Here is a 461373-nt window from a genome sequence, read left to right as displayed (position 1 = left end):
GAAGTCGATTGTGTTTCAGAACCTCTAGGGTCCTGAGATTTATTTCGCCAAACCCCAAACGGACTAATCCCGAATTGAACCCACGGTTTGCTGGCTTTTATAGTTGTAGAAATGGTATGTACAAAGTTGCTCACATTGGCACGACGCCAGTCTGAAAGACTTAAGCCTGCACCATATTTTTTGTATGAAGCCGAATCATTGAAAACTTTTCCAGGAACGGCGTATGGATAAAAATAATCATCAAAATGAATCGCGTCGATATCATATTTGTCAACGACTTCTTTTACTACTTTAGTCAAATGTTCCTGAACTTCAGGTAGAGCAGGATCATAATAGTATTTTCCGCCGTACTCGATCATCCATTCAGGATGTTTGAAAAGATCATGTCCTGGGCTTAAAAGATTCTTATTTAAATCGAAAGTTGCTCGATACGGATTCAGCCACGCGTGAAATTCAAATCCGCGGTTATGTGCCTGCTCAATCATCCATGCCAGTGCATCGTAATATGGGTTTGGAGCCAAACCTTCTTTTCCTGTTAAAAATCGCGACCAAGGAGCAAATTCAGAAGGATAAATAGCATCACCAACACTTCGAACCTGAACAATTACGGCGTTATAATTTAGTTTTTTATACGTTTCTAGAATTTCAAGATAATCAGCTTTTTCTTTTTCTACGTTGTCATTGGCTGTTTTTGGCCAGTCAATATTCACAACCGTGGCAATCCATACACCTCTGAATTCGTTCTTAGGATGCAATATTTTTTCCTGTGCAGCGGATTTCCATCCAAAGAAAAACAAAAATATAATAGAGTATAGTAAGTGCTGATTTTTATGCATTTCAATCTTTAATTTAACAAAAACCAAAAATAGGTTTAATTTTTTTTCCGCCACGAATTCACGAATTTTATTTTTAAAATCATAATGCAATTAACATAATTCATTTAATTAATCACGTTTTTTTCGCATAGATTATAAACAAATTCGTGAATTACTTCGTCTGTCCCTTCGGTCGAGTCGTGGCTATCTTTTAATCAGGGAACGAAATTTTCCCCATTGTTACCGATGGAATTCCTTTTTTTGAACCAAAATTATAATTTCCTCCAGCAACAGTTTCATTCGCCAAAACGGCAAACAAAACCGCTTCTTTTGCATCGCCAGAAATTCCGAGAACGTCGCTTTTTTCAAATTTACAAGATAGTAATTCCTGTAACCAGCTCACCAATAACGGATTTCTCGCGCCACCGCCCGACATGTAAACTGTAAACTCTTCGATTGGTGTTTTAGTATTTTGTACAACAAACAAAACCGCTTCGGCAATTGTTTCGGCACTAAGGCGCGTTAAAGTAGCCAGCAAATCGGGTGCCGAAATGTTTTGTAAACCTAATTTTACCAAAGCCGAGTTTACAAATTCATGGTTGAATAATTCCTGACCAATTGTTTTTGGGAAACTTTTTTGGAAGAAAGCATCGCTTTTTAATTCGCTTAAAAGTTCCTGATTTACAATTCCGCTTTTTGCGATTTCAGCATCTTTATCAAAACTTTTTTCAGGGAAAAATTGTTTCGTGAAAATATCAATTAACGTATTTGCCGTTCCGGTATCGGTTACAAAAACTTCCTCGGCGTTTTGTGAGGCTGGTAAATAAGTGAAATTTGCGATGCCGCCCATATTCAACATAATTCGGTTTTCGCCTTTTTTGCTGAATAACAAATAATCGCCATAAACTGCCAAAGGTGCGCCTTCACCGCCAGCAGCAACGTGTTTTTGTCTAAAATCTGATAATGTTATAATTCCGGTTTGTACTGCAATATGATCGCCGTCGCCAATTTGCAAAGTTGCATTTGGAAATTTTTCCTGCTGATGCAAAAACTTTGGCGCATGCAAAACCGTTTGTCCGTGCGATGCAATTAAATCAACTTCGTTTGTGGGAATATTCCATTTTAAAAGACAATCGTTGATCATTCCGGCATGCAAATCGGCAATCCATTCGTTTAGTAAAACCAAATGCTGAAAATCGATTGTTTTTTTAGCAAATACTTTTCTGATTTCGGTTTTAATGTCTTCGTTGTAATCGATGGTTTCAAACTGCTCGATTTTTACAACTGTGTTTTCGCCTTCGCCTGAAACTTCACAAAGCGCCAAATCAAGTCCGTCAAGCGAAGTTCCGGACATTAAACCGATTATTTTTCTGGTTTCTTTTTGAGCGATTTCGTAAAGAGCTTTTATATTTTTATTCATTTCAAGTAATCTTAAAAGAGCATTTAATTTGGAAACGCTAAAATGGGATTATTTTACATATAAATATAAGTAAACTTAGAGATTTATTTTTTAAAGGCTGGGCGTAAATATTTTTAAACACATATGATCATAGTTTTTCTTTACGGTTATAGGCGTTTCACTTTTTTAAATAAACATAGCTATGTATAAAATCTTGATTTTATTTAATTCTTTTATTGAGTTCCGAAATTATGTTTCTATCTGTTTAAATAAAAACGCAACGGGTCAAATAAACTTACATCGCTTTTTATATATTTGTTTTCAAACTAATTAAATCTTAAGCCATGATTTATATCATTATCCCTTTTGTTTTTCTACTAATCGGAGTATTCGCTTACAATTCCCTTATCGAAAAAAGAAATAATGTTACGAATGCTTTTTCGGCAATTGATGTAATGCTGAAAAAACGTTTTGATTTGATTCCGAATCTAGTTGAAGTAGTAAAACAATATACCAATTACGAACAAAGTACCTTAACTAAAATTGTAGAACTTCGTGCAAAAGCGAATTCAGGTTCTTTAACTGAAGCCGAAAAAGCGAGTTTGGATACGAAATTAAGTACGGCCGTAAAAGGCTTAATGGTTACAGTTGAAAATTATCCGGACTTAAAGGCTAATACAAATTTCATAAACCTGCAAAGCACCTGGACAGAAAGCGAAGAACAAATTGCTGCTGCCAGAAGAACTTATAATGCTGCGGTTACGAGTTATAATAATGCAATTATGATGTTCCCTGGAAATCTATTTTCTGGAATGCTGAATTATACTAAAATTGATGTTTTGGAAACTGCAGAAGAAGAGCGTAAAAATATTAGTGCAAAAGAACTTTTCAATAATTAATGGATTCAGAAATTAACACCAATACAGCCTTGCAAGAGGTTTTGAATGCATTAGAAATTGACCGAAAAAAGATCGCCGAAACTTACAAAACCTGTTATATTTTATTTGGTCTTGCCTTTGTGCTTCTGATAGTTGGTTTTTTTATTCGAATTCCGATTATTGGTTTTCTGGGATTTGCAGCTTCTGGTATTACTGGTATTGTAATGTATTTTCAAATAGAAGATACTGCTGTGAAATACAAAGTTGCTTACAAAACGAATGTTGTGGCACAGGCATTAAAAAATATTAATGAAAGTTTAATATTAACACCGCAAAGTGGACTTCCGGAATATGAGTTTATAAGTTCTGAGCTTTTTACAACAGAGCCGGATCGTTATAAAACACAGGATTTGATAAGCGGAACAAACGATAAAACCTCTTTTTGGTTTGCCGAAGTTCATGCCGAATATAAAACAGAAACCCGCGACAAAAACGGAACCAAAACACATTGGCACACTATTTTTAAAGGAATTGTTTTTGTAGCCGATTTCAATAAAAACTTTGAAGTTTCAACAGTTGTGCGTCCGAAAGGTTATGGAGAAGCTTTTAGTTCGTGGTTTTCTAAAAACGTTTTTAGTTTTGGAAACAGCGAAGTAGTGGAATTAGAAAACACGGAATTTGATAATAAATTTGCAACCTATTCCAGAAACCAAATTGAGGCGCGATATATTTTAACGCCAGCGATGATGGAAAGAATTCTGGACTTAAACAGCAAATGCGACGAAACGATTTCGCTCTCTTTTATAAGTTCGAAAATGTATATTGCTTTTCCGTTGTCTCATAATTATTTTGAAGCGCCTATTCATTCAACGCTTTTAGATCCTGATTTACTTACCAATGATATTTCGATTGTGAAATTCATGCATGATATTGTTCATGAACTGGATTTGAATACTAGGATTTGGGGGAAGGGGTAGATTATTTAATCAAAGCACTTATGAAATCAACACTGTCTTATATTTTTCAATTTTTTTATTGGCTTTGGTTCGTATTTTTTTTCTTTTACACTATAGGAGAAATTTTCAAGCTTAGTCAGACTTCTATAGGAGAAGGATTAATTTTTATGGTGGCTTCAACTTTTGTATTATTTATCGTTGGACTTTTCCTGTATTTGTTTGCACTTACTTTTGAGATTCCAAACGAGATGAATAAGTTTTTAAGATCAGGGTCTCTTGTTTTTTGTGTCCTTTTATGTATAGTTTTTTTTATTTTTCTAAGAAATAACAACAGTTTAAGCGCACATTATTAATTGAATTTACCAAAGTAAATTAAGATTATGGGAACCCGATAGCGCGGATTTGCAATCCGTGCCCGCAAAGATTGAACACCAAATAAGTTGAAAAAAGATATGCTTTGTGGGCACGGATTGTAAATCCGCGCTAACGTTGTGCTATTGCGGTTGTAAATCAAATAAATTCAATTTATATTTGATTTAATTATGATCGAAAAAATCCTAACAGACTACGTAACATTTATCAGAAATTTTGAAGCTTTATTAAAAGATAAATACAAACAAAATATAAATCCATGTTCGTTTTCTCATGACTTTTTTGAAAGAAAAGGAACAATTGATGGAATCGAATATTGGTTTCATGGAACTGGCTGTACAGCAGAAAAAGATGGTGCTATATATGCCTATGATATTTCACTTTTTGAAAAAGATACAATCGAGTTTTCTCAATGGAAACTTACGGAGCTTATAAGAACTCATCCTGAATATCAGAAATTAAATTATACTGAAGATTATATCGAGTACGAACTTTATCAACTTATAAATAAAGGAATCTTGGAATGGTTGACTATTGAAGGAATTGAAGGAACTCCTTTTGGGTGTGTTTTTATGACTTACAGAGTTGTTAAGGAATCAATTTTTATTCAATAAATCTTCTTATGAAACCGAATGACCTAGCCCTGATGGGAACGGCATCCTTTTGCGCCGGTTCCGATAGCTATCGGGAGGCGTAAAAGATATAGCGGACAGCAGGAATAAGCTCCTAATTAAAATTAAAACCAGATAGCGCGGATTTGTAATCCGTGCCCGTATAGATTGGACTCTATATAAGTTGAAAAAGATATACTTTGCAATCAGCTCAGGATATTCCAAAATTTTGCTATCCTCGCTAATTTTTTTTAAATTTGAGTAAATGAATTTCCCAAACATTCATTCAAATCTTCTTAGATACAGAAAAAGCAATTGCATACAATACGTTTTCAGGCTCCAATAACGATAAATTTATAGTAGACACATTCGGGAAATTATATATCATTAAGACATGAGTTACGAAAAAATCAAAGAAGAATTTATTAAAAGTGCGGAATCGTATATAAACGCAAAGCGTCAACCTTTCGAAAAATTATCAGGGATGGAACTAGTAGATGCCAAATCTCATTATCTGGATGATTTTCAAGATTACATTATGCACCTAAACTTTACATTAAATGCATTGATTGAAGAGCATTCGATATCTTTTCAAACACATGAAGAGGCAAATGCTTTTCAAGATTATATCAAACCGACTTTTGGGATTCTAGGAAGAAAGTTTACAGAAGGACTTATTGATTAAAAAGAGAAAATTTACGTTTTCAAAAGCCTTCGACTCCGCTCAGGATGACAATCGGGTTAAAATTTCAAATTCCAACTTCAAAAACAATTCCAAAGAAAACCTTTGTCTCTTTGTAACTATGTCACTTTGAACCTTAAAAAAATACCTATTTTTGTAATTCAAAAGAAAAGCAAAAATCAGCAATAATGTTACAACTTAAAGATTTAGAGCAATTAGCCGGCGAACTCGAGGGCACACTTTTATACGATGATCTTCATAAAACACTTTACTCGACAGATGCATCGGTGTACCGGATTCGGCCAAATGTGGTGGCTTTGCCTAAATCTACGGCAGATATCAGCAGGTTAATTCGGTTTGCGGGCGAACACCATATTTCGGTTACGCCAAGAACTGCAGGAACTTCACTTGCCGGACAAGCCGTTGGCGACGGACTTGTGATTGATGTTTCGAAACATTTCACCAAAATATTAGGTTACGATGCCGAGAAAAAAACGGTTACCGTTCAGCCCGGCGTTATTCGCGATGAGTTGAATTTATATTTAAAACCTCACGGTGTATTTTTTGCACCAATCACTTCAACTTCTAATCGTGCGATGATTGGCGGAATGGTGGGAAATAATTCTTCAGGAACAACTTCGATTCGTTATGGTGTTACGCGTGATAAAATTGCTGAGGTAAAAGCGATTTTAAGTGATGGATCGGAAGTGGCTTTTGGCGAATTGACTTCAGCGGAATTTATTGAGAAAACCAAAGGAGATTCTTTAGAAAATAAAATTTACAAAAGTGTTTACGACGAACTTTCGGTAAAAGAAAATCAGGAAGAAATTATAAAAGAGTTCCCGAAACCGGAAATCCACAGACGAAATACAGGTTATGCCGTTGATATTTTGCTAAGATCAGAATTATTTGGCGGAACAGAACCTACAATAAACTTAGGGAAATTACTTTGCGGAAGCGAAGGAACTCTCGCTTTTACAACTGAAATCACTTTAAAAGTAGATGATGTACCTCCGCCTCATAGTATTATGGTGGTGGCACATTATCACACAATTCAGGAATCTTTGGAATCTGTTGTCGTGGCGATGAAACATCATTTGTACACTTGCGAAATGATCGACGACACGATTTTAGATTGTACGAAAACGAATCGTGAACACATTAAAAACCGTTTCTTTTTGGTTGGAGAACCCAAAGCGATTATGCTTTTTGAAGTGGCGTCGAACACGCTTGAAGATGCCGAAAATCAGGCAAATGCTTTAATTGCCGATTTAGAGAAAAACAATTTTGGTTACGCGCTCGTAAAAATTTACGGTCCTGATATTGATAAAGCGAATGAATTGAGAAAAGCAGGACTCGGACTTTTAGGAAGCATCGTTGGCGACAATAAAGCAGCCGATTCTATTGAAGATACAGCTGTAGAATTAAGCGATTTGCCAGCATATATTGCGGAGTTTTCGGCAATGATGTTAAGCCACGGACAGGAAGCGATTTATTACGCGCATGCCGGTGCGGGAGAATTGCATTTGCGTCCGGTTTTGAATTTGAAGAAAACGGAAGATTTAAAATTATTCAGAACCATTGCGACCGATGTAGCGCATTTGGTAAAAAAATACAGAGGTTCGTTAAGTGGTGAACATGGCGACGGAATTGTGCGTGGCGAGTTTATTCCGTTTATGATTGGCGAGAAGAATTACGAATTGCTCAAAAGAATCAAATTAGCGTTTGACCCGAATTCGGTTTTGAATATCGGAAAGATTGTTAATGCCTTGAAAATGGATGAAAATCATCGTGTTATTTCGGGAAGAGTAGAACCGGATATTAAGACGTTTCAGGATTTTTCAGACAGTTTAGGGATTTTGCGTGCCGCCGAAAAATGCAACGGTTCCGGCGATTGTAGAAAAATGCCATCGGCAGGAGGAGCAATGTGTCCGAGTTATCGTGCGACGCGAAACGAGAAAGAAACGACTCGTGCCAGAGCAAATGCTTTAAGAGAATATTTGACCTATTCTGAAAAAGAAAACAAATTTGATCAGAAAGAATTATACGAAGTTTTTGAGTTGTGTGTAAGCTGTAAAGCCTGCGCCAGCGAATGTCCGAGTAATGTTGACGTTGCGACTTTGAAAGCCGAATTTTTATACCAATACCAAAAAGCAAATGGATTTTCGACCAGAAACAAGATTTTTGCCAACAACGCCAAATTGAACAAAATGGGAAGCAAATTCCCGTCGATTACGAATTTTATTTCGAATCAATCTCTGGTGAAAAAAACAATGGGAATTGCGCCCGAAAGACAGGTTCCACTTTTGGCAAAAAAGACTTTTAGAAAATGGTATGAAAATAATAAACCTAAAAACGCCGATTTTCCAAACGGACAATTGTATTTGTTTGTTGATGAATTTACCAATTATTATGACGTCAATATCGGAATCGATGCTTTTGAATTATTGACGAAATTAGGTTATGAAGTTTTAATCGTAAATCATGAAGAAAGCGGTCGAACATATTTATCAAAAGGATTTTTAGAAGAAGCGAAAAAGATAACCAATATCAATATTAATATATTCAAAGATTTAATTTCCGCGAAAGCGCCATTAATCGGAATTGAACCTTCTGCAATTTTGACTTTTAGAGATGAATATTTACGATTGGCATCGGATAAAGAAAATGCAGAAAGGATTTCGCAAAATGCCTTCACAATTGAAGAATTCTTCAAAAAGGAAATCATCGACGGAAAAATAACACCGGATTCCTTTTCTGAAGAAACAAAAGAAATTAAAATTCACGGGCATTGTCATCAAAAGTCATTGAGTTCTGTAGAAGCAACTTTTGCTATGCTAAATTTGCCTAAAAATAATACGGTTACGATTTACAATTCGGGCTGCTGTGGAATGGCAGGTTCTTTTGGTTATGAAAAAGAACATTATAAAGTGAGCATGCAAATGGGAGAAGACACGCTTTTTCCTAAAGTGCGCAACACCGCCGAAAATGTAAAAATCGCTGCTGCAGGAACAAGCTGTCGTCATCAAATTTATGATGGAACAAAACGTGAAGCACAGCATCCGGTTAGTATTTTGAGAAGTTGTTTGAAGTAAAGTTTAACAGCAAAGAACGCAAGGAATTACGCGAAGAACGCAAAGATTTTTTGTTTCTCTCGCAGATTTGGCAGATTGTTCAGATTTTATTTTTTAAATCTGTTTAAATCTTTAATAGATTAAGCAAAATCCGCTATATCTGCTAAATCTGCGAGAGAAAATTTAAACTACTGCAATCTTCTTCCCGGTTTCTGCGGCTTTATAAATTGCATTGATGACTTTAATGTCTTTAAGACCTTCTTCGCCGGTAATGTGATTTGGAAGTTTTTTGTTTTCTAATAGTAATTTCGCGATTTCATCCATTTGTGTCTGCTGTTGGTTGATAACAGGAAATTTTAGCGGGCCTTTAGATGTTTTTCCTTCAAAAGGACCGTAACTCAAAGCCGGACTTAATTCAAACGAACCTTCATCTGCGGAAGCATAAAATCGATCAACATCATAAGCTACAGTTGTGTTGCAATTTGCAGTTGCTCCACTTGGGAATTCCATTTGCCAGGAAATACTTTCCTCAGTTTCAGAAAAAATTTGTTTGTTATATATTTTTCCGAATTGTGCTGTAACTGCAATCGGTTCTTCGCCTAAAACATAACGACTTGCCTGAATGCAATAAACTCCTAAATCCATTAGTGGACCACCTCCAGATAATTTTTTGTTAAGTCTCCATTCGTTTCGGTCATTGAAATCGATAGTGCTTTTGGTATCAAGCGGATCATGAATTTTGTAACCAAGCGATGCTTCAATATAACGAACCTGCCCAAAAACTTTCTCTTGTCCTAAACGTTTAATTTCAAGATGAGTTGGTTCATAATGTAAACGATACCCAATTGCCAATTGTACATTATTATCATTGCAGGCTTTTATCATTTCTTTGCAGTCCTGAATAGAAATTGCCATCGGTTTTTCGGTAATGACATGTTTTCCGGCTTTTGCCGCGCGAATCGTAAATTCTTTATGGAGACCATTTGGTGTTATAACGTACACTAAATCAATGTCTTTGTTTTTTGCAATTTCATCGAAGTTTTGATAATTGTAGATATTTTTTTCTGGAATATTATATTGACTTTTCCATCTTGCCGCTTTTTCGGGCGTACCGGTTATTATTCCGGCCAGAGTGCAATATTCAGAAGCCAGAATTCCTTGTGCCACCCTAGAGGCATAATTTCCTAAACCGCATAATGCGACGTTTAATTTTTTGCCGGTATAAGAATGTTGATTGGTTTCTGCAGCGGTTAAAAAAGATGGAAGTGAAGTCACGACAACCGAAGCGCCAACTCCCATTCCAAATTTATTTACAAAAGAACGTCTTGAAATTTTTTCCATAAATTTACCTTTAAATTAAATTGTTTAAAATGATAAGTGTGCTGTCTTCTTAAAATGTTACATTTTATGATGTTGCGAATGCCTTTTTGTTGTTTAATTTTTGAAATAAATGTTAAAAATACGATGATTTGCTCCTAATGATTATCGATAAATTATAAAATTGAAAATCAAAAAAAAAATCAGAATAAATTTCTTCAATCTGCGAAATCTATCAGCAAAATATATTGAGAAAAAACAAAATGGTTTTATATATTTGAAATCAGGATAATTTTTGCATTATTTGCAAAATAAAACCACAAAGACCGATATAAATTAATTTATAATAGTAAAAAACATATATGGCATTTTCAAGTTTATTCCGAAAGAAAACAGTACAGGATATTTTGAAGCAAGTTGCTCAGAATGAATCAGATGGTCATAATGCACTGGGAAAACATTTGACTACTAAAGATTTAACTGCTTTTGGAATAGCGGCTATTGTTGGAGCGGGAATTTTTAGCACAATCGGAAAAGCAAGTGCAGATGGTGGACCAGCTGTTATTTTCTTGTTTTTGTTTACAGCTTTGGCTTGTAGTTTTGCCGCTTTTGCTTATGCCGAATTTGCTTCGATGGTTCCGGTTTCAGGAAGTGCTTATACGTATTCTTATGTTGCTTTTGGAGAAATAATTGCATGGATTATCGGTTGGGCATTAATCATGGAATACGCCGTCGGGAATATTACCGTGGCGATATCGTGGAGTGATTATTTTACCGGACTGCTCCAAAGTGGCGGAATTCATTTACCGCAATGGATTCAGATGGATTATCTAACCGCTTCAAACGGATTTAATGATGCAGAAGCTTTAATGCGAGGCGGAAAATCTTTCGAAAATTTAAGTACAGCTTTACAACAGGCGCATACCGCCTGGACAACGGCGCCAACAATTGGTTCTTTCCATTTTGTAACAGATATTCCGGCTTTGTTTATCATTATTTTGATTACAGCTTTGGTTTACAGAGGAATGAAAGAATCTCGTAACGCCAGTAATTTAATGGTTGTTGTAAAACTTTGCGTGGTGCTTTTAGTAATTGCTGTTGGAGTATTTTATGTAGATACTGCAAATTGGGATCCATTTGCTCCAAATGGAGTTGGAGGAGTTTTAAAAGGAGTATCAGCTGTTTTCTTTGCTTATATTGGTTTTGATGCGATTTCGACAACTGCCGAAGAATGTAAAAATCCACAGCGCGATTTACCACGCGGAATGATGTGGGCAATTATTATTTGTACTATTCTTTATATTGCTATTGCCTTGGTTTTAACCGGAATGGTAAAATATCACGAATTAAATGTTGGAGATCCGTTAGCTTTTGTCTTCGATAAATTAAACTTAAAATGGATGTCAGGAATTATTGCCGTAAGTGCGGTAGTGGCGATGGCGAGCGTTTTATTGGTTTTTCAAATGGGACAACCTCGTATCTGGATGAGTATGAGCCGTGATGGTTTGTTGCCAAAGAAATTTTCTACGGTTCACCCAAAATTTAAAACTCCTTCTTTTGCAACAATCGTAACAGGTTTTGTAGTAGCAGTTCCAGCATTATTTTTAAACCTGACAATGGTAACCGATTTATGCAGTATCGGAACTTTATTTGCCTTTGTTTTAGTTTGTGCAGGAGTTTTGGTTCTACAAAACAAACCTGAGATTCCGAGAGGAAAATTCAAAACGCCTTATATTAATGCTAAATTTATTTTGCCAGTTTTAATAATCGCTGGATTGTATTATGCTTTTGCTTTCAACAATAAAGCAACAATGGCTTTTATCAATAATGAACCTCAGATTTACGATGCGACTTCGATTGTAACTTCTTTAGATAAAACGGAATCTGAAAAGGTATTTAATTATTTAAAAAGCATAGAAGTAAATAATAAAACAGCCGAAACTTCAGATTTAGAACATTTATTAGGACAATATCAAGACGACGAAACTAAATATGTTGAAGTTGTAAAAGGATTGCCAATTAATGATTCAGCAAAATATGAGTCAGGATTTAGTTTATTTAAACACAAAATCCCGATGTGGATCTTCTTATTCGTTTTAGTTGGATTAGCGGTTTGGGCATTCAGAAAAAACCTTTCTTTAATTCCGCTTTTAGGATTAATCTGCTGTCTTTATATGATGGCCGAATTAAGCGTTTGGAACTGGATTTATTTTACAGTTTGGTTATTGATTGGACTATTTATTTACTTTACTTACAGCAGAAAAAATAGTAAACTAAATACTCAAGTTGTGAGTTAAAAGTAAAAAGTTATATGTGAAAAGCCGTTCTGAGAATAATTTCAGAACGGCTTTTTCATATAAAATTCACTCAAATTTTCTCGCGCAGATTGTGCAGGTCTACCAGATTTTTTTTAGATTTCTACAATAATCAGCATAATCAGCCAAATCTGCGAGAGAGAAATCTTAGCGAACCTCTGCGAAAACGCTCTGTGAATCTCCGCGAAATGAACCCTTTAAAATCCCAAGCTCAACCATACAAGCCTTCATCATTTCGTAAGTACGATCAATATCATTATCCAAACCAATAGAAAAACGAATCAAACCATCTGTTAATCCCATTTCTTTTTGTTCTTCTAACGGAATTTCACTCGAAGTAGAAGTTCCCGGCGCGCTGAAAAGTGTTTTATAAAAACCTAAACTCACCGCTAAATATCCTAGATTTCTTTCCTGCATCAATTCCATTAATTCATTGGCTTTTTCCAAAGTGCCAACATCAATCGTCAACATTCCTCCAAAACCATATTCCGGATTAATCATCGTTTTGTACAATTCATGACTTGGGTGGCTTTTTAATCCCGGATAAACCGTTTTTAAACCGTCTTTCTCAAATTGATCCGCAAGAAAATGTGCATTATGACTATGCTGTTTAATTCTAATATGAAGTGTACGAAGATTTTTCATAACACTTGCCGAACGCAAACTATCCATCGTTGGTCCCAAAAGCATACTTGCCCCGGAATTTACATTTTTCAGCGAATTAATAAATTCTTTTGATGCACAAGTTACACCGCCAACCGTGTCGCTGCTTCCGTTAATGTATTTTGTCAAACTATGAATTACAATATCAGCACCTAATTTTGCAGGCGAAACTGATAAAGGAGAAAACGTGTTATCTACAACCAATTTCAAATTATGTCTTTTAGCAATTTTAGCCAAACCAGCAATATCAGCAACTTCTAATAGCGGATTACTAACCGTTTCACAATACAAAACTTTCGTTTTTGGTGTTATCGCAGCTTCAACAACATCTAATTTAGTAATATCTACAAAGCTCGTTTCAATCCCGAATCTTGGTGTGAAGTTTTTAAGGAAAGCATAAGTTCCGCCATAAATAGTTCGGCTTGAAACAATGTGATCGCCAGCGCCGCACAATTGTAATAAAGTAGGCGTAATCGCTCCCATTCCCGAAGCCGAAACGTTTGCTGTTTCTGTTCCTTCCATCGCTGCCAAAGCCTGATCCAAATATAAATTACTTGGTGACGAATGACGCGAATATAAATAACAGCCTTCCATGTTTCCTTCGAAAGTATCAAACATAGTTTTAGCGGAAAGAAAAGTATAAGTCGAAGAATCTGAAATCGACGGATTCACACCGCCAAATTCACCAAAGTACTGCAAATCCTGAATTTTATCTGCTGGGTTGAAGTTTTTCATATTAGTTAGTTTAAAGTTTTTATTTGTTTCATGTTTCAAGTTATTAGTGCATTGAATCTAAATTTTAGAAGCAATTCCAGCTTTCCGTTTCAAGTCCTCATAAAAAATACAAAGTTTCTAATGTTCTAAAAAGAGCTTCCGTTGGTCGCTTTTTTAGAACAAGAAACTTTTGCCTTTTTTACTCCGGGCTTTCCACTTCAATCTGGGCTAGGGCACTCGTTTTCAAGAGAAATCTTGTTCAAAATAAGATCTAATAAGAAAATTAATCAACTAAAAAGTAAATATTTAGATTTTAAAACTATAAATGTATATTTATAATGATTTTTAATCTAAATTTGAATTAAGAAAACCCAATCAATAGATTTTCTTTCATCTCGCAAATTTGACAAAATGACTTTAGACGCAACAGATAAAAAACTCTTGGTTTTACTTCAAACCAATAGTAAAAAAACAACCAAAGAACTATCCTTAAAACTTGATCTTTCTGTAACAGCAGTTTACGAACGAATCAAAAAGTTAGAAAGAGAAGGAATAATTAAAAACTACGTCGCCTTAGTCGATAAATCCAAAATTGAAAAAGGATTTGTTGTTTTCTGTCATTTAAAACTCATTCAGCATACAAAAGAATTCCTAACCAAATTTGAAAGTGAAGTCATAAAACTACATGAAGTTTTAGAATGTCATCACGTAAGCGGTGATTACGATTATATTTTGAAAGTCCTAGTAAAAGATATGGAAGCTTATCGTGAATTTTTAGTAACCAAATTAACTTCATTGCAACATATTGGAAGTACCCAAAGTATGTTTATGATTAGTGAAGTGAAGAATTCGACGGTGATTTCGTTCTAAGAGGTTCAAAGTTACAGAGTGACAAAGGGGCAAAGGTTTTTTATTCTCATTTTTGTCATTTCGACGAAGGAGAAATCCTCGCAAGTAACTCCACAATGTGAGCCCAATCTTTGTAGAGCTTGTCATGGAGATTTCTCCTTCGTCGAAATGACAAATAGCACGCAACAATCTATTCTTAAAAAAAAACTTTGCGCCTCTGCTCCCGATAACTATCGGGATTGCGTGATTAAAAACAAAAAACTTAGCGGCCTTCGCGTAATTCTTAGCGCTCTTTGCGGTAAAACTACAGCCCAAAATTTCACGCAAAAAACATTGGAAATTAAACTTCAAACAGAACTTTATTCCTTAATTTTGTAACCGCTAAAATAAAAACAAAATACTATGAGTTCATTTGACGTAGTCATTATAGGTTCAGGTCCTGGAGGATATGTATCAGCAATTCGTTGCGCACAATTAGGTTTCAAAACTGCAATTGTAGAAAAATATAATTCATTGGGTGGAACTTGCCTTAACGTAGGTTGTATTCCTTCAAAAGCATTATTATCTTCTTCTCATCATTATGCTGAAATTGCTCATTTTGCAGATCACGGAATCGAAGTTTCTGGAGATGTAAAAATCAATTTAGAGAAAATGATCGCGCGCAAACAAGCCGTTGTAGATCAAACCGTAGGTGGAATCAACTACTTAATGGATAAAAATAAAATTACTGTTTTCAATGGTTTAGGTTCTTTCGTAGACGCAACGCACATTGCAGTTGCAAAAGCGGATGGAACTTCAGAAACGATTGAAGCAAAATATACTGTAATCGCTACAGGATCAAAACCATCTTCTTTACCATTCATCAAAATTGATAAAGAAAGAATCATCACTTCTACTGAAGCTTTGGCTTTAAAAGAAGTTCCAAAACACCTAGTTATCATTGGTGGAGGAGTTATCGGAATCGAGCTTGGACAAGTTTACTTACGTTTAGGAGCTCAGGTTTCTGTAGTGGAATTCATGGACAGAATCATTCCAGGAATGGACGGTTCTCTTTCTAAGGAATTGACTAAAGTATTGAAAAAACAAGGAATGAAATTCTATGTTTCTCACAAAGTAAAATCAGTTGAAAGAAACGGCGATGCTGTGGTTGTTCAGGCTGAAAATGCAAAAGGAGAAACTATCACTCTTGAAGGAGATTATTCATTAGTTTCTGTTGGTCGTCGTCCTTATACAGACGGATTAAACGCTGACAAAGCCGGAGTTAAAATTTCAGACCGAGGACAAGTTGAGGTAAATGATCATTTACAAACTAATGTTCCAAATATTTACGCTATTGGAGATGTTGTTCGTGGCGCAATGTTGGCGCACAAAGCAGAGGAAGAAGGAACTATGGTTGCTGAAATCTTAGCGGGTCAAAAACCACATATTGATTATAATTTAATTCCTGGTGTAGTTTACACTTGGCCGGAAGTTGCCGCAGTTGGACAAACTGAAGAGCAATTGAAAGCGGCAGGAGTTGCTTACAAATCTGGAAGTTTCCCATTCAAAGCGTTAGGACGTGCAAGAGCAAGTGCTGACTTAGACGGATTCGTAAAAATCCTTGCTGACGAAAAAACAGATGAGGTTTTAGGAGTTCACATGATTGGTGCTCGTACAGCTGATTTAATTGCTGAAGCGGTTACTGCAATGGAATTCAAAGCTTCTGCTGAAGATATTTCAAGAATGAGCCACGCACATCCAACTTTCGCGGAAGCGGTAAAAGAAGCCGCATTGGCAGCAACAGAAAACAGAGCCATTCACGTATAATTTTTTACGTAAATCATATTTTAAAAAAAAACGTCAGAAACTTTTCTGACGTTTTTTTTTATTGCTTTATTATTTTAAAAATATAATAAGTTTCTTTGTTTTTTAAATAGACACTATAAGTCTCATTTTCTTCGTTAAATATCTTATAAAGATATTTTTCACCCTTCACACTTAGGTTCCCTCGCGAAACGTTATTACTTTCAATAAATTCTAATTCAAATTGACAATTATTTTTTTTTCTAAAATACAATTTTGAATAAGTATTGTCTTCAAATTTTTCAACCCATAAATTATCACTTAAAGTTACTTCTACTTTTTTGCCTCCTGCTTCAATATAATAGTATTTTGAAATTTTGTCAAAATGATTGCATTGTTCTTTAGATATATTAATTAGTGGTTCTTTATTTTGTTCAGAATAATCATTTGAGAATGGTTGAGGAGGAAAAAGAGTTTTAAATTCACCACAATTTTTTAGTAATCTATAATAAATCTGAGTAAATATTTTTTTTTGAATTATTGTGTCATTAAATCTCGATAAGTACGGGTATATATGAGATTTTTCTATTGTATTCATTCTTATTTCATTGTCCAAATTCTTATTTTGAACTAATGATTTGCATATTTCAACATTTAAAGAATCAACTGCCTGGACAGATTGTGATCTCGAAAAAGAAGAGCAAAATAGGAAAATCAGCAATAAATTTATTTTCATTTTTAGGGGCTAAATTAATTCTCCAAATTTAGCTTTTTGAACACATTATCCTAAAATACGTGCGATTTTTTTTCTTTTTATCCACATTATTTTTAATAGCTAAAAAATATAAAGTTTCAGAAAAATTTTGTAAATTAGATGTGTATTTCAGATGCTATCTTTATGATAATTAAAAAGATAACATTATGAAAAATAAATATATCGCTCCAATTCTTCTTGGAGCTGGAATTGCAGCTGTACTTTATTCCTGTGGTTCTACTATTCCTAAAAAAGCTGTTGCTGTCACTAATTTTGACAAGGCAAAATATTTAGGAAAATGGTATGAAATTGCAAGGTTAGATTATAAATGGGAAAAAGATTTAATAAATGTCACCGCCGAATATTCGCTGAATGATAATGGTACTATAAAGGTAGATAACAGGGGCTATGATGTCAAAAAAGACAAGTGGGAAGAAAGCATCGGGAAAGCCAAGTTTGTCAAAAAAGACGATATTGGTATGCTTAGGGTCTCATTTTTTGGTCCTTTTTATGCTGGGTACAATGTTATCGCAGTAGATCAGGATTATAAATATGCTCTTGTTGTAGGCGAAAGTTTAAAATACATGTGGATTCTTTCCAGAGAAACGAGTATTCCTGAAAGTGTAAAAGCTGATTTTTTAATCAAAGCACAAGATATCGGCTATAAAATTTCAGATCTTATCTGGGTAAAACATGACAAAAGAAATTAAAAGAAAACCCAGCACTTTAAAAGGTGCTGGGTTTTTTATTTTAATGAAGAATAAATTAAGCTGTAAAAACACTTTTGTAATTATCCCAATATCTGTAAATCAAAAATAAGTTGCCTAAAAATAACAGTCCGGCAATCGGAAGACCTTCTGGTGTAAGGAAATAATTGATGAACAAGATATTTACAGTAATTGGCAAGATCAAAATATTAGCTAATGTTACATAACGTCCTGTTACAAATGCAATTCCGCAAAGCAATTCAATTGATTTAGCCAAGGGCATTAAATAAGTAGAAGCCATTAAACCTGTGTTGAAGGCTTTAAAATCATTATTGGTTGCTGGTTCTGCAGGCATTAAGTGAAAGAAAAAACTAATAGAAGCAAAAAGAAGCAAAAGACCAATTAAAACACGGACAATAGTAGTAGCAATTTTCATAATACTTAGGATTTTTAAATAAGTTAAAAAATATAAATAATGTGCTTGGAAATCGTCTAATATAAATTTCTCATAAACAGATTTGGTATTTAAACGCTGTTTTATTGAGGATTTTTCAATTGATCAGACCTTGTTTTGGGATTAATTGAAATCTATATCAAATATAACGATTTTTTCATTATTAAATTGCTGTTTTATTAACACTTTTCTTATTTCTTGAGATATTTTTTGTAAAGGAAAAACCCGCCAATGCTTATTAAAATAACCGGCCAAAGATTAATAAAGAAAATCAAAATTGACTCTAAAATGTACCAACCGCTTTTTAAAGCGTCAATTGTTTGGATTCCTAAATTTGGCTTGTAGGCAGCATTATCTTTTTCGCTTGCTGTAATTTCCTGTCTTATCGTTTCATTTTGATAAAGTAGTAAAGTAATAGTACTGAAATTAACTTGGTCCTGCAAAGACAAGTTTTCGATAATGCGATTGTCTTTTTCTTCTTTTTTATTTGCTAGTGTATTTTCTGCCTCTACAATATCATTGATTTTTTTTCCTTTTGAATCAATTGCATTTTCGACTCTTTTTTCAGTAACGCTATTTCTTTTTTGCGAAAGCTGATTGGCTAACATTCGCAAAGAAACATCATCAGCTTTGATCACTCTAAAATCTAAAAAATCGATTTGTTTGGCAATGGATTTTATTACTGTATCCAGCTGTGTGTTAGGAACGCGAATTGTGATATTATTTTCTACCGAATATTTTGTAGTTTCTAAAGTGCTGTCCAGACTGATTTTAGTCTTAATCTGATCATGAATATTACTTTGTAGATTGGTATAAGTCACAAATCCACCAAATTTTTGAACAGCATTTTCAATTGCATAAGTAGATTTGACGACATTTTTAACCTTAAACTTGATATCAGCGGTTCGTATAAATTTCTGTTTGCTGTCTTTTTTTTCGACCGCTGCCGATGATGAAATTGCAGTACTGTCCATTGCGGCAGTATCTGCCGAAGTTTCACTCGTGGCGTAATCTGCTTTTTTACAAGAAAATAATACTAGAATAAGAATTAAGGTAGTCAAACCTAATTTTGCAGTTGTTTTCATAAAATTTTTAAAATTTGATTAATAAATAAAGTGTTTACACCATGTAAATACGGTTTGTTGTTAAAATTTTAGAGTAGTTTTTAATCAAATGGCGAATTTTATGAATTAGTGTTAAAATCGATATACTAAAAAGTGTGCCAATATTTTTTTGGTTTATTTTATTGAAGGATTTTTTTTGTCGTAATTTTGAAGCTTAAAATTTATACTTCTTTGAGAGTTTCTATTCATAAACATATTTCCCATCCAGAACAATTCAAACAGCAACTTTTAACTTGGTCGCAACAGTTTCGTGAGATTGTTTTTCTGGACAGCAATTCATATCCTCAGGAATATTCAAGTTTTGACTGTCTGCTGGCTGTTGATGCTTTTACGTCGGTAAAAACGGATTTCCAAAATGCTTTTGAAGATTTAAAACAATATCAGCAAACAACAAAAGATTGGCTTTTTGGATATCTTTCTTATGATTTAAAAAATGATATCGAGGATTTAAAATCGGATAATTTTGACGGACTTGATTTTCCGGATTTATTTTTCTTTCAGCCAAAAAAAATATTTTTATTAAAAGAAAATCAGCTTGAAATTCAGTATTTATTGCTTTGTGATGACGAGCTTGAAGATGATTTTAATGAAATTGTGGATATTCAGAATGATTCTTTTGTCACACTGAGCGGAGTCGAAGTGCAACAGCGAATTTCAAAAGAATTATATGTTGAAAAAGTGACAAAAATGCTTGAGCATATTCACAAAGGCGATATGTATGAAGCTAATTTTTGCATGGAATTTTTTGCGGAAAATGCGTTAATAAATCCATTAGAAAAATTTCAGAAATTGAATGCTATTTCACAAGCGCCATTTTCGGTTTTCTTTAGAAATAACAAGCAATATTTGCTGTCAGCTTCTCCCGAAAGATATTTGAAAAAAATGGGAGAAAAAATAATTTCTCAGCCTATAAAAGGAACTTCAAAACGTTTTATTGATTCTGCAGAAGATGAAAAATCAAAATATTTTTTAGAAAACGATGCAAAAGAACGCGCCGAAAACATCATGATTACCGATTTGGTTCGGAACGACCTTTCGCACACTGCACAAAAAGGTTCGGTTGAGGTTGCAGAACTTTGCAAAATCTATTCGTTTTTGCAGGTGCATCAAATGATTTCGACAATCACTTCAAAATTACACAATCAATATTCGCCAGTTGATGTTTTAAAAACAACTTTCCCAATGGGAAGCATGACCGGTGCGCCAAAGATTTCGGTAATGAAAATCATTGAAAATTTGGAAGAAACTAAACGAGGTTTGTATAGTGGAGCAGTTGGATATTTTACTCCCGAAGGCGATTTTGATTTTAACGTCGTGATCCGAAGTATTTTGTATAATCAGGAAAATAAATATGTTTCATTTTCTGTTGGTAGCGCCATAACATCGCTTTCAATTCCAGAAAAAGAATACGAAGAATGTTTGTTGAAAGCTAAGGCAATGCACGAAGTTTTGCAATAAAGGATTGAAAATGTTTTTTTTGTTTCACGCAGATTTGGCAGATTGAGCAGATTTAATTTGAATTTAGGAATAAATAAAATCTGCGTAAATCTTTTCAAGGGTAAAAAAAATCAGCTTAATCTGCAAAATCTGCGTGAGAAAATATTAGCGCAATTCGTGAAAAAGAAAATATTAGGCTTAACATTTCATTTAAAAATAGATAAAGTTTAATTCTTTACATTTATCAAATGTTTTCAAACTTTCAAAATCATATCATTTCCAGATTTCCATTTTTAGCAGAAAAAAAGCTTTTTCTGGCTGTTAGTGGCGGATTAGATAGTATGGTTTTACTGCATTTATTGAAAAAACTCCCTTACGAAATTGCTGTATTGCATTGTAATTTTCAGCTTCGCGGAATAGAAAGTTTTGGTGATCAGGAGTTTATTCAGAATTACTGCAAGCAAAATAACATTCCGTTTTTTACCACACAATTTGACACAAAAGCTTTTGCTGAAGATTATAAATTATCGATACAAGTTGCTGCGAGAGAACTTCGATATAGCTGGTTTTATGAGCTTTTGGAAGAAGAAAATTTCGATTATATTCTAACAGCGCATCATGCCGATGATAATTTGGAAACCTTCATTATCAATTTAACCCGAGGAACTGGATTAGATGGATTAACCGGAATTCCGGAACAAAATGATAAAATAATTCGTCCGCTTTTGCCTTTTTCAAGAGAAGAAATTCTGAAATACGCCGAAGAAAATAATATTGAATGGCGCGAGGACAGCAGTAATGCTTCGAATAAATATCTGCGAAATAAAATTCGACACGATTTAGTTCCGATTTTAAAAGAAATCAATCCCAACTTTTTGAATGCTTTTCAGAAGACACAAGTGTATTTACGGGAATCGCAGGAAATGACTGAAGATGCATCAATTATGATTTATCAGCAGGTTGCGAAAGAAGAAGGAGAAGATATACATTTCGATTTAAATCAGCTGAAAAAATTACCAAATTATAAATCGTATTTGTACCAATGGCTAAATGAATTTGATTTCACGGCATGGAATGATATTTACGATTTGGTAAACGGACAATCTGGAAAACAAGTGCTTTCAGAAGAATTCAGATTGCTTAAAAACAGAGAAACCTTGATTTTGAGTCCAATTTCGTATGAACCTAATGACGAAGAATTTGAAATTAATAAGGAAGACACAGAAGTTAATTTTCCCTTAAATTTGAAGCTTTGTCAGGTAGATGACATTACAATAGATTCAAATAAAGCTATCTTTGTGGACGCCGAAAAAATCCAGTTTCCTTTGATTTTACGTAGATGGAATGAAGGAGATGTTTTTCATCCTTTTGGAATGCAGGGAAAGTCAAAAAAAGTGAGCAAGCTTTTTAAAGATGAAAAACTTTCTCTGATCGAAAAAGAAAAAACATGGATTTTATGTTCAGATAATCAAATTGTATGGGTTGTCGGAATCAGGCAAGACGAACGATTTAAAATTGAAAATACCACAAATAATATACTTAAAATAGAACTACAATAATGAACTTTAATCAATACCGCCAAGCGATAATGCCAAAAAACTACTGGAGCAGATCTCTTTTATTTTTACTGTTTTTTATTTTTTCATTTGCAAAAAGTAATGCTCAGGTTTTAGAACCAGTAAAATGGACTTCAAAAATTGAAAAAAAATCAGGAAACAATGCCGTATTAATTTTTGATGGAACAATTGAAAAAGATTGGCATATGTACTCGCAATTTACACCAGAAGGCGGACCGCTTGCGCTTGAAATTGCATTCAAAAATCAAAAAGGAAATTACGAATTAGTTGGAAAAGCAAAGGAAGGAAAAACCAGAACGGCTTTTAATGACGTTTTTGGCGTAAATGAAACTTTCTTTGAAGGAAAAGCACACATCGAACAGGAAATAAAGATTGTCAACCCAAATTTAAAAACAGTTGATGTAGAATTTGATTTTCAGGTTTGTAAAGAAGTCTGCATCAATTCGAACAAAAAATTCTCAATTGCGACTCCGTCAACTTTCAATATGGATGCAGTTCCAGCAATAACAGAAGCGAAAAAGGATGAGACAAAAATAGCTGGAATTGCAGTAGATACAATTGCAAAAGCAGCAGATACAGCAAAAGTTCAGGTAGTAAAATCGAATATAGAAGAACCAATTTCGAAAGAAGATATGCCTGCACCGGCACCGTCTAGAAGTTTGTGGTCTATCTTTTTCCTGGCTTTTTTAGGTGGTTTTGCGGCCTTGTTTACACCTTGTGTTTTCCCGATGATTCCTATGACGGTAAGTTTTTTTACTAAACAAAGTAAAAGCAGAGCAAAAGGTATTAGAAATGCTATAATTTACGGATTATCAATCATTGCAATCTATGTAATTTTAGGGCTAATTGTTACTAAAATATTTGGTGCAGATGCTTTAAATGCATTATCGACAGATGTTTGGTTCAATCTTATTTTCTTCGTGATTTTGGTCGTTTTTGCTGTTTCATTTTTAGGAGCCTTCGAAATTATGCTTCCAAATTCATGGGCAAACAAAGCCGATCAACAGGCAGATAAAGGAGGTTTGATTGGAATATTGTTCATGGCTTTGGCTTTGGCAATAGTATCATTTTCATGTACAGGACCAATCGTAGGAACATTATTAGTTGAAGCTGCTTCAAATGGAGGAATCGCACCAATTATTGGAATGTTAGGTTTTTCTTCTGCATTGGCTCTTCCGTTTATGTTGTTTGCAATGTTTCCGGGATGGTTGAATTCATTGCCAAAATCTGGTGGATGGTTAAATACTGTAAAAGTTGTTTTAGGATTTTTAGAATTGGCTTTAGCATTCAAATTCTTATCAAATGCCGATTTGGTTTTACAATTGCATTTTTTAGAAAGAGAAGTTTTCTTAGCGATTTGGATTGCAATTTTTGGAGCTCTTGCATTCTATTTATTCGGAAAAATTACATTACCACATGATAGTCCAACCCATCATATTTCGGTTGGAAGGTTATCATTGGGATTGCTTGTTTTAAGTTTTACAATTTACATGATTCCGGGACTTTGGGGAGCGCCTTTAAAATTAATTAGCGCTTTTCCGCCGCCGCCGCAATATAGCGAAAGTCCGTTTGGAGTTGGAGGTTCAGGGAATTCAGTAGGAAGCACAGAATCAATAAAAGGGCTTCCTGATGGCGCAGAATTAGGCCCACACGGAATAATGGTTTTTCATGATTACGAAGATGGTTTAGCATACGCGAAAGAAATCAACAAACCAATAATGCTTGATTTTACAGGTTATGCATGTGTAAACTGCAGAAAAATGGAAAACAATGTTTGGTCAGATCCATCGGTTTTACCAATATTAAAAAATGATGTTGTTTTGATTTCGTTATATGTTGATGATAAAAGAGAACTTCCTAAAAACGAACAATATGTTACGAAAGCTGGAGATGAAATCATTACAGTAGGAGATAAATGGACTGATTTTATGATTTCAAAATATAAAACCAATACGCAGCCTTTGTATGTTATCACGGATTTAGAAGGCAATAACCTGCATACTTCTAAACCAACTATTAGTTACGTAAGTACCGCAGAATATTTGCAATGGTTGAAAGAAGGAATTGCGAATTTTAAATAAGTTTTTTTTAGTTCTTAGAATTAGCCTTAGTTTTTTCCTTTATAATCTTATGGAGTTAAAAGTTTAAACTAAACAAAGTGACTAATCACTAAGAACTAATTACTAAGACTAATAGTTGATATTAATTCAAACAAAAATCCCTCTAAGTTAAACTTAGAGGGATTTTTTATAAAGGCAAAAAGAGGAAATTCTTTTTATTATAAGTATTCTCCGTGTTGAGAGATGTCTAATCCTAATTCTTCTTTTTCTTCAGTAACTCTTAGTGGAGTAATTTTGTTTACAATGAAGAACAATGCATAAGAAGCAGCAAAAGCAAAGATTGACACGATAACTAATGCTTTTAATTGTATTAAGAATAAAGTAGCGTCACCGAAAATTAATCCTTGGTTTTTTCCAACTATAGAGTTTACACTATTAGAAGCAAAAACACCAGTTAATAACATTCCTACCATACCACCAACACCATGACAAGCAAATACGTCAAGTGCATCGTCGATTTTTCCTTTAGGGAATTTGCTAACCACAATATTACTGATTACTGCGGCGATAATACCAATTGCTAATGCGTGAGGGATGCTTACGAAACCAGCAGCAGGAGTAATAGCAACTAAACCAACTACAGCACCAATACAAGCTCCCATTGCAGATAATTTGTGTCCTAATATTTTATCAAGGAAAACCCAAGCCATAGCAGCAGAAGCAGCAGCGATTGTAGTTGTTCCTAAAGCTTGAGCAGCAAGACTTCCAGCTCCAACTGCAGAACCTGCATTGAAACCAAACCATCCGAACCATAATAAACCTGTACCTAATAATACATAAGTGATTCTTGCAGGATTTACTTTTTGAACTTTACGTTTTCCTAAGAAGATTGCTCCAGCCAAAGCAGCCCATCCAGCACTCATGTGTACTACAGTACCACCAGCGAAGTCAAGAACTCCCCATCCAAAGAACAATCCGTCAGGATGCCAAGTCATGTGACATAATGGAGCGTATATGAATAAGATAAATAAAACCATGAATAATAAGTAAGCCCAGAAACGTACACGTTCTGCAAAAGCTCCTGTAATCAATGCTGGAGTAATGATTGCGAATTTTGCCTGGAATAAAGCAAAAAGAATCATAGGAATTGTTGGTGCTAATTCCCAAGCGGTATTTGCGCTTACGCCCTGAAAAAATATATTTGAAGAAGGATCTCCAATGAAACCGCCTATAGATGGACCAAAACATAATCCGAATCCGATTACTACCCAAAGAACTGTAACAATTACCATTGCCATGAAACTTTGAAGCATTGTGCTGATTACGTTTTTCTTGCCTACCATACCGCCATAGAAAAATCCTAATCCAGGAGTCATTAATAATACAAATGCCGTAGCAACAACCATCCATGCTGTATCACCCGTGTCTAATTTTAATTCAACAACATGAGCGCCTAATGTTTTTGATTCAGTAACAAATGAGATAGAAAAAATAGATAGTAACAAAATCGTGATGAGGATCACACTTAAAATAATTTTTCGCATAGTTATTTAGTTTTAAATTTTTTATAAAAGTATAAAATCATTCGACACCCCTATAAAAAATAGAGTCTATTGTTTAATTTTTGTTAATTTTAAAATTTGACCCCCTAAATTTTGCGTGTATATCTTAAAAAAGACTTAAATATTACAATTTATTAATCTTGAAATGGGTAAAAGTTGTCATTTGTGCAGTTTCTGATGAAAAAAAGATACTATTATTCTTAAAATAATGATTTTTTCTATTCAAATTATTCAATGTGTTGTTCAAATTGTTTTGTTTTAAATAAAAAAGGCATCAAATGAATATTTCAAATGATGCCTTTTTATATTAAAAAAATCGAATTATTTCTGACCGAACTTTTCTTTAAATTTTCTGTTCAGTTTGTTTTGAAAAGTATCCAAATTAATGTTTCTACCCTGAATAAAAGCAGTTGTCAATTTATTTGTTCTCATATCTAAAGCATCTCCTTCAGATATAAATAAAGTAGCATCTTTGCCTGTTTCCAAAGTTCCGCAAGTTGCATCAACTCCTAATAATTTTGCTGTATTTAGCGTAATCAACTGTACGGCAACTTCTTTATCTAAACCAAAAGCTGCACAAGTTCCCGCTAAGAAAGGCAAGTTTCTCACACTCATACGCTCATGATCACCGCTGTTTTCTAAACCAACAACAATCCCTTTATCAGTAAGTATTTTTGCCATTTTATAAGGCAGATTTACATCTTGGTCAGCACTTGTTGGCATATCGTGTACACGTCTTAAAAGAACTCCCACATTGTATTTTGATAATTGTGCCGTTGCTTTGTAAGCTTCAAATCCACCAACGATTACAACATTTTTGATTTGATTGTCTGCAGCCAATTGAATTGCATCTACAATTTGCTTTTCTTCATCGGCATGAATGTAAAGAGTTTGAGTTCCGTCAAATAAACCTTTTGTAGCTTCCAGAACGATGTTTCTTTCTTTTGGCGTTGTTTGATTATATGCTTTTGCATTGATCAAAAATGCATTGATTTCTTCCGCCTGTTTTGGATAATCTTTGTTTGGCTCAATAACACCTGGCTCAAACCAAGATCCAGATCTTTTAAAACTAGATGGGAAATTCAAATGGATTCCGTCATTTTCTTTTAAAATGGCATCTTTCCAGCTCCATGCATCTAATTGTACAATTGATGAAGTCCCAGAAATTGTTCCGCCTCGTGGTGTAATCTGAGCCACTAAAACGCCATTTGGACGAACCGTTTCAACTACTTTCGATTCAGAGTTATAAGCAATAATACTTCTAACATTCGGGTTAAAAGTTCCAATTTCTTCCTCGTCATCAGATGATTTTACTGCATCAATTTCAACTAATCCTAAAGTTGTATTTGCGGCAATAAATCCTGGATAAACATGCTTTCCAGCTGCATCAATTGTCGTGTCATAAGCATCAGCGGCAAGTCTGATTGTTGTTGCATCGGCTACTAAAGTAATTTTTCCGTCTTTAAAACCAATCGCGCTGTTTTGAATCACTTTTCCATTCCCCAAGTGCGCAGTAGCATTTAAAATCAAAACCGATTTTGATTGCTTTGGTGCCGGAATTTGCTGCGCATTTATTTGTACAGAAGCACAAAATAATAACAGCAATTTATATATGTTTTTATTTATCATGTTGTCTCTTTTTATCATTATGAATTTTCTAAAGCTTTTATAACTGTTCTAAAGTATCACAGTGATATTCTCTTTTCTCTTTTCTTGTTGGCGCCTGAGTGCTGTTTCCTTTGTTTTTTTCCTGCAGCATTTGTCCAATTAATTCATTTCTTTCTTTAGTGATGGCCAATTGTTTTTGAGCATCTTTTTCGATATCAAAATAAACTACACCTTCAATAATTGTTTTTTCAGCTTTAGCATAAATAGACAATGGATTTTCGCTCCATAAAACAACATCGGCATCTTTACCGACTTTTAAACTTCCTACTTTATCATCAATGTGTAATAATTTCGCAGGATTTAAAGTGACAAATTTCCAGGCATCTTCTTCAGATACGTTTCCGTATTTTACTGCTTTTGCAGCTTCTTGGTTTAATCTTCGAGACATTTCAGCATCATCAGAGTTGTAAGCAACAACTACACCTTCGTTGTGCATAATTGGCCCGTTGTACGGAATGGCATCATTAACCTCAAATTTATAAGCCCACCAGTCAGAGAATGTTGAAGCGCCAACACCGTGTTCTTTCATTTTGTCAGCCACTTTGTAACCTTCTAGAATGTGCGTGAAAGTGTTCACTCTAAAGTTGAATTTCTCAGCAACATTCATCAAATTTAAAATTTCAGATTCTACATAAGAGTGACAAGTAATGAAACGCTCTTTATTTAAAATTTCAGCAAGAGTTTGTAATTCTAAATCTACTCTTGGAGCTTTTCCTTTTTTATTTCCAGCATTGAATTTTTTCCAGTTTTCGTCATATTCTTTTGCTAATTGGAAATAATCTGTAAAAACTTGTTCAACTCCCATTCTTGTCTGAGGGAAACGAGTTGGATTGTCAATTCCCCAGTTTGCTTGTTTTACGTTTTCACCCAAAGCAAATTTGATAAATTTAGGCTGATTTTTATATAACATTTCATCTGCAGCAGAACCCCACTTCCATTTTACAATTGCAGAACGACCGCCAATTGGGTTGGCAGAACCGTGTAATAATTGCGAAATTGTAACACCTCCGGCTAAATCTCTATAAATATTAATGTCTTCAGAGTTTACAACATCCTGAATGGTAACCTCGGCAGTTGAGTTGTGTCCACTTTCGTTTACACCTTTAGAAATCGCGATGTGCGAATGCTCGTCAATAATACCGCTTGTAATATGTTTTCCTTTGGCATCAATCACAGTTGCAGATGCATCTGATAGATTTTTTCCAACTGCAGCAATTTTTCCGTTTTTGATCAAAACGTCAGCTTCTGTCAAAATCCCTTCTTTTTCATTTGTCCAAACTGTCGCATTTTTGAATAATAAAGTCTGAGCAGTTTGTTTTTTAGTATCACCAAAAGCAACGTTTGGATACGTTACAGGCATTACATGATTTGGCTTTTCTGGTTTTAAAGTATCTTTTACAGCAACAAACGGACTTGTTTTTACTGCATTCCAAACCAATTCATCTCCGTTTGCCAAAACCGCTTTTCCAGATAAAGCATCCGTTTTTTCAATGAATCCAGTTAAACGAGCAAAGTTTGATTTAATAGTATCAGCAGGTTTGATTACAAGAGAAACCCAATTTTTTGCGATAGAAAAAGTGCTTTTTACCTTCTTAGCATCAGCAGTTGTGATTTCTGATTTCTGAGCATCGGCAGTTCCGTCAATTTTCCATTTGTAAGTATCTTTTCCAACAGTCAAGTCATAATTTCCGCGAATATCTTTCGCATTGATATCATTCACAACAAATTTGCTTCCTTGAACCCAGTTTTCATATAAAACCGTTTTCTCGTCAAAAACTTCTCCAGAAGTAATAATGAAATTTGCATAACTTCCTGTTTTCAAGCTTCCTACTTCGTCGCTTTTTCCTAAAATAGCCGCAGGAATAGTAGTTAGTGCTTCTAAAGCTTTTGTTTTATCAAAACCATATTTTATCGCTTTTAATAAATTAGGTTTGAAATCTTCGATCTTTTTTAATTTATCAGTTGTCAAAGCAAAAACAATTCCGTTTTCAGAAAGCACTTTTAAGTTCGTTGGCGCCTGATTCCAGAAACGCATATCGGCCAATTCAATTTGGTTTGATAAATACGGATTTGAAACATCGTAAGCATCTGGGAAACTTATCGGAATAATAAATTTTGCATTTGTTCCTTTAATTTCTTCAATTCTTTCGAATTCATTTCCGCTTCCTTTTAAAACGTAGTTTAAACCAAATTCTTTTGCAATTTTTGAAGCTCTTAAACTGTTCAATTTGTCTTCTGTTGCAAAAATCTGAACAAGTTTTTCATTGTTTGCTAATGCTTCTAACGATAAATCTTTAGTTTCAGAATTTCCTTTTTTGTACCAATCTAAGTCAAGATACATTTGACGAAGCAAAGCCATCATACCCATTAAAGAACTTGGATATTGTTGATTTGTCAACGCACTTTTTGTAAAAGCAAAGTGATTTGTTAATTTGTTTGAAATGATTTGTTTTGAGTTGTTTTCGTTGTTTAATGCAACAAGAGCTCCAGATCCCTGAGCAATTCCGTCAGGTACGTGAGTTCCAACAACACCAAAACCAGCTTTCAAAAATTCATCAGCTTTTGGCTGATCATATTTAAAAGTTTCATAACCATTTACTTCAGGTCTTACACTTTCGTTCCAGTAAAAACCAGTTCTTTTTGTATCGTAAAGAGGATTACGGCTGCGTCCTGGAGTCATATTTCCTTTTGGTTTTTCGATTCCAAAACTGGTATAAATATCAATAAATGATGGGTAAATTGTTTTTCCTGTCAGATCAATTGTGATGCTGTTTTTAGGAATTACAATATTGGTTCCAACAGAAACTACTTTTCCGTCTTGGATAAGCAAAGTTCCTTTTTCAATTTTTTGAGTTGGAGTAACATAAATAGTGGCATTCGTAAAAACAGTGTAATTTTTACTTTTGTTGTGCACACTTTCATTAACAGGGAAGTAGTCTTGAGCATACGTTTTTGTTAAAAAAACGCTCAAAAAGAGTAGTAGTAGGGCTTTTTTCATATGGTATTTGCTAATTTGTTGCTAAAAATATGAAAATATGTTAGATAAGTTTTAATTTTTCAAAATGTTTTTTATCTATTTTAGATGAAGATTTAGGTAAACCACTGATGTATAGTGTATAGAGAACATTTATGAAAAATTTACAAAAAATAAAATGGGGAATAATTGGTCTGGGAAATATAGCCAATCAAGTTGCGACTGATTTAATGTTATTAGAAGATGTTGAATTGACTGCGGTTGCTTCTAGAGATTTGGAAAAAGCAAAAGATTTTGCTCAAAAATACAATTGTGCAAAAGTTTACGATTCGTATGAGACGATTTTTACTGATAAAGAAGTCGAAATTATTTACATAGCCACGCCACACGATTCGCACGCTGAATTATCGATTAGAGCTTTAGAAAGTGGTAAACACGTTTTATGCGAAAAACCTATGGCTCTTTCATATTCCGATGCCACTCGAATGATTGAAGCTTCAAAAAAGAATAATAAGTTTTTTATGGAAGCTTTCTGGACGCGATTTATTCCGTCAGTAAAAGAAGTTTTGCAGAAAATTGAAAATGGAATAATTGGTGAAGTAAAATACATAAATGCAGATTTTGCTTTCCGCGGAAGCGAAACTGAAAATCTTAGACTTTTTGATAAAAAACTGGGAGGAGGCGCATTGTTTGACATTGGTGTTTATCCATTATTTCTGTCCTATATACTATTAGGAAATCCTAAAGAAATTATTTCAAAAGCGATAAAACATAAAAACGATATTGATTTGCAGACTTCGATGATTTTGCAATATGAATCGGCACAATCGATTTTGCATGCTTCAATTGTTTCTGATTCCGATATGAAAGCGGTTATCGCTGGAAGTAAAGGAAGAATCGAATTGAATTCACCTTGGTTTGTTGCAGATGGATATTCTTTATTTATAAACGACGAAAAAGAAGCTGTTATCAGTTTACCAGTTTTAGGAAAAGGATATTCGCATGAAATTATCGAATGTCATAATTGTATTCGAAATAATCAAATTGAAAGTGAGTTTTGGTCGCATCAAAATTGCTTGGATTTGAGCAGAATTGTGGAGGGGATTAAAACGCAAATCAATTTGTCGTTTTAATTTAAATTTATTTGTAATAAAATATTTACAATAATTATTTTTTCATTAGATTTAAAAATCATTTAATGAAAGAATAATTATGTTAGTAAAAGTTTACGGAAGCGCCGTTTTTGGAGTAGAGGCGACCACAATTACGATTGAGGTTCATATGGATAAAGGTATTGGTTATCATTTAGTTGGACTTCCAGATAATGCAATAAAAGAAAGCAGTTTTAGAATTGCTGCCGCTTTAAAAAATAACGGATTGATGCTTCCGGGCAAAAAAATAACCATCAATATGGCGCCTGCCGACCTCAGAAAAGAAGGTTCTGCATACGATTTGCCTCTCGCAATGGGAATATTAATTGGTTCTGACCAAATAAAAGCTCCGGAAATCGAACAATATATTATTATGGGCGAGCTTTCATTAGACGGAAGTTTGCAGCCTATTCGTGGCGCTTTGCCAATTGCTATAAAAGCAAAAGAAGAAGGTTATAAAGGATTTTTTCTCCCAATTCAAAATGTAAAAGAAGCAGCAATTGTGGCTGGATTAGATGTTTACGGTGTTTCGAATTTGCAGGAAATAATAGACTTTTTTGCCGGAAAAGATACGCTTCAACCAACAGTGATTGATACTCGTGCTGAATTTTATAAAAGTCTGGATTTCCCCGAATTTGATTTTTCAGATGTACGCGGACAAGAAGGCATTAAACGTTGTATGGAAATTGCGGCCGCAGGCGGTCATAATATCATTTTAATTGGTCCGCCTGGCGCAGGAAAAACAATGTTGGCAAAACGTGTTCCGAGTATTTTGCCTCCAATGACTTTGCGTGAAGCACTAGAAACAACTAAAATTCACAGCGTTGCCGGAAAATTGAAAGAAGTCGGTTTGATGAATCAACGTCCGTTTCGAAGTCCGCATCATACGATTTCAAATGTTGTATTTATTTAATGTGTGGTTTGATAAAATTAATGGTTTTCAATAGTTCTATGAGAAAATTTTATCTTGTAAGTTAAACAAAGGTGAAGGTAAAAGTTCATCTTTTTTATTTGTTATTTTTTTTTGGCTACTTCGTTTTTGTAACTATTTGCTATTTAGACTTTTACTAAAAATTAGATATTTTGTTTTTTTTAACAAATGTTTATGTGTTAATTTTATTTTTATAAATTTGGCAACTGTATAAAATTTTAAAACTTAATCTAATTATGAAAAAAAAATTACATCTTTTTATTTTATTTTTTTTATCAAGTCTTACTTACGCACAAACTACCTATGTTGGTAACGTTGTTGATGAAAGAAAAAATCCTATCGTAGGCTGTGAAGTTAAAAACACAACTACAAACGTCTCAGTAGTTACTGATGATACAGGTAAATTTAGTCTCCCGTGTTCAAAGGGCGATGAAATTGTAATTTCGGTTGTCAATTACCAAATTTTGCAATTTACATTTAAAGATAAAAAAAATCCAAGTGTGATAGGTCTTAAAAAATCTGAGTTGCTTAATTTCTATAATAGTACTGATATAGATGGTGAAATTTCCCCAAAAAATTATTGGATAGGCGCAAGGGTTGGTTATAATTTTGTTTCTAATTCTAATGAAAACAACTTTATTGGTTCAGCAAATGCAGGAATTAATGTTCGTAAATTCGGAGATATAAGTTCTTTGGCGGTTATTGGTAATGTCGGTAATTATAAATTCAATACGGATGAAGAGGAAGCAAATGAACTTCAACAATTAGCACAATCATCAAATGGTATTTCCGTTGGTCTAGCTTATATGGAAGATTACAAAGATGTTTTATTGGATGACATTGATTTCACTTGGTATGTTTCCACACGTGCAAGGTTCAATACTTATAAAAATGTTGGTATTAATAAAGAGTCAATAAATTTACCGCAATTTGTTTTTACAGTTGGCGTTGAATTTGCTTTGGCAAAATTTGAGAAAGGTGGAGAATTAACATTTACTCAAAGTGCATCAGCATTAGCTTTTGACAAAAATCAGTATAACTTAATTTTTGGTAGTACGAGAGGTGGTCTTGGAAGTTTAGATTCAACATTAATACTTCCACTTAAAGACAATGTTGGTTTTTTTGTTAGTGGAACGTTTGCACAAAAGACTTCAGCACTATTCACATTTGGTATAATACTAAAATAGTTACCAAGGATTATATTAAAATATATAACCACATATTATTTGATTGTGTACAATCAAATAATATGTGGTATAAATGATTTATTAGTTGTAAAAAAATATGCAAAAAGGACAAATTTTTGATAAGTATTTATTTTAACCTCTACAACTTACTACTTTGTTCGTCTCAGGGTCATAGACAAAGAGTTTTTTTAATTGAGTTGTTTCCTTCTTTTCAGTAAAGTAATATGATATTTCATTATTGGGTTTAACTATTATTTCACTTTCAGCATCATCACTTATTTTAAATTTTACTGAATGTGCTTTAATTGAATCATCTTCATTTTTTATAACTCTTCCGCTTGTTTCAAATTGTAATTTATTTAGTTTTATGCTAATTTCAAATTCAAATTTTATAACATCTACTTTAATCTTATTTATATCTTCAATATAAAAAGTAGAGGCAGGAACACTTAATCCTAGAAAAACGGGAAATTGAGAGTTTACTTCAATATTGTGTTTATTTTGCACTAAATGATTCAAAGCTAACCCTTGTATACCGTGACCCGACATTTCAATCATTTTTTTTATAAAATTTCTAATATCAACTTTCTGTTTTGTTTTGTATTCAAAAACAATTGTTTCGCCAGTATATTCGAATTCTTGTAAAACATTTAAATCATTGCCACCTAGAGTGAGCTGATAATTAGGGTTTATTTCTTTAACCTCTAAATGGTATTGCCAAAAATTAACTAAAAGATTTTCTAAGTATTCAAGACTAACTTGTTCAGCAGTCATTAGTTCAATACCAAAATTTTTAGCTTGGGTAATTGCACCTGTTTGGAATCCATTAGTACTCACAAATACCATTTTATTAATTTCTTTAACAGTTGAACATTTAGATTTAAAAGCCTCAATTTTTTCTAATGATACTTTTTTCCCAAAATCTTTACATTCTATTGCTATACAAATATCAAAATCATTGATTTTAGATTTAATCACAACATCAAATTCACGTTCGATTCCACTTTCACAAATTAATTTATGGCTTAGGTAAACTTTTGTATTGGTGTAATCTTTAAAAGCCTCTTGAATCAACTGAATAGTTTTTTCTAATGATTTGCCATTGTTTCTCTTTGCCATATTAAATATTTACAAGCTCTAGTTAATCTTTTTTATCCTTTACTATGGTAATGGTAGAGGCTATAATTATTTTATAAAAATAAATAAAATAATGAAACAGTTTCATAGAGACATAGAAAATATAAATAAAGACTTACAGTATAATAACCAACTTCAATTCTTTGAAGAATATAAAATATCGAAATCAATCGATATACGGAATAAAATTTTTAATGCAAACATCGGCTTGGTGTTCTCAATCTGCAACAGGTACAAGACACCCGATGTTGACGACTTAGAGCAATACGGATTTATCGGAATGCTCAGCGCAATAGATGGATTCGACCCCACCAAGAAAATAAAGTTTTCCACCTACGCAACAACCTGCATCACCAACGAAATAAATAAGGGTTTAAACCTTGTTAAAAATACAATCCCAATACCAAAGCATTACATCAAACAAGTCAAAGATGGAACACTGCAAGAGATAACCACAACCGACTTGGAGCGTATAGATATTGAAATGCAAGAAGTTGAAAGCGGTATAGATAAGCAATTGTTTTGGTTTATGGTCAATAAGATTTGCACGCCCGACGAAATCGACTTACTGCTCAAACGCTATTGCAGTGAGCAAGAACTTTCGCTTAACCACATTGCAAAATCCATCGACCTAACAAAACAAAACACACATAACAAAATTCAAAGAGCCATAAGCAAACTTAAGAAAAACGAATTTTTTAAAAATAAAATTCAAAATAACCTATAACCTAGGACATTACAAACTATAATATAATTATGAATGAATTACAAAGATATACCAACGACCAAAGACTGCACACATTCCAACGCATTTGTGATGATGTGGCGAACGGTGTATTGGTAACGGTCGCACTGGAACAGAACGGGGTAACAAGTTACTCGACGTTTCAATATTGGATTAACCAAGACCCTAGTTTAAGGATGCTTTGGGAAGACACGCAACGAATGCGTGAAACATTCCTATTTGACGAGGCTATACGAATCGCTTACAGCGATAGCCCGAAAACGATTAAAGAATATAGAGGCGGTGAGCTTATCAAGACGACCGTTAAGGATTCAGCAGAAGACAGACGTTTAAAAATCAACACAATCAAATGGGCTTTGTCTAAGATGAACCCAGCCAAGTATGGCGAGAAAGTAATTGTTGAACCTGATACAAGTAAGCAGATAACAAGCATACAGATATTGGGATTTGATGAAATTACAGATTAAGGGATTACCACACCAACAAAGATTTTTGCTTAGCACTGCAAACCACACTGCACTTATTGGCGGTTATGGTGCAGGAAAAACCCACGCTGGGGTAATGAAGACCATCTTTAAAAAGTTGCAGTACAACGGGCTAGATGTTGCTTATTATCTGCCTACCTATGCACTTATCAAAGATATTGCTCTACCAAAGTTCAGCGCATTGCTAACTGAGTGGGGTATTAAATACAAAATCAACAAGCACGACAATACAATCACCACAGATTACGGCAAGATTCTGCTAAGAAATATGTCCGACCCCAACAAAATTGTGGGTTACGAGGTTGCTTATTCGCTGATTGATGAAGCTGACACCCTGCCAAAGGGCAAAATGGCTGACGTTTTCGTCAGGATTCTAGGACGTAACAGGCTTAAGTTGCCAAACGGTGAGCAAAATTGCGTTGATACGGTGAGCACGCCCGAGGGTTTCGGCTGGTTATATGAGTTTTTTGTCAAAGAAGAGACCCCAAACAAGAACGTAATTAGGGCTAAAACGTCAAACAATCCTTTTTTGCCTGACAATTACGTACAGATTTTAAGGGAAACATACACAGAATCACAAGTAAACGCCTACATCAACGGTGAGTTTGTGAACTTAAACAGCTCTAGTGTATATAAATCATACAATCGTAAGATAAACAGAAGCCACGAAACGGTGAAAGCTGGTGAAATGCTATACGTTGGACTGGATTTTAATATCACAAATATGAATGCGGTGATACACGTTAAGCGCAAAGGGGAACTTCACGCAGTTGATGAAATCACCAAAGCCTTTAACACTCAGGATATTTGCGATATTTTAAAACACAGATACCCAAACCATAAAATAATCATCAACCCCGATTCGAGTGGAGCAGCAAGAAGTACCAGCGGTGCGAGTGACTTTACAATCTTAAGGGGCAACGGGTTTGTTGTCGAATCGTTCCGTAAAAATCCAAACGTTAGCGAACGTGTAAACGGTGTAAACTTATCATTTGAAAAAGGTGAGTACTATGTCAACGATGAAGCTTGCCCCGTGTATGCTGAGGCGTTAGAAAACCAAGTTTACAAAAACGGCTACCCTGATAAAACAGGCGGTTACGACCACGTAACAGAAGCGGCAGGTTATGCAGTTTTCAGACAGTTGTATGGTATGAAATCCCAGGTTTTATAAGTCTTTACATTTTCGGATTTGATAGGATATTTAAAATAAAATTATGACACAATCAAAAGGTTGCAGTGCCTGCAAAAGCAGCGAGCGAAGCAACACACAAAAAATAAATATTCTCACAGGCTTTTTCCCATTTCTGAAAAATGAGTTTCGAGAATTAAAAGAAATTGAAATTGAAAGCGAAGAAGTTTTCAAAGAATTGTTTCCCGACAGCGACAGCGTTGATTTAGGATTATTGAAAGCAGTATTTCAATTTCAGCAATTAAGCAAAGCAGGAAAATAAATATGAAGTTATCACAAGTTACAGACAGGATTTATAAAACAAAAAACGACATTCCATATATAAAGCTTTTGGCTTTCGGCAAAGAAATCAAAGGACAAGAAACCGACATAGATTTTATTGCTGAAATGGTAAAGAAACATTTCAATACAACGGACTTAGAAAAGTTTGAAAAGGCATTACACACTGACCCTATAAAAACCAAGTTCCGCTATAAAGTTGTAATTGACTTAAGCATCATCAACGATTACATAGACGCTGAAATATTCCAAGGTGAAAACGACATTGAGGCTTTGCTTAGAATGTTCGTTAAACCTAAACACAGGTTTCAAAAAGTCGATGTTCACAAAATTAGCTACGCTGAGGCTGAGCAGATTTTAAAGTCTTTCTCGCCAGCTTATTAAGCATCAAAGAGCAATACCCATACATCTATAACCCGCCTCTAATCTATCAACCGCCAGTCGAGGAAACGCAAGGATTGTATGAGCGTAAAGCGTTTAATGAGCATTACGGAGCATATACAGAAATGTTCTATATGATTTGCAAAGGAGACTTAAGCAAGGTCAAAGAGGTTGAGCAATGGCAGACGACCGACTTTTTATTTTGGGCTGAGTATCTAATTAGAAAGCGCACGGTTGAAAACATAAAATAAAGAAGTACTAACACTTAAAAATTAAATGAATGAAATATATCTTATAAATGATTGGCTTATAAAAGAGTTTCAAAAGAACATATTGGTTAACACAATTTCAACGTTGCCAACACTTCAAATCGATACAAACATTTCAAATATTTATCCGCTGGTAAACTTGGATTTGCTGGACACGGATATTACAGAAAGCCAAATTTCTGCAAACTATCGTATTACTATAGTTCAACAACGTGACACCAAAGCACAGGTAACCGATAACAAGTTACTGGTTGATACGAACTACATCGACAACGTAAGCGAAACACATTCAATTGCTCATAAGCTAATTAACAAACTGCTTAGAGACTACAACGATTTGCATATCGAAATACTTTCACAATCAACGCTAAGACAATTAAAAGACTGGTCACGCAACAGCTTGGACGGTGTGCAATTTGAATTAGAGTTATCAATCCCTAATGCTGGTACGATATGTTAACCACAGAAGAGATAAGAAAGATAGCCCAGCAGATTGTGGACAAGTCCAAAGCAACGGCACACGTTGACCAAGGAACGCTTAAACGTTCGATAAGCTACACGGTCGATAAAGGCAAGTACATTTTTAGACAGATGTATTACGGGTTTTACGGTGAGGACAACCCAAGCGGTATTAACTCACAGCTGGAAGAGAACGCACGCAAGATGATGCCCGCAGGTGTTGATTATCAAGTCGTGGGTACGGACTTCGACGGCAAGACCGTTGAAACAACAAAATTAAAAAGCGGACGCAAGCTGGTTAAGTCGCCAACACCCGCAAGCAATAAGCAAACAACCTCGAATCTTAAGAAGTTGATTGACACAGTTAAAAGAAACCGAGCAAAACAAGATGGCGATAGCGAGAACAAGAAGAACTAAGGAACAATTGCAGACCGACAAGATTATCAAAGAGGAACTTTTAAAGTTGGGTGAAATCATCTATGAAGAAGCGAAAAGAAATTCTAGGGTTGCACAGGATATTTACTACACAACCGACAGAGTACAGCCAGCAGGAACGCTAAACAAAGCAGGTGGAACTCTAAGAGATTCGATAAACTACAGAGTACAAGGCGATACAACGTTATTGCTTGGACAAGTTTATTACGGTGCGTTTCAGAAACCAAATGAATTGCTGGAAAGCGTTGACAGGCACACGCCCGAGGCAACAAAAGCAATCATTCAAAACATAACAGAAAAGATTTTACAACCATTTACAACTAATGTATGATTTAACTAGTGAAGACAGAACACCAATAGATACGCCTGACAAAATCCAGTTTTGCAACAGTCCGATTCACATAAGACAAACCGCAGTAAACAGCGGAAACGTATTAAAGAAAGTAAAGCATTATTTATGGATTTGGAACAGCGACCAAAACAAAGACCTTGGCGAGCCTAACCATATTATTGCAAAAGAACTTGTAAGCCAGTACGATGATTACATCAACGTAAATATTGCAGACCTTATCAAAGCTTGGCTTGTCAGTCCTGAGAATGCAAGAAATACCAACCAACCACAATTTGCTTGGAATACTTACAGCTTGCCAGCACAAACAGGGCAAGGGGTGTTTTACCAAATCGTTAGCGACGTGCTAGAGCAAGAGCCAGTAACCGACGCAATCATCGAGACTAAAGTTGTACGCCCAACATATTTTTGTACGCTTGGCTATCGCTGGAACTACGAGCAGAACGCAGGGAGCAACAACAATTTAACGCCATATAAGGCTGACCCGTTCGGTCGTGACGTTTATAGATTTTACAACGAATCGATTGACAACTATTTTACCAATTCGTTTAATCTTGGTCAGGAAACTTGGTCGTGTACAACGGCAACTATGATAACACAAGCCAAGGTAACACCGCCAGCAAATCAGAAGTTTTGCGCACGTGACAGTTATTTGATTGTGTTCTTAAACAAGCTGGGCTTGTGGGATTCTTTCACGCCATTTGGCAAAACAATAATCTCAACAAAGATTGATACGACTACATCAAACCGAATGTTTAGAGACCCTAGCTACGTCGACAACTCGCAAGTGCATTCGAGCCTTAGAGACAGTATAAACGTGCTTCAATCCTATACAATCAATACGGGTCACATCGATGAAACGGCAACCCAATTAATCGAAGAGTTGGTTTATAGTCCAAAGGTTTATTTGATAAGGTTCAAAGGTGATAAAACGACAAGCGCAATAACAGGTATTACGGTCGATAACACTTACATAAGCGTTGACAATACGCACATTACAGTTGATAATGATACGGTCGGGGCTGAAAGCATAGGCTATTATTCAACGTACCAGCAGATACCAGTTATTATAACAAATCCGCAAGACCTGATAAACAAGACAAGGCTTAACGATAAAATAAATATTGAGTACACAATCAAATTTGATGAGACCAATAATAAGATGCTAGACATTAAATAAATGCAGGTAGTTACAGAAATTTATATAGCACCGTACAGCGGGTCAACTGATTATACAAAGTTGGACTTGTACGATGATGAAACAATCAACTTAAAATATACGCTTAAAGATGTTACAGATTTGAGTAGAGTTTTTGCGCCTTATTCTTTGTCGTTTACAATTCCAGCAACGCCAAAGAACAGGCAGGCACTTTTATTTTTCGGTGATACAGATGTAGTCAAATCAAATATTACTGGCTCGTTTCCTTGCAAGATTTACACAGATGGAAACCTAAACCTTACGGGAAACTTTACGGTTGAAGATGCTAACTACACAAACAATTCTATTGTTTCAATACAAGGCAGTTTCGAGACCAATTTAAAAAGCCTTAAGGACAGAATGGGAGACGGTCTAATATCTGAGTTAGGGAGCATCTTAACAGGTTCAACCCAATTGCAGTACACGCCAGCAGTTGCAAAGACTTCAATAGAATCAAAGCAATTGCTTTTAAAAGATTTAGATACCGCCAACGCAGGAACAACCAGCGCAAACGACATCATTATAAATTACATAACACCGCTTGCGTCAAACAACCGTGTTTGGTCTTACGACCGTAACAGTGATGTTGTTGACAACATAGCCTACACCAGCAATATGACGGGTGCTAAGCTTTCACCAATTACAGCAAGTGAGTTACGACCAGCAATAAGCTATCGTTCGCTTGTTGAAATGATATTTAGAAAGTACGATTTAAAGGTCAACTTGCCACTTCGAAATGATAAGCTATTCAACGAAATGTATTGCTGGGTTAATGGTTCGTCAGCAGATGAAAAATTAAGCGATTCAAACGTATTGGGTTATATAAATAACTTCAACACGCCATATGCACAAACAATGTATTTTGATGCGTTGAGTGTTGGCGTAGTTTATCCACCAACACCAGTTGCTGACCCTATCGCAGGTTTTCTAATTGGAGCATTGCCAGTAAAATATACGGCAAGCAACTACACTAGAAACGGCTTTCAGATTGTAAAAATCAATATAGGTGACAAGCCCAGCGGAACGATGCCCGATATTTTCGCATTATCGAGAACAACCAAAAGCATACGATTAAGCGTGCAGTTGACCAACGTTGTAATGCAGAATGTTGGCGGTAAAATCAGCATTTCGTTAAGAAGACCAAACGGGAACAAAGCACCGTCAGAGTGTGAAGAAATCCTTAAGGCTGAAATTAGTATGACAAGCGGTGATAACTGCGTATTTATTGATATTCCCGATACGGCTTTCGACGGCTACACAGAGGGCTATGAACTTTACCCAACGTTTGAGACATATATTTTATTTAAGGCAGACTTGGCAAGCTGGACAGAAACAAACGTCTTTACCCAATACGGTTACGCTAACGATGAAGTAGGTTTTTTGCAGGGTTACAATATCATCACACAGTTATGTTTTACGGATTCGACAGAAAAGGTGAAAGCAAGCGGTGGAATTGATTTAATACAGTCGTTGCCAAAGATGAAAGTTATTGATTTTTTCCAGTCGTTTTTGAAGACGTTCAATTTATCAGTATTCAACCCGATTGTTAACACCAACGAATTACAGATTTTAAGCATAGAAGACATCAACGAAACGCATAAAATTTACGCAAAGAATGAAGTTGATTATACACCATTTGTCAACGCTCAGAGTTACACAAAATCGGTTGAGGACAAATACAACAAATACAACTTTAAGCACGCAACAAGCAAGTACAAATCAAATGTCGATTATTTGGCGGGCAATCCTGCTGGATTGGAATACGGACAAATTACGCAGGACAACCAAAGCGGTAAGATAAACGAATATGCAGTAGTAACCAATTATACGATTATCCCGCCAAGAGGTGTAATTAATACGAACCTGCAAACGTATTACGGATTTACTAACGAATCCGCAGACCAAGAAAACCGATACAAAACCATCAACAATGAGCTGGTTTTATTTGTAAACAACGATTTGAGTTACCTAACCAACAATGTTGAATTAGGTTTCTTAATGAGCGACACGGTAACCGCCCCGTTAAATAGGTATATGCTTATGTTGCCTTGGTTCGTCAATGCAAAGCAAAGCTTAGGTTTCAGCGTCTTGGTTGATGATGTCAGCGGTGACTTAGCCAATACGCAAAAGACAAGTTCATTATACAAGCGATTCTATGAGACGCAAACCGAGCGATTACTTAACGTAAATGTATTGTCTCATAAGTTCGACTTGTCTTTGCCGAGTTCAGAAATATATGTCAACCCGTCAAGAAGCAACGAACCACCTACAGGCTTTCGACTGCAGAATGATATTATCATAGGTGAAACCCGTTTCAGCATCTTAGATGCAAACATCGATATAACGACAGGAAAAACAAAATTGACCTTGCTTAACTATATCACCAACAGCGACAACGACAAGGAAATCGTACCAACGCCAAACGTTTACAATCCTGACGGCTACGACGCTACACAATACCAAACACTATAACGCAAAAAGAAAAAAATATGACCTACAAAAATGGCTTTAACCATAGCACAATTAAAAGATTTAGTAAACACAAACCTAGCAGACAATAGCAATATTGAACCGTCGGAACATAGAGCGGTTGAACTTGCTTTGATTGATTACATAGAGACACTGCAACCAATATCAACAAGCAACTTGCCAGTTAACAGGGGCTATATTACAGCCAACAATGCAGATACGGGCGGGTCAGAGGTTGGTATCGAAGTTGGTGTACAGTTGTCTAGCAGACTTCGCAAGGTTGGAAACGTTACAGCCGTAACGTGCGTATCTAGTTCTAACTCTACAATCCTAACGGTGACGCTTCAAAACGCACACCCCAACAACAATTATGTTGTTAAAAGCTGGTTCGAACTTGTGCCAGTTACCGCAATAACATTGCCGAATACTTCAACAGTTGGTGAGCCAGTATTTAAAATAATCTCAGGCAACCAGTTTCAAGTTGTTTTCCGTGAGTGGGCTAACATAGCGCAGGCTTTACGTTGGCATTTTGAAACAATCGGGTACTAATGGCAGAGCAAAACGAGAACTTAGAACAAAATATTAGGTTGCAGTTTGACACGAACGCCAACCAAATACAAAAAGAGGTTGATTCGCTAACCAATTCGATTGACGGAACAACAGAAGCAACAGCCGACAGCAACAAGGAAACGGAAAAAAGTGCTGAAAAGTATAAAAGTCTTAAAGCTCAAATACGTGAAGCTAACAACGAGCTTACAAAAGCAATCCAATTGCACGGTGAAACCTCAGAACAAGCAATTAAAGCGGCCCAAGCCGTTGCAGAATTGCGTGACCAAATGGAATTTGCGGCAGATTTAACGGCAAACTTCAACCCTGACCAAAAATTCAAAGCGTTGGATGCCTCGGCAAAAGTTGCGGCAACTGGTATCAACTTTGCGGCTGGTGCAATCGGTGCGTTTAGTGATGATTCAGAAGAGGCAACAGCGGTATTACAAAAAATGCAGTCGCTTATGGCATTCGCTGAGGGTCTTAAAGGTCTTTCAGATTTGGGCGACCAGTTCGCAATACTTAAATCAACCATCATAGCGGCGACAGCTGTTAGGGAAGTTGACACAGCTAGCGAGAAAAAGAACATATTACAGAAAGGTTTAAGTGCCGTTGCAACTACAGCATTAACCGCAGCGCAATGGCTTTGGAATACGGCAATGATGGCAAACCCAATCGGTTTGCTTGTTGCTGGTGTTGCGGCCCTGACTGGTGGTATATGGTTGCTTGTATCTGCAATGAATGCAAGTGAAGAAGCGGAACAGAAACAAATTAAAACGGCTCAGGACAACGAGAAAGCGCAAAAGAAATTGACCGAGGCAAGAAAAGAAAGCCTTAAGGTGCTGGAACGCCAAAACGATTTTGAGTTAGAACTAGCAAAAGCCAGCGGAGCAAGTGCGAAAGAAGTTAACAAGCTTGCGAATGCTCATATCAACGAGGCAAGCGCAATAAGTCAGAAGAACGCAAAGATTGCCAGCCTTAACTTCTTGCGTGAGCGTTCAATCTTGCTAGACTTGAAAGCAAACGATGCCAGCGAAGAGGCAATCAAAGCCCAAAAAGAAGCAATGAAAAACGCTTATGAGGAATTGCAGGACTACAACAAGAAAACCAACGAGTTAAAAGATAAACGTATCGAGTTGAATAATGATTTTATTGTATCTGAAACTCAAAAGGAAACCGATTTAAGAAAGAAAGCGGCCGACGATGCATTAAAAGCGCAACAGGATGCCGACAAAAAGAAAATCGAAGAGGACAAAAAGCACGCACAAGAAGCCCTAGACCTTAAAAAGAAAAATCTTGAAGAACTTGCAAAGGCTGAAAAGGACGCATTGCACGCAATCCAAGACAGCAACGCCAAGACGGAACTAGAAAAGCTAGACTTGCGCAAGCAAAGGGATTTGGAAGAGATAGAGGCACTTAGACAAAAGGGGTTAGATGTTACTAACCTAATGGCTTACAATACAGAAATGTATAACACGTTGCAAGCTGAGTTAGACGCAAAAGCCAAAGAGGACGCACTAAAAGCAAATGAAGATTATTTTGCACAGCAAGCCGATTTAGCTATTGCAGACGCTGAAAAGCAAAAGGAAATAGCAGACAAAAAACTGGCTCAAAAACAAGCCGAGCAAGATTCACTTAACAACTTGGCAAATGCTGGATTGAATGCGGCCAAAGGATTGTTTGAGAAAAACAAAGGAGTTCAAAAGGGTGTGATAGCCACAGAGGGTGCAATTGCTTTGGGTAAGGTTGCAATCAATACCGTTGAAGCAGTTTCGAAAGACAACGCAGCCAGCCCGTTAACATTTGGTTTGCCTTGGTCAGCGGTGCATATCGCAACAGGTGCATTAGGAGCGGCCAGCATCATAGCCAACACCTCGAAAGCACTTAGTGCAGTTGGTGGCGGTGGTTCAGCTGGAAGTGCGCCAAGTATGCCAGCAAGTCCAACAGGCGGAGGAACAAGAACACAAGCAACGGCAACGCCACAGGTAGGGTTTCAAGCATCTAGTGAGAATCAAATTGCCACAAGCATTGCAAAAAATCAGAGTGAGCAAGCACCTGTAAAGGCTTATGTTGTATCATCAGAAGTAACGACAGCGCAAAGCTTAGATAGAAAAAAGGTTGTTGCAAACAGCTTTTAAAAAAGAAACCCGCTCAAAAAGGCGGGTTTTCTGATGCTCGATTGTTATGATTATTTTACTGTAATAATAAATACATCACCCATTTTTTCCGATGAACCGCTGGAATTTATTATGGTATTAAAAATATACTTACCATTTGAGATTCGAACAGTACAAGGAACTGTAGGAATATCACCAACGTAATATAAACCGCTGAAAACACCGTTTTCGAATGATTGCACTTTTATATTTAATTCTGCTGAATTGTTGAAATAGATTAATAAATCTTTTGTAGGCTGAAAATATTCGATGTTTGAAGCCCCAATCACCTCAGTATTATCAATTATGAAACTGGGGTCGACTACATCAACTTTAATGATTTGCTTTTTAAATGAATTATCACCGCTTTGCGTTTTATTTTCGTCACTACTGCAAGCCGTTAATGTCGAAACGGAAATAAACATCATAAGTAAAATTTTTCTCACTCGATTTACATTTAAGGTTTTATACAAAGGTATCTGTTTAGTTAAATAATTAACCAATTTAATTAAAATATTTAACCTCTCGGGTTTACTTTTTTTCTTTTCAAAACTATAATATAGTTATGAAAAAGTATGAATTAGTATTTAACAAAGACGAAGAGGGTGTTTTTAAGATTTCACTTGTAAAAGACCCAGCAATCGAATCGACGTTACTTCACTTCAACGCTGAAAAGCCTCAAATCTTACTCTTTACTCAAGACGAAAAACAAATCGTTTACGCACCTGCAATGATACCTAATAAGCTGATTTTTAGAAAGGACGTAAACGGTGAAAACGCACAAGTTTTCTATACGTCCGACACCATCGACCAGTTGCAAAAGAACTACTTCAAAAACGGTCACAATTCAACAACAAATATCAACCACCAAGCAGAGAACACAGCAGGGGTTTATCCTTTTGAGAGTTGGATTGTTCAAGACCCACGAAACGACAAAGCAAACGCAATGGGTTTCGAAGTGCCAGCAGGTACTTGGATGATGGGCTATAAAATCGACAATGAGCAAGTTTGGAATGAGATTAAAAACGGAAATCTTGACGGGTTGAGCATCGAAGCAAGGCTTGGATTCAAAGAGGTCAACGACAATAACAATTATAACAAGCAGACTATGAACAAAAAAAGCATTATCAAATCAATCGTTGATTTTTTTATGGCAACTGAGGACAAAAAAGAGTTCCAAGCAGGTGATAAAAAGGTCTTTGCAATTGATTTAAACGAGGGCGAAATCTTGACGGATGAAGCAGGCGAACCGCTTTCAAATGCTGAGCTAGAAATTGATTCAAAGATTTATAAAACTGACGACTTGGGTACGATTGTATCAATCGAAGACAAGCCAGCAGACGAACCAAAAGAAGAAGCACCAGCAGTTGAAGAAATGGCAGAAGATGCGCCAGCAGAAGAGCCAAAAGCTGACGAACAGCCAGCAGAAGACGCACCAAAAGTTGATTTAGAAGCCGAAAACGAGCAGTTAAAAAAAGACTTGGCAAAAGCACAGGAAGAACTAGCAAAACTACAGGCTGACAAAGTGAAAGCTGAAACAGAGTTAACGCAAATGAAAGCAGAAACACCAGCAACACAACCAATTAAGAACGTACCAGTTCAAACTATCAAAGCGTATGAGGATATGACCAACTACGAAAAGATGCAACATAACAAGAGCAAATAAATATTAATTAAAAAATGGCTATAAATTATGCAGGAGGAAAGAAAAACCCTGATTTAGAAAACATTCAATCTGAATTATACGCAGATTCAAAAACATTTAGAGACCGTACTATCGACATTCAAGAGGGTTTCAAAAGCGGTGCAGACGTTTACGAAAGTAAAGCAACCGTAACAATGAAAGCAGGTTCAACAGATGCAGTAACAGCAGACGGTTCAATCGGCTTATTCGTACAAAAATCACCAGTTTCATTAGTATCAATCGAATACAGCGACGTTATTGACGATGCGGTATTATTCGGTACAAGATTCGAGGCTTCAATGGCTAAAGGTGCATTCAACCAAGTATCTGACGAATTCGACAGAAAGGTCTTGATTCAAGTTGCACCTGCAATTGGCGAGGACATCGAAAGCAAATTGTGGAACGGAGCAACTACAGCAACAAAAGCAAGCATTGCTAGTGCAACAGGCTTAACAGCAAGTGTTAAAGCATTGGTTGCGGCTATGCCAACAACATATTTTGATTCATTAACAGTGCGTGCGCTTTGGAATGATTCAAACTCTAAAGTTGTTGCTGGTGCTGGTGTTGCTGACACAGTTAAAATAACTGGTACAACTATCACAGCGGCTAACATTGCAGCTGAGTACTCAAAATTATACGCTGGTGCGCCTGATAAAGTTATCAACGCAACTACAGGAACAGCGAAAATCTTTGCACCATTGGCACACCGTCAATTAATCAAAATTGCAAACAACACAGTTGGTGCAGCTCAACAAATCAACTTCTTGGTTGAGGGTGCTGGAGCAACAGAAAAAATCTACTACAACGGTGTTGAAATCGAGTTTCACCCATTGGTTGGCTTTATGATTTTAACATTGCCTGAGTACTTAAAAGTACTTGTTGACTTGGCTGGTGATATGTCGTTTTTAGAAATCGACAAAATGGCTAACGGAGCGCAAAAAAGATACATCAAAAACAAACAATCAGTTTCAACGTGGGTAACTAACCAAAGATACATCACGATTTACGGATAAACATAACATAAAGAATTAAGCCAGCATTCAACGTGCTGGTTTAAGACTTTATAACAAGACTAAACAGACAATATAAAAATGGGTTGTACATCAATATCAAAAAGCCGTAAACTAGCTTGTAACTCAGGAATGGGTGGGGTTAAGGCGGTTGGAGTTGCACCTTACGAAAGTTTGAAACGTTTATCAGTGAGCGGTACAGGTGTAACTTCACTTGCAAGTGTTTACAGCGGTTCAACTATCGCAAGATTGGAACTTAAAAATACAACTGTTAACTATTTAGAGACAGCAACAGCGGGCGGTGACAACCGTAGCGTTAGTGTTGTTGGCGATATTCCTTGCGTTTTCAACGTAGCGAGTGGCGCAGACTTAGAAACAGCAAATTTAATGAAAGAATTACTTAAGGGTGAGGTTGTTTTATTTATAGAAAAAAATGACGGTACTATCGTGGCGGCTGGTTCTCAGCTTGGCGCATTGGCAATTACAATCACTGACCAAACAGGGGGGGCAATTGCGGACTTGAACGGTTTTACGGTTACGTTCCATACAGAAGAGCCAGACTTTTCAAGAAACTACTTACTGACTTCAACCGCTTTGGTTGATTACGCAGCGGCAATTAAGCCATACGTATAAGTAACAAGTTAATAACACAAACTAAGGCAGGCAAATTAAATGCCTGCTTTTTTTATACAACACAATTAAATGAAAGTACTAAGATTAAATACAAGTGAACAATTTAGTTGCATACCTAGAGAATACCCAAATCTAAGCGATACGTTAAGCGTAAAGCTTAAGAATGAATTGACAAACCTAGTAATTGATTTGGTGTTTACTTTCAATTTATCGGACGCATATTTAACTGTAATCGTTGAAGATGTACCAGCCGATTTTGCAACGGGTAATAAGTACGAAATAACTATTACCAACATAACACAACAAGACAAAACGGTCTATTTAGGCAAGCTTTTGATTGTTGACGAGCATACAGATATACAAAATTATGACTACCAAAAACAGTCGAACAGCCGTTTCGAATACTAATAATATCCATTCATTTAGCGCAAACGTGATGATGTCAGCCTATCAGCCTATTGACATCAAACCAAGTTACGGGCGCAAGTGGCTAACCAATGGAACTAATAACGCAAACTATAGAGTTTACAAAGACGCATACGACGACAGCCCAACAAACGCCAGTATTATTAACTCATTCGTAAACTATATCTATGGTGAGGGTTTAGAAGACATCAACGGTCAGAACATCAACAAATACATAAGCGAAGAAGATGTTTTATTGATTTGCCAAGACTACAAAACATACGGGGGTTATGCAGTTCAAATCATTTGGAGCGTTGCAAAGAAGCCTTTAAAAATCGAATACATACCAGTTTACAAATTAGGTGTTAACCTAAACGATAACTACGAAATAGACGGGTTTTGGTATAGCTGGGATTGGTGCAACCAATACAGATACAAGCCTGCTTTTTATCCATTGTACGACGGTGTTTATAAGGGTGCGGACTTGGAAATACTTTTAGTGAGAAGACCGACCCCTGAGCCTTATTTTCCTATTCCTGATTACTTGGCTGGTATTCCTTGGGCTAATGTCGAGGGAAGACTTGCAAACGCAGCGAAGCACCACTTTATAAACGCTTTGGGCGTACTTACTGTAATCAACTACAATAACGGACGTATTCACGAAGACGACGAAGCAAAAGCGCAAGCGCAAAAGGTTAGGGATGATATAACGGGAACGGAAAACCAAAGCAAGGTAATTGTTGCCTTTAACGATGGTATCGAAACAGCCGTTACAGTTGACCAGCTTAGCCCGCCTGAGCTTAACCAGCAAAACGTTTTTTATTCTGAAGAAGCAGAAAGAAAATTAATCGTTGCACACTCAGCACCACCAATCTTGTTTGCTGGTTCGACGGCTGGAAACGGGTTTAGCTCAAATGCTGACGAAATCGCAACCGCTACACGTGGTTTATATCGTGAAAACATCAACCCAATGCGTAAAGTAATCATAAGAGGACTTAACCAAGTGTTTAGCGTAATCGATTCAACTATCGAACTAGATTTTAAAGACTTCGACGAAGAGACAAGACTTGAAAATACAAACAACACAAGCAAAGCCAATGCAACAAACTTAAAGCTATTGCCAGCAGACGAAAACAGCGAAGAGGTTGACCAATTCGACGAAGCCACAAAACAGGCTCAGGCTCAACTTAGGGGTTCGGTTGGTGGTGTTGATTCAATCTTGGCTATACAAGCATCATACGTGGCTGGTACGACATCATACGAAAGCGCAATCTCAATGTTAATCTTAATTTTTGGATTCAAGAGAACAGAAGCAATAAGGCTTTTAGGAGACCCGCAACCAGCAGAAAATAACGCAAGTGAAACACCAATTTCATAATGGCAAAAACCAAAATTCTTATCAAACCTAATACAATAAGTGAAACGGTCGGGTTTGGTGGAAATATCGACATCAACCAATTAACACCAAGCATTGTAATTGCTCAAACAACCTACTTGAAAAGGATTCTAGGAACTGATTTATACGACAGAATCGAGGCAGATTATAGTGCAGGAACGTTAAGCGGAACTTATGAGACCATTTACACCGATTACGTAATCGATATGCTTTCATTTTTCAGTTGCAGCGTGTATCTGAGCATCAATACAAGCAAAACGACCAACGCAGGCACTTACAAGATAGGCGTTGAGGGTTCACAGAACACACCAGCCAATGAGCTTACAATACTTGGCAAGACTTACGAATCAATAGCGATTCAATACGAATCAAATTTCTATGAATTCATAAGCAAAAACCCTGTTCCTGAGTACGGAAACAATAACGATACAAAAAATACGACCAATCTTGTAGGTTGGTATTAATATGGCACAAAAACACATAAATACTGACATTCCTAACAGCGGAAACGGTGACGCTTTAAGGGATGCATTCAATAAAACAGAGGACAACTTCAACGAGTTGTACGCAAATAAGGTTGATAAGGTAAGCGGTAAAGGTCTTTCAACAAACGACTACACAACAGCAGATAAAACCAAGTTAGACGGCATCCCAGCAGATGCAGAAAAGAACGTACAAGCAGACTTTTTAGTTAATGACCCGTCGAGTGACGCTTATATCAAAAACAAGCCAGCCTTTGTAACTGCTGTTAATTGGGGTGAAATACAGGGCGACATTACCAACCAAAGCGATTTGCAAAATGCGTTGGCTGAAAAGACTGATTTTGCCTATGTTGATAGCAAGATAACGCAAACTATTTTTAGCGGTACAACTGATTTTGCACCGTCAGAAGATGCAGTTTTCAACGCTTTGGCTCTTAAACAAGACACAGCGCAAAAGAACACCGCCAATGGTTACGCTGGTTTAGATGCATCAGGTAAGGTTTTTTCAAACCAGTTGCCAGCTTTGGCAATTTCTGAGACTTTCGTTGTTGCTTCACAGTCTGCAATGCTTGCTTTATCAGGTGCAGAACAGGGAGATATTGCCGTAAGAACGGACGTAAACAAAACCTTCATTTTAAAGCAATCGCCTTATTCAACACTTGCCAACTGGCAGGAACTTTTAACACCTACCGATAATGTAACAAGCGTTTTCGGGCGTGTTGGTGCGGTCGTGGCTAATAGCGGCGATTACACTACGGCATTAGTTCCCGATACAACTAATAAGCGTTATCAAACGGACGCGCAAGCGGCCCGAAATGATGCAACAAGTTCAATTCAAACACAGTTAGATAGCAAACAGCCTCTTATTACAAACAATATTACGGGAACTGGTATAAGTGGTCAAATACCATATTTCAACGGCACAAATACGCTTGCGGGTGATGGCGGTTTAACTTGGAATAATTCATCAAAAAAATTAATTATTGGTGGGATAGATGCCCCAGCGGTTGTAAATATTTCAAGTGAGGGAAGTATTGACCCAATTTATTTAAATATGTATAGTGACGACCCTAATTATGGCGGGTCAGTTAGAGGGCAAAAATATGGTGGTACAAAAGCTTCACCAACAGGTGTTGTTGCAAATAGTGTTTTAACAGGATTGTACGGTGCTGGTTATGATGGTTCTAATATGTCAAGTGCAGTTGGAGCAATCAGAATTTTAGCGGGTGGTGCTTATAGTGCAAGCAGTAGACCTACCTACATCGATTTTCATACAACCGCAGTAGGTTCAATTGGTAGAGCTGAAAGGATGCGAATTGACAGTAACGGTGATGTTCTAATAGGTTCAGGAGTAAATAACACAATTGCTAGATTACAGGTTAACGGTACAATATCGGCTTTGTCAGGTGCTAATGCTAGCCAAGTTGTGATTAATTCGCAATTAACTGCGGTTGATAGTAACTCATTACACAAAACAGGTAGCGAATCATTCTCAGGTATCAAATCTAGCACAAACAGTGGTAGCTCAGGAGCAATAAACGGCTTGTCGCTTGTAAACAACGCAACAGACGGAGGTTCGCAAGTTTTAAACGTTACAAATAACGACGTTTCAATTGGTCAGAGAATTACAAATAATACAGGTGCTTTCCTTGGATTATATGTAAACAACTTAGGTGGTTCGATTGGTGCAAGATTTAGAACAACTACGGGTTATGCTTTCGATGTACAAAATGACAGTACAGGTACTGGTGCGCTTTTTAATTCTGCATCAGGTTCAACAGGTGACCTTATTCAATTTGCCAAAAATAATGTTGTTGCTAGTAGGTTTGACCAAAATGGTATGTTTAGAACTACCAATACAGGTACTGGAAGCACGACAGGTATTGACGTTACAAATGCTGGCGGTGCAGGAACGCAAGTCTTGACTACAAACAGCACAGGCGGTGGACGTGGTGCAGTTTTTCAGTCAAATAACGGAAGTATTGCAGCAGCAGTTGAAAACTCAGGCGCAGGCTCAGGTTTTTATATTAGTAATATTTCAACTGGTAGGGGTGCAACATTTGATAATGTTAGTACTGGTGCACTTACTATTTTGAACTCTCAACCCGCTTCAACTGGCGACTTGTTGAGATTTACAAAAAATGGTGTTACAACATCTTATTTTGACCAAAACGGGTTGTTTACGGCAACCAATTCGGGAAGTGGTAGTACACAGGGTATATTTTTAACGAATAACGGTGTAACAAGTACTAAAGTTTTTACAGTTACCAATACTTCAACTGGAAGAGGTATTGAAGTTGTTAATCAGTCAACAGGTGCGGGTCAGGTTGTTGTTAATAATGCATCAGGAGCAGGTTTTTATATTAGCAATGGCGGGTCAGGTTATGGGGCTAACGGTGATAATATTTCGACTGGTACATTATGGAGTTTAAACAGTGTAACTGGTTCAACTGGTGATTTACTTACATTCAGAAAAGGCGGTACAATAACAGCTAAGTTTGACCAAAATGGAATTTTAACGACACCAAATGCAGTTTTAACTGGTGTGCCAACAGCACCAACAGCATCAGCAGGAACAAATACAACTCAAATTGCAACTACAGCATTTGTAACAAGTGCAGTAACTGCACTTAATGCAGTTCTATTGACAGGTGACCAAACGAAAACGGGCAAGCTTACAATGGCAAACCCAAGTTCGGGAGGTACGCAATTTATTCTGACAGATAACGGCACAGCAGCGGGAACAATAAACAGTATCTTAAGAATCGTAAGCAATAACCCAAATACCTGCGGTCTTTCAATTAGTGATACGGGAGCGGGTGCAATGTCGCTTGTTTCAAGTACGTCAAACAACCCAGCTTTAGGTGTTCAAAACACGTCGACAGCTTCAACAGCAAGCGTTATTAATATGGCTGGCTCAGGTGGTGCAACGATGTTGATATGTCAAAACCCATCAACTTATACAGGTCAATTCGCTTTCTATGCAGTAAACAACATTAAGAGATTTGCGGTTACCAATGCTGGTATTGTTGAGGCAAACGGATTTTCAAAGATTGGCGGTGTTTATACTGATTTTTTAATGGCTGACGGTTCAACCAAAACAGGCTTTAAGGCTTATGCTGGTTACATAACACAGTCTAGCACATCAGCACCGACAATGACCGTAATGGAAAATACAATTGGTTCAATTGTTTGGACACGTACAGGGGCAGGTGTTTACGAGGGTACACTCTCGGGTGCGTTTACAGCCAATAAAACAATGGTATTGTTTAACGGTGCATTAGGTAACAACGGTAAAAGCGATACTCAAATCATAAGTACAAGTGTTATCAGAATAACGACTTACGCAGGTATTACAGCAACTGATAGTATGTTAACAGGTAGCTTGGAAATCCGAGTTTATGCATAATCCAAAATCACAATAAATTAAATGGTGGCAATTGGTTTACGATTGCCCTTTTTGATACTATAATATACTTAAGGTTGAAAGCACCGAATCACAGAAAATTAATGTTTAAAAAATTGAAAATACTATTACTATGCGTTGCGATAATCACAACGTTTTTAACACCTATTGCTGGCTTGCTTTGGTTGATGATGCTTTTTGTCTTGCTCGATACTGGTTTCGGAATTTATGCCAGCATCAAATTAGAGGGCTTAAAGTCTTTCAAATCTCATAAGCTATTCAACATCGTTGTAAAGCTTTTTTTCTACTTAATGACAATCATTATGTCATTTTTAGTAAACAAGTATTTGCTTAGCGAAACGCTTTTCGGGATTAAGTTTCTAATACCAAAAATCGTAACAGCATTATGGACTTACATTGAAATCAAATCGATTGATGAAAGCAGTATGAAGCTAGGCAATAAATCGTTTTGGGTGTTACTAAAAGAAATGATTGACAGGTTAAAAGGGATTAAATCGGACTTGAACGAATTGATTGACGAAAAGAAAGGAAAATAAACTCGATGCGTACATCGGGATAATCTAAAATATTTCTAAGATATGCGAGTTTTTAAAACATTGCACCAAATGGAAACAGAAATTTACCGCTGGTCAGCACAAAAGATAAAAGCCACATTCAACTACAGGGAATTTAACAAGAGCCTTAAGAATCACCCGTACAGCTTTGTTCTATGTCTAAATCTTGAAAGGCTTAAAATCGAGTTCCTGGCAACAGAGGACTATGAATATTTATACGGCATTCGAGATTATTTGTCAAAGTTTGAGCTTTAAAGGAAAGTACTAATTTTAAACATTAATATGTTAATAAGTAAATACGAAAGTGATATAGAAGCCTTGCCTGTAAGTAAATAAAATTTTAATTTTACAAAATAGAATAAGCTCTAACTCACTATTAGTAAGAAAGAGCTTAAATTATGTTCTTATTTTTTTGTTCAACCTAAAATCTATTATTATGAAAGCAATCACAATTAGAGTAGGTCGGGTCTACATTGATAGACCAATTAATAATTTCTTAATACACGATTATGGGTAAAAAGAACAAAAAGGTGTTTTGGTCACATCAACAAATTATGTCCTGCCTCCAAGCTATGACTGATTTATTGTTTGTTTTGTACCTTTTGACACACCACTAGAAAATTCCTAACCTTCGGGTTAGGTTTTTTTTTTATTTGTAAATTATTAAAATAATACTAGATGAAAATAAATGATTTAACTTTATATAATTAAATAATATAACTAGATATTGAGTACAAATATAAGAAGTCTAAATGTATATTTTATACATTTATAGGTAAAATTTTATACATAAATTTTTAAGTTATAATCAATTGAAATGAAATACACTTAAAAGTTGTGTATTAATAGATACTACGCTACTTGAACGATATTAATATAGTGTTGGATTAATAGGTGTATTGTTAGTATAAGAAGTAAATCAAAGATGTAACAATTAATGAAACAATTAGAATTTTAATTGCCATAATTTCAAATTTTATTTCTCTCTCAAATTCTTTTAAATTATCTCTAATTTCTCTTTTTGCATCAAAATATTTTTCCTCTAATGACTTTATCATTTTTATTTCTTTAAAGTTTTGTGCAATTTAATATGTAAAATTTTATAAACATTACGGAAACCTGTAATTGATTCTTAATAAATTGCTTGTTTTTATTGGCTCTTTGTATTTTGTTATTAATTGGAACATTATATTTTTATTTATTGTTTCAATCTGTACTAATTTTGTTTTTCTAAATATTACGGTTATGGCAAATGAAGTACAAAAAGCAATTACAGTAGATGAACACATACTTAATGCATCGGGATTGGTAAAGGACAAGCGAGGCTATAACGCTTTGCTCAACCTACTACAAAACGGTTTGTTATACTACGAACGGTTAGGAATTGAAGACACAGGCGAATTTATTAAGGTGCTTGATAGAATTGGTCTTGAATGGCGTTTTTTTGACGGTGGTATTGAACTTGTAGAAAATGCAAAAACAAAGTATTACATCAGAGAAATTCACAATAAACAAGAGTCGTATAAATCTTTGTCAACGCTTAGAAAAAATAGTGAAGGTGAAGGCTGGGTTAAAACGAGATTAAAACATAACGAATAAAAAAAGGCTAACTATATAGTTAGCCTTTTAGGTATATTTGTTTAACAACAACATAAATTTTAAATATGATTGATTTTCTTATGAAAAACGCACAATATATAATACTAATTGGCGGTGTCCTAGCGATACTTGGTTCTTTTTTAGCAAGTAAACAGTCGGATAAAGACACAGCTACTGCACAAAGTAAGGTTGATAGTTTAAGTTCAGAAATTCAATATTTAAAAAATGAAACTACAGGCGGGGACAGTTTCCCGTTTTTAAATATTGATATTTTCAACGAGGGAAAAGAAATTGAATTTAGGCTTTACAACTACGGGAAAATTAAACTAAATGATGTTACAATGGAAATATCGGACGGTGTAAAAGGAAGTGTTGAAGGTTTAATTACAGCGCCCAATGTTGAAGATGAATTAGAAAAATATACTACAACTAAATTCTATAATATTTTATATCCAAATCAAAGCTTAAGAATAAAAGATTTTAAAATCGATGATAGGTTTAAAGATATATGTTTAACTGTTCACTTTAAATTTGGAAATAAGCATCTTATTGAATTGATTTTGTTGCACGATTATAAAAATCCCGCTTTGAGACGTGGTTATGTTAAAATCGAGGACGGAACTAAAACATATCTTCATTATACAATTGATAAAGATTTTAATAGAACTTACGTTGTAGGATTCAACATTTAATTTTGAATAAAATATCTAATCTACTTTATGAAAATAAAAGGACTTACTCTTATTCTAGTTGGTGCGATAATAATTTCGTTTTGGATAAATTTTATTGATTTTAAACTGCCTGCATTTTGGCTTTTTAAAAGCAAAGCAAGTAAGCTGGAATCAATAATTGATAACTTATGTTTGTCGTATATTGCGGGTTATATGTTTTATTTTTTAAATGTTTATTTAGTTGAAATAGAAGAGAAGAAATCTATTTTACCGTACATTTCGTTTAAAACTATGCTTATTATAGCTAATAATGTTCATATTATTAAAATTTTAAAACAAGACATACGTTTAAAGAATTATTATCCAACACAAAAAGAATTTAGAGAACTTCTTAAAACGGAGAACATAAAAAGCCTTAAACTTTATAATTACGAAAATGAAACGTTGTTGACATATTTTGAAATTAGAAGAACTGCAACAATAAAAACTATCAATAAAATTTTGAATTCAGGCAAACAAGTTGATGATGAATTAAAGTCTATTTTATTTAGTTTAAAAGATTCATTGTTTCTGAAAAAAAAATATGCTTTTAACTCTCAGCTTTTTGACGAAAATAAATTTGTAGTCTACGAAAAAGTGTTTTATAATTATTTTCAAGATATTCAAAAACTTGATATTTATTTTCGAAGAAATTTTAAAAAGTATTATTTGCAGAATTATCCTAAACATTATCGTAAAGAATTACTAAAGAAACTTGAACAATCGAAAAGCTCTTAAACTAATTTCAGCTTGGCAACTTCCTTGAATAAGGCAACTCGTTGATTTAATCCAATCAATGCTCCATTGATTTTGCGGGTCACTCGCTGAACACTCAAATCCTTATCATCATCAATTAGAGAATTGATTTTATTGGTTTTCCAATACCATAACGCACTGATTAACGCATTGGCTTCACTCAAAAGTAAATCAGGTTCACTAAGTATATTATCGTTGCTTAAATGGTCTGCAAATTTCTTATAGTTGTCTTTGCCTGTTAATTGAATGAAGCCACGACCACGATAAAGCCAGCCGTCACCGCTCGCAGTGTCACCGTTTCCCATTCGGTTTGCATATATGATGTTGGCGATTTGCTCAGGCTTGCGTGCAACCTTGTTGGCATCATCTAGGGATTTGAAATATTTCTTAAAGATTGAGGTTAAAGCCTTGGCTGAGTAGTTTAGGTTTTCAGCACGTGGGATTAGCTTTGATTCGTGGTAAAGCTGGCTAAAGAAGTGTACACGTTTCAACTGCGTATCGATTCCGTACTCATTTAGTTTAGTATTGTATTTGGTATTAAAGGATAGTATTAATTCATTCACTTAGTTTTATAGGTTAATAGCGTCGTTATTGTGCAGTTTTATTGCAGGCTTGTTTTCGATATCGGCATAGGGGTCTGCTGAATTTTCGGGCAGTCCGAGCGGTGAAAACTCGACATCGAACAAATTCGTAATGTCCCAAATGCGAGGCTTATTGGGCTTGTCGTAGTAGAACATTATGTAATGCACGTATATCTTTCTGTATGGGTACTTGGCTTGCATTTTCCTTTTTAGTTTCTGCAATGCCTCGTATTTTTTCTGCTCGAGAATCCAATCGGGATATTGGTTGTAAGCGTAAGACGGGCGGTGCTTTATCTCACCGATAACGTAGTCCTGCGTTGAGCCAGTCTTATAGGATACGTCATAGCTGGCTTTTTGTTCTCTCGAAAATCTGTTAATGTTCCAATCGTTAAGCTCATTGGTGAAGCATCGGAACTGCTCACGTCCTATACGTTCGTTCTTTGAAAAAAATGTTTCATTCATATTAGTTTAGTTATACTAATAAATATATCGCATAATCCAAAAAACTAAAGTATTAGTTAAGTATTTCTCTAATTGCATTAATCTGTGTACATTTGCAATATATTAATCAATTAAATCAATGCTATGTTTTTTAAATACAATGGCAAGATTGTAGAAGCCACAAGTCCACAGCCCGCTAAAACAGCAAGAAAGGATAATGATAAGTACTTATATACACTATCAACCAAGAATGCGCTTAAGCTATCTAATTACGTGCTGGAACAGTTAAAGGTTAAGATAGGTGATAAGCTAGCTTACGAGAAATATAACGATGTGATTTTCTTATTTAAAGCAACGACAGACGACCAAGGAGGCGCACCACTTACCAAGCTTGGAGCAAACAAAAGCTTTGTGCGTCTGAATTACGCAACGCTGTGGAACGAATTAAAAGGAGACGAACAGAGCGTTAACAAGTACGAACTTGGCGAACCAGTGCCGATTACCGACAAGAAAGGTAAAGAAACGGGCGCATTTGCCTTTACGCTGGTATTCGTTGAGAATACGCCAAAGCAGGTTGCAACCGCCAAGAAAGGAAAAAGGTAGAGAGTGGTAAACCGCACAATACGTGTGTAGGCTGAGGTAGTCGTAGGAAGCGCGTTGTCTTTTGGATTTCAGCTTAAGAAAGCAAACTAATATAAAACCCGTCAATCGACGGGTTTTTTTTATATAACTTAATTGAGTTATGTATTAACTGTTTTGTATAACTTAATTAAGTTATATCTTAATTGTTAAAATTAACTAATTGATTTGATTAATCAATTATTTGTTGTATGTTTGCAAAGTCAAATTGAAAGACATACCAATTATAAAATTTAACAACCGAAAACAAATTCTAATTATGACAAGAAACGAACAAATAGCTTTAATTGCTACCGCAAGCGATGTAATGCAGTATTACATTGACAATGAAGATATTAAAAAGGCAGAATACAAAGACCACGTTTATTTTGATAATGCCATTTTTGATGCTTATTTTTTGGAAGTTACTAAAACTGAATTGGTGGGTGAGAAAAAGGAATTTCTTCATAAAGTTATTTTAGATTTGCCGATTTTTACACGTACCGAAGAATTTGCAGAAGCTGATTTTTTAGGATTGGTAAAAGCCGATTTAGAGAAATACCTTAAGCAATCTATACTTGAGTAACCAGTAAAATAAAATCAAACTAAATGAGACCAAATAAATTTACTACAAAGTATTATCATATAACTGATATTGAAAACAAAGAAAGCATATTAGCAAACGGTTTAATATCTGAGGAATCAGAAATTTTTGTTTGTGATAATTTTGACCAGTTAAAAATGATTGCTTTTAACCAATTGTTTATAACGGAATATTCAATATTTGAAATATCGAGAGAAGGTTTTAGTGTCAAGTTAATACAAGACAATGTAGCAGATTTTGGTTCAGGTCACCAATATATATTGCAACAAAGTAAAATTGAAAATAAATATATTAAATTTGTTGAAGATGCCAAGTTTCATTATTTTGATTTAGCAGAAGAAACAAACAGGGTAAAAGCAAAAGCATTCGGATTTAATGAAGAACAATATATAGAAATGCTAGTAAGCGCAAGTCAAAAATGGTGCGACTTTTACAATGCTAAGTATGACAAAAATATAGTGTGTACTGAATCACCAATAATTACAGAATAATGTAAAACCCCGCATCTAGCGGGGTTTTTTATTGCTGGTCTTCTTGGTCCACATTATCGTAGTCCTCAAAGAATCCTTTCATTGCATTAACGAACTGCTTTTGCTTTTGTTCGTACTTATCAATCTCGTTAAGGATTTGGTTTAGTAATTTATCCTCAGGTGTTTCTTGTTCCATCTTATGCGTGGCTTTTTTGTATTTCCGTTATTAGCTGGTCAAACGACATCTTAAATTCATTCTTAGACATCAACTGACCCTTTATTGTTTTGCTTTCAAATAGCGCACCGTTTGCGCTATATGTGTACGTGTAGAGCAGACCGTCAGCGTAAAGCATCCTTATCTTGTTCTTTAGGTATTTAATCCTGATACCCGTTTCGTATGGGTTCTTGACATACGTAAGCAGTCCTTTGCGATTGAACCGCTTTGTTATTATGAGCTTACCGTTGAAGTATTCCTTAAGTTCCTTTATCGTGAAAATTTCATCATCGTGATACTTGGCTGTTAATTTCGTCATTCATCATCTTATTCTTTTCGTTATGCTAGTCGTTGTAACCTTGGACTGGTTTTCTAAAGGTGTTCTTGCCTTTCAGTATCTCGGTGCTTAGTTGTTGCTCGGTTGCAAAAGGATTGTTCTTTAACCAGTCCTTAGCCCTTAGCTTAAGGCTTGCCGTATCTTTCATTGAAAGCCCGTTACTTTTCAAATCGACCATTTTATCAACGTCCTGCGCTGTTAGTTCTTTCGGCTCGGTGTAGAACTTGGATATTGATTTTTTGATGGTGGTTTCGGTAAAGGCTATGATGGTATCGACCTTGCCCGAATCAATCGCCTCTTTTGTGGTCTTGATGTATTCCACAAATAACGGGTCGGGCATCGTAGGGAAGTGAGTATTTACAACTTTAAGTATTAGCTGTTTGACCGCTTCAAAATCAATAGTTGAAGCTGGTTTGTCTTTCGGCTCAATTTGTTGCTCGGTAGGCTGTTCCGCTACTGGCTCAGCCTTTGGCTTGTCTTCTTTCGGTTCGCTGGATAGGTTGCCGTATTCGCTTATGACGTATTCCCAAACGTTGAAGCGGTCATCTATCTGCTTTTGTTTCATATAGCCAGCTTGCACCAATCGTTTGACCGCTCGGCTTATCTTGTCACGTTCACAGGCGAACCGCTTAGCGTATGTTGTGATGTTGAAATTGAAGTCGTCAGCATCAGAAAGGATACTAAGGAGCAGGATTTTATCAAAATCTTTGAGGTCTTTGTTGTGTAGTATGTATTTTGAAACTATTAAATATGTTCCGTCGGCTTTATCGTTGATGCGAATTACTTTCTTGTTGCTTTTTTGCATTGTCTTTGTTTTTATCTGAGTGTTATGATAGTTGTTATGATAGTCTTAACCTAGACTCAGAGCTGGGAGGTTTTCGAACACCTTGACCCCAGCACTAGGGTTTTGTTGAAGTGGTTTGCTCCACTGTTTATATATTAATAAGTATATCGAAACTACCCGAAAAAGTCAACCAATATCAAAAAATACTGGTTGGTACTGGTAGGTAAATATACAATGCAGTAAATATACCTCATTGCAAAGGTACTAACTAAAATTGATAGTTGCAACACGATGAGGTATTTTTACCTCATTGTAATAAACCTAGCAAAATCAACAATGAGGTATATTTGCAGTGTTGCAAAAATACCGCACTTAACTATAAATAGTTATTGCGTGGTAACTAGACGCAATTATAACTATTAAGATGATAAGATTTGCTTTATGTGGTCTAGTGACCACAACGCAAACCATCAGATAAGGAAAAGATACACTTCAACGATAAGATAATCACTCAACGAAATTAGAATAGATTTAAGGCTATATCAACGCAAAATCATATCAATATATCATTCAACGCAAAAGGATGGATTACACGCAAAGAAATGAAGTAAACCAGTTAAGTATTTACTTCAACGCAAAGCAAAGTATTATTTATCATAAAAGTAAATATGATAAATCAATACAATGTGTTAAGCCTGTTCGACGGTATGAGTTGCGGACAGCTTGCACTGCACAAAGCAGGTCTAACAGACTTCAACTACCTTGCAAGCGAAATCGACAAGTACGCAATACAGATAACACAATCCAACTATCCAAACACGGTACAGCTGGGCGACGTTCACCACATCAACGCAAAAGACCTGCCACGCATCAACCTACTGCTTGGCGGTTCACCTTGTCAGAATCTGAGCCAAACCACCATCAACAACATAAAGCACAACCAAGGACTGCAGGGCGACAAGTCCAAGCTGTTCTATGAGTTCTTGCGCATCCTGCAGGAAACCCAACCCAATTACTTCTTATTCGAGAACGTGGCAAGTATGACCAACGCAAACAGGGATTTGATAAGCCACGCACTCGAATGTGACCCGATACGCATCAACAGCAACCTAGTAAGCGCACAAGACCGTGACCGCTACTATTGGACTAACATAGAGGTTGCGGCCCCACCAGCTGACCAAGGTATAATACTCAACGATATAATAGAAGACAACCCAGCATCTAAGTACTGGTACACGCAAAGCTTTGATTATCTAGGAGACAACGAAAAGGTGCAAGCATCGTTGCACATCAACGGTCACGATATATTAAAGAGGGTGTACAATCTCAACGGCAAGGTAGGCACGCTAACCTGTTTGAAAGGTGGAAACCATCAAAAAAAGGTGTTCCACAACGGAACACCAAGGAAATTATCACCATTGGAGTATGAGCGATTACAGAACGTACCCGATGGTTACACGATAGGTGTATCAGATACTCAGCGCTATAATATGCTTGGAAATGGTTGGACAATCGATGTTGTAGCTCATATTTTAAGGCAGTTGAATTAGAGAAATATCCAAATACAGGTAGTTTTATAAAACTACTACAGCTTCAATTTAATTAAGTAAATTCGCAATAATAAATTTAAAAATAAACATTATGGCAATACGTACCAAAAGAGATTTGAATTATAATGACGATTCAGTTACGGTAAATAACGTTAAATATTTACCAGACTTACTTATTAAATTTCCAGTTGATAAAGATGATATTAATTTTGAAAATTGCACTTGTATTTTTTCAATTTTAGATAGAGATAATTTAATTTCAAGAAAGTATGTTGGTGCGGTTTTTTTTGAGAATCTAAATAATACCAACATTGAAAAGACAGTCAATGGGTATTTACCTGAATATGTTTTTTGTTTTACCGATACAAAATTTCCATTAGAGGAATTTGTTGAAGAGCAAGATTTTAAACCTTATTTTAAGTTATAGGGAAATGGGTAAGCCAAAAATAAAGAAACCTAAAGAATCGTTAGAAACGAGACAGTTAAAAAGGTTGTTTGCAAAACTAAAAGCAAAAGACGAACCTGTTCTTGTACCAGTTGTGGTCGAATCATATTCAAAGCCGTTACAATGTTATATCAATGTGGCAATGAAGATTGCAAAATCGGGTGGTACAGCTTGCTACGGGTGGCATATTCACCAACAGCAATTTATATACGAAGGTGAACACCATACAGTTTGGAGAAATGAAGCGGGTGAACTTATCGACGTAACACCAAATCAAGACAATAAAAAAGAAATTTTGTTTGTCATTGATGAGGATTCTTATAAAGGTAAAGATATACCCAATGTTAGAATCAATATTACTGATAATGCTTATATTGATGATTTTATACTGATATGCGAAACGATAGATACCTTGCAGGCGTTTTCGATTCGTGAAAATGAAGTCAAAATTAATATTCCAACGCCAATAGTTCAAATATTGAATCGATATGTAGATTTAAAGAATGCATATTGGACATATTTAAAGGCTGAAATGCATAAGCAAAACTTGTGTATCTGCGGTAGTGGGCTTAAATATGTTAAATGTCATCGACCGAACCTGAGACCGACTATTGAAACCGATTTGGGAATTGCAAAACAAATCTTTGAAAAAAGTAATTTAAATGACTAGTGCAATTTTAAACGTCTAAAATATTCGACCACTAATAAAACAACTCCAACTCTTAAAATTTATTACATTAGTCATTATTAATAAAAACAAACTGTTAAAAGTATGAGTGAATTTGCACAACTTTTCAAAGATTTAAACAATAACTTAAAAGAAACTTTGGTTTCAATAGTGATACTGGGTAGCTTTTGGGTCATCCCTTTTATTTTATTTAAACCTGAATTTTTTACGTTTCCGTTTTATGCTCAAATAGCTTTAATTTTTGCACTTACAGTCGTATGGCACATTGCCACATTGCTGGCAACATTTCATTTTTTAGATATGAGTCTTAGGGAAGATGCAAGCCCAATCCCAATGAATACGATGTTGGCAATTGTCCTGTTGAATATTTCAATTTTAATTGGTTATTATTTCTCAACAAGCTTTACTTGTTTTTTGCGGTGTGCGTTTGGTGTACTTATTGTAACGTTTATTATACAGTTTATCGGCTACGTTATTATTGAAGCCAAAAAGTCAGAATAGAGATTCTTTTTTTTCTTCACCCGATTTTATTGACTTTTCGATTCACAAATCTATATTTGATTAAATCCCATATTCAAAAGCATATTTAACAAACCCTTATAAACACTGGGCTTGTTAATTTTTTTTGCAAATATTGTATTCAGGTTAGGGAGTGCCCAAAGCACACTATGGGAAGCCCAGCAAATGCGTTGAATTAAGATAATAGAATAAGAAAAAATGTAATCAATTTGGGGTTTACCCATACGTGATATAGAATTTATTTATACATTTGTATAAGGTAAACAGTTAATATATGATAGCCAAGTATATAAGAATTTCAGATAAGAGCCAAAATATAGGTAGGCAGTTAAACGATACCGACCGCTTGTACATCGATGTTATAAGCGGTAAAACTAAGTTCCTAGACCGACCACAAGCCAAGGAGTTGATTAGGGATATTAGAGCGGGGCAAATCAAACAGGTCAACGTGCAAGAGGTCAGCAGGCTAGGGCGTAACCTTATCGACATATTGCAGACCCTCGAATATATGCACGAATCGGGTGTTACTATCTATGTGCATAACATCGGTATGTTTTCGCTTATAGACGGCAAAGAAAACCCAGCCTTTAAGATGGTGGTTACTATCCTTGCCAATATAGCAGAGCAGGAACTTAGCACACTGCGTGAGCGTCAGGCTGAGGGCGTGCGTCAGGCTCAGGAAAAAGGAATATATAAAGGCAGGCTCAAAGGTACAGCAATGACCAATGAGGAACGTTGCGGGGCGCATCCTGATATTGTCAAGCAATTCAACAGGAACAAGCGCAAGGGCAACACCAACCCGATAAGCTTAAGAGACATTGCTAAGATAACAGGTACTAACCTTAGTACAGTGCAAAGAGTTAAGAAAGCTTACGATGCGTTAGGCGGTAAGGTTAAGACAATCTATACACCTGTAAGAGATATATTCGCTACATCTAACGCACCAATCTATAACTATTAATTCGACCATCTAATAAATATTTTAAGCCCTTAGCGGGGCTTATTTTGTTTTGGTCAAATTTAGGTGTTTTTGGGATTTTGGAACACAGACATACATCTAACTCACCAAGCAACCAAAAAACGTTTTAACCACATTGAGAATTGTTAAAAATAAAACTTAAATTAGCAGTAGAAAAGTTTAAAAACTACAAAGATGAGCGTAGAAGGAATTGAAAAATTCGCAAATATACTAGGTGCAGATACAGTTAAAAAAATCTATGAAGATGGACTATCGCAATCTGTACAGGAAACAGGCAAAATATCAACGGACTTAATAAAATCAGCTCGATTATTTACAGCACCATTTCAGTTTATGGGTGCGTGGCAAGACAGACTTTCAAAATATTGTGATAAAATTCGAGAGGGCGTTCCAGAAGAAAGGCAAATTGAAGCACCTAGCTCATTAAGCGGCCCGATAATGGACAGGTTAAAATATCTAGAGGAAGATAATTATTTGACAGACTTATATATCTCGCTACTCCAAAGAGCTATTGATAAAGAGAGAGTTAACGAAGCTCATCCAGCTTTCTTTCATATAATTGACCAACTTTCACCTGATGAAGCATTTTTGTTATATAGCTTGTCAGAGCAACTACACGAGTATGAGTATATTACTGAATTAATAGTAGGTGAAAATGACACTGTTAGCTTAGGAAAAAGGACAGTAGTAAGGGATTTAAGGCTAAAGAATAAATTGTTATTTTCGGAGCATTTTGAAATGTACATATCACATCTTGTATCTTTGAATTTAGTAGACTGGCCAATTATTTCAGAAGAGCCACTTTGGGAAGATGGTCAATATGAGCCAAAAAGAAAACAAACTGGAATATATACTATAACGAAAATACATTTAACAAAGTTTGGAGAATTATTTGTAAAAGCCTGCATTCCAGCAGATAAGATTTTTATACTTAAATAATGAGTTTTTTTGGATAGTTATAATTGTTATAATTTAATAAGTAGATGATAGAAAATAGAATAACGGTATTTATTTCATATTCTTGGGACAGTCCTGAGCATCAAGAATGGGTTTTAAAGTTAGCAAAAGATTTATCAGAGAAGTACGGTATCATAGTTATAGTAGACCAATACGAACTTAAGACAGGTTCAGACTTGCCTTATTTTATGGAACAATCCATTGAAAAAGCAGACAAGGTTTTGATAATACTTACACCAAATTACAAAGTTAGAGCAGAAGAGAGAACTAGAGGTGTAGGTTATGAAAGTACAATGATTACTCAAGAACTTTTTGAATCACCAATTACCAATATTAAATTCTTACCAATTCTAAGAAGGGGAACTTTAGAGACCAGTTCGCCTAAGTTTTTACGTTCTAAGATTTCTCATAATATGGTTGATGACAAAAAATACTATGACGAGCTATTAAAATTAGCTAAAGATATTTATAATCACCCAGTAGTTGATAAGCCAAAGTTAGGAGCAATACCGAATTTTAATGAACTTAGCTTAGACCCAATAATTGATAAAGCAAATAGTGTTTTAAGTGAAGAACGATTAAATTTAGAACTTAATAGAATTGTAGATTCGGAGGAAGGTGTTGAAATTTTTAGGAAGGAAATAGAATTTTTGAACAATCAATTACAGGATAAAGTAAATTTATATAAGCAAACAACAGGATTAAATTTTACGTTTGAAACAAATGAAAGAAATATATCGATTGTGCAGTGCAATGGGAATTCAGTTCGTTTAGAGTGGAGTTCAAGATTTTCAAATTCAGCTGAAAATAATTCTTTAACCATCGTGCAAATGAAAGGGTATGAAAGAATAGACCGATGGGGTGTCTTTCAGCACGAAGAACCAACAATTTTATTTAGCACTAGGTATAAATTTGACTTAGATTATAACAAAGAAGTAGTGTGGTTTTCAATTGCAAAATTTACAACAGATAAAATTATCCAAAGAATTTTTACATATTTAATAGATGTAATACAAACTGAAAAAAGTAAAAATTTTAGAAAACATTAGAAAGGTTTGTTATTTCGTTTGATTGGATAAAAATTTTCAATAAGTATTAAATTTTCTTTTGGAATATTTATAATTAAAAAATCATCATTTTCAACTTGCGGGTCATAAACAGCTTTTTTCTCTTCAACTTCCTGTAATAATTTGCTTGGATTATTAAGTAAAATATTTCTTCTGTATATTGGTCTGTAATCTACACCTATAGCTGATACGTATTCATATTTCATTGGTCTTGCAATTAGTCCTCGAATGTTTAAGAATAGTTTAAATGGGTGTCCAATTTCTTTACCGCCATACGTTATAAAAACGCTCGTAAGGACGGTTTTAGCATCTAATTTGTTTATAATGACCTTGGATATAAATTGATTAAAAAGTGTTTTTAATTCTGTTCTATTGTCTTTTGCATCGATAAGCATTTGTGTTGTTGTTTGCTTATCGCTTTGTTTTTCCAATATCTTCTTATTTTGAAAAATTTCTTCTTTTAATATATTAATCCTAGCGATTAACTCATTTTCGCTTTGATTAATTTGAACCTGTTTTTTTTCAAATGCAGTTGCGTCAATCTTGTCACCTAGATATAAGTCTAGCAATCGTTTCTTTTCATTTTCTTTTTTAGCAAAATCAGATTGAGCAATTTTTAAATCAGTTTCAAGAGAACTTATCTTTGTTTTTAGTTCCTCAAAAATATTAACCTTATTCATTTGAATATAGTTTGCTAACCTGCCAGTGCTAATAAACTCTTCATATATTGCAGATTCCAGCAAAGAAATGTTAACGCCAATATTGCCACAATTGCCACCTTTGATAAGTCTTGAAGAGCATATGTAAACTTTGTCACCTCGTTCAACTGGCTTAAACTTTGCAAAGTAGTTGCGGCCACAACAACCACATATTAATAAATCTTTCAGCAAATACGTATATGTAGTAAGATAATTTCGATGTGTTTTGGTGGCTGTAATTTCGTTACATTCTTTGTAAAGCTGTTCGTCAATAATAGCTGGTGCAGGATATAAGTTGCCTTTAAATCGTCTTTGTCCGTAATAGATTGAATTTTTAATAATATGGTCAACCGCTACATCTGTCCAAATCACTTTATTTGCCGTCTTTTCAGTTTTGAATTTCATCACCTGATTACCGAAAGCCTTGTGTGTTCTTGTTGGTATTTCTCTATAGTTTAATATACTAGCAATTGATTTAAAACCGTTTCCAGCTTTATATAGTTGAAATATTTCTTTTATTATTTCCGCTTCTTCCTCTTCAATTATTAGTTTTTTGTTTTCGTCTTTCGTATAGCCATAAGGCAAGTTTTTAGACCCGCCAGCATTTCCATTAATAACACTTTGAAGCAATCCCGATTTGCTACGTTTCTTCATTGTCTTGCTCTCGGAATCTGCAAATTCCATTAGCACCTGCAAAATGATGTTCATTGTTGTATCACGCTCACCATTTTCGTCTAGTGTTTGCTTGTTTATTGAAGTAATGAAAATTGGGATTCTCTTATCTGTTAGATTGTCAATAAGGTTTCTTGTTGCTCTAGGGTCACGACCAAGACGTGATATTTCTGTACAATAGATTTTTGAAAAATATGTCGAATCATTTTCAATTATTGAAAGCAATTTGCTTAGTTGTGGTCTAGCTTCATTTTCTTTGTAACCTGAAATTTGTTCAGCAAAGATTTCTATGTTATCTTCGGTATATAAATTGCCAATAGCAGTCTTGCAATCGCTCACCTGTCTTTGGTAGTCTTGCTTATCTACTGTTGAAACCCTTGCGTATATTGCACATTTGCCCATAACTATCTATTTTATAGGTACAAATATACACCACCCATTCTATATAAACAACAAACGTGGCGCTTGTCGGAGGCGGAAGTTATCCGCAACCAGGCGAAATTTCAATGGCGCATAATGGTGTTTTGTTTTTGGATGAATTGCCAGAATTTAAACGGGATGTTCTTGAAGTGATGCGTCAGCCGTTGGAAGATCGTGAAGTAACGATTTCCAGAGCTAAATTTACGGTTACTTATCCATCATCTTTTATGCTGGTGGCAAGTATGAATCCGAGTCCGAGTGGATTTTTTAATGATCCAAGTATGCCAAATAATTCTTCTCCGCACGAAATGCAGCGTTATATGAGTAAAATTTCCGGTCCGCTTTTAGACCGAATAGATATTCATATTGAAGTCACACCTGTTCCGTTCGAAAAATTGGCAGACGAAAGAAAGGCAGAAAGCAGCGTCGAAATTCGTAAACGTGTTACAGCTGCTAGAGAAATTCAAACCAAAAGATTTGAAACGGTCGAAAATGTTCATTACAACGCTCAAATGAGCAGTAAACTTATTCGTGAATTTTGTGCTTTGGACGAACCCTCAAAAGAGTTACTGAAAACAGCAATGGAAAGATTAAATCTCTCTGCACGTGCTTATGATCGAATTTTAAAAGTTTCTAGAACTATTGCAGATTTGGATAATGCTCCAAATATCATTTCTTCACATATTGCAGAAGCAATTCAATATAGAAGTCTCGATAGGGAAGGTTGGTTGGGATAAAAAATTGTGAAATGTAAATCAGCATAATGATTTACATTTCACAATTTTAAATTCTATTTTACTCTTTAACTATTGGATAAAAGAATTTGAAAGAATTTGCAACCGCGGGATGCAAGATCGTTCCGTGATTTTCTTCAGGGAAATAATCAAAATATATTTTGATGTTTTTACTTTTCGAAAACTTTATTTTTTCGGCCAATAAATTAGCATCCACCTCCATGACACGCGGAATGTCCGTTGGAGTTAGACCTTCTTTGCCTACTGCGATATAAATTTCAGTTTTTTGATTAAAGTTCTCTTTCAATATTTCAGAATCTGAATTTAGCAAAGAACCATTATCCCACCATAAACTCGGACTAACGATAACATATTTATTAAAAAGAGAAGGTTTTTTAAGTAAGATTTCCGTTTCCAATAGTCCGCCCAAAGATTGGCCAACAATCATTTTTGATTCAGTTGTCTTGTATTTTTTATCAATAAAAGGCTGTAATTCTTTTTCGATAAAAGCAATAAATTTATTAGAATGTCCGGTTGTTGGAAAACGAGTTTTATCATTTTCTACACTAGTCGGAAATGTAAAATCTCTACGTCTGTCAACAGTTGCAATACCCACTACAATTGATTTTGGAACCTGATTGATCCATTCGAAACTATTAAATTGAACTAATCCAGAAATATGAATAAAGTCTTCATCGGCAGAACCGTCTAATAAGTAGATAACAGGGTATTTTTTATCTTCGCTTGGATTGTAGCCTTCAGGAAGATAAATGTTTAAGATTCTTTTTTCTCCTAATTCTTTTGATTGAATTTCGTCAATAACACCTAAAACAAAAGGTTTATTGGTTTCTGTAGTTTTGGATTTACTGTTTTGACTAAAAATTATTGTTGTGGAAAGAAATAAAAAAGTGAGAGTAAAAAACTTGTTCATTATAGAAGTAAAAATGATTTATAAAAAGACGAAAGTTACAATTTTTATTTTTTGAACTTTCGTCTTTTTATAAATTGAATAGATTTATTTTGCTTTCTCAGCAAAAATGTCATCCAAACCTTCCATTGCAATTGTGAAACCTTCTTTAAAGCCCATTTGAATAATCATTTCCAAATCTGAAAGCTTTTCATGTCTAATTGCAATATCGACATAAGTAGAATTCCCATTTTCTGAAAAAGTAACATCCCAACTTGAACGTGGGAAATCATTATTTATGTTTCCTTCATTGTCTGAAAAAGCATCAGAATATTTAAAATTTGTTTTCGGATTAATCGAAGTAAAATCGGCAATCGCCCAATGTTCTTCGCCTTCAGGCCCAACCATTGCATAAAGTCGGCGTCCGCCTTCTTTAAATTCCATGCTTTTAGTTCTAGCTTTCCAAGGAGCCGGCGCCCACCACTGATCCAGAATTTCAGCTTCCGTCCATGCCGACCAAACATCAGACAATGGCGCATTGAATTCGCGTTTTACATTTACCGTACTCGTTTCTTTATCTACTGTAAAATTCATTAAAAGATTTGATTTCATGATATTTTAATTTTAATGTATTAGTACTTAAAAATTTATTTTCTCGATTCAAGAATTTTGTCCAAGATTTTAAGCGTGCTTGTAAATCCTTCTTTGAATCCCATTTCTACGACTTTTTCTAATTCGGGCAGACTATCTCGTTTTATTACAATATCAACAACAGTCAAATCGCCATCTTCAGAAAACGTGACATCCCAATATGAACTTCCCATATTTGGATCTGGATTTGCATCAGCATCGCAAAAAGTAGAAGAATGTTTAAAATTTGTTTTTGGAGAAATGGAAGAATAATCAAAAAAACTCCAACGTTCCTGACCATCCTGCCCAACCATGGCGTACAATCTGCGTCCGCCTTCCTTAAATTCCATGCTTTTTGTTTTGGATTTGAAGGGAGCCGGCGCCCACCATTGATCTAATATCTCAACCTCTGTCCAGGCTGCCCAAACGTTTGACAATGACGCATTGAATTCGCGTTTTATATTTACGGCTATATTTTCCTTATCTATGGAAAAATTCATTGTAAGATCAGATTTCATTTTCTTTAGATTTTAAATTTAATAATACTTGATCCAATTGACTGAAACGACTTTCCCAGATTTTCTTGAATTGTTCCATCCATTGATCAACTTCTTTCATTTTGTCAATTTTGAGCTGATAATAAATTTCTCTGCCCAGTTTTTTTTCTTCCAATAAATCACATTCGTTCAAAACTTTAATGTGTTTAGAAACTGCTTGTCTCGTAGTTTTAAATTGTTCTGCAATTGCATTTGGCGTTAATGCAGTTGAAGAAATCAAAACTAAAATTGCTCTTCGTGTCGGATCGGCAATTGCCTGAAAAATATCTCGTTTCATTTTTAAAATAGAATTACGCAACTAATCAGTTGCAAATATACGCAACTTTTTGGTTGCGCAATTAAAAAAAGCATATTTTTTTAAAAGAAAAGAACTTAAACAAAAAAAGACGCATCAAAAATGCGTCTTTTTCTTTATAATCGTTTTATGTAATTATCGTCTAAATTTATTCTTTATAATGATGTCTTTTAGCTTGGCTTTCAAGTCTTCGCCCGTGTCATAAACCATTTGTTCGTTATTCGGAAACAAAACCGCACGTTTATTGAAGTTGCCAAGATAATTGTCATCGCAGGCATTTTTATCGCCTTTATAAGTCGAATATATATTCTCAAAAACAAATTCACTGCTAATTGGAAATGTTTGAACCAACTGATTCGATTTCAAATCTACGTAGTCAATTTTTGCAGTGACTTGGCACGATTTGAATTGTCTAAATTCGTAGACAGTTGCACGAAGAATTTTAAAATTATCTACTTTAACTTCCTTTCCAAGACTGTCTTTTACAGGTTTTCCTCGGCTGTCCAAAAGTGTTTTTACGCCATCTTTTACCTGTCTTTCTTTAGTAAATTCCTTTTCTTTGATTTGTTCTGGCGAAATATAAATATCTCTAAAATTAATAATCAGGCTGTAATCGTAGTTTACATTTTTTTGTCTGGCACTATGATAAACCGTCCATTTATCGTTTAATCCATAAGTTTTAAAATCCAATAAATCGTCCTGAAGCATTTTTGGGATTACCATATTGGTTTCATTTTTGGCATAAACATCCACAAAATCAGTTCCTTTAAACAGAGCATCGTCCATCAGTTTTTTTGCATTTTTGTAATTCGGATTTAAACTTTCCAAATAGGCAAAATCATCGTAAGCTTTTCTGAAATCCATTTTGTTATTTGATTTCAAAAGAGCAGAAGCGTTTTCATACAGATATTTAGAAAGTGCGTTTTTGCTGTTTACAATTTCATTCGAATAATTATCAAACGGAAAAAGTGCATTTCTTCCCTGCTTTAATAATTTCAAAGGTAAAATAGGTCTAATTTTTTCCTGACGGTTGTTTAGCTGTACATAAGTATTGTAGATGCGTTCAGTATTTGCGGGATTATTTTCTTTGTTGAGCATTTCAAGATTACGCAAGTCTCTATCTTTCGCTTTAGCAAAAGCCTCTTCGAGCAGATATACATAATCCTGTTTTCCTTTTGAATCTTTATTCGTTCTTAAAGCTTCAACCGCACGGTCAATTGCGCCGTCGTAATTACCGTCGCTTATCAGAGCTTGGGTTGTTTTTACACCGCACGAAGAAAAGGCCAAAAATAATATAGAAAATAGAAAAGTAATTTTTTGCATGTTGTATTTTTTGAAGGTGTAAATATATCTTTTTTAACTTTCAACAACTATGCCTTTTTTTAGATTTTTTAAGGAGCAGAAACCCATGTTTTCATAACAATGTTCAGTCCCGCTGTCCGTTATATCTTTTGTGGTGAACCCCACCACAAAAGGATGCCACTTCCATCCGGGCTAGATGAGAAGTTTTGTTTTTTTGAGTAATAAAAAAGATTGTGATTTAGTTACTTACTTTTTTATACTCAAAAGTGCCCACTTCAGGGTTTGAAATACTGCGTTTTTCGCTGTCAAAAGAATTAATCTTAAAAACAACCGGCAAAATAACAGAAACGATCGTCAACTGAGAATTGTCGCTTGATAATTTCCATTTTGCTTTATGAGATTCATCGCCAATTACACTTTCGAAATCGCCATTTTCTCTAAAAATCTGAAAAACCTGATCTGTTTTAAAGCGTTTTTGAATATCTTTTTCTTTACCGTTTTTCGTCCATTTTACCAATTGCCATTTTCCAATTAATTCTTTAGAAGTTTGAGCCGTGGCAGATAATCCGATTAAAAATACAAATGCTAAAAATATTTTTCTCATTACTAAAGTTTTAAAGTTGAATTTTAAAATTAAGGATTTCTGTTGATTTGAAAGAGAATTAAAAGTTAAGTCTTTATTTTTTAGTTTGATAATAGCTTTTTAATCAAAACAATTTGTCCTAGATGATAATAACTGTGCTCAATCATACAATCAATATTTCTTCTGTAAGTGCCGTATTTTACATCAACAAAACCTTCGTCTAGTTTTTCATCAGGCATTTGTTCCACCAAAGAAGCAAATTCTTCAGCTGCATCCCAAAATTTATTTAGAAAGATTTCCCATTCCTGTTGAGATTGAATAGGAGGAAAGTCAAAACTGAATTTGTCTTTTATATCCAAAGTTCCGCCTTTAAAAACCTGATTTATTCCGCTAATGTAGTAATGAATATGCTGCGCCAGAATTGCAATGGTATTTAAGTTTTGAAGCGGAGCAACGGCTATTTTCCAATCCAGATTTTCGAGCTGATCTTTATAATTAGTGTTGGCAACCCAGGTTCCGTTCAAAATAATTTCTCTAAATCGATTTGCAATTTCTGAAGTATTTTTCATAGTCAAATAAAATTTTCGTTAGAAATGTTTATAAGCTAATTTAAGAAATTACGTTTGTAAAATGCTGTTGTCGAGGTAGATTTATATTCTGAATTGCAGTAAGTATTTTTAAATGAGTAGATTTTTATCTGATTTCAATCCAATCCGTTTTTATATCGATTCTTTTTGGTTCTGAAGGTATTTCGAGTTCGGAGTATTCTCCAATTTGGTTATTTTCATTTGTCATAAATATAAATTGCAGATTGTTTTTTGGGTCTTGCATAAATTCCCAATCCATCATTATATCTTGATTAATTTTAATATCCGGATATTTTTGTTGTATTTCAGCAACAGTAGATTCTGGATGCAAACCATTGTTCATTTTTAGGTTTTTGCTTAAAGCAGTGATTGCTAAAATTTCATCCGAATCTCTTTTCGGAATTAATGCTATAACAGGTTCGTTTTTTAAAGAATAAATATAGGCAAATCCGCCTCCGTCAAAACCAAAATCGTAAGCTTCAGCTTTTGTTTTAGTCAATTGATTTATGAATTTTTCAGCATCACTAATACGCATTCCTATTTTTATTTCTCCAATTTTCCCTTTTGAGATTATAAACTTTTGAAAATCAAAAACATTACTTTTTTTTGTTTGAATTGTGATTTCCTGAACTCGTTTATTCCATGTTTCAACTTGCTTTTCCCTTTTGTCTTTGCATGAGAATTGAAACAGGATTAGCAATATTAGGAGTGATTTTAGTTTCATTATTTACTTATTTCTTGGAAAGTGGATTTTAAAAAATATAAAAAAGTGAAGCTAGAGCGAATTGAAAAAAGTTATTTTTTCATTCTAATTTTCACCTGATAAACAATCTCCCAAAAAATAATAGCGAAAACAGCATTAGCAAGTATAGCCGTTTTTACCTGATAAGGATCATATTCGAAAAGCAAATGCAAATTTGTAAACTTCAAAGCAAGAAATAACGCCAATGATGCAATTGCAATAGCATAGATTACATTCAATAAAGGTTTCCATTTTAAAGCTATAAATGCGTAAATAATATTGAAAACCGCATAACCGAATCCTAAAGTTACAAAAGGATCAGTTTTTAATTTTTCGCCAATCTTTAAAATAATCGGTGTAGAAATTAGATATAAAAAGAAAAGTATTGAATAAGAAAGAATTCGTATTTGTGGTTTCATTTTTTATTATTTAAGATGAAGTGTTGCAAGTGCAAAAGTAATTCGAAAAGATGAATTCTAAATGAAGTTAATTTACTCTTTAGATGCTTTTCGATGTTTTACGGCAACAGTTTTTCTATTTTTTCTTCTGATTTTTCCTTTAAAACACTATCAGGTTTGAAACTCCAAATGATTAGAAATTTTCCTTTTACGACATATTCTTCAGGATGTTCGTCTGTTGGCTGGCCGTCTTTTCCCCAAAGTAATCCTTGCAGAAATCTATCACCTTTAAAAACGTGTTCAAATTCAAAATACATAATCGAACCACGATCGCCTTTGCTTCTAAAATTCTGAATCGCTTTGCTCTTTACTGTTCCAACAATATTGCTGTAGGTTTCAATGTCGTTGTAAAAAGTGCAGGCTTGAGGAGTAATACAAATATTACCGTCGTTAAAAGTATAAGCTTTGGGAATTTCTTTTGGTTTTAACTTTAAATCCGCGATAGTTTGGCTGCATAAATTGGTTGTAAGCAGTAAAAATAATGCCGATAGGGAAATAGTAATTTTCATGATTTGGTTTTTGGGTTTGCTAAGCTAAAATAGTTTTTTTATTTGAGTTTAAAGCAATCGGAAAAACGCTAAGCCGATATTTTATCCGTATCATTTTCATCTTCTAAAATATAATTAGAAGGCGTTTTTCCTAAATGCTTTTTGAACATAAAAATGAAAGCGCTGGCGGTTTCATAACCTAAATCTAGCGCGATTTCTTTTATGGATTGTTTTTCGCCTAATCTTTTTATAGCTTCAAGCAATTTTAGGCGAGTCCGCCAATCGCTGAAATTCATTCCCAATTCTTTGATGAATAAACGCGATAAAGTTCGGCTGCTCATAAACGAAAGTTCAGCATAATGATCAATGGTGTTTTTACTCGCGACGTCACTCATTAAAAGTTCGACAACTTTTTGCAGTCTTTCATTATTTGTGGTTGGTAAAAAAGTGGCACTTGGAACAATCTGCGCCATTTCGTCTAGAAAAACAGCAATAATTCTTAGTTGCGAATCGGTTAGATTTCCAGTTGTTCCAAAAGAAATAATTTTGAAAACCAGTTGTTTCAAGAACATCGGAATATCAAAAGAAAAACTGTTTGTTGGCAATCCCTTAGTCGCAGATGGATCTATAAAAACGCTGTAATAATTAACGTCTTTCTGAAAAGTAACCTGATGTTCAACACCGCTCGGAAGCCATAATCCCTGCAACGGATTCACAACCCAAATATGATTGCCAACCACAACATGCATGACACCACGCGTCGCATAAATAAGCTGCGCTCTGGGATGCGAATGCGAAATACACATTTCATTGTTTACCGTTTCGGTATAACCTATAACAGGTATCGATGGATCAACTTGGTATCCATAATCCTGCGCCATTCTATATGTCCGAATCTGATTATTCATTGTCCAAATATAGCAATTTTGACATTGTAATTTATTTCAATTTTGTAAATAAATAATACAGCTGTTATTTTTAAAATTAAGATTAACCTAAAAACAATTCATGGAAAACGTTAAAGTACAACCAGAAGTAATTAAAAAAACAACATATTCAATACTTTTTATAATCAGCTTTTCGCATTTAATTAATGATCTCTTGCAGGCTGTAGTTCCGTCAATTTATCCGCTTATTAAAGAAAATTTCGGACTGAGTTTTTCTCAAATCGGAATTATCACTTTTACGTATCAAATCGTCGCTTCAATTCTACAGCCGTTTGTGGGAATGTATACCGATAAAAATTCAAAACCTTATTCGCTGATTGTCGGAATGTGTTTCACCATGACCGGATTGTTTCTGGTTTCGATTGCTTCAAGTTTTACATTTCTGTTATTATCAGTAAGTTTAATCGGAATTGGATCTTCGATTTTCCATCCGGAATCTTCGAGAGTTGCTCATTTGGCTTCAGGCGGAAAAAAAGGATTGGCACAATCTATTTTTCAATTGGGAGGAAATGCCGGAAGCGCCATCGGACCTTTATTAGCCGCTTTTATTATCATTCCGCACGGACAAAGTTATGTGGCTTGGTTTTGTATTATTGCTTTAGTCGGAATTTTTGCTTTGTATAAAATTGCACTTTGGTATACGAAACATTTATCTGAAAGAAATGCCAATAAAGCCGCACTTAAAATCGAAACACATCATTTGTCTAAAAATAGAGTGATTGGTTCGTTGATTATTTTATTGGTTTTGATTTTCTCTAAATATTTTTACATGAGTAGTATTACGAGTTATTATACGTTCTTTTTAATTGATAAATTCCATATCTCAATTCAGCAATCACAAGTTTATTTATTCTTGTTTTCTGGAGCTGTCGCAGCCGGAACTTTAATTGGTGGTCCAATTGGCGACCGTATTGGAAGAAAATATGTAATCTGGGTTTCAATTCTTGGAGTTGCGCCGTTTACATTGATGTTACCTTATGTAGATTTATTTTGGGTCGGAACTTTATCTGTAATTATCGGATTGATTCTTTCTTCGGCATTCTCTGCAATTCTAGTTTACGCCACCGAATTATTGCCAGGAAAAGTTGGGTTAGTAGCCGGTCTTTTTTTCGGATTCGCCTTCGGAATGGGAGGTTTAGGCTCTGCAGTTCTAGGAAAAATCGCCGATGCAACGAGTATAGAATATGTTTTTAAAATTTGTGCGTTTCTGCCTTTGATTGGTGTTATTACTGGTTTCTTGCCGAATATTGAGGGGAGGAAGAAAGTTTAGATTTTTTTTAAACACATAGTCCCGATAGCTATCGGGAAGGATTTGGATTGTCTGAAAAAGACATTTCATTTTATTTGAGCACACATAGTTTTTCTGGATGAGAAAATTATGTGTGTTTTTATGTTTTGGAGTTGAAGTTTGGGTCCTAGTAATATCCAATCTTGTCATTTCGACGAAGGAGAAATCCTCGCAAGTAGCTCTACAAAGATTGGAAATGACGCTTAGAGATAGAAATGAATTACTACGATTCGGTTCAGACCCCAATTATCCACAATCTTGTCATTTCGACGCAGGAGAAATCTTCGCAAGTAGCTCTACAAAGATTGGAAATATTGCATGGAAAGATTTTTCTAAAATTTCAGTGATACCCAATCTTGTCATTTCGACGTTAGGAGAAATCTTCGCAAGTAGCTCTACAAAGATTGGAAACATTAAGTATGTATTATTCAAATAAATAATTTAAAAATTCTAAATCGGGATTAATATTCTTTATCAGTTCAATTTTCTTTTCCCTGCGCCAATCTTTTATTTCTTTTTCTCGAGCAATTGCTTCTTGAATCCAAGTGAACTTTTCATAATATAGCAAGAATGTAGCCTTGTACTTTGATGTAAAGGTTTTGTTCGAAGTTGTAGTGTTTTCTTTGTGTTGGCTTAAACGAATTTTTAAGTTATTTGTAACTCCTGTGTAGAAAACGGTTTTGTATTTATTTGTGAGAATGTATACGTAGTATGTGTGATAGCCTTCTTGGTGTTGCATTTTTTTTTTGACGAAAGATAAAATATTTATTTAAGATTTTTCTTTCTTTTTAATGTGTTTTGTTTGATGCACTTTACGGAGTTACTTGCGAGGATTTCTCCTTCGTCGAAATGACAAACTGGGCGTGAACTTTCACATTGATTACTGAATGATAATTACTTCATGGAGTTACTTGTGAAGATTTCTCTTTCGTCGAAATAACAATATTGGGCAAAAAGAAATCCCATTCACCTTTCGGGAACGGGATTTCAACAATTGATATTCTCTTTTTTTTTATTTTAAACTGTTGCAGCAATTTCTTGTGGCAACGGAATTTGATTTTTAAGTAAATCTTCAAATGTTTCAGCTTGACGAATCAAGATTCCCTGACCGTTCATCCATAAAACTTCGGCTGGTTTGTATCTTGAATTATAGTTTGAAGACATAGAGAAACAGTATGCTCCGGCGTTTCTGAAAGATAAAATGTCGCCTTCAGTAATTTCCTGAATTCTGCGGTTGTTTGCAAAAGTATCTGTTTCGCAAATGTATCCTACAACTGAGTAAAAACGCTCTTTTCCTTTTGGGTTTGAGATGTTTTCGATATGGTGTGAAGATCCGTAAAACATTGGTCGAATTAAGTGGTTGAAACCACTGTCAACTCCAGCGAAAACTGTTGAGGTCGTTTGTTTTACTACGTTTACTTTTACTAAGAAATGACCTGCTTCACTCACCAAGAATTTGCCTGGTTCGAAAATCAACGTTAAATCTCTGCCGTATTCTGCACAGAAAGCATTGAATCTTTTAGATAATTTTTTACCTAATTCTTCGATGTCTGTTTCGATATCGTCTTTTTTGTAAGGAACTTTGAATCCGCTTCCGAAATCTAAGAATTGTAAATCTTTGAAATGTTTAGCTGTATCAAATAAGATTTCAGCAGCATACAAGAATACTTCGATATCTAAAATATCAGATCCTGTGTGCATGTGAATTCCGACAATGCTCATTTTTGTATTTTCAACAATTCGCAAGATATGCGGAATTTGGTGAACAGAAATTCCGAATTTACTATCGATATGTCCAACAGAAATATTAGCATTTCCGCCCGCCATTACGTGTGGATTGATACGAATACATACTGGAATATGTGGATGTTTTGTTCCGAATTGCTCTAAAATAGATAAATTGTCAATATTGATTTGTACACCCATTGCGGCAACTTCTTCGATTTCTTCTAGAGAAACTCCGTTTGGTGTAAAGAAAATTCTTTCGGGTTCATAGCCAGCATGAAGTCCTAACTGAACTTCCTGAATTGATACAGTGTCTAAGCCAGACCCCATGTTCTTTAATAACTGAAGAATCGCAACGTTCGACAATGCCTTCATGGCGTAATTAACTCTCAAGTTTTCTACCTTCGAGAAAGCTTTAGTTAACCTGTTGTACTGAGATTGGATTTTTTCGGCATCGTAAACATACAATGGACTTCCAAATTGGTCTGCTAACTGCAGTAAATCTTTTGCTTGCATTTTTAAATCATTTTGGGCAAAGTTATTACTCTTTTGTGTATCAGCAAATAAATTGTAGAAAAATAACAAAATATAACAAATTGTTTTATTTTAAACAAAAACTTGCTTGTTTTGGATTTTTATAACCTTTTTAAAGGTGCTAAGGTTCTAAGATGCTAAGATACTAAGTTTTTTTTTGCCACAACCCGAGCGATAGCGAACTGGCGAAGCAATTCACGAATTTAACTTATTCTTAAATGCTGTTGAAATTGTTTTTTTTATGAATTACACTAATTAAATGTATTTCTTTTTATCCTAATTTTTAAAAGAAGCCAAATGTTTGAATTTAGCCCCGATTGAGGCGGTATCCTCGCAGTGGAACGGAGAGATATAGCCGAAAGCGGGAACTATGTTTACTAAAATGCCAATTGTGATGCTTTAAAATGAGAAAATTTTTCCGCCACGGATTATTTTAATTTTTTATTCTGAATGACTATTGGCATGTTTAGAATATAATTCGTGAAATTTAAAGGAAAGAATAGTTTTAAGTGATATATATTAGAATAATTCGTGAATTGCTTCGCCAGTTCGCTATCGCTCGGGTCGTGGCGAAAAAAATAATCTGTGGCAAAAAAACAAAACCCCTGAATTATTAATTCAAGGGTTTGTTGGTAGTATGTGTTGTATTTTTGTTTAGTTTTTATAGGCTAGGAAGATCTCCTTTTCCTTTAGTAGGCAAGTTTGTAGATCCCATAAGGAATAAATCTACTTCTCTTGCTGCTTCGCGACCTTCTGAAATAGCCCACACGATTAATGATTGTCCTCTTCTCATATCACCAGCAGTGAAGATGTGAGGAACGTTTGTTTGATAGTTATGTGCTTTATAGTTGCTTCTTGCGTCAATTTCGATTCCTAATTGCTCGCTTAACGTTTTCTCTGGACCTGTAAACCCAAGAGCCAATAAAGCTAAATCGCAAGGCCAGATTTTCTCAGAACCTTCTTTTTCGATTAATTCAGGACGTTGACCTGGAGTCATTTTCCACTGTACTTCAACCGTTTTTAATCCAGTTAATTCACCTTTGTCATTAGAAATGAATTCTTTAGTGTTGATTAACCAGTTTCTGTCACAACCTTCTTCGTGAGAAGAAGATGTTTTTAACTGCAACGGCCAGAAAGGCCAAGGAGTTGACTCGCTTCTTCCAACTGGAGGTTTTGGTAAAATCTCAAAGTTAGTAACCGATTTTGCTCCATGTCTGTTTGAAGTTCCAATACAGTCAGAACCAGTATCTCCACCGCCAATAACGATTACATCTTTACCAGTTGCTTTAACCTGATCTGGAATTGATTCTCCGTACAAAACTTTAGTTTGTTGTGTCAAGAAATCCATTGCCTGAACAACGCCTTTGCTTTCGATTCCTTTAGTTGGCAAGCTTCTTCTTTCAGTTGCTCCCCCGCATAAAACGATAGAATCAAATTGGTTTAATTCTTCAACGCTGAAGTTAACACCAACGTTTACGTTAGTTTTGAAAGTGATTCCTTCTGCTTCAAGAATAGCTACACGACGGTCGATAATTCCTTTTTCTAATTTGAAATTTGGAATTCCGTAACGTAATAAACCTCCAATTGCGTTGTCTCTTTCAAAAACAGTAACTGTGTGTCCGGCTCTGTTTAATTGCTGAGCAGCTGCAAGACCTGCAGGTCCTGAACCAATAACAGCAACCGTTTTACCAGTTCTTGTTTTTGGTGGCTGTGGTTTAATCCATCCTTCAGCGAAACCTCTTTCTACAATGCTTTTCTCGATGTTTTCGATAGAAACCGGATCTTTGATGATTCCTAATACACATGATTTCTCACATGGAGCAGGGCATAAGCGTCCTGTAAATTCAGGGAAGTTATTAGTCGATTGTAAAATCTCTAATGCACTTTGCCATTCTTCATGATGCACCATGTCGTTGAAGTCAGGAATTAAATTCCCTAACGGACAACCACTGTGGCAAAAAGGAATTCCACAGTCCATACATCTTGATCCTTGTTCTTTTAGTTTATCTTTTGGTACCGGAATAGTAAATTCATTGTAGTTCGAAACACGTTCTGCTACTGCTAAGTTACTTTCATCGGCTCTGTTATATTCTTTAAATCCGCCTATTTTACCCATGACATTTTAATTAAATCTAAATGATTAAAATTCCAATTCTTAAATTCCAAATTCCAATTTCATCCTTCGACTTCGCTCAGGAAGACATCGTAAATAAATCTAAAATCTAAAATCTGAATTCTCAAATCATTTATCCCGCTATTAATTCTTCTATTTTTTTCTCTTCTGCAATTCTTTGTAATGCTTTTTTGTAATCAGTTGGCATTACTTTTACGAAGTGCTGTTGTTGGTTTTCCCAGTCTGCTAAAATTCTTTTTGCTAATGGACTGCTTGTGTACAAGGAATGATTTTTAATCAATTTTCTTAGTTTAGTAACGTCCTCTTCTTCCATTGGATCGAATGCAACCATTTCCATGTTACAAACTGTCGAATCGAATTTCTTATTTGGATCGTAAACATAAGCTACACCGCCACTCATACCAGCTGCGAAGTTTCTTCCTGTTTTTCCTAGAACTACTACTGTACCACCGGTCATATACTCGCAACCGTGATCTCCAATTCCTTCCACAACTGCTGTTGCTCCAGAATTTCTCACACAGAAACGCTCTCCGGCCATTCCATTAATATAAGCCTCTCCGGTAATAGCTCCGTAAAGGGCAACGTTCCCGATAATGATATTGTCTTCAGGTTTGAAAGTTGCAGTAGGAGGTACTTTTACAATTAATTTTCCTCCAGAAAGCCCTTTTCCTAAATAATCATTACAGTTTCCGTGAATTTTAAATGACAATCCGTTTGTTGCAAAAGCACCAAAACTTTGTCCGGCAGAACCTTCAAAATCAACTAAAATAGTGTCATCAGGTAATCCTTGCGCGCCGTAGATTTTTGAGATTTCGTTACTCAAAATAGCACCTACAGAACGGTCTGTATTTTTAATTTTAAAGGTTACTCTTGTTTTCTCTTTTCTATAGATAGATGGAATCGCTTCTTTGATGATGTCAAAATCCAATACATTTTCAAGTTGGTGATCTTGTTGAGTTGTATTGTGATTTGGCTGTGTTTTCGCTTTTTCCGGTTTGTATAGAATTGGTGATAAATCTAACCCATTTGCTTTATAATGTTTGATCGCTTTGTTCACATTTAATTTTTGTGATTGACCAACCATTTCCTTTAAAGTTCTGAAACCTAATTGCGCCATGATTTCTCTTAACTCTTCAGCAATAAAATACATGAAGTTGATTACGTGCTCTGGAGTTCCTTTGAAATTTTTTCTCAATTCAGGATCCTGAGTGGCAATACCAACTGGGCAGGTATTTAAGTGACAAGCTCTCATCATGATACATCCAGAAGCTACAAGCGGTGCAGTCGCAAAACCAAATTCCTCAGCTCCTAATAAAGCTGCGATGGCAACGTCGCGACCTGTTTTCAACTGTCCGTCGCACTCTAAAACTACACGGCTTCTTAAATCGTTTAAGATTAGAGTTTGCTGTGCTTCGGCTAAACCAAGTTCCCACGGAATACCGGTGTGCTGTAAAGATGTTAAAGGTGCAGCTCCCGTTCCTCCGTCATAGCCAGAAATTAAGATAACGTCAGCTTTTGCTTTGGCAACACCGGCAGCGATAGTTCCAACTCCAACTTCAGAAACTAATTTTACGTTTACGCGTGCTTCACGGTTTGCATTTTTCAAATCGTAAATCAACTGAGATAAATCCTCAATAGAATAAATATCGTGATGAGGAGGAGGCGAAATCAAACCTACATAAGGCGTAGAATTTCTCGTTTCAGCAATCCAAGGCACTACTTTTTCTCCAGGTAACTGTCCGCCTTCACCAGGTTTTGCTCCCTGAGCCATTTTAATTTGAATTTCTTTAGCGTTTGTCAAATAGTTGATCGAAACGCCAAAACGTCCTGATGCAACTTGTTTGATCGCACTATTTCTAGAATCTCCGTTAATTTCTTTCTGGAAACGTCTTGGGTCTTCTCCACCTTCTCCAGAGTTGCTTTTTCCTCCAATTCTGTTCATTGCAATAGCTAAGTTCTCATGTGCTTCCTGGCTAATAGAACCGTAAGACATTGCTCCAGTTTTGAATTTCTTTACAATTTCTGTCCAAGGTTCTACTTCGTCAATCGAAATTGGATCCAAATTATTGAATTCAAATAAACCTCTGATGGTCATTAAGTTCGAGCTTTGCTCGTTTACTGCATTTGAGTATTCTTTATAACTTTCAGGGCTGTTTAAACGAACCGCTTGTTGTAATTTAGAAATAGTGGTTGGGTTAAACATGTGTTTTTCACCACCACGTCTCCATCTGTAAATACCACCAATTTCAAGAGAAAGCAAACTTGCCACTTTTGAATTTGGGAAAGCTTTTTGGAAACGTTTTTTAACCTCTTTTTCAACCTCCATTAAACCAATTCCTTCAATTCTAGATGGAGTGTAAGGGAAGTATTTAGATGTAAATGTTTTGTTTAAACCTAAAATCTCAAAAATCTGAGCAGCTCTATACGAATGTAAAGTAGAGATACCAATTTTGTTCATGATTTTCACGATTCCTTTTGCAATCGCTTTGTTGTAGTTCACAACTGCATAATCCGCTTTTACTTTTGTAATGAAACCTTTTTCAACCTGATCGTGAATGATTTCGTTTACCATGTAAGGGTTGATGGCACTTGCACCGTATCCGAACAATAAGGCAAAATGATGAGGTTCACGTGGTTCAGCAGATTCGATGATGATGCCGAATTTAGAACGAACCTGTAAAATATTCAATGAGTGATGAATGTAAGAACAAGCCAATAACATTGGGATTGGAGCTAATTCTTCACTTACACCTCTATCCGATAAGATAATGATGTTGCATCCTTCATTAACCGCTTTAAAAGTAGCCTGAACACATTTTTCAAGAGCACGTTCTAAACCGTTAACTCCTTTTTCTATTTTGTATAAAGTAGAAATAGTAGCCGATTTGAAATCTGCGTGATCGATATTTCTGATTTTATCCAAATCCTCATTAGAAATAACCGGATTTTGGATTTTTAATTTTTTACATTGTTTCGATTCAATTTCGAAAATATTGAAATCGCCACCAATCGCTAAACTGATGTCGGTAATAATTTCCTCACGAATACCATCCAACGGTGGGTTTGTAACCTGAGCAAACAATTGTTTGAAGTAATTGTACAACAACTGAGGTTGATCTGAAAGAACAGCCAAAGGTGTATCATTACCCATAGAGCTGATTGCTTCAGCTCCGTCGCTACCCATTGGATTGATGATTGTTTTTAAATCTTCAATTGTATAGCCAAATAATTTTTGTCTTGTTACGAAATCTAATTTTTCAACAGGAGTTGGATTGTTTGTGTAAGGAACGCTCGCTAATGGCAATAAGTTTTCGTCAACCCATTGTTTGTAAGGACGTTTTGTAACTATCGCTTTCTTAACCTCTTCGTCTTCGATGATACGGCCTTCGTTCATATCAACCAAGAACATTTTTCCTGGCTCTAAACGACCGTGCTGAATTACATCTTCTGGATCGATGTCTAATACACCAATTTCAGATGACATAATTACGAATCCGCTTTTCGTTAATGTATAACGAGAAGGGCGCAAACCGTTTCTGTCTAGTAAAGCTCCAATTACATTTCCATCTGTAAACGGAATAGAAGCAGGACCATCCCAAGGCTCCATAATACAAGCATTAAACTCGTAGAATGCTCTTTTTTCAGGAGACATTGTTTGGTGTTTTTCCCAAGCTTCAGGAACTACCATCATCATTGCCTCTGGAAGAGAACGTCCAGTCATTAATAAAAGTTCGATAACCATATCCATAGAAGCAGAATCTGATTTTCCTTCTAAGATAATTGGGAATAATTTTTTGATGTCTTCGCCAAAAACTTTGCTCTGCATGAGCTCTTCACGAGCACGCATACGGCTTACGTTTCCACGAAGTGTATTGATCTCACCATTGTGACACATGTATCTAAACGGCTGAGCTAAGTCCCAAGATGGGAATGTATTGGTAGAGAAACGTTGGTGTACAAGTGCAAGACGAGTCACCAGGTCCGGATCTTTCAAATCTATATAATAACGGCTGATGTCTTCCGGCATCAACAGACCTTTATATATTATAGTAGTTGTCGATAAACTAGTAAAATAAAACATATGGCTTTCTGAGGTTTTAGATCCTCTTACGGCATGTTCAGCAATTTTTCTAGCTGCAAAAAGTTTTGCATTAAATTCTTGTTCAGTTAAATCTTGTCCGTTTTTAGAAACGAAAACTTGTTTAATTGTTGGTTCTTTTTCTGCGGCGATTTCACCTAAATTTTCAACGTCAACTGGTACATCTCTCCAACCTAAAACTTTTAAGTTTTGGTCTTTAATAGTAGCCTCAAATGCATTAATACAAAAAGAAACCTGGTTTTTGCTTTTTGGTAAAAAAACCATTCCTACTGCATACTCACGCGTTTCAGGGATTTCAAAGTCACACACTTTCTTAAAGAATGCATGTGGGATATCAAATAAAATTCCAGCCCCGTCTCCAGTTCTTCCATCAGAACTAACGGCACCACGATGTTCCAATTTTATTAAGATGTCCAATGCTTTGTGAATAATATCATTTGACTTAATACCATTCAAATTACAAATAAATCCTGCACCACAATTGTCGTGTTCAAATTCAGGCAAATAGAGCCCTTGTTCTTTAACTTTCATTCTTGATATTTTTTCTACAAAAATAAAGATTTCGTTAAACATAATGTATTGAAATTGTGCTTTTGCTTTCATTTTTGTCGTAATATTAGAAAAACGGTTCTTAAATGATAATAATATTATTTAAGGCATTGCGAAATGATAAAATCATAATAACATTTAAATAATATTAGGAAAAATCGTCGTCAGCCCTAGAATTCCATAGGTTTTTTTGTTAAATATCAAACGATATAGTGATTTTGTGTTAACTTTTTCAATGCAATTCGTTAACGATTAATTTGCTTTAAAAAAGATTATCTAATTAATAACAAATTGCCTCATTTTTTAATTGGAAAAAGATTTTACTATTAAGTTGAATTTTGCTACTTTTGTCGCACTTTTATTCTGAAATAAATTCAGAACCAGACAAATTCTATATTATGAACATACACGAATATCAAGGAAAAGAAATTTTAGCAAGTTACGGAGTACGCGTTCAACGCGGAATTGTGGCTAATAATGCGGTTGAAGCTGTAGCTGCTGCAAAACAATTAACTGCCGAAACTGGTACAGGATGGCACGTAATAAAAGCACAAATTCACGCAGGTGGTCGTGGAAAAGGTGGTGGAGTTAAGCTGGCAAAAAACTTACAGCAAGTTGAAGAGTTAGCAGAACAAATCATCGGAATGCAGTTGATCACACCTCAGACTCCGCCTGAAGGTAAAAAAGTAAATAAAGTATTAGTTGCAGAAGATGTTTACTATCCTGGAGAAAGTGAAACTTCTGAATTTTATGTTTCTGTTTTATTGAATAGAGGTACAGGACGCAACATGATTATGTATTCTACAGAAGGTGGAATGGATATCGAAGAAGTTGCTGAGCACACTCCACACTTAATCTTTACTGAAGAAGTTGATCCTAATGTTGGATTACAAGGTTTCCAGGCTAGAAGAATTGCTTTCAATTTAGGTCTTTCTGGAAATGCTTTCAAAGAAATGGTTAAATTCATCGACGCACTTTACAATGCTTACATTGGTTCTGATGCTTCTATGTTTGAAATTAACCCAGTTTTAAAAACTTCTGATAACAAAATCTTAGCTGTTGATGCTAAAGTTAACATCGACGATAACGCTTTATACAGACAACCTAAATATGCTGAAATGAGAGATATCCGTGAGGAGAATCCAATCGAAGTTGAAGCTAAAGAAGTTGGTCTAAACTATGTTGACCTTGACGGTACTGTAGGATGTATGGTAAACGGAGCTGGTCTTGCAATGGCAACTATGGATTTAATTAAATATGCTGGTTTTGAGCCTGCTAACTTCCTTGACGTAGGAGGAACTGCTGACGCAAAACGTGTTGAAACAGCTTTCAGAATTATCTTGAAAGATCCAAACGTAAAAGCTATCTTAATTAACATCTTCGGAGGAATCGTTCGTTGTGACCGTGTTGCTCAAGGTGTTGTTGATGCTTACAAAAACATGGGTGACGCTATTAAAGTGCCAATTATCGTTCGTTTGCAAGGAACAAATGCTGAAATTGCAAAAGAATTAATTGACAACTCTGGTATGCCAATCTTATCTGCAGTTCAATTCCAGGAAGCTGCTGACCAAGTTAAAGCTGCTCTTTCTTAATTAAAATAAGAAATCAATTTATATAGAAAATCCATTCCGAAAGGAGTGGATTTTTTTTGTGATTTAACTGCAAAGCACGCAAATTTTTTTTTAAACTTAGTCTATAACGCGCAAGGTTCGCAAAGCTTTATAAATAAAAACTTTGCGAACCTTGCGTAATTCTTAGCGTTCTTAGCGGTTAAAATTATTTCTTATTCTTCCCGTTTTTGAAAACTACTTTTTCTACAATAACTGGTTTTCCATTTCCTTTTGGGAATGCTTTCTTTTTAGGTTTTCCAGCTGCTGAACCTAACTTTGATGAACTTTGGTCGCCTCTATATTTTTCAGAATCTTTTGGACTAGCTTTAAACTCAGGTCTTTCTTTTGAAGTTTCTTTCTTCGGAATCTCTGCTTTATGTTTTGCTAAAACATCTGTTGGGTTTTTAGGGTTTTCTTTCGTTCCTCTTAAATGAATCACTAATCCGTTTAAGAAATTGCGTAAAACCTGGTCGCCACATTCCATATAATTGGGATGATCTTCAGCTCTGAAAAAAGCACCCAATTCTGATTTTGAAATTCTAAAATCAACTAATTCTAAAATTTCAACTATTTGGTCATCACGGAGCATCAAAGCCACGCGAAGTTTTTTAAGTATATCGTTATTCGTCATTGTTTTATTTTTTACAAAGGTACGGTACAATCTGCTAAAATTGTTGCTCATGTTAAATTTTAATTCTGATGATTTTGCTTCTTAAAATTAAAATTAAGAGTTGTTGAACTTTCTAACTTATTGAAGATTGGGGAGTTAAATTATTATTATTGCTGTTTTATGCATTTTAGTTGCATTAAAATGCGTATTTTAATAAAATTTTTAATGTCTTTTCTTATAAAAACGCATTTTAATGATATAAAATGTTAAATTGCGATATTAACGAACCAATTTATTAACCATTTTTTAACTAAAGTTTATGAAACAAAAGAATTTTATCTTTTCATTCGTTTTGTTCTTATTTGCTTCGAGCATTTTGTTTGCGCAAAAAATAACGGTCAAAGGAACAGTAACTGATGAGGCAGGAATGCCTATGCCAGGAGTTAATATTCACGAAGAGGGAGGCTCAGGCGGAACTACGACTGGATTTGACGGAGATTATCAAATTAGTGCCAGTAAAGGTTCTGTTTTAGTCTTTTCATATATCGGATTCAAATCAACGAAAGCTACTGTAGCTGGTGCAACATTAAATATAAAGATGCTTTCTGATGCAAAAGAGCTTGACGGAGTCGTAGTAACCGCTTTGGGTCTGAAGAGAAGCGAAAAATCACTTGGTTATGCTACGCAAAAAGTAAGAGCTGCAGATGTTGTAACGGTGAGAGAAACAGATATTAATAATGCTTTGGCTGGAAAAATTGCAGGTGTTCAATTTCAAGGTTCGCCAAGCGGGGATTTTAGAACCTCTTTGCTTAGACTTCGTGGAGATACAGGAGTATTGTATGTAGTGGATAACATCAAAGTAAGCGCTATTAGTGATATTAATCCAGAAAGCATAGAAAGTATCAATACTTTAAAAGGTTTGTCTGCAACAGCGCTTTATGGACCAGAAGGTCGAAACGGTGCAATTGTAATTACAACAAAAAGAGGGAAAAAAGGCGCTACAACAGTAGAGTTTAATGTAAGTTCTTCATTAGAAAATGCTTATGGATTGCCTGAGTTTCAAAATGAGTACGGTGGAGGCTATTCTCAAACTTTTCCAAAGTATACTTATAATCCAGCAACAGATCCAGCATCCTTCGCCGCTTTTAATGGTCAAGAAATTGTAGATTATACTGCTGACGAAAGTTGGGGACCAAGAATGCAAGGTCAAATGGTACGTGCTTGGAATAGTTGGGAAGAAGGTACTCCAGAATTTGGTAAACTAACTCCTTTTTCTCCAAACAAAAACAATGTTAAAGATTTTTACAATACTGGAGTTACCAAAAGATCTAGTTTATCTGCTAGTAAAGGTGGTGAAGATTATTCTATAAACTTTGGTATCACTAGAACAGATAAAGAAGGTATTGTGCCAAATACAGCTAGAACCCAATATGATGTAAATCTTACTATGGAAGCTAGTTTGAGTAAGAAATTCAAAGTATTCTCAACTGTTTTATTTCAAGATAGACAAACTAAGGGATATAATGATAAAAACTTAATCTTGCCAGCGGTTGCAAGTTTGAGACAATGGTTTCAAAGACAACTAAACATGGACGATTTAAGAAATTATCGTATGAATGGTAAAATTGTAACTTGGAACAGAACTAGCCCAACAAATGGAAAATCTATAGGTTGGAATTCTCCATTTTTTGATCAATACGAGCAACCAAACAACGAAGACCAAAAATCTTTTAATGGTAAAATTGGCGGTTCTTACCAAATTATTGATGATTTGGCAGCTACTGTAGAGCTTAGAAAAACATATATTGGAAACAATTATTATGATATCTACAAAGCTTGGGGTGGTGCCGAAGTTCCTTCTTATGAGGAAAGTCTTCAAATCACTAATAAAGATGAAATTTCAGGTATTTTAAATTATAAAAAGAAAATCAACAAATTTGATATCACAGGAAATTTAGGTTTCGAATATCAATTTTATGATCGAACATACATGAATAGTAGTACGGTTGGAGGTTTAGTTTCAGAAGGATTCTACAGTATCAGTACTTCTGTAGGAACTCCACTTATTGATAATAAAAGATACAGAACAAAAAATCGTGCCTATTTTTTAACAGCTTCTGTAGGTTATGATGATTTCTTGTATGTTGATGGTTCTTATCGTAATGATTTTGCTTCTACTGCAGATGTAAACGATAATAAATTAGCTACTTATGGTATTTCTGGAAGTTTTGTTTTCTCTAAATTTATTCCAGAAAATAACTTTTTCACGTTTGGTAAATTAAGAGCTGGTTATGCAATGGCGCCTCAGTTTCCTGGAGTTTATTTAACAAGCCCTATTTACGGAATCGGAACGCCTTACGGTACTTATCCAACTTCGTCAACACAATCAACACCTAGTAACCCAAGGTTGAAAGGTGGAAATCGTGAAGAAAAAGAATATGGTATAGATTTGAAATTCTTTAATAATAGACTTTCATTAGATGTTTCTTATTTTGACAGATTAGATAATGAATTACCATATCGAGTAGACTTGGATGCTTCAACAGGAATTGGTGGCGTTTTTCTAAACGGAGGAAAACAAACGTACAAAGGGGTTGAAATTGCATTGTCTGGAACACCAATTAAAACAGATAAATTTGAATGGAATATTGGTGCAAACTATTCAACTCTTGACAGGCAAGTAGTAGCTATTGCTCCAGGAATTACAAGAAATATTATTCAGTCTGGAAACTCAAACATGGGTAACGTTCAGTTGGTTGAGCAAGTGGGTGAAAAATGGGGGGCTATTTACGGAAGTAGAATTGCAAGAGATGATAACGGAAAACCAAAATTAACTACTGCGGGAGCATATGTTAGAGAATTAGGTGTATTTTTAGGTAATGTTTTGCCAAACTATACTGGAGGTCTTACAACTTCATTTAAATACAAAAACTTTGATTTAAGTTTAGGATTTGATTTCCAAGAAGGTGGTAAATACTATTCTGTTTCTAATTCATTGATTAATAGGACAGGAGTGGGTATTGAAACAGTTGGTGACAATGATTTAGGAAATCCAAAGAGAGACCCTATCGTAAACGCTACTACTGGCGCAAGTATTGCTACAGGAGCAATGCTAAATTCTACAGTAACTCCAACTTCAGGAGGACTTTTGGTAGAAGGCGTAGACAGTACGACTGGTGCTGATGTTGCTTACCGTGTGAGTACTAGAACATATTGGTCAAACATTCGAGCAATTACTGAGCCTTTCTTAGAAGATGCTTCGTATGTAAAATTAAGAACACTTAGATTTGGCTATACTTTGGAAAGAAGCACTTTGCAAAAGACACCTTTCCAGAAAATTAATATTGCTGTTTATGCGAATAATCTTTGGCTGATTTATGCCGCAAATCGTGATATAGATCCATCTGAACTTCAATCTTACAATACATCAACTACACCATTTATAGAAACGGCCCAATTGCCAAACTCTAGATCTATTGGTTTAAATGTTGTTTTAACTTTATAATTATAAAAATGAAAAAAATAGTAATAACATCAATTTTAGCACTAACAACTGTTTTGGTATCAGTTTCTTGTGATAATGCTGATTTTGGCGATACTAACTTAAATCCAAATTATCCTAGTGTCGCAAATACAGCTTCGTTACTTACAGGAGCCGAAAGATCAATGTCGCCTATTCTTACTGCAACTGAGCCACTTTGTTATGTGCAGTATATCACAAACGGACAATATCCTAAAGAAACGATTTATGATGTAGTAAATTTTGAATATACCAGCAATTATGTATCTGTTCTAAACAACTTACAAGCGGTTATAAATTTAAACAAAGATGCTGCAACGGCTGGAGCGGCATTAGCTAATGGTTCAAACAATAACCAAATTGCTGTAGCAATGATTTTGAAAGCTTACGTTTTTCAGCATATCACAGATAGATGGGGAATGGTGCCCTATACTGGAGCTTTACAAGGGTTGGATAATGCATTTCCTAAATTTGATACACAAGAAGCTATTTATGATGGATTGTTTAAAGATTTAAATGATGCAGTAGCACTTATGGATAATGGCGCAGGACCAAAAGGCGATGTGATTTTTACCACAAAAGCGACCCAGATGTCTGAGTGGAAACGTTTTGCAAATACTTTAAAGTTAAACATGGCGATGCGCTTGTCAAAAAGATTTCCAGCTGCTGGAGGTTATGCTGCAACAAAATTTGTTGAGGCTTTAAACGCTGGAACTATTGCTTCAAACACACAAAACTTTACATATCCTTATATTACTGATGAGGCTTATGACAATCCTTGGGAAGATCGTTTTGAAACTAGAACAGACTATTTATTAAGTGAACCTTTTGTAAATTTATTGATTGGGACAGGAACAAATCTTGCGCCACAAGATCCTAGATTAGCAAAATTTGCAGAAAAAGCGACTAACGGTGGGATTTACAAAGGTGGTCTTACTTCGGCTGTAGGAAATACAACTGTTGCAAATTATTCTTTTATAACTAATACTATTATCAAAAATAAAACTGCCCCTGCATTTTTCTATACTTACGCACAAGTTTCTTTTGCTAAAGCTGAAGCAGCATCTTTAGGATGGATTCCGGGTTCAGCAGCGACTTTTTATGCTGAAGGTATTAGAGCTTCTATGGCACAATGGGGTGTTGCAACTGCGGCGGCTGATGCTTATGTTTTGCAATTTCCTTACGTAAATTTAAAATCTATTGCTTACCAAAAACACATTGCATTGTTTATGCAAGGTTATGAAGGATGGAATGAATGGAGAAGATTTGGAACTGATGCTGTTGCTCTAACCGTTCCTGTTGGAGCGATTGGTTCTGCTACAATTCCGCAAAGGCAAGCTTACGGAGCGAGTGTAAAAACATTGAATTTAGAAAATTACAATGCTGCAATCGCTACTCAAGGAGCTGACAAAATGGAAACAAAAGTGTGGTGGGCTAACTAATTTAGTCACAATATTATTTAAACAAAAAGAGGAAATCTCAATTAAGAGATTTCCTCTTTTTTATTTTAGATTTTGAAATAGTAATGAATTAATCTGTATTTAAAACAGCAATAATTTTATCTAAATCTTCTTGCAGATGATTCGCAGTTACGACAATTCGATTTAACGGTTCAGCTTCTTTGGTGTATTTAAAACTGGCAATAATTATCTTTTCAGATTTTAGTTTTTCTACCAATTCATTTGATAAAACATAAATTAAAGGATAATTTTTATCAAATTTAATGTTCTTATTTTGAATTAAAATGGAATCGATATAAGTTAGGTTATCTAGCAATTTTTGATGCTGAATCTTGTATAATTCTGAAGCATCTGAAAGCGTCTGCACAAAAGCAGGATTCATTCCGGCTGCACTAGTAAAAGTTTCGATTTTTGATATTTGCGTAATAAACTCTGAATTTGAAGCAATTACGCCACCTGTTAACCCAAAAGCTTTTCCTAAGGATGAAACCAAAATTTTTCTTTTAACTGGAAAGTCAATTGAAGAATAAATTCCAGTACCATTATTTCCAATTATTCCAAGCGAATGCGATTCATCAATTACTAATGTAATTTCTTTTTGATTTGAAATTTGCTTTAAGAAAGATAAATCAACAGGTTTTGTGTGGAAGGAAGGAACGCCATCAGTTAAAATTACTATTTTTTCTACTTCAGAATTTAGCAAACGATCATTTAATTTTTCATTACTAAAAACAGGAACGCTATTTTCTGTTTTAATTGCTGAGTGTATTTCATTCAAGTGAAAAAAACAGTCCGTTTCTTTTTGTAATTTTTCAATTACCAGTTTTCCAGCCAACATTCCTGAAGAAACTGTAACCGCAGCTTCTGAACCAATATGTCGGGCCAAAAACTCTTCACCGCCAACATAAGCACTTAATTGAATATTCGCTGTTCTTGAGCTTCCATAAGTTGTTCCCCATTTTAGAATATTTTGAACAACTAAATTCTGAAATGTTGCATTTGTCGGAAGTCCTAAATAGGCAGTTCCGCCAAAATAGAGATATTCTTTTTGGTCAATTTCAATAATACGATCTGGAAATTTTTCGACTATCATTTTATAGAAGTGTAACTCCGGTTCCGTTTAAATCAGAATAACTTACAACACCATTTTTAATTGTTACTCCAGACGCAATATCTTCGGCAAGAAGCAATGCGCCGTCCATATCAACATAGTCAAGTTGTGGTAACAAATGTGCAATGGCAGAAATTCCCACAGTCGATTCAGTCATACAGCCCACCATTGTTCTTAAGCCTAATTTTTTAGCTTCTTCAATCATTCGTTTTCCAGGAGTTAATCCGCCACATTTTACCAATTTCACATTTACTCCATGAAAATGATTGAAACATTTGGCAACATCTTCTTCAATAATACAGCTTTCATCAGCAATTACAGGAAGTACAGAATGTTTGAAAACTTCTTTATGCCCTTCCCAATTATCAGCTTTCATAGGTTGTTCTAGAAATTCTACGCCAAGTTTTTTTAATTCGACAGCATTATTTATTGTTTCATCAACGCCCCAACCACAGTTGGCATCAATTCTAAAAACAGCATTTGTATGTTTACGAAGCTCTTTAACAATGGCAATATCTTCTTTGGTTCCTAATTTAATTTTATAAATAGGCCACGGAAGTTCCTGCATCTTTGAAACCATTTTTTCAATAGAAGCAATTCCGATTGTATAATCTGTCAACGGATTTTTCTCTGTTGTATAATTCCACAATTCGTAGAGTTTTTTACCTTTTATTCGCGCATATAAATCGTTATAAGCCAAATCCAGCGCACATAAAGCAAACATGTCGTCTTTTAAATACGGATGAATTTTTGCCCAAAAAACTTCAGGAGTTTCAATTTCAGAAGTTTCAATAATTGTTTTGATTTCTTCCAAATCCTTCATCATCATTGGAACTGTAGTTTTGTAATACGGATTTGAAGTTGCTTCACCAAAGCCTGAAAAACCATTGCTTTGTAATTCGACAATCAAAGAAGGTTGAAAATCAATAGATTCTCTTGAAATCGTGAAAGTATGTTTTAGTTTTAAGTTATACTCTCTTAAAATTAGTTTCATAATTTATCCTGTTTTTTTATTTTTTTTCGATCAATAACCAAGCCAGAGAACTGCTTTTACAAATCCGTCTCGCCATAATTTTTCATTATGTTCTCCGCCTTTTACAATTTTTGTTTTGCTAAGATGAAGACAATAACAACGATTTTTGTCTAATAAACGTTCCATTTTTTCAAGATCTTTTACCATTTCGTCGCTTTCCTTATCTCCACATAGAAAATAAAATCGGGTTTTGATTTTTGGAGACTTTTCTGTAAAAGTATAAATGTCATTTGAAAACCAAAAAGAAGGCGAAAAAACGCCCGCGTTTCCAAAAACTTGTGGATATTTTACGGCAGCATAATAGGAAACCAAACCGCCAAGTGAGCTTCCCATGATTGTTGTGTTTTTGGCTTTCGTTTTGGTTTTGTAATTTTTGTCGATATAGGGTTTTAAAGTGTTTACGATAAAATCAACATAATCATCTGCTTTTCCGCCACCGTACTTTTCATTTTTGAAAGGCGTTAATTCATCGATTCGTTTTTCATTTCCGTGTTCGATTCCCACCACAATTACGGGTGCTTTTAAACTATCAAGTTTTTCATCGACATTCCATTCACCCACAAAAGAAGTTTTGGCATCAAATAAATTTTGGGCGTCGTGCATGTAGATCACGCTGTATCTTTTTTTGGCTGAAGCCGAATAGCCTTCGGGCAAATACAACCAGATTTTTTTTGTAGTTTTAAGTTGAGGTGATTCAATTGTAAAAGTGGATACATTTTTGGATGCCGTGCTTTCCTGTGCGTTCCCAATATTTGCCAGCGACAATAAAATAAAAAAGAAGAATCCTCGAATCATTGGTTATTGTGATTTAGATTTAATGTAATAATTTAGCTAAAAATAATAATTTGATGAACACCGAAGAAGAAAAAAGAAGTTTACTTTTAGAAATGATTGCGTTTGCTACCATTGACGGACATTTGCATAAACGTGAGGTAGATTTTCTGTGGATTGTTGCCAAGGAATTGAATATAAGTAAAGAAGAATTTAGGGATTTATTTCATCAAGAACATAGGGTAAAAGTAACCAGATCTGAATTTCAACGCATTCAGCAATTTTACAGATTGGCTTTGATTATGCATTGCGATGGTATTTTACATAAAAAAGAATCGAAAGCCATTTATCAGATTGCGCTAGAAATGGGATTAAATCCTACTGCAGTAAAACGTGTTTTAGAATTGATGAAAAATGCCCCAAATGCCATCATTGATCCAAATAAATTATTGAGAGTTTTTCAGGAACAGCATAATTAAAAAAAACAAGGACTGTGATATTACAGTCCTTGTTTTTTTATGTGGAAATTATTTTTTTGAGATTTGAAATTTTGGATGACCAGTATTGGCATAAGCAAAACTAATTATGTCTCCTGAAATTTCTATGTTTTTTGATTTGCTGTTCCCTAATCCATGTCCAGCTTCAAAATCAGTAAAAAAAAGTATTTGTTTATCAGACGAATTTGCATTTTGAAGCAATGCGGCAAATTTTGCAGGCTCCCATGCAGTTACACGAGGGTCATTTATCCCCGCATTGATTAATGTTGCCGGATATGCAGTTCCTTTCACAATATGATGAAAAGCATCCATCTCTAATAAAGCTTTAAAATCATTTGGGTCTTTTACTGTGCCAAACTCTGGAATATTGACAGGACCATTGGCTTGAATTTCTGCTCGGATAGTATTTAATGAACCCGCTTGAATTATTGATGCAGCAAATAAGTCAGGGCGCTCTGTAATCGCTCTTCCAATTAGTATTCCGCCTGCGCTATCGCCTCGAATCGCGATTTTTTTGGATGTAGTGTATTTTTTACTAATCAAATATTCTGCTGTAGAGATCAGATCCTTCCATGTATTAGGTTTGGTTTCTTTAAAACCTCCCTTATGCCATTTGTCACCCAGTTCTCCACCGCCTCTAACATGAGCAACAACATAAACACCACCATAAAGGCAATAAGGTAAAAGACGACTAGGACTAAAATAGGGTTGCATTGAGGTTCCGTAAGACCCATATCCTCCTATAAGTACAGGATTATCACTATTTAATTTGATGTTTTTGTTGTAAATAAGCGAAACAGGAACCATAACACCATCATGTGAAGGTATCATGATTTCTTTAGAGATAATGTCTTTGAATTCTGGATATTCGACAGGTTTTGTTAAAGGCTGAAAAGTAAATGTATTGGTTTTAGGATTATAAAAATATCTTTTTGGCTCAGAAATCCAACCCTCAATTGTTATCCAAATGTCACTTTTGTCTGTACTTATTGTTGAAAAGGATGCTGAACCTGCCTGAAAAGGTAATTTTAGTTCAATTGCTTTAGTTTTATTTTTTGCTAAAAAATAAACTTTGGCCTCGACACCATTCTCAACAATTGAATAATATAAGCCGTCTTTTGTAATGTCATAAGTAGTTATCTTTCCATTTTTTGGTTCTTCAACTACAGTTATGGCATTTTCTATTTCAGGATGCGAAAGAGGAACTTTAATGATTTTGAAATTAGATGCATTTTTGAAAGTTGAATAATAGATAAATTCATTATCAGTTAGAAAGTTAACAATTTCATCTTTTTGACTGACAAGACTTTTCCAGGTTTCAGGAGAAAAATTATTATTGAAATCACAGGTGTATAATTTAATTCTATTGTCTACAGTTCTTATAAGAGCGTAATTCTTGTTTGAGCTTTTTCTATAAATATTATAAGGATATTCTTCAGGAAGGATATTAAGTTCAGGATTGGTGACATTCGAAAGAAATTCAACGTCTTCTTTTTCAGTTTGACCTAATTTATGATAATAGACTTTAGTATTTAACGATCTATTTTCATCTTTGACATCAGAAGAATTAAGTCTTGTAAATGTAAAAGAATTTCCGTCTGGCATCCAGGAAACATAACTGTCCCAACATTTATCTAATGTTTCAGGATATGTTTTACCAGTAATATCCATTATAAACAGTTCACCAATTTCGGAACCGTTTTGAGAAACTTCAATGGCAACTTTGTCTCCTTCAATATTTGGAGTAATTGCGGTTATATTATAAGTTGTGCCATTAGTTTTTTTGTAGCTTACTGGGTCAAAAAGTAATATTTCAGTACCATCGAATCCTTGCTTGTAATATAGCTTAGGATTTTCGTCATTTACGTTTCTTTTTAGATAGAAATAGTTGTTATTTTCTGTTATTTCTAATTCAGAAATCGTACTACTTTTTCTTGAACTTAATTCCTTTAATTTTTTTATTAATTTTTCACGTTCTGGAATCTCGTTTAATTTTTCACGAGCATAAGCCGCATTGCTTTTCATCCAATCTATTACTTTTGGATCGTTAAGATTTTCTAGATAACGATAAGGATCGGATATTGTTTTTCCAAAATAATTATCGGTGACTATGATTTCTGGAGCTGGTTGTGGTTTATTTTGTGCGTAAAGTGAAATTATGGAACCTAAAAATGAAGTAGTAACTAGAATGAATCGGTTATTCATGTTGTTTGTTTGGTTTATAACTTAGGATTAAATAAAATATCGCGTGTTTTTGTAAGTGTAAATTTATAAAAACATTTTACTTAAGCAATAGTTATAAAATTTTTACGGCAATTGTTCCTGAAGTTTTTTGATATCGTCACGAAGTTTGGCGGCCTGCATAAAATCTAATTCTTTTGCGGCTTTTTCCATTGATTTTCGTTTCTCGCGAATCAATTTTTCTAGATCAGTTTTTGACATATAAGCCGTTTCAGGTTCGGCGGCAACTGGTAAAGTATGGCCTAACTCGTATTCTACTAAAGGATTTTTAGTAAAGGCGCTGTCGATTTTTTTGTTTAGAGCCTGAGGCGTAATACCATTTTCAGTATTAAAATTGATCTGTTTTGTTCTTCTGTAATTAGTTTCATCAATTGTTCTTTGCATGCTGGCTGTAATTTTATCAGCATACATGATGGCCTTTCCATTTAAATTTCTTGCAGCACGACCAATGGTTTGGGTCAAAGATCTGTGGTTTCTTAAAAAACCTTCTTTATCTGCATCAAGAATCGCAACCAATGAAACTTCTGGTAAATCAAGTCCTTCACGAAGCAAGTTTACTCCAATTAAAACATCAAAAATGCCTTTTCTTAAATCTTGCATGATTTCGATGCGTTCTAAAGTATCAACTTCAGAATGTATGTAACGACAACGAATATTTACTTTTGTCAAATATTTGGCTAATTCTTCGGCCATTCTTTTAGTTAAAGTCGTCACCAAAACTCTTTCATCTAATTCGCAGCGAACCTGAATTTCTTCAATCAAATCATCAATTTGATTTAAACTTGGGCGCACTTCAATGACAGGATCTAATAATCCGGTTGGACGAATAATTTGCTCGACATAAATTCCGTCTGATTTTTGCAATTCGTAATCGGCAGGAGTTGCAGAAACATAAATTACCTGATTTTGCAAGGCTTCAAATTCTTCAAATTTTAAAGGACGATTGTCCATTGCGGCAGGCAATCTAAAACCGTATTCAACTAAGTTTTCTTTACGACTGCGATCACCTCCGTACATGGCATGAACCTGCGAAACGGTAACGTGACTTTCGTCAACAACCATTAAAAAATCGCTCGGAAAATAATCCAATAAACAGAAAGGTCGTGTTCCTGCCTCACGACCGTCAAGGTAACGGGAATAATTTTCAATTCCGGAACAATAGCCCAATTCCCGAATCATTTCTAAATCGAAATTCGTTCTTTCTTCCAGTCGTTTGGCTTCTAAATGTTTTCCTATTTCTTTAAAATAATCAACTTGTTTCACTAAATCCTGCTGAATCTGCCAAATGGCACCTTGTAAAACTTCAGGAGAAGTCACAAACATATTGGCTGGATAAATCGTCAGTCTTTTGAATTTTTCGATTACCTGAGAAGTTTTAGCATCAAACGATTCTATTTCTTCGATTTCGTCTCCAAAAAAATGAATTCGATACGCATCATCAGCATAACTTGGATACACTTCAACCGTGTCGCCTTTGATTCTGAAAGTTCCCGGATTAAAATCGGCTTCAGTTCTGGCATACAAACTCTGAACTAAACTATGTAATAATTTTGTTCTCGAAATAACCTGATCTCTGGCAATCTCAATCACATTTTTCTTAAATTCAACTGGATTTCCAATACCGTATAAACAAGAAACAGAAGCAACTACCAAAATATCTCTTCGTCCTGAAAGCAGGGAAGAAGTAGTGCTTAAACGCATTTTTTCTAATTCTTCATTGATAGATAAATCTTTCTCAATGAAAACACCCGTTACAGGCATAAAAGCTTCCGGCTGATAATAGTCGTAATAAGAAACGAAGTATTCAACAGCGTTATTTGGAAAAAACTGCTTGAATTCTGAATACAATTGCGCCGCCAAAGTTTTATTGTGTGCCAAAACCAAAGTAGGGCGTTGTACTTCCTGAATAACATTTGCAACCGTAAATGTTTTTCCGGATCCTGTAACTCCCAATAAAGTTTGATATTTTTCGCCATCAATAACTCCTTGTGCTAGTTTTTGTATGGCTTGTGGCTGATCTCCTTTCGGACTATATTCTGAAGTTACTTGAAAATTCATTTTCTATTGATGAAAAATTAGTTTTGTAAAGATACAAAGTTTGAAGGTTTTTCGAGAAAATTAATCATAGCGTCGTTTACAAATTTTGACTGATCGATACTCAAAAAATGACCCGCATCATTTATCATTATTGTTTTGGCGTTTGGTAGATATTTTTCTGCTCGTTCCAAACTTTCTTCCGAATTTATGACGTCTTTATCGCCAATTAAAACCAAAACCGAATTCTGAATCGACTTTAATTCGTCATCTGAAAAAGGTGTCATTTTGAGCATGCTGGAATTGGATTTTGCATATTTATTGGCCAAATAAAATTGTCTGTTATAAACAGGGCTGATTTTTTCCGGATGTGTAGAAAATGTTTTTAATGTTTTGCTGAATTTCTTTTCACTTGGAAAAAGTTTTAAAAGTAAAGCGGATGAAGTTTTTCTAGGTTTATCAATAAATTTAAAAGTCTGCGCCGGACTTAACAACACAATTTTATCAATAGAATTCTTTTTTTGAACAGCCAATAATGTCGCAATCCAGCCTCCGCGTGAAGCGCCAATAACATCAAATTTCCTCAATTTATAATGATTGAAAATTTCGTTGTAGCAAACCACAATTTCTTGAGATGAAAGCGGTTTTGTGGTTAAAGTTGATTTATTGGGTTCCATTAAAAAATCAATGGCATAAACGCGACGATTTTTGGCTAACGCTTTAATATTTGGATACCACATCGTAGAACTGGCGTCCATACCGTGAAGCAGAACAAGATCTTTTCCATTTTTTGGTCCAGAAATAATAACGTGGGCGGTTCCAAATGTGGTTTTTACATTTTCTTCTGTATAAGGAACCTCCCAAAGTTCAAGCGCTTTATCATAAGCCGCTGTATAATTATGTTTGTCGCTTTTGGTTTTAAAAACGTAATCATCAAATTTAGTTTCTTTTGAAGATCCACAACCAGCGAGTATTATAATAAGGAATAAACCAACGAACGTTTTTGCAGTACTCATAAAATTCAATTTACTTTAAAGGTACAACAATCTAATCGCGAGGCTATTTCAGAATTTTATCTGAAAGTATCATAATTTTAAGATTTATCATTTTTTGATGTCAGATAATAAATCTGTACAAATGTTAAAATGATATTCGGAATAATTACGGGCCAAAGCCATTGATTAAAATCGCTGTAGTCGTTTAAAAAAATACCATAAATGACAAAACAGATACAGCCAAACATATTAATAAACCGAATTGTTCTGAGATTTTTCAGCAAAAAACCTCCAACAATAAAAACAGATGCGAGATAACCAACATATTCTGCCATAGTCTTGATATTTAATTGTTTACACTAAATGTAGTGAAATGAAATTGTAATATCAAGAATTGGTGTTCAAAATCAGTGTTTTAAAGTTTCCATGATTTCTGTTCCGCTTCACTTAAAAAACTCCAGGCAACAATACGACTATTTTTTTGACCTTGCGCCATATCAATTGTTTTGATCGAAACGGCGTTTACTTTTTTCAGAATTTTGTAAATCGATGAAAGATTTTCTTTTTTTGAAACTAATGTCGTAAACCATAAGCATTGTGAAGCGTATTTAGCACTTTCGTAAATCATTTGGGTAACAAATCCGATTTCTCCTCCGTTGCACCATAATTCGGCATTATGACCGCCAAAATTCAGAACAGGATTTGTGTTTCTTTTTTCTTTTAAATTTGAAACTTTTCTTGAAGCGCTTTTATTTGCTTCTTCTGCAGAAGCATGAAAAGGCGGATTACACATGGTGAAAGTGAATCGGTCTTCGGGAATAATAATGTTTTTGAAAATAAATCGGGATTCAGTTTGTTGTTGCAAACTGATGGCATCGATTAGCTTTGGATTGTTTTCAATAATTTTACTGCAGTTTTCAATTGCTTTTTTGTCGATATCCGTACCAACAAAACTCCAATCGTAAATACTGTATCCTAATATCGGATAAATCAAATTTGCACCTGTTCCAATATCTAGGCCTAAAACAGAATTTCCTTTTGGAACAATTCCATTGTTTGTTTCTGCTAATAAATCGGCGATATAATGAATATAATCGGCTCTTCCTGGAATTGGCGGGCAAAGATAATTTTTAGGAATATCCCAGTTTTGAATATCGTAGTACGTTTGCAATAAAGCTTTATTAAGCATTTTAACTGCAAGTGGATTGCTGAAATCAATGGTTTCGATTCCGTGTTTGTTGATGGAAACAAAAGCTTTTAATTCGGGACAATTTGAAATCAGTTTTTCAAAATCATAGCGATTGCGATGAAGATTTCTTGGATGTAAAATGTTTTTTTCAGAATTGTCGTTTGCTTTCATTTTTATGGATTTCGAATGCAAAGATAGTTAATCCTTTTTTAGAACTGATTTTGTAAAACTTTCCATTAAGACCATTGTACAGATTCGTTGAAGTAGCTGTTAGCATCAGTACTTAAGAATTTCAAATATTATCCAGCCTATTCCGTAAGGCAAAATGATTGGTACTAAGCATATTAACAATTGGTACCAATTATCGGTTGACGTTGCATAATCAGATTCGCTGTCTTTCCATATTACATTATATTTTTTGGAAAAAATTAGATGGCGGTTGTATTCATTTAAAATTCTACTGTCAAAGTATTTATGTAAGATTAGAAAAATAAGAGGATAAAAAGTTATGAAAACACTTATTTTTGGGTTTTCAATTTCTCCAAATAGAGTTAAAAATGAAACTATTGGGAAAATGATAGAAAAATATAAAAAGTAGTCATATGTCTTTTTATTTCTAAATATTTTATGCCACGGTGGATTTATGATAAAAGCAAAAACAAATAGTATTGAAATTACAAGAGAAAATTTATTGATAATATCCATTATTTGTCCTTATTTAGATAGAGTATATGGTATTGATGCTAACGTTCCCGCGCTACAAGCAGGCTGGGATTAAAAATGCATAATTTTTCGGTTAAAAACAAATGTGCCAAATACAAACTATTTTCAAATTAAACCAATTGATCAGCTTGCTTGAAGCGTGTGTTGGCAGTAGTATTTTTATTTAGTTTCTGTTTTTATTAATTTTTTATTCTTCCAAGTTTCTATTTTCATTAGTGTTCCATTTTCACTGTAAAAATATTGTTTTTTTATTGGGAAATCATTTTTAAAAAGTCCCTCATATTTGACATTCCCGTTTTCAAAGTATTCTCTGTAAACTTTGTTTTTATTTCCGTTTATAGTATAATTCTCCAACTTTAAAAAACCATTTGGATAATATTCCTTATAATCTTCAATTTCTGTTTCGTTATTCTCTTTTACTATATTCTCACTTTTTAAATCTCCATTTTTATAGAATTGAAAAGTGTGAACTTTTTTAAAACTTTCAGGTTTTCCATATTCATATTTAAAATTTGAAGTTTCTATAATAATTCCATTCTCATTAAATTCTTGGGAATACATTAACTTTCCTTCGTTGTAAAATTCAATAGTTTCTAGTTTGCCTTCTTTGTTATATGAATAAAAATTTCCTTGTTGAATATTACAATGAAAATTAGCAGTATAACTTAAATTTCCATTATCATAATAATTTTTCCAAGTTCCGTGACGCTTTCCTGTTGCGATAGTATCTTTATCTTTTCCAACACCACAACCAGCTATATATATTCCTTTTAGGTTAGTTTTATATTCACAATTTTTGTAAAAGCCTTCAGCTTTTAAATTTCCATTTTCATAATATTCCTTATAAATGCTGTCTAAAGTATTGTCTTTTATATAGCTTTCAATTTTAGTTTTTCCATTTGGGTATTTAACAACATATTTTTCTTGCGAATAACTTTCCGCAAATATTAAAAGAAAAATAAGAGTCATTAATTTAGAAAATGTCATTCTGATTACGGGATTTTAATATTACTGCTAACGTTCCTGTACTACAGCGGGTTTGGGACTAAATTAAGCCCATTCTTCGGATTTGCCAAACCATCCCAAATACAAAACCATTTTTCCATTAAGCCTATTGCCTAAATCGCGTGTAGAAAGTGTTGGCAGGTGGACTTATTTCTATTCGTACATTTCGGGTTTTACAACATATTGAGTTACAAATTCTCCATTTTTATCAGAGTAGTAATAATTTAATGTTACTTTATTATCTCTGAAAAATTTCATTTCTGGATTAGTTTTTACGTTTTGTAAAACTCCTGGGAAAACGTATTTTTTCACTGTATCAATTTTTACCTCTGCTTTGGTGATTCCTACCAAAATATAGTTATACTGTACAGTTTTATTTGGTAAAGCAACTACGTTTTTCAAAGTTGTATATTCGTCTATATTCATTGGACAATTTTTGTTAAAGTCATTTGCGAATTCTACAAGTTGTTTGTCAAATGTTGGTTTGAAGAAGGATTGTGTTACAAAAAACATTATTATAAATCCAACTATAAAACCTATAGCTGTTTTCAAGTCAAATTTTCTTTTAGGTTTCGTGACTTTAGTCTGTTCAATTTTGGTTTTTACATTTTGGTCTTCTAAAAGTGGTAGTTTGTAACCACAAACCGAACAATATTTTGAATTTATTTCGTTTTCAGCTTCGCAATTTGAACAAATATTTTTCATAAATTTCTAATTTTTCTATATTCTTATTCGTATGTTATTTTTCCGAGTCTACCTGCCAACGTTCTGGCACTACAGCGGGTTTGGGATTAAATTAAGCTCTATTTTCGGATTTGCCAATCCCGATAGCTATCGGGACCCAAATACAAAACCAACTTTCCATTAAGCCAATTGCTCAAATCCGTTGTAGTAGCTGTTGTGTGCTGTTTATTTTTATCTCAGTTCAAATGAATGAATTATTTTATCCATTTTTCCAATTAATTTTTGCTTGTTCTTTATGTTTGTCCAAGACATTATTTGATAATAGTTCTCATTATCTTCAATTATTCCAAATCTGTAGAACACATTTTTATTGTTTTCAAGTTCTATTCCTGACATTGAAAAAAGATAGGCATTACAGTAATCTATCTTTGTTCTTCCAAAGTCATTTAACTCGAAATTTTTAGTTATTTCTTTAAAATGATTTGTAACTACTTTAAAATATCCGGTTAAATCTGGAGTTGAGTTATGTAATTTTAATCTAATTGCATTTTCAAATCCTTTTTTAGGTTCTTCTAATACAATAAAATATAAATCTTCTTCTTTAATTTGAAATTGGACTTTTGATAATTCGTTAAGGTTATTTGTTCTTTCAAAATCTGAAGGAACAATTATTGAATAATTATCAGAAATAATTTTTTGAGAATCATCATTTTTTACTTTCTGACAAGCAGTCATAATTAAAAGTGAAAATAATAATATTAGCCGTTTTTGTTTTTCGAACTTTATTTGAAACATAAATTTCTTTTTTATTTCTCCGTTTTTCTGATAAATAGCACACAACGTTTTGCAGATTTGCGATGGGCGGGCTTTCAACCACAAATGTTTATTCGGAGAACTGAACTTCCTGAAAGCACGGAACTGTCTCCGGAGAACGAAACCCGCCTATTGCAAATGTGATGTTAGCACCAGTTATTTTTTATTGTTCTCAATTTCAAGTCTTAGTTGTCTTACTGCCTGGATCAATCTTGGGATGTCCTGTCGAGCATGTGCTATAAAATCCTGGTCAGCATTCGTTGCGCCAGTCAAATAAATATCTTCTCCTCGGTATTTGCCGCAGATGTCGTCACCTTCTTTTATTCCAGTCATTATAAAGCTATCACCGCTCTCATGATTTCGTCCCTCAATAAATGATGTCCACGGTCCTTTTGTTGCAGCATTACATCTGTCTTCTATTTCTTTCAAATCTTGGTCTGTCATGTCTTCTATAATTGGTGCTAACGTTCTGGTACTACAGCGGGTTTGGGACTAAATTAAGCCCTATTTTCGGATTTGTAAAATCATTCCAAATACAAAACCATTTTTCCATTAAGCCTATTACCCAAATCCGTTGTAGTAGCTGTTACCAGAGGTTTTTATTCTCGGAACTTATATTTGTAATTGTTTTCTAAAATTTTTTGCTCTGTTTCTGTTAATCTCATAAAAACAATACATTGACCGTATCCATAATCACTTTCGCCAAGACATTCAACAATTCTTGTTTTTTTTGCTTTTATTTTTTCATTACAGACTTCAAATACTTTTGAGTCAAGCCAATCTTCAGAATATTTAGGATTAAATTTTATAATTTCATCATCCATTTGAAATTCTATTGTAATTGGCCCAGAAGGACTTTGCCATTTTTCCGTAATATTTCGAGGATTGAATGAGCCATTTGATAGATTTGAAAACATTTTAATTACGTCTACATACGCATTGTTTTCACCGCAAACATCAAATTCCAAATCTAAATAAACCATTTTACCTTTATCAAGACAAGCCAAGTCAAATTCATCTAATTCCATTCCAGGGTCATATTTTTTCTCAAATATTTTGGAATATTCATCAATTCTAATTGTATGCAATTCTTCTAATACTTCCTTATCCGTAAGTTTTTTAAATTTTTCAAAAAATCCACATTTTCTTAAAATTGAAATATTTTGAATAACATTTTCTTTCGAAATTTTCTTTTCAGAATTCATTTTATAGTTTTTCTCGGATTGTCACAAGAGATAAATATCAATAAAAGCAATATTATGTATTTCATTTCCGGTATTGTTTTCAAAATCTCTGGTAACGTTCTGGTACTACAGCGGGTTTGGAACTAAATTAAGCCCATTCTTCGGATTAGCCAAATCATCCCAAGTACAAAACCATCTTTCCATTAAGCCAAATGCCCAAATCCGTCGTAGTGGCTGTTACCTGCCGTTTTTTTTAATTTATATATTCATTTTTAGATTTAATTTTCCAAATTCTGTTTTTCGGAAAATATTCGTAGGTGACTATTTGATATTTCACAGAGTCAATTCTTTTATTTACCCGCAAAATTTTATTTTTTGTATCGAAAAAATATGGAAAGCTTTCCATTTCTTTTGATAACATATCGTTAAGTATAAATTTTTGATTTTCAGTTTGTACATAAAAATTATAGAGAGGTCCGCCATTTCCACCTTCTTCTCGTTTTATAGCCAAATCTTCTTTACCATCAAAATTGAAATCAGCAATAATAAAATCCCCAAAATCATAGTCATAAACTTTTATTAGAGAATTGACGGTCTTTAAATATGATTTATTGTTTGAGCAATTTTTAAAACTTTCAGACTTTAAGATGAATTCACTCTTAATGTCAATAGTTTGAATTTTGTTATTTTTTTGCTTGGAAAGGATTGTAATTTTAATTTCTGCACTACCAAGATTATTTTGGTCTGTTGACTTTGTAGAAATTTCAAAATCAAATTTCTTTGACAACATATTATCTCTGCAAGTTTGAGAGTAACTTGAGACGAAAACAAAAAAAGCGATGCAGTTTATTACATAATTTTTCATAGGGTCTGATAAAATGGCAGGTAACGTTCTCGCGCTACACGCAGTTTGGGATTAAATTAAGCCTTATCTTCGGATTTGCCAAATCTTCCAAGTACAAACAAATTTTTCCATTAAGTCAAATGCCCAAATTGCTTGTAGCGTGTGTTATATGCCGTTTTTATAGCACCCAACCGCCTTCAGTATTTTGTTTGTAATTACTTTTCGAATGTTCATAGACTTTTACACCTTTATCAATTAAAGCTTTGTGTTTTTTATGTTCTTTCCAAAACAAAATATTTGTCATTTTTAAGTTCGGTAATTTTAAAGCAATTTCATATAGTTTGTCTAGCAATAAATTTTTGTCTGATGCTTTAATATTTTCTGGGAATAAAAACAGTAGCTCTTCAAGATTTTCGAGAGATTCAATTTCTTTGATGTTTTCTATTTTTGATAAATTTTGAATTTGTATTTTTTTTAAGTTTTTTAATCCTTGAAAACTAGGCAAAGTATCCATAGTTGCCAAACCTTCAAAGTGTAAAAATTTTAAATTGATAAGACCATTCAGAAAGTCATAATTTTCAATTTGTCTTACTCTACTTATTCCTAAATATTCTAAATTTTTTAATTCAGATAAAGATTCTAATGATTGATAACTTCCAAACATTAACTTTAAGAGCCTCAATTTTTCTAAACTGCAAATCCAATTTACATTTTTAAGTTTTACTCCCCTTAAATTCAGAGAACTAATTTGTGTCAAATATTTAATGCTTTCAATTCCCTTTTTCATTCCATCTATATTAAGAGTTTCTAAATTCTTAAAAGTTTTGATGAAATCTATATTTATTGCTATTGATTTTGTTTCGCCTAAATGAAGTTTAGTAAGCTGCGATAAGATTTCAATAGGTTTAAACTCTTTTGTTAAATATGAGTCTACTCCAAATTTTCTAACATTTGGAATTTTATTAAGGAACGCAAAGTCAATTGTATCGTACCAAAATATTGTCAACCCAATTTCAGGATATTTTTCATAAAATTTATTTAAAGTTTCCCAAGTTTTTTCTGATGGATTTTTAAAAGAATAAAACTGTAATGAGTGTATATTTTTCTCTTGAATTAGTATTTCAATATCTGATTCAACCAAGTCTTGATAGATATTGATATTACCGCTAAAATTCCCCCACTTATCTTCTTTTTTAAAACTTGGTAAATTCATATTTTGTTGTTAAAATGGCATATAACTAGTATATATGTATGACAAAACCATACAAAGCCACTAAATTTTGGGTAGATATGTATGATAAATGTCGTACTTTATTTTTAAATCAAATATATGATAATTCTTTATAATTCATCAAAGGGACTTTTAATTTGTTGAATGTTTTTAGTACTTACATGCGTATAAATTTCAGTAGTTTTGCTACTACTATGACCTAATAATTCTTGTATATAACGCAAATCAGTTCCGCTTTGTAATAAATGCGTGGCATAGCTGTGGCGCATCCAGTGAAGGGTTACTGGTTTTGTGTTGCCAACTTTTTGAAGAGCTTGTTTTAAAACACTTTGTAAGCTTTGTTCTGAATACTTTTCGCCCGAACTTTGACCTTCAAACAGCCAAATGCTCGGTTTGTATATGGTATAATATTCTCTAAGCATTTCTAATATTTTAGGGGATAAGGGCGAAATTCGGTCTTTTTTGCCTTTAGCTTGTTTAATAATAACAATTCCTCTCTTAGAATCAATATCAGCAGGTTTTAAATTTAGAAGTTCACTTCGGCGTAAGCCACAACTATAAATCAATGAAAGCATTGTTTTGTGTTTGATGTTAGAATGTGCATTCAAAATCAATTTTATTTCTTCTTTACTCAAAACGTTAGGTAAAATTTTTGACCTTTTGGGGCGATGAATTTTGTCAATTTCAATTTTAGTTCCGCGTACTGTAGTGAAAAATAATTTTAAGGCATTGACGATTTGATTTTGATAAGAAGAAGAAAGGTTGTTTTTAAGAATATATTCGTTGTTGTAAATTAATACATCCTCATTGGTAATTTCGGAAATATTTTTTTCTCTATAAAATATCAAAAAAGATTTTAAAGCTTCGGAGTACGTTTTGATAGTGTTTGGACTGTATCTCTTAGAAGAAAGCCATTGAACGAATTTTTTTATTTGCTCAAAACCCTCCTCTGAAGGAAAAGAATGAGAAAGAGGAATTAAATGAAATTTTACCCTGTTTTCAGTCGTGTCAGGGAGATGCCAAACGCCTAAAGTTTGACTCCAACGCGAACCTGCCAACTTTTTTATTCGAGTTATTAATGCTGCATTTTTTTCAAAATAAACGGCAATTCTTTTTTCTTTTTTATGGATGATAATTTTAGCTTCCCAATTCATAGTTATATAATTTAGGTTACTAAAGTAAGAAAAAAGCTTCTTTTTTAAAAGTATGACCTTGGAATCAACATGCTCCAAAGTAAAATTTAATCAAAACATTCCATCATTAAGAGATCGCCTTCGCGATGTGATATCATTACAAGTCCGTCCTGTTCAACTGAATTACTGCTCCCAGTTCTGTAGCCCATTGTAAGCGTATCGTTTTGCAATTCGTATTTTAAATTCGTAGAATAAATGCCATTTACAACACCAATTGGAATAAGAGAAATTGGAGTTTTCGCTGTGTACCATTTCTCGAATTTTGCAGGCAGTAAAAATATTTTTGAGTGATCGTCGAGAATTACAATTTTAAGTAAATCGCGGTAACGAACAATATTGGTGAGATTTGTAATAGTGTGATCGGCACGTTTTCCGGTTGCCCAGACAACGTTTACAGCCGGAATTTTTCTTTCGATTAAATAATCAAATGCTTTTTCTAAATCGGTTTTATTTTGATCTGGTGTATGAACAATTTCTATAGGATATTGTGAAGCTTTATAGATTTCCGGATCAAAACCGCGGTCAAAATCACCCAAAAGCACATCGACTTTTATGCCCAATTCAATAACGCGTTCAATTGCAGAATCTAAAACAACAACCAAAGGCGACCATTCTAGCAATTGCCCTAATAATTCAGGATCACAGGCAGCTCCGTTAGCAATAATTAAAGCAGGTTCCTGATCGTCGCGAACTATATGATGTGATGACATATGGGGATTTTTGATTGTAATGCAAAGGTACGGTTAGAATTTAGATTTTGCAGATTAAAAATCCAGCAATCTTCTGTGGTAATTTATCTGTCCTAAATGATAGGCTAAATGCGTTGAAAGATGAACCAAAAAGAATCCGGTTGTCATTTCTTTTTCGAAAACAATCTGCGGATAAATGGCTTCTAAATCATTTTCTGTTAAAGAATCTAAGGCATTATTTACAACAATTAATGTTTCGTCGATTTTTTGAATCAATTCTGTTTTTGGAATGTCTTTTAAAGAAAATTCCAACGGACGATTTCGAACATAACCTGTTTTTCCAATTTCTGCCCCAATGTAAGTGTTGATATTTCCAATAAGATGCAAACAAAGATTTCCAGCCGAGTTTGAAATGTTTTTGTCAATTTCCCAAATTCTGCTTTCGTTTTTATACGATTCGATTTCAACTTTCAGCTTTTTTAAATCTCGTTCAAACAACGATTTAAGGGTTTCAATTAGCATAGTATTTTGAACTTATAGGGAATAATTAATTAAGGTCTGTTTTTTATAGGAATCCAGATTTCTTCTTCAGAATCGGGATCGTCTTTTTTGTATTTTTCGTCCATTACGGCAAAATGAGGTCTGTCGTCAACAGTATATTCAGAATTAGGAAGCCATTCTGCAAAAATAGTATGATAGGTTTTGTGACCTTCGCTTGCCGGGCCTTTATGAATAAAAACGGCATAAATTCCTGTCGGAATTATTAATTTTTCCATTTCTGGCGGAATCGCAGAGTAATTTTTAACTTCAACTGCAGCCCATTTTTGGAAAGTTTTACTGGCGTCAAAATTGTCAAAATAGCCATTTGGAAAAACTTCGAGTGAATATAAATTCGAGTCAACTGTATTTTTGATTTCTTTGCGTCTTGGCATAAAACCATTCCACAATTGAAAAGTATGATTTTCAATAAACGACATTACAATATGTTTGCCGACTAATTTTTTTTCGGTCAAAATTTTAATTTGGGCTTCCATTTGGCAGGTTTATTTTATCGTGAATTTTTTTAAATCGGTTTCGCTTAGTGAAAAATAACCAAGTGGATAATTTTCTTTATTGGTTGTGTTGATAATGTTTCCTTTTACTGTCGCAGGAGGCGATTGAAAAGGTCCACCAACGTTTGTCCCTGCAATACTTACCAGGATACTCATATAATTGTAATATTGCTTAGAGATTCCGAAGTGGGTAATTTCTATTTCGTCTCCAGGTTTCAATTCATCATCATCGGAAAGGCTGAAAAATTCATTTCCTTGAAAAAACTTATCTTCATCAACATAATAGTTCGATTTAATTTTACTTGAATATACATATTTATACAAATAGAAATTATCTGCATCGGCAGGATCATTATAATATGCTTTGATTTCGATGTCTTTTCCCGTAAAACCGCCTTCGTTATTTTGTTCAATATGTGTTATAGGTGCAACAGATTGCATTGTTTCAGTTGCAGTATAAGTTTGTCCGTTTACGATTACCGTCAAGGTATATTCCTGATTTAAAACAGGATTGAAATTGCTACAGATATAACGGCCAGTTTTTGGAACTTCATTAAAATTAAATTGCTCATTAGCACTGTTTTTTATATAAATTTTAGCGCCAGAAACTGTCGGAATTACGTTTTCAAAATAACCTGTTGTCGTGGTTAATTTTATGGTTTGCTGTCGGCCAGTAGTTCCTTTTTGCCAGTTTATTGCTGCTTCAATGACTAATTTTGGCGGAGCGGTATCTAAATCGACATCAACAACTTCTTCACAACTTGTGGCAAAGATGGAAACAAAAATTAGAATAAATAAAACTGCTTTTTTCATAATATGCTTTTTAAACCAAAAGTTATATTTAAAACCTAAAATTGTAACTTACTGCAGGAACAATTCCGAAAATAGATGTTTTTACGGCTTCATTGTCACCTGTATCAACATTTTGTCGGAAATTTATTGACGCTGCATTTTTGCGATTGTACAAATTGTAGATGCTGAAAACCCATTCACCTTTCCAGTTTCGATCTTTATTTTTTCTCGGAGTCAAAGTTGCCGAAACATCTAAATGATGATACGCCGGCAATCGGTTTTCGTTTCGAAGGCCGTAGCTTGGAACCGTGATTCCTAAATATTCATATTGACCGTTAGGATAAGTAACTGGCATTCCGGATTGTAACGCAAAGTTAGCACCAAAAGACCATTTTTCGCTCAAATTATAAGCTGAAGTTATGGCTAGATTGTGTGTTTTGTCATAAGCCGAATTGTACCATTTTCCGTTATTGATTCCGGTTTCTTCAGGAGTTCTTCCTGGAGTTTGTTGTTCTGATTTTGATAAAGTGTATGAAATCCATCCATTCAATTTTCCTTCATTTTTCTTCACCATGATTTCTAAACCATAAGCGCGCATTTGCCCGTTCAGAATCACTTGCTCAATAGCATTATTTGCAATTAAATCGGCGCCGTCAATGTAATCAAGACGGTTTTGAATTTCTTTATAATAGGTTTCGACTTCTAAGGAGTAAGCACCGTTTTTGATATTTCTGAAATATCCAAGCGCCACCTGATCTGCGATTTGTGGTTTAATATAAGTGTCGCTTGGCATCCAAACGTCAAGCGGAGTAGGCGATGAGGTGTTTGAAATCAACTGAAGATATTGCGCCATTCGATTGTAACTCCCTTTTAGTGCTTCATCATCATTTAATTGATAGGAAACAGAAAAACGAGGCTCTAGATTATTATAATCTTTAATCGATTTGTTTTTGCCATAATATTCTGTGCCAATAGGAGTTGCTTTTTCATAAATCTGCATATCCGAATTGAAAAGAACCGGATTGTTGTTTTCATAAAGATTTACAGAAGAAGGGCCTAATCGATAAAACAAACTGTATCGTAATCCGTATGCAATTGTAATTTTCTTTGAAAGCTGATTTTCGGCATCAATGTAAACAGAAGGTTCGAAAGCGTATTTTTTATCCAATTGATCAGGGTTAATACCTGAATCAGGTCCGCTTGGTTTTATAGTTCCCGGATTAAACTTGTAGTAAATTCCGTTTAAACCATAACTCAATTTGAATTTATCTGAAATATAATGTTTGAAATCATATTTAATATTATAGTTTTGAATGCCCGAATCCCATTTAAAACCAACAAAATCAAGATCTAAACCATAATAATAATCACTGTAAATTAAAGATAGATTTGAAAACAATTTATCAGAATACAAATGATTCCAACGAAGATTCAGAGTTGAATTTCCATAAATATTCGTGAAACTTTTGTTTAAACTAAAGACATCGCGTCCAAAATATGCTGATAAATACAAACTGTTATTGTCATTTAATTTGTAACTCAATTTGGTATTCAGATCATAAAAATAAGCCGAATTGTCTTTTTGATCTTCAGAAAGTTTTAGAAATAAATGGGCATACGAAGCTCTTCCACCAATTAAAAAAGAACCTTTGTCTTTAACCAAAGGACCTTCGGCTAGAAGTCGGCTCGAAATTAGTCCGATTCCTCCGCTTAAATGAAAATCTTTACTGTTTCCATCTTTCTGATAAATATCCAAAACAGAAGAAGCTCTTCCTCCAAAACGCGCTGGAATTCCGCCTTTATATAATTTTAAATCCTTTATAGCGTCTGGATTAAAAACGGAGAAAAAACCAAACACATGAGAAGAATTGAAAATTGTCGCCTCGTCTAGTAAAATTAAATTCTGATCGGCCCCGCCACCGCGCACATTAAATCCCGATGCGCCTTCACCCGCATTTGTAACACCTGGAAGCAATAAAATAGATTTTAAAACGTCAACTTCGCCCAAAACAACCGGCATTTTTTTGATGGTTGCAATAGAGAGCTTGTTTGTGCTCATTTCCGGGGATTTGATATTGACTTTGCCTTTGTTTTCCTTAATGACAACTTCCTGCAATTCCTGACCTTCGCCTTCGCTAAGGCTGAAATTCATTTTGGTATTTTGGTCTAAAAGTAAAGTTTGCTGAATGGTTTGATATCCAATATAACTAATTTCAATTTGATGTTCTCCTTTTGGAATGGTCAGGGAATAAAAACCATATTCGTTTGTAGTAGTTCCAATTTTCAAAGATGGAATGTAAATATTGACAGCAATTAAGGTTTCGTTGTTTTTGTTGTCTTTTATAGTGCCACTCAAAGTGAATTTTTCCTGAGCAAATGAAGTAAACGCCGTTAAAACTAAAACTATAAGAATGCCAATTTTTCTTGAAATCATCTTTTTGATTTTGTTTTACATAGTTAAGAATTCTTACTAATATATTAAAGCCTAACGGCTGTTAAATGTTAGTTAAGATAAACAAAAAAGACAACCTTTATTCTGGTTGTCTTTTTTTATTTACTTACAAAAGCACATTTAGTTATGCTTTGGTATTATTTGATTTTAGCAATAATAGCATTAAATGTTTCGCTAGGACGCATTGCTTTGCTTACTAATTCAGGTGTTGGCTGGTAGTAACCGCCAATGTTCTGAGGTTTTCCTTGAGCACCAATTAATTCGGCGTCAATTTTAGCTTCGTTAGCTTCAAATTCAGCTGCGATTGGAGAGAAAATTGCTTTTAATTCAGCATCTTTATTTTGAGCAGCCAAAGCCTGAGCCCAATAGAATGCTAAATAGAAATGAGATCCACGGTTGTCAATCTGACCCACTTTACGAGCTGGAGATTTATCGTTTGCAAGGAATTTATCGTTTGCCTGATCTAAAGTCTCAGATAAAACAATTGCTTTAGAATTGTCTAAAGTTTGTCCTAAATGTTCTAAAGAAGCACCAAGAGCTAAAAATTCTCCAAGTGAATCCCAGCGTAGGTATCCTTCTTCTGTAAATTGCTCAACGTGTTTAGGAGCAGAACCTCCAGCGCCAGTTTCGAACAATCCACCACCGTTCATTAAAGGAACGATGGAAAGCATTTTAGCAGAAGTTCCTAATTCTAAGATTGGGAATAAATCTGTTAAATAGTCACGTAAAACGTTTCCTGTTACAGAGATAGTATCTAAACCTTTGATGATTCTGTCTAACGTGAATTCAGTAGCAGCAACTGGGTTTAAAATACGGATATCTAAGTTAGTAGTATCGTAGTCTTTAAGGTATTTTTGAACTTTTACGATTAATTCTCTATCGTGTGCTCTGTTTTCATCTAACCAGAAAACAGCAGGAGTACTAGATAAACGAGCTCTGTTTACAGCCAATTTAACCCAGTCCTGAATAGGAGCGTCTTTTGCCTGGCACATTCTGAAAATATCGTTTGTTTCAACGTTTTGTTCCATTAAAACATTTCCATTTGTATCCACAACGCGAACAACACCATCAGCTTTCAATTGGAAAGTTTTATCGTGAGATCCGTATTCTTCCGCTTTCTGCGCCATTAATCCAACGTTTGGAACACTTCCCATTGTTTTTGGATCAAAAGCACCGTGCTTTTTACAGAAATCAATTGTTGCAGTATAAATTCCAGCGTAAGAACGATCTGGAATAACAGCAAATGTATCTTGTGCTTTACCTTCTTTGTTCCACATTTGTCCAGAAGTACGAATCATTGCTGGCATAGAAGCATCAACAATTACATCAGAAGGAACGTGTAAGTTTGTAATTCCTTTATCAGAATTAACCATAGCTAAAGCTGGTCCATTTGCGATTGCCTGATCGATAGCCGCTTCAACTTCTGCTTGCTCAGGTCTTCCAGCAATTTTAGCGTAGATATCGCCTAAACCGTTTCTAGTATCAATGTTTAATTCAGCAAATAAAGATTCGTATTTTTTGAAAACATCTGCAAAATATACTTCAACGATAGCGCCAAAGATAATTGGATCAGAAACTTTCATCATTGTAGCTTTTAAGTGCACAGAAAGTAAAACTCCTGCTGCTTTAGCTTCAGCAATTACATCAGCTGCAAAAGCTTTTAATTTTTTTACACTTAAAACAGAGCTATCAATGATTTCGCCTGCTTTTAGTGGAGTACTTGCTTTAAGAACAGTTGTTGTACCATCTTTAGCAACGAATTCAATTTTTACATCGTTAGCTTCAGCCACAGTAAGTGATTGCTCACTTCCGTAGAAATCTCCGTTTGGCATTGAAGCTACTTTAGTTTTTGAGTCAGCAGACCAGACACCCATTGAGTGTGGATTTGCTTTTGCAAAGTTTTTAACGGCTCTTGGAGCTCTACGATCAGAGTTTCCTTCACGTAAAACTGGGTTTACGGCAGAACCTAATACTTTTGCATATTTTGCTTTAATTTCTTTTTCAGCATCCGTTTGAGGATCTTCAGGGAAATTAGGAACATTATATCCGTGAGATTGTAATTCAGCAATAGCCGCTTTTAATTGCGGTACAGATGCAGAAACGTTTGGTAATTTGATGATGTTAGCTTCAGGTTTTGTAGCTAATTGTCCAAGTTCAGATAAAGCATCTCCAGTTTTTTGAGCATCTGTTAATGATTCAGGAAAGTTTGATAAAATTCTTCCTGCTAAAGAGATGTCTCTGGTTTCAATAGCGATACCTGCTGTAGAAGTAAACGCCTGGACAATTGGTAACAAAGAATAAGTCGCTAATAATGGCGCCTCATCAGTTAAGGTGTAAAAAATTTTTGAATTCTGTGTCATTTTTTTTTTTTTTTTATAATCGTGTCGTCACGAGATGACGATATGAAAAGTATAGTCGGCTCAAAACGAGCGGAGCAAATATAATAAAAACAGTCCGAAAACGGTGTAGTTTTGTTTAGAAATGGTTGAATTATCAGATTGTTATTTCGTGCTTCTTAAATTGTCAAATCGATGATTTTGGTATTAAAAAATTACAGTTTTGATATTGGTTCAAAAGAAGACATAAAAAAAACTCGTTTCAAGTGATATGAAACGAGTTTTTTATAACAGATTGATAAATGATTATCTTCTTTTATCTTTAATCTTAGCTTTTTTACCAGTAAGTTCTCTGAAGTAGAAAATTCTAGCTCTACGTACAGCACCTTTCTTGTTGATTTCAATTTTTTGTAAAGCTGGTAAGTTTACTGGGAAGATACGCTCAACTCCAATAGCTCCAGACATTTTACGGATTGTAAAAGTTTCTGTGTTACCAGAACCTCTTCTTTGGATTACAACTCCTTTGAAAAACTGAGTTCTAGTTTTTTCACCCTCTTTAATTTCGTAGAAAACTGTGATAGTGTCTCCAGCTCCGAAATCAGGGAAATCTTTTTTAGCAACGAATTCGTTTTGAACGAATTTTAATAAATCTGCCATGATAATTTTATTATTATAGTTTTATATCGAGCAACATTCACGGATCTCGCCAGAGGTTGATCAAATTCGGGTGCAAATGTAAAAAATAATTATGAATTATAAATTGTAAATTGTAAATTATTTTAAGTTGCTGAAAAAAAGTTGTTTAAAGTGTTTTTGTTTCAGGTTTTTGCGTTGTGAATTGGCCCAAAACCTGAAACCTGAAACCTGAAACCTAAATTAATGCCCTTCAAGCAAATCTGGGCGTCTGTTTTTAGTATGTTCAAAAGCCTTGTCTTCACGCCATTTGTCAATTTTGGCAGCATGACCGCTGGTTAATACCTCCGGAACTTTCCATCCTTTATAATCTGCGGGTCTTGTATATATAGGTCCTGAAAGTAGATTATCTTGGAAACTATCTGTTAAAGCAGAAGTTTCATCACTTAAAACACCAGGAATTAATCTAATTAATGCGTCAGACAAAACGATTGCGCCTAATTCTCCGCCAGATAATACATAATCACCAATCGAAATTTCTTTGGTAATAAAATGATCTCTAACTCTTTGGTCAACACCTTTATAATGTCCGCATAAAATAATAATGTTTTCATACATAGACATTGTATTAGCCATTTTTTGATTCAGTGTTTCCCCATCAGGAGACATATATATGATTTCGTCATATTCACGCTGACTTTTTAAGTACGTAATACAGTCGTCAATTGGCTGAATCGTCATTACCATTCCTGCACCTCCTCCAAAAGGATAATCATCAACACTTTTTTGTCTGTTGGTGCTATAATCACGAAGATTGTGAAAATGTACTTCGACTAAACCTTTGTCAATAGCACGTTTCATAATAGAAGCTTCAAACGGGCTTCTTAATAATTCAGGTAAAAGTGTAATAATATCAATTCGCATTTCTCTTTTTCAAAAGTTTGAGTGCAAAGATACAAAGTAAATATGGAGAAATTTTAAAAACAGGAATTCAAAAAAAGAATAGCTTTTTTTAAGTAAAAAGGGACGGTTATGGATGTTGTTTTTTATGATTTAAGATATTGTTTGTCAGATTGATAAATAATAATTATATAACATTAAAATGTTTTTATGTAAAACAATATTTCTTACTTTTAAGTACTATTACATAGTTTTTTACTTACAGAAGTATTGCCTTAAATCTAAAAACTCGATCTAATGAAAAATATAATTTTATGTTTTGCTGTAATGACATTATATGCATGCGCAAGTTCAAAAAATACCGGAGATAAATGGGTCGGTAAATCAAAGCAAAGTATTATGAAAAGTTGGGGAACCCCAGTAAGGATATTTGATAATACAACGGATGGTGAAATACTGGTTTATGCAGATCAGGTTTATGAAAAAGATAAAGAACATGATTCAAGAATTGCAGGTACGTCATATTGGAATTACATTTATATTTATGTAGACAAATCTGGTAGAGTGGTTTCTTATAGAAATGAAAAACAAAATTATTCTCCTCAATCTATTGATTCTGATAAATTGGCAGCTATGAATTTGTTGACTGTGAAATGAATATAAAACAGAATTAACCGAAAAACATTTTATTTTGTTATAAATAAAATGTTATTTTTAAAAGTTCAATTTAAAAATAATTCGGATAGAAATGCCTTCTCAAAAAATAAAAATCTTCGCCATAAACGGAAGTACACGAAAAAACTCCAGCAATTTTAAAATTCTAAAACATATTTCTGAAAATATAAAAGAAGAATTTGAGGTTGAAATTTTTGAAGAATTAGATCAATTACTACATTTTAATCCCGATTTGGATCAGGAAATCCTCCCAGAAAAAGTCATTCAATTTAGAAATAAAATTACTCAGGCTGATGGTATCTTGATTTGTACGCCAGAGTATGTTTTTAGCTTGCCCGGAACTTTAAAAAATGCTTTAGAATGGTGTGTTTCGACTACTGTTTTTTCTGGAAAAAAGTCAGGACTTATTACTGCGTCAGCTTCGGGTAAAATGGGTCACGAACAACTTTTACTAGTAATGAAAACACTTGAAGCGAAATTTGATGATGCCTCACAACTTTTAATACAAGGCATTCGCGGAAAGATAGATAGCAAAGGCAAAGTTACAAATCCGGATACCGAAAAGGCTCTCGAAAGCTTTATAACCAATTTTGAAAATCAATTTTTTAATTGAGTTGTGCAACGTTTAAATAAAAACAGTAGTTTTACTTTTATACTTTTTCAAGATAAAAATGACAACAAGAAGAAACTTTATTATAAACACAAGCTTAGCTGCTGCTGCAGTTTTAGCTGCGCCATCATTAGCTTTTACTATGAATAAAAAAGAAATTGGATTACAGTTATATACGTTGCGTGACGAACTTCCTAAGGATGTAAAATCAACTTTAGAGAAAGTCGCAAAAGCAGGCTATACAACCGTTGAAACATATGGTTTTTCTATAAAAGACCAGTTTTGGGGGTTGTCGCCAAAAGAATTGAAGAAGATTTTGGACGATAATAATTTAAAAGCAGTAAGCGGGCATTATAATTTAGGAAGCTTTTTGTATGATGGAAATACCGCTGAACTTGTGGCCGCGATTGAAGCGGCAAAAATCTTAAAAAATGAATTTTTAACTATTCCGTGGGTTGAGGAGCATTTTAGAAAAAGTATTGAAAATTATAAAATAATAGCTTCACGTTTAAATGAGGCAGCCAAAATGTGTAAAGAATCAGGCCTGAAATTAGCGTATCACAATCATGATTTTGAATTTCAGAAACATGACGGCGTTACAGGTTATGAAATCTTGTTGAATGAAACCGATAAAGATTTAGTTTATTTTGAATTGGATTTATATTGGGTCGCAAGATCTGGAAATGATTCTTTAAAGCTGTTTAAAGAAAACTCGGGTCGTTTTAAAATGTGGCACGTAAAAGATATGGATAAAGTAAATCAGGCATTGAATACTGAAATTGGCTCAGGATTAATCGATTTTAAATCCTTATTCAAAGAAGCAAAACAATCTGGAATGCTTCATTTTTTTGTGGAACAGGAGAATAATTTTAAAGGAAATGCTTTTGAATCCATTAAAACAAGCTGTGATTTCATTTCAAAAAATCTAATTTAATTTATGAAGAAACTTTTTTTTCTGATAGTTGTAATTCTTTGTTCGTGCCAATCAAATAAAAAAGAAAATTCAGGGGCAAACCCGGAATTAAATCTACCTCCAGATCCCTATTTTGCAGAAATTAAAGTTAATGATGTAAAACTTCGTACGCCGGTTTTTGGTGATTGGCTATATTCTCATCCAGAAAAAGGACAGAGTTTTGAGCAATTTATGAATACAAAACATGTTGTGCCAACTAAAGAAGAAGATATTATTTATTTACAACCAATCGGGAAATTCGACGCATTGCAAGTAAAACAAATTGAATTGGTTCGCCAATATTTAGAAATATTTTTTCAGTTGAAAACCAAAGTTTTGAAAGAAGTTTCAAATGATATTATTCCAAAACATGTTAGAAGAAGTGGTGATCTTGGTCAAGAACAATTTTTGGCAGGATATATTTTAGATAGTATTCTAAAAAAGGAAAAACATGAAAAAGGAATCGCATTAATGGCGATAACAGAAAAAGACTTGTATCCAAAACCAGAATGGAATTATGTTTTTGGGCTTGCATCTTATAGAGATAAAATTGCGGTAAGTTCGATTCACAGATTGTATGACAAAACATTAGAAGGAGCAGATTTTAGTTTATGTTTAGAACGATTACTTAAAATCTGTTCTCATGAAATTGGGCACATGTTTGGCCTGCATCATTGTATTGAAGCCGATTGTGTTATGAATGGCACTAATAGTTTGTCTGAAACAGATGAACATTCACTTCGATTGTGTTCGCTCTGTCAAAGAAAACTAAATTCAGGATTCAAATACGATAATGTAAAACGGCTGAAAGAATTAGAAAAGTATTTTAAAGAAAATAACCTGACAGAGGGATTAGAATTAATGAAAAAAGATATTGAAAAAGTTAAAAATGAATAAAATGGCAAGTAGCAAAGAATTTATAAAAGGAGATGAAATCGAGTGGGAAGTAGTAGGAGAAGGAATTAAACGCAAAATTTTGGCTTTTGATGACCGAATTATGCTTGTAAATGTTCATTTTGAAAAAGGCGGAATTGGTGTTTTACACGATCATTATCATTCGCAGGTCACTTATATTGCAAGCGGAAAATTTGATGTAACTATCAGTGGCGTAACTCAGACTTTAAAAGAAGGCGATAGTTTTTATATTCCACCTCACGCTGTTCATGGCGTTGTTTGCCTTGAAACAGGAATGCTTACTGATGTTTTTAGTCCTGTTCGAGAAGATTTTTTAAAAGCTTAAAATTCAATAGTATTGGTGCAAAAATATCCTGATCTTAATTTAAATTTTAAAAATTTATAGATTTTTTAAAGTTTTGCTAAAGATTAGATTGGTATTTTTGCATCATGAATTTATCAAAAACTAATGTACTGTTTATGGCAGTTTGCACTGGTCTTATAGTTGCAAATCTTTATTACTGCCAGCCTTTGATTGTTTTAATTGCCAACGAATTTAAAATTCCCCAAGCCAGTGCTGGAACAATAACATATCTGACTCAGGCAGGTTACGCTATTGGTTTGTTTTTTATGGTGCCGCTTGGCGATAAAATAGAAAGGAAAAGGCAAATTTTAATGACCACTTTTGCGTCTGTAATTGCTTTGCTGATTGCAGCAACGGCAAAAAACTTTTTTATTCTGCAAATAGCTTCGTTATTAATCGGGATTACATCGATCGTACCACAACTTATTTTGCCTTTGGCGGCGTCATTAAGCACGACGGAACAACGCGGAAAAGTTATTGGAACAATCATGAGCGGTTTATTGGTTGGTATTTTGCTTTCCAGAACTTTAAGCGGATTTATTGGCCAGGTTTTAGGTTGGAGATCTATGTTTTACATTGCAGCGGGAATTTGTCTTTTAATCTTTTTTGTGATCCAAAATAAATTTCCAGTTAATAAACCACAGTTTCAAGGAACTTACGGGCAACTCATTCAATCATTATTTACACTTATAAAAACACAGCCAGTTTTGCGTGAAGCTACAGCAATCAATGTTTTCAGTTTTGCTCAATTTGGCGCTTTCTGGACGACTATGGTTTTACTGCTTTCGGGCGAACCGTTTAATTTTAATAGTGCTACAATAGGTTTATTCGGAATTGTGGGGGCTTCTGGGGCTTTGGCAGCACCTTTGGTTGGAAAAATTGGAGATAAAGGAAATTCTAGAATTGCAGTAGGTTACGGCTGTTTATTGATTTTGATAAGCTTTCTGATTTTTTATTTTTCAATAGAAAGCGTAATCGGAATTGCAATTGGAATTGTATTTATTGATATAGGAATTCAAGGTGTTCACATTTCAAATCAAACCCGAGTTTATTCATTACTGCCAGAAGCTAGAAACAGACTTAATACCGTATTTATGTCGTTTAGCTTTTTAGGAACCGCCGCTGGATCTGCATATGGATTAATGCTTTGGAAGTTGGGCGGATGGCATGCAGTTGCAATTGGATGCATTGGCTTATCAGCATTGGCATTTACAGTTTACGGACTTACTTATAAATCTAAAAATAGAAAGACAAATTGATAAATAATTAATTTGTAAATTTGCATTCGAATAAAAAAAAATACAACAATGGAAAACGGAATATACGCTAAATTCAATACTAGCAAAGGTTCGATTTTAGTAAAATTGACACACGATTTGACACCAGGAACTGTAGGAAACTTTGTTGCTCTTGCAGAAGGAAATATGGAAAATAAAGTAAAACCTCAAGGACAAAAATTCTATGATGGATTGAACTTTCACAGAGTAATTGCTGATTTCATGATTCAGGGAGGATGCCCTAAAGGAACTGGAACTGGAGATCCAGGATATAAATTTGATGATGAATTCATTCCAAGTTTAAAACACGATCGTCCAGGAGTTTTGTCTATGGCAAACTCAGGCCCTGGAACTAACGGTTCTCAATTTTTCATCACACACGTTCCAACTCCTTGGTTAGACGGTAAACACACTGTTTTTGGACATGTTGTTGAAGGACAAGATGTTGTTGACGCTGTTGCTCAAGGTGATGCTCTTGAAACTTTAGAAATTATCAGAGTTGGTGAAGAAGCTGAAAAATGGAACGCAATTGAAGCTTTCATTTCTTTGAAAGGTGCTCGTATGAAAAGAGAAGCAGCTTTAAAAGCTGAATCTGAAGCAAAAATGGAACAACTAGCTGCTGGTTTTGATAGAACTGAAAGCGGTTTACGTTATAAAATGATTCAAAAAGGTGAAGGAAAAAGAGCTGAAGCAGGAAAAACAGTTTCTGTTCACTACGAAGGTTCTTTAGAAAACGGAAAAGTTTTTGATTCTTCTTACCCAAGAAAAAAACCAATCGAATTCAAATTAGGAATTGGACAAGTTATCGAAGGATGGGATGAAGGTATCGCTTTATTGCAAGTTGGAGACAAAGCTCGTTTTGTAATTCCATCTGATTTAGCATACGGGCCATCTGGTGCAGGAGGAGTAATTCCACCAAACGCAACTTTGGTTTTTGACGTTGAATTAATGGACGTTAAATAAGAATTTCAAAGCAATTTAGTATTGTTTTAAATAGCTATCCCATATGCCGCGGCATATGGGATTTTTTTTATATTTACTTAAAATAAAAACAAAACCAAAGTAATGAAATCAAAAATTTTAATTTTAGCCGCTATAGCATTATTTGCAGCATCATGCGGTACAAAAAAAGTGCCAGCGACTCCTCCAGTTGCACCAGCAGTTACAGAAACTGCAAAAGCAAAGGAATTGACTCCAGAACTTGCGGCAGGTAAAAGCTTATATGAAAACAGCTGTGCAAGATGTCATAAGTTGTATGAGCCAACTAAATTTACGAAAGAAGAATGGCAACCAATTTTGGTTCGCATGCAGAAAAAAGCAAAGTTGGATGATACTAACATGGCTTCGATAACTAACTATATTCATTCGCAATTGTAAATATTGCAATTGAGCAAAAACAAAAAAACTATTCAATTTTGAATAGTTTTTTTGTTTCCAGACAGATATAAAAAAACACCTTCATAAAAATGAGGTGTTCAAAAAAGTTACGAAGTATGTACTTCTGAATTGTCAACGGCAATTATTTTTAAAGTTTTGATTCCGGCAGGTAATTCCCAATCTACTTGGTCATTTTCTTTAAAACCAATAATGGCAACACTCAAAGGCGCAAGAATCGAAATTTTAGATTGTTTTAAATCAGCAGACGACGGCAAAACAATTTGTATTTTCATTTGTTTTTGAGCTTTAACATCTTCAATTGTTACAAAAGAATTGATTCTGATAACCGTAGGGTCTAAATCACTTTCTTTACTAATAACAGCGCGATCTAATTCTTGCGATAACTGGTTTGCTTCTTTGGTATTGGTTGCGTTTTTACTTTTTAAAATTAGTTCTCTCAGGAAGTTATATTCTGATTTACTAAAAGTGGGTGTTGGTTTCATATCTGTTTGAATTTATTGTTTTGTTTTTTTGAATGATTTTTCTTCTTTTATAAATTAAAAACGGAGTTCTTTTATAACCTTGCTTGCGGTCAATTTTTTGAAATGCTTTAAATATGGAAAAACAAAAAATATCTGACCAAAATTGATTTTTGTCAAATAAATAAATGTTTAAATAGATGTAAATCCTCCGCCCGAAAGAAGAAATGAAATAGACGGAGGCCTAATTAATAAAGGCCTTGCTATGTGAAATAAATACAGCAGAATGCGGTTTTCTTGTAGAAGAAAACAGGGAAACCGAAACTGTAAATAATTGTATAGTGTTCACAATGAGTATTTATTGCTTGTTTTGCAAAGATAAGAAACTTTTTTAAATGTTTATTTCCATTTAATATTGCAGCAATAGTGTTTTTTGCCACTCCAGATAACTATCGGGAGTGGCAAAATTTATTTATGAATTCAGAAATTCAAGTAAGTCTTTATTCAATCTGTCTTTTTCAGTGTAAAATAAGCCGTGTGGCGCTCCTTCATAGGTAATGAAAGTATTGTTTTCGATTGCTTTGGCTGTTTTTTCTGAACTTATTTCAATAGGAACATTTTTATCATCAGTTCCATGAATTATTAAAGTTGGAACTTTAATCGTGTTAAGTTCATCTCTAAAATCGGTTGTATTTAATGATTCTGCACATTGCAAAGTTGCTCTTGGAGAAGCTACTGAACATAAATTTCTGTAATATTCGAGTAAAGGCGTACTCAAAGGTTTATTGATGATGTTTACACCAAAAAATATTTTACTAAAATTATCCAAAAAACCAATTCTGTCTTCTTTTATTGAAGCTGCAGTTGCTTCACTTTTTTCTTTCGGACGACCTTCAGGATTGTCTTCTGTTTTTCCTAAAAATGGAACAATAGACGAAATTAGAACCGCTTTAGTAACACCTTTTCCCTGATATCGGCTAAAATAACGCACAACTTCTCCACCTCCCATAGAAAAGCCTACCAGAGTTATGTCATCTAACTGCAATTGTTCAATAATTTCGCTTAAATCATCAGTCAAAGTATCATAATCGTAACCTTCCCAAGGTTGAGATGATTTGCCAAAACCACGACGATCATACGCAATTACCCTGTAATTATTCTGAACCAGAAATTCTATTTGATACTCCCACATTTCGTTTGAAAGTGGCCATCCATGAATCAAAATTACGGGTTTTCCTTTTCCATAATCTTTTACGTAAAGTTTTACATTTTTTGCAGTTTCAATATATTTATCACTATTTGATTTATGTACTTCATAATCAAAGTCTTTAAGAGAAATTCCGGGAGTTATTACAGTATTTTCCATTTTGTATATTTTAAATATTAGTAAAAAAATGAATAGTTAAAATTAAATGGATAGAGTAAAAACTAATTATGGAATTAGTGCAATTCATTACAAAATTATAGGTTTGTAAATAAACTAGATAAAAGACAAAATGGATTTAACCTGGAATGAATTTGAAAGAACCGATATGCGTGTTGGAACTATTGTTGAGGTAAATGATTTTTCCGAAGCACGAAAACCAGCATTTCAATTAACGATAGATTTTGGTTCCGAAATTGGAATCCGAAAATCATCGGCACAAATTACAAAACGTTATGAAAAAGAAGATTTGGTAAACAGACAAATCGTTGCGGTAGTAAATTTTCCTAAGAAACAAATCGGAAAATTTATGAGCGAATGTCTGGTTCTTGGCGCTGTAGGCGAGGAGGGAGATGTTATTTTATTAGCGCCAGATTTTAAAATACCAAATGGACTTAGAATAGGATAGTTTTTTAACGCATAGAAACATAGTCTGAAATAATCCTAAAAAGGCATTCCATTTTTATAAAAACATCCTGATAGCTATCGGGAACTATGCGTTAAGAAATGAGTTTCTTTTTTTATAATTCTTTTTTTTTGAATGAGATCTATGTTTCTATGTTTTAAAAACAAGGGATTAAGGGTTAATCTTTTTAATCAGTTGATTTAAGATCAGTTGCCCTTCTTCCCAATATTTTAAATCAGAATCAGAATTAATGTGGCCTTGTTGCCCAACGTTTACAAAATCGCTTCCCCATTTTTCAGCAAAATATTTTTTTCTTTCGAAAGAGGCATAAGGATCATTTTCGCTGGCAACTACAATTGACGGAAATGGTAGTTTGTAAATTGGCATTGGCGAAAAATTTCTAATAATATCTGGCGTATGTTCTGGCGAATCAACATCGGCAGGCGCGACCAATAAAGCGCCTATTATGTTTTTATTCGAATTATTTTCGGCCCAATGCAGTACCAAAGAAACGGCAAGACTATGCGCAACTAATATTGTCGGATTTTCTAGTTTTGAAGTTTCTTCATTCAAACGTGCAATCCAATCTTCACGAACTGGTTCGTCCCAATTGTCTTGAACCAAGCGAATTGAATTTTTGAATTTTTCGTGCCAAAAAGTCTGCCAGTGTTTTTCTCCAGAATCTCCAAGTCCTGGTAAAATTAAAAGTTGAGTTTCCATTGCCGTGGATTTTATTTCGTTTATTTTTTGTTTTGCTTTTCTTTTAGAATTCGGTTTACTTCATTAACAAGAAGTGGAAAACCAGGTTCTGTCATTCCGTGTCCGTAACCGTCTAATTCATAAAGCTTTGTTTGTGTATGACCAACTAATTTCATCATTCTTGCCATATATGCATTTTCTTCATAACGCCCTAACATTTCTAGTTCACGATCTCCGGTAATCAATAAAAGGGGAGGTGCATCTGCGCGAACGTGAAATAAAGGTGCTAAAGAATCAATTGTTGGCTGTTTTTCCGGAATTCCATTTTGTCTTCTGATTTCAAAATGCGTAATACATTGCCCGCTAAACGGAATTAATCCTGCAATTTTATTGGCATCAATTCCTTCTTTTTCAAGCCATTTTTTGTCCAAACCAATCATCATACCCAAATAACCGCCTGCTGAATGCCCTGAAACAAAAATCTGAGAAGAATCGCCACCGTAATTGCTAATGTTATTAAAAGCCCATGCTACAGCAGCAGCAGCATCTTCAATAGCTTTTTCTGCTTTTACTTTCGGCGAAAGCCTGTAATTAACGCCAATAATGGCAAAACCTTTGTTTTTTAATGCATCAGGAATTTCTTTGTTTCCGCCAGTTAATCCGCCGCCGTGAAACCATACAATTGTTGCAAAATTCTTGCTGTTTTTTGGATAATAAATATCTAAAACACATCTTTCGTTACTATAACTGTCCGATTTGTTTGCTGCGACATTGTAATATTGGATGTTTGATTTTGTTTCATATTCCGGTTTTTGTGCAAATGCTGAAACACTAAAAATAACGAAGCTTAGAAGGAAAAGTAATTTTTTCATTTTTTTATAATTGTCAATTTAGCTGAACCCAATAGCACTTCAGTTATAAAGTTCGATTAAAATTATAGAATTTAAATGTATAAAAAAAGCCCAAAATGCTATACAAATTGGACTCGTACTTTTTAAAAAGTTATCTGGAGACTAAATATCGTCAAAATCAATATCAGTAAAGCTGGATCTTTGTGTTTCAGCTTTGTCAGAACTGTATTCTTTTTTAAAATCTTTTTGGTGTCTTTCAGAGATTACTTCTTCGCCTTTGTGGTTCAAGACGTATGAAGTCATTTCTTCTAGTATTTCAGCAAATGCACTAAAATCTTCTTTGTACAAGTAAATTTTGTGTTTTTTAAAATGAAAAGAACCATCTTCCTCAGTGAATTTTTTACTTTCGGTAATCGTGATGTAGTAATCGTCAGCTTTTGTAGCTCTCACATCAAAGAAATAAGTTCTTCTTCCTGCTCGTAATACTTTAGAAAAAATCTCTTCTTTTTCTAACATGTCATTTTCTCTCATAATACGTTCTATCATTTTTTGGAATTAATAGTACTCAAAAATCATAAAAAATTATCTATTACACAACAATTAAAGTAATTCTTTTTCCGAAAGTTGTTTTAAATATAACGATGAATAATAACCGTCCTGATTTATTAATTGATTATGAGAACCTTGTTGAATGATTTTGCCATCTTCTAAAATGATAATCTTGTCGGCATTTTTGGCCGATGAAACCCTGTGGCTCACAATAATTGTAGTTTTATTTTTACAAATTTCAAACAAATTATTTAAGATAGTTTCTTCGGTTTCTGTATCGACCGCAGAAAGACAATCATCAAAAAGTAAAATTGCCGGATCTTTGATTATGGCGCGTGCAATTGATACACGTTGTTTTTGTCCGCCCGAAAGTGTTATGCCTCTTTCTCCTAAAATAGTGTCGTATTGTTTGTTAAATGCTGCGATATTATCATGAACTACTGCATTTTTTGCTGCTTCGATAACTTGTTCATCTGTGGCATTTTGATTACCAAATTTGATGTTGTTTTTAATCGTATCTGAAAATAGAAAGGCGTCTTGAGGCACAATTCCGATATTGTTTCGCAAATCATTTAAATTCAAAGTGCTGATTTCATTTCCATCAATTGTTATTCTTCCATCGGTAACATTATATAAACGAGAAATCAAAGAAAGGATGGTCGATTTTCCTGAACCTGTTTTTCCTAAAATAGCTAATGTTTCTCCGTTTTTAACGGAAAATGTTACATTTTTTAAGGCCTCAATATTAGTATCTTCGTATGTGTAACTTACATTTTCGAAAGCAATAGAACCTTGAATTTCAGATGAATTCGGATTGTTGTTTTTGATTTCTGGCTCGATTTTCAAAAATTCATTCAAACGTTTTTGTGAGGCTTCTGCTTCCTGAACCATCGACGAAACCCAGCCTAAAGAGGCTACTGGCCAGGTAAGCATATTTACATATAAAATAAATTCGGCAATGGTCCCAATGTTCGGAATCGTTCCGTTGATGTACATTACGCCTCCGAAATAAATCACAACCAAATTACTGATTCCGATTAGGGCAATCATCAAAGGCCCAAAAAGCGATTGTACTTTGGCTAAATCCAAACTTTTGCGTTTGCTTTCATCAGCAAGATCAATCATGTTGTTTTGATGCTGATTTTCTAATGAATACGCTTTTATAACACGGATTCCCGAGAAAATTTCTTGTGTAAAACTCGAAACTTTGGATAAATATTGCTGAAATGTTGTGCTTCGTTTATTGATTTCTGAACTCAGTTTGAAAATACAATACGACAAAATTGGCAATGGCAAAATCGTATATAATGTCAGCAACGGCGATACATTATACATATATATTATAACGATCGCAAAACGGATAAACGTATTGATGGTATACATTACCGCCGGACCTACATACATACGAACTTTTGAAACGTCTTCAGAAATTCGGTTCATTAAATCTCCAGTACGATTTTGTTTGTAGAAATTTTGAGAAAGCGTCTCGTATTGTTTGAAAACCTCATTTTTCAAATCAAACTCAATATGACGCGACATTACAATCAATGTCTGGCGCATTAAAAAGGTCAGGAAACCCGCTACAATTGCACTTCCAATGATTAACAGTACGTTATGAATTAAATCTTGTCTGTAAAAATCTCTAATTATTGGGGATTTCTGATCTGCTTCAGAGAGTTTTAGAAAGCGCTCAATCACATCAAAAGAGTGGCTGACCAATTTTGGAGTGAATAAAAAGAATATTTGTGCGATTATTGTGATTAAAATTCCAAAAGAGAAACTGAATTTATATTTGATGAAATATTTGTTTAAATAGCTTAATTCTTTCATTTTTTTAAGAAATGTGATATTGAATTGATTTAAAATTATGAATTATTATTAATTAAAATTATAATAAATTACGATTTAATCAAAACAATTATATTGTAAAATTGTTATTTTAAAGATAAAAAATTAGCACATGTGTATTTTTTAATTATGTTTGAGATGTCTTTTTGACAAATTCATAATTTTAACTAATTAATACTAGCGCTATGGATGCAACTTTCACAACTGGAAAGGAACTTCAAAAAATGGATCCTGTTTTTGGTCAATTATCTTTTGACGATCACGAACAAATTGTATTTTGCAATGACAAAGATACAGGTTTAAAAGCAATTATTGGTATTCATAATTCAGTTATGGGACCAGCTTTAGGAGGCACCAGAATGTGGAATTACAACACAGAATGGGAAGCTTTAAATGATGTTTTACGCCTTTCAAGAGGTATGACTTATAAATCTGCCATTACCGGATTGAATATTGGTGGTGGAAAAGCGGTTATTATAGGTGATGCTAAAACGCAGAAAACTCCTGAATTAATGCGCAAGTTTGGAGAATTTGTTCACTCTTTGAGCGGAAGATATATTACTGCTGAAGATGTTGGAATGGAGACAAAAGACATGGATACTGTGAGAGATGTAACGCCTTACGTTACAGGAATCTCTGAAGAACGTGGTGGATCTGGAAATCCTTCACCTGTTACAGCTTACGGAGTTTATTTAGGAATGAAAGCGGCTGCTAAAAGTCAGTTTGGTTCTGATGTTTTAGATGGTAAAAAAGTTTTGGTTCAGGGAATTGGACACGTGGGGGAAACTTTGGTTGAATATTTGACTAAAGAAGGAGCACAGGTTACAATTACTGATATCAACGAAGAAAAATTATATCAGGTAGCTTCAAAATACAACGCAACAATTTATACAGGAGAAGATTTGTATACTGCTGATGTTGATATTTATGCGCCATGTGCGATGGGAGCAACTATCAATGCAAATACAGTTGACAAAATTAAAGCTAAAGTTATCGCTGGTGCTGCCAACAATCAATTAGCAGATGAGAATGTTCACGGTGCAAGATTGCAGGAAAGAGGAATTTTATATGCTCCGGATTTCTTAATCAACGCTGGTGGAATTATCAATGTTTATGCTGAATTAGCAAACTACGGTAAAGCTGAAATCATGAGCAAAACAGAGAATATTTACAATACAACTCTGGAAATCATTGATTTTGCAGCTAAAAATAATATCACTACTCATAAAGCGGCGCTTACAATTGCTCAAAATCGTATTGATGCGAGAAAAATTGAAAACGCAGCTAAGAAATAATATTTTATAGTTTACAGTCTTAGTCTCAGTTTGCAGTCGCAGTTTTCAATTATATCGAAAAATGTGATTGTAAACTGAGATTTTTTTATGCAGTTTCTAAATCACGCAATACAGAGACTGAATGCTACGACTTTGAAGCGTTTTAGATTATACCGAAAACTGTGACTGTAAACTGCGACTTTTATTCGATTCGTAATATCTTGTAGAAAACTACGACTGCGACTGCAAACTGTGACTAAAAACCGCGACTTTTTTGCGATTTAATTTTATTATAAGAATTGAAATTCTTAATTTTGCAGACTAATTTTTAAAAGTTCTTACAAGGTGGTAAACAGAAGACACATACGCGTTAAAGTAATGCAATCTATTTATGCAATGCATCAAAGCGGTTCTGATAATATGGAAAAAGAAGAAAAATTTCTTTTTTACAGCATAGACAATATTCAGGACTTATATCTTATAATGCTTTCTTCATTGATTGAAATTTGCAAAAAAGAATCAGTATTCCTGCATTTATCAAGCAAAAAACACCTTGCAACTGCAGCAGAACGTAACCCGAATGAAAAGTTTGTTAAAAACAAAATTTTTCAACTTCTTGCCGAAAGCAACTCTCTTAGCATCGCTTTAGAAACTCGTAAAATCAACAATTGGTCTTTAAACGACGATTATATCATTTTGCTTTTAAATGATATCAAAGCAAGCGATATCTATAAAAAATACATGAGCAACAACATTAATACGTTTGAAGAAGACAGACAATTTATTATTGATTTGTTTGAAAATGTAATTGTTCCGAATGAGAAATTATATGAGTATTTAGAAGATGATAAATTGACGTGGGTTGATGATATTCCGGTTGTAAATACACACATCATCAAACAATTAAAAGCGATCAAAAATGAAGATCCAGATGCTTTTAGAGTTCCGAAATTATACAAAGATGTTGAAGATAAGGATTTTGCAAAAGATTTGTTTCGACGTACAGTTTTAAACGAAGCTGTTTTTGCAAAAGAATACGATGATAAAACACCAAACTGGGACAGCGAACGTATTGCAGAAATCGATACTATTATCTTGAAAATGGCAATTTGCGAGTTTTTGAAATTCCCTTCAATTCCTGTAAAAGTAACTCTTAATGAATATTTAGAAATTGCAAAAGAGTATTCTACACCAAAAAGTAGTATTTTTATCAACGGAATTTTAGATAATCTTGTGAAAGAACTTGAAGCCAATAAAAAAATGGTGAAAGTAGGAAGAGGTTTGATGTAAAATTAAAATAAAAAATAAATTTTGGCTGTCACTCTGAGCGACGTCGAAGAGCTAGTCGAAGAGAAAACATTAATATAAATCAAAAACAACTATGGGACAATTAAGTCAATTTGCACCTTTTCTTTTAATGTTCGTGGTGATCTACTTCTTTATGATTAGGCCACAGCAAAAAAGAGCTAAAAATGAAAAAGAATTTGAAAGCAACCTAAAAGTAGGTGATAAAATAATTACAAAAAGTGGTTTTCACGGTAAAGTTGTTGAGCTTGCAGAGACTACGGTTGTAATCGAAACAATGTCTGGAAAATTAAAATTAGAACGTTCAGCTATTTCTTTAGAATTGAGCGCTACTTTGAATAAAAAAGCTTAGTTTTTAAAAATTTTCAATTTAAAAATCTCAAATTCCTTAATGGAGTTTGGGATTTTTTTTGTTTCAAAATGGACAGTTATGTGTATATGATTGTCATCTATGACAAGATTATTGATTTAAAATATAGCCTGTGGTTTCAACCACGGGGACCCAATCATAGCCGTAAACCATTTCCCTGTGGTTGAAACCACTGGCTATGTTTAGCAAAATGATGGATGTTTCTATGCAAAAAACCTTTGTCGAAGTTTTAAGCTTTAACAAAGGTTTTATATAGTTTGAATTTAATTATTGAAAAATAAATTACCTGTATTTATCATTTAGCCCAACATTCGCTAAAATCATCGGAATTACTTTTTCGATTCTTGAAAGTTTTGTCTTTTCCTGTTTTGCAGTCTCAATATATTCTAAAAACTCATATTGTTTATAAGGACTAAACTTCTCAAAGGCTTCTTTTAAAGCCGGATTTTTACTCATTTCTTCATTAAGAAGTTCAGAAATAATCGCTTCTTTTTTAGAAGGTTTAATGACTTTCCCTTGTTTCTCGTTTTCAATTGCTTCTTTAATGTACTCTAAAATCACTTTTTCGTTGATTTCATCTTTAGAAGCAAAACGCCATTGTCGCAACGATTTTGTGACTTCTTCCTGAGCGTTTATCAATTTCTTCTTTTCATCTTTTAAGAATACGCCATTAAAAAACCATAAAGCAAAATAATCTTTAAATCCGCCAATTCCAACAACGTTTTTTTTGTCGTAAACATAAACAGTACCGCCCCATTTTGTGGTTTCAGTCAGTTCAGTTTTATCGATAATGGCTTTAAGCAGAAGCAATTCTTCTTCCCACTGACTGCCGTATTTCCACATGCCTTTATTTTCAGATTTAGCGTCCAATTATTTTGTTTTTTTAGATTTTTCTGTTGTATCAAAAATTTCTGGAATGGCAGTTAATTCAGCAATTTTTACAATTACTTGTGTTGCCTTCTGAATGCTTTCTGCAGGAACATATTCGTATTTTCCATGGAAATTATGGCCGCCGGCAAAAATGTTCGGACAAGGTAATCCCATAAATGATAATTGAGAACCATCAGTTCCGCCACGAATTGGTTTAATGATTGGTTTGATGTTTAATTCGCGCATTGCTTTTTCGGCTATATCGACAATATGTTTTACCGGAAGTACTTTTTCCTTCATATTGTAGTATTGATCTTTTACAACTGGAATCACAATATCTTCACCGAATTTTTTGGCATATTTTTTATTGAAGTTTTTCGCAATCTTAAAAATAAGTTCTTTTCGTTTTTCGAATTTCTTTTTGTTGTGATCACGAATAATCAGTTCCAAAAGAGTTTCTTCGATATTTCCTTTAATATGGTGAACGTGGAAAAAACCTTCGTAACCTTTTGTTTCCTGAGGTGTTTCTCCTTTTGGAAGTTCATTGATAAATTCATTGGCTAAAAGCATAGAATTGATCATTTTTCCTTTTGCATAACCAGGATGAACACTTTTTCCTTTGAAAGTAATTTTAGCTCCGGCAGCATTGAAATTTTCGTATTCTAATTCGCCAATCTGGCTTCCATCCATTGTGTAAGCCCATTGTGCGCCGAATTTTTCAACATCAAAATGATGCGCACCACGGCCAATTTCTTCATCAGGAGTAAAACCAATTCTGATTTTTCCGTGTTTGATTTCCGGATGCTGAACAAGATATTCCATTGCCGAAACAATTTCTGTGATTCCGGCTTTATCATCGGCACCTAATAAAGTTGTTCCGTCAGTTGTGATGATTGTCTGGCCTTTATATTGAAGTAAATCTTTGAAATAATTTGGAGATAAAACAATGTTTTTTTCAGCATTTAAAACAATATCTTTTCCGTCGTAATTCTCAATAATTTGAGGTTTTACGTTCGCTCCGCTAAAATCTGGTGAAGTGTCAAAATGAGAAACAAAACCAATAGTTGGTACTTCATGCTCAACATTACTTGGTAAAGTCGCCATAATATAGGCTTTATCGTCAATTGTAACATCTTGTAAACCAATCGCTTTTAGTTCTTCGACTAATTTATTGGCAAGATTCCATTGTTTTTCTGTACTTGGTGTTGTTTGAGAATTTGGATCTGATTCGGTATCAATTGTTACATAACTGATAAAACGATCTATTATATGTTGCATTTTTTTGTTTTTTTAGCAAATATAGAAATTTTTCAATGGTATGATTTTAAAATTTTATTTGCAGTTTTGAAATAAAAAAAGAGATTTATAAATTTATAAATCTCTTTTAATTTCTTCCTATTACTTGCTTTTGACGCATCTAAAACCAAGATGATTCGCTGCAGACCGAACTTCGCCTTTTCCTCTGGTCCCAACCATATATCGTGTACAATATTGATCCGTACATAAGAAAGAGCCTCCACGGTGTACCTTTTTAATTTGGCTAGGATCATTAGGATCGTTGTATGCATCTGGTCCTTGAGGGTTTTTGGCTACAGTTCCGTTTTCTGCAAGACTTTTGTAATAGTCAACGCTATACCAGTCATTTACCCATTCCCAAACATTTCCGGCCATATCATATAAGCCGTAATTATTTGGCGCATATTGTCCGGTAGGGGCGATTCCTTTAAAGCCGTCTTCACCTGTATCACCATCTTTTATTGGGAAATGCCCTTGATAAATATTAGCTTGAAATTTTCCATTTGGTTTTAATGCGTTTCCCCAAGCATAAAGATTTCCGGTTTTTCCACCTCTTGCTGCAAATTCCCATTCGGCTTCAGTTGGAAGTCTTTTTCCTGCCCATTTTGCGTAAGCGGCTGCATCTTCATATGCAATGTGTACAACAGGATATTTTTCTTTTCCTTTAATTGTGCTGTGTGGGCCATCGGGATGTTTCCAATCTGTGCCTGGCTCATAACGCCACCATTGCAGGAAGTTGTTTAAATTAACTGCCGCAGGAGTAGGGGTAAAGATTACCGATCCCGTTACTAAATCTTCTTCATTAGCAGTTGGGAATTCTTCTTTAGTGGGTTTTTGTTCAGCAACTGTTATGTATCCGGTTGCTTTTACAAATTTTTCATATTCTTCATTGGTCACTTCTGTTTGATCCATGTAATATCCGTCAACGTAAACACGATGAATAGGAGCTGCATCTTTTGTAACACCTTTTATGCTACATAAGCTTTCATCTTCAACATTTGATCCCATGGAAAATTCTCCACCCGGAATCCAAACCATTCCTTTTGGTGCTTTTCCGGCAGGTTTATATTTGTTTTCAATAGTGGGTTTAAATGCAGATGCTTCTGTAGTACTTGGAGTTTCGGCACAATCCATTGCGACTGGTTTTTCTTGCTTTGGAGCAGCTAATTTAGTGTATCCCAAGGAGGCAATCGAAATGATTAAAATAGTCAGAAGTGCAAATATCCAATAGGTTTTATTTTTCATTATAATAGTTTTTAATGCAGTGGTTGTTAATTGGGTGATAAAATTATAAAAATAACATCATAATAGTCTATTTATTTTATAGAATTTATAGATTATTTATTTTAGCTTTCTTTTTCAACCAAAACTACTTCATATTTATCTTTTCCATCAACTTGCACCGGTTGATAATAGGTTTCTCCAAATTTCACATATTTTACATCGCCAATAGTTACTTCTTCACCTCCTTCAGGTAATTTATCGACAATTGTTCCGGCTGTAGGAGCAACTACGGTGTACTTACTTCCGTCTTTTTCGTAATACGTTCCTCCGTAATAGTAATTATTTACGGTTCCCGTATTTACGGTTTCTGCGCCGCTTGGTATATTATTTACTGTTCCTCCAACAGGTGCGGGAACAGCTGTGTAGCCTCCACTTGTCGATGTATACCAAACTCCTTGATCATAATGATATTTCTGGTTTTCAACACTAACGATGATTGCTGTCGTCGCTAGGGTAGCTACGAAAAATCCCCACGGATGCCAAACAGGTCCCCAATAAAAAGGTACATAAGGACGTGGATAATAAGGGTGATAACAATTGTATCTGTATCCGCCATAAACATAAGGAGGACGAGCATACGGTCTATAGCCAGGTCTAACCACGGTGTTTCGATTGTTGCGTACGTGTATACTATTGTTGACGTTAATATTAACGTTGTTTCGGTTAATAGTATTGCCGCTTATGTTGGTATTTCGGTTTCCAGAATTGTTGATTCTGTTTCCATTATTTGAAATTCTTCCATTGACATCTTTATTACGGATATTTGAATTTGCGGTTCCGCCATTAATTCGGGTTCCGCTATTGTTTGCTCCTGGGCGGGATATGTTATTTGTTGATGGCCTTGACTGAGTTGGTCTTTGAACGGCTGGTCTTGACTGATTCATTGGTCTGGCTTCTCTGGCAGGTCTAGCTTGTCTGATTTGACCTCCACCGCCACCTGCTCCGTGAAAACCACCGCGGCCGCGTTGTGCAAAACTGTCAATTGAAATCATAAAAAGTGATCCCACGAAAAGCATACAAACCGTTTTTCTAATTGTTTTGGTTATATTTTTCATTTTCAGAGTTTTAGTTTTATAAAGTTATTAAAAAAATGATTTCTCTTTTAAAATTTAACTATAATTCAATGAAGCAAGTTTGCTGGTTATAATGAAATATCCCATTGAATCCTAAAGCGCCAGCCTTGTTCTAAAGGCAATGTTTTATCCTGAAAACTGAAATAACTGACTTCTGAAGTCAGTTTGTTTTTATGTCCACTAAAAAACCAGTTAAAAGCAATAGTTGTTTCTTCCTGCGAGTTTTGTTTGATTGAATTGTCAGGGCGATACCCAGCATGTCTGGCGGCCATTTCTAATTTTTTTGGCCACCATTCAAATACATTGCTAAAGAAATAACCTGCCTGAACATAATAGCCTCTTAATGTTGTAGTATCGTCAAAATTTAATTTATCGATAATCTTTTTTGTATGCATTTCGCTTTGCCAGGAAAAACCTCGATACATAAAAGCGCTTTCAATATTCCATTGATTTACGCGGTATTGACCGGGAGCACCATTTTCAAAACCTTCTAAAGCTCCTCCGCCCGATTGTGAAAAACGGGTATAAGGACTTCGGTTTGTTAAACCTGAGATTGCGATAATTGGTGTGGGTTTTTCGTGAAATTCCAAATCACTTCCTTCAAAATCTAAAAATCTCCCTAGAAAATTCCATTGAGCACGTCCAAAATACATTAAATTTCCGTCATCATTTGCTGTATTTCCTCGTCCGGTTCCAGTAAGTGCTGCGGCCCAATAATTAAAATCTGCAATTCCGGCGCCCTTAAGATGTCCGTAAACTTCAACTCCCATTTGCCTGTCAGCAGTAAAAGGACGGTTTATTAAAGATCGGTCAACGGTTTGCTGTTCGCCGCTGCTTATAAAACGTTCTCTTGTATATTCGACTTTCCATTGGCCGGCTTTAAAACTGAGCCATTCCCATTTTTCAACCATCAGCCTAAAATCTAATAAATTAGACTGGCTGAGTTCGTATTCCCAATAATATTTCAACCAAGGATGAAAAGCGTGTCCTCCAACTTTTAATCGGGCTCTGTTGATTTTAAAAGTTGTTTTTGCTTCCTGACTGTAATCGTCATAAGTTAGAGGATCTGTATCATTGGGAGTAGAAAATCGGAATTGGAGTCTGCTTTGTAATTGAAAAAGAAATTTATTGTCTCTGGTTCTTAGCTCGATTCCTTTGGAACCATAACTAACATTGATTAGTTTCGTTGTGTCTTTTTCTAGTTGAGCATTAGAGCAAATGGGAATGAAGAACAATAAAAATGCAGGCAGGTATTTTGTGATTTGGTTAAACATATGCTTGATTTTATTATTGATTCTTTTTTATTTATCAAATTTTTGAAATGAATATTATGGAAAAAATTTCTTCAATATTTCAAAATTAATTAGAAAAGACTTTAATAAGTTTAATATAAAGTCTGACTTTGTTTCATTTTATAACTTGAAACGTTTTATAATTTGTTTTCTATAAAAAAGCACCTTTTTAAACTATAATATTTAAATTTGCACCCGAAAACAACACAACAAAATTCTTATGTATAAATTGATAATTCGCCCGATACTTTTTTGGTTTGATCCAGAAGAAGTACATTACTTTACTTTTTCATTTGTAAAATTCATTTCAAAAATCCCAGGAGTTTCGTCAATTATAAGAGCCATTTATGAAGTAAAAGATGCTCGATTAGAGCGAGAAGTTTTCGGAATTAAATTCAAAAATCCGGTTGGACTTGCAGCAGGTTTTGATAAAGATGCGAAGCTTTATAAAGAACTTGGAGATTTTGGTTTTGGTTTTATTGAAATTGGAACTGTAACTCCGGTTGGTCAGGAAGGAAATCCTAAAAAACGTTTATTCCGCTTAAAAGAAGATCAGGCTATTATTAACCGAATGGGATTTAATAACGGCGGTGTTATTGAAGCTGTAGAACGTTTGAAAAAGAATTCAGGCGTTTTGATTGGAGGAAATATTGGAAAAAACAAAGTGACACCAAACGAAAACGCTGTCGATGATTACATCATTTGTTTTGATGCATTGTTTGATCATGTTGATTATTTTGTGGTAAATGTAAGTTCTCCAAATACCCCAAATTTAAGAGCGCTTCAAGATAAAGAACCTTTAACGGCTTTATTGCAGACATTGCAAGACAGAAATATTGAAAAGCAAAAGACAAGCACTCAAAAAATAAAACCAATTCTTTTGAAAATTGCTCCAGACTTAACAGACGAGCAATTATTAGATATTATTGATATTGTAAAAACGACTCAAATTGCGGGTGTAATTGCAACAAATACTACCATTTCAAGAGACGGTTTACAATCTGCAAATCAATCTGAAATGGGAGGTTTATCAGGAAAACCATTAACAAAACGTTCTACAGAAGTGATTCGTTTTCTTTCAGAAAAAAGCAATAAAGCATTCCCGATTATTGGAGTAGGAGGAATTCATTCAGCCGATGATGCCATCGAAAAACTAAACGCAGGAGCAAGTTTAGTGCAATTGTATACTGGTTTTATTTATGAAGGTCCAGTGCTGATAAAAGCAATCAACAAAAAAGTTTTAGGGCAATTGTAAAAGAAGCGCTTGAATAACAAGCCCAGAAACAATTGCAATTCCAAAACTTATTAAAGTTCCAATCATTACATATTCAGTAAGTTTTCTGTCTTTGGCTTCTTTTAGATCTCCAAATCTAAAAATAGATTTTGCAGCCAATAAAAATCCGATTGCTTCAAAATGATTGGTTAAGATAAAACAAACAATAAGCATACGTTCTAATATGCCAATGTAATTACCTGCATTGGCAAGCGAATTATCCTGATGGCTGTTTTGGCTTTCAGGACTCCAGATTGAAATTATCGTTTTAATAAATATTGACACTGGTTTCGTGACGAATAAAAAGCCTGTAAGCAAAATCCAAAAATTATTGTCCTGCCAAAAAGGGATGATATTTTTATTTTCATAAAGAAGTACAACAACAATTAAAACCAAAAGATGTGCAATTTGATCAACAACAAACCAAGTACGTTTGGTTTTGTTTTTCTGAAAATTCAATTTGATCAAATCGATAACCCCGTGTGTAACGACAATCAAAACAGCATAAGGTATAAAACTGATTTCTCCGGCTAAAATTGCGGCTAAAATTCCATGCAGAAGTATATGAACATACAAGTAAATGCTTTTATGTTTTTTAATCTCTTTGTCGGCAACCCATGAATTAGGTTGCCAGATAAAATCGCCTAATAAATGTGCCAAAAGTAGTTTTACGAATAAAATCATGGGGCAAATTGTTTTATTTGTGTTCTGAAATATCGATCTAAATTCATTACTAAATCAAATTGAGCGCGTTTTTGTCTGCGACTTACTGCAGCTTGATTAATGCCTAGTTTCTGTCCAAGTTCTTCCTGCGACAAACCCGGATTTTCAATTGCCAAAGCAACAAATTCTGCCGATTGTGCCAACCAGCTATCCATAAAAGTGAGCGCAAGCTGCAGCATCAAATTCATTTTTTCATCAAAAGCAAAATCGCCAGTTCGCATGGCCAAAGTTACTTTCTGTTTTTTCAAAGTTTCAAAAAGCTCACCTGAATTAATAAAAGCTGAGCCATTACTTTCGGATATTTTTTCAGCAGTATGTGTTTTATCTCCAAAACCAATACTCATACGAGCATCTGATTTTATTGTTCGCAAATGTGCTTTCACTAAAATAGCGGCTAATAAAGCATCTTCAGGATTTTTGATTTCGATTTGAAATTCATCGCCCCTGTAAATCTCCCATTCGTTTGGTGTTTTGCCAAAGGGACTAAGGATTTTTTTCAAATCTTCGACCCAATGATTTGATTTCTGCTGTCTTGAACCAATAATGTCGCCTGTAATTACACTAGTCATAACCAAATATAATTAAAAAATAATAAACTTTCTATTACAAATATAAGTAATATTTTTTATTATTACGTTTTTCGGTAATATTTTAATTTATTACACTTTTCGGTAATTTTTGAAACTATTACCACTTTAAGTAATGTGTTTTATATTAGCCTTAGAATTTATTAAGTTCTTATTTAAATGAACTTATATGACTAATATGATTAAAAAATCAATCTGGAAAAGACTATAATTTTTATTTCTTTAAAAAAGAAACTAACTTAGCATTACAAAAGAAAAAGTTTTGAATAAAGAAATCAAGATTATCGAATGTCCGCGAGATGCTATGCAAGGCATCAAGGACTTTATTCCAACAAAAAACAAGGTTACTTATATTCAGGCATTGCTTCGAGTAGGTTTTGATACTATTGATTTTGGAAGTTTTGTGTCTCCAAAAGCAATTCCGCAAATGCAGGATACAGCCGAAGTTTTGGCACAACTCGATCTTTCGCAAACTTCAAGCAAATTACTTTCTATAATTGCTAATACACAAGGTGCTGCTTTGGCTTCAGAATTTGAATCTATTCAATACTTAGGATTTCCTTTTTCGATTTCTGAAAATTTTCAGATGCGTAATACACATAAAACGATTGCCGAATCTTTAATTACATTAGAAGAAATTCTAAACATTGCTGATAAAAAAAATAAAGAAGTGGTAACCTATCTTTCAATGGGTTTTGGAAATCCTTACGGAGATCCCTGGAATGTTGAAATAGTAGGCGAGTGGACAGAAAAATTGGCTGGAATGGGCGTTAAAATCCTTTCGCTTTCAGATACCGTAGGAAGTTCAACATCAGATGTTATAACCTATCTTTTTTCCAATTTAATTCCGAAATATCCTCAAATTGAGTTCGGAGCCCATTTACATACAACTCCAGACAGCTGGTTCGAAAAAATTGATGCTGCAGCAAAAGCAGGCTGTACACGTTTTGATGGAGCGATTCAGGGATTTGGTGGTTGCCCGATGGCGACAGATAAGTTGACAGGAAACATGCCTACAGAAAAACTGATTTCTTATTTTACAGCCAATAAAAAAATAACAGGTTTAAATTCATTAAGTTTTGAAAGTGCTTATAATGAAGCTTCTAAATTGTTTGGCAAGTTTCATTAAAAAAATTCTTATATTTACTTATCAAAGCAATAAAAGCAACAGTCCCCAGTTGTTACTATTATCTTAAATTCATTCAACCATGAAATTGAATTATATCAGTAGTATCTTAAGGGTTTTCGTAGTAGCGATTTTGTTTTTATCGTGCTCAAGTCACTTAGATTTTGATCAGGTAAAGGATTTGAAATTAGAACCCGTCTATATTGCCAATCTTGCCTATTTTGATATTCCAGCAAATAAATTAGTAGCAGACGGAGGAACTCAGATTATATTTGATTCCAGAAATTTTGATATTTTTAAAAAACAGTTTCTTAGAGATTATCTAAAAAAAGCTGAATTTGATGTTGAAATTGAAAATACTATTGAACGCGGTTTTGTAGTCAACATGCTGCTTCTTAATTCTAAAAATGAAATTCTAACGACTATTTCTTTTGTTGTGCCCGCTTATAAAGGAAGTCCAAATGTTATCAAATATCCTACTGAAGTTTTTGAAAATCAAAGATTGGAACTTTTAAAACAAACCCAAAATATTGGTTTTGTTGCGCTGATGACTTCCGGAGTCCCGCTTGATGAAAACAGCCTAGGAAATCTAAAGTTAAGATCAAGTGCAACAACCTATTTTGAAATAGAAGCGAAATGAGGGTAAAATACTTAATTTTAGGACTGCTTTTTCAGTTTTCTTGTTTTTCTCAAAATAAGGAAGTTCTTTATAATTTCACATCTATTCCTCAATCTTCATTGGTGAATCCAGGTGCCGATGTTTCGTACAAATATTACTTTGGTATTCCAGTTTTGTCTGGAGTTTCAGTAAATTTAGGTTCAAGCAGTTTTTCGGCCTATGATTTATTTGCAGACAACAACGTTGATTTTAATGATAAAGTCAGAGATATTATCAATAAATCTTCCCGAAATGATAAAGTCGTTACTAATCAACAGCTTGAAGTATTTTCAGGAGGTTTCAGAGTAGGAGACAAAGAAAGCCGTTCTTATGTTTCTTTTGGAGTTTATCAGGAATTTGATTTTTTTATGTACATACCAAAAGACATAGCTTTGTTGGCTTTAGATGGAAATAAAAACTATATCGGGAAAGTTTTTCACCTTGACGATCTTAACCTGAAAGCCGAAGTGCTTTCTGTTTTTCATGTTGGCTTTCACAAAAAAATGAATGATAAATTAGTACTTGGAGGACGTGCTAAACTTTATTCCAGTGGTGCAAATGCAGTTTCTACTCATAACTCCGGTTATATATTTACAGGGCAGGAACCGGGTACGGTCAATCTTTATAACCAAATTATTTCCTCTAATTTGGAACTTAAAACATCGGGAATTTCACCTTTTACAAAAGATGAATATGAAGGAAATATTGTCAGAGACATTGCGCATAATACTTTTTTTAACGGAAGCTTAGGTTTGGGTTTAGATGCCGGCGTAACGTATTATCCGAAAGAAAATTTTCAGATTACTGCCAGTATTATTGACCTCGGATTTATAAATCAATCAAAAGATATTGAAACGCTTACTTATAAAGGAACGTATCAATATCAAGGTGCAAATCCTAATTTTTCAGGCAATGATGATCCGGAGAATGTTTTTGACGAATTCAAAAAAGCAATTCCGAGAGATACTTTATATAATAAATACACCACTTGGCGTCCGACAAAAATATATGCATCACTCCAGTATTCCTTTGGATACTTTCGTTCAGATAATGATTGCAATTGCAAGGAGAAAGTTAAAGAACGCTATCGGAATGCAGCAGGAATTCAGTTTTTTGGCATGACAGCTCCACGAGAGCCTCTCGTTGCAGTAACTGCTTTTTATAAAAGAAATATTTTTGAAAAATTAGATCTAAAAGCGACTTATACTATTGATCAATTTTCAAGCACCAATATTGGTCTTGGACTTTCAGGAACAATCTGGAAACTGAATATGTATGCTCTGGTCAATAATGTTTTGGAATATAAAGATATTTCAAAAGCTAGTAGTGCAGCATTTCAGCTTGGTATAAATTTCGTTTTTCAGGATTCAGAAGATTGATTTTTAATGCTGATAAATTAAGATTTAGGCCGTATTTATTGGTAAAATTAGAACTTGAAATTTCAAAAATTTACATTTATTTTTTGAAAGGTTTTTCCTGTAAATGCAATTTTATGAATTAGTTAGTATTCAAGTTAGCAATTTATTCACTATATTTGCACGCAATTCAACTAGAAATTGCACCATGATAGCACACAACTCCAAGATTATCGGCGAAGGTTTAACTTACGACGATGTATTATTAGTACCTAACTACTCGAATGTGCTTCCTCGCGAAGTGAGCATTAAATCAAAATTCTCAAGAAACATCACATTAAACGTTCCAATCGTATCTGCTGCTATGGATACGGTAACAGAAAGTGCAATGGCAATCGCTATGGCTCAAGAAGGCGGAATTGGTGTTTTACATAAAAATATGACTATCGAACAACAAGCAGGAAAAGTTCGAAAAGTAAAACGTGCTGAAGCAGGAATGATTATCGATCCGGTAACATTACCATTAACTTCTACTATTGCAGACGCAAAAAATGCCATGAAAGAATTCGGAATCGGTGGTATTCCTATCGTAGACGAAAACAGAATCTTAAAAGGAATTGTTACCAATCGTGACTTACGTTTCGAGAAAAATGGTGCGAGACCAATTGTTGAGGTTATGACAAGCAAAAACTTAGTTACTGTTGCTGAAGGAACTTCATTAGAACAAGCTGAAGTTGTTTTGCAAGGTCATAAAATCGAAAAATTACCAGTTGTAAATGTTCAAAATGAATTAGTAGGTTTAATTACTTTTAGAGATATTACAAAATTAACTCAAAAGCCAATCGCTAATAAAGATTCTTTTGGTCGTTTAAGAGTTGCTGCTGCAATTGGAGTTACTGGAGATGCAGTTCAAAGAGCTGAAGCTTTAGTTGCTGCTGGTGTAGATGCAATCATAATCGATACAGCACACGGACACACAGAAGGTGTGGTAAATACATTAAAAGAAGTAAAAGCAAAATTCCCTCAAATAGATGTAATTGTTGGAAATATCGCAACGCCAGAAGCTGCTAAATATTTAGTAGAAAATGGAGCAGATGGTGTAAAAGTCGGAATCGGACCTGGTTCTATCTGCACAACTCGTATCGTTGCAGGTGTTGGTTTTCCTCAATTCTCTGCAGTTCTTGAAGTTGCTGCTGCAATTAAAGGAACTGGAGTTCCAGTTATCGCTGATGGAGGAATTCGTTATACAGGAGATATTCCTAAAGCAATCGCTGCAGGTGCTGACTGTGTAATGTTAGGTTCGTTATTAGCAGGAACAAAAGAATCTCCGGGAGAAACAATTATTTTCGAAGGAAGAAAATTCAAATCATACCGCGGTATGGGTTCTGTTGAAGCGATGCAAACAGGTTCAAAAGATCGTTATTTCCAAGATGTTGAGGACGATGTTAAAAAATTAGTTCCAGAAGGAATTGTGGGTCGTGTTCCTTACAAAGGGGAATTAAACGAAAGTATGCTTCAGTTTATTGGAGGTCTTCGCGCCGGAATGGGATACTGTGGTTCAAAAGATATTCCGACTTTACAAGAAACAGGACGTTTTGTTAGAATCACATCAAGCGGAATTACTGAAAGTCATCCACATAACGTTACAATTACAAAAGAAGCTCCAAATTATTCTAGATAATCAATGAATCTGCAGTTCAAGTTAAAAGATATTCTTGAAGTTGATTTGTATTATGGTTTTTATGATATTTATGTTTTAGGAGGTTTCGATGTTCAGGTGAATGATGATTTTTTTGTTGAAATACTTGATCTAAAAACAAACGAATCAATTCTTTTAACTGAGAAAAGTTTTAAAACTAGAGATTATAAAAACGGAAAAAGAGCTGTGAAGTTTTTTAGTTTTCAAATAACTGAAAAGTCGAAGTATAAAATTTCAGTTCATAATTATGAAGATATGGCTGTGTTTAATTCCATGATTGGAAATAATCCTTTAAGTATTTTAAAATTATTAAAAAAGCTTTACGGAATAAAAAGGAAGCAAGTCGAGTTAGATGAAATAGAAATATTAATCAATTGATTAAAGCAAAAGGCGTAAGATTTATTTTTTACGCCTTTTTGTTTTATTTTAAATCTACTAAGTTGTTCCATACTTGCTAAATTTAGCATTCCATCCATCTTCTGAATAAGACTCTCCATGAATGCCATCACTAATTTCAAAAATGTTTTGTTCATTTACGATGATCTGAATATTGTTCTCAAAATCTGCTAATTCTTGTAATGCAAAAAGAAAATCATGAATTCCTGCATCGATGCTTTTAATAACTAATTCTTTAATTATCTCTTTTTGAGGATCGGTAAATTGGTTAAGTGCAGATAGTAATTTTAAGTTGGAAGAAGCTTTTGATCTATTTTTTAAAAGAGTTTCAGCATTCGCAATTCCTTTATCTCTTAGATTTTTGACTAAAAATTCTCCAAAAACTTCTAATGATTCTTTTGATTTCATGATCATTTTTTGTAATTATAATCTTTCAAAGATATTTAAAAAAAAGCTAAAACGATTAAATCGTGTTAGCTTTTATATGATAAGATTTACAATGTATTTTTAGGTTCAGCTTCTCTAAGTTTTTGATTTTCTAATATTTGAGGTAAAAACGGTTTTACTTGACTTTCAATTTCTGATTCTGAAATATCCAAGGCTTTTGGATCAGAGGCTAATTGCAACCACGGTTTCGGTCCATCAAAATTATAATTTCCAAAAACGATAACGGGCGTTCCTTTGACTTTTACATTTTCTTCGTCTTTCAAAATCCATTCATCTGCAAATTTGTAAAGATATCTAGCATCTTTTTCTAATAATCTTAAGCAAGAATGTGAAGCCGGATAACCCGGTAATTCATATTGGTGAAAACCTACTCCGAGTTTATTTTCAATATTAAAGTTCCATTTCAAGTCCCATTCGTCATTAAAAGTACTTGTTGTTTTTTCTGCTTTCCAATTCGTAAAAAACAATCCGGTTGGAGTTGGATCTTTTTTTCTTCCCATATTGGTTGGGCCGGTATAAACCAATTCGCCGTTTTCATAAGCAGCAAAAGTTTGAGTCGGATAAGAAAAAAGAATAATTTTCGAAACCTCTTCTAAAGCTGAAACATGTAGTGGAAACGGAAGATAGTAAACCAAATCACCACTAAAATCTGCTGGAATTACAACAGAATCCAGTTTTTTGAAATTCGTTTTGTCAGTTCGGTTTAAAGCGTAAACAATATCCATTTTACTACTGTCAGCTTCATTTAATTTTAGCCATTCTTTTGTATTTTGAATTTGATATGAAACAGATGATTCTGGTTTCTTATATTCTATTTTCTTTACTGCTTTTTTATTCTCTGTTAGGTTTACAGTTTCGCTTTTTTTGCAAGAACCTAACAAAACCAACATCAATATAAGTAGGGCATTTGCTGAATAATATAACTTTTTCATAGGTCTTATTTTTATGAAAATAAAGTTACAAATCAAACAGTGATATCGCTTTACATAATTATTTGAATTGGTTTCGGGATTTACATTTTACTTTTATAGATTTAAAATATGTATATAATTTTAAAATCATTACATTCCGAATATATACTTTTTGAAAAAATTGACCTTGACTAATATTTTATATAAAATTATAAATAGAACTTCAAGAATAATTGTTAATATGTAAAATTTCATTAAAAATTTTGTTCCTATTAAATATGTAGAAATTAAGATTGGTAAAACATGCCATAGATAGAGACCTAGGGAGTTTATTCCTAGCCATTGAATGGATTTAGATTCAAATAAAGAATCTTTTATAGCGAGTTTTAAGCAAAGATTCAAAATAAAAAAATTCAATAAAAAGAAATTTAGAATTGATAATATCAAAATATTATTAAAAAATAAATAAACAACTATGCCTAGAAAAATAAATGGTAGTATAATTTCAATTAACCTTGGTTTTCTTAGGGTTTTATTTCTATAAATATTTCCAATAAGAAAAAATACATAAAAATAAGGTCTGAAGGTTGGTATGAGAATTGAAAATATTTTATTAAAAAAAGAAATATGTATATAGATTAAAGGATATTGATATAAAGTCATGAAGATTATTGATATCAAAATTCCCAAAATCAATATAATATTATAATTTTTGAAAAGTTTTTTTAAAAACCATGTTAATAGTATCCAGCTTAAAAAACCAGGAATAAACCATAAATGATAGAATGGTGGAAGAATAAAATTTTTAAATTTTGTAATAGAAAGTAAATCAGTTCCTAAAATGCACGATATTATATAATAAGATATCACCGCAATAATCCATGGTAATATTATTCTTAAAAAGTATTTTTTAAAGAGATCGTTAATACTTAATTGTGAAATTGTATTAATATTTAGGAGATATCCAGATATTCCAATAAATAGTGGCATATGAAAACTATAGATTAGAGTTCGCCAAATTGATTCACTTAATCCTCCCTGAATTATATGGCCCGCCATTACTAATATAATTAGTATGCCTTTTAATAAATCAATATTCTTAAATCTTGTATTTTTTTCTCCCACTGGAATAAGTTTTGGTGAGCTTAATTAAAGGATACAAATCTAAATCAATCCTTTAATCTTAGCATGTTGCAACAACATAATTGTTTTGGCATCTGTAATTTCTCGCGATTCAATCATAGCATATGCCTGATCAAAAGTAAATTCTAAAACTTCAATATTTTCCTGTTCAGTATCAAGTCCGCCGCCTTCGCTTACTTTCATGCTCTCGTCATATTCGCCAACAAAAAGATATAAAATTTCAGTTACGGCACCTGGCGACATATAGGTTTCAAAAACTTTTTGAACTTTAGAAATACGATAACCGGTTTCTTCTTCAGTTTCGCGAATGATTGCAGTTTCGGGATTGTCTTTATCTAAAAGTCCAGCACAAACCTCAATCATCATTCCAGTTTTATTTCCGTTTAGAAAACTCGGCAGACGAAATTGGCGTGTTAAAATAACTGTTTTTTTTGTTGAATTATAAAGTAAAATTCCAGCTCCATTCCCTCGATCATATACTTCACGCGTATGTGTTTGTGGAGCTTCGTTTTCTTTTTGATAGCTGAATGTGACTTTGTTTAAAATATACCAATTGTCTGATAGCAAAGAAGTTTCTGTAATTTTGATTTCTGGATTTTTCATAAGGCGAATAAATTTATATAAAAAAACGCTCTGAAAATCAGAGCGTTTAAAATGTATTATTTTGTTATTGTTTGCTTTCTATCTGGTCCAACCGATACAATTTTGATTGGCACTTCGATTTCTTTCTCAATAAACTCGATATATTCTTTTAGCTCAATTGGCAATTGATCGTAAGTTGTTAATCCAGTTAAGTCTTGTTTCCATCCTTTGAATTCTTTGTAAACCGGAGTAACGTTTTCTGGTTCAATGTTGTATGGGAAGTGAGAAATGTTTTGTCCTTTATAGTTGTATTCCGTACAAACTTTTAAAGTTTCAAAACCAGAAAGTACATCACCTTTCATCATCATTAACTGAGTAACTCCGTTAACTTGTACAGCATATTTTAAAGCTACAAGATCTAACCATCCGCAACGTCTTTGTCTTCCTGTTACCGATCCAAATTCGTTTCCAACTCTTGCCATTGTAGCACCAACTTCGTCAAAAAGTTCAGTTGGGAAAGGTCCGCTACCAACACGAGTAACGTAAGCTTTGAAAATTCCGTAAACTTCTTTGATTTTGTTAGGAGCAATTCCTAAACCTGTACAAGCTCCTGCTGCAGTAGTGTTTGACGAAGTTACGAAAGGATAAGTTCCGAAATCAACATCTAATAAAGATCCCTGAGCACCTTCGCAAAGAATAGATTTACCCGCTTTTTGAGCTTGGTGCATGTATTCTTCACTGTCAATGAAATCTAATTTTTTTAATTCTTCAATAGCTTCGAAGAATTCTTTTTCTAATTCTGTTAAATTGTATTGAATGTTAACATCATAAAAAGCAATCATAGCTTCGTGCTTGTCAGCCAATGCTCTGTAACGTTCTTTAAAATCTTCTAATTCAATATCTCCAACACGTAAACCATTTCTACCCGTTTTGTCCATGTAAGTTGGTCCAATTCCTTTTAGAGTAGAACCAATTTTTGCTTTTCCTTTTGAAGCTTCAGAAGCTGCGTCAAGTAAACGGTGTGTTGGTAAAATTAAGTGTGCTTTTCTGGAAATGATTAATTTGCTTTTAATATCAAAATTGAATTTTTCTAAACCTTCGATTTCTTTTTGAAAAACTACAGGATCAATTACAACTCCATTTCCGATGATATTTACTGAATTTTTATGAAAAATTCCAGAAGGAATAGTTCTAAGTACGTGTTTAATTCCATCAAATTCTAATGTATGTCCTGCATTTGGTCCTCCTTGAAAACGTGCAATAATATCATAATTTGAGGTAAGTACGTCAACAATTTTTCCTTTACCTTCATCTCCCCATTGTAATCCTAGTAATAAATCTACCGTCATTCTGTTTTAATTTGCGTTGGGACAAACCGAATTGTCCTACTGATTAATGTAGTTAATTTTCTTTTTTTATTTTTTTAATAATTCCTTTCTGGATTATTGTTTTTGCTTTTTGTTTCCGTAGAAATACAATGAATGATTCGTAATTTCGATATCAAATATTTCTTCGATTGTTTTTTTGATGGTCTGAATTCTTGGATCGCAAAATTCAATAACTTCTCCAGAATCAGTCATGATAATGTGATCATGCTGTTTGTCAAAATACGATTTTTCGTAGTAGGCCTGATTTTGTCCAAATTGATGTTTTCTAACCAAAGCGCAGTCTAACAATAACTCGATCGTGTTGTATAGCGTAGCTCTACTCACACGATAGTTTTTGTTTTTCATTTTGATATATAAATTTTCAATATCAAAATGCTCTTCGCTATCGTAAATTTCCTGTAGTATAGCATAACGCTCAGGAGTTTTGCGATGCCCTTTTTGTTCAAGATACATTGTAAAAACATTTTTTACAATTTCTTGATTCTTAGTGTTGTCAGTTGAAATGAGTGTCATATCCGGCAAAGATAATTTTTTATTTTTAATCAATAAAAGTTTAAGCTTTAAAGTTTAACGTTCAAAATCATATCAAAGCAGTAAAAACGTAATAATTACAGGGTTTAGCAGTTGTATGTTTTGGAGAATCTAAAAAAGCTTAATTAACATAAATATTTTTAATTGCAATAAAATTAACAAATTTCTATTTGTTTTTTGTCATGTACATGTACCAGTTCCATTCCCAAGTTTTTCCGTTATCATCAGACATTGCCTGACTCCAGATTGGATTGTCTTTATCTCTGGCATCCCAGCGAAAAACCTGAATCACATTTTTTCCTTCATAAATATCTTTCGAAAAAAAATGACCAATATTATTTTCGAATGAACCCACAACAGGTTTGTCTAAAACGCCAGTATTTGAATCGGACCAATAAATGCTCCATAATCTGGTTTTTGGATTAAATAATCGAACTGTCATTCCTTCAAAAGGTTCACCGTCAAAAGTGGCCAGGAAATTATCGATATTTCCAATTCCATTCAGGATTTTATACATTTCCTGAGTCGAGGGAAATTCGATCCATTCGGTACAATTTGCAAATCTTTGTTTTAATTTTTTATTTCGAATGAAAGACTTTCCCTGAAAAAAATCAAAATCATCTTTTGAAGAGGATTCAGAAGCGATAATAATAAGTTCACCATTTTCATCAAAATGTATTTCGGGAATTTCTAGGTTTTCATTTTCCATAAAAAATATTTAAATAGTCAAAGGATGGTATTCTTTTGACTTTAAGACTTTAAACTTTTGACTTATTTAAGTTCGATATTCTCTTGTTACTTTATCAACTCCGTCTATTTTTTTGATAGCACTGATCATTTTTTTCAAAATGGTATTGTTTTTAACAATTACCGCAACCTGTCCGTGAAAAATTCCAGCATCGGTACTTAACGAAATGCTTTGAATATTCACGTTCATATTGTTGGAAATTACTTTTGTTAATTGATTTGTAAGTCCTAAAACGTCCATTCCGGTAATATTGATAATGGCTTTGAATTCTTCCTGAGAAGAGTCAATCCATTTGGCGCTCATGATTCGGTATGCATAATTAGACTGCATTCCAATAGCGTTTGGACAATCTTTTTTATGCACTTTTATTCCTTCGTTAATGGTAACAAAACCAAAAACGTCATCTCCGGGAATTGGGTTACAACATTGCGAAAGTTTATAATCCAACTTGTCATGCTCTGTTCCAAAAACCAGCATATCATAATTACTGCTGATAACAGGTTTGTGAATATCCTCGTCTGCAGTATCTTTATTTCTTTTGATTTTATTTTTGAAGAAATTGATAAATGAATTGCTTTTCTGAGCCGCATAATCTTTTAATTGCTGATTTTCGATGGCTCCAATTCCAACTCTGTAAAATAAATCTAAGCTTGTTTTTAATTTGAAAAAGTTAACTAACTCGTTTGTAACTTGTTCGTTTAGTGTGACTTTTAAATGTTTTAATTTTCGGGTAAGAAGTTCTTTTCCTTCTTCACCAATTTTTTTCGTGTTCTCGTTAAGAACGTTTTTGATTTTGTTTTTGGCACGCGAAGTCGTTACATATTCAAGCCAGTTTACAGTTGGTTTTTGACTTGCCGATGTAATTACTTCAACCTGATCACCACTTTTTAATTCGTGGTTTAATGGAACCAAACGCCCATTGACGCGCGTTCCTCTTGTTTTAATTCCAATTTCAGAGTGAATGCTAAATGCAAAATCTAATGAAGTTGCGCCTTTCGGAAGCGATTTTATTTCTCCTTTTGGTGTAAAGACAAAGATTTCTTTTGAATATAAATTCATTTTGAAATCCTCAACAAAATCTACTGCGTTAGTTTCAGGATTTTCCAATGCTTCGCGAAGTAAATTCAGCCAAGTGTCCAATCCGCTTTCTTCCGTAGCGCCATTTTTATATTTGTAATGAGCTGCATAACCTTTTTCAGCAATTTCATCCATTCGCTCGCTTCGAACCTGAACCTCGACCCAGCGTCCTTTTGGCCCCATCACGGTAATGTGAAGTGCTTCATAACCAGTTGATTTTGGCGATGAAATCCAGTCACGCAAACGGCTCGGACTTGGTCTGTAATGATCTGTTACAATCGAATAAATTTTCCAGGCGATAAATTTCTCGTCGTGAGGGTCTGATTTATAGACAATTCGAAGTGCGAATTTGTCATATACTTCGTCAAAACTCACATTTTGAGCACGCATTTTTCTGCGAATCGAATAAATAGATTTTGGACGGCCTTTTATGATATAGTCAATATTTTCAACATCCAGCGATTTTTTCAAAACATCTGAAATATCTTTAATGTAGGCATCCTGTTCCTCTTTTGTTTCTCTGATTTTGCTTACAATGTCATTGTAAATAGCTGGTTCAGTATATTTTAATCCTAAATCTTCTAGTTTTGTTTTGATATTGTAAAGTCCTAAACGATGGGCAAGGGGCGCATAAATATAAAGCGTTTCCGAAGCAATTTTCGTTTGTTTATATTCAGCCATCGAATCCATGGTTTGCATATTATGAAGTCTGTCAGCCAGTTTTATCAAAATGACACGCACATCATCGTTCAGGGTCAGGATCATTTTTCTAAAATTCTCGGCTTGCATTGAAGCATTTAAATCCTTTTGGACCAAAGAAATTTTAGTTAAACCTTCCACTAATTGAGCTACTTTTGGGTTAAATAATCGCTCAATTTCCTGTACTGTCATGGGTGTGTCTTCGACAACATCGTGCAATAAAGCCGCGGCAATAGAGGTCGCTCCCAGACCAATTTCTGAGGCAACAATTTTTGCAACTGCAATAGGATGAAAGATATACGCTTCTCCTGATTTGCGTCTTTGTTCTTTATGAGCATCAACAGCAACGTCAAAAGCTTTCCGAATTAGTTTTTTATCGGCTGGGGTTAAAGTCTGATAACTTATTCGAAGTAATTCCTTGTATTCCTGCGCAATCGCTTTGTTTTCTTTCTCAATATCTATTTCTATCATAACGGCATATTCAAGTACTAAAAATACGCATTAGTTTGAATATACGCAAGGCTTTAAATTGTTGATTTTAGAAAGGAACTATTTTGTTTCAGGTTTCAGGTTTCAAGTTTTTAACGATCGTTTTAAGTCTCATTTTTTAACCTGAAACCTGAAACCTGAAACAAAAATCACTCTTTAGAAAAATCCAAGTCCTGAAAATCATAGCTAAAATCAGTCAGTTCAGAGATTGGAAGCATTTTTAGATTAGTAACTTTTCCGCTTTCATCATATTTGAAGAGTAAATGAGCATCGGCATGGAAAAAAGCGTTGTTCCATTTTACAACATAATTTCCATCTTTATAAAAAGAAACTTCGCCTGCCAATTGCGGAGAGCGTTTAGAGGCAAAATATAATTTTCCTTTTTTCTCTGTAATCGTGATTTCTCCAAACCAATTGTCTTTATAAGTCCCAACAATTTTAGAAAAATCAGTTTTTATTTTATCTTTTTTATTCTTAGCAACAACTGCCCAAACTTCGTCTGTAACTTTATCTGCCTTTTCTTCATTGGCCTTCATTCTGTTACTGTAAACAGTCACATAATCATCAGATTTTATGCCTAAATAACTGTCTTTTATCGTATTTGTAATCGCATTAAAAGCAGCTCCAGACTGCTGATTCGTTAAAACAATAATTCCCAAACCAATTTCTGGAATCAAGGTTGTCTGCGTCACATTTCCTTCTAAACCTCCTGTGTGAGATGCTTGTTTGTATCCTTTTACATCGCTTAAAAACCAGCCTAATCCGTAACCTGAAAAATGAGTATTGTATGGTGGTCTGGTTTTAGCAGGAATAATGGTTTGTAGTTGCCACATTTCATCATGCTCTTTTTCAGAAAATAATTGTTTATTATCGCCATATTTTCCGTTGTTAATTTGTAAAATAGCCCATTTACTTAAATCATTTACACTTGAGTAAATTCCGGCCGCGCCATCAAAAAGCTGGTTTTCGTAACGTTTTATAGTTTTTAGTTTTCTATCAATTGGGACGTGTGGTGTAATTACATTTGAAGTATCCTTTAAACGTTTTATTGAAGCCACACTGTTATTCATTTCCAAAGGCTTCATGATGCGTTCTTCGACAAAATCTGCCCAGGTTTTTCCGCTTACAACATGAACAATTTCGCCAGCAATAATGTACATCAAATTATCATAATCATATTTGGTTCTAAAGCTCGAAACAGGCTTCAAGTAACGTAAATTATGCACGATATCTTTTGCTGTAAAATCACTGCCGTCTGGCCAGATCATCAAATCTCCGGCACCAAGACCAAGTCCGCTTCTATGAGTTAATAAGTCACGAATCGTGAATTCATTTGTTACATAATCGTCATTCATTTTAAAATCAGGAAGATATTTTATCACTTTATCATCCCATTTTATTTTGCCTTCATCTACCAACATTGCCAATGCGGCACTGGTAAATGCCTTACTGTTTGATGCAATTCCGAAAAGTGTATTAGCATCTACTTTTTGTTGCGTTACGATCGATTTTACGCCATATCCTTTAGCCAGAACTACTTTTCCATCTTTTACAATAGCAACTGAAATTCCGGGAACGTCAAATGCTTTCATCGTTCGTTCTACTAAATTGTCAACTTCCTGATTGGTAATTTGTGCGAAAGTTGTGAAACTGAATACAAGTGCTAAAAACGATAATTTATACTTCATAACTTGGTAGTTTAAGATTATTTAAATTCTCTTTGGCGTTTGGCTTCAAAAATCAAAATTGCAGCTGCTACAGAAACATTCATGCTGTCAATTTCTCCCTGCATCGGGATGATGATATTTTGTGTTGCGGCGTCACGCCATATCTGGGTCAAGCCTGTTGCTTCTGTTCCAACAACCAAAGCGGTTGGTGTGGTGAAATTTTGAGTATGGTAGAAAGTCGAATTTTGTAAAGTTGCGCTATAGAAATTGATCTCTTTTTCCTTTAAAAATGCAATGATTTCTTCTGATGTTCCGGTTGCAATTTGATTGGTGAAAAGACACCCAACGCTGGAACGCACAATATTCGGGTTGTATAAATCACTTTTTGGATTGGCGATTAAAACGGCATCTAAATTAGCTGCATCAGCAGTTCGCAATACAGCACCTATATTTCCTGGTTTTTCCAAAGATTCAACAACTAAAATCAATGGATTATCAGATAATTTTAAATCAGATAATTTTAGGGATTTGGTTTTGGCTACAGCCAAAATACCTTCGGTTGTATCGCGATAAGCCAGTTTTTGATAAACTTCTTTATTGATTTCGATTAGTTGAAACGGAGGAGAAATCAGTTTATTTATTTCTGTTTCAGAAACCAATTCAGGTAAAAATAAAACCATTTCAATTTCGTAATCGCCTTTTATGGCTAATGAAATTTCGCGTAATCCTTCAATCAAAAATGTGCCGGTTTGTTTTCTAGCTTTGGATTTTTCCTGAAGCAAAACAAGCGATTTTATAAACGGATTTTGAACTGAAGTGATTTGTTTCATTTTTTTGAGCGACTTAGATTCTAAGGCGCTAAGGTACTGAGATTTTTTTTAAAGTTCCAAAGCTTCAGAACAGCAAAGGTTTTTCTGCCACGAATTCACGAATTGATTTTATAATTCGTGAATTGCTTCGCCTATTCGGGTCGTGGCTAAAAAAAGAACTATTTCTCAAAAACTTCTTTTACCTCTTCATTAACAGGATGATCCGTTTTGAAATCATATCCCATCAATTTTGCTAATGTTTGCGCAAATTGCTTTTGATACAGCTGTGATTCGGTTTTGATTTCGCCTTTTGGAGCAATATCTGGTCCTATTGTTGCGAACCAAATTTGCGATGCACCTTCGACATCAGAACCGTGATCTGTCCACTGTTTTTTTATTTTATCGCCTCGACCGTGATCAACTGTGATAAATAAAGTAGTTTTATTTTTGTATTGAGGATCGTTTTGCACAAAATTCCAGATTTCCTGAATCCATTTATCAACTTGGTTTGCGGCATCAAGATACGAACGATATTCAGCATGATGTGCCCATTCATCTGTTTCTCCGTAGGCAATATAAAGTACTTTTGGTTTTTTCGTTTTAAGTTCATCCATTGCCTGATAATGTGTGAAAACATCCAGACATTCATCTTCGTGAAATGGCTTATACGAGTTGTCGCGCATTTCGTTTAATAATTTTTGAGATGAAGTTGGCTTACTTCCGCCCACTTTATCAAATGCCGAAATTACCGGAAACCCACTTCTTTCTTCGTTTAAAATTCGGTCAAAAGCATCCCAGGCACCAAATGCGGCAACTTTTCCTTTAAGTTTGGATTGTTTGTTTAAAAATTCCAAAACATTCACATTTGGATTTGCTTTATAACCGTTTGAGTTGACTTTAATATCTACATTTCCAGTCATAATTTCACTATAACCTGGATAACTAAACCAATACGGATTGGCAACATCGACTTTATTTCCTAGATCTCGATTGCCATAAATTTGCCCTTTGGAAGCAATTTCAGACCAGAAAAAAGGCATTAGTTTTTTGCGTGCTTCTTTGATTTCGGCACTTCCATATTTTTTATAAATGTAAGCGCTGTCTCCCTGATTGAATTTTTTGTCATTGGCAATCGCCGGATCTAATCCTTTGAAAACTTCCTGCCATCTAAATCCGTCAGTAGTAATTATGATAATGTTTTCTGTTTTTTGTGCAAAAGATTTACAGCTTACTATAATGAACAGAATTAAGATTGCTTTTTTCATTTTTTATTAGTTTGAAATTACATTGATTAGGTGTAAATTTTATTTCAAAACTAATTAATTTAATGAAACAAATTTTACAGGATAACGTAATGTAACTATAAATTAATAGAAGGTAGAGTTAGATAAAAATAAAGAGATATAAAATTTTAATTTTATGTTGTGATATTTACTTTTTAATTTCTAAAGTTTTAATTTTTTTTTCTAATTGAAGAATTTCATGTTGCTGTTTTTCAATTGTTAACTGTTGTTTGTCAGCTTTTATTTTTTTTTCATCTTTTAATATAAGACAATAAAAATAGAGAACAATTAATCCAAGTGAAAGACCTATTTGTTCCCAATAGCTTACTTTCTCAAAATAATTGATTGCTTCTTTTAAAAAGATCATGGATAATATTAATGAGCTACAAAAAAGAGCTAAACCAAAAAATAATATCAAAAGATATTTAATATAGTATTGTAAATTCCTCTTTTCATTTTTAGTTGAAGAGTGCCAATTTGTATTTTTATAGAAGTAATTTACAAAAAAAAACAAACCTGTAACTAATCCAATTTTTGAAAGAAATTCATAATCCATTTTAGATTTTTTAATATTAAAAATTTACAAAATCCCTCTCGCTTTAATTTCCAAATACTTATTAATAGCATCCAAAGTAAGATTTTCAGGCTGCGTTAAAACCGAATGAATTCCGTACTTTTTAAGTTCATTTGCGATTAATCGTTTTTCGAACATGAATTTTTCAGCAATTACTTTGTCATAAACTTCCTGAATGGTATCTGTTTTTTTGTTGATGATCGAATTCAATTCTGTATTCTGAAAGAAAACAACAACTAACAAATGGTTTTTTGCAATTCCTTTTAAATAAGGTAATTGACGATTTAAACCATCCATCGTTTCAAAGTTTGTATAGAGAATGATTAAACTTCTTTGATTTATATTTTTCTTGATATCAACATACAAACGACTATAATCACTTTCGAAAAAATCGGTTTTGATGTTGTATAAAGTTTCAAGGATTTTTTGCATTTGCGATCCTCTTTTTTCTGCAAAAACGCGATTTTCTACTTTTTTAGAAAAAGAAAAAAGTCCGGCTTTATCCTGTTTTTTCAGAATCACGTTCGACAAAACCAAGGTTGAATTGATGGCATAATCCAGCAAACTTAATCCGTCAAAAGGCATTTGCATCACGCGACCTTTATCAATTGCCATATAAACCGATTGCGATTTTTCATCCTGAAACTGATTGACCATCAAAGCGTTTTTCTTTGCTGTCGCTTTCCAGTTTATAGTTCTTAAATCATCGCCCTGAACATATTCTTTAATTTGCTCAAACTCCATTGTATGACCAATTCTGCGGATTTTCTTGATTCCGTATTGAAATAAATTATTCGAAAACGCCAATAAATCGTATTTTCTTAATTGAATATAAGAAGGATACGTTGGCACCATTTGATCGTTATTAAATATAAATCTTCGCGAAATTAATCGCAAAGGCGAAGAAACATAAATATTTAAATAGCCAAAATAATATTCCCCACGTTCGGTTGGACGTAAATCATAACCGATTTCTTTTTGTTCTGAAGCTTTTAAAGCTTTAATAATTTTGAAATCACGAACCTGAAACTGAAACGGAATTTCATCAATTATTTTTACCGAAACCGAAAAGGTATAATGATTTTTCAGCACAAGATTTATAGGATTTAAATCTCCATTTGATAATTTCTCGGGAGTAATTCGGTTTGCTTCAAATCCAGTTTTGGTCAGGTATAAAAGCAAAATATCTAAACCCAAAAAAGTAATCAAAATCAAAACGCCAAACCAAACCGCATCGTAAATATTCGGAAAAATAAAAGCACAAACAAATAGTCCTACAATGCCAGCAAGCACGTAGAAAAAGAAGTTGTTGAGATATAAACTTTTTATAAACTTCATTTTTTTTAGTTTTCAGTCACAGTTTTCAGTCACAGTTTTCAGTCATGGTTTTCAGTCATGGTTTTCAGTTTTGAACTGTGACTGTGACTGAAAACTGAATACTTATCTTGGAATCTCGACTGTTTCGATAATTTGTTTGATAATTTCTGAACTTGTAATTCCTTCCATTTCTCTTTCTGGCGCAACAATTACACGGTGTTGTAAAACCGGAATTGCAGCTTCTTTAATATCCTCAGGAGTAACAAAATCGCGTCCGCGGATGGCAGCAAAACCTTTTGCAGCGTTCAAAATCGCAATCGAAGCACGTGGTGAAGCTCCTAAATACAAAAAGGCATTTTCTCTAGTATTCACTACGATTCGTGCAATGTACTCCAATAGATTTTGTTCTACTCTAATTTGTTTTATTAACGCCTGATATTCTTTTATTTCTAAAGCAGAAAGTACGGCTTTAATGGCTTCCAATTTTCCATGATCCTGTAATAAATGTTCACGTTGAATAATCAGGATTTCTTCGTTTAATTTTGGATAATCAACAGCAATTTTGAATAAAAATCGGTCTAATTGTGCTTCTGGCAAACGGTATGTTCCTTCCTGCTCAATTGGGTTTTGAGTTGCAATTACTAAAAAAGGAGTGTCAAGCTGATAACCAGAACCGTCAATTGTAATCTGGCGTTCTTCCATAACTTCGAAAAGCGCAGCCTGTGTTTTTGCCGGCGCACGGTTGATTTCGTCAATTAAAATCAAATTAGAAAAAATAGGTCCTTTTTTAAATTCAAATTCAGAACTTTTTAAATTAAAAATTGAAGTTCCTAAAATATCCGAAGGCATTAAATCTGGCGTGAATTGGATTCGGCTAAAATCAATATTAACGGTTTTTGCCAGAAGTTTTGCCGTAATTGTTTTCGCAACTCCCGGAACACCTTCTAATAAAACATGTCCATTCGACAAAATAGCAACTAAAAGCTGATCAACCATTTTGTGCTGTCCAACAATTACAGTTTCGATTTCTTTTTTGATGGCATTAACGTGTTTTAAAAGTGGCGTTAAATTTAGTCTGGTTTCGAAATTTACATTTTCATTTGTGATTTCGTTTTCTGTGATGCTATTTTCGTCCATGTTTTGGTATGTTTTCTTTTGGTGAATTTCGGTTAAAAATACTAATGTATAACTTTTTCAATTGCATTATTGATTCGGATTAAATCTTCTTCAAGACTTCCGTGATAACTCTTTCGATGTTCGTTGATTAAAAAGACAAGCTCTTGGATATCAGTAATATTTTTTCCTGTTTTAAGTTGCAGTTTTTTAATAAAATCATCATCCAGTTTTGTGGTATCAAGCAAATATTCGGTTCGCATCCTTTCAAGGAAAAAGATAATTTTCTTGTCAATAATATTCGTGTGATCGCCTTCTTGATAATATAAATTTCCAATTGTTTTGGTAAAATCGACTGTTAAATTGGCTAGTGGTTTTACAATTGGTACAATTCGCTGTTTTCGTTTGGCATTAAAAATTATGAAAATCAAAATTCCAAATATACTCATCAAATAAGCCCATTTTAATCCAGGCTGGCTAAAAATATAGCGCAGAGGAGAACCTGAGACCGACTCATTATTTTGTCCTTTTGTGTACCAAAAAATATCCCCTTTAGGAATTTGCGACAATGCATTTTCCGCATATTGATAATGATTTCCTTTCAGCAAATGATAATTCGTAAAAGCGGCCGGTTGTGTATGCAGATAAAAATAACCGCTGTGATATTGCACTTTTATGAAATTAATATGCTTTTCATTTTTTGCTGAACTTTGATAACCTAAAACGGTAGTATTTGCCGTATCGATTTTGGAAAAATAATCCTCAACAGACTGCGTAAAAATGTATTTTTTGGCACTTACTTTTTTATTTGCCATCCAAATCGAAGTGTTGTGAAATCTTTTTAAATCGTTCTGAACATCAAGTTTTAAACTGTCTAATAGAATTTGAGGAAAGCTTCGCATACTCAAAAATGCATTATTCCCGCGCGAAACAAAATAAAAAAGTTCTTTTACAGATTGTTCGTCAATATCGCCATTTGCAGCAATATTCAGGAATGTGCCTTTTATTCTGTAATCTTCAACTAAAGTATCTGGATTGTATTTAGAATCTAAATATTCGTAAGGCGTTACAGTTGTAATTCTTTCGATTTTTTGTCCTTTCAAAAGCCCTTTGATTTCTTTGTCAAAAACATATAATCCGTACGGAATTTTGTCATGTACAGAAAAAGTAGGACGCCAGTCAATTGGTTTTGGCTGTTTCTTGCCTGCAAATAAAATCAAGCCGAAAATAAAAACCAGAACACCGATATAAATTTTAATAGATTTATCCATGGTTAAAGGTTTTTATAGCTTTTTTAAATCGGTTTTCAGCTTTTAAGAAAATAGACTCGTTTATATCAAATTCACCGTACCAAATGTAATTGTACAAATAAGATAAATATGTAAACTCCTCTTTGTGAACGGGGCTTTGAATTTCATATAAATAATCAGAATTGGTTTTTTCAATATCCCATTCTATGTAATGATTTTGCGCCATGACTTTTAATAGCCACAAATAGTAATAACGAATCGCGATTCTTTTTTGATCCGATTGAATATTTTCTGCAATCAGTTTTTCGAAATCTATTAGATGAATATTTTTTTCGGCATCAGAATAATAAATAGTTCTTTTTTTAGAATTTTTGCCAAAAATCCATTGTCCTTCTTTGTTGATTAATGCTTTTACTATCAAGAAAATAACAATGATTACAACTATTGCAGCCAAAGTTTTAAAAAGAATAGCAACAAAATCTATTGATGCTTTTTGATTGCTGAAAGTGAATATTTTGCTAAAAATACGAGCAAGCCATTCTAAAAAATCATCCCAAAATGTTTTTTCAGGTGGTTTGACTTCATAAACAAAATCATCGCTTTTGTATCTCTTTTTGAAATCTTTTTCAAAAGTCTTTGCAGGAATTGTAGCCGAATCAATCTGGATGTCTTTTTCGGTATATTTAATAGAAACTGCTTTTGGCGGTTCTTCGGTCACAAGAGAATCTTGTGCATTTGAAAAACTGCAGCAAAAAAGAAAAAGTAAAATGAAGAAAATCTTATTCATTATGGTTTCCGATTAAGTCAATTTAGGCTGAGAATTGTTGTGTTTTTTTGTGGACAATAAAAGGATAAACCAAATAGTAAAATGAAATTATTCCTAATGTAAATAATATGATAAAACTGCTGAGCCAATTTGGCATATCAATAGAATATCGTGTAATAAAACCTTCCAGAAAACCAGCGCCTATTGTAAAAGGAAAAGTACTCAAATAGATTTTGAAACTATTTTTAAAACCAATTTTAAAAGAATTGATTCTAGAAAAAGTCTTTGGAAATAATATTGAAGCACCTAAAATAAATCCGGCCGCAGTTTCAATTACAATTCCAAAAATTTCCATCGCGCCATGAATCCAGATTCCTCTGACGCTTTTCCAAAAAACGCCTTGTTCATAAAAGAAATATTGAAATGATCCCAACATAATACAGTTCGACATGCAAATATAGAAAGTCCCAATTCCGGCAAAAAGCCCAAAAAAGTAACATTTTGCGCCAACAAAAAGGTTGTTCATTGTAATAGAAATAAAACTTCCCCAATTACTTCCGGATCCATAAACGGCCATTGGGTTTCCTTTTTTGATATTTTCCAAAGTTTCGTTTACATAATTGTCACCAAGAATAAGACGAACAAAATTAGGGTCATATTTTGCAGAAATAACGCCTATCGAAACCGTCACAAAAAATAGAATAAAGGCATAGATTAAATAGCGTCTGTATTCATAAACTAGTAACGGAACTTCTGTTACAAAAAATTCGACAACCCTGTTTTTCTCCGTTCTTTTGGTTTTATAAATCTTCTGATAAATTTGTGACGCAAGATGGTTTAAGTAAATAACTGTTTTACTTTTAGGATAATACGTTTGTGCATACGACAAATCATTCATCATTTGAATGTACAGATTAGCTAATTCGTCAGGATTTTTTTTAGCTTTACCAAAAATAGCTAGCTCAAATTCCAGCCATTTTTCTTTATTTTGTTTTATGAAGGCAACTTCTCTCATTGAAGGCTAAAATATAAAATATGTCAGAATTATCTATTACTACAACACAAAATGTTAAAATAAATTTTATATCGGCTTCAATAGGAGAGCGGTTAGGGGCTTATTTTATTGATTTGTCGGTCAAAATCGGCTATATACTGATCGTGTATTTTATCTTTTTTTACTGGCTAAAAATAGGTGTGTTAATGGATGGAATAGATGGCTGGTCAGAAAGAGCGATTATGTTATTTTTTGCCGTTCCGCTGATGTTTTACTCGCTTGCTTTAGAAAGTATTTTTGAAGGACAGTCAATTGGGAAAATATTGCTTAAAATAAAAGTGGTCAAAATTGATGGTTACCAGGCAGGTTTTGGCGATTATTTGATTCGATGGTTTTTTGGTATTATTGATTTTTTTATCCCACCAATTTATGGGCTTGTAGCATTGATTACCGCAATATCAAGTAAAAAAACACAGCGTTTTGGTGATATGGCAGCGGGAACAGCCGTAATTACTTTAAAAAACAATATCAATATAAGTCACACGATTCTAGAAGATATCGGAACGGCTTATGTGCCAACTTATCCTTTGGTTATTAAATTATCAGACAATGATATGCGAATTATCAAAGAAACTTTCAAAAAAGCGGTTATTAAAAATGATTTTGAAATTATAGGCAAATTAGTTGCGAAAATTGAAAGTGTGACCGGAATTAAAAACCAATCCGGAAACAACAGCGATTTCATCAGGGTTATTTTAAAAGACTATAATTTTTATACGCAGAATATGTAGGTTTTAAAAAAGGTACTAAGACACTAAGATGCTAAGATTCTAAGTTTTTTTTGGTTTAAAACAGCTTGTTAGCTGGGGTTTGGATTTAATTTTTTAAATTTAACAAGTTTAATATTTAGAAAAGGAGTAACCGAAAAGCCAAAGAGTAGGAAAACCTAAGCGTAAATACCATGAAAATTAAGAAAGTCGCCGCGTTATTAGTGTTGTTTTTTGTTTCTGTTTTTTCTTTCGCTCAAGGCGGAAAAAAGTTAGATAAAATAATAAAAAGAGATTACACGATTATTGAAGGTACAGTTTCTAAAATATCGGATAAAACTATCGAATATTCACTGCCAGGAGAAACACTTTTAATAGTTCTTGATGTTTCGCAAATTGCCCGAATCGATTTTGCAAGCGGGAGATCGCAGACATTTGATGTAAGTCAGGGAAACAGTTCGCCTTCTTCGTCAACGGGAACAGCTTTCGTTTCTTCAGAAATAAAACAAAATACAATTGCTGTACTCCCGGTTCCTTTTTTAAATTCAGACACTCAGCAAAGTTCTGAGGAAATGGCGAAGTTTGCTCAAAACGATATGTATAATAAATTGCTGGATAAATCTGGAAATATTGCTCCGTTGACGGTTCAGGATTTGAGAACTACCAACAGTTTATTGAGCAAAGCAGGAATTGATTATCACAATATTGATTCAACTCCGATTGAAGATCTTGAAAAAATATTGGGTGTTGATAATATTGTTGCAGCAAAAGTTTCATACACAATTAACTTAGGAACAACATCGACTACATACAACAGCGGTAACGCTACGATTAGTAATAATGACAAAAAGGTCAAAACAAATGATTATTCAACAACTACTGCAAATAATCAGGTTTATTATTACTACACAGTTTATTTTGACATGTATAAAAATACTTCAAAAATATATTCTCAAACGCGTAAACCCTTTTTGGCAATAAAAGACAGTTGGATGGAATCTGTTCAGTATTTATTGAAAAGAAGTCCGATTTACGTAAAAAAATAAATAAAAAAGGAGAGTTGTGTATTAAGAAAAGAAATCTTTGCACCTTTGTAACTCTGAACCTTTGCACCTAAAAAAGAAATGTTTCATTTACTAGATATTATCGGTACAATGGCTTTTGCCATGTCTGGCGCTTTAACAGCAATGCACAAAAAATTAGACCCGTTTGGGGTTTTTATTATCGCTTTTGTTACGGCCGTCGGTGGCGGAACTTTACGTGATGTATTAATTGGACGAACTCCCGTTGGCTGGATGCGCGATATGCAGTATGTTTATGTGATAATTTTAGGTTATTTACTTGCTATTCTTTTCAGAAAAAGCTTTGATAAACTTCGAACTTCATTGTTTCTTTTTGATACAATTGGACTTGGCGTTTTTACTTTGATTGGTCTTGAAAGAGGATTAACAACAGGACTTCATCCGGTAATTTGTATTGCTTTAGGAACGATGACAGCTTGCTTTGGAGGCGTTATCAGAGATATTTTATGCAACGAAATTCCGAATGTTTTCAGAGAAGAAATCTATGCAACAATCTGTATTTTAGGCGGAATCGTTTTTTTTGGTTTGCGAAAATTAAATTTGAATGACGATGTTTTATATCTGGTTACTTCATTAGTGATAATTGTAATTCGATTAATGGCAGTGAAATACAAATGGAATTTAAAAGCATTCGATCATAAGTAATTTGAAAATGACATTTACCGTAAAAAAATACGATCAAAAAGATTATCAGCTCTGGAACGATTTTGTCGCTTCAGCAAAAAATGCTACATTTTTGTTTCATCGTGATTTTATGGAATATCACAAAGATCGGTTTGAAGATTTTTCGCTTTTAATTTTTGATGACGAAAAATTGCTTGCCGTTTTACCAGCCAATAAACAAGGAAATTCGGTTCATTCACATCAAGGACTTACTTATGGCGGATTGATTTTTTCTTCCAAATTAAAAGCGGAAAAAACAGAAATGATTTTAGATGAAATTCTGATTTTTCTAAAAGAAAATAAAATTGAAACATTTCATTATAAGCCAATTCCCGATTTTTATTTTTCAAAAGGAAATAAGGAAATAGATTTCTTTTTGTTTAAAAGAAATGCTTTTTCTGAAAGAAAAGAAATGAATCTGGCAGTTAATCTGCAAGTGCCATTAAAGATTTCCAAAAGTAAAATGAAACATTTCAGACGAATTGAAAATCTCGATCTGGATATTGTCGAAGAACAAGATTTTCAGCCTTTTTGGGAAATAATTCTGGAACCAAGATTATTGGAGAAATTCAATGCAAAACCTATTCATACCAAAGAAGAAATCAAACTTTTAAAACAAATTTTCCCTCAAAACATCAAACAATATTCGGTTTATAAAAATGACGAAATTATTGCAGGAATCACCCTTTTTGAAACCGAAAATGTGGTGAAATCACAATACGGCGCAACTTCAAAAAAAGGTGAAGAAGTGCGCGCTCTCGATTTTTTATTCATCAACCTGATCCATAAATACAAGCGAAAAGGAAAGCATTTTTTTGATATGGGAATTGTAAATTCTGATAATAAGAGTGGTTATCATTCAGGTCTTTTGAAACAAAAGGAAGAATTAGGCTGTGCAATTTACAATCAGGATTTTTATAAAATCGATTTAAAATGATATCATTTTTAGACCTGAAAAAAATTAACGAACCTTATGAAACTGCATTTCAGGAAAAACTGAAAAAAGTTTTAGAAAACGGCTGGTACATTTTAGGAAAAGAAGTGGAAACTTTTGAAAAGGCTTTCGCCGAATATTGCCAATCAAAATATTGCATAGGAGTCGGGAATGGATTTGATGCTTTAGTCTTGATCTTTAAAGCTTATATTGAACTGGGAAAACTCAAAAAAGGCGACGAAGTAATTGTTCCTGCAAATACTTATATAGCAAGTGTTTTAGCAATTTTGCAAGCCGATTTGGTTCCGGTTTTGATCGAACCAAAATTTGAAACTTACAACATAAATCCTGATTTAATTGAAGAAAAAATTACTTCAAAAACAAAAGCTATTTTACCAGTTCATCTCTACGGACAATTAGCTGAAATGGATAAAATAAATGAAATTGCAGAAAAATATAATTTAATTGTTGTTGAAGATTGCGCACAATCACACGGAGCAATTCACAATTCACAATTCACAATTCAGAATTCGAGCGCTTACAGTTTTTATCCCGGAAAAAATCTAGGCTGCCTTGGCGATGGCGGCGCGATAACAACAAATGATCCGGAATTGGCAAAAGTGCTTTTTTCGCTTCGAAATTATGGTTCAGAAAAAAAATATTACAATGATTATGTTGGCATAAATTCAAGATTAGATGAGCTTCAAGCTGGATTTTTAAATCTGAAATTATTGAATTTAGATGCTGATAATCAAAAACGAAGAGCAATTGCAAAACGTTATTTAGCAGAAATCAAAAATGAAAAAATAATTTTGCCGTTTTGGGATTTCTCGCATAATCATGTATTTCATTTGTTTGTTGTAAGAACTCAAAACAGAGAAGATTTACAAAATTATTTGACGAAAAATAATATTCAAACTGTTATTCATTATCCAATTCCGCCACACAAACAAAAAGCATTTTCTGCCTGGAATAACTTGTCATTTCCAATTACAGAAAAAATTCACAATGAAGTTTTAAGCTTGCCAATAAGTCCAGTTTTAACCGAAACTGAAGTAGATTTTATCATTGAAATTTTAAATAAATATTAATTCGTGTCTGATAAAAAGTCATATCAGCAGATTTTAAAAACGACTTCACTTTTTGGAGGCGTTCAGTTTTTTTCGATCTTAATTTCAATTGTCCGTACCAAATTAATTGCTGTTTTTATCGGTCCAGCCGGAATGGGAATTATCGCTTTACTTAATTCAACTTTAGGCGTTTTAAGCAGTGTTTCTGGTTTCGGAATCGAAACGAGTTCGGTAAAAAATATCTCTGAAAATTATAAGAATGATGATTTAAAAACCGTTTCTAAAACCATTCAAATCGTAAAAAAAATTGTGTTTTTTACGGGAATTTTTGGGATGGCAATAACGTTGGTTTTTTCAAAAGTATTGAGTATAATAGCTTTTGGAGATTCAAGTCAGACATTTGCTTTTGCAATACTTTCAATTACCGTTTTGTTTAAACAATTAAGTTCAGGGCAATTAGCAGTTTTACAGGGTTTGAGGTCTTTTCGTTTTTTGGCGAAAGCCAATTTATTTGGAAATCTCTTTGGGCTACTTTTCTCAATTCCGCTTTATTATTTTTTGAAAATTGATGCCATAATTCCAACAATAATAATTGCTTCATTTTCAGCTTTGATTTTTTCATTTTATTATGCTAACAAAGTAAAATTTGAGAAAGAAAAAATAGACAAATCCACTTTGTTTTTAGAAGGAAAAACGATTGTGAAATTAGGTTTTATGCTTACAATCAGTAGCGTTTTAACGCTTTTGTCCACTTATGTAATTCAAATTTATATTGGAAAAACGGGAGGTTTGGAACAAGTCGGATTTTATAATGCCGGATTTACTTTGCTAAATTCTTATGTCGGAGTAATTTTCACCGTAATGAGCACCGATTATTTTCCAAAATTAGCGTCAATTAATACTGATAATGATAAAATTAGGGCAAGCGTTGAGCAACAAGCTTTTATTTCAATTTTGATAATTACACCTATTATTGCTTTGTTTTTAGTGTTAAGTCAGATAATTGTAAAAGTAATTTATACAGCTAAATTCGATGCCATTTTGCCTATGATTACGATTGGGATTTTGGGAATGCTTTTTCGCGCTGTTTCCTGGTCTATTGGATTTATTTTAATTGCCAAAGGCGATTCGAAAATGTTTGTAAAAACCGCAATTGGTTTTAATATTTTGTTTCTGATAATGAATATGGCGGGTTATTATTTTTATGGTTTAGAAGGTTTGGGGTTCAGTTTCTGCCTTTACTTTTTTTTCCATTTTATCGGACTGAAAATCATCACTAAAAACCGATATAATTTTTATTTTGAAAATGATTTTTACAAAATATATTTTGTTTGTTTTCTAGTTTGTGTTTCGGCATTTTTAATCAAATATGTCGAAAATCCTGTTTTGAAATATAGTTTGATGGCTCTCGTTGTTTTGATATCATTTGCTTTTAGTTTATACCAAATCAATAAAAAAATAGATTTAAAAGAAATATTTACGTCATTTGCTGAACGAAAAAAAGATAAAAATGATTAAAAGCAGTTACAGAAAATGCGGTACTTTTTATCACAAATTCAAGCTTTACTGGTCGGTAAACTGGACTAAAACACTGTATTTTAATTTCAAAAAATTCCCTTTTAAAACTGCTAAAAAACTTCCGGTTTTCTTTTATAAAAGAGTAAAATTCACTTCAATTTCTGGAGAAGTTCAAATTGACGGAACTATCAGAAGAGGAATGATTGGTTTTGGTCAGCCTTATGAATTGAACACCGTTCATCGCGGAATTGCCGAAATCAATATTCAGGGAAAATTAATTTTTAAAGGAAATTTTCAATTCGGGAAAGATTATTTTCTTTTTGTTGGCGAAAATGCCGTTTGCGAATTGGGAAATATGTCCTCAATGGCCTCGAACGCCAAATTAATTTGTCTTGAAAAAGTTGTGTTAGGAAATTATGTTCGTTTAGGCGCTGAGAGCCAGATTATCGATACTAATTTTCATGATATGATTGACACCAATACAGGTGAAAAACAGAAAAAAACGGGTTTAATTTTTATAGGAAATTATAACTTTAGCGGAAGCAGGATTTCGATTATGAAAAATACAAAAACGCCTGATTTTTGTACCATTGCGACTAATTCTTTCTGTAATAAAGACTATACTTTGTGGGGAAGTAATATTTTAATTGGCGGAATTCCCGTCAAATTAATCAGGATAAATATTTCGCGTGATTGGGAAGGAGAAAAGCAACAGCTAGATGATTTCCTGACGATTTAAATGAGATTTGAACGCTGATAAAATGGATTTACTTCGTAAAAACGCGGATTAACGCTGATTTTTTTAAATAAATCAATGAAAAATCCGTTTTAATCCGCGTCTTCCGAAAGCGAATCAGTAAAATCAGCGTTCAATTACAATACGGAAGCGTTGTTTAATTTCTAGTAAAATATATTTTAATAACAATTTCAAATTCGAGGTTTTATAAGCCAAAATCATTTCAAAATGCATTCTTTTCAAAATCGCTTTATGCTCTTCTTTTGTTCGGTTTAATCGAATTGCTTTTTTGATAATCAAATAAGTAGAATAATTTATTTTCCTGGATCTTTCGTCATTTTTAATAAAGAAATGAGTTCCTAAAGAAGTTGTTGAAATTCTTTTTTTGATCAAAATGTCATCAATAAAATCAAATTCATATTTTCGGGAAGCGCGAATCCAAATGTCTAAATCTTCATACGCCAGATTTTCATCGTAACCATTCAAATCATCAAAAACAGATTTTTTAACCATTGAAGAAACGGAGCAAATACTGTTTCCGCCTGAAATTACGCTTAAATAAATGTCTCCGGTTTTTCGATTTTCAATCACTTTTTTGTTTGAATCAACCGAAAAATAATAGGAATCAAATCCTCCATTTTCAGTAATTAATTCGACATTTCCATAAACTACGCCCAAGTTTTTAAACTTATTTTCTGCAAAAGCTTTTAGTTGTAAGGAAACACAATTTGGAAGCAAAACATCATCGCAGGCCAAATCAATTATGAAATCACCTTTGGCTAGTTTCAATGCTTTATTGAAGGATTTAGTGCTTCCTAAATTTATTTCATTTTCAATAAATTGAATTTGAGGATAATCGACAAGGAATTTTTTAATGACATCTCTGGAATTGTCCGTACTAAAGTCATCAACAATAATTATTTCAATGGCAGAATAATCTTGATTTAGAGCAGACAATAAACTCTCTGCAACAAATTTTTCGTGGTTGTAGCACAAGCAAATAATGGTCACTAATGAATTATTCTGCATATTGTTTTAAAGAGTTATATTTGATACGAAAATAAGAAAACACGAATGATATTGTCTCACAAAAAAAAGAAAATTGCTTTAATTGGCTACCGTTTGAGCGGAGGCGGAAGTGACAAAGTAATGGCAAATTTGTCTCTTTTTTTTGAAAAACAAGGATTTGAAATTGATATTATTATTGTTTTGAACGAAGTTAGTTTTCCTTATTCAGGGAAATTGGTGAATCTCGGATTACTGAAAAATGAGAGTAATGGCATTTTTAATAAAGTCAAACGTTTAAAGGCTTTGAGAACTTATTTGAACCAAAATAAATTTGATTTTATTATTGATTTTCGTTTCAGGACCAAGATTATTCAGGAACTTATACTTGCCCGATTTGTTTATAATGCTAAAACTATTTTTACCGTTCATAGTTTTTTGATCGATCATTATATGCCCAATAATTCCTGGCTGACAAGATTAATGTATAATCATTGTTTTGCAAATGTGGCAATTACAGATGAAATGAAAACGCTGATTGAGAAGAAACATAAATTACAAAACGTTGTAACGATTCATAATCCGGTAAATGTTGAAGAAATTAAAGAAAAGCAAAATGAAAAAATTGATTTGGAGTTTGACTTTATAATTGCTGTCGGACAATATGAAAACGAAATAAAACAGTTTGATAAATTGATTTCCAGTTACGCTAAATCTGATTTGAAGCAAAAACAAATTCATTTAGTAATTCTTGGAAACGGCAATGAATCAAAACTTCAAAAAGCAATTTCAGATCATAAAATTCAAGATTTTGTGCATCTTTTGGGTTATCAAAATAACCCGTTTAAATATTTGAGCAAAGCAAAATTTTTAGTTCTAAGCAGTAAAAATGAAGGTTTTCCGAATGTGATTTTAGAAGCTTTGGCATGCGAAATTCCGGTTGTTTCTTTTGATTGCGATTTTGGTCCAAGAGATATGATTACGACTTTTGAAAATGGTATTTTGGTCGAAAATCAAAATTGGGAAAAATTGACAAAGGCATTAAATCTATTCATTTCAGATGAAGATTTGTATCAAAAATGCAAACAAAATGCACTGAAAAGCATTGGGCCTTTTTTATTGGAAAAAATTGGAAATCAATGGTTAAATTTGTTGCACCGAGACTAAAATTATGACAACAATTCAAGATATCGAATTAGTAAAAATTCCAGTAGTTGAAGACTTAAGCGGAAATTTAGCCTTTATTCAAAATGGCGTTTTACCATTTGAATTCAAAAGAGTTTACTATCTTTTTGATGTGCCGAGTAGTGCTTTTCGCGGCGGTCATTCGCATATTGATCAGCATGAAGTTTTGATTGCTTTAAGCGGAAGTTTTGAAGTTACAGTAAATGATGGAAGTCAGAAAAAAAGCTATTTGCTGAATAAACCAAATGTTGGACTTCATTTGCCAAAAGGAATTTGGCGTGAATTAGAAAACTTTTCATCGGGCGCAATTTGTTTGGTTTTGGCTTCAGATATTTTTGAAGAATCCGATTATATTCGGGATTATGAAACTTTTTTGAATTCCAAAAAATGAGACTTCTTTATATTGTTCCCAAAATAAAAAATGCTGGTGGCGTCGCGCGCGTTTTGTCGATTAAGGCGAATTATTTTGTGGAGCATTTTAATTATGAAGTTCATATTTTATCTCAAAATGAAGAAAATGATTTGCCTTTTTATGACTTCAATTCTGAGATTATTTTTCATAATATGATTTTAAAAGGAAACGCTTTTCAGTTTTTAACATTCTATCAAAAACAAGTAAATCAGGCGATTAAGGAAATCAAACCAGACGTAATTTTAGTTGCCGACAATGGTTTGAAAGCCTTTATTTTTCCGTTTATTGTCAAAACAAAAAGTCCTATTGTTTTTGAAATTCACGGATCGAAATTTATTGAAGAAAGAGTTCAAAAAACAGACTTTATTTCAAAATCAATTCAAAAAATAAAATACAGGTTTAAAGATTTTAGTGTTCGAAAATTCACAAAAATTGTAGCGCTTTCAGAAGAAATTCGAAAAGAATGGAAAACGAAAAATGCAATCGTAATTTCGAATCCTTCTTGGATTAAAACAGAAAAAACGGCGGATTTAAAAAATAAAAAAGTAATTGCCATTGCCCGAAATTCTTATGAAAAAGGTCTATTTAGATTGTTAATTATTTGGAAAAAAATAATTCAAAAACATTCAGGTTGGACACTTGATATTTATACCGATGATGTTGATGCTTTACAAATTATGACCACTGATTTAAAATTAAATTCGAATATAAATATCTTCGGTTTTGTAAAAAATATAGAAGAAAAATATTCAGAATCTTCAATTTATGCGATGACTTCAATATCAGAAGGTTTCCCGATGGTTTTGCTAGAAGCGATGGCCTCTGGTTTGCCATGTATTGCTTTTGATTGTCCGACTGGTCCGCGTTCCATAATTACAAATGCTGAAAATGGATTTTTAATTCCGGATAATAACTTTGAAATGTATGTTGAAAAGCTTTCTTTTTTGATTGAAAATGAAGAATTAAGAATAATGTTTAGAAAGAACGCCAAACAAACTTCTGAGAATTATTCGGTTGAGAAAATAATGGAGAAGTGGAAGCAGTTTTTCGAAGAATTATCGATTGTTTAAAATACAAAAATGTCCTAATTTATAAAGATCGAATAAAAGTAAAGATGGTTTTTCAGAAACCAAATTTCTTTCGATTTTAGTTTGATTCTTTTTGAAAATAGAAGTCGCAAAACGAATCAATTTTACTTTCTTGAGTACTTCAAAAGCTTTAATAATTTTGCTTTCTTCTGAAGAAATTTTCTTCGAATTATAAAGAAAAACCAAATTTCCTAAAGCTGTTTTAGTTTTGGCTAAAAATACTTCTGAAGTTTCCAGATTTAAATGAAAAGTTGGATTTTTAGTAGGATTTACCTTGAAATTGTTTTTCTTCAAAACAGCGAAAAAAAGCAAATCTTCATAGCCATATTTTGTTATTGATCCATCAAATGGAAACTGAAGGAAAACGTCTTTTTTAATTAATAAGTTTGAACTTAAAACAGATGAAGTTTCTCTTTCCCGGCCATAAATCCACCGTAAAAGTTGTTCTTTTTCAGGTTTTTTATCTTCATAAATAATGCCGCCAAAAATTATTTTTTCATAGGAATTTGAAATTGCTGAAATATAGTTTTCAATAAAATTATTTTCTTTCGGAAATGTATCGCAGTCTAAAATTAAAAGCCAATTATATTTTGCTTTTTGGGCTAAAGAATTGATGTTTTTTCCTCTTCCTAAATTGGTTTCATTTGTAAAAAAGGAACAATTTTGGAAAGAATTAATTTTTTGGTTCTGAATGTTTTCCGCTGAATTGGATGCGTCGTCCTGGCAAAGAATCTCGAAAGCAATTCCACACGAATTGCATTGTTTTACCAGTTCGTTAACGAGCGGTAAAACATTGTAATTAAAAACCGGAATTAAAATGGAAAGCATTACACGCTTCTTTGCACCACTTCGAAGATTCTTTCATCTTCGCATTTCAATGTTTTTGATGGGAATTTCATCAATAAAGCATAATCGTGCGTTGCCATGATAACGGTTTTACCATTAGCATTGATGTTTTTCAATACTTCTAAAACCTCAGAACTTGTTTGCGGATCAAGGTTTCCTGTTGGTTCATCGGCAAGGATAAATTCTGGATCGTTAAGCAAAGCTCTTGCAATCGCAACACGCTGTTGTTCACCTCCGGAAAGCTGGTGAGGCATTTTGTTTAAGAAGTCTTTCATTCCAACCTTATTCAAAACCTCGTCGATTTTGTGCTCCATTGCTTCCTTTTCTGTCCATCCAGTTGCTTTCAAAACAAAAATCATATTGTCTTTTACAGAACGGTCTGGAAGTAATTTGAAATCCTGAAACACAATCCCAATTTTACGTCTCAAATACGGGATATCATTTTCTTTTAAAGTAGCCAAATCAAATTCTACAATGTGACCTTCACCTTCAGTTAAAGGCAAATCTGCATATAAAGTTTTTAAGAAACTACTTTTTCCAGAACCTGTTTTTCCAATGATGTAGATAAATTCACCATGCTGAACATCTAAATTAATATGAGATATAATTTTTCTTCCTTCTTGATATATAGTGACTTCTTTAAGAGATAGTACGGTTTGTGACATAATAAAATTGATTTGATTGGTAAAAGTAATAAGATAACGATTGGATTCAAAATAAATTTCAATCATTTCTTAAGAAAAGTTCTCGAAAATGAAATGAAAATTTACACCATAGAAGTAATGTAAGTTCATTTTAGTTAATCTTTGAAAACATCCTAGCTTATAATTACTTATATTGCTTATATGATTAAAAATCGTTTTTTATTGTGTTCTAAAATATCCTCTGTTGAAGATTTGTTTATAATAAAAGCCGGAAACGTTTCGTTATAAACGGTATAAAATGATAAATTTGAATACTAAATAAAACTAAAATGCGTAGACTTTCCTGGTTCTTTTTACTCCAAATTATTCTTCTTTCGACCACAGTTTCGGCACAAAAATCAGCTATATATACTTACGAATTAAAGGATTTTGATAAAGCTGTGGCTTTATACAATGACAAACAATATGCATCGGCACAACATATTTTTGAATATGTTAAAAACAATACGGCACCAACTGAAGAAGTAAAATCAGATTGTGCTTACTATATCGCAAATTGCGCGATTAGAACGAATCAGCCAAATGCAGATGCGTTAATGGAAAAATTTGTGGATGATTATCCAACGAGCACCAAACAAAATCAGGCTTATATTGAAGTGGCACAATATTTTTTCGAACAAGGAAATTATCCAAAAGCGTTGCAATGGTTTGACAAAGTGGATGAAAGCTATATGAGCAAATCAGATTCGGATAAATTTAATTTTCAGAAAGGGTACAGTTATTTTAATGCCAAAAAGAAAAAAGAAGCAACAACTTATTTTAATAAAGTGGTGAATTCTCCTGAATTTGGTTCTCAGGCAAAATATTATTTAGGATTTATGGCTTATGAAGGCGACGATTATAAAGAAGCAACCAAATATTTTGACGAGGTTTCGGGTGAAGAAAAGTACAAAGAAAAGCTTTCGTACTATCAGGCTGATATGAATTTCAAACTAGGAAATTTCCAAAAAGCAATTGATTTGGGCCAAAAAGCGATGGCAAAATCAAATGAAATGGAAAAATCAGAATTGAATAAAATCATTGGAGAAAGTTATTTCAATTTAAAGCAATACGACAAAGCGATTCCATATTTAGAGCTTTACGCGGGCAAAAAAGGAAAATGGAATAATACTGATTTTTATCAATTAGGTTATGCCTATTATGAACAAAAAGACTACGAAAAAGCGATTTCTCAATTCAACAAAATTATTGAAGGAAAAGATTTCGTTGCGCAAAATGCGTATTACCATTTAGGTTTAAGTTATTTGAATACAGGCAAAAAACAAGAGGCGCTGAATGCTTTCAAAAATGCTTCGGAAATGGAATTTAATGCTCAAATTCAGGAAGATGCAGCTCTGAATTATGCAAAATTAAGTTATGATATCGGAAATGCTTATCAAACTGTTCCTGGAATTTTGCTTGATTTCTTAAAAAAATATCCAAACAATTCTAGTAAATCTGAAGTTGAAAAATTATTAGTTGATTCTTATATTTCTACAAAAAATTATAAAGAAGCTTTAACTTTATTAGAGAAAAACAGAACTTCAGAAAATAAAGCGGCTTATCAAAAAGTGTTGTTTTACAGAGGATTGGAATTGTACAATGAATCTAATTATGCTGAAGCTGGAAAAATGTTCAAAAGCGCTTTGAGTGAGCAAAAAACACCTGAATTTACAGCGCGTGCCACTTTCTGGAAAGCAGAAACAGAATATCTTGCAGATGATTTTCAGAATGCTTTACTGACATACAAACAATTTGCCGGGCAAGCTGCTGCAAAATCGACAGAAGAATACAAAAACATCAATTACAACATTGGCTACACTTATTTCAAACTGAAAGACTATGACCAGGCTGCAACTTCATTTCAGGCGCAGATTGATACTTCTCCTTCTGATAAATCACGTTTGAATGATTCGTATTTGCGTTTGGGAGATTCTCGTTTTGTGAATTCTAAATATTCACAGGCAATGGAAGCTTACGGAAAAGCAATTGACGCAAAAGGAGTTGATGCTGATTATGCACAATTTCAAAAAGCACTTTCGTATGGATTTATGTCGAAAAATGATCAAAAAATCAGCGAGTTGAACAATTTCCTAAAAATGTATAAAAAATCAGAATATCGTGATGATGTTTTGTTTGAATTAGGAAATACTTATGTAGCTGACAAGAAAAATGATTTGGCCATTAAAACATATGATCAGTTGATTTCGGAATATAAAGACGGATCGTTTACCTCAAAATCAATTTTGAAACAAGGTTTGATTTATTACAATTCTGACCGCGACGAATTGGCTTTGGCCAAATTCAAAAAAGTAACTGCAGAATTCCCAAAAACGCCTGAAGCTTTAGAAGCTGTTGCTACAGCAAGATTGATTTATGTTGATTCAGGAAAAGTGGATGAATATGCAACTTGGGTTAAAACATTAGATTTTGTTTCGGTTACAGATGCCGAATTGGATAATGATACTTACGATGCTGCCTTCAAACAATACACTCAAAACAATAGCAAAGCAGCAGTTACAGGTTTTGCAGGTTATGTAAACAAATTTCCGTCAGGTTTGCATGCTTTAGAAGCTAATTTCTATTTGGCGCAATTGTATTATGCTGATGGTTTAGAAATGAAATCAGTTGCAAATTATCAATATGTAATCGATCAGCCAAGAAATGAATTTACAGAACAAGCTTTGAATAGATTGGCTCAGATTTACCTAAAAGCTAAAGATTGTGATAAAGCGATTCCCGTTTTGGTACGTTTGGAAAATGGTGCTGATTTTCCTCAGAATAAAAATTTCGCCCAAGCTAATTTGATGAAATGTTATTATGACAAAAAAGATTATGATAATTCAGTTGTTTCGGCTGAGAAAGTTTTAGAAAATCCAAAAGCAGATGTAGGTGTAAAAGCCGATGCGCAAATTATCGTTGCCCGTGCTGCAATACAAACAGGAAATGAAGACAAGGCAAAAACGGCTTATGCAAAACTTTTAACAACATCAAAAGGAGAATTAGCAGCTGAAGCGCTTTATTATGATGCTTATTTTAAAACCAAAGAAGGAAAATTTGACGCATCAAATGTAGCTGTTCAAAAACTGGCAAAAAGTTATTCGGCTTATAAATATTATGGAGCGAAAGGCTTGGTTTTAATGGCGAAAAATTTCTACGGATTAAAAGACAGCTATCAGGCAACTTACATTTTGGATAACGTAATCAATAATTTTACAGATTATCCGGATGTCGTCGAAGAAGCTAAAAAAGAATTGAGCGCGATTAAATTAGAAGAATCAAAAACGAATTCTTCAATTACTAAATAAGAAAAGAGAGTACGAAAGAAGAAAGAAGAAAGAAGAAAGAGACAAGATTGCAAAGTCTTTTTTCTTGGTTCTTGCCTCTAGTTTCTCAAAAAAAAAGAAAGAAATGAGTTTACCTTTTTATATAGTTGATGTTTTTGCTGATAAAAAATATGCCGGAAATCAATTGGCGGTTTTTTTAGATGCAGGAAATTTAAGTTCGGCAGAAATGCAACAAATGGCACGCGAAATTAATTTTGCCGAAAGCACATTTGTGACCAAATTGGACAGAGAAAATAATAAAGCTGAGATTAGGATATTTACTCCGGCTCATGAAATGCAGTTTGCGGGTCATCCAATAATTGGAACTTCTTGGGTTTTGATGAATAAGGTTTTTGATAATTCGACTGACGAAATTAAACTAGAAGTTCCGATTGGACCAATTGCGATTCATAAATCAGATGAGTTGATTTGGTTGAAAGCAGCTCAGCCGAAATTCTGGGATATTTTTTCAAAAGAAGATTTAACATCATTCAGCAATCTGCAAATAAGCGATTTCGAAAATCAATTTCCAATTCAGGAAGTGACAACCGGAAGTGCTTTTGTAATGGTTGGATTAAGCAGCAAAAGAGCACTTGAAAATTTGGTTTTAGATAAAGATAAAACCGATAAATGGCTTAAGAATAATTGCAAAACCGATCACAGAGGCTTGTATTTTTATTATTTAGAAGGCTCAAAACTGTTTAGCAGAATGTTATGCGTTGAGCATAATCAATTGGTAGAAGATGCCGCTACAGGAAGTGCAAGTACTTGTCTTCAGGCTTTTCTGTTGAAATACCACAAACCTGAATTTGAATTAATCAATTATCAGGGAGATTATATAGGACGTCCGTCTCAAATATATTTCAAAGGAAAGTTATCGGATGATCAGTTTGATATAAAGATTGGAGGAAAAGCGCAATTTATTGCAAAAGGTGAGTGGGAAGCTTAGATTTGAAAATAGAAAATAGAGTAAAGAGTAAAGAGCCAAGATATTAGAAATAAGAATAAAAAAGATAGAGAAAAATAGAAATAGGAAGAAAGTCTTTCTTCTTTATTCTAGCTTCTTTTCTCTAAAAAATAAAGAAATATGAAAATTAACTGCCGAAATAAAATTGTCGTTTTACTAGTGTTGCTTGTTTGTCAGCTTTCGTTTTCGCAGAAGAAAAATGAAAATATCGGATCTGAAACGGTTAATGTGGTAAAACCTTATTCACCAACTATATCTGATGCGTTCAAAGTAAAAGAAACGCCTTCGCTTGACGATACAGGAAATCAACCGAAAGAAACTATCAAGTATAGTATTTTGTCGGTTCCGGTTGCTTCGACTTTTACGCCTTCAAAAGGAAATGCGCAAGCAGTAGACAAATCTAAAAAAGAAAGATTGTTTAATAATTATGCAACTGTTGGAGTTGGTAATTACGGGACTTTAAATGCTGAATTGTTTGTAACTCAAGATTTAGGAAATAATGATTACGTGGCTGGAATGCTTCGTCATCATTCTTCGCAAGGCGGTATAAAAGATGTAAATCTGAATGATGAATTTTACGACACAGCCTTAAATGTTGGTTATGGGGTTATCAATCGTGATATGTCTTGGGGAATTGATTTAGGATATCAAAATCAAGTTTATAACTGGTACGGACTTCCAACGGATTTCGGAATGACTTTGCCGCCACAAACACAGGAAGATTTGATTAGAGGTATTAACCCAAATCATTCCTACAATACGATTTCACTTGGCGGAAATGCTGAATTTACAGAAGGAATTTTCAGTAAAATCGCAACTCGATTTACGCATTTTTCAGATAGTTTTTCTTCTTCAGAAAATCGCTTTTATCTAAAACCAACTTTCAAAGTTGATGTAATGGATCAGGCCATTACCACAAATGTTATTATTGATCATGTTAGCGGTTCTTTCGAACATAATTATGCGAGAGATAATACGGAACCTTTAAAATACAGTTTGACCAATTTTGGAATTGAGCCAAGTTTTGTAATTCATGAAAACGAATGGACTTTAGAATTAGGAGCTGGATTGTTTTATGGTTTAGATTCGGAAAATAGCGGAAACAAATTTTTTATCTATCCAAAAGTAAATGCTTCTTATAAATTGGTAGGTGATTTAATGATTTTCTATACCGGGGTAAACGGAAGCTTAAATCAAAACTCATATGCTGATTATGTAACGGAAAATCCATTTTTGTCGCCAACTTTAAATATGAGACCATCAAGCAATCAATATACAGTTTTTGCTGGTTTAAAGGGAAAATTGGCCAACAATGTCAGTTATAATTTGACAGGTTCATATTTGAATGAAAAAGACAAAGCGTTGTTTAAAAGCCAGGATTATACAGAAGATTTTTCAAACCAAAATTATGCTTTCGGAAACTCTTTTAATGTAGTTTATGATGATGTGAGAACTTTCCGTTTCTACGGAGAGTTAAAAGCTGATTTTTCTCAAAGTGTTTCTTTTGGAATTAACGGTACTTTCAATAGTTACAAAACGGACGGTTTAGAAGCTTGGAATTTGCCATCAATGAAATTAAGTTCAAATCTTGATGTCAATATTACCAAACAATGGTACGCAGGCTTGAATGTATTTTTTGTTGGAGACCGAAAAGATATGCAAACGAATCTGGATTTCGGAGTTGAGCCATCTGTGATAACTTTAAAAAGCTATTTTGATGCTAATGCTCATTTAGGATACAAATACAATGAACGTTTGACTTTCTTCTTAAAACTAAACAATATTGGAAATCAGGCTTATGAAAAATGGCTGAATTATCCTGTTCAGGGATTCCAGGTTTTAGTTGGAGGAAATTACAAATTTGATTTTTAGAAAGGTTTTGCCGTAAAGGCACTTAGGCGCAAAATACACTTTAAATTGCGTCTTTTTTAGCCATGATTTCATGAGTTTTTTGGAGTAAATTCGTGATTTCATGGCTAATTTTTTTATATAAAGAAAAACCTTAGCATCTTTGCAACTTAGAATCTTAGTAGCTTAAAAAAATGACTTTTAAAGAAAAAATATATTCCCATTATCTGCAAATGGTCCAGGACCGAATTGATGTTTTTAAAGACATGATTTCTGGCTTGACCGAAGATTCAAAAAACGATGCCAAAGGTTCTGCCGGCGATAAGCACGAAACGGCTTTGTCGATGATGCACATCGAACAGGAAAAATTGACCAACAAACTGAAAGAAGCTATTGCTCAAAAAGCGATTTTAGATAAAATTGATTCTTCAAAAACTACAGAAAATATTATTTCGGGGAGTTTGGTAAAAGCAAACGGAATCTATTTATACGTAAGTGTGGCACTTCCAAAAATTGAAATTGACGGAATTAATGTTATTGCACTTTCTCCGCAATCTCCATTAGGTAATCATTTAATGGGAAATAAAGTTGGATTTCAGTTTGAGATCAATAAGACGCATTATACGATTCAAAGCGTTGAGTAATTAAATTAATCATGAAGGTTTTTCATTTCGACCGAAGGGAGAAATCACTAATCTTTGTCGAGTTTCTAGTGTGATTTCTCCCGTCGGTCGAAATGACAAGATTGAACATAAAATAATTTCTGAACAGCTTTGCCTATTCTGTTTGTGAATTGTTTAGTGTTATTTGAATATCTTAAAATTTAATGCAAGGATTTCTGAAAAACCTTGACTTTTACTCAAATTTTGTCCTCAAAATTAAAATTTTCAAGTTCAAACCATTTTTTAGTGTTAAAATTTTACATTTTGTATGTAAAATTTAATTTGTGGTTTAAAATTATAACTGAAACAACTATTTGTGTTTTTCAATTATAACCATTACCGCATCTTTGCCTTATCAAATTAAAATTTACAAAATAAAAATATAGAATTATGTGCGGAATTGTATGTGCCTTTGATCTAAAACAAAAAGCTGAAACTTTAAGACCTCAAGTATTAGAAATGTCTAAAATCATTCGTCACCGCGGACCAGATTGGAGCGGAATTTACAGTAATGATAAAGCAATTCTTTCGCATGAGCGTTTGGCGATTGTAGATCCAGCTTCAGGAAAACAACCTTTATTTACAGAGGATAAAAAATTGGTCTTGGCTGCAAATGGTGAAATTTACAATCACAGAGATCTTCGTAAGCAATTTGAAGGAAAATACAAGTTTCAAACAGAAAGTGATTGCGAAGTTATTTTGGCGCTCTATAAAGAAAAAGGACCTCATTTTGTTGATGAAATGAACGGAATCTTCGGATTTGCAATTTATGATGTTGATAAAGATGAGTATTTTGTTGCTCGTGACCACATGGGAATTATTCCATTATACATTGGATGGGATCAACACGGAACATTTTATGTGGCATCAGAGTTGAAAGCTTTAGAAGGATATTGTACAAAAATTGAATTGTTCCCTCCAGGACATTATTTATCAAGCAAAGACGGTGAATTTGTACAATGGTACAAAAGAGACTGGACAGAATATGATGCAGTAAAAGACAACGAAACAAGTATTCCTGAAATCAAAAAAGCGCTAGAAGCTGCGGTTCACAGACAGTTAATGAGTGACGTTCCTTACGGAGTTTTACTTTCTGGAGGTTTAGATTCGTCTATTACTTCGGCTGTTGCCAAAAAATATGCAAAAAACAGAATCGAGTCTGATGATACAACAGAAGCTTGGTATCCGCAATTGCACTCATTTTCAGTTGGATTGGAAGGTTCTCCAGATTTAGCGGCTGCAAGAAAAGTAGCAGATCACATTGGGACAATTCACCACGAAATTAAATTCACGATTCAAGAAGGTTTAGACGCCGTTCGTGATGTAATTTACAACTTAGAAACTTATGACGTAACTACGGTTAGAGCTTCAACTCCAATGTGGTTAATGGCGAGAGTTATCAAGTCGATGGGAATCAAAATGGTGCTGTCTGGTGAAGGAGCAGATGAGTTATTCGGAGGATATTTATATTTCCACAAAGCACCAAATGCGAGAGAATTCCACGAAGAAAACGTTCGTAAATTAAGCAAGCTTCATATGTACGACTGTTTACGTGCTAACAAAAGTTTGGCTGCTTGGGGAATTGAAGGTCGTGTTCCTTTTTTAGATAAAGAATTTATGGATGTTGCCATGCGTATCAATCCTCAGGATAAAATGATCAACAAAGAACATCCTATGGAAAAATGGGTTGTTCGTAAAGCTTTTGAAGATATGCTTCCAGAAAGTGTAGCATGGAGACAAAAAGAACAATTTTCTGATGGAGTAGGATACAGCTGGATTGATACTTTAAAAGAAGTTGTAGCAAGAGAAGTTTCGGATGAGCAATTAGCAAACGCGAAATACAAATTTCCATTGCAGACACCAACTTCAAAAGAAGAATATTACTATCGTTCAATTTTTACAGAACATTTCCCAAGCGATGCTGCAGCGTTATGTGTGCCTCAGGAAGCAAGTGTTGCGTGTAGTACAAAAATCGCTTTAGAATGGGATGAAGCCTTTAAAAACATGAACGATCCATCTGGTAGAGCGGTAGCAAGTGTTCACGACGATGCTTATGTTAAAGCATAAACAAGTTTAATTTTAGAATTAGTATATATTTTTTTCGAAAAACGTTCTCTGAATTGAGAACGTTTTTCTTGTCTTAAATTATTAAATTGTAGTATTTCAGTTAGTTGCAAATGATTTTTTAAGATTGTTTGTCTATCTTTTTATAATTGGCTTTTTTTTCTAAATAAAGTTAAATGCCTGATATTATAATTAGAATAAAAAGGAAAAACAGAAAATAATATTTAGTTTTGCTACAGATTATAAAGTATAATCGTTTTTGCAGCTAATTGGCTTCATAGTGAGTTTGAAGAAAATAATAAGTAAAAAAAAATTAGAATATGTCTGGATTATTGGCCGTTATAGGTAAAGGAAAAGACCCAAAACTTGTACAAGAGCTTTCCGCAAGAATGTCACATCGCGGACCTGATGAGAGTGATGTACATATCATGGATAACGGAAGTGTGCTTTGCCACGAAAGTTTATCAATTGTTGACTTAAATACTGGTAAACAGCCTATTCAAGGAACAAATAGAGCATGGGTAATTCATGATGGTGAAATTTATAATTATGAGGAATTAAAAAGCACTGTCTTAAAAGATCACGCATTTAGAACCAATTCAGATTCGGAGGTAATTGTTCATTTGTACGAAGAATTTGGCTATAACTTTTGTAATAAATTGGATGGCGATTTTGCTTTCGTAGTAATCGATGGAGACGATTATATCGCAGGTAGAGATCCTATCGGAGTGAAACCATTGTATTATGGTCTGGATGAAAGAGGAAGAATTTATTTTTCTTCTGAAATGAAATCAATTGCAGATCAGTGCAAGTCATTTTCAACTTTTCCTCCAGGGCATTATTATACAGCAAAAACTGGTTTTGTAAAATATTACCAGCCAGAATGTGAGGATCATAAAAAAGCAATTGAGAGTTTAGATTTAGGCTTAATCCGCGAAAGTTTGATTGAAGCTACACGTAAACGTTTGCTAAGCAATGTTCCTTTAGGAGTTGTGATGTCAGGAGGTTTGGATACTTCTTTGATTTCGGCTATTACTTCAAGACTTTTAAAAGAAAAAGGGCAAAAACTTCATACATTTTCTATTGGTTTAAATACTGATGCGCCTGATAATATCGCAGCAAGAAAAGCTGCTGAGTTTTTAGGAACAGAACATCATGAAATTCACTTTTCGGTTGAAGAAGGTGTTAAGGTTTTAGAAAAAGTAATTTATCATATTGAAACGTATGATATTATTTCAGTAAGATCTGGTGTGCCGATGTACATTTTATCAAAAGCGATTGCTGATGCCGGAATAAAAGTTCTTCTTTCTGGTGAAGGTGCCGATGAAATTTTTGGTGGACATTTATATTTTAGAAATGCACCATCAACAGAGGCATTTCAGGATGAGACTATTGAAAGAGTGCAAAAACTGTTTACTGCAGATTTATTACGTGTTGATAAAACAACAATGGCGCATGGTTTAGAGGCCAGAGTTCCATTCTTAGATACTGCATTTTTAGATGTTGCAATCCGAATAAAACCAGAAGAGAAACAGCCAAAAACATATGATGGCATCGAAAAATATATTTTAAGAAAAGCATTTGATACTCCCGAAGATCCTTATTTGCCTGCCGAGGTTTTATGGCGTCAAAAAGAACAGTTTTCAGACGGAGTTGGTTATAAATGGGTTGATGAATTGATTGAATATTGTACTTCACAAGTAACAGATGAACAGCTGGCTGGTGCAAGTGCAGAATTTCCATACAATTCTCCAACAACAAAAGAAGCTTATTTGTACAGATCAATTTTTCACAAATACTATCCACAGGTAAGTGCGGCACAAACTGTACGTAAATGGATTCCGAAATGGCAGGATAATCTTGATCCGAGTGGAAGAGCTAATGCTGCACACATAAAAGTTCCTGGAGTGGAGCTTTTAAAATCTTAAATTTCAATTTAAAAGAAAGTTTTTAAGAATTATAAATTATAAAAACTGAAACTGTATTTCAAATGTAGTTTCGGTTTTTTTTTATTCTCCATTATACTGTTTTACGGAATGTCGTAAAATATTAAAAGTAAGTTAATAAGGATTTTGTGTTTAAGAAAAATATTATATTTGGTTACCAAGAATAATATAAATTCAAACCATTTAACAACCTATGAGAAACCTATTACTAAGCGGAATTTTATGCTGCTCATTAATTTCCATGAGCTCAGTTTATGCACAAAAATCGGTGGCGCCTAAAGAGACCCCTAAATTTATTACCAATGTCGAAGGCGTCAAAGAATATTCTTTAAAAAATGGATTAAAAGTTCTTTTGATTCCTGATGCTTCTCAAAGCAACATGGTGGTCAATATTGTTTATATTGTAGGTTCTAGAAATGAAGGTTATGGTGAAAAAGGAATGGCGCATTTACTGGAGCATATGCTTTTTAAAAGCACTAAAAATCTAGGAGATATCAAAAAAATGCTTTCAGATAAAGGAGGAAATGCGAACGGGACTACTTGGATGGACCGAACAAATTACTACGAAGTTTTTCCTTCAAATGATGAAAATCTAAAATGGAGCATCGAAATGGAAGCTGACAGAATGGTAAATGCTACTATTTTGCAGGCTGATCTTGATAAAGAATTTTCGGTAGTAAGAAATGAGTTTGAAATAGGAGAAAATAATCCAGATGGCGTTTTGCAGGAACGTATTCTTTCAACAGCTTATCTGTGGCATAATTACGGAAATAGTACCATTGGAAGCAAGGAAGATATTGAAAGAGTAAAAGCAAATACGCTTCGAGTTTTTTATGAAAAATACTATCAGCCAGACAACGCGACAGTAATTGTTGCTGGTAAATTTGACGAGCAAAAAGCACTTCAGTACATTGGGCAGTATTTTGGTGCAATTCCAAAGCCAAAAAGAGTTTTGGATAAAACATATACAATTGAACCAGCGCAAGATGGTGAGAAATATGTAGAGTTAAAAAGAGCCGGAGACAGCAAAAATGTAGGTGCTGTATATCATACTGCGTCTTACGCAGATAAAGATTATGCAGCGATTGATGCTTTAGGCGAAATCCTGACTGCTGATCCATCTGGTTACTTATATAAAAGCTTAATTGAAACGCAAAAAGCATCTAATGTTTATTTTTGGCAACCCACAGTAAGAGATGCGGGTTATATTTATTTCGGAGTTTCGGTTCCTAACGACAAAGATGTAAAGGAAACCAAAGAAATTGTTAGAACTGAACTTGATAAAATTGCAACAACAAAATATACAGATCAGGATGTAAGCAGGGCTCAGGCAAAAATTATAAAACAACTTGATGCAGTAAAAAACAATACAATTTCGTATGCTATAAACATGACTGAAATTATTGGAGCTGGCGATTATAGACTTGGGTTTTTGTATAGAGATGCAATTGAAAAGTTGACAAAAGAAGATATTCAAAGAGTTGCCGAGAAATATTTTAAAGCAAATAATAGGACAGTTGGTATATTTGTTCCATCGAAAGATGAAGTGAGAGTAAAACCAAATGAATATACAGATGAGCAGTTAATTGCTTTTACTAAAGATTATAAAGGAAAAGCTTTAGAAAAAGAAGCTGCGCCGTTTGAAGCTTCTATTAAAAATTTAAAGCAAAATTTTGTTGAAGGAAAATTGTCAAACGGAATAAAATACGGATTGATCAAAAAAGAAATCAAAGGAGGCAAAGTTAATGCGAGTTTTAAATTTCCAGTCAGCAACGAAAAAGATTTAGAAGGCAAAACTGATGTAGCTGGAATTCTTGCCCAATTGCTAAAAACCGGAACAAAAACGCAAACTAAAGAACAAATTCAAGATCGCTTAGATAAACTGAAATCATCTGTTAATTTTAATTTTTCGAGACAAACTTTATCTGTTAGCATCAGTACTTATAAAGAAAACTTTAAAGAAGTGATGGAAATTGTGGGAGATTTGTTGGCTAATTCTACTTTTCCAGAAAATGAATTGACAAAAACAATCAGTGAATACAACACGTATTTAGAGTCTACTTTAAACGATCCTCAGGCTGTTGCGTTTACTGAAATTAATAGACAAACTACAAAATATTCAAAAGAAAGTATTTTTTATACACCAACCATTCAGGAGCAAATTGACGCATTCAAAAAGATAAAACAACCAGAAATTGTTGATTTCTACAAAAATATTTTGGGTGGAAATAATGGTTTTGGAAGCGTTGTAGGAGATTTAGATGCAAAAACTACTGGAGATATTTTAGAGAATGCATTTGGTAAATGGAATTCTAAATCAAAATATGAACTTATTAAGCCAACTTATTTTGATACACAAAAAGAAGATAAAGATATTATTACTCCAGATAAAGAAAATGCTGTTGCACTAGGAAGAATCAGTTTTAAAATGGATAGAAAAAGTCCAGATTATCCTGCCTTTGTTATGGCAAATGAAATGTTGGGAAGCGGTGGATTTTTGAGTGCCAGAATTCCAATGCGATTGAGAGAAAAAGAAGGGATTAGTTATGGTGCGGGTTCTTTTATTGACGTGCCAATTTCAAACGATGTTGCTGCTTGGTCGTATTATGCATTTTTGAATCCAACGAAAAAAAATGCAGTTGAAACAGCAGCGAAAGAGGAAATTGCAAAAGCACTAAAAGACGGATTTACAGCTGAAGAATTGAAATCAAATTTAGTTAGTTGGCAAAACGAAAGAAAGACAAGATTAGGAACTGATTATACTTTAATGGATTTGACAAATACATATCTTCAATACGGAATTCCGTTAGAAGATTACGATCAACTTGAGGCTAAAGTAAAAGCACTGAAAGTGGAAGAAGTAAACAGTGTTTTGAAAAAATATCTTTCTCTTGATAAAATGAGTTCAATTTATGCTGGAGATTTCAATAAGAAATAAGAAAAAAGGAAAATTTCAAATTCCAATTTAAGGAGTTTTAAAATCATAAATACCGAAATGCATCTTACAAATGTATTTCGGTTTTTTTATGTGTTGATAAAATTTGAAACTTCGATTTTTTACATTTTTGACATTTCAAATTTATAATCACATTCTTAATTTTTATGCGATTATTATTTTTGGAATTTGGAATTTATGAATTTGGAATTTAAAATTGACTTTTTGGGTTGATTTTTTGATTTTTTAGACAATAGTGTTAATAACTTAAGCGCTTTAAATGGGATTTTAACGGATATATAATTTGCGTTTTTATATATTTGCGTGTTAGACAATAATTACATTTTTTAGAATAAATTATATGAGCGAAGAAATCAAGAAGAACAATTATTCAGCAGATAGTATTCAGGCATTAGAAGGAATGGAGCACGTAAGAATGCGTCCGTCGATGTATATTGGAGATGTAGGGGTTCGAGGGCTACATCATTTGGTTTATGAAGTTGTTGATAACTCTATTGATGAGGCGATGGGCGGACATTGTGATACTATCGGTGTTGCAATTAATGAAGACGGTTCGATTACAGTTGAAGATAACGGACGTGGTATTCCGGTTGATTTACATAAAAAAGAAGGAGTTTCAGCACTTGAGGTTGTAATGACTAAAATTGGTGCCGGAGGTAAATTTGATAAAGATTCGTATAAAGTTTCCGGAGGACTTCACGGTGTTGGGGTTTCTGTAGTAAACGCACTTTCCGTACATATGAAATCGACAGTTTTCAGAGACGGAAAAATCTACGAGCAGGAATACGAAAGAGGAAAATCATTATATCCGGTAAAACAAATCGGAGAAACTGATAAAAGAGGTACACGTCAGACTTTCTATCCTGACAATACAATCTTTACACAAACTACAGAGTTTTCATATGATACTTTGTCTGCTCGTATGCGTGAGCTTTCTTTCTTGAATAAAGGAATCACCATTACATTCACAGATAAAAGAGAAGTTGATGACAAAGGAGAATTCAAAAGTGAAGTTTTTCATTCAGATGAAGGTCTTAAGGAATATATTCGTTACTTAGATGGAAACCGTGAGCCAATTATCTCTCACGTAATCAGCATGGATCACGAAAAAGGTGAAATTCCAGTTGAGGTTGCTTTGATTTACAATACAAGTTATACAGAGAATATTTTCTCTTATGTAAATAACATCAATACACACGAAGGAGGTACACATTTACAAGGTTTTAGAAGTGGTTTGACGAGAACGCTTAAAAAATATGCTGATGCTTCTGGAATGTTGGATAAATTGAAGTTCGAAATTTCCGGAGACGATTTCCGTGAAGGTTTGACAGCAATTATTTCTGTAAAAGTTGCTGAGCCTCAATTTGAAGGACAGACAAAAACTAAACTTGGAAACAGAGAGGTAGTTTCTCCGGTTTCTCAAGCAGTTGGGGAAATGCTAGAAAATTATTTGGAAGAAAATCCAAATGATGCAAAAATAATTATCCAAAAAGTAATATTAGCTGCTCAGGCACGTCATGCTGCGAAAAAAGCGCGTGAAATGGTGCAACGTAAAACCGTTATGGGCGGCGGCGGATTGCCAGGAAAATTATCTGATTGTTCAGAACAAGATCCGGCAAGATGTGAGGTTTATCTTGTCGAGGGGGATTCGGCTGGTGGAACAGCAAAACAAGGGCGTGATCGTAACTTTCAAGCAATTTTGCCTTTGCGTGGAAAAATCTTGAACGTTGAAAAAGCAATGCACCACAAAGTATTCGAAAACGAAGAGATAAGAAATATATTTACAGCTTTAGGAGTAACAGTTGGTACTGCAGAAGATAGTAAGGCATTGAATCTTGAAAAACTAAGATATCACAAGGTAATCATCATGTGTGATGCCGATGTCGATGGTAGCCACATTTCTACCTTAATATTAACGTTCTTCTTCCGTTTCATGAAAGAACTTATTGAAGAAGGTCACGTATACATTGCAGCACCGCCTTTATATTTAGTTAAGAAAGGAAACAAAAAAGAATATGCATGGAATGATGTTCAGCGTGATCAGGCAAACGAAAGAATGGGTGGAAGTGCCAATATTCAACGTTATAAAGGTCTTGGAGAGATGAACGCGGAGCAATTATGGGAAACTACAATGGATCCAAATTTCAGAACTTTACGTCAGGTAAATATCGATAGTCTTGCAGAAGCTGATCAGGTTTTCTCTATGTTGATGGGTGATGAAGTACCGCCTCGTAGAGAATTTATCGAGAAAAATGCAGTTTATGCAAATATTGATGCATAAAATAAAAATTTAATAATTCCAATTCGTTTAATTGTTTAAATTTACTAGACAATTAAACGAATTGTCTTTTTAAGGATAGACAAATAATTAATAACCGATAAAGTAAAAAATATGAAAGTTACCATTGTAGGAGCAGGAAATGTTGGAGCTACATGTGCAGATGTTATTTCTTATAGAGGAATTGCGAGCGAAGTAGTATTGTTGGATATTAAAGAAGGTTTTGCCGAAGGTAAAGCATTGGATATTATGCAATGTGCTACAAACACAGGTTTTAATACCAAAGTATCTGGTGTTACCAACGATTATTCTAAAACTGCTGGAAGTGATGTAGTAGTAATTACATCAGGAATTCCAAGAAAACCAGGAATGACAAGAGAAGAATTAATAGGGATTAATGCCGGAATTGTAAAAACAGTTGCCGAAAATGTATTGAAATATTCCCCTAACACTATAATTGTTGTTGTTTCTAATCCAATGGATACAATGACGTATTTGGCTTTAAAAGCTACAGGATTACCAAAAAATAGAATAATTGGTATGGGTGGAGCTTTAGATAGTTCTCGTTTCAGAACTTATCTTTCTTTAGCTTTGGATAAACCTGCAAATGACATTTCAGCAATGGTAGTTGGAGGTCATGGTGATACTACTATGATTCCGTTAACGCGTTTAGCATCTTATAATGGAATACCGGTTTCACAATTTCTTTCAGAAGAAGTGCTTCAGAAAGTTGCAGCTGATACAATGGTGGGTGGTGCAACGCTGACTGGTTTGTTAGGAACTTCTGCCTGGTATGCTCCTGGAGCCTCTGTTGCCTATTTAGTCGATAGTATTTTAAATGATCAGAAAAAAATGATTGCTTGCTCTGTTTTTGTAGAAGGTGAGTATGGACAGAATGATATCTGTATTGGAGTACCGTGTATAATTGGTAAAAACGGGATTGAGGAAATTGTAGATATTAATTTAAATGATCAGGAAAAGGCTTTATTTGCGAAAAGTGCAGATGCAGTTCGTAACATGAATGACGCTTTAAAGTCGATTTTAGTATAATAAAAACAATAAAAAAAAGAAAAGGCTGCACTTTTGCAGTCTTTTTTTTGAGATTAATTAATAAATAAATTGCTTAATCATTTCGAGAATTATATATTTGCTCGGTTTAAAAAAAATGTTGTAATTCGTGATCTCGATTTTTTAGTTTTAAAATCTCATGTCAGGGCTTATTTTTAGGGAATTTAGAACCAAAAACAAACAATAAAACATAATTAATTTTTAGTAATAATGCAGAATAAAGGACTTATTAAATTTTTCGCAATTCTATTTGCATTGGTAAGTATTTACCAACTTTCATTCACTTTTGTGGCAAATAATGTCAAAGGTGAGGCTAAAGCTTTTGCAGGAGATAATCCTGATAAAGAGCTAAAATATTTAGATTCTATTGGTAAAGAGAAGGTGTTTGATCTTGGTTTTACAGATTTTACTTACAATGAAGTAAAAAACAAGCAGCTAAATAAAGGTCTTGACTTAGAAGGGGGAATCAACGTGATTCTTCAGATTTCTATTAAAGATGTTTTAAAAGGTTTGTCAAACAACTCTAAAAACCCAGTTTTTAATAAATCATTAGCTGATGCAACTGCAAATTTAGAAGGAAATAAAACTTATTTAAATAAATTCTTTGAAGCTTTTGAGGCAAATTCAAATGGAACAGTGAAATTGGCTTCGCCAGATATTTTTGCAAACAGAAGTTTACAAGGAGAAGGTGGAATTGATTTTCAAATGACTGATGCGCAAGCTCAAAAAGTTATTAAAAGAAAAGTTGATGAGTCTGTAGAAAGTGCTTATAAAGTATTAAGAGAGCGTATCGACAAATTTGGTGTTACACAACCGAATATTCAAAAATTAGGAGAAACAGGAAGAATCTTAGTTGAGCTTCCAGGGGCTAAAGATGTTGATAGAATCAAAAAATTATTAGGTGGAAAAGCTCAGTTAGAGTTTTGGGAAACTTTCAAAATTGAAGAAATCGGTAACTTCTTAGTAGCTTCTAACGAGGCTTTGAAAAAAACTGAAATCAAAAAAACAGAAACTAAAACTGTTGCTAAAGATTCATTGAATGCTTTATTAACTGATGCTAAAGATTCTGTTGATACTAAAAAAGGAAACAATCCATTATTTGACAAAATGATTGGTCAAGGTGGTGGTCCAGTTTTAGGATATTTTGCTCCAAAAGATACTGCTACAGTTAATTCATACTTTAAAAGAGCAGATATTAGAGTTTTATTGGCTGCTGACCAACACAATGCAAAATTTGTTTGGAGTAAACCAACTACTTTAAAAGATGCTAAAGGAAAAGAAGTTGAAGCAGTAGAATTATATGCTTTAAAAGGTAACAGAGATAATGTTCCTGCAATGAGCGGTGGTGTTGTAACTGATGCAAAAGATACTTTTGATCAGTTAGGAAAACCAGCTGTTTCTATGCAAATGAACAGCCAGGGTGCTAAAGTTTGGGAAGAATTGACAGGAAGAGCTTTCTCTCAAAAAGGTTATATCGCTATTGTTTTAGATGATATCGTTTATTCTGCTCCTGGAGTTACAAGTGGACCAATCGCTGGAGGAAGATCTGAAATTACAGGTTCTTTTGATGTTGCTGAAACTAAAGATTTAGCTAACGTATTAAATGCTGGTAAATTACCTGCTTCAGCAGATATTATTCAATCAACTGTTGTAGGACCATCTTTAGGTCAGGCTGCAATTGATGCTGGAACGATTTCATCTGTTGTTGGATTTTTATTAGTTTGTTTATGGATGGTATTCTATTATGGTAAAGCTGGATGGTACGCTAATCTTGCTTTATTATTAAATTTACTGTTCTTGTTCGGAATTATGGCAAGTTTTGGTTTTGTATTAACATTGCCAGGTATTGCAGGTATCGTTTTAACTTTAGGTACAGCGGTAGATGCGAACATTATCATCTACGAGAGAGCAAAGGAGGAGTTACGTGAAGGAAAATCTCTTTCTGAGGCGGTACAAGCCTCTTATGGATGGCATGGTGCAATGCGTTCTATTATTGATGCAAACGTAACACACGTTTTAACTGGAGCAATCTTGTTTATTTTTGGAACAGGACCAATCAAAGGTTTCGCATTGACATTATTAATTGGTATCGTAACGTCATTGTTTACATCTATCTTTATTGCTAGAATTTTTATTGACAGAAATATTGCTGGAAAAGCTGATTTGACTTTCTCTACTAATATCACTAAAAACTGGTTTACTAATTTCCATTTTGACTTTATTAAAATCAAAAAATTCACTTATATCTTCTCTTCAATCGTAGTTGTAGTGAGTTTGATTTCTATCTTTTTCGTTAATGGATTAGATGAGGGTGTTGATTTTGTTGGAGGAAGAACTTTCCAAGTGAAATTTGAGAAACCAATCGATGCAACTGTAGTTTCAGATGAGTTATCTGCAGCTTTCGGAACGCCAGTTGAAGCTAAAGTTTTAGGTGATGATGATCAATTGAAAATCACTACTAAATATAAAATTAAAGAAGATGGTGTTGCTGTCGATGAAGAAGTAAACCAAAAATTATATAAAGCTTTACAGAAATATTACCCAAATACAACTTACGATAAATTCATCAACTCTTTTGATGGAAAAAGAGTAGGAGTATTGCAGGCTTCTAAAGTGGGAGCTTCTATTTCTGAGGATATCAAAACGAATTCTTACTGGGCAGTTCTTGGTGCAATGGCAGTTATTTTCTTATACTTAATGGTTTCTTTCCGTAAATGGCAATATTCATTAGGTGCAATTGCAGCTGTTGCGCATGACGTAATCTTTGTATTAGGAATTTACTCTTTATGCTATAAATTTATGCCTTTCCACATGGAAATGGATCAGCACTTTATTGCCGCGATTCTTACTGTAATTGGTTACTCAATGAATGATACTGTAATTGTATTTGACAGAATTAGAGAGTTTATTATTGGAAACCGTAAAGGAAGTTTTGAAGATATCGTAAATGCTTCTATCAACACTACATTGTCTAGAACATTGAATACTTCATTAATGATGATCATTGTATTATTAACAATGTTTATCTTCGGTGGAGAGTCAATTAGAGGATTTATCTTCGCTATGTTGATTGGTATTGTTGTAGGAACTTACTCTTCATTATTTATTGCTACGCCAGTATTGGTTGATACAATTTCTAGTGATGATAAGCACACAATTGAAGACAAACATAACAAGGCATAATTTAACCCTTGTTTTAAAATAGAAAAAGATCCAGTGAAAGCTGGATCTTTTTTTTGTTCCTAATTAATAGTTTTTTAATTTTCAATGGAAGTAAAGTTGTAGGGTGAACTTTTTATTTAAGCCAAATTTTTAATGGAGAATCTGGAATTAGAATTATTATATCCGGTTAATTCTTAAATGCAATTCGGGTAAAATCTTTTGAAAACAAAAACTTCTAGCCTAGCCCCGATGGGAGCGGTATCCTTTTTCCTGTTTCTTTAACAGGGAAAAGATATAGTGTACAGCGGGACAACAGATCTTTCGAAATGATATGTTTCTGCTTCTAAATATTTTATAAGATTGAAGAAATCGAAAATGGATTTAAACGATTGGCATTCTGATTGTAATTTGAAATTTTTATTTCTGGAGCAAAAAAAAATCCCAATAATATTATTATTGGGATTTTGTATTTTTTAAGATCTTTATTAAGATGTCGCTAATGGATTTCTTTGCGCTCTAATGACAAAGAAAAGACCAATTATGATAAAAGGTATGCTTAGCCATTGTCCTGTTGAGAAATAGCCTAATTCGCTCTCAAAACCGCCTTGACTTTCTTTTACAAACTCAACTATAAAACGGACAACAAATAAAAGGACTAAAAACAATCCAAATAAGTATCCTGATTTAAGTCTTGCATTTGTTTTCCAGTATAAGAAATATAAAGCTGCAAATACAAAAATGTAGCAGAAAGCTTCATATAATTGTGTAGGATGTTTTGCAGGAACCTGAGCTAATAAATCAGCAAATTTTGGATCATGTGCAATTGCATTATAAGCTTCTTTAGGATTGGCAATTTGAGTTGCGTTAACAGCTTCTGCTTTACTGAATTTATCATGTAAAAAGCGAATACCAAAAGCAGATGTTGTTTCGTGTCCAATAATCTCAGAATTGAAAAAGTTTCCCAAACGAACAAAAATCGCACCGCTGGCAACTGGAATAACCACACGATCTAAAATCCATAATAATGGACGTTTTAGAATCATTTTGCTGTAAAAATACATAGCAACAATAATTGAAATTGCTGCGCCATGACTTGCTAGTCCTTGAAATCCTGTGAACTCAAATTTTGGCTCAAAACGGAATGGTAAAAATATTTCAAGCAAATGGTTTCTAAAATATTCCCAGTCATAAAACAAAACATGTCCTAAACGCGCGCCGGCTAAAGTGGCAAGAACTGTCCAGACAAATAAAGAATCCAGTTTGTCAAGTGATTCATTTTCGCGTTCGAAAATCTTTTTCATTAGGTACCATCCTAAGCCAAAAGCAATTACGAACATTAAACTGTAATAACGAATCATAAAAAATCCTAAATCGATTCCTTCTGAAGGATTCCAAACCAAATTTAAGGCGTGTGTCATGTACTATTTGTTTATTATTAATTGTAAAAATAAATATTTAAAGTAGAGTTCCTCTTTATAAAAAGTTAATGTTTATGTGAACATTTCTTTTCTGGAACCGGATCATACCCTGTTTTTCCCCAAGGATGGCAGCTTAAAATACGTTTCATTCCGAGATAGCCACCATAAAATAATCCATGTTTTTGAAGTGCTTCAATCATGTAGCTTGAACATGTTGGTTCAAAACGGCATGACGCTGGTGTAAAGGGCGAAATGGCGGTTTGATAAAAGCGCACTAATAAAATAAATGGAGTGATTGCTTTCATGGTTTTTATGAAATGACTTTTTATATAGAAAAGCTTGTTCCTTCTTTTCCGTCCTTCAACTGGATTCCTAAAGCGATAAGCTGATCACGAATTTGGTCAGAAAGAGCGAAATTTTTATCTGCTCTGGCTTGATTTCTCATTCCGATAAGCATATTTACAACGCCTTCTAATTTATCGTTATTGCTGTCAGAAGCTTTTTCGTCACTTAAGCCTAAAACGTCAAAAACAAAAGCATTGATCGCAGTTGTAAATGTTTTCAAATCGTCGGCAGAAATGGTTTCCTTTCCGTCTTTTAATAAATTAATGTAACGAACACCTTCAAATAATTGTGCAATTAAAATTGGCGTGTTGAAGTCGTCGTTCATTGCGTCGTAGCATAGCTGTTTCCATGCTCCAAAATCAATAGAACTCGTATTACTTGCTGAAATAGCAGGCAATGCATCAAGCGCCTCCATTAATCTTTTGTATCCTTTTTCAGCTGCAGTAATAGCATCATCCGAAAAATCCAAAATACTTCTGTAATGTGCCTGGAGCATAAAAAAACGAGTTACCGAAGCAGAAAATGCTTTACTCAGAATAGTATTGTCTCCGCTTAAAATTTCACCTGGCAAAATATTATTTCCAGTAGATTTTGCCATTTTCTTTCCGTTTAAGGTAAGCATATTGGCATGCATCCAGTAATTTACCGGAGATTGTCCTGTGCAGGCTTCATTTTGTGCAATTTCGCATTCATGGTGAGGGAATTTTAAATCCATTCCGCCTCCATGAATATCAAAATGATTTCCTAAGTATTTTGTGCTCATTGCAGTACATTCAAGATGCCAGCCCGGAAAACCGTCGCTCCAAGGTGAAGGCCATCTCATGATATGTTCTGGTTCTGCTTTTTTCCAAAGTGCAAAATCCTGTGGGTTTCTTTTGTCTGACTGTCCATCAAGATCACGAGTATTGGCAAGCATATCTTCAATATTACGGCCACTTAAAATTCCGTAATTATTGGTTTCGTTGTATTTTACAACATCAAAATAAACTGATCCATTGGCAACATAGCCAATTCCTTTATCGATAATTTTTTTTATAATTTCGATTTGCTCAATAATATGACCCGTTGCAGTTGGTTCAATACTTGGTGGTAAAAAGTTGAAAGCTTTTAGAATATCATGAAAATCGACAGTATATCGTTGCACAACCTCCATTGGTTCTAATTGTTCCAAACGTGCTTTTTTAGCAATTTTATCTTCACCTTCATCAACATCGTCCACGATATGTCCAACGTCTGTGATATTACGCACATAACGTACTTTGTAATCCAGATGTAAAAAATACCTGAAAATCACGTCAAAAGACATAAAAGTCCTTACGTTTCCTAAGTGAACATTACTATATACGGTAGGTCCACAAACATACATTCCAACATTTCCTTCATGGATTGGTTTGAAATCTTCTTTTTCACCCGAAAGTGAATTGTATATTTTTAGCGGTTGTGTTGTATATAATGGCATAAAATTAATGTTTAACCGTTTAATCGTTTTGAACGGATTTATTCTTTTGAAAGATAGTATTTTTTTAGATTATTTATTTGATTGCAGATTTTTTCAATTTTTTCTCTAGATGCAATATATTCTGTTTCTGAAACGTAATTTAAATCTTTTGAAATAATTAAATGATTCAAGGTTTCCATTGCAGATGAATAAGATATCGTCAGAAAATATGCTTTATCTCTATTCGTACTTCTCGAAGTTCCTTCTGCAATATTTGTCGCAATTGAAGATGAACTTCTTTTTATTTGAGAAGTTATTCCGAACATTTCATTTGATGGAAATTTACTAGTTAATTTATAAATTTCCAAAATAAGCATTCTTGCATTTTACCAAACTTCTAGCTTTTCAAATGAAAAAACGTACATTCTTTATTCTGTTTAATTGTTGATTTGTTTAATCGTTTAATCGAAATTTAGACTTAGTGATGAAGCGATTAAACAAATTAACGATTTACCGATTAAACTAAAATTGAGTATCTAATTTGATATAGTCCAAAAATTCTCTTTTCGTTTGAGCGTCTTTGAATTTTCCACCGAATTCAGATGTTACTGTGCTGCTTTCAATGTCTTTAATTCCTCTTGAATTTACGCAAAGGTGTTTTGCATCAATAACGCAGGCAACATCTTCTGTTCCAAGCGCTTTTTGTAATTCCTGAACAATCTGCATTGTTAAACGTTCCTGAACCTGAGGTCTTTTTGCATAATATTCAACAATACGGTTCATTTTAGAAAGTCCAATGACTCTACCGCTTGAAATATAAGCAACGTGAGCGCGTCCAATAATTGGTAATAAATGGTGCTCACAAGTAGAATAAACGGTAATGTTTTTCTCTACTAACATTTCACCGTATTTGTAATTATTGTCAAAAGTAGAAGCTTTTGGTTGTTTTGAAGGATTTAAACCGCCAAAAATTTCTTTTACAAACATTTTAGCAACTCGGTTTGGAGTTCCTTTGATGCTGTCGTCTGTCAAATCCATTCCAAGTGTTTGTAGAATGTTTTCAACATCTTTTTTTATTTTTTCTATTTTTTCTTCATCAGTTATGTCAAAAGCGTCCGCTCTTAAAGGGTTTTTTGCATTACTGCTGAAGTGACTGTCACCAATTTCGTCTAAAAAATCTTCGTTATTTATCATTAAAAACTACTATTATAATGGGTATATCTTTTTAAGGCGGTAAAGATAATTAATAAAAAGCAAACCTTTTCTATCGTTTTTACTATTTAATCGATCCTTTTTGGATATAGTTTAAATTAACACTGTTCGATTCTAGTTTTGTTTGTCAATAATTATTATCTGAAAAAAATGGAATAAGTCTGTATAAAATCAATAGAAAAATCTGCAAATGCTAATTTATGGCCGTCCGTATTTTCTCCAGAAGGAAATTTTTTCACAGATTGGTATTTTTTTATTTCATTTTCAGGTTTTGTAAATCCGTAATTATATGCTGTTGCATAAAATCTGATTTTTTCTTCAGTACTTTTGTAATCAATATTTTGATATTTATATTCGGCAGCAAACCAGAAAACTTTTAGATATCGCAGTTGCCATTGTAAATTTGCCAAACGATTTATTCTTTCTTTTCTGGCTTCTTTTTCATCTTTCTTTTCAATAAGGATCCATTGATAGGGTTTTAGACTTTCAGTATTAGCAACATACTTTTCTAAATCTTCTAAAAATGAAGGTTTCATCTGAAAATAACCTGTGGAAAAATCAGATGCTTCTTTTCCTTTGTTGACATACAAAATTCTGTTTGAAGAAGTTTCTAAATAATCAGAATAAGAATCGTATCGTAGTATTTCGGGAAAGGCAATAGAAAGAATTTGTACTTTTTCGATGTTAGGGAGTTCTAAGTCTATGAATTTCTTTTTCTTTTTTAATAATGAAATAGCGCGGTTAATTTCTTGCCGATAATATTCAATTCCTTCATTTTTAAGATTTAAAGAATGTTTGTCTTTAAAACCATTTTTTACATCATTGCTATTTTTATTTATAGCAGATGCAGATATCAGAAAGAGAAATGATATTACAATTAACTTTTTCATGTTAAATGTTTTTAAAAGCTATAGCTAAATTACTAAGAACTAAATGATATGAAGTTTATTTTGAAGCTTATTTTCAGAAAAGAGGAAACAAAAAAAATCTGTTTCAACATTGAAGTTAAAACAGATTTTAGAATAATGTATTTAATTTTTATTTTTTGTTATAAACTAAAAGAGCTTCTTTTAATATGTTTACCGCCGTAATTAGGTCTTTTTTATTTAAAACATAAGCAATTCGAACTTGATTTAGTCCCATTCCCGGAGTTGAATAAAAACCTTTTGCAGGCGCAATCATTACAGTTTCGCCATTTAAATTATAGCTTTCTAAAAGCCATTGCGCAAAATCATCAGAATCTTCTATTGGTAATTGTGCAATACAATAAAAAGCTCCTTTTGGTTTTGTGACAATAACGCCGTCAATTTTGTTTAATTCGGAAATTAAAGTATCGCGACGCTCTTTGTATTCTGAAATTACTTCATCAAAATAACTTTGAGGCGTATCTATGGCAGCTTCACAGGCAATCTGCTCAATTGTAGGCGGACTTAAACGCGCCTGAGCAAATTTCATTACGGTTGCTAAAACATCTTTGTTTTTTGTTACCAAACAGCCAATTCTTGCACCACACATACTGTAGCGTTTAGAAACAGAATCAACCATGATGACATTCTGTTCCACATCTTCTAAATTCATTACAGAAAAATGAACGTCATTTCCGTCATACAAAAACTCACGATACACTTCATCTGCAATTAAATATAAGTCGTGTTTTTTTATTAAGCTTGCCAATTGTTTAATTTCTTCTTCAGAATACAAATAACCTGTTGGATTGCCAGGATTACAAATTAAGATGGCTTTTGTTCTGTTCGTAATTAATTTTTCAACTTCTTCAATGCTTGGCAACGCAAATGCAGTTTCTATAGTTGAAACAAGTGGTACCACGGTAGCACTTGTTGATGATGCAAACGCATGGTAATTAGCATAAAAAGGCTCAGGAATTATAATTTCATCTCCCGGATCAGTAATTGTGGCCAGCGCAAATAGTAAGGCTTCAGAACCACCAGTTGTAACAATGATGTCTTCTGTGTTAACGTTTACATTTTGGCGCTGGTAAAAATGAGCTAATTTTTTTCTATAGCTTTCATATCCGGCAGACGGACTATATTCTATAATACTCAAATCAATATTTTTTACCGCCTCGATGGCCACTTCCGGTGTCTTGATATCCGGTTGACCAATGTTTAAGTGATACACTTTGTGTCCTTTTTTCTTTGCTAAATCTGCAAAAGGAGCCAGCTTGCGTATCGGTGATTCAGGCATGTTTCTGCCTTTGTGAGAAATTGTTGGCATGAGTATAAATTATTGAAGTGCAAATTTGCATTTTTTTTTCGAATTTAACGTAAACATTATGAGGTGTTATGGAAATGTAACAATTATCAATATTTTTATTAATTTTATATTAAAATATTATCAATGAAAAAATATTTCATGTTGTTTTTTGGGCTTTTAACATCTTTAACCATGCAAGCTCAAGATGATTTTTTGATCCAAGGTCATAGCAGTAAGGTCACAATTCCATTTAAATTGATAAATAATCTCATCTTTATTCCAATAAAAGTAAATGGAGTAGAGCTGAATTTCCTATTGGATTCTGGTGTTGAAGAAACCATTATGTTTAGCATGGAAGAGCAAAAAGAAATCAGTTTTAATAATGTTGTAAAAATCAAGCTTAGAGGATTAGGCAGTGAAGAAGAAATCGAAGGGCTGAAGTCGACTAACAATGTATTGGAAACCCATAGCCTGAAATCTAGCACACACTTAGTCTATATTATTTTAGATCAAAATTTTAACTTATCGTCGCATATTGGAATTCCAGTCAATGGGATCATTGGATATAAATTTTTCAAGAATAATTTGGTTGAAATTAACTACTCAAAGAAAAAAATTTACGTTTATCCAAATAAGGAATCTATTAAAGAGAAACTAGAGAAGAAATTCAAATCAGTACCGATTTCAATTGAAAGGTCTAAGCCTTATATAACTACAACCGCAATAGTAGACAGTGTCAAGATTTCGGCTAAATTGCTGATTGATATCGGTAATAGTGATGCTTTTTGGATTTTTGAAAATGATAAAATTAAATTGCCAAAGAAAAATTTTCCGGACTTTTTAGGAAAAGGATTTAGCGGCGATATTGAAGGGCATCGTGCAAAAATTGCTAAATTTTCAGTTGATGAATTTGATTTTAAAAATCCGATAGTTGCATTTCCGGATTCAAGTTCTATTCGAAATGTGAAAATGGTGCCGGGCCGAATTGGTTCAATAGGAGGTGAGGTTTTAAAACGTTTTACTCTTGTTTTAGATTATGCTGATGAAAAGCTTTATCTGAAAAAAAATAGTAAATTTTCGGAGCCATTTACTTATAACAAGAGCGGAATAACAGTTCAGCATAATGGTTTACAATGGGTACAGGAAACGGTTCATTTAGAAACAGTACAGGTTGCGAATTCTATGTCGGACGTAAGTTATGATGCTAAAAAAGATGATAATTTCAAATATAAATTTTCATTAAAACCCGTTTATGAAATTGTGAATATTAGAAAAAAATCTGCAGCCGAAAAATGTGGTTTAAAAAAAGGTGATATCATTGTCAGCATTAATAACGCAGTGCCATATAAATATTCTCTACAACAGATAAACAGCCTTTTAAAGTCGGAAGAAGATGTATGGATAAACTTAGAAGTTGAACGAGACAGTTTGATTTTAAAATTCAGATTTAGACTTGAAGATGAACTGTAAGGAAAGACATTTTAGAAAGTTTTTTGGGTCATAATCAATAGAATGACTATTTTTGAAACGTAATTACACTTTTGTGATAAAATAATTGTTAAATTATTTTATTGTCCACATGGTGCTTCAAAATTATAATGTTTAGCCAAATATAATTTTATGGTCAAAAAATACATTAATTTCCTTCGAGTCTTTCTTTTTTTTATTTTTTTATCTGTAATCCCAAATAAAATTTATGCACAATGCGCAGGTGAAGATGGAACATTAACGGTTTGTGATATTCCAGCGGCAAGTAGCAAAGCCATTGATTTATATGCACAACTTACAGGTTCTCCTCTTTCAGGCGGTGTTTGGACAGATGTGGATGATTCTGGCGGTTTAGATGTAGACACAGGAATTTTAAATGCACAGCAGATTCGCCGAAGTGGTACTTTTAGATATCTTTATACAGTTGACGGAATTGGGCTTTGTCCTGATAATACAGCAACTGTTGCGGTAACAATTGGAGGATATTCAGGAGTGACTTCTCCAAATGTTTCTGTTTGTAGTGCTATTGAAGAATTTAATCTTTTTTCTGCCTTTAATGGATTATTTATAGGTCCGCACTCAAATGGACAATGGCATAATGATACTACAAATCAAAATGTAAAGTCTATTGTGAATGTAACTGATATGCAAGGAACTTTTCAGTACACTTATACAATGCCTGCAATAGGAACTTGTCCAGCTATGTCGTCAACCGCAGTTGTTACAATTTTTAGGGCTCCAAAATCTGGTAACACTCAAGTTTTAAAATTATGTGCTAGTGATGGATTATCGGCTTATGCAGATTATGATTTATTTAATTCTATTTCGGGTCAAGATCCAGGTGGGACTTGGTCTGAAGTTAGCAATACTGGCGAATTGACTTTTGTAGGAGATCATTCTGTAAATATTCAAAGGATTTATAATAATCGAGGACCAGGTAATTATGACTATCGATATACAGTAAAATCTACAAACCCAATTTGTTCTGATGAACAGACAACTGTTAGAATAGCATTAGAACAAAAACTGGATTTTACTGGAGCAAAACTTAAAATAGATGCCAATAATATTTGCGAAACCGAAATATCTACAGCAACTTATACAGGAACAATTACCAAAGGTCCAGCTGCAATTCCAAATGGAGATTATAATGTTTCATTTACTGTTTCTGGTCCAAATGGTGGCAGCGAAACGTTGCCAGCAAATTTTATTAATGGTATTTTAGTTTTCCCGTTAAAATCAGATTATTTTCAGCAAGTAGGGAAATATACGGTAACAATTACAAATCTTTATCTTACAAATAGTTTAAGAGCATGTCAAAATATTATTAACAATCTTTCTGAGGTTGTAAATATTTATCCAATTCCAGATTTAACGGGTGCAAAAATAACACCTGTAAACACCTGCCAAAATACAATTACAGAAGTTAAGATTACCGATGCGGTAAAAATTGTTGATGGAACTTATGATATTCTATACAACATTTCAGGCGTTAATAATGCCTCGTCTCAAACAGCATCTACGACTTTTTCGGGAGGAAATGCATCCTTTTTTATTCCAGCCATTTTAAATTCGCAGAGCGGAAGTGGAACTATTAAAATTGTTAAAATTACTCATACAATTTCTGGTTGTACAAATTCGGCAAATGTACAAGGCAATATTATCGTAAATCCTTTACCTAATACCTCAAATTTAAGAGTACAGGTTGCAACAGTATGCTTTGGATCACCTGTAACAGCATCGATTTCCGGTTTAGGAACTTTAACAGATGTTACATTATCCTATTCGCTTTCAAACAGCAATGTTACTCCGGTACAAACAATAGCTTTATCTCCTATAAGTGGCAATGCTAGTTTTGTAATTCCAGCAACTTTGCTTGCTAATACAGGCTCAACCACAATCAAAATTGAAAATGTAAAAAACAATATTACAGGTTGTGATAGTCCGGTAAGTACTGTGTCTGCAGCTTTTTCAATAAATCCTATTCCGGTTGCTCCTGTTTCAACAAATCAGTCATTTTGCAAGTCTGAAGGGGCAATTATTGGCAATTTAGCACCTAGCGGACCGCAATTTAAATGGTATAACTCACCAACACTGACTACGCCGCTCGCAAATACCTATCTTCTTAAAGATGAAACCTTATATGTGACCGAAACTACGTTATCTTGTACTTCGCCTGCAACAATGATTAAAGTCACCTTAAGAGATACTCCGGCACCGGAATTAAATACTGGCGGACAGAATTTTTGTGGTTTAGATGCCCCAACACTAGCAAGTTTATCAAATAATACAAATGTGCCTTCATCAGTAGTTTGGTATGATGCGCCAAAAGGAGGAACTCTTTTGCCTGCTTCAACTGTTTTAGTTGATAAACAAAAGTATTATGGATTTGATTTTTCAACAACAGAAAATTGTCTTTCATATGACAGTCTGGAAGTTATTGTTTCATTAACTGATTGCGATACTGTTCCTCCTGATTTCTTCATTCCTGATGGATTTTCGCCAAATGGTGACGGCGTGAATGACACTTTCGTAATTCCTAATATTGATTTCTTGTTTCCTAACTATTATCTGCAAATTTTCAACAGATACGGGAATAGAATGTATGAAGGATTTAAAGACAAAGCAAGTTGGGACGGAACCAATTGGGAGACAGGCGGATTTGCTCATGGAATAGCGCCAAACGGAGTTTATTTTTATACACTCCAGTTTAATAAAGGCAATAAACCTCCAATACAAGGACGCCTTTATTTAAACCGATAATTCCTTTTGCAATATTTAATATGATTCAAATGAAAAAAATAGTACTCTATATAACTTTTCTCTTTTGCTTAACGACTGTTTCAGCACAACAGGATCCAGACTACACACACTATATGTACAATATGAGTGTTGTAAATCCGGCTTATGCAACTGGAACTCCTTTAATGATGAATTTTGGAGGACTATACAGAACACAGTGGGTTGGGGCAATAGGAGCGCCAAAAACCTTTACATTTTTTGGACATACAGCTTTGTCAGAAAAAGTTGAAGTAGGTCTTTCATTTATTTCTGATGATATTGGCGATGGCGCAAAAAAGGAAAATAATATTTATGCTGATTTTGCTTATGTATTGGATTTAGGAGGAAAAAATAAACTTTCGCTGGGTCTGAAAGCCGGAGTATCATCAATGCAGACGAATTTTAACGGATTTAAATTTAGTGATCCCGCAACTGATATTGCTTTTTCAGAAAATATAAACGCCACAAAGCCCAATATTGGTGTTGGAGCTTATTATTTTAGAGATAATTTATATGTCGGATTTTCTGCTCCAAATTTGATAAAATCTAAATATATCGAAGAAAAGTCAGGAGTTAATGCTTTTGGAGCTGAAGAAATCCATATGTTTTTTACCGGAGGGTACGTTTTTCAAATTAATGATGATTTAAAACTGAAGCCAGCATTTATGTCACGATTTGTAAAAGGTGCTCCAGTTTCTATTGATTTGACAGCAAATGTTTTGTATAACGAAAAGTTTGAATTTGGTGCAGCATACAGGATTGATGATTCGGTGAGCGCTTTGTTTAATTTTAATGTAACACCAACTTTGAGAGTTGGTTATGCGTACGACTATACACTTTCTAATTTAGGCCAGTTTAATTCAGGAACGCATGAAATAATGTTGTTGTTTGATTTGGATTTATTAGGAAAAGGATATGATAAATCACCTAGATTCTTTTAAAATGAAAAATATGAAAAAGCTACTAGTTATTATATTCGTATTTTCAATACAATTTATAAACGCCCAAGATAAGGAATTGGCCAGAGCCAAGCGATTCTTTGATAAGACATCTTATACCGAAGCCATCATTTTATATGAAAAATTAGCCGAAGAAAAACCTTCACAAGAAGTTATAAAAAATCTGGCGGATTCTTATTATTACACTAATAATTTAGTAAAAGCCCAGCGTTATTACCGACTTTTATTTCAAAATTATAATAAGGATTTAAATCGCGAATATTATTTCAGATATGCACAAACCTTAAAAGCAACAAATAGTTCTGTTGATGCAAATGCAGCTTTGAAACAATATTATGCTTCATCGACCAATGGCAAAGATTCAATTTATTTTAAAAATGAACTGAAAGAACTTGAAAATGTTTCGGCTATAGGAAATCGATTTGAAATCAAAAATCTTGCGCTCAATACTCCAAATTCTGAGTTTGGAGCGGTTCCGTACAACGGAAATTTAGTTTTTGCTGCTGTAAAACTTAAGCCAGGAATATTTGACAAAAGATTCAAATGGGATAATGAAACTTATTTAAATTTAGTTTCGGTTCCTCTAAACGACATTAATTCGGCTGAACCCAATATCAATTATTTTGCATCGGAATTAAAAACCGGAATGCACGAATCAAATGCTGTTTTTACAAAAGATGCCAAAACGGTTTATTTTACCCGAAATAATTCGAAGAATAAAACCCGAAAAACAAACGATCAGAAAATCTCGAATCTTCAAATTTTCAGAGCCGAATTAGTTGACGGAAAATGGACAAATATTGTGTCGCTTCCATTCAATAGTCCAAATTATTCAGTGGAACATCCCGCGCTTAGCGTGGATGAAAAAGTTTTATATTTTGCTTCAGATATGCCGGGATCTATGGGTTCTTTTGATATTTATTCGGTAAATATTAATAAAGGCGCATTTGATACGCCAAAGAATTTAGGTCCAATTATTAATACCGATAAAAGAGAACAGTTTCCATTTATTTCTGCAGATAACAAACTTTATTTTTCTTCAGATGGACATTTGGGTTATGGGTCTCTAGACGTTTTTGTTTCGGAAATTAAAGGAAATGAATATTCTGAACCAGTAAATATCGGACTGCCGTTAAATTCTAATTTGGATGATTTTTCTTTTACAATCAATTTGGATACAAAAGAAGGCTTTTTTGCATCAAACAGAGAAGGAGGAAAGGGAAGTGACGATATTTACCAATTCAAAGAAACGAAAGATCTGATTGTTGAAGATTGTAAACAGTTTATTGCTGGAACAATCACAGATGTAGATACTAATTTGCCTCTTGAAAATGCTACTGTAATCCTTCAGGATGCTGCTAAAAAGACTTTGAATACAATTACGGTTCCAGCCGATGGAAAATTCAGTTTTACTGTTGCTTGCGAAAGTTCGTATACTATTGTTGCTTTTAAAGAAAAATACACCAATGAATCAAAATCATTGGAAATTGGAAAAACCAGAAATGCAACAAACGATGGTTCATTGGCACTAAAATCATTAGAAGCAATAAAATTAGAAGAAAAACAACTTGCTGAAAACAAAAGAAAGCAAGAGCTTATTTTAGAAGAAGAAAATAAGAAAAAAGAAGCACTGGCAATTATTGCATTAAATGAAGCGGCCAAAAAAGCAAAAGCGGATGAAATAAAAGCCGAAGAAATCAAGAAAAAGGAGAAAGTAACCGAGATTTTAAAGCAGGAAAAAGATGTTGTAAAAGATGATAAAGACCGATTGATTATAAAAACTGATCCTATTTATTTTGATTACAACATGTGGTACATTCGTAAAGAATCCAAAGTGGTTTTAGGAAGAGTAGTTGCTTTGATGAATAAATATCCAGGAATGGTTATCGAAATTGGTTCGCATACCGATTCACGCGGAAATGCTAAATTTAATGAGGAGCTTTCTCAAAAAAGAGCAAATTCGACCAGAGAATTTATAATTCAGTCAGGGATTAATGCAGGCAGAGTTTCTGCAAAAGGCTATGGAGAATCGGTTCCTATTATAAAATGCAAAACCGACGATGCTTGCTCAGAAGAAGATCATGAATTAAACCGAAGATCTGAATTTGTAATCAAGAAGTTGTAAGTTTGAAAACAAACTTGTTTTTCTTTCGTATGAAATTCAAGTTTATTAAAAATATATTTTAATAGAGAAGCCTTTTTTTTGGCTTCTTTTTTATTTATTTTTATATGAAATTTAAATATTCAATTATGAAAAAAATAGTGCTGTCATGTCTGCTTTTGTCTTTTGTTGGACTTCAAAGCTGTAAAAATGAGGAAAAACAAAAAGCCGAAGCGGCCGCTAAAGCTGAAGGTGAAAAAATTGTTGGTACAGAATGTTATAAGGCAATTTATGAAAACGATACTTTAGACCTTCAATTGAATACACTGAAAAACGGAAAAATAAGTGGAGATATGACAATGAATGTAGCATCTTCGCCTTTAAAAAAAGGGGAAATTGCAGGAGAATTCCATGGCGATACTTTGTTTGTTGATTACACTTTTGTTGATGGAACAAATAATAATGCAAAGTTTAAAAATCCAATGGCACTTTTGAAGCGTGGCAAACAGCTTATTTTAGGAAACGGAACTATGCAGACAACAATGGGCGTAACTTATTTGGTTAAAGATAAACCAATTGATTTTGAACGCGTAAAATATAAATTTGATTCAGTTAATTGCAAATAAATACATATAGAAAAAGCCGTTTCTTAATTTAGAAACGGCTTTTTGTATTTTAAGATTTTAGTTTTTATAAAACTTCACCTTTAATTTTTAAGGCTACTCTTCCGTCAGGATAATTGACAGCATTGGTTTCAACGGTAATTGTTTTACGAATTGGACCAGAAGCCATATTATATTTTACATCAATTTTTCCTTTTTTTCCAGGCTGAATTGCAGTAGCTGGTTTAGTAACTACAATAGAACTCACAGTTGATTCAGCGCCAATAATCATAAGTGGTGCATCACCAGTATTTGTGAACTCAAAGGAGCGTACTCCACTATCACTTTTCGAAATTTTTCCATAATCAATAGTATTGTCTTGGGCTGCAAATTCAATTTTTGGGCCGTTTTGCGAATAACCGATTGCACTAAACAACATTATTGCAATAAAAGAGGCAACATTTTTCATTTGAAATTATTTTAAATTGTAAGTAAATATACATTCTTTTAATTAACACACAAATTAATAATTCGCTTTTTATAGTGTCTTTAATTATTTACTTTTGCTGTAAGTTATAATTACAAAAATTGAACCAATTTTTTGTTTAACTGTTTAATCGTTTATTTGTTTGATCGTAATGATTAATTTGTAAACGATGTTTTTAAAACAAAAAACAAATAAATAAGTTCATTTTGCATTCCAATGATCAAAGCCGATTAAACGGTTAAACAAATAAACGATTAAACATATATAAATGACAATTCCAGCACAATTTGACGCTAAGACGATTGAGAGTAAATGGTATGATTACTGGATGAAAAACAATTATTTTCATTCAGAACCAGATCATAGAACACCGTACACCATTGTAATCCCTCCGCCAAACGTCACTGGAGTCCTTCACATGGGACATATGTTGAATAATACAATTCAGGATGTTTTAATTCGTAGAGCGCGTCTTAAAGGTTTCAATGCTTGTTGGGTTCCGGGAACGGATCACGCATCAATTGCTACAGAAGCAAAAGTGGTGGCGAAATTAAAAGCGGAAGGAATCAATAAAAACGATTTGACTCGTGAGGAATTCCTAAAACACGCTTGGGAATGGACAGATAAATATGGCGGAACAATCTTGGAACAACTTAAGAAATTAGGTGCTTCATGCGATTGGGAACGTACCAAATTTACTATGGATCCTGATATGTCGGCTTCTGTAATTAAATCGTTTGTTGATTTATACAACAAAGGTTTAATCTATAGAGGATACCGAATGGTTAACTGGGATCCGGAAGCAAAAACAACTTTATCTGACGAAGAAGTTATTTACGAAGAACAACAAGGGAAATTATTTTTCTTAAAATATAAAATTGAAGGTTCAGAAGATTTCCTGACAATTGCGACAACGCGTCCGGAAACTATTTTTGGAGATACTGCAATTTGTATTAATCCAAACGATGAGCGTTTTACACATTTAAAAGGTAAAAAAGCAATCGTTCCTATTTGTGAAAGAGTAATTCCAATTATCGAAGATGAATATGTAGATGTAGAATTCGGAACAGGATGTTTGAAAGTGACGCCTGCGCACGATATGAACGATAAAACGTTAGGAGAAAAACACAATCTTGAAATCGTTGATATTTTTAATGAAGATGCTACTTTAAACAGCTTCGGATTACACTATCAAGGGAAAGATCGTTTTGTTGTTCGCAAGGAAATTGAAAAAGAACTTCAGGAAATTGGCGCTTTAGCAAAAACAGAAATTCACTTAAATAAAGTTGGAACTTCTGAAAGAACAAAAGCTGTAATCGAACCAAGATTATCCGATCAATGGTTCCTGAAAATGGAAGATTTGGTGAAACCGGCCATTAAATCAGTTTTAGAAACGGGAGATATTAAATTACATCCAAAACGTTTTGAAAATACTTATGCGCATTGGTTAAACAACATTCGCGATTGGAATATCTCTCGTCAATTATGGTGGGGACAACAAATTCCGGCATATTATTATGGAGACGGAAAAGAAGATTTCGTAGTTGCTGAAAATATCGAAGATGCATTAATTTTAGCAAAAGAAAGAACCAACAACCAACAACTAACAACCGACAACTTAAAACAAGATGTTGATGCTTTAGATACTTGGTTTTCTTCTTGGCTTTGGCCAATGTCAGTTTTCGGTGGAATTATGGATCCGGAAAGTGCAGATTATAAATATTATTATCCAACAAACGATTTAGTAACTGGTCCGGATATTTTATTTTTCTGGGTTGCGAGAATGATCATTGCAGGTTACGAATATGCTGGTGAAAAACCATTTACAAACGTATATTTAACTGGTTTAGTTCGTGATAAACAACGCCGTAAAATGTCCAAATCATTAGGAAATTCTCCTGATCCTTTAGATTTGATCGATGCTTTTGGAGCTGATGGTGTTCGTGTAGGATTGCTTTTAAGCGCCTCTGCAGGAAACGATATTATGTTTGATGAGGAATTATGTAATCAAGGAAAAGCGTTTTCAAACAAGATTTGGAATGCCTTCAAATTGATTAAAGGTTGGGAAGTTTCAGAAACTATTCCACAGCCAGAATCATCAAAAGTAGCGATCGAATGGTACGAAGCTAAATTACAGCAGACTCTAGTTGATATTGAAGATAATTTTGAGAAGTATAGAATTTCAGATTCATTAATGGCAATCTATAAATTGGTTTGGGATGATTTCTGTTCTTGGTTTTTAGAGATGATCAAACCGGCTTATCAACAGCCAATTGACAGCGTAACTTTCGCGAAAGCGATCGAAATGTTAGAAAGTAACTTGAAGCTACTTCATCCGTTTATGCCTTTCTTGACAGAGGAAATTTGGCAGTTAATTGCTGAAAGAGCTCCGGAAGAAGCTTTAATTGTTTCAACTTGGCCGGAATTGAAGCCTTTTGATGTAAAATTGATTTCAGATTTTGAAAACTCAATTGAAGTAATCTCTGGAATCAGAACGATCAGAAAAGATAAAAATATTCCGTTTAAAGATGCAATCGAATTAAAAGGAATCAACAGTGAAAATCTTTCGACTTATTTTGATTCAGTTGTAACGAAATTAGGAAACGTTTCGGCTTTCGAATATGTTTCTGAAAAAGTGGACGGAGCATTGTCTTTCCGTGTAAAATCAAATGAATATTTCATTCCAATTACAGGAAATATTGATGTTGAAGCTGAAATCAAAAAGCTGACAGAAGAATTGAATTACACAAAAGGATTTCTGAAATCTGTTGAAGCAAAACTTTCAAACGAGAAATTCGTAAATGGAGCTCCGGAAAAAGTTTTAAATATTGAAAAACAAAAACAAGCTGATGCTTTGGCAAAAATTGCTACAATCGAGCAGAGTTTGGCTGGTTTGAAATAAGAATCAAACTTAGTTTATAAAATGTAAAACCCGACAGTTTTTGAAAGCTGTCGGGTTTGTTATTTTCTAACCGTAATTTTGTCATTCCGAGGAACGAGGAATCTTCGCAAGTGACTCCATGCAGAATGTCGCCAATCTTTGTAGAGTTACTCGTGGAGATTCCTCGTTCCTCGGAATGACAAGAATAGCATGTAAATATTAAATAACTTATCTTCTCTTCTTCAAAACCAGAAACAAAGGATAAGAAGCTATTGCAATACCGACAATAATAATAAAGCTTTTAGGATCGCTGTAGATAAATCCCGCAAGTAATGCAATCGAAAATATAATTGCTATTATAGTTGTCCAAGGATACCAAAAAGAACGATAAGGTCTTGGTAAATCAGGTTCTGTGGTTCTTAATTTCAAAAGTGAATAATATGCAAGTCCCCAAACGATTATGGAGATAAAAGCGGCAAAAGAAAACAATACTTCAAAAGAACCAATGCAGATTAAAAACAAGCTGAAAAGTGACGAAACTAAAAGCGCGACAATTGGTGTTCCTCCTTTATTGACTTGAGTTCCTTTTTCAATAAAAAATCCGTCACGGCTTAATCCGTACAAAATTCTTGGCGGAATCATCATAAAAGCATTCAAAATACTAATTAAAGAGAAAATCGAAATCACTGTTACGATTTTAGCGCCACTTTCCCCGAAAAGAACCTTGGCAACATCGGCGGCAGCCAGATTCGATTTTGCTAAAGTTTCAATTGGCAAAACATGAAAAAATGCGGCGTTTACTAAAACATAAATAGCTACAACAAGCAAAACACCACTGTATAATGATTTCGGAATATTTTTACCGGGATCATCATTTTCTTCTGCAAAAAAGCAAACGGCGTTCCAGCCATTGTAAGTTCCTATAATAAGCTGTAATGATTTGAAAAACCCAAAAACAAGTCCAATTTGAAAAATTGTATTATCTGTCTTGATTGGCGGAATTTCAGTTCCAGTGTAGATAAAGCAAGCTACAACTAAAGCTACAAAACAAATTACTTTTAGAAAACTGGTAATTTGCTGAATTACGCTTCCGTTTTTCACACCACTTAAATGGAGCAATACAAAAGCGACCAATAAGGAAATCGAAATTACAGTAGAATAATTAGCCAATTCAGGAAATAAAATGATGGCGTATTCGCTAATTACAATGCAGTAAAATGCTGGCGGAATAGCATTAACGATATAATCATACCATCCCGACAAAAATCCGGCATATTCACCCAATGCTCTTTTAATATAATTATAAGATCCGCCTGCTTTTGGGAGCATTGTTGCCAATTCTGAGTAGGAGTTCGCTCCTAATAAAACATATAAGCCTCCAAAAATCCACGAAGCAAGAATCAGCCAGTAATTATTTAATAATCCGGCAATAGATCCCGGTGTGCGCAAAATCCCGACTCCAATTGTCCCGCCAATCAATACTGCGATATTAAAACTTAATCCAAGTGTTTTTTTTAATTGGTTTTGTTTGGAATCTGACATAGAATTTGGTTTTGTTTTTAGTGGATAATTTAAAACAAAAATAGAGATAATTACGAGGACTTTCCTCTCTGAAAAAATAAAAACCTCATTTAGTGCTAAATGAGGTTTTTAGTAAAATTTAAATCAAAAATTTTGCTGTTTTTCAAAAAATGAAGAGCAGAAAAAGTCTTAACAAATTAAAATCTAATTCAAAAATTTAGAATTTGTATCGTAAACTTGTCATGATTTGACGCGGTGCAATTGGGTTTACACTATAATTTTCGTGAACTGTGTAATTAAGTTCGTTTGTAATATTTGATAATTTGCAAAGAATTGAGAATTTTTTCCAAGTATATCCTGCTGAAACATCGATTGTTGTATAACCTTTTAGTGGAATTTCTCTATCCCAGATTCCTCCTGGTTTAGTAGGATCATATTGGTTGTTCCATCCACCAATTCTGTCACCAATGTAATTTGCAATTGCTCCAAGTGAAACATTTTTAAAGAAACCATCTTGTAATGTATAGAAGAAACTTAAATTCGCTGTGTTAACAGGAGTTCTTGCTACACGATCACCTTCAACAAAACTCCCTGTCAATCCAGATGTTTTAGTATAACGCATATCGTTGTAGCTGTAACCTGCAATAATGTTTAATCCTTCAACCGGATGTGCTGTTACATCAATTTCAACTCCTTTACTTTTAGTTTCTCCACTCAAAACTTTGATACTAGTATCTAAATTTTCAGTTCCATCCGCTTTGTATTGCGCCATTTGAGCCAAATTACTGTTTGTGATTTGATAAACAGTAACGTTTGTTGTTAATAAACCTTTAAACCAGTCTGCTTTTACACCGGCTTCATATTGATCAATAATAGAAGGTTTTATTGGCTGTAAATCAACAGTTGTTCCTGTGTTTGGTGTAAAAGAGTTGGAGTAACTACCAAATAATGAAATCTCTTTTGTTGGTTGATAAACTAATCCAGCTTTTGGAGAAAATGCATTATCTAAACGTTTTGGTGTAACAGTTGGTACAGCATCCTCTGGTGCTACCGTTTGTTTTCCATTTGCAAAGGTTTCTTTGTAAGTGCTAACTTCGGCTTCTTGCCAAGACCAGCGAACTCCGGCAAGTACTTTGAATTTTTCTGTAATTGAAATTAAATCCTGAAAATAAACTCCAAATCGATTTGTTTCTGTTTTTGCAATTTGCGTTGCTCTGTCAGTTGTTGGAACATCCGTTCTTTGATTTGCCGGATTAAAGGTAAATAAGTTTATGGTGTCATAAAGTGTTGGACCATAAACAGGCTGACCATTTTTTGTACCTGTTATTACATATTTTTCATTAAAGGTATAAGTATAAGCTGTTGCAAATGAGTTTTCCCAATCAGCACCGGTAAAAATTTGATGTTTTACAGATCCAGTATTAAAGTTTCCTTGCAAACTCAATTGATCTCCTAAAATTTGCTCTAAGTTTTTATTTTTAGTTAAACCTCTGTTCCAGTCACCTGGAGTTGCATAAGTTTCTAAACCTGATAATTGTGCTGTTGAGTAACTTCCTCTGTCATAATTTTGTAGAGAAGCATTGAAGTTTAATTTCCAGTTTTTATTAAAATCATGGTTTACTAGTACCGATGCACTTGAAGATTTAGTTGTTCCATTTGACCAAAGTGAACCGTAGAAAGCGCTTCTTGGAAGATCTAAAATTTCTTTCCCGATGATTCCTGTTCCAAAATCAGGAGTCCAGTCGGCACTTAAATAATCTCCTTGTACGGTAATTTGAGTTTTTGGATTGATGACAAAAAGTAAAGACGGATTAATATACAAACGTTCGTTTTTTACAACATCTCTGAAGCTTTCTGAATTTTCATAAGAACCATTAATTCTAAAAGCAATAGATTTAGAAAGAGGCCCATAAAAATCAAAAGCTGGTTTATAATAAGCATAACTTCCTATTTGCATAGAAACTTCTCCGCCACTTTTAAATTGTGGTGTTTTAGTAACCAAATTTAAAATACCACCCGGAGCTACATTTCCAAATAATAAAGCGGCTCCTCCTTTTAAGAATTCTACTTTATCTAAACCTGAAACATCTGGAATAGAACCTGCATTATAACGAAATCCATTTTTAAACATATTATTGGCAGACATATCATAACCTCTAGAGAAAAAAGACTCCTGTGCTCCACCACGTGCAGAACTTACATAAACACCATTTGCATTTTTTAAAACTTCGCTTAATCTAATTGCTTGTTGTTGCTCGATAACTTCTGAACCAATTACTTGAATCGTTTGCGGATTATCCATAGGTTTTAATCCTGAACGAACTGCGGTAACCGGTTTTGGCTCTTTATTTTTGGTAACAATTACTTCATTTAGAATTTCTCCTTTTTTGTTTTTTACCGTGTCATTTACAGAAAGATTATCTTGAGCATTTGCAAAATCCTGACTGTACGATGCAAAACTTAAAAAGGATAAAACGAGTAGTAAATTATATCTCATGTTGCTTTATTAAGAATGATTAAAAATAATTTCTGCAAATATAAACAGGTGTTAGTTCTTTAACAAAGTTTATTTAGATTAATTATGATTAATATTGTAACTTATTTATAGTTAATATTTTATAAAAATAATTAACAAGAAAAAACTTTTTAAATTGTGTTTTTTAAAGTTGTTTTTTATGTTAAAATAAAAAAAAACCTTGCCGAAAAGCGAGGTTTTTAGAAGTAAGGATTCTGATTAAAAGAAAAGTTCGGCTATTTTACAGTAATTAAATATGTAGCCATTTTCCAGATTTCATCATATTTTTTGCCATTGTGTTCTCCTGATGCTTTTTCAGTATAAGCGAATTCAACCATATAGTTTCCAGGCCAGATTGGTGTAAATGAAACTTCTCCATTTTCATTGCTCCATAATTCTTTTTCCCAACCATTTGGGGCAATTACTTTCATTTTTTGCTCTTTGGCAATTTTCCCTTCATACAAAGCATTCACCTTTATTTTTGCATTTTGTTTTGCCGCTAAAACATCTTTAGAAAATAAGCTTATGATGTTTGAGTTAGCCGTTGCTTCATTTCCTTTTGCAGCATTTCCAACTGTAACGGTAGCGCTTGAATTATAATCTAAAACCATTGTTCCGTAAACATCTTTTACTTTGTGATGCATTGCAATTGTATAGACACCATCTTCATCTGGCGTGAAATAGGCCTGATATTTATTATCTAAAGCTTTTGAAGTAAGTTTTGTTTCTATTTTTGATGGGCTGATGACTACTAATGAGAAATTTTTTAAATCTGAAAACCATTTGTCTGCTTTTGTGATATCATTCTCAGAAAATTCTCCAAAATAAATTAAAATTTCCTGTGCTTTACCTTTTGTTCCGGTTGATTTTGTTTCGATCCAAAGTGCGTGAGCAAATAATTGTGGTGTTGCAACAAGCATTAAAAATATAAAGGCAATTGTTTTTAAAGTTTTAGATTTCATAAGATGAAGTTTAAATTTATTAAATAGGATTATTTTACAAACTTAAAATTTATTTAGAATAATTAAAAATAAAACACAAGAAAGATTGGTTTTAAAAGACAGAGGAGGACTTTAAATTTTTTAGGCAAATTTTAAAAAGGATAGAAGTTCATTTTAAAAGCCTTAATTTTGCAATCAGAAAATTGACTTCATGATTTTACCTTTCTTAAAAAAGTATCAAAATACGCCTAAAGGATATCGAATAGCCAACACGGTTTTTTTCTTTCTTTCCGGAATTGGATATTCTTCGTGGGTTTCCCGAATTCCGCATATACAAGCGCAATTGCATTTGTCTGAGGCTCAGTTTGGTGCCGTTTTATTTGCCTTCCCGATTGGATTGATGTTGACAATGCCATTTACTGGGAAATTATTGAACAAATACAGTAGCCGTTACATCATGCTTTTAGGAGCAATTATGTTTAATATAGTGCTTGCATTGCCTGGTTTAGTGGCTTTTGTATGGCAGTTGGTTCTTGTGCTTTTGATTTTTGGAGCATCCCGAAATATTTTCAATTTGTCGATTAATGCACAATCGCTCGAAGTGCAAAAATTATATCCAAAATCGATTATAACACGTTTCCATGCAGTTTGGAGTATTGCCATTTTTACTGGCGCCGGATTGGGGTATGTAATGGTAACGCAGCATATTTCGCCTGCACACCATTTGTTGGGTGTAAGTGTTTTTATGATGGCGCTTACAGCTTGTTTTTACCCAATGAGTATTCATAATGAACCAGTTCCGGTTAAAAAGAAATTCTTTTCAATGCCTGAAAAAAACTTAGTCAAATTTGCTTTGATTTGTTTTGTTTCTATGGCTTGCGAAAACACGATGTACGATTGGAGTGGAATTTATTTCGAAAATATACTAAAAGCTTCTCCAAAATTAACCAGCGCCGCGTTTGTGTTTTTTGCCACAGCTGTAACTTTAGGACGCATCTTTGGTGATTATGGTGTAATGAAATTTGGAACTAAAAAAATCCTGCTTTATAGTGGAATCTTAATTACAGTAGGTTTTGGACTTTGTTTTATTCTACCATATGTTTATCCAACAATTTTTGGATATATGTTGATCGGATTTGGGGTTTCTTGTGTGGTTCCATTGGTATTTAGCATTGCAGGAAGATCATCAAATTTGAGCAGTGGTTCTGCTTTGACTTCGATTTCTACAATTGGTTATCTCGGATTTTTATTGGTTCCTCCAATGGTTGGTTTTATTTCTGAATACCTGAGTATGAAATGGGCGTTTCTAGTAATGGCGCTTTTAGGTATTCTGATGATTTTTATGGTGAATAAAATCGGGGAGAATGAATGATTTTTTAAGGTTCTAAGATGCTGAGGGTCTAAGGGGCTAAGTTTTTTTGCTAAATATACTTTGTCGATAATCTTTGTGTAAACTGGACTGAAGTCCAGCTCTACAAGATTTTGTCGAACCTTTGGTTCTTTTATTCTATGTTTCTATTTTGATGTTATTTTTGGATTTTACAAGTTTTTTTTCAATTTAAAAAATTACTTCTTAGCAGTTTCAATCACTTTTGGTGATGGATTTGAAGTTTCGCCTGCTGTCTTAAAAATCGTTTTGATTGTAGTCAAATCGGTGCTTATTTTATAGACTTCACCAGATTCATCAGCAAAATAGATTGAACTTTCGATAAGTACCGGACTTGATTTTATTTTTTCTTTTGCTAAAAATTTCTTGATTAATTTTCCTGTAGTTTTATCTAAAACATAAAGGTTTTTGTCATCGCTTCCAAAGAAAATTTTATTGCCTACTATAAGCGATTCAGTCCGAATACTTGCCGCGGCTTTGAACTTCCATTTTGTAGTCATGTTGGTTTTGTCAAGACAATAGAAGAAGCCTCCGTCATTACCAAAGAAAACCAAATTTCCATCTATTACAGAAGTCGACGAAATCCATTCATTTGTTGGAATTTTTGAAACTATTTTCTTTTCATCCAGATTGAATTTATAAAAATTCATATCATTACTTCCAAAAAAAAGATTGTTTTGGTCTATTATTAATTTACTAAAAATTGCAGCTGAAGCACCTTGATACGATTCAATCAACGCGCCTTCTAAACTCAATTTATATATTTTTCCTTTCGAATCAGCAATAAAAATCGTATTATCTTTATATGAAATTGGAGAGCTAATTGCCGCATCAGCATAGAATTTTCCTAGTATTGAACCATCTCGAGGATCAAGGACAAACAAACTTGATGCAGACGCAACGTAAAGATTATTATCTATCAGCGTTGGTTTATGGGCTATAGGGTTATATGTGCCAAGGTTTATTTTCCAGATTTGTTTGCCGTCTGATCCAATACAATATACCATTGCATTGCTATCGCCAATAAAAATCTTATTTTCTTTTATTTCTGCGCAACTATAAATTGGATTTTCCGAATTAAGAACCCAATTCGTAGTTTTTGTATCACTATTGAAGGAATATAAATTGTTATTTAAGCTCCCAAATATTAGATTTTTATTCTGAAAATTTATTTTAGCAATAATGCTTTGTGCTTGTGAACTGGTCAATGCGGCAAAAAAACTGATAAATAGTAGGATTTTAATTCTCATATTTTAGCTTAAGATAAAATGTTATTTCTTCGTCATCACAAACTTCTCAGAACTTGGTTTTCCATTTAAATTCCCGGAAATCTCAGCCGTCAAAGTATTGCTAGCGCCTTTTGTATATGTAATTTTTTGGGGATAATCGTGTTTCGGATTTTCGAAAACTAATTTTTGATCTGTTTCGGAAGTCGAAGGGAAGAAGACAGGCTTATCTTCATTTTGTCCTTTTACAGTAGCTTTGTAAGTTAATGTTTCGCCCAATTGAGCCAAAATAATAGTTTCAAAATGCAGCGTGTCTTTTCCTTTTATAAAATAAGAAGATGCACTGAAAGTACTGTCGTTTAGTTTCTGCCAGTTTTCAGACAGAACGCCATCTGGAGAAGAATTTTCCCAGTTTCCAATTAGCCAATCCGCTTTTTTGATTTTGTCTTTTTCAACAGTTTCCTTTTTTTGACAAGAAACAAAAGCTATGATTAAAGCAATAAGAGTAATTTTTTGAAACATATTTATTTGATTTTGATACTACTAATGTATGAAAAAAAGTTTGTCACTAATTATACAAATTTTAACAAATTATTTTTTTTTTGAAGTTGAGACGTGTTTTACCAGAGATTTAAGCATAAAAATGATTTTGTCACACACAAAAATCTGTGAGTTTCTTCTTAAACCTTTTTAAATCTGATTGAAAAAAAATATAAATTAGTGTAGTTAGCGGTAAAGACTTAAACGCTTTCTTGTAAAATTTTATAAACCAGTTCTTTAGTTGGTTTTTGATCTTTTAATTTAGTTCGGACTTCATCAAAAGTAACTTTAAAATCACAGCCCGATTTATATTCGCCACAACCATAAGCCGTTTTGCCTTTAAGAATGGTTCCTTTTTTACATTTAGGACAAGTCAAAGCATCAGAACTTTCTTTTGATTCGGCTTTTTTCTCGGTTTTTTTCGGCTCTAATTTCAATTTGTAGTTTTCTTCAAATCGGATTAAACCTTCAACAGTTCCAGAATCGGTTTTAAACCCTTTTATGTTTGCGGTTGAACCTTTTTGTACCAATCGTAAATATTGGCTTTCGGTAATTTTTTTGTCATGAAAAACAAATGGCAACACAAAATCACAACCCGATTTATATTCACTGCATCCAAAAGCTGATTTTCCTTTAATCAGATTTCCTTTTTGGCATTTCGGACATGTTTCAGCTGCTATTCCAGAAGTTTTCTTTTTTTCTTTTTCTGCTTTTACAACAGGTTTTTGGATTGTTGCTGCATGAGAAATATTAGCGTGTTTGGTTTCACTTCGGACTTCATAAACCAAAGCTTCAACCATGCGTTTCATGTTTCGGATAAATGCTGCGGCGGTGTACGTACCTTTTTCAATATCTTTCAATTGTTTTTCCCAGGTTCCTGTAAGTTCAGCCGATTTAACCAATTCATTCTGAATGGTATCAATCAATTGAATTCCCGTTAAAGTGGGTAAAACCTGTTTTTTATTTCGAACAATATATTGACGTTTGAAAAGTGTTTCAATAATATTCGCACGCGTTGACGGACGCCCGATTCCGTTTTCTTTCATCAATTCACGTAAATCTTCGTCGTCAACTTGTTTTCCAGCTGTTTCCATGGCGCGCAGTAAAGTTGCTTCCGTAAATTGATTTGGCGGTTTGGTTTCTTTTTGCAAAAATGAAGGTTCATGCGGGCCTTTTTCGCCCACAACAAAACTCGGCAATAAATCCGGTTCTTTTTCTTTAGCATTTGGATCTTCAAAAACCACGCGGAAACCTTTTTTCAGGATTTCTTTTCCTGTCGCCTTAAACATTACTTCGGCTGCTTTTCCTATTACTGTGGTGTTGGCAACCAAACAATCATCATAAAAAACGGCAATAAAACGTTTTGTGATTATATCATAAACTTGTTGCTGATTGTATGGCAGATTATTTTGAATTCCAGTTGGAATAATGGCATGGTGATCGGTTACTTTTTTATCGTTGAAAACCTTTGGCGATTTTTTGATTTTTTTCTCCAAAATGGGCTGGGTCAATTCGGCATAATTAGTTAATTTCTGCAGAATCCCCGGTACTTTCGGATAAATATCTCCCGGTAAAAAAGTCGTATCAACTCTGGGATACGTGATTACTTTTTGCTCGTATAAAGTCTGTGCAATTTTCAGCGTTTCTTCTGCCGAAAACCCGAATTTTTGATTGCAATACACCTGTAATCCCGTTAAATCAAAAAGCTTTGGCGCATATTCGTTTCCGTTTTTTTTATCAACTGAAACAATTTCGAAATCACTTTCTTTTACTTTTTCGGCTAGAATTTCTCCGTCTTCTTTGTTTAAAAAACGTCCTTCTTCATAACTAAAAAGCGTTTCTCGGTACAAAGTTTGTAATTCCCAATACGGTTGTGGTTTGAAGTTTTCGATTTCTCTAAAACGATCTACAACCATCGCCAGTGTTGGCGTCTGCACACGTCCGATAGACAAAACTTGTTTATAACCGCCATGTTTTACGGTATACAAACGCGTTGCATTCATACCTAAAAGCCAATCACCAATGGCTCTTGAAAATCCGGCGTAAAATAAATTATCGTAATTTGTTGAGGGTTTTAAGTTTTCAAAACCTTCTTTTATAGCTTCTGTTGTTAAGGATGAAATCCATAAGCGCTGTACTTCGCCTTTATAATGCGCTTCATTCATGACCCAACGCTGGATCAATTCTCCTTCTTGTCCGGCATCCCCACAGTTTATTACCACTTCGGCTTTGTCGAAAAGACTTTTAATGATTTTAAATTGTTTTTGGATTCCTGAATTCTGAACGACTTTGGTTTCGAATTTTTCAGGAAGCATTGGCAGATTGTTCAAATCCCAGCTTTTCCAGTGCGGTTTGTAATCGTTGGGTTCTTTCAACGTACATAAATGTCCAAAAGTGTAGGTCACAGCATAACCATTGCCTTCATAATATCCGTCATGCTTGGTATTGGCACCCAAAACGGATGCGATTTCACGTGCTACACTCGGTTTCTCAGCAATACAGACCTTCATTTTTTCATTTCTTGTTGGAGGGCGAAATTAGGGAATTTTTTTGGAAAGGGACAAAGGTTCTAAGGGACAAAGGGACAAAGGTTTTTACTTTGTTCTCGTAATTCTCATTACTATCAGAATGAACCAAAAATTTTGTTTTCTTCTGATTAATTATCTATTTCAAATATTCTTTTGAAATTCTTTTCAAATTTTCTCTTTTTGTAATTCATCATTATATTAGCAATTGAACTAAAAATTATATTAAGCGTATTGAATATCAAAAAAACTAACAAAGGTGATTCTTCAATAATAAATACAGTATTGGATAAAATAAATACGATAATAGGAAAATAACGAATCCAATAATATCCAAATTTAATAGGGATTATTTCATATGATACTTCGGTTTGGTTTAGATTCTTAGATTTAATTTTTCCTTCTAAAATAAATGGAATAGGATGTAGTATTGCATTTTTGGTAATCTTAAAATCATTTTGATTTGAATAGCCATAAAACAATTTATCTTTTTCTCCAATCAGGTTAAATGCATGCAGAGGACTTCCACTAATTTTTGGATTGCCTAATTTAGTGTTTTGTTTAAGTCTTTTTCGAAACTCTTCAATTCCTATTTGTGATATCATTTTTTTGATTATTAATCATTGGATTGATACACAAAGATTGATTTTTTTTTTTTGCGAAATAAAAAAAGCCACAGAAAAAATATTTCTCTGCAGCTTTTATATTTTTCAAAACTAAGTATACTTTATTTCTTTTGTTTCAAATGTTTGTCCAGAAATTTTTCCATAGCGCCATAAAAATCAAAACGGTTATTTTGGTTTCTAAAACCGTGGCCTTCATCATTTTTGACCATATATTCAACAACTACACCGCGCTTTTTTAGTGCTTCGACCATTTGATCACTTTCGGCTTTGTTTACTCTTGGATCGTTTGCTCCTTGCGCAATGAATAAAGGCGTTTTTATTTTGTCGGCATGCAGAGCTGGAGATGCAGAGGCTAGCAATAAACTGTCTTTTTTAGGATCGCCCACCATTTCATGAATTTGCTGCAAATAGGGTTTCCAGTAAGGCGGAATTGTGTTCATAAATGTAAATAAGTTGCTTACGCCCACATAATCTACGGCTGCGGCGTATAAATCTGGAGTGTAAGTGATTCCGGCGAGTGTTGCATAACCACCGTAGCTTCCGCCGTAAATGGCAATTCGGTTTTCATCGGCGATACCTTCTTTTTTCAGCCATTCAACACCATCGGTAATGTCGTCTTGCATTGTTTTTCCCCATTGTTTGAAACTGGCTTCCCAAAATTTCTTTCCGTAACCTGTGCTTCCTCTGTAATTCATCTGCAAAACTGCATAACCGCGATTGGCCAAAAACTGAACCTCCGGATTGAAATACCAGCCGTCTCTAGCCCAAGGTCCGCCATGCGGATTAATGATAACCGGCAGATTTTTAGGCTCAATTCCCAATGGAAGCGTCAAGTAACCGTGAATTTCTAAACCATCTCTTGATTTATACGTAACAGGTTTGATGTGGCTCATTTGATTTTCCTTAATCCAAGGATAAGGATCAGCAACTTCTTTTACATTTGAAGTTTTGAAATCGTATAAATAAAATTTCCCTGGAGTTCTGTCGTTGCCAGCCCAAACAATGGCTTTTGTTCTGGCATCATCGTAGCTTACAATTTCAGTTTCGTAGCCTTCAATTTGTTTTTTCAGATTGTTTTGGATTGCTTCCCAATCTTTATCAAAAAAATGTTTTTCTTGTTTTTCGGCTTCCCAGTCAACAGAAATCAAAGCTTGTTTTTTTCGATCGTAGTTAATAGCGTCTAAATCATATTTGCTATCTGAAAAAAGTTCTTTTACATTTTTTTTGGCAACAGGATCGTACTCAACCAGAGCCACTTTATCTTTTCCGATATTGCTCAGCGCGTAAATATTTTTATTGTCTTTATCAAAAGAGGCTGGCGTAAAAATATCTTTGAAAGTCGTCGTAATCAAAGGTGTAAAAGGTTCTTTTTCAGAGTTTCTGTAGTTCCACGTAATGTTTACACCATCTGTTTTTGAAGCCAGGCGAATAATTCCGTTATTATCTGTGACCCAGCCGTCAAAATTTTCTTTGTTATTGTAAAGCAATGTCAAAGTTCCGGTTTCGACATTTAAAATATAAGGATCAAAGTATTCTTTCACCCTTTTATTAATCTGTACAATCAGTTCTTTTTCTTTTCCTGGAATGTCAATCAAAGCATCTGTAATATCACTTCTGATGCCCGGAAAAGGCGTTAAAGCTTTTAAGTCAGTTCCATCTGCTTTTACCGAAAAAAGTTGAAAATTTTCGTCTCCGCCCACATCCTGCGCATAAACAATTCGGTCACCTTTCCAGAAATAATTGAAAATACTTCGTAAAGTATCGTTTGTTACACGAACAGCTTTAGTGTCGTTTACTTTTTGAACAAAAATGTTGGTTTTTCCTTTGTAATCGGCACGATAGCTGAAATAATTTCCGTCTGGCGAAATTCGGAAAGAGCTTTTTTCTCCATTTTTGAAGAAAGTTTTCACGTCAAGTAATGGAGCAGGTGTTTCTTTTGGTTCCTGTTTGCAGGAATTTAAAACCAATAGTAAAACAACTAAAACAGATAAAATGGATTTTTTAATCATATTTTGCTTTTTTTGAGGTTTTGGAATTATAAGCTATTCTTGAAAATATAACATTGTATAATGTTGAAAATGTGGTTTGTATAATTTCAAAAGTAAGAAAAAGTTTCTAACTCTGAAGATGAGGAAGAGAATATTTTGTAAAAACCAGCCTGAAGATATTGTTTCGATCGATCGAAAAGTTACCTACATTTAATTTTAACTTCATGAGACGATAAAAATAATTAAATTCGTTCTTCTCAATTTAACCGCAACCAATTCTGAATGAGTATGAAACAAGCCGATACTATAGATGAAGTAATTTTTTTATTAGATGAAATAATAGAAAAATCAAAAATAGATCAAAGCAATTTAGGTTTATTTGCTATTCTATATCGAGAAGTTACAGTAAGAATAAAAGAAGGTATTTTGGCTGGTTCATTTCAAAATGGCGAGCGAATGGAAAAATTGGATGTTATTTTCGCTAATCGGTATTTGAAAGCATATTATCAGTACCAAGCCAAAGAAAAACCATCTGAATGCTGGGCATTTGCTTTTGAACAAGCCGAAAAATTTTGGCCTATAGTTTTGCAGCATTTATTGCTCGGAATCAACGCTCATATTAACCTCGATTTAGGAATTGCTTCGGCAGAAGTCAGTACAGTTGAAGACATTGAAGATTTAAAAGCTGATTTTGATAAGATAAACTTCATTCTCAGCAATTTGGTTGGCAGTGTCGAAAAATGCCTGATCAAAATTTGGCCAACACTTACGTGGATATTAAAATTTACGGGTAAAGTAGATAATTTCTTTATTGATTTTAGCATGGAAACCGCGAGAAATGGGGCATGGAAATTTGCCACCGAATTTGTAGCAGTTCCAGAAAATGAAAAAGAAGCTTGCACACAAGTAAGAGACAAAAGAATAACAGAAATCGCCCGATTGGTTTCGAATCCTGGGTATTTTGCTAGCTCTGTTTTTAAATTCATTCGTTTATTTGAAAGAGGAACTGTAGCTCAAAAAATAATCGATATGAAGATCATGGAAGAAAAAAATATGGAATGTGTTGTGGCGTGATTTTGAAACATAAATTAGTTTATATAAAATCTCTGTTTCAGCATTGTAAAAATGATATTCCATTTTAATTATTAATCATCGGATCTAAATTTTCATCCTTATTTCGTAAATCCAAACCCGATCGCGCAGATTTATCTCAGAAACGATCGCGCGGATTTGTAATCCGTGCCCGCAAAGATTGGTTTTTTCTCTTTGTTTTAGTGATGTGTGTTGCGTCTTGCTGTTGCGGGCACGGATTACAAATCCGCGCTAACGAATCGTAGAGATATATCTGCGTGGTCGGGTCGTGTTTTTATAAGTTACTCTTGGTTTACTAGATTATTTTTATGTTTTCTTTTTTAAAATTAGCAGAATAATAAAAAGCGGAATGATAGAAAAATAAAAGTATATATGCGAAACAGCATTAGTTTTTGCTCTTTCAAATTCTTTTTCGTTTCCTAAAAAAACTTCATCATTAATTGTATTTCGCCACACTTTAATGGGTTTTATATTTTCGTTTACAATGTAAGTGTCATGAAAGAAGTTAAAATTCATTCCTGTAAATCGTAATTCTTTTTTCTTTGCAGAATGCAATAGATTACCTCTAATTACTGTAATATCTCTAGAAGTAGATTTTCCCTGACTAGAAGATGTTTCTATGTCAATAAAAACGGTATCGATCACAAACAACTCTTTTTTGAGGTATTTTTCAGGATTGTTAAAAGCTTTATGATTATCAAAAGCTTTTTCAAAAGTTCCTAAAATATCATTGTCTTTAATGCCATGCACAAGCATTGAAACACAAACAATAAGCGAAAATATGAAATGAACTAATAATATAATTTTGACATATTTATATTTTTTGAAAAAAGGATGGTTTTTTAGGTTCATTTAATTGCTAATTATTGGATTCTCATTGCTAACTTTTTATTTCAGGCGGGGATTTATTATCCGTGCCCGCAAAGATTGGTTTATGCTTTGTAAATATAGAAACAAAAGCTATCAGGTTGTTTGTTTAGTATGGTTTCAAAATCCCGATCGCGCAGATTTACCTCGGCAACGATAGCGCGGATTTGTAATCCCGATCGCGCAGATTTATACGCAACGATCGCGCGGATTTGTAATCCGTGCCCGCAAAGTGATTCCTTCAAAGCCTATAAATAAAAGTAAAATTTCTCACTGTCTTGTCTTGGAATAGGTTTACAAAAACATAAAAAACAACTCAAAGACAAAATTCTTTGAGTTGTTTTAAAACCTAAAATTTCTCTCGATCGCGCGGATTTACCTCAGCAACGATGGCGCAGATTGCAATCTTTGCCCACACAGTAATTCCTTAACTATTCCAAAAATAAAAAAGTAAAATTTTCCACTATACTTTTTATTTTTGTAGGAAAAAAGAACATGTCGACAAAATACAAAGCAACAACAACTGAGGAAGCATATTTTATAACTGTTACTGCTGTAGGATGGATAGATATATTTACAAGACTAAATCAGAAAAAATGCTTTGAAAATTACTAAAGCAAATCTTTGCTTATCGAATTAAAAAGACCCATTTGTAGTTTTGCAGTCCCGAAAACTTTTGGGACTGACTTTTTGTTCTTAGAAGGAACTTCTTCCTTTGTTGAGAAGTTTATTATAAACCAAGTTTTTTTTCGATATCAATATCTGGAAAATTTAGTTGAACGTACTTTACAAAGTCAGAATTCGTGCCTTTGCCGTTTAACGACCCAATTCTTGTGGGACACGCATTTGTTATTAATTCCGAAATTCCTTCGTTGGTTTCAAGTTTAGAAACCCAGGGAACAATTTTGTCATCAATAAATTTTACAATAGCGTCAAACTTTTCTTTGTCAATTCCGTAAATGTTGCAGTAATGGTTTTCAATTATATTTGATTCATTACTGTATTCATCAATTCGTTCCAATTCATCTCCAAATATTTGCTTTACCAGTATTTGTTTTGGGTTGTCAGTATATTTATGGTAAAAAAGACCCGTATGTCCAAATAGAATCCCGTTTATATTGCTCGTTTTAACCAACTGTTTAGAGTAAAAACTGGGTAAAATTTCAAACGAAACCGATTTGCCTGGCGTATTACTCTTGGTTGACCAAAATGAAATTTCCAGTTTTATATCGTCTTTTTCGAGCGTTAATTTTTTTTGAGACCGAGAATATTTAAAGCCTTTTGCTTGGTAATGTGTGCCAAGTTCATCACACACAGCCTGAAATATTTCTTTGCATGGTGTACGTTTTGAATATTCTAATAATGTCTTATTATCGGTCCAATCCATATTATTTGCTTTTTATAAATAGGTTTCAAAAAAACTATCTTTTATTATATATTTGTTTTAAGATTTGGCTTTCATCGCTTTAATTAATTTTTCATTGCGTTTATCAGCTCTTGAATTTTGCAAAGAAATGACAGCCCAAATCGCCGCAGGAATCCAGCCAATTAAAGTGATTTGCAAGATCAGACAAATAATAGAAGTTAATATTCTTCCTCTAAAAAAGAAAGAAGCAAACGGAAAGAAAATTGCAATTAGTGTCATAATCTTGATTTGTTTATATGTTATCTCTAAATATCGCCAATGGTTTGGACTAAATTAAATTCTATCTTGGATTTAGCAAAATTATTTTAAGTTCCGAGGGTCGCTATATAATTACATTTTATGATTATAACATTATAGTATTAAAAAGATTGTTACACCCATAAAAATAATAAAGCAAATTACGTCAATTATCGTAAGCTTTCGTTCAAAAAACAGATCATAACTACTGCCTTTTGATGGCACAACAAATTCTTTGTCTTGAATTATTAGACTCATAAATCTTAAAAATTGAAACAATGCTAAAGAAATTATGGTATTTCTTAATCCAAGAACAGCATTTCCATGTGCCAATGCAAATTGCGGATCATCTTTAATGCCGATGAAAATAAAAAAATGTATTATTCCAATCAAAATCCAAATTAAAAAATAATTGAAGTTGCGGAGCGCTCGATATTGAAAAAAATAAATAAAAAGTTGAGTTCCCATTCCATAGAAAAATAATAGATCGGTATGATTATTTTTCTTTAGCAAGCAATAAGGCAGCAAGAAAAAAGAAACTAATAAATAAGAACTAACAGTGATAATATTCCATTTGCTTAATTTGTCATAACGAATGAATTTGTTTTCCATAAATAGAAAAGCTTTTTTGTTTTTCTGTAAATATAAAAAAAGCTACATGATATTTTGTAGCTTTTGTATTTGATGATTTTTATTGTGGATTACTTTTTCGGGCAAGGATTACAAACCGCACTATTGGACTATGTGCAATATTATTTCCGTTAGCGCGGATTTGCAATCCGTGCCCGCAAAGATTGGTTTTTTCTCTTTGTTTTGGTGATTTGTGTTGCGTCTTGCTGTTGCGGGCACGGATTGCAAATTCGCGCTAACGAACTGTAGAGATATATCTGCGCGATAGGGCAAATTTTTTGTTACTTAAAAAATTATTTAATTTCCTTCAACATTTTAAGTAACTCTGGGATTTTATTTACTTGCGATTCCGTCCAAAAATAATGTTCATTATCAGTAGAACCATTATCTTTTAAATAAATAGAAATTCTTCTGTTGCTTTTTTCTATGTAAAAACTGAATGTAATTTCTCTTGAATTGAAAATATATGTAACAGATTGTTTTTGTTCAGTTTTATCTTTTAGATTTGGAATAACATATTGTTCAATAAATAATGTAAACTCATCAACTTCATTTAAATCAATCCAAGAAGATTTAAAGTAGTTGTAGTTTCTACCTGCGATTTGATATATGACAGTCATATCCATTTGCAATGATTTAACACTTTTATTTGATTTCAAATCAATTGCCTCAACTGGGAAGAAAGAAACTATTTCACCCAGTCCGGATCGAAATTCTGCTTTGACATTCCAATCTTTATTAATCTGGGTTATTTCTGCATTATCAATAAATTGTCTGGTTTCAGAATTTGTTTTTTCTTTTTGAGAATAGCTTATAGATACAGTTAAGATTAATAGAAAAGTGATTAATATTTTATTGAATTTTATCATAATGTTTATTTGTCGTTTAATATTGTCAAAACTAATTTCTTTAAAGTCAATTAAATTACGGAAAAACGTAATTTTTAAATAAAACAAGATTATAAAACAATTGATATTTTAAACAAAGCAAACATCGTACTTAATTTAAATTAAACATCACGTAGAAACACCTGATTTGACAGATAAATAAATGTTTAAACTCAAAAAATCTTCTTTTGAAAACAATTCCCCTAGCCCTGATAGCAGCGGCATCCTTTTTAGGCAAACGAAAACATCTACATTGAAACCGTAAACTTTCTGCCTAAAAAGATATAGCGGATAGCAGGAAATAGCTCCTAAAAATCATTATAATTCCACTAAATATTTAACTTAAAATCCCCAAAAAATAACCACTAGAATAATCCACAAAAATTTCGTAATTTTGCCGTCCAAATAAAAGGAATTAGAAAATGTTAGATAGACTTCAATATGTAAAGCAGCGTTTTGATGAGATTTCGGATTTGATTATTCAGCCGGATGTTATTGCTGATCAAAAGCGTTATGTGCAGCTTAACCAGGAATATAAAAGCATAAAAGCACTGGTTGAAAAGAGAGAAGAATACATTCTTGTTTTAGCAAATATTGACGAAGCAAACGAAATTATTGCAGACGGTAGTGATGCAGATATGGTGGAAATGGCCAAAATGCAACTTGACGAAGCAAAAGAACGCTTGCCTCAACTAGAGGAGGAAATCAAATTTATGTTGATTCCTAAAGATCCTGAAGATGCTAAAAATGTTATGGTGGAAATCCGTGCCGGAACGGGTGGGGACGAAGCGAGTATTTTTGCAGGGGATTTATTCAGAATGTATACTAAATACTGTGAGTCACAAGGATGGAGAACATCTGTGGTGGATATGAACGAAGGTACTTCGGGAGGTTTCAAAGAGGTTATTTTTGAGGTTTCTGGAGAGGATGTTTACGGAACTTTGAAGTTTGAAGCGGGAGTTCACCGTGTACAACGTGTTCCGCAGACTGAAACGCAAGGTCGTGTGCATACATCGGCAGCTACTGTTATGGTTTTACCAGAAGCAGAAGAGTTTGATGTTCAAATTGATATGAACGATGTTCGTGTAGATTTCTTCTGTTCGTCAGGACCTGGAGGACAATCGGTAAATACTACGAAATCGGCGGTACGTTTAACACACATTCCAACAGGTTTGGTGGCGCAATGTCAGGATCAGAAATCACAGCATAAAAATAAAGATAAAGCCTTAATCGTTTTACGTTCTCGTTTGTACGAAATGGAATTGGCGAAAAAACAAGAGGAAGATGCTACAAAACGTAGTTCTCAAGTAAGCTCTGGTGACCGTTCGGCAAAAATCCGTACATACAACTATGCACAAGGTCGTGTAACCGATCATAGAGTTGGTTTGACTCTTTACGATTTAGGAAACATCATGAATGGTGATATTCAGAAAATTGTTGCCGAACTTCAATTGGTAAACAATATGGAGAAATTGAAAGAAGCTTCAGAAGTTTACTAACGTAAACTTCTTAGGTACTAAGATACTAAGTTGCTAAGGGACTAAGTTTTTTTCTTTGAACATAAATATTTAAGCCGAACTTTTGTTCGGCTTTTTTATGCTTAAAAATGGCTAGAAGAAGAAACTTAGTAACTTAGAGCCTTAGCACCTTTTATAAAAGACCAAGAGAAGAAAACTTAGTCCCTTAGTAGCTTAGAACATTAGCGTCTTAAAAAAAAGACAAAGAGAAGAAAACTTAGAACCTTAGCATCTTAGAACCTTAGCCCCTTTTAAACAAAGACAAAGAAAAGAAAGCTTAGAACCTTAGCATCTTAGAACCTTAGCCACTTATAGAAAAATGCAAGAACCTTCTTAGATTTTTGATTTTTTGATTTTTTTCTTCGATAAGTTGTTAAATTTATGAGATTAAATTGTTAATAAGTGTTTAGAGAATTTTCTTAAGCTCTTTATTTGAAATCAAGTTAATTACTACAATGTGTTTTAATGTAGTAAGATTAATATTAGTTTTTGTTAAAACTTAGTCACTTAAAAACTTAGCGCCTTAGAATCTCAAAAAAAAACTTGCTAATCGTCAAGATTGGCAAGTTTTTTTTTGTCCTTTTTTTGTTAATATTTGTCTGCTTTTTTGATCGAAAGTATAAACAAACCACCAACCAGTTTAAAAATAATCTATGAAGAGAACTTTACTTTTATTTTGCTTCTTTGGAAGCTTTTTTTATGCGCGATCGCAATCTTATTTTGGATTCAGGGATGACAATTATGCAGGAATTCAGGGCGTGTTGTTTAATCCATCAGCAATTGTAGATTCGAAATACAAATCGGATGTTACGATTTTCGCAGCAAGCGCAACGGGACAAAATGATTTGTACGGATTTAATTTTGCTGAAGTTTTAGACGGAAATTATGATATTCAGGCTGACGCCAGCAAAAACATTAAAACAAACAACCGTGGGAATTTGAATGTCGATATTATGGGACCATCTTTTACACTGAACATTACGCCCGTTCATAGTATTGCGCTTTATTCACGCGTGCGGAGCATTACAAGTCTTGTTGATGTAAATGGTAAGTTGATTGATGAAGTAAGTAAAGATCTGGACGTTTCGAATAGTTTCCTGATTCAGGGCGGAAATCCGAATGGGGTAAGTAATTCCTGGGCCGAAATTGGTGCCAGTTATGCTACAGTTTTAATGGATCAAGACGATCACTTTATAAAAGGTGGTTTGACGGTTAAATATTTAATGGCTGGTGTTAACGGGTATATCAACGGAAATGATTTGAGCGTGGCTTTCACTAAAAACAATGCCAGCCCAGAGCTGAGCCAATATTTGTCAACAGGAACTTTAAAAACCGCTGCAAGCTATGATTATCAAAACGGAAATGATCCTAAGTTTGATGGCGCTTCGGCAGGCGTAGGGCTTGATTTGGGTTTTACGTATGAATACCGCACAAATTGCCATACTTGTATTGGAAACCGATATAAATTTAAGGTCGCAGCTTCTGTAACAGACATCGGAAAAATCAATTATAAAAATATTGTAGAAAATACTTATAACCTTGCGGGAAGAGTATCGCAGGCTGATATTGATAATGCAGAAAATATTTTTGAATTCTTTGATACACATTACACAAAAGTTTCATCAAGAACAGGCGTAAAAGCAAATTTACCAACGGCAGTGCACACCAATTTTGACTGGAATATCGACAATAAATTCTACCTGAATTTAAGTACTGATTTTAGTTTGGTTGATGCTAAAACGGTAAACGGAACTGCAATCGCAAGTTCGGTTACGTTTACACCACGATATGAAACCAGACAATTCAGTTTTTATATTCCGGTAACCTACATGGAATATAGCGGAACACAAGTTGGAACTGGTTTTAGAGCAGGTCCATTATTTGTCGGTTCAGGCTCGTTGATTTCTAATTTGTTTTCGAATACTTCTAAAGCTTGTAATTTGTATGTTGGTTTGAAATTGCCAATTTATCAAAATTACAACTAAAGGGTCTAATGAGCTGAGGTACTAAGATTCTAAGTTTTTTTAAAAGAAAAAGTGGCTATTTCACATTGTGAAACAGCCACTTTTTGGTTAAGAAAAAGCGTTAGCTTTTACAAAACCCTAGCCCCTTAGATCTTAGCTCCTCAGAACCTTAAAAATATATTGTGTATTAACCGTTTAACCGTTTATTGTGAAGAAACGTATAAACCAGTTAGATACCTAGGAATACTCTTGTGTATTCAAAACATTTATATAGATTAGAGTACATGTAAACTCCATTTTTTATTACGATATGGCTTAACTTTTCCATGATGTAAAATTTAAGTTAACAAAATTACTCTTCAGATGGTTCGTGTTGTGATGAGGCTTCTGGTGAAGTTTCATCTTTGGATTCGTGATGTGGTTTTGAAACCAAATTGGTTACAACCAGCTGCACAAGTGATCCTAAAATTCCTTTAAACATTGAATCGCCTTTTCCGACAATAAATCGTTTTGCCAGATAGCCAATTCCGATACTGATAGCCGATTGTGCAATATGACTTTTAAAACCAACAGTTTCGTTGATTTCTTCAACCGTATTTCGGATCAGGTTTATAGGCTTTAGATTATCTTTGATATCGTCGATTTCATCTTTAATGGAACACCACTCGGCGTCCTGACGATCTTCTAAAAACTTTATTCTCTGATTTAATTCATCAATAGTGAAAATAGGCTCCATAATAGTCTTTTTTAGTTATTAATAGTTTTAAATCAGTTTTGTTTTTCCTTTAAAATACTTGAAATGATGGTATTCCCAATCGGGGTTTTTATCAATGAGTGATGCGTTTTGTGAATCACAATGGCAACAATCAAATAGAAAAGTGCCATGATGAAAAAGCCGTAATAATACTCTCCAAGTTCTTTTCCTACCCATAAACTAATCCCGATATTAAGGAATAAGGTAAAAAATGCAACAACAACGCCAACTACGATCTTTGATGTTAAGGTTGAAACCACATCGGCGACTGCACATACTGTTTTGAGTTTCAGTAATTCTAAACTCGTTTTAGTATAATTTTCCGCTTTTTCATAAAGATTTAAATTCTCGTTTGTTGTTGCATTTGTTTCCATGATATCAGGTATTTATGGTTTAAAAATCTCACTTAGCTATTAAAATACTAGTAGTTTGATTTTACAGTTTTTGCCTCGTCTTTAATTGAATTGTAGTCGTCTTTAACCTGGTTGAATTTCGCTTTTCCTTCATCTACAATTTCTTTTCCGTTTGATTTGATTGTGTCTACAATTCCTTCAAACTTTGATTTTAAATTATCTCCGTAATCTTTCGATTTATCTTTGATTTTTTTGCGAGTTTCTGAACCTTTATCTGGTGCGAATAAAACTCCTAATAATGCCCCTGCAGCTGCAGCGCCAACAATTCCTAAAATGGTGTTACTTGCTTTCATAATATTTGATTTTAATGATTAATATATAATTGTTAATATGATTTGTTTTTAAATTTCCCTGCCTTTGATTAGTCTAAGCAATACAGCAATAATGGCAATCACTAATAAGATGTGAATAACGCTTCCAAAGCTGTAAACAAAGAAACCAAGAGCCCAAAGAATAACTAGTATAACTGCTACTGTATATAATAAATTTGACATGGTTTTTATTTTTTAGAGGTTAATTAAGATGTTTTTCTAGTTTAGTTTATACGACAGGTATAAAGATAAATTGCTGTTTTTTGCATCTGGAACTGTATAAGTTGTTCCCGCAACGGTTCTTTCTTTTCCAATCGTTGTTAATCCGTAATTGTATCGTAAACCAATACTGATTGGACTAAAATCTACTCCGATACCGGCTGATAAACCAGCATCAAATCGGTTTAAATCATCTGCGTTAATTTCTTCATCAAAGTTGAAATCACCATCGCCAGAAACTTTAGAGCTTACCAGATACGATGCATATCCACCGGCATGAATATTGAAATTTTTGGTAACATTCACTCTTACTAACAAAGGAACTTCAATATAATTCAGTTTGAATTTTCCAGTTCCGCTTACAAAAGCATTGTTGTATTCTAACTCGGCACCTTTTGTAGTGAACAAGATTTCAGGCTGAATTGCGATAAAATCTGAAATTGGCAGTGTTGCATAAACACCGGCATTGAAACCGTATAAGATATTTTCGTCGTCAGCATTATTGTTATATAAATTTGACATGTTGAATCCTCCTTTAACACCAAACTCGGTGGTTACATTTTCGTCGTTTTGAGCTTGAAGCATTCCAAACGAAGCTGAGAAAAATAAGGCTAAGGCGCATAAAAAATTAGTGTGCATTTTCATAATAAATAATTTAGTTAATAATAGATTTTAAGGCTTTTAAATAAATTCTGTCTTTAATCTTTCAGTTTCTCTTAAAAGCTGATACTGGTCTGGCAAATACTGAAGCACAAGTTTTAAAATCGCTTCGTCATCCGTTTCGGTCGAGATTTTTTCAAACAGTTTAATCTGTTCTGTCAACGACTCTGAAATTGAATTTAGATACGTTTGCTTAAAAGTGTTTTCATCAGTATCAATCAATTCGTACAAATCTCTTTTATGAGTCACATTTATATCAGTAATAATAACAAGTTTTTTATTCGCCATTTCTGATATTTGCTGCAATAATTGATTTTGATGTTCTTCAATTTTTTTACTTAAATCCAGTACCGGATTTTTTGAACGTTTTTGTGCAAATTGACTTTTTGAAATAAGAACGTTACTCACATTTGCCGCTGCAATAAAAAAGGAAGTTTCAATTTGATCCTTATCGATTTGCTGCTTGTTGTTTTGACTTAAAGTTTCATTTTTAAAGTAGTTTGCTTTTTGACGTTCTTTCTTTCCGCATGCTGAAATAGACATAATAATCAATAAGAAAAAGACTTTTAAAATAGCTGCTTTTATTAAGGGCATTGCTTTCATTATTATTTCATAAAGTATTACATTACAAAGTTGCTAACGAATAGCTTGTTTTGCTTTACAGCATAAAAAAGAAACGTTATATAATTCCCATAATCGGCTTATATAAAGGTTTTAAGAAGATTTAGAAATAAAAAAAAGAGCATTTTCAGCTTCAAATAATTGATTTGCTGAAAATGCTCTTTGTAAGAATTTGTATGTTTTTAATCCGGAAGAAATACTGTGAAAACAGAACCTTTTCCAGGAACGCTGTCTGCCACAATATATCCCTTGTGATTTTCGACAATTTTTTTGCAGATTGCTAATCCAATTCCGGTTCCCGGATAATCCGTTTTTGAATGCAGACGCTGAAAAAGAACAAAAATAGTTTCTTTAAACTGAGGATCAAATCCCATTCCATTATCCGAAAAAGTGATTTTGTGAAACTTTTTTGTTGTTTGTTCCAATAAATCAGGATAACCGGCTGAAAGTACTTTTTCGCTTTCAACAATAATTTCAGGAATTCGGCCCGGCTGGCTGTATTTTAATGAATTACCAATCAAGTTGATGAAAAGCTGTTCGATTTGATACGGAATCACATCTAACTTTGGAAGTTTCGTGGCTGTAATAACTGCTTTTTTCTCATGAATAATTTCAGTTAATTCCGATTCGGCATTTGCTAAAAGTTCATTTAAATTCGATTTCAGAAACTCCTTTTTAGTTGTATTGGTTCTTGAAAAAAGTAGTAAATCATCAATTAGAACACGCATTCTTTTAGCTGAACTTTCAATTTTAGAAAGATATTCCCGTGCACTGTCCGACATAACGGCTTTGTCAGCATCAGAAACTCGAGAAATAAAAGTCTGTATTTTTCGAAGTGGTTCTTGTAAATCGTGACTTGCAACGTGATTGAAAGAAGCCAGTTCTTTATTGCTTTTTTCCAATTCACGGTTTCGCTCCTGAAGTTCAATATTTAAAAGATGCTCATCTGTAATATCAAAATTGATTCCCAATAAAATTTTACTTCCCTGCTGATCCGTCAATAATTTTCCAGTCGATTTGAAATGTCTGATTTCATGATCTGAACGTACAATTTTATAATAAATAAAGGGCAGATTCTTTTTCTCAATAATTCCCTGCATCGATGCGGCAACAGCATCTTTGTCATCTGGATGGACAAAATCCAGAAATGTTTCCTTTTCTGGAACAAAAGAATTAGGTTCAACGCCTAATATTCGGAACTGATTATCAGAATAATCGATTTTATTTGAATCTAAATCCCATTGCCAGGTACTGAATTTTCCAATAATTTCAGATTCAGCCATCAAACCGCTTGAAATTAAAAGCTTTTTATTAAAGATTTTCAAACGTTCAAAATCACGACTAATTTGTCGGTACGCTAATAAAATAAAAGTGAGTGCTGTTAAAAAAAGGGAAATTGAAAAAATAGGGCTCAATGAAATTTCCTGATCATAAATTTTAAGTCGGTTTTCCAGGTATTTTTTCTCAATATCATTCATTTTGTCGACTTGAAACCGAATATTTTCCATCAAAATTCGGCCTCCAAACATATGATTGTCAAGCTTTCTTTTGTCGTATGTTTTAGGATCGCTGTATTTGAGGCAATTTTCAAAAGAGACAAATCGCTGAATGATGAGTTTGAATAAGTTTTCTAGATTCTGCTGTTGAAGCGGATTGTCAGCAGTTAGTCTTTTTAGCGTAATAAAAGAAGCATTTACTTTGTCTCTCGAATAAAGATAAGGAGCCAAAAAACGGCCATTACGCGTTATGATATAGCCGCGCTGGCCTGTTTCTGCATCTTTAATGGCCGACATTAATCGCTCTAGCTGAATATTGATTTCATAAGTATGCATAACCAGTTTACTTGATTCATTCAAGTCCTGGTTATGTTTGTAAGCAATTGAAGAAAGAAATAACAGGATGAAAACTGCGATTACAAAAATAACTCTCAAAGAGTTTGAAGAATTAAAATTTGGTATCCACTTCATTTGGCAATCTTATTCTATTTTAGTCGGAGCAGAAAATTATCACGGTTTAACCCAGAGGTATGATAATGCCAATTTACGGTCACGACTTCATTAATTATTTTTTTGAGCGTATTAAAATCGCTTGGTTTTTTGATGTAAATATTGGCACCCTGAATAAACGTATCTTCAATATCTTCTTCAGATGACGAAGTAGAGTAGATCGCAATAATAATATTTTTAAGGCGTTCTGTTTTTTTGATTTCAATCAAACATTCTTTTCCTGTTTTCTTTGGCATGTTCAAATCCAGAAACAAAATGTCTGGAAGTTTGTTTTCAGGATCGTTCAAATGATCCATTAACTGCATTCCATCATGAACAAAATCGACATTGGTCTGGATTTTAATTTCTTCAAATGCGTCTTTAAAAAATAAACGATCATCTTCATCATCATCAGCCAATAAAATATATAATGCGTTTTTTTGCATTTTAGTATGGTATTTGAGTTTTTATTTTAAATTTTCTCTACGTTTCTTGATTATTCTCTGAAAGGCCGATGGTGTAATTCCGGTTGTATTTTTAAACTGTGTACTCAAATGCGCAACACTTGAATAGTTGAGTAAAAATGCAATTTCAGTAAGGCTCATTTCATTAATGATAATCAATTGTTTTGCTCTTTCAATTTTTTGTAAAATGATGAAATTCTCTATAGAAGAGTAAGTCACTTCTGAAAAAACATTGGATAAATAGCCGTAACTGTGATTGAGTTTTTCGGCCAAAAAAACAGAACTTTTATAATTATTGCTGTCTTCCATAAAAACCAGTTCAATTATGGCATCTTTTATTTTTTGGACCAAAACGCTTTTTTGATTTTCGACAATTTCAAAACCGCACGGACTCAAATTATTTTTTAAAGTTTCGAGTGCATCAGCATCAAGGTTGTCAGCAATCTCAATCTCACCAAAACCCAGACTTGTAAAATTAATATTCTGTTTCTCAAGGTTGTGTTTAAGATAAAGAGAACAAATGGTATTAATGTCGAACTTTATAAATAGTTTCATTTTATAAAAATTTGGTTAAAGATACTTAATTTATTTTTGGCTTTAATGTTTCGTCTTTCACAGTAATGCTGAAACAAATCAAAATAAATAAAATTTTCAAAAAAATACCGTCTAGTACAAGTAGTAGACGGTATTTCCTGATTTGAGTCAAAGGTTACAAATCTGAAAGCATCTGATGAAATTCTTCTTTGGTTTTACCCAGTTTTTGCTGCAGTTTTCCGTACATCTCGTCTTCTTTTCCTTCAGCAAACATCAAATCATCATCTGTCAGTTCTGCGTATTTTTGTTTTAATTTTCCTTTTAACTCATTCCAGTTTCCTTTTATTTCGGTATTATTCATAACTTTCTGTTTAGCGTTAATTATATTGTAAAGTTCCGATTTTAAATAAATCAACCGTTACATTAATTTGGGTAATCGTTGTATAATTTGCATTTTCGTTTCTATTTTAAGCCTTATAACGTCGAAGAACCCATGCCATTTTTTCGTGTTCCTGAAGAAGTCCGGTTACAAAATCTGCTGAGCCAGCATCTTTTGCTTCGTTTTCAAAAACCGGAATATAATCTCTTAATTCGTTTACTATTTGTTCATGATTATCAAGAAGTTCTTCCAGCATGTGTTTTTGTGAGGCATATTCTTTTGGTGATTCTTTCAAAGTCGAATTTTCAATAAATTCTTTCATTGTTCCGATTGTTTTTTCGCCAAGCTGACTAATGCGTTCCGCAATTTCGTCAATTTGTGCTTCTAAAATGCGGTATTGCTCTTCGAACAATTTGTGTAATTCCATAAAACTGTTTCCGGAAATATTCCAATGAAATTTTCTTGTTTTAACATAAAGTGTCATTTCATTTGATAAGATTGTAGCTAAAATGCTTGTACTCTTTTTTAAATGTGCTGCTGAAATTCCAATATTTGGGCTCATAATGGGCTGATTTAGGGTTCGGTATCAAAATTAGAAAAGTAGACCTTTTTTTTCTTACACAATTTTCAAGAGTTGTTACAGGAATTCAATGTTAATTAGAAAATTAGATAATTTGACAAGTAAATAATTATTTGAGTTGTAATGCTATTGAAATTACTCAGTAATCAATAATCATTCATAATTTACAATTTACAATTCACAATTATAATTTGTAATTTTGCCACACTATTAAAACACACTATGACAACACAACAGCTTCACGAACAAATCCTTCAAAAAAAATCATTTCTATGCATTGGCCTGGATCCTGATTTAACTAAAATGCCATCTCATTTATTAGAAACTGAAGATCCAATTTTTGAGTTTAACAAAGCAATAATTGATGCAACTCATGATTTGACTGTTGGTTACAAACCAAATACTGCTTTTTTTGAAGCATACGGAATTAAAGGCTGGATGTCGCTGCAAAAAACAATTAATTACATTAACGAAAATTATCCGGAAATCTTTACGATTGCAGATGCAAAACGTGGCGATATTGGTAACACTTCAAGCATGTATGCAAAAGCTTTTTTTGAAGATTTGAATTTTGACAGCGTTACCGTTGCACCTTATATGGGAAAAGATTCAGTTGAACCTTTTTTGGCTTTTGAAAATAAACATACTATTATGTTGGCGCTGACTTCAAACGAAGGTGCTTTTGATTTTCAGACTTTAAATATAAATGGAACTGAATTGTACAAACAAGTTTTAGAAACTTCCAAAACATGGAAAAACAGTGAAAACTTAATGTACGTTGTTGGTGCCACTAAAGCCGAATATTTTACTGAAATCAGAAAAATTGTTCCTGATAGTTTCTTATTGGTTCCAGGAATTGGTGCTCAGGGCGGAAGTTTGTCTGAAGTATGCAAATACGGAATGAATGATAAAGTTGGACTTTTGGTAAATTCTGCCAGAGCCATTATATACGCTTCAAAAGGAACTGATTTTGCTGAAAAAGCCAGAGAAGAAGCTTTGAAAGTGCAACAGGAAATGGAAGAGATTATTTTTTTAAAGTTTCAGGTTTAAAGTTTCCAGTTTGCTTTGAACATAATTTAACCGCAAAGTTCGCAAAGAGTTACGCTATGAACGCAAAGCTTTGCGAACTTTGCGTAAAGAAACCTTGCGACCTTTGCGGTTAAAAAATACATTCCAAACCAAATAACCTGAAACAAAAAAGACTTGAAACATGAAACAAATGACCGATCAAATAGGAACTTTGCATTCTTTTGAAAATGCTCCAAAAAGAATTATCTCACTTGTTCCCTCGCAAACCGAATTATTATATGATTTAGGTTTAGAAGAAAAAATAATCGGCATTACGAAGTTTTGTGTTCATCCGTTTCATTTTAAATCTACTAAAAAGATTGTTGGCGGTACAAAGAAAATTCATTTCGAAAAAATAAAGCTTTTACAACCCGATATCATAATTTGCAATAAAGAGGAAAACACAGAAGAAATCGTAAACCAATTAAAGGAAATCTGTCCGGTTTGGGTAACGAATATAGTTTTTATTGAAGATAATTTTCAGATGATTTCCGATTTTGGACAATTATTCAACTGCAGAACCGAAGCTCAAAAGTGGAACGACAAATTGGCTTTCGCCTTGAGCGATTTCAAAAAATACATTCTGGATATCGAAGAAAAGAAAGTGGCTTATTTTATTTGGAAGAACCCTTATATGGTGGCGGGAAATGATACGTATATTAATGAACTTTTAAAACTGAATCATTTTAAAAATATTTATGAAGATAAAGGAAGATATCCGGAAATAGAACTCAAAAAAATGCGACTGGAAGGCGATCCTGATATCGTTTTTCTTTCATCAGAGCCGTATCCTTTTAAAGAAGAAGATGCTTTTGAAATAGGAAGATTCACGCATCATGCCAAAACAATCTTCGTAGACGGCGAAATGTTCTCTTGGCATGGAAGCCGATTATTAAAAGCTTTCGCTTATTTTAAATTGCTTCATGAAAGGCTTAAGAATTAGTTTTTTAGTTTCAGGTTGCTAATATTTTGAACATATTTAACCGCAAAGAGCGCAAAGATTTACGCAAAGATCGCAAAGTTCTCAAAGTTTTTAATACAAAGCTTTGCGAACTTTACGTTTTATAATAGGCCTTGTAGATAAAAAACCTTGCGCTCTTTGCGGTTAAATCGTATGCATAGTCAAGTAACTTATAACAAAAAAGAATGCCGACATCTCAAAGACGCCGGCATTGTTTAACTAACCAAAACCAAAATAATAAATAACCAGTTTATTACATTACAAAGATCCGACATATATCAATCTTAATGTGTTAAGACCTTGTTATTACTTTGTTGGATATAAGTTAATATCAAAATTTTAAAAAATAGGATTACAAAAGACACCTACATTTTGAGGTAATATTATGTTCATAACAAGACACATGAAACAAAAAAAACATGAAACCTGAAACCAAAATAATACAAAAAAAGAATGCCGGCATCTCGAAGACGCCGGCATCATTTAACTAACCAAAACCAAAATAATAAATAACCAGTTTATTACATTACAAATGTCCGACATATCTCAATCTTTTGCTGTTAAGGTTTTGTTATTACTTTGTTGACCATAAGTTAAGATTTGTAAAAACGTGTTTTTGAGCTTTCTGCAACGTTAAATAATTTTTGGTTATTAAAATATAATAACAATCAATTTTGTTTATGAATATGCTAAACATAGTTTTGTATATTTGATAATGTGTTAAATATCAGCAATATGTGCTTTTTGAAAAAAATTAGCATTTTAATAAAAATAACCAAAAAACAAAAGAGATGAGCGAATCAATTGAAAGTAAATGTCCATTTCATAACGGACAAATGAAAGTAACATCAGGAGCAGTAACCTCTAATAAGGATTGGTGGCCAAATCGTTTAAATCTAAACATCCTGCGTCAACATTCTAGTTTATCTGATCCTATGGAAAAAGGATTTGATTATGCAGCGGCATTTAAAACGTTGGATTTAAATGAAGTAAAAAAAGATCTTTATGCATTAATGACGGATTCTCAGGATTGGTGGCCGGCTGACTATGGTCATTACGGTCCTTTGTTTATTCGTATGGCTTGGCATAGTGCAGGAACTTATCGTATTTCTGACGGACGCGGAGGCGCCAGTTCAGGAAATCAGCGCTTCGCACCACTTAACAGTTGGCCGGATAATGGTAATTTAGATAAAGCTCGTTTTTTGCTTTGGCCTATTAAACAAAAATATGGCAATAAAATTTCATGGGCAGATTTAATGATTTTGGCAGGTAACTGCGCTTTGGAATCGATGGGATTTAAGACTTTTGGATTTGCTGGTGGAAGAGAAGATGTTTGGGAACCAGAACAAGATGTAAATTGGGGAAATGAAAAAGAATGGCTAGCGACTAGTGACAAACCTAATAGTAGGTATTCTGGTGATAGAGACTTAGAGAACCCTCTTGCTGCCGTGCAAATGGGATTAATATATGTAAACCCAGAAGGTCCAGATGGAAATCCTGATCCGCTAGGTTCTGGTAGAGATATCAGAGAAACGTTTGCCCGTATGGCAATGAACGATGAAGAAACGGTGGCTTTGACAGCTGGTGGACATACTTTTGGTAAAGCACACGGAGCTGGAGATGCATCATTAGTAGGAGCAGAACCAGAAGGCGCGAGCATTGAACAAATGGGATTTGGCTGGAAAAGTTCATATGGTACAGGAGTAGGTGGAGATGCTATTACAAGTGGTATTGAAGGCGCATGGAAACCAAATCCAACAACTTGGGATAATGGCTATTTTGAAACCTTATTCAAATATGACTGGAAATTAACTAAAAGCCCAGCAGGAGCGCATCAATGGACGCCAACTGATGAGAGTGCTGCTACAACTGTAGAAGACGCACATGATCCAACAAAAAGACATGCACCAATGATGACAACGGCAGATATGGCAATGAAAATGGATCCTGCTTATGAAAAAATTTCCAGAGACTACATGCAAAATTTTGACAAATTTGCTGATGCTTTTGCAAGAGCATGGTTCAAACTGACACACAGAGATATGGGGCCAATTAGTCGTTATTTAGGTCCGGAAGTTCCTTCTGAAGTGTTGATTTGGCAAGATCCAATTCCTGCTCCCAAAAGCGAATTAAATCATAATGATATCGCTGCTTTAAAAGAAAAAATTAAGGCTAGTGGTCTTTCAATATCGCAATTGGTATCGACAGCTTGGGCTTCGGCTTCGACTTTCCGTGGTTCTGATAAACGCGGAGGAGCAAATGGTGCACGTATTCGTTTTGAACCTCAAATTAGTTGGGAAGTGAATTCGCCAACTCAAATAAAAAATGTATTAGCAACTTATGAAGCAATACAAAATGAATTTACAAGTTCTGGAAAAGTGGTTTCTATTGCAGATCTGATTGTTTTGGGAGGATCTGTTGGAATTGAAAAAGCGGCTGCAAATGCAGGAATAAATATTGATGCTCCTTTTACACCGGGAAGAGGTGATGCAACTTTAGAGCAAACGGATGTTCATTCTTTCAACGCTCTAGAGCCAAAAGCTGACGGATTCAGAAATTATAAAAGCGCTAATTGTAATTCGGTAACCGAAGAACTTTTAGTAGATAAAGCACAATTATTAGGCTTGACAGCTCCTGAAATGACAGTTTTACTTGGCGGTTTAAGAGTGTTGAATACCAATTATGATGGCTCTAAACATGGTATATTGACAAAAAACACAGAAACATTGACCAATGATTTCTTTGTTAATTTGCTAGACTTGGGTACCGTTTGGAAAGCAATCAATGAAACTGGTGAAACTTTTGAAGGACGCGACCGTAAAACAGGTGAAATTAAATGGACAGCAACTCGTGCCGATCTTATTTTTGGTTCAAATTCAGAATTGCGTGCTATTGCAGAAGTTTACGCTTGTAATGATGCTAAAGAAAGATTCGTAAAAGATTTCATTTCCGTATGGACTAAAGTAATGAACGCTGACCGATTTGATTTGGTTAAATAAGGTTCAAAGGGACAAAGGCTCAAAGTAACAAAAGTTAAAACAAAACTTACTTCCAAATGAAAACCCGACAGATTTTTTAAAATCTGTCGGGTTTGTTTATTTTATGAAATGTAAATTCAATTTTAACGTTGTCTAAACTGGACTGAAGTCCAGCTCTACAATATGATTCGTTCCTTCGGAACTTTTAAAAAGAGCCTTCGGCTCGATGTATATTGTAGGGCCGGACTTCAGTCCGGTTTAGTTGTATATAAAATTAAAAATCTTAGAAGCTTAGCGTCTCAGAATCTTAGCATCTTTTAAGAAAAAACCACCGTCTTATTGCTGTAAACCATTGTTTTTCTTTCAGCATGGAGTTTTATTGCTCTTGCTAAAACAATTCTTTCCAAGTCTCTTCCTTTCATGATAAAATCTTCAACCGAATGAATATGTGAAACTCTTGCAATATCTTGCTCGATAATTGGACCTTCATCTAATTCTTCGGTAACATAATGGCTTGTTGCGCCAATAATTTTCACACCGCGCTTAAAAGCCGAGTGGTAAGGCTTTGCACCTGGAAAAGCCGGCAAAAAGGAATGATGAATATTGATGATTTTATTCTCGTAAAGGCTGATTAAATTCGGCGTAATAATTTGCATATAACGAGCTAAAACGATAAAATTGATTTCATATCGTTTTAAAAGCTCAATTTGTTTCGCTTCGCCTTCTTCTTTATTGTCTTTTGTGAAGGGAACACAATGAAACGGAATATTAAATCGTTCCGCAACGCTTCTTAAATCATTGTGATTGCTTATAATAACCGGAATTTCGACATTCAATTCATCAGCGCTGTAACGTCCTAAAATGTCAAAAAGGCAATGATCGTATTTTGAAACAAACAAGGCCATTTTAGGTTTTTGTTCCTGATTATACAAATCCCACGACATGTTAAAATCGGTAGCGAGTGTCTTATCGAATTCCTCTTTCAGACTTTCAATTGTAATTTTAGGATTGGTAAATTCACATTCCAATCGCATAAAAAAAACATTTTGCTCTACATCAACATGCTGATCGATGTAAGTGATATTTCCTTCTACTTTAGCAATAAAAGTAGTCACTGCGGCAATAATTCCTTTTTGGTCTTTACAGTGAATGAGAATGGTAATCTTTTGCATTTCGGTTTTTCGGTTTTTTGGTTAGTGACAAAGTAACAAAGGTTCAAAGTAACAAAGGCTTCTTTGTACCTTTGTTACTTTGTCTCTTTGCACCTTCGAAAAAAATTATTTTCCATCCTGCATTGCAAAAACGCTTTTCAATAAAGGCGTTGTTCTTGCACTGATATTATTACGGATTTCTTTTTCTTCTACAGCAATCATTTTAAAAACACCTGCCAAGGCTTGATTTGTTGTGTAATCAGTCAAATCTGGGTTTACTTTTTTCACTAACGGAATAGTATTGTATTTCGTGATGATTTTAGTCCAAACTGCATCGGCACCTACTTTTGCAAAGGAATTTTTAATCACAGGATTAAATTTTCCGTATAAAGCTGTTGTTGTACTTCCTTGCAAATAATTTGTTGCAGCACTGTCATTTCCTAATAAAATATTTTTAGCATCTGTAAATGACATATTTTTAACCGCCGACACAAATATTGGTGTTGCTTCTTTTACAGCATCTTCTGCAGCGCGGTTTAGCATTTTAACACCTTCATCAGCAAGCGAACTCAAACCAACTTTTCTTAAGGTGGCGTCCACTTTTTGTAATTCTTCGGGCATTAAAATTTTTACAGCTTCGTTTTTATAAAAACCGTCAACAGCGGTTAATTTGCTCACTTGCTGTGTAATTCCTTTATTTAGAGCTTCTTTTAATCCAGCTGAAATATCAACACCTCCAACCGGAATTTGTGATGATATTTGCGGAAATTGATTTAAAGTCTGCTGCATTTCTGCGCATGAAACAAGTGAAAATGTAAGGGCGAATAATAAAATCTTTTTCATTTGGGGGTTTTGTTTAAGTTTCAAAAATACTACTTATTCAAAAACAAAGCCATAATTTTATTTGAGGAGCAGAAAGATTTTGTTTCATAATTAACACTCGTCCCGCTATTCGTTGCAATCTTTTACTTTTTGGCAGCAAAAAGCAAAAGGATTTCCACTGCTATCGGGGCTAGACTAGAAGTTTTTCGTTTTTTTAGATTTAGCGAAAGAATAGAAAATTAAAAAAATAGAATTTAGATTATTGTTTTAGCAAATCAATTTTCTCGTCTGTTTTTTCAATATAAACAGACATTTCGCTGTATTTCCATTTTCCTCTTTTTTCGCCAACAACAAACAAGGTTGCTTTGCCTTTTGGACCTTTTAGCGGCACTTGTACATCGCATTTTCTGATGTCGTTTACAGCACTTACAGTTCCCGAAACCATTCCGTCGGTTTCTATAGGTGATCCAAGCTTTTCAATCAGTATTTTATTGTGCTGAACAAGTTCCATCGACTCTATATAAGCATCAGAATCTTTGATGATTGAAGTTACTTCAAAGAATATTCCGACCAAGAGTAAAGCAAATAGTACTATTAAACTCAAACAGCCCGTTGGAACAAACCATTTCCAGTTTCGATTCCACCAGTTTCTTTTATCTTCAATAAGTTCGTTTGAATCTTCCATAATTTTGCATTTGATTTAATTGGTTGTATATCAAAGCTAAAATAACGATTAATTGTATTGTTTTAAGTGTTTTTGTATTAAATTAAAAATCCCTTTATAAATTTTATAAAGAGATTTTTAAGATTTAAAATTATTTATGTTTTATCTATTACTAAAAGCGATTTCTTCCAAAGCTTTTGGATTACTGATTGCTTTGGTAACCTCTTGTTTTTTCATTTCATCATTATCTCCCGTTCCAGTGCTTAAAGTAAGTTCTTTTGGCATAATCGGTTTTTTATTAAAGATTGTTGCAAATAGTAATGCTCCTTGTAAATAGCCACCATCATTTAAAAGGTGTAATGTGTTTTCACCAAAGCGGAGATTGTCTTTGTTTGCTAATAAATATTTATAATCATTTTTACCATTGTATGCATCATTTATAGCTTCTCCAACCCTAAATAATCCAGCATTTTTGGTTGTCTTTACAACTTCGATTGCGTTTTTTTGAACTTCATCATAGTATTCTTTGTATTCAGATTCTGTAAACGGAAGCGGAGACATTGCTTCATAAATATAAACTGCAACATCAGGGCTATTTTTGCGAATTTTATCTAGAATCATTTTTACATTTTCTTTGTATCTATCTAGTTCTGCTAAAGCAACTGGAGTAGATTCTTGTAGAATTACATAGTCGTAGTAATTCCCGTCTTTATCTGTTTTTGCAAAATTCTGATCAGCTTCTTTTTTATGGTCTGCGTAAATTTCATCAATAGAGACTCCCATAGTAACCAATTGATCAATATTCATTGGTTGATTATTTGCTTCACAGATTTCACCAAAAATCATAGGTGAACTTACGAAATATTCGGTATGACTGTTTCCAATAAATAGAATTCGTGGCGAGCCTTCAGCTTTTGGTGCTTTTGGTTTTAAAGTTATTTCTTCTTTTGAAGTTGATTGATTCTCAGCCGTAGCCGATTTGTCTTTGCAAGAAGTAAAAAGAATTGTTGCAATACCAAATAATAAAATGTGTTTTTTCATCATAATTTAATTAAAAGAGCTGCAAATTTCTCCTTATCTAAAAAAAATAATATCTTATAGAAGTTTTAAAATTGATACTTTTAGACAAAAAACATTGTTGAAGTTTTAACTGAACTTAGGCTAAAAATTATATTGTAAAGATTTTTTATTTCATTGCTTGTGATTAAAAATTATGATTAGCTAATTTTTAATGATTTGGGATAGGTACATGAAGAATTCGTGTGAAATCCAATAATAGATTTTGGAGAATTTATCTATTATCAAAAGCAATTTCTCTTAAAGCTTTTGGATTACTGATTGCTTTGGTAACCTCTTGTCTCCTCATACAATCATCATCGCCGGTTCCCGTGCTTAAAATTAGCTTTTTTGGAATAATTGGCCTTTTGTCGAAAATTGTAGCATATAACAAAGTTGCTTGTAAAAATCCGCCATCGTTTAAAACAAGGAATGTGTTATTTTGTTCATAACGAAGATTGTCTTTGTTATTTAGAAAATAGTTATAGCCTTTTTTACCATCATATGCGTCTTTAACCGCGTCACCAACTCGCAACAAACCTGCATTTTTGATATATACCATGGCCAAAAGAGCATTTTTGCGCATTTCTTCATGATATTCATTAAATTTTGAATCGGTATAAGATACTGGAGACATTCCTTCGTATATATAAATGGCTACGTCTGGGCTGTTTACATGTATTTTTTCGATTAGCATTTTTAAATTAGATCTGTATTTTTCAAGATCAGACAATGCAATAGGAGTTGATTCTTGAAGTATTACATAATCATAATAATTTCCATCTTTATCTCTATTTGAAAAATTTTGATTTGCTTCTGTTTTATTTGTATCATAAACTTTATCAAGCGGAACTCCCATTGTGGTTAATTGCTGCACATATACAGATTGATTGTTTGCATTGCATAATTCCTGAAACAAAGTTGGTGCGCTGACAAAGTATTCGGTATGGTTATTTCCTATAAATAATAAGCGTTTAAAACCTTCTGCTTTTGGCGCTTTTGGTTTTACAATTCCATTTTCAGATACTGTTATGTTATTTTTTTTGTTATCACATGCGGTAAGCAAAATTGCAGCAATACTAAAAAGCAAAATTTGTTTTTTCATTCTGAGCTTATTTTGAGATTTGTTTTTTATAAATTAAAATCTGGCAAACTTCAGTTTAAAAAATTGCAACCCAAGGCTCAAAAAGTTTTAAAATTAATAGAATAGGACTATAAAATAATATTTGATTTATACATCTTGTAAGCTGTTCAAATCGTGCAAACAATATAAATTAGGATTGTAAACGGGAGTGCTTGTTTTTATATCGGTCAAAATTTTATGTGTATGATCTTTGCCACCAATTGCTAAATAGAACAAAGATTTAGGTACGTGGAAAGGCCTTAAAGGAATTGATCTCCATCCATGTATTAAATTTTTTATAAAATGTTTTAATGCATATTTGAATACTTTTTCTTCAGGACGTAGAAAATAAATCGTTGAAGTTTTATGTTTAGTCATAGTATTAGGAAACATAATAAATCTTCCGCCTTGTTGAATTAATATATTGATTTCAAAAAGTGTTAATCCGTCTATGTTTTCTGTTTTCATAATAAACTGATTTTGTAAATTAATATTTAGTGGTATATTATTTTGCAAATTTCAAATTTTATTAATGCTTTTTTAAGACGTAAAAGGTTTAAAATCATCAAAATAAGTTATTTTTTCTTTGTGAATAAGCCAAAAAAAAGAGTGAATTTATCAAATGGTTGATAAATTCACTCTTAGAATTTTATTTTATTATTTGGTTAATTTAGTACTACATTTTGAGAAACTGATTCTTGATCTCTTTCATAAACATCCTGAAAGAATCCAATTTCACCATTTTCATTTACTAATGAAGTCAAATAAGTAATGTAAATTGGAACTTTTTTAGACAATTTAAAAATGTTTTCTACTTTTCCAGCCATAGCTTGGTCAATTTTTTCTGGCGTCCATTCAGGATAATCTGTGAGCATTGCAGCAGCTAATTCTTTTGCCATTTTTACATTAATACATCCGTGGCTGAAAGTTCTTTTTTCAAAATCGAATAACGTTTTTGCTGGCGTATCATGCATATAAATATCATCTGGATTCGGAAACATAAATTTTACCAATCCTAAAGAATTATCAGGTCCTGGTTTTTGTCTTACCTGTCCGTTAATCATTTCCATGTTATGATCGGCAAGATAATTTGGATCGGCAGCAATTTTAGATTTCAACTCATTTTGAACAATACTTTGCGGCACTGTCCAATAAGGGCTAAAAACAATTCTGTCGATTTCGCCATTAAAAATGGTAGTTTTAGTTAAAGTGGAACCAACAAATACGTTTGATTTCAACACCACTTTTCCGTTTTTAACATAAACCAATTCATAAGAAGGAACATTAACCAAAACATATTCATCATTACCAGCCATTTGATCCGAAATTGCGCGACATCTTTCTATGTTCAGCATTAGAGTTTTTACTTTATCAGTAAGCGGTACATTCATTTCCTTAATATGTTCTTCTGCAAGAATATAATTAGGTTTGAATCCGTTACGAACTTTGTATTTCATTACAGCATCCATCAATTCGCGGTCATAAACATCGCTTTTTGAATCTTGTTTTAAATCGCCTAATAAATATAAACGTGTTCTAACTTGCGCAATTGTGTTGGAAACAACATCAGGACGTAAGTCTTTATAAGGAGTTTCTGCAGGAACAATAGGTTTCCATTTATTTGATTTTTCTATTTTTTTATATTGTTTTAAAACATTTTGTAGTTTATAATATTGATCAAAAGTTACTTTATTATCTTCTGGCGCAGCAGTTGTTTTTTCAATTGTGCTGTAATTCATGAAGTCTTTCAGCATAGTATCATATGATATGTTTTTGTCAGCACTATTTTTTTTAGCGTATACAATATATAAGGTACTCAAAAGCATATCTGCATCTGTTTTTGAAAGATTTGTTGTAGCAGATGAATCAAAAAGTTGATCAATCTCTTTTTGATAAGGAATTACCAGATCATTTGTTTTTTTTGCTTTTTGATACAAAGCAGAAGCAAATTCATTTATTTGATCTTCATCATACCAAATAGTTCCTAAAGATCTGTTTTTGTACAATGACATCACATCAGATTTATATTTTTTTAAATCAGAGTATCTTTTAAAGAAGTCGTTTGAAATTTCATTTTGGTCATCATTTGGGGTACTATTGATGATGGCAGCGTTTGGAGTTTTTGTATATAAAAAATTTGTGTTTTCAATTTTGCTATAAGACGATACAAAAAAACTCAAACCTAAAATTACGGTGAATGAATATAGTGTTTTCATTTTTTTAAATTTTTACGTTATTACTTTTTATTTGCTAAGTTTTCGGTAAAAATTTGGGGCTTTTTCTACACTGCTAAATTACTACAAGAGAGCTCGAAAGATGTTTTTAGATTTTGTTTAAATGTTGCGAAATTGCCATGTCTTTAAGCTTTCTTTAACTATATCAATTAGTTGTACAATTTGTTACCTTTTAGGAATAAAAAAAGGGATTTGTCAATTCTTCGACAAACCCCTTTTCTTATTGTAGTTGTTATTTATTCAGCAGTTATAAAATTACTTAAATTTTTTTCTACATAATTTTTGATTTCAAGTTCACCACTGTTATTGTAGAATTCATTGTCAAATGTTTCAAATTGAGGAAAATCTTTATAAAGTTTTGAAAATTCATCCAAATTACCTTGATCCATGTTTTCAATATTAATTGATAATTTATAACACTCATCTTTTATTTTTCTTAATAATTTTGCAGTTGTTTTTGCTCCCCACTCTTCTAGTGTGTCTATTAGCCGACTTTCGAAAATATAAGAATTATAACCATTCCATATAAGTTGAATTAAACCGCCATTCAACATCTCATTATGCAAACAACCATATGTCAATAAACAGTGCTGTTCATCTGTGAATTGTTCAATCCAATTTTCACCACTATTATTTATTATATCGTGATATTTGAATAATATAATTTGTAAATAATCATAAGAATTCTCAGTAGATTCTAATGTAACCTTATTTATTTTTAGTTCTTTATTCATCTTTTTCTTTTTTAATTATACAAAATTAGGGCTCATAAATTAACCAAATATGGCATTAGAAGTTATTTTAATAATATAATAGGTCTAAAAGGTTAATGTTTTAAAAACGAAAACGATATATTTTTTTGTTAACATAAAGCTATTCTAGTAATCAAATATTAAAATAATTTGTACATTGGTCGCTTAAAATTATCATATTCATAAAATGGAACCACAAATACCATATATTCCTAAAAATAAAGTAAGAATTGTCACAGCTGCCTCGCTTTTTGACGGACATGATGCCGCCATCAATATTATGCGCAGGATCATACAATCAACCGGAGTTGAAGTAATACATTTAGGTCATGACCGAAGTGTTGAGGAAGTTGTAAATACCGCAATCCAAGAAGATGCCAATGCGATTGCAATGACATCGTACCAAGGAGGTCACAATGAATACTTTAAATATATGTATGATTTGCTTCACGAAAAAGGAGCAGGGCATATCAAGATTTTCGGAGGCGGAGGCGGTGTAATTCTGCCAAGCGAAATTTCAGAATTGCATGAATATGGAATTACCCGAATTTATTCTCCAGACGACGGACGTTCTTTAGGACTTCAAGGAATGATTAATGATTTGGTACAACGTGCCGACTTTCCTATTGGAGATAAATTAAACGGAGAAATTGATCATATCGAAAATAAGGTTCCAACCGCAATTGCGCGTTTGATTTCGGCAGCCGAAAATTTCCCTGAAATTGCAAAACCAGTTTTTGATAAAATTCACGAAAGTAATGCCACTTCTAAAATTCCAGTTTTAGGAATTACGGGAACGGGTGGAGCTGGAAAATCTTCTTTGGTAGACGAATTGGTTCGCCGATTTTTAATTGATTTTCCAGAGAAAACAATCGGATTAATTTCTGTCGATCCTTCGAAAAGAAAAACAGGAGGAGCACTTTTAGGAGACAGAATCCGAATGAATGCCATTAATAATCCTCGTGTATATATGCGTTCGCTGGCGACACGTCAGTCAAATTTGGCTTTATCTAAATATGTAGCCGAAGCGATTCAGGTTTTGAAAGCCGCAAAATACGATCTGATTATTTTAGAAACGTCAGGAATTGGTCAGTCTGATACGGAGATTATGGATCATTCTGATGTATCATTATATGTAATGACCCCAGAGTTTGGAGCGGCAACGCAATTGGAAAAAATCGACATGCTTGATTTTGCTGATTTAGTGGCTTTAAACAAATTTGATAAAAGAGGCGCACTTGATGCTTTACGCGATGTAAAAAAACAATATCAGCGTAACCATAATCTTTGGGATAAAAATCCTGATGAAATGCCAGTTTTCGGAACAATTGCTTCGCAGTTTAACGATCCAGGAATGAACACGCTTTACAAAGCAATTATGGATAAAGTGGTTGAAAAAACGGCTTCAGATTTGAAATCGACTTTTACAATCACAAAAGAAATGAGCGAGAAAATCTTCGTGATTCCGCCTCACAGAACACGTTATCTATCTGAAATTGCTGAGAATAACAGATCTTATGATGAAACAGCGCTTTTACAACAAAAAGTAGCACAGAAATTATACGGAATTTTCAAAACCATTGAATCGGTTTCTGGAAAAGTTCCGCAAATCAATAAAGCTGGAATTGATGATTCGACTGTTTTACCAAGTGGAATTCAAGAACACGACGAAAACAGAATCTTTTTAAATCTTTTACTGAATCAGTTTGATAAAGTAAAAATGGATTTAGATCCTTACAATTGGGAAATTATTCTGAATTGGGATGAAAAAGTAGCCAAATACAAAAATCCAGTTTACTCCTTTAAAGTTCGTGATAAAGAAATCAAGATTGCAACGCATTCTGAAAGTTTATCACATTTACAGATTCCGAAAATTGCTTTGCCTAAATATGAAGGTTGGGGCGATATTTTGCGTTGGAATTTACAGGAAAATGTTCCTGGTGAATTTCCATTTGCTTCTGGATTATATCCGTTTAAACGTGAAGGCGAAGATCCGTCAAGAATGTTTGCGGGCGAGGGCGGACCAGAAAGAACCAACAAACGTTTTCATTATGTGAGTGCCGGAATGCCTGCAAAACGTCTTTCGACTGCTTTTGACAGTGTAACTTTATACGGAAACGATCCAGATTTACGTCCGGATATTTATGGAAAAATTGGAAATGCGGGAGTTTCAATCTGCTGTTTAGATGATGCTAAAAAATTATATTCAGGTTTTGATCTGGTTCATGCATTGACTTCGGTAAGTATGACGATTAACGGGCCTGCGCCGATGTTGTTAGGTTTCTTTATGAATGCGGCAATCGATCAGCAATGCGAGATTTACATCAAAGCAAATGATTTAGAAAAAGAAGTTGAGGCCAAAATCAACAAATTATATAAAGAAAAAGGAATCGAAAGACCAAGATACCAAGGCGATTTGCCAGACGGAAACAACGGTTTAGGATTAATGCTTTTGGGTGTTACAGGAGATGAGGTTTTACCTTTAGAAGTTTATAATGAGATAAAAATAAAAACATTATCGCAAGTTCGTGGAACGGTTCAGGCTGATATTTTAAAAGAAGATCAGGCGCAAAACACGTGTATTTTCTCAACTGAATTTGCTTTGCGATTAATGGGTGACGTTCAGGAATATTTTATTACTAAAAACGTTCGTAATTTCTATTCGGTTTCGATTTCAGGATATCATATTGCTGAGGCGGGAGCAAACCCAATTACGCAATTGGCCTTTACGCTTTCAAATGGTTTCACTTACGTGGAATATTATTTGAGCCGTGGAATGAATATCAACGATTTTGGTCCGAATTTATCATTCTTCTTCTCGAATGGAGTAGATCCGGAATATTCAGTAATTGGTCGTGTAGCGCGTAAAATTTGGGCGAAAGCCATGAAAAACAAATACGGAGCCAACGAAAGAGCACAAATGCTGAAATATCATATTCAGACTTCTGGACGTTCGTTACACGCGCAGGAAATTGATTTTAACGATATTAGAACAACTTTACAGGCTTTGTATGCGATTTATGATAACTGTAATTCATTGCACACCAACGCTTACGACGAAGCGATTACAACGCCAACAGAAGAATCTGTGCGTCGTGCCATGGCGATTCAGTTGATTATCAATAAAGAATTAGGTTTAGCGAAAAACGAAAACCCAATTCAAGGTTCCTTCATCATCGAAGAATTAACCGATTTAGTTGAAGCTGCAGTTCTTCAAGAATTTGATAGAATTACTGAAAGAGGCGGTGTTCTTGGTGCAATGGAAACGATGTACCAAAGATCTAAAATTCAAGAAGAAAGTTTGTATTACGAAACTTTAAAACACAATGGCGATTTCCCGATTGTGGGTGTAAATACTTTCCTGAGTTCAAAAGGTTCGCCAACGGTAATTCCGGCTGAGGTAATTCGTGCTACCGAAGAAGAAAAACAATATCAAATTACGATGTTGGATAACTTGCATAATTTCCACGAAGCAAAAGTAAACGAGCATTTAAATACATTACAGCAAGCCGCTATTAAAAACGAAAACTTATTCGATCATTTAATGGAAGCGACAAAGGTTTGTTCTTTAGGTCAGATTACTTCGGCGTTGTTTGAAGTTGGTGGGCAGTATAGAAGGAATATGTAGAATTTTCAAATTTTCATAATCTGAAAAGCGCATTTGGTTTTTTACTAAATGCGCTTTTTTATTAAATAAAGTGATTATTTTTAGTGTTTGATATAGAGAAGAAATTTCTAAAATGGAAACTCATTTTTATGAAAATAGTATTAGAAAATAAAGGCATTAAAACAGATACTTATTATATACCACCTTTTACTTTGTATGAAGGTGAAATAATCGTTTTGTTCTTATACAATGGAATGCATTTTTATGATACAGAAATGTATCTTAAAGATATTTTTTGCGGGATTATAAAACATGAAAATGTTACGGTAAATAGAAAAATGTCTTTTGTTGATTTTTTTAAAGAGTCAAAATTTAGGGACATTTTTTTTCCTGCAACCGTTAACAGATTTCTTAAAAAGGATGCAGATCTTACGAATCCTTTTCTTGTAAAATTGTTTGAAGACATATATGTTACAAGAAAGACCAAAATAAATAAACTGGGTGGAACTCAAAGAAAGCTACTAAATTTATATAAAACGTTTTCAAAAACAAAAGATATTGTCTTTGATGTAGCTGGTTTGGATCCTCATGGAGCTACGCTGACTTTTAAAATGGTAAATGAAGTTGTAAAAAATGGCGGTTCAGCCATTTTACTTGATGGTTTTGATGACATGAAAGAACATACTTCTAAATTTATAACCTTAGAATGGAATGATGGCAGTCTTCCGCTTCTGGGAAAAGGGTGAATTTACTTTTAATTGAGAAAAACTCGTGCTAACATCAGCAAAAAGAATAATATGATAAATAAAATATCTAAAGTTATCGTGATTTCGTTCTTTATTTGTCTTTCAGTCATGATTGTGAGATCTTATTATGTTGGATATAAAATAGACAATTATGGGCAGACAATTATAGGTAAATACGTTTCGCATAAAAGTTATCCAAAATCGCAAGAAAATTATTTTATTTATTATGTTAACTCTAAAAGAATAACAAATTATTCAACTGAAAATGTTTCACTCGAATTTAAGCAAAACATTGGCAAATTTTATAAAATGAAATATCTAGATGAATATCCAGAAGTAATTCATCCAATATTTGATGAAGAAGTTGTAGATACTACAGAAATATTAAATGCTGGATTTTCTAAGGAGGATTTATAAAGAATAGATATTGGATGCAAATTAAGTGAAGTTTTAAATAATTAGGTTTTTATCAATTAGCGCAAGCGTCTCGCTCGTGAACGCAAAAGCAATGCACGAGCGAGACGCTCACGCTAGCAAATGGCGTGCTCAGCGCACGAAGATTTCTCCTCCGTCGAAATGACAAGATTGTGGATGATTTAAATGGTTATAGGATTATTCCTTTGCTAGTGGAAAAAATATGCAAAAACTTTTAGATTTAATCACAAATAAAAACCTTTCAGAAACGAAAGGTTTTTTTAATTTTAGTGTCATGAAAAACACTATCTATTATATTCTCTTTCTTTTTGTTACGGTTTTTGGATATACCCAAAACAAGCAATCGTTACAAACAGGAGTTATTATCGATTCGGTGAAAATTGCAACAGCTCCAACAGAGTCGTACGCCATATATTTTCCAAAAAAATACGATGCTAAAACCCCAATGGCATTGGTTTTTATCTTTGATCCGGCGGCAAGAGGCAAAAAAGGAATTGAACCCTTTATTCTGGCCGCAGAAACGTATCATTATATTTTGGTTTGTTCTAATACTTTAAAAAATGGATTAGTCCAAAATAATATTACCATTGCCAATAGATTATTTGACGATGTATTGCAGACCTATGCTGTTGATACTTCACAGCTTTATATATCAGGTTTTTCGGGAGGTGCAAGATTAGCTAGTCTTTTTGGGATATCTACAGGAGCTTTTCAAGGCGTTATTGCTTGTGGCGCTTCTTTTAATGGCATGGACAAGTTTATAACTCCGTCAAATAATTTCTCCTATGTTGGTATGGTTGGAGATCGGGATATGAATTATCAGGAAATGATTGAAAATAGAGAATGGCTCGATAAAACGAAGATTGTAAATACACTTTTTGTTGCTCATGTGGGGCACGCTTGGCCTAAACCATCTGAAATGCTTCGCGCATTTGACTGGTTGGAAATTCAGGCGTATAGAAAAAATATAAGACCAAAGAACGATTCGATTATTAAAAGAATTTATGATGCCAATTTGCGAATTGCTGATAGTTTAAAGACGAATAAAGAAATGCTACTTTCTGTAAATGCCTATGAAAAAGGGATTACTTCTTTTAATATCAATGAAGACAATACTCTAAGAGCCAAGATTGCCGAAATCAAAAAATCCAAAGAGTATAAAGATGAAATAGCCAAAATGAAAGAAATAAAGGCTTTGGAAAACAAAATAATGGGTAAACTTTCGCTTCGCTTTGACCAGGAATTAAAATGGGCTAAAAGTACTTCTAATTTAAAGTTTTGGAAATCTGAAATAGAGGATTTGAGTATTATGAAATCAGATGACAAAAATCTTTTAGCGAAGAATATGGCGTTTAGAATATTAAATTGGTTTCAGATTATGGTTTATGAAACGGGGCAGGAATATAAAAGAAACCAAGAAAATGATAAGTTTGCCTATTGTCAGGAATTGTATAAAATTATTAAGGAAACAAATTAAATAAAAAACCTCTCATTACTGAGAGGCTTTTTTATGTTTTATGAAAATTCGAATAGTTCCTAAACTTTTTTCTTAACAACTTTAGATTTTCGCTTCAGCTTTTCAATGATAGCATCGGCTTTTTCGTTTTGACAAATAAATCTTAGCGATTCTGCGTATCTATAATAATAAACAGGTTCTAAGTCAGATGTCATGGCGAATAATTTATCATACCAATCGGCGGCCTTTTCTAGTTTATCATGTTGATAGGAGGAATCTCCCAATTTCTGGAATAAGTCTACAGATTTGTAGCCTTTTGCAGCGATTTTTTCGTAGGTTTTTATAACATCAACATAAGCATATTTGTCACTTACTTTGTCGGTTATATATACGGCTTCATTTTGAGCAGCGGCACGAAATGAAAAAACAATCAATACTACTAAAACAATAAGTTTTTTTTGCATAAGTATTAGTTTAAAAGATTGGTTTTGGTGGTCATTTTCATCAGCAATATTTTCATTTGTGTATTCTTAATTCGTTTTGCAAATATATCTAAATCAGTAATATAGCTAGTAATTGAGCCGATTTTTTTTTCCTTTTATCGATTTTTTAAGATTGAAGTAAGAAATAATTTATGTTTTTGACTCAGAAATTTTTATGCGCCATAAATATTTAGATAATTAATTTTAAGTTTATCCAAAATATATCGACTAACTTTATGATTATCAATTGATAATTATGATGACAATTCAGCAATATTTGGATAAAATAGATTTTTTGCAGAAAGAGGAAAGCAAAGTAGCGCTTTTTGAGAAAGATGATCTGGAAAGTATTGTTTTAATAATTTCCCCGATGCAGATTCCTTTTGGGATTTGGTAAAAATAGGAACGAGGATTAGAAAAACAGAAGAACAAAAAAAAGCAGCTCCTGGAACGAGCTGCTTTTAATTTTGTTGGGGACAAAAAGGGGTTAGCGACGGAAAGAAGGACTTTGGTTTACAGTTTCGTCTAACTTTACGGCCTTCACTTTTTTGGCTACAACTTTAATTTCGTGTTTTGCAATCTTGCCATTTTCAGTTACTTCTAGCACATAAGTTCCGGCTGGATGACCTTCTAAACTTATTGTTTTTGAAACTTCTAATTTGTTTGCAGCAGATTCACCTGCGTAAACTAAATTATGGTTTTCATCATAAATAGAAAAAGAAACATTTTCAACGGTGTCTAAAGTAAAGCTTATTACTTTTCCGTTTCCGGTAACTATATTCAAAATATAGTCTCCTGTTCCATTAAATGCGTAGGTAAAAATCGAGGTAAATAAAAAGGCGGCGATTAAGCCCATTCTGGTAAATTTTGTCATGTTTTTTTAAATTACTTTTTTAAAGATTAATACTAAATAGTGGCGTAGCAAAACTACGAAAGAAATTTAATTTTATGCAAAAAATAGCCGTTTTCAAACGGTTAAGTTGCTGAATTAAAGATGTTTCTATAATTTTCCTACAGTATTTACGAAAAAATGCCTTTTTTGGTTTTTTTTTGATGAATTTTTTTAAAAGTGTAGAAATCAGACTTTTAAAATTATTAGGAATTACTTTCCTAAATCGGAAAAATTATAAAATTCAGTACAGTTTAAAGCAAAAAAAAACAGCTCAATAACCACAAAGAGCTGTTTGTAAAACAATCACGTTTTTACTAACTATCTAACCTTATACTCTTATGAGAAGTATAAATTTTTTAGCGTACTGCTACGCTAGTATTTTGAGCAGCATAACCTGCTTTATAAACTGACGAAACTGCTTTTGTAGATAAAACCGAAGCTTCATCAGTAATTGTAATTTCGTGTCTCACTTTTTTTGTATTGTCTTCAACTTCTAAATAGTAAGTTCCTTCTGGAAACTCTTCTAAGCTAAAGGTTCTCAAGATTCCGTCTTTGCCCGAAGCACTTTCAGAATAAATCAATTCTCCATTTTTGTCGTAAATAGCCAGATTGGCTTTTTTTACCTGATTTAGAGCAAACGTGATCAGTTTTCCATTTCCTTTTAAAACGTGAACATTCAAATTGTCATTCCCGTCAATTGCAAAAGCATTGCTTGTTGCGAAAAATACTGCACATACTAAACTTAATTTTAAAATCTTTTTCATAATCTTAGTTATTAAATTAATAGTTCTAATTCTCTGATGTAAAATTACTTTCTCAATGGGTAATTCAGCACAACTCTATTTGCCAATTTCTATGCTATATTCTCATTTACGAAACCGTTATAGGTTAAAGTTTGAATTATATTTATCGTTTTTGCCAAATCGCCTATTATTTTTCAATGTTTTTCTTAATCTTAAAATAACGATTTCTTAATTAAAAGAGATAATTTTAATGAAAACAGAATTGCTTGGTTCAGAATATAATAGCATAAAAAAAGCAGCCCAATTTTATATAGAGCCGCTCTCATTTAGCTAAATTTTAGCTTGATATTATTCCCAATTTTTTTATACCTATATATACGTATAGGTTTAGCGTACCGCTACGCTAGAATCTTTAGCAAATCCTGCTTTGTAAACAGATGAAACTGCTTTTCTTGATAAAACTGATGCGTCGTCAGTAATAATGATTTCGTGTCTCACTTTTTTCACATTGTCTTCCACTTCTAAATAGTAAGTTCCTTCTGGGAATTCTTCTAAATTAAAAGTTCTTAAAATTCCTTCTTTACCTGAAGCATATTCAGAATAAATAAGTGATCCATCCTTGTCATAAATTGCAACATTTGCTTTTTTCACTTGATTAAGTGCAAACGTGATCAATTTACCATTTGTTTTTAATACATGAAGATTAAAATCTTCATTCCCGCCAATTGCAAAAGCGCTAAATCCTGTGAAAAGCACTGCACCTACTAAACTTAATTTTAAATTTTTCATAGCATTAGTTTTTTAATTAATAGATCTAATTATCTGATGCTAAATTACTTATGAAATAAAGATAATCACACAACTCTATTTGCCGATTTATGTGTTGTATTCTCATTTACGAAACCGTTATAGGTTAAATTTTGAATTTAATTTAACGTTTTTGTTAATTGGGTAATTATTTTTTAAAGTTCTCGTGATTTTGACTTTGCATTCAGTTAAGGACTTCTTTACAAAACTAAGTATGTTTAACCGCAAAGACGCAAAGGTCGCGCAAGGTTCGCAAAGTTTTAAAATAACTTTGCGAACCTTAGCGTTTTTTTCTTTGCGTCTTTGCGGTTAAGAAAAATCTGCAGTTAAGTAAAGAGCAAAAAAAAACAGCTCAATAACCACAAAGAGCTGTTTCTAAAACCTGACGGTTTTTAAACTTTACTAACTATCTAACCTCATTTTTATACTGTATTCGAGTATAAATTTTTTAGCGTACTGCTACGCTAGTATTTTTTGCAGCATCTTTATAAACAGATGAAATTGCTTTTGATGATAAAACTGTAGCATCATCAGTAATTGTAATTTCGTGTCTTACTTTTTTAGTGCTGTCTTCAACTTCTAAATAATAAGTTCCAGATGGAAATTCTTCTAAACTGAAAGTTCTTAAAATACCGTCTTTTCCAGATGCATTTTCAGAATATAATAAAGTACCTTCTTTATCATATATAGATAAGTTTGCTTTTTTAGTTTGGTTTAAAGCAAACGTGATAAGCTTTCCATTTCCTTTTAATACATGAAGACCAAATTCTCCATCACCATCAATTGCATATGTATTGAATCCTGATAATAATACTGCAACTACTAAGCTTAATTTTAAAATCGTTTTCATATTTCTGTATGTTTAAATTTTTAGTTCATTTTTCTGATGTAAAATTAGTTCAGTAGTTGCTTTTTTAGTACAACTCTATTTTCCAATTTATATGCTATATTCTCATTTACGAAACCGATATAGGTTAAAATTTGAATTATTTTAAGTGTTTTTGTTAATTCGGCTATTATTTTTTAATGTTTTGTAAAAATTGGAGTTTGTTAAAAAGTTCTGCTTTTCTTACAGAAATAGCATATTTGTATTAAAAGATGGTTTTAAATGTGATATCTAAAAAAAATCTGCAATAAAAAAACGAGACTCTAAAAAAATGGCCATTTTGACATAAAATCAGCAGCATTGTTTATCGGTTTTTTATGAAAAATTCGCAGTTACGAAACCGTTATAGGTTAAAATTTAAATTATTTTAGGTGTTTTTGTTAAATTTGCTATTATTTTTTAAAGATATATATCATGAAAACAGTCGCCCCAGCTCTTGAAGTGATATCAAACTCATACGGAAGTTCTTTTACCTACACCAAACATGCCGAAAAGACCAACAGTAAAGCCCATTTGTGGCATTATCATCCAGAAATTGAGTTGGTTTATATTAATGGAGGTGCGGGAAAAAGACAAATAGGAAGCCATGTTTCCTATTACACAAATGGAGATTTGATATTAATAGGTGCCAATTTGCCACATTGCGGTTTTACAAATGAACAAACGGGAAATAAAAAAGAAACCGTTATTCATATTAAACCGGAATTTTTAGCGAATGATTTTTTTGTAGCTCCCGAAATGAGAAGAGTGCAAAATATTATCAATCAATCAAAAACAGGAATTGCCTTTAATGGCGAAACCAAAAAACAAATAGGCAAAAAAATCGAAATGATGGAGCACCAGCTTCCTTTTGAGCGCTTGCTGACACTTTTGAGTATTTTAGATGAGTTAGAGTCATCAGATGAATATACGGTTTTAAATGCTGACGGATTTTCGTTGGAATTGCAGAATCAAGACAATGACCGAATGAATTTGATTTTTAATTTCGTAAAAGATCATTTTCAGGAATCGATTGCCATTGACGAGGTTTCGAATCTGGTTAGTATGACGACGCCATCGTTTTGTCGTTATTTTAAAAAGATTTCGAACAAAACTTTTACTGAATTTGTAAATGAATATCGTTTAGTACATGCTTCTAAACTTTTGGCCGAAAAGCAAATCAGTATTAATGAAGTTTGCTACGAAAGTGGTTTTAATAATTTCAGCCATTTCAGCAAATCATTCAAACAATACACAGGGAAAAGCGCCTCGCAATATCGTTTGGAACATAAAATAATAATTAGTTAATGCTTTTTTGCCACTGATTTTGCAGATTGAAATGATTAATCTTAAAAATCATTTAATCTTTGGTTGAAAAAATGCAATTACAATATTTCTCAAATCCGATTGGCAAAAGCTGGTCGGATTTTTCATATAATTTATTTTGAAAAAGGTATATTTACATTCCCTAATCAGAAAAAAATATATCAGAATGAAGAAATTTAAAATGCTGCTGTCTTTGTTTTTGCTTTGCTTGACTACAATGACATATGCGGCAAAAGTAGACACTTTGCAAGTTGCCAGTGCCGCTATGGGAAAGACCTATAAAGCTGCGGTAGTTTTACCAAATTCTTATGCAAAAAGCAAATCAACTTTTCCGGTTATGTATCTTTTACATGGCGCTTACGGACATTTTAGCGACTGGCTGAAAAATACGCCAAACAAAAAATTAGTTCAGACTTTATCGGATCAATACAATATGATTATTGTGATGCCTGAAGGCGAGGTTTTCAGTTTTTATTTGGATAGCCCAGTAAATAAAGAAAGCCAGTTTGAAACTTTTATAACGCAGGAAGTCATTCAGAAAGTAGATAAAACCTACCGAACCATCAGCAATAAAAGCGGAAGAGTAATTACCGGACTTTCAATGGGAGGTCACGGCGCTTTGTATCTTTCGGCAAAACATCCTGATTTGTTTTGTGCGGCAGGAAGTATGAGTGGAGCTGTAGATATGAGTACGATGCTTAATAGAGATTCGGCAGCTCAGGTTGTCAAATTAATGCAACCCGTTTTTGGCGATAAAAGCGGAAGTACCGAAATGTATGAGCAATATGCCGTTATGAATATGCTCGATAAAATAAAAGCAAACAAACTGCCGTTGATAATAGATTGTGGTGTTGATGATTTTTTAATTGAACCAAACAGAGAATTGCACCGAAGATTAGTTTATAACAAAGTTGACCACGATTATACTGAGCGTCCTGGCGCACATACTTGGGATTATTGGGAGAATTCACTGCCATATCATGCATTGTTTTTCAATAAAATATTCCTTAAAAACCAAACTGTTGCAAAAAAATAATTAGAAATTTTATTCCGAAACCCGTTTAACAAAATTTTTGGTTTGGTTTTTGGAATACCTTTATAAACTTTAAAAAATAAAATATTATGAAAAAGATACTTACCTTATTTGCCGTTGTTGGATTAATCGCATTTTCAAGCTGTGAAGGGCCAGAAGGGCCTCCGGGATTAGATGCTCCAATTCCTTACGTGTTTGAAACTACTAAAGATTTTACAGGTCCTAATAATTATAGTTTCGATACTTCATTGCAAGGAATGTTATCGGGTGATAATATTTTAGTGTATGAATTAGTTGGTACAAGTGGAGGGGATACTTGGGCGCTGTTACCTCAAATTTATTATTTTAATAATGGTTTAGAGACAGCTCAGTATAATTATACTTTTTCAAAAAGTAAAGTTACAATCTTTATTGATGGAAGTTTAAGTGATTTTTCTCAATTACCTGCAAGTTTTAGACTAGGTAAAACATTTAGAATTGTTATTATTCCTGGTGATGATGGAATCAATGCTAAAAAAGCAAAAGTTGATTATTCAGATTACAAAGCTGTAATTGCAAGATATAATATCGATGATAGCAATGTTAAAAAAGTGAACTAGTAAAAAGGAATAAAAAAAAGGAAATCGTAAGATTTCCTTTTTTTATGTATTGTATTTTATAAAATATTACTCTTGATCAGAAGAATCAGAATCAGTCAATAATTTTTCTTTTCCAAATTTAAGCGAAACTAAAATTCCAACTAAAAGTGAAAGGGCAATAAATCCTAAAGAAGCCCATTCTGGTACGTGAATCCAATCGTGCAGCAGCATTTTTAACCCTACGAAAGCTAAAATGGCAACTAAACTGTATTCCAAATAACTGAATTTCGCCAGCATATTTGCCAAAAAGAAATACATAGAACGCAATCCAAGAATAGCAAAAATATTAGAACTGAATACCAAAAACGGATCTGATGTAATCGCTAAAATCGCCGGAACGCTATCAACGGCAAATAAAACGTCCATCACTTCAATTACAATTAAAGCAACGAATAATGGAGTAGCAGCTTTTTTTCCTTTTTCAGTTAAAATAAAAAATTTCTCATGATCCATGTGAGAAGTTATCGGAATAACTTTTCCTAATGCTTTATAGATGAAAGAATCTTTTGGATGAAAATCTTCATCTTCCCCTGAAAACAGCATTTTTATAGCTGTAAAAATCAGGAATGCACCAAATAAATAAGTTGTCCAGGTAAATTGGTTAATCAGCATAACGCCAAAGAAAATCATCAATCCACGGAAAACAATCGCTCCTAATATTCCCCAAAACAATACACGATGCTGGTATTTTTGCGGAATTTTGAACGAAGCAAAGATTATCGCAATTACAAAAATATTATCAACACTTAGTGAAAGTTCAATTAAATAACCTGTAATAAATTTCATGGAAGCTACTGCAGGTTGCAATTTATCAGGGTTTGCAATATAATCGGTTGTATAAAGCCAATAGATTACTCCTGAAAACAAAAAAGAGAGTGTTACCCAAATCAACGTCCATTTGCTGGCTTCTTTGGTACTGATAATGTGAGGAGTTTTGTTAAAGACACCAAGGTCTAAAGCAAGAATAAAAACTACAGCAAGTAAAAAGAGAGACCAGACTATCATAACAATTTTTTTTAATGATTTACAAAGATAAGTTTTGAAGTTTAAATTAAAAATTAATTATAAGAAAGGTATTCTTAAAAGTTATAAATTTTAAGTTATGAGTTATGAGTTTTCTGATTGTAGATTTTTAAACTTTGACAAAGTTGATGTTTATAAAAAGAAAAGAGCATAAAAAAAGTGCCAACAATTACGATGGCACCTTTCAGGATTTATTTTAAGCTTTGAATTATAGCGCTGATTTAACAGTTTTGATAATTCTAGCAGCAATTTTGTATGGATCTCCGTTTGAAGCTGGTCTTCTGTCTTCCAACCATCCTTTCCATCCTTTTTGAACAGTCATCAAAGGAATTCTGATAGAACATCCTCTGTCTGAAACTCCATAAGAGAAATCGTGGATAGAAGCAGTTTCGTGCTTACCGGTTAAACGTTGTTCATTGTAAGCTCCGTAAACTGCGATGTGCTCAGCAGTAACAGGACGGAAAGCCTCACAAATTCTTTCGTAAGTAGCTTGATCTCCGCAAGTTCTCAAGACATTGTTAGAGAAGTTAGCGTGCATTCCAGAACCATTCCAGTCAGTATCTCCTAGAGGTTTTGGGTGATATTCAATATAGTAACCATATTTTTCAGTCAAACGATCTAATAAGTAACGAGCAACCCAGATTTCATCTCCAGCTTTTTTAGCTCCTTTAGCGAATAATTGGAATTCCCATTGTCCGCAAGCAACCTCTTGGTTGATTCCTTCAAAGTTGATTCCAGCAGCGATACATAAATCAGCGTGCTCTTCAACTAATTTTCTTCCGTGTGTGTTTTTTCCACCTACTGAACAGTAGTACATCCCTTGTGGAGCAGGGTATCCTCCAACTGGGAAACCAAGTGGAAGTTGAGTTTTAGTATCCATGATGAAATACTCTTGTTCGAATCCAAACCAAAAATCATCATCTTCATCATCAATTGTAGCTCTTCCGTTAGATGGGTGTGGAGTTCCGTCAGCATACATAACTTCAGACATTACTAACCATCCATTGATACGAGTTGGATCTGGATAAATTGCAACTGGAACTAAAAGACAGTCAGAAGAACCACCTTCAGCTTGTTTAGTTGATGAACCATCAAATGACCAATTTCCAAGTTCTTCTAATGTTCCTTTGAAATTTTCATGCTCTTCAACTTTAGTTTTACTTCTAAGATTTTGAGTTGGCTCGTATCCATCTAACCAAATGTACTCTAACTTAATTTTAGCCATAATAATATAAATTTATTTTTTTTGTTTTTTCGCTGGGTCAAATATAGATTTATTTTTTTACTCCTAAAAATTAGGGGGCTATTTTGTTTTGCGGAGTATAATTTTTTAGAGAAGCGTAATTTTCGTAGGGGTATATTTTTAAAAAAGCAATTTTTAACCACTATAAAAAATAAATTCGTAATAATTAAGGGCTATTTTTGATTTTTTGGGTTAAGAAATTATGAAAAAATGTTTATTTAATGGGGATTCTTGTGGTTTTTTGTTACATTTCTTGATTGTGTTTGTTTATTCTCTGAAAAAAGCATGATCTGTTGAGAAATTGTAGTTCAAAAATCTAAAATTTATATTCTAAACAGGGACTTTTATTGTTTATATTTGTTCCTCCTTTTTTTAATGAAAATTAGTACGAATTAAAACTTAACATACCATGTCAACATTACGTTTCCAAGCTTTACAAGAAGCTTCCAACAGAAAGCCAGTGCACTTTGAAGAAATTGATCGAAAATCAAATCTCTTCGGATCGAATGTGTTTAATGAAAAAGCAATGAAGCAGTATTTAACTTCGGATGCTTTTAAAGGAGTAAGAGATGCCATTCAGCATGGAACTAAAATAGAAAGAAAACTGGCCGATTATATCGCCATGGGAATGAAAGAGTGGGCATTGTCAAAAGGCGTTACACATTATACTCACTGGTTTCAGCCCTTGACAGGAACAACTGCCGAAAAACATGATGCCTTTTTTGAAACTTCATACGATGGAAGTGATCCTGTAGAAAAATTTGGCGGAGCCCAATTGGTACAACAAGAGCCAGACGCGTCAAGTTTCCCGAATGGCGGAATTAGAAATACTTTTGAAGCAAGAGGTTACACAGCCTGGGATCCAACTTCTCCGGCATTTATATATGGTACAACATTATGTATCCCAACTGTATTTATTGCATACACAGGTGAGGCTTTAGATAATAAGATACCTTTATTAAGAGCATTATCTGCCATTGACGAAGCGGCGACTGAAGTTTGTAAATATTTTGACAAAAACGTAAAAAAGGTAACAGCAACTTTAGGTTGGGAACAGGAATATTTTTTAATTGATAAAGCGTTGGCAAATTCTCGTCCTGACTTGGTAATGACCGGAAGAACATTATTAGGACATACTTCTGCAAAAGGTCAGCAGTTAGATGATCATTACTTTGGATCTATCCCAACACGTGCTCTTACTTATATGAGAGATTTGGAGCAGGAATGTATGTTATTAGGAATTCCGGTAAAAACGCGTCATAATGAGGTTGCGCCAAATCAATTTGAGTTGGCTCCAATTTTTGAAGAAACGAATTTAGCAGTTGATCACAACTCTTTATTAATGGACGTAATGCAAAGAGTTGCTGAGCGTCATGATTTTAAAGTGTTATTTCACGAAAAACCATTTAAAGGTGTAAACGGTTCTGGAAAACACAACAACTGGTCTTTGGCTACTGATACTGGAGTTAATTTATTGAGTCCGAGCAAAACGCCAATGAGTAATTTGCAATTCCTAACATTCTTTATTAATACTATTAAAGCTGTAAACGATTATGAAACTTTATTAAGAGCTTCGATTGCAACGGCAAGTAATGATCACAGGTTAGGAGCTAATGAGGCACCGCCAGCAATTATTTCGGTTTTTATTGGAGCACAATTGTCAAAAGTTTTATTAGAATTAGAAAGTGTAACAACCGGAAAACTTTCGCCTGAAGAAAAAACAGATCTTAAATTAAATGTTGTTGGTAAAATTCCAGACGTATTATTAGATAATACAGACAGAAACAGAACTTCACCATTTGCCTTTACAGGAAATAAATTTGAATTTAGAGCTGTTGGTTCTAATTCAAACTGTTCAAATGCAATGACGACTTTGAATGCTATTGTTGCCAAACAGTTAATTGACTTTAAAAATGAAGTAGAGAACCTGATTGAAAATAAGGACATGAAAAAAGACGATGCTATCTTCAATGTCTTAAGAGAATACATCAAACAATCTAAAAAAATTCTTTTTGAAGGCGATGGTTATAGCGATGCATGGGAAAAAGAAGCAGCAAAAAGAGGTTTGAGTAATTTCAAAACTACTCCAGAAGCTATTAAAGCTAAAGTTTCGAAGCAAGCTTTGGACTTATTTGAAGAACTAGGAATCTTTAATCATGTTGAGGCTGAAGCGCGTTATGAAATTGAATTAGAAGAATACACTAAAAAAATTCAGATTGAAGGAAGAGTTTTAGGAGATATTGCAAGAAATCACGTAATTCCAACTGCAATTCGTTACCAGAATACATTAATTGAAAATGTAAAAGGTTTAAAGGAAATTTTTGGAAAAGAATTTGAGACGATTGCAAAAGAACAAATTACTTTAATAAAAGAAATTTCTGGACATATTGAAGGAATTAATACTAAAGTATTAGCCATGACTAATGAAAGAAAGAAGGCTAATCAGCTTACTGATGCTCAAAAAATGGCTGAAGCGTATTGCAATAAAGTGAAACCTTATTTTGAAGATATTCGTAATCATTGCGATAAATTGGAATTATTAGTAGATGATGAGAGCTGGACTTTGACCAAGTACAGAGAATTATTGTTTACTAAATAACGTTTTCTAAACATTCAGTTAAAGCCCATCTTAAAAAAGATGGGTTTTTTTTTGTGTGTGAATATGTTAAATTAACCGTTTTTATAACTTTTTTTTAACGACTGTTTAGGCATAATTGAAAAGAAATCTCGATAAATAGGTATTTTCTTACTAAGTAAAAAAAACACAAATGGTAGTTCATCGAGATAGTTTTGCAGTTCATCGAAAACAAGTTAAGTTCTTGTAAATTACGTATTTATACCTGATTTGATTATCAAGAAGTTTTCTAATTTTGAAAATGAAATCGAGAAATAATCCCAATTTTCGTTTGAGATTTCATTAAAATTGCCCAAATTTTTTCCCCAAATTACAGCCTGCATAATAATTTGTATTAGTAACCAATTAAATATATTTATTATGAAAAAAGTAATTTTAAGCATCTCCGCGATGCTGTTTGTAGGTGTTGCCGTGGCACAAAACACTAGTAATGTTGACCAAACTGGTTTATTAAATGGAGCATTAGTTGTTCAAGTTGGATCAAATGATTCAGATGTTCAACAAGATGGTATTTTAAATTCTGCAACTGTTCTTCAAATAGGTGTTGATAACTCATCAACTATTGATCAATTAGGTGTTGCAAACTCTGCTTCAGTTACACAAATTGGATGGGGAAATACTTCTGATATTGACCAAGGTCCACTATTAGGAAACAGCGCTACAGTTTTCCAATTTGGAATTGACAATAATGCTGATCTAACACAAATCGGATTCTTTAATAGTTCTAGTGCAACTCAAGTAGGTTGGGGCAACGATGCTAGTGTCTATCAATTTGGCTTCGGCAACGAATCTGACACTTATCAAGAAGGATTATTCAATTCAGCGTCAACAATTCAACTTGGAATTGGGAACTCTTCTAGTATCGATCAATATGGAGTTGCTAACTATGCTTTGACAGCACAATTAGGATGGGGAAATGTTAGTACTGTTACTCAAGCTGGGTTCTTAAATGGCAGCGTAGTGCTACAGGCAAACTAAAAAAACAAGAAAAGGAAGGACTTGATATAATCAGTTCTTCCTTTTTTTATTATTTCAAAAATTATGAAAGCTATTGTAATCTTATTTTTTCTTTTTACAGGAATTATATTCTCACAATCAATTGATGGGAATATAAGTGATTATGTTATAGCCATGAATGAATCAAACAATCGCAATCAAAACCAGAATACATATCAATATGTTATTAATCATAACATAGTCAAAATTGCACAAATTGGCAACTATAATCAGGCCAATTTTACTATTATCAGTAATAATGCTTATGTAACTGCACAGCAAACTGGTAATAACAACTACATGAATGTCTACAAAAAAGCAGACGAAATAAATCAATCCTATATACAGTCAGGTAATAATAATTATATAAGTGATGTTTCATCATCATACTCCCGAGGAGTCGAATCGATGAAAGTCAATCAGGAAGGCAATAATTTAACGATTTTCAGTATAGGATCAAATTCGATATCCAAGGATATGATCATAAATCAGTCTGGAAATTCAGGTACAATTTACGTATTCAATCGCTAGAATCATGAAAAAGTATCTTCACATAATTGTGGCATCTTTTTTTATTTTTTTTTCTGAAAACGGATTTTCACAAACCGAGTACAACAAAGAGGTAAAAGCGAAAATTGAAGTTAAGGAAATTGAGAATTTATTATTTATAACCGGAACTGCAGAAAATTTAAAATCAGAGTTCAAGAATATTTCATATAAACTAAGTGTATTCAAGAAAAACAAATCGAATTCAAATAAATCAACTAATGCGCAAGACGGAAGAGTAACACTGGAGCCGAATCAAAGGGTAGAATTGTCTAAAACGCAAATCAATTATACCAAACAGGACGAAGTGATTTTAATGTTGCTCATTTATGATGAAAAAAATGCCATAATTGGCAAAGACCGAATTGTTTTTAATGAAGAAACAGAATCAGACGCAGGAAAATCTGTCCCTGTTGACGGTATCGAAATGGTAGGAATTGTAGCCAATGATACTAAAACAAAATTGGGAAATGATTACTATGATATGTTTTATGCGCAATATTCGAAACTGAAAGTTCATACTACTAAAATCGTAACGGTTCAGGAAGAACTGACTTTTGGGCGCACAACCAAGATTACAATATTAGTAGATAGTGATATTATAGAGGAGTTTATTTCACGTCCCGATGAAGATTTTTTAAAATACATGGCTGATTCAGCGGCTCAAAAGCTATTCAAGTATTTTAAAGATCTAGAAAAACAAAACAAAATGATTACTCAATATTAAAATTCAGAATTGAGTGCATTTGTCGATAAAGCGTTTACTATTTAATGTTCAAACTAAAAAGTATCTATATGAAAACTATAGCATTACTCGTTTGCTTGATTGGTTTTAGTACAATATCAATTGCACAAAACCTTCAATATAAAGCAGCAAACCCAAATTTTGGAGGAGAGACTTTCAATTATCCGTGGTTGCTTAGTTCTGCTCAAGCTCAAAATGATTATAAAGAAGATACCAATTCGCAGTTTAAGCAGCAAACAGATTTGGAACGTTTCAAAAGCAATTTGAATAACCAATTACTAAACAGGCTTTCAAATTCATTATTTGATAATCAATTTGGAAGTAGCACAGGTACAGGAAATGGGACTGGAACGGGAACAGGCACTGGCACGCTTGCTCCAGGAACATATGTTTTTGGAACGCTTTCGATTGATATTTACCATTCTAATTTAGGATTGGTGGTTGATGTTTTGGATACAGATACGGGTGAGCAGACACAAGTAATTCTTCCGGGACAATAAATTTAATTGTCCGAGTAAAAAGTAAGGTTCATGTATTATTGTAAATAATTGAGATTATGAATAAAAGTCCCCTTTTTCTATTTTTATTAATTTGCCTATTCTCAGGATGTGGAGCATATTTTAATCAGCCTGTTGGGGTGCAAAAAGCAGTATATGGAGAAAATACTCCAGCGACTGCCAAATTGGTAGAAATGCCAAAACCAAAAGAGCAGATAGTTGTAGGTGTATATAAATTTAAAGACCAAACAGGGCAGTACAAACCTACTGAACTGGGAAGTACCTTTAGTACTGCTGTTACACAAGGAGCAACATCAATTTTAATAAAAGCCTTGCAGGACTCAAAATGGTTTGTACCCATTGAGCGTGAAAATCTGGGGAATCTTTTAAACGAAAGAAATATTATTCGTTCTACGCGTCAGGAATACGCATCAAAAACAGAACCAAATGAAGCAGTTTTAACACCGCTTTTATTTGCAGGAGTATTGCTTGAAGGAGGGATTATTTCTTATGATACCAATATTATTACAGGTGGTTTTGGAGCGAGATATTTTGGAGCTGGAGGTTCGACTCAATATAGACAAGACCGAGTAACTGTTTATTTAAGATTGGTATCGACTTCAAACGGAAAAATCTTAAATACGGTTTACGTTTCAAAAACTATTTTATCACAAAGTATTGATGCAAGTTTATTCAGATATGTCAATTTAAATAGACTTCTGGAAGTTGAAACTGGTTTTACCCGAAATGAACCAATTCAGATGGCAGTGACAGAAGCTATTGAAAAAGCAGTAGAAGGACTTATTGTTGACGGAATCAAAGACAAACTTTGGGAAGTAAATGCACCGCAAAAACAAATTGACGATTTTGTAGCGGCTTACGATAAAGAGAAAAGTGATGCTGATTTAGCCCAATTATATAATAGAAATTTAAGTGAAAATAGAAGAGCAAGATTTGGTATAGAAGCAGTGGGAGGAACTGCAATAATGCAAGGTGATTATCCAAATCCGAAACCTATGCCGATGATTAGAGGAGCACTGAAATTCTTTTTTTCGCCAACTTTTAATTTAAGTGCATCCTCAAATGCTTTTCAAGTGGCAAATCGAAATTATATGGATTATGGCTATTTGTCTTTAGATTTAAATCTGGAATGCATCATATTGCCCCGCGACGTTTTTTCTCCTTTTGTTTTTGCCGGAACCGGATTCGAATTCGATCATCATCGGGAAAATTTTCATAGCAAAATACAGGCTGGAGCAGGTGTCGAATATTTGGTTTCGCCGCACGTTGGACTCAAATTGTATGGAGAATTTAATGCAGCATTTAGTGATAATGTAGATCATCTGGTCGCAGGAGTGCGGGATGATTATTTCTATAGGATTGGTTTCGGGATGACATATTATTTCCCCAAAAAACTTAATTATAAGAAAAAATAGGCAGCCTTTTGATCTTTAGTAATTAATGATTAAAGGATTAAATTCAATATAAGTTTAATAAAATTCAGTCTCAAATGAAAATAGGATTAAAAATTTTGGCGTGCTTTTTTCTTTTAATTTCTTGCAGCGAAGAGCAGTTTGATAATACAGGAACTGGTTCAATTAAAGGAAGAGTTGTTGATGTCCGAACATACACAGGAATCGAAAACGCCCGTGTGTCTTCTAGTCCAACAACCAGTACAGTTTATACCGATAAAGATGGATACTTTAAAATAGACAAAGTACCTGTAGGAAAATATGCTTTTCAGGCTCAAAAAGATGGTTTTATTGCCAGATTTGTCCCGGGCACAATAGAAAAAGATATTGAAATTGAAGTTATTTTCGAATTAGAAGTCTCAACTGCAACTAATAAACCGCCAGAAATCCCCGTGCTTACTGCGCCAACAGATAATGCTACTGGACAAGCTTTAAGTCTTAATTTGACTTGGACTGCCAAAGATCCTGAAGGAGATCCGCTTACATACACTGTGACTTTGAAAAACGGAACTACAGACGAAGTGAAAACTTATTCTGATCTTAAAACAACAACTTTAGCTATTAAAGATTTAAGTTTTAGTACCAAATATTACTGGCAAGTAAGCGTCGATGACGGAATAAACAAGCCTATAAATAGTGTGACAAATTCGTTTAGAACATTGGCATTCCCGAATCCGAGATATATGTATGTGAAAAAGATAAAAAACAACAATGTAATTTTTACTGCTGATGATGCCGGAAACGAACTTCAATTGTCTTCTGCAGAGGTGAATAGTTTCAGACCGAGAAAAAATTTAAGTATTAACAGAATTGCTTACATAAGTACTGACGGATCTCTGAATCAGATTTTCAGCATGAATCCTGATGGTACCGATGTGCGAAAAATTACAAATTTTGTACCGATAGCAGGTTTTAATATGGATAATGTGAGCTATGCTTGGAGCACAAATGGTAGTCAGCTAATTTATCCGAATTTTGATAAACTCTATCGCATAAATGCTGATGGATCTGGATTGACACAGTTGTTTAAAACACCAAACGGCAAGTTTATTTCTGAATGCGAATGGAGTCGCGACGGAAGCCAAATTGTTCTAAAAGTAAATGATGTTTCAGGTTACAGTGTCGAAATTTATGCAATTGATATGAGCGGAACTGTTTTATATACTGTGCTTTCTGGAGTAACCGGAGGCGCAAGCGGAATCGATATTTCGATTGATAATAAAAGAGTGGTTTACACGAGAGATGTTTCCGGATTTGAAAATGCAGATTACAGACGTTTAGATTCCAGAATATTTATTTACACAGTAGCAACAAATACATCGGCAGAATTGTCATCAGGTAAAGAAAATGGTTTCAACGACCTCGATGTGAAATTTTCGCCAAATGAAGCAAAAGTCATTTTTGTAAACACCTCAAATGATGGGCTTTCAGCCAAAAATATACAAACCGTAAGCACAACAGACGACAGTACAAGGACAACTTTGTTTCAAAATGCGTCGATGCCTGATTGGAAATAAAAATATCATAATCTTCGAATAATTCTGATGTCTAAAAATCGGCAGTGTTCTCGCTGTCGATTTTTTTTATAAAAACATAATTTCATTATAGAAGATTAAGTGACAATAAAAACTAATTTTAGATTGGTATAAACCTAAGAATTAAAAAAACTGGTTATCTTTGCACCACATCAACACAAACTAAGTTTCATGAGTTCAGATTCTAGCAAAAGGTACGCACAAAGAGGTGTTTCGGCATCAAAAGAAGATGTACACAACGCCATAAAAAATATTGATAAAGGTTTATTTCCACAGGCATTTTGTAAAATTGTTCCAGATTATCTTACCCAAGATGCAGAACATTGTTTAATTATGCATGCTGACGGAGCGGGTACAAAATCGTCTTTGGCGTATATGTACTGGAAAGAAACCGGAGATCTTTCTGTTTGGAAAGGTATTGCACAAGATGCTCTGATCATGAATATTGATGATTTATTATGTGTTGGCGCAACAGATAATATTCTGCTTTCTTCAACTATTGGAAGAAATAAAAATTTAATTCCGGCTGACGTTATCTCGGCAATCATTAACGGAACAGAAGAATTAATCAACGAATTAAAATCTTTTGGAGTAACCATTCATTCAACAGGAGGAGAAACTGCCGACGTTGGTGACGTTGTTCGTACAATTATTGTTGACTCGACTGTTACAGCTCGTATGAAACGCAGCGATGTTGTAGATAACGCAAATATAAAAGCAGGTGATGTAATTGTTGGTTTGGCTTCTTTCGGTCAGGCAACTTACGAAAAAGGCTATAATGGCGGAATGGGAAGCAACGGACTTACTTCTGCACGTCATGATGTTTTCGGAAAATATTTGGCTAAAAAATACCCAGAAAGTTACGATGCTGCAGTTCCAGAAGAATTGATTTATTCAGGACAGGTTAATTTGACTGATGAAGTTGAAAACAGTCCAATCAATGCAGGTCAGTTAGTGCTTTCGCCAACAAGAACTTATGCGCCAATCATCAAGAAAATTTTAGATAAATATACTCCTGCAGATATTCACGGAATGGTGCATTGCAGTGGAGGAGCGCAGACTAAAATTCTTCATTTCGTTCAAAATTTACACATTATAAAAGATAATTTATTTCCGGTTCCGCCATTGTTCAAGTTAATTCAGGAACAATCAAAAACAGACTGGAAAGAAATGTATCAGGTTTTCAATTGCGGTCACCGTATGGAAATCTATGTTCCGGAAAACATTGCACAAGATATTATTGAGATTTCAAAATCATTCAACGTTGATGCACAAATTGTTGGTAGAGTAGAAGCTTCAGACGATAAAAAGCTTACCATTACCAGCGAATACGGAACATTTAAATATTAATTTTTTATGTAGAGACGCACTGCTGTGCGTCTCTACAAATTATAAAACAGCAATATTATGTACGAACTACTTTTTTGGAGATATCTGGATGAAATCTACCTGAACAATCAGGAGGTTTATGAGGCTCTTGTGGAGAAACAAGAAGTAGAAGGTCTGGCTGCGCTTCAAGTAGATGTAATCGTAAATAGAATCAATTCCGTTTTTTCAGAATGGGAAAGAGTGGATGAAAATAGTTGGAAAAACCCAAAAGGAAAAGGCGCTTTTCAAGTCGTTACAACTCCTCAAAGCATAAAAATTGATTGTTACGGAACTGAAGGAAAAACCATGAACCAATTGGTTTCTGTGATGGAAGAATTCAAATGTCCGCTGTACGATCCGCAAGTTCCCGAGCGTTACGACGAAATGAGCGAGTAATTTTTTTGAGAAGAAATTATAGACTTTAGAAAAATAATAGCAAAAAAGTAAAGTCCCTAATGGGACTTTTTTTATTAAGACACTTTTTTAGCTACCAATATTTTACTCCTGCCTGAGTATAAAGATAAGAATAAATCTCGTAGAGATTATATAGCAGTAGAAAAGAATAATAATTCATAATTTGTCCCATAGGGGCTTTATATGCGAAAAATAATTTAATAACCAAAAATGAATTATGGCTAAAATATCAAATTTCAATTTCACAGATACTATTGTTTTAGAAGATGATTTTGTTTTGTTGCGCCCGCTTCAAGAATCAGATGTAGAAAACTTATTGGATATTTCAATCAATGAACCGGAAACCTGGAAATATTCATTGGTGGGAGCAGAAGGAAAAGAAAATTTGATGAATTACATTCAGCTGGCAATTAAAGCCAGAGAAAACGAAAAGGAATTTCCTTTTATCGTTTTTGATAAAAAATCTAAAAAATACGCAGGTTCAACACGTTTCTACGATATTAATCTTGAATTTAAAACTTTGCAGTTAGGATATACTTGGTACGGATCGGAGTTTAGAGGAACAGGTTTAAACAAGCATTGCAAATTTTTACTGTTTCAGTTTGCTTTCGAAACTTTAGGATTAGAAAGAGTAGAATTTCGCGCAGATAACAACAATAAGAGAAGTATTGCCGCGATGAAAAGTATTGGCTGTAAAGTTGAAGGCGTTTTAAGAAGCAATATGCCAACAAGAGACAGCAATCTGAGACGTGATTCTATAGTTTTAAGCATTCTTAAAAACGAATGGTTTGATGAGGTAAAAGAAAACCTAAACAATAAACTATAATCAAAAAACAAAGCAAAAAAAAGCCAGCGGCTCTATCTATTTTTAAACTGGATTGAAATCCAGCTCTACAATATAAAACGTTCCTTCGGAACTCTTTTCGATTGTATATGTTTTTTTCTAAATTTAAATCGATCGCATTTTTTTATAGAACTAAAAAAAAAACAGAATCATTGTAAAAAGCCGTTAGGCTCGAACCTTATGTAGGGCTGGACTGAAATCCAGACCTACAATATAATACGTTCCTTTGGAACTCTTTTCGATTGTATTCTTTTTTTCAATAAATTAGAATCTATTACTGTAAAATGTTTTTTTTCTAAATTTAAATCGATCGCATTTTTTCATAGAATAAAAAAAATAAACAGAATCATTGTAAAGAGCCGTTAGGCTCGAACCATATGTAGGGCTGGATTGAAATCCAGCTCTACAATATAATACGTTCCTTCGGAACTCTTTTGGATTGCATATTTTTTTTCTAAATTTAAATCGATCGCATTTTTTCATAGAGCAAAAAAAATAAACAGAATCATTGTAAAGAGCCGTTAGGCTCGAACCATATTGTAGGGCTGGACTTCAGTCCAGTCTAAATGAAAAGCGTAAAATAGATTCATTAATATCCCCATAAAATTTATGTTTTTTAAAAGCATATTTTGTTGTATTTTTCTAAACTAAAAGCATAGGTAAATCGTTTTAGTAAATGCTTTATTTGTTTTAGATTAAAAAATATAATGTTTTAAAAAATAACTAATGAATAGATTAAACTGCAAAAGCCTTCTTTTTGGACTTTCATTTTTGATGCTTGGAACCATTTCAAATGCACAAAAAAAAGAATCTGAAAAGCGAAATTTAATTCAGTATGTTGATCCAATGATTGGAACAGCAAGAATGGGACATACTTATCCAGGTGCTACCGTGCCTTTTGGGAGTGTGCAACTTAGTCCTGAAACTGACACAATTGCATATGGCTTGAACGGAAAATATAATGGTGAAGTGTATAAATATTGTGCAGGATATCAATATGAAGATAAAACAATTGTAGGTTTTAGTCATACACATTTTAGTGGAACTGGTCATTCCGATTTAGGTGATTTCTTAATTATGCCAACAACTGGCAAACTGCAATTGAACCCTGGAGTTGCTTCAAAACCGCTATCGGGTTATCGATCGGCCTTTTCACATTCAACAGAAAAAGCGGAACCAGCTTATTACAGCGTTTTTCTGGAAGACCACAAAATTAAAGCTGAATTAACAGCAACAACAAGAGTTGGAATGCATCAATATACATTTCCAAAATCAGATGAAGCACATATTATTCTTGATTTGACGTCTGGAATTTATAATTATGACAAGAAAAACGTTTGGACATTTGTTCGTATAGAAAATGATACTTTGATTACGGGTTATCGTCAGACAAACGGCTGGGCTAGAACCAGAACCGTTTATTTTGCAATGTCTTTCAGTAAACCTATTAAAAGCTACGGACAAGCAGCACAAGAAAAAAGTGTTTACAGAGGTTTCTGGGGAAGATTTGATCAAACGAAAAATTTTCCGGAAATGGCAGGACAAAATCTAAAATTGTTCTTTGATTTTAATACTGAAGAAGGCGAAAATATCAAAATTAAAATGGCTTTATCTCCAGTAAGTTCGGCCGGAGCATTAGAAAACATGAAAAAAGAAGTCCCGGGTTGGGATTTCGAAAAAGTGAAAAAACAAAGTCAGGAAGTTTGGAATCGCGAACTGAATAAAATTCAAATTGAAGCCATTCAAAAGGAAGATTATGTGAACTTTTACACTGCAATGTATCACGCCTTTTTAGGTCCAACAGAATACATGGATCTTGATGGAAATTACAAAGGACTTGATATGAATGTTCATAAAGCCGAAAAATTTAAAAATTATACCAGTTATTCATTATGGGATACTTATCGCGCTTTACATCCTTTCTTTAATATTGTTCAGCCAACTCGCAACGCTGATATGGTAAGTTCAATGTTGGCGCATTCGGATCAAAGTGTACACAAAATGCTCCCAATCTGGTCACATTATGCGAATGAAAATTGGTGTATGATTGGTTATCATGCGGTTTCTGTAGTTGCCGATGCAATTGTAAAAGGAAACATTAATTTTGATGCAGAAAAAGCGCTTCAGGCATGTGTCAATACGGCAAAAGTTTCTTATTACGATGGATTAGAATATTACATGAAAATGGGCTATGTTCCTGAAGATAAAAATGGAGCATCGGTTTCTAAAACTTTAGAATATGCTTATGACGATTGGGCAATTGCACAGGCAGCCAAAAAACTTGGAAAAACAGAAATTTATAATGAATTCATCAACAGATCTAAAAATTATAAAAATGTTTATGATGAGAAAACTGGTTTTATGCGTCCAAAATTAATCGACGGAACTTTCAAAAAAGAATTTGATCCGCTAGATACGCATGGTCAAGGTTTTATTGAAGGAAATTCATGGAATTACAGCTTGTACGTTCCGCAAGATCCTGCTGATATGATTAAATTGATGGGCGGAAATGAGAAATTTAAAGTTCGTTTAGATTCTTTGTTCAACATGCATCTTCCAGATAAATATTTCGAAAATACAGAAGATATTACCAGAGACGGAATTATTGGAAATTACGTTCATGGAAATGAGCCTTCGCACCATGTAGTTTATTTATACAACTGGACAGATTCTCCGTGGAAATCACAAGATAAAATCCGAATGATTTTGAAAAAAATGTATCGTAACGGAGCAGATGGTCTTGGAGGAAATGATGATTTTGGACAAATGAGTGCCTGGTATATTTTTAGCAGTTTAGGCTTTTATCCTGTTGCTCCTGGTTCTGCTGAATATGCATTAGGAAGTCCGCTCGTGAAAAATGCAGTTTTTAATTTGGAAAACGGAAAGAAATTTGAAGTAGAAACTGTAAATCAATCCGATAAAAATGTATTTGTTAGTAAAGTACTCTTGAATGGAAAACCATTAGACAGGCCATTTTTAAAGCATGCTGATGTTATGAATGGTGGAAAAATTACTTTTTATATGAGTAGTAAACCTAACAAAAAAGGCTAATAGTTGAGGTGCAAACCTAAAAGGTTTTAAAAACCTGATAGGTTTCAAGAATATTAATTCGTGAATTCGTGGCGAATAACAAAAAAACTTCACGAAATTTGCACTTCAAATAAAGACAATCAATATGAAAATAAATCTAAAATCAGGAATTGACAAATTGCTTTTCGGAATGAAACAGAACGACGTAACAGCTGTTTTAGGAAAACCTGATAAAAACTATAAAGACGAAGATGACAATGTGATTTTTGTATACAATGCGCATAAAATCAGATTAACATTTTATGAAGAAGAAGATTTGAAATTTGGTTATGCCGTTGCGTCAAGCAATGATTTAGAAGTTTTCGGATTCAAAATAATCGGAAGAAAAATTGCCGATGTAAAGAAAGATTTTGCTGCAAAAGGAATTACAAAATACAATCAGGAAACTTTTGATACTTTCGAAAATTACTTTAACGAAGACAATTGGTTTATTCTTCAAACCGAATTTGATGAAGTTGTAAAATTTGAGATTGGAGCAATCATTAATAATAAAGACGAATTTGACTGGAAGTTTCCGGTGAAGAAATAAAACAAATAAAAAAACCGACAATCACTTGCCGGTTTTTTTTATGTCTTAAAAAGAAATTATCCCTTTAACCATGCATTTTTAAGTTTGTCTTTTGAAGCATCAGTAGCTTTAAAAGTTTCAGATTCTTCATAAGGTAATTTTACAGTTCCTTTGATAGTTTCTTCTTTTCCTGCACGTTTGATTTTTACAGTAATTGGATCGTTTTCTTTCCAGTTTTCACTTTCTCCAATTAAATCATAAATATTCGCAAGAGAATAAGGTTTGTCGTTTACAGAAACCAAAATATCGCCACCTTTTAAATTAAGGTTTTTGAAAAACTCACTTGGTTCAATATTAGAACGAACGGCAATTTCTTTTGTTTGTTTGTCAACAGAAATATAAGGCGTTTGTCCTTTTAAGAATATTGGACTCGCTTTTTTCTCTGTTGCTTTTGTTACTCCAACTTTTGCTAAATAAACATCATAAGGAATTGGATTTGTTCCAGCTACATATTTAGTTAAGAATTCACCAACTTCAGGATAAGTCAATTGTGTGATTTTAGCAAAAAGTTCATCATCATTAAATGGTTTTTCAATACCATATTCGTTTGATAATTTATGCATTAAATCAAGAATTCCTCTCTCGCCATTGCTTTTTTCTCTAATAATAATATCGATGCACATACCAATCAAAGCACCTTTTTGGTAAACATTCAAATATTGGTCTTTATAGGGCTGTTCCAAAACATTTTTACTCATTACAGTAAATGACATCGTATCATTTAAGCCTTTTGCCTGTTCGATTTTATCAGCGATTCTAGTGTAAAATTCAGCTTCATCAATTAAACCTTGATTGATTTGAAAAAGATTTGCAAAATATTCTGTAACACCTTCATACATCCATAAATGCTCTGACATTTTTGGTGCATTGTAATCAAAATACTGAATTTCTTTTGAGTGAATTGTCAATGGAGTTACAATATGAAAAAACTCATGAGAAACTACATCTTTCATTGATTCAACCAATTTTTCTTTTGGCATTGATTCCGGTAAAACAACCGTTGTAGCTGTTGGATGCTCTAAAGCTCCAAAACCGTGTGCATCATCTTTTGCCAGGCTTGATAAATACAATAAAACAGTATATTTTTTAGTAGAATTGATTTTTCCTAAAAAGTTTTTCTGCGCTGTCATCATCGTTTTCATTTCCGGCGTAATGCTTTCTGCAGTAAATTTTCCTGTTGGAGAATAAACAGCAATCAGAATATCCATTCCGTTAACGTTGAATGTCGTATAATCTGGTTTAGAATACATAATTGGATTTTCAACCAAAACTGCATAGCGAGGGGTTGTAAAAACGTCGCTTGTCTTACTTGCATCTTCATCAGTCATTGAAGTTGCGCCCCAAAGCGTTTCAGGATGCGTGATAGTAACTTTATAAGGTACATCTAATTTATCTTGAAAATAACCAACAAAACCGTGTGTATTAACCATAAAATTTACTCCGGCGTTGATGTTAGTTCCTGCTGGCGAAAATACATCGTCATTTCCAAAACCGGTTCCTTTTTCAGTGTCGAAAGTATCTCCAACTAAATAAGTGATTTTTTTAAGTGTTTTTGCATTAGAAATTGACCATGAATTATCATCAATTCTTTTTACAGTTAACTCATTTCCTTTAACATCAAAAGCTTTAAAACCATCAGAATATTTACCGTAATTATCTGTAGAATAAGTTCCAGGAACTGTTTTTGGGATGCTGTAAATTACTTCATCCGTCTTAATTGTCGGAGGTGTAACAGTTACCAGGACTTTATCGTCTTTAACATCTACAAGATTGATGTTAACATCTACAGTTTTGCTTTTTGCATCTCCTGATGTGCTTCCCGTTTTACAGCTCCAAAATGTTACAGCAAGAGCTAAGGTGTAAATTATTTTTTTCATTTGTTCGCGTTTAGTTATGTGTATTTGACTCGTAAATTATCAAATTGTTACACTTTTATATAAATATAAAAAAAAACTCCTGAAATTCAGGAGTTTGTATTAATCTAGTTTGTTTTTTATGTAATATTTTCCATCCAAATCCTCATCAAAGTCGTCAATTTTTACTGGCTTTGGTTTTGGCTTATTTGCAATTGCCTTTTTTTTCCACATTTCAAATTTTTCTACAGGCATCTTCTTTTTCATGATTTCCAGAACTTCTTTTTCTGCTAATCCAAATTCTTTTTTTATGATTTCAAATGGATTTTTTTCTTCTAAAGCTAACGAAACAAGTCTTTCTGTTTGTTCCCAATTCAATTCTTTGCGGCTACTCTTTTTCATCTCGTGAAAATTAATTCAAAATAGAGGTTAATGATTAATAGATTGATTTTCATTTTATATATCAATATTAATAAAAAAAATAATTAGTTGGTGCGCTGAACTATTTTTTTTTATTGATTTTAACTGTTTTTTGCGGATCTTGATTTTTGAAACGGAATTTGCAGCAAATTTGCTAATTTGTTGTGTTCTTCGGGCTTCATATGAGTATCAACTCCGTAAATTAATTCTTCTTTTGGCAAAGTTGTAAATGTGCCGAAAAGACGGTCCCAAACCGAAAATATATTTCCGTAATTGCTGTCTGTGTAAGGAAGCATATAATGATGATGAACTTTATGCATATTTGGAGAAACAATTAGGTAACTTAAAAAAATATCCAGCTTTTTTGGGAGCGAAATATTGGCATGATTGAATTGCGAACCAATAACCGATAATGATTGATACAGAAAAACCATCCACATTGGACTTCCAACAATTAATACTCCTAAAGTTGTAAATATAAAACGAATAATACTTTCTCCAGGATGATGTCTGTTGGCCGTAGTTGTATCAATCCAGGTATCTGTATGATGTATAAGATGAAAACGCCATAGAAATTTTATTTTATGTTGTATGTAATGTGCCAGATAAGCGCCAATCAGATCTAGTAAAAGCAAGCCTATTATAGTATAAAGCCAAATTGGAATTTCAGGAAGCCATTCCAGAATTCCAAAATGATTTTCAGTAGTCCAAGCTGCGGTTTTGATTAAGATAAAAGCTAAAACGAAATTGACAATAATTGTCGTAAGCGTAAAAAAGATATTGATTCCTGCATGATGCCATTTTTTGTACTGCATCTGAAAAAGAGGAAAAGTATTTTCGATTAGCCAAAAAAGAGTTATTCCTCCAACCAAAATTAAGCTTCTGTGTGAAGAAGGAATTGTACTGAAATAGGTAATAATATCATTCATAATTCAATAATGTATTTGTTCAAATGTAATAAAATTGACGAAATAACAACATGAATTATGAGAAATATGTATTTAAACTTCTAATCTATTAAATTATTTAAAATAAAAAAAAGAGAAAAAAGGTTGTTAAAACTTCTTTTTTCTCTTGATATGATTTTATTAGGTAACTAATTTATTTTTGATGCCTTTGGCTTAAGCTTTTTTAATCAGGCTGATAATGAAGAGTAAAACCCACGCACCACCAACAGCAATTAAAATTTGCCAAAGAAGTCCGCCTCCACCAATGCCAAATTTTCCGGCAATCCATCCGCCAACAAAACCTCCAATGATTCCAACGATAATATTACCAATTAAACCAAAGCCCGCACCTTTCCAGATTTGACCAGCCAGCCATCCAGAAATTGCACCAATAAGTAAGAAATATAAAAATTCCATGTTTTAAGTTTTAATGTTTATATGTGATTTTAGCGTATGAATTTATGCTTCATCATTCGTCTGCAATAAGTTCTTGTAGATAAATCCAGCTACTATTGCACCTAAGATTGGCGCGACCCAAAACAACCAAACTTGAGATAAAGGTTCGCCTCCAGCAAAAATGGCCTGAGATAAAGATCGTGCAGGGTTAACTGAAGTATTAGTGATTGGAATACTGATTAAGTGAATTAAAGTCAAAGCCAAGCCAATTGCAATTCCTGCAAATCTTCCGTTTGCGAACTTGTCTGTTGCTCCTAAAATCACCAAAAGGAAAAATAAAGTCAATACAAATTCGGCTATAAAAGCGGCTTGTAAAGAATATCCGTCAGGAGAAAATGCTCCAAAACCATTTGATGCAAATGCACCAGCTTTTGTATTGTCAATTACAAAACCGGCTTTTCCAGAAGCGATTGTGTATAAAGTTCCTGCCGCCGCAATTGCGCCAATACACTGAGCGATAATGTAAGGGATAAGCTCTTTTGCTGAAAATCTTCCACCGGCCCATAATCCAAATGAAACTGCCGGATTAAAATGCCCACCAGAAATGTGACCAACAGCATATGCCATTGTAAGAACAGTTAAACCGAAAGCTAAAGCAACTCCTGCAAATCCAATTCCTAAATCAGGAATTCCGGCTGCAAAAATGGCGCTTCCGCAACCTCCAAAAACTAACCAAAAAGTTCCAAAAAACTCTGCAAATAATTTTTTCATAATTAAGTAATTTTAAATTAATAGATTCGATTATTAAAGGGTATATTGGAATGCCCAAAAAATCAAAACAATTTGTAAGGGCAAACGTACAAATAAAATCCATTTTGGTAAATTAAAACTTGCTTTTTTATTTTGGTACATGTACAAATTCGCCGGAAATACTGCAATTAACAATGCAATAATTCCCCATGCAGCAAAATGTTTTGTAAAAGGAAACAATAGGAGGAAGCCTAATATGATTTCGACAGCTCCACTTAAATTATTTAGTAATTTGGGGTTTTTAAATGCGGGCGGAATGATCTTAATGTACATTCCCGGTTTTCTGAAATGATTGATTCCGGCAATTATATATAGAAAAGCCATTAAATATAAATGCCAAGGTTGTTTCATGATATAGTGTTGTATATCACGAATTTATAAAAAAATTAACAATTATTGCATTACAAGGCCCTTTTTTTTAAAGAGCATCAAAATCGTCTATTTTTTAGCCTTGAAATTTACATTCATAATAATTATGGCGAAAATGATCAAAACAATTCCGACCCATTGTAAAAAGATAACTTTTTCATTTAAAAGAACAAAAGCCATTGTAACAGAAACGGGAAGTTCAAGAGCAGAAACAATACTTCCTAATCCAATTCCGGTCAAAGGGAAACCAGCATTCATTAACATAGGAGGGATGATAGTTCCAAACAAAGACAAAACAATTCCCCATTTCATAAAAATAGCGAGATTAAATGATCCAGTCTGAGTTACGAATGCGAAAGAAAAAACAATTATAGCTCCTCCTAAAAGCATATATAAACTACGTTGTGCAGACGAAATTGTGGTTGCAACACGGTTTGCGGTAAACATAGTTGTCGTGAAAGAAGCAGCTGCTAAAATCCCCCAAACGATTCCTCTCCAGTCTAATTGAAAATCAGCATGAATAAGATTTGTAGCCAAAGCTGTTCCAATAAGAACAATAAAAACGGCGATTACTTTTTGTTTTGAAGGCAGTTTTTTTTCTAAAATCATTTCTAATAAAACACCCATCCAAACGGTTTGCATCAATAAAACAATCCCAATTGAAACCGGAATATATTTTACAGCCAAATAATAAAACAAACTTGTCATTCCTAATGAAGTTCCGGCAAGCATCAAGCTAAAAATGTTTTTTGAAGAAGCTTTTACTTCAGTTCCTTTATTTTTGATTTTCTGAAATGCATTGATTATCAAAATTCCAATTATTCCCAAAACAAATTGTGAAGTTGTTACTTCTGCTGTTGTATATCCTTCAGAATAAGCCATTTTTACAAAAGTGGCTAGCATTCCGTAAGTTGTAGCTCCTAAAGCAACTAAAAAAACTCCTTTTAATACATTGTTTTGTGACATTTGATATTCCTGTTTTAAAATTAAGGCCGGCAAAGGTAAGCTATTTTGTTTGTGATTTAATAGAAAAACGAAGTAAACATTAGGATTAATATTATTCAAAGATTATTTTATGGCTTTAAATTGTATATTTTTAAAAAAATGAAAATCTGTAAAATGAAAAAACCATCAAAGCTTATGTTTTGATGGTTTCTTTTTTTAATAAATCTTTCAGTTCAATTATTTGACTGGCTGATTTTTATAAGTTTCAATTTCGAAAATTAAAGTTGCATTTGGAGGAATCACACCGCCAGCACCTTTTTCTCCATAAGCTAAATTTGAAGGAAGGAAGAAAATTGCTTTTTCGCCGTCAGTCATCATATCTAATGCTTCAATAAATCCAGGAATCATACCGTCTTTTTTGCCAACTGCAAAAGGAAAAGCTTTGTATCCTCCGCCAGCATCTCTGTTTGGATCATATTTTCCATATGCTTTTGCAACCGTCGCCATACTGCTATCAAAAAGATTTCCATCTTCAAAATAACCAGCATAGTGAAAATAAATTGTTGATCCTTCAGCGCCTTTTACGCCAGTTCCTTTTTGTGTAATCACATATTTTAAGCCAGATGCAGTTGTAGTTGCTTTTGCTTTAGTTGCTGTAAAATAAGCCGCTTTTTGTGCAACTACTTTTTGTGCTTCAAGTTTTTTTGTCTCTTCTTTTTTAACGTCATCAGCTAAAACTTTCACAGCATCAAACTTTTTAGCAGCGTCGCCCTTGCGTGTAATAGTAATTTTTGTCATGATATCATCCTGAACAATTTTATTTACATTGTCCATTCCTGAAACGACATGACCAAAAATAGTGTGTTTTCCGTTTAACCAAGGAGTATCTTTATGTGTAATGAAAAATTGGCTTCCGTTAGTTGCCGGACCAGAATTTGCCATTGCCAAAATACCACCTTTATCAAATTTTAATTCCTCAGTAAATTCATCTTTAAATGAATAGCCCGGACCTCCAGAACCATTTCCGTCTGGATCTCCACCCTGAATCATGAAATCATTAATAACTCTGTGAAATTTCAATCCATCATAAAATGGTTTTCCTTTTAGTTTTTCAACTTTAACATTTGGATTAGTTCCTTCTGCTAAAGAAATAAAATTAGCCACTGTAACAGGAGCTTTTACATATTCTAATACAACAACAATATCACCTTTTGAAGTTGAGATCGTTGCAAAAATTCCTTCATTAGGATTTGCAGGCGTAGCCGCTTTTACCGCTGCTGTTTTTGCCGGAGCTGCCGATTTTGTCGGAGTTGTTTTTGTTGCCGCAGCTTTTGGTTTTGCTGCTGGTTTTTTTGTTGTTTGAGCTTGTAAATTTAATATTGCCAAACAGAATAATAATAGAAATTTAAATTTCATTTTGTTTCGAATTTAAGTCTATGAAATAATTTATTATTGTGGTTTTTCTAACAATTGAATCTCGAAAATAATGTTAGCATTTGGTGGAATAACGCCTCCTGCGCCGGTTGCTCCATAAGCTAAATGAGAAGGAATAAAAAGTACTGCTTTATCTCCAAATGACAACTGCTCAATTCCTTCAATAAATCCAGGAATCAAACCATCTTTTTTACCTGCCTGAAATGGAATTGGCTGGTAACCGTTTTGTTCTGCTCTTGTAGCATCATATTTTCCAAAAGCTTTATTAACATCAGGGATACTTGAATCGAATAAAGTTCCATCTTCAAGGAAACCTGCGTAATGAATATAAATCTGGCTTCCAGTTGCTGGTTTTTTGCCAGATCCTTTTTCAGTAATAACAAATTCTAAACCTGAATTCGTTTTTGTTGCCTTTGGTCTGATTGAAGCATAATAAGCTACTTTTTCTTTTTGAACTCCGGCATACTTGCTTTTCTCTTTTGCAATTTCTGAAAAATAGTCATGAAATACTTTTACAGCATCAAATTTCTTTGCTGCTTCTCCGTTTCTGATAATCGTAACTTTTATAATCGTGTCGTCTTGCTTTACTTGGTTTACAACTTCTTGTCCTTTTTCAACTACGTGACCAAAAATCGTATGTTTTCCTTCTAACCAAGGCGTTTCAACATGCGTAATAAAAAACTGGCTGCTGTTTGTTCCAGGACCGTTATTTGCCATTGCCAAAACTCCTGGTTTGTCAAATTTCAAATCGGTAATTTCGTCTTTAAATTTATATCCAGTGTCACCTGAACCAGTTCCTTCAGGATCTCCAGACTGAATCATGAAATTTTCAATAACTCTGTGAAATTTCAAACCATCAAAAAAAGGTTGATTTTTTTTGTACTCTTTGGTTACAAATTCGTTTTTGCCTTCTGCCAAAGTCACAAAGTTTGCTACAGTAACAGGTGCTTTTGTATAGTCTAATTCAACAATGATATGTCCTTTGTTTGTTTCAATATCGGCGTATAAACCATCAGGCAAATTGCTGTGTTCATCTTTACATGAATAAAGTGAGGTTACGGCTAATAGTAATAATAAGATATTCTTTTTCATTTCTAAAATGTTTTTATTTAAGGGTTTACTGTATCTTTTTTAATTGGTGCAGCTGGTTTTGCAGCAACCGGTTTTGGAGTAGCAGGTTTCGGTGTTTGTCCTGCCGGAGTTTGCGTATCTGCAGATTGTCCAGCCAGAACAGCTGTTTTGGGAGCTGTAGGATCTGGAACAAAATTACGAAGCGTTACGGTACACATTAAAGATTCATTTGGCCCAATTTTATTATTGTCTCCATGATATCCGTAAGCAATGTGTGAAGGAAACAAAAAGGTAACAGTTTCACCTTTGTGCATATATTTGATACCATCACGCAATCCCATCATAATGTCTTGTTTATCTACATAATAGGTTTGCGGACCAAGATCAGCTTCAGAATAAATGATTTTACCCTGAATGTCTTTTACTTCTAAATTGTAATAAGCAATATCCCCTCGGCGAGGTGTTTGGGTTTCGTTTGGATTTTTTTCATCATAAGAAAACCAATAGCCTTTTTTTGTGGCATAATATTTTACTTTTGGATTGCTCTTTATGATTTTTTTGATGACATCCTCTTCATTAGCAACTAGCTTTTTATTTCGGTCAGCTGATTTTTTCATGAAAGTACCCGATGCTCTTGAAAGCGGTCTTCTGGCTTCTTCATGTTGCTTGCAGCTGGCAAATAAAACAGTAAAAAGAAGTGTGTAAATACTGATTTTTAAATATTTCATATTCGGTTATATTGCAAGTTTAGTAACTAAATTTTCAAATTTCGCTAAGGTTTCTTCCATTGATAATTCAGATTTTCCGCCGGCTGCATTGCTGTGCCCTCCGCCGTTAAAATGATCTCTGGCAAATTGATTTACATCAAATCCACCTTGCGAACGGAAAGATATTTTGATGATTTTCTCGTCCTTATTTTCGATAAAAATAGCGGTAAAAACGATACCTTTTATACTAAGTCCGTAATTTACGATTCCTTCAGTATCTCCTTTTACATAATCGAATGAATCTAATTCATCTTGAGTAAGTGAAGTATATGAGGTTTTGTGTTCTTCAAAAACTTTCATATTCTGTAAAGCACGACCCAATAATTGTAAACGGCTGTATGAGCTATTATCGAATAATAAAACGGGAATTTGAGTGTTTTCAACACCTAAATCAATTAATTCTGCAATAATTCGATGCGTGTTTCCTGTTGTTCCGGGAAAACGAAACGAGCCAGAATCAGTCAAAATTCCGGTGTAAATGCAAGTCGCAATAGTTTTATCAATATCTTCTTTTTTATTTAGAAAAGAAATAAAGTTGTAAACCATTTCGCAGGTTGAACCAAATTCAGTGTCAGAATACATGTATGTAGCATAATCATCAGGTTTTTGATGATGATCGATCATGATAAACGGAACTGTCAATTTTGCTAAAGTGTGTTCCATTTCGCCTGTACGATGAAATGCATTAAAATCAAGTGTGAAAATTAATTCGGCTGCTTCTAATATTTGGGTACAGTTTTCAATATCTTTTTCAAATATTTTTACTTTTTCAGAACCCGGAAGCCATGCTAAAAAATCAGGAAAATCATTAGGCGCAATTACCGTTGCCTGATGATTATTTTTTATTAAAAAATGGTATAATGCTAAAGTTGAACCCATAGCATCGCCATCTGGTCCTCTGTGTGGGATTATTACAATTTTCTTTGGGGCAGAAAGCAACAATTGTATTGCCTGAATATCTTGTATTTTCATAGTGTGCGAATTTACATTTTTTTAATGTAATGTTGCAATCATTTTATAGATTAACACACTTTTAAGTTAGGAGTTAGGTGTTATGAATTTTGTAATTTAAATTTTAGAATTTTAATTACAGATGTTCTAATTCCTTCTTCTGAAATTTTTGATATAATTTATACTTCGGACCTTTTACAATTTGTGATTTATAAATTCCCACAGAACCTGAAGAAAAATAGGCTACAGTGCATGCAATGGCTATGAAAATTCCAGGTTCTATTCCGAATAATTCCATTCCCATAATAGTGCAGGCAATAGGAGTATGGGTGGCACCCGAAAAGACAGCGACAAAACCCATTCCAGCCAAAAGTGCAATTGGCATTGGAAAGATATAAAATAATGCACTGCCTAAAGCTGCTCCAATAAAAAATAGGGGAGTTACTTCACCTCCTTTAAAACCAGCACCTAAAGTAAATCCGGTGAAGAGAATTTTAAGAAGAAAATCATACCATGCATTTGGATGATTAAATGAATCAACAATATAAGGAACACCAAGGCCAGAAAATTGTGTGAATCCAAAATATCCAAAAGCAATTGCTAAAACCACGCCGCCAACAACCGGACGAAGCGGTGGATATTTTATGGTTTTTGAAAAAAGAGAACTCCAAAAATGAGTGCTTCTTGCAAACAATAAAGCGGCCAAGCCCGATAATAATCCTAAAACGATAGTGTAGAATAAGCTACTAGAACTTAATTCAGGTACAACAGGAATACTGTACTGCGTATGTTTGATTTCCCAAAATTCAACTGTGAAATAAGCTGCATAAGCCACTAAAAAAGAAAGCAAAATACTTTTTAAATTGATTTTGCTAAAATATAAAACCTCTAAAGCAAAAATGGCACCGGCCAAAGGTGTTCCGAAAACAGATGCAAAACCTGCACTGATTCCGAGAATAATTAAAATTTTGCGTTCGGAATTATCGAGTTTGAAAAATTTGGTGAATTGATCAGCGATCGCGCCTCCTATTTGAACTGCTGTACCTTCACGTCCGGCAGAGCCTCCAAATAAATGCGTGATCAATGTTCCCAAAAGAACTAAAGGCGCCATTTTGAACGGAATTGCATTCTGCGGATTTTCGTATTCTTCCAGCAATAAATTGTTCCCTTTTAAAACAGATTCTCCCCAGTAATAATAACTTAAACCAACAAATAATCCGCCAATTGGCAAAAACCAGATAATCCAATCGTGTGCAATTCTAAATTGGGTTACCCATTCTAAAGAAACTAGAAAAAACGCTGAAGCTGAACCTGAAAATATGCCAATTAATGCACAAATAATTATCCATTTTGAAATAGAAAGCAATAATTGTTTTAGGTTTTGGGAAGTCATTAATGGATACTAAAATGGTTTCGCCACGAATTTCACGAATTTTCACGAATTAAAATAGAAAAAATCATTTTTTATCTATTTATCCCCATAGCTATCGGGAGTGGCAAAAGAAAAATAATTCTTGAAATTCGTGGCGGAAAAATATTATTGTACTACAGCTGTAAATTCGATTTCAACCAAATATTCAGGAGCAACTAATTTGCTGATTTCATAAAATCCGGTCGTAGGTTTTACATCTTTAAAGAAAGCCGAATGTGCTCTGGCAACTTCTTCAAAAGTAGAAACATCTGTCGTAAAAATTCTTGTTCTGATAACATCTTTAATTCCAACGTTCAAATCTTCAAGAACTTTTTCAACACGTTCAATAATGTTATATGTCTGTGCGTATGCATCATCGGCTTTAACTTTGTCGCCATCAACAATTGCTACAGTTCCCGAAACCTCGATGATATTACCAATTCTTACAGCACGGCAGTATCCCATTTTGTCTTCCCACGGTGATCCTGTTAAGATGTTTTCTCTTTTCATTTTATGATTTTTTTTTTGAATTGTTTTGGTGGTTTTTAAAAACAAATCCAGGTTAATTAATGCGTTGCAATTTATAAAATAAGGTGGTGAAAAAGAATCATTTTGGCTTGAAATCCTGTCATAAATCTTTATTTTTTGTGATATTTTAAAATCCCATTTGCTTATTCTCTTACTTCCTGTTCTTCGTAAATTCTAAGTTTGTTTTGGGTATTTGTTAAATGTTGTTGTAAAGTTTCAATTTTATTTAGTAGATGATAAATAGCATCAATTCCTTCTAGATTGATATTCAGATCATAATGCATACGCATCATTTTTTCGATTGCAGGCAATTGCTCAGGTTCTAGGTATTCATCATTTTCTTCAAAAATAATTTTGATCAAACCATAACTATTAAGGTCTTTTATAAATGTATTTTCAATTTCGTGATACAGACAAAACTGTTTTATTTGAATTAAATTTTTACTGCCCATGATTTCTAAGTTTAGATAATTCTGCAAATAACTCTTTTTCTTTTTCCGATAATTTAGTTGGGATTTTTAGATTGTATGTAACATACAAATCGCCAAATTGATTGTCTTTTTTATAAACAGGAAATCCTTTTCCTTTTAATTTGACTTTTGTTCCCGTTTGTGTTTCGGCAGGAACTTTTATTTTTACTTTTCCATCAAAAGTTTTAATGCTGATTTCTCCGCCAAGAATGGCAGTGTACAAATCCAAATCGACATTTGAATATAAATTGTTTCCGTCTCTTTTAAAATCAGAATTGTTTTGAATTAAAAAAGTAATGTACAAATCGCCATTTGGCCCGCCATTTACACCGGCGCCGCCATGTCCTGGGATTTTTATAACCTGACCGTTTTCAACTCCGGCCGGAATAGTGATTCTGATGTTTTTGCCGTTAACAGTCAGGCTTTGTTTGTGCGTAGTATATGCCGATGCTAAATCGAGCTGTAATTCGGCATTAAAATCCTGGCCGCGATATTTAGATTGAGCTCGGCTGCTTCGTCCAGATCCGTACATTGAATTGAAGAAATCGGAGAAATCACTTCCTGAAAAATCGCCTCCAAAACCAGAAAAATCCTGTCCGCTTTGTTGTCTTGAATATTGCTGTTGTTGCTGATTTGGATCATAACCTGCTTTTTCAAACTCATCGGCATGTTTCCAGTCTTTTCCGTATTTGTCGTATTTTTTACGGTTTTCAGGATTACTCAAAACCTCATTTGCTTCGTTTATTTCCTTGAATTTTTTCTCTGCTTCCTTATCATTCGGATTTAAATCCGGATGATATTTACGAGCTAGTTTTCTGTAAGCTTTTTTGATTTCAGCTTCGGTCGCGGTTTTCGTAATTTCTAATGTTTTATAGTAGTCGATATAATCCATTTTCCTATTGTTTTAATGAAGAAAAATTTAAACCTTGAATTTAGGAATAAGTTGCTTACTGTCAAAGTAAAAGAAGATTTTATAACAAAATTTTTACAAAAGAAATTACTTAGAATATCATATAGATCATATTTAATTTTTATAATTTGAATTAAACCTTGGCAGGTTTTTTGATTCTAAAAATTAGGCCAAATAATTGTTATAAAAACCTTAAAGTGAAAGTTCGGAAACAAATTATGTTATTTTTGCTTTGCTATAAATATTTTATAAAATTATAAAAGCCGATTCGATAAAACTTTTTCAATGAAGCATATTTTATTTGTCATATTATTTTTTTCTGTTGCCTCGGTATCAGCCCAAACTGAATTTAGTACTAAATTCAAGAGCATTCCAGCTCCAAAGTTTGGTGCAAAACCAAAAAAAATGCCTGTTCCAGATATGCCAAGTTTAAACGATCCGGCTGCGCCAACTAATGAAATTCCGAGTATAAAAACACCAAATGTTTACGATAATACCAAATTAACGACAAAATCTAAATTTCAGGTTGGAGAAGAAAAAAGCAAATTTACAATGTCAACCGAAACAGATTTTGCAAATCCAGGCGATCGTTATGTGGACAAAATGGAAAAAGATTTGGATAAGGCTTTAAAAGATGCAGGACTTCGCGAAGGCCGAGGAACATTGGTCAAAAAGAATATTTCGTTAGGAGATTTCAAAACTAAATCGCAATATTTTATTGTAAAATTTCGTGATTTTGGAGCAATCGACGGCGATTTGGTAAAAGTATCAAATAACGATCAAGTAATACGGGATCAGATATTTTTGGATTCTAATTTTAAAGAAGTGAAAATTAATTTATCCGATGGATTTAATAAATTGGATTTTGAAGCGCTAAATATAGGAACACTCGGAGGAAACACCGCCGAAATCCAAGTTTATGATGACAAAGGCGCATTGGTTACCAATGATTATTGGGACAATCTTGCCGCTGGCTTTAAAGCATCTATTGTTGTGACGAAAGAATAATTTTTTTGATATGCTAAGATTCTAAGATACTAAGATTCTAACTTTTTTAAACTTTAATCACTAACTATAAAAAAAGAAGGTTCTAATTTTAGAACCTTCTTTTTTTATATCTCAAAACTAAAATCTTAGAACCTTAGTATCTTAGAATCTCAGAACCTCAGAACCTTAGATTAAAACGGATCCGCAGTAACTTTAAATTTCATGTCTGCTTTAACCGTTACATCTTTGGTTAAAGTTTCTTTCAATGTTACTTGAGTTCTAATTTTGTAACTATCTGCTTTAATGTATTGATCCAGTTTTTTATCGGTACAAATCAAATCAATTGTGTTGCTGGTTGACATAATATTATCCTGATAAGCCAATTCTATTTCATCTGAATTTGTGGTCGAAATATACAAATGAACCGATTTTAAAAACGTAAATGTTTTATCTGACGGATCAGAAATCGATAAATTTAAGGATCTCAGTTTAACATCTTTTACAAGACTAGCTTTTGTTTTATTGTTTTCAAATTCAGCAGAAGAATTTGTTGTTACCTCCGGCGTGATTATTTCCGAAGGCAGATTAATAGGCGAAGTACTCTTAATTTTTATTGAAGTTTCATTCGAAATACTGAATGTCAATAAATCATCAACAGCATCACACGAAGTTAAAAAGATTGACAGCAAAAGCGTCAAGGCAATACATTTTGATTTCATAGTTAATTTTAAATTGGGTTTTTCGTTACATACGAAATATTTTCAGGTTTGGATTTTTGTTTTTAAGGTTCAAAGTTACAAAGGAGCAAAGTTACAAAGTAAAAAACTTTGAATCTTTGTTACTTTGCGCCTTTGCGCCTAAAAATCGGAACGTTGAAAAAAAATATTTATTTTTTCAACGTTCCGATTTTTCATTTTGGAATATAAAAAGTATTTTTGCGCATGCAACACAACGTACTTATTTTAGATTTCGGATCGCAATATACTCAACTTATTGCGCGTAGAGTTCGCGAATTAAATATATTCTGCGAAATTTTCCCTTACAATCACATTCCAAGTGATTTATCAAGTTATAAAGCCGTAATTTTAGGAGGAAGCCCTTTCTCTGTTAGAGGAGAAGATGCACCGCATCCTGATTTATCGCAAATTAGAGGTAAAATGCCTTTGCTAGCCGTTTGTTATGGAGCGCAATATTTAGCGCATTTCAGCGGTGGTGAAGTAGCAGCTTCTAATACAAGAGAATACGGAAGAGCTAACTTGTCTTATATTAAAGAGAATGAAACTTTCTTTGAAGGAGTTTCAGAAAATAGCCAAGTTTGGATGAGCCATAGCGATAGTATCAAAGCGCTTCCAACAAATGCTGTAAAATTAGCAAGTACGCATGACGTAGAATATGCAGCTTACAAAATTGAAGGCGAAACTACTTATGCAATTCAATACCATCCAGAGGTTTACCATTCTACGGATGGGAAGAAAATGCTTGAAAACTTCTTAGTAAAAATTGCTGAAGTTCCTCAAAACTTTACTCCAAATGCTTTCGTCGACGAAATGGTAGCAGAATTAAAAGAAAAACTAGGAAACGATAAAGTTGTTCTTGGTTTATCTGGAGGAGTAGATTCTACTGTAGCGGCGGTTTTATTGCATAAAGCAATCGGACAAAATTTATACTGCATCTTCGTTAACAACGGACTTTTACGTAAAAACGAATTCCAAAATGTATTAGACCAATACAAAGGAATGGGATTAAACGTTAAAGGCGTAGATGCCGGAGATCGTTTCCTTGGCGAATTAGCAGGAATCAGTGATCCTGAAACAAAACGTAAAACAATCGGTCGTGTATTTATCGAAGTTTTTGATGATGAATCACATTTAATCGAAGACGTAAAATGGTTGGCACAAGGAACAATTTATCCAGACGTGATCGAATCTGTTTCGGTAAAAGGACCATCGGCAACTATTAAATCGCACCACAACGTTGGTGGATTGCCAGATTATATGAAATTAAAAATTGTAGAACCACTTAGAATGCTTTTCAAAGATGAAGTGAGAAGAGTTGGAGCTACATTAGGAATCGATCCTGAATTATTAGGAAGACACCCTTTCCCTGGACCTGGATTATCAATCAGAATTTTAGGAGATATTACTCCAGAGAAAGTACAAATTTTGCAAGATGTTGATTCTGTATTTATCGAAGGATTAAAATCTTGGGGATTATACGATAAAGTTTGGCAAGCTGGAGCAATTTTGCTTCCTGTAAACAGTGTTGGTGTAATGGGCGATGAGCGTACATATGAAAAAGTAGTAGCGCTTAGAGCTGTTGAATCTACTGACGGTATGACTGCTGACTGGGTTCATTTACCTTATGATTTCTTGATGAAAGTATCAAATGATATTATAAATAAAGTAAAAGGCGTGAATCGTGTCGTTTACGATATTAGTTCAAAACCACCTGCAACAATTGAGTGGGAATAGTAAGATTTTTCAAATTAAGGCGTTACATTTGTAATGCCTTAATTTTTTAAACCTACTATTTATGAGAGAATTTTTAACGTTTTTTCTTGTCTTTATTTTGTCTTTTAACAGAATAACTGCACAAGATTCATTTATTGAGCACAAAATTCAAAAGGGAGAAACCGCGTATTTTATAGCCCAAAAATATAAGGTTTCGGTTGATGAAATCTTTAAATTCAATCCCGAATCTCAAAATGGAATTAAAGACAATCAGATTATTAAGATTCCAGTTCATTCTTCAGAAAAAATAAAATCAGATCAACAAATTACTCATATTGTTGGCGAGAAAGAAACACTTTACGGTTTATCAAAAAAATACAAAGTTTCTGTAGAAGCTATTCAAAATGCAAATGAGGAAATTCTTGCTGGCGGACTTCAGGTTGGTCAGGAATTGATTATTCCGCAGAACGCTTCGAATCTTTCGAAAACTGAAAATACAAATACTTCAAAAGCTTCGCATCTTGTTGTTGCTAAAGAATCGTTATTTAGCATTGCCAGACAATATAATGTATCAGTTCAGGATTTAGAAAATGAAAATAAAGAATTGCTGCAAAATGGATTGCAGATCGGGCAAACTATTTCAATTCCGAATAAAAGAAAAACTTTAGACGGAAGAGTTCGTGTGATTAATAAAGAAACAATTTTTCATGTTGTTGAACCAAAAGAAACGAAATTTTCGATCGCAAAAAAATATGGAATTTCTATCGATCAATTAGAATCACAAAATCCAGAAATTGTAAACGGATTGATAATTGGAAATAAATTAGCCATCAATACAAAAGAAATTAAACCTGCAAATGAAAGTGAAGAATTGATGCTTGCTCTTGCAGAAAAACAAGTTGTGGTTGAAAAAACAAAAGCCAAAACTGTAGAATTAGAAGATTTAAAAGACAGATTGGTTATTCAGAAAGAAATGAATCAGAAGATTATCAAAATCAATGATTTGAAAGTAAATCTGAATGACATGAATGGTTCTAAAGAAAATTCGGTTGAAAAATTGCGTTTGGTTTTAGAAGCCAATAAAAATGTTCAGGATATTTTGATGGCCAAATTAGATTCATTAGTCAATACAATGAATAATGATTTGGTTGAATTGAAACGAATGGATATTATGAATGTTGATGAGTCAAAACGTCTGGAAAAACAATCGTATGAAAGCATTGGGAAAACGAGTGAATTATCTTCTCAACTGAAAAAAGAATTGGCAGAAAATCGTAAAGCATATGCTGGTTTGATGAACAAAGTAGAAAAAATAGCCGTTGAAGAAAATCAGGAATACAAGAAGAAAATCCGCGAAAGCGAGAAAAATAATAATGTAAATTCAATACAACAACGTTTATCTTTAGAAGAAATCAAGCGTTATAAAATCGAGCAGGAGCAAGGTGATGCGCAAAACCAGCTTTTAATAGCGAAAATTGATTCATTGGATACTCAGAAACAAATTGAAGTAAAAAGACATATCAGCAAAGCTTCTTATTATAGTATGGAAGCACGAAAATTTGATGATAAACTGGCTTTGGTAAAATTGAAAAAGTATCAGGATGAGGCGATTAAAAAACAAAATAAATCGGGAATTTCTGAAGCTTCAAAAGTGGTTTCATTGGAAGAAATGAAGCGCGAATTAGAAGAAAATCCGCTTAAAAAAGGCAAAACAGTTAAAGTTGAAGTTTTTGATAATCTTAAAGAAGTTTCAAACGGCTATTACTTAGTTTTAGGTATATTTACAGACGCAACACTACGCGATAAGCTTATCATGAAACTTATTGATTCTGGTGATTTTAACGCAAGTTTCTTTTTCAATATAAACAGTCTTTCGTATTATGTTTACTCGGATAAGTTCGAAAAGATGGAAGAAGTTTTGTATAAATGCAAGAAAAAGGAAGAAGATGAGTTATATAAAGAGATAATTATTGCTAAGGTCGAGATTGATCTGAGATAATATTTGGGACGGAATTAACACTGGCCCGAATCTTGCTCTGACAAGAATTTAGTAACTTGTTTTTGAATTAAAAATTAAATTGTTTTAAGTCTATTATGAAATATTATTCAACATTATTGTTTCTTGTTTTTTTTATAACCTGTTCTGCTTTTTCGCAGAGTAAGACAGTAAAATATACCGTTTCAGGAAATGAAACTGTAAATGAGATTGCATTAAAATTTAAAGTTACGCCTTATGATATTTATGCATTGAATCCTGATGCAAGAAGTGGTGTAAAGCCAAATACGGTTTTGCTGATTCCTGCAAGCGGTTCAAAAACAACGGTAAAATCTGAACCAACTGTAGCGAAAACGGCAGTCAATTCTAAAGAAATTATTCACGAAGTACAGCCAAAAGAAACTTTTTGGAGTATTGAGCACAAATATGGGATTTCAGACGAAGCGTTGAAAGCTGCAAATCCATTTTTAGAGAAGGATGGAGTTGTAGTTGGACAGAAATTGGTAATTCCTGCAAAAGGCTCAGCTCCAAAAACAGCAGCTAGCGCTAAACCGTCTAAAAATAGTTCACAGGAAAAATATGTGTATCATGATGTTGCGCCAAAGGAAACAAAATTTGGTATTGCAAAGCAATATAATATGACAGTTGAAGAATTAGAAAAAAGAAACCCTGAAATTGTTTCAAACCTTCCAGTTGGATACCGATTGACTATAAAAGGAACTGCTCCAAATACAGAAGCGGCGCCAATTGCAAATACCACAAAACCTGCTGAAACTAAAAAAACGGAAACGTCTAAAAAGGCAACAACTTACATGGATTATCAGGTAAAGCCAAAAGAGACTTTTTATAGTTTAGGAAGAACTTTTCATTTGAGCCAAGAGGAGTTGACGGCATTAAATCCGGCACTTTCTGAAGGTGTAAAAGAAGGAATGGTTTTGAAAGTTCCGACAGGATATTTAGCGCCTCAGCCGATTATTGCTCAAGCACAGCCAGTAGAAAAAGCTATTGAAAAGCCGATTGAAAAAGCTGTAGAAACTTCTGCTCCAAGCGGTATTAAAATTGTTGATAAAGTGAAATCTGAAACGGTTTCTGCAGATCCTGAAATAGTAGAACTGACAAAGAAAAGAGGTCAGACTGAGCGTCAGAAAGTAGTTTTATTATTGCCTTTTAATCTGGCTAAAATGCAAAGTGATACTACAAGCGCTGCAAATCGAATTAAAAGCGATAAATTTTTAAATATGACATTGGATTTTTATTCGGGAGCGATGATGGCAATTGATTCGGCTAAAACGTTGAAACTACCAATTGATGTTGCCATTTATGATTCAGGAGAAACTAAAACTTCATCGAATATTTCTAGTTTGATTGCTCAGAATAAACTGCAGAATGCAAATGCAGTTATTGGACCATTTTATCAAAATAATGCCGAAGCGACTGCAAATATGCTGCGTGCAGATAATGTACCCGTAATTTCACCGTTATCAAAGGATGCCGCAAATCCAATTGATAATTTATATCAGGCCATCCCGTCAAATGATGTAATCCGTAATTCGGTTTTTGATTATATGCGTGCAAAAAACGGAAATATAGTCGCTGTTGTTGATAAGAAAAAAGAATCGGTTATAAATTATATTAAACAGAATCAAAAAGGTGTAGTGTTTGCTTCTTTGACAGAAACTGGCGGATTAGATGTTGCCAACCTAAAAGGTTTGCTTCTTCCTGGAAGAATGAACTATGTAGTTATGGAAACAGGAAATACAGCAATGGTGAAAACTACCATAAAAGCATTGCTTGATTCGCAAAAAACATGTCAGGTGCAATTGGTCATTTTAGAGCCAAACAGTACATTAGATACAGATGAAATCAGTTTTGATAATTTAGTGAAGTTGAAATTGATGTATCCTTCTATTACCCGCGAGAGCGACGAAGCAGGAGCATTGATTTTCAAAAAAGAATACCGATTGAAAAATAAAGTGAATCCAAATACTTATGCAACAAAAGGATTTGATGTTACTTTTGATACGATGATGCGTTTGGTTCAAGGAAAAACATATCAGGAAACAGCAGATTTAATGACCACAGAACAAGTGGATAATAAATTTCAATATTACAAAAAAGAAGATGGCGGACACGCAAATAAAGGTGTTTACATTTTATATTACGACAGCGATTTAACTTTAAAAGAAGCAAATTAATGACATCAAAAGTAACCTATTTAGGCGATTTAAGAACAAGTTCAATTCACGTGCAATCTGGAAGCGAAATTATTTCAGATGCACCATTAGATAATAACGGAAAAGGAGAGGCTTTTTCTCCAACAGATACAGTTGCAAATGCTTTAGCAAGCTGCATGATGACAATTATGGGAATTAAAGCCCGTGATTTAGAAGTTAATTTTGTGGGTTCTACAGCTGAAGTAACTAAAATCATGAATGCAGAACCAAGAAGAATTGGAGCAATTGAAATTGTGTTTCAAATGAAAAGCAATGCTGATGAAAAAAGTAAAACAATTTTAGAAAGAGCAGCGATGACTTGTCCTGTATTTTTGAGTTTAAGTTCAGAAATAGAAAAGAAAATTACTTTCAATTGGAATTAATTTTTGAATGTATATCAAAAAAGCAACTGTCGCAAAAGGGCAGTTCTTTTTTTTAAGCTTCGGAGAAGCGAAATATTTATAGCAAAGAATCCATAATATACAATATTAAGCTCCAGAGAAGCGACATGTCTTTTTTATAAGTAAAGACATGTCGCTTCTCTGGAGCTTTTTTCTCAGTTATCTTATTTGAATTCTATAAATATTTTACCCCGCTGGGGTTTTTATTTATAAAGTTTCGACTTTGTCTAAAGTCTTTTAAATAGCTTCTTTCTTAACCTTTTTCAGGTTTTAAATCTTCTAGAATTGGTGTTGTAATAGTTTTGACTTCTTTTTGAATAGTTTCATTTTTCTGTTCAAAAATGGTAATTTGGTTTTTTCCTTTTTTAAGCCAGCATCCTGGAACATAAAGCGTTTGTTGTGGGCCAACACTCCAATAACGGCCAATATTGATTCCGTTGATAAAGACAATTCCTTTTCCGAAGTCTCTCATATCTAGAAATGTATCTCCTGTTTTTTTTAAATCAAAAGTTCCTCGGTACAAAACAGGACGATTCGTTTTTCCTGAGTTTTTGTAAGCCGTTAAGTCAGGTTCTTTATTCATTGGGAATTTATACATTTCCCAATTACCTGTAATCGTTTCTCCATTAATAATTACGGGACTGATAATTCCTTTATTGTTGGAATTAATTTGTGATCCATAATTAATACGTCCCATATTTTCGACTAAAATATCTAAAGTCGCATTGAAAGGAACTTCAATTTCGCAGCTGTATTTTTTGTAATATCGGTTTAATTCGGCAACCTTTTTTCCGTTCAGATATACAATCGCATAATCACGCAATCCGTTTAATTCTAATTTTCCACTGATAGGTTGTGTAAATTTTTTACTGTACCAAACATAACCGTCACCTTGATTTAACTGCTCAAATGTTTGTGGTGTATCTTCGATTATCGGATCAATTTTCGATTTTAAATTTTCCAAATCAACGATTTTCGAAAGAGAAATATTTGGAATCGTGATTACAGGAAATTGCTCAGGGATATTAGGTGTTTCTTTAGTTTTTAAAAGTTCTCTTAAAGCATTGTATTTTGGAGTTGCCCAACCGGCTTCGCTTATTGGCGCATCATAATCGTATGATGTCATATCGGGCTGAATATCGTGTTCTTTATCATAATTGGCACCAGAAGTAAATCCGAAATTGGTACCGCCGTGAACCATATAATAATTGAAAGACACATTATTATCCAAATATTTTTTAGTCTGACGAACCGTTTGTTCCGGTTTTTGAGTCGGAAATGGTTCTGCCCAATGATCCAACCAACCCGGATAAAATTCGGCAACCATGTATGGACCTTGATTATTATTGAATTGATCTACGACTTTTTTAAGTTTTGTCACATCATCTTCGCCGTTTGCAGTTGGTAAAGCTCCCGGAAGAGCTCCGCCTTCAAAAAGCCAGCTTCCGTCTGAAGTGAAAAATGGAACTTCAAAACCAACATCTTTTAATTGTTGAAAAACAGTTGCACTATATTTTTTATGTTCTTCTAACGGAATATCTTTTCGCTGTGACACATACGAACCAAATTCATTTTCACCCTGAACCATAATAATTGGTCCACCCTTCGTGATTTGCAAATTGGCAACTTGTTTGTATAATTCCGTAAAATAAGCTTTTGTAGCGGCTAAATATTCCTTATTATTGCCACGAATAACCATATTGGGAACATTTTGCAAAAACCAAGGATAACCTCCAAATTCCCATTCTGCACAAACGTAAGGTCCCGGACGTAAAATCACAAACAAACCTTCTTCCTGAGCGGTTTTAATATATTCGGCTAAATTTTTATTACCTGTTTTGAAATCCCAAACTCCGGGAGCAATTTCATGATAATTCCAAAATACATAAGTAGCAACAGCATTTAAGCCCATTGCTTTCATCATCTTTAAACGATGTCTCCAATACGGCTGAGGAATTCGGGAATAATGCATTTCACCAGAGTGAATTTGTATCGGATTTCCATTTAAAAGAAAATTTCCATCGCGAATCGCAAAGGTTTGCTTTTGTTGTGCAGTTGACGATAATGCTGTGAAAAGCAAAAATATAAAAGTGTATAAGATTTTTTTCATTAGTGAAATACTATAAATAACTGTAATAAACAAGAGAGCATTTTTTTTAAATAATGCCCTCTTGTCCCTTTTAACTAACCAATAAAAAATATTTACTCAGAAAACTCTAATTTTTTCAATTTATTCCATCCTCCACGAGTAAAATCTGGAATTTCAACCGGAGCCGAATTGTTGTCCAATGAAATCTCAGTCAATGGACCAAGACAAGACCACTCTGCTAAATCGTAAACATCCATATCTAGCGGAAGTCCTTTTTGCAAACAGTGAATTAAACGGTAATCCATGATAAAGTCCATTCCGCCATGACCGCCTACTTTTTTGGCTTGTTCCTCAATTCCTTTTGCAATCGGGTGTTTGTATTTTTCCATCAGCGCTTTTTTAACTTCTTCAGGAACAAAAGAGTGTGCACTTAATTTTTCGTGGTTTGGTTTTACATCATCACTTAATTCTTTTCCATCCAAAGCATAACCTTCTAACGGATATTTATTTGCGAAACCTTTTGTACCGCTTAACTGATACATTCTGCTGTACGGGCGAGGCGAAGTAACATCATGTTGAATTTGGATTGTTTTTCCATTTTCAGTTCGAATCATCGTCATGGTATGATCTCCGTTTCTAAAATCTTTAATTTCTTGTCCCGATTTTTCTTTAATGTAAGCAGGATTTCCAACCGCTTTTGTATCCATTGAAACCAAGAAATTCATTTTGTCACCACGGTGAATATTTAATGCCTGACACGCAGGTCCCATTCCGTGTGTCGCATAAATATCGCCCCTGTGTTTGATGTTGTAATCCATTCTCCAGTTGTTCCAGTATTCCCCCCAAAACGGCTGTAAACCATGAATGTAAGAACCTTCAGCATGAAGAATTTCCCCAAATAAACCTTGCTGTGCCATATTTAAAGTAGTCAATTCGAAGAAATCGTAAACGCAGTTTTCTAATTGCATACAATGTTTTCTAGTTTTTTCTGAAGTGTCAATTAGCTCCCAGATTTCTTTCATAGTCAAAGCTCCCGGAACTTCAATTGCAACGTGTTTTCCGTCTTTCATAGCTTGAACACCAATTATAGCATGATGAAGCCAATCTGTAGCTACATAAACTAAATCTACATTTGGCAATGCTGTAACTTTTCTCCAGGCATTTTCATCACCATAAAATTCCTGTGCTTTTGGAAAACCGGCTTTAGTTAAAATTTCATTCGCTTTTGAAGTATTTTCCTGAGTCATATCGCAAAGTGCAACAATTTCAACACCAGGAATATGTGTCATGCGTTCAACAGCTCCAGGACCGCGCATTCCAAGTCCGATGAAAGCAATACGAACAGTTGGAATTGGCTCTGCCGCCATTCTGAGTACATCTTGTTGACCTTTTGCACGTGCAGGTGCTTTGGTCTTGATCATTTGTGCAGAAACAATTGTACATCCGAACAAAAGAAAAAGAACTATTACCGATTTAAAAAATGTAGTTTTCATGAGTAAATTAATTTGTTTTTTGTTGATCAATACTTCATCATTTGTGGCAAAGTATTGAAATTTATTTCCGGTTTTTTATTTTTTAATGGTCTTGTGAATATTGTTTTTGGTGTTGTAAAATCGTCAAAGAAACCACCATCTTTTAAGTAAAAAGAATCCTTTTCCAGTCCGCCGGCAAAGTCCATTCTATACCCTTTTGCGCCGGTATTGTCTGTTGTAAAACGAACCGAATTAATTTCAACCCAAATTCCTTTCTCATCACAAACCCATTGATTATTGAATAAAACGCTACGGGATAAATCACCTTGTTCAGGAACGAAATTTTCTAAAAAGGAATGAAATCTTTTTAAATAAGTATGTGTTTGAGGACGATTGAAACTCGCAATCAACAGCCATTTTTTTAATTCTGGTGCATAAAAATAAGCGGTATAATTTGTAGAATTGTCGTTTTGAGGATTTCCTTGCAATAAGAATTTATAGGTTGTACCAGCTTTCCACATATATTTCAGATAACTTTGACCACCAGAGCCTTCGCTTCCAAATTCGCCAGTGTGCACATTTTCTCCTTTTTTGAGCATTTTTATTTTCTGATTTTCAGGAATGCTTTTAGGATCATCTGTCGTATAAGGACTCCAAACAGAGAATAAAATTCGTCTTTCTGTTGCCGAATTTACCTGAATTCCGAAATAGCCTTCACCAAAACCATTTGCCATAAAATAAGAGCCAATTTTATCTTCATTTTTAGGAACTGTAATTTCGTTGTAATACCATTCGGCATTTATATTTTCGGGAACTTGATAATTTAAATGAACTGAAGGCCCGCGACGTCCCCAATGATAAAAGTTTCCTTCATTATTTGGCACATAAGAAATTTTTCCATCGTAATTTGAACTTGAAATTGTTAAACGGTCTATGGAAGGAAATTGAGTACCGCTTTTACTGATTCCTTTTATTTTTAGGGCAACATAACCTTCTTTTTTTATGGTCCAGGTTCCAATGGAAACCGCTTTTTTTGAAGTATTGAAAGTTGATTTTTTTACTTCATTATTTATTGAAAATTCAACTTCCGATTTTCCAAAAACTTCTACCGATTCTTCAACAGAAATCTGAAAAGTTCCTGGTTTTGAAATTTTAAAATAAACAGTAAAAAATTCCTTTGTATTTGTCCAGTTTTCAATACCATTGTCCGTAATTGTATTGCTTCCGTCAATATGCTCAGAACTGAATGCATTTCCCGCAAGCGGAATAGAAACCGTTGTTTCGGCCTCTTTTTTTTCATTCGAAAAAGAGACTAAAAGAAAAGCAAAAAACAGGTAAAATAAATTTTTCATTTGCTGTGATTTTGGTTTTTTTATTTAAAAATAACCTCTCTAATGAACCAGATTAGAGAGGTTTTCAAAAACAAAACAATTCAAATGGACCTTGCTAATTATTTTTGACTATTAAATCTTTTGATTAAAGGCGTTACATGTTTTTTAGTATCGTTATCTAATCCTGTTAATGCTTTATCTGCTTCTGTTGGAGAATATTTTGTTAATCCACTAACTCCTGCAGCAATTACGTTATATGATTGTTCTTTAATGCTTTCTTCCATTAAATTTTTATAAGAAGCATCACCTGTAGAAGCTAATTTTACAATAGCATTTGCTCTGGCGATTGTCTTTTTATCATTTTTAGCAATGTCAAGAAGCGTTTTTAAAACCTGATCTTTGGTTTGCTTTTCATTTAAATCAATTGCTTTGATGCTCAATACTCTTAAATCTTCCTGTTGATCCTTTAAACCTTCCAGTAAAATAAGTTGAGATTCCTGACTTCTGTCTTTTGTAGCAAATTTTATAGCTTCAATTCGGTTGTAATATGATGGCGCATTTTTATATTGAAAAAGATAATCAGCAGCAGTTTTTCTATCTACCTTAACTTCGCCCACTAAGATTTTATCTGGATCTAAATCTATAAATTCTGGTTTTGAAGGAAGATCAAAACTGAAGCTTTGTTGTCTTTCATTGATTAAAATATCCTTTCTTATTTTGGTTCCGTTTACGTAAAAATCAACTTTCAGAGGTAACGTAAAGGTTTGCACCGCACTATCCTGAGATTGACTTATTGTAATGATGATTTTTCCGTTAGCATACCTGTAAGTCACATCCAGAATCGGACTTCCAGCATTATAATACCATTGATCAAAATAAGGTAGCCAATCTTTTCCGGTCACTTCTTCCATCGATAAACGCAATTGATGTGGCTCGCCAGATTTATAAGCATTTGTAGTTAAATAATGATTTAATCCTTTAAAAAAGGCTTCGTCACCCATTTGGTTTTTCATAGCATACAAAATAATCGAACCTTTAGAATAGCTGATATTATCAAACATATCTTCTGCATTTTTGTAATGAAAACGTGCTAAAATAGGACTGTCACCATTTTTTTGAGAGCGTAAATAATTCTGCAATTTTTCATAACGTGACCTGTCTTCGGCATCTTGTCCGGCATCGTGTCCGTGCCATAAAACTTCTCCAAAAGTGGCAAACGATTCATTCATGGTTAAGTTTGACCACGACTCAGCCGTTACATAATCGCCAAACCATTGGTGAAAAAGCTCATGAGCTATCGTACTTTCCTGATTGTCATCCAGTAATTCTCTGGGTGTTTTTTGTACATACTCGCCATGCAAAGTGGCAGATGTGTTTTCCATTGCACCAGAAACATAATCTCTGGCAACGATTTGCGCATATTTTGCCCACGGATATTCAACACCTAACATTTTGCTGTAAAAGTTCATCATATCCGGAGTTTTACCAAATATTTGTTTTGCGTATGGGGCATATTTTGGTTCCAGATAATAGCTTACTTCTTTACCATTGTAAGTGTCTTTGGCTATTTTAAAATCACCAACAGCCATCATAAACAAATAAGGAGAATGTGGTAATTCCATTTTCCAGGTATCCGTTCGGGTTCCGTTTGAATTGACTTTTTGTGACGCTAGTTTACCGTTAGATAAGGTTACATATTTTGCGTCAACTGTCATCGCAATTTCAGAAGTTGTTTTCTGATTTGGTTTGTCTATTGTAGGAAACCAGGCCGATGAAGCTTCTGTTTCTCCTTGTGTCCAGATCTGGATTGGTTTATCATCTTTTCCATCAGGATTTATAAAATATAATCCTTTTGCATCTGTAATTGCCGCACTTCCTTTTACCTTTAATTCATCTGGTTTTGCGGTGTAACTAATGTAAATAGTGAACTTTTCAGTGCTTTTGTATTTTCTGTTTAAAGTGATAAAAAGCTGCTCATTGTCATACGTATACTTTAAATGTGTTTTTTTGTTTCCTTCAATAATTGCAATTTCTTTAAAATCCATTCCTTTTGCGTCAAGTGTAAGTGAATCGGTTTCATAGAAATGTGGTTTTAAAGTCAGCCACTCTTTTCCATACAGGTATCTTTTGCCATAATCAAAGGATACGTCAAGTTTAGTGTGAATTACATCATGAACTTTTTGAGGGGTAACTCGGTAAACAGACAATTCATCTTTGCTCTTGTCTGCGTTTTGTGCTTCTGTATTTTGACCCCCAAATAAGGCAAGACCAAAAAGAGTACATTTTAAGAAAAGGTTATTCATTTTTTTGATTTTAAATGATTGTTTTATGATTTAAAAATACAGCTAATTGTATTGTACTTTTAATACATTTTTTAAAGTTTTTCGATAATTCTGACTTCACCGTCTTTTTCATCTTCACTCAAAATATTCGATGGTTTTTTGGTGTAAGCCAATAAACTCCACTGCACTATTTTATTTGTCGGATATAAAGCTGCCTGATTTTTAATCCATTTTTCGGCCTCTTGTGAAGAAGATGTTTTTTCGATAGCCCAAGCCGAAACAAGGTTGTTTGCAGGAAGGAAATTCATAACCGTATTATCCACTACAGGATGGAAAGCGACTATTTTATCTAATGATTTTGAAGCCATTTCTTTGTTTCCAAGACTGCTGTAGCATTGATAATCTAGCCAGTTTTCTAGTCTTTCATCTATGTTTTCGTCATACGGTTTTCCTACGCCTAAATTCTCTGGAAACAGTTTGGCATCGGCAATAAATTGTAACGCTTTTTTGTACTGCTTGTTTTTGATTTCTGCTAAAGCTTGCATCAACTTAGCTTCATGATACAATTGTCTTCCTGCTGTCGCACCTTCAAACGGAAGGATTTGCAATTTGGTCAAGAACGAATCGGCTTCACGGTATTTTTTGTTTAGCAATAAAGTTTTAGCGTAAAGCATTCCAATCAAATAATTGTCTTGATGTTTTTTATAGAAAGATTCAGCCGTTGTAAGCGCTTTATCAAATTGTTTTTGAGCGATATAATATTCTGCCAACATTTTATGGTATCTCCAGCCTTGCGGATCCAATTTTATAGCTTGCTGAAGACTTGTCAACACTATTGAAGCATCATCTTTGAATAAAGAAGCTTTTGCGCCATAAAAAGCAGGATCATTTGGTTTTGAACCGCATTCTGAAAACAATCTTTTAGCTTCTGAGATGCTGTTACGATTCCATTCAATTAAACCTAAATGATATTTTAATTGGTATTGATCATTTGTTTTAATTAATGATTTCAAAATTTCAGCAGTTTCATTTCTAAAAGGGAAACTAGTTCCTGGTTTGATTTTGCTTATATCAGCAGGTTTGTTTTCTAAAAAGGCTTTCCAATAGATAATTTCAGCGCTTGGTTCTGCAATAGAAAACACTTTTAAAGCTTCTTCTTTTCGACTGATATTATTATACCAGATTCCTAATTCAAGAAAAGTCTGTTCTGGCATTTCGTTTTGAATGGCAGCAGTAAAAGCATTTTTTGAATCGTTTGAATTGTTCAAAAGGTATTTTTCAAAATCAGCAAAATGATTCAGCGGATCTAGTTTTGTGATGGTTTTTAAAACCAAATTTGCTTTATCAGAATTATTTTTAAGACGATATAAAACCGCTAAAACCTGTAAGCCTTCTATATTGTATTGATTGAATATCAAGCTTTTTTCAGCATATTCAACCGCTTTTGACAGATCGTTTTCTGCCAAATAAATTTTGCTTAAAGCAGTGTAAGCTGGGCTTCTAAATTCAACACTTGCAGCAGCAATATCAAAACCATCTTTTGCATCGATATTATTTCCTAAATGAAAATTCGCCAAAGCATAAAAATAATTTGCTGCAGGATCATAAGTGTCAATCGATAAAGCTTTACTTGCCGAATTTACAGCTGCTTTGTAATCTAATTTTCTGATTTGTAAAGAAGCCAATGCAGAAAGAGCAGGAGCGTAGTTAGCATCTAATTTTAAACAGGCATTTAATTTTTCTTCGGCAAGTACATAATCTTTAAAACTGATGTAATTTTTCCCCTGCAAATACAATCCGTAAACTGAATTATGATCAAAATCTTTAGGTATTTCTACATGACGATTAATATTTCCATCTTCTGGAGCAGAATTCCAAACCAGTTTATTGCCGCCTAAAACAAATTTTAATTTATTAGAATCAACTTTTACCTGAATAGAATCTTTAAAAGTTTGCATTGTATTCAGAGCAATATCTTTAGAATATACTTTTTTGTCATTTTCAAAAACTTCAATTTTTTCATTTAGTTTTTGAACCGGAGAAAAATAGATTTTCAGCCAGCCGTTTTCGTTTTTGATATTAACTGAACCATAATTGTTGGCTTTTACAAAACCTTTTGTATGTTTTACAGGAAACCAATATTCAGTCCAAGTATCGGTTTGATATGGAGCAAATGAACGTTGTTTGAAAGGTGTAAGATTACTGCCTTCGCTTGCCTGATTAAACAATCTTCCGCTTTGCACTTCTACATATTGTCCGTCGGTATCGGTTAATAATTTTTCCCAAATCATTCCTTGTTGGGACAATCCCCAAATCCATATTTTTTTGCCCGGTTTATCGTCATGATTGCCATATCTTCCCATTCCGAAATCTTCGTCATGATAATATCCTCCAAAGAAATCATCGTATTTTCCGAAGACATGGTAGGATTTGTAACCGCCGAAATTGTTGTTTTTGTAGAATGACAAATCTTTGCCGTTTTCTTTGTCAATCGGCCATGAATTGTATTCCCCGTTATGACCAATATAAGTTTGTCCTGGATAAATAAATTGCAGATTTTCGGCTGCTTTTATACCCGTATTCATCCAAGTATAATAAGGCTGTTCGAATTCGGTTGTGTTAGACCAAAACGAATTTGTCGTAAAATACGCTTTGTCTTTTGGCAGATTGATGTCCAATTTCCAAGAAGTTCTTGTCAGTAAATCTAAAACTCCAATCACGCAGCTAATACTTCCGTCTTCTCGGTTTATGATTTTATAATCGACAGGAGTTGCGCAGTTTGGCGTATGGCCGATAATTCCGTAATTGCCTTCAACACCTCCACTTGTCCAAGGTCCGCGCATGGCAATGTCTCTGAATTTCACAACATGATTATTGTAAACAATATCTTTTCCTGTAGATTTTTCTATAGCCGACCAAACTTTTCCGCCAATTTCTGGCAAGATCATCAATTTGATATAATCGTTTTCAATTTCGATTACTTTCCATTCTTTCTGAACAGATTTATCGGTAAAACCGTCAAAACGGAAATACGGATAAAACTTGGTATCCGGTTTCGGAATCGGATCAGGATCTGAGAATGGGTATGTGGTAAATACTTTTTTGTATTCTTTTACGGTCGGTTTGTTTTGTGCTGTGACACAGAGGCTTCCAAAAAGTATAATTGATAATAGTGGTTTAAATTTCATGATGGAGAGCTTGGTTTTTTGTGGTTATTTTGTAGAATAGTTAGGTTGTTTTTCCCTCATTTTTGTCATTCCTCGTTCCTCGGAATGACAAACTGAAAGGGATATTGTTTGTTATTGTTAATTACTTCACAATCAACAACCAACCTTTTCCTTTAGAAACTGGTATTTCGTCTTTTGCTGTGAACGTTTTTGCAGATTGGAAATTTGTAACTTCCGGAGCTGTAATTGTTGCTTTTGCAGAATTGATTCCTAGTTTTTTCCAGTCGATATTTAGTTTCACATTTACATCGGCATCTGCCCAGCTTGCAATTGAAATTAAAGCTGTTCCGTTCTTTTTGTAAACTGTTGCCATAACTTTGTCGTTGTTTGTTTTTACAGGACAATTTTCGCTCCAATATCCTATCATTTCAGAACCTTTAATTTCGAAAGAATCCCATAATTTCCAAATGTTTCTTGGGTCGGCACCATCGCTCCAAGGTAATCTGTTTGTCATTCCGTAAACCATTCCTCTCCACGGATTTCCACCATCTTGAAGCATTTCGCCCATTAATCCGAAAGGAATTCCACTTACTTCTGTCAAGAAAAAGTCAGGCTGATTTTTTTCGTAATCAAAATATTCTCCAAACCATAATTTATTGATGTAAGGGAAGTGCTCCATGTATAAGTTGGCACTGTTATTAAATCCGTCACTTTTGTTGTATTGGTTCGCACTGTGTAAATCAATAATTCCAGGATGACCATCTTTAGTCAAAACTCTTTTGATACGTTTCATTGTGATTCTGTCAAAAGCAACGTCATCTAAATAAATTCCGTCAATACCAACATTTTGAGTTAACCAATTCATTCCTTCCACATAATAATTGTGCCAACGGTTCATACCACTATTTACGATTGCTGCATCTTTAATTTCAGGTACAAACCAAGCTGCGATATAATCGTCGCCAACGTGTTCTTGCAACCAAGAGAATCCGCCTCCTTTTCCTGGAGAGTAGATTTCATGACCTAAACTTCTTAATGCAAAAGTTTCATAAGCTTTGTTTGAAACTTCTCTAACCGTATTATAGATTTTTACTTTTAATCCTTTTTCATGAGCTTCATCGATATATGTTTTCATCTTTTTAAATTCGATAAAAGGATAATTGATATACGGATTGATTGCATTTGCGTGGTGAATATTGATTACTGTTGCGCCAGTTTTAGCAATAGAATCGATCGGACTGTATTTGTGATAAAACTTTGTATCCCATTGAAAATCGGTATTGATTGTATGGAAAGGTGTAATCAATAAGTTGAAATTGTAATACAAAACATCGCCTTTTTTCATTGTTCTTGCGCCGCTGTACGCATTTACTAAAACTGATTTTTGATTAGGCGTAATTGTAATGCCGCCCTTATTTTCGTTACCCCAAGAAGTTGGAAGCAATAAAGGTTTTTGCAAATAGAAATTAGTATTTAAAGGGCGGCTATATTTTTCATCTCTAAGAGAAAACTGCAATCCAGAATTCACAGCACCTATCCAAGCGCCGTCTTGATTTTTATGAGCAACATCCCATTTCCACTCGAAAATTGCAGGACGATCACCACCTTTTTGACCTAATCCCATCATGTATTTTGCAGATGTTGGCTGTATCGGCATTTGGAAATTAATATCATTGAAAGAAACATCTTCAAGCGCTGTAACTTTAACTGTATAATGTACGAAACCATCAAATTCAACAGAAGCGTTTACATCCATTTGAACTGATTTTGAAGTAGAAGTGCTTTCCCAAGAAACTGTTCCAGCTTCTTTTTTAGTGAATTTCAAACCGTTATTTTTCCATTGCGCCTCTTTTCCAGAAGCATCAACAAAATGAAAATCGATTGGTGAACTTAAAATGTCATTTGCTTTTGCTGTTACAGAAGTCATTTCTGGAGTAAAGAAAGTTTGAATTTGCGCTGGAAATCCGTTTGGCGCTACAATTAGTTTTCTTCCTAATAAAGAAATTTCAGCATTTTTTACTTCTAAAGGAGTATAAGGAGCAATAACCGTATTTTCCTGAGCTAACGTTGAATTTAACCATTTTAAACGCGTCATTTTTTCTGGACTGTCTATTCCTCCGTTTTTTGTTACTTCGTTAGAAACCGTTATTTGAAGGCTAATTTCTTTTGATTTTCCGTCAGCTATTACAGTTGCTTTTCCGTTGTAAGTTCCAGCTGCTGTTGTTTGAGGAACATCAACACCACACCACATTGCTTGAATTTTTCCTTTTGAAACTGAAACAGTGTTGGTAAAAGGATTACCATCATATTTAGTTCCGTCAGTGTTGATACAACTAATATTTTTTGCATCAATTGTTCCTGTTGGACTAACTAAATTCGAAAAAGTAACTTTTACATTTTTCAAATCTTCGAGTGCATAAACACCTAATTGAAAAGCTAAATATTCGCCTTTCATTGCTGTATCAGAAAAACTGTTTTGAACGCCTTTCTGAATCCATCTTTGTGGCAAATCCGATTTTAATTTGATAGAATGTTCTCTATCTTCTGGAAAAACCAAAAAAGAATTTTCGTTGTTTTTAGCCACAAGAGCTGAAGTCTCAGATGCTGTGGCAATTACTTCCATCGGATAAAAACTATTGAAAGCATTTACACTCTGAATTTCAGTTACTGACGTATTGTCTTTTAAGTTTGCTTTTATATTAGAAAGCCATTGCGCATCAGCTTTGTTTTCAGGTTTCTGATAAATTCCTTTCGGATAATTTGCAGTTCCTTCATCAACATAAGGCATGTAATAAACGTAATATGTTCCTTTTCCGGAAATTGGTTCAAAGAAAATAGTTCCGTTTTCTCTATTGATATTTTCTGTTTTTATGTTCTGAATTTCTTTTCCGGATGCATCCTGAACGATGATCTTTTTAAGTTCGGGATTTGTGTCTCTTCTTCGCCATTCGATAGTTGTTTTAGCAACATTTCCGGAACCTGAAAAGGCAACTACAGCGCGGTGATTTCCTAATTGATTAGGATCCCAGCTGTCATTTCCATCTGAATATTTTATTTGTGCAGTCAATGAAATACTGAATACGAAAAAGCACGCAATCAATATTTTATTTATGAGTTGTTTGTTTAGGTTTAGTTTCATTTTGTTTTTGTTCAGATTATAATAGTGTAGTAAGATTTTGATATTAATAAACGGCTTTCCAACCATTTTTTTTCCAATACGCAATTATTGGTTTGTAAGGCCCGTATTTGTGTTGTTCTTCAGTAAAATTATCTTGAAAAGGACTGTGTGAATAATCAATTGGTTTGCCCATTTTATTTGGATAATCAAATGTTTTTGGGTTTGGTCTTGTATGTTGAGAATCGTCATTTACATAAGCTGCAATGTCTAGTGCTTCTTTATCAGTTAAATATGGTTTTCCAAGTTGTACTTTATCATAAGGCATATTGCTTTTCAGCCACTGTGCTTGTTTGATTACACGGTGCATGCTTGAACCTGGCTGATAACCGTATTCGCCCCAAAGTGGAGGATAAGTGTAACCCGATTTATCTGCATTGTAAACTCCTTCACCGTTATTTCCATGGCAACGTGCACAATTCTCTACAAATAATGCTTTTCCTCTTTCTGGACTCGCCGCAACATCTGGAAATTCGATTTCTAAATTTTTAGCTCCTTTAAAATTACCATCTTTTGGAACAAATTTGCTGATCCATTTAAAATAAGATAAAAATGCCACCATTTCTTTACTATCCAACGGAAGCGGTTTTCCAGAATGAGGACGCATGATACAGTTATTTACACGTTCAGCAAGTGTAAGTACTTTATTTTCACGCCCGCGATATTGCGGATAATTATCATGCGAAGACATTAAATTGAACGCATGAGGTTTTGTTCCTGCATCCTGATGGCAGTTTGTGCAGTTCATTTTATTGCCTAAATATTTTCCGTTTTTTCCATTTGGACCAATATAATAAGCAGTTTTCATCATCAATTCTCTTCCGTAACGAACTGACTCTCCAAATTGATCATCTGGAATTTTCGATGTATCAATTGTGATATAACCTTCATCTTCTTGACCTTCTTCAGTTGTTTGTGAAGCTAAAGTTTGAGAATTTGATTTGTTACAGGAATTGAAAACAGTCATTGATAATGCTGAAAAAAGTCCGATAAGAATTGTTTTTTTCATGTTCGCTATTTTTTTAATTTTGAAGAAAAGGTGTCATCTTTTCTTCTTCGATAAATTGTGTACGATAAGGCGGAATTTCAGATTCTAAAGCCCAAAGCAAAACACCTTTTTTATTGGTTAAAACCGTAATATGTCTTTTTGAACAACAAACTAAAAAGAGATCTTTATTGATCATATAAGCGCTCCCCATTCTGTCGTTATAAATATCTTTTGGTAGTTTTATTTGGAAATCCAGATTTACTGAATTGTCTTTTTCATTTACTTTTAAAGCAAAAACCGAAGATTGTTTTTTGTCAACTCCATTATCAAAAAACAATAAACTTCCTTCCTGATCAATATGCGCGGCATGCGCCTGAGAGAAATTAGTATCTGGAGCCATTTTCATTGTGCCATCTTTTCCTAATTTCCAGATGACTTTTCCGGTTTTAGAATCTACTTTCCAGATTTGACCGTTATTGTAGAAAGAAATCAGAAAATTTCCATCTGTATCATAATTAAGACTGTTGGCGTGTGTCCAGTCTTTTTTGTTTTTCAGTAAATCATTATCTTTAAAAGGATCTAAATCATCGAAAACACTCCATTTCCAAAGTTGTTTTCCTTTTTTATCCATAATCAAGATTCCGTCACTGTTAATAGTATCTTGTTTTTTGCCTCCAATAGAAGTCAAATCGATTATTTTTTGGTCAACGGTTATCGTCACAAGTTCGTTAGCCGATTTTTTTAAAATTTCATGATGAATAGTTTGTTTAAAATCGCCCTGACCTTTTTTGATATGGGTTAAGGTATCGCCTTGAAGATTAATTTCCAAGATCTCACTTCCGTAACTTGTTGGTTCGTCATTTGTTCCTAAAATAGAAAGAATGGTTTGGTCTTTTGTAAAATGTGCTACTTTAAATCCGGTTCCTTCGACTGTATGGTACCATCTTAGGTTTCCTTTATAATCAACAATATAAGCAGTTCCTGGTGTTTCTCTTTTTGCCAAAAGCATAAAACCTTTTTTGAAATTTTGAGGTAATAATTCTGGTTTTGGACAATTGGCTTTGAATTGTTTTTGAAGCCATTCTGGAAGTTTTCTTGATTTGAAAGTGTAAATTTTACTTGGTTTTTTTTCACCATTCTGAATCGTAACCAATTGATAATTATAATTCGTTTCCGGACTGATATTGCAAAGAACCAAAGAATGCTCGAGACCAGCTTTTGAAATAGGAGAAGTTGTTTTATTCTTGATTCCGTCTTTATCCGACCAATATTCTGCATATACCTGAACATTGTCCTTCGTAGTAACATCGATCTGAATTTTCAGTTCGTTGTTGCTATGAGTCCCAATATTGATATTTGTAATACCATTGCCCTGATTTTTGGAACAGCCTGCAAAAACAAGCAAAACCAAAATAAAACTCCATTTTAATACTATTTTTTTGATCATCTTAAAGGTTTTCTTTGTGAAACAGAAAAGTACTTTTTTTGTTTAAAAAATCAAGAATAGACAGACAATTTTAACTGTCTATTCTTGATTTAGATTTTTATTTATTGTCTGTCAGCGTTGCTTAATTTAGGGTTAAGATTCACCTGACTTTGCGGATAAGTGTAATACTTATTCTGAGGCATTTTGATCTGTGCAGCTTCTCCAACTCTAAGGTGATACGCATTTACAAGAACATCATATTTGTTCATTCTGATCAAATCGGCGCGACGTTTTCCTTCATAGAAAAGTTCCCAACCTCTTTCTTGTAATATTGCATCTCTCAACGTTTCTTTCGTCAAACCTGCTAAAACCAATAATTTAGCGTGTGATCTTCCTTTTACTTGGTTAATCAGGTTAATAGCTTCAGCGGTCGGGCCGTTAATTTCATTTAAAGCCTCAGCTCTGCTCAATAAAACATCAGCATAACGTAAAATATTTACACTATGTCCATCATAATAGGTTGTTGTTTCATCATCAGCATATTTTCTTGTTGATACGTCTGGCATGTAAAATTCACCAGCTGGTGGCTGAGCTCCCAATGATGGCGCTTGTTTGTGAAGAAGACCGTCAGTTCCCATAAATTCCGGGAAGAAACATTTTTTTCTATCATCTTCGTCGCCAAAAGTGTTGTAGAAATCCCAGTTTACAGTATAATACTGCCATCTGTTTTCAACTACTGGGTGATCAATTGGTCCAAAATGATTTAACAATTCTGTTCCGTTTGTGTTAGCATCACTTAAAGAAGAAAAGATGTTTTCACTGCACCATTTATTACTTTCTTTGAATAAACCTAAGTAAGAAGGATATAAACTATATTCGTTTAAAGCCATTACTTGTTGTGTCAATGTAACGACTTTTTGCCAGTCGTGACTGCGCATGTAAAGTTTTGCTAGTAAAGTAAGTGCGGCTCCTTTTGTTGCACGACCAACGTCGTTTGTGCCGTAAATGTCATTATTTTTGTAGTTTACAGGCAATACATTAGCTGCTTCTGTTAATTCTTTAACAAGGAAAGCATCAATTTCTTCGACAGATGATGGAGGTGTCTGATCCAGATAACCTGGACTTCCTAAGTTGGCCTCAGTGATTAAAATTACCGGTCCCCAAGAATCAGTTAAATCCATATAGGCAGAAGCTCTCAAAAATTTAGCTTCAGCTATAAACTGTGCTTTTTCTGCAGCTGTAATTCCAGACATTGGTGTAATGTTGAAAATTGCATTGTTTGCATTGGCAATCAATTTGTACATGGCGTTCCAGTCTTCAGCCAGTAATCCGTTTGTTGAACTCCAGGTTCCTAATGATAATTGTCCTGGATCGCCTCCATATTGACAATGTCCTAAATCTGTAGCAATATCAGTCAAGGCGAAGTGTCTTGTTGCCCAGTATGAAAAGTTGTCGCCTACAGCAGGACCTTTCAGTCTTCCGTAAATGGAATTGATTGACGCAATAGCATCTGACTTGGTTTGATACCCATTCGTATTAGTCAAATTGCTATATACTGTTGGATCCAAATCTTCGTTGCATGAAAATTGCACTCCTGCAGCGAGTAAAAGGAATAATATTGTATATTTTTTCATTTTCATAAATTTAATGTTACTTAAAAAAAGCTTTTTAGACTAGTGAATTGCTACTTTAATACCAAGTATAAAAGTTCTTGAAGCTGGGAACGAGTTAAAATCGATTCCACCGCCTAAATTGTTTCCTGAGTGCCCATTAACCTCTGGGTCATTTCCAGAATAATTTGTGATTGTCAATAAATTTTGTCCGATAGCATATAATCTGATGCTGTCAATAAATTTTACTGTTTTTAATGCGCTTTCAGGAATCGAATAGCCAATAGAAACATTTTTTAGACGCAGGTAAGACGCTTCTTCAACAAATTTAGAATTCACATAACTTCCATATTTGCTTTTATAGTAACCATCTCTCGGAATATCAGTGTTTTCATTTGTTCCGGCAACCCAACGGTTCAATGCATCTGTGCTTGTAGATGATTCGCCTACCATTGCAGTCATATTATATACTGAATAATCAAAAGCTCCTTGGAAAAAGATATTCATATCAAAATTTCCATATCTGAAATCATTATTGAAACCAGCAATATAATGCGGAATAGAATTTCCTAAATAAGTTCTGTCTGCAGCCGTAATGGTACCGTCTCCGTCAACATCTACATACTTTGGATCTCCTGGTTTAGAAAGCGGTTGTGGCGCATAAGTTTCTCCGGTTTTAATAACTCCGGCATATTTATATCCGTATAAAACACCCATTTCTTTTCCTGGTTCTAATCTTGTAAATTCTTGTCCAGAAACAGTTCCACTTGGATTTGAAGTATTTGTACTGATGATTTTTACGTTATCAGCAAGAGATACAATTTCTTGTTTGTTGTAAGCTAAGTTTAAAGATGAACTCCAAGTGAATTTATCTGTTTTAAAATTTACTGTGCTGATTCCTAACTCAATTCCGCTGTTATCAATAACTCCAGAGTTAACTCTTTGAGTACCGAATCCCCACCATCCTCCAACAGGAACATTCAAAAGAGCATCAGAAGTTCTTTTTTTGTAGGCATCAATTGTAACTGTAACATTGTCATTAAAGAATCCCATATCCAAACCTAAGTTCGTTTGAGCTGTTTGTTCCCATTTTAAATTCGGGTTTGCTAAGTTGGCTGGTTCAGTACCCGCAACAAATTGATCAGGTGCGATTGTTACGCCCCATGATTGCAGTCTGCTCATGTATGAGTAGTCACCAATCCCGTCACTTCCTGTAATACCGTAACTTGCTCTTAATTTAAGATCAGAAAAAGTGTTCAGATTTTGAATGAATGATTCATTAGACAATTTCCAAGCGACAGCTCCAGATGGGAAAATACCAAATTTATTGTTTGGACCAAAACGAGAAGAACCATCTTTTCTTATTGTAAAAGTGAAAAGATATTTGTCATTGAATGCATAATTTAACCTTCCAAAATAAGAAGTAAGTTTTGTTTCTGTTTTTTCAGTTTCTGGTTTTAAATAAACTGCAGCTCCCTGAAGATTGTAATAAGTAAGCAAGTCACTTGAGAAACCAGTTCCAGATGCTTTTACTCTTTCGTAAGTATCTTTTTGGTTTGAAGTTCCAATCATTGCAGTAAATGCATGTTGCTCTGCAATATTAAACTTGTAAGTCAAATATTGTTCCGTACTCCATCTGAAATACGTTCTGTTTTCCTCGGATCCAGATCCTTTTAATGCAGCTCCTGCCACTAAAGTACTTGGTGTATATTTTCCCTGAATAACTTCTTGCCATTCAGCACCAGCGCCAAAATGATATGTTAAACCTTTAATGATTTCATAATCTAAAAACATATTTCCGTTCACCATTCTGTTGATGGTATGGTCAGTAGGTTCTAGTAAAAGCGCTAAAGCATTATCTTTTCCTTGGTATTTGTAGTAAGAACCATCAGCATTGTAAATAGGAATTGTTGGAGGTGCAGTCTGGATAGAGAACATCGGAGATAAGATATTGTCTCCAAAATCACTGTTATTTCCTTCACTCACAGCGCCATAAACATTTGTTCCCATGTTTAATTTGTCATTAAATCTTTTTTCGCCGCCCATTCTTACAGTATATCTTTCAAAATCTGTATTTTCAATAGCTCCGGTTTGTTTTAAATAGTTTCCAGAAAGGAAAAATTTAGACGTTTTATCGCTTCCGCTAAAAGTAAGTGTTCTGTTTAATACCTCACCCGGACGCGTTGCAGCTTCAAACCAGTTTGTGTTTGCAATAGGAAAACTTGCAGGAAAAACCGGCGGTCTTCCATTTTCTAATGCAATTGCATTTTGAATATCAGCATATTGTTGTCCCGTAATTAAAGATGGTTCTTTGATGATATTTTGAAAACCATCAGAAATTTCAGCCTCAACCTGCATTTTTCCTGATTTTCCTTTTTTGGTAGTAATCAAAATAACCCCATTTCCACCTCGTGCACCATAAATTGCTGTAGAAGCGGCGTCTTTTAGAATCTGAATATTTTCGATATCATTTGGGCTGATAGATGCACCAGTACTTGTAATAAACCCGTCAACTACATACAAAGGCGCATTCGAAGTATTAATAGAATTTCCTCCTCTAATTACAACAGAAGGATTAGTTCCAGGCGCGTAGCTGTTTTGCTGTACCTGAACTCCAGAAGCACGACCTTGTAGAGCCTGCCCAACATTTGAAACGGTTCCGCCTAAGTTTAAGTTATCTTTGCTTATTGACGCAACAGAACCTGTAAGATCTTTTTTCTTTGATTTTCCGTATCCAATAACAACCTCGTCTAATTTTTGTCCTGCTTCTTTCATGACAATTTTTAGAGGAGAAGTTCCAACTGATACTTCCTGATCTTCCATACCAATGTAAGTTACAACAAGTTTAGTAACGTTGTCTGCTACAGTAATCGAGAAACTTCCGTCAACATCTGTCTGAACTCCTTTTGTGGAACCTTTTACGACAACATTTGCACCAGGAAGAGGCAGCCCGTTTTGATCTGTTACTGTACCTTTTACCGTTTTTTCAAAAAATAATGAAGTATAATTTTTGTTTGAAGTGCTTATTGATGTAGCTGCCGAAGCTTGAAATGTCAAAGCTAATAGTGAAAGAACTGTTAGTTTAATTTCTTTACGGGATAAATTGTTAATCCGAAAATCTCTTGGCTTTTTTTGGGTTAATAATTTCATACGAAAATTGGTTTTGGTTAATGATTAATTTGTTTTTTGTTGTTTGTAGGTTTTAGACTTCTTTTTTGATTCTCAAATTCATTTTTGTTTTTTTATGTGACTTCTGCTGTATTGTTTTCTTCTAAAAAAAATCAGTTTAATTTTTCAGTCGAAATACAGCTAATTCACTTCATTTTTGATCATTTTTTAGGCTTCAAAATCACCAAAAATTTTACTGATTTAACTCAGTTTTAAGATTAATCTCTGACGAAACTATAGATTATATTTTTATAAAACAAGAAAAAACACAAAAAATGTGCTCGAACACACAAAATTTATGTTCTCGAGCACATAAAATTGTGCGATACATTTTTTTTACGCTAAAATGATGTGATATTTTTAAAAAAAATTAGAAATTAGCGGACATTTAAAAAGCGTGCTTTTTTAAATAATAAATGGTGTTTTCAAAAATAGTTGTGAATTTCGCAACGGCTAATCCAAAAACATATAAATTAAGCAGGGTTTTCTGATGTATTTTTAAAGGGGATTTTTCAGTTTATTTTAGAAAAGCAAAGGTTTTTATTCATCTTTAAAGCAGATTTAGTTTCTTTAAAAATGAATGACTGTAAAAACGGAGTTTAAGGATGTTTTCGGGTTTTTTAAAAAATCGAAAATCAACAGAAATTTTAAATCAAAATCATGAAAGAATATCAAGTAGTTTTAATCACAGAAAATGTGAAAAATGAAATGGAAATTTTGGATCAGTCAATTTGGAAAAAGGCAAATTGTCTGACAGATTTTTCATCGCCGTGGAATAATGGTTTGGTTTCAAAAATTGAGTTTCGTGCGCTTTGGAATCCTGAAAACCTTTATTTTAATTTTAGGGTTTTTGATACTGATATTTACATTGATAAAAAAGACAATAGTATTGACAGTATTGGAAATTCAGATCGTGTTGAGCTTTTTTTTAGAGCAAATGATTCTCTGAATCCTTATTATTGTCTTGAAATAGATACTTCGGCAAGATTAATGGATTTTGAAGCAAAGCCGAACAAAGATTTTGATTTCAGCTGGAAATGGCCAAAAGAAGATTTAAGCATAATAGCTTCAAAAGATGAAGTTTCTTTTGCTGTTGAAGGAAGAATTAGCATTGAATCATTAAATAGATTGAATTTGATTCAAAACAATATAATTGAAGCGGGTATTTTTAGGGCAAAATTTTCTAAAGATGAAAATCAAAACTACGAACCAACATGGATTTCATGGGTAAATCCGAATACGGAAACACCAAATTTTCATATTGCTTCATCTTTTGGCAAGTTAATTTTGATGAAATAGTTTAGATAAAGTGATAAAGAAACAAAGGGACAAAGAAGAAAGGTTCAGGGGATTTTCCATAAGTAAAAACCTTAGGAGCTTAGTATCTTAGTCCCGATAACTATCGGGATAGCATCTTAAAAATAGAAAGATGCATTTTCAGAATTGATAATATCAATTGGAAGCAAAATAGTATCCGGAAACTCTTTTCGGAATAAAAAATGTTCCACCAAAGTGCTCACTCCCAAATAAGCTTGTCTTTTTTGATTTTGATGAATTAAAAAATGAACTTTGCCCTGATTTAAGAAATTCACATTCTTTTCGATTAAATCGTAACCAATAAGTGCAATTTTTTTGGTTGTTGCCAATGATAAAACAGAGGCAATTTGATATGCTTTTGAAGTGGTAATAAAAATCCCGCTTAAATCTGGGTTTTCTTCCAGAAATGCAGTAAACTTGGTTTCAATATTGGAATATTTGAGTTTCAGGGTGGTTAAAGAAAAGTCCGAAAGTTCTTTTTCGTCAAAATAATTTCTGAATCCTTTTTCCTTTTCCTGCATATGAACTGCGTTTTTAAGACTTTCGTCAATGTGGATAATCGCAATTTGGCCTTGGCTTAAAATTAAATTCATTAAACTCGCCGCAACGCGTCCGCTTTTGTGCAAATCCTGTCCAACAAAACTTTTAACAGATGAAGATTCAACCTGGTTGTTAAAAGTATTTACCATGATTCCCAATTCATCGTACTGTTTGATAATTTCGACGGTTTCTTTGTGAAATAGGGGAGTTAGTAAAACAGCATCGGGAGATTGCGAAATAATGGTTTCGTTAACCTTTAAAAATGATTTAGTACTTTCTGGATTGAAATAATGCGTTTCAATAATAACGCTGTATGCTTTAAATTCTGTAATGGCATCCTGAATTCCGTTAACACAAGGAAGCCAATAAGGGTCAAATGCCGGATCAGGAAGTAAAACACAAACGCGATAAATTTTTGTGCTCTTTAGATTGCGTGCAATTAAGTTTGGTTCGTAGTCAATAACATTCAAAACTTCATTGATTTTCTCAAGCGCAGCAGGAGAAACTTTTCCTCTATTATGCAAAACGCGATCTACAGTTCCTTTAGAAACTCCAGCCATTTGTGCAATATCCTTAATTGTGTACTTTTTATCCATATAAGCAAATATAAAAACTTTGATTTAATTATTGGAAAAAAAATTGATTGATTTAAATTATGTGCTCGAGAACATAAATTTTGTGTGTTCGAGCACATTTTTTGTTTTTTTCTTGTTTTATCAAAATTTAATATATAGTTTCGTAGAATCAAAACCGGAAATATCAAATAAATTTATAACCAATAAATATTGTAAATTACTGATTTATAATATTCTAATGTAAGTTGTTTACATGAAAAAAATTACTTCACTCGCCCCGGGCCGTACTTGTCTCTTTGGAGATCATCAGGACTATTTAGGATTGCCTGTTATAGCTTGCGCGATAGATCGAAATATAAAGCTGACCGCAGAGCAAAATAGCACAAATACATTTATTATTAATATGATTGATATAAATGAAATTAGAGTCATTGATATTAATGCTTCGTTTGAAAAACTGGAGCCACGAGATTATTTCGCTTCATCATTGCGTGTTTTGCGAAGGCATGGCTGTATTCCTACAAGTGGCTATACCATTACAATTACGGGAGATATTCCAATAAATTCTGGTACATCAAGTTCATCGGCTTTATTAATGGCATGGATTCGGTTTTTAATCGAAGCCTTCGGAGTTGATGAAGAAGTCACTCCGGAATTTATTGCCAAAATAGGATATGCTTCTGAAGTTTTAGAGCATGGAGAACCGGGCGGAATGATGGACCATTTTAGTATTGGAGTAGGGAATATTGTTTTTATTAATACAAAAGATCCTTTTTCTTACCGTTCTATTGGTACAGAATTAAAAGGCTTAATTACAGGAGTTTCGGGAGTTCCAAAAGAGACTATCGGATTAATTGGAGAGTTAAAAGGAAATGCTTTAATGGCTATTGATCTCGTAAAACAAAATTACCCTGATTTTGATTTGAATGCTTCTGAAATTGAAGATATTGGCCGTTATAAAAATTGCCTTCCAGATCGTTTGATTCCGTTTTTTGAAGCGGCATTGAAAAATTACCATTACACTAAAGAAGCATTAAAAGAATTTGAAAAGCCCGTTTTAGATCTTAAAAAAATTGGTTTTTGGATGAATCAGCATCATGAAGTTTTGCGCGATTTATTGAAAATTACCGTGCCACGAATTGATGCTATGATAAATGCTGCTCTTCGTGCGGGTGCATTCGGAGCAAAAATTGTAGGTTCTGGGGGCGGAGGAAGCATTGTTGTAATTGCTGATCCTAAAAATGAAGCTTCAGTTATTGAGGCAATTTTGAATGCTGGCGCACAAGAAGCATATAGCGTAACCGTTGATCCAGGCGTAAGAATTATTGAAAATATTGAAATTTAGAGAAAGAAATATGCACAACAATTTAGTTATCCTTGCGGGCGGAGCATCGTCACGTATGAAAAAAGAAGCCGTTACAGATAATTTATCTGCAGAAGAAATCGCTCAAGCAAATGAAAGAAGTAAAGGTTTGATTGGCGTTGGGTCGAGCGGAAGGCCTTTGCTGGATTATCTTTTATTGAACGCTAAAAAAGCAGGTTATCAAAATATTTACATCATTATAGGAGAACAGGGCGAATTGTTTAAAGAATTTTATGGAAGTCATGATACTGATAATGATTTTCATGGACTAAATATTTCATTTGCGGTTCAATATATTCCAGAAGGAAGAATTAAGCCTTTTGGTACTGCCGATGCACTTTTTCAGGCTGTTGAGCAATTTCCGGAGCTGAACGAATTGGAATATTCTGTTTGTAATAGCGATAATTTGTATTCTGCCGAAGCTTTGTTGGCTCTAAGAAAAACAGAAAGTCCAAATGCTTTTATCAGTTATGATCGTGATGCTTTAGAATTTCCTTTGGAAAGAATTTCACGTTTCGCCATTGCAAAATTGGATGAAAATAATCAGTTATTGGATATTTTAGAAAAACCAGAAGCTTCAGATTTGGAACATTATAAAGATGTAGAAAGAAAAATAAGAGTAAGTATGAATGCTTTTAAATTTACTGGAAAGACATTATATACACATCTTAAAAATTGTCCTGTAAATCCTGAAAGAGATGAAAAAGAATTACCTACAGTTCTTTTGAATACTGTAAAAGCAAATCCGAACACCACAATCGGAATTCCATTTTCTGAGCATGTTCCTGATTTAACCGCAAAAGAAGACATTGCCGACGTCAAAGAATATCTTAAAAAACATTACCCAGTTCTTGACTGGGAATCTTAAAAATATTAACAAAAATTTCATATCTATTTTAGGGATTAGTACAACTTATTACATTACTTTTGTATTGCAAAAAAAACGCAATTTTCTGCGTAAAAAACGCAAAATAGTTTAGAAGTGTTGATTCTACTGTAGATTGAAAGCAAAAAAAATCTATTAACAATCAACCCAAAAGTATTATGTCGAACATTGAAAATGTTATCCAGGTAAAAAAAAGGAATTCAATAATTCCTATGGTTATTTTGACTGCATTATTTTTTATTCTCGGATTTGTAACCTGGCTAAACGGACCATTAATTCCATTCTTTGAACTAGCATGTGAGTTATCTCCATCTCAGGCTTACTTTGTAACTTTTGCTTTTTATATAGCATATTTTGTTATGGCAGTGCCATCATCGTGGGTTATTGAAAAAGTAGGCTACAAAAATGGCATTTCGCTCGGATTATTGATTATTGCTTTAGGAGCATTTTTGTTTTATCCAGCAGCCGAAAGCCGTACTTTTTTACTGTTTTTAATAGCGCTTTTTGTTATGGGAACTGGTTTAGCAATTTTACAAACGGCTTCAAATCCTTATGTTGTTGTAATTGGTCCAAGGGAAAGTGCAGCGGCAAGAATAAGCGTTTTAGGAATTGCTAATAAATTAGCCGGATTTGTGGCGCCCATTATATTGACAGCTTTGGTTTTGTCTAATATGAAAGAGTTTACAGCAGATAAAATCGAAATGCTGGATGCGGTTTCAAAATCAGATGCTTTAAATTCGCTTGCATTACAATTACAAAGGCCTTATCTTTATATGGGATTGATTATTATGGTGTTAGCCTTGTTTGTGAAGCTGTCACCGCTTCCGGAAATTGATTTAGATGAAGAGGGAAATATTTCAAATCTGAGCATTTTCAAACAAATTAAAAATGCGTTTAGACGTCCGCAATTGGTTTTAGGAGTTATCACTTTAATGCTGTATTTGGCAGCCGAAGTTTTGGCTGGTGATTCAATTGGAGGTTTTGGAAAACAATTAGGCGTTTATGGAGACGAAGGGAATTTTTACTTAAAACTAACTTCTTTCACAATGTCGGCAATGGTTCTGGGTTATATTTTAGGGATAACATTGATTCCCAAATACCTTTCGCAAGTAACAGCTTTAAAGGGTTCTGGAGTTTTAGGAATCATTTTGGTTGTGGCAATTGTTGTGATTTCGCCTAAATTAATGATCCAGTTGCCTGGAATTCCAAATTTGCCAATTGTAATTTTGTTGGTAGCTTTATTAGGTTTGGCAAATGCACTTTGTTGGCCGGCTATTTGGCCAATGGCGTTAGAAGACTTAGGTGGATACACTAAAATAGGAAGTGCCATTTTAATTATGGGAATTATTGGCGGTGCAATCTTCCCTTTGTTTTATGGTTTGATTACCGAAACTATAAATGCATCAAATATTGCAGCCGGGACAGAAGCGACTTCAAGAAGCGGCAATCAGCTTGCGTATTTAATGCTTTTACCATCTTATGTAATGATTCTTTTTTATGCTTTACAAGGACATAAATACCGAAAATGGTAAAATAAATTAGAGAAATTAAAAAAAAACTATATCATGTTAAAAAGTAAAATCGACAAGGCAACGGGATTCGAAAAACGATTCGAAAACATCAACACGGTTGTTTTTGAAAATTCTTCAGAAGCTTCAAAAGCAGTTGCTCAGGAAATTGCAGCTTTAATTCAGTCAAAACAAAAAGAAAATCAACCTTGTATTTTAGGTTTGGCAACCGGTTCTTCTCCAAAAGGACTTTATGCTGAATTAGTTCGCTTGCATAAAGAAGAAGGTTTGAGTTTTAAAAACGTAATCAGTTTTAATTTGGATGAATATTATCCGATGGAACCAAACTCTATCAACAGTTATGTTCGTTTTATGAAAGAATTGCTGTTTGATCATGTCGATATTTTACCTGAAAACGCTCATGTTCCAGATGGACTTTTAACAAAAGAACAAATCGCAGATTATTGTCATGAGTATGAAGCTAAAATTGAAGCTTTAGGCGGAATAGATTTGCAGATTCTTGGAATTGGAGGAAACGGACATATTGGTTTTAACGAATCTGGTTCGCTTCAAAACTCTAAAACTCGTTTGGTGGCTTTAGATCATATTACAAGAGTTGCCGCAAGCAAAGATTTCTTCGGATTAAATAATACGCCAAGAACAGCAATCACACTTGGAGTTAAAAAAATCATGGAAGCCAAAAGAGTAATTTTACTAGCTTGGGGTGAAGGAAAAGCGAACATTGTAAAAAGATCTGTTGAAGATGAAGTTACAAACCGAGTTCCAGCTTCGTTTTTGCAGGAACATGATAATGCTGTTTTTATTTTAGATAAAGAAGCTTCTTCAAAACTAACAAGAATTAATAAGCCTTGGTTGGTTGAAAAAATTGAATGGACTGATAAATTAACGCGTAAAGCAGTTTTAGGTCTAGCTTTAGATCTTAAAAAACCAATTTTAAAGCTTACCGACGCTGATTATATCGAAAACGGAATGAGCGATTTATTAGCAGATTCTGGTCCGGCATACGACACTAATATTAAAATTTTCAACAAACTTCAAAATACAATTACGGGCTGGCCAGGCGGAAAACCAAATGCAGACGATACAAATCGTCCTGAAAGAGCTGAACCGGCTAAAAAACGTGTATTGATTTTCAGTCCGCATCCGGATGATGATATTATCAGTATGGGTGGAACTTTCATGCGTTTGCAGGAACAAGGACATGAAGTGCATGTGGCGTACCAAACTTCAGGAAATATCGCTGTCGCGGATGATGAAGCGTTACGTTTTGCAAGATTCGTAATTGATTACAACGAGAAATTCGGAATCAAAAGCGCAGAGGCTGACAACATTTACCAAAAAGCACACACCTTTCTAGAAAATAAAAAGAACAGCGAAATTGATATTCCAGAAGTCCGTTACATCAAAGGATTGATCAGAAAAGGAGAGGCCAGAGCAACCAGTCATTTTGTTGGTTTGCCAGATGACCAGATTCATTTTATGGAATTGCCTTTCTATGAAACGGGAACAATTGAGAAAAAACCAATCGGGCCAGAAGATATTCAGTTAACGGTAGATTTAATTGAAAAAATCAAACCGCATCAAATTTATGCGGCTGGAGATTTAGCAGATCCGCACGGAACGCATAAAGTTTGTTTGGACGCTATTTTTGAAGCTGTAAAAGTTCTAAAACCTAAATCATTTATGGACGATTGCTGGTTATGGTTGTACCGAGGAGCTTGGCAGGAATGGGGAATCGACGAAGTCGAAATGGCGGTTCCAATGAGCCCGGATCAGGTTTTAGCAAAACGTCACGGAATTTTCAAACACCAATCTCAAAAAGACGGAGTTGTTTTTCAAGGAACTGATGCCAGAGAATTTTGGCAAAGAGCCGAAGACAGAAACAGCGAAACAGCAGCTTTATATCAGCAATTAGGTTTAGCGACTTATGCCGCGATGGAAGCTTTTGTGAGATGGCATTATTAAGATGCTAAGGTTCTGAGATTAAGATTCTAAGGTTTTAGTATTCAGTCACAGTATTCAGTCACAGTATTCAGTCATAGTATTCAGTCACAGCTTCAAACTGTAAACTGGGACTGAGACTGAAAACTATTTTTTAATCTGTGGCAAAAGAATAAAAAATATAATAGTTTTGTATTCAATAGAAGCAAGAGGAGAGAATGAGTCTATATTCTTTCTTCTTGCTTCTTTTTTCTTTAAAAAAATGGAACAAGACAAAAAACTTCTCATAAAACTAGCTCATACCAAAATGCCTTTCGGGAAATACGAAGGCCGTTTTTTAATTGATTTACCCGAATATTATGTGGTTTGGTATCATAATAAAGGTTTTCCAAATGGAGAATTGGGGCAGCAATTGCAACTTATTTATGAATTAAAACTAAACGGATTAGAAGAATTAATACGAAATATTAAGAAGCAATATCCCAAACCGATGAAATAGTAGGAAAAATCTTTGGCGGTTTTAATTTTTTTTTATAAGTTTGAAATACAAAAATATTATAATTTCCAAAAACAAAGTGATACCACAGAATTCAAGCCTGAATTCATAAATGTGTACAAGTCAGTGTTTTTTAAATTATAATATTTTTTTTTGCTTTAAAAAAAACTACCTCATAGTAAAAATTCATCAATATACTTCTTTATTTTAAAGCCCTTTCTAAATATTTTAATCCAGAAATAAGGACATTCTTTAAAAATATTCCCAATTAAAACTTAAAATTATCGATTACAGAAACAACTAATCGATTTGTTTAAAAATTTACAAAATTATCTCATTCTCTATTTGATAAATTGTCTAATTAAATTTGTACTTTTGCCAAGTTTTTTACACAACTACTTACAAACAACAACAGAATGAATCAAACAAAATATATTTTTGTTACAGGAGGTGTGACCTCTTCATTAGGAAAAGGTATTATTGCGGCATCTTTGGCAAAATTGTTACAAGGAAGAGGATACCGTACAACTATTCAGAAATTTGATCCTTACATTAACGTTGACCCGGGGACACTAAACCCATATGAACACGGAGAATGTTATGTAACAGATGATGGAGCTGAAACAGACTTAGATTTAGGTCACTACGAGCGTTTCTTGAATGTTCCTACTTCTCAGGCAAATAACGTTACTACAGGAAGAGTTTATCTTTCGGTTATTGAGAAGGAAAGAAGAGGAGAATTTTTAGGAAAAACAGTTCAGGTTGTTCCTCACATTACTAACGAAATCAAAGACAGAATGCAATTGCTAGGTAAATCTGGCGACTATGATATTGTAATTACTGAAATCGGTGGTACTGTTGGGGATATTGAATCATTACCTTATATTGAATCTGTTCGTCAGTTAGTTTGGGAATTAGGTGAAAATAACGGAATTGTTATTCATTTAACATTAGTTCCTTATTTGGCCGCTGCTGGTGAGTTGAAAACAAAACCAACACAGCACTCTGTTAAAACGTTAATGGAAAGTGGAATCAAAGCTGATATTTTGGTTTGTAGAACTGAGCATGAATTATCTCAGGAATTACGTCAAAAACTAGCTTTATTTTGTAATGTTAAAAAGGAAGCGGTTATTCAGTCAATTGATGCTTCAACAATATATGAAGTTCCAAATTTAATGCTTGAAGAGGGATTAGATGTTGTAGCTTTAAAGAAATTAGATTTGCCTAAAAAAGCATCTCCGGATCTTAAAAACTGGAATACTTTCTTACGTAGATTAAAAAGTCCAAAACATACCGTTAACATTGGTTTAGTTGGAAAATACGTAGAAATGCAGGATTGTTACAAATCTATTTTAGAAGCGTTCATTCATGCGGGTGCTGCAAATGAAACTAAAGTAAATGTAATTTCTATCCATTCAGAGCATATAAATGCGGATAATGTTGAAGAAAAATTAGGAACTCTTGACGGAGTTTTAGTTGCTCCAGGTTTTGGAGAAAGAGGTATTGAAGGAAAAATCGAAGCAGTTCGTTATGTTCGTGAAAACAATATTCCTTTCTTCGGAATTTGTTTAGGAATGCAGATGTCTGTTATTGAATATTCCAGAAATATTTTAGGTTACGCAGAAGCGAATTCTACTGAGATGAACGATAAAACGCCTCATCCGGTTGTGAATTTAATGGAAGAACAAAAAACAATTACTGATAAAGGAGGAACAATGCGTCTTGGTGCTTGGAAATGTGATATTAAACCAAACACTTTGGCACATAAAATTTACGGACAGAAAACAATTTCTGAGCGTCATCGCCATCGTTATGAGTATAACAATAAATATGCTGATGAATTACAAAAGGCTGGTTTAAAAGCTTCTGGAGTTAATCCTGATACAGGTTTAGTAGAAATTGTAGAGCTTGAAAATCACCCGTTCTTCATTGGTGTACAATACCATCCGGAATATAAAAGTACAGTTGCAAATCCGCACCCTATTTTTGTAAACTTTGTGGCAGCTGCTGTAAATGCGCATAAAAAATAATAATTATATTCTAAGGGACTGTAACTTTTAAATTAAACGAATACTAATAGCCTCAAACGAATAACTTTTTTAATTAATAATGGAAGAAAAAAAATTAGACCTTAATTCAATCATTGGTTTTGTATTGATATTTGGAATTTTGATTTGGATTATGTACCAAAATCAACCTTCTGAGAAGGAAATTGCTGCTGAAAAAGCCAAGAAAGAATTAGTTGCTAAACAGGAAGCTCAGGCAAAAGCTGATAAAGCTAAAACTGTTGTTGCACCAGTAACGGCTGCGACACCTGGTGATACCGTTCAATTAGCGCAATTGCAAAAAACTTTAGGTGGTTTTGCTTATTCTGCAACGCTTCCTTCTGCTAAAGAATCTTTTACAACTATCGAAAACGAAAAGATTAAACTTAAAATTGCTAATAAAGGTGGTTACATTGTTGAAGCAACTTTAAAAGAATTCGAAAAATTTAAAAAAGGTTCCAAACAGTTAGTTGAGCTAATTAAAGATAATAATTCAAACTTAAATATTCAGTTACAGACTGCTGACAACAGAACTTTGAATTCTAAAGATTTGTATTTTGAACCAACATTAGAAAAAATTGGTGCAGACCAAGTTTTGACTATGCGTTTGAAAGCAGGGGCTAATGAATTTTTAGAGTACAAATATGTTTTAAAACCAAATGATTATTTAGTTGGTTTTGACGTTCGTTCTCAAGGATTGAATAAAGTTTTAAATTCTTCTAAACCATTGGATTTACAATGGGATTTAAAAACATACAGAAACGAGAAAAGTATTTCATATGAAGGACGTTTCTCTCAGATTGATTACAAATACGAGGAATCAAAATACAGTAATGTAAATGGTAATGGGGAAGGAAAAGAGGAAACTCCTGAAAAAGTAAGTTTTGTTGCTTTTAAACAGCATTTCTTCACGACAATTTTAGCAACTGAAAAGCCTTTTGAAACTTCAAAATTGCAATCAGATAACTTAGTTAAAGACGAAAAAATTGATACTGTTTTTACAAAACAATTCAGAGCTAATTTGCCTTTAGCATTCTCAAATGGAGAAGTTGACTATAAAATGAGTTTGTATTTTGGTCCGGCAGATTATAAAACTTTAAAAGCTTACGACAAAAATTTCGAAAAAATTATTCCATTGGGATGGGGAATTTTTGGATGGATCAACAAATGGATTTTTATTCCATTATTCGGATTCTTAAGTTCAACAATCGGGTTGTCATTAGGTATTGCGATTATCATCTTTACCATTATTATTAAATTGGCTATGTCGCCAATTACCTATAAATCATTCTTGTCTCAGGCTAAAATGAAAGTTTTAAGACCTGATATTACAGAGTTGGGAGAAAAATACAAAAAAGACCCAATGAAAAAACAGCAGGAAACAATGAAACTGTACAACAAAGCAGGAGTAAACCCAATGGCAGGATGTATTCCGGCATTGATTCAGCTTCCTTTTATGTATGCATCGTTCCAGTTTTTCCCAGCTGCTTTTGAGTTAAGACAAAAAGGTTTCCTTTGGGCAGACGATTTATCATCATTTGATGCGGTTGTAAAATTACCATTTACAATACCAGTTTATGGAGATCATATTAGTTTATTCCCAATCTTGGCAGCGGTTGCAATTTTCTTCTATATGAAAATGACTTCTGGAGATCAGCAAATGGCTGCGCCTCAGCAAGAAGGAATGCCGGATATGGCTAAGATGATGAAAATCATGATTTATGTTTCGCCATTAATGATGTTGCTTTTCTTCAATAATTACGGTGCAGGTTTAAGTTTGTATAACTTTATTTCAAACTTAATTACAATTGGGATTATGTTTGTAATCAAGAATTATATTGTGGATAGTGATAAAATTCACGCTCAGATTCAGGAAAACAAACAAAAAGAACCTAAAAAGCCTAGCAAATTTCAACAACGTCTTCAGGAAGTTATGGAACAGCAGGAAGCAGCAAAAGCGAATAAAAAGAAATAATATTTAAAATTGAAAAAAAACCGTCTCGTTTTTTAATGAGACGGTTTTTTTATGTTTAAAATTTAGGTAATAAAACCTTGTCAATGACATGAATAACGCCATTTGAACATTGTACATCTGTTGCGGTAATAGTGCTTACCCTTCCATTTGCATCTGTAATTTTTGCTCCGCCAGTCAAACCAATTGTAAAATTTTGTCCTGCAAAAGTATTTACTACCTGTCCGTTTGTTAACGCAGTAGAAAGCACATTTGCACCGGTAACCACATGATATTTTAAAGTTGTTTCTAAGACGTTAGCTGGAATGGCAGCAAGCCCAGAATATCCGGTTTCAGTCAAAAAGCTTGAAAAAGCAGTATTTGTTGGAGCAAAAACGGTAAATGGCGAACTAGCTGTGCCAGATAAAACTCCTGCAAACCCAGATGATGGATTGTAGGTTAAGGCAGCAACAAGTGTAGTAAAATTTTTATTTGCTATTGCATGATTTACAATAGTTGGCAGGCCTATTACGCCATCTACAACATGAATAATACCATTAGAAGCAGGGATATCAGCAATTGTCACCGTTGCTCCACCATTTGTTTTTCCTCCGTTAATATCAACGCCAGAATTTTTTTCAAGATACATACTTATAGTGTTTGTAGTTGATGCAGTTCCTTTAGCTAATGTTTTGACATAACCTGTTGTGATTTCGCTTGATTTTACCTTGGTATTTAAAACATGATTTAATAATAATTCTTTAAGTACGGGTACTGGCACGGCATTCAGATCAGCATAACCATTTGCAGTTAGAAAAGCACTAAAAGCGGCATTTGTGGGAGCAAATACTGTAAACGTGCCTGAAGATTTCAAGGTTGTGGCTAAGTCTGCTTTTCGTAAAGCAGTTACCAGAGAACTTAAATTTGGATTTGCTTGCGCAATTGATACAATTGTTTGGGGATTTTGACTTGAATCGTCATCATTGTTGCAGGAAACAGTGACGAAAGTAATTAACGCTATAAGAGCAATTAATTTAAATTTAATTGTTTTCATAATATTGTTTTTTTCGTTTGTACTGCTAAGTTAAATATTTTTGTTTAGCTTTTTTTAGTAAAAATTAAACAATTATTAAAATTAATATATATTTAATCTTTTTGTTTAATGGGGTAATGTGTTGTATGTTAGTTTGTTGTATTTGTTTTGTTGCTTTTTTAACGTTTGTTGGTTTTTATTTTGTTTTAGAAAAATTAAACAAAAATTAAAGCAATATTTAAGACTTTAAAAATCAGGATAAAAGTAAAATTGGTCATACTTTTGCGATACTAAAACTGAATTTTTGTTGTTATAAAGAAAAACGAATTATGAAAAAATTTTGGATTTTATTTTTAATAAGTACTGCAGCTTTTGCACAGGACGTTAATAAAGTCGATTCTGATGGTAAAAAAGACGGAGTTTGGAAAGGAACTTATGAACTTTCGAAACGTCCTCGTTACGAGGGAACTTTCAATCACGGAAAAGAAACAGGGATTTTTAAGTTTTTTGATGATACAAAAAAAGGGGACGTAATTGCAACGCGCGATTTTACAGCAAATGACGGTAGTTCTTACACGATTTTTTACGATCAGAATAAAAATAAAGTGAGTGAAGGAAAAGAGATAGGAAAAGCCAGAGAAGGAGAATGGAAATATTATCATAAGGCTTCAAAAGTGGTTATGACACTTGAAAATTACAAAAACGGAAAGCTTGAAGGAACGCGTTCTGTATATTATCCTGACGGTAAAATCGCCGAAGAAATGATTTATAAAAATGGTTCAAAAGAAGGAATTTATAAAAAGTATGGACAAAATGCAATTTTGTTAGAGCAGTCGACTTACAAAAATAATGTTTATAATGGTGAGGCGATTTTTTATGATTCAGATGGTGTAATGGCTTCTAAAGGAAAATTTCTGAATGGAAAAAAAGTCGGGAGATGGCAGTTTTACTTAAAAGGAAAATTAACGAAAGAAGTAAATATGAGCGACCCAAAAAGCAATTATCAAGCTGACTCTAAGCCTAAAATGGAATAATATATCTACTTTATAAAAGATTTTTTTTGCCACAAATTCGCGAATTTTTTATTCTAAAATTAATTCATGAATTCGTGGCAAACTTTTTTTAAATTTGGTTGACTAACACTTTTAAAAAAAAATGGATTTAAACGAACTAATAGGCAGATTTTTTTTGTTGTTTTTTTCAATTTTGGTTTTGTATTTTTTCTCCAACAGAAAAGACAATGAAACCATAAATCCATTGATGGTAATTGTGGGACTTTGTACCTTTTCACTTTGTTATTTGTTTACCAAAATTGAAATTGGAGTTGGGATTGGGTTTGGTTTGTTTGCCATTTTTTCCATTTTACGATTTAGAACACAATCTTTTACCGTAAATGCAATCATCTTTCTTTTTGCAACAATTACGCTTTCTATTTTAGATATCATGTATCCTTTTGAAAAAATAGAAATTTTGCTATTTTTTCAAATCATTATTATTGGATTTTATGTTGCTGCATCAATTATTGTCAACAAAAAAGCTTCAAAATATTTGAACACAATCGATGTGAAAATTCCGCTGGAAAACGGTTTTTCTTTAGATCATAAAAACATTCGAAAAGTTGTCGAAAAAAAAATCAATATAACCGATTTTGAATTCAAAATAGTTCTCGTAAACGGCGTTTCTAATGAAATTGATCTTCAGGTCTTTTATTGATTAATCGTTAAAAGGGCGGACTTGTTTGATGTATAAATCCCTGTTTTTGCCCACAATTTTAAACTCGATATCTACAGGATGAAATTGATTTTTGCGCCAATAACGGTACATTTTAGATTCGATTGTTTTACTCACAGTATAAAGCAGGTTCATTTCTTTTCGTGTTAGTAATGGCTCGTTATTGTTTAAATTTGAATTAGAGGTGTAATCAATTTCAAAATCTTCATCATCGTTTCCTTCGTTGATATGATAGGCCGTAAATTGTTCACAAATTTCTCCTTTTTCGGGTTTTACTACTGAATTTTCGCCCTTTTGAACATTGACCGTAAATCCTGGAAAGTTCCTTCTAAATATATTTTTTGTAATTACGACTCCATTGGCAATTTCTTCAGGAAAAGAACGATGGACTAAAACTCCCATCGCAATTTGGTACTGATCGATTCCAAAAAGTTCTCTTTCATTATAAGATGCTTCGTTCCATACACTCGCCCAAACTTGTTTGATTGCTTTTTCGAAACTTTTTATACTGTCGCCTAAAATTCCCGTTTTAGAATCATACAATCCGGCGCCATTAAAATCATCCAAATCTTCGGCATTTGTTGATGATCTGAATCTGAAGTTTTTGAAAGAGGCATTTTTAAAAGTCTCATTTAGTTTTGCAATCAACTCCGGATCAATTTTTTCTGTTTTAATAGCTTCCCGAATTTCTTTTAGCTTTTTATTTATCCAGCCAGTTGAATCTTTTTTTGGATAGTTCAGCAACTCAGTTATTAAAACAGAAATAGAAGATTTCTGAATATGTTTTGTATAATAATAAAAAGGGATGGCATGAGCATTTTCAGGAGTTTTAAAAGGAATATCTTTGGAGATCGCAATTAAATAGGCCATGTTTTGTGCTTTGGAACCAATATAATTTACTCCTTTTTTGGGAATAGAAGAGAGGTCAATTATTTCAGTTACAGAATTGTCTAGAGTTAGTATTTTCTTTTTTGAAGCATTTTTTCGAGTGATTTTTTTTGTTGTTTCTTTCAGATAAAAAGTATCAATTTCGGTTTTAAATTCTACTTTTTTAGAAAGTAGTCTTTTGATATTATTGTCTTTGTTGATGTTTTTATAAGCCATTATGGGGATTTTTCGGTTTTTGCCCAAAAGTACTAAATGACTCAGCGGAGTTTGAAGTTCGTTTACAATTATACCTTTCGCTTCTGGTAATATATTTGGAGTTCCGTCAAGGATAATAATTTCATCTGGATTGGGTTTTGTTTTCTCTAAATCCTTTATTTTGTATTGTTTGAGGATGCCAATTGCAGAGCCACCGGCAACTTGCTGGTAGGTAATTTCATTAAAAATATAATCTGATTTTACACAAGGAATTTTAAATTTTCCTTCTTGGAATAATGCTATTTTCTCAGGATCATTCAAATAAAATTTAAGATTGTCGCCAATAAAAGAACTATTTTTTACCTGATTATAAAACCATTCGATTTGAGACACTTTCATATGATCTGAAGCTGCAAGCTCAAAGATCCATTTTTCTGTTCCTTTAATGTGATTTAAATTCCCAAGCAAATAGTCTCTCTCTTTTTCACTATCGCTGTAATTTTCATTATTAAATACATCGATATCTTTGTCATAACCCAGATACTCAGTTGCAAATTGATAATGATGTGAAATAAGCTGGCTGTTAAAGTAGTACATTTTTTTCTGCCTCAAATCGTAAACAATTTTAACAGACTCAATATTGGAGAATTTATCAGACAACGGTTTGCCTTTAAAAGCCTTGTAAGCCTCATAATCAGGCAATGAAGCACGGAATCGCTGAGCACACAAAGATGCTGTCAAAAGGAGAAAAATTAAGCTGAAAACAATTTTTTGCATGACATTTTTATTGATTATTAAAAGTAATTAAAAAAAACGATAGGTTTTGTCTACTGCGGGATTATATAAACTAATCAAAACGACTATAATTTTCTATTATTTGGCTTATCTTTGCACCCTTGTAAAAATATAAACGATTTAGAATGAAACGTGTAGTTGTTGGACTTTCTGGTGGAGTAGATTCTAGTGTTGCCGCTTATTTATTGCAGCAACAAGGATACGAAGTTATTGGCCTTTTTATGAAAAACTGGCATGATGATTCGGTTACTATTTCTAACGAATGTCCTTGGTTAGAAGATAGTAATGATGCTTTATTAGTAGCAGAAAAACTTGGAATACCGTTTCAGACTGTCGATTTGAGTGAGGAATACAAAGAAAAAATCGTTGATTATATGTTCAACGAATACGAAAAAGGAAGAACTCCAAATCCTGACGTGCTTTGTAACCGCGAAATCAAATTTGATGTTTTCATGAAAATTGCCTTAAGTCTTGGTGCCGATTATGTTGCAACGGGACATTATTGCCAAAAAAATGAAATCGAAGTTGATGGAAAACCTGTTTATCAATTAATTGCAGGACATGACATTAATAAGGATCAATCTTATTTTTTGTGCCAATTGTCACAGGAACAATTATCAAAAGCATTATTCCCAATTGGTGCTTTGACCAAACCAGAAGTACGAGAAATTGCTGCTGAAATGGAATTGGTAACAGCTGAAAAGAAAGATTCTCAAGGTTTATGCTTTATCGGAAAAGTGCGGTTACCTGAATTTTTGCAACAGAAATTGCAGCCAAAAGAAGGTAAAATTGTTCAGATTGATAAAAATGATCCAATTTATGAAGTTGAAGATATTTCTGGATTATCCTTAGAAAAACAATTAAAAACTGAATCCAGAAAGCTGAATTATCTGCCAACAATGGGTAAAGTAGTTGGAAAACATCAAGGAGCTCATTATTTTACTGTAGGACAAAGAAAAGGATTAAATGTTGGAGGAACTACAGATCCCCTGTTTGTGATTGCGACTGATGTTGATACAAACACGATTTACACCGGTTTATCTAGTAATCATCCTGGTTTGTTCAAAAAAGCTTTATTTGTTGGAAATTCTGAAATTCACTGGGTTAGAGAAGACATGACTTTAAAACCAGGTGAAACAAAAGAAGTAATGGCAAGAATCCGTTATCGTCAGCCTTTGCAAAAAGCTATTTTGTATCAATTTGAAGACGGAATGTATGTTCGTTTTGATGAACCTCAATCTGCCATTACTGAAGGCCAATTTGTTGCATGGTATTTAGATAATGAATTAGTTGGTTCGGGAGTAATTTCTTAGCTTTATACTTTTTTACAGGGATTTACCCTTTTTAAAAAGTAAGCTATGAAATACTGTTTCGCTTTTTTATTGTTGCTTTTTTCTTCTGCTATTTTTTCGCAGGAAGATGCGTGGGTTTATTTTAAAGATAAACCGAGTTCGCAATCCTTTTTAGAAAAACCTTCTGATATGCTGACACAGCGTTCTTTAACTCGAAGAACAGCTCAGAATATTGCATTAGATATGACCGATGTTCCTGTTGAGAAAAGTTATATATCCCAAATAAAATTGAGCACAGGAATTACAATTTTGGCTAAATCAAAATGGCTGAATGCGCTTCATGTAAGAGGAACTCAAACTAATGTTTCGGCGCTAAAATCATTATCATTTGTTGATAAAGTAGTTTTTACAAATAAAACGCTGAATACAGCTAAAAAAGTTAATGAAAACAGAACTGTAGAGACAAACAATAAGCTTAAAACAACTATTGATTATGCGTATGGAAATTCTACAAATCAAGTCCAAATGCTTAATGGACAAGCTCTGCATAAACAAAATTACACCGGATCAGGAAAAATTATTGCAGTTTTAGATGCTGGTTTTCCTGGTGTGAATACAGCTCAGCCTTTTCAGAATCTTCAAACAAACAATAGAATTTTAGGCGGATACGATTTTGTTAACAGAAATACCAATTTTTATAGCGGCGATGATCATGGAACTTTAGTGCTTTCGACAATGGGCGGCTATAAAGAGAATTCTTTAGTTGGCACAGCACCAAATGCTTCCTACTATTTATTTATAACTGAAAATGATGCTTCAGAAAATCCGATTGAAGAATCGCTTTGGGTTGAAGCTGCAGAAAGAGCAGACAGTCTGGGAGTTGATATTATTACAACTTCTTTAGGTTATTTTGAATTTGATAAAGCTGGTGAAAGTCATACATACAGTGATATGAATGGTAGTACAACTTTTATTTCAAGAGGAGCAGAAATCGCCTTCAGCAAAGGAATGATTGTATTGGCTTCAGCAGGAAACGAAGGAAGAACTCCCGAACCGCATATTGGTGCTCCTGCCGATGCAGTTTCTGTGCTTGCTATTGGTTCAGTTACTTCAGCAAAAGTAAAATCTGATTTCAGTTCTATTGGACCAAGTTTTGACAATCGGGTAAAACCAGATATTATGGCGCAAGGAAGTGCAACAGCAGTTTCGGATGCTTCTGGAAATATTGGCACTGCAAACGGAACCTCTTTTTCATGTCCGGTTATGGCAGGAATGGTTGCGTGTCTTTGGCAGGCGTTTCCAACAAAAACAAACAAAGAAATCAGACAAATGATTTTAGAATCATCGGATCGTTATACAGCTCCAAATTTTAATTACGGTTACGGAATTCCAAATTTTGGCGCTAATTTAGGGACTAACGATTTTGTCATAAATTCGACTTTTTCAGTATTTCCGAATCCAGCAAAAACAGTAATTTCGTTTTCTTTTCCGGAGGAAAATTACAGCGCTTCAGTGGCAATTTTTTCGGTTTTGGGCCAAAAAGTAATTGAAAAACAAATTACAAATCAAAATCCATTTCTTTCTGTAGAAACATTAAACAGCGGTCTTTATTTTTATACTTTTGATGCCGATGGTTTACATAAAACAGGAAAGATAATCAAACAATAACAGCATATTGCATGAATAAAATTACGCAGATTTTTAATATAAAATATCCAATAATACAAGGTGGAATGATTTGGAACAGCGGTTATAAATTAGCTTCTGCGGTAAGTAATTCCGGAGGTTTAGGGCTTATTGGCGCTGGATCAATGTATCCGGAAGTTTTAAGAGAACATATTCAGAAATGCAAAAAAGCAACCGATAAACCTTTTGGAGTCAATATCCCGATGTTATATCCTAACATTGAAGAAATCATGAATATAGTTGTGGAAGAAGGAGTAAAAATTGTTTTTACTTCGGCTGGAAATCCTAAAACATGGACTTCGTTTTTAAAAGAAAAAGGAATTACAGTTGTTCATGTGGTGAGCAGCGGCGCTTTTGCCTTAAAAGCTCAAGCTGCCGGTGTTGATGCTGTTGTCGCTGAAGGTTTTGAAGCCGGTGGACATAACGGGCGTGAGGAAACTACAACGCTGACTTTGATTCCTATGGTAAAGGAAAAAATATCAATTCCTTTAATCGCAGCTGGGGGAATTGCAACAGGAAGAGGAATGTTAGCAGCGATGATTCTTGGTGCCGATGGTGTTCAGGTAGGGAGCCGTTTTGCAGCATCATTTGAATCTTCTGCTCACAATAATTTTAAAGAAACTATAGTTAATATTAAAGAAGGTGATACTCATTTGACTTTGAAAGAATTAGCTCCTGTGCGATTGGTAAAAAATAAATTTTATCATGATGTTCAGGCCTTATATGAGAAATGTCCATCTAAAGAAGATTTGGTTCAGCTTTTGGGAAGAGCCAGAGCCAAAAAAGGAATGTTTGAAGGAGATCTTGAAGAAGGTGAGCTTGAAATTGGACAAATTGCAGGACTTATTCATGAAATCTTGCCTGTTGAGCAAATTATGCAGCAAATGATAACCGAATTTGATGCTGCGTCCAAAGAAAAGTCTAAATTTGAATTTTAATTACCTGTAAGAAATATTTCATGAATTTTATTCGCATCTCTATATTGCTATTGTTTTTTGGTTTTGGACTGCAAGAAGCTCAAAGTCAGTCGTATAATTTTAAGACATCTGGTTTTAGTGTTTTAGAGAAAAATCAAAAAGGAAAGTGGGGCGAATGGTCTAACCTGGATTTGGTGAACTTGAGTGTTGTTTTAGATACTAATAAACACAGAATTGTAGTTTATTCTCAAGAAATTCAGCTTTTCAATATTTTGGATTATATCGAAAGAGAGGAAAATGACACTGATATTGTATATTCTTTCATGTGTAAAGACAATGACGGGAAAGAATGCAAACTTTCAATCATTACCCGAAAAAAACAAGATTTCCGTAAACAGCTTTATATCAATTATGACGATCATATTATAGTTTATAATATTTTTAGTGTGTAATTAGATTTTAAGGTACTAAGGTTTGACATACTGAGGTACTAAGTTTTTTGAACTTAAATTAAATAATAAACCCGACAGATTTTAAAAACCTGTCGGGTTTCCTATACTTAGTACCTTAGAAACTTAGTACCTTACTAGAACCTTAGTTTTCAATATCCTTAATAAACTCATCATATTCCAAATAAAACATTTCCAGAGCGTGCATATTTTCATTGAAGAAATCAAAAATGGTGTCCCAATTATTTCGGTTGCTGAAGCCAACTCCTTGTTTTTCAACCCAGATTCGGCTGATGGTTTTGCCGCTTTCCAGCGTGTAATTTTTTTCGAAAACCAAATCTTTGATAAATTCTTCTTCCAGAATATTTTTTAGTGCTTCAATTTTTTCAAAATAGGCAGTTCGTTTTTCATCGCTTCGGTGTTCAATATCAATTAAAACTTGTGCTTTTTTATTATCTACAAAAAACTTAAAAGAGAAGTCTTTGATTTTTGTATCATAAAGGACCCATTTTCTCGGATACTTTTCTGCAAAAGCTACCCAAAATTCTCTTTTTATTCGTTGTGATTCTTCTCTGCTGTACATTATTTATGGCTTTGTCTTAGAAAATTTGTAGAACCGCATTTTCTAGAGTATATTTATATTTTATTTGAAAGTACAAAAATAAACTTTGAATATGGATTTTCAAGATTTTTTGCAATATGTTCCTAATTTAATTCCTGTTGAACTGCCAGCGACGACATCGCACATAAAAATGGCGCCCGAAGAACGTATGCAAGAGCTTAAAAATCTTGATTTAAGCGCCAAAAATCCAAGAATTGCTGCTGTTATGATGTTGTTTTATCCTAAAAACGGAGAAACGCATTTAGTTTTGATCGTTCGAAATGCTTACAATGGAGTCCATTCTTCACAAATTGCATTCCCGGGTGGCAAGTATGAAATTTCAGATTTTGATTTTAAAGATACCGCTCTCAGGGAAACCAATGAAGAAATTGGTGTTCTTCCTGAAAAAATAGAAGTTGTAAAACATTTCACCCCCATGTACATTCCGCCGAGTAATTTTTTAGTTCATCCTTATATGGGAATTGCAAAAGAAGAGCTTTCATTTTATCCCGATATTCGGGAAGTTGCGGATATTATTGAATTGCCTTTGTCTGTTTTTCTAAACGATGAAATTATTATTGAAGCCACATTGTCAACTTCTTATGCAATAAATGCCTTGGTTCCTGCTTTTGGTATTCAAAATCATGTTGTTTGGGGCGCGACAGCGATGATATTAAGTGAGCTGAGAGACGTTCTGAAAAGTGTTTTAGGCGAAAATTTGTAAAAATGAAAAATTAACGATTTGATATTCATTATTATAACTATTTATTTCCGAAATTGCTTTATAGTATTGCTAAAAGAATAATTTTTGTATGTTTGCGAACTAACAAAAAAATATATTAAACAGCTATGGGATTGTTTAAACGAAATCCTTTTGGACATATTTTATTCATCAAGAAATGGTTAATCCGTGTCTTAGGAGCTATGACGCACCGCAGATACAGAGGATTTAATGAATTACAGATTGAAGGATCTGAAATTATTAAAACATTGCCTGATGCAAATGTGCTGTTTATTTCCAATCATCAAACTTATTTTGCCGATGTTGTGGCAATGTTTCATGTCTTTAACGCAAGTTTAAGCGGACGTCAAGATACTATTAAGAACATAGGATATTTATGGCAGCCAAAAATGAATATTTATTATGTCGCTGCAAAAGAAACAATGCAAGCAGGTTTGTTGCCAAGAATTCTTGCTTATGTTGGAGCAATTACGGTTGAAAGAACCTGGCGCTCAAAAGGTGTAGATGTTACTGAGAAGAGAGATGTGAATCCAAACGATACTGAAAATATCAGAATTGCACTTGAAGACGGCTGGGTAATTACTTTTCCGCAAGGAACTACAAAGTCTTTTAAGCCTGTTCGTAAAGGAACTGCACATATTATAAAACAGCATAAACCAATTGTAATTCCTATTGTTATTGATGGTTTCCGCCGATCATTTGATAAAAAAGGTCTTCGGATGAAGAAAAAAGGAATTCTGCAGTCTTTCATCATCAAAGAACCTCTTGATATTGATTATGAAAATGATACAATCGAAGAAATTGTAGAAAAAGTAGAATACGCAATCGAACAACATCCATCATTCTTAAAAGTTATTCCAGCTGAAGAAATCAAAGCACAAGAAGAACTTAACAGATTAAGACAGTGGGAATACTAGAAATTTTAGATTTTAGATTGTTTCAGGTTTCTCCCGAGGCTGTGGGATCAAGTTTTCAAACCTTAGAACCTTAGTGTCTTAGCGTCTTATAGCCTTAGAAATCAATTTTCTTCAACTCTTTATAATTCGCATACAATCTGCGTAGTAAAGTTCCGTATAGCAATCTGTAAATGCACCAGAATAATCCTAATATCCCTAATATTATCAGAAATAAAATTCCGACAGTAAAAAACATTGTTTTCCCGCTTTCGGCAAGTTGTTCTCTAAAAAACGCCATGTCTGGATTGTAAACAAAAGCAATAAAGTAACTTAAAATAGTTATTAAAACTAGCATTCCAAGATTATACCACACATAATACTGAACTGTTTTTCGAGTTCTTAAAATCGCACCCATGAGTGATTTAGTCGCTACTGTAGTTGAGATTGTTTTATAGTTTTTATAAAAAATAACGATAAAAACCAGAACAACTACGTAGTTAAAATAGGTAAGTATTTCCATGGCTAGGACAATCTCTGGATGATTCATTTTTTGTAATAAATCATCGGTATTGATGAATAAGTTTGAGAAAGTCCAAAAGCATACTTCCAAAATACTGATAATCAAAATCCACTTCACAATTGAAGATGACTTTTTGTGAATCATTTTGTAGATTTCTTTTTCAGAAATTTGTTCAAAAGAATCCGAGTTCTTTTTCCAGTCTTTTTTTAATAAATCCAGTTCTTTCATAATAATTTTTAAGGATTTAGTATTTTTTTAAGTTTCCCCTTAATTCTGTTCATTTTCACGCGCGCATTCACTTCGCTGATCCCTAAGGTTTCAGCTATTTCTTGATAATCTTTGTCTTCTAAATACATAAAAACTAATGCTTTTTCGATGTCGTTTAGCTGATAAACTGCTTTATACATCAATTTAATCTGTTCTTCCTCTTCATAATTGTAATCAACATCTTTTACGAAATGCTGATGACTTTCATATTCTATAGTCGATATGGTTCGTTTGGTTTTTCGGTATAATGTAATTGCAGTATTTAAAGCAACACGATAGGTCCAGGTCGAAAATTTACTGTCGCCTCTAAATTTTGGATAAGCTTTCCAGAGCTGAATGGTAATTTCCTGAAACAGGTCTTTATGAGCGTCTTCGCCAGCAGTATATAATCTACAAATTTTGTGGATTATATTCTGATTTGCCTGCAATTGCGCAACAAATGACTGTTCTAGATTTTCGCTCATATAAGTATTAGTAGTTATGAAATCATTTTTGTTACAGTTGGATCAAAATTTTCTCGTTTTATAATAGTTTATCATCAAGTCAATAAACTTACTGTAACTTTCCATTCCGTCTTTTTGATTATTTGTCTTTAAGAAATTATCCCATAAAAAATGAAAGCCTTTATCGATAAAAGTGTCGTACTTTTTCCAGAAATCCTGACTTTCCTGATAGTTTTTTAAGATTCCGACATGAACTGTTTTCTTCAATTCGTTAAAAATTTTCTCGTTCTTAAATTGCCAGATTCCAAGACAATAACGCAAAGCGAAGCTATATCCTGAATATTTATAATACAGATTATCATTTTTAACCGAAGCCAAAACACCAATAAAATTACATTCATTTTCACTGGCAAAACCAATTTGATGTGCCATTTCGTGTGAAGTTGTTATTGGAAAGTTGTACATTGGCAGTAAATCATTTACTTGAGCCTCATTTGTAAACGGATTCAAATAACCACCAAATCCCATGTAAGTAAGAGGAACACTGAATAAAGACTTTTTTACACTTAAAGTTTCATATTTAAAATAAGAATGTTCTTTAGCTAAATTATCATAACCATTTAAAATCATCTGAAATGATTCTTTTTGAGAATATGGAAAAACTACTTTTGAACTGTCGTTTTTTGTAATTTGAACCTGAATTTCATTCGTTTTTGTAATCAATCTTTTTGTAAAAGCTAAAAGCTCCGCATCAGAATATTCTTTTTTGATTTCCATCTTCTCGAAAAGCGGTTCACGATAATAATTGAAAGCCCAAAGCACGTGGAATAGAAAGTAAAAAACAGAAATTTTGCCTAAGATTTTTAGAAGATGATCTTTCCAGTTTGCTTTCCAGGATTTTCTGATATTCCAAAACCAACTTATAATCGAAAGAATTAAAACAGCATAAATACAGTCACCAACAGAAAACGGAACTTTACCTAAAAGTGTTCTTAAAAAATGTGAAATTCGAATAAATAAGTTGTTGCTGTAAAAACCTTCAACATAATCTGGGAAGTATTGCAGAATTTTTAAAAAGATAATCTGAACTACAAGGAATATAGGAAGTATATATTTTCGTTTCACGGATTGATTTTTTAGATACGTAAATATAAATACAATATCGAGATAAAAAAAGAATGTATTTGTGTAGTATGATTCTAAAAGAAGAAGAATTAGTGCTAATTACTGGAATTCGTGGCGAAAAAAAATATAAACTTTGTAACTTTGACAATCTTAATTGTTAAACTTCAAACAAAATATAATGAGTCAGGAAATTAGAAATCTGGAACCAAAAGCACTTTGGAACAAATTCGCAGATTTAAATGCTGTTCCGCGTCCGTCAAAAAAAGAAGAACGTGTTATCGAGTTTATGAAAAACTTTGGAAACAGTTTAGGTTTAGAAACTTTTGAAGATGAGATCAGGAATGTAATCATCAGAAAACCTGCAACTCCAGGAATGGAAAACCGCAAACCAATCGTAATGCAGGGACACCTTGATATGGTGCACCAAAAAAATGCAGATACTGTTTTTGATTTTGATACTCAAGGAATTGACATGTATGTAGATGGTGACTGGGTTCGCGCTCGAGGAACAACTCTTGGGGCTGACAATGGGCTAGGAGTAGCGACAATTATGGCAATCTTGGAAAGTAAAGATATTCCGCATCCTGCAATTGAAGCTTTGTTTACAATTGATGAAGAAACTGGAATGACTGGTGCTTTAAACCTAAAAGGAGGAATTCTTCAAGGTCAGATTTTATTGAATCTGGATACAGAAGAAGATGATGAAATTGATATTGGATGTGCTGGTGGAATTGATGTTACTGCAACAAGAACATACCATGAAGAAGAAGTTCCAGAAGGTTCTGTTGGATATACTATTACAGTAAAAGGCTTAAACGGAGGACATTCAGGAATGGATATCCATAAAGGTTTAGGAAATGCCAATAAAATCATGAACCGTTTGTTGTTTGATGCATTTGAAAACTTTGGTTTGCAGATCGTCGAAGTTAACGGAGGAAGTTTAAGAAATGCGATTCCGAGGGAAAGTGTGGCTAAAGTGATTATTTCTCAAATGTTTGATGAAGCTTATGTTTATGATATGCAGGAAATTATAGCTGATATCAAAGCAGAATACAAAACAACTGAACCAAACTTATCTATTGAAATCGTAAAAGGTGATTTGCCTGAAAAAGTAATGGATTTAGGAGTTCAGGAAGGAATTATCAGAGCAATTTATGCTGCACACAACGGTGTTTACAGAATGAGCGCTGATATGGCTGATTTGGTTGAAACTTCAAATAATATTGCTCGTGTTGTTATTAAGGACGGAGAAGTATTAATTGGATGTTTGACACGTTCTTCTGTAGAATCTTCAAAATTTGATTTGGCTAATTCTTTGCGTTCGGCTTTTGAATTAGTAGGTTGCGAAGTTGAACTTACAGGTTCTTACCCAGGATGGACGCCAAACGTAAATTCTGAAATCTTAGAAGTCTTAAAAGAGATCTACGAAAAACAAAATGGAGAACAGCCAAAAGTTGTAGCTTGTCACGCTGGTTTAGAGTGCGGAATTTTAGGAACAAATTATCCAGATATGGATATGATTTCTTTTGGTCCAACTATTCACGGTGCACACTCTCCAGATGAAAGAGCAAGTATTTCATCTGCTCAAAAATATTGGAAATTTGTATTGGAAATACTTTCTAATATACCAGTTAAATAGTAGTTTCAGTATTCAGTCACGGTTTTCAGTTTCCTATGAGACTGAAAACTGCGACTTAAAACTTTAGACTAATCTCTTTTAGGACTATTTTTCTTTTCTCTTTTTTCTTCTTTCTTTTCCTTAGCCGTTTTTAACGGTTCTTTTTTTGCTGTTTTTTTAGCATCTTGACCTTTTGACATGATATATTGATTTTATTTGTTTTAGATTCTTTAATAAAGTAAATGTAGGTTTTTTTAATTCCAAAAAGGCATAAAAAAATCCTCACTTTTTAAATTGAGGATTTTGGTTTCTTTATGGAAGTAATTTTTAATTACGTTTCAATACTTTATACTGTTCATAACATCCACTTATCGCATCTAAAATCTGCAAATCATTTGCTTGCTGAACAAAAGACTCTGAGTAGTTGCAGCGCTGTAAAATTTCTGGGATTTCTTCTTTTGTAATTCCTAAAAGCAAGGCAAGAGTTTCACGATCGTATTTAGTTTCAAGAAGATTTCTGATCGTGTCGTCTTTCTTCATGTCTTTAAGTTTCTTGAGCTCTTTTCCGTTTTTTCCAAAGAAATTATAGAGCATATCGGCGGGATTGAAAATCGAACCTAATACTTTTCCAAATGCATTTGGAGCATATTCACCGGCTTCATAACCTTGTGTAAGACCTGAAATACTATAACGGTAGTTTTCTTTCGTCGGAATTAATTTTGAGTCGATTTCAAGGTATCCAGTCAGGCTGAAAGGAGCAATGACAACTTCTTCAAGTGCAATTGCTTTTTCAGTAAGCTGAATTCTTGTGATTTTGTTTTTTATCCAGTCATTGGTAACTCTGATACGCAAAGATTGGAATCCTAGAAGAGAGAATTGCAGTGTGTCATTTTGTTGAACATCAATTTCAAAATAACCTTTAGCATCAGACTTTGCGCCTAGTACTTTGTTTTTGTTAATGATATTTACGTTTGGAAGAGGTTGTTTGCTATTATCATTAAAGATATAACCTGAAACTCTTTGTGGAGTTGTTGATTCTGTTTCCTGGGCAAAACCAATACTCGTAAGTAATACAAAAAAGAAAACTGCGAAATATTTCATATCCTGATTTAAAGCACTAAAAGTAGTAAATCGGGATTAAATATTTTGTAGTCTTGGAATATAATTATAAGAAAATTAACAAAGCAAAAAAGTATTCCCTTTAAACTACTGCGTGCATTTCATATTTTTTTATTCAACATATAGAAACATAGATTTTATTTTTAGAAAAGTACTTAAAAAGAAACTAGTTTCTAATACATAGCCAACTATGTTTGTTTAAAACAAGTGAAATGCCTTTTTTACGCCTCCTAAATCTATGTTTCTATGTGTTTGAATTAATCGCACTCAACTGGTTTGCTTTTAGTAGTTAACTAAAAAGAGCCAAGGTGAAAATTCTTGGTATAAAAAAATCCCAAATTCCAATTATGTCTGGAATTTGGGATTTCATATTTATGAGATATTAAATAATTAATCTCTTCTTGGTCTTCTTGGTCTTGACGAATCGCCAAAACTTTCAGAACGTCTTGGAGCTCGGTCTGAACCACCTTCATTTCTTCTGAAACCACCTTCTCTTGGAGCAGAATTTCTTTCACCTCTGAATCCTCCGCCAGAACCTTCACGTCTTGGAGCTGAGTTTCTGTCGCTTCTGAATCCGCCACCAGAACCTTCACGTCTTGGAGCAAAGTTGCCTTCTCTTCTTGGTCCGCCAGAATTACGTCCACCACCACGGTTGTTGTGATCGCGTCTTCCGCCACCGTCGTTTTTAGAAATTTCAACATTAATACGACGTCCTTCTAACTGAACGTTGTTTAAGATTTCCATTACTTTATCAGTGTGCTCTGGATCAGTGTTAAAGAAAGAGAAACCTTCTTTTACATCCACTTTGAAAACGTCATCACGACCTAAGTCTAATGTTTCTTTCAAATAATCTTTAAGAGACATCCAATCGAAATTATCTCTTGAACCAATATTTACAAAATAACGAACTGCTCCATTATTATTGAATTCTCTTGGCTCTGAATCATTTCTTTCGCGTCTTTCTCCTGAAGAAGATTGAGCAGAAATATCTCTGTTCTTTTTATAGTAAGCAATAAAACGGTTAAATTCTACTGAAACCATTTTTTTAATCAATTCTTCTTTAGATAAATCTTCAAGAACGTTGTTGATTGCCGGCAAGTAGTTGTCAATTTCGTGATCAACTTCGGTATCTTTAATTTTGTTTGCTAAGTGCAATAATTGAATTTCGCAGATTTCAATTCCAGATGGAATAGTTTTTTCTTCGAATTTTTGTTTGATGATTCTTTCAATAGAAGAAATTTTACGCAACTCGCTTTTTGTAACAATAACAATAGAAGTTCCTAATTTTCCAGCTCTACCAGTACGACCAGAACGGTGGTTGTACGTTTCGATTTCATCAGGTAATTGGTAGTTTACAACGTGTGTTACGTTATCAACGTCAATACCACGTGCAGCAACGTCAGTAGCAACTAGCATCTGAATTTGTCTTCCACGGAAAGATTTCATTACACCATCACGCTGTGCCTGAGATAAATCTCCGTGTAACGCAGCAGCACTATATCCATCTTCAATTAATTTTTCAGCAATAGCCTGAGTGTCTCTTTTTGTACGACAGAAAACTACTGAGAAAATATCCGGATTAGCATCAGCTAAACGCTTTAGAGCTTCGTAACGATCACGAGCATTTACTAAGTAAAATTCGTGAGAAACTGTTGCAGAACCTGAGTTCTTTGTTCCAACAGTAATTTCTACTGGGTCGCTCATAAATTGTTTTGCAATTCTGGCAACCTCTTGCGGCATAGTTGCAGAGAACAACCATGTGCTTTTTTGATCTGGTGTATCTGATAAGATAGATACGATGTCTTCATAGAATCCCATGTTCAACATCTCATCAGCCTCATCAAGAATACAGTAATCTATATTTTTAATGTTAACTAAGCCTCTGTTGATCATGTCTTGCATTCTCCCCGGAGTAGCTACAATAATTTGTGCCCCTCTTTTAATCTCTCTGGCTTGCTCTGTAATACTAGCCCCGCCGTAAACTGCTACCACGTTAATACCTTTTTCGTATTTTGAGTAGTTTTTAAGTTCGTTGGTAATCTGTAAACAAAGTTCTCGTGTTGGCGATAAAACTAATGCTTGTGTGTTTCTATTGTCAGCATCAATTTTTTGAATTAGCGGAAAACCGAAAGCTGCTGTTTTCCCTGTCCCTGTCTGAGCCAACGCAACCATATCTGTGTCTTTTTCCAATAATAGGGGAATCGCTTTCTCCTGTACTTCTGACGGATTCTCAAATCCTAGATCTAAAATCGCCTTCAGTAACGATTCATTCAATCCTAATTGTTCAAATTTATTCATATATGTATTTAAAATAGGGTGCAAAATTACTGTTAATTATTCAGATAAACTAATGCTATTTTAAGAATTATGTATTTCTTATGATTTGATAATCAAAAAGTTATGTTTATCTTGAAATCATTTTTTTAGATGAACGAAGAATTTTCGGAAAAATAACGCCGTGAAATATAAATTTTCGCTTCTAAAATGTTGTATTTTAAACAATTATTTTATTGTGTTCAGAAAATCAATGAGTTGCTGGGTTGCTTTTCCTCGATGTCCAATTTTATTTTTGGTTTCCAATGGCAGTTCGGCAAAAGTTTCTGTATAATTTTCTGGCTGAAAAATAGGATCATATCCAAAACCTTGAGTGCCAGTTTTATTAAAAGTAATTTCTCCTTTTGCAATTCCGGTAAAAAGATGCTGCTTTTCGTTTAAATTTAATGCAATAACGGTTTTGAACTGTGCACTTCGGTCGGATTTGTCTTTTAAGGCATCTAAAAGTTTATTCATATTATCGTCGGCATTTTTTTGTTCGCCCGCATATCTAGCTGAATAAACTCCAGGCTCTCCATTTAAGGCTTTAACTTCCAATCCCGTATCATCGGCAAAACAATCATAGCCATATTTTTCGGTTACATAATTAGCTTTCAAAATGGCGTTTCCTTCAATTGTTTCTGCAGTTTCCGGGATTTCTTCATGGCAGCCAATATCTTCTAAACTTAATAATTGTATTGAGCCTTTTAGTATGCTTTGAATTTCCTTGATTTTATTTTTATTGTTTGATGCGAAAACGAGTTTCATATATAGTATTTTTTAAAATAGTTTTTTCGATTAAAAAAATGAATAGTATTCCGAATGTATAAGCTAAAATATCGGACCATAAAAAGCCCTGACCTAAAACATATCGCCCAAAAAGTGTTTTTCTGAGTTCAATAATCCATTGTGCTTCATAAAGCTGTAAAAGTTCGATTGCATAGCAAATCAATAAAGAAAGAATTGCAATTTGAATGGATTTTTTATTGATTAGTATACTTCGTGCCAAAACATAAATCATTACAGCATAAAGAAAATCACCAATCCATAAAGGTACAAATGAAATTTTTCTTGAGATGATTCCAAGAAAAATAATTAATAAGAATAGAATGAAATATTGAAATCGGGATTTTTTCAAACTTAGATTTATGTTGGTAGGATTAGTCCTTTTTTGGGTAAACAAAAATACAAAGATTCGGATAGGTTTACTTTATTTTATAAATTTATCGATTCAAAAAAACTATTTATCTAAAAATAACCACATGAATGTAAAAATTTTTACTTTGATTTCCGCTTTATTTTTGCTTGGAAATCAGAGTTATGCTCAAAAAGGAAATTCGTTTAATGTTAAAAATCAATTAAACTATTGTGCTGAACAGGCTTCAAAAACATTAAAAGTGATTCCGAATGACGGAACTTCACCACGAACAGTTCCAAATGGTAGTAACGAATGGAAGTTTGTTGGTTATAAAGATTGGACGAGCGGATTTTGGCCAGGAGAATTGTGGTATTTATATGAAGCAACAGGAGATAAAAAGTGGGAAAAAGAAGCCGATAAATTCAGCCGATTTTTAACACCTTTATCTGTGAGCAAAGCTGGAGATCATGATTTAGGTTTTCAGGTTTTCAATAGTTTTGGAAACGGATATCGTTTGACAAAAAATAAGGAATACAAAGAAATTATTCTAAAAACGGCGGATACATTAGCCACACTGTTTAATCCAAAAGTGGGAACAATTCAGTCTTGGCCTCATAATAAAATGGGCGGTCATAATACCATTATTGACAACATGATGAACTTAGAAATGCTTTTTTGGGCATCTAAAAATGGAGGAAGTAAAAAATTATACGATATTGCTGTGAAGCATGCAGAAACAACAATGAACAATCATTTTAGACCTGATTATACTTCATACCATGTTGTAATTTATGATTATGAAACAGGGAAAAAGATAAAAGGAAGAACGGCTCAGGGATACAGTGATGACAGTATGTGGGCGAGAGGTCAGGCATGGGGTATTTATGGATTTACAATGGTTTACAGAGAAACAAAAGATCCTAAATTTTTAGATTTTGCACATAAAATAACCCGAGTTTATCTGGATAAATTAACAACAGAAGATTTGATTCCCTACTGGGATTTTAACGCGCCAGATATTCCAAATGCTCCGAGAGATGCTTCTGCGGCTGCAATTGTGTCTTCGGCTCTTTTAGAGTTGAGTGCTTATACAAAAGATAAAAATCTGAAAAAAGAATATCTGACAAAAGCTAAAAAAATGATCGTTTCGCTTTCAGACAATTATCAGAGCCGTGATGTTAATTCGGCGTTTTTGCTTCATTCAACAGGTCATAAACCAGCGGGAAGCGAAATTGATTGTTCTATTAACTACGCAGATTATTACTATCTTGAAGCGCTTTTAAGACTTCAAAAAATAAAATAATTTTAAAACTATGAAAAGAATAAGCCAAATTTTATCAGCAATTATAATTGTATTGATGTTGGTGAGTTGCAAAAATGCCAAACAAAAATTGCAGGAATACGTTGCGGCATATAATGCAGCGGCACCAAGTTTTAAAGCAGATAATGTTACGTTGACAACTGCTAGAGGTTATATTAATGATGATAAAATCGAATTGAGATTTGAGACTGGTTTGGAGCAAAATAAAGCAAATATGATGGCTGGCGATATGGCGTTTTCGAAACTATTAAAAGAAATGATAAATAAAAATCAGATTCCAAAAGATTTGGTTGAAGAAGGAATTCGGTTTGATGCTTATTTTTTAGCTAATGACAATACAGTACTTTCAAAAAAGATTATCGACAAAGAATCTATTTCGGAAATATTAAAATAAAGGAATTCCTGATATATCAGGCATTTCAAAATAATCTAGAACCTTTTTATGTTTTTAAAGAGGTTTTTTTATTTAATGTATTTAGTCTGATTTGTTTGCAGTGTATTTGTAATCAAATAATTACTAATTTTATTTTTTTACTACAATGTTGTTTTTGTGTTATAAGTTTGTTATGTTTGAGTTAAAAAATAACCAAAAACCTAAAAAATTATGAAAAAAATTACCCAAATCGCATTTGCATTTATTTTAATTTTAGTACTGGCCAGTTGTAAAAATACGAAGCAAAAAATTCAGGAGCACGTTAGCAATTACAATACGACAGCTTCTATAAAAGGAGGAAATGTTGTATCGACTAGCGCGAAAGCATTTTTAAATGACAATAAAATTGAAATTAGAATTGAAACAGATTTAGAAGGTACTGAAGAAAACAGATTAGCTTATCAGCAGACTTTCCCTAGTTTGCTTGCAGAAATGATTAAAAATGATCAAATCTCTAAAGAGTTAATTGAAGAAGGTGTAAAGTTTGATGTATATTTTATCTCTTATAATAATGTCATTCTGGCAAAACAATTAGTTGATAAAGAAGAATTAGCAACTATAGAAGGTTCTGAAGGTGCTGAAAACGGAAAAGAAACTGCAAAATTGTAATGCCTGGAGAATAAAATTACTTTTAAAAATAGATAAAATTTAAAAAGCCTCTCAGATTATTCAAAGAGGCTTTTTAGTTTAATTTCTTTTGGTAACGTTTGTTAAGTTATCGGGGAAATATAGTTCTGATAAATTGGTAAACTCATCGCCTCGCATAAAGATATTGATATCAACATCTGCAAAAGAAGTTTTTCCGGCAGCGGCCAAAAGTTCATTTGCCGAATGAAGTGTGTTTTTATGGAAATGATATACACGCTCTGATTTATCGGTAACAACCAAGCCTTTCATCAACATTTTGTTTTGCGTTGCAACTCCGGTAGGGCATTCATTATTATGACAACGCAATGCCTGAATACAACCTAACGAGAACATAAAACCTCGCGCGCTGTTGCACATATCAGCACCTAGAGCAACTGCATGTAAAATTGAATATCCCGAAATAATTTTTCCGCTTCCAATAATTCTGATTTTATCTCTGATGTTTAATCCAATTAGCGTTTTATTGACAAAAATTAAAGCAGGTTCAAATGGCATTCCAACGCCATCGGCAAATTCTAGTGGTGCGGCGCCTGTTCCTCCCTCGGCTCCGTCAACGGTAATAAAGTCAGGATAAATATCCTCGGCAATCATTTCGTGGCAAATCGCTTCAAATTCTGCTGTATTTCCAATACATAACTTAAATCCGATTGGTTTTCCGTTCGATAAATCACGTAATTTTTTTATAAAATGGATTAAGCCTTTAGCATCAGAAAATGCATGATGACCAGGAGGAGAAAGAATCATGGTATGTGGCTGAACACCTCTTATCTTGGCAATTTGTTCGGTATTTTTAGCCGCCGGAAGCACACCACCATGACCTGGTTTTGCTCCTTGTGAAAGTTTGATTTCGATCATTTTTACGTTTGGAAGATTGGCTTTTTCCGCAAAATTTTCGGGACTGAAATTCCCTTCTGCGTCTCTGCATCCAAAATATCCTGTACCAATCTGCCAGGTAATATCACCACCTCCAGCCAAGTGGAATTCGGTTAAACCACCTTCACCAGTGTTTTGATAAAAATTTCCTTTTTGTGCACCAATATTTATGGCACGAACAGCATGTTCGCTCAACGAACCGAAACTCATTGCCGATACATTAAATAAAGAAGCCGAATAAGGTTGTTTGCAATCTTTTCCGCCAACTAAAACACGAGGAAGTTCTTCATTGACTTTTGCTGGAAAAATAGAATGTTTAATTCCTTCGTAGCTTTCTGTATTTAAATTTTGCTGTGTACCAAATGGCGTGCTCGAATCTATATTTTTGGCTCTTTGATAGACTAAAGAACGTTGGTTTCTTGAGAAGGGTTTTCCATCTGTTGATCTTTCGATAAAATATTGCTGGATTTCCGGGGCAATCATTTCAAATAAATATCGGAAATAGCCCAAAACCGGAAAGTTTCTTAAAATAGCATGTTTTTCTTGTGATGCATTATAAACTCCAACGATTAGGAGTATAGGAAGAATGATAACAAGTAAAAATCCACGACCAGTGTAAAAATAAATTGCGGCAACAATTAGAAACAATAAGAATCCGTAAATGAAGAATTTTTTTCTCATGTTTTAAAAAAATTTAATAGATAATAAATGCGATAATTTAGGTGAATCGCAAACGTACATAAACGTGCTTGATTCCTTTTTTGTCCGATTCTCTTTCGTCGATTTCAAGAAAATCTGTCAATGATTTCAGCATTGGCGTAAGTTTGGAATAACCATAATTTCTTGGGTCAAATTCTGGTTTTTTCTTTACAATCAAATTTCCAACATCACCTAAAAAAGCCCATCCATCATCATCTTCTAAGTCTTCAATTGTAGTTTCGATCAATTCAATAGTTTGTTTGTCCACTTTATGTAAAGCTTTTTCTGCAGGTTTTTCAACTGGTTTTTTAGTGTCTGCTACGGCTGTTTTAGGTTTTTTCTTCTGAGTTGCACCATCCAGAACTTCGATGTAAATAAAACGGTCACAGGCTACAATGAAGGAGTTTGGTGTTTTCTTTTCACCTATACCAATGACTTTCATGCCCGATTCTCTTAAACGAATCGCTAAACGTGTAAAATCACTGTCGCTGGAAACAATACAAAAACCATCTAATTTTCCGGAATACAGCAAATCCATTGCATCAATTATCAAAGCGGAGTCTGATGAATTTTTCCCAACTGTATAACTATATTGTTGAATAGGAGTAATGGCATGTTCGAGTAAAACGCCTTTCCAGCCATTTGCATTTGGTTTTGTCCAGTCGGCATAAATTCGTTTTGTAGTTGGGGTTCCCAGTTTTGCAATTTCTTCCATCATACCTTTTACATTGCTGTAGGGAACATTATCGGCGTCTATAAGAACAGCTAATTTTAAATCTTTTGAAGTGCTGAATGCCATTATTTCGATATTAGAAAATTAAGTATCTCAAAGTTAAAATTAAAATTTGTTTTTATATGGTTTTAGTTCCGAATTAGTGTTTTTGATCTCCTTAATTATTTTGGTTATAAATAAGTTTGTCCATTTATAAAATCAATTAAAGATAAATCTGTCTTTTATTGTAAACCTTTATATCTTTGTAAGGAATTAATAAAAGAGATATGTTTTCAAAAGCGTGTGAGTACGGAATTAGAGCTTCTATTTTTATTGCTACAAATTCTTCAAAAGGAATTAGGGTTGGAATAAAAGATGTTGCTAAAGAAATTGATTCGCCAGAACCATTTACTGCCAAGATTATGCAGATTTTGACCAAAAACGGAATCATTCATTCGGCCAAAGGAGTCGGAGGCGGTTTTGAAGTTTCGAATGAAGCCGTAAAAACAATTAAATTAATTCAGATCGTCGATGCAATTGACGGCGATAAAATTTACCGAGGCTGTGGAATTGGATTAAAAGAATGTTCTGAAGCTCACCCGTGTCCGGTTCATTTCGAATTTAAAAAAATTAGAGAACTTCTTCATGAAATGCTTTCAAAAACAACTTTAGAACAACTTGCTTCCGGTGTAAAAAAAGGAGATTTTTTTCTCAAAACATTAAATTTAGAATAAATAGCAACTACTATAAAACGATTAACATTTAATTATTATCATAAAATGAATACAAAAACCAAAATTTCTATACTAATCCTGATGGGATTTTTAGCAGTTACTTCTTGCGGTAAAAAAGAAACACCTCCGGCTGATCAAACAGAAACGACTGAACCATCTACAGAAGGAGAAAAAGCACCAGTAACACCAGCAGCTGAAGAAAATGTACTACTCATTGAAGGAAATGACCAGATGCAATATAATGTAAACGAACTAAAAGCCGTTGCTGGAAAACCAATCAAATTGACTTTGAAACATGTTGGGAAAATCCCAAAAGAAGCAATGGGACACAATTTAGTGATTTTACAAGAAGGAACTGATCAGGCTGCTTTTGCTTTAAAAGCAAATGATGCCAAAGCAACAGATTATATTCCGGAATCTGAAAAAGCTTCAATTATCGCTCACACTAAATTGTTGGGTGGCGGAGAAGAAGATACAATCGAGTTTACAATTGATAAAAAAGGATCTTATCCATTCATTTGCTCTTTTCCAGGTCACGTAGCAATGATGAAAGGTGTATTAATTGTTGAGTAAATAACAAAGACTCCAAATACTGAAAACAGGTTTGGAGTTTTTTTAAAAACCAATAAAAGATAAAAATATCTTTTATTGAATTAAGGTAAAATAAAAAGAGAAAAAAAATTATGGATTGTTTTTGCATTGGTAATGAGAACCAATTGTTATAATCTAGATACTGGTATTCTTGCCATTTCTGAAAACCGTTTTGCAAGCCAGTGAAAGCATTAATCACGGAATGTGATATGCCCGTTCATCAGAATTAATGCAACAGCCAGAAATGATTACACTTAAATGGCTTCATGCTATTAGAGATTCAATCTTCGGAATCGGGTTTATTACAATGGCTTGGTTTGTATTTGAACTGACATTAAAAAACAAAAAATAAAAACATACTTAAAATTGATTATCATGGAAAATTCAAAAAACAAAACAATAGGGTCCTTTGTAGCTGAGGATTTTAGAACAGCTGTAGTTTTTTCAAAATACAAAATAGATTTTTGCTGCAAAGGAAATATAACGGTTACTGAAGTTTGTGAAAAACAAAATATTGACGCTGATATTTTATTAGAAAATGTATTGCAGGTGGCACAATCAGAAAACAACGGAAGAATCGATTTTAATTCATGGCCTTAGGATTTATTGGTAGATTATATCGAAAAAATACATCACCGTTATGTGGAAGAAAAACAAATGTATTGCTGCCGTTTTTAGATAAATTATGCAAAGTGCACGGCGCTAGTAATCCTGAATTATTCAGAATTAATGAATTGTTTATTGGTTCTGTACAATAAAAGACTATTTTATCTTTTATTGTGATAAAAATCATGATTTGAGAACAACTATATACTTAAACTATAAAGGTTTGTGTTAATTGTGTATTATTTGTCTTGTTAAATATAGTCAGATGAATTATTTTCAATAAAAATAATTGAGGTTCTTCATTTTAAATTAATAATGATTATTTTTGCTCGCTGATTAAGTTAAAATTATTACTACACTATATTATGGTAAAAGATTTATTCGAGAGAATTCAGGACAATAAAGGACCTTTAGGAAAATGGGCTTCTCAAGCAGAGGGCTACTATGTTTTCCCAAAGTTAGAGGGTGAGTTGGGTCCTAGAATGACATTTCACGGAAAGAATATTTTAAACTGGAGTTTAAATGATTATTTAGGTTTAGCTAATCATCCAGAGGTTCGTAAAGCAGATACAGATGCCGCAATTCAGTTTGGTGCCGCTTATCCAATGGGAGCTCGTATGATGTCTGGACACACAACGTATCACGAACAATTAGAAAATGAATTGGCTGATTTCGTAATGAAAGAATCTGCTTATTTATTGAATTTTGGTTACCAGGGAATGGTTTCGATCATTGATGCTTTGGTAACAAAAAATGACATCATTGTATATGATGTTGATTCACATGCTTGTATCATTGATGGTGTTCGTTTGCATATGGGGAAACGTTTTACATACAAACACAATGATCTTGAAAGTATGGAAAAAAACCTGCAGCGTGCTACTAAAATGGCCGAAGAAACAGGAGGAGGTATCTTATTTATTACTGAAGGTGTTTTTGGAATGCGCGGACAGCAGGGGAAATTGAAAGAAATTGTTGCTATGAAGCAAAAATACAATTTCCGTTTATTAGTTGATGATGCACACGGTTTTGGTACACTTGGTAAAACAGGTGCCGGAGCTGGAGAAGAGCAGGGAGTTCAAGATGATATCGATGTTTACTTCTCTACTTTTGCAAAATCTATGGCTAATATTGGTGCTTTTGTGGCAGCTGATAAAACGGTAATTGATTATTTAAAATACAACTTGCGTTCTCAAATGTTTGCAAAAGCGTTGCCAATGATTCAGACAATTGGTTCATTAAAGCGTTTAGAATTGTTGCGTAATTCTTCTGCAATTAAAGACAAGCTTTGGGAAAACGTAAATGCATTGCAAAACGGTCTTAAAGAAAAAGGATTCAATATTGGAGATACAAATACTTGTATTACACCAGTTTATTTAGAAGGAAGTATTCCTGAGGCAATGGTAATGGTAAATGATTTGAGAGAAAACTACGGTATTTTCCTTTCGATTGTTGTTTATCCAGTTATTCCAAAAGGAATTATTTTGTTGAGAATGATCCCAACAGCTTCTCATACTCTTGCTGATATTGAGGAAACTTTAACTGCTTTTGAAGCAATTCGCGAGAAATTAGTTAACGGAACTTATAAAGAAATTGCAGAACGTACAACTGTTGACGTTTCATAAGTACTTATAAAATTAAATTCTCAGAAGTGGGAATTATGTAAAAAAATCCATTTGTTCTACGAATGGATTTTTTTTATTTGAGCTAACTTTATATCATAATCAACAAAATAAAAATGACAAATTATGAAAAAAGTAATAGCAATATCGGCTTTAGTTTTGACGATTTTGGTTTCTTGTAAAAAAGCAACTGATACTGAACCAGTTCAAATTGAGCCAAAAGCGCCAAAAGATGCCGAATTAGTAGAACCCGCAGGTGATCAATGTTATGCTTCCCGACAAAATGGAAATATAATTTTAATAAGTTTTAATGTCAATTCCCATCAAGAAGTTAATGGAAAACTAAGTTATAATTTAACTGGAAAAGATAAAAACGAAGGAACCTTAGTTGGTAATATGAAAGGTGATACTTTAGTTGGCGATTATACGTTTTTATCTGAAGGAGTTTCATCTGTAAGAGAAGTTGTTTTTCTGCAAAAAGACGGAGCTTTAATTGAAGGATATGGTGATGTGGTTTCAACAAATGATAGAGTTACTTTTAAAGATAAATCGAAATTAAAATTTGATGCAAAAAATACCTTGATTAAAGTTGACTGTAAAGTAGAATAAATATAGTTTATAAATTGAAAAATCCATTCGTTTGGGGCGAATGGATTTTTTTTATATGAAACTGATCATTAAAAACTGTTCTCTGATTATTTTTATAAGTTCTTCAAATACGTTTTTCTTTGGCAGTGAATTTTTGGATCAAAGTTTTTCCATAATAAATGAATCGCATTATTTTCTAATAATTCAGGAGTTCGGATGCAATTTCTAATTCCTTTTTCTGAAAAAGTCTTGTAATATTCGTCAAAAATTAATGCCGTAACGCCTTTATTCTGATAATCAGGATGAACGCCAATTAAGTAAAAAACAACATCTTTACTGTGTTTTTTAGCCTTCAACAATTGGAGAAAGCCAAACGGAAACAATTTTCCTTTTATTTTTTGCAAAGCTTCCGTAAAACTTGGCATTACAATACTAAAAGCTACCAAATTATCATCTTTATCGACAATAAACTTAATGTATTCAGGATTGATGAAACTGATGTATTTCTTTTTAAAATATTCTTTCTGAACATCTGAAATAGCGACGAAAGAGGCTAGTTTCTCATAAGATTCATTAAACAAATCAAACATTTTGTCTACGTGAGGCATAATGTCTTTTGTTTTAGTAAAATTTAGGGATCTTACTCCGTAACGTTTTTTGATTAGCTCCACAGCTTTCTGAAAAAACTCTGGTTTTACATTCGAAAAAGGGAAAATACTTTCGATATATTCTTTTTCTACCTGAAAACCTAATTGTTCAAGATGCGTGACATAATAAGGATGATTGTACCATGTAATCATAGTTCCAACTTGGTCGTAACCTTCCGTCAATACACCAACTTTATCTAAATTTGAAAAACCCATTGGGCCCTCAGCGTGTTCTAAATTGTGTTTTCGACCTAATTCAAAAACTTTTTCAAGCAAAGCTTTAGTTACTTCAATATCATCAATAATATCAAACCAGCCAAAACGTACTTTTCTTTTGTGCTGATTATTAACTTCAGCCCAATTAATGATAGCGGTTATGCGTCCAACAGGTTCATTATTTTTATATGCGATATAAAAATAAGCCTCTGCATTATCAAAAGCCGGGTTTTTGGTTTTATCAAAAGATTCCAATTCATCAGCAATAATAGGAGGTACCCAATAAGGACTGTCCTTATAAAGTGAAAAGGGGAATTTTATATATTCGGTTAATTCTTTTTTGGTTTTGGCTTCTTTTATTGTGATCATTAAGTTGGAGTATAAGTTTCTCTTTTTTGAAGAGACTTAGTTATAAAATTTATTCGTATTTAGATTTTCGTTTTCTTTCTTTTTCTTGATAATCAATTTCTTTCTTGTTGTCAGAGTTCTTATCTGCTTTTTCCTTGCTTTTGATTGCCGTCAATTTTTCTTTATACCAACCATCATAACGCCAGGAAACTCCAATTCCGCCATATAATAATGAAGGAGTATTTTTAAAATTTGTGCTTATAGAGGCATCCACCTGCATATTTGATGAAAGAAGATAAGCTGCACCGCCACGAACAATTGCATCACTGTAAAAATCGCTTTTGTAGCCTTGATTTTCAATAAACCCTGACCATTTATCGTTAAATCCATGGGTCAAAGTTAGCACATATCCGTAACTTGGGTAATCTGTTCCAATATAATCTGCAATAATATTTGTTACAAAAACCCATCTTCCTCCGCCGAATAAATTTTGGGTAACCAAAGCTACTTTTGGAGAAATGGCACTTTGTGGAGAAAAATAATAAGGATTGTCGGCCCCAACAAAATTTGCTCCTGCAAATATAGAAACTGCCGGAATTAATTCACGCCAGTTAAAAGAATGATTTGCTTTGTAGCTGTATATATTGGCTTCCTTTTTATAATTTTTATAAGGATCGTAAATTAAATATTTCGCTCCTAAAACGGTTTGTCTGAAATCGTTTTTTTTGTAACTAGTGTATGGAGTATCAAAGTTTTCCATTTGATATTGAACATCAAGAATAAATTCTAATTGTTCCAGAAAAGCACCATATCGAAGCGTGAAATCGGTTCCGAAACCGCTGGCATCATAATCAAGTAAATCGTGTTTTTCTTTGATTCCGTAAATGCCTAATTCAGCCTGAATTACTGTTTTCCCTACGGCATATGCCGACATGGTTTCGCCGGGACGGTTAGAATTTATGACATCAGTATATTGTCCGAAAAAGAAATGGGGCACAAGAAAAAGAGCTGTGATAAATAATTTTTTAATTTTTAACATAAATGTATTTTTGGATTAAAAAGTTATAACGCATTTCAAATGTACTATATTTTATTATTTATTTAAGATTGATATTTTAATTTTAAACAGCGGATTTACTAATTTTGGCAAAAATTATATAGTTATGCAAGAAGCATCTTTTACAAATTTGTTTAAAACGATAATGTGGATCATTGCGTTTTATTATATTTTTAAATTTTTAGCTAGAATCTTTTTGCCAGTATTGGTGAAAAAAGCGGTTGAAAAAGCAGGCGAAAATTTTCAGAGACAACAACAATACAGCCAGGATAATTCTTGGCAAAGAACTCAAAATAACAACAATGATGAGATAATCATCAACACTGCTAATGCAAAAAATCCTCGCGAAACCAAAAAAGTGGGTGATTATGTTGATTACGAAGAAATAGATTAAGTTTGTATCCTGATAAAATAGGATTCATCATTTAACCAAACCTGCCAAAATTGAAAATAGTAAATAAGTTCATTCCGCACGCCCTTGTTGTATTGGGTTTTATTCTCGTTTCATTAATTTATTTTTATCCAGTTCTGCAAGGAAAACAAATTTTCCAGTCAGATATTGCTCAATACACCGGAATGGCAAAAGAGCAAAACGACTTCAGAGCTGCTGAACACGCTGAACCCTATTGGACAAATTCTGCTTTTGGAGGAATGCCAACTTACCAGTTGGGAGCTAATTATCCATACGATTTTGTGGGTAAAATAGATGATGTACTTCGTTTTCTGCCTCGTCCTGCAGATTATCTATTTTTATATTTCTTAGGCTTTTATGGATTGTTATTAGTACTAAAAACAGATCCGTTAAAAGCATTTATTGGTGCGATTGCGTTTGGATTTTCTACTTATTTGATTATCATTCTTGGTGTTGGACATAACGCAAAAGCGCATGCGATTGCTTATATGCCTCTTGTTATCGCCGGATTTATACTTGTTTTTCAGAAAAAATACATTTGGGGAGGTTTGCTCACCATGTTTGCGGTTGCGTTGGAAGTAAATGCCAATCATTTTCAAATGACCTATTATTTATTGATTTTCTTATTGATTCTTTCAGGTTATTACGCTTTTACTTTTATAAAAGACAAAGAATACAAACCGCTTTTAATTTCGATTGGAACTTTAGCTGTAGCTGGAATTTTTGCTATTGGTGCTAATGCTGGAAATTTATTAGCAACAAGTGAATATGCTAAATATAGTATTCGTGATAAAAGCGAGCTGACTTTTAATCCTGACGGAACCAAAAACGAGACAACCGCAGCAATGACAACAGATTATATTACTGAATATAGTTATGGAATTGCAGAGAGTTTAAATTTAATTGCACCAAGAATTTTTGGAGGTTCAAGTCATGAAAATGTAGGTACAGACAGCCGTATGTATTCGTTTATGATGGAACAAGGCGTTCCTTCAGATCAGGCTCAGGATTTTGTTTCTGGAATGCCGACTTATTGGGGAGACCAGCCAATTGTTTCTGCGCCCGCTTATATTGGAGTAGTAGTTTTCTTTTTAGCCGTTTTAGCATTGTTTGTTGATGACCGAAAAATAAAATACGTTTTTCTTTCAGGAGCATTATTTACTTTGGTTCTTTCTTGGGGTAAGAATTTTTCATTATTGACTGATTTCTTCATTGAATATGTTCCAATGTATGATAAGTTTAGAGCTGTATCATCAATTCAGGTAATTCTTGAATTGTGTTTTCCAGTTTTGGCAGTTATGGGGCTACAGTCATTTTTTAAAGCAAAAGATGAACCTAAATTACAGCAAAAAGCATTAATTCAAACAGCGGTTTTTGGACTTGGGATTTTGTTGATTTTAGTTTGTGCTAAAAGTTTCTTCCATTTTACCGGAATGAGTGATAAGAGTTATTTGGAAGCATACGGGCAAGCTTTTATTGATGCGTTAGTTGAAGATAGAAAGAGTCTTTATTCTGCAGATTTATTACGTTCCGGTTTTTTTATTGTGGTTACTTTTGGGGTTTTATGGCTATTTATTAAAAATAAATTTTCGCAGACTACTGCATTGATTATTGTTGGAATTTTAATGATTTTTGATTTGTTTTTTGTAGATAAAAAATATGTTTCAGCAAAAGATTTTGTGAGTCCTGTTCAAATCGCAGCTCCTTTTCAGGAAACTCCAGCCGATACTAAAATTCTAGAGGATAAATCAATTTATCGTGTATTTGATTTACAAGGACAATTGCAGGGAAGATCTTCTTATTTCCATAAAACTATTGGTGGTTACAGTGCTGTTAGACCAAGAAGAATGCAGCAATTGTATGATTATCAAATTGCAAAAAATAATTTAGAAATACTTAATATGTTAAATGTTAAGTATGTAATTCAGGTTGATAAAGAAGGAAATCAGATTCCAACAATAAATCCAGAAGCAAACGGAAATGCTTGGTTTGTAAGTACTGTAAAATTGGTAAACAAACCAGATGATGTTATGAAAGCTTTAGATCATATAGACACTAAGCAGGTAGCTGTTTTTAACGTTCATGAACATGAAACGAAGTTTAAAAACGCTCTTATGAAAAAACAATGGGATACAACCGGAACGATTAAAGTTGTTGAATACAAGCCGAATTATATTAAATATCAGTCTGATAACAAGAATGACGGTTTAGCTGTTTTCTCTGAAATGTATTATAAAAATGGATGGAATGCTTATGTTGACGGTCAGTTGACAGATCATTTCCCTGTTGATTATGTTTTAAGAGCAATGGAAATTCCTGGTGGAAAACATACAATAGAGTTTAAATTTGAACCTCAGGTAATCAAAACAGGAGGAACAATTACTCTGGTTAGTTCAATTGGAATGTTTTTGCTTTTAATTGGAGGTGTTTATTTTGAGAGAAAGAAATTGTTTGATAATAATCAATCCGTTTAATCTCGGTACAACTTTTAAATATTAAATCCATTTTTCTTGGAACAAAAAAAGCTCTTAATAATTACGTATTACTTCCCGCCAGCAGGAGGGCCAGGCGTACAGCGTTGGTTGAAATTTGTAAAATATTTACCTGAATTTGATATTCAGCCAATAGTTTATATTCCTGAAAATCCGACTTATCCAATTGTCGACGAAGGATTGGTAAAAGAAATTTCAGATAAAGTAATTATTCTTAAAAATAAAATATGGGAGCCTTATCAATTGGCTTCTATATTTTCAAAAAATAAAACCAAGAAAATCAGTTCTGGAATTTTTCCACATAAAAAAAAGCAAACATTTTTAGATAAAACTTTTCTTTGGATTCGTGGTAATCTTTTTATTCCAGACGCACGAGTTTTTTGGGTGAAACCTTCCATTTCTTATCTTGAAAAATATATTAAAGAGAATAATATCGATACCATTGTAACTTCTGGACCGCCGCATAGTTTGCACTTGATTGGTTTAGAGTTGCAACAAAAATTAAGCGTAAAATGGTTCGCCGATTTCCGAGACCCTTGGACAACAATTGGTTATCACAAAGCGCTTCGTTTATCAACCTATGCTGAAAAAAAGCATAAAAATTTAGAACATAAAGTTCTTAATTCAGCAGATGAAATTATTGTAACAAGCAAAACTACAAAGACCGAATTTGAGGCAATTACCAATAAACCAATCACGGTAATTACAAACGGTTATGATGTTGAAACAGTTGATAAACAAACTTTAGACAGTAAATTTACTTTAGCACATATTGGTTCTTTTTTATCTGATAGAAATCCGCCTTTTTTGTGGGAAGTTTTAGTTGAATTGCTGCAAGAGGTTCCAGAGTTTAAAACTCATTTAGAAATTAAACTTATTGGAGCTGTAAGTCAAGAAGTTTTAGATGCTTTAAATGAAAATCAATTAAATCATTATTTGAATTTAGTTGGTTACGTTTCTCATAAAGAAGCTGTTGAACACCAAAGAAAATCTCAGGTTTTGCTTTTAATCGAAATTAATTCAGACGATACAAAAAGTATTATTCCTGGAAAATTATTTGAATATATGGTCTCAAACCGACCAATAATTGCGATTGGACCAAAAGGTTCTGACTTCGCAGATATTGTTACACAGACAAATACTGGAGTATTTTTTGATTATTCTGAAAAAGCGAAATTAAAAAGTGTAATTTTGGACTTTTATAATCAATTTTTGGAAGGAAAATTACAAGCCAATGGTATTGGTTTACAGCAATATTCCCGAAAAAACCTAACAAAAAAGTTAGCACAGCTGATTAAAAAGTAATTCATAAAAATCTACATCTAAACTCAAGAAATGGGTATTGTCTTAAATCAGTCTTTTAAAAACACAATCATAACTTATATAGGTTTCGCAATTGGAGCCATTAATACACTTTATTTGTATCCTGTTTTTTTGGGCGCAACTTATTATGCTTTAACGAATTATATTACGTCGGCTGCGAATGTTATTATGCCTTTGTTTGCTATCGGAATGCAAAACACTTTGGTCAAATTCTACTCACAGTATAAAACCGAAGAAGAAAGGGAACAATTTTTATCGTTTACAGCTCTTTTTCCAATTTTAATGTGTATTCCATTAGGGCTTATCGGAATCTTCTTTTTTGATGATATTACAGCTTTTGTTTCAAAAGAAAATCCTGTTGTAAAAGAGTTTATGTACCTGATTCCGTTTATTGGAATTTGTATGGCTTATTTTGAGATTTTTTATGCTTGGGCAAGAGTTCATATGCATTCTGTTTTTGGAAATTTTATAAAAGAAGTCGGTTTAAGACTGCTTTCGACGATTGCTTTAATCGGCTTGTATTTTAAATGGATTTCATTGGTTCAGTTTGTCTATGTTACAGCTGCAATCTATTTTCTGGCTTTTATGATCACAATGTTTTATGCATTTTACATTAAAAGACCAAATTTCCAGATTTCAATTCCAGAAAATGTAAAAGCCGTAATGGAATATACATTTTACATTATCTTGTCAGGAAGTGTTGCTAATTTGCTTTTAGATGGTGATAAATTGATGCTGAATCAATACATGAAAATTGAAAATATCGCTTATTATTCTGTAGCAACCTATATTGCTTTGGTAATTTCGGTTCCAAGCCGTGCCATGCACCAAATTGTTTATCCAATTACTGCTAAATTGATGCATGAGAATAAACATGACGAATTGAATTCGCTTTACAAAAAAACATCAATCAATTTGCAGATGGTTGGAGGGTTTGTAATGCTGTGTATTTTTGTGAATATCAGCCAGCTTTATGAATTAGTTCCAAAAGAATATAGTGGCGGTATTGCAGTTGTGTTCATGATTGGATTGTCAAAATATTTTGATTTGATTTTAGGAAACAACAATGCGATTATTTTCAATACCAAATATTACCGAATGGTGTTATATTTAGGTTTGATGCTTGTGGTTTTGACCGTGATTCTAAATATGATTTTTATTCCAATTTTTGGAATTTTCGGATCTGCATTTGCGACTCTGTTGTCTATCACTCTGTACAGTTTGGCAAAATTGCTTTTTGTGGTTAAAAAATTGCATTTATATCCTTTTACAAAAGAAACAGTTTATTCAGCATTGCTGACTTTTGCCTTGTTTTTAGTTTTTTATTTCTGGGAATTTCCCTTTTTTCAATTAATCAGTATTGCTTTGAAATCTATTTTGGTTACGATTTTATATGTATATCTGAATTATAAATTTAAAATTTCGCCTGATATTAATAAGGTGATTGATGGCTTATTCAGGAAAATCGGAATTAAAATCTAACTTCTTTTTTATTAAAATTAGCACTATAAATAATTCTCGGCCAATAATTTTATTGGCCGATTTTGTTGTTTTATAATACTTACAAAAGTTTAAATATAGAGTTTTAAGTTTTTATAGTTGGAAATATTGGTTAAGTTATTGATAATAAGAAGTTAAGTTTAAAACTTTAACACTGTTTTTCTTTGAGATTAATTTTATTAAAACTAACTTTAGCTAAGAATTTAGCAATACTTTATTGAGAATGATAAAAAAAATCGTTCATTAAGCAATAATGTTAGCTGATTTGTGTTTTATTGAGATTGAAATACTTTTCAGAACCTGAAATGTGTTAAGTAGTTGTAGTAGTATAAATTAATATTTTAAATTAATTAATGATTATGAAAGGCAATCCACTTAGTCAAGAACAAAGCTTACAAGTATTTTCTAATATGATCTCAAACAAAGTTCATAATGGATTTATACTAGAAGAGAGAAATGATGAATTGCTTTTTGCAGTACTTTCAAAAGGAGGAAAAGCGGTAAATCATGGTTTGAATTTTATTATTTTTTGCTTGACTTTAGGATTGTGGTCGTTTGCATGGCTTTATCTTACTTTAGAAGCTTCAAAGCAGAAAAAAATATTGGTTGCCATCGATGAAGATGGTGTTCCTTTTGAAGAAAGATGTTTAGTCGCTTGATGCTATAGGTTTTACGCCATAAGTTATAAGCAGAAGTAACTTTAAAAAAAAGCAGCCATATGGTTACATATGGCTGTTTTGTATTTTACGATATGCTCACTGCATAAGCATTTTTTAAAGTTTGTCTTTTAAATAAACGCCAGTAACAGATTCTTTTACTTTTACAATATCTTCGGGAGTTCCTGCGGCTAATAAATGTCCTCCATTTTCGCCACCTTCAGGACCAAGATCAATAATCCAGTCAGCGCACTTTATTAAATCGAGATTGTGTTCAATTACAATAATAGAATGTCCTTTTTCAATTAAAGCATCAAATGAAGCCAATAATTTTTTAATATCATGAAAATGCAAACCTGTTGTTGGTTCATCAAATACAAATAAAGCTTTGTCTTTTGTTGCTCCTTTAACTAAGAACGAAGCTAATTTAATACGTTGTGCCTCACCACCAGAAAGAGTAGAAGAGGATTGCCCTAATTGGACATATCCTAAACCAACATCCTGTAAAGGCTGTAATTTTTGAGTGATTTTAGACTGTTTGTTTTTTTCAAAAAAAGCAATTGCATCATCAATAGTCATAGTCAGAATATCGTTGATGTTTTGGTTGTCAAAAGTAACTTCTAAAATCTCTTTTTTGAATCGTTTTCCACTACACGTTTCACACGGCAGAGAAACATCGGCCATGAAAACCATTTCAACGTTTATAGAGCCTTCTCCTTTACAAGTTTCGCAACGGCCTCCATCAACATTAAATGAAAAATGTTTGGCCTGATAACCTCTTATTTTTGATAATTTTTCTTTTGCATACAAATCTCGAATATCATCATAGGCTTTGATGTAGGTTACAGGGTTTGATCGAGAGCTTCTTCCAATCGGGTTTTGATCAACATATTCAATATGTTTGATTTGAGAAAAAGAGCCTTTTATTTCACTAAACTGACCTGCTTTTTCGGCAGCGTTTTCCAATTTTTTCTGCATGGCAGGAAACAAAATCTTTTTGATCAAAGTACTTTTTCCGCTTCCAGAAACTCCTGTGACAACTGTTAAAATATCAAGTGGAAAAGTAACATCAATATTTTTTAAATTGTTTTCTCTTGCGCCAATAATGTCAATGTGATTTTTGAATTTTCGCCTTTTTTTCGGAACAGAAATTTCCAGATCACCATTCAGATATTTTGAAGTCAATGAATCCGATTTTAATATTTCCGGATAAGTTCCTTGTGCTACAAGTTTTCCTCCAAAAGTTCCTGCTTCCGGACCAATATCAATAATCATATCGGCTGCTTTCATGATATCTTCATCATGTTCAACGACAATTACTGTATTTCCTAAATCACGAAGTGAAAGTAAAACTTTAATAAGTCGTTCAGAATCTTTTGGATGCAGACCAATACTCGGTTCGTCTAAAATATACATTGATCCCACCAAACTGCTTCCTAAAGAAGTTGCAAGATTGATACGCTGTGATTCACCTCCCGATAACGTTGACGAATTTCGATTTAACGTCAGATAATCTAAACCAACTTCTGTCAAAAAAGATAAACGATTATTAATTTCAATCATTAAACGTTTCGCAATTTGGGTTTCATACACGTTTAACTCAATGTTTTTGAAAAAAGTGACCAAATGTCTGATTGGCAAATCAACTAATTCTGAAACCGTTTTGCCATTGATTTTTACGTATGAAGCTTCTTCGCGAAGACGTCTTCCGCGACAAGCATGGCATTTCGTTTTTCCGCGGTAACGCGATAACATTACGCGGTTTTGTATTTTATAATTCTTTTCTTCTAATTCTCTGAAGAAATCATTTAATCCTTGAAAATACTGATTTCCTTTCCAAATCAAATCTTTTTGATCATCTGTCAACTGGAAATAAGGTTTATGAATTGGAAAATCAAATTTGTAGGCATGTTTTACAAATTCATCTTTGTACCAACTCATACTTTCGCCGCGCCAAGGATAAATTGCACTTTCAAAAACAGATAAGGAAGTATTTGGAACTACTAAATCGGCGTCAATACCAATGATATTTCCGTAGCCTTCACAAACCGGGCAAGCGCCATACGGATTATTGAAACTGAACAAATGAACATTTGGCTCTAAAAATGTAATGCCGTCTAGTTCAAAATTATTGGAATATGAAAAACGTTTTTCTGAACCTAATTCCTGGAGAAAACAAATTCCTTTTCCTTCAAAAAAAGCAGTCTGTACCGCATCAGCCAGACGATTGTAGAATTCTTCTTCTTCCTTTACAACAATACGGTCAATAATTAATAATATGTCTTTATTGTCTAGTGAATGCATTTCTGAAGCTGTAAAATCATCCAGACGAACCATTTCATTATCAACTAAAATACGTGCAAAACCTTGCTGTAAAAGTACTTTTAGTTTGTCTTCAAGCTGTCGCCCTTCTTCTAAATGAATAGGAGCCAATAAAAGCCATTTGCTGTCTATTTCTAATGATTTTACATCTGAAATAACATCGCTAACCGTATTTTTTTTGACTTCTTGTCCAGAAATTGGAGAAAATGTACGCCCAATTCTGGCATATAAAAGTTTGATGTAATCGTAAATCTCAGTTGATGTTCCAACGGTTGAACGAGCATTTGTAGTATTTACTTTTTGCTCAATTGCAATTGCAGGCGCAATACCTTTTATGTATTCAACTTTTGGTTTGTCTAAACGTCCTAAAAACTGACGCGCATATGATGATAAACTTTCTACATAACGACGCTGTCCTTCGGCGTACAAAGTATCAAATGCCAAACTGGATTTTCCTGATCCTGAAAGCCCTGTAATCACAACAAGTTTATTTCTCGGAATGGCAACATCTACATTTTTTAGATTATGTACCTGTGCTCCTTTAATGATTATATTTTGTTTTGGGTCGAGTGTAGAAAGATCAATTTGCATAAAAAAAGTCAATTTTTACAAAAGTAATCAAATTTAAATTGAGTTTAGTTAAGGAGATTGTTCCAAATTTTAACTAATTCAATAAGTTAAGCTTCGTTTCTGGCATTGATGCTTTTTTTACTAAAAACTTGTTGTTTCAATATAAAATAAGCTATTTTAGAAGTGTTTTTGTAATAAATTAATACCCCGATAGATTTGAAAACAAAACTTTCTGCCTTGTTTATTTTAATGAGTTTTTTCCTGTCCGCGCAGGAATTTCCGCCAATTATTAAATATTCTTCAGCAGTTTATGGCGCTGGAAATCAAAGTTGGATGATTTCGCAGGATGATCAAAATTACCTGTATTTCGCTAATAATGATGGACTTTTAGAATATAATGGAACAAATTGGCAGTTGTATCCAGCGCCAAACGAAACGATTTTGCGTTCTGTAAAAGTAATTGGGAATAAGATTTATACGGGAACTTACATGAATTTTGGCTACTGGATAAGAAATGCAGATGGAAAACTGAAATACAAGTCCTTAAGTGATGCAATCAAAAACAAAATTCTGGATGATGAACAATTTTGGAACATCTTAAAATACGATCAATGGATTTTATTTCAGTCGCTTAACCGCATTTATATTTACGATACTAAAACGGGACAATTCAAAATTATTGCGCCAAAAAATGGTGTAATTAAATCCTTTGCGCCAAAAAATGCCATTTATTTTCAAACTATGAAAGAAGGGCTTTTTGAAATTGAAAGCGGAAAAGCAAAGTTAGTTTCGGATAATCCAATTCTTAAAAAGTTTACGATTGCCAATATTTTTACCCTTGATGATGGTTTGTTGATTCAAACGCAGCTTGACGGAATGTATAAACTCGTTGGAAATACATTAACGCCTTTTTTGACTGATGTTGATTCGGAATTAAAATCGAGTTTTGTTTATAGTAGCCAGCGACTTCAGAATGGAAGTTTTGCTTTGGGAACGGTTTCGAACGGAATTTTTATTTTATCTGATAAAGGAAAACTAAAATACCATCTTTCGCAGAGTAAAGGATTGAGTAACAATACAGCTTTGTCACTTTTTGAAGATAAAGATCAGAATTTGTGGGCAGGACTTGATAACGGAATTAATTGTATTAACATGCAATCGCCGGTGCACAGTTTTACTGATGATTCGGGTGTTTTAGGAACGGTTTACGCTTCGGCAGTTTATAAAGGGGTTTTGTATGTTGGAACAAATCAGGGACTTTTTTACAGACCGCTTCACAGCAACAGTGATTTTAAATTTATAAACGGAACAAAAGGTCAGGTTTGGTCGCTTTTTGTTTATGAGGATACGCTTTTCTGCGGCCATGATTCGGGAACATTTGTTGTGGTAAATGATACGGCCAGAAATATTTTCGCTGCGTCCGGAACATGGAAATTTGAACCAGTTCCAAACTATAAAAATCTTTTGTTTCAGGGTAATTACTACGGGATTTCGGTTTTAGAAAAAATAAACAATCAATGGGTATTTCGGAATAAAATTCAAGGATTTGATTATTCTTCACGCTATTTTGAAATTTCAAATCATTTAGAAATCTATGTAAGTCATGAATACAAGGGTATTTTTAGATTGAAACTTGATAATTTATTACAGAAAACAAATGGTTTTTATACTTATAAATCGCCTAAAAATGGAACACGTGCGAGTTTGACGAAGTTTAATAATTCAATTTATTATGCTTTTAAAGGCGGAATTTTTAAACTGAATTCAAAAACAAAACAATTTGAAAAAGATCCTGTTTTGAGTTCGATTTTTGAAAAAGATGAATATACATCGGGTAAATTAATTGTCGATAATTCGAACAAAATATGGCTTTTCTCAAAAAATTATATTCATTATTTCTCGGCTAGTAAGCTAAGTAATCAGTTAAAGCAAAATGTAATTCCTATTCCGGCCTCGTTGACAAATTCAATGCTCGGTTATGAGAATATTACACAGATTTCTAAATCTAATTATTTAATTGGTACAACAGATGGCTATTATACTTTAAATATCGATGATTTAGTTTTTAAGAATTATAGTGTTCATATCACGGATATTGCGATTAACAAACAAAATGAAGTCTTAAAAGATGTTCCAATTCAGGAGGAAGGAAGCTTTAATTCAAACGATAATAATATAACACTGAATTATACCGTTCCGGAATACAATAAATATATCAATACAGAGTATCAATATTTATTGGAAGGTTTTCAGAATGAATGGAGTGAATGGAGTACAAAAGCGACGGTTAATTTTAAGAATCTTTCTCCCGGAAAATATACGTTTAAAGTTCGCGCGAAATATGCCAATAGCATTCTTGAAAATACTGCTGTTTATACTTTTGTAGTTTTAAAACCTTGGTATTTAACCAATCTGGCTGTTTTTATTTATTTTCTGTTACTGCTTGCAATCGCTTACTTCATTAATAAGGCCTACAGAAATTATTATCAGAAACAAAAAGAAAAATTAATTGAAGAGAATAATCTTTTGCTTGAAATCAAAGAATTAGAAAACGAACAGCAATTGATGAAACTCAGAAACGAACAACTTTCTCAGGATGTGGATACAAAAAGCAGAGAATTGGCAGTTTCAACGATGAGTTTGAACAGCAAAAATGAATTGCTCGCTTTTATTAAAGAAGATTTGCAGAAAACAGGTGAAGGTAAAAACATCAAATCGGTAATTAGCACGATTAACAAAAATATTACAGAAGAAGATTCCTGGAATGTTTTTAAGGAAGCTTTTGATAATGCGGATAAAGATTTCTTAAAACGCATCAAACAATTACATCCTCTTTTGACTCCAAATGACCTTCGTTTGTGTGCGTATCTTCGCTTGAATCTTTCTTCAAAAGAAATAGCGCCATTATTTAATATTTCTGTGAGAAGTGTTGAAATAAAAAGATATCGTTTGCGTAAAAAAATGGATTTGCAGCACGAAATCGGTTTAGTTGAATATATTTTGGCTGTATAGTAGCGCAAAAAATGGCGCAAAAAAACTATACATTACCACAACATTCTGCATTTGAAAGGATTTTGTAATGTAAATGTTAAGAAAATTAACATTCGTACATATTAGTTAATTCGAGATATTTTTTGCGATATGTTGAATTTAGTTGCATTTTTTTTGTGATGTATGTTTTTTGTTGAGGTTAAATTTATTGGATTCCTAATCGGAACGAATAAATTTATCTTTCAATAAAAACTAACTAATTATGAAATCGAAATTGTTACTAATTGTACTATTGTTGTGTACATCATTTGCCTTTGCGCAATCCTATGATGTAAGCGGAACGGTAGTAGATGGGTCAGGATTATCATTGCCTGGCGTAAATGTAAAAGTTAAAAGTTCGTCGCAAAGTACAACCACAGACTTTGACGGATCTTTTAAGTTAACCGGAGTTCCAAAAGGATCTTTAATTGTATTCAGTTATATAGGTTACAGAACGCAGGAAATTGCAGTTTCTGGAACTAAAATGACTGTAAAAATGGCCGATGACGCAAAATCACTCGAAGAAGTTGTTGTTATTGGTTACGGTACTCAGAAAAAAAGAGAAATTACCGGAGCAGTATCAGTTGTTGATAGTAAAACACTGGACATCTTGAAACCAGCAAGAATTGAACAGGCTTTACAGGGAACAGTTTCGGGTGTGAATGTAACCACACAGTCTGGTGCGCCAGGTGCGGGATTAGATATTCGTATTCGTGGTATTGCTACAAACGGACAAAATTCGCCAACTGCAATTATTGATGGGTATGTGGGAGATTTTAGTTTGTTAAATCCAAATGACATTGAAACCATTACTGTTTTAAAAGATGCTCAGGCCGCAATTTACGGAACAATTGGTGCAAACGGAATTATTTTGGTAACTACCAAAATGGGTAAAAAGAACTCCAAAACAAAAGTTTCATTCAACAGTTATGCTGGTTTTCAGGAAACATCTAGGAAACTTCCAACTTTAAATGCTACAGAATACGCACTTTTATTAAATGAAAGTTATGCCAATGGAGGAAAACCACTTCCTTATCCAAATGTAAGCGGACTAGGAAAAGGCACAAACTGGCAAGATGAAGTTTTCCAGAAAGGAGCTCCTATTATTAATAACGATTTGACAATCTCTGGAGGTTCAGAAAACATTACTTATTCTATCAGTGGATCGCATTTAGACCAAGAAGGAATTGTTGGTGGCGATAAATCAGGCTATTTGAGAAATACAGCAAGAATTGGTTTAGGTGCTGATTTAAGCAGCAAAATCAAGTTGAGAACAAATGTGATCTATACTTATTTCACCAGAAGAACATTAAATGAAAACGGCCTTGGATCTGTCTTGTTTAATGCGTTAAACGTTCCGGCGACTTTAAGTCCATATAATGCAGATGGCAGTTTTACGCTTGTGCCAAACACTACGGGATTAGGAAATGAAATTATTAATCCGCTGGCGCAAATTGCAAATTCATATAACGATTATAATTATAAAAAAATAAACGGAAACTTTGGACTGGATTATAAAATCTTTAAAGGATTTACATTGTCTAGTGCTATTGGTTTTAATACTTCAAACAGTGAATCAAAAAGTTTTGCACCACAAATAAGCTACGGTGGAAAAGTTTTTGATGTACAAAGAAGTTCGGTTACTCAAGGTGCAGTAAATGATAACAATTATTCATTTGACCTTTATGGGACTTATACAACAAAAATTGCCGAGGCTCACAATATTACTGGAACTCTAGGTACAACAATCTTTAAAGAATGGGGTAACGGACTTACAGCAACGGGTTTCGATGTTCCAAATAACTCATGGCAATTTGCTGATATTTCTTTAACCAAAGGAATCTCAGAAACACTTACAAACAGTTCTTATAATTATGACCAAAGAAGGTTGTCTTATTATGCAAGACTTCAATACGATTATAAAGAGAAATATTTATTGTCTGGAATGACCCGTCGTGATGCTTCGACTAAATTTGGTCCAGGAAATAAAATCGGATATTTTTCATCTGTTACTGGTGGATGGATTGTTTCTAAGGAAGAATTTTTTGGAGAGCCTAAGTTTATCAATTTCTTAAAACTAAGAGCTAGTTACGGAACGTTAGGAAATGATCAGATTCCGAATTATGGTTATTTAGGACTTTTGAACGGTGAAGCGACCTATGTTTTTGACGGTGCAATTGTAAATGGAAGTTCAACAGGACAGGTTCCAAATCCGGACTTAAAATGGGAAGAAGCGAAAAAATTCGATGTTGGTTTGGATATGAAAATCTTAAACGAGAAAGTGTATATCGTTGCTGATTATTTCAATGATGTCAGGAAAGATTTATTGGTGCCAAATATTCCAGTTTCAGGAATTAACGGAACAGGCGCTCCGGGCGCAAGTGCTCCAACTTTAAATGCTGGATCGGTTAAAAATTCAGGTTTTGAATTTGCAATTGATTACAAAGATAAATTCTCAGATAATTTCAATTTTGCGGTAAGTTATAATGTTACGTTCCTTAAAAATGTTGTACAAGAAGTTAACAATGGTACAGGATTTATCGAAGGCGGTGCTTTTGGTGTTGGTCAGCCAGCGCCTTCACGTATGGAAGTTGGAAAACCAATAGGATATTTCTACGGATATAAAACAGATGGAATTTTCCAAAATCAGGCAGAAATCGATGCACATCCATCTCAACTTGCTTTAGGCGCAAATGCTGCTCCAGGTGATCTTCGTTATGTTGACGTAAATGGAGATGGAAAAATCGATACAAATGATAAAACCAATATTGGCGACCCAATTCCATCTGCTACAATGGGTTTCAATATCCAAATGAATTACAAAAATGTTGATTTTGCCATGTATTCTTTTGCTTCTGTAGGAAATGATATGGTTCGTAATTACGAAAGAACACTTTCTGACGCCAATCGTTTAAATTATGTTTTAGACAGATGGACAGGTGAAGGATCAACAAATTCAACGCCTAGAGTAACAACTGGAGCAACTGCAAACAATGTCTTTTCTGATTATTTTGTAGAAGATGCTTCTTATTTCAGAATCCAAAATATTCAATTAGGATATTCTCTTAATTCAAATGTGGCTCAAAAAGCGGGATTTACGAAATTAAGACTTTATGTTGGGGTAAATAATTTATACACATTTACAAAGTATAAAGGTTTTGATCCTGGTGCTTCATTTGGTCCGGGAAATCGTGATAATGTTTCTCAGTCTCCTATTGGTGCAGGAATCGATTACGGTTTCTATCCAATTCCAAGAACCTATTTAATGGGACTTAACCTTAATTTTTAATTTCAATTAAAATGAAAAAATATTTATATACAACCGTTATAACGCTTACTCTGTTTTCGACTTTATGTATTTCTTGTTCGGATGAGTTCGTAGATCCTACACCAGAATATTCTATTGATTCTGAGAATTATTTCAACTCAAAAGCAGATTATGATCAGGCGCTTATTGCTGCATATGATCTATTGCAAGCTTCGTATGCAAATGTCATATTAGGAGAAATTGCTTCTGATAATACATTATGTGGCGGGGAAAGTCCAACTGACGTAATTGGTTGGCAGCAGATTGACGACATGATTCATACACCTGTAAATAGCAATTTAAGAGATATCTGGAATTGGATGTTTGCCGGAGTTCAAAGAGCAAATTACATTCTTGAATTTAAAGATAAAACTGATTTTCAAGGAAAAGCACAAATTATAGCCGAAGCACGTTTTTTAAGAGCATACTACCAGTTTGAGTTAGTGAAATGGTTTGGTGGTATACCAATGAAAGGCGATGCGAGGTTTAAAATTGGAGATGAAAAAACAATCCCGCGATCAAGTAAGGAAGAGGTTTTTGCTTCTATCGAAGCTGATTTAACTTTTGCGGCTGCTAATTTATCTCCAATTGCATCTCAAAAAGGACGCGCAACAAAAGGAGCTGCTTTGGCACTTCTGGGAAAAGCGTATTTATATGAAAACAAATTTGCGCAGGCAGCAACTGCCCTTGACGGTGTAATTACTTCAGGTAAATATTCTTTAGTTAACGATTACAATTCCATTTTTGAAATGGATGGAGAAAATAATGCTGAATCTGTTTTTGAAGTACAATACACAGATGTTGAAGGAGCTGGATTTGGCTGTTTGCAATGTAGTGAAGGTAACGTAGCCGTTGGATTTAGCGGTGTGAGAAATTTTTCAGGACCACTTTTCTCTTCAGGATTTAGTTTTAATGTTCCAACAAAAGAAAGTGCAGATGCTTTTGAAGCAGGTGATAAACGTAAAGATGTTGCTATTTTAGATATTGCTGCTTTTGCTGCTGCAAATACTAATTATGATGGAGGAAAAGGCGTGAGCTACGGAAAAGGAAATGAAGACACAGGATATTTCAACAGAAAATACATTCCAAGAAAAAGAAGTTCAGCTGCAGCTGGAGATTTGAATTTAACAAATCCAAACAACTACAGAGCTATTCGTTATGCAGATGTTTTGTTGATGGCAGCCGAATCTTACAGTCGTGCAGGAAACAATGACGCAAAAGCAAGAGAGTATTTAAATCAGGTGAGAAGACGCGCTTTTGGAGATAATAATCACGATGTAACAGCTTCTGGACAAGCTTTAACTGATTTTATTTATGCTGAAAGAAGAGTGGAGCTTTTTGGTGAAGGACATCGTTTCTTTGATTTGGTAAGAACTGGAAAAGCTGTTGGAAAAATTCCTGGTTTTACAGCGAATAAAAACGAATTATTTCCGCTTCCAATAGAAGAAATTCAATTTGCAAACGGAAACTGGCAACAAAATCCTGGATACTAAAAAAATACAATTATGAAAAAAATATATTTAATATTAAATCTTTTCGTTTTGGCAACGCTGATGGCTTGCGCAAACGATGATGCTCTTGATGTTGACTTAGAAAGTGTAGCAGCGCCGACGAATGTTTCGGCATTGACAACCGTTACGCAGGATAATACCGGAAAAGTGACTTTTATACCTACGGGAGAAGGAGCAACACAGTATAAAATCAATTTTGGAGATGGAAGTACAGAATCAGTTTATATTCCTTCAGGCGGTACAGTAACACATACGTATAAAGAAGGAACGTATAAATCGAAAATTACAGCGATGAATGTGAACGGAAAAACAACCGAAGTAACACATGATGTTGTGGTTTCATTTAGAGCTCCGGAAAACTTGGTGGTTGAAATAACAAACGATTTATCAGTATCTAAAAAAGTAACGGTTAAAGCAACAGCAGATTTTGCTTTGTTTTATGATGTTTATTTTGGAGAAGCTGGAAAACCAGATCCAATTTCGGCAAACAATGGAGAATCGGTTTCTTATACGTATAAAGAAGCTGGTGTGTATACAGTTCGTGTAGTTTCTAAAAGTGCTGCAATCAAAACAACTGAATATACAGCTCAGGTTACTGCCAAATTGGTTGTAGCGCCTTCAGCATCAGCGCCAACGCCTCCAAACAGACAACCGGCAGATGTTATTTCGATTTACGGTACCAAATACACGAATGTTGCAGGAACAAACTATTTCCCAGATTGGGGTCAGGCAGGACAAGGAAGCAGCTGGGCAGAATTTGATTTAAACGGCGATAAAATGTTGAATTATATCAAATTAAGCTACCAAGGAATAGCATTGGCAGACAACGTAACAATTGATGTTTCAAAAATGGAATATTTACACTTTGATGTCTGGACAGCTGATTTACAAAAAATTGAAACTTCATTGATTCAGACTGGGCCTTCGGAAAAACCTGTAGTAAAAGATCTTACAGCAAATCAATGGACGAGTATTGATATCCCAATTTCGGCATTTACAAGCCAGGGATTAACAGTGGATAAAATTTTCCAACTGAAATTTGTTGGAACGCCTTGGGCTGGAGGAACAGTATTTATTGATAATATCTATTTCTATAAAGCACCTGCAGAATCAATTGCATTGCCTATTGATTTTGAATCAGCAAACTTGACTTATAATTGGGGAGGTTTCGGAAATGTTATTGCTTCTATGACAACAAATCCTGATAAAACCGGATCGAACGTATCTGATAAAGTGGTTAAATTGGAAAAAAAATCAGGTGCAGAAACTTGGGCAGGAGCAAGCTTAAATCTTGATGCTTCACCAGATTTTTCAAAAGGAACTAAAGTAAAAGTAGCTGTTTGGTCCCCTAAAGTTGGCGCTGATATCTTATACAAAATGGAGCTTTCGACTTCTCCAAAAGACGGAAACGGAAATCCAAGCGTTAATTTTGAAGTACATGCATCAACTACAGTAGCGAATGCCTGGCAGATTTTAACTTTTGATCTTACAAGTGCCGCGAGTTTTGATTCGAGCATTAAATATGACAGAGTAATTTTGTTTCCAGATTTTGGACAATCAGGAACGGGAGCGACTTATTATTTTGACGACATAAAACAATCCAATTAATATAAGAAATCATGAGCAAAAATATAATTATAAAAATAGTATCCATATTTACGATTCTCTTGATGACGGGTTGTCAAAAAGACGATTTTACTTTTGGATCAATAGATTCACCAACAAATCTTAAGGTTACGGCCGAGATTATTGGTAAAACTGCCACAGCTCCAAACGGAGACGGCTCAGGAACTGTAAAATTTACAGCTACAGCAGATGATGCAATATCATACAAATACGTGTACAGTGACGGAACATCAGACAATGCGCCAAACGGAGTAATAACAAAACGTTTTACAAAAACCGGAGTTAATACCTATACAGTAACAATAATCGCTTCTGGAAAAGGAGGAGTGAGTAGCACTACTACAACTGATGTTACGGTTAAAAGTGATTTTAGTGATGCCGAAGCTGTACAATTCTTGACTGGTGGTACTTCTAAAAAATGGTATTGGTCGGCTTCAGAAGCAGGACATTTAGGAGTTGGTCAAAATGACGGAGATGCTACTAAAAATTACTTCGGAAACTATTATCAGGCTGGAGCTTGGGAAAAAGCAGGTTCACCAACTAGTAGTTGTTTATACGAAAACGAATTGACCTTCTCTCTTGAAGGTGGTCAGCTTAAATTCCAGTTAAACAATGGTGGGGCAACATTCTTCAACGCCGCTTTTGAAAGTGTAGGAGGAGGAAGCTCAGGATCTGATGCTTGTTTGGCTTATGACACTTCAGGAAAGAAAACAGTTTCGTTGAGTCCTTCAGAATCTGTTGTAATGCAAAATCCAAATCATGCAACGCAAACAAGAGGAACAATGATGAATTTCTCTGATAACGGATTTATGGGTTACTATATTGGTCAGAGTTCATACGAGATCTTATCGATTACAGCAAACAGAATGGTTGTTAGAGCCGTTATGGGCGGAAATGCATCATTGGCTTGGTATCATATTTTTACGACTACAAAACCAACGCAAAACCCAACAACGCCAGATAAAGATTATACGAATTTAGTTTGGTCAGATGAATTTAATACTGATGGAGCACCAGATGCTTCAAAATGGGTTTATGATTTAGGACGTGGCGATAACGGATGGGGAAATAATGAAAAACAGAATTATACTAATTCGTCAACAAACATAATTGTTCAGGGTGGTAATTTAAAAATTACGGCTAAAAAAGAAGCTTCTGGCGGAGCAGATTATTCTTCAGCCCGATTGAAATCTGAAGGTAAATATAAATTTACGTATGGAAAAGTCGAGGTTCGTGCAAAACTTCCAATTGGAGGCGGAACTTGGCCGGCAATCTGGATGCTTGGTGCAAATTATGCAACAAATGCCTGGCCAGCATGTGGAGAAATAGATATTATGGAACATGTAGGAAACAGCCAGAATGTAATTCATGGCACACTTCATTATCCTGGACATTTCGGCGGAACAGCCAATACAGGTTCTAAAACAATCGCAAATGTTTCTACAGAATTTCATATTTATAAAACTATTTGGAGTCCTGAGGCAGTAAAAATATATGTAGATAATGAATTAATTCATTCGGTTCCTAATGATGCGAGTTTACCTTTCAACAAAGACTTTTTCTTAATTTTGAATGTTGCTATGGGAGGTAATTTTGGCGGCAATATTGATGCAGCTTTCACACAATCTTCTATGGAGATCGATTATGTAAGAGTATATCAATAGAATATAAATTAATTAGTAAGAATGAAATGAGAAGGTCAGTTTCGGCTGGCCTTTTCAATTTTTATAAATTTAAAAATAAACTATGAAAAAAGTGTTTATACTGCTGTTAATCAGTAGTGCTTGTTTTGCGCAGGAAGTAAAAAGAAAGCTTGTCTGGGAAGAAAATTTCAATAAAAAAGAATTAAATGAAAAAGACTGGAATTTCGAACTTGGTGACGGTTGTCCTAATCTTTGTGGCTATGGAAACAATGAAAGACAAATTTATACCAAAACAAATCATGAATTTAAAGACGGAAATTTAGTTATAGAAGCTAGAAAAGAAGGTGCTAAATACACTTCAACTAAAATTACAACTAAAGGAAAAAAAGAATTTAAATACGGCCGAATCGAAGCGAGAGCTAAATTGCCAGTTGGTCAGGGAATCTGGCCTGCATTCTGGATGCTAGGTGCTAATATTGATGAAATTCACTGGCCAAAAGCAGGTGAAATTGATATTTTAGAATATATTGGGCGTGATCCAGGAATGGTTTACACTACTTTGCACACTCAGGATAGTCACGGAAACACGATAAATACTAAAAGAACGCCATATCCTAATATTGAAGAGGGTTACCACGTGTTCGCAATTGAATGGACAAAAGAAAAAATGGACTTTTTTGTAGACAAAACTTTGGTTTATACATTTAATCCTCCAGTTAAAAATGAAGATACATGGCCTTTTGATAAACCTTTTTATATTATTGTCAATTTAGCAGTTGGTGGAAATTTTGGAGGACCAGAAGTTGATGATAAAATTTTTCCGCAAAAATACTATGTTGACTACGTACGCGTTTATCAATAAAAAATTAATAAAAGAGATATAAATAACTATAAGTATTTAATTGTAAGTTATTTATGTCTTTTTTTTTATTGTTTTTTATCTGCACATTATTTAATGATTTAACGGACTTTTCCAATAAAAATTAACTTATGTGTCTATTTTTTAAGTTTTTATTGTTAATTATTCTGTGTTTTATTTGCTTTTTAAAATAATAATTTGTTAAATTTGATGACTTAATTAACATAACTAAAAAAAGAGAAGCCTATACAATAAAATTACTTTTTAGAAAATTACTCCAAATTAAAAAAACTAAAAAAGTAAGTATTATGGCTCATCTGCACATTCCAGACGCTCTGTTAGTCAAAAATTATATCGATGGCAATGAAGTTGCGCTGTCGACATTAATTAAAAGGCATGAATCTAAAATATATGGTTTCATATATTCTAAGATCGCCGATAGAGATATTTCAAATGATATTTTTCAAGACACTTTTATTAAGGTGATCAAAACCTTAAAAAGTAATTCCTATAACGAAGAAGGTAAATTTTTGCCTTGGGTAATGCGTATATCTCACAATTTAATTGTAGATCACTTTCGTAAAACCAAAAAGATGCCAATGTACAGAGAAACAGAAGAGTTTTCAATATTCTCTGTAATGTCTGATGATTCGCTGACTATTGAAGGCAAAATGATTCTTGATCAAGTTGAAATTGACTTGAAAAAACTAATTGAAGAGCTTCCGGATGATCAGAAAGAAGTATTGGTAATGCGTATGTATCAAGATATGAGTTTTAAAGAAATCTCAGAATTGACAGACGTTAGCATTAATACGGCGCTAGGAAGAATGCGTTATGCATTAATGAATTTGAGAAAAATAATTGATAAACATCAAATTATTTTAACCAACTAATACTATTTTGAGTATTAGCTCGTTATACTGTATATAAACATTTTACAGTATGGCAAAAATTTACTCTAAAAAAGCGTTAGCTTCTAAAAATTTAAAACCTAAAAAAGAAGTTGTTTCTTTTTTACTTAGCTATTCACAGGCATTAACTGTTGTTAAAATAGACAACAAAAGTTTTGATATTATAGCAAATTAAGCAATCGGATATTTTGACCGAAGTTTAATGCTAACGAAAAACCAAATGGTCGTTTTGGTCAAAAGCTCACTATCAGTATATAAAATATTGATAGTGAGTTTTTTTATGCTTTTTTTAAAATCTTCAATAATTATGATATATTAGCAACGTTAAAAAAATGTTATATTTTAACAAAAAAAAGAATGGTATTTTATTGCGTATTCACTTTTTAATTCTATTTTAGATAAAAAATTATATTGTTTGTATGAAAAAGGAATAAACAATGGTATTTATAATGTAAATACTGTTAAAATTTAATTTTTTTAAAAAGTGATGTAAATAATGTTTAATTCCCTTAATATGTTTAACTATGATAAAAAACTACTCTAACTAACTATTCAGTTTGATAACTTTTGAATCCATGGCGAGGATGTCAAAAGTGCAATTTTGTCCAATTTCATGGATAACCAGCAAAATTGCTCGGAGAAGAACCCAATCTATTTAACTATCAAACTTGATCTACAATGAAAATGAAACTTATGATTTTATCAATAGTATTGATAAACGTTACGGCTTATGCCCAAAAAGCACAAATAAAAGATGCACAGGCTATTTTTGATAAAGGTAATTCACAAGAAGCGCTGAATATTTTGAATAAGACAGAATATCTTATCATAAATGCACCAGATGAAGATAAATCTGATTTTTATTTTTTGAAAGGAAATGTACTAAAAGATTTAGCTAGTAAAAATGTCGATGCAGCGAACAATTTCAGCCTTGCATCGCAAGCTTATCAGGATGTGTTTCTATTCGAAAATGAATCTGGAAAATTTAAATATACAGTAAAAGCCGGTCTTGCTTTAAAGGATATGAAATCTGATTTAGTGAACGGTGCAATGGCCGATTTCAAAGCAGGTAAATTTAAAGAAAGTGCTGAAAAAAGTTATAAAGTATATTTATTCGACAAAAAAGACACGCTTAATTTATTCAACGCGGCTTCTTCATCTTTAAATGCAAAAGACTATGGTTCAGCAATTAAATATTATGAAGAGTTGAAGAAAAAGAATTACTCTGGAAGCGGGGTTATTTATTATGCTACAAATAAAAAAACGAAAGAAGAAGACGCATTTATTTCACCAAAAGCAAGACAATCTGGGATTGATCAAGGTCTTTATGAGAAACCAAGAACAGAATCGGTTCCTTCAAAAAGAATAGATGTTATCAATAATTTGGCTTATTGTTACATGGAAAGTAAAGATTATGCGAAAGCAGAAGCTTCATATAATTCTCTTTTAGAGGTAAATCCAAATTATATCGATGCTTATATTAATCTTGCGTATTTAAAATTGGAGCAAAAAAAGGCTTTGGCTGATGAAATTGCTAACTTAGGAACTAGTCCAAAAGAAATGCAGCAATATGATAAACTAAATGCTAAAAAAGATGATATCGCAAGAAGTGCAATTCCGTTTCTTAAAAAAGCACTTACTATAGAACCTAAAAATCCAGATGTAACAAAAACGCTTTTAGGAGTTTACAGATCGCTTGATATGACAAATGAATACAATGCTCTAAAAGCGGGAATGTAATTTAAATTAGATAATTAGAAAATGTGATAATTAGAAAAATTAGATAATTAGATAATGAGTTTAAGATGAACCATCATTATCTGATTTTAACATTATCTCATTGGCACATTAACAAAATAAAAAAAGGCTCAAAGATTTTAATCTTTGAGCCTTTTTTTATTTTGTTGTTTTTGTCATTTCCTCAATTATAGATTTCTTTCCTACAGTTCTTGTTATAATATCTTTTTCAAGACTCCAGCCTCTTGCAGGAGAATATTCGCGTCCGTACCAAATAATTTGCAAATGAAGATCGTTCCAAATTTCTCTCGGAAATAATCGTTTTGCGTCTTTTTCGGTTTGCACAACATTTTTTCCATTAGAAAGATTCCATCTGTACATTAATCTATGAATATGTGTATCCACCGGAAAAGCAGGAACTCCAAAAGCTTGAGACATCACAACGCTCGCTGTTTTGTGCCCAACTGCAGGCAAAGCTTCAAGTGCTTCAAAACTCTGAGGCACTTCGCCATTGTGTTTCTCAATCAAAATTTCAGATAAACCGTGAATTCCTTTTGACTTCATTGGTGATAAACCACAAGGGCGAATAATTTCCTTGATTTCCTCCACAGACATTTTCACCATATCATACGGATTATCTGCTTTGGCAAACAACAAAGGTGTAATTTGGTTCACCCGCACATCAGTGCATTGTGCCGAAAGCAAAACAGCAATTAGTAATGTATAAGGATCTTTATGGTCAAGCGGGACAGGTATTGTAGGATAGAGTTCTTTTAACGTATTTATAACAAATTGTACGCGAGCTTCTTTATTCATTTCCGTATTTTTAATCCCGTAAAAATAGTATAATTTTTATGATGTGCCTAATCCAGCTTTCCGTTGCAACTCCTCATTATGTCAGTAACATTTTTAAGTATTTAAAAGAGCTTCCGTTGGTCGCTTTTTAAATACAAAAAATGTAAACTGTCATAATTCCGGGGTTTTCACTGCAATCTGGGGCATGTAAAAAGCTATTAATTATGAGTTGTGAATTATGAATTATGAGTTATCTTTATTCTTTGCTCTTTATTCTAAAATCAAAATCTAAAATAAAACATATGACAACATTAAAAGCAGGTGATAAAGCACCAAATTTTTCTGGAACAGATCAAGAAGGGAAAACACACAAACTGGCAGATTACGCCGGAAAAAAATTAGTGGTTTTCTTTTATCCAAAAGCAAGTACGCCGGGCTGTACTGCCGAAGCTTGTGATTTGAGAGATAATTTTCATCGTTTTCAGGCGAATAATTATGAACTTCTTGGTGTAAGTGCCGACAGCCAGAAGGCGCAGACAAAATTTAAAGAAAAATACGAATTGCCATTTCCTTTATTAGCCGATGAAGATAAATCGGTTATTAATGCTTTTGGAGTTTGGGGACCAAAGAAATTCATGGGAAGAGAATTCGATGGAATCAATAGAACAACATTTGTAATCAATGAAAACGGAATTATCGATGAGGTAATCGAAAAAGTAAAAACAAAAGAACACGCAGAACAGATTTTGAAATAGTTTTTTTTTGCTTCAAGTTTCAAGTTATCTTGACGAGTAAATTTAACCGCAAAGTACGCTAAGTTTTTATAGTTTGTATTGCAATACGCAAAGTTCGCAAAGCTTCATCAATATATATAGCTTTGCGAACTTTGCGTTTTATAAAACCTCCCAGATAAAAAACTTAGCGTGCTTTGCGGTTAAATAATCATTTGGCTCAAAACCTGAAACAAAAAAAAATCCCAAACAAGGGATTTTTTTATTAAGAATTTTGTTCTAGTTCTTTCTGTGGATGGTATCCGAAAAGATGATGTTCTTTTATGATTTCAGCAACTCCAGAAGGAAGCATTGGTTCCCATCCTGATTGTCCTTGTCCAATCATTTTCAATACCTGACGAGAGAATACATTTAATATATCTGGATTGTAGTCCTTAATGTCAACCACTTTTCCGTTGAATTTAAAGAATTTGTACAATTCTTTCATTCTAGGATGAACTTTTAAGTTATCTGAAGTAATAATTTCTCCATTATCACCTAACATTGGATATAGGAATACTTTCATGTCTCGGTAGAATAATTTTCCAAAGGCTTCTAAGATTCCACCACTTAAATGACGGTAATATTTCTCATCAAAAATATCAACAAGGTTGTTTACACCCATTGCTAGTCCCATTCGGGCTTTGGTATAATTAGAGAAATATTCTACTACTTTATAATATTCCTGGAAATTCGAAATCATTACAGTCTGACCTAACGAACAAAGTAATTCTGCTCTGTCCATGAAATCACGTTCGTCAATTTCACCATCAGAACGCAGGTTCGAAAGTGTAATTTCAAAAACGGTTAAAGTATTGTCTTTATCAACTTTATTTTCGCTGAGAAACATTTTTAATGATTTCTCATACATGTCAAGATTTACATTCGTTACAGGACGGAAACTTCCTCTAAAAGCAAGTAGATTCTTTTTGTATAAAACAGCGGCTGGCAATACGTTTTTTCCTTCAGGATTAAACATTACGGCATCCGTCATTCCGTTTTTAACTAATTGCAAACTCATCAATCGGTTGTCAACATCAGCAAAACGAGGCCCAGAGAAGTTGATTGTATCAATTTCAAGTTGATCTTTATCTAAGTGATCGTATAAATAGCGCAGTAAACGTTTTGGATCATTGTATTTGTAGAACGCGCCGTAAATTAAGTTTACACCTAAAATTCCAAGGGTTTCTTGTTGTAATCTAGCGTCAGTTTCTTTAAAACGAATGTGAAGTATAATTTCGTTGTAAGCTTCGTCGGGTTCTATTTGGTATCTAATTCCTACCCATCCGTGGCCTTTAAATTGTTTGGCAAAATCTATAGTTGCTACTGTATTGGCATAGCTGAAAAAAAGTTTGTTCGGGTGTTTTTCTCGGCTTAAACGTTCTTCGATCAATTCTCCTTCAAACGTAAGCATTTTTTTGAGTCGGTTTTCTGTCACATAGCGACCGTCAGCTTCGGTACCGTAAACGGCATCACTAAAATCTTTGTCATAGGCAGACATCGCTTTTGCAATTGTTCCCGATGAACCTCCGGATCTGAAAAAATGCCTAACGGTCTCTTGTCCAGCGCCAATTTCGGCAAATGTTCCGTAAATATTCTCGTTTAAGTTAATGCGTAACGCTTTGTCTTTTATAGAAGGAATCTGTTCGATGACCTTGTCACCTTTGAGTTTTATTTCTGTACCCATTTTATTTTAAATAGATTTGTTACAAAGTTAGTAAATTAGGCTTCTAATGAAAGAGAAATAATCCTATTTTTGTAAAAAAATTAAGTTCAATTGAAGGTCTATTTTTTAGGTACTGGTACTTCTCAAGGTATCCCAATTATTGGGGTTGATCATCCCGTTTGTAAAAGCACTGATGCTAAGGATAAAAGGCTCCGCGTATCTATTTGGATTTCGTGGGATGAGCATTCTTATGTTGTAGATTGCGGTCCTGATTTCAGACAGCAAATGCTTTCCTGTGGATGTCGAAAACTCGACGCTATCTTATTTACTCATGAACATGCAGACCATACAGCTGGTTTGGATGATATTCGCCCATTTAATTTTAGACAAGGTGAGATTCCCGTTTATGCACATCAGCGTGTGATTGATAATTTGCGTCGCCGTTTTGACTACGTTTTTGAAACCGTGAACAAATATCCGGGCGCACCAAGTGTAAAAACAATCGAAGTTTTAAATGATAAACCTTTTGCTGTTGGAGATAAATTAGCAATTCCAATAAATGTCATGCATGGTGATCTACAGGTTTTTGGTTATCGCATTGACGATTTTGCTTATTTAACCGATGTCAAAACAATTGAAGATGCCGAAGTTGAAAAACTGAAAAATCTAAAAGTTTTGGTTGTAAATGCACTTCGTGTTGAACCTCACGACACTCACTTTAATTTACAGGAAGCACTTGATTTTATAAATCTGGTAAAGCCTGAAAAAGCTTATTTAACCCATATTAGCCATGTTTTAGGTTTTCATGAAGAAGTTCAAAAAAAACTCCCGGAAAATGTTTTTCTGGCTTACGATAATTTAGAAATTACAATTTAATTACACTACAAAATGAAAAAATCCTTAATGCTTTATCTTTTTCTCCTTGCAATATTAATGAATGTTTTTACTTATACGTTTTACAGCGGCCAAGTAAAATTTGAGCAGGATAGATATGATAAAACTACTAAGAAACTTAGAGACAGCATCAATTTGGTTTCTGGAAAACTGGCAGAAGCCGATTATTTTTCACTGGAGCACAACGAAAATGCACAAAACTACTTTGATAACAGTGCTTCTGGTGGGAAAGTAATTTTATACGAAAAACTAATTCCGGTTGTAACTGAAAAGTTATTAGACTTAAATGCAAATCCAAAAGGAAATCCATATACAGGTCAGGATATGATTGGAGGAAAGAAATTCATCATCAATAAAATAAAAATTTTAAACCACAGATGGATTATTGCAGATTACAGCAATGGTGAATTATGGGGAGAAGTCTTGTTAAAATACTTTGTTGATAATGATGATAATATTACCTTTGAAGTAAATCAAACTTGGTTATATCAAAAATAGGATTTTTTAATCCTATTTTTTTTTGCTCAATTTTAAAATTATAGGATTATGAAAAAGATTATTTTGTTTGCAATTATGGTCATGGCTGCATTTTCTTGTGCAAAAAAAGTATCACCAGAAAAAACCGATTCTCAACAGCCCAAAAGTGAACCTAAAAAAGAAACAGTAGTTGGCGCTGATTCTGATGTTCATGGATGTAAAGCTTCAGCCGGATATACCTGGTCAGCACTTAAAAAAGAATGTATCAGAACTTTTGAAGGAACAAAACTATCACATTACGATGACGGAAAAGAATATACTACTGCATCATACGTAATTTTTGAAGGAAATAAAGCAGAACTTTTCTTAGACACTCAAAAAGAGTCCATCATTTTAGAAAGAAAATCGGAAGGTGATTCTTGGGTAAATGGTGATTGGCAATTAATTCCTTGGAAAGGATATGTTTTGAAAAAAGGGGAGAAGATTCTTTATACGGGAGAATAAAAAGTAAAAAGTGAAATGTAGTCTGGTTTATCCATTTTACATTTCACTTTTGCGTTTCACACATTTAAATTATTTCTTTAATAAAATCAGAAGTAACAACCTGAGCAAATTCTTCGTGCAAACTGGCTAAAGCGGTTTGATGAATTATTTCTGCGGAAAACGCTTCGCCATTTATGCCTTTTTTGTTGAAAGTTGCTGTTGCATCAGAAATTAAATGTACAGAATAACCAAAATTTCCAGCCATTCTGGTGGTAGTAGAGACGCAATGATCTGTTGTTAATCCAACAATAACAAGATTTGTGATTTTGGCATCATCAAGTAGCTCTTTTAAATTTGTTCCGATAAAAGCACTGTTTACTTTTTTTTTAATGATTGTTTCACCTTCAAGCGGTTTTACAACATCTTGAAATTCATTTCCGGGATTTGTTTCATTCAAAATCGAATTCGGATTTGAGGAACAATGCTGTACGTGAAAAATGGGCAATTTTTTAGATCTCCAAATCTCTAGAAGTTCACTGGCTTTTTGTTCTGCATCAATATTATTTCGGTCTCCGCCCCAATACGCAACATCATGAAAACCTTTTTGAATATCAATTAAAATTAATGCTGGATTATCAAGTTTTGTACTCATTTTTAAAGGTTTTAGTTACTATTAAACTGCGATTGAATGTTTAATTTTCTAGCCAATTCTTAAAATCAAAGAAATTCTGCGGTGCAACGCCATGTCCAACAGGATATTCTTTATAAGTAGCCGGAATATTTAATTTCTCCAAAATTGCCGGAGTTTTTCTAGCCCATTCTATCGGAATAACTTGGTCTACAGTTCCGTGTGAAGCGAATATTTTTAAGTTTTTAAAATCGTTATTTTCAAAACCTTCTTTTATGATTTCTTCATTGAAATAGCCACTCATTGCAACTACTCGCTGAATTTTTTCCGGATAAGAAAGTGCAGTAGCATAACTTAATATAGATCCCTGGCTAAATCCAATTAAAGTAACATTATTAGCATCAATTGGATAATTTGCCACTAATTCATCTATAAAAGAAGCAATTACATCACGAGAAGTCTTTGCTTGTTCATTGTCTGAAAATTTATTCTGATCGGCGTCAAAATTAATGGCATACCAAGCATAAGCTCCGTATTGTAAATCGTAAGGCGCTCTTGCAGAAATGATATAATAATTATCTGGAAGTTCAGAGGCAAAAGAGAATAAATCGGCTTCATTGCTTCCGTATCCGTGCAATAAAAGCAATAACGGATTTTTATCTAAAATTATTTTTGGTTCTTTTATTTTATATTCTAAAGATAGATTCATTTTTTTTAATTTTAGTCTCGGTCTCCGTTTTTCAGTAAAACTTAGACAAATTGTATTGGGAATTATTTATTTAATTTTCGTACTAGTACTTTCAAACCATTTTTCGAAATTATTAATTTTAGACTTTGTGCGATATTCGCTGTCATTTATTTCAATAATTTCGTTAAAGATTGTGTCCTTCGCAAATTGCTCTATAATCTTCGGATCTTTAATTTCCTCATTTCCTTTCAGTAACTTTCGGTCATAAAGTAAAAAACTACAATCATTAAGCCATTTTATTTTATATCTGATAATGTTGCCATTTCTGGTAAGGGTTTCAGTGTGAAATTGTTTGGTTCTTTCTATTATTACTTTACCGCCAAATTTACTTGGAGTTTCAAATTTACCTGTTTTGAAATTATCACAATCTAGAGAAATGTTAGTCAGAACTATAATAACAATAGGTATAAGGAACTTCATGGGAGGAATTTGTTTAATAAAAAAATCGTAGTTTTCTTTCTTATCCTATAGATTTAAACCATTTCTGGAATAGATTTCCAACTAATGGAATTGGTCTCATTTGCCCTTGTATAGCATTAAAAATACCAAAAGTCCATAGAATTGAAATACAAATCCACATTGGAAAAGTGATAAAAAAGCTGTCGAAATTACTGATAATAGCTCCAAACGAAATAAAAGTCAGTGATAAACCTAAAGCTTGACGAATATGAAAAGAAGCAAAACTGTTTTTATTTTCAGAATTCATGCTCATGGCGATTAAAACACCAATGATTAAGATGTAACTGGTAATGGCAATTGATTTTCCTTCTTCGACTGTATTGTTCATTGTATTATTTTGTAACAAGTTGATTTTGATTGAAAATTCCGTACACAGAACCTTGGATTTCAGTTCCTAAAAAAGCAGAATTTTTAGATTTTGAAAGAATGTTTTCTTTCGTAAAAGTTGATTTTCCTTCAGTAGTAAATAAAGTGAAATTAGCTTTTGCGCCTTCTTCAATCGAATTGTTTTCTAAACCGAAAATAGTTCTTGCTGAAGTTAGTTTTGCAACAATAGTTTCGACCGGTAAAACAGTTAATAAAGCTCTGAAAGCACTTTCTAAACCAATTGTTCCATTTTTGGCCATATCAAATTCCATTTTTTTGAATTCAATATCAATCGGATTGTGGTCTGATGTAATCATGTCGATGGTTCCATCAGCAATTCCGTTAAGTAAAGCCTGTCTGTCTATTTCAGTTCTTAATGGCGGAGTCACTTTAAAACGTGTGTCAAAACCGTCTAGTTTTTCATCGGTTAAAACCAAATGATGTACAGAAACACTTGTACTTACATTTAAACCTTTTGTTTTAGCTTCTCTAATTAATTGAACCGATTTTGCTGTAGAAATTGTTGGAATATGAAGCTTTCCGCCTGTATATTCTAATAAAAATAAGTTTCTTGAAATTTGCAATTCTTCCGCTAAATTCGGAATCCCTTTTAAGCCTAATCTTGTAGAAACAATTCCTTCATTTACAACTCCGTTTCCTTTAATGTTTGGATCTTGCGAATAGGCGATTACTAATCCGTCAAAATCTTGTACATATTGCAAAGCAATTTTTAAAATATTAGCGTTGTCAATACTTTTATTGTAATCTCCAAAAGCAATCGCTCCGGAATTTTTCATATCAAAAAGTTCTGCCATATCTTTTCCTTCGCTGGCTTTTGTTAAAGCTCCAATTGGGAAAATTTCAGTAGCAAAACCGTTTGCTTTATTTTTTACAAAATTTACCTGAGACTGATTGTCAATAATAGGTAAGGAGTTTGGTTGTAATGCAATCGCTGTAAAACCGCTTTTTGCTGCAACATTTAATCCGTTTGCAATAGTTTCTCTGTCTTCATAACCTGGTTCTCCAAGAGAAACGCTGCTGTCAAACCAACCTTGAGAAATGTGAAGATTATCAAATCGTACTACTTCGGCATCATCGTTTGGAAGTGAAACGCCAATTTTTTCTATTAAACCATCTGCAATTAAAAGATCAACTGTCTGATTATGAAACGGACTTTTTGAGTCGATAATTTTGGCGCTTTTGATGATTAGTTTCATATGTAGAGAAATTTATTTTTTTATTAAAAGATTCCGCTTTGTCATTTCGACGAAGGAGAAATCCCGCGAGATATTCCGTTTCAAATGTTATCAGCATGTGTGATTTCTACTTCGTCGAAATGACATACTAGATGACTATAAGAACCTTTATTTAACAAATTTTATAATTGCCATTTCTAATGCTAAAAACAACAGTGCAAAGATAACAAACCATTTCCAAATTTGGCTGTCTGTTCGTTCAGTTTGTAACGTATTAAAAATGGTCGAAATTGTATCGGCAGTTTTGAAATCGGAAACTACATTTGTATTTACCTGACTCAGGTCGCTTTCCGTTCTTTTGTAATTGAAACTCAAGTTTTCAATCCATTCTTTTTTGTCAAAAATGCTATAATTACCAGCTGTTTCCGGGAAATCATTAAACGTTAATTTGACCTTGTTATTAAAAATCTGCTGAATCGGAATAAACGAATCTTCTGTTCCTTTTACTTCTAAAATAGCATCTTTAGTCAATAAAACATCGACAAAATAAGGTTGATTATTTCCAATTGTCAATGCATTTACGCCAGTTTTTTGATTGTTTTGCGCGATTTTATAGAATAGCGGAACAATCAAAGGCGACTGCTGAAAATTCGAATTCACACTATTTATTGGTGCCGAAAAAATAGTAATTCCGGAAACAGAACTTTGAATTGCCGTTACAAAAGGGCTTTGATCTTCATAAGACAAAACAGCCGGATACGGACTTGAAACTGCAAATGAAGAATTTGTTTTTGGATATTGGAAATTCGTTATTTTATTCTCAAAAACCCCTGAAAATAATGGATGATCGAAGTTGATTTTCGTAATCAGTTTACTTTCAGTTTTTAAATAATTAAACTGAATTTTTCCAAAATTCCCTAGAAAAGAATTAAAGTTCGAAACTGAAGTTTTTTCAGAAGGAATGATGACCAAATTTCCGCCTTTTGAAACAAAAGCTTTTAAAGTGGTTTGCAATGCCTGAGGAACTTCAATTAATTCATTTAAAATGATTGTATTTTGTTTTTCTAAGCTATTATAATCTAAAGAGCTGATAGAATAATTGTTGTAATTGAATTCAGTCGAAGTGTAAATTCTCGATAAGAAATTACTTTTTTCAGGTTCGCCTATACTGATTACGTTCGTTTTTTTGTTTTTAGAAATGCTGAAATACAATTTGTTATCGTAAGTCAGACCATTATCTTCAATGGAAACATAACCGTGAAAAGCTTCTTTTGGAATCGTAAAACTGATTTTCTTTTTCTTTGCATCAAAATTGATGATCGTTTTGGCAATTAACTTATTTTGATTGTATAAAGCTGTCGAAATCGGGCTGAAATCATCACCATAAGCAGATAAACTTACGCCAATTTCATAGAAATTTTCCAAAGTCTGATTGATATAAACGCTGTCAATTGAAACGTTATTTTTTTGTTCGGCTTCAGGAATTATGAAATATGGTTTTTCCTCAAAATCAATATTTTTTACTTCTTTTTCAGTCAGTCCGACTGCATCAGTAATAATAACAATGTCTTTTTTATAGGCCGATTTATGCGCTTTAATCTTAGCCAAAATAGAAGAAAGCTCAAAAGGAGAAGCGCTATAATTTAGATTTTGCAACGCACTCTTTGAAGCTTTAATATCAGTATTCCAATAATTTTCGGTGTTTGTTAAAAGAGAAAATTGAGTGGTTTCCGGCGTGTTTTCCAGTAACTCCTGAACAGCACGCTTTAGCAATTCTCCTTTTTTTCCTTTGGCCTGCATACTGAACGAATTATCTAAAACAATATACATTTCATTCGTGGCATTTTTGCTGTCTTTTGCTTCAAAAAAGGGTTGAGCAAAAGCAATAATTGCACATGTCAGAAGTAATAATCTCGTGGCAAGTAATAATCGTTTTTTGATTTTTGAGCTTTTACGAGTCTGAATGGCAAGCTCTTTCAGGAAACGCACATTTGTAAAATAAGAAGTCTTAAAACGTCGTAATTGAAATAAATGAACCAAAATTGGAACAATCAATAAAAACAGAAAGTATAGAATTTCGGGATGTTTAAAATGCATTCTGGCTTCGATTTACTTCGCTACGTTTTGTTTTTCGCGAAGATGCAGGTCAAAAATACAAATTAATGTCCAAAGTCGAAAGTCCTAAAGTGGAAAGTGAACAATTGATTAAATGGATTCAACTTATATAACTTATTTGACTACTATATTCTGCAGGTAAACATCAAAAAAATGTAACTTTTGTAATTTCTTTTGTAACAAAGAAACTACATAAAAAAGATATTAATGCGTATTTTAGCCTATTCAAAAAATAATGGAATATGAAAAAAATATATGTAATCTTATTTTCAACTTTGGCAGTGATAACTGGAAAAGCTCAAGATAAATTCAACTTATTAGTTGGAACTTATACTAATAAATGCCAAAGCAACGGAATTTATGTTTACGAATTCGATGCTGCATCGGGAGATTTTAAGCTTAAAAGTTCTTCTGAAAATGTAATAAGTCCGAGTTATTTATCGGTTTCTGCGAACAATAAATTTGTATATGCCGTAAATGAAAACGGAACTCAAAGTGCAGTAAGTGCATTTGGTTTTGACTCGGCTTCGGGAAAACTTAAATTTTTAAATACAAACGACGCTTTAGGAGCTGATCCTTGCCATTTAATTAATGACGATAAAAATGTAATTGTTGCGAATTATTCTGGCGGAAATATTGTGGTTTATAAGAAAAATGCTGATGGAAGTATTTCAACTGTACAGCAATTAATTCAGCATGAAGGAAAAGGCCCGAACGTGGCGCGTCAGGAAAAAGCACATGTGCACCAAGTTGTTTTTTCTCCAGATAAAAAGTTTGTTTTGTCGAATGATTTAGGACTTGATAAAGTTTATATTTACAAATACAATCCAAATTCTAAAAATGAAATACTGACTTTAAAAGGAAGTATTGATGTAAAACCAGGAAGCGGGCCAAGACATTTGACTTTTAGTAAAGATGGTAAATTTGTTTATCTGGTTCAGGAATTGGACGGAACACTTACATCATTTAGTTATGATAAAACAGGAGTTTTAAAAGTAATTGCTGAAACAAGTATTTTGGCACAAGGTTTTAAAGGCGGAACTGGTGCGGCGGCAATCAAGATTTCTCCCGATGGAAACTTTTTATATTTAACAGATCGCGTAGACGCAAACGCTATTTCGGTATATAAAATTCAAAAAAACGGAAGCCTGGAATTAGTGGAACAACAAAGTACACTAGGAAAAGGCCCAAGAGATTTTGCGATTGATCCAACAGGAAATTATCTGTTAGTTGGACATCAATACACAAATGATATTATCATTTTTAAAAGAGATAAAAATACAGGAAAACTTACTGATACTGGGAAACGAATTGAATTGTGCTCGCCGGTTGGGTTGGTTTTTACGAAAATTTAATCAAAGTTGCTAAGGTTCTAAGATGCTAAGAAAAAAGGCTCAATAATACTTGTATTATTGAGCCTTTTAATATTTTTAAAACTTAGAATCTTAGCAACTTAGAACCTTAGCACCTAAAATTTTATTTATCCTTATCTTTTCTCTTTTTGTCTCTCGTTTTCAACATATTTCGATTGACAGATCCGTGTGTTTTCTTTTTTGTTTTAGAAGGACCGCCCAAATTGACTTTTTTATTCTTTTTAGATTTTTCATGAAACGCACCTTCACCTTCAAGTTTTGGTTTTTTCATTAAAAATTTAATAGGTTGCCTGTCTTTTTCAGGTTCAATAAGTTTGGTTGAAACTTCAACTTCTTCTGGGAAATCAGTGATTTCAAGTTCCTGATTCATCAAAAGTTCGGTTTCAATTTTATATTCTTCCTCTCTTGGAGTAACAAAACTAATTGCAGTTCCGGTTGCGTCTGCACGACCTGTACGACCAATTCTGTGCATGTACAATTCTGGTAATTCTGGAAGTTCGAAGTTGATTACGTGCGTGATATTAGAAATATCCAAACCTCTCGCCATAACGTCGGTGGTGATTAATCCGCGAAGATTTCCTTCCTGAAATTCAGCCATTGTACTCAAACGGTAATTTTGAGATTTATTCGAGTGAATTACACCAAATTGTCCTTCAAAAAGCTCATCAATACGATTGAAAAGCATATCTGAAATCTTTTTATTATTTACGAAAACCAAAACACGACTCATGCTTTCATCGGTTTCCAATAAATGTTTAAGCAGATTTACTTTTGTATTGAAATTAGGAACATTGTATGTAATCTGAGTGATTTTTTCAATAGGTGTTCCCGAAGCTGCAAGTGTAACTTCTTCAGGGAAATCAAAATAATCATTTAAAATATCATCAACTTCATCTGTCATCGTTGCAGAAAACAGGATGTTTTGACGTTTCGTTTTCATCATTGCCAAAAGTGATGTCAATTGTGGTCTGAAACCCAGATTCAGCATTTCATCAAACTCATCAATAACTAATTTCTGCGTTTCGTCAAAACGAACTACAGCGTCTAAAGCTAAATCCATTGTACGCCCAGGAGTTCCAACTAAAATGTCAACGCCTTCATATACGGCTTTCTTTTGTGTATTGATGTTTACACCTCCATAAATTCCTAAAGTTTTAACCGACATATATTTAGTCAATTTTTCAACTTCATCGACAACCTGAACAACTAATTCACGAGTTGGAACAAGTACAACAATTTTTGGAGTATTGGTATTTGTAAATTTATATAATTTTAAAAGAGGCAGTAAATAAGCAAATGTTTTACCAGTTCCGGTTTGTGCAATTCCCATCATATCGCGTCCAGACATGATTACAGAGAAAGATTTTTCCTGAATAGGAGTTGGTGTAACAAAACCTAATTCGTCTACAGCTTTTTGTAATGATTTTGGAAGATTGAATTTTTCGAAAGTGCTCATTTGCATTAAATTTTGTGCAAAGATAGCTATAAATAGCTGAAAAATTGGCATCTGTTAAGAATTACGATCGATTATTGCTTTCGTATTTCTCAAAAACAGACTTTAAAAAGTTATAATAATCGCTTTATTCGCAATAAAAGTTCATTTGGATTAAAAGGTTTTGCAATAAAATCATCAACGCCTAACTCAAAGGCTTCTTCTACTGTATTTTCCTCTTCACCAAGTGATGAGAGCGCAATAACACGAATATTTGGAAAGTTTTTTTTGATATGATTGATGATTTCCAATCCAGATTTGAGCGGTATAATAATGGTGGTAATGACCAAATCAGGCAAAATAACTGGAATGCGTTCCAGTGCATTCATGCCATCTTTGGCAACACTTATTTTGTAACCTTCTTTTTTTAAAATGAATTTTAGAATTTCAATTGCCATATCATCATTTTCGATGATCATAATTTTTTTTTCGTTGGTATTCATTTTGTTTTTTCGGCTTTTATTTTTTGTAAAGTTCAATTTCGTCAATCATTACCATTGGTTTTTTATTTTTTCTGATTCTCCATTCTGGTAATTTGGATTGATTTTCTACTAGTACTTTTATTTTAGCAAAACTACTAAAGCTCAGATCTTTAAATTCCCATGATTTTGTTGTAATTTCATAGTCTTCTGTTAAAATATCATAAATTTTCTCTTGTAGGAGCTTCCATTTCTCATCTTTAAAGCCATAAATTTTTATTTTCTTCGGTGGAAAAATCCAATGCCGCTGATCTTCAAGGAAATTTAATTTTAAGACATCAAAATTTAATTTTTTAGTTTCAATTTCAAAAGAAGGATTCGTGCCATACCAGCCAATCCAGTTGATGTTGAAATCTTTGTAACCTCGATTTCCATCAACGAGTCCGTAGCTTCCTTTACCTTTAAAATCCTCTGAGGGTTCAGTTAAAAAATTGACTTTCAAATCTTCACCTAAATGCGTTGTCCTATTTTCGCAAATTTTCAGCCATTCCTGATAATATTTATCGGGTGAAATCCCGTCTTCACTTAATTCGTAAATCCCAAAATCATTGCAGGATTTGCTGAAATTCAAAACTCTTTCAGTCAATTTTTCTTTGACTTCTTTTTCTCCTTTGTTATTTACGGTAAACATTCCGTGTTGGTTTTTTCCGTAAAATTTAGATTGTTCGAAATAAACAAATTCGAGAGCCAGACGAAGTTTTAGAACTCGTGCTTTTAAAGTACTATCATCCGCTACAGCGTCAGATGCTAGTTCAAGAAGTTTATCATATTGATCCATTGCGTCGGGCCTTAAAAACGTATTTCGGGCTTGAACCGGACCAGAATAAATGTCTAAATAAGAATTGCTTTTATTTTGGTTTTCAGTCAAAAGTTTTAAATAATCACTTACATGTGGTGCGGCTTTTCCGTAAAAACCTCTTAAAAAATCAGCTGTGACGGCTTTGATATCAATGTTTGTGTCCCAAAGCAGTTTTGCTAAAAGATATTGTCTTAATTCTGAAAAGTCGCCAGGAAGATCGGCGTAGCCTTGAACAAACAATCCTTTCACTTTGTTTTTTTCAAAAAGTTTATAATTGTTCTGTAAAGGCTCAAAATTCGGAAAAGGCGACATATAATTAGAAAACTGAACGGTGTAATCCCAGAGGAATAAATGTGGGGAAGTTTTGCTCCAATTTTCTAAAACTTTTATAAATGAAGGTGCGCTTTGTGCCGATATCGCTTTACTGCGGTTTAATTCAATTGGACATAAAATGGTATAAGTATTTGAAGCTATTTTTAAATTTACAGGAGGTTTGAAAGTATGCAGATAGGCGAGCGTCGTAATTTTTGTTTTCGGAAAATGAGCCGCAATTTTATTCAAAAAATAATAAAAAGACCCTTGAGGACCGCCATATTTCTCGTTTAGTTTTCGGCATTCGCTACATTCACAATATACGATGTCGTCATTTTGGCTTATAGAATAAAACTTTGCGTCTGGTTTTTCGGCAATAATTTTGGCCATTTTTTTCTCGATCAAATCAACAACAGTGTCATTTGTCATGCATAAAGATTCTCCGTTTCTTTTTCCTTCATATAAAGCAAAAAGTTTTGGATTACTTTTAAAATACTCTTTTGGCGGCATAAGAACATTGAAAGAATGTCCCCAAATACCAAAATCATCAATATGCCAGTCAAGTTTATGCCAATCCCGAAAAGTTTCGTCATAGCAATCTGGAAAAAATAATGCGCGATAATCAAAAGAAGGCTGATATCGTTTTGTGAAATTTTTAGGAAATGAAAATTCGGTTACTTTTGGGATATACGTTTCTGTTGCAGTGAATTTTCTAAATTCCCAAATTTCCAGTAAAGTGTAAACGGCATAGCGCAGGTATTTTGGATTTTGAGCAATGAGATAAATGGATTTTGAATCACTTTTGATTAGAAACTCAGTTGGTTTTAATTTTTCTTCATCAGAAATTTGCAGAATTATTTCAGACACATCGTCATTTTTGTTTTGCGTAATATTTTCAAATTCTTTAGCAAAAGCCTTATCGATGTGTTTTTTTAGAATCAAAGCGGCATCACGACTTTCGTCAGATTTAGAAATAATGCTGTTTTTGTGCGTTATAATAATTTCAGACTGAGCCATTATGTTTAGGTTAAATAGAAAAAAAAAGAGGAGCAGTAATGTGATGTAAGGCTTCTTTTTCATGATTTTTAAAATTTGTATTGCAGTAAAAAAGCAAAATCAAGTTCTGTTTGAAATTTATTTGCCGCGTATTCCTGTTCATTGTCAGTAATCATAAACCCTGCGATATAATGACTTTTTATTAGCTTAAAAAATCCGGCGCATAAGCGGTACGATTTTAAAGACAATCTACTTTCATAATCTGCTGACCTAGTTTTGTCATCTGGGGAAGTTCCGTAACCAGCGATTAGTGTGATATAATCAAACTTTGTTTTATAATAATATCGCGAAGTTAATGTTAATGAAGTTCCTTCGCGTTGTATATAAGATCTTAAATTAACCCAATAAGAACCAAAATATTTTCCGAGGCCGATATTTAATGTTTTTACGTCGCTATCATCATTCATTAAAATGTAACGAACGCCCAAATCAGCTTCCCAGCCTTTATTGAAATTATGAAAATAGGAGTAGCCTAATCTCAATTTCGGGAACGCATTATCCTGACTGTAAGCAACATCAATGTATGAATAATTATTCTTTTTTGCAAAAAGGTAAGATTCGACTTCAAATTGCAGTCCGCTTGTCATTACAGAATTCGACGAAAGTCTTTTGGCATAACTGACTCTTCCAATGAGACTTCCCCAAGAGCGCTGCCGCAAATAATCGGCACTTACTAAATGCCATGGACCAATGCCATCACGGCTGATTGTGGTATAATTATAATATACTCCAACACGATCCATGTTGATTTGCGAATACAATTCATAAAGTAATTGTTGAATTTCCGGATCATTTGGGAATTTTGCTTTGATTGATTTTAAATATTTGGCTTCATTTTCAGTGTCATTCTGCAAAGAATAAAAAGCAATTCGTTTAAGTCTATACGCTTTTTCATCAGGATATAATTCAATGGCTTTATTTGCGATGGCAATACCTTCGTCATATCTTTTTTCGTCAATATTCAGGTTGATTAGATAAATAAAAGCTTCGTGATATTTTGGGTTTTTCTCAATTACATAATTATAATAATATCTTGCGCTGTCTTTTGCATTCGTCAAATCATAATTGCGTCCTAAAGCGAGATAAAAATCGAGATAATCTGGAGCTGTTTTTTTTCCTAATAATGCTCTTTGAATATTGAGTTTATAGTCTGGATGTGCATTTTTCATGTTGTTGGTTATTACAGTCAAAAGGCTGTCAGTATCTATTTTCTGTGCTTTTATATTTTGAACAGAAAACAGGATCATCCAGATTATTAGGTTTATATGTAAAATTCTGTCGTATTTCATAATCACATTATTTTTTATTTGGCTGATCAAAACCTTTTCGAACCATAACGCCCCATTTTTGTTCTTTTTTTCCAAAGAAATACCAATATCCTTTCAAAGCCGCATAAACAGTAACAGGATGATAGACAAACGGCTCAATTGCCGCCATTCCTATCAATGTAAGAAGCTCTTTGTGATTTGAATACGTTCGGTATAATGTTTCATCAATCAATATCGAAATAATCGTTATCGAAAGATAAAAAAGATAAATCAAAAGGCTGACAATCAGTAAAAATTGAAAATTAATCAATCCTAGCACAAAACTGGAAATCAAAGTTATAATGCCAATAAATTCAATAATTGGAACCATGAATTCGAAGGAAAAAAAGAATGGCAAAATTAAAAATGCCGTTTTTCCATATTTTGGATTCAAAAACATTTTTCTATGCAGATAAAGCGTTTGCACGAGGCCGCGCGCCCACCGTATTCGTTGTCTTAAAAAAACTGTTTTTGTACTTGGAACTTCAGTCCAGCAAAGCGATTCTGGAATGTATTTGATCAAAAAATTTTTATTGTTGTCGTGCATGTATCTTCGCATACGTGTAATCAATTCCATATCTTCACCTAAGGACTTATGCCAATATCCTCCGGCATTCACCACAATCTCTTTGTCAAACATACCGAGTCCCCCAGAAACCAAAAGCAATCCGTTGATTTGGCTCCATGCCATTCGTCCAAACAAAAAAGAACGGACATATTCTAATTCCTGAAAACGCGGATACCATTCTTTCGGATAATGAACTTTAAGCAAAAAACCTTCTTTGACATCACACGAATTTGAAATTCTGATTCCCGCGCCACTTGCAATAACAGGTGTTGTACTTTCCATGAAGGGTTTTGCAAGTTTCAAAATAGTATCCCGTTTTAAAATGCAATCTACATCGGTGCATAAAAAAAGAGGATATTGCGAGGAATTTATTCCAGCATTTGAAGCATCGGCCTTGCTCTTTCCGTTAATTTTATCTACAACGAGCAATTTAGAATAAACAGGATTTTTGGATCTATAATGTCCTCTTACAGGCTGGGTTGGAATTTTTTCTTGGTAATAAAAATCAATTTTTGATAAATCAAATTCGGAGATTAATTTTTCAAGTGTATCATCTGTACTTCCGTCATTTACAATAATAACTTCATATTTTGGATAAGTCAGCGAAAGCAGTGATTTTACGTTATAAACAATATTGACTCCTTCATTGAAGGCAGGAGCTACAACTGAAACTCCTAAAATATGATTGGAGCGAAGCAAAACTTCCTCCTCAAGATAACGCTGATATTTGACATGTTTGATGATGGCGAAATAAGATAGTATGGCTAAAAAAACATAAAATAAAATATAAGCAATAGAAAATATTCCTGCAAAAATAGCATAGCAATGAATCAGCAGGTATAAAAAATCTATTATCATAATTCTATTTTTCTAATATGATTAATCATTTTTTGCGTGTCGGCATCCTGATTTCCTAACTGATCTACACCAGCAGCGTCTAACGTATTGTAACAAAAAACCATTTTCAACTTTAAATCTTTTATTTTTTGTTTTGGAATTTCATTCTTTAAAAAAGAAATTGTTTTTTCTGATCCAATTACTGCTAATGTTTCTAGTATTTCTAATTGAACATCAATAGTTTCTTTGCCAAATAAAGAAAGAAGCTCTTCTTCGGCTTCATTTAAATAAAGATCGCGAATGGCGATTATCACGTCGATTCTTAACGCTTTGTGTTTGTGGTTAACCAGTTTTATAATCTCAGCCGATTTGTTTCTATAATTGTAAAACACCATCGTCATAACAGCTAGTTTTAAAATGGCTTTTTTTTCTGAATGTATCCAAATATCAATGTCTTTCGGAATTGGGATATTTTCAGAATGCAGCACATCCATTACTTTTATGGTTGTGATGCGCGATACTTTTACTGGGATTTTATCCAAAGCCAGCCAGTTGTCTTTTGAAAGTGCTAAAAAGGCGATATTGGCATTAGAAAGAATAATTTGGTTGGGATGTAGCAAATATTTTTTAATCATATGTATTCCGGGTCTATATCCCATCGCCTGAAAATGATAAAACCCAAGACATTTTTTATATTTTCTGAAGTCCCGAATTAAGCTGGCAGAATAATGATTTAAGTCAAGCTGTTTGTAGATGGAAAGGATATTTTTTGCCGTTTTTCCTTTTAAATTGCTTTTCATGCGGATCATATCGTCTATCAGCATCTCTTTGCACCAGTTTTTATGTATCGGAATTTCTGATTTGAACTGTGAAATTCTATATTTTAAAATATTTTTATCTGGTTTTGAAAGCGCAATTTCAGTTAAGAAAATTTCCGATTTTCGTATAATATGATGCCGGTAAGGCAGTGTGAATTGATAACGTATTCTTTTATAAAGTAGAATTACAATAAGTGATAAATTTATGAGTAAGAAAAATGGAATGACAAAATGTTTGATATAACCTATAAATTGCTCCATATCAATAACTTTATACTGTAATATTACGAAAAAAAACAGAAAAAAGCTAATGAAAAAGAACTCAGTTAAGGATTAAAATCCTTCAAAAACACCTAAGCCAAAAAGCGCAAAATCGTATTTTACAGGATCTTGGCTGTCCATTTCTCTAAGTTTTGAATCTAGTTCGGCCAAAGCTTTTCCGTCGTTTTGTTTTCGCGAAAGCAATCCTAATTTTCGGGCAACATTTCCAGAATGAACATCTAAAGGGCAGGATAAAATAGAAGGAGAAATAGTTTTCCAAATGCCAAGATCAACTCCTTTAGCATCTTGACGCACCATCCATCTTAGGTACATGTTGATTCTTTTTGCGGCCGAATTGTTCAGCGGATCTGAAATATGTTTTTGAGTACGAGGTAAGTGGTCGATTTCGAAAAACAATTTTTTGAATTCGTGAATGCTTTTCTGCAAACTGTTTTCTTCTTGATTTTTGGCAAAAACAGCTTCCAGGCCATTATGGTTTTTGTAAATATGCTGAAGTCCCTTTATGAAACCTCCCAAATCTTTTCCGTTGAAAGTACGATGCACAAAATTTTCCAGGCGAGCCAAATCTTCATCAGAATGCGACATGATGAAATCGTATGGTGTATTGCCCATTAATTCCATCATTTGATGCGAATTTTTAATAATCATTTTGCGATTTCCCCATGCAATTGTGGCACTAAGAAAACCAGCAATTTCGATATCTTCTTTTTGGGAAAATAAATGCGGAATCTGCACAGGATCACTTTCGATAAAATCCTGATTGTTATATTGGGTGACTTTTTCGTCAAGAAAATCTTTGAGTTCTGTTTTATTCATTTTCAGCTGTTCCTGTGTTGCTGATCTGACCATCAACCATTACCAATTTTCTATCGGCCATATTTGCCAATTCTTCATTATGGGTTACAATTACAAAAGTTTGCCCAAATTCATCTCTCAATTGAAAAAATAATTGATGCAGATTTTCGGCCGAATGTGTATCTAAATTCCCCGAAGGTTCATCGGCAAAAATAACATCAGGTTTATTGATCAAAGCTCTTGCAACGGCTACACGCTGTTGTTCTCCTCCCGAAAGTTCATTTGGTTTATGGTTAATTCTATGAGATAATCCTAAAAATGTCAGCAATTTTTTAGCTTCCGCTTCGGTTTCTGATGGTTTTTTGCCAGCGATGTACGCAGGAATACAAACATTCTCTAAAGCCGTAAACTCAGGTAAAAGTTGATGAAACTGAAAAATAAAACCTAAATTCAAGTTTCTGAAACTCGATAATGCCTTATCATTTAGTTTCAGAATATTTTCTCCGTTTATAGTTAATGAAGTATCTGTATTGCCGTTTGAAGGTTTGTCTAATGTTCCTAGAATGTGCAATAAAGTAGTTTTACCGGCACCTGAAGCGCCAACAATCGAAACAATTTCTCCTTTTTTAATATGCAAATCAACTCCTTTTAAAACTTCAAGCTGATCGTAGAATTTATGTATATTTTTTGCGTGTATCATTTTTTGAAACTGTTTCTACAAAGAAACGAAGATTATAGTCAAAATTCAAATTCCTAATAGAAGTTAAAAGTTAAAAGTGAGAAGTGAAATTTCTAAATCCAATTAAAAAATCTCAATTCGGTATATTTATTGATTATGGGAATTTAGAAATTAAAATCAAAAAAGAAATAATTCGATTTGATCAATTATTTTTAATTTAGATGAACTAAAAACAAATGTAAGATGCAGGAATTGAAAGTAATAGATGAAGATGATAAAAGCAGAAAACTTATAATCGGCTTGATTTTGGATGGAATTGGTATGGCGACTTCAGCAATTACAATTTTCGGTGATTTTGCCGATGTAATCTGGGCACCGATTGCAGCTTTTATAATGACGAGAATGTATAAAGGAAGAGTAGGGAAAGTGGCCAGCGTTTTAACTTTTATTGAAGAAATTCTCCCTTTTACAGATATTGTTCCGTCGTTTACAATTACGTGGATTTATACCTATTATTTTCAGAAGAGAAATAAAGAAGATTAGTCTTTAAACAGAAAACCTAATCCCATATTTTTAAGCATTTTCTTTTCGAAACTCCAAAAGAACTTGAATTGGCCAAAGATTGTTCCAATGGCAACCAGCAAAACTTGATAAATAGGGAAAATAATAAGTAAACGAATTAAAGTAAACCAACCTCCAAAATCTTCTTTTGTAATTCCGAGCCAAACGCAGAAAGGTTTAGACAGCCACGCAGATGCCGATCCGGTGATGGCAAAAACGACAAGAATGATAATGGCTTGAAAATTTGAGGTTATTCCCCAGCGTTGCTTTAATTTATTCATTGCTATTTGTAATGATTACAAATATAATAACATTATCTAGATGGAACGTACCCCCAAAGCTTTTGTTTATAAGTATTTTGAAAATAAATCATGTAGTTGTAAATTAGGTAATTCACTTCATAGCCATAATGAATCTCAGGACGATAGTCAATCAGCATTTCATATAAGTTAGGATTATAAAGCTGGGGCTGGCGTACGCGATTATTCCATTCGGTTACATACAGAAAGTTTTTGTTTTCAAGATAACTAAGAGAATAATAAAAACGAGGTTGTGCGACTGATGCCAACCAGGTCGAAAAGCCATTATCGATAATAATAACTTCATATTCAAGAGAATCATTTGCAATTCGGACAGTATCATTTACACCAGAATTTGGCTTGGGAGAATCTGCAGCAACCGCGTTATTTTTTGAAGCTGTAGAACACGCTATTACTGTAAACAAAGCAATCAATATGTAAATGCATTTCTTCATGATTTTTGTTTTAAACAATTAAAGTTACGAATTTTTTTTGAGGTTCTGAGATTCTAAGGTTCTAAGATGCTAAGTTATTCTCGGCTATAAAAAAAAGCTGTTTATTTTAATAAACAGCTTTTTGAATATTTTACAAAGAGACTAAAACCTTAGAATCTTAGAACCTTAGCAACTTAGAGCCTTTACTTGCTTCCAAACAATTTACCAATAAAGCCAGCAATACCGCCTTTGCTTTTAGTAACAACAAGAACATCTGCAACATCAACTTTTCCGTCGCTGTTTTGGTCAAGGCCAAATTGCATTCCATATTTAGAAATTGTATCCATTATTCCTGAAGCTTGTCCGCTGTTTCCGGAAATCGAGTTTATAATATCAGAAATTTGAAAACTACTATCATTAGGATCTTTTGCTTTGTTCACTAATGAACCTAAAATCTGCGGAATCAAATTGGATGCAACTCCATTTGAATCGGCACTGCTTAAACCAAATTTTTCGCCAAGGCTTCCGCTTAATTGTTGCTGAATTTGTTGTACGACTGGATTTGAACTGTCAATTGGTGAGTTTCCATTAAATAATCCCGCAATTTGATCGGTTCCACCTTCAGCAACAATCTTTTTTAATCCTTCAAAAATAGAATTGCTGGTTTCGCCAATTACAGCTTCATTATGCTCATTTGGGACAGCGGCATTATTTACAACTGCATCGCCTCCGTATTGTTGTACTAATTGGGTTAATTGTTCAAACATAACATTAAGGATTTAGATTAGAACTCAAATTTAAACAAAAAAAGAAAGGGATTTATTAAACAATGTTAATAAATCCCTTTGCAAATAATTTAATTATAGTTGATTAGCTTAACAAAGTAATAATTTGTGATGCTAATTCTGTACCAATTCTATCTTGTGCTTCTCCAGTTGCAGCTCCAATGTGTGGAGTCAATGAAATTTTAGAGTGCATTAAAATTGCCATTTCTGGTTTTGGTTCACTTTCGAAAACGTCCAAACCTGCAAAAGCAACTTTTCCAGAATCTAAAGCTTTTACCAAAGCTACCTCATCAATAACACCACCACGAGCACAGTTTACGATTCCAACACCGTCTTTCATGATAGCAAGTTCTTTTTCTCCAATGATGTAACCATCCTGAGCAGGAACGTGCAATGTAATGAAATCAGCTTCTTTAAATAAAGACTCTAAAGATTGAGAAACGATTTTAGTTGTGATAGATTGTCCGTCAAAAAACTCAACTTTTACATCTACTTCAGGAATAAAACTATCTGCAGCGATAACTTTCATTCCTAAACCAAGAGCCATTTTTGCAGTAGCTTGTCCGATACGACCAATACCAACAATACCTAAAGTTTTTCCTCTTAATTCAGTTCCGTTAGCGTAAGCTTTTTTTAAACCGTCAAAGTTAGAATCTCCTTCTAATGGCATATTTCTGTTTGAATCATGTAAGAAACGAACACCAGAGAACAAGTGACCGAATACCAATTCAGCAACAGATTCTGAAGATGAAGCTGGAGTATTGATTACATGAATTCCTTTGCTTTTAGCATAATCCACATCGATGTTATCCATTCCAACACCACCACGACCGATGATTTTGATTCCAGGACAAGCGTCGATAATATCTTTACGAACTTTAGTTGCACTACGAACTAAAATTACGTCCACATTATTTTCATTAATAAAGTTAGCTACTTGTTCTTGAGCTACTTTTGTAGTTATAACTTCAAATCCACCTTTTTCTAAGGCTAGAATTCCGCTTTTAGAAATTCCGTCATTTGCTAATACTTTCATTGTGTGTTTATTGTTTATTTGGTAAATCGTTAATTTGTTTAATCGATAAACCAGCTATTTGAATTTTCTTTTTTGATATTTTAAAAGAACCATTTTTACGATTAAACAGTTAAACAAATTAACGATTAACCGAAAAAAAGATTAAACTTTAGATTCTAATGCTTTCATTACATCAACCAAAACCTGAACGCTTTCAATTGGCATAGCGTTGTAGATAGAAGCTCTGTAACCACCAACAGAACGGTGTCCTGGCAATCCTGAAATTCCTGCAGCTTTCCATAAAGCGTCAAAAGTTTCAGTATGTTCTGGATTGTTCAATAAGAAAGTTACGTTCATTTTAGAACGGTCTTCAACATTAGCAGCTCCTTTGAATAATGGGTTTCTGTCGATTTCAGCATAAAGTAAATCTGCTTTTGCGTTGTTTAATTTTTCAACAGCTGCGATTCCGCCTTTTTCTTTAATCCATTGTAATGTTAATAAAGAAACGTAAACTGAAAATACAGGAGGAGTATTGTACATACTTTCTGCTTTGATATGTTTAGCGTAATCTAACATACTCGGAATTGTTCTTCCGTTTTTCTCTAAAATTTCTTCTTTGATTACAACTAAAGTCGTTCCTGCAGGTCCCATATTTTTTTGAGCTCCGGCATAAATCAAATCGAATTTAGAGAAATCCAACTGACGTGAAAAAATATCCGAACTCATATCGCAAACTACCGGAATAGAAGTTGAAGGGAATTCGTGCATTTGAGTTCCAAAAATAGTATTGTTACTAGTACAGTGAAAATAATCAGCATCACCAGGAATTTCATAACCTTTTGGAATATGAGTATAATTGTCTTCTTTTGAAGATCCTACAATAACAGTTTCTCCAAAAAGCTTAGCTTCTTTAATAGCGGCAGTTGCCCACGTACCTGAATCTAAATAAGCTGCTTTTCCGCCTTCTTTCATCAAGTTATAAGGAGCCATTAAGAATGCAGTACTTGCACCGCCTTGCAAAAATAAAGCCTGGTAGCCTTTTCCTTGCAGTCCTAATAATTCTAAAGCAAGGGAACGAGCTTCATCCATAACAGCAACGAAATCTTTACTTCGGTGCGAAATTTCAAGGATAGATAATCCTGAATCATTAAAATTTAAAATTGCTTTTGATGCTTTCTCAAAAACTTCCTGAGGTAAAATACTTGGTCCTGCGCTGTAGTTGTGTTTTTTCATGGTTGTTGTTAATAGTCGAAAATTTTAAAGACGCAAATTTCGGCAATAGGAGACGAAAAAGCGATAAATTATTCGAAATAATTAAACATATTTTTACTTTGTTGTTAACAAAAACGTTATAGTATCAACGTTATCTGCGTAATCCCATAATTGTGGTTTTTGAGTTTCCCCGAATGTTATGCTATTTTCAATTAAATCGTTGCTGACGATACACTGAATTTGTTCAGAATCAGTTTCAAGACGCGACTGTAAATCTTCAATATTTTCATAAAATTCATAAAAAACACTCGAAATAGGAGAGGCATAACTCGAATCTTCTTTAATAGTCAAAAATCCATTATCTAATAATTTGAAATTACTCATTAAAAATACGGCTTTATTATAGTCGTAATTATTAGCGTATTTTTCATAATGAATGACATCCTGATATTTGAACATGGCTTCAAAAAATCCATCAAACGAATAGCCTTTTGGAACAAAAATTTTGGATACATTTCGGCATCCTAATCCGAAATATCTGAAAATATCTTCACCCAAATTTTCTAAATCTTCTTTAGATTCTTTTCCGTTCAAAACAGCAACAGAATTTCTGTTTTTTCTGATAATAGAAGGTTTGTCTTTAAAGTAATATTCAAAATAACGAGCCGTATTGTTGCTTCCCGTTGCTATTACAGCATCAAAATTTTCCAATTTTCCTTCTACAAAAGTGATTTTATCTTTTAGATTTTCATCGACAGCTATTAGATATTTTGCTAAAAAAGGAAGCAAATGCTGATCGTTTGAGGAAGTTTTGATCAAAGCTTTATTTCCAGTAATTAAAACAGATAAAAAATCATGAAATCCAACTAATGGAATATTTCCGGCCAAAATCAAAGCGACGGTTTTTTCTTTACCCTCATTCTGAGCAAATTCAGCTTTGTATTGCGAAAGCCATTTGTCAATGTTTTCGGCAGTCAAAGCTTCTGCCCATGAATTTAGGGCAAAATAAACCTGTTCTGGTGTGTACCAGCCATTATGAGATTGTGATAAATGAATCAGATTTTCAAAATCATCAAAAAAAATGTCGTTATATAAAACGTCAGATTTTTTCTCGGATTCCTTTTCAGAGAACTGTCCTAAAAATTTTCCTAATTCAACAAAAACACTTTTTTTTGTTTCTAATGTCATAATGTTTGTTTATGAATTGTTTTGATTGTAATTTTGCACAAAAATAAGCTATATTAAGTTATAAGGCAAAGCCGATTAAAATGTTTGGCATTTTTAACCTAAAACCTATAACTTTTAACACGTAATCAAGAAAAAGATGGCAATTATTATAACTGACGAATGCATTAATTGTGGGGCTTGCGAACCAGAATGCCCAAATACAGCAATATATGAAGGAGCAGATGATTGGAGATATAAAGACGGAACAAGCCTTAAAGGAAAAGTAGTTTTACCTGACGGAACTGAGGTTGACGCTGAAGATGCACAAACTCCAATTTCTGATGAAATCTATTATATAGTTCCGGGAAAATGTACAGAGTGTAAAGGTTTTCATGATGAACCTCAATGTGCTGCTGTATGTCCTGTTGATTGCTGTGTACCAGATGATAACCACGTTGAAGATGAAGAAACGCTGTTGAATAGACAGGCATTTTTGCATGGTGAATAATATATAGGAATATTTAATTCTAGATATTTTAAAAATCCTGAGTGTTGCGCTCAGGATTTTTTTTATCTTATTTTTCGCATATTTTTAATTTTTGTTCTATAAAATACTGTAACTTAATGATTTATTTTGTTAATTTGATGATAATATTCTAAAAACAGCCTATGAGGAGACTGGTACTTTTATTTATTGTATTATTTAATTATACCGCCTTTGCACAAAATGCAGAGTATTCAATTGTTGTGAAAGATATTGAGACGCAATTGCCTATCGAAAATGCTACCGTTTTTATCATGAAAACAAAGCAGACATTACTAAGCAATGCCGACGGCAAGGTAACTTTTATGTTAAACGGATCTTCAAGTCTTGAAGTCACTCAAACCGATTATGAAAAAATAACACTTCGATGGGGGCCTTTGAAGCCAGATATGTTTGTGGTTTATCTTAAAAGCAACAATACTAAATTAGATGAAATTGTAGTCTCCAAAGAAAATCCTCAAAAAACGCTCCAAAAAATTGTTGTCAATTCCCGACAAAAACTAGCTTCGTCTTACAGATTAAAAGTATTTGTAAGAGAGTTTTTTATGCTTAACAATAAATATTCATATTATAATGACGGATTAGTAAATTTTCAATTTACGGCAAATCAAAAAAAATCAACTACAACATTATTAGTAGAGCAAAACCGTTCGTACGGACTTCTTGATACCGATGTCAGTGAAGATTTAAAAGGTTATAATCTGAATGATATCATGGAAAATTATTGTAATTTGAGATATTTTGATCCTCTTTTAGATTCTAAAACCAGAAAAGAATATGATTTTATTACGCGCGGCCATCCAAATAATAAAAATTATTACATAATGGCAATCACGCCTCGGGATAAATCAAAAAAAGCATTAGATACTTTTGAAGTTATTTATGATCCTATAAAAAAACTAATTGTTGAATTCAGTATTATAATTACGCCGCAAAATTTGCTTCAGGTTGAAGAACAAACAGAAGTAGGTTCAAAAAACGTGACCAGATCCATTGTTAGAGTGAATTATAGAATTAATGGCGAAGAATATTATTTGTTGAACTCAAATGAAGAAATTGCTTATGATCTCATTTTAAAAGATCACATTAAAAATATTCAAGTTCGTAATAATTTTGTCACCACACATTTTAACAGACAAAATTTCACTTATAAGGAAAGCGATGTTTTTAAAGAAAAATCACTTTTCAATAAAAAAAATAAGGTTATGACTAAATATTGGGAAATTTCTGGATTTACACCCACTGAAGAAGAAAAAGCCATAGTAGATTCATTAGAATTTAAATTGTAAAAATTAATTAAGCATAAAAAAATCCTGAACGTTTTGTTCAGGATTTTTTGTTATTGTTTTGTCAGATTGAGCGAAGCCGAAACCTTTTTTCTATTAGAAATTAAATCCAAGTCTTGCGTAGTAATAAGCTCCGCTGAATCCCATTTGCACCGCATCCCAGTAACCACCAGCTTCTGTGTTTCCTTGTTCATCTTGTTTTGTTGGGTAAACATTGAACAAGTTGTTGCTTCCAATGCTTAATTTTAAGCTTTTAGAAAGTCTATATCCTAGAGTCAAATCAGTTACTAATCTTGGGTTGTAAACATCTTCTTCATCAGCATAATCCACTAAAACAACTTTGCTGAAACGTGTGAAAGCCAATCCGGCATCAAATTTATTTTTAGCGTAAGTAAGATTTAAACCAAATTTGCTGTCTGGTGCTGAAGCTAATAAGAATGCTTTTTCGCGATTTCCGAAGAAAGTGGCTTCGTCTAAATCACCATTTTTAACTTTGTCAATTTTCATGTCATTGATGTTTCCGACCAATGTTGCACCAATATGCCCAAAATCATACGTTTTTTTCCATGAAAAAACTAAATCTAAACCATGAGTACTTGTGTCAACTCCGTTAGCAAAAAACTGCGCTTCAGAAACACCTAAGTTTAATGGTTCAGCATCAAAATATCCTGTAAGTACAATACGATCCTTTACTTTAATATAGTATCCGTCAACTGTTGCAGTAAAATCGCCATAAGTTGCCGTGAACCCCAAAGAAGCGTTTAAAGCTTTTTCTTCGTTTAATTTGCCAATTCCAAAAGCTCTTGTGATTTCACTGTCGTTTGGAGCTAGTAAAACTTCTGTCGCGCCACTTGCATTAAAGTTGGTGAATCGCAGATTATAATAAATTTGAGCCAAAGACGGGGCTCGGAAACCGGTACTTATAGATCCTCGCAAATTAATATGCTCATCAAGTTTTAATCTCGAAGCTAATTTTCCGTTAACGGTGCTTCCAAAATCACTGTAATTTTCAAAACGAACTGCGCCGCTGACCATAAAAGCTTCTGTAACATCTAATTCGGCATCGGTATATAAAGAAAAATTGGTGCGGTCTTTATTCACTTCGTTTAGAGGACTGTAGCCAGGAAAACCTTGTGAACCTCCAGGTCTTGGTTCGCCAGAGATTGGGTCAATTGGAGCACTTTGCGTTGTTGGGTCGGTTATAGGCTTTCCATTAGTATCATAAGTAGCATAAGAACCTTCTTCTCCTGCAAAAATTTCAAATTGCTCAATTCTGAATTCAGTTCCGAAAGCAATATTAAAACCGCTCATAATGTCATCATAGTTTTTAGAAATATCAAAATTGGTCGTATTTTGAAGAAGGCTATGTCCTCCTGCATCAAATTCGTGAGGTGATTTTTCTTCTAGCGAAGCATTGATGGTTCCTTTTATATCGTATTGAAATTTATTCTTTCCAAAAGTATTGCTAAGGTCAAATTTCCATCCGCCAGAAGATTCAGTTCTGATTCCCGCCGCAATCGAATTATCATTGATTTTTGATGTAATTCTTGGGGTATATCCGCCAGGATAAACAGATTCAACAACTCTTTCGCCATCATTTCTGGTAAAAGCATAAGCATCAGTATCTCTAAAATTGCTTCCGCCAAAAGCATAAAATTCAGTTTTATCACCAATTGGAATAGCCAAATTTGCAAATAAATTTACTCCCTGCATTTCAGCATCACCAAAACCTTTTCTAAAATCATAAGCAGGTCTTAAAGTTTTGTTTTTGCTCAAAAATTCACCTGTAATATTGACGTAACCGCCTTTGCTTCCAATTCCTGTTCCGTAATTTGCGGCTACTTTTACAGATCCTCCGTCAAAGTCTTGATCTTTTCCATATGAATTTCCATTACCATTTTGATCTAATCTAAAACCTTTGGTATTAGGAGTTCCAGGAAGAAAATCGCCTTTTGCATGTGTATTGAAAACACCATATGTTATAGAACCTGTAAGTTCATCTACATTGTCATTTGTTATAATATTAATAACGCCGGCAATGGCATCAGAACCATATTGTGCAGCTGCACCATCACGTAAAATTTCAATTCTTTTGATAGAGGCAGCTGGAATTGCATTTAAATCTGTTCCTGTATTTCCGCGTCCTCTGGTTCCAAATAAATTGATAAGAGAAGATTGATGTCTTCTTTTTCCATTAATCAAAACTAAAGTTTGGTCAGGTCCCATGCCTCGCAATGAAGCCGGATCAACGTGGTCTGCTCCGTCCGAACCAGATTGTTTGTTGGCATTAAAAGATGGGGCGACATATTGCAATAATTGATTAATTTCGATTTTACCGCTTTGAGTTGTAACATCTTTTACGTTGATTACATCAATTGGTACAGCCGAGTTTACAACAGTTCTTTTGGTGCTTCTGGAACCCACGACAACGACATCGCTTAGAACCTGCCCGCCGCTTTCGTCTAGTGTAACGTCAATTTTTCCACTTAAAGCTGGTCTTTCAACAGTTGTATAACCCACATAAGTAAAAACCAAGGTTGCGCCTTCTTTTACTTTAATGATATAGCCACCTTCAAAATCAGTTGAAACGCCATTAGTTGTTCCTTTTTCTACAACATTTACACCTGGTAATGGTGCGCCCGATTTATCTTTCACAACACCTGATACTTCTTTTTGCGCAAAAAGAAACGCCGTGTTCAGTAGAAATAATAATAAAACAATTTTTTTCATCTTAGTTTGATTTTTTGGTTTATTTTTCATTGGTATAGTTTATAAAAGTAGTATATTTTAACAAAAATTTAAATAAATGTTTAAAAATTTTTAAGATTAGCTTTAAAATTATATTATTGAACATTTTTACTTCGTGCAAGAGCTATTAAATCTTATATTTGCAAAATTTTAAAGCCGAAAAATATGATTTTGGCAGAAATCAATAAAAGAACATTTAAATCACAAAACATTAAAACACAATGTTTAATGTTTTAGACCTAAGCATAAAGGGTCGAATAAATAATATAGAAACAAACAGATGAAAGCAGGAATTGTAGGATTACCAAATGTTGGAAAATCAACATTATTTAATTGTTTATCTAATGCAAAAGCGCAGAGTGCGAACTTTCCGTTTTGTACAATCGAACCTAATATTGGTGTTGTAAACGTTCCAGATCCAAGAATCAACAAATTAGAAGAGTTGGTAAAACCAGAACGTGTACAAATGGCAACCGTTGATATTGTTGATATCGCTGGTTTGGTAAAAGGTGCGAGTAAAGGTGAAGGTCTTGGAAATCAGTTTTTAGGAAACATTAGAGAATGTAATGCTATTATTCACGTTTTACGTTGTTTTGATAATGATAATATCGTTCACGTTGACGGAAACGTAAATCCAATTCGTGACAAAGAAACAATCGATATCGAGTTGCAGTTGAAAGACTTAGAAACAATTGAAAAACGTTTAGAAAAAGTAAAACGTGCTGCAAAAACAGGAAATAAAGAAGCTCAGACAGAAGAAGCTTTATTGAATAGAATTAGAGAAGCTTTGTTGCAGGCAAAATCTGCAAGAACAATTATTCCTCAAAGTAATGATGAAGAAGTTCTAATGGAAGGTTTTCAATTAATTACGGCAAAACCAGTTTTATACGTTTGTAATGTTGACGAAGGTTCTGCAGTAAACGGAAATAAATATGTTGATCAAGTTCGTGAATTAGTAAAAGATGAAGATGCTGAAGTAATTATTCTTTCAGTAGGGGCAGAGGCTGATATTACAGAATTAGAAAGCTACGAAGAACGTCAGGTTTTCCTTGAAGACATGGGATTAACTGAGCCAGGAGCATCTGTTTTGATTCGTGCAGCTTATAAATTATTGAAACAACAAACTTACTTTACAGCTGGTGTAAAAGAAGTTCGTGCCTGGACAATCAACATTGGAGCTACAGCGCCCCAGGCAGCCGGAGTGATCCACACTGATTTCGAAAAAGGTTTTATCCGTGCAGAAGTTATTTCATACGAAGATTACGTTCAATACGGTTCTGAAGCAAAAGCAAAAGAAGCTGGAAAATTCAAAGTTGAAGGAAAAGAATATATTGTAAAAGACGGTGATGTAATGCATTTCCGTTTTAACGTTTAATTTTTTTTTAGAAGAAAGAGTAAAGAACAAAGAATAAAGACTAAAACTGCTGGAGAGATTCAGCAGTTTTTTTATGTCTAAAATGAGAATAAAATCCGTTTAAATCCGTGCTTTCGCGAAAGCGAATTCGTAAAATCCGCGTGCAATTTCAGGAAGTAAAATTTTTGGCTTAAAAATTGGTTACAGAAAAATTAACCAATTACTAATTTAAAATCAACCAATCAAAATGCTAAAAAAAACTTTCAAATTTCTAGGCTGGACACTCTTCGTATTTTTCACTTTCCTTGCTTTGTACATTTCATCTGTGTTGATTATTTCCAAAATCACAGTGAATTCAGATATCGCTCAAGTTGATGAACAAGAAGCGATTCCAATTTATATTCTTTCAAATGGAGTTCATACTGATATTGTAGTTCCCATTAAAAATGAAATTAAAGATTGGCGAAACGAAATTCAATTCAGCCAAACTCAATCTAAAGATTCTTTAATGAATTATATTGCTTTTGGTTGGGGCGACAAAGGCTTTTATCTGGAAACTCCAGAATGGTCAGATTTAAAAGCAAGTACGGCATTCAAAGCGGCTTTTGGAGTGAGCTCATCAGCTATGCATACCACATTTTTTAAACAATTGAGAGAAGGAGACGACTGCAAACGCATTTTGGTTTCAAAAGAAAATTATCAAAATTTAGTCAATTACATTTCTAACAGTTTCACAGATCCAATTCATCCACAATGGATTGAAGGTCATAGCTACGGAAAAAAAGATGCTTTTTATGAAGCAAAAGGAAGTTACAGTCTTTTTAATACTTGCAATACTTGGGCAAATAATGCTTTAAAAGCTGCGAATCAAAAAGCAAGCTTATGGACGGTTTACGATAAAGGGATTTTTTGTCATTATAAATAATGTATAAATGTAGTCCCTATGAGACAAATTTCAGGCATTTGTTTTTTTTATTACTAATGTTAAATCTCTACGAGATTATTCCGTTAGGAATTAAATATTGGTAGATGGAAAAAATATAAAATTGTCATAAAATCAGAGAAGAACTAAGATTGGATTATTGCGTAAATTTGAGAGATTGTCAAAAAAATCAGCTAATGAAAATCAAAAATATATTCTTCAAAACCTGGTTTCTTTTAAAGAATACCTTCTTAGAATTTAACGATGATAATGCTATTAAGCTTAGTGCTGCACTCGCATATTATACCATATTTGCATTACCACCTTTATTAATTATTATAATTACAATTTGCGGTTTCTTTTTTGGAGAAGAAGCGGTGACAGGAGAATTGTACGGACAAATTAATGGTTTGGTTGGTAACGGCGCAGCAAGTCAAATTCAGGAAGCTATTAAGAATGTACAATTGTCTGGGGATAATGTTTTTGCAACCGTATTCGGAATTGTTATGCTTTTAATTGGTGCCTCTGGAGTTTTTGCCGAAATACAAAGTTCTATTAATTTTATTTGGGGACTACGAGCAAAACCGGATAAAGGGATTAAGAAATTTATTCAAAACCGCTTGATGTCATTCTCAATGATTGCGTCGGTTGGTTTTTTAATGTTGGTCAGTCTTTTTATAAGTACAACTTTAGATTTACTGAGTACACGTTTAAAAGTATCTTTTCCGGAAAGTACAGTTTATTTGTTTTATGTAATCAATATCTTTATTGTGTTGGCGAGTATAAGCACTCTTTTTGCTATTATTTTCAGAACATTACCAGACGGAAAAATAAGATGGAAAGATGCTTTTATAGGATCAGGCGTTACCGCTGTACTTTTTATGATTGGTAAATTTGCTATTGGTTTTTATTTAGGAAGCTCAACCGTTGCCTCAGTTTATGGCGCAGCCGGTTCTGTGATAATAATTCTGGTTTGGGTTTATTATTCGGCAATTATTCTGTATTTTGGAGCAGAATTTACTAAAGTCTATGCTAAATCATATGGAGGAAAAATTTATCCTAACGAATATTCAGTAGAAATAGCAAAAGAGATTTATGAAATCGACGGACCAAAAAAAGAACCAATAGAAGAAACATTACAAAAAGAGAAACCATGAAAATAATAGCCTTTGGAGGAAGCAACAGTACACAGTCAATCAATAAACGTCTGGCAACCTATGCAGCAAGTTTATTTGAGAATGCAGATATTGAAGTTTTAGATTTGAATGATTTTGCAATGCCGGTTTTTAGTGTTGATCTTGAAAAAGAACTAGGACAACACAAAGTCGCGCAAGCATTTTTAAATAAACTTAAAGAAGCTGATATTCTGGTCGTTTCAATGGCAGAAAATAATGGAAATTATTCAGTTGCTTTCAAAAATGTTTTTGATTGGAGTTCCCGAATCGAAAAAGATGTTTTTCAGCACAAACCAATGTTGTTATTAGCGACTTCTCCAGGAGGAAGAGGAGGTGCATCGGTTTTAGGAATTGCCCAAAATCTTTTTCCACGTTATGGCGCAGAAATTAAAGGAAGTTTCTCATTACCAGCATTTGGCTCGAATTTTGATTTACAGGAAAATAAAATATCTAATGTTGAGTTAGATAATGAACTGAAAAACATTATTAAATCAAATTTCTAAATGCCACCAAAAAAGATTGCTTTTATTTTCCTTTTTCTAAATGTTATTTTATTGAATTCCACTTTTGCACAAAAAATTATTGAAGTGGATAAAATTGTTGCAAAGTATCCAAAAAACTTTGCCAGTACCGAGAAGTTAGCAGATAAAATCGAAGGGGATTTTTCATCTGATTATGATCGTGCGCGAGCAATTTACAGCTGGATAGCTTTCAATATAAAATATGACTTCAATGCTTTTTTGAATCCACCTAGAACACAAGGTTTCAGTTATTCTTCTGAAGCAGAAAAACAAAGAAAAATAAAACAGATTAATGATAATCTGATTCAAAAAACTTTTACTTCAAAAAAAGCCGTTTGCGAAGGATTTACAGCATTGTATCAACATTTGGCAGGTCTGGCTGGATTAAAATGTGAAATCATTCGTGGAGATTCAAAAATTTCAGTTAGAGATATTGGTCGAAAAACAACTTTGTCAAATCACGCCTGGAATATTATTTTGATTGATAAAAAATGGCGTTTGGTTGATGTAACCTGGGGCCAAGGTTATTATGATAGCAGCAAAGGAAGAATGGTAAATGATTTTTCTCCAATTTATTTTGACACAGATCCTGATTATTTCTTTGCAAAACATTTTCCTGATTCAGGAACTTTTTTAGGAAACAGACTAAGTAAAGATGATTTCCTTAACGGACCTTTGATTTATAATAAAACAATTCAAAATGATTATAAAATTAAATCGCCTGATTCTGGAATAATCGAAGCTAGAAATGGTGATAAGATTACTGTTGAAATTAAAAATGTTTCAAAATCCAATCAGGTTTTTTATTTGAATAAATTCAATAGGCCAGTTAAAGTTCAAAATCCAAAAGAAAAAAGAGGCAGTTTAGAATTTCAAATTCTTATTGATAAAAATGTAGGCGAGTACATAACTATTTTTATCGATACCAACAGCATCGTGTCTTTTAAAATTATTTAGGAGCAAACAGTTGCATATATCTTAGTTGCTGATATTTTCTTCTTTTATTGAATTGGCGTATCTTAGCAATTCAGGATTTGAATTACTATGCTATGGAAACAACTTTTTTGAAATCAATCTTAGATAATGATTTCTATAAATTCACAATGCAGCATGCTGTTATCAAACTTTTTCCAAAAGCAAAAGTTCGTTATGGATTTATAAATCGTGGAAAGCATGTTTTTCCTGATGGCTTCGCAGATTTGCTTAGAAAGTCTGTAGATGCCATGGAAGACCTTCGTTTAACAAAAGAAGAAAAAAATTATCTGTCGCATTATTGCCCTTATCTTGATCCAACTTATTTAGACTTTTTGCAAGGCTATAGTTACGATCCGTCTGAAGTTCAAATTAGCCAGGAAGGATCAGAAATTAAAGTTACGGTCGAAGGATTTTGGTACAGAACCATTTTATGGGAAGTGCCATTAATGGCTTTAATTTCGGAACTTTTTTACAAATCCAATCATTTAATTCGCTTAAATGATGAAGCGATAAAGAGTCTTACTAAAGAGAAAATTGACAATTATAATAAATTGGGCGTTTCAATTTTAGAATTCGGTACAAGACGCCGTCATTCTTATGATGTTCATGCATTGGTAAACGAAACGTTGCAGTCTTTTGGCGGACATAGTTTCATCGGAACCAGTAATGTACATTTTGCAATGCTTAACAACAAAAGGCCTTTAGGCACGCATGCACACGAATGGTTTATGTTTCATGCTGCTCAATATGGCTTTAAAATGGCAAATTTGATAAGTCTCGAACATTGGACACAAGTTTACGGTGGCGACCTCGGAATTGCACTTACGGATACTTACACAACAGAAGTTTTCTTCAATCAATTTGATAAAAAATATTCCAAGCTTTTTGACGGCGTTCGACATGACAGCGGCGACCCAATTGAGTTTGCCCAAAAAGTGATTTCCCATTATACCAAAATGGGAATTGACCCAAAATCAAAAGCTATTGTTTTTTCGGATTCCTTAAATTACGATAAAGTAAAAACGATTGCTGATTTCTGTAAAGATAAAATCAAAATGTCTTTTGGAATTGGAACGAATTTTACCAATGATGTTGGGCTTCCAGCAATGAATATGGTAATAAAATTGACCGATACAAAACCTGACAATACACATTGGCAAGGAGTTGTAAAACTTTCTGACGAAAAAAATAAAAACACGGGAACGCCCGAAATGATTGCGCTAGCAAAAGAAGTACTGGGAATCAAATAATCGTTGTGTGCAATTTTTAACACTTAGTCCCGATAGCTATCGGGATTGTAAACTTATAAGAGGCCTTTCACTTGCATTAATAAACATAGCTATTTGTTAAGAAACTAGTTTCTTTTTTATACACTTTTTAAATATATAAAATCTATTTTTCTATCTGTTAAATAGTTTTTTGTTTTTCTGAATTTGGATTAAATAAGTTGAATTGGTATTTTTTTTGTTTCATAGCTTCTTTTTTATATTTTTAACGGTCGTATTTTTTTAAAATCAATTTAAATAGATTTAAAAACTGTTATTATTCGTAACAAAAGAAAAAATACGCTTTCATTTTTTGCCGATAAATGGTACATTAGCCAAAAATCCAATTCACCTTATGCTAGAGCAAAATCAATATACCGAAGATAATATCCGATCACTCGATTGGAAGGAACATATCCGTATGCGTCCGGGAATGTATATCGGAAAACTTGGAGACGGTTCTTCTCCAGATGATGGTATTTATATTCTATTAAAAGAGGTTTTAGATAACTGTATCGATGAGTTCGTAATGGGCTCTGGAAAAACTATTGAAGTGACTATCAAGGATAAAACGGTTTCTGTTCGTGATTACGGACGTGGAATTCCGTTAGGAAAAGTTGTCGATGTAGTTTCGAAAATGAATACAGGTGGAAAGTACGATTCTAAAGCTTTCCAAAAATCAGTTGGTTTGAACGGAGTCGGAACAAAAGCGGTAAATGCACTTTCCAATTATTTCCGTGTAGAATCGGTTCGTGATGACAAACAAAAAGCGGCAGAGTTTTCTGCTGGAAATCTGGTTTTAGAAGAAGATGTAATTGATACGACAAAACGTAAAGGAACAAAAGTAACTTTTACGCCAGATGAAACGATTTTCAAAAACTATAAATTCCGTTTAGAATATGTAATTAAAATGGTTAAAAACTATTGTTATTTGAACAATGGTTTGACAATTATTTTCAACGGAGAAAAATATTATTCAGAAAACGGACTTCGTGATTTGTTAGAAGAAACAATCAGCGAAGAAGATTTAGAATATCCAATTATCCACTTAAAAGAGCATGATATTGAGGTTGCGTTAACACACAGTAAAACGCAGTACAGCGAAGAATATCACTCTTTTGTGAACGGTCAGAATACGACACAGGGAGGAACGCACTTAGCGGCTTACCGTGAAGCTGTTGTAAAAACGATTCGTGAGTTTTACAATAAGAATTTCGAAGCATCAGATGTTCGTAAATCGATTGTGAGTGCGATTAGTATTAAAGTAATGGAACCGGTTTTTGAATCTCAAACCAAAACAAAATTAGGTTCTACCGATATGGGTTCTGATGACGGAACACCAGCAGTTTCTGTTCGTACTTTTGTAAACGATTTTATCAAAACGAAACTGGATAATTATTTACATAAAAATCCAACAACTGCAGATGCTTTATTACGTAAAATTCTTCAGGCAGAACGCGAGCGTAAAGAATTATCAGGAATTAGAAAACTGGCAACAGATCGTGCTAAAAAAGCCAATCTTCACAATAAAAAATTAAGAGATTGCAGAGCGCATCTTCCTGATACCAAAAATCCAAGAAACTTAGAAAGTACACTTTTTATTACCGAGGGAGATTCGGCTTCTGGATCGATTACAAAGTCGCGCGACGTAAATACGCAAGCCGTTTTCAGTTTACGTGGTAAACCTTTGAATTCATATGGGATGACGAAGAAAATTGTGTATGAAAATGAAGAATTCAATTTACTGCAAGCGGCATTAGATATCGAAGACGGTTTAGAAAAACTGCGTTACAACAACATCGTAATCGCAACCGATGCCGATGTCGACGGAATGCACATTCGTTTGCTTTTAATTACTTTCTTTTTGCAGTTTTTCCCAGAATTGATAAAAGAAGGACATTTATATATTTTGCAAACACCACTTTTTAGGGTTCGAAACAAAAAAGAAACGATTTATTGTTATTCTGAAGAAGAAAGAAAAGACGCAATCGAAAAGCTAAAACCAAAACCAGAAATCACCCGATTTAAAGGTTTAGGAGAGATTTCGCCAGACGAGTTTAAAAACTTTATTGGAGATACCATTCGCCTTGATCCGGTTATGATGGACAAACATACTTCAATCGAACAGTTATTATCTTTCTATATGGGTAAAAATACGCCAGATAGACAAGAGTTTATTATCAAAAATCTGAAGGTGGAGATTGATCAGCTTGAGGAGGTTTAAAAGATAATAAAAAGAATTATAGAAGAATTTTTTAGTAGTTATACTGAACAAAATATATGAAAGACGAAGAAGACGATAACATAATTCCAAACGACGACGAGAATAATCAAGATGAAAACCTGATGGATGACAATCAGGGTGGAGATGACGACGAGATTATCGATGTAGATGCTAAACATTTCGAAGGACAGCATTTTTACGAAAATCAGGAAGAAGAAGGAGAAGACGTTATTACCAAAGTAACGGGAATGTACAAAGACTGGTTTTTGGATTATGCTTCATACGTAATTCTGGAACGCGCAGTTCCTGCTATCGAGGACGGATTTAAACCGGTTCAGCGTCGTATTATGCACTCTTTGAAAGAGCTGGATGATGGTCGTTATAACAAAGTTGCAAATGTTGTTGGTCACACAATGCAGTATCACCCACACGGAGATGCGAGTATTGGAGACGCCATGGTGCAAATTGGTCAAAAAGATTTATTGATTGATTGCCAAGGAAACTGGGGAAATATTTTAACAGGTGACGGAGCTGCAGCTTCGCGTTATATTGAGGCACGTTTATCTAAATTTGCTCTGGAGGTTTTATATTCTCCAAAAATTACAGATTGGGGTGTTTCATATGACGGTCGTCGTGCAGAACCAAACAATCTTCCAGTAAAATTCCCTTTGCTTTTAGCTCAAGGGGCAGAAGGTATTGCGGTTGGACTTTCAACTAAAGTACTTCCACATAACTTTAATGAGTTAATTGATGCGTCGATTAAAATTTTAAAAGGAAAACCTTTTACACTTTATCCTGATTTTATGACCGCTGGTATTGCTGACGTTTCGAATTATAACGACGGTATGCGTGGCGGACGTGTTCGTGTGCGTGCTAAAATTTCGCAATTAGACAAAAATACATTGGTGATTACGCAGATTCCGTTTTCTACCAATACATCAACTTTAATTGACAGTATTTTGAAAGCCAATGATAAAGGTAAAATCAAAATCAAGAAAATTGAAGACAACACTGCTGCCGATGTTGAGATCTTAATTCATCTTTTCCCGGGCGTTTCACCAGATAAAACTATCGATGCCTTGTTTGCTTTTACGGCCTGCGAAACCTCTGTTGCACCTTTAGGATGCGTTATTGAAGACAACAAACCATTGTTTATTGGAGTTTCTGAAATGTTGAAAATTTCAACGCATAGAACAGTCGATTTACTTCGTCAGGAATTAGAAATTCAGTTAGAAGAATTAAAAAACAAGTGGCATTTTTCTACTTTGGAAAAAATCTTCATTCGTGAAGAAATGTATATTGATTTCAAATTATACGGAGATAGAGAATCACTTTATAAATATTTATACGATCGTTTTGAGCCATTTAAGAAATCATTTGTTAGAGAAATCACAGACGATGATTTACAGCGTTTGACTCAAATTCCGATGATTCGTATTACACGTTTCGATTCTGATAAAGCCGATGAATTGATTTCGAGATTAGAAGAAGAAATGAAAGAAGTCGAGCATAATCTGGAGCATTTGACAGATTTTGCAATCGCTTACTTTACGAAATTAAAAGAGAAATACGGAAAAGGCCGTGAGCGTCAGACTGAACTTCGTGTTTTTGATAATGTTGAAGCTACAAAAGTAGTTTTACGTAATACAAAATTATACGTAAACCGTGAAGAAGGTTTCGTTGGAACGAGCTTAAAGAAAGACGAATACGTAGCTGATTGTTCGGATATTGATGATGTAATTGTGTTTTTACGAGACGGTACAATGATGATTACAAAAGTTGATGCCAAAACATTTATTGGAAAAGATATTATACACGTTGCAGTTTTCGACAAGAGCGATAAACGTACTATTTACAATATGATGTATCGTGATGGTAAATCAGGTCCATCCTATATAAAACGTTTCAACGTCAGCGGAGTAACACGTGATAAAGCTTACGATTTGACTAACGGTACAAATGGTTCTCAGGTGGTTTATTTTTCACATAATCCGAATGGGGAAGCTGAAGTCGTAACTATATTACTGCGTCAGATCGGAACAATAAAGAAGCTGAAATTTGACATTGATTTTGCTAAGCTGGCTATTAAAGGCCGTGCATCAAAAGGAAATTTGGTAACGAAATATCCAATTAAGAAAATCGAATTAAAAGAAAAAGGAATTTCGACTTTACTACCAAGAAAAGTTTGGTTTGATGACACCGTAAAACGTTTAAATGTTGATGGAAGAGGAGAATTACTAGGCGAATTTAAACCGAGTGATAAAATCTTAGTTATAAGCCAGACCGGTAAATTAAAAGTGATTATTCCGGAATTATCAACTCACTTTGATGAGGACATGATTGTTTTGGAAAAGTGGAAACCTAAAAAGCCAATTTCGGCGATTTATTATGATGGTGAAAAAGAGCGTTATTTCTTAAAACGTTTCCTTGTTGAAAATGAAGGTAAAGAAGAAAGCTTTATTACGGACCATCCAAATTCGCAATTAGAAATAGTATCTACAGATTATCGCCCTGTTGCGCAATTGGTTTTTGCTAAAGTAAAAGGAGTTCAGAAAGAAGACCTTCATATTGATGTAGAAGATTTTATAGCCGTAAAAGGTTTTAAAGCGTTAGGAAATCAATTAACTACTGATAAATTAAAACAAGTGAATTTATTAGACCCACTTCCTTACGAAGAACCAGTCGAAGAAATTCCTGAAAAACCTGAAATTTCAGAAGATGATCCAGTTGAAACAGAACTGGATGATGATGGACAAATTGGTTTGGTTTTAGAATAAAATAGAAAACGCTAAGATTGAGTTCTTAGCGTTTTTTTATAAGTGATTTAGAAAATTAATTTTCAGTGATTGAAAGGGACTTCTTCGTTGATCCATTTTACTTCATTATTTTCAATAGTAACAGAAATAGTGTCTCCGTCCTTAACTTCTCCAGAAATTATTTTTTTTGCTAGAGGTCTTCGTAAATGTGTTCTAATAATACTTTTAATTGGTCTTGCGCCATATTTGGCATTGTAGCCATTTTCGGCAAGATAAAGTTTCACTTCCATTGGAATTTCAACTTGAATATTAATGTTTTTTAATAAATCAATGAACTCTTTTTTAAGATGGATCTCGAAGATCTTCAATGCATTTTCTTTACTGATAGGAGCAAAAGGCACTATTTCAGTCAAACGTCCCAAAAATTCAGGCCTGAAATAATTTCCCATAATCTCCATTAAAGAATTTGAAGTCGGAATTTCGCCTTTGTTGAAAGTATTAACAATATGATCTGCACCAATATTCGAGGTAAAAAGTATGATTGCGTTTGAGAAATCGCCTTCTTTTCCTAAGCGGTCGTGTAATTTGCCTTCATCCATAATCTGCAGGAAAACATCAAAAACCGATGGATGTGCTTTTTCAATTTCATCAAATAAAACAATAGAATACGGTTTCTGACGAATTTTATTTACTAACAAGCCACCAGATTCGTATCCAACGTACCCTGGCGGAGCCCCGAGAGATGGAAACTTCCTTCGATCCTGTTGTGTCTATGATGCTGAACGCATTGTCGTATGAACTCGAAAAAGTGGCTCACGAATTAGAAGACTCCAAAACTAGAGTTGTAGAGAGAGTTTTAGAAATTATGTTTCCGGAGGTAACTTCAGGAGCTAAACCAGCAAGAGCAATTTTGCATGCTTTGCCAATAGAAAATAATATAAAAGTCTCCTTGCAAAACCAAATGGTCACAAACAGGAGAATTCATAATATTTACAATCCATTGGCGCCTATTAAAAAGGAGATTGCACTTGCACCAACTCTGGAAGTAAAGTTATCTGCTTGTGAGGTGAAATATATTGCATACGAGAGAAAATTATATCAAATATCAAATCTTTTTTATAAAGATGAGGTTAGAGATTATAATCACACTTTGCCATCGGGAGACATTGTTTTAGGAATAGAGCTTAGCAATACAGATGTTTCGGAATTGGAAGATTTAATGCTTTACATTGATATCAAAAATACACATCAGAAGGAAATGTTTCATTACTACTTAAAACAAATGAAATGTTTTCATGATGAGAAAGAAATAAAAGTAGAGGAAGGTTATAATGTACCTCTTAATAATCTTGATGTTGAAAGTATTATCAATCGTAATTATACTAATCTGAGCGAACTCATGCAGGAGGTAAATGAATATTACTTTGATAATTTTTATACTTTAAAAGGAATTTTAAAATGTAAAAACATAAATGAATATGCTACGGAATATAAACATTTTGACAATGCAGCAAATAAAGACAGTAATTCGATTATTTGGCTAAAAATGATATTTCCAGAATCATTGGTTCCACAAATTATTGATAACGTTTCTTTTACTGCAAATTGTTTTCCTGCAATTAATAAAAAGAAACATGTTTTTATCAAGACGCTTGATACTTTTCTGTCGTATGTTGCTTTAGATACTAAAAATGATATTTTTTTGGATATTGATTCAGTCGTCGATGGATTACATAAACATTATGAGATAAAAGAATTTAAAGATGGGATTCTTGAAGAAGGAAATGCAGTATTGAGGACTGGAGGAGTTTCCAGATTTGATTCTCGAAGCGCTTCGGAATTATTGCAGAACTTATTAGATCTCTTAAAAGATGAAAGTTCATCATTTGCGGGTTTAGGAAAGGACTTTATGAACAGTTCACTGGTGCAAATCAACCAACTTTTAGCATCTGTAGAACAACAAGCGAATGAAAGTAGTTTTTCTAAAAATAATGACCCTTACTTGATGATTAAGCCTACAGCAGAAGATTCGGCCGGAAAATCATTTACGATTACTTATTGGTCAACTTGTGCTGAAGAAGGAAATGATATAAAAACTGGAACTGTTTTAGAATCAAAAGATGATTTATTTTTCATTGGTAAAACGGTTACTTTAATGACAAATACGGTTGGCGGTTTAAACAAACAGAATAATAAAGATAGAATTCTGGCTTACAGAAATGCATTATTAACCAGAGGCCGAATTGTAACTTTTGCAGATATTAAAGCATTTGGATTTAATCATTTTAAAAATTCGATAGAAGATATTAAGATTGAAAAAGGTACGCGAAAAGAAATCTCTATGAAAGCCGGCTTCAGCCGAACGGTTGATATTTATATTAGGACAAATAAGGAAGAAAAACAGCATTTATCTAATTCAGAATGGGAATATTTGTGTGATAGCTTCTTGAGAAATTTGAAAAATAGATCGTCAAACGTATTTCCGTATCGATTATTTATAGACAATTAGAATTAAGGAAAACCTGATTTTTTAAAGTCAGGTTTTCTATTTAAAGAGATAATTGAGATTGATCTCTTTTTTCTCTTTCAGTTTTTTTACAATTTTCAGGAAAGCAATCGCCGTGATATAAGCATCGCCCAAAGCTGTATGACGATCTTTTTTCGAAATATCAAATTTATCAGCAAGATCGTCTAAAGTATAATGATCTTTTCTTTCGAATAAATGAGACTTGATTAATGTTTTTTTGTATAAAATTGCTGTATCTAATCTCTTGTTGGTTAGTTCAGGGAAACCGTTTCTGTCAAGGGCCTTATTGATCATTGTAATGTCAAAAATAGTATGATGTGCAATAATAATTGAATCACCCAAAAAAGCAAGAAACTTTTGTAATGCTTCCAATTCAGTTGGGCGCTGAATCACAAATGCTTTTAAAATACCATGAATTTGAGCCGTCGATTTATCATAATGGTCTTGTTCGATATAAACTTCAAAACTATTTTGTACAGATATAATTCCATTTTGTAAAACTAGAGCTCCAATGCATAAAATTCGGTCATTTTCATAATCAAAACCAGTCGTTTCAGTATCTAAAACTACAAATCTTGTTTCTTCAATCGTAAGATTTTCGTCAAATAGATTTTCTTCTTTTTTCCAAAAATTAAATAAAGTCATAATTATACCAGATTTGAAATATTAAAACGAACCGAAATAAGCTCTTGAAGTTCTTTAATCGTTTTGAAAGTACGTTTCAGCTTAATTTTTTCCATTTTTGATAGCGATTCCAAAGCAATAAATTGCCCAGAATCATGATGTAGAAGTCCTTGTTTTGTTCTGAATTTTAATAACGCTTTAAATGAATAAGAACATGATAAATACAATTCTTGGTTATTAGGTTCAAGTTCAGCCAGTTTTTCAAAACGTTCAGCAGTGTTACTGATTCCTTTTATTGAATGTGACAAAATCAAAACACGTGCAGCATCTGTCAAAGGCATTAAAGCTCGTCTTTTAATATCAAAATTATCTTTATTGGCACCATCTTGTTCAACCAAAAATTGTCTGAAGAATCCAGTAGGAGAAGGGCTTTGCAAAGCTCCACTCACCAAATGCATATAAAAAATCGGATTGGCTTTTACATTTTCAAAAATAGAATCTGATAACTGATTTACAATTTCGGAATCGCCATAAGTTTTACTATAATCAAAGAAAATGAATGAAAGCAAAACTTCATTTTTGCCCGGATTTGTAATCCAGTGGTGGACTTGGATTTTCCACTCGTCTAGACTCATACACCATTTTGGGTTCGATGCCATCATTTCAGCTGGGCAATAATCATAACCGATATCAAAAAGACCTTTGTTAACGAGAGAAGCAAATTTCAAAAAATAAATTTTAGTTTCATCTTTAAAAACTTCGGAAACATTTTCATAAACAATTGCATTATCCTGATCGGTATGAAGCATTTGTTCGCCTCTTCCTTGACTTCCCAACGCAAGCCAAGCAAATTTTACCGGCGGCGGACTGCTCATTTTTTCCAGACAAATCTCGATAACACGTGTTGTGCAGGCTTCATTCAATTCAGTTATGATTTTAGAAATCAAAGTCATCGGAATATTTTGGTCCAGATATCCCTGAAGCAGTTGCATGATTCGGTTTCTAATTGGTTTTATTTCCTTCGTTTTTTTAGCTCTTTTTAATGCTTTTATTAAAACGGCTGGATTATTTCCTAGCGCTACCATTACATCATGTTTGGATAAAATCCCGACAGCTTTTGTGTTAACCGTACCATCTTTTGTTAGACATAAATGACTAATATTACTTTTCATCATGGCCATTTGCGCCTCTGTAACCGTCATTTTTTTAGGATACGTAATAACGGGTTTTGTCATTATGGTTTCGGCGGTTGTCATAATAGAGTATTCGCCGGTCACAATTTTGTTTCTAAGGTCTTTATCAGTTAAAATACCAATCGGAAGCATTTCATCAACAATTAAAATAGCACCGACTTTCTTTTTATTCATAATCTTAGCAACTTCCTTAACCGTTGTTGACGGACTGCAGGTCACAATTTTTTTTGAATATTTTATAGGAGTTAAATCAAATGAATCATTATTAGAATGTCTGTTTTCATTCAATAAATCATCATCGCCATACAATTTATCTTTATGAATATCGGAATACGGATTTCTCGTATTCGAAGCATAACTTTCGATGAGGAAATTTCCAACATTTCTATTTTCAAGTGCATAAGGCTTAAAAACCGCAATCGGAATGGCATATAAAATACTTTCTTCATGCGCCACAGCTTCCATGATATAATTTTCTTGTGCCAAAAGCGGACGTAATCCAAAAATATCACCCTCGTCACACATGTCCAAAACAGTATTTTTAGTCCTTTTTTTAAGTGCAACTGCGCCTTTATGAACAACATAGAAAGAATCGTGAGTTTTATCGTTTTCTGCAAAAATCACAGCATCTTTTTCTTTATAAACTATAGAAATCTGTTCAGATAGTTTTTCCAAATCCATTTTGTGTAAAAAATTAAAAGGAGGAAAATCCTTTAAAAAGTCGGCAACTCTTTGTGAAATGGTATTTTTCATTGGGTTAGATTAAAGTCCTAAAATACTATTTAAAATAGAAATGTAAAAGAAACATTTTTGTTTTTTGAGGTACAAAGAAACAAAGGAACAAAGATTCAAAGGTTTTTTCTTGGGATGATAATGAAGTGACAAAAAAAAGCTCCTAAAAGGAGCTTTGTATATTTGAAAAACAGTTTTAATCAACTTTAAAAACTTTACCTCGTTGTTTCTCTTCAGAACCAACCAGACCAAATTCAAAAGTATAAGAATCTTTAGACGTCGTTAAGATTTTCATGCTGATTGCCTTTTCTTCAGCCATATTTTTTGGATGTTTTTTCTGTAGAATATATTCACAGTCACTAACCCAGCGTACGGTTGCAGTATCTGTTTTTCCTTCAAAAGTCTCAATTTCAATACTGTCTTTGCGTTCGAAAAAAGTTATTTTCTTTACGCCGTTTACTTCAGTTTCAAATTTGAATTTTCCATTTTTAAAATCTTTGCAGTTGTGTTCGGCATTATAACAAGATGTTAATGCAATTAACGGAAGAAGGAATAGTATTTTTTTCATTTTAAATAGGTTGTTTTTTTTAGGATCCCGATAGCTATCGGGACTGCTTTTCATTACAATCTTTTTGTTTTTAAAGTAAAAACAAAAAGGATTTCCATTTCAATCAAGGTAGGGTTTTGGTTTTCAAAAGTTCTTCTTTAATTAAAGAACAAGAAGAAAATTACAAGAGTTATAAAAGTTAGAAAAAGCAAATTCCTTTTTTTGTTTTCAGAACTCTGCTCTTCGGTTAAATTTGTTTTGCAGAATTTAATTAAGATCCACCAACATGTGCCACCAAAATTTGCATAATATTCGATCATTTCAATCTTTTTAATTCATCATCGGTAAAGTTCTTAATTTCTTTTTCTTTGGCAAACTTTTCGGCATTGTAATTTCCGGATTTGTTTTTAGGAATCGATAAACTTTTCCAAGAAGTGCTTTTCAATTGTTTAGCATAAAATACAATTTGTCCAATATGATAAGGATAATGTGCCAATTGACGATTTATGGCTTCAATAACCGTGTGACCTTCATTTCTGATATAAATTATATCCGAAAGTTGTTGAGGTTTTAAACTTTCCAAAGCATTTTCTAAGCAATGCCAACCTTTTTCCCAGATTTCTAAAACTTCTTCTTTTGACTGTAAATCGTTTTCAAATTCTGCATCACGGTTTCGCCATTCTTTTTCACCATCAGAAGTTAAAAAATCGGTCCAACGCGAAAGCATATTTCCGGAAATATGTTTTATAATTGTAGCAATGCTGTTTGTATCTTCGTTTAGCGCAATGAAAAGCTGTTGAGGTTCTAATTGATCGATCGCTTTTTCGCCCAGCATTTTATAGTATAAAAACTGTTTTTTTGCACTTTCTAAATAAGAGGAATCAGCAGTCATAATTATACAATTTTAATATCATATTTATCTAAAAGCCCTTCGATTCCCTGAGTTGAAAATTGTGCTTTTTTCATCGGGTTGAATTCGGGATCGATTTTGTAATTGTAAGCCGATTTAAAATTTACTCCGGCTAATTGCGTTTCGTTAAAAATGGCGCCATCAAGATCACAATTATCAAAAAGCGAACTTGTTAAATTAGTTCCAATGAAAGTTACTTCGCGAACTGACGAATTGATAAACTTGGTTTTTGGCATTTTTTTGTTCGAAAACAAAGCATAATCCAAAACACATTCTTCAAAATGAACCTGAAACAAAAAATCGTCACATTCATTAAAAGCAATTCCAAGAAGTTTACAGTTTCTAAAAGTGACATTTTTCAAACTTGTTCCCGCTAAACCTGTCATTGATAAGTTGCAGTCAATAAATTCGCAGTCAAGAAAAGTGTTAGAATTAAAATTACTATTTGAAAAATCGCAGTTTTTAAAAACACAATCTTCAAATTCTCGATTGTTGATTTTTTTGTTGATGTAAACAACCTTCTCAAATGTTTTTTGAATATGGATTATATCTTCCATGAATGTTTTTTTGGTTTTCGTGCACTATGTCGCACTCGAAGTATATGAATAAAATCTTCTGTTATTTGATACGAAATTGCATAATTATAAACCGAATAAACTCTAAAACTGCCATCATTGTGAGTTTTTTGTTTGTCAGTTTTATAAACTTCGGGTTGTGTTTTCAGTAATCTGTGCTTTCAAAAATAGTATTAACTACTTTATCAGCAATTGTAATTGATTTACTTTCAAAGAAAATATAAAAATGAATGTCTTCTAATTGACTCAAAGCGTCGCTTGACCAAATTATTTTCTTCCCCATTTTTTTGCAATTTCTTTGGCTTCATCTTCAGTATAAAAATTACCTTTTTTAATATTTTCTAAGGCATTTTCAATATCTAAATTGTAAGCAGCATCTGAATCAATTGCAGTATTATTAATCGACTGTAAAAGATGTTTTAGTTTTTCTACAAAAGAAGGATCTTTTACTTTATCAATTTCTTGATGAATCCAGTTTATTTCAGCTTGTATATCCATAATGGAGAATTTTAGTAAAGATACAAATTAGTCATTAAATAAACCTTTCATGATGGTTTTCAATCCATAAAAAATCAAAAACATCGAACTTAAGCAAGCCACTATTCCAATTCCTAAAACAAGATAATGCCAATTTGTATGCTGATTCTGAAAAGCATTATAAATCAACGATGGGCCAATAAACATTAAAGGCAATGCGCCTGTTAAATATTTAATTCCTTTTCCTAGTAATTGTTTGTTTGTTGCCATCTTTTTTTGTTTCAAGTTTAAGGTTTTAAGTTGTTAAATTAGCTGAAACAAAACCTTTTTATTTATTGTAATTGTCAACAGCATTTCTCACACTGCCATATTTTTTTAATAATTCTGAAGCTTCGTCATACGAAACAGGAACTTCTTCCATAATCATTTTTACGCCGCGATCAACCAGTTTTATATTGCTCAATTGCATGTCGACCATTTTATTTCCCCTAACTTTCCCAAGTTGAATCATTGCTGCTGTCGAGATCATGTTTAAAACTAGTTTTTGAGCAGTTCCGGCTTTCATTCTCGAGCTTCCAGTAATAAATTCTGGGCCCACTACTACCTCAATAGGGAATTGAGCGGTCAATGCCAGCGGACTTCCTGCATTACAAGTTATACATCCGGTAACAATATTATTTTGATTACACATTTCTAAACCACTGATAACGTATGGAGTTGTTCCAGATGCGGCAATACCAATTACAACATCATTAGAATCAATTTTATATTTCTGAAGATCAATCCAGGCATTTGTTGTACTATCTTCAGCGTTTTCTACGGCACGTCTTATGGCCGTATCACCGCCAGCAATAATTCCGTTTACTAAATCAAAAGGAACGCCAAATGTAGGCGGACATTCTGAAGCATCAACAACGCCAAGTCGGCCAGAAGTTCCTGCTCCAATATAAAACAATCTGCCGCCCAATTTTAGTTTAGCAACTATTTGTGGAATTAAAGCTTCTATCTGGGGAAGCGCTTTTTCAACTGCATAGGGCACAGTTTTGTCTTCTTGATTAATATTGGATAACAATTCATGAACAGACATTTTTTCTAAATGTTCATATTTTGATGCTTGTTCAGTAGTTTTTGTAAATGTCATTTTATCGTTATTTAGACTCGTCAAAATTAATGTTTTTTCTCTCAATCGCGAAATTTGCAACACAAACTCATAAAGAATTAAAGTTTTGTTTGTGATGTTGTGAAACCTTTCTTACTTCTTTATTAAAAGAACTAAAATATTATATTTGTTTAAATTTTTAGTTAAATAAATGGACAAATTGGATTTATTACAGGGAATTGCTCGAATATCAGTTTTCGTTTCGCTATTGCTTGCTTTTTTTTTGTTAACTGTTAAAACCGAAAATAAGCTGGCAAATCGCATTTTTGCTTTCTTTTTTATTTTCTCAGCAATTGATCTCAGTGGTTTCTTTATGTATTTGTATACAGAAGATCACAGGAACCTGGAAATTTTTAGAGCGACAGTTTGTTTGTTAGGAATGCCCTTGTTTTATCTATATGTACAGGCTGTGTGTTATTCTGATTTTAGGTTAAAGTGGAAACATTTGGTGCATGCACTTCCTTTTATAATTGTCAATCTTATATTTATTCCGAGAATTTACATGCGTATTAGCGACGGGAGTTTTATCGGCGTTCTCAATGAAATGTCGGAGATTTATTTTATTCAGATTGTAATCGAATTTCAGTACGCATTTTACATTATAAGCGTGTTTTTAATTTTGAAAAAATACAAGGAAATTTATTTGGAAAATTACACGAATACAGGTGTTTCGACTTATAAATGGCTTTTTCAGATGACTTGTGTTTTTCTTGCAACGCATTCTGTTGTGGCATTAAAAAATATAATACGCTACAGTGGTTTTAAGGAAATATTTCTTTGGGCTAATGTACTTGTCGGAAGTATTGCTTTGCTTATAACTTGCTGGTTTATTATGAAAGCGCTTAATCATCCGGAACTTTTTAGGGGAATTAATTCTAAATTGAAGCTGACAAAAGATATTCTTCCGGAAGTCGAAGAAAAATTAGAATTAGTAAATGTGCAAAATGATTTGATTAAGAATCAGATTATGACATTAAAAAAATATATGGCCGAAAAGGAACCTTTTTTAGACCCGTCACTTACCATACAGGAATTAGGAAATCAAATCAATATGCCAGTTCGTGATTTGTCAATTTTGATTAACCATCATATGAAGCAGCATTTTTTTGATTTTGTGAATGAATACCGCATTCAGAAAGCTATGGGTATTTTAAAAGATCCGTTAAAAAATCAGTTTACGGTGTTGGAAATATTATATGAAGTGGGTTTTAATTCAAAATCTTCGTTTAATACTTCTTTCAAAAAATATACAAATTTAACGCCTACAGCTTATCGAAATGCTTTATAATAAATGAATTCGTTAAATATCTAAAATATTATATTTCTTAAATAATCAAAAAAAATGGATATAGCCAGTCTTTTAAGTGTTTTGAGCGGAATGTCAGTTTTTGTTTCCTTTTTGCTGGCTTTTTTTCTATTCACAGTAAAAACCGAGAATAAATTAGCAAATCGTCTGTTTGCTTGCTATTTGATATTTTTTGCAATTGATAATATCGGAATTTTTATTAATGAAGATTTTATCAGACGTCACTTTAATTTTGAATTTTTCAGATGGAGTATCTGCGCTCTGATCATTCCAACTTTTTATCTGTATATATTATCTGTTTGTTTTGCCGATTTTCGATTGAAGCCTAAACATTTACTTCATATTATTCCATTTTTAATTACAAATGCATTTTATCTCCTCAGATTATACTTTTTAAATGATGCAGAAAAAATACAATTCTATGAGCATCGCAGTCAAATGCCTGAATTATACGGTTTCCAGCTCATGTTGGGTGTTCAAATTGTAGTTTATAGTATAGCTGTGTTTTTGATTTTAAAAAAATATAAAGCACTTTATCAAGAAAATTATGCCAATCCTAAAACTTCTATTTTTAAGTGGTTATTTCAAATAGCAACTGTGCTTTTTGTTTTGTATTATTTGTCAATAGCCAAGAATGCTTTACGATTTATTGATCTTGAAGTATTATGGATTTGGGCAAATGTCTTGATGCAATTTTTGGTTTTATCCATAACCTGCTGGTTTGTTTTAAAAGCACTAAACCATCCGGAACTTTTTAGAGGAATCGATTCAAAATTGCAATTAGCTCGAGATATCGTAAATGAGGAGGAAAGTATTGTTGAAGTAAAAAACAATCAAAACGAAGAAGTTATAGCTAAAATTGCTATTTTGAGACAATACATGACAGAGAAAGAACCTTTCCTGGATCCGTCGCTTACCATTCAGGAGCTTTCTAAGCAAATCGATATTCCGGTACGGGATTTATCTATTTTGATTAATCATCATATCGATCAGCATTTTTTTGATTTTGTGAATGAATATCGTATTCAAAAAGCTATGAGTATTTTAAAAAATCCATTAAAAAGTGATTTGACCGTTTTAGAAATTTTATACGAAGTGGGGTTTAATTCAAAATCCTCTTTTAATACTTATTTTAAAAAGTACACTAATTTAACGCCTACAGCTTTCCGAAATGCTTCATAATTAAAGCTTTGTAAAAAGTCGTACTTTGTAGTGAATAAAGTCGAACCAATTTCTTTAAGAGAAAATGGTTCGACTTTTTTTGTCGGTCGCACAGGAAGATTTTCTAAGGCAACTTTGCTTCAAATTAATCAAACAAGTTAAAATTAGAAATCATGAAAAAAGTAAATTTCCTTATCTTTTTAATATTGCCTTTATTTTCTTTAGCACAATCATTTCAATTAAAAGGAAAAATTATAAGTGAAAAATCTCCATTAGAATGGGCCGACATTTCAATCTCAAATGTAGAAGGAAAAATAATTGATGGGACAACAAGTAAACAAGACGGTAGTTTTGAAATCAGTCTTAAAAAAGGAACTTATAAAATAAACATCAACCTTTTAGGATTTACAGATTATGAAAAAGAAATCTCCTTAGAAAAAGATATAGATTTAGGACTAGTTACACTCAAAGAAAATGAAACAAAATTAGTTGAAGTTGTGGTTCAGTCTAAAAAGAAAACAATCGAGCAAAAAATCGATCGTTTGGTTTATAATCCGGAAAACAATGCAACAACAGTTGGAGGCGATGCTTTGAGTGCCATAAATACAGCTCCTGGCGTTGTAGTGCAGAATAATGCGATCAATATATTAGGAAAAGGAACTTCTCGTGTTATGATTGACGGAAGGATGATTGAACTAACAGGTGAAGAACTGAATAATTTCTTGAAATCTATTTCGGCAAGTGACATTAAAAACATCGAAATTATAAGTAATCCTTCATCAAAATATGAAGCCGAAGGAACTGGTGGGCTAATAAATATTGTGATGAAAAAAGGTGCCCGTGATTCCTGGAAAAACACAACTACAGCTTCTTACGATCAAAGTAAATATGGAATTTTTGCTTTAAGGAATAATTTCTTTTACAATAAAAATAAGTTTAGGTTTTCGGCTAGTATTAATGGAAAAACGGGTTATAGAAATATTGAAGAAAATCTGGATATGTATTTTGTTGAAGGACCTTCGAAAATGACGGCAGTAACAAAATTAAATGAAGCAAATTTATCAGGTAAAGTAGCTTTAGATTATGATTTTTCAGAGAAAACAACTATTGGTTTTCAAATTTTAAAAGATAAAAGTAATCCTGATTTTAGTTCTGATATTAGAATTGATAACTATAATACTCAAAATGAATTAAGTAATTATATAATTAATGAGAGTTTTTTAGATAAAAACACGGGTAATCAGACCTATAATTTGCATTTGATTACCAAACTTGATCCTCTAAATCGTAAATTATCTTTTGATGTGGATTACTTTAATTACAATTCAAAATTCGACAGAGAATTTGTAGCGAACAATTATTCATCTGATGGAACTTTTGTTGATGTCAATCAATCTGGACGAAATATTTCGAATCAGGATATTGATAATTTGAGTTTCAAGGCTGATATGGAACATCCGCTTCAAGCGTTAAATTTATCATACGGAGCAAAAGTGAGTTTTACAACCAGTAAAAGCGATGCTATTTTTTACAATACTATTACTGGGACTCCAGTATTAGATACAAATCAGTCCAACCAATTTGAATATGAAGAAAATAATCAGGCAATTTATATCAGCGGAGATAAAAAAATCAATGAAAAATGGAACTTTCAATTAGGATTGCGATTAGAAAATACGCAGACAAACGGTTTTTCTAAAACTTTAAATCAGGAAACCATAAATAATTATTTTAAATTGTTTCCAACTTTTTTTGCTTCTTATCAGAAAAATGAAAACAATAGTTTTAGCTTAAATTACGGAAAGAGAATCCGAAGACCTAGTTTTTCATTGTTAAATCCGTTTCGAGTTTACATCAGCAGTAATAGTTATTCAGAAGGAAATCCGTTTTTGAAACCTTCTTTTAGTGACAATTTTGAATTTGCACATTCGTATAAAAAAATATTGAGAACCAGTGTTTTCGCAAATTATATTACAGATGGTTATGGCGTAATATTTACTGCAAATCCTGAAACATTAACGCAAATTGTAACGAGAGAAAATTATTTTAAAGGTCTTAATTACGGAATTGGAGAAACGTATTCTGCGACTTTTGCAGATTGGTGGGAGAGTGAAAATTCATTGTATTTTTCAGGTTCAGATATTAAATTCATAAAAGATATAAATGCAACACCGGTAAATGGTCTTCAAGTTGATTTTTCGACAAACAATACATTTTCATTGGGCAAATCAACCAAACTGCAAATAGATTTTAATTATACTGCACCTTATAAAAGCGGTTTGTATGAAACGGGTTATACATCCAGTTTGAATATCGGTTTTAAGCAAGATTTGTTAAACAAAGCAATGCAGGTTTCCTTTCTAATAAATGACATTTTCAATACATCTTATTTAAAAAATGATGTTTCGGTTGTAAATGGCGTAAAACAAGTTTATAGTCAAAACGAAAGCAACAGATTTGCTCGTTTAACGGTTGTTTATAATTTTGGAAACAAAAAAATCAATGTGAAGGAACGCGCTTTTGGAAATCAGGAGGAAAAAAAGAGAGCAAATTAGGTAATTAGATTAGATGTCAATGAGTCAATTAGAAAATTATCTTATTATCTAATTGACTCATTTTCTAATTAATTCATTATAAAAAGAATGCCAATAGAATTCCGAGAACGATCATTGAAACTTTGGCAACATTAAATTTATGTCCTTCACTGCTTTCAAAGATAATTGTGGATGAAATATGGAATAGAATTCCGATAACGATAGCCGTTATTTCGGTGTAATATTCATTTAAAAAAGGCAGGTATTCTGATGCGATTGTTCCAAGTGGCGTCATGATGGCAAATGTCAGCATGAAGGCAAAAATGGCTTTTTTGTTTAAATCGGCATTGATGAAAAAAGTGGTTAGAATTACTGCAATTGGCAAATGATGAATTGCAATTCCGATTGCTAAATCATGATGATGACTCACAGGAAACCCTTCTAAAAAGGCGTGAATGCACAAACTGATAAATAATAGCCATGGAATTTGTGACATTTTTGCGTGGCCGTGTACGTGGCCATGTTCAGCACCTTTGGAGAAAAATTCTAATACAATCTGGAATAAAATCCCGACCATAATGAAAATTCCGATATTATGATTATGCGATTCGTAAACTTCTGGAAGAAGATGCATTACCGTTAGCGAAAGTAAAAATGAACCGCTAAAAGCCAGCAGTAACTTTAAATTGGTTTTGTTGTTTGGTTTAATAAACAAAGCCACGCTATATCCTAGAAGTACAGAAAATAAAGGTAGTAAATAGTTCATTTTGTATTGTTTAATCGTTGATTTGTTTAATCGGTTAATTGTTTTTTTGTTTAGCGATTAAACGGTTAAACAATTAAACGATTCACCAATTTATTTAAAAATCATGATTAATCGTTCGCTTTCAGTTTTATGGAATTTTTTGAGTTTATAATCACCAAAAATATCTAAAAGATAAATTCCTGCTTCATCCATTAAATCTTGAAAATCTTTTAAAGTTAAGGCTTTTACTTTTTCAGTAAAATGAAATTTTCTGCCTTGATCTTCAAAATTAATTTCCTTAAAAATATGTCCATCTTCTACATATCTTTTGATGTGAAAATCGATTCCTTCAACTGTTTTTACTTCTTGCGGAACCAAAGTTTCAATAACCTGAGCCACATTCATAAAATCAATTACGGCAAAACCGTATTCAGATAAACTTTCTTTGATTGCTTTTAAAGTCGTTAAATTGTCGTCATCGCTTTCGAAATAACCAAAACTGGTAAACAAATTAAAGATCGCATCGAACTTTTCTTCAAAAGGTTCGCGCATGTCGTGTACTTTAAAATGGAGGGTTTCGTTGCTGTTTTTGCTGGCTTCGGCAATGCTGTTTTCAGATAAATCGGCGCCTAAAACATCAAAACCAAGTTGGTTTAGATAAATCGAATGACGCCCTTTTCCGCACGCTAAATCTAATACTTTTGCTTTTTCAGGAAGATTTAGATAATGAGTAAGATTATCCATAAAAATCTGAGCTTCTCTGTAATTTCTGTCTTTATAAAGAATGTGATAATACGGAGTGTCAAACCATGAAGAGAACCAGTTTTCGGTGTTACGCTCCTGATTTGGTGTTGATGAGTTTGGTGCTTCAGACATTTATTCTATTTCAATTAATTCAAAGTACCGCAAATTTAGTGTATTTTTGCCGAAAAATAACTATTTCGCGATGATACCTAAATAAACGTTTGGATATTGCTGCGATTGGGGTTGTTTTTTAATACAAAAATAAAGATGGAAGAAAATTTTAGAATGATAGCCAAATGTTTTTTTGGCTTTGAAGAAATATTGGAGAAGGAATTGCGTGCTCTAGGCGCTCAGGATGTCGAAAAAGGAGTGAGAATGGTAAGCTTTAAAGGCGATAAAGGTTTTATGTATAAAGCCAATTTGTCTCTTAGAACGGCGCTTAAAGTTTTAAAACCTATTTATTCGTTTAGAGCCAATAATGAGCAGGCATTATATAAAGGAATTTCGGGCGTAAACTGGTCTAAATTGCTAAATGCGAATCAAACTTTTGTGATTGATGCGACAGTGCATTCGACTTATTTTAATCATTCTGAGTTTGTTTCTCAAAAATGTAAAGATGCTATTGTTGACCAATTTAGAGAAAGAACGGGGCAACGTCCAAGCATCGATAAGCAATATCCAGATTTAAGAATCAATGTTCATATTGATAAAGATCAGGTTTCAGTTGCTTTAGATACTTCTGGGAATTCACTTCATCAGCGCGGATACAGAACGGCTACAAATATTGCGCCTATAAATGAGGTTTTGGCAGCTGGAATTTTATTATTATCAGGTTGGGATGGACAAAGCCATTTTCTGGACCCAATGTGCGGATCTGGAACTTTCCTGGCCGAAGCAGCAATGATTGCCTGCAATATTCCAGCAAATATCAACAGAAAAGAATTTGCTTTCGAAAAATGGAAAGATTGGGATAATGATTTGTTTGATACTATTATCGAAAGTCTGATGAAAAAAACAAGAGAATTTCATTATACGATCAAAGGTTTTGACAAGGCGCCAAGTGCAGTAAGCAAAGCCAAAGATAATATCAGAAATGCTAATCTTGAAGATTATGTAACGGTTTCTGAAGATAATTTTTTTGATACTCAAAAAGAAGTAGAAGGAAAACTTCATATTGTATTCAATCCGCCGTATGATGAACGTTTAGATATTCATATGGAGAAATTCTATGCTAATATTGGCGACACTTTAAAGAAAAATTATCCTGGAACAAATGCTTGGTTTATAACCGCAAATCTTGAAGCTTTGAAATTTGTAGGATTAAAACCTTCCAGAAAAATCAAACTTTTCAACGGAAGTTTAGAAGCACGTTTGGTTAAATACGAAATGTATGAAGGAAGCAAGAGAACGAAATTTCAACAATAAGGTTCTAAGATGCTAAGTTTCTAAGGTACTAAGAAGTTTAGCTATTAAATTAATAATAAAATAATTTAGGTTCAAAGTTTAAGTTCTAAAAGGAAAACCTTAGAATCTTAGCATCTTAGAACCTCAGCAATTTAAAAAAAATGACAAAACTACAAGTAAGGGCTTTTTTATATCAATTAGGAACATTTGCAATTCTGTTTATTGCAGGTAGATTTATTATTGCGCAATACACTGGTTTAACAGGATTTTGGATTCCAATGACTTCATTTGTTATTGCAACGCTAATTGGACCTAAATTTCAGGCTGTAAAAACAAAAGATGGCGAAAAGCTTTTTATGAAATGGATTTTTATAAAAGGAATTAGAGAAATCGGATAATTTTTAAATTGGCAATATGAGGAAAATAGGTCTTATTGGAGGAATCAGTTGGGTTTCAACAGCAGATTATTATAAACTTATTAATGAAGGAATAAATGAAAAATTAGGAGGATTGAATTTCTCTGAATGTTTGATTTATTCGTTTAATTATGCTGATATTAAAAAAAATAATGAAAACAACGATTGGGATTCTACTTTTAATATGCTCTTTAAAGGATGTGAGTCTTTAAAATCGGGCGGGGCAGAAGCGATTGTTTTATGTGCCAATACCATGCATTTTATTGCTGACCGATTAGAAAAGGCAATTGACCTTCCAGTTATTCATATTGCAAGTGAAACTGCAACTGAAATTCAAAAACAAAAAATTAAAAAAGTTGGCTTATTAGGAACCAAGTTTACAATGGAATTGGATTTCTTTAAAGATAAATTGACTCAAAAAGGAATAGAAGCTATAATTCCAGAAAAACAAGAGGATAAAGATTTTATTCACCATACTATTTTTGAAGAATTAGGCCGCGGACTTGTAACTACTGAAACAAAAAAACGTTATTTAGAAATTGCAGAAGAGTTGATAAAAAAAGGCGCTGAAGGAATCATTTTGGGTTGTACAGAAATTCCATTAGTGATAAAACCTGAGGATCTTTCGGTACCGGTTTTTGATACTGCTTTAATTCATTCAAAAGCTGCTGTCGATTTTC

Annotated in this window: 405 protein-coding genes and 5 pseudogenes (2 of these 410 cut by a window edge); 194 read left to right on the top strand and 216 right to left on the bottom strand. The window is 33.6% G+C overall.

Translation table 11 applies throughout. The annotated features are described in order from the left end of the window. Positions 1–836 carry the 5' portion of a glycoside hydrolase family 10 protein gene (locus tag ACWA1B_RS09915; RefSeq protein WP_456906416.1) on the bottom strand. Its footprint begins 736 nt before the window's first position, so the window shows 836 of its 1572 coding nt (coding positions 1–836); it begins with the start codon at positions 834–836; its stop codon lies off the left edge, out of view. A gap of 190 nt (positions 837–1026) precedes the next feature. Continuing rightward, the gene (locus tag ACWA1B_RS09910) at positions 1027–2235 is read right to left on the bottom strand and encodes an anhydro-N-acetylmuramic acid kinase (protein ID WP_456906414.1); all 1209 of its coding nucleotides are present in this window, start codon (positions 2233–2235) and stop codon (positions 1027–1029) included. A 323-nt stretch (positions 2236–2558) separates the two neighbouring features. On the opposite strand from ACWA1B_RS09910, the gene ACWA1B_RS09905 reads away from it, so the two are divergent. The 5 genes from ACWA1B_RS09905 to ACWA1B_RS09885 all read left to right on the top strand — a co-directional run bounded on the left by ACWA1B_RS09905 (position 2559) and on the right by ACWA1B_RS09885 (position 8808). Further along, a complete protein-coding gene (locus ACWA1B_RS09905) occupies positions 2559–3113 on the top strand; it encodes a LemA family protein (protein ID WP_456906412.1) in 555 nt (184 codons plus the stop codon). After that, positions 3113–4069, top strand: a complete 957-nt coding sequence (locus tag ACWA1B_RS09900) for a DUF3137 domain-containing protein (protein ID WP_456906410.1) — start codon at positions 3113–3115, stop codon at positions 4067–4069. Before ACWA1B_RS09905 ends, ACWA1B_RS09900 begins: the two co-directional genes overlap by 1 nt. A gap of 521 nt (positions 4070–4590) precedes the next feature. Continuing rightward, entirely contained in the window at positions 4591–5034 is a 444-nt protein-coding gene (locus ACWA1B_RS09895) for a DUF6896 domain-containing protein (protein ID WP_456906409.1), read from the top strand. 481 nt (positions 5035–5515) lie between these two features. Then, positions 5516–5716, top strand: coding sequence for a hypothetical protein (locus ACWA1B_RS09890; RefSeq protein ID WP_456906407.1), 201 nt, complete (start codon positions 5516–5518; stop codon positions 5714–5716). A gap of 185 nt (positions 5717–5901) precedes the next feature. After that, positions 5902–8808, top strand: coding sequence for an FAD-binding and (Fe-S)-binding domain-containing protein (locus tag ACWA1B_RS09885; protein WP_456906405.1), 2907 nt, complete (start codon positions 5902–5904; stop codon positions 8806–8808). A 162-nt stretch (positions 8809–8970) separates the two neighbouring features. Here the strand turns inward: ACWA1B_RS09885 and ACWA1B_RS09880 are convergent, their stop codons facing one another. Then, complete coding sequence (locus tag ACWA1B_RS09880; RefSeq protein WP_456906403.1) at positions 8971–10128, bottom strand: Gfo/Idh/MocA family protein; 1158 nt, start codon at positions 10126–10128, stop codon at positions 8971–8973. Positions 10129–10466: 338 nt separating this feature from the next. Between ACWA1B_RS09880 and ACWA1B_RS09875 the strand changes: the two genes are divergently transcribed. Continuing rightward, positions 10467–12401: an amino acid permease gene (locus ACWA1B_RS09875; protein WP_456906402.1), complete on the top strand. Its 1935-nt coding sequence runs from the start codon at positions 10467–10469 to the stop codon at positions 12399–12401. A gap of 165 nt (positions 12402–12566) precedes the next feature. Here ACWA1B_RS09875 and ACWA1B_RS09870 read toward each other — a convergent pair whose 3' ends face one another. Further along, complete coding sequence (locus ACWA1B_RS09870; RefSeq protein WP_456906400.1) at positions 12567–13817, bottom strand: aminotransferase class I/II-fold pyridoxal phosphate-dependent enzyme; 1251 nt, start codon at positions 13815–13817, stop codon at positions 12567–12569. 390 nt (positions 13818–14207) lie between these two features. Between ACWA1B_RS09870 and ACWA1B_RS09865 the strand changes: the two genes are divergently transcribed. Continuing rightward, complete coding sequence (locus ACWA1B_RS09865; RefSeq protein WP_456906398.1) at positions 14208–14666, top strand: Lrp/AsnC family transcriptional regulator; 459 nt, start codon at positions 14208–14210, stop codon at positions 14664–14666. 381 nt (positions 14667–15047) lie between these two features. After that, positions 15048–16451, top strand: a complete 1404-nt coding sequence (gene lpdA / locus ACWA1B_RS09860) for a dihydrolipoyl dehydrogenase (protein WP_456906396.1) — start codon at positions 15048–15050, stop codon at positions 16449–16451. A 58-nt stretch (positions 16452–16509) separates the two neighbouring features. On the opposite strand, the gene ACWA1B_RS09855 is transcribed toward lpdA, so the two are convergent. After that, entirely contained in the window at positions 16510–17163 is a 654-nt protein-coding gene (locus ACWA1B_RS09855) for a hypothetical protein (protein ID WP_456906394.1), read from the bottom strand. Between the two features lie 185 nt (positions 17164–17348). Here ACWA1B_RS09855 and ACWA1B_RS09850 point away from each other — a divergent pair, with 185 nt between their 5' ends. Then, entirely contained in the window at positions 17349–17891 is a 543-nt protein-coding gene (locus ACWA1B_RS09850) for a lipocalin family protein (RefSeq protein ID WP_456906392.1), read from the top strand. A 55-nt stretch (positions 17892–17946) separates the two neighbouring features. Here ACWA1B_RS09850 and ACWA1B_RS09845 read toward each other — a convergent pair whose 3' ends face one another. Further along, on the bottom strand, positions 17947–18324 hold the full coding sequence (locus tag ACWA1B_RS09845; RefSeq protein WP_456906390.1) for a DoxX family membrane protein: 378 nt from the start codon (positions 18322–18324) through the stop codon (positions 17947–17949). A gap of 209 nt (positions 18325–18533) precedes the next feature. Next, positions 18534–19427 (bottom strand): DUF4349 domain-containing protein, encoded by an 894-nt coding sequence (locus ACWA1B_RS09840; RefSeq protein ID WP_456906388.1) that lies wholly within the window; start codon positions 19425–19427, stop codon positions 18534–18536. 210 nt (positions 19428–19637) lie between these two features. Between ACWA1B_RS09840 and ACWA1B_RS09835 the strand changes: the two genes are divergently transcribed. From ACWA1B_RS09835 to ACWA1B_RS09825, 3 genes are all read left to right on the top strand, one after another. After that, the gene (locus tag ACWA1B_RS09835) at positions 19638–20924 is read left to right on the top strand and encodes an anthranilate synthase component I family protein (protein ID WP_456906386.1); all 1287 of its coding nucleotides are present in this window, start codon (positions 19638–19640) and stop codon (positions 20922–20924) included. Between the two features lie 227 nt (positions 20925–21151). Next, complete coding sequence (gene tilS / locus ACWA1B_RS09830) at positions 21152–22462, top strand: tRNA lysidine(34) synthetase TilS (RefSeq protein WP_456906384.1); 1311 nt, start codon at positions 21152–21154, stop codon at positions 22460–22462. Next, complete coding sequence (locus ACWA1B_RS09825; protein ID WP_456906382.1) at positions 22462–24561, top strand: protein-disulfide reductase DsbD family protein; 2100 nt, start codon at positions 22462–22464, stop codon at positions 24559–24561. The genes tilS and ACWA1B_RS09825 overlap by 1 nt, the downstream gene beginning before the upstream one ends. Before the next feature lie 197 nt (positions 24562–24758). Here ACWA1B_RS09825 and ACWA1B_RS09820 read toward each other — a convergent pair whose 3' ends face one another. From ACWA1B_RS09820 to ACWA1B_RS09810, 3 genes are all read right to left on the bottom strand, one after another. Further along, positions 24759–26084 (bottom strand): ammonium transporter, encoded by a 1326-nt coding sequence (locus ACWA1B_RS09820; RefSeq protein WP_456906380.1) that lies wholly within the window; start codon positions 26082–26084, stop codon positions 24759–24761. A 339-nt stretch (positions 26085–26423) separates the two neighbouring features. Continuing rightward, positions 26424–27731 carry an amidohydrolase family protein gene (locus ACWA1B_RS09815; RefSeq protein WP_456906378.1) on the bottom strand — a complete coding sequence of 436 codons (1308 nt, stop codon included), beginning with the start codon at positions 27729–27731 and terminating at the stop codon, positions 26424–26426. Between the two features lie 37 nt (positions 27732–27768). Continuing rightward, positions 27769–30768, bottom strand: a complete 3000-nt coding sequence (locus tag ACWA1B_RS09810) for an amidohydrolase family protein (RefSeq protein ID WP_456906376.1) — start codon at positions 30766–30768, stop codon at positions 27769–27771. Between the two features lie 131 nt (positions 30769–30899). On the opposite strand from ACWA1B_RS09810, the gene ACWA1B_RS09805 reads away from it, so the two are divergent. The 3 genes and pseudogenes from ACWA1B_RS09805 to ACWA1B_RS09795 all read left to right on the top strand — a co-directional run bounded on the left by ACWA1B_RS09805 (position 30900) and on the right by ACWA1B_RS09795 (position 34013). Then, positions 30900–31877, top strand: coding sequence for a Gfo/Idh/MocA family protein (locus ACWA1B_RS09805; protein WP_456906374.1), 978 nt, complete (start codon positions 30900–30902; stop codon positions 31875–31877). A 79-nt stretch (positions 31878–31956) separates the two neighbouring features. Then, a pseudogene (locus tag ACWA1B_RS09800) lies at positions 31957–32805 on the top strand (YifB family Mg chelatase-like AAA ATPase); the annotation flags it as partial. Positions 32806–33062: 257 nt separating this feature from the next. Then, on the top strand, positions 33063–34013 hold the full coding sequence (locus ACWA1B_RS09795) for a carboxypeptidase-like regulatory domain-containing protein (protein WP_456906372.1): 951 nt from the start codon (positions 33063–33065) through the stop codon (positions 34011–34013). Positions 34014–34145: 132 nt separating this feature from the next. On the opposite strand, the gene ACWA1B_RS09790 is transcribed toward ACWA1B_RS09795, so the two are convergent. Beyond that, positions 34146–35132 (bottom strand): restriction endonuclease, encoded by a 987-nt coding sequence (locus ACWA1B_RS09790; protein WP_456906370.1) that lies wholly within the window; start codon positions 35130–35132, stop codon positions 34146–34148. Positions 35133–35223: 91 nt separating this feature from the next. Between ACWA1B_RS09790 and ACWA1B_RS09785 the strand changes: the two genes are divergently transcribed. The 12 genes from ACWA1B_RS09785 (at position 35224) to ACWA1B_RS09730 (ending at position 46092) form a co-directional block, all read left to right on the top strand. Next, on the top strand, positions 35224–35877 hold the full coding sequence (locus tag ACWA1B_RS09785) for a sigma-70 family RNA polymerase sigma factor (protein WP_456906368.1): 654 nt from the start codon (positions 35224–35226) through the stop codon (positions 35875–35877). A 29-nt stretch (positions 35878–35906) separates the two neighbouring features. Continuing rightward, positions 35907–36362 (top strand): terminase small subunit-like protein, encoded by a 456-nt coding sequence (locus ACWA1B_RS09780; protein ID WP_456906366.1) that lies wholly within the window; start codon positions 35907–35909, stop codon positions 36360–36362. Then, positions 36346–37551, top strand: coding sequence for a phage terminase large subunit (locus ACWA1B_RS09775; protein WP_456906364.1), 1206 nt, complete (start codon positions 36346–36348; stop codon positions 37549–37551). Before ACWA1B_RS09780 ends, ACWA1B_RS09775 begins: the two co-directional genes overlap by 17 nt. Positions 37552–37594: 43 nt before the next feature. Next, positions 37595–37831 carry a hypothetical protein gene (locus ACWA1B_RS09770; RefSeq protein WP_456906362.1) on the top strand — a complete coding sequence of 79 codons (237 nt, stop codon included), beginning with the start codon at positions 37595–37597 and terminating at the stop codon, positions 37829–37831. Between the two features lie 2 nt (positions 37832–37833). After that, on the top strand, positions 37834–38232 hold the full coding sequence (locus ACWA1B_RS09765; RefSeq protein WP_456906360.1) for a hypothetical protein: 399 nt from the start codon (positions 37834–37836) through the stop codon (positions 38230–38232). Positions 38233–38505: 273 nt separating this feature from the next. Further along, on the top strand, positions 38506–38958 hold the full coding sequence (locus ACWA1B_RS09760) for a hypothetical protein (RefSeq protein ID WP_456906358.1): 453 nt from the start codon (positions 38506–38508) through the stop codon (positions 38956–38958). Beyond that, positions 38952–39374, top strand: coding sequence for a hypothetical protein (locus tag ACWA1B_RS09755; RefSeq protein WP_456906356.1), 423 nt, complete (start codon positions 38952–38954; stop codon positions 39372–39374). Before ACWA1B_RS09760 ends, ACWA1B_RS09755 begins: the two co-directional genes overlap by 7 nt. Then, positions 39346–39723 (top strand): hypothetical protein, encoded by a 378-nt coding sequence (locus ACWA1B_RS09750; RefSeq protein ID WP_456906354.1) that lies wholly within the window; start codon positions 39346–39348, stop codon positions 39721–39723. Before ACWA1B_RS09755 ends, ACWA1B_RS09750 begins: the two co-directional genes overlap by 29 nt. After that, positions 39716–40921 carry a hypothetical protein gene (locus tag ACWA1B_RS09745; RefSeq protein WP_456906352.1) on the top strand — a complete coding sequence of 402 codons (1206 nt, stop codon included), beginning with the start codon at positions 39716–39718 and terminating at the stop codon, positions 40919–40921. The genes ACWA1B_RS09750 and ACWA1B_RS09745 overlap by 8 nt, the downstream gene beginning before the upstream one ends. Beyond that, positions 40922–43411, top strand: coding sequence for a hypothetical protein (locus ACWA1B_RS09740; RefSeq protein ID WP_456906350.1), 2490 nt, complete (start codon positions 40922–40924; stop codon positions 43409–43411). A gap of 30 nt (positions 43412–43441) precedes the next feature. Then, positions 43442–43957 (top strand): hypothetical protein, encoded by a 516-nt coding sequence (locus ACWA1B_RS09735; protein WP_456906348.1) that lies wholly within the window; start codon positions 43442–43444, stop codon positions 43955–43957. Continuing rightward, on the top strand, positions 43957–46092 hold the full coding sequence (locus ACWA1B_RS09730) for a coiled-coil domain-containing protein (RefSeq protein WP_456906346.1): 2136 nt from the start codon (positions 43957–43959) through the stop codon (positions 46090–46092). The genes ACWA1B_RS09735 and ACWA1B_RS09730 overlap by 1 nt, the downstream gene beginning before the upstream one ends. Positions 46093–46142: 50 nt before the next feature. Here the strand turns inward: ACWA1B_RS09730 and ACWA1B_RS09725 are convergent, their stop codons facing one another. Further along, positions 46143–46556 carry a hypothetical protein gene (locus ACWA1B_RS09725; protein WP_456906344.1) on the bottom strand — a complete coding sequence of 138 codons (414 nt, stop codon included), beginning with the start codon at positions 46554–46556 and terminating at the stop codon, positions 46143–46145. 119 nt (positions 46557–46675) lie between these two features. Between ACWA1B_RS09725 and ACWA1B_RS09720 the strand changes: the two genes are divergently transcribed. From ACWA1B_RS09720 to ACWA1B_RS09680, 9 genes are all read left to right on the top strand, one after another. Next, positions 46676–47776, top strand: a complete 1101-nt coding sequence (locus ACWA1B_RS09720; protein WP_456906342.1) for an XkdF-like putative serine protease domain-containing protein — start codon at positions 46676–46678, stop codon at positions 47774–47776. A 14-nt stretch (positions 47777–47790) separates the two neighbouring features. Beyond that, positions 47791–48807, top strand: a complete 1017-nt coding sequence (locus tag ACWA1B_RS09715) for a hypothetical protein (RefSeq protein WP_456906340.1) — start codon at positions 47791–47793, stop codon at positions 48805–48807. A 78-nt stretch (positions 48808–48885) separates the two neighbouring features. Further along, positions 48886–49437 (top strand): hypothetical protein, encoded by a 552-nt coding sequence (locus ACWA1B_RS09710; protein WP_456906338.1) that lies wholly within the window; start codon positions 48886–48888, stop codon positions 49435–49437. A gap of 69 nt (positions 49438–49506) precedes the next feature. Further along, a complete protein-coding gene (locus ACWA1B_RS09705) occupies positions 49507–49845 on the top strand; it encodes a hypothetical protein (protein WP_456906336.1) in 339 nt (112 codons plus the stop codon). Further along, the gene (locus ACWA1B_RS09700; RefSeq protein ID WP_456906334.1) at positions 49805–51220 is read left to right on the top strand and encodes a hypothetical protein; all 1416 of its coding nucleotides are present in this window, start codon (positions 49805–49807) and stop codon (positions 51218–51220) included. Before ACWA1B_RS09705 ends, ACWA1B_RS09700 begins: the two co-directional genes overlap by 41 nt. Further along, positions 51220–51702, top strand: coding sequence for a DUF6712 family protein (locus tag ACWA1B_RS09695; protein WP_456906332.1), 483 nt, complete (start codon positions 51220–51222; stop codon positions 51700–51702). Before ACWA1B_RS09700 ends, ACWA1B_RS09695 begins: the two co-directional genes overlap by 1 nt. 1 nt (position 51703) lies before the next feature. After that, positions 51704–55129, top strand: coding sequence for a beta strand repeat-containing protein (locus ACWA1B_RS09690; RefSeq protein ID WP_456906330.1), 3426 nt, complete (start codon positions 51704–51706; stop codon positions 55127–55129). A 113-nt stretch (positions 55130–55242) separates the two neighbouring features. Beyond that, a complete protein-coding gene (locus ACWA1B_RS09685; protein WP_456906328.1) occupies positions 55243–55683 on the top strand; it encodes a phage holin family protein in 441 nt (146 codons plus the stop codon). A gap of 69 nt (positions 55684–55752) precedes the next feature. Beyond that, positions 55753–55956, top strand: a complete 204-nt coding sequence (locus ACWA1B_RS09680; RefSeq protein ID WP_456906326.1) for a hypothetical protein — start codon at positions 55753–55755, stop codon at positions 55954–55956. 647 nt (positions 55957–56603) lie between these two features. Here ACWA1B_RS09680 and ACWA1B_RS09675 read toward each other — a convergent pair. Next, positions 56604–56759, bottom strand: a complete 156-nt coding sequence (locus ACWA1B_RS09675) for a hypothetical protein (protein WP_456906324.1) — start codon at positions 56757–56759, stop codon at positions 56604–56606. Positions 56760–56946: 187 nt separating this feature from the next. Between ACWA1B_RS09675 and ACWA1B_RS09670 the strand changes: the two genes are divergently transcribed. The 3 genes from ACWA1B_RS09670 (at position 56947) to ACWA1B_RS09660 (ending at position 58748) form a co-directional block, all read left to right on the top strand. After that, positions 56947–57300: a hypothetical protein gene (locus tag ACWA1B_RS09670; protein WP_456906322.1), complete on the top strand. Its 354-nt coding sequence runs from the start codon at positions 56947–56949 to the stop codon at positions 57298–57300. Between the two features lie 65 nt (positions 57301–57365). Next, entirely contained in the window at positions 57366–57992 is a 627-nt protein-coding gene (locus tag ACWA1B_RS09665; protein ID WP_456906320.1) for a hypothetical protein, read from the top strand. A gap of 27 nt (positions 57993–58019) precedes the next feature. Further along, a complete protein-coding gene (locus ACWA1B_RS09660) occupies positions 58020–58748 on the top strand; it encodes a hypothetical protein (RefSeq protein WP_456906318.1) in 729 nt (242 codons plus the stop codon). Here the strand turns inward: ACWA1B_RS09660 and ACWA1B_RS09655 are convergent. Together ACWA1B_RS09655 and ACWA1B_RS09650 are read right to left on the bottom strand one after the other, a co-directional pair. Beyond that, positions 58745–59329 (bottom strand): glycoside hydrolase family 19 protein, encoded by a 585-nt coding sequence (locus ACWA1B_RS09655; RefSeq protein WP_456906316.1) that lies wholly within the window; start codon positions 59327–59329, stop codon positions 58745–58747. The genes ACWA1B_RS09660 and ACWA1B_RS09655 overlap by 4 nt on opposite strands. A 6-nt stretch (positions 59330–59335) precedes the next feature. Beyond that, positions 59336–59809, bottom strand: coding sequence for a hypothetical protein (locus ACWA1B_RS09650; RefSeq protein ID WP_456906314.1), 474 nt, complete (start codon positions 59807–59809; stop codon positions 59336–59338). 123 nt (positions 59810–59932) lie between these two features. Between ACWA1B_RS09650 and ACWA1B_RS09645 the strand changes: the two genes are divergently transcribed. The 3 genes from ACWA1B_RS09645 (at position 59933) to ACWA1B_RS09635 (ending at position 61501) form a co-directional block, all read left to right on the top strand. Next, the gene (locus tag ACWA1B_RS09645) at positions 59933–60391 is read left to right on the top strand and encodes a hypothetical protein (RefSeq protein ID WP_456906312.1); all 459 of its coding nucleotides are present in this window, start codon (positions 59933–59935) and stop codon (positions 60389–60391) included. Positions 60392–60686: 295 nt separating this feature from the next. Next, positions 60687–60992: a hypothetical protein gene (locus ACWA1B_RS09640; protein WP_456906310.1), complete on the top strand. Its 306-nt coding sequence runs from the start codon at positions 60687–60689 to the stop codon at positions 60990–60992. A 23-nt stretch (positions 60993–61015) separates the two neighbouring features. Next, positions 61016–61501, top strand: coding sequence for a hypothetical protein (locus tag ACWA1B_RS09635; protein WP_456906308.1), 486 nt, complete (start codon positions 61016–61018; stop codon positions 61499–61501). 28 nt (positions 61502–61529) lie between these two features. Here the strand turns inward: ACWA1B_RS09635 and ACWA1B_RS09630 are convergent, their stop codons facing one another. Further along, on the bottom strand, positions 61530–61676 hold the full coding sequence (locus tag ACWA1B_RS09630) for a hypothetical protein (RefSeq protein ID WP_456906306.1): 147 nt from the start codon (positions 61674–61676) through the stop codon (positions 61530–61532). Positions 61677–62038: 362 nt separating this feature from the next. Continuing rightward, positions 62039–62836: a helix-turn-helix domain-containing protein gene (locus ACWA1B_RS09625; protein ID WP_456906304.1), complete on the bottom strand. Its 798-nt coding sequence runs from the start codon at positions 62834–62836 to the stop codon at positions 62039–62041. A gap of 647 nt (positions 62837–63483) precedes the next feature. Here ACWA1B_RS09625 and ACWA1B_RS09620 point away from each other — a divergent pair. The 7 genes from ACWA1B_RS09620 to ACWA1B_RS09590 all read left to right on the top strand — a co-directional run bounded on the left by ACWA1B_RS09620 (position 63484) and on the right by ACWA1B_RS09590 (position 69002). Further along, a complete protein-coding gene (locus ACWA1B_RS09620; protein ID WP_456906302.1) occupies positions 63484–64365 on the top strand; it encodes a DNA cytosine methyltransferase in 882 nt (293 codons plus the stop codon). Positions 64366–64456: 91 nt separating this feature from the next. Beyond that, entirely contained in the window at positions 64457–64792 is a 336-nt protein-coding gene (locus ACWA1B_RS09615) for a hypothetical protein (protein WP_456906300.1), read from the top strand. A gap of 4 nt (positions 64793–64796) precedes the next feature. Beyond that, positions 64797–65480, top strand: a complete 684-nt coding sequence (locus tag ACWA1B_RS09610; protein ID WP_456906298.1) for an SEC-C domain-containing protein — start codon at positions 64797–64799, stop codon at positions 65478–65480. A 102-nt stretch (positions 65481–65582) separates the two neighbouring features. Next, positions 65583–65999, top strand: coding sequence for a hypothetical protein (locus tag ACWA1B_RS09605; RefSeq protein WP_456906296.1), 417 nt, complete (start codon positions 65583–65585; stop codon positions 65997–65999). A gap of 292 nt (positions 66000–66291) precedes the next feature. After that, complete coding sequence (locus ACWA1B_RS09600; protein ID WP_456906294.1) at positions 66292–66978, top strand: recombinase family protein; 687 nt, start codon at positions 66292–66294, stop codon at positions 66976–66978. A 192-nt stretch (positions 66979–67170) separates the two neighbouring features. Further along, positions 67171–67935: an Abi-alpha family protein gene (locus ACWA1B_RS09595; protein ID WP_456906292.1), complete on the top strand. Its 765-nt coding sequence runs from the start codon at positions 67171–67173 to the stop codon at positions 67933–67935. A gap of 44 nt (positions 67936–67979) precedes the next feature. Then, positions 67980–69002 (top strand): toll/interleukin-1 receptor domain-containing protein, encoded by a 1023-nt coding sequence (locus ACWA1B_RS09590; RefSeq protein ID WP_456906290.1) that lies wholly within the window; start codon positions 67980–67982, stop codon positions 69000–69002. On the opposite strand, the gene ACWA1B_RS09585 is transcribed toward ACWA1B_RS09590, so the two are convergent. Continuing rightward, the gene (locus ACWA1B_RS09585) at positions 68999–70792 is read right to left on the bottom strand and encodes a recombinase family protein (protein ID WP_456906288.1); all 1794 of its coding nucleotides are present in this window, start codon (positions 70790–70792) and stop codon (positions 68999–69001) included. The genes ACWA1B_RS09590 and ACWA1B_RS09585 overlap by 4 nt on opposite strands. Positions 70793–70842: 50 nt before the next feature. Here ACWA1B_RS09585 and ACWA1B_RS09580 point away from each other — a divergent pair. Continuing rightward, positions 70843–71547: pseudogene (locus tag ACWA1B_RS09580) on the top strand (YifB family Mg chelatase-like AAA ATPase); the annotation flags it as partial. A 58-nt stretch (positions 71548–71605) separates the two neighbouring features. On the opposite strand, the gene ACWA1B_RS09575 reads toward ACWA1B_RS09580, so the two are convergent. The 11 genes from ACWA1B_RS09575 to ACWA1B_RS09525 all read right to left on the bottom strand — a co-directional run bounded on the left by ACWA1B_RS09575 (position 71606) and on the right by ACWA1B_RS09525 (position 79001). Further along, complete coding sequence (locus ACWA1B_RS09575) at positions 71606–72475, bottom strand: alpha/beta hydrolase (protein ID WP_456906286.1); 870 nt, start codon at positions 72473–72475, stop codon at positions 71606–71608. Between the two features lie 84 nt (positions 72476–72559). Beyond that, complete coding sequence (locus tag ACWA1B_RS09570) at positions 72560–73063, bottom strand: SRPBCC family protein (protein ID WP_456906284.1); 504 nt, start codon at positions 73061–73063, stop codon at positions 72560–72562. A gap of 35 nt (positions 73064–73098) precedes the next feature. Then, on the bottom strand, positions 73099–73599 hold the full coding sequence (locus ACWA1B_RS09565; protein WP_456906282.1) for an SRPBCC family protein: 501 nt from the start codon (positions 73597–73599) through the stop codon (positions 73099–73101). Then, complete coding sequence (locus ACWA1B_RS09560) at positions 73589–73915, bottom strand: ArsR/SmtB family transcription factor (protein WP_035649207.1); 327 nt, start codon at positions 73913–73915, stop codon at positions 73589–73591. The genes ACWA1B_RS09565 and ACWA1B_RS09560 overlap by 11 nt, the downstream gene beginning before the upstream one ends. A gap of 153 nt (positions 73916–74068) precedes the next feature. Next, on the bottom strand, positions 74069–75256 hold the full coding sequence (locus ACWA1B_RS09555; RefSeq protein WP_456906280.1) for a hypothetical protein: 1188 nt from the start codon (positions 75254–75256) through the stop codon (positions 74069–74071). A 217-nt stretch (positions 75257–75473) separates the two neighbouring features. Next, positions 75474–75839: a hypothetical protein gene (locus tag ACWA1B_RS09550; protein WP_456906278.1), complete on the bottom strand. Its 366-nt coding sequence runs from the start codon at positions 75837–75839 to the stop codon at positions 75474–75476. An 80-nt stretch (positions 75840–75919) separates the two neighbouring features. Beyond that, positions 75920–76387: a DUF1572 domain-containing protein gene (locus ACWA1B_RS09545; protein WP_456906276.1), complete on the bottom strand. Its 468-nt coding sequence runs from the start codon at positions 76385–76387 to the stop codon at positions 75920–75922. Positions 76388–76511: 124 nt separating this feature from the next. Next, positions 76512–77129, bottom strand: a complete 618-nt coding sequence (locus tag ACWA1B_RS09540; RefSeq protein ID WP_456906274.1) for a hypothetical protein — start codon at positions 77127–77129, stop codon at positions 76512–76514. A gap of 71 nt (positions 77130–77200) precedes the next feature. Next, positions 77201–77566: a hypothetical protein gene (locus tag ACWA1B_RS09535; protein ID WP_456906272.1), complete on the bottom strand. Its 366-nt coding sequence runs from the start codon at positions 77564–77566 to the stop codon at positions 77201–77203. Positions 77567–77664: 98 nt separating this feature from the next. Then, the gene (locus tag ACWA1B_RS09530; protein WP_456906270.1) at positions 77665–78114 is read right to left on the bottom strand and encodes a hypothetical protein; all 450 of its coding nucleotides are present in this window, start codon (positions 78112–78114) and stop codon (positions 77665–77667) included. Positions 78115–78182: 68 nt separating this feature from the next. Next, positions 78183–79001 (bottom strand): AraC family transcriptional regulator, encoded by an 819-nt coding sequence (locus tag ACWA1B_RS09525; protein ID WP_456906268.1) that lies wholly within the window; start codon positions 78999–79001, stop codon positions 78183–78185. 100 nt (positions 79002–79101) lie between these two features. Between ACWA1B_RS09525 and ACWA1B_RS09520 the strand changes: the two genes are divergently transcribed. After that, the gene (locus ACWA1B_RS09520) at positions 79102–80310 is read left to right on the top strand and encodes an MFS transporter (protein WP_456906266.1); all 1209 of its coding nucleotides are present in this window, start codon (positions 79102–79104) and stop codon (positions 80308–80310) included. Positions 80311–80752: 442 nt separating this feature from the next. Here ACWA1B_RS09520 and ACWA1B_RS09515 read toward each other — a convergent pair whose 3' ends face one another. The 4 genes from ACWA1B_RS09515 to gltB all read right to left on the bottom strand — a co-directional run bounded on the left by ACWA1B_RS09515 (position 80753) and on the right by gltB (position 89351). Continuing rightward, complete coding sequence (locus ACWA1B_RS09515; protein ID WP_456906264.1) at positions 80753–81067, bottom strand: GIY-YIG nuclease family protein; 315 nt, start codon at positions 81065–81067, stop codon at positions 80753–80755. 278 nt (positions 81068–81345) lie between these two features. Beyond that, complete coding sequence (gene lysA, locus ACWA1B_RS09510) at positions 81346–82638, bottom strand: diaminopimelate decarboxylase (protein WP_456906262.1); 1293 nt, start codon at positions 82636–82638, stop codon at positions 81346–81348. A 610-nt stretch (positions 82639–83248) separates the two neighbouring features. Then, entirely contained in the window at positions 83249–84703 is a 1455-nt protein-coding gene (locus ACWA1B_RS09505; RefSeq protein WP_456906260.1) for a glutamate synthase subunit beta, read from the bottom strand. 130 nt (positions 84704–84833) lie between these two features. Continuing rightward, entirely contained in the window at positions 84834–89351 is a 4518-nt protein-coding gene (gene gltB, locus ACWA1B_RS09500) for a glutamate synthase large subunit (protein WP_456906504.1), read from the bottom strand. Positions 89352–89767: 416 nt separating this feature from the next. On the opposite strand from gltB, the gene sucC reads away from it, so the two are divergent. After that, positions 89768–90961, top strand: a complete 1194-nt coding sequence (gene sucC, locus ACWA1B_RS09495) for an ADP-forming succinate--CoA ligase subunit beta (protein ID WP_456906258.1) — start codon at positions 89768–89770, stop codon at positions 90959–90961. 184 nt (positions 90962–91145) lie between these two features. Here sucC and ACWA1B_RS09490 read toward each other — a convergent pair whose 3' ends face one another. Beyond that, positions 91146–91610 (bottom strand): DUF1456 family protein, encoded by a 465-nt coding sequence (locus ACWA1B_RS09490; RefSeq protein ID WP_456906256.1) that lies wholly within the window; start codon positions 91608–91610, stop codon positions 91146–91148. Between the two features lie 298 nt (positions 91611–91908). Between ACWA1B_RS09490 and ACWA1B_RS09485 the strand changes: the two genes are divergently transcribed. Then, a complete protein-coding gene (locus ACWA1B_RS09485) occupies positions 91909–95094 on the top strand; it encodes a SusC/RagA family TonB-linked outer membrane protein (protein WP_456906254.1) in 3186 nt (1061 codons plus the stop codon). An 8-nt stretch (positions 95095–95102) separates the two neighbouring features. Further along, positions 95103–96551: a SusD/RagB family nutrient-binding outer membrane lipoprotein gene (locus tag ACWA1B_RS09480; RefSeq protein WP_456906252.1), complete on the top strand. Its 1449-nt coding sequence runs from the start codon at positions 95103–95105 to the stop codon at positions 96549–96551. Positions 96552–96639: 88 nt separating this feature from the next. Here ACWA1B_RS09480 and ACWA1B_RS09475 read toward each other — a convergent pair whose 3' ends face one another. The 3 genes from ACWA1B_RS09475 to ACWA1B_RS09465 are packed head-to-tail and all read right to left on the bottom strand — an operon-like array spanning position 96640 to position 99508. Further along, positions 96640–97662, bottom strand: coding sequence for an aminotransferase class I/II-fold pyridoxal phosphate-dependent enzyme (locus ACWA1B_RS09475; RefSeq protein ID WP_456906250.1), 1023 nt, complete (start codon positions 97660–97662; stop codon positions 96640–96642). 1 nt (position 97663) lies between these two features. Next, complete coding sequence (locus ACWA1B_RS09470) at positions 97664–98674, bottom strand: dipeptide epimerase (protein WP_456906248.1); 1011 nt, start codon at positions 98672–98674, stop codon at positions 97664–97666. A gap of 30 nt (positions 98675–98704) precedes the next feature. Then, entirely contained in the window at positions 98705–99508 is an 804-nt protein-coding gene (locus ACWA1B_RS09465; RefSeq protein WP_456906246.1) for an alpha/beta hydrolase, read from the bottom strand. Positions 99509–99561: 53 nt separating this feature from the next. On the opposite strand from ACWA1B_RS09465, the gene ACWA1B_RS09460 reads away from it, so the two are divergent. Next, positions 99562–99963 (top strand): TerB family tellurite resistance protein, encoded by a 402-nt coding sequence (locus ACWA1B_RS09460; RefSeq protein ID WP_456906244.1) that lies wholly within the window; start codon positions 99562–99564, stop codon positions 99961–99963. Between the two features lie 48 nt (positions 99964–100011). On the opposite strand, the gene ACWA1B_RS09455 is transcribed toward ACWA1B_RS09460, so the two are convergent. From ACWA1B_RS09455 to trmD, 21 genes are all read right to left on the bottom strand, one after another. Continuing rightward, positions 100012–102186 carry a prolyl oligopeptidase family serine peptidase gene (locus ACWA1B_RS09455; protein WP_456906242.1) on the bottom strand — a complete coding sequence of 725 codons (2175 nt, stop codon included), beginning with the start codon at positions 102184–102186 and terminating at the stop codon, positions 100012–100014. Positions 102187–102288: 102 nt separating this feature from the next. Continuing rightward, entirely contained in the window at positions 102289–104280 is a 1992-nt protein-coding gene (gene uvrB / locus ACWA1B_RS09450; RefSeq protein WP_456906240.1) for an excinuclease ABC subunit UvrB, read from the bottom strand. 17 nt (positions 104281–104297) lie between these two features. Continuing rightward, complete coding sequence (locus tag ACWA1B_RS09445) at positions 104298–105272, bottom strand: alpha/beta fold hydrolase (RefSeq protein WP_456906238.1); 975 nt, start codon at positions 105270–105272, stop codon at positions 104298–104300. 77 nt (positions 105273–105349) lie between these two features. Further along, positions 105350–105586 (bottom strand): hypothetical protein, encoded by a 237-nt coding sequence (locus ACWA1B_RS09440; RefSeq protein WP_035649174.1) that lies wholly within the window; start codon positions 105584–105586, stop codon positions 105350–105352. A gap of 80 nt (positions 105587–105666) precedes the next feature. Further along, positions 105667–106611 (bottom strand): 23S rRNA (adenine(1618)-N(6))-methyltransferase RlmF, encoded by a 945-nt coding sequence (gene rlmF / locus ACWA1B_RS09435; RefSeq protein WP_456906236.1) that lies wholly within the window; start codon positions 106609–106611, stop codon positions 105667–105669. 711 nt (positions 106612–107322) lie between these two features. Beyond that, a complete protein-coding gene (locus ACWA1B_RS09430; protein ID WP_456906234.1) occupies positions 107323–108150 on the bottom strand; it encodes a toxin-antitoxin system YwqK family antitoxin in 828 nt (275 codons plus the stop codon). A gap of 171 nt (positions 108151–108321) precedes the next feature. Next, positions 108322–108873 (bottom strand): zinc-ribbon domain-containing protein, encoded by a 552-nt coding sequence (locus tag ACWA1B_RS09425; RefSeq protein ID WP_456906232.1) that lies wholly within the window; start codon positions 108871–108873, stop codon positions 108322–108324. 210 nt (positions 108874–109083) lie between these two features. Further along, positions 109084–109647 carry a hypothetical protein gene (locus tag ACWA1B_RS09420; RefSeq protein WP_456906230.1) on the bottom strand — a complete coding sequence of 188 codons (564 nt, stop codon included), beginning with the start codon at positions 109645–109647 and terminating at the stop codon, positions 109084–109086. 174 nt (positions 109648–109821) lie between these two features. Continuing rightward, on the bottom strand, positions 109822–110109 hold the full coding sequence (locus ACWA1B_RS09415) for a hypothetical protein (RefSeq protein ID WP_456906228.1): 288 nt from the start codon (positions 110107–110109) through the stop codon (positions 109822–109824). A gap of 155 nt (positions 110110–110264) precedes the next feature. Continuing rightward, complete coding sequence (locus ACWA1B_RS09410; RefSeq protein WP_456906226.1) at positions 110265–110870, bottom strand: hypothetical protein; 606 nt, start codon at positions 110868–110870, stop codon at positions 110265–110267. A 232-nt stretch (positions 110871–111102) separates the two neighbouring features. Further along, on the bottom strand, positions 111103–111639 hold the full coding sequence (locus ACWA1B_RS09405; RefSeq protein WP_456906225.1) for an XAC2610-related protein: 537 nt from the start codon (positions 111637–111639) through the stop codon (positions 111103–111105). Between the two features lie 232 nt (positions 111640–111871). After that, positions 111872–112906, bottom strand: coding sequence for a leucine-rich repeat domain-containing protein (locus ACWA1B_RS09400; protein ID WP_456906223.1), 1035 nt, complete (start codon positions 112904–112906; stop codon positions 111872–111874). Positions 112907–113034: 128 nt separating this feature from the next. Further along, positions 113035–114078 carry a site-specific tyrosine recombinase/integron integrase gene (gene xerA / locus ACWA1B_RS09395; protein WP_456906221.1) on the bottom strand — a complete coding sequence of 348 codons (1044 nt, stop codon included), beginning with the start codon at positions 114076–114078 and terminating at the stop codon, positions 113035–113037. Positions 114079–114164: 86 nt separating this feature from the next. After that, positions 114165–114827 carry a thiamine diphosphokinase gene (locus tag ACWA1B_RS09390; RefSeq protein ID WP_456906219.1) on the bottom strand — a complete coding sequence of 221 codons (663 nt, stop codon included), beginning with the start codon at positions 114825–114827 and terminating at the stop codon, positions 114165–114167. Between the two features lie 54 nt (positions 114828–114881). Next, entirely contained in the window at positions 114882–115328 is a 447-nt protein-coding gene (locus tag ACWA1B_RS09385) for a DinB family protein (protein ID WP_456906217.1), read from the bottom strand. A gap of 29 nt (positions 115329–115357) precedes the next feature. Further along, positions 115358–115840, bottom strand: coding sequence for a GyrI-like domain-containing protein (locus ACWA1B_RS09380; RefSeq protein WP_035649169.1), 483 nt, complete (start codon positions 115838–115840; stop codon positions 115358–115360). Between the two features lie 9 nt (positions 115841–115849). Next, entirely contained in the window at positions 115850–116671 is an 822-nt protein-coding gene (locus ACWA1B_RS09375) for a DUF4249 domain-containing protein (protein ID WP_456906214.1), read from the bottom strand. A gap of 28 nt (positions 116672–116699) precedes the next feature. Next, on the bottom strand, positions 116700–119084 hold the full coding sequence (locus ACWA1B_RS09370) for a TonB-dependent receptor (protein ID WP_456906212.1): 2385 nt from the start codon (positions 119082–119084) through the stop codon (positions 116700–116702). Positions 119085–119239: 155 nt separating this feature from the next. Further along, a complete protein-coding gene (locus ACWA1B_RS09365) occupies positions 119240–121462 on the bottom strand; it encodes an NADP-dependent isocitrate dehydrogenase (protein WP_456906210.1) in 2223 nt (740 codons plus the stop codon). Positions 121463–121744: 282 nt separating this feature from the next. After that, positions 121745–122095, bottom strand: a complete 351-nt coding sequence (gene rplS, locus ACWA1B_RS09360) for a 50S ribosomal protein L19 (RefSeq protein ID WP_057124480.1) — start codon at positions 122093–122095, stop codon at positions 121745–121747. Between the two features lie 219 nt (positions 122096–122314). Continuing rightward, positions 122315–122995: a tRNA (guanosine(37)-N1)-methyltransferase TrmD gene (gene trmD, locus ACWA1B_RS09355; protein ID WP_456906208.1), complete on the bottom strand. Its 681-nt coding sequence runs from the start codon at positions 122993–122995 to the stop codon at positions 122315–122317. A 273-nt stretch (positions 122996–123268) separates the two neighbouring features. Here trmD and ACWA1B_RS09350 point away from each other — a divergent pair, with 273 nt between their 5' ends. The 8 genes from ACWA1B_RS09350 to ACWA1B_RS09315 all read left to right on the top strand — a co-directional run bounded on the left by ACWA1B_RS09350 (position 123269) and on the right by ACWA1B_RS09315 (position 129120). Continuing rightward, positions 123269–123628 carry a hypothetical protein gene (locus tag ACWA1B_RS09350; RefSeq protein WP_456906206.1) on the top strand — a complete coding sequence of 120 codons (360 nt, stop codon included), beginning with the start codon at positions 123269–123271 and terminating at the stop codon, positions 123626–123628. 91 nt (positions 123629–123719) lie between these two features. Next, complete coding sequence (locus ACWA1B_RS09345) at positions 123720–124259, top strand: NADPH-dependent FMN reductase (RefSeq protein ID WP_456906204.1); 540 nt, start codon at positions 123720–123722, stop codon at positions 124257–124259. Between the two features lie 58 nt (positions 124260–124317). Continuing rightward, complete coding sequence (locus tag ACWA1B_RS09340) at positions 124318–125190, top strand: sugar phosphate isomerase/epimerase family protein (protein ID WP_456906202.1); 873 nt, start codon at positions 124318–124320, stop codon at positions 125188–125190. A 3-nt stretch (positions 125191–125193) separates the two neighbouring features. Then, entirely contained in the window at positions 125194–126105 is a 912-nt protein-coding gene (locus ACWA1B_RS09335; RefSeq protein WP_456906200.1) for an archaemetzincin family Zn-dependent metalloprotease, read from the top strand. A gap of 1 nt (position 126106) precedes the next feature. Continuing rightward, complete coding sequence (locus ACWA1B_RS09330; protein ID WP_456906198.1) at positions 126107–126448, top strand: cupin domain-containing protein; 342 nt, start codon at positions 126107–126109, stop codon at positions 126446–126448. A gap of 134 nt (positions 126449–126582) precedes the next feature. Then, complete coding sequence (locus ACWA1B_RS09325; RefSeq protein WP_456906195.1) at positions 126583–127725, top strand: MFS transporter; 1143 nt, start codon at positions 126583–126585, stop codon at positions 127723–127725. A 48-nt stretch (positions 127726–127773) separates the two neighbouring features. Then, a complete protein-coding gene (locus ACWA1B_RS09320) occupies positions 127774–128706 on the top strand; it encodes a peptidylprolyl isomerase (RefSeq protein WP_142449754.1) in 933 nt (310 codons plus the stop codon). Between the two features lie 102 nt (positions 128707–128808). Next, complete coding sequence (locus ACWA1B_RS09315) at positions 128809–129120, top strand: cytochrome c (RefSeq protein ID WP_456906193.1); 312 nt, start codon at positions 128809–128811, stop codon at positions 129118–129120. Between the two features lie 107 nt (positions 129121–129227). Here ACWA1B_RS09315 and ACWA1B_RS09310 read toward each other — a convergent pair whose 3' ends face one another. Both ACWA1B_RS09310 and ACWA1B_RS09305 read right to left on the bottom strand, forming a co-directional pair. Next, entirely contained in the window at positions 129228–129623 is a 396-nt protein-coding gene (locus ACWA1B_RS09310) for a GreA/GreB family elongation factor (RefSeq protein ID WP_456906191.1), read from the bottom strand. 448 nt (positions 129624–130071) lie between these two features. Continuing rightward, a complete protein-coding gene (locus tag ACWA1B_RS09305; protein ID WP_456906189.1) occupies positions 130072–130965 on the bottom strand; it encodes an alpha/beta fold hydrolase in 894 nt (297 codons plus the stop codon). A 130-nt stretch (positions 130966–131095) separates the two neighbouring features. Between ACWA1B_RS09305 and ACWA1B_RS09300 the strand changes: the two genes are divergently transcribed. Next, positions 131096–131431 (top strand): tRNA-binding protein, encoded by a 336-nt coding sequence (locus tag ACWA1B_RS09300; protein ID WP_456906187.1) that lies wholly within the window; start codon positions 131096–131098, stop codon positions 131429–131431. Between the two features lie 168 nt (positions 131432–131599). Here the strand turns inward: ACWA1B_RS09300 and ACWA1B_RS09295 are convergent, their stop codons facing one another. The 4 genes from ACWA1B_RS09295 to ACWA1B_RS09280 all read right to left on the bottom strand — a co-directional run bounded on the left by ACWA1B_RS09295 (position 131600) and on the right by ACWA1B_RS09280 (position 135357). Then, a complete protein-coding gene (locus ACWA1B_RS09295) occupies positions 131600–132148 on the bottom strand; it encodes an RBBP9/YdeN family alpha/beta hydrolase (protein WP_456906185.1) in 549 nt (182 codons plus the stop codon). Positions 132149–132168: 20 nt separating this feature from the next. Then, positions 132169–132999 carry an alpha/beta hydrolase gene (locus tag ACWA1B_RS09290; protein WP_456906183.1) on the bottom strand — a complete coding sequence of 277 codons (831 nt, stop codon included), beginning with the start codon at positions 132997–132999 and terminating at the stop codon, positions 132169–132171. Between the two features lie 141 nt (positions 133000–133140). Then, positions 133141–133509 carry a PUR family DNA/RNA-binding protein gene (locus ACWA1B_RS09285; RefSeq protein ID WP_026728980.1) on the bottom strand — a complete coding sequence of 123 codons (369 nt, stop codon included), beginning with the start codon at positions 133507–133509 and terminating at the stop codon, positions 133141–133143. A gap of 69 nt (positions 133510–133578) precedes the next feature. Continuing rightward, on the bottom strand, positions 133579–135357 hold the full coding sequence (locus ACWA1B_RS09280) for an ABC transporter ATP-binding protein (protein ID WP_456906181.1): 1779 nt from the start codon (positions 135355–135357) through the stop codon (positions 133579–133581). Between the two features lie 203 nt (positions 135358–135560). On the opposite strand from ACWA1B_RS09280, the gene ACWA1B_RS09275 reads away from it, so the two are divergent. The 3 genes from ACWA1B_RS09275 to yajC all read left to right on the top strand — a co-directional run bounded on the left by ACWA1B_RS09275 (position 135561) and on the right by yajC (position 138306). After that, positions 135561–136670 (top strand): Glu/Leu/Phe/Val family dehydrogenase, encoded by a 1110-nt coding sequence (locus tag ACWA1B_RS09275; protein ID WP_456906179.1) that lies wholly within the window; start codon positions 135561–135563, stop codon positions 136668–136670. A 357-nt stretch (positions 136671–137027) separates the two neighbouring features. Beyond that, positions 137028–137939, top strand: coding sequence for a transcription antitermination factor NusB (gene nusB / locus ACWA1B_RS09270; protein ID WP_456906177.1), 912 nt, complete (start codon positions 137028–137030; stop codon positions 137937–137939). A gap of 91 nt (positions 137940–138030) precedes the next feature. Further along, on the top strand, positions 138031–138306 hold the full coding sequence (gene yajC, locus ACWA1B_RS09265; protein WP_142449743.1) for a preprotein translocase subunit YajC: 276 nt from the start codon (positions 138031–138033) through the stop codon (positions 138304–138306). Positions 138307–138606: 300 nt separating this feature from the next. Here yajC and ACWA1B_RS09260 read toward each other — a convergent pair whose 3' ends face one another. The 5 genes from ACWA1B_RS09260 to ACWA1B_RS09240 all read right to left on the bottom strand — a co-directional run bounded on the left by ACWA1B_RS09260 (position 138607) and on the right by ACWA1B_RS09240 (position 144121). After that, on the bottom strand, positions 138607–139194 hold the full coding sequence (locus ACWA1B_RS09260) for a YdeI/OmpD-associated family protein (protein WP_456906175.1): 588 nt from the start codon (positions 139192–139194) through the stop codon (positions 138607–138609). Continuing rightward, entirely contained in the window at positions 139195–140472 is a 1278-nt protein-coding gene (gene pepT / locus ACWA1B_RS09255; RefSeq protein ID WP_456906173.1) for a peptidase T, read from the bottom strand. Positions 140473–140592: 120 nt separating this feature from the next. Continuing rightward, a complete protein-coding gene (locus ACWA1B_RS09250; RefSeq protein WP_456906171.1) occupies positions 140593–141735 on the bottom strand; it encodes a formylglycine-generating enzyme family protein in 1143 nt (380 codons plus the stop codon). Between the two features lie 101 nt (positions 141736–141836). Then, the gene (locus ACWA1B_RS09245) at positions 141837–142829 is read right to left on the bottom strand and encodes a DUF6515 family protein (RefSeq protein WP_456906169.1); all 993 of its coding nucleotides are present in this window, start codon (positions 142827–142829) and stop codon (positions 141837–141839) included. A gap of 86 nt (positions 142830–142915) precedes the next feature. Continuing rightward, positions 142916–144121, bottom strand: a complete 1206-nt coding sequence (locus ACWA1B_RS09240) for an OprO/OprP family phosphate-selective porin (RefSeq protein ID WP_456906167.1) — start codon at positions 144119–144121, stop codon at positions 142916–142918. A gap of 238 nt (positions 144122–144359) precedes the next feature. On the opposite strand from ACWA1B_RS09240, the gene ACWA1B_RS09235 reads away from it, so the two are divergent. Further along, positions 144360–145394, top strand: coding sequence for a quinone-dependent dihydroorotate dehydrogenase (locus ACWA1B_RS09235; RefSeq protein ID WP_456906165.1), 1035 nt, complete (start codon positions 144360–144362; stop codon positions 145392–145394). On the opposite strand, the gene ACWA1B_RS09230 is transcribed toward ACWA1B_RS09235, so the two are convergent. Together ACWA1B_RS09230 and ACWA1B_RS09225 are read right to left on the bottom strand one after the other, a co-directional pair. Next, complete coding sequence (locus ACWA1B_RS09230; protein WP_456906163.1) at positions 145380–146096, bottom strand: DUF3307 domain-containing protein; 717 nt, start codon at positions 146094–146096, stop codon at positions 145380–145382. The genes ACWA1B_RS09235 and ACWA1B_RS09230 overlap by 15 nt on opposite strands. Continuing rightward, positions 146093–146704 carry a winged helix-turn-helix transcriptional regulator gene (locus ACWA1B_RS09225; protein ID WP_456906161.1) on the bottom strand — a complete coding sequence of 204 codons (612 nt, stop codon included), beginning with the start codon at positions 146702–146704 and terminating at the stop codon, positions 146093–146095. The genes ACWA1B_RS09230 and ACWA1B_RS09225 overlap by 4 nt, the downstream gene beginning before the upstream one ends. A 280-nt stretch (positions 146705–146984) precedes the next feature. Here ACWA1B_RS09225 and ACWA1B_RS09220 point away from each other — a divergent pair, with 280 nt between their 5' ends. From ACWA1B_RS09220 to ACWA1B_RS09200, 5 genes are all read left to right on the top strand, one after another. Then, on the top strand, positions 146985–147851 hold the full coding sequence (locus ACWA1B_RS09220) for a beta/alpha barrel domain-containing protein (RefSeq protein ID WP_456906159.1): 867 nt from the start codon (positions 146985–146987) through the stop codon (positions 147849–147851). A 79-nt stretch (positions 147852–147930) separates the two neighbouring features. Further along, the gene (locus tag ACWA1B_RS09215; RefSeq protein WP_456906157.1) at positions 147931–148488 is read left to right on the top strand and encodes a hypothetical protein; all 558 of its coding nucleotides are present in this window, start codon (positions 147931–147933) and stop codon (positions 148486–148488) included. Beyond that, a complete protein-coding gene (locus tag ACWA1B_RS09210; RefSeq protein ID WP_456906155.1) occupies positions 148485–149885 on the top strand; it encodes a DUF5723 family protein in 1401 nt (466 codons plus the stop codon). Before ACWA1B_RS09215 ends, ACWA1B_RS09210 begins: the two co-directional genes overlap by 4 nt. Positions 149886–150069: 184 nt before the next feature. After that, positions 150070–151542, top strand: a complete 1473-nt coding sequence (gene guaB / locus ACWA1B_RS09205; RefSeq protein WP_456906153.1) for an IMP dehydrogenase — start codon at positions 150070–150072, stop codon at positions 151540–151542. A 3-nt stretch (positions 151543–151545) separates the two neighbouring features. Continuing rightward, a complete protein-coding gene (locus ACWA1B_RS09200; protein ID WP_456906151.1) occupies positions 151546–151938 on the top strand; it encodes a hypothetical protein in 393 nt (130 codons plus the stop codon). A gap of 57 nt (positions 151939–151995) precedes the next feature. Here the strand turns inward: ACWA1B_RS09200 and ACWA1B_RS09195 are convergent, their stop codons facing one another. From ACWA1B_RS09195 to ACWA1B_RS09115, 17 genes are all read right to left on the bottom strand, one after another. After that, entirely contained in the window at positions 151996–152364 is a 369-nt protein-coding gene (locus ACWA1B_RS09195) for a DUF6547 family protein (protein ID WP_456906149.1), read from the bottom strand. A gap of 86 nt (positions 152365–152450) precedes the next feature. Then, positions 152451–153335 (bottom strand): L,D-transpeptidase, encoded by an 885-nt coding sequence (locus ACWA1B_RS09190; protein ID WP_456906147.1) that lies wholly within the window; start codon positions 153333–153335, stop codon positions 152451–152453. Between the two features lie 129 nt (positions 153336–153464). After that, positions 153465–154439 carry an acyltransferase family protein gene (locus ACWA1B_RS09185; RefSeq protein ID WP_456906145.1) on the bottom strand — a complete coding sequence of 325 codons (975 nt, stop codon included), beginning with the start codon at positions 154437–154439 and terminating at the stop codon, positions 153465–153467. A gap of 39 nt (positions 154440–154478) precedes the next feature. Next, positions 154479–155060: an NUDIX domain-containing protein gene (locus ACWA1B_RS09180; RefSeq protein ID WP_456906143.1), complete on the bottom strand. Its 582-nt coding sequence runs from the start codon at positions 155058–155060 to the stop codon at positions 154479–154481. Between the two features lie 56 nt (positions 155061–155116). Next, the gene (locus ACWA1B_RS09175; RefSeq protein WP_456906141.1) at positions 155117–156388 is read right to left on the bottom strand and encodes an adenylosuccinate synthase; all 1272 of its coding nucleotides are present in this window, start codon (positions 156386–156388) and stop codon (positions 155117–155119) included. 93 nt (positions 156389–156481) lie between these two features. Then, positions 156482–156940 (bottom strand): Fur family transcriptional regulator, encoded by a 459-nt coding sequence (locus ACWA1B_RS09170; protein ID WP_026981862.1) that lies wholly within the window; start codon positions 156938–156940, stop codon positions 156482–156484. Positions 156941–157124: 184 nt separating this feature from the next. Next, on the bottom strand, positions 157125–157667 hold the full coding sequence (locus tag ACWA1B_RS09165) for a hypothetical protein (RefSeq protein ID WP_456906138.1): 543 nt from the start codon (positions 157665–157667) through the stop codon (positions 157125–157127). Positions 157668–157733: 66 nt separating this feature from the next. Next, complete coding sequence (locus ACWA1B_RS09160) at positions 157734–159953, bottom strand: RelA/SpoT family protein (RefSeq protein WP_142449723.1); 2220 nt, start codon at positions 159951–159953, stop codon at positions 157734–157736. Positions 159954–160120: 167 nt separating this feature from the next. Beyond that, complete coding sequence (locus ACWA1B_RS09155; protein ID WP_456906136.1) at positions 160121–161659, bottom strand: serine hydrolase; 1539 nt, start codon at positions 161657–161659, stop codon at positions 160121–160123. A gap of 17 nt (positions 161660–161676) precedes the next feature. After that, on the bottom strand, positions 161677–162468 hold the full coding sequence (locus ACWA1B_RS09150; RefSeq protein ID WP_456906134.1) for a TrmH family RNA methyltransferase: 792 nt from the start codon (positions 162466–162468) through the stop codon (positions 161677–161679). 158 nt (positions 162469–162626) lie between these two features. Beyond that, complete coding sequence (locus ACWA1B_RS09145) at positions 162627–163712, bottom strand: phosphoglyceromutase (RefSeq protein WP_456906132.1); 1086 nt, start codon at positions 163710–163712, stop codon at positions 162627–162629. A 166-nt stretch (positions 163713–163878) separates the two neighbouring features. Then, entirely contained in the window at positions 163879–164286 is a 408-nt protein-coding gene (locus ACWA1B_RS09140) for a hypothetical protein (RefSeq protein WP_456906130.1), read from the bottom strand. Positions 164287–164310: 24 nt separating this feature from the next. Next, positions 164311–165642, bottom strand: coding sequence for a DUF58 domain-containing protein (locus ACWA1B_RS09135; protein ID WP_456906128.1), 1332 nt, complete (start codon positions 165640–165642; stop codon positions 164311–164313). A 102-nt stretch (positions 165643–165744) separates the two neighbouring features. Next, positions 165745–166758, bottom strand: coding sequence for an AAA family ATPase (locus tag ACWA1B_RS09130; protein ID WP_456906126.1), 1014 nt, complete (start codon positions 166756–166758; stop codon positions 165745–165747). Between the two features lie 41 nt (positions 166759–166799). After that, a complete protein-coding gene (locus ACWA1B_RS09125; RefSeq protein ID WP_456906125.1) occupies positions 166800–168005 on the bottom strand; it encodes a DUF4350 domain-containing protein in 1206 nt (401 codons plus the stop codon). Then, a complete protein-coding gene (locus ACWA1B_RS09120) occupies positions 167998–168771 on the bottom strand; it encodes a DUF4129 domain-containing protein (protein WP_456906124.1) in 774 nt (257 codons plus the stop codon). The genes ACWA1B_RS09125 and ACWA1B_RS09120 overlap by 8 nt, the downstream gene beginning before the upstream one ends. A 22-nt stretch (positions 168772–168793) precedes the next feature. After that, a complete protein-coding gene (locus tag ACWA1B_RS09115; RefSeq protein WP_456906122.1) occupies positions 168794–169765 on the bottom strand; it encodes a stage II sporulation protein M in 972 nt (323 codons plus the stop codon). 20 nt (positions 169766–169785) lie between these two features. Here ACWA1B_RS09115 and ACWA1B_RS09110 point away from each other — a divergent pair, with 20 nt between their 5' ends. The 7 genes from ACWA1B_RS09110 (at position 169786) to ACWA1B_RS09080 (ending at position 176517) form a co-directional block, all read left to right on the top strand. Then, positions 169786–170535, top strand: coding sequence for an RDD family protein (locus ACWA1B_RS09110; RefSeq protein ID WP_456906120.1), 750 nt, complete (start codon positions 169786–169788; stop codon positions 170533–170535). A gap of 170 nt (positions 170536–170705) precedes the next feature. After that, the gene (locus ACWA1B_RS09105; RefSeq protein ID WP_456906118.1) at positions 170706–171557 is read left to right on the top strand and encodes a hypothetical protein; all 852 of its coding nucleotides are present in this window, start codon (positions 170706–170708) and stop codon (positions 171555–171557) included. Between the two features lie 78 nt (positions 171558–171635). After that, complete coding sequence (locus ACWA1B_RS09100) at positions 171636–172238, top strand: trimeric intracellular cation channel family protein (RefSeq protein WP_035649075.1); 603 nt, start codon at positions 171636–171638, stop codon at positions 172236–172238. A 7-nt stretch (positions 172239–172245) separates the two neighbouring features. Then, positions 172246–173193 (top strand): FemAB family protein, encoded by a 948-nt coding sequence (locus ACWA1B_RS09095; protein WP_456906116.1) that lies wholly within the window; start codon positions 172246–172248, stop codon positions 173191–173193. Continuing rightward, positions 173190–174281: a DegT/DnrJ/EryC1/StrS family aminotransferase gene (locus ACWA1B_RS09090; protein WP_456906114.1), complete on the top strand. Its 1092-nt coding sequence runs from the start codon at positions 173190–173192 to the stop codon at positions 174279–174281. The genes ACWA1B_RS09095 and ACWA1B_RS09090 overlap by 4 nt, the downstream gene beginning before the upstream one ends. A gap of 3 nt (positions 174282–174284) precedes the next feature. Next, positions 174285–175778, top strand: coding sequence for an oligosaccharide flippase family protein (locus ACWA1B_RS09085; RefSeq protein WP_456906112.1), 1494 nt, complete (start codon positions 174285–174287; stop codon positions 175776–175778). After that, complete coding sequence (locus ACWA1B_RS09080) at positions 175771–176517, top strand: LbetaH domain-containing protein (RefSeq protein ID WP_456906110.1); 747 nt, start codon at positions 175771–175773, stop codon at positions 176515–176517. Before ACWA1B_RS09085 ends, ACWA1B_RS09080 begins: the two co-directional genes overlap by 8 nt. 123 nt (positions 176518–176640) lie before the next feature. Here ACWA1B_RS09080 and ACWA1B_RS09075 read toward each other — a convergent pair whose 3' ends face one another. After that, a complete protein-coding gene (locus tag ACWA1B_RS09075) occupies positions 176641–177543 on the bottom strand; it encodes a glycosyltransferase (RefSeq protein WP_456906108.1) in 903 nt (300 codons plus the stop codon). Between the two features lie 45 nt (positions 177544–177588). Between ACWA1B_RS09075 and ACWA1B_RS09070 the strand changes: the two genes are divergently transcribed. Genes ACWA1B_RS09070 through ACWA1B_RS09060 form a run of 3 tightly spaced genes read left to right on the top strand, consistent with a single transcriptional unit; the run spans position 177589 to position 180186 of the window. Further along, the gene (locus ACWA1B_RS09070) at positions 177589–178686 is read left to right on the top strand and encodes a glycosyltransferase (protein WP_456906106.1); all 1098 of its coding nucleotides are present in this window, start codon (positions 177589–177591) and stop codon (positions 178684–178686) included. A 4-nt stretch (positions 178687–178690) separates the two neighbouring features. Further along, a complete protein-coding gene (locus ACWA1B_RS09065) occupies positions 178691–179095 on the top strand; it encodes a sugar 3,4-ketoisomerase (protein ID WP_456906104.1) in 405 nt (134 codons plus the stop codon). Continuing rightward, positions 179092–180186, top strand: a complete 1095-nt coding sequence (locus tag ACWA1B_RS09060) for a glycosyltransferase family 4 protein (protein WP_456906102.1) — start codon at positions 179092–179094, stop codon at positions 180184–180186. The genes ACWA1B_RS09065 and ACWA1B_RS09060 overlap by 4 nt, the downstream gene beginning before the upstream one ends. Here the strand turns inward: ACWA1B_RS09060 and ACWA1B_RS09055 are convergent. Beyond that, complete coding sequence (locus ACWA1B_RS09055; RefSeq protein ID WP_456906100.1) at positions 180172–181032, bottom strand: glycosyltransferase family 2 protein; 861 nt, start codon at positions 181030–181032, stop codon at positions 180172–180174. The genes ACWA1B_RS09060 and ACWA1B_RS09055 overlap by 15 nt on opposite strands. Then, on the bottom strand, positions 181032–181715 hold the full coding sequence (locus tag ACWA1B_RS09050) for a cell division ATP-binding protein FtsE (RefSeq protein WP_035649442.1): 684 nt from the start codon (positions 181713–181715) through the stop codon (positions 181032–181034). Before ACWA1B_RS09050 ends, ACWA1B_RS09055 begins: the two co-directional genes overlap by 1 nt. Positions 181716–182023: 308 nt before the next feature. Here ACWA1B_RS09050 and ACWA1B_RS09045 point away from each other — a divergent pair, with 308 nt between their 5' ends. From ACWA1B_RS09045 to secDF, 10 genes are all read left to right on the top strand, one after another. Then, positions 182024–185041, top strand: coding sequence for a tetratricopeptide repeat protein (locus ACWA1B_RS09045; RefSeq protein WP_456906097.1), 3018 nt, complete (start codon positions 182024–182026; stop codon positions 185039–185041). 103 nt (positions 185042–185144) lie between these two features. Then, positions 185145–186008: a PhzF family phenazine biosynthesis protein gene (locus ACWA1B_RS09040; protein ID WP_456906095.1), complete on the top strand. Its 864-nt coding sequence runs from the start codon at positions 185145–185147 to the stop codon at positions 186006–186008. A gap of 138 nt (positions 186009–186146) precedes the next feature. Further along, the gene (locus ACWA1B_RS09035; protein ID WP_456906093.1) at positions 186147–187898 is read left to right on the top strand and encodes a TonB-dependent receptor; all 1752 of its coding nucleotides are present in this window, start codon (positions 186147–186149) and stop codon (positions 187896–187898) included. Between the two features lie 170 nt (positions 187899–188068). Then, positions 188069–188518 carry a hypothetical protein gene (locus tag ACWA1B_RS09030; RefSeq protein WP_456906091.1) on the top strand — a complete coding sequence of 150 codons (450 nt, stop codon included), beginning with the start codon at positions 188069–188071 and terminating at the stop codon, positions 188516–188518. Positions 188519–188926: 408 nt separating this feature from the next. After that, positions 188927–190603: an asparagine synthase B gene (gene asnB / locus ACWA1B_RS09025; protein ID WP_456906089.1), complete on the top strand. Its 1677-nt coding sequence runs from the start codon at positions 188927–188929 to the stop codon at positions 190601–190603. Between the two features lie 317 nt (positions 190604–190920). Further along, on the top strand, positions 190921–192528 hold the full coding sequence (gene asnB, locus ACWA1B_RS09020; RefSeq protein WP_456906087.1) for an asparagine synthase B: 1608 nt from the start codon (positions 190921–190923) through the stop codon (positions 192526–192528). Positions 192529–192739: 211 nt separating this feature from the next. Then, positions 192740–195484: a M16 family metallopeptidase gene (locus ACWA1B_RS09015; protein WP_456906085.1), complete on the top strand. Its 2745-nt coding sequence runs from the start codon at positions 192740–192742 to the stop codon at positions 195482–195484. Between the two features lie 358 nt (positions 195485–195842). Further along, positions 195843–197783 carry a DNA topoisomerase (ATP-hydrolyzing) subunit B gene (gene gyrB, locus ACWA1B_RS09010; protein WP_426485956.1) on the top strand — a complete coding sequence of 647 codons (1941 nt, stop codon included), beginning with the start codon at positions 195843–195845 and terminating at the stop codon, positions 197781–197783. A 111-nt stretch (positions 197784–197894) separates the two neighbouring features. Beyond that, entirely contained in the window at positions 197895–198830 is a 936-nt protein-coding gene (gene mdh / locus ACWA1B_RS09005; RefSeq protein ID WP_456906083.1) for a malate dehydrogenase, read from the top strand. Positions 198831–199058: 228 nt separating this feature from the next. Further along, complete coding sequence (secDF, locus tag ACWA1B_RS09000) at positions 199059–202031, top strand: protein translocase subunit SecDF (protein WP_456906081.1); 2973 nt, start codon at positions 199059–199061, stop codon at positions 202029–202031. A gap of 464 nt (positions 202032–202495) precedes the next feature. On the opposite strand, the gene lgt is transcribed toward secDF, so the two are convergent. From lgt to ACWA1B_RS08965, 7 genes are all read right to left on the bottom strand, one after another. After that, entirely contained in the window at positions 202496–203428 is a 933-nt protein-coding gene (gene lgt / locus ACWA1B_RS08995; protein WP_456906079.1) for a prolipoprotein diacylglyceryl transferase, read from the bottom strand. 65 nt (positions 203429–203493) lie between these two features. After that, complete coding sequence (gene yidD, locus ACWA1B_RS08990) at positions 203494–203733, bottom strand: membrane protein insertion efficiency factor YidD (RefSeq protein ID WP_456906077.1); 240 nt, start codon at positions 203731–203733, stop codon at positions 203494–203496. Positions 203734–203753: 20 nt separating this feature from the next. Then, positions 203754–205232, bottom strand: coding sequence for a cysteine--tRNA ligase (cysS, locus tag ACWA1B_RS08985; protein WP_456906075.1), 1479 nt, complete (start codon positions 205230–205232; stop codon positions 203754–203756). A gap of 38 nt (positions 205233–205270) precedes the next feature. Then, on the bottom strand, positions 205271–205588 hold the full coding sequence (locus ACWA1B_RS08980; RefSeq protein ID WP_456906073.1) for a four helix bundle protein: 318 nt from the start codon (positions 205586–205588) through the stop codon (positions 205271–205273). 145 nt (positions 205589–205733) lie between these two features. Then, on the bottom strand, positions 205734–206405 hold the full coding sequence (gene folE, locus ACWA1B_RS08975) for a GTP cyclohydrolase I FolE (protein WP_142449692.1): 672 nt from the start codon (positions 206403–206405) through the stop codon (positions 205734–205736). Positions 206406–206560: 155 nt separating this feature from the next. Beyond that, positions 206561–207313, bottom strand: a complete 753-nt coding sequence (locus ACWA1B_RS08970; RefSeq protein WP_456906071.1) for a hypothetical protein — start codon at positions 207311–207313, stop codon at positions 206561–206563. A 148-nt stretch (positions 207314–207461) separates the two neighbouring features. After that, a complete protein-coding gene (locus ACWA1B_RS08965; RefSeq protein ID WP_456906069.1) occupies positions 207462–208658 on the bottom strand; it encodes a pyridoxal phosphate-dependent aminotransferase in 1197 nt (398 codons plus the stop codon). A 123-nt stretch (positions 208659–208781) separates the two neighbouring features. Between ACWA1B_RS08965 and ACWA1B_RS08960 the strand changes: the two genes are divergently transcribed. The 5 genes from ACWA1B_RS08960 to ACWA1B_RS08940 all read left to right on the top strand — a co-directional run bounded on the left by ACWA1B_RS08960 (position 208782) and on the right by ACWA1B_RS08940 (position 216592). Continuing rightward, positions 208782–210107 carry a PDZ domain-containing protein gene (locus ACWA1B_RS08960; RefSeq protein ID WP_456906067.1) on the top strand — a complete coding sequence of 442 codons (1326 nt, stop codon included), beginning with the start codon at positions 208782–208784 and terminating at the stop codon, positions 210105–210107. A 150-nt stretch (positions 210108–210257) separates the two neighbouring features. Then, positions 210258–212888, top strand: a complete 2631-nt coding sequence (locus ACWA1B_RS08955) for a gliding motility-associated C-terminal domain-containing protein (protein ID WP_456906065.1) — start codon at positions 210258–210260, stop codon at positions 212886–212888. A gap of 29 nt (positions 212889–212917) precedes the next feature. Continuing rightward, the gene (locus ACWA1B_RS08950) at positions 212918–213847 is read left to right on the top strand and encodes a PorP/SprF family type IX secretion system membrane protein (protein ID WP_456906063.1); all 930 of its coding nucleotides are present in this window, start codon (positions 212918–212920) and stop codon (positions 213845–213847) included. A 10-nt stretch (positions 213848–213857) separates the two neighbouring features. Continuing rightward, positions 213858–215990: an OmpA family protein gene (locus tag ACWA1B_RS08945; RefSeq protein ID WP_456906061.1), complete on the top strand. Its 2133-nt coding sequence runs from the start codon at positions 213858–213860 to the stop codon at positions 215988–215990. A gap of 125 nt (positions 215991–216115) precedes the next feature. Next, positions 216116–216592 (top strand): hypothetical protein, encoded by a 477-nt coding sequence (locus ACWA1B_RS08940; protein ID WP_456906059.1) that lies wholly within the window; start codon positions 216116–216118, stop codon positions 216590–216592. A gap of 64 nt (positions 216593–216656) precedes the next feature. Here the strand turns inward: ACWA1B_RS08940 and ACWA1B_RS08935 are convergent, their stop codons facing one another. Then, a complete protein-coding gene (locus ACWA1B_RS08935; protein WP_456906057.1) occupies positions 216657–217037 on the bottom strand; it encodes a DUF1573 domain-containing protein in 381 nt (126 codons plus the stop codon). A 286-nt stretch (positions 217038–217323) separates the two neighbouring features. Here ACWA1B_RS08935 and ACWA1B_RS08930 point away from each other — a divergent pair, with 286 nt between their 5' ends. Beyond that, entirely contained in the window at positions 217324–219957 is a 2634-nt protein-coding gene (locus ACWA1B_RS08930; protein ID WP_456906055.1) for a valine--tRNA ligase, read from the top strand. 207 nt (positions 219958–220164) lie between these two features. Here ACWA1B_RS08930 and ACWA1B_RS08925 read toward each other — a convergent pair whose 3' ends face one another. From ACWA1B_RS08925 to ACWA1B_RS08915, 3 genes are all read right to left on the bottom strand, one after another. Next, positions 220165–221478 (bottom strand): APC family permease, encoded by a 1314-nt coding sequence (locus ACWA1B_RS08925; RefSeq protein WP_456906053.1) that lies wholly within the window; start codon positions 221476–221478, stop codon positions 220165–220167. A 196-nt stretch (positions 221479–221674) separates the two neighbouring features. Continuing rightward, positions 221675–223954 carry a TonB-dependent siderophore receptor gene (locus ACWA1B_RS08920; protein ID WP_456906051.1) on the bottom strand — a complete coding sequence of 760 codons (2280 nt, stop codon included), beginning with the start codon at positions 223952–223954 and terminating at the stop codon, positions 221675–221677. Positions 223955–224208: 254 nt separating this feature from the next. Then, positions 224209–224934 (bottom strand): DUF4198 domain-containing protein, encoded by a 726-nt coding sequence (locus tag ACWA1B_RS08915; protein ID WP_456906049.1) that lies wholly within the window; start codon positions 224932–224934, stop codon positions 224209–224211. Positions 224935–225124: 190 nt separating this feature from the next. Here ACWA1B_RS08915 and ACWA1B_RS08910 point away from each other — a divergent pair, with 190 nt between their 5' ends. Then, the gene (locus ACWA1B_RS08910) at positions 225125–226285 is read left to right on the top strand and encodes an MFS transporter (RefSeq protein WP_426485941.1); all 1161 of its coding nucleotides are present in this window, start codon (positions 225125–225127) and stop codon (positions 226283–226285) included. Between the two features lie 194 nt (positions 226286–226479). Here the strand turns inward: ACWA1B_RS08910 and ACWA1B_RS08905 are convergent, their stop codons facing one another. The 5 genes from ACWA1B_RS08905 to ACWA1B_RS08885 form a co-directional block, all read right to left on the bottom strand. Further along, on the bottom strand, positions 226480–227550 hold the full coding sequence (locus tag ACWA1B_RS08905; RefSeq protein WP_456906046.1) for an outer membrane protein assembly factor BamB family protein: 1071 nt from the start codon (positions 227548–227550) through the stop codon (positions 226480–226482). A gap of 21 nt (positions 227551–227571) precedes the next feature. Further along, positions 227572–228048: a DUF6265 family protein gene (locus ACWA1B_RS08900; RefSeq protein WP_456906044.1), complete on the bottom strand. Its 477-nt coding sequence runs from the start codon at positions 228046–228048 to the stop codon at positions 227572–227574. Between the two features lie 218 nt (positions 228049–228266). Continuing rightward, positions 228267–230576, bottom strand: coding sequence for a type IA DNA topoisomerase (locus tag ACWA1B_RS08895; RefSeq protein ID WP_456906043.1), 2310 nt, complete (start codon positions 230574–230576; stop codon positions 228267–228269). A 146-nt stretch (positions 230577–230722) separates the two neighbouring features. After that, the gene (locus ACWA1B_RS08890) at positions 230723–231196 is read right to left on the bottom strand and encodes a hypothetical protein (RefSeq protein ID WP_456906041.1); all 474 of its coding nucleotides are present in this window, start codon (positions 231194–231196) and stop codon (positions 230723–230725) included. 122 nt (positions 231197–231318) lie between these two features. Beyond that, complete coding sequence (locus tag ACWA1B_RS08885; RefSeq protein ID WP_456906039.1) at positions 231319–233226, bottom strand: S9 family peptidase; 1908 nt, start codon at positions 233224–233226, stop codon at positions 231319–231321. 267 nt (positions 233227–233493) lie between these two features. On the opposite strand from ACWA1B_RS08885, the gene ACWA1B_RS08880 reads away from it, so the two are divergent. Next, positions 233494–234279 carry a DUF5995 family protein gene (locus tag ACWA1B_RS08880; protein ID WP_456906037.1) on the top strand — a complete coding sequence of 262 codons (786 nt, stop codon included), beginning with the start codon at positions 233494–233496 and terminating at the stop codon, positions 234277–234279. Between the two features lie 324 nt (positions 234280–234603). Here the strand turns inward: ACWA1B_RS08880 and ACWA1B_RS08875 are convergent, their stop codons facing one another. Beyond that, positions 234604–235149: a hypothetical protein gene (locus ACWA1B_RS08875; RefSeq protein WP_456906035.1), complete on the bottom strand. Its 546-nt coding sequence runs from the start codon at positions 235147–235149 to the stop codon at positions 234604–234606. Between the two features lie 510 nt (positions 235150–235659). Between ACWA1B_RS08875 and ACWA1B_RS08870 the strand changes: the two are divergent. After that, a pseudogene (locus ACWA1B_RS08870) lies at positions 235660–235761 on the top strand (REP-associated tyrosine transposase); the annotation flags it as partial. A 133-nt stretch (positions 235762–235894) separates the two neighbouring features. Here ACWA1B_RS08870 and ACWA1B_RS08865 read toward each other — a convergent pair. From ACWA1B_RS08865 to ACWA1B_RS08850, 4 genes are all read right to left on the bottom strand, one after another. Then, entirely contained in the window at positions 235895–236551 is a 657-nt protein-coding gene (locus ACWA1B_RS08865) for a hypothetical protein (RefSeq protein ID WP_456906033.1), read from the bottom strand. Positions 236552–236608: 57 nt separating this feature from the next. After that, a complete protein-coding gene (locus ACWA1B_RS08860) occupies positions 236609–236809 on the bottom strand; it encodes a YqaE/Pmp3 family membrane protein (RefSeq protein ID WP_456906031.1) in 201 nt (66 codons plus the stop codon). A gap of 132 nt (positions 236810–236941) precedes the next feature. Continuing rightward, positions 236942–237439, bottom strand: a complete 498-nt coding sequence (locus ACWA1B_RS08855; RefSeq protein WP_456906029.1) for a hypothetical protein — start codon at positions 237437–237439, stop codon at positions 236942–236944. 311 nt (positions 237440–237750) lie between these two features. Beyond that, the gene (locus tag ACWA1B_RS08850; protein WP_456906027.1) at positions 237751–238413 is read right to left on the bottom strand and encodes a hypothetical protein; all 663 of its coding nucleotides are present in this window, start codon (positions 238411–238413) and stop codon (positions 237751–237753) included. A gap of 353 nt (positions 238414–238766) precedes the next feature. Here ACWA1B_RS08850 and prfA point away from each other — a divergent pair, with 353 nt between their 5' ends. Both prfA and ACWA1B_RS08840 read left to right on the top strand, forming a co-directional pair. Beyond that, on the top strand, positions 238767–239843 hold the full coding sequence (prfA, locus tag ACWA1B_RS08845) for a peptide chain release factor 1 (protein WP_035648994.1): 1077 nt from the start codon (positions 238767–238769) through the stop codon (positions 239841–239843). 671 nt (positions 239844–240514) lie between these two features. Then, positions 240515–241846: a DUF5723 family protein gene (locus tag ACWA1B_RS08840; protein WP_456906025.1), complete on the top strand. Its 1332-nt coding sequence runs from the start codon at positions 240515–240517 to the stop codon at positions 241844–241846. Between the two features lie 331 nt (positions 241847–242177). On the opposite strand, the gene ACWA1B_RS08835 is transcribed toward ACWA1B_RS08840, so the two are convergent. From ACWA1B_RS08835 to ACWA1B_RS08785, 11 genes are all read right to left on the bottom strand, one after another. Beyond that, a complete protein-coding gene (locus ACWA1B_RS08835; RefSeq protein WP_456906023.1) occupies positions 242178–242561 on the bottom strand; it encodes a hypothetical protein in 384 nt (127 codons plus the stop codon). A 32-nt stretch (positions 242562–242593) separates the two neighbouring features. Continuing rightward, the gene (locus ACWA1B_RS08830) at positions 242594–242953 is read right to left on the bottom strand and encodes a hypothetical protein (RefSeq protein WP_456906021.1); all 360 of its coding nucleotides are present in this window, start codon (positions 242951–242953) and stop codon (positions 242594–242596) included. A 47-nt stretch (positions 242954–243000) separates the two neighbouring features. Continuing rightward, a complete protein-coding gene (locus ACWA1B_RS08825; protein ID WP_456906019.1) occupies positions 243001–243285 on the bottom strand; it encodes a YtxH domain-containing protein in 285 nt (94 codons plus the stop codon). A gap of 48 nt (positions 243286–243333) precedes the next feature. Then, positions 243334–243486, bottom strand: coding sequence for a lmo0937 family membrane protein (locus ACWA1B_RS08820; RefSeq protein ID WP_456906017.1), 153 nt, complete (start codon positions 243484–243486; stop codon positions 243334–243336). Positions 243487–243522: 36 nt separating this feature from the next. After that, positions 243523–244167, bottom strand: a complete 645-nt coding sequence (locus tag ACWA1B_RS08815; protein ID WP_035648988.1) for a porin family protein — start codon at positions 244165–244167, stop codon at positions 243523–243525. Between the two features lie 36 nt (positions 244168–244203). Next, positions 244204–244785 carry a DUF4142 domain-containing protein gene (locus tag ACWA1B_RS08810; RefSeq protein ID WP_456906015.1) on the bottom strand — a complete coding sequence of 194 codons (582 nt, stop codon included), beginning with the start codon at positions 244783–244785 and terminating at the stop codon, positions 244204–244206. Between the two features lie 200 nt (positions 244786–244985). Then, positions 244986–246770 (bottom strand): sensor histidine kinase, encoded by a 1785-nt coding sequence (locus ACWA1B_RS08805; protein WP_456906013.1) that lies wholly within the window; start codon positions 246768–246770, stop codon positions 244986–244988. A gap of 14 nt (positions 246771–246784) precedes the next feature. Further along, positions 246785–247234, bottom strand: a complete 450-nt coding sequence (locus ACWA1B_RS08800; protein WP_035648984.1) for a response regulator — start codon at positions 247232–247234, stop codon at positions 246785–246787. A gap of 21 nt (positions 247235–247255) precedes the next feature. Next, positions 247256–247807, bottom strand: a complete 552-nt coding sequence (locus ACWA1B_RS08795; RefSeq protein ID WP_456906011.1) for a helix-turn-helix domain-containing protein — start codon at positions 247805–247807, stop codon at positions 247256–247258. A gap of 154 nt (positions 247808–247961) precedes the next feature. Further along, positions 247962–248147, bottom strand: coding sequence for a CsbD family protein (locus ACWA1B_RS08790; RefSeq protein WP_456906009.1), 186 nt, complete (start codon positions 248145–248147; stop codon positions 247962–247964). A 106-nt stretch (positions 248148–248253) separates the two neighbouring features. Next, positions 248254–248727 (bottom strand): Dps family protein, encoded by a 474-nt coding sequence (locus tag ACWA1B_RS08785; RefSeq protein WP_456906007.1) that lies wholly within the window; start codon positions 248725–248727, stop codon positions 248254–248256. A gap of 240 nt (positions 248728–248967) precedes the next feature. Between ACWA1B_RS08785 and pyrF the strand changes: the two genes are divergently transcribed. From pyrF to katG, 3 genes are all read left to right on the top strand, one after another. Next, positions 248968–249795, top strand: a complete 828-nt coding sequence (pyrF, locus tag ACWA1B_RS08780; protein ID WP_456906005.1) for an orotidine-5'-phosphate decarboxylase — start codon at positions 248968–248970, stop codon at positions 249793–249795. Positions 249796–249955: 160 nt separating this feature from the next. After that, positions 249956–250756 (top strand): ABC transporter substrate-binding protein, encoded by an 801-nt coding sequence (locus ACWA1B_RS08775; RefSeq protein ID WP_456906003.1) that lies wholly within the window; start codon positions 249956–249958, stop codon positions 250754–250756. Positions 250757–251565: 809 nt separating this feature from the next. Beyond that, a complete protein-coding gene (gene katG / locus ACWA1B_RS08770) occupies positions 251566–253773 on the top strand; it encodes a catalase/peroxidase HPI (protein WP_456906001.1) in 2208 nt (735 codons plus the stop codon). A 296-nt stretch (positions 253774–254069) separates the two neighbouring features. Here katG and purU read toward each other — a convergent pair whose 3' ends face one another. From purU to ACWA1B_RS08730, 8 genes are all read right to left on the bottom strand, one after another. Further along, positions 254070–254924 carry a formyltetrahydrofolate deformylase gene (gene purU / locus ACWA1B_RS08765; protein ID WP_142449646.1) on the bottom strand — a complete coding sequence of 285 codons (855 nt, stop codon included), beginning with the start codon at positions 254922–254924 and terminating at the stop codon, positions 254070–254072. 105 nt (positions 254925–255029) lie between these two features. After that, positions 255030–255746: a DUF4197 domain-containing protein gene (locus ACWA1B_RS08760; RefSeq protein WP_456905999.1), complete on the bottom strand. Its 717-nt coding sequence runs from the start codon at positions 255744–255746 to the stop codon at positions 255030–255032. 238 nt (positions 255747–255984) lie between these two features. Next, entirely contained in the window at positions 255985–256410 is a 426-nt protein-coding gene (locus tag ACWA1B_RS08755) for a cytochrome c oxidase assembly factor Coa1 family protein (protein ID WP_456905997.1), read from the bottom strand. Between the two features lie 141 nt (positions 256411–256551). Then, positions 256552–257433 (bottom strand): hypothetical protein, encoded by an 882-nt coding sequence (locus tag ACWA1B_RS08750; protein WP_456905995.1) that lies wholly within the window; start codon positions 257431–257433, stop codon positions 256552–256554. A 247-nt stretch (positions 257434–257680) separates the two neighbouring features. Continuing rightward, on the bottom strand, positions 257681–258550 hold the full coding sequence (locus ACWA1B_RS08745) for a hypothetical protein (RefSeq protein ID WP_456905993.1): 870 nt from the start codon (positions 258548–258550) through the stop codon (positions 257681–257683). Positions 258551–258676: 126 nt separating this feature from the next. Further along, entirely contained in the window at positions 258677–259036 is a 360-nt protein-coding gene (locus ACWA1B_RS08740) for a hypothetical protein (RefSeq protein WP_456905992.1), read from the bottom strand. A 197-nt stretch (positions 259037–259233) separates the two neighbouring features. Continuing rightward, on the bottom strand, positions 259234–260784 hold the full coding sequence (locus ACWA1B_RS08735; RefSeq protein ID WP_456905990.1) for a L,D-transpeptidase family protein: 1551 nt from the start codon (positions 260782–260784) through the stop codon (positions 259234–259236). 254 nt (positions 260785–261038) lie between these two features. Then, complete coding sequence (locus tag ACWA1B_RS08730; protein ID WP_456905988.1) at positions 261039–261536, bottom strand: DMP19 family protein; 498 nt, start codon at positions 261534–261536, stop codon at positions 261039–261041. Positions 261537–261741: 205 nt separating this feature from the next. On the opposite strand from ACWA1B_RS08730, the gene ACWA1B_RS08725 reads away from it, so the two are divergent. The 4 genes from ACWA1B_RS08725 to ACWA1B_RS08710 all read left to right on the top strand — a co-directional run bounded on the left by ACWA1B_RS08725 (position 261742) and on the right by ACWA1B_RS08710 (position 267819). Then, positions 261742–265182, top strand: a complete 3441-nt coding sequence (locus ACWA1B_RS08725) for a methylmalonyl-CoA mutase family protein (RefSeq protein ID WP_456905986.1) — start codon at positions 261742–261744, stop codon at positions 265180–265182. A gap of 128 nt (positions 265183–265310) precedes the next feature. Further along, positions 265311–265907: a hypothetical protein gene (locus tag ACWA1B_RS08720; protein ID WP_456905984.1), complete on the top strand. Its 597-nt coding sequence runs from the start codon at positions 265311–265313 to the stop codon at positions 265905–265907. A 108-nt stretch (positions 265908–266015) separates the two neighbouring features. After that, complete coding sequence (locus tag ACWA1B_RS08715; protein ID WP_456905982.1) at positions 266016–266324, top strand: hypothetical protein; 309 nt, start codon at positions 266016–266018, stop codon at positions 266322–266324. Between the two features lie 292 nt (positions 266325–266616). Then, entirely contained in the window at positions 266617–267819 is a 1203-nt protein-coding gene (locus tag ACWA1B_RS08710; protein WP_456905980.1) for a hypothetical protein, read from the top strand. Between the two features lie 59 nt (positions 267820–267878). Here the strand turns inward: ACWA1B_RS08710 and ACWA1B_RS08705 are convergent, their stop codons facing one another. Beyond that, the gene (locus ACWA1B_RS08705; protein WP_456905978.1) at positions 267879–268262 is read right to left on the bottom strand and encodes a flagellar motor protein MotB; all 384 of its coding nucleotides are present in this window, start codon (positions 268260–268262) and stop codon (positions 267879–267881) included. Between the two features lie 274 nt (positions 268263–268536). Between ACWA1B_RS08705 and ACWA1B_RS08700 the strand changes: the two genes are divergently transcribed. Beyond that, positions 268537–268677 carry a hypothetical protein gene (locus ACWA1B_RS08700; protein ID WP_456905976.1) on the top strand — a complete coding sequence of 47 codons (141 nt, stop codon included), beginning with the start codon at positions 268537–268539 and terminating at the stop codon, positions 268675–268677. A gap of 90 nt (positions 268678–268767) precedes the next feature. On the opposite strand, the gene ACWA1B_RS08695 is transcribed toward ACWA1B_RS08700, so the two are convergent. The 4 genes from ACWA1B_RS08695 to ACWA1B_RS08680 all read right to left on the bottom strand — a co-directional run bounded on the left by ACWA1B_RS08695 (position 268768) and on the right by ACWA1B_RS08680 (position 271572). Further along, on the bottom strand, positions 268768–269154 hold the full coding sequence (locus ACWA1B_RS08695; protein ID WP_456905974.1) for a secretion protein: 387 nt from the start codon (positions 269152–269154) through the stop codon (positions 268768–268770). A gap of 374 nt (positions 269155–269528) precedes the next feature. Continuing rightward, positions 269529–269936: a DUF3244 domain-containing protein gene (locus ACWA1B_RS08690; protein ID WP_456905972.1), complete on the bottom strand. Its 408-nt coding sequence runs from the start codon at positions 269934–269936 to the stop codon at positions 269529–269531. 366 nt (positions 269937–270302) lie between these two features. After that, positions 270303–270704, bottom strand: coding sequence for a T9SS type A sorting domain-containing protein (locus ACWA1B_RS08685; protein WP_456905970.1), 402 nt, complete (start codon positions 270702–270704; stop codon positions 270303–270305). 466 nt (positions 270705–271170) lie between these two features. Further along, positions 271171–271572, bottom strand: a complete 402-nt coding sequence (locus tag ACWA1B_RS08680; RefSeq protein WP_456905968.1) for a T9SS type A sorting domain-containing protein — start codon at positions 271570–271572, stop codon at positions 271171–271173. Positions 271573–272022: 450 nt separating this feature from the next. Here ACWA1B_RS08680 and ACWA1B_RS08675 point away from each other — a divergent pair, with 450 nt between their 5' ends. The 3 genes from ACWA1B_RS08675 (at position 272023) to ACWA1B_RS08665 (ending at position 274545) form a co-directional block, all read left to right on the top strand. Further along, positions 272023–272895, top strand: a complete 873-nt coding sequence (locus ACWA1B_RS08675) for an AraC family transcriptional regulator (protein WP_142449630.1) — start codon at positions 272023–272025, stop codon at positions 272893–272895. Between the two features lie 184 nt (positions 272896–273079). Further along, positions 273080–273949, top strand: a complete 870-nt coding sequence (locus tag ACWA1B_RS08670) for an alpha/beta hydrolase (RefSeq protein WP_142449629.1) — start codon at positions 273080–273082, stop codon at positions 273947–273949. An 86-nt stretch (positions 273950–274035) separates the two neighbouring features. Continuing rightward, the gene (locus ACWA1B_RS08665) at positions 274036–274545 is read left to right on the top strand and encodes a hypothetical protein (protein WP_456905965.1); all 510 of its coding nucleotides are present in this window, start codon (positions 274036–274038) and stop codon (positions 274543–274545) included. A 66-nt stretch (positions 274546–274611) separates the two neighbouring features. On the opposite strand, the gene ACWA1B_RS08660 is transcribed toward ACWA1B_RS08665, so the two are convergent. Both ACWA1B_RS08660 and ACWA1B_RS08655 read right to left on the bottom strand, forming a co-directional pair. Continuing rightward, complete coding sequence (locus ACWA1B_RS08660) at positions 274612–275589, bottom strand: TerC family protein (RefSeq protein WP_456905963.1); 978 nt, start codon at positions 275587–275589, stop codon at positions 274612–274614. A gap of 226 nt (positions 275590–275815) precedes the next feature. Continuing rightward, a complete protein-coding gene (locus ACWA1B_RS08655; RefSeq protein WP_456905961.1) occupies positions 275816–276832 on the bottom strand; it encodes a glutamine synthetase beta-grasp domain-containing protein in 1017 nt (338 codons plus the stop codon). A 427-nt stretch (positions 276833–277259) separates the two neighbouring features. Between ACWA1B_RS08655 and ACWA1B_RS08650 the strand changes: the two genes are divergently transcribed. From ACWA1B_RS08650 to ACWA1B_RS08595, 12 genes are all read left to right on the top strand, one after another. Further along, entirely contained in the window at positions 277260–279449 is a 2190-nt protein-coding gene (locus ACWA1B_RS08650) for a glutamine synthetase III family protein (RefSeq protein WP_456905959.1), read from the top strand. A gap of 396 nt (positions 279450–279845) precedes the next feature. Next, on the top strand, positions 279846–280463 hold the full coding sequence (locus ACWA1B_RS08645) for a hypothetical protein (RefSeq protein ID WP_456905957.1): 618 nt from the start codon (positions 279846–279848) through the stop codon (positions 280461–280463). Positions 280464–280526: 63 nt separating this feature from the next. Further along, positions 280527–281012, top strand: a complete 486-nt coding sequence (locus tag ACWA1B_RS08640) for a hypothetical protein (RefSeq protein WP_456905955.1) — start codon at positions 280527–280529, stop codon at positions 281010–281012. 4 nt (positions 281013–281016) lie between these two features. After that, the gene (locus ACWA1B_RS08635) at positions 281017–281754 is read left to right on the top strand and encodes a CsgE family curli-type amyloid fiber assembly protein (RefSeq protein ID WP_456905953.1); all 738 of its coding nucleotides are present in this window, start codon (positions 281017–281019) and stop codon (positions 281752–281754) included. Between the two features lie 68 nt (positions 281755–281822). After that, entirely contained in the window at positions 281823–282272 is a 450-nt protein-coding gene (locus tag ACWA1B_RS08630; RefSeq protein ID WP_456905951.1) for a curli assembly protein CsgF, read from the top strand. A 56-nt stretch (positions 282273–282328) separates the two neighbouring features. Then, positions 282329–283705: a CsgG/HfaB family protein gene (locus tag ACWA1B_RS08625; protein ID WP_456905949.1), complete on the top strand. Its 1377-nt coding sequence runs from the start codon at positions 282329–282331 to the stop codon at positions 283703–283705. 74 nt (positions 283706–283779) lie between these two features. After that, the gene (locus ACWA1B_RS08620; RefSeq protein ID WP_456905947.1) at positions 283780–285258 is read left to right on the top strand and encodes a carboxypeptidase regulatory-like domain-containing protein; all 1479 of its coding nucleotides are present in this window, start codon (positions 283780–283782) and stop codon (positions 285256–285258) included. Positions 285259–285447: 189 nt separating this feature from the next. After that, positions 285448–286626 carry an AIR synthase related protein gene (locus ACWA1B_RS08615; RefSeq protein WP_456905945.1) on the top strand — a complete coding sequence of 393 codons (1179 nt, stop codon included), beginning with the start codon at positions 285448–285450 and terminating at the stop codon, positions 286624–286626. Positions 286627–286683: 57 nt separating this feature from the next. After that, positions 286684–287040 (top strand): hypothetical protein, encoded by a 357-nt coding sequence (locus ACWA1B_RS08610; RefSeq protein ID WP_456905943.1) that lies wholly within the window; start codon positions 286684–286686, stop codon positions 287038–287040. 235 nt (positions 287041–287275) lie between these two features. Continuing rightward, positions 287276–287884 (top strand): GNAT family N-acetyltransferase, encoded by a 609-nt coding sequence (locus ACWA1B_RS08605; protein ID WP_456905941.1) that lies wholly within the window; start codon positions 287276–287278, stop codon positions 287882–287884. A 744-nt stretch (positions 287885–288628) separates the two neighbouring features. After that, positions 288629–290953 carry a GH92 family glycosyl hydrolase gene (locus ACWA1B_RS08600; RefSeq protein WP_456905939.1) on the top strand — a complete coding sequence of 775 codons (2325 nt, stop codon included), beginning with the start codon at positions 288629–288631 and terminating at the stop codon, positions 290951–290953. Between the two features lie 124 nt (positions 290954–291077). Beyond that, on the top strand, positions 291078–291521 hold the full coding sequence (locus ACWA1B_RS08595) for a hypothetical protein (protein ID WP_426485887.1): 444 nt from the start codon (positions 291078–291080) through the stop codon (positions 291519–291521). Between the two features lie 56 nt (positions 291522–291577). Here the strand turns inward: ACWA1B_RS08595 and ACWA1B_RS08590 are convergent, their stop codons facing one another. The 15 genes from ACWA1B_RS08590 to ACWA1B_RS08520 all read right to left on the bottom strand — a co-directional run bounded on the left by ACWA1B_RS08590 (position 291578) and on the right by ACWA1B_RS08520 (position 304824). Further along, positions 291578–293437 carry a M61 family metallopeptidase gene (locus ACWA1B_RS08590; RefSeq protein ID WP_456905937.1) on the bottom strand — a complete coding sequence of 620 codons (1860 nt, stop codon included), beginning with the start codon at positions 293435–293437 and terminating at the stop codon, positions 291578–291580. Positions 293438–293536: 99 nt separating this feature from the next. After that, positions 293537–293815: a DUF2805 domain-containing protein gene (locus ACWA1B_RS08585; RefSeq protein ID WP_035648923.1), complete on the bottom strand. Its 279-nt coding sequence runs from the start codon at positions 293813–293815 to the stop codon at positions 293537–293539. A gap of 119 nt (positions 293816–293934) precedes the next feature. Next, positions 293935–294762 carry a sterol desaturase family protein gene (locus ACWA1B_RS08580; protein WP_456905935.1) on the bottom strand — a complete coding sequence of 276 codons (828 nt, stop codon included), beginning with the start codon at positions 294760–294762 and terminating at the stop codon, positions 293935–293937. Positions 294763–294954: 192 nt separating this feature from the next. Continuing rightward, positions 294955–295197 (bottom strand): GlsB/YeaQ/YmgE family stress response membrane protein, encoded by a 243-nt coding sequence (locus ACWA1B_RS08575; protein ID WP_456905933.1) that lies wholly within the window; start codon positions 295195–295197, stop codon positions 294955–294957. A 42-nt stretch (positions 295198–295239) separates the two neighbouring features. After that, a complete protein-coding gene (gene aqpZ / locus ACWA1B_RS08570; protein ID WP_456905931.1) occupies positions 295240–295947 on the bottom strand; it encodes an aquaporin Z in 708 nt (235 codons plus the stop codon). 33 nt (positions 295948–295980) lie between these two features. Then, complete coding sequence (locus ACWA1B_RS08565) at positions 295981–296337, bottom strand: DoxX family protein (RefSeq protein WP_456905929.1); 357 nt, start codon at positions 296335–296337, stop codon at positions 295981–295983. Positions 296338–296424: 87 nt separating this feature from the next. Continuing rightward, positions 296425–297321: an EamA family transporter gene (locus tag ACWA1B_RS08560; protein WP_456905927.1), complete on the bottom strand. Its 897-nt coding sequence runs from the start codon at positions 297319–297321 to the stop codon at positions 296425–296427. 216 nt (positions 297322–297537) lie between these two features. Beyond that, complete coding sequence (locus tag ACWA1B_RS08555) at positions 297538–298716, bottom strand: peptidylprolyl isomerase (RefSeq protein WP_456905925.1); 1179 nt, start codon at positions 298714–298716, stop codon at positions 297538–297540. Positions 298717–298749: 33 nt separating this feature from the next. Next, complete coding sequence (locus ACWA1B_RS08550; protein ID WP_456905923.1) at positions 298750–299826, bottom strand: peptidylprolyl isomerase; 1077 nt, start codon at positions 299824–299826, stop codon at positions 298750–298752. Positions 299827–299843: 17 nt separating this feature from the next. After that, a complete protein-coding gene (gldI, locus tag ACWA1B_RS08545; protein WP_456905921.1) occupies positions 299844–300533 on the bottom strand; it encodes a gliding motility-associated peptidyl-prolyl isomerase GldI in 690 nt (229 codons plus the stop codon). Positions 300534–300539: 6 nt separating this feature from the next. After that, positions 300540–301544, bottom strand: a complete 1005-nt coding sequence (locus ACWA1B_RS08540) for a DHH family phosphoesterase (RefSeq protein WP_456905919.1) — start codon at positions 301542–301544, stop codon at positions 300540–300542. A 115-nt stretch (positions 301545–301659) separates the two neighbouring features. Beyond that, positions 301660–302916: a voltage-gated chloride channel family protein gene (locus tag ACWA1B_RS08535; protein WP_456905917.1), complete on the bottom strand. Its 1257-nt coding sequence runs from the start codon at positions 302914–302916 to the stop codon at positions 301660–301662. Between the two features lie 144 nt (positions 302917–303060). Continuing rightward, the gene (locus tag ACWA1B_RS08530) at positions 303061–303444 is read right to left on the bottom strand and encodes a RidA family protein (RefSeq protein ID WP_035648901.1); all 384 of its coding nucleotides are present in this window, start codon (positions 303442–303444) and stop codon (positions 303061–303063) included. A 161-nt stretch (positions 303445–303605) separates the two neighbouring features. Continuing rightward, positions 303606–303914 (bottom strand): chaperone modulator CbpM, encoded by a 309-nt coding sequence (locus ACWA1B_RS08525; protein WP_456905915.1) that lies wholly within the window; start codon positions 303912–303914, stop codon positions 303606–303608. Further along, positions 303904–304824: a DnaJ C-terminal domain-containing protein gene (locus tag ACWA1B_RS08520; RefSeq protein WP_456905913.1), complete on the bottom strand. Its 921-nt coding sequence runs from the start codon at positions 304822–304824 to the stop codon at positions 303904–303906. The genes ACWA1B_RS08525 and ACWA1B_RS08520 overlap by 11 nt, the downstream gene beginning before the upstream one ends. A gap of 303 nt (positions 304825–305127) precedes the next feature. On the opposite strand from ACWA1B_RS08520, the gene ACWA1B_RS08515 reads away from it, so the two are divergent. Further along, a complete protein-coding gene (locus tag ACWA1B_RS08515; RefSeq protein ID WP_456905911.1) occupies positions 305128–305850 on the top strand; it encodes a hypothetical protein in 723 nt (240 codons plus the stop codon). Between the two features lie 170 nt (positions 305851–306020). Here the strand turns inward: ACWA1B_RS08515 and ACWA1B_RS08510 are convergent, their stop codons facing one another. Then, positions 306021–306548, bottom strand: coding sequence for a hypothetical protein (locus tag ACWA1B_RS08510; RefSeq protein WP_456905909.1), 528 nt, complete (start codon positions 306546–306548; stop codon positions 306021–306023). A gap of 222 nt (positions 306549–306770) precedes the next feature. Here ACWA1B_RS08510 and guaA point away from each other — a divergent pair, with 222 nt between their 5' ends. The 4 genes from guaA to ACWA1B_RS08490 all read left to right on the top strand — a co-directional run bounded on the left by guaA (position 306771) and on the right by ACWA1B_RS08490 (position 312871). Next, positions 306771–308300: a glutamine-hydrolyzing GMP synthase gene (gene guaA / locus ACWA1B_RS08505; protein ID WP_456905907.1), complete on the top strand. Its 1530-nt coding sequence runs from the start codon at positions 306771–306773 to the stop codon at positions 308298–308300. A gap of 61 nt (positions 308301–308361) precedes the next feature. Then, positions 308362–310278 carry a LysM peptidoglycan-binding domain-containing protein gene (locus tag ACWA1B_RS08500; RefSeq protein ID WP_456905905.1) on the top strand — a complete coding sequence of 639 codons (1917 nt, stop codon included), beginning with the start codon at positions 308362–308364 and terminating at the stop codon, positions 310276–310278. 95 nt (positions 310279–310373) lie between these two features. Beyond that, positions 310374–312470, top strand: coding sequence for a PBP1 and LysM peptidoglycan-binding domain-containing protein (locus tag ACWA1B_RS08495; protein ID WP_456905903.1), 2097 nt, complete (start codon positions 310374–310376; stop codon positions 312468–312470). Then, the gene (locus ACWA1B_RS08490; RefSeq protein ID WP_456905901.1) at positions 312470–312871 is read left to right on the top strand and encodes an OsmC family protein; all 402 of its coding nucleotides are present in this window, start codon (positions 312470–312472) and stop codon (positions 312869–312871) included. The genes ACWA1B_RS08495 and ACWA1B_RS08490 overlap by 1 nt, the downstream gene beginning before the upstream one ends. 271 nt (positions 312872–313142) lie before the next feature. Here ACWA1B_RS08490 and ACWA1B_RS08485 read toward each other — a convergent pair whose 3' ends face one another. The 10 genes from ACWA1B_RS08485 to ACWA1B_RS08440 all read right to left on the bottom strand — a co-directional run bounded on the left by ACWA1B_RS08485 (position 313143) and on the right by ACWA1B_RS08440 (position 333579). Beyond that, entirely contained in the window at positions 313143–314999 is a 1857-nt protein-coding gene (locus tag ACWA1B_RS08485) for a glycoside hydrolase family 35 protein (RefSeq protein WP_456905899.1), read from the bottom strand. Between the two features lie 92 nt (positions 315000–315091). Continuing rightward, positions 315092–316471, bottom strand: coding sequence for a Gfo/Idh/MocA family protein (locus ACWA1B_RS08480; RefSeq protein WP_456905897.1), 1380 nt, complete (start codon positions 316469–316471; stop codon positions 315092–315094). A gap of 26 nt (positions 316472–316497) precedes the next feature. Continuing rightward, positions 316498–317802 carry a DUF3472 domain-containing protein gene (locus tag ACWA1B_RS08475; RefSeq protein ID WP_456905895.1) on the bottom strand — a complete coding sequence of 435 codons (1305 nt, stop codon included), beginning with the start codon at positions 317800–317802 and terminating at the stop codon, positions 316498–316500. A 98-nt stretch (positions 317803–317900) separates the two neighbouring features. Then, positions 317901–320084 (bottom strand): M1 family metallopeptidase, encoded by a 2184-nt coding sequence (locus ACWA1B_RS08470; protein WP_456905893.1) that lies wholly within the window; start codon positions 320082–320084, stop codon positions 317901–317903. Between the two features lie 71 nt (positions 320085–320155). After that, a complete protein-coding gene (locus tag ACWA1B_RS08465) occupies positions 320156–323251 on the bottom strand; it encodes a DUF5107 domain-containing protein (protein ID WP_456905891.1) in 3096 nt (1031 codons plus the stop codon). Positions 323252–323372: 121 nt separating this feature from the next. Further along, positions 323373–326369, bottom strand: coding sequence for a glycoside hydrolase domain-containing protein (locus ACWA1B_RS08460; RefSeq protein WP_456905889.1), 2997 nt, complete (start codon positions 326367–326369; stop codon positions 323373–323375). A 43-nt stretch (positions 326370–326412) separates the two neighbouring features. Next, a complete protein-coding gene (locus tag ACWA1B_RS08455) occupies positions 326413–327414 on the bottom strand; it encodes a c-type cytochrome (RefSeq protein WP_456905887.1) in 1002 nt (333 codons plus the stop codon). A 13-nt stretch (positions 327415–327427) separates the two neighbouring features. After that, positions 327428–328840, bottom strand: a complete 1413-nt coding sequence (locus ACWA1B_RS08450) for an aryl-sulfate sulfotransferase (RefSeq protein WP_456905885.1) — start codon at positions 328838–328840, stop codon at positions 327428–327430. A 101-nt stretch (positions 328841–328941) separates the two neighbouring features. Next, on the bottom strand, positions 328942–330453 hold the full coding sequence (locus ACWA1B_RS08445) for a RagB/SusD family nutrient uptake outer membrane protein (RefSeq protein ID WP_456905883.1): 1512 nt from the start codon (positions 330451–330453) through the stop codon (positions 328942–328944). 39 nt (positions 330454–330492) lie between these two features. After that, positions 330493–333579 (bottom strand): SusC/RagA family TonB-linked outer membrane protein, encoded by a 3087-nt coding sequence (locus ACWA1B_RS08440; protein ID WP_456905881.1) that lies wholly within the window; start codon positions 333577–333579, stop codon positions 330493–330495. A 678-nt stretch (positions 333580–334257) separates the two neighbouring features. Between ACWA1B_RS08440 and ACWA1B_RS08435 the strand changes: the two genes are divergently transcribed. After that, the gene (locus ACWA1B_RS08435) at positions 334258–334896 is read left to right on the top strand and encodes a sugar-binding protein (protein WP_456905879.1); all 639 of its coding nucleotides are present in this window, start codon (positions 334258–334260) and stop codon (positions 334894–334896) included. A gap of 116 nt (positions 334897–335012) precedes the next feature. Here ACWA1B_RS08435 and ACWA1B_RS08430 read toward each other — a convergent pair whose 3' ends face one another. Next, entirely contained in the window at positions 335013–336050 is a 1038-nt protein-coding gene (locus tag ACWA1B_RS08430) for a LacI family DNA-binding transcriptional regulator (RefSeq protein ID WP_035648871.1), read from the bottom strand. A 232-nt stretch (positions 336051–336282) separates the two neighbouring features. Here ACWA1B_RS08430 and ACWA1B_RS08425 point away from each other — a divergent pair, with 232 nt between their 5' ends. The 7 genes from ACWA1B_RS08425 (at position 336283) to yidC (ending at position 346264) form a co-directional block, all read left to right on the top strand. After that, positions 336283–337374: a mevalonate kinase family protein gene (locus ACWA1B_RS08425; protein ID WP_456905877.1), complete on the top strand. Its 1092-nt coding sequence runs from the start codon at positions 336283–336285 to the stop codon at positions 337372–337374. A gap of 10 nt (positions 337375–337384) precedes the next feature. Next, on the top strand, positions 337385–338260 hold the full coding sequence (locus tag ACWA1B_RS08420) for a sugar phosphate nucleotidyltransferase (protein WP_456905875.1): 876 nt from the start codon (positions 337385–337387) through the stop codon (positions 338258–338260). 176 nt (positions 338261–338436) lie between these two features. Then, positions 338437–339810: a sugar MFS transporter gene (locus ACWA1B_RS08415; protein WP_456905873.1), complete on the top strand. Its 1374-nt coding sequence runs from the start codon at positions 338437–338439 to the stop codon at positions 339808–339810. A 33-nt stretch (positions 339811–339843) separates the two neighbouring features. Next, positions 339844–341772 (top strand): glucosamine-6-phosphate deaminase, encoded by a 1929-nt coding sequence (nagB, locus tag ACWA1B_RS08410; protein WP_456905871.1) that lies wholly within the window; start codon positions 339844–339846, stop codon positions 341770–341772. Positions 341773–342010: 238 nt separating this feature from the next. Then, complete coding sequence (locus tag ACWA1B_RS08405) at positions 342011–342247, top strand: DUF3820 family protein (RefSeq protein WP_456905869.1); 237 nt, start codon at positions 342011–342013, stop codon at positions 342245–342247. Positions 342248–342660: 413 nt separating this feature from the next. After that, a complete protein-coding gene (locus ACWA1B_RS08400; RefSeq protein WP_035648853.1) occupies positions 342661–344274 on the top strand; it encodes a CTP synthase in 1614 nt (537 codons plus the stop codon). A 79-nt stretch (positions 344275–344353) separates the two neighbouring features. Then, entirely contained in the window at positions 344354–346264 is a 1911-nt protein-coding gene (gene yidC / locus ACWA1B_RS08395) for a membrane protein insertase YidC (protein ID WP_456905866.1), read from the top strand. 55 nt (positions 346265–346319) lie between these two features. Here the strand turns inward: yidC and ACWA1B_RS08390 are convergent, their stop codons facing one another. Continuing rightward, positions 346320–347294: a fasciclin domain-containing protein gene (locus tag ACWA1B_RS08390; protein WP_456905864.1), complete on the bottom strand. Its 975-nt coding sequence runs from the start codon at positions 347292–347294 to the stop codon at positions 346320–346322. Positions 347295–347602: 308 nt separating this feature from the next. Between ACWA1B_RS08390 and ACWA1B_RS08385 the strand changes: the two genes are divergently transcribed. Both ACWA1B_RS08385 and ACWA1B_RS08380 read left to right on the top strand, forming a co-directional pair. Further along, positions 347603–348307, top strand: a complete 705-nt coding sequence (locus ACWA1B_RS08385; RefSeq protein ID WP_456905862.1) for a toxin-antitoxin system YwqK family antitoxin — start codon at positions 347603–347605, stop codon at positions 348305–348307. Between the two features lie 121 nt (positions 348308–348428). Further along, positions 348429–348986, top strand: coding sequence for a DUF4956 domain-containing protein (locus ACWA1B_RS08380; RefSeq protein WP_456905860.1), 558 nt, complete (start codon positions 348429–348431; stop codon positions 348984–348986). On the opposite strand, the gene ACWA1B_RS08375 is transcribed toward ACWA1B_RS08380, so the two are convergent. Beyond that, a complete protein-coding gene (locus ACWA1B_RS08375; RefSeq protein ID WP_456905858.1) occupies positions 348987–350828 on the bottom strand; it encodes a PEP/pyruvate-binding domain-containing protein in 1842 nt (613 codons plus the stop codon). 179 nt (positions 350829–351007) lie between these two features. Between ACWA1B_RS08375 and mnmA the strand changes: the two genes are divergently transcribed. From mnmA to ACWA1B_RS08355, 4 genes are read left to right on the top strand one after another with little or no spacing between them, the layout of a single operon-like run. After that, positions 351008–352195, top strand: a complete 1188-nt coding sequence (mnmA, locus tag ACWA1B_RS08370; RefSeq protein ID WP_456905854.1) for a tRNA 2-thiouridine(34) synthase MnmA — start codon at positions 351008–351010, stop codon at positions 352193–352195. Between the two features lie 45 nt (positions 352196–352240). Next, a complete protein-coding gene (locus ACWA1B_RS08365; RefSeq protein WP_456905852.1) occupies positions 352241–353842 on the top strand; it encodes a S8 family serine peptidase in 1602 nt (533 codons plus the stop codon). A gap of 11 nt (positions 353843–353853) precedes the next feature. Next, entirely contained in the window at positions 353854–354798 is a 945-nt protein-coding gene (locus ACWA1B_RS08360) for an NAD(P)H-dependent flavin oxidoreductase (protein WP_456905850.1), read from the top strand. 20 nt (positions 354799–354818) lie between these two features. Beyond that, entirely contained in the window at positions 354819–355229 is a 411-nt protein-coding gene (locus ACWA1B_RS08355) for a hypothetical protein (protein ID WP_035648834.1), read from the top strand. A gap of 142 nt (positions 355230–355371) precedes the next feature. Here the strand turns inward: ACWA1B_RS08355 and ACWA1B_RS08350 are convergent, their stop codons facing one another. Next, the gene (locus ACWA1B_RS08350) at positions 355372–355809 is read right to left on the bottom strand and encodes a DUF4268 domain-containing protein (RefSeq protein ID WP_456905848.1); all 438 of its coding nucleotides are present in this window, start codon (positions 355807–355809) and stop codon (positions 355372–355374) included. A gap of 91 nt (positions 355810–355900) precedes the next feature. On the opposite strand from ACWA1B_RS08350, the gene ACWA1B_RS08345 reads away from it, so the two are divergent. Both ACWA1B_RS08345 and ACWA1B_RS08340 read left to right on the top strand, forming a co-directional pair. Further along, positions 355901–356551 carry an NUDIX hydrolase gene (locus ACWA1B_RS08345; protein ID WP_456905846.1) on the top strand — a complete coding sequence of 217 codons (651 nt, stop codon included), beginning with the start codon at positions 355901–355903 and terminating at the stop codon, positions 356549–356551. A gap of 125 nt (positions 356552–356676) precedes the next feature. Beyond that, positions 356677–357486: a lysophospholipid acyltransferase family protein gene (locus ACWA1B_RS08340; protein ID WP_456905844.1), complete on the top strand. Its 810-nt coding sequence runs from the start codon at positions 356677–356679 to the stop codon at positions 357484–357486. Positions 357487–357580: 94 nt separating this feature from the next. Here ACWA1B_RS08340 and ACWA1B_RS08335 read toward each other — a convergent pair whose 3' ends face one another. From ACWA1B_RS08335 to ACWA1B_RS08325, 3 genes are read right to left on the bottom strand one after another with little or no spacing between them, the layout of a single operon-like run. Beyond that, positions 357581–358213: a hypothetical protein gene (locus tag ACWA1B_RS08335; RefSeq protein ID WP_456905842.1), complete on the bottom strand. Its 633-nt coding sequence runs from the start codon at positions 358211–358213 to the stop codon at positions 357581–357583. 8 nt (positions 358214–358221) lie between these two features. Beyond that, positions 358222–358716 (bottom strand): RNA polymerase sigma factor, encoded by a 495-nt coding sequence (locus tag ACWA1B_RS08330; protein WP_035648824.1) that lies wholly within the window; start codon positions 358714–358716, stop codon positions 358222–358224. 42 nt (positions 358717–358758) lie between these two features. After that, positions 358759–359820 carry a DUF3810 domain-containing protein gene (locus tag ACWA1B_RS08325; protein ID WP_456905840.1) on the bottom strand — a complete coding sequence of 354 codons (1062 nt, stop codon included), beginning with the start codon at positions 359818–359820 and terminating at the stop codon, positions 358759–358761. A gap of 178 nt (positions 359821–359998) precedes the next feature. On the opposite strand from ACWA1B_RS08325, the gene ACWA1B_RS08320 reads away from it, so the two are divergent. Beyond that, positions 359999–361459 carry an aminoacyl-histidine dipeptidase gene (locus ACWA1B_RS08320; RefSeq protein ID WP_456905838.1) on the top strand — a complete coding sequence of 487 codons (1461 nt, stop codon included), beginning with the start codon at positions 359999–360001 and terminating at the stop codon, positions 361457–361459. 306 nt (positions 361460–361765) lie between these two features. Here the strand turns inward: ACWA1B_RS08320 and ACWA1B_RS08315 are convergent, their stop codons facing one another. From ACWA1B_RS08315 to ACWA1B_RS08300, 4 genes are all read right to left on the bottom strand, one after another. Further along, positions 361766–362539, bottom strand: a complete 774-nt coding sequence (locus ACWA1B_RS08315) for a carboxypeptidase-like regulatory domain-containing protein (RefSeq protein ID WP_035648807.1) — start codon at positions 362537–362539, stop codon at positions 361766–361768. Between the two features lie 408 nt (positions 362540–362947). After that, entirely contained in the window at positions 362948–364855 is a 1908-nt protein-coding gene (locus ACWA1B_RS08310; RefSeq protein WP_456905836.1) for a DEAD/DEAH box helicase, read from the bottom strand. Between the two features lie 204 nt (positions 364856–365059). Continuing rightward, positions 365060–365638, bottom strand: a complete 579-nt coding sequence (locus ACWA1B_RS08305; RefSeq protein WP_456905834.1) for a non-canonical purine NTP diphosphatase — start codon at positions 365636–365638, stop codon at positions 365060–365062. Beyond that, a complete protein-coding gene (locus ACWA1B_RS08300) occupies positions 365610–366008 on the bottom strand; it encodes a ribosomal maturation YjgA family protein (protein WP_456905832.1) in 399 nt (132 codons plus the stop codon). Before ACWA1B_RS08300 ends, ACWA1B_RS08305 begins: the two co-directional genes overlap by 29 nt. A 124-nt stretch (positions 366009–366132) precedes the next feature. On the opposite strand from ACWA1B_RS08300, the gene ACWA1B_RS08295 reads away from it, so the two are divergent. The 3 genes from ACWA1B_RS08295 (at position 366133) to ACWA1B_RS08285 (ending at position 368371) form a co-directional block, all read left to right on the top strand. After that, positions 366133–367311 carry a glycoside hydrolase family 88 protein gene (locus ACWA1B_RS08295; protein ID WP_456905830.1) on the top strand — a complete coding sequence of 393 codons (1179 nt, stop codon included), beginning with the start codon at positions 366133–366135 and terminating at the stop codon, positions 367309–367311. A gap of 10 nt (positions 367312–367321) precedes the next feature. Further along, on the top strand, positions 367322–367723 hold the full coding sequence (locus tag ACWA1B_RS08290) for a hypothetical protein (protein WP_035648801.1): 402 nt from the start codon (positions 367322–367324) through the stop codon (positions 367721–367723). Positions 367724–367933: 210 nt separating this feature from the next. Beyond that, positions 367934–368371, top strand: coding sequence for a hypothetical protein (locus tag ACWA1B_RS08285; protein ID WP_456905827.1), 438 nt, complete (start codon positions 367934–367936; stop codon positions 368369–368371). Positions 368372–368449: 78 nt separating this feature from the next. On the opposite strand, the gene ACWA1B_RS08280 is transcribed toward ACWA1B_RS08285, so the two are convergent. Then, complete coding sequence (locus ACWA1B_RS08280; RefSeq protein ID WP_456905825.1) at positions 368450–369964, bottom strand: FMN-binding glutamate synthase family protein; 1515 nt, start codon at positions 369962–369964, stop codon at positions 368450–368452. Between the two features lie 37 nt (positions 369965–370001). Continuing rightward, positions 370002–370781, bottom strand: a complete 780-nt coding sequence (locus ACWA1B_RS08275; RefSeq protein ID WP_035648795.1) for an NYN domain-containing protein — start codon at positions 370779–370781, stop codon at positions 370002–370004. A gap of 200 nt (positions 370782–370981) precedes the next feature. On the opposite strand from ACWA1B_RS08275, the gene ACWA1B_RS08270 reads away from it, so the two are divergent. The 5 genes and pseudogenes from ACWA1B_RS08270 (at position 370982) to ACWA1B_RS08250 (ending at position 374856) form a co-directional block, all read left to right on the top strand. Then, positions 370982–371428 (top strand): RrF2 family transcriptional regulator, encoded by a 447-nt coding sequence (locus ACWA1B_RS08270; protein WP_456905823.1) that lies wholly within the window; start codon positions 370982–370984, stop codon positions 371426–371428. A gap of 45 nt (positions 371429–371473) precedes the next feature. Beyond that, a complete protein-coding gene (locus ACWA1B_RS08265; RefSeq protein WP_456905821.1) occupies positions 371474–372001 on the top strand; it encodes a plastocyanin/azurin family copper-binding protein in 528 nt (175 codons plus the stop codon). Positions 372002–372394: 393 nt separating this feature from the next. Beyond that, a pseudogene (locus ACWA1B_RS08260) lies at positions 372395–372765 on the top strand (DUF542 domain-containing protein); the annotation flags it as partial. Positions 372766–372990: 225 nt separating this feature from the next. Next, positions 372991–374250, top strand: a complete 1260-nt coding sequence (locus ACWA1B_RS08255) for an aminotransferase class I/II-fold pyridoxal phosphate-dependent enzyme (protein ID WP_456905819.1) — start codon at positions 372991–372993, stop codon at positions 374248–374250. Between the two features lie 123 nt (positions 374251–374373). Next, complete coding sequence (locus ACWA1B_RS08250) at positions 374374–374856, top strand: hypothetical protein (protein ID WP_456905817.1); 483 nt, start codon at positions 374374–374376, stop codon at positions 374854–374856. A 92-nt stretch (positions 374857–374948) separates the two neighbouring features. On the opposite strand, the gene ACWA1B_RS08245 is transcribed toward ACWA1B_RS08250, so the two are convergent. Beyond that, positions 374949–376067, bottom strand: coding sequence for a GTP cyclohydrolase (locus ACWA1B_RS08245; protein ID WP_456905815.1), 1119 nt, complete (start codon positions 376065–376067; stop codon positions 374949–374951). A 49-nt stretch (positions 376068–376116) separates the two neighbouring features. Continuing rightward, complete coding sequence (locus ACWA1B_RS08240) at positions 376117–377085, bottom strand: transporter (RefSeq protein WP_456905813.1); 969 nt, start codon at positions 377083–377085, stop codon at positions 376117–376119. Positions 377086–377209: 124 nt separating this feature from the next. On the opposite strand from ACWA1B_RS08240, the gene ACWA1B_RS08235 reads away from it, so the two are divergent. The 5 genes from ACWA1B_RS08235 to ACWA1B_RS08215 all read left to right on the top strand — a co-directional run bounded on the left by ACWA1B_RS08235 (position 377210) and on the right by ACWA1B_RS08215 (position 383489). Then, on the top strand, positions 377210–377497 hold the full coding sequence (locus ACWA1B_RS08235) for a DUF4834 family protein (RefSeq protein ID WP_026729181.1): 288 nt from the start codon (positions 377210–377212) through the stop codon (positions 377495–377497). Between the two features lie 50 nt (positions 377498–377547). Then, a complete protein-coding gene (locus ACWA1B_RS08230; protein WP_456905811.1) occupies positions 377548–379989 on the top strand; it encodes a YfhO family protein in 2442 nt (813 codons plus the stop codon). Positions 379990–380025: 36 nt separating this feature from the next. Next, on the top strand, positions 380026–381312 hold the full coding sequence (locus ACWA1B_RS08225; protein ID WP_456905809.1) for a glycosyltransferase family 4 protein: 1287 nt from the start codon (positions 380026–380028) through the stop codon (positions 381310–381312). Between the two features lie 30 nt (positions 381313–381342). Then, positions 381343–382812 (top strand): lipopolysaccharide biosynthesis protein, encoded by a 1470-nt coding sequence (locus ACWA1B_RS08220; RefSeq protein WP_456905807.1) that lies wholly within the window; start codon positions 381343–381345, stop codon positions 382810–382812. 377 nt (positions 382813–383189) lie between these two features. Continuing rightward, on the top strand, positions 383190–383489 hold the full coding sequence (locus ACWA1B_RS08215) for a hypothetical protein (protein ID WP_035648759.1): 300 nt from the start codon (positions 383190–383192) through the stop codon (positions 383487–383489). 114 nt (positions 383490–383603) lie between these two features. Here the strand turns inward: ACWA1B_RS08215 and uvrA are convergent, their stop codons facing one another. Next, positions 383604–386399 (bottom strand): excinuclease ABC subunit UvrA, encoded by a 2796-nt coding sequence (gene uvrA, locus ACWA1B_RS08210; RefSeq protein WP_456905804.1) that lies wholly within the window; start codon positions 386397–386399, stop codon positions 383604–383606. Positions 386400–386594: 195 nt separating this feature from the next. Between uvrA and ACWA1B_RS08205 the strand changes: the two genes are divergently transcribed. From ACWA1B_RS08205 to ACWA1B_RS08165, 9 genes are all read left to right on the top strand, one after another. Continuing rightward, complete coding sequence (locus ACWA1B_RS08205) at positions 386595–389390, top strand: helix-turn-helix and ligand-binding sensor domain-containing protein (protein WP_456905802.1); 2796 nt, start codon at positions 386595–386597, stop codon at positions 389388–389390. Between the two features lie 241 nt (positions 389391–389631). Next, positions 389632–392697, top strand: coding sequence for a SusC/RagA family TonB-linked outer membrane protein (locus ACWA1B_RS08200; RefSeq protein WP_456905800.1), 3066 nt, complete (start codon positions 389632–389634; stop codon positions 392695–392697). Between the two features lie 11 nt (positions 392698–392708). Next, on the top strand, positions 392709–394208 hold the full coding sequence (locus ACWA1B_RS08195; protein WP_456905798.1) for a RagB/SusD family nutrient uptake outer membrane protein: 1500 nt from the start codon (positions 392709–392711) through the stop codon (positions 394206–394208). Between the two features lie 12 nt (positions 394209–394220). After that, positions 394221–395834 carry a PKD domain-containing protein gene (locus ACWA1B_RS08190; protein WP_456905796.1) on the top strand — a complete coding sequence of 538 codons (1614 nt, stop codon included), beginning with the start codon at positions 394221–394223 and terminating at the stop codon, positions 395832–395834. 11 nt (positions 395835–395845) lie between these two features. Then, on the top strand, positions 395846–397516 hold the full coding sequence (locus tag ACWA1B_RS08185) for a glycoside hydrolase family 16 protein (RefSeq protein ID WP_456905794.1): 1671 nt from the start codon (positions 395846–395848) through the stop codon (positions 397514–397516). A gap of 82 nt (positions 397517–397598) precedes the next feature. After that, complete coding sequence (locus ACWA1B_RS08180) at positions 397599–398357, top strand: glycoside hydrolase family 16 protein (protein ID WP_456905792.1); 759 nt, start codon at positions 397599–397601, stop codon at positions 398355–398357. Positions 398358–398662: 305 nt separating this feature from the next. Continuing rightward, entirely contained in the window at positions 398663–399247 is a 585-nt protein-coding gene (locus ACWA1B_RS08175) for an RNA polymerase sigma factor (protein ID WP_035648741.1), read from the top strand. A 49-nt stretch (positions 399248–399296) separates the two neighbouring features. Continuing rightward, a complete protein-coding gene (locus tag ACWA1B_RS08170) occupies positions 399297–399440 on the top strand; it encodes a hypothetical protein (RefSeq protein ID WP_456905789.1) in 144 nt (47 codons plus the stop codon). Positions 399441–399958: 518 nt separating this feature from the next. Next, a complete protein-coding gene (locus tag ACWA1B_RS08165) occupies positions 399959–401005 on the top strand; it encodes a tetratricopeptide repeat protein (RefSeq protein ID WP_456905787.1) in 1047 nt (348 codons plus the stop codon). A gap of 156 nt (positions 401006–401161) precedes the next feature. On the opposite strand, the gene ACWA1B_RS08160 is transcribed toward ACWA1B_RS08165, so the two are convergent. After that, the gene (locus ACWA1B_RS08160) at positions 401162–401818 is read right to left on the bottom strand and encodes an endonuclease III domain-containing protein (protein WP_456905785.1); all 657 of its coding nucleotides are present in this window, start codon (positions 401816–401818) and stop codon (positions 401162–401164) included. Between the two features lie 281 nt (positions 401819–402099). Between ACWA1B_RS08160 and bcp the strand changes: the two genes are divergently transcribed. Then, positions 402100–402552, top strand: a complete 453-nt coding sequence (gene bcp, locus ACWA1B_RS08155; RefSeq protein WP_456905783.1) for a thioredoxin-dependent thiol peroxidase — start codon at positions 402100–402102, stop codon at positions 402550–402552. Between the two features lie 241 nt (positions 402553–402793). Here bcp and ACWA1B_RS08150 read toward each other — a convergent pair whose 3' ends face one another. Next, positions 402794–404254: a nicotinate-nucleotide adenylyltransferase gene (locus tag ACWA1B_RS08150; RefSeq protein ID WP_035648731.1), complete on the bottom strand. Its 1461-nt coding sequence runs from the start codon at positions 404252–404254 to the stop codon at positions 402794–402796. Positions 404255–404344: 90 nt separating this feature from the next. On the opposite strand from ACWA1B_RS08150, the gene ACWA1B_RS08145 reads away from it, so the two are divergent. The 3 genes from ACWA1B_RS08145 to ACWA1B_RS08135 are packed head-to-tail and all read left to right on the top strand — an operon-like array spanning position 404345 to position 406108. Then, positions 404345–405109, top strand: coding sequence for an MBL fold metallo-hydrolase (locus tag ACWA1B_RS08145; RefSeq protein ID WP_456905781.1), 765 nt, complete (start codon positions 404345–404347; stop codon positions 405107–405109). A 12-nt stretch (positions 405110–405121) separates the two neighbouring features. Beyond that, complete coding sequence (locus ACWA1B_RS08140; protein ID WP_035648726.1) at positions 405122–405625, top strand: hypothetical protein; 504 nt, start codon at positions 405122–405124, stop codon at positions 405623–405625. Positions 405626–405673: 48 nt separating this feature from the next. Continuing rightward, positions 405674–406108 carry a hypothetical protein gene (locus tag ACWA1B_RS08135; protein WP_456905779.1) on the top strand — a complete coding sequence of 145 codons (435 nt, stop codon included), beginning with the start codon at positions 405674–405676 and terminating at the stop codon, positions 406106–406108. A gap of 64 nt (positions 406109–406172) precedes the next feature. Here ACWA1B_RS08135 and ACWA1B_RS08130 read toward each other — a convergent pair whose 3' ends face one another. The 6 genes from ACWA1B_RS08130 to ACWA1B_RS08105 form a co-directional block, all read right to left on the bottom strand. After that, positions 406173–406739 (bottom strand): cysteine hydrolase family protein, encoded by a 567-nt coding sequence (locus tag ACWA1B_RS08130; protein WP_456905777.1) that lies wholly within the window; start codon positions 406737–406739, stop codon positions 406173–406175. A 40-nt stretch (positions 406740–406779) separates the two neighbouring features. Then, positions 406780–407424 carry an alpha/beta hydrolase gene (locus tag ACWA1B_RS08125; RefSeq protein ID WP_456905775.1) on the bottom strand — a complete coding sequence of 215 codons (645 nt, stop codon included), beginning with the start codon at positions 407422–407424 and terminating at the stop codon, positions 406780–406782. A gap of 66 nt (positions 407425–407490) precedes the next feature. After that, positions 407491–407883, bottom strand: a complete 393-nt coding sequence (locus tag ACWA1B_RS08120) for a hypothetical protein (RefSeq protein ID WP_456905773.1) — start codon at positions 407881–407883, stop codon at positions 407491–407493. A gap of 40 nt (positions 407884–407923) precedes the next feature. Beyond that, positions 407924–408250 carry a membrane protein gene (locus tag ACWA1B_RS08115; protein ID WP_026729205.1) on the bottom strand — a complete coding sequence of 109 codons (327 nt, stop codon included), beginning with the start codon at positions 408248–408250 and terminating at the stop codon, positions 407924–407926. A gap of 4 nt (positions 408251–408254) precedes the next feature. Next, positions 408255–409505 (bottom strand): dihydroorotase, encoded by a 1251-nt coding sequence (locus tag ACWA1B_RS08110; RefSeq protein WP_456905770.1) that lies wholly within the window; start codon positions 409503–409505, stop codon positions 408255–408257. 147 nt (positions 409506–409652) lie between these two features. Further along, positions 409653–411581: a BatA domain-containing protein gene (locus ACWA1B_RS08105; RefSeq protein ID WP_456905768.1), complete on the bottom strand. Its 1929-nt coding sequence runs from the start codon at positions 411579–411581 to the stop codon at positions 409653–409655. 260 nt (positions 411582–411841) lie between these two features. Between ACWA1B_RS08105 and ACWA1B_RS08100 the strand changes: the two genes are divergently transcribed. After that, entirely contained in the window at positions 411842–412954 is a 1113-nt protein-coding gene (locus ACWA1B_RS08100; RefSeq protein WP_456905766.1) for a lactonase family protein, read from the top strand. Between the two features lie 121 nt (positions 412955–413075). Here ACWA1B_RS08100 and ACWA1B_RS08095 read toward each other — a convergent pair whose 3' ends face one another. From ACWA1B_RS08095 to ACWA1B_RS08060, 8 genes are all read right to left on the bottom strand, one after another. Further along, positions 413076–414428 carry a DEAD/DEAH box helicase gene (locus ACWA1B_RS08095; protein WP_456905764.1) on the bottom strand — a complete coding sequence of 451 codons (1353 nt, stop codon included), beginning with the start codon at positions 414426–414428 and terminating at the stop codon, positions 413076–413078. Positions 414429–414538: 110 nt separating this feature from the next. Next, the gene (locus tag ACWA1B_RS08090; protein ID WP_426485795.1) at positions 414539–414907 is read right to left on the bottom strand and encodes a response regulator transcription factor; all 369 of its coding nucleotides are present in this window, start codon (positions 414905–414907) and stop codon (positions 414539–414541) included. A gap of 16 nt (positions 414908–414923) precedes the next feature. Continuing rightward, positions 414924–417134 carry a DUF4838 domain-containing protein gene (locus ACWA1B_RS08085; RefSeq protein WP_456905762.1) on the bottom strand — a complete coding sequence of 737 codons (2211 nt, stop codon included), beginning with the start codon at positions 417132–417134 and terminating at the stop codon, positions 414924–414926. Between the two features lie 5 nt (positions 417135–417139). Then, the gene (locus ACWA1B_RS08080; protein WP_456905760.1) at positions 417140–418399 is read right to left on the bottom strand and encodes a YaiO family outer membrane beta-barrel protein; all 1260 of its coding nucleotides are present in this window, start codon (positions 418397–418399) and stop codon (positions 417140–417142) included. A gap of 7 nt (positions 418400–418406) precedes the next feature. Then, complete coding sequence (locus ACWA1B_RS08075) at positions 418407–419843, bottom strand: glycosyltransferase family 2 protein (protein ID WP_456905758.1); 1437 nt, start codon at positions 419841–419843, stop codon at positions 418407–418409. Further along, positions 419840–420901, bottom strand: coding sequence for a HEAT repeat domain-containing protein (locus tag ACWA1B_RS08070; protein ID WP_456905756.1), 1062 nt, complete (start codon positions 420899–420901; stop codon positions 419840–419842). Before ACWA1B_RS08070 ends, ACWA1B_RS08075 begins: the two co-directional genes overlap by 4 nt. 72 nt (positions 420902–420973) lie before the next feature. After that, positions 420974–421738 (bottom strand): TIGR02757 family protein, encoded by a 765-nt coding sequence (locus tag ACWA1B_RS08065; RefSeq protein ID WP_456905754.1) that lies wholly within the window; start codon positions 421736–421738, stop codon positions 420974–420976. After that, entirely contained in the window at positions 421731–422417 is a 687-nt protein-coding gene (locus tag ACWA1B_RS08060) for an ABC transporter ATP-binding protein (RefSeq protein ID WP_142449526.1), read from the bottom strand. The genes ACWA1B_RS08065 and ACWA1B_RS08060 overlap by 8 nt, the downstream gene beginning before the upstream one ends. A 222-nt stretch (positions 422418–422639) precedes the next feature. Between ACWA1B_RS08060 and ACWA1B_RS08055 the strand changes: the two genes are divergently transcribed. Then, complete coding sequence (locus ACWA1B_RS08055; RefSeq protein WP_456905752.1) at positions 422640–422939, top strand: hypothetical protein; 300 nt, start codon at positions 422640–422642, stop codon at positions 422937–422939. Here ACWA1B_RS08055 and ACWA1B_RS08050 read toward each other — a convergent pair. The 6 genes from ACWA1B_RS08050 to ACWA1B_RS08025 all read right to left on the bottom strand — a co-directional run bounded on the left by ACWA1B_RS08050 (position 422936) and on the right by ACWA1B_RS08025 (position 427890). After that, positions 422936–423238 carry a DUF6787 family protein gene (locus ACWA1B_RS08050; protein WP_456905750.1) on the bottom strand — a complete coding sequence of 101 codons (303 nt, stop codon included), beginning with the start codon at positions 423236–423238 and terminating at the stop codon, positions 422936–422938. The two genes, ACWA1B_RS08055 and ACWA1B_RS08050, sit on opposite strands and share 4 nt — an antisense overlap. A gap of 32 nt (positions 423239–423270) precedes the next feature. Then, the gene (locus ACWA1B_RS08045) at positions 423271–423711 is read right to left on the bottom strand and encodes a DUF6146 family protein (RefSeq protein WP_456905748.1); all 441 of its coding nucleotides are present in this window, start codon (positions 423709–423711) and stop codon (positions 423271–423273) included. A gap of 182 nt (positions 423712–423893) precedes the next feature. Continuing rightward, on the bottom strand, positions 423894–424457 hold the full coding sequence (locus tag ACWA1B_RS08040; RefSeq protein WP_456905746.1) for a hypothetical protein: 564 nt from the start codon (positions 424455–424457) through the stop codon (positions 423894–423896). Between the two features lie 103 nt (positions 424458–424560). Further along, positions 424561–425511 carry a D-2-hydroxyacid dehydrogenase gene (locus ACWA1B_RS08035; RefSeq protein ID WP_456905744.1) on the bottom strand — a complete coding sequence of 317 codons (951 nt, stop codon included), beginning with the start codon at positions 425509–425511 and terminating at the stop codon, positions 424561–424563. A 141-nt stretch (positions 425512–425652) separates the two neighbouring features. Then, positions 425653–426723, bottom strand: coding sequence for a 3-phosphoserine/phosphohydroxythreonine transaminase (gene serC / locus ACWA1B_RS08030; protein ID WP_035648680.1), 1071 nt, complete (start codon positions 426721–426723; stop codon positions 425653–425655). Positions 426724–426816: 93 nt separating this feature from the next. Beyond that, entirely contained in the window at positions 426817–427890 is a 1074-nt protein-coding gene (locus ACWA1B_RS08025) for an acyl-CoA reductase (protein ID WP_456905741.1), read from the bottom strand. Between the two features lie 136 nt (positions 427891–428026). On the opposite strand from ACWA1B_RS08025, the gene ACWA1B_RS08020 reads away from it, so the two are divergent. Then, complete coding sequence (locus ACWA1B_RS08020) at positions 428027–428377, top strand: 4Fe-4S dicluster domain-containing protein (protein WP_035648673.1); 351 nt, start codon at positions 428027–428029, stop codon at positions 428375–428377. 161 nt (positions 428378–428538) lie between these two features. After that, entirely contained in the window at positions 428539–429702 is a 1164-nt protein-coding gene (locus tag ACWA1B_RS08015) for a peptidase associated/transthyretin-like domain-containing protein (RefSeq protein WP_456905739.1), read from the top strand. A gap of 93 nt (positions 429703–429795) precedes the next feature. On the opposite strand, the gene ACWA1B_RS08010 is transcribed toward ACWA1B_RS08015, so the two are convergent. Further along, entirely contained in the window at positions 429796–432429 is a 2634-nt protein-coding gene (locus ACWA1B_RS08010) for a TonB-dependent receptor (RefSeq protein WP_456905737.1), read from the bottom strand. A gap of 298 nt (positions 432430–432727) precedes the next feature. Here ACWA1B_RS08010 and ychF point away from each other — a divergent pair, with 298 nt between their 5' ends. The 8 genes from ychF to ACWA1B_RS07970 all read left to right on the top strand — a co-directional run bounded on the left by ychF (position 432728) and on the right by ACWA1B_RS07970 (position 443660). Continuing rightward, a complete protein-coding gene (gene ychF / locus ACWA1B_RS08005) occupies positions 432728–433822 on the top strand; it encodes a redox-regulated ATPase YchF (RefSeq protein WP_115886584.1) in 1095 nt (364 codons plus the stop codon). A 226-nt stretch (positions 433823–434048) separates the two neighbouring features. Further along, the gene (locus ACWA1B_RS08000) at positions 434049–434726 is read left to right on the top strand and encodes a TIGR02117 family protein (protein ID WP_456905734.1); all 678 of its coding nucleotides are present in this window, start codon (positions 434049–434051) and stop codon (positions 434724–434726) included. Between the two features lie 194 nt (positions 434727–434920). Beyond that, positions 434921–435880, top strand: coding sequence for a YihY/virulence factor BrkB family protein (locus ACWA1B_RS07995; RefSeq protein WP_035648665.1), 960 nt, complete (start codon positions 434921–434923; stop codon positions 435878–435880). Beyond that, entirely contained in the window at positions 435877–436401 is a 525-nt protein-coding gene (locus tag ACWA1B_RS07990) for an NADPH-dependent FMN reductase (RefSeq protein WP_456905732.1), read from the top strand. Before ACWA1B_RS07995 ends, ACWA1B_RS07990 begins: the two co-directional genes overlap by 4 nt. Beyond that, positions 436402–437376 carry a transglutaminase domain-containing protein gene (locus ACWA1B_RS07985; protein ID WP_456905730.1) on the top strand — a complete coding sequence of 325 codons (975 nt, stop codon included), beginning with the start codon at positions 436402–436404 and terminating at the stop codon, positions 437374–437376. 92 nt (positions 437377–437468) lie between these two features. Further along, entirely contained in the window at positions 437469–438644 is a 1176-nt protein-coding gene (gene pncB / locus ACWA1B_RS07980) for a nicotinate phosphoribosyltransferase (RefSeq protein ID WP_456905728.1), read from the top strand. Positions 438645–439014: 370 nt separating this feature from the next. After that, complete coding sequence (locus ACWA1B_RS07975) at positions 439015–440883, top strand: DNA topoisomerase IV subunit B (RefSeq protein ID WP_456905726.1); 1869 nt, start codon at positions 439015–439017, stop codon at positions 440881–440883. 56 nt (positions 440884–440939) lie between these two features. After that, entirely contained in the window at positions 440940–443660 is a 2721-nt protein-coding gene (locus ACWA1B_RS07970) for a DNA gyrase/topoisomerase IV subunit A (RefSeq protein ID WP_456905724.1), read from the top strand. Positions 443661–443722: 62 nt separating this feature from the next. On the opposite strand, the pseudogene ACWA1B_RS07965 reads toward ACWA1B_RS07970, so the two are convergent. Further along, positions 443723–444376 (bottom strand): annotated as a pseudogene (locus ACWA1B_RS07965) (AAA family ATPase); the annotation flags it as partial. Between the two features lie 5 nt (positions 444377–444381). Between ACWA1B_RS07965 and ACWA1B_RS07960 the strand changes: the two are divergent. Next, positions 444382–446148, top strand: a complete 1767-nt coding sequence (locus tag ACWA1B_RS07960) for a type VI secretion system baseplate subunit TssF (protein WP_456905722.1) — start codon at positions 444382–444384, stop codon at positions 446146–446148. 36 nt (positions 446149–446184) lie between these two features. Here the strand turns inward: ACWA1B_RS07960 and ACWA1B_RS07955 are convergent, their stop codons facing one another. From ACWA1B_RS07955 to murQ, 10 genes are all read right to left on the bottom strand, one after another. Next, positions 446185–446811: a 3'-5' exonuclease gene (locus tag ACWA1B_RS07955; protein WP_456905720.1), complete on the bottom strand. Its 627-nt coding sequence runs from the start codon at positions 446809–446811 to the stop codon at positions 446185–446187. A 2-nt stretch (positions 446812–446813) separates the two neighbouring features. After that, entirely contained in the window at positions 446814–448736 is a 1923-nt protein-coding gene (locus tag ACWA1B_RS07950; RefSeq protein WP_456905717.1) for a DUF294 nucleotidyltransferase-like domain-containing protein, read from the bottom strand. Positions 448737–448911: 175 nt separating this feature from the next. After that, positions 448912–449283 (bottom strand): DNA topoisomerase IV, encoded by a 372-nt coding sequence (locus tag ACWA1B_RS07945; protein WP_456905715.1) that lies wholly within the window; start codon positions 449281–449283, stop codon positions 448912–448914. A 295-nt stretch (positions 449284–449578) separates the two neighbouring features. Beyond that, positions 449579–450154, bottom strand: a complete 576-nt coding sequence (locus ACWA1B_RS07940; RefSeq protein WP_456905713.1) for a DUF1572 family protein — start codon at positions 450152–450154, stop codon at positions 449579–449581. Positions 450155–450156: 2 nt separating this feature from the next. Next, positions 450157–450729, bottom strand: a complete 573-nt coding sequence (locus ACWA1B_RS07935; protein WP_456905711.1) for a pentapeptide repeat-containing protein — start codon at positions 450727–450729, stop codon at positions 450157–450159. Then, a complete protein-coding gene (locus ACWA1B_RS07930) occupies positions 450717–450896 on the bottom strand; it encodes a type II toxin-antitoxin system RelE/ParE family toxin (protein WP_456906501.1) in 180 nt (59 codons plus the stop codon). Before ACWA1B_RS07930 ends, ACWA1B_RS07935 begins: the two co-directional genes overlap by 13 nt. Continuing rightward, a complete protein-coding gene (locus ACWA1B_RS07925) occupies positions 450893–451030 on the bottom strand; it encodes a hypothetical protein (RefSeq protein ID WP_456905709.1) in 138 nt (45 codons plus the stop codon). The genes ACWA1B_RS07930 and ACWA1B_RS07925 overlap by 4 nt, the downstream gene beginning before the upstream one ends. Further along, positions 451015–451245, bottom strand: a complete 231-nt coding sequence (locus tag ACWA1B_RS07920; RefSeq protein WP_035648636.1) for a hypothetical protein — start codon at positions 451243–451245, stop codon at positions 451015–451017. The genes ACWA1B_RS07925 and ACWA1B_RS07920 overlap by 16 nt, the downstream gene beginning before the upstream one ends. 27 nt (positions 451246–451272) lie before the next feature. After that, on the bottom strand, positions 451273–451494 hold the full coding sequence (locus tag ACWA1B_RS07915) for a DUF6095 family protein (RefSeq protein ID WP_142449504.1): 222 nt from the start codon (positions 451492–451494) through the stop codon (positions 451273–451275). Between the two features lie 58 nt (positions 451495–451552). Further along, positions 451553–452365: an N-acetylmuramic acid 6-phosphate etherase gene (murQ, locus tag ACWA1B_RS07910; protein ID WP_456905707.1), complete on the bottom strand. Its 813-nt coding sequence runs from the start codon at positions 452363–452365 to the stop codon at positions 451553–451555. Positions 452366–452534: 169 nt separating this feature from the next. Here murQ and ACWA1B_RS07905 point away from each other — a divergent pair, with 169 nt between their 5' ends. From ACWA1B_RS07905 to ACWA1B_RS07895, 3 genes are all read left to right on the top strand, one after another. After that, positions 452535–453671, top strand: a complete 1137-nt coding sequence (locus ACWA1B_RS07905) for a helix-turn-helix domain-containing protein (RefSeq protein ID WP_456905705.1) — start codon at positions 452535–452537, stop codon at positions 453669–453671. 54 nt (positions 453672–453725) lie between these two features. After that, a complete protein-coding gene (locus ACWA1B_RS07900; RefSeq protein ID WP_456905703.1) occupies positions 453726–454871 on the top strand; it encodes a helix-turn-helix domain-containing protein in 1146 nt (381 codons plus the stop codon). A gap of 152 nt (positions 454872–455023) precedes the next feature. Continuing rightward, entirely contained in the window at positions 455024–457405 is a 2382-nt protein-coding gene (locus tag ACWA1B_RS07895; protein WP_456905701.1) for a TonB-dependent receptor domain-containing protein, read from the top strand. A gap of 76 nt (positions 457406–457481) precedes the next feature. Here the strand turns inward: ACWA1B_RS07895 and ACWA1B_RS07890 are convergent, their stop codons facing one another. Further along, positions 457482–458150, bottom strand: a complete 669-nt coding sequence (locus ACWA1B_RS07890; protein ID WP_456905699.1) for a ZIP family metal transporter — start codon at positions 458148–458150, stop codon at positions 457482–457484. Between the two features lie 90 nt (positions 458151–458240). Continuing rightward, positions 458241–459005: a class I SAM-dependent methyltransferase gene (locus tag ACWA1B_RS07885; RefSeq protein ID WP_456905697.1), complete on the bottom strand. Its 765-nt coding sequence runs from the start codon at positions 459003–459005 to the stop codon at positions 458241–458243. A 135-nt stretch (positions 459006–459140) separates the two neighbouring features. Here ACWA1B_RS07885 and ACWA1B_RS07880 point away from each other — a divergent pair, with 135 nt between their 5' ends. From ACWA1B_RS07880 to ACWA1B_RS07870, 3 genes are all read left to right on the top strand, one after another. Further along, entirely contained in the window at positions 459141–460298 is a 1158-nt protein-coding gene (locus ACWA1B_RS07880) for a THUMP domain-containing class I SAM-dependent RNA methyltransferase (protein WP_456905695.1), read from the top strand. 140 nt (positions 460299–460438) lie between these two features. Next, positions 460439–460675 (top strand): hypothetical protein, encoded by a 237-nt coding sequence (locus tag ACWA1B_RS07875; protein ID WP_035648618.1) that lies wholly within the window; start codon positions 460439–460441, stop codon positions 460673–460675. Positions 460676–460691: 16 nt separating this feature from the next. Continuing rightward, on the top strand, positions 460692–461373 hold the 5' portion of the coding sequence (locus ACWA1B_RS07870) for an aspartate/glutamate racemase family protein (protein ID WP_456905693.1). It continues 11 nt past the right edge of the window; the window shows 682 of its 693 coding nt (coding positions 1–682); the start codon lies at positions 460692–460694; its stop codon lies off the right edge, out of view.

It is taken from the genome of Flavobacterium xizangense (assembly GCF_054075145.1).
Note: the sequence above shows the minus strand (reverse complement) of the source record. Positions and strands in the feature narration are given on the sequence as shown.

Excerpts from the sequence above, each read along its gene's own strand:
- ACWA1B_RS09035 (WP_456906093.1), top strand. The coding sequence starts at position 186,147 with ATGAAAATTAACTGCCGAAATAAAATTGTCGTTTTACTAGTGTTGCTT.
- ACWA1B_RS08540 (WP_456905919.1), bottom strand. The coding sequence starts at position 301,544 with ATGAAAATACAAGATATTCAGGCAATACAATTGTTGCTTTCTGCCCCA.
- ACWA1B_RS08880 (WP_456906037.1), top strand. The coding sequence starts at position 233,494 with ATGAAACAAGCCGATACTATAGATGAAGTAATTTTTTTATTAGATGAA.
- ACWA1B_RS09730 (WP_456906346.1), top strand. The coding sequence starts at position 43,957 with ATGGCAGAGCAAAACGAGAACTTAGAACAAAATATTAGGTTGCAGTTT.
- ACWA1B_RS08670 (WP_142449629.1), top strand. The coding sequence starts at position 273,080 with ATGAAGAAATTTAAAATGCTGCTGTCTTTGTTTTTGCTTTGCTTGACT.
- ACWA1B_RS07990 (WP_456905732.1), top strand. The coding sequence starts at position 435,877 with ATGAAAATAATAGCCTTTGGAGGAAGCAACAGTACACAGTCAATCAAT.
- ACWA1B_RS08405 (WP_456905869.1), top strand. The coding sequence starts at position 342,011 with ATGGAACAAGACAAAAAACTTCTCATAAAACTAGCTCATACCAAAATG.
- ACWA1B_RS08285 (WP_456905827.1), top strand. The coding sequence starts at position 367,934 with ATGAAAAAAATTACCCAAATCGCATTTGCATTTATTTTAATTTTAGTA.
- ACWA1B_RS09460 (WP_456906244.1), top strand. The coding sequence starts at position 99,562 with ATGAACACCGAAGAAGAAAAAAGAAGTTTACTTTTAGAAATGATTGCG.
- ACWA1B_RS08235 (WP_026729181.1), top strand. The coding sequence starts at position 377,210 with ATGCAAGAAGCATCTTTTACAAATTTGTTTAAAACGATAATGTGGATC.
- ACWA1B_RS08615 (WP_456905945.1), top strand. The coding sequence starts at position 285,448 with ATGAGTTCAGATTCTAGCAAAAGGTACGCACAAAGAGGTGTTTCGGCA.
- ACWA1B_RS08530 (WP_035648901.1), bottom strand. The coding sequence starts at position 303,444 with ATGAAAAGAGAAAACATCTTAACAGGATCACCGTGGGAAGACAAAATG.
- ACWA1B_RS08920 (WP_456906051.1), bottom strand. The coding sequence starts at position 223,954 with ATGAGATATAATTTACTACTCGTTTTATCCTTTTTAAGTTTTGCATCG.
- ACWA1B_RS09230 (WP_456906163.1), bottom strand. The coding sequence starts at position 146,096 with ATGATTTTATTCGTAAAACTACTTTTGGCACATTTATTAGGCGATTTT.
- ACWA1B_RS08930 (WP_456906055.1), top strand. The coding sequence starts at position 217,324 with ATGACAATTCCAGCACAATTTGACGCTAAGACGATTGAGAGTAAATGG.
- ACWA1B_RS08420 (WP_456905875.1), top strand. The coding sequence starts at position 337,385 with ATGCACAACAATTTAGTTATCCTTGCGGGCGGAGCATCGTCACGTATG.
- ACWA1B_RS08465 (WP_456905891.1), bottom strand. The coding sequence starts at position 323,251 with ATGAAATTTAAACCACTATTATCAATTATACTTTTTGGAAGCCTCTGT.
- ACWA1B_RS08825 (WP_456906019.1), bottom strand. The coding sequence starts at position 243,285 with ATGAAAGCAAGTAACACCATTTTAGGAATTGTTGGCGCTGCAGCTGCA.
- ACWA1B_RS08970 (WP_456906071.1), bottom strand. The coding sequence starts at position 207,313 with ATGAAAAAGTTAATTGTAATATCATTTCTCTTTCTGATATCTGCATCT.
- nusB (WP_456906177.1), top strand. The coding sequence starts at position 137,028 with ATGCAATCTATTTATGCAATGCATCAAAGCGGTTCTGATAATATGGAA.
- ACWA1B_RS07995 (WP_035648665.1), top strand. The coding sequence starts at position 434,921 with ATGAAAATCAAAAATATATTCTTCAAAACCTGGTTTCTTTTAAAGAAT.
- ACWA1B_RS08795 (WP_456906011.1), bottom strand. The coding sequence starts at position 247,807 with ATGAAACTATTTATAAAGTTCGACATTAATACCATTTGTTCTCTTTAT.
- ACWA1B_RS08805 (WP_456906013.1), bottom strand. The coding sequence starts at position 246,770 with ATGAAGTGGATACCAAATTTTAATTCTTCAAACTCTTTGAGAGTTATT.
- ACWA1B_RS09375 (WP_456906214.1), bottom strand. The coding sequence starts at position 116,671 with ATGAAAAAAGCAGTTTTATTTATTCTAATTTTTGTTTCCATCTTTGCC.
- ACWA1B_RS08710 (WP_456905980.1), top strand. The coding sequence starts at position 266,617 with ATGAAAAACACTATCTATTATATTCTCTTTCTTTTTGTTACGGTTTTT.
- ACWA1B_RS09125 (WP_456906125.1), bottom strand. The coding sequence starts at position 168,005 with ATGGATAAATCTATTAAAATTTATATCGGTGTTCTGGTTTTTATTTTC.
- ACWA1B_RS09295 (WP_456906185.1), bottom strand. The coding sequence starts at position 132,148 with ATGGAAACTCAACTTTTAATTTTACCAGGACTTGGAGATTCTGGAGAA.
- ACWA1B_RS08860 (WP_456906031.1), bottom strand. The coding sequence starts at position 236,809 with ATGACACTAATTGCAATTTTCTTTCCGTTTGCTTCTTTCTTTTTTAGA.
- bcp (WP_456905783.1), top strand. The coding sequence starts at position 402,100 with ATGACAACATTAAAAGCAGGTGATAAAGCACCAAATTTTTCTGGAACA.
- ACWA1B_RS08055 (WP_456905752.1), top strand. The coding sequence starts at position 422,640 with ATGCAGGAATTGAAAGTAATAGATGAAGATGATAAAAGCAGAAAACTT.
- ACWA1B_RS09485 (WP_456906254.1), top strand. The coding sequence starts at position 91,909 with ATGAAACAAAAGAATTTTATCTTTTCATTCGTTTTGTTCTTATTTGCT.
- ACWA1B_RS09140 (WP_456906130.1), bottom strand. The coding sequence starts at position 164,286 with ATGGATTATGAATTTCTTTCAAAAATTGGATTAGTTACAGGTTTGTTT.
- ACWA1B_RS09100 (WP_035649075.1), top strand. The coding sequence starts at position 171,636 with ATGTTTCATTTACTAGATATTATCGGTACAATGGCTTTTGCCATGTCT.
- ACWA1B_RS08000 (WP_456905734.1), top strand. The coding sequence starts at position 434,049 with ATGCTAAAAAAAACTTTCAAATTTCTAGGCTGGACACTCTTCGTATTT.
- ACWA1B_RS09330 (WP_456906198.1), top strand. The coding sequence starts at position 126,107 with ATGGCAAGTAGCAAAGAATTTATAAAAGGAGATGAAATCGAGTGGGAA.
- ACWA1B_RS09710 (WP_456906338.1), top strand. The coding sequence starts at position 48,886 with ATGGGTTGTACATCAATATCAAAAAGCCGTAAACTAGCTTGTAACTCA.
- ACWA1B_RS08050 (WP_456905750.1), bottom strand. The coding sequence starts at position 423,238 with ATGAATAAATTAAAGCAACGCTGGGGAATAACCTCAAATTTTCAAGCC.
- ACWA1B_RS09795 (WP_456906372.1), top strand. The coding sequence starts at position 33,063 with ATGAAAAAAAAATTACATCTTTTTATTTTATTTTTTTTATCAAGTCTT.
- ACWA1B_RS08430 (WP_035648871.1), bottom strand. The coding sequence starts at position 336,050 with ATGGATAAAAAGTACACAATTAAGGATATTGCACAAATGGCTGGAGTT.
- ACWA1B_RS08040 (WP_456905746.1), bottom strand. The coding sequence starts at position 424,457 with ATGTTTGAACAATTAACCCAATTAGTACAACAATACGGAGGCGATGCA.
- ACWA1B_RS09815 (WP_456906378.1), bottom strand. The coding sequence starts at position 27,731 with ATGATAAATAAAAACATATATAAATTGCTGTTATTATTTTGTGCTTCT.
- ACWA1B_RS08730 (WP_456905988.1), bottom strand. The coding sequence starts at position 261,536 with ATGAATAAAGAACTAAAAATAAATAAGGTTACATTAGAATCTACTGAG.
- ACWA1B_RS08015 (WP_456905739.1), top strand. The coding sequence starts at position 428,539 with ATGAGGAGACTGGTACTTTTATTTATTGTATTATTTAATTATACCGCC.
- ACWA1B_RS08120 (WP_456905773.1), bottom strand. The coding sequence starts at position 407,883 with ATGAAGTTCCTTATACCTATTGTTATTATAGTTCTGACTAACATTTCT.
- ACWA1B_RS07900 (WP_456905703.1), top strand. The coding sequence starts at position 453,726 with ATGGATATAGCCAGTCTTTTAAGTGTTTTGAGCGGAATGTCAGTTTTT.
- ACWA1B_RS09590 (WP_456906290.1), top strand. The coding sequence starts at position 67,980 with ATGATAGAAAATAGAATAACGGTATTTATTTCATATTCTTGGGACAGT.
- ACWA1B_RS08485 (WP_456905899.1), bottom strand. The coding sequence starts at position 314,999 with ATGAAAAAAATCTTATACACTTTTATATTTTTGCTTTTCACAGCATTA.
- ACWA1B_RS08735 (WP_456905990.1), bottom strand. The coding sequence starts at position 260,784 with ATGAAAACACTATATTCATTCACCGTAATTTTAGGTTTGAGTTTTTTT.
- ACWA1B_RS09345 (WP_456906204.1), top strand. The coding sequence starts at position 123,720 with ATGCCTTCTCAAAAAATAAAAATCTTCGCCATAAACGGAAGTACACGA.
- ACWA1B_RS09365 (WP_456906210.1), bottom strand. The coding sequence starts at position 121,462 with ATGACACAGAATTCAAAAATTTTTTACACCTTAACTGATGAGGCGCCA.
- ACWA1B_RS09620 (WP_456906302.1), top strand. The coding sequence starts at position 63,484 with ATGATAAATCAATACAATGTGTTAAGCCTGTTCGACGGTATGAGTTGC.
- ACWA1B_RS09700 (WP_456906334.1), top strand. The coding sequence starts at position 49,805 with ATGACTACCAAAAACAGTCGAACAGCCGTTTCGAATACTAATAATATC.
- ACWA1B_RS08835 (WP_456906023.1), bottom strand. The coding sequence starts at position 242,561 with ATGGAGCCTATTTTCACTATTGATGAATTAAATCAGAGAATAAAGTTT.
- ACWA1B_RS08475 (WP_456905895.1), bottom strand. The coding sequence starts at position 317,802 with ATGAAAAATTTATTTTACCTGTTTTTTGCTTTTCTTTTAGTCTCTTTT.
- gyrB (WP_426485956.1), top strand. The coding sequence starts at position 195,843 with ATGAGCGAAGAAATCAAGAAGAACAATTATTCAGCAGATAGTATTCAG.
- asnB (WP_456906087.1), top strand. The coding sequence starts at position 190,921 with ATGTCTGGATTATTGGCCGTTATAGGTAAAGGAAAAGACCCAAAACTT.
- ACWA1B_RS09810 (WP_456906376.1), bottom strand. The coding sequence starts at position 30,768 with ATGAAAAAAGCCCTACTACTACTCTTTTTGAGCGTTTTTTTAACAAAA.
- ACWA1B_RS09070 (WP_456906106.1), top strand. The coding sequence starts at position 177,589 with ATGATATTGTCTCACAAAAAAAAGAAAATTGCTTTAATTGGCTACCGT.
- ACWA1B_RS08280 (WP_456905825.1), bottom strand. The coding sequence starts at position 369,964 with ATGAGAAAAAAATTCTTCATTTACGGATTCTTATTGTTTCTAATTGTT.
- ACWA1B_RS08525 (WP_456905915.1), bottom strand. The coding sequence starts at position 303,914 with ATGGGCAGTAAAAATTTAATTCAAATAAAACAGTTTTGTCTGTATCAC.
- aqpZ (WP_456905931.1), bottom strand. The coding sequence starts at position 295,947 with ATGAAAAAATTATTTGCAGAGTTTTTTGGAACTTTTTGGTTAGTTTTT.
- ACWA1B_RS08150 (WP_035648731.1), bottom strand. The coding sequence starts at position 404,254 with ATGGGTACAGAAATAAAACTCAAAGGTGACAAGGTCATCGAACAGATT.
- ACWA1B_RS08555 (WP_456905925.1), bottom strand. The coding sequence starts at position 298,716 with ATGAAATTTAAATTTCTATTATTATTCTGTTTGGCAATATTAAATTTA.
- ACWA1B_RS09765 (WP_456906360.1), top strand. The coding sequence starts at position 37,834 with ATGAAGTTATCACAAGTTACAGACAGGATTTATAAAACAAAAAACGAC.
- ACWA1B_RS08960 (WP_456906067.1), top strand. The coding sequence starts at position 208,782 with ATGAAAAAATATTTCATGTTGTTTTTTGGGCTTTTAACATCTTTAACC.
- ACWA1B_RS09040 (WP_456906095.1), top strand. The coding sequence starts at position 185,145 with ATGAGTTTACCTTTTTATATAGTTGATGTTTTTGCTGATAAAAAATAT.
- ACWA1B_RS09015 (WP_456906085.1), top strand. The coding sequence starts at position 192,740 with ATGAGAAACCTATTACTAAGCGGAATTTTATGCTGCTCATTAATTTCC.
- ACWA1B_RS08185 (WP_456905794.1), top strand. The coding sequence starts at position 395,846 with ATGAGCAAAAATATAATTATAAAAATAGTATCCATATTTACGATTCTC.
- ACWA1B_RS07985 (WP_456905730.1), top strand. The coding sequence starts at position 436,402 with ATGCCACCAAAAAAGATTGCTTTTATTTTCCTTTTTCTAAATGTTATT.
- lgt (WP_456906079.1), bottom strand. The coding sequence starts at position 203,428 with ATGACACACGCCTTAAATTTGGTTTGGAATCCTTCAGAAGGAATCGAT.
- secDF (WP_456906081.1), top strand. The coding sequence starts at position 199,059 with ATGCAGAATAAAGGACTTATTAAATTTTTCGCAATTCTATTTGCATTG.
- ACWA1B_RS08500 (WP_456905905.1), top strand. The coding sequence starts at position 308,362 with ATGAGAGAATTTTTAACGTTTTTTCTTGTCTTTATTTTGTCTTTTAAC.
- ACWA1B_RS09200 (WP_456906151.1), top strand. The coding sequence starts at position 151,546 with ATGAATCTGCAGTTCAAGTTAAAAGATATTCTTGAAGTTGATTTGTAT.
- ACWA1B_RS09215 (WP_456906157.1), top strand. The coding sequence starts at position 147,931 with ATGAAATTGAATTATATCAGTAGTATCTTAAGGGTTTTCGTAGTAGCG.
- ACWA1B_RS08450 (WP_456905885.1), bottom strand. The coding sequence starts at position 328,840 with ATGATCAAAAAAATAGTATTAAAATGGAGTTTTATTTTGGTTTTGCTT.
- ACWA1B_RS09885 (WP_456906405.1), top strand. The coding sequence starts at position 5,902 with ATGTTACAACTTAAAGATTTAGAGCAATTAGCCGGCGAACTCGAGGGC.
- ACWA1B_RS09875 (WP_456906402.1), top strand. The coding sequence starts at position 10,467 with ATGGCATTTTCAAGTTTATTCCGAAAGAAAACAGTACAGGATATTTTG.
- ACWA1B_RS08885 (WP_456906039.1), bottom strand. The coding sequence starts at position 233,226 with ATGATTAAAAAATCCATTTTATCTGTTTTAGTTGTTTTACTATTGGTT.
- ACWA1B_RS08955 (WP_456906065.1), top strand. The coding sequence starts at position 210,258 with ATGGTCAAAAAATACATTAATTTCCTTCGAGTCTTTCTTTTTTTTATT.
- ACWA1B_RS08095 (WP_456905764.1), bottom strand. The coding sequence starts at position 414,428 with ATGAGCACTTTCGAAAAATTCAATCTTCCAAAATCATTACAAAAAGCT.
- ACWA1B_RS08700 (WP_456905976.1), top strand. The coding sequence starts at position 268,537 with ATGATGACAATTCAGCAATATTTGGATAAAATAGATTTTTTGCAGAAA.
- ACWA1B_RS09740 (WP_456906350.1), top strand. The coding sequence starts at position 40,922 with ATGCAGGTAGTTACAGAAATTTATATAGCACCGTACAGCGGGTCAACT.
- ACWA1B_RS08595 (WP_426485887.1), top strand. The coding sequence starts at position 291,078 with ATGAAAATAAATCTAAAATCAGGAATTGACAAATTGCTTTTCGGAATG.
- ACWA1B_RS07895 (WP_456905701.1), top strand. The coding sequence starts at position 455,024 with ATGAAAAAAGTAAATTTCCTTATCTTTTTAATATTGCCTTTATTTTCT.
- ACWA1B_RS08725 (WP_456905986.1), top strand. The coding sequence starts at position 261,742 with ATGGAACCACAAATACCATATATTCCTAAAAATAAAGTAAGAATTGTC.
- ACWA1B_RS09465 (WP_456906246.1), bottom strand. The coding sequence starts at position 99,508 with ATGATTCGAGGATTCTTCTTTTTTATTTTATTGTCGCTGGCAAATATT.
- ACWA1B_RS08605 (WP_456905941.1), top strand. The coding sequence starts at position 287,276 with ATGGCTAAAATATCAAATTTCAATTTCACAGATACTATTGTTTTAGAA.
- ACWA1B_RS08820 (WP_456906017.1), bottom strand. The coding sequence starts at position 243,486 with ATGTCAAATTTATTATATACAGTAGCAGTTATACTAGTTATTCTTTGG.
- ACWA1B_RS09385 (WP_456906217.1), bottom strand. The coding sequence starts at position 115,328 with ATGCTAATTGAAACCCTTAAATCGTTGTTTGAACGAGATTTAAAAAAG.
- ACWA1B_RS09895 (WP_456906409.1), top strand. The coding sequence starts at position 4,591 with ATGATCGAAAAAATCCTAACAGACTACGTAACATTTATCAGAAATTTT.
- ACWA1B_RS08690 (WP_456905972.1), bottom strand. The coding sequence starts at position 269,936 with ATGAAAAAGATTTTAAAATTAAGTTTAGTATGTGCAGTATTTTTCGCA.
- ACWA1B_RS08935 (WP_456906057.1), bottom strand. The coding sequence starts at position 217,037 with ATGAAAAATGTTGCCTCTTTTATTGCAATAATGTTGTTTAGTGCAATC.
- ACWA1B_RS08510 (WP_456905909.1), bottom strand. The coding sequence starts at position 306,548 with ATGAAATCAAAATGTATTGCCTTGACGCTTTTGCTGTCAATCTTTTTA.
- ACWA1B_RS09470 (WP_456906248.1), bottom strand. The coding sequence starts at position 98,674 with ATGAAACTAATTTTAAGAGAGTATAACTTAAAACTAAAACATACTTTC.
- ACWA1B_RS08520 (WP_456905913.1), bottom strand. The coding sequence starts at position 304,824 with ATGGATTATATCGACTACTATAAAACATTAGAAATTACGAAAACCGCG.
- ACWA1B_RS08895 (WP_456906043.1), bottom strand. The coding sequence starts at position 230,576 with ATGAAGGTCTGTATTGCTGAGAAACCGAGTGTAGCACGTGAAATCGCA.
- ACWA1B_RS09445 (WP_456906238.1), bottom strand. The coding sequence starts at position 105,272 with ATGAGTACTGCAAAAACGTTCGTTGGTTTATTCCTTATTATAATACTC.
- ACWA1B_RS08275 (WP_035648795.1), bottom strand. The coding sequence starts at position 370,781 with ATGGCATTCAGCACTTCAAAAGATTTAAAATTAGCTGTTCTTATAGAC.
- ACWA1B_RS09475 (WP_456906250.1), bottom strand. The coding sequence starts at position 97,662 with ATGATAGTCGAAAAATTTCCAGATCGTATTATTGAAATTGACCAAAAA.
- ACWA1B_RS08330 (WP_035648824.1), bottom strand. The coding sequence starts at position 358,716 with ATGAGCGAAAATCTAGAACAGTCATTTGTTGCGCAATTGCAGGCAAAT.
- ACWA1B_RS09050 (WP_035649442.1), bottom strand. The coding sequence starts at position 181,715 with ATGTCACAAACCGTACTATCTCTTAAAGAAGTCACTATATATCAAGAA.
- purU (WP_142449646.1), bottom strand. The coding sequence starts at position 254,924 with ATGCAAAAGATTACCATTCTCATTCACTGTAAAGACCAAAAAGGAATT.
- ACWA1B_RS09630 (WP_456906306.1), bottom strand. The coding sequence starts at position 61,676 with ATGGAACAAGAAACACCTGAGGATAAATTACTAAACCAAATCCTTAAC.
- ACWA1B_RS08170 (WP_456905789.1), top strand. The coding sequence starts at position 399,297 with ATGGCAAAAATTTACTCTAAAAAAGCGTTAGCTTCTAAAAATTTAAAA.
- ACWA1B_RS09280 (WP_456906181.1), bottom strand. The coding sequence starts at position 135,357 with ATGAAAGAATTAAGCTATTTAAACAAATATTTCATCAAATATAAATTC.
- ACWA1B_RS08560 (WP_456905927.1), bottom strand. The coding sequence starts at position 297,321 with ATGTCACAAAACAATGTATTAAAAGGAGTTTTTTTAGTTGCTTTAGGA.
- ACWA1B_RS09650 (WP_456906314.1), bottom strand. The coding sequence starts at position 59,809 with ATGAATGAAACATTTTTTTCAAAGAACGAACGTATAGGACGTGAGCAG.
- ACWA1B_RS09080 (WP_456906110.1), top strand. The coding sequence starts at position 175,771 with ATGATTAAAAGCAGTTACAGAAAATGCGGTACTTTTTATCACAAATTC.
- ACWA1B_RS08345 (WP_456905846.1), top strand. The coding sequence starts at position 355,901 with ATGGATTTTCAAGATTTTTTGCAATATGTTCCTAATTTAATTCCTGTT.
- ACWA1B_RS09910 (WP_456906414.1), bottom strand. The coding sequence starts at position 2,235 with ATGAATAAAAATATAAAAGCTCTTTACGAAATCGCTCAAAAAGAAACC.
- ACWA1B_RS08085 (WP_456905762.1), bottom strand. The coding sequence starts at position 417,134 with ATGAAAAAGAAGCCTTACATCACATTACTGCTCCTCTTTTTTTTTCTA.
- ACWA1B_RS09415 (WP_456906228.1), bottom strand. The coding sequence starts at position 110,109 with ATGACAGACCAAGATTTGAAAGAAATAGAAGACAGATGTAATGCTGCA.
- ACWA1B_RS07915 (WP_142449504.1), bottom strand. The coding sequence starts at position 451,494 with ATGGCAACAAACAAACAATTACTAGGAAAAGGAATTAAATATTTAACA.
- ACWA1B_RS09595 (WP_456906292.1), top strand. The coding sequence starts at position 67,171 with ATGAGCGTAGAAGGAATTGAAAAATTCGCAAATATACTAGGTGCAGAT.
- ACWA1B_RS08165 (WP_456905787.1), top strand. The coding sequence starts at position 399,959 with ATGATTTTATCAATAGTATTGATAAACGTTACGGCTTATGCCCAAAAA.
- ACWA1B_RS08720 (WP_456905984.1), top strand. The coding sequence starts at position 265,311 with ATGAAAATAGTATTAGAAAATAAAGGCATTAAAACAGATACTTATTAT.
- sucC (WP_456906258.1), top strand. The coding sequence starts at position 89,768 with ATGAACATACACGAATATCAAGGAAAAGAAATTTTAGCAAGTTACGGA.
- ACWA1B_RS08425 (WP_456905877.1), top strand. The coding sequence starts at position 336,283 with ATGAAAAAAATTACTTCACTCGCCCCGGGCCGTACTTGTCTCTTTGGA.
- ACWA1B_RS08470 (WP_456905893.1), bottom strand. The coding sequence starts at position 320,084 with ATGAATAACCTTTTCTTAAAATGTACTCTTTTTGGTCTTGCCTTATTT.
- ACWA1B_RS09880 (WP_456906403.1), bottom strand. The coding sequence starts at position 10,128 with ATGGAAAAAATTTCAAGACGTTCTTTTGTAAATAAATTTGGAATGGGA.
- serC (WP_035648680.1), bottom strand. The coding sequence starts at position 426,723 with ATGAAAAAACACAACTACAGCGCAGGACCAAGTATTTTACCTCAGGAA.
- nagB (WP_456905871.1), top strand. The coding sequence starts at position 339,844 with ATGTTAAAAAGTAAAATCGACAAGGCAACGGGATTCGAAAAACGATTC.
- ACWA1B_RS09240 (WP_456906167.1), bottom strand. The coding sequence starts at position 144,121 with ATGTTTAACCAAATCACAAAATACCTGCCTGCATTTTTATTGTTCTTC.
- trmD (WP_456906208.1), bottom strand. The coding sequence starts at position 122,995 with ATGCGAATTGATATTATTACACTTTTACCTGAATTATTAAGAAGCCCG.
- ACWA1B_RS09410 (WP_456906226.1), bottom strand. The coding sequence starts at position 110,870 with ATGAATTCTGAAAAGAAAATTTCGAAAGAAAATGTTATTCAAAATATT.
- ACWA1B_RS08800 (WP_035648984.1), bottom strand. The coding sequence starts at position 247,234 with ATGCAAAAAAACGCATTATATATTTTATTGGCTGATGATGATGAAGAT.
- ACWA1B_RS09115 (WP_456906122.1), bottom strand. The coding sequence starts at position 169,765 with ATGAGAGAAGTTGCCTTCATAAAACAAAATAAAGAAAAATGGCTGGAA.
- ACWA1B_RS08355 (WP_035648834.1), top strand. The coding sequence starts at position 354,819 with ATGAATTTTATTCGCATCTCTATATTGCTATTGTTTTTTGGTTTTGGA.
- ACWA1B_RS09670 (WP_456906322.1), top strand. The coding sequence starts at position 56,947 with ATGGCAAATGAAGTACAAAAAGCAATTACAGTAGATGAACACATACTT.
- ACWA1B_RS09625 (WP_456906304.1), bottom strand. The coding sequence starts at position 62,836 with ATGCAAAAAAGCAACAAGAAAGTAATTCGCATCAACGATAAAGCCGAC.
- ACWA1B_RS09605 (WP_456906296.1), top strand. The coding sequence starts at position 65,583 with ATGAGTGAATTTGCACAACTTTTCAAAGATTTAAACAATAACTTAAAA.
- ACWA1B_RS09225 (WP_456906161.1), bottom strand. The coding sequence starts at position 146,704 with ATGACTAGTGTAATTACAGGCGACATTATTGGTTCAAGACAGCAGAAA.
- murQ (WP_456905707.1), bottom strand. The coding sequence starts at position 452,365 with ATGACATTTACAAAAACTACTGAACAAGCATCAAAATATGAACATTTA.
- ACWA1B_RS08495 (WP_456905903.1), top strand. The coding sequence starts at position 310,374 with ATGAAATATTATTCAACATTATTGTTTCTTGTTTTTTTTATAACCTGT.
- ACWA1B_RS09440 (WP_035649174.1), bottom strand. The coding sequence starts at position 105,586 with ATGGCAGAATATGTTGGTTATCTCGCATCTGTTTTTATTGTTGGAGGT.
- ACWA1B_RS07875 (WP_035648618.1), top strand. The coding sequence starts at position 460,439 with ATGACAAAACTACAAGTAAGGGCTTTTTTATATCAATTAGGAACATTT.
- guaB (WP_456906153.1), top strand. The coding sequence starts at position 150,070 with ATGATAGCACACAACTCCAAGATTATCGGCGAAGGTTTAACTTACGAC.
- ACWA1B_RS09535 (WP_456906272.1), bottom strand. The coding sequence starts at position 77,566 with ATGAAACCACAAATACGAATTCTTTCTTATTCAATACTTTTCTTTTTA.
- ACWA1B_RS09150 (WP_456906134.1), bottom strand. The coding sequence starts at position 162,468 with ATGAAACAAATCACTTCAGTTCAAAATCCGTTTATAAAATCGCTTGTT.
- ACWA1B_RS08585 (WP_035648923.1), bottom strand. The coding sequence starts at position 293,815 with ATGAAAAAGAGTAGCCGCAAAGAATTGAATTGGGAACAAACAGAAAGA.
- ACWA1B_RS09515 (WP_456906264.1), bottom strand. The coding sequence starts at position 81,067 with ATGCAACACCAAGAAGGCTATCACACATACTACGTATACATTCTCACA.
- ACWA1B_RS09680 (WP_456906326.1), top strand. The coding sequence starts at position 55,753 with ATGGAAACAGAAATTTACCGCTGGTCAGCACAAAAGATAAAAGCCACA.
- ACWA1B_RS09300 (WP_456906187.1), top strand. The coding sequence starts at position 131,096 with ATGGATTTAACCTGGAATGAATTTGAAAGAACCGATATGCGTGTTGGA.
- ACWA1B_RS07950 (WP_456905717.1), bottom strand. The coding sequence starts at position 448,736 with ATGAAAAATACCATTTCACAAAGAGTTGCCGACTTTTTAAAGGATTTT.
- ACWA1B_RS09170 (WP_026981862.1), bottom strand. The coding sequence starts at position 156,940 with ATGACACTCATTTCAACTGACAACACTAAGAATCAAGAAATTGTAAAA.
- yidC (WP_456905866.1), top strand. The coding sequence starts at position 344,354 with ATGGAAGAAAAAAAATTAGACCTTAATTCAATCATTGGTTTTGTATTG.
- ACWA1B_RS08080 (WP_456905760.1), bottom strand. The coding sequence starts at position 418,399 with ATGAAATACGACAGAATTTTACATATAAACCTAATAATCTGGATGATC.
- ACWA1B_RS08645 (WP_456905957.1), top strand. The coding sequence starts at position 279,846 with ATGAAAAAAGTAATTTTAAGCATCTCCGCGATGCTGTTTGTAGGTGTT.
- ACWA1B_RS08255 (WP_456905819.1), top strand. The coding sequence starts at position 372,991 with ATGGTAAAAGATTTATTCGAGAGAATTCAGGACAATAAAGGACCTTTA.
- ACWA1B_RS08705 (WP_456905978.1), bottom strand. The coding sequence starts at position 268,262 with ATGCAAAAAAAACTTATTGTTTTAGTAGTATTGATTGTTTTTTCATTT.
- ACWA1B_RS08310 (WP_456905836.1), bottom strand. The coding sequence starts at position 364,855 with ATGAATAAATTTGAACAATTAGGATTGAATGAATCGTTACTGAAGGCG.
- ACWA1B_RS07960 (WP_456905722.1), top strand. The coding sequence starts at position 444,382 with ATGGAAACTTCCTTCGATCCTGTTGTGTCTATGATGCTGAACGCATTG.
- ACWA1B_RS09425 (WP_456906232.1), bottom strand. The coding sequence starts at position 108,873 with ATGAAAAATATTTGTTCAAATTGCGAAGCTGAAAACGAAATAAATTCA.
- ACWA1B_RS08305 (WP_456905834.1), bottom strand. The coding sequence starts at position 365,638 with ATGAAACTCGTTTTCGCATCAAACAATAAAAATAAAATCAAGGAAATT.
- ACWA1B_RS09635 (WP_456906308.1), top strand. The coding sequence starts at position 61,016 with ATGAGACCAAATAAATTTACTACAAAGTATTATCATATAACTGATATT.
- ACWA1B_RS09480 (WP_456906252.1), top strand. The coding sequence starts at position 95,103 with ATGAAAAAAATAGTAATAACATCAATTTTAGCACTAACAACTGTTTTG.
- ACWA1B_RS08830 (WP_456906021.1), bottom strand. The coding sequence starts at position 242,953 with ATGGAAACAAATGCAACAACAAACGAGAATTTAAATCTTTATGAAAAA.
- ACWA1B_RS09780 (WP_456906366.1), top strand. The coding sequence starts at position 35,907 with ATGAATGAATTACAAAGATATACCAACGACCAAAGACTGCACACATTC.
- asnB (WP_456906089.1), top strand. The coding sequence starts at position 188,927 with ATGTGCGGAATTGTATGTGCCTTTGATCTAAAACAAAAAGCTGAAACT.
- ACWA1B_RS08620 (WP_456905947.1), top strand. The coding sequence starts at position 283,780 with ATGAAAATAGGATTAAAAATTTTGGCGTGCTTTTTTCTTTTAATTTCT.
- ACWA1B_RS08915 (WP_456906049.1), bottom strand. The coding sequence starts at position 224,934 with ATGAAATCTAAAACTTTAAAAACAATTGCCTTTATATTTTTAATGCTT.
- ACWA1B_RS09405 (WP_456906225.1), bottom strand. The coding sequence starts at position 111,639 with ATGTTGTCAAAGAAATTTGATTTTGAAATTTCTACAAAGTCAACAGAC.
- ACWA1B_RS08320 (WP_456905838.1), top strand. The coding sequence starts at position 359,999 with ATGAGTCAGGAAATTAGAAATCTGGAACCAAAAGCACTTTGGAACAAA.
- ACWA1B_RS09750 (WP_456906354.1), top strand. The coding sequence starts at position 39,346 with ATGGCGATAGCGAGAACAAGAAGAACTAAGGAACAATTGCAGACCGAC.
- ACWA1B_RS07940 (WP_456905713.1), bottom strand. The coding sequence starts at position 450,154 with ATGACTGCTGATTCCTCTTATTTAGAAAGTGCAAAAAAACAGTTTTTA.
- ACWA1B_RS09455 (WP_456906242.1), bottom strand. The coding sequence starts at position 102,186 with ATGAATAACCGATTCATTCTAGTTACTACTTCATTTTTAGGTTCCATA.
- ACWA1B_RS08760 (WP_456905999.1), bottom strand. The coding sequence starts at position 255,746 with ATGAAAAAGATTTTATTATTCGCCCTTACATTTTCACTTGTTTCATGC.
- ACWA1B_RS09420 (WP_456906230.1), bottom strand. The coding sequence starts at position 109,647 with ATGTTTCAAATAAAGTTCGAAAAACAAAAACGGCTAATATTATTATTT.
- ACWA1B_RS08900 (WP_456906044.1), bottom strand. The coding sequence starts at position 228,048 with ATGTTTCAAAAAATTACTCTTATTGCTTTAATCATAGCTTTTGTTTCT.
- ACWA1B_RS09075 (WP_456906108.1), bottom strand. The coding sequence starts at position 177,543 with ATGCAGAATAATTCATTAGTGACCATTATTTGCTTGTGCTACAACCAC.
- ACWA1B_RS09540 (WP_456906274.1), bottom strand. The coding sequence starts at position 77,129 with ATGAAACTAAAATCACTCCTAATATTGCTAATCCTGTTTCAATTCTCA.
- ACWA1B_RS08940 (WP_456906059.1), top strand. The coding sequence starts at position 216,116 with ATGAAAAAAATAGTGCTGTCATGTCTGCTTTTGTCTTTTGTTGGACTT.
- ACWA1B_RS08965 (WP_456906069.1), bottom strand. The coding sequence starts at position 208,658 with ATGCCAACAATTTCTCACAAAGGCAGAAACATGCCTGAATCACCGATA.
- prfA (WP_035648994.1), top strand. The coding sequence starts at position 238,767 with ATGTTAGATAGACTTCAATATGTAAAGCAGCGTTTTGATGAGATTTCG.
- ACWA1B_RS09600 (WP_456906294.1), top strand. The coding sequence starts at position 66,292 with ATGATAGCCAAGTATATAAGAATTTCAGATAAGAGCCAAAATATAGGT.
- ACWA1B_RS08610 (WP_456905943.1), top strand. The coding sequence starts at position 286,684 with ATGTACGAACTACTTTTTTGGAGATATCTGGATGAAATCTACCTGAAC.
- ACWA1B_RS09120 (WP_456906124.1), bottom strand. The coding sequence starts at position 168,771 with ATGAATAAGATTTTCTTCATTTTACTTTTTCTTTTTTGCTGCAGTTTT.
- ACWA1B_RS08105 (WP_456905768.1), bottom strand. The coding sequence starts at position 411,581 with ATGCATTTTAAACATCCCGAAATTCTATACTTTCTGTTTTTATTGATT.
- ACWA1B_RS08025 (WP_456905741.1), bottom strand. The coding sequence starts at position 427,890 with ATGACATTAGAAACAAAAAAAAGTGTTTTTGTTGAATTAGGAAAATTT.
- ACWA1B_RS08175 (WP_035648741.1), top strand. The coding sequence starts at position 398,663 with ATGGCTCATCTGCACATTCCAGACGCTCTGTTAGTCAAAAATTATATC.
- ACWA1B_RS09840 (WP_456906388.1), bottom strand. The coding sequence starts at position 19,427 with ATGAAAACAACTGCAAAATTAGGTTTGACTACCTTAATTCTTATTCTA.
- ACWA1B_RS09790 (WP_456906370.1), bottom strand. The coding sequence starts at position 35,132 with ATGGCAAAGAGAAACAATGGCAAATCATTAGAAAAAACTATTCAGTTG.
- ACWA1B_RS09530 (WP_456906270.1), bottom strand. The coding sequence starts at position 78,114 with ATGAAAATTACTATTTCCCTATCGGCATTATTTTTACTGCTTACAACC.
- ACWA1B_RS08140 (WP_035648726.1), top strand. The coding sequence starts at position 405,122 with ATGAAAAAATCCTTAATGCTTTATCTTTTTCTCCTTGCAATATTAATG.
- ACWA1B_RS09675 (WP_456906324.1), bottom strand. The coding sequence starts at position 56,759 with ATGATAAAGTCATTAGAGGAAAAATATTTTGATGCAAAAAGAGAAATT.
- ACWA1B_RS09105 (WP_456906118.1), top strand. The coding sequence starts at position 170,706 with ATGAAAATTAAGAAAGTCGCCGCGTTATTAGTGTTGTTTTTTGTTTCT.
- ACWA1B_RS09525 (WP_456906268.1), bottom strand. The coding sequence starts at position 79,001 with ATGAATAATCAGATTCGGACATATAGAATGGCGCAGGATTATGGATAC.
- ACWA1B_RS08600 (WP_456905939.1), top strand. The coding sequence starts at position 288,629 with ATGAATAGATTAAACTGCAAAAGCCTTCTTTTTGGACTTTCATTTTTG.
- ACWA1B_RS08740 (WP_456905992.1), bottom strand. The coding sequence starts at position 259,036 with ATGAAAACAGAAAACATAGACGGATTAACACTTTTTGAAATCAATATA.
- ACWA1B_RS09130 (WP_456906126.1), bottom strand. The coding sequence starts at position 166,758 with ATGGACGAAAATAGCATCACAGAAAACGAAATCACAAATGAAAATGTA.
- ACWA1B_RS08565 (WP_456905929.1), bottom strand. The coding sequence starts at position 296,337 with ATGAAACAACCTTGGCATTTATATTTAATGGCTTTTCTATATATAATT.
- ACWA1B_RS08100 (WP_456905766.1), top strand. The coding sequence starts at position 411,842 with ATGAAAAAAATATATGTAATCTTATTTTCAACTTTGGCAGTGATAACT.
- ACWA1B_RS09160 (WP_142449723.1), bottom strand. The coding sequence starts at position 159,953 with ATGATAGAAATAGATATTGAGAAAGAAAACAAAGCGATTGCGCAGGAA.
- ACWA1B_RS09320 (WP_142449754.1), top strand. The coding sequence starts at position 127,774 with ATGGAAAACGGAATATACGCTAAATTCAATACTAGCAAAGGTTCGATT.
- ACWA1B_RS08775 (WP_456906003.1), top strand. The coding sequence starts at position 249,956 with ATGAAACAAATGACCGATCAAATAGGAACTTTGCATTCTTTTGAAAAT.
- ACWA1B_RS09430 (WP_456906234.1), bottom strand. The coding sequence starts at position 108,150 with ATGACATTTTCTAAATTAATGACTCTTATTTTTCTTTTAATATTTGCG.
- ACWA1B_RS08685 (WP_456905970.1), bottom strand. The coding sequence starts at position 270,704 with ATGAAAAATTTAAAATTAAGTTTAGTAGGTGCAGTGCTTTTCACAGGA.
- ACWA1B_RS08380 (WP_456905860.1), top strand. The coding sequence starts at position 348,429 with ATGGATTTAAACGAACTAATAGGCAGATTTTTTTTGTTGTTTTTTTCA.
- ACWA1B_RS09770 (WP_456906362.1), top strand. The coding sequence starts at position 37,595 with ATGACACAATCAAAAGGTTGCAGTGCCTGCAAAAGCAGCGAGCGAAGC.
- ACWA1B_RS08750 (WP_456905995.1), bottom strand. The coding sequence starts at position 257,433 with ATGATGAAAAAACACATTTTATTATTTGGTATTGCAACAATTCTTTTT.
- ACWA1B_RS08065 (WP_456905754.1), bottom strand. The coding sequence starts at position 421,738 with ATGAATAAAACAGAACTCAAAGATTTTCTTGACGAAAAAGTCACCCAA.
- ACWA1B_RS09825 (WP_456906382.1), top strand. The coding sequence starts at position 22,462 with ATGAACTTTAATCAATACCGCCAAGCGATAATGCCAAAAAACTACTGG.
- ACWA1B_RS09250 (WP_456906171.1), bottom strand. The coding sequence starts at position 141,735 with ATGAAAAATAAAACCTATTGGATATTTGCACTTCTGACTATTTTAATC.
- ACWA1B_RS09555 (WP_456906280.1), bottom strand. The coding sequence starts at position 75,256 with ATGCAAAAAATTACTTTTCTATTTTCTATATTATTTTTGGCCTTTTCT.
- ACWA1B_RS09400 (WP_456906223.1), bottom strand. The coding sequence starts at position 112,906 with ATGAATTTACCAAGTTTTAAAAAAGAAGATAAGTGGGGGAATTTTAGC.
- ACWA1B_RS08490 (WP_456905901.1), top strand. The coding sequence starts at position 312,470 with ATGACATCAAAAGTAACCTATTTAGGCGATTTAAGAACAAGTTCAATT.
- ACWA1B_RS08865 (WP_456906033.1), bottom strand. The coding sequence starts at position 236,551 with ATGGATTGGACCGATAATAAGACATTATTAGAATATTCAAAACGTACA.
- ACWA1B_RS09490 (WP_456906256.1), bottom strand. The coding sequence starts at position 91,610 with ATGACGAATAACGATATACTTAAAAAACTTCGCGTGGCTTTGATGCTC.
- ACWA1B_RS08875 (WP_456906035.1), bottom strand. The coding sequence starts at position 235,149 with ATGAACCTAAAAAACCATCCTTTTTTCAAAAAATATAAATATGTCAAA.
- ACWA1B_RS08020 (WP_035648673.1), top strand. The coding sequence starts at position 428,027 with ATGGCAATTATTATAACTGACGAATGCATTAATTGTGGGGCTTGCGAA.
- ACWA1B_RS08535 (WP_456905917.1), bottom strand. The coding sequence starts at position 302,916 with ATGACTTCCCAAAACCTAAAACAATTATTGCTTTCTATTTCAAAATGG.
- ACWA1B_RS08515 (WP_456905911.1), top strand. The coding sequence starts at position 305,128 with ATGAAGCATATTTTATTTGTCATATTATTTTTTTCTGTTGCCTCGGTA.
- ACWA1B_RS08125 (WP_456905775.1), bottom strand. The coding sequence starts at position 407,424 with ATGAATCTATCTTTAGAATATAAAATAAAAGAACCAAAAATAATTTTA.
- ACWA1B_RS08660 (WP_456905963.1), bottom strand. The coding sequence starts at position 275,589 with ATGATAGTCTGGTCTCTCTTTTTACTTGCTGTAGTTTTTATTCTTGCT.
- ACWA1B_RS08625 (WP_456905949.1), top strand. The coding sequence starts at position 282,329 with ATGAATAAAAGTCCCCTTTTTCTATTTTTATTAATTTGCCTATTCTCA.
- ACWA1B_RS08075 (WP_456905758.1), bottom strand. The coding sequence starts at position 419,843 with ATGATAATAGATTTTTTATACCTGCTGATTCATTGCTATGCTATTTTT.
- ACWA1B_RS08945 (WP_456906061.1), top strand. The coding sequence starts at position 213,858 with ATGAAAAAGCTACTAGTTATTATATTCGTATTTTCAATACAATTTATA.
- folE (WP_142449692.1), bottom strand. The coding sequence starts at position 206,405 with ATGATAAATAACGAAGATTTTTTAGACGAAATTGGTGACAGTCACTTC.
- uvrB (WP_456906240.1), bottom strand. The coding sequence starts at position 104,280 with ATGAATTTTCAAGTAACTTCAGAATATAGTCCGAAAGGAGATCAGCCA.
- ACWA1B_RS09175 (WP_456906141.1), bottom strand. The coding sequence starts at position 156,388 with ATGACGGTAGATTTATTACTAGGATTACAATGGGGAGATGAAGGTAAA.
- ACWA1B_RS09745 (WP_456906352.1), top strand. The coding sequence starts at position 39,716 with ATGTATGATTTAACTAGTGAAGACAGAACACCAATAGATACGCCTGAC.
- ACWA1B_RS09855 (WP_456906394.1), bottom strand. The coding sequence starts at position 17,163 with ATGAAAATAAATTTATTGCTGATTTTCCTATTTTGCTCTTCTTTTTCG.
- ACWA1B_RS09695 (WP_456906332.1), top strand. The coding sequence starts at position 51,220 with ATGGCAAAAACCAAAATTCTTATCAAACCTAATACAATAAGTGAAACG.
- ACWA1B_RS09665 (WP_456906320.1), top strand. The coding sequence starts at position 57,366 with ATGATTGATTTTCTTATGAAAAACGCACAATATATAATACTAATTGGC.
- pepT (WP_456906173.1), bottom strand. The coding sequence starts at position 140,472 with ATGCAACATATAATAGATCGTTTTATCAGTTATGTAACAATTGATACC.
- ACWA1B_RS09520 (WP_456906266.1), top strand. The coding sequence starts at position 79,102 with ATGGAAAACGTTAAAGTACAACCAGAAGTAATTAAAAAAACAACATAT.
- ACWA1B_RS09325 (WP_456906195.1), top strand. The coding sequence starts at position 126,583 with ATGGCAGTTTGCACTGGTCTTATAGTTGCAAATCTTTATTACTGCCAG.
- ACWA1B_RS08010 (WP_456905737.1), bottom strand. The coding sequence starts at position 432,429 with ATGAAAAAAATTGTTTTATTATTATTTCTACTGAACACGGCGTTTCTT.
- ACWA1B_RS08715 (WP_456905982.1), top strand. The coding sequence starts at position 266,016 with ATGATTGTGAGATCTTATTATGTTGGATATAAAATAGACAATTATGGG.
- ACWA1B_RS09900 (WP_456906410.1), top strand. The coding sequence starts at position 3,113 with ATGGATTCAGAAATTAACACCAATACAGCCTTGCAAGAGGTTTTGAAT.
- xerA (WP_456906221.1), bottom strand. The coding sequence starts at position 114,078 with ATGAATTGGGAAGCTAAAATTATCATCCATAAAAAAGAAAAAAGAATT.
- ACWA1B_RS09350 (WP_456906206.1), top strand. The coding sequence starts at position 123,269 with ATGAAAAATATAATTTTATGTTTTGCTGTAATGACATTATATGCATGC.
- ACWA1B_RS08135 (WP_456905779.1), top strand. The coding sequence starts at position 405,674 with ATGAAAAAGATTATTTTGTTTGCAATTATGGTCATGGCTGCATTTTCT.
- ACWA1B_RS08335 (WP_456905842.1), bottom strand. The coding sequence starts at position 358,213 with ATGAAAGAACTGGATTTATTAAAAAAAGACTGGAAAAAGAACTCGGAT.
- ACWA1B_RS08115 (WP_026729205.1), bottom strand. The coding sequence starts at position 408,250 with ATGAACAATACAGTCGAAGAAGGAAAATCAATTGCCATTACCAGTTAC.
- ACWA1B_RS09565 (WP_456906282.1), bottom strand. The coding sequence starts at position 73,599 with ATGAAATCTGATCTTACAATGAATTTTTCCATAGATAAGGAAAATATA.
- ACWA1B_RS09065 (WP_456906104.1), top strand. The coding sequence starts at position 178,691 with ATGACAACAATTCAAGATATCGAATTAGTAAAAATTCCAGTAGTTGAA.
- ACWA1B_RS09290 (WP_456906183.1), bottom strand. The coding sequence starts at position 132,999 with ATGAAAAAATTACTTTTCCTTCTAAGCTTCGTTATTTTTAGTGTTTCA.
- ACWA1B_RS08550 (WP_456905923.1), bottom strand. The coding sequence starts at position 299,826 with ATGAAAAAGAATATCTTATTATTACTATTAGCCGTAACCTCACTTTAT.
- ACWA1B_RS09865 (WP_456906398.1), top strand. The coding sequence starts at position 14,208 with ATGACTTTAGACGCAACAGATAAAAAACTCTTGGTTTTACTTCAAACC.
- ACWA1B_RS08415 (WP_456905873.1), top strand. The coding sequence starts at position 338,437 with ATGTCGAACATTGAAAATGTTATCCAGGTAAAAAAAAGGAATTCAATA.
- ACWA1B_RS08180 (WP_456905792.1), top strand. The coding sequence starts at position 397,599 with ATGAAAAAAGTGTTTATACTGCTGTTAATCAGTAGTGCTTGTTTTGCG.
- ACWA1B_RS08220 (WP_456905807.1), top strand. The coding sequence starts at position 381,343 with ATGGGTATTGTCTTAAATCAGTCTTTTAAAAACACAATCATAACTTAT.
- ACWA1B_RS08445 (WP_456905883.1), bottom strand. The coding sequence starts at position 330,453 with ATGAAAAAATATACAATATTATTCCTTTTACTCGCTGCAGGAGTGCAA.
- ACWA1B_RS09310 (WP_456906191.1), bottom strand. The coding sequence starts at position 129,623 with ATGAAACCAACACCCACTTTTAGTAAATCAGAATATAACTTCCTGAGA.
- ACWA1B_RS09285 (WP_026728980.1), bottom strand. The coding sequence starts at position 133,509 with ATGAGAGAAAATGACATGTTAGAAAAAGAAGAGATTTTTTCTAAAGTA.
- ACWA1B_RS08910 (WP_426485941.1), top strand. The coding sequence starts at position 225,125 with ATGATTTTACCTTTCTTAAAAAAGTATCAAAATACGCCTAAAGGATAT.
- ACWA1B_RS08245 (WP_456905815.1), bottom strand. The coding sequence starts at position 376,067 with ATGATCACAATAAAAGAAGCCAAAACCAAAAAAGAATTAACCGAATAT.
- ACWA1B_RS09805 (WP_456906374.1), top strand. The coding sequence starts at position 30,900 with ATGAAAAATTTACAAAAAATAAAATGGGGAATAATTGGTCTGGGAAAT.
- ACWA1B_RS09275 (WP_456906179.1), top strand. The coding sequence starts at position 135,561 with ATGGATGCAACTTTCACAACTGGAAAGGAACTTCAAAAAATGGATCCT.
- ACWA1B_RS09575 (WP_456906286.1), bottom strand. The coding sequence starts at position 72,475 with ATGAACAAGTTTTTTACTCTCACTTTTTTATTTCTTTCCACAACAATA.
- ACWA1B_RS08090 (WP_426485795.1), bottom strand. The coding sequence starts at position 414,907 with ATGAATACCAACGAAAAAAAAATTATGATCATCGAAAATGATGATATG.
- mdh (WP_456906083.1), top strand. The coding sequence starts at position 197,895 with ATGAAAGTTACCATTGTAGGAGCAGGAAATGTTGGAGCTACATGTGCA.
- ACWA1B_RS08365 (WP_456905852.1), top strand. The coding sequence starts at position 352,241 with ATGAAATACTGTTTCGCTTTTTTATTGTTGCTTTTTTCTTCTGCTATT.
- ACWA1B_RS08640 (WP_456905955.1), top strand. The coding sequence starts at position 280,527 with ATGAAAGCTATTGTAATCTTATTTTTTCTTTTTACAGGAATTATATTC.
- ACWA1B_RS09370 (WP_456906212.1), bottom strand. The coding sequence starts at position 119,084 with ATGATTTCAAGAAAAATTGGCATTCTTATAGTTTTAGTTTTAACGGCG.
- pncB (WP_456905728.1), top strand. The coding sequence starts at position 437,469 with ATGGAAACAACTTTTTTGAAATCAATCTTAGATAATGATTTCTATAAA.
- ACWA1B_RS08130 (WP_456905777.1), bottom strand. The coding sequence starts at position 406,739 with ATGAGTACAAAACTTGATAATCCAGCATTAATTTTAATTGATATTCAA.
- ACWA1B_RS08925 (WP_456906053.1), bottom strand. The coding sequence starts at position 221,478 with ATGTCAGATTCCAAACAAAACCAATTAAAAAAAACACTTGGATTAAGT.
- ACWA1B_RS09550 (WP_456906278.1), bottom strand. The coding sequence starts at position 75,839 with ATGAGAAAAATATTTTTAGCATTTGTATTTTTAATCGGATTATCTGCC.
- ACWA1B_RS08630 (WP_456905951.1), top strand. The coding sequence starts at position 281,823 with ATGAAAACTATAGCATTACTCGTTTGCTTGATTGGTTTTAGTACAATA.
- ACWA1B_RS08480 (WP_456905897.1), bottom strand. The coding sequence starts at position 316,471 with ATGAAAACTACATTTTTTAAATCGGTAATAGTTCTTTTTCTTTTGTTC.
- ACWA1B_RS09560 (WP_035649207.1), bottom strand. The coding sequence starts at position 73,915 with ATGAAACGAGATATTTTTCAGGCAATTGCCGATCCGACACGAAGAGCA.
- ACWA1B_RS08590 (WP_456905937.1), bottom strand. The coding sequence starts at position 293,437 with ATGAAAAAAATAATTTACACCTTAGCTCTTGCTGTAACATTTTGGAGC.
- gldI (WP_456905921.1), bottom strand. The coding sequence starts at position 300,533 with ATGAAATATTTAAAAATCAGTATTTACACACTTCTTTTTACTGTTTTA.
- ACWA1B_RS08400 (WP_035648853.1), top strand. The coding sequence starts at position 342,661 with ATGAATCAAACAAAATATATTTTTGTTACAGGAGGTGTGACCTCTTCA.
- ACWA1B_RS09095 (WP_456906116.1), top strand. The coding sequence starts at position 172,246 with ATGACATTTACCGTAAAAAAATACGATCAAAAAGATTATCAGCTCTGG.
- ACWA1B_RS08295 (WP_456905830.1), top strand. The coding sequence starts at position 366,133 with ATGAATGTAAAAATTTTTACTTTGATTTCCGCTTTATTTTTGCTTGGA.
- ACWA1B_RS09235 (WP_456906165.1), top strand. The coding sequence starts at position 144,360 with ATGTATAAATTGATAATTCGCCCGATACTTTTTTGGTTTGATCCAGAA.
- ACWA1B_RS09110 (WP_456906120.1), top strand. The coding sequence starts at position 169,786 with ATGTCAGAATTATCTATTACTACAACACAAAATGTTAAAATAAATTTT.
- ACWA1B_RS08655 (WP_456905961.1), bottom strand. The coding sequence starts at position 276,832 with ATGGCTAAAATTAAGTTAGAGTACATTTGGTTAGATGGATACGAGCCA.
- ACWA1B_RS08070 (WP_456905756.1), bottom strand. The coding sequence starts at position 420,901 with ATGGAGCAATTTATAGGTTATATCAAACATTTTGTCATTCCATTTTTC.
- ACWA1B_RS07955 (WP_456905720.1), bottom strand. The coding sequence starts at position 446,811 with ATGACTTTATTTAATTTTTGGAAAAAAGAAGAAAATCTATTTGACGAA.
- ACWA1B_RS08980 (WP_456906073.1), bottom strand. The coding sequence starts at position 205,588 with ATGCTTATTTTGGAAATTTATAAATTAACTAGTAAATTTCCATCAAAT.
- ACWA1B_RS07880 (WP_456905695.1), top strand. The coding sequence starts at position 459,141 with ATGGAAGAAAATTTTAGAATGATAGCCAAATGTTTTTTTGGCTTTGAA.
- ACWA1B_RS09245 (WP_456906169.1), bottom strand. The coding sequence starts at position 142,829 with ATGAAAAATATAACCAAAACAATTAGAAAAACGGTTTGTATGCTTTTC.
- lpdA (WP_456906396.1), top strand. The coding sequence starts at position 15,048 with ATGAGTTCATTTGACGTAGTCATTATAGGTTCAGGTCCTGGAGGATAT.
- ACWA1B_RS08290 (WP_035648801.1), top strand. The coding sequence starts at position 367,322 with ATGAAAAGAATAAGCCAAATTTTATCAGCAATTATAATTGTATTGATG.
- ACWA1B_RS07935 (WP_456905711.1), bottom strand. The coding sequence starts at position 450,729 with ATGGAAGATATAATCCATATTCAAAAAACATTTGAGAAGGTTGTTTAC.
- ACWA1B_RS08675 (WP_142449630.1), top strand. The coding sequence starts at position 272,023 with ATGAAAACAGTCGCCCCAGCTCTTGAAGTGATATCAAACTCATACGGA.
- ACWA1B_RS08265 (WP_456905821.1), top strand. The coding sequence starts at position 371,474 with ATGAATACAAAAACCAAAATTTCTATACTAATCCTGATGGGATTTTTA.
- ACWA1B_RS09335 (WP_456906200.1), top strand. The coding sequence starts at position 125,194 with ATGAAGAAACTTTTTTTTCTGATAGTTGTAATTCTTTGTTCGTGCCAA.
- ACWA1B_RS09715 (WP_456906340.1), top strand. The coding sequence starts at position 47,791 with ATGGCTATAAATTATGCAGGAGGAAAGAAAAACCCTGATTTAGAAAAC.
- ACWA1B_RS08890 (WP_456906041.1), bottom strand. The coding sequence starts at position 231,196 with ATGATATCACAAATAGGAATTGAAGAGTTTCGAAAAAGACTTAAACAA.
- ACWA1B_RS07885 (WP_456905697.1), bottom strand. The coding sequence starts at position 459,005 with ATGTCTGAAGCACCAAACTCATCAACACCAAATCAGGAGCGTAACACC.
- ACWA1B_RS09190 (WP_456906147.1), bottom strand. The coding sequence starts at position 153,335 with ATGAAAAAGTTATATTATTCAGCAAATGCCCTACTTATATTGATGTTG.
- ACWA1B_RS08360 (WP_456905850.1), top strand. The coding sequence starts at position 353,854 with ATGAATAAAATTACGCAGATTTTTAATATAAAATATCCAATAATACAA.
- ACWA1B_RS08035 (WP_456905744.1), bottom strand. The coding sequence starts at position 425,511 with ATGAAAGTATTAGCAAATGACGGAATTTCTAAAAGCGGAATTCTAGCC.
- ACWA1B_RS08350 (WP_456905848.1), bottom strand. The coding sequence starts at position 355,809 with ATGTACAGCAGAGAAGAATCACAACGAATAAAAAGAGAATTTTGGGTA.
- ACWA1B_RS08110 (WP_456905770.1), bottom strand. The coding sequence starts at position 409,505 with ATGAAACTAATCATCAAAAGCGCCAAAATTATCGACTCAAAAAGTCCG.
- ACWA1B_RS09905 (WP_456906412.1), top strand. The coding sequence starts at position 2,559 with ATGATTTATATCATTATCCCTTTTGTTTTTCTACTAATCGGAGTATTC.
- ACWA1B_RS09380 (WP_035649169.1), bottom strand. The coding sequence starts at position 115,840 with ATGGAAGCCCAAATTAAAATTTTGACCGAAAAAAAATTAGTCGGCAAA.
- ACWA1B_RS09820 (WP_456906380.1), bottom strand. The coding sequence starts at position 26,084 with ATGCGAAAAATTATTTTAAGTGTGATCCTCATCACGATTTTGTTACTA.
- ACWA1B_RS08635 (WP_456905953.1), top strand. The coding sequence starts at position 281,017 with ATGAAAAAGTATCTTCACATAATTGTGGCATCTTTTTTTATTTTTTTT.
- ACWA1B_RS08755 (WP_456905997.1), bottom strand. The coding sequence starts at position 256,410 with ATGGAAGATTCAAACGAACTTATTGAAGATAAAAGAAACTGGTGGAAT.
- ACWA1B_RS09660 (WP_456906318.1), top strand. The coding sequence starts at position 58,020 with ATGAAAATAAAAGGACTTACTCTTATTCTAGTTGGTGCGATAATAATT.
- ACWA1B_RS09305 (WP_456906189.1), bottom strand. The coding sequence starts at position 130,965 with ATGGAAAATACTGTAATAACTCCCGGAATTTCTCTTAAAGACTTTGAT.
- ACWA1B_RS09545 (WP_456906276.1), bottom strand. The coding sequence starts at position 76,387 with ATGAAAAATACTTCAGAAATTGCAAATCGATTTAGAGAAATTATTTTG.
- ACWA1B_RS08855 (WP_456906029.1), bottom strand. The coding sequence starts at position 237,439 with ATGGAAAACAAATTCATTCGTTATGACAAATTAAGCAAATGGAATATT.
- ACWA1B_RS08045 (WP_456905748.1), bottom strand. The coding sequence starts at position 423,711 with ATGAAGAAATGCATTTACATATTGATTGCTTTGTTTACAGTAATAGCG.
- ACWA1B_RS09690 (WP_456906330.1), top strand. The coding sequence starts at position 51,704 with ATGGCACAAAAACACATAAATACTGACATTCCTAACAGCGGAAACGGT.
- ACWA1B_RS08680 (WP_456905968.1), bottom strand. The coding sequence starts at position 271,572 with ATGAAAACGATTTTAAAATTAAGCTTAGTAGTTGCAGTATTATTATCA.
- ACWA1B_RS08390 (WP_456905864.1), bottom strand. The coding sequence starts at position 347,294 with ATGAAAACAATTAAATTTAAATTAATTGCTCTTATAGCGTTAATTACT.
- ACWA1B_RS08905 (WP_456906046.1), bottom strand. The coding sequence starts at position 227,550 with ATGAGAATTAAAATCCTACTATTTATCAGTTTTTTTGCCGCATTGACC.
- rplS (WP_057124480.1), bottom strand. The coding sequence starts at position 122,095 with ATGGCAGATTTATTAAAATTCGTTCAAAACGAATTCGTTGCTAAAAAA.
- ACWA1B_RS08250 (WP_456905817.1), top strand. The coding sequence starts at position 374,374 with ATGAAAAAAGTAATAGCAATATCGGCTTTAGTTTTGACGATTTTGGTT.
- ACWA1B_RS08385 (WP_456905862.1), top strand. The coding sequence starts at position 347,603 with ATGAAAAAATTTTGGATTTTATTTTTAATAAGTACTGCAGCTTTTGCA.
- ACWA1B_RS09030 (WP_456906091.1), top strand. The coding sequence starts at position 188,069 with ATGACTTTTAAAGAAAAAATATATTCCCATTATCTGCAAATGGTCCAG.
- ACWA1B_RS09705 (WP_456906336.1), top strand. The coding sequence starts at position 49,507 with ATGAAAGTACTAAGATTAAATACAAGTGAACAATTTAGTTGCATACCT.
- ACWA1B_RS09720 (WP_456906342.1), top strand. The coding sequence starts at position 46,676 with ATGAAAAAGTATGAATTAGTATTTAACAAAGACGAAGAGGGTGTTTTT.
- gltB (WP_456906504.1), bottom strand. The coding sequence starts at position 89,351 with ATGAAAGTTAAAGAACAAGGGCTCTATTTGCCTGAATTTGAACACGAC.
- ACWA1B_RS08650 (WP_456905959.1), top strand. The coding sequence starts at position 277,260 with ATGTCAACATTACGTTTCCAAGCTTTACAAGAAGCTTCCAACAGAAAG.
- ACWA1B_RS09180 (WP_456906143.1), bottom strand. The coding sequence starts at position 155,060 with ATGAAAAATCCAGAAATCAAAATTACAGAAACTTCTTTGCTATCAGAC.
- ACWA1B_RS08815 (WP_035648988.1), bottom strand. The coding sequence starts at position 244,167 with ATGAAAATGCACACTAATTTTTTATGCGCCTTAGCCTTATTTTTCTCA.
- ACWA1B_RS08790 (WP_456906009.1), bottom strand. The coding sequence starts at position 248,147 with ATGAATAATACCGAAATAAAAGGAAACTGGAATGAGTTAAAAGGAAAA.
- cysS (WP_456906075.1), bottom strand. The coding sequence starts at position 205,232 with ATGCCATTATATACAACACAACCGCTAAAAATATACAATTCACTTTCG.
- ACWA1B_RS09390 (WP_456906219.1), bottom strand. The coding sequence starts at position 114,827 with ATGTCATCACATCATATAGTTCGCGACGATCAGGAACCTGCTTTAATT.
- ACWA1B_RS09135 (WP_456906128.1), bottom strand. The coding sequence starts at position 165,642 with ATGAAGTTTATAAAAAGTTTATATCTCAACAACTTCTTTTTCTACGTG.
- ACWA1B_RS09645 (WP_456906312.1), top strand. The coding sequence starts at position 59,933 with ATGTTTTTTAAATACAATGGCAAGATTGTAGAAGCCACAAGTCCACAG.
- ACWA1B_RS08575 (WP_456905933.1), bottom strand. The coding sequence starts at position 295,197 with ATGGAATTTTTATATTTCTTACTTATTGGTGCAATTTCTGGATGGCTG.
- ACWA1B_RS09785 (WP_456906368.1), top strand. The coding sequence starts at position 35,224 with ATGAAACAGTTTCATAGAGACATAGAAAATATAAATAAAGACTTACAG.
- ACWA1B_RS09615 (WP_456906300.1), top strand. The coding sequence starts at position 64,457 with ATGGCAATACGTACCAAAAGAGATTTGAATTATAATGACGATTCAGTT.
- ACWA1B_RS08060 (WP_142449526.1), bottom strand. The coding sequence starts at position 422,417 with ATGATACACGCAAAAAATATACATAAATTCTACGATCAGCTTGAAGTT.
- ACWA1B_RS07945 (WP_456905715.1), bottom strand. The coding sequence starts at position 449,283 with ATGAAAAAAATACTATTCCTTCTTCCGTTAATTGCATTAACATCTTGT.
- ACWA1B_RS08160 (WP_456905785.1), bottom strand. The coding sequence starts at position 401,818 with ATGAATAAAGAAGCTCGCGTACAATTTGTTATAAATACGTTAAAAGAA.
- ACWA1B_RS09640 (WP_456906310.1), top strand. The coding sequence starts at position 60,687 with ATGACAAGAAACGAACAAATAGCTTTAATTGCTACCGCAAGCGATGTA.
- ACWA1B_RS08840 (WP_456906025.1), top strand. The coding sequence starts at position 240,515 with ATGAAGAGAACTTTACTTTTATTTTGCTTCTTTGGAAGCTTTTTTTAT.
- ACWA1B_RS08240 (WP_456905813.1), bottom strand. The coding sequence starts at position 377,085 with ATGTTAAAAATTAAAAAATTATTTATCACAGCTCTTTTTCTTGTGCCC.
- ACWA1B_RS09760 (WP_456906358.1), top strand. The coding sequence starts at position 38,506 with ATGAATGAAATATATCTTATAAATGATTGGCTTATAAAAGAGTTTCAA.
- ACWA1B_RS08455 (WP_456905887.1), bottom strand. The coding sequence starts at position 327,414 with ATGAAAAAAACAATTCTTATCGGACTTTTTTCAGCATTATCAATGACT.
- ACWA1B_RS08270 (WP_456905823.1), top strand. The coding sequence starts at position 370,982 with ATGTTTTCAAAAGCGTGTGAGTACGGAATTAGAGCTTCTATTTTTATT.
- ACWA1B_RS09060 (WP_456906102.1), top strand. The coding sequence starts at position 179,092 with ATGAGACTTCTTTATATTGTTCCCAAAATAAAAAATGCTGGTGGCGTC.
- ACWA1B_RS09755 (WP_456906356.1), top strand. The coding sequence starts at position 38,952 with ATGTTAACCACAGAAGAGATAAGAAAGATAGCCCAGCAGATTGTGGAC.
- ychF (WP_115886584.1), top strand. The coding sequence starts at position 432,728 with ATGAAAGCAGGAATTGTAGGATTACCAAATGTTGGAAAATCAACATTA.
- ACWA1B_RS09845 (WP_456906390.1), bottom strand. The coding sequence starts at position 18,324 with ATGAAAATTGCTACTACTATTGTCCGTGTTTTAATTGGTCTTTTGCTT.
- ACWA1B_RS08745 (WP_456905993.1), bottom strand. The coding sequence starts at position 258,550 with ATGAAAAAACAAATTTTGCTTTTTAGTATTGCTGCAATTTTGCTTACC.
- pyrF (WP_456906005.1), top strand. The coding sequence starts at position 248,968 with ATGACAACACAACAGCTTCACGAACAAATCCTTCAAAAAAAATCATTT.
- ACWA1B_RS08195 (WP_456905798.1), top strand. The coding sequence starts at position 392,709 with ATGAAAAAATATTTATATACAACCGTTATAACGCTTACTCTGTTTTCG.
- ACWA1B_RS09775 (WP_456906364.1), top strand. The coding sequence starts at position 36,346 with ATGAAATTACAGATTAAGGGATTACCACACCAACAAAGATTTTTGCTT.
- ACWA1B_RS09165 (WP_456906138.1), bottom strand. The coding sequence starts at position 157,667 with ATGGAAAATGAAAACCTAGAAATTCCCGAAATACATTTTGATGAAAAT.
- ACWA1B_RS08215 (WP_035648759.1), top strand. The coding sequence starts at position 383,190 with ATGAAAGGCAATCCACTTAGTCAAGAACAAAGCTTACAAGTATTTTCT.
- guaA (WP_456905907.1), top strand. The coding sequence starts at position 306,771 with ATGCAACACAACGTACTTATTTTAGATTTCGGATCGCAATATACTCAA.
- ACWA1B_RS08440 (WP_456905881.1), bottom strand. The coding sequence starts at position 333,579 with ATGAAATTATTAACCCAAAAAAAGCCAAGAGATTTTCGGATTAACAAT.
- ACWA1B_RS08785 (WP_456906007.1), bottom strand. The coding sequence starts at position 248,727 with ATGAGCCCAAATATTGGAATTTCAGCAGCACATTTAAAAAAGAGTACA.
- ACWA1B_RS09850 (WP_456906392.1), top strand. The coding sequence starts at position 17,349 with ATGAAAAATAAATATATCGCTCCAATTCTTCTTGGAGCTGGAATTGCA.
- ACWA1B_RS07890 (WP_456905699.1), bottom strand. The coding sequence starts at position 458,150 with ATGAACTATTTACTACCTTTATTTTCTGTACTTCTAGGATATAGCGTG.
- ACWA1B_RS08580 (WP_456905935.1), bottom strand. The coding sequence starts at position 294,762 with ATGAATGATATTATTACCTATTTCAGTACAATTCCTTCTTCACACAGA.
- katG (WP_456906001.1), top strand. The coding sequence starts at position 251,566 with ATGAGCGAATCAATTGAAAGTAAATGTCCATTTCATAACGGACAAATG.
- ACWA1B_RS09155 (WP_456906136.1), bottom strand. The coding sequence starts at position 161,659 with ATGAAGTATAAATTATCGTTTTTAGCACTTGTATTCAGTTTCACAACT.
- ACWA1B_RS09870 (WP_456906400.1), bottom strand. The coding sequence starts at position 13,817 with ATGAAAAACTTCAACCCAGCAGATAAAATTCAGGATTTGCAGTACTTT.
- ACWA1B_RS09315 (WP_456906193.1), top strand. The coding sequence starts at position 128,809 with ATGAAATCAAAAATTTTAATTTTAGCCGCTATAGCATTATTTGCAGCA.
- ACWA1B_RS07975 (WP_456905726.1), top strand. The coding sequence starts at position 439,015 with ATGCTAGAGCAAAATCAATATACCGAAGATAATATCCGATCACTCGAT.
- ACWA1B_RS08810 (WP_456906015.1), bottom strand. The coding sequence starts at position 244,785 with ATGAAAGCAATGCCCTTAATAAAAGCAGCTATTTTAAAAGTCTTTTTC.
- ACWA1B_RS09585 (WP_456906288.1), bottom strand. The coding sequence starts at position 70,792 with ATGGGCAAATGTGCAATATACGCAAGGGTTTCAACAGTAGATAAGCAA.
- ACWA1B_RS09145 (WP_456906132.1), bottom strand. The coding sequence starts at position 163,712 with ATGAAAAAAGCAATCTTAATTCTGTTCATTATAGTAAGCTGTAAATCT.
- ACWA1B_RS08190 (WP_456905796.1), top strand. The coding sequence starts at position 394,221 with ATGAAAAAAATATATTTAATATTAAATCTTTTCGTTTTGGCAACGCTG.
- ACWA1B_RS08695 (WP_456905974.1), bottom strand. The coding sequence starts at position 269,154 with ATGACAAAATTTACCAGAATGGGCTTAATCGCCGCCTTTTTATTTACC.
- ACWA1B_RS08950 (WP_456906063.1), top strand. The coding sequence starts at position 212,918 with ATGAAAAAAATAGTACTCTATATAACTTTTCTCTTTTGCTTAACGACT.
- ACWA1B_RS08340 (WP_456905844.1), top strand. The coding sequence starts at position 356,677 with ATGGGATTGTTTAAACGAAATCCTTTTGGACATATTTTATTCATCAAG.
- ACWA1B_RS09090 (WP_456906114.1), top strand. The coding sequence starts at position 173,190 with ATGATATCATTTTTAGACCTGAAAAAAATTAACGAACCTTATGAAACT.
- ACWA1B_RS09890 (WP_456906407.1), top strand. The coding sequence starts at position 5,516 with ATGGAACTAGTAGATGCCAAATCTCATTATCTGGATGATTTTCAAGAT.
- ACWA1B_RS08435 (WP_456905879.1), top strand. The coding sequence starts at position 334,258 with ATGAAAGAATATCAAGTAGTTTTAATCACAGAAAATGTGAAAAATGAA.
- ACWA1B_RS09505 (WP_456906260.1), bottom strand. The coding sequence starts at position 84,703 with ATGGGTAAAATAGGCGGATTTAAAGAATATAACAGAGCCGATGAAAGT.
- ACWA1B_RS09570 (WP_456906284.1), bottom strand. The coding sequence starts at position 73,063 with ATGAAATCAAATCTTTTAATGAATTTTACAGTAGATAAAGAAACGAGT.
- yajC (WP_142449743.1), top strand. The coding sequence starts at position 138,031 with ATGGGACAATTAAGTCAATTTGCACCTTTTCTTTTAATGTTCGTGGTG.
- ACWA1B_RS08460 (WP_456905889.1), bottom strand. The coding sequence starts at position 326,369 with ATGAAACTAAACCTAAACAAACAACTCATAAATAAAATATTGATTGCG.
- ACWA1B_RS07905 (WP_456905705.1), top strand. The coding sequence starts at position 452,535 with ATGGACAAATTGGATTTATTACAGGGAATTGCTCGAATATCAGTTTTC.
- ACWA1B_RS09195 (WP_456906149.1), bottom strand. The coding sequence starts at position 152,364 with ATGAAATCAAAAGAATCATTAGAAGTTTTTGGAGAATTTTTAGTCAAA.
- rlmF (WP_456906236.1), bottom strand. The coding sequence starts at position 106,611 with ATGAAAGCAAACGACAATTCTGAAAAAAACATTTTACATCCAAGAAAT.
- ACWA1B_RS07920 (WP_035648636.1), bottom strand. The coding sequence starts at position 451,245 with ATGGATATACAAGCTGAAATAAACTGGATTCATCAAGAAATTGATAAA.
- uvrA (WP_456905804.1), bottom strand. The coding sequence starts at position 386,399 with ATGCAAATTGATCTTTCTACACTCGACCCAAAACAAAATATAATCATT.
- ACWA1B_RS09340 (WP_456906202.1), top strand. The coding sequence starts at position 124,318 with ATGACAACAAGAAGAAACTTTATTATAAACACAAGCTTAGCTGCTGCT.
- ACWA1B_RS07970 (WP_456905724.1), top strand. The coding sequence starts at position 440,940 with ATGAAAGACGAAGAAGACGATAACATAATTCCAAACGACGACGAGAAT.
- ACWA1B_RS08665 (WP_456905965.1), top strand. The coding sequence starts at position 274,036 with ATGAAAAAGATACTTACCTTATTTGCCGTTGTTGGATTAATCGCATTT.
- ACWA1B_RS09210 (WP_456906155.1), top strand. The coding sequence starts at position 148,485 with ATGAGGGTAAAATACTTAATTTTAGGACTGCTTTTTCAGTTTTCTTGT.
- ACWA1B_RS08200 (WP_456905800.1), top strand. The coding sequence starts at position 389,632 with ATGAAATCGAAATTGTTACTAATTGTACTATTGTTGTGTACATCATTT.
- mnmA (WP_456905854.1), top strand. The coding sequence starts at position 351,008 with ATGAAACGTGTAGTTGTTGGACTTTCTGGTGGAGTAGATTCTAGTGTT.
- yidD (WP_456906077.1), bottom strand. The coding sequence starts at position 203,733 with ATGAAAGCAATCACTCCATTTATTTTATTAGTGCGCTTTTATCAAACC.
- ACWA1B_RS09735 (WP_456906348.1), top strand. The coding sequence starts at position 43,442 with ATGGCTTTAACCATAGCACAATTAAAAGATTTAGTAAACACAAACCTA.
- tilS (WP_456906384.1), top strand. The coding sequence starts at position 21,152 with ATGTTTTCAAACTTTCAAAATCATATCATTTCCAGATTTCCATTTTTA.
- ACWA1B_RS07925 (WP_456905709.1), bottom strand. The coding sequence starts at position 451,030 with ATGGGGAAGAAAATAATTTGGTCAAGCGACGCTTTGAGTCAATTAGAA.
- ACWA1B_RS09055 (WP_456906100.1), bottom strand. The coding sequence starts at position 181,032 with ATGCTTTCCATTTTAATTCCGGTTTTTAATTACAATGTTTTACCGCTC.
- ACWA1B_RS08315 (WP_035648807.1), bottom strand. The coding sequence starts at position 362,539 with ATGAAATATTTCGCAGTTTTCTTTTTTGTATTACTTACGAGTATTGGT.
- ACWA1B_RS09610 (WP_456906298.1), top strand. The coding sequence starts at position 64,797 with ATGGGTAAGCCAAAAATAAAGAAACCTAAAGAATCGTTAGAAACGAGA.
- ACWA1B_RS09045 (WP_456906097.1), top strand. The coding sequence starts at position 182,024 with ATGCGTAGACTTTCCTGGTTCTTTTTACTCCAAATTATTCTTCTTTCG.